We start from the raw sequence: 400,978 nt of genomic DNA, 5'->3' as shown, positions 1-400,978 counted from the left end.
CCTGCTTTTAGTACACCATAAATCCCAACAATCATTTCTAGCGAACGCTTTGTTACAATTCCGACAATGGATTCTGTATGTACTCCCTTGTCTCTTAAATTTTTCCCAATGGTGTTTGCCTTTGCATTCAATTGTCTATAGGTAAGGCTCTCCCCTTCATATTCTACAGCTATTTTATCTGGAGTTTTTTCCACCTGTTCCTCAAATCTTTCAATAATCGTCTTATCGTTTTGATATTCAATATGTGTCCTATTGAATTCATAAATAACTTTTTCTTTTTCTGTATCAGTTAACAATTCAATTTCACACAGTTTCTTTTGTGGGTCTTTCAAAACATTTTTCAATAATTGGACAAATTGTTCATTCATACGAGCAATTGTTTTTTCTTTAAATAAGTCCGTACAATACTCCCAATTCAACTCATATCCATCTTCAATACCTTCAATGTTCATTGTTAAGTCAAACTTTGATACATTATTTGGTGTTGGCAATAAAACAACATCAGCTTCTCCAAATGTTATCTTTTCATTCTCATTATTTTGAAATGCAAACATGACATCAAAAATTGGATTTCGAGAAGGATCCCCTTCAACACTAAGTTGATCTACTAACTCTTCAAATGGATATTCTTGATTATCAAACGCATTTAAGCATTTTTCTCGTAATTGTGCCACCAAATCTATAAATCTTTGTGAAGATTGTATATTCCCTTTAATCGCCAAAGTATTTACAAACATACCCAGCATATCAATTGTATCCGAGTGAGTTCTGCCAGATATAGGACTTCCCACAACAATCTCTTCTTGTCTGCTATATCTACTTAGGAATAACATGAAGGTTGACAACAATACCATATATTCTGTTGCCCCTGTTTCTTTTTCTAGCTGTTTTATAGCATTCTTATATTTTAGTCCTAATTTAGTTATAATATTTTGTCCTTTAAAACTTTTCTTCTGAGTTCTTGGATTATCTGTAATTAAATCAAGTACCGGTATTTCTTCTGCGAATTCATTTAACCAATAATTCTTTTGTCCAAACAATTCCCTATTATTTTCCCATACACTATAGTCTTTATATTGAATTTCTGGAGTTGCTAAATATTTCCCTTCATAGAACTTCGATAAATCTCCCAATAGAGTCTTCTTTGAAACTCCATCACAAATAATATGATGAATATCAATTATTAAAATTGATTTATTTTCTGTAATCTGTACAACTTTTGCTCTTAATAATGGCGATTCACTTAAGTTAAATGGTTCTACAAATTCATTTAATAATTGCTGAATATCTAGTTCCTTATTTATCACTTCAAACTCTAACAAAAATTCAATACTGTCAGTTATTTTTTGAATTGGTGTTCCATTTTCCATAATAAAATGAGTTCTTAAAATATCATGACGTTGTATCAACTTTTGAAATGCCTTTTCCAACCTATTCAAATCAAGGTAACCATTCACTTCTAAAATTTGAGGGGTATTATAAATAATATTTTCCCCTTGCATTTGATCAATGATGTACAGCCTTTTTTGAGCTGAAGTCAGTTCAAAACTATGACGATCTACTTGCTTTTCAATTGGCGAATATAGTTTATATCCATCCACCTCTTTAATTTCTTCAGCTAAATTCCGAACAGTTTTTAATTCCATTACTTTACGTAATGGAATTCTCATTCCAAATTTTCGTTCTATACTATTCACTAAAACTGTCGCTTTTAATGAATGCCCACCTAATTCGAAGAAATCATTATCTATTCCAACTTGTTCTATATGCAAAATTTCTTTATACATTTCTATAATAGCTGATTCAATTTTATTTCTTGGCGCGACGTAATTTTCTGCTAATACAAATTCAGGGCATGGTAACGCCTTCTTATCCAGCTTCCCATTTCTAGTAATTGGAAGCTTATCTATCTGCATAATGTATGTTGGTACCATATAATCAGGTAACATACTTTTAAGTTTCATTTTAATTTCAGAAACATTCCATTCTGCTTTACACACTAAATAACCACACAAATATTTTTCATCATTATTTTCTTTTACAACTACAACAGCATCTTGGATTCCTGGTAGAGTTCTTATTTTCTCCTCAATCTCTCCAAGTTCAATTCTAAATCCTCTAATCTTAACTTGATCGTCAATTCTACCTAAATATTCAATATTACCATCCTCTAGCCAACAAGCTAAATCTCCAGTACGATAAATTTTCTCTCCTAGTTTATACGGGTTTTCTACAAATTTTTCAGCAGTTAACATAGGATTATTTAAATAACCTCTCGATACACCTGCTCCCGCTATACATAATTCGCCTGGTACTCCAATTCCACATAAGGTATTTCCATTCATTATATAAACTTGTGTATTAGATATTGGCTTTCCAATTGGAACTTTTTCTATATTTGCCTGATTACTAAAATGATAAGAAGTTGCAGTAACTGTAGTTTCTGTAGGTCCATACAAATTACATAAGTTACCGAATCTTCCCCCCATCAATTCTCTTAATCTTTCCAATAAATCTTTTGATATTGGCTCTGCAGCTAAATATAATTTATTAATTAATTGAAATACCTCAGCTTGATCATGGTCCTCTATATATTCTAATATCATCCTCAACATTGATGGTGTGAGAGCTATCTGATTATGAGGTAAAAACTTTATAAGTTCCCCTGGATCCTTATTTTGATCCTCATTAAGTATGCTCAGTTTACATCCAGCTACTGAACAAGGGAAAATTTCCCAAGCTGAACCATCGAAGAAAAATGCTGTTTTCTGAACAATAACTGATTTTTCAGTGTAATTACCGTTCTCTATTTGCCAAAATACTTGATTGACAATATTTCTATTTTCAATCATTACTCCTTTAGGCATACCTGTAGTCCCAGACGTATAAATTACATACGCTAAATGATTCGGTTTTGATGTCACCTTTAAGTTACTTTCTCTTTCTTCATTACATTCTGTAATATCAACAATCACAATATCAGATAAACCATTTAACAAGTCCTTACTACCAGGACCACCTAACATTATTTTAATATTAGAATCTTCAATTATGAATTCCATTCTGTTTCTTGGACTCTTTGGATCAATTGGTAAATATGCTGCTCCAGATTTTAAAATTCCGTATATTCCGATAACCATTTCCAGAGATCTTTCTGAAGTTATTCCCACAACAGAGTCTGGTTTCACCCCTGTTTTTCTCAACACCTCTCCTAAATAATTAGCTTTAGAATTAAGTTCTCTATAAGTAAGAGATATTTGTCCAAATTCTAATGCTATATTATCAGGCGTTCTCTCCACTTGCTCTTCGAATAACTCAATAATCGTTTTATCTTGAGAGTATGTAACCTCTGTATCATTAAATTCAATTAGTACTTTTTGTCGCTCTTCCTCACTCAACAACTCAAATTCACATAGTTCCTTTTGTGGATTTTTCAAAGTATTAGTCAATAACTGTGAAAAATGTTGGCTCATACGTTCAATCGTTTCATCTTTAAATAAATCCGTGCTATATTCCCAAATGAGCTCATACCCATCTTCACTTTCCGTCATACTAACTGTTAAATCAAATTTTGCCGTGTTATTATCCATTTCTATTGCTTGTGCTTTTTGTTTTCCAAATGTTAGCTCGGTAGATTCATTATTTTGCAACACAAACATAACATCAAAAATAGGGTTTCTTGATGCATCTCTTTCGACCCTTATATTCTCTACTAATTCTTCAAATGGATAATCTTGATTTTCAAGTGCTCTTAAACATTTTTCTTTGAGTTGTTGTATTAACTCAATATATTTCATACCAGGATGTAAATTACCTTTAATAGCCAATGTATTTACGAACATCCCTAATATATCTTGAGTATCTACATGAGTCCTTCCAGCTACTGGACTACCTATTACAATTTCTTCTTGTCGACTATACCGGTTAAGCAACAACATAAAAGTAGACAATACAATCATATATTCCGTAGCACCTGTTTTTACTTGAACGCCTCTTACTAATTCTTTTATATGTTTGCTTAGTTTTGTAATAGCTCTTTTCCCAGAATAACTTTGATACTGCGGCCTCGGAAAATCAGTTTTCAAATTAAGTAAAGGTATTTCATCAGAAAACTCATTTAACCAATATTGCTTTTGCTCATTTAAATCTCTAGCATTCTCCCATACACTATAGTCCTTATACTGAATATTAAGTTCTAGTAATTTTTTTCCGTTATAAAAGTTAGCTAAATCATTTAATAATATTTGAGCTGACCCCTCATCATAAATAATATGATGGATATCAATTAATAGAATGCTTTCATTTTTTTCAGTTTCAATAACCATCGTTCTCATCAAAGGTGCCTTTTTTAAATCAAAAGGCTTGATAAACTTCTTATAAACATTTAATATTTCTGTATTTTTTTCCTCTATATGACTAAAATCGATTTCTACTCGATCTTCTACAACCTGAATAAATTTATTATTTATCTGCTCAAAATGCGTTCTTAATAATTCGTGCCGTTCTGTAAGTTTAGTTAACGCATTATATAGCTGCTTAGTATTAATCTTCTCATCAAATTTAATCATTAGTGGAATATTATATGTAATATTCGGTTCTTGCATCTGATCAATTACATACAACCTTTTTTGCGCCGAACTCATTTCATAGTAATTTTTTTCAGGTTGTTTTTTAATCGGTACATGCTGTTCTCGATTTGCATCCCTCTTTACTTCTTCGCTTAGCTTTCGCACTGTACTATTTTCTAAAATTTTTCGTAGAGGAATCCGTGTCCCATACTTTTGTTCAAGCATATTCACAAGTCTTATCGCTCTTAGAGAATGCCCTCCCAGTTCAAAGAAACTGTCATCAATTCCCACTCGATTTACCCTTAAGATTTCTTGAAATATCCCTGAAATATATCGTTCCGTTTCATCTCTTGGTGCAACATATTTCTCATAAGAAATATGTTTGGGATTTGGTAGGACATTCTTATCCAATTTCCCATTTCTTGTTACCGGCAAACTTTCCATTTGGATAATATATGTTGGAATCATATATTCTGGTAAATTTTTTTCTAATTGAACTTTTACTTTCTTTACATTCATCTTTCTGTCAGCAACTATATAACCACATAAATATTTTTCGCCATCTAGTTCTTTCAGTACAACTGCAGCATTTTGAATACCTTCAATTTCTCTTATTTTTGTTTTTATTTCCCCAAGCTCTATTCGGTATCCCCTTACTTTTACTTGATCATCAATTCTACCTAAGTATTCAATATCTCCACTTTCTAACCAACGACCTAAGTCACCTGTTCTATATACTGTATCTCCAGGTTTAAACGGATTCTCTACAAATTTTTCCGCTGTAAGCTGAGGTTTATTTAAATAACCTCTCGTTACTCCTTCACCACCAATATATATTTCACCAACCATCCCAACACCACAAAGGTGTTCGTTATTCATAATATATATTTGGGTGTTTGCGATAGGCTTTCCTATATGAATTCCTTTTTGTTTCTCATTTATCGGAACCATATGTGAAGTAGCAAATACTGTCGTTTCAGTTGGACCGTATGAATTTACAAGATTTGCGCCAACACAATAGTTTTCATTATATTTATTTGCTAGTTCTATAGGAAGCGCCTCACCTGATAACTGTATTCTTTTTAGTGAAGTCAATTTATTCACATCTGTATAAAAAAGGAATTCCTCTAATACTGATGGTACAAAGGATAATCTCGTAACATTATGCTTCTTGATTTTCTCTGCAATTTTTTGAAAATCTCTCTCATCCTCTTTAGGCAAAAGAAATAATTTTGCACCTCTTATACACCATAAGAACATTTCCCAAATCGATAAATCAAATGCATATGTTGTTTTTTGCATAATCACTTCTGTTTCATTAAAGTCATCTTTAAGCATCCAATAAATTAAATTCATTAAATTCCTGTTTTCGACCATAACCCCTTTAGGATTCCCAGTAGTACCTGATGTATATATGACGTAAGCCAAATGATTTTGTTTTGATATATGTTCTAGATTCGTTGCTATCTCTTCCTTACAACCAATTAAGTCGATAATAGCTACATTGTTAATAATATTATTAATTACATTGTCAGCACCATGCCCTGATAACAAAATATCTGTACCACTATCTTCAAGAATATAATTTATCCTATCAATTGGTTGAGAAGGATCTATAGGTAAATAAGCACCTCCAGCTTTTAAGACTGCAAAAATCCCCAAGATCATTTCAATCGATCTATCTGTTATTATAGCTACAATCTTATCAGGTCCTACCCCCTTCTCTCTCAGTAACTTACCTAAATAGTTAGTTCTAGCGTTGAACTGTTGATAAGTTAGTTCTTGTCCTGCAAATTCTATAGCGATAGCATTAGGGGTTTTATTTACTTGCTCCTCAAACAATTCAATGATTGTTTTATTGTTTGGATATTCAGAATACGTTTCATTATATTTTATTAAAACTTGTTGTTTTTCTAATTCATGTAATATTTCTATATCTTTTAGTAAGATTGCTTGCCTTGACATAACTTGTTTACATATCATTTCTATTCTATTATGTAAAAGCTTTAGCATCATACTACTAATAGAATCTGTATCAAAATTATAAACTATCTTCAGTTTACCCTCTGTTTGCTGCAAACCAATTTCTAATTGAAAGTCCCCTTTGTTGACTGAATTTCTGTTTTTTTCCAACTGGTATAAAACTACACCTGAAAAATCATTATATCCAAAATTCCCAAAATTCAATTCAGTTAATTTTGTAGAAGATTTATCCTTTTTGCTATTAATTAAGTCTATAATTGTTTGCTCCATATTTATCTCATAACTTTTATAATTAAATGAATTCTCAATATCAAAGTTACCTATGGTTACAATATCGTTCCCCATCGACTTACCAGTTTGAAAAGCCCATAATGCAGAAAAAAATTGTAGTAGTTTAACATTATTTTTATCACAAAAATTTACAATTGATTGATACACATGTTCATCAAATAAAAAAGTTTCTATTGCCTTCTCCCTAAAATTACCATCTTTTTGAAATTTGACATCCGCATTATTTTTCAGCATATTCTCCCACCTAAAATTAAATAATATTTGTTTATAAGTACTTAAGTTCCATTAATAACGTATCATTTATTTCTTTTGCCAATTCTTTTATATGAGTATTAATAAAGAAATGATTCCCCTTCATTTTTTTATAATTACAAAATCTTGCAGTATACTTTGCCCATTTAAAAATATTATCATCTACATTATCTTCCTCAGAATAAATAATTGATATGTTAGACAAACATTTTTCTTCTTTTTTAGTGTATTTATATTCTTTATATAGTTTAAAATCAACTTCAAAATTTTTCACACACAAATCTAATAGTTCTTTATCTTCTAACAAAAAATCATAACCATCTAGACTTCTTATATTTTCAACTACTCTATCAGATGACATATTAGATACTTTTAAATTATTATCTTTTTCTTCCGGAGGACCATTTGCTACAAAATAAAGATGAAGTGGCTTTCTCCCTGTACGCTTAAGTATTTCATAGTAAACTTCAAAAGCTACTAAACTTCCCATACTATAACCTAAAATAGAAAACGGATCATCATCCAAATAATCAATTATCTTACTTGCTATATCGTCTACCATATTTTTGAAACTCGCATAATAATTTTCTGAAATACGTTCTCCATGCCCTGAATATTCAATTGGGATTACATCTACTATTTTATGCATATATCCTTTTAGTTGATAATACATAGATGCTGATCCACCTGCATATGGCAGACAAAACAACTTAATTTTTTCCATACTCTCCCCCCTTTTTTCTTTGTTAATTTACAACTCTTATCTCTCCTAAATTTGCTTTTAAATTGAATTGATAAAGTTGCTCTCCTGATAATCTAGCCTTTACTGCACACTTTCTAATCCCACTTTTATTTATTTGTACATTTGCCCTGGGTGGAATCTTAATATAAGCCCCTGCTGCACCAGGTGAACAATTCAAATCCCCACCTACTTCAGCCATCTCTAGTTTAATTTTCCCTGAAATAGACTGTACATTAGTATGTCGAATTTTTCTTAATAATTGAATATCTGCCGGACGACTGCCAACCTTTAAATCTAAAGAATCACATAAGACATCTTTTACATTCAACTTTGCAGCCTTCGTTTTAGCTTCTATTTTTTCACCTCGCAGTCCCTCAAGGGTCAGTTCACCAATATCTTGATTAATAACTAGATAATCGATCATATCCTCTGGAATACCTATGTCTAAATAAACCGATTTAGGAAATCCAACCATAAGAATTGGAGTAAAGCGAACTTTTTGTTTTAAAATTAAACAATTCGATAGTTGATTTATTTCCATTCCCTTACAATGCCGTCCTAACGATCCATTTATAACTAATTTTGTTTCTTTTATTGCATGACAAAAAATAATTCCTCCTTTAATATGAATCTCTATTTTACGTCTCCCATTCAATTCAACTATTTCCTGGTAATTATCCATTAGTTTTCCTCCTCAATTAATCTATTTCCATCCGATTTACTCTCTGCATCAATTCAAGAGCAACTAAGATTCCAATAGCAGCAATTATTACTAATATAATGACACCTAACATAGGCTTATCATAGCCAGATGCCACAGTATTCCCTAAAAGTGCAATTAATCCGAAAGCAGAAATAATTGTAATTGGAACTGATTTTTTAATAAAACCTATTCTCATAGCAATAAGGGCTACCATACTTGTTATAAAAGCAGTAATTACAATCATTAACAATGTAGAAAAAATATCTTGCTGTGAAAGAGTGTCTGGAACAATAGGAGAAATTTTTTCTGTTAAACTAAAAATAATGATAGGTATAGCAGTGCAAATAATCATAGACACCGTAGTAAAACCAAGTACAATAAGTAACTTTGCAAATAAAACTTTCTTTCGATTAATAGGATAAGAAAATAACAATGTCATTTGTTTACCTTTATATTCTTCAATAATAAAGCGAGTATACATTACAGATGATATACATGAAAAAACAATCATCCCCATTAAAGTAGTAAATTTATAGATATTAGTATAGTTCTGAAATTGAACTTCATTCGTTTGTTGTGCAACAAATGCAATAAAATAGATAAAAGCAAGTAAACCAATACTAGAAATAACACTCGCCAAAATAAACGTATTTATTTTATTTTTTCTAATTTCAAGTTGTATTATATTAAACACATACTTTTCCTCCCGACATAATTTTAAAGAAATATTCTTCTAATCCTTTCGGAGATTTTGTCTTTACTTCTTCTAAAAGTGCTTCTTCTACAACCACTCCATTTACAATGACTCCAATTGAATCTACAATATGTTCAAGTTCACTAAGAATATGGCTTGAAATAAGAATGGTCATCCCGTAATTTTTAGATAAATTTTTAAATAACACCCTCATTTCTTGAATTCCAAGTGGATCTAGTCCATTTACTGGCTCATCCAAAATTAAAAGCTTAGGTTTATGAATGAACGAACGTGCTATTGCTAATCTTTGTCGCATTCCTAATGAAAATTTAGAAACTGGTTGGTCGCCCGTTTGAGTAAGGCCTACCATTTCTAAGACTTCAGAAACTCCAAATCCTTCCACATTCATATATGCTAAATGAAATTTTAAATTCTCAGTTGCTGATAAATGCTCATAAAATACTGGGACTTCAATTAAAGTTCCTATATTTTTTAATATCAACTCGCGATTTTTCGTTATATCCATTCCAAAAATTTCAACCTTCCCAGATGTAGGAACCAATAATCCTGATAAAATTTTAAACACTGTTGTTTTCCCTGCACCATTGGCACCTAAGAATCCATATATGGTATTGGCTTTCACCGTCATTGCGCTGCCTTTAATCACCTCTGAACCAGCAAATGTTTTTACCAATTTATCTATTTTTACCGCAAAACTATTCATCTATATCACCATCTTCTACATTCGGATAATTCTCCATAAGTGATTCTATTAATTTGTCACTCACAATATCAACACCTAGTTGCCTCATCATATATTGCATAAAAATCAGCCGCCTAATTGTTTCTGTTTTTTTACGATTAAATAGAACTGGATTCGTCCAAATATTTATCAAAAACATAAAAACTTCTGCACATTCATTAGGATATTCAGTTTCAATTGATCCATCAGCTATCCCTTGTTCTATAATTTCTTTAAAAATTAACGCTTCTTTTGTTACACCTTTTTTTATTCTTTGAATAACAAACTGTGGATTTTTAATTTGGACATTTAGAACACTATCAATCGTATGAATATTCTTGTCTGATATAAGTATCTCTAAGATTTTTATCAGCTTATCCCTACTATTTACTGAATCAACGCTGTTAGCTAATTGCTCCAACATCTCGTAAGTATAATTTAAATGTCGTTCTATAACTGCATCTAATATATCTTCTTTCGACTTAAAATGATGAAAAATAGCACCACGTGACATTCCAATAGAATCAACAATATCTTGTATACTCGTTTTATCAAATCCCTTCTCACTAAACAGCGTTGCTGACACCGTTAATATTTTTTCAATTGTTTGCTTTGAATCTTTAATTTTCATTTAAACACCTCTTCTAATCTAAACATACAGGACGTCGGTATGTTTAGATTAGCATTACAATATTTGGATGTCAATAGATTAAGATATGAAACTTTTTAATTTTCCGAAAATATTTTCTTCTTCACTTGAATCAATTTCATAATGATTTCTTTTCCTCAGTTGGATGAGCAGAATGTTAAATGATATCATGGATTCATTGGACCAAAAGTTTAAGGAACTTTACATCAACAATATAGGACTTTATTCAAGTTTATACGATAATACCTACAAGGAACTAATAGGGACAGTTGAATTAGAAGGAATAAACAACTTTGATTGGGTTTTGGGGGATTGGCAGACGCTTTTACAAGCTTATGGGCCTCTTTCGGTTTCCGGTTTTACACAATCCAATCAAGCTTGGTCCTTGAATTCCTTAATTGTAATAGGCATTAACAACGGAGATCCAAATAATCTTAAACAATTCAATTTTTTAACATGTATAAATCCTTCAGACGATTTAATCAAGTATATAAGCAATGCAGCATCGATAAATGTTATTAAGCCACCCGCAGAACCGGTATTGCTATTTAAACCTTGGATTTTCTATTTCCCAAAAAATCATGACAAATTTTTTAAGTATCTTCGGTGTACGTACAGGGCACGAGGAAAACTTAAGTCTTTATAGAATATAATCAAGAATAAGGAATTTTCGAAATGTCACATTAAAGTCCTTCCTTTTTAATATTAGTACACAAAATTTTGTAATTATAAAATAAAAAAGCATGACATAAAATTGTCATGCTTTTTCTTCTCTATCCATATTTCCCCAAACCTTACCTGTTACAAAAGCTTTTATTTGTTGAAATCACTTAATTCTCAAACACAAAATTAATCTTATTTTCTTTCCACTCTAACATCGCATCAAACGTTTTCTCGCCTTTTTTAAAGCCTTTAATTAAATCGGTCTTTTCACCTTTTAAGAGCTTTGTCATATTCTTTTGTGAAATTGTTTTACTTAATATTTTCTTCGAGATGGTAAAATCACATTGCGTTGTATTGTAGTTAGAACAACCGTAAAACGTTGACTTATCAATCACGTCGCCATCACATTTTTTACAACTACCAACCTTTTTACCAGTTGTAAATTTCGATCCTTTTCGCTCAATCGATTCAACATGTAATCCAGTGAAATCCCACTTCTCCGACATTTCCACTGCATCTTCAATAATTTTCGCTGATAGCTTTTTCGTTTGTTCCATAAATGTAGCTGGTGATGCTGTACCTTCCCCAATTTCCGCAAGGCGCTGCTCCCATTTCGCTGTCATTTCTGGTGAAGCCAGTATTTTATCACCGATTGCGGTAATTAATACTTTCCCTTTATCGGTTGCATACACTTGGTTTTTCTGCACATCTATATATTTACGGTCTTTCAGCATCGTAATAATTCCAGCGCGAGTTGCCTCTGTACCTAAACCTTCTGTTTTCTTTAATACTTTCTCAAGCTCTTCGTTCTCTAAATACTTACCTGCCGTTTTCATTAAGGTAATAAGTTGACCTTCTGTATAACGCTTCGGTGGCTGTGTTTTTCCTTCTTTCACTTTCACCTTTACAACTTTTCCTTGTTCACCTTCAGCTACAATTGGAAGAATCGTTTCGTCATCTTTATCGTCTTGGAAAATAACTTTACGCCAACCTTCTTGTATTTGCTGTTTTCCTTTTGAAATGAATTCAGCACGTTCGTCTACAAGAGTTGTAATCGTTGTGTAGTCAAAGATTGCAACTTCATAATGCGCCGCAATCAGTCTTCTTACGATCATATCGTAAATTTTCTTTTCATCACCTGATAGTTTGCTTGGATTTGTAACTTGCTCTGTCGGAATAATGGCATAGTGATCTGTTACTTTCTTTTCATTCACATAACGCTTATTATTCATAATTGATTCAACCGGAGCCGGTAATAAACCTTTATATTCATCAAACTGACTTAACTTCTGTAAAATATCAGGGAACGTCGCTGCCTCTCCTTGTGTAACATAGTTAGAATCCGAACGCGGATAAGAAACTATCCCTTTTTGATATAGTGCTTGTGTTATATCAAGCGTCTTTTTCGGTGAAAATTTAAAAGCTTTATTAGCTGTCGCTTGCAGTGCTGATAAATTAAATAAAAACGGTGGCTGAAACTCTTTACGCTCCGTTTTCATTTCTTTTACTACAGCCGGTTTACCTTGGCAAAATGCTGCAATTTTATTTGCCATATCAGGGTCTTTTAAGCGGGATTCACTATCCTTCTCCCATTTCCCCTCATACTTCTTTCCTTCTATATTAAAGGTTGCGAACACTTCCCAAAACGGCTCCGACTTAAAGTTTTCTATTTCTTTTTCACGCTTTACAATTAATGCGAGTGTCGGTGTTTGTACACGTCCAGCTGAAAATACATCGTTCATTCCTTTTTTCTTTAGCAAAATACTAAAGACACGCGATGCATTCATACCAACGACCCAGTCCGCACATGACCTTGTATACGCCTCATAGTACGTATTGATAGTATCTGATTCATCAAGCAAGTTTTTAAATCCTTGATATATAGCTTGCTTCGTTAAAGATGAAATCCAAAGACGTTTCATCGGCTTTTGTACGTTACAAAGATTAATAATGTTTCGTACAATCAATTCCCCTTCACGCCCGGCATCGCCCGCGTGAATAATTTCTGTTACCTGAGGATTATGTAACAGCTGTTTCACAACGTTAAACTGTTTATACTTCGACTTTGTTACTTCAAATTGAAATCGCTCTGGAATCATCGGTAACGTATTAAGTGACCATTTTTTCCACTCTGCGTGATAATGTTCTGGATTACATAACTGCGTCAAATGACCAATTGCCCATGTACAGTACGCTCCATTTGGAAATAACTCATTCGCTTCCACTTCTAAATATCCATCTTTCCGGCGATATTTAAACTGTGAAACAAGAGCCAAACCTTGATCTGGTTTCTCGGCAATAATTAATTTCATTTTATAACTCCCTATCCGTATTCCAGTGTTACTTTCATTGTCTATCTGTTTAGAGGCGATGATAAAACAACAATCTTATTTATCATTCGCGGGTTACTCCCCATAATGGGATAACTATAATATTATACGCTTATTCTTTATGGCTTCACAATAGAAACTCTTCATTTAACTCTTACATTCACATGCTCATAATTAAAAAGACGTCCAAAAAATCAGGAGCCTACTTACTCACATTAATTAAATTGTGCAGATAATATGCAGATATAAATAAGCATAAGAACTCTCCATATGAACATATGATGAAATGAATGATAGGACAGGGAGGTATCATAATGTTCGCTTACACAGCAACCACCTTAACACTTTGTTGTATCTCGATTCTTATTACATCTTACATTTCTAAACGTAACGGTACCCTAATGGAGTATATGGTATTTATTATGTCTTTTAGTATGAGTATCGGTTTAAGTATCGGATTTTATTTAGGAATTCTTTTTAAAGGAGAATTACTCTATTCTACTTTGCTTGCTATATTAATTAGTGGTTGTATCGGTTTTTTAGTCGGTCTACGTTTTCACCTATATACTGCTTTAGAAGGGATGTTCTCTGGATTAATGGCAAGTATGATGGGAGCAATGATTACAGAAATGTTAAACGCTCAACAAGCTCATAGTATACTGTTTATTAGCCTTTTACTTACGATAACAATAACTATGTCATGTATAATTCAACTTTTATCAGAAACTTTTTCTGCTTTTATCCAAAGGCGTTTTTTATTATTACTTTCAATTAGTGTGGTAATTATCGTTGCCGTATTCGTGACATTCCCAGATCATACTCCCCCACCTTCCCCCGGGCATGATCAACATATACATTGACTCTTGCACCGAAAATGAATAAGCAGCTATCCATAGGATAACTGCTTCATATTATTCTGGCTTATTAGGAATGTTTGGGTTGGGAACATAGTTAGATTTATAATCTGTATATTTCACTTCTGTTACCATCCCCGCGGAAGCATGGTGTAAATCATGACAGTGGAACATCCAATCACCCGGATTGTCTGCTGCAAAGGCTACTTCATATTCTTCTCCTGGTTTTAAGTTCAATGTATCTTTCACAATTGGAGAGCCTTCTATCGGTTTTCCATCTTTACTCAACACCTGGAAGAAGTGACCGTGTAAATGCATCGGATGATCGTCCATTTTAGAACGATTTACCAATTTCACTTTAACTAAATCGCCCTTTTTCACTGGAATTGGATCAATATCTGGAAATACCTTTCCGTTAATTGTATATACCATTTCATTTCCATTCATTTGCGTATTTAAGTCCATATTATATGTGGCAGTATACTGCTGATTTAACGTGAAACTACCTAGTTTTTTAGCACCATATTTCGTCATATCTAATTTCGATAATTTTTCTTTTTCATCTGCTTTATCTATCATCTCTTTGCTGCCATCATATTCAATAACAGCTTTCATTCCTTTTGCACCTTTATTTGCTGAATGGTCTTCAACATACCATTTCCCAGGATTATTAGCAGTAAATTCAATATCATAACGTTCACCAGGTGCGATTGGAATTACTTGATCCTTTATAACTTTTGGATCGTTTATTGGTTGACCATCTGTTGCAATTACTTTTATATCATGACCGTGAACATGTATATCATGTGATAAATAACCAGCATTAACGAGTCGCAGACGAACTTTATCTCCCTTGTTCACTTTCAATGGCGCTACTAAATCACCGCTTTTTCCATTGATTGTGAATAAATCATACATACTCATATCATGACCTTCCATCTTCATATTTCTATGGTCCATTCCTGCCATATTGCCAGGGTCTTTTTTATCACTGTCCATGTCTATACCAGAATGATCCATGCTGTTCTTATCATCATTCTTTTTCGCATTTTCATTATCCTTACTAGATTTATTACCGTCTGCTTTTTCTGTTTTTCCTTTTGTCATTTCTTTTAACTGTTTATTAATCTCTTCTTTATCTGTTATCCATTCATCTAACATTAATGTGTAATCTTTATCATACTTTTCATTTGTATCTTCTACAACGAGAGCACCATATAATCCTCTATCTAATTGATTTACAGAATCTTGATGCGAGTGATACCAGTACGTTCCTGGTACGTTCGCTTCAAATTCATAGGTGAAACTTTTTCCAGGTTCAACCGCATCTTGCGTCACACCTGGAATTCCATCCATGTTATTTGGAACAGGATACCCATGCCAATGAATAGATACCGGTGCAGATAGTTCATTTTTTAATGTCACTTTCACCTTTTCACCTTTTTTCACCCGAATTTCTGGACCAGGAGATGAGCCATTAAATGTCCAGACCGGAACAATAACACCGTTACTTAATTTTTGCTTTTCTTCTTTCGCTATTAAAGTAACTTCTGGTCCCTTAACAATTTCCAATGGTTTTGTAGCCGTTTCAGTTTGTTTAGTTTTTTTATCATTCATATTTTTATGATCGTTTGTTGTATTTGTGGCCAAAGAACATGCAGCAATTAAAGATATGACAAAGACTGTAACTGCTGTTAACACAAATCTCTTCATGGAAACCCCTCCTTTTTCTTTTTCAAAATCATTATAAAAAATGATTTTCAAGAAAATATGGAGATATACAATGAGCTAAATAAAAAGACGCCCAAAATTGAGCGCCTCTTCTAATGGTTATTTCGTAACAACTTCATCTTTTTTTACATTTACATTGTTTTCTCTCATAAACGCTTCAATCTCTTCAACTTCTCTAATGATATCTTTTGACAAGTTTTCATGTCCGTCTTTCGTTACAAGAATATCATCTTCAATACGAATGCCGATTGATTCTTCTTCAATATAAAGACCAGGTTCAATTGTTATAACCATGCCTTCTTCTAACACCCTATCTTTGTATGTCCCTACATCATGCGTATCTAAACCAAGGAAATGGCTGACACCATGATAATAATATTTAGACAGTTCCTCATCTTCTTGTATTAAACCAACTGCTTTACACCCTTCTGCAAGTACTTTTTTAGCATGCTCATTTAATGCAGCGAACTTTAAGCCTGGCTTAATAATCTCTGTTGTTTCTTTCAATGCTTTTAATACAATATTATAAATTTGTTTTTGGCGACTAGAGAATGTTCCATTTGCCGGGAATGTATAACTAATATCAGCGTTATAGTAATTTTTTTGAGCGCCTAAATCTAGCAGTACTAAATCGCCATTTTGAATTTGTGCATCATTATCTTCATAATGAAGAACTGTAGCATTTTTCCCACTTGCCAAAATTGTATTGAAAGCATGATGCTTAATGCCAGATGATTTTAGTATGAAATCAAACTGAGCTTCTAATTCATATTCCATCATGTCTGCTTTTGCATGCTTAAGTACGTTGTAAATACCGTCTTTCGTTACAGCAATCGCCTCTTTCATAATTTCAATTTCTTCTTCTGTTTTAAACACTCGTAATTCACAAATATTCGGATATACATTACCAATTGTTACGTGTGGATATTGTTCTCTTACATGTTTAGCAAATGCTAATGTTTTTGTCTCTGTACCATTCCATTCACGACGCTCTAAATCTAAATATAGATGCTTCACATTTTCTGTAAAAAGTATATTTGACATTGTCTTTTCAAAGCTATCTAAATATACAACTTTCTTTATACCCGAAATTTTCTCTGCTTCTTCGTTAGAAACTGTTTTACCGACCCACTTTTCCATTACTGGATCTGACTTTTCAATAAAAAGTGTTTCTTCAACACTATTTCCAACCTTCTTCAACATGAAAATAACATTTGGTTCATCGATTCCTGTTACATAGTAAAAATTCCGATTCGGCACAAATTTATAATGTGCATCCGCTGACATATGAGGTGCTTGTCCCGCAAATAAAATAGTAATAGATTCGTCTGGTAATGTGTTTACTAATCGTTCTCTATTTTGAGCAAAAAATGTTGCTTTCATAATAATCCCCCTAGCGTTCTATGTATGATTAAAAAACTAATTATCTAATCAATTCATTTTATTATTGTTACAATTTTTCGTCAATTAATAGTACTCATAGAAAAAGGAAAATCCCCCTTACTAGTACCCCTCTAATCTACATTATGCATACAACTCCACAATTTCTTGACATTTATTCCATATACTTAAAATCTCATATATAGGAAAGGAGCCACAACTTTGAAACATTATGTAGCAACTGGGTTAGCAATTACTTCCTTATTCATAATTACTGGATGTTCTAGCAATACCGAAACAGCACCCGTAAAGAAAGAAACGGTGCAATCTGAGTCAAAAAATATAGAAACAGCAAATACGAGTCCGCAAGACTTCTATAAAGAAATTACATCTGGAAAAATCGAGCACATTCACGGAATTGGCTATGCAGGAAATATGCCTGGGGTTTCTATCGCCACTCATAGCGGGATAAAAGTTTATCATAATGGAAAATGGCTTGAAACTAAGACTGGATTACATGATTATATGGGATTTCAAGCAACGAAGAACGGATTCTTTGCCAGCGGTCATCCTGAACCAGGAGCAAATTTAAAAAACCCTTTAGGATTAATGAAAAGTTCTGATGGCGGTAATACCCTTGAAAAGCTAGCTTTTTACGGAGAATCTGATTTTCATAACCTTGCTGTCGGATATAATACGGAAGCAATTTATTTATACAATGAGCGTCCAAATTCTAAATTACAACAAGGTTTTTATTTTAGTACGAACAACGGACAAGATTGGAAAAATAGTAAGTTAAAAGGTCTTTCAAGTACGATTCATTCCTTTTCAGTACATCCGGATCAATCTAGTGTAGTCGCGGTAAGTGCTAAAGACGGTGTATATTTATCTACAGATTACGGAAATACATTTGAACTATTCTCTACATCACTTGAATCGACAGCAGTTACATTAAGTAATGAAGATGTTTTTTACGCCCCTATCAATAAGCAAATGATAACGAAGAAATCAATTGCTACAAATGAAGAAACAAACATACAAACTCCATCTTTAGATTCTAAAGATGCAATTATGTACATATCACAAAATCCTCAAAATTCATCTGAAATAGTATTTGCTACACTGAAAGCAAATGTGTTCCTTTCTACAGATGAGGGTAAAACGTGGAAGCAGATTACTAAAGAGGGAGCATTCCAATTTAATTAGAAGGGTGAATATAACTTGTTTTCAACAATTAGTGAATGGAGCTATCAACTCATGTCTCCTTTAATGGATGTCGCGAATGCTACGAAATCAGTACCTCTTTTATTTGCGTTTTTATTAGGCGTAGTAGGTACCCTTGCTCCTTGCCAATTAACAGGAAACATTAGTGCTATTACACTTTATGGCAATCAATCTTTACAAAAGGGACATGCATGGAAACATATATTGTTATTCATTTCAGGAAAAATAATAGCTTTTACAACGCTTGGACTATTAGTATGGGTCTTAGGAAAAGAGATTCAGCAAATATTAACTTTGTATTTCCCGTGGTTAAGGAAAATGATCGGACCTTTATTAATTTTAATGGGGCTAATGTTGTCAGGTATTATAAAAGGTAGTAATTTCTTCTCTACCATCTTCCCTATCAAATTTATACGAAAACAAAGTGAAGTCAGCTCATTTTTACTTGGATTTTTCTTTTCGTTAGCTTTCTGTCCGACTATGTTCGTTCTATTTTTCGGAACATTAATCCCTTTATCTTTATCATCTAATTATGGTTACTTGTTTCCGACATTCTTTTCAATAGGAACTGCTCTACCAATCGTTGTCCTTATGTTCATCATCTTCTACCTGGGATTAAACGGAGCATTACTGAAAAAGAGCCGAAAAATAGGAAAAAACATTCAACGTATAGCCGGTGTCCTACTCATTTTAATCGGACTTTATGATACTGCTCTATATTGGTAATACATCCAAAAGGTAAGCTTCAGTAAAATGAGGTTACCTTTTGGATCATTTTATTTATTCATTTTTTCTTTTGTTGTAGTTGGCTTAGCAAATTCATAACAAACGCCAGAAACAGTGGATCATTCTCTTTTTTAGGTGACCACTGCATAATAAGTTGTCGTGGAATTCTAATTTCTATCGGTTGCACAATGAAATCATTAATAATTTGCTTATGTAGTCCTGATACTGGAACAATTGTTATACCGTTAACCTGTAAAGCAAGTGCTAATGCTGAACTAATGGTCTCTGATTCCATCACTTTATTAACTACTATTTCATTTTTCGTCAAATATGGTTCAAGTACTTCTTTACAACCAGAAAGCGGCATAATAAAAGGATAATTTTTCAACTCTTTAATAGTAAGATTAGGTGGAACAAACTTTGAAGAAACCATAACATACGGATCTTCACCAATGACATCATAATGAAATCCTTGTATTAAATTTTCTTTTATAGAAATAGAAAAATCTGCACTTCCAGAAGACAACCAATCTAAAACTTCCTGATAGCTTCCCTCTCGAACTGCAAGCACATACTGACTGTGATCAAAATTACCTAATTTGATACACTCAGCCAAACAATATACAGTAACTGAAGGATAAGTAGCTAATACAATCTTATACAAGTTATTATTCTTCAATTTTAAAGCTGTTTCTTCAAGATTTTCATACTCGATTAGAAGTCGATCTACACAAATTAAAAATTCTTTTCCATTTTCAGTTAAAACAGTTCCTTGTCTAGAGCGATCAAATAATGTGATAGCATATCGTTTTTCTAATTTGTTTATGATATGAGTTATAGCCGGCTGTGTCATATGTAATTCCTTAGCAGCTAAACTAATGCTGTTCAAACGAGCCACGTATTTAAAAACTTTAAAATCAAAAACGTTCATTCTGTTCTCCTTATATAAAAAATATTTATATCATCTATAAATAAGCTTCATTATATTTATCAACTCACTTCATATACACTAATTATACATCATCAATATTACGAAAAAATAAACATATAAACATTAGAGGAGTGTTGATTAAATGAGTACTTACGTTTTAGTACATGGGGCATGGCAAGGTGAATGGGCATGGGAATTAGTAAAACCTCAACTAGAGGCTTTAGGTCACACTGTTATTACACTAGACTTACCTGGAAGCGGGAAAGATATGACTCCCTCCCAAAATATAACGTTGGATTCTTATGTTAATGCAGTAACAGCTACTATAAATCAACAAAATGAAAAAGTTATTCTTGTTGGACATAGTATGGGTGGAATTGTGACCACTCAAACCGCTGAACTTATACCAAATAAAATCGATAAATTAGTATATCTTTGTGCATTCTTACCACAAAATGGAGAAAGTCTTGGTAGTAAATTAAATGGAGAAACCGGACCACAATTCTCTATAAATGAGAATGACTTAACTGCAGAACTTATACCAGAGTTGATTGAACAAACATTTTTAAATGCTACAGAAGACGGTTCTATTAAAGAAGCATCTTTTAATCAAATGCGTCCTCAACCACTAGGACCGTTCCAACAAGAGCTAAAAATATCAGAAGAGAACTTTGGAACTGTAAATCGTATTTATATCGAAACAACTCTAGATAGAGCGATTCCGATTGATTTTCAGCGCCGAATGAATACAGAGACCCCTTGCACGAAAATAATTACTTTGGAAGCTGATCATTCACCATTCTTTTCTAAAGCGGCAGAACTTGTTAATTGTTTAAATGAATTAAGCTAAACTTCATTTAATGAAAATAGACACCCGCAGGTGTCTATTTTTTATGCTAACTAAGGATTGTATTTCCTTCTCTACATTTGCATACCCTTTTGCTTCATCTCCCACTTTTTATACAGTAGTACTGCACCAAATAAAAATACTCCCGCAACAAATGAAGCTACTGGTAACATCTTTATCATTTCATCTGGAAATACGAGCGGCAATAGTGGAAATGCATACGCTGCTGGAATACGTACTCCAACGATTTTTAATAAAATAAGCATTAATATCATATTTAATAAAGTGACTACAATCCATGAATCAATCGTAAAGTACAATAACGTTCCAACAGTTGCAGATGCAGTTAATACTAATATTTGTTTAAAAGCCATTTTTTCATTGTACATCGGCTTTTGAAGTGATTCATACACAACAACTAATATTGGTGGAATAACTGCTAATTGTTCATAACCAGTTATCCAACATAAACTGATCCATACGAAATTTAGTATTAGAAATACAGTCATATATTTATACTGTATTTGCACTTTTCGCTCAATACCGTTGTTCAATTTAAATATAAGAACACCTATCATTAAAATAAATGTTAAAGCAAATACCGCGATAACAAATGACCATTCCGTCGCATTTGTTACTAATGGTAATAAACCTGTCGCAATTGATGGTGCTAAATTGGATTGAATTACACGTAAAAACAGCATCATGAATACAAGCGTTAAGCTTACTTTCCCTAAATAGGCTATATCCATTTGATTCACCATAAAACCTATCACAGCCGTTATTGACGGTGCAATAAAAATTTTATCAGGTTGTCTTAGCCACCCTGGCTCACGATATGCCCATAAAGCAACTGCCATCGCAGCTATTTCTGGCAAAATGACTTCCGGATCATTTAATAACACACCAGCTGTTACCATAGCTAAAATAAATAAAATAGCAATCGTATATGAGATAATTGTTTCTTTCTTTGAAATTACTGCATTCATTATTACATACTCCTTTTTGCTTATTACTCTCATAAAGTAAAACAATACTTTATATACCCTACTAAGGTATTGTATATTAACATCTTTTCTATTTCAAATATTTGTAGTTTTTTCATTATTTATCACCCCATACACTTACAAAACAAGGAATGTTTATAGGCATTGACACTTATTAAAAGATAGGTTACAATAACTATACATTAGTAAGTAACTAATGTAATCGAATCTAACTAGAGGTGAAACAAATGAAAAACATTTTATTCCGTATTAACGAATTATCAAAAAAAGAAAAAGCATCTGGATTAACAGTTGATGAAAAACAAGAACAACAAATGTTGCGTCAAAACTATACAAAAACATTTCGTGGAAGTTTAGATTCCATTTTATTAAACACAAAAATTGTTGATCAACATGGTCTTAACGTTACACCAGCCGCATTACAAGATGCTCAAATACGTTTAAAATTAAGCAAATGAAATCAAAGCTAAAAAAACAATCGTATAAAACATAAAAAGAGCCGGAATTCCTATTTAGAAATTCCAGCTCTTTTTATTATCTTTTCCAATTTCGTAAATGAGCGATACATCGCAATTCGCCACGACACAATCATTGCAAATGCAAGTAAGAAAAACATTCCGCTTAACTCTGCTAAATCAATTGATTGACTTAAATACGATTTTAACGCTACTCGTACAGCCAATAAGCCTACTAAAATAAAGATGAATGCTTTTGACGGTTTCATATATATATGTTCGTTTCTTATTTCAAACTTAGTTGTTTTAATAAGAAATATAGAGAAAATAAGTCCTATACTAATCGCCTCTACTATTTCTAACGATGTTAATCGAAACTCTGGTAAGAAGTACATCATTGCACCAGTACTCATAAAAATTGGCGGTAATATAATTTTCTTTTTCGTTACCGGTTTTTTCGCTGCTTTAAAGCGAAGAAACATGACCCCAACAGCCATACAAACTGCTACAATACTTGATAAAAGTGCTATCATACTCTCCCCCACACCTATCTATTTAAAAGACTTTTTTAGCAAAATCATAAACCAAACGAGCCCGATACTTATAATAACATGACCTAATCCAGCCATATGGCTTAAACCATTAAAGTCAGTTCCATTTACTTGTAGAAGCCCTCTCCATAGCATTGTAGCGACAGTAAAAATTACTCCTACATTATAAACAACAAACCACGCATGAAAACTCTTTGTTTCATGGACATGAAATACTTTAAATAGAGCCAAAGCGATTAAAAAGAAGACGAAGCCGAGCACTAATACGTGTGTATGCACTAATTGCAACATTGTGGATCCTTTAATTCCTTGTGCTTTCGAATACTCTCTTGCAAATACTCCTGATAATAAACCGATAATTAAGTAAATGAATGCTGCATTATATAATTTCTTCATTCTATTCCTCCTGCTGTAAACTTTCTATATTCGCTGCAATCATTTTACGCAAAGTTTATGAACGGAATATGAACAAAATATTACATTCAACTTTTGAAAATAAAAAAGCCATTCCACAATTAATAATTGCGGAATGGCTTTTCAACTTATTTTAAATCTTCTATTGAGAAAGCACCTGGAAGTAATTGCTCAACAGTCACTTCTTTTTCATCGCCTTTTACATTCATTAGTAAAACTGGCATTTTCGGTTCACAGAATTCAGCAATCACTTGTCTACAAGCACCACATGGTGAAATCGGTCCGTCTGTTTCGCCTGTAATAACTAAGTAACTAAAATCGCGCTCACCTTCTGATACTGCTTTAAAGATTGCTGTTCTTTCTGCACAGTTACATAAACCATAAGAAGCATTTTCTATATTACAACCAGTATAGATTTTACCTTCTTTCGTAACTAACGCTGCACCAACAGGAAATTTCGAATACGGAATATATGCTTTTGATAACATCTTATTTGCTTCTTCGATATATTTTTTCTTATCCATATTTTTTCCTCCTCAAAGTAAACGTAATTATGATTAGTCAGTAATAACTGTATGAACTAATTTAGGAGCAACTGCTGTTTCGGCGATAGAAATGTTCTCATAAATTTTAGCTTTTACATCTTCTACATTTTCACGGTTCGCATAGATTGTTACGAATGGCTCGCCTTCTTTTACTGCATCGCCAACTTTTTTACGTAACATTAATCCTACTGCTAAATCAATTTCATCTTCTTTTGTCGCACGGCCAGCACCTAGTAACATAGCTGCGATACCGATTTCATCTGCAACAATGTTAGAAATAACACCTGAAGCTTTTGCTGGTACATCAATTACATACTTCGCCTGTGGCATTTTTTCTGGATTGTCTACAATTGAGCTATCTCCGCCTTGATTGCTTAAGAACTCTTTAAACTTCTCAGTTGCTTTTCCGTTTTTCATAACTTCAATTAGCATTTCACGAGCTTCTTCTAATGTATTTGCTTTTTTCGCAAGTACGACCATTTGGCTACCTAATACAAGTACTAATTCCGTTAAATCTTCTGGACCTTCACCTTTTAACGTATCAATCGCTTCTTTCACTTCTAGAGCGTTACCAATCGCAAAACCAAGCGGTTGTGACATATCTGAAATAACAGCCATAGTTTGACGTCCTACATTATTTCCGATACGTACCATTGCATGTGCTAATTCTTTTGCATCTTCTTCTGTTTTCATAAATGCGCCAGCACCTGTTTTTACATCAAGTACGATTGCGTCAGCACCAGCTGCAATTTTTTTACTCATAATTGAACTCGCGATTAAAGGAATTGAGTTTACTGTTCCTGTTACATCACGTAATGCATAAATCTTTTTATCTGCAGGTGTTAAGTTTCCAGTTTGTCCAATAACAGCTACTTTGTCACGGTTTACAATATCAATGAACTGCTCTTTCGTAATTTCAACGTGGAATCCTTCTACCGCTTCTAATTTATCAATTGTTCCGCCTGTATGTCCTAAACCACGACCAGACATTTTTGCTACTGGTACATCTAAAGCAGCTACTAATGGTCCTAATACTAATGTTGTCGTATCACCAACACCGCCAGTTGAATGTTTGTCTACTTTAATTCCTTCAATTGCTGATAAATCGATCGTTTCTCCAGACTCAACCATCGCCATCGTTAAATCTGCACGTTCGCGATCTGTCATATCTTTAAAGAAGATTGCCATTGCAAGTGCACTCACTTGATAATCAGGAATACTTCCGTCTGTATATCCATTAATAAAGAATTTGATTTCTTCAGTCGTTAATTCTTTGCCGTCACGTTTTTTCGCAATAATATCTACCATTCTCATTACAATCACCATTCCTTTTTATATGATATGAATCTATTAAAATAATAAGCCTACGATTGTTGCTGATAAGAAACTTACTAATGTTGCACCGAAAAGTAATTTCAAACCAAATCTTGCGACTACATTCCCTTGCTTTTCATTTAAGCTCTTAACTGCCCCTGCAATAATTCCAATTGAAGAGAAGTTTGCAAATGAAACTAAGAATACAGATATAATCGCTGTCGTTCTATCTGAGAAATTAAAGTTTCCTTGTGCTAAATCTGTCATAGCGACAAATTCATTTGATACTAATTTTGTTGCCATAATATTTCCGGCATTAACTGCTTCATGCCAAGGTACACCCATAATAAATGCAAATGGTGCAAATACATAACCAAGAATTTCTTGGAATGAAATACCAATTACACCTTTAAATACTGCATTAATGAATGCGATTAAAGCAACGAAACCGACTAACATAGCTGCTACTGTAATTGCAACTTTAAATCCATCTATAATGTATTCCCCTAATACTTCAAAGAAAGTCTTTTTCTCTTCTTCTTGTACTTCTAACATATCTTCTTCTTCAGTAACTTCATAAGGGTTAATGATAGAAGCGATAATAAAACCACCGAATAAGTTAAGCACTAAAGCGGTTACAACATATTGTGGTTTTAATAACACCATATATGATCCAACGATAGACATTGAAACGGTAGACATTGCAGATGCACATAATGTATACATTCTTTTCTCTGGCAATAATCCTAGTTGTTTCTTAACTGAAATAAACACTTCAGATTGTCCTAAAATCGCAGAAGCAACAGCGTTATATGATTCTAGTTTCCCCATTCCATTTACTTTACTTAATGCTAGACCGATAGATTTCACAATAATAGGTAATACTTTAATGTGTTGCAAAATACCTATCAAAGCTGAAATAAATACGATTGGCATTAATACACTTAAAAAGAACGAAAACTCTTTTTGATTTACTAATCCACCAAATACGAAATTCACACCGTCAGCGGCATATTTTAATAGCTCTCCAAAACCATCTGCTATTCCGCTAATTAATATATTCCCTACACTTGTATTTAATAATAAAAACCCCAAAATGAATTGTAATATAACCATCGTTATGATTGGGCGATATTTGACTTTCTTTCTATCATTACTAGCAAGCCAAGCGATACCTAAAATCAATACGAGGCCAAAAATACCGATTAAATATTTCATAAGCCATCTCCTCCCATTCGTATCCGCTTACATTTTTTTCAATTGTTAAAGCAATAGATACACTTTACTTTGTGTATCTATTGCTTTTGACTTCATTAATGTTTAGTAGTTATCTGTAGCACCTTTTGCATCATTTAATACGATTGCAACACTAGCACTTGCTCCAACGCGAGAAGCTCCAGCAGCTACCATTTTGTCTGCATCTTCACGTGTACGAACGCCACCAGATGCTTTTACACCAACGTTTGGTCCAACTGTTTTGCGCATTAATGCGATGTCTTCAGCAGTTGCTCCGCCAGTTGAGAATCCAGTTGAAGTTTTTACGAAGTCAGCACCAGCTTTTACTGATAATTCACAAGCGCGTACTTTCTCTTCATCTGTTAATAGGCAAGTTTCAATGATTACTTTTACAAGAGCTTTTCCTTTTGCTGCTTGTACTACTTCATAAATATCTTTTTCAACGAACTCGTTATCGCCATCTTTTAAAGCGCCTACGTTGATTACCATGTCAACTTCAGTTGCACCTTTTGCGATAGCATCTTTTGTTTCGAAAGCTTTTGTTTCAGTAGTGCTTGCTCCTAATGGGAAACCGATTACAGTACAAACATCTACATCATGTCCAGCTAATTCTTCAGCAGCTAGCTTCACCCATGTAGGATTAATACAAACAGAAGCGAATTTATATTCCTTTGCTTCTTCGATTACTTTCATAACATCTTCTTTTGTAGTATTAGCTTTTAAAATTGTATGGTCAATTAACTTTGCAATATTCATTATCTTCACTCCTCATATCTTTTAACAACTTCATTCTAACTCTTAGTTGAACAAATGTAAATACACTTTTGAAATTTTGTTCATCCTTTTTCAAAAGTAATTTTCTTGTAGTAAATAAAGCGCATTCTAACTAAGAAACACTTCATATATAAAAACAAAACTTTTATATTAACAATGGTAGTATGTATCTCAATATCCATAATTATTTTTAAAAAGGCAATTTGTATTCAAAAAACACTCCATAATTCATACATAACAAAATAAAAGGCTTTCTCAAAATTAATATCTTGAGAAAGCCTTTTATTTCTAACCTTTTTGATAATGTAACAGTTCTTTAGCTGTATGCTGATCGATAATTAATACATTTGCATACCCGCCACGTAACGCACCATCAATTGCTTTTATTTTTCTATTACCACCTGCAACTAAAATAGAGCGTTTCTTTAATTTCAGTTCCTCTAACTCAATTCCAATTGTACGCTGATTAATCTCTTCGCTACTAATATTTCCGTCTCCATCAAAGAAACGTGAACAAATGTCACCGACCGATTGTTTTTTGAGTAAACTCGTTTCATCCATATCGAAATAACCTAATCGAAATAATAGCGCTTCGTCTCGCACTGTTCCTACAGTGAACACTGCAATATTCGCTTGTTTCCCCATTTCAATAATGTGATGAATATGTCGATCCTGCTCTACTAATTCTTTTGTCACTGCATTATCAAATATAACTGGAAGGGGTAGATTTCTTGGCGTCGTTTGAAAAGCATCTGCAAATAAAGCAATGGTCTCATTCGCATATGTATTTACACTAGAATGACTAATACCACCTTTTAACTGGACAACTTCTACACCTTTTACATGTTGCGGTACGATTTTTCTAGCGATTTCATACATCGTCATTCCCCAGCTTACACCAACGATATCACCAGTTTTAACCGTCTTTTCCATATACTCAGCTGCATATTTACTAATATACTCTGTAATCGTTGCATATTCTGGCACTGGAGAAAATACGACATGTGCCTCTAACAAGTTGTATTTTTCTTTCAGTAAATTTCCAACGTTATCTAAATCAGCAAATGGATCGGCTATGCTAATTTGAACAAATCCTTTTTCTTTCGCGTACTTTAATAATCTAGAGATAGTCGGCCTTGAAATATTTAATTTATTAGCAATTTCCTGCTGACTATAATCTGACTGATAATATAATCTTGCAACTTCAACGCTTAATTGTTGTTTATCTTTATCCATAGTAACTCATTACATATCCTTTCCTATATTTCCTTTTCGTTACAAGCATTATACAGCTTTATGCAAAAAAATTCGACTACCGAATTTTTATCTAACTGAACTTCTACTACACTTATTATATATAATGAAAACTTATTGTGTAGATTTACAAACTCAATATAGATACGCTTGAAACATGTAAATCAAGTAATATTTAATTCATACTTTTTCTGCAGTAACGATAACAAATCCGTTCAAAATGTACGAATCAAGTTATTTAACATAGAAAAGTTGTATATGAGGCCTAGGATATTAAAGACTGTTTTTTCTCATACCCATGGAATTTCCGTCCGTTTTTCTGTAAGAGATTGAACTGATGAAGCAATAATTTTATTATCTAAAATACAAAAGCTGTACAGAACAAAGAATATAGATTATGTATCCATGGAGATGCAATCCCAATCTTCATTTTTATAATTGATTAACCAAAACAAGCCCCTTCGTCTTTCAATAACAATACTTTCCTGCATACCTGCAGTTGCTTCTCTCTCATTAATTCTATCATGTACACAAGCCCAATGAAGCCGATAAACGAGGTCGGCCTCATCCAAAATCTCTTCTGCACTGCGCAATCTTGTTTGTTGATAAAATTCATTAAAAGAACTACAATCAGAAACAAGTTTAATTGCATAATGACAGTCACAGATCTCTTTCGGAAATTTCAGTGTATTCACGAGACCAATTGACCAAAGTAAAACCCATTGGGCTTCATACTGCCATGCAATCTGTATCGCTTCTTTCACATCAGGTTTCTCTGAATTTAGGAAATTTCTTTCCTGCCTCGTTAATGATTCAATCACATCAAATTTGTTCAGCAGCCCCATGACAAACTCTTTGGAAATTTTCAAATCTCCTTCTTGGGCAACATCACAAGCATATTGTATGACAATCAACAAAGCTACCGCTCTCTTCGTAATCTCTTCTCGATTTCTTAACTGAATACTTGTCAAAGGAGGCAATTGAGGCAATCCTTCGATATATGGAATCCCTTTATCTTGCAGGTAGCTTATCGCTTTCTGTTTTCTTTTCTCCCCATCGGTAGAAGTATTATTCTGTCCCATTATTTTGTTCGTACATGCTTGAGGAGTAAATTCTGAAGGACCAGAGGATCCATCCGGAAATACAATTACTTTTCCATCATTCCCGATGAGAGTTCGATCAGGGATAAAACCAATACCGTTTACCTGATTAAGTAATTTAAGAAACAACTCCACGTATTCATCACTATAATCCTTCTTCGTCTCTATAGCAATTATGGTATTAATTACAGAAATTTGTGCCAAAACCATCCTCTTAAGATGTTCTTCTTGAAATTCAATTTGATCGTACATGTGCATCATTCCAGGAATATTATTGGAAAAATAATCAGGAGTTGATTCTTCAGAATCCACCCGAATAATAATTTTATTTTTGCCAAATAGTCTTTTCGATTGAATGGTATATTCATTTTTATTTCGTTCAACCTTGAATCCATTTTGGAAAACTTGAGCAATGAAACCTTCTACATCACTTGTATCATTCCTTGATGCAAATATCGTAAAAAACCTCAATTTTCTCCCTCCTCTAATTCCTATTTTCTTCTTAGCTATTAAATTTAGAAAAACAAAAGAACATAAACTATTTAATATATTAAACAGCCTTTTATTATGACTTGTTCTTCAACTAAAATCTATTTGATTGTCTTAGTTGTTATTATAAATAATTATACTATCCAGTTTGGAGTATTGCTAAATGCCCATCAACTTAAAGGAGCTATTTGCTTTTTTTAGTTTGATAGCGATGTGGTGCTACCTCTGTTTTAGTAGGTTGGTAATAGTTATTTTTTAGAATATATGTGAAATCAAAAAGCTTTGAACTGGATTTTTATCATGCATTAAACTTTAGAATTCATAAAATTTTTCTGTAGATAATTTACTTTATAACTCTATACTTAAATCCAGTATAAAACTTTTATATTCTACAGCTACTTAAATTGAGTTCCCTTACTATTACCTCTTTAACTGCATTTTTTGTTGCACTAATTATGGGATAGTCTGTAGATATATCACACTTCCCTACAGTTAGGTTACTTAGATTTTTTTGCTTCTTTGTTTGCTGCATCTATTAACTTAGAAGCTGTCTCTTACCTTGCACTACCTATACCAACTTCCATTTTTTCACCTTTATCTAAACCGCCTTGTATGATTTCCACCCCATCTTTTACATAAATCATCACTTTACCTACATTATATTGTACTGGGAAATCTTTTTGTCCACACTATAACCTACTTATTTTTCCATCAACTCTAAATAAAGTTTAGATAATTCTTTTAACTCTTCTGACTTTTCCTTCATTGACTTGCTGAAAATATGATAACATGTATAAAGTTTATAGAAAATGTTTTCCCTCCAGATTCCCCCTTATTTACTCTGTAATATTTAGCGTTTAAGCGATGTTCTACTCCCATAAACGCTCCAATAAAGTAGACCTTGCCGTATTACAAATAAAAAAGGATCTAATATTTATTTCATTTAAAAAATGTTTTAGACTATAGAATAAAGTATTAGACTGTTAAAAAATAGTTGTAGACTGAAAAGTTGTATTTGTGTTTTTAAAATAAATTTACGATATTTTGTCTCTTTCAATTAAAGAATTACTTACACTTCATTTTTTCTTAGTGGACCAACAACACGGATTAATTAAATATCAATAATTAAGATACCAGAACTCTAAAAAAAGGGGTGAGGATTATGATGAATAAAGAAATTCAAAAATTGTTTGATGATCTCAATTTATTTGCCAGACAGATCGCAAAAGTAAGATTATCAAATTTATCATTCGATGTATACGAATTCAAAGATAAACATGTGAAGCAAGTAGACTTAATATTTGCCAGAAAAAATCAATTTGATACTATTCAAGAGGCATTTTCTGCACTATTTAAAAAAGAATTGTTCGATGGAGAGGAATGGGATATTGTTGATGAACCAGACCCTTCAGATAAACAATGGCTAATCGCACTAAAAGATTTTTGGATTAACGCATACTATTCAAGAGTATGTAATAGCTTAGAGTTATTAAACAAAAATGATTTTATAAGTAGATTTAAAAGGGATTTAGCTGATGTGAATGTACCAAAACAAGTTATTAAAGAACTCTTAATTAGATTGAATCATATTGAAACAATACAAGTACAAAAGGGATATGTTTATGATTACATATTCGGACAATCTGATAGCCATTATTTTTTGTTTGAATGGGGAATATATGATTAAAATGATTACAACTATTATGATTATGAAGAAGCGCACTTAAAGTTATGGGGGCGTCAATGAAATAACAGATAACAAAACAATCAAACTTTTTTATAAAATCTTTACACCACTTTTCAAGAAAGAACTCCATTTTAATCATTCCTTTTTCAAAATGGAGTCTTTGTGTTTGTCATAAAATCAAGATACATACAATATTTCGAATCAAAATTAAAATCAAACAGTTAACTTTTTTTCCTCCATAACAGTATCTCTATTCACTATTTTCAAGTAGAAATGCGATACTGTTGTAATGTAGTATGGATAGATCCAAAGAAACGGGATACCAAATGTGAAAAATCCGATGATAACCCCTAAAATAAACCATCCGATAAAACTTAACGATAGTAGGAATAAATCTAATTTATGTCCTTTCATCAGTTCTTGACTCTTTTTAATTGCTTCACTCGCCGTATATTCTGGATGATCTAACAAAATATAGTAAGCCATAGAATAAGAGATAAATTTTATAATACCTGGTACAATTAATAATACACTCCATAAAAGTGTGTATACAGTCATTAAAGTAGTCACCTTTATAGATCTAAACACATTACTTTTTCGAAATCCTTCAAATAACTCACCAATTGTAGTAGATTCTTTTTTCGCTAAACGCAATGTAACTTTAAGATACCCATAATTCATAATGCCTTGTGCACCTATTAAACAAATAAATAGAACAACGAAAACAAGTAAATAAGAAAAAGCACCTGCTGCATTTAACTTTTCGTCTCCTGAAATGGAAAAACTAGAATTCATTATTTCACTTAATAGGATACCAAGAAACAACAGTGGAAATCCTATAATTAGCATACAAACCCTAGAAATAATATGATAAAGAAACGATGACAATACCGCCAATCCCCATTTGTCTGTTAATGAAGATACGGCCGCTTTTTTTAAGCCACTAATCATTTTGATCCTACCTTTCAATTTTTTCCTTTTATATGAATTACTTTTACACAAGGAATAATAGCGTATTTTAACAAAATTTCCATTCTTACATAAACAGTTTTTTAGTTTTTATTCTTGTTCAATATGGTATAGAAAAAGATTAATTATTTACAAGACAAGAAGCTAGGAGATGTTACATATGAAATATTTTGTAATAGAAGATGATGAATTATCAAGCTGTGGTGAAGAGACAATATATGTTTTTGAACATAGCAAAGGAAAAAACAGTTACGACACGATTAAAACCTTGGAAGATTTTGCAGCAACATGCCAATTCATTGAACGAAGAAATACGCATTGGTTTTGGTATAAAGGAAAACACGTTAAAGATATGCCTATTTGGGAATTCGAACAAAAATTTAGAGCTGAACAAGAAGAACTGAAAACAATATCCCAAGAAGAATTCACAGAATTGAGAAACAGATATGCCCCACTTATTAAACCTATCGAGTTCCCTATTAAAGGAATCCAAATTGCTTATGCTTATGAACCAGAATGGAATGATGAATTTTTTGTTATGGAAACGGAAGAAAGTTATTTTTCCGTATATTGGTTTACAACGGCTTAATAATCGTTTTTATAACAAATCAACAGATTTCTTATCCGAAAGGACTTTCTATAAATACTGATTAGGTGTTTAGAAAGTTTCTTCAAAGTCAGGGTGTCTAGGCTTGGGTATTCCTATTACTTGTTCTCCACTGCTAATATGATGAATAAAGCGAAACTGTAATGAGTGGGGGATTCTTCATTCCCCACTCATTATTAGTTGAAACATTCAGACTTTTACGGGCAGTTCCTCTCCTACCTATCTTCCTTGCGCTTCTCTAAATCTTGAGGTGGGAATTTTATTGCCCGTTAATACGGGATAAATTAAATTCCTATTCAATCACATCTTTATAAATGTAGCATTTCAGCCTTTACAACTTGAATATATTCCTGCAGCTTGCAAAACGCTTCCGTCAATTTCCCTGTTTCTTCTTTATGAAGAAAGCGGGCCTTGTTTCGTTCTTCCTCTATGACAAATAGTTGCGCGGCTGCATAAGAAAGACCATACTTTTCACATTTTCGTTTTATATCTTGAAAAAAAGAAGGAGGTACCGTCCCTGCTCCTGAGACAAGCATCTCATCTAGAGCTTGTTCCAATTCATCGATTATGCGCACTAACTCTATCATACAATGTTTCCCCTTCATTAAGTGTAATATTTATAATTTCTCCTACTTCTGTATATAAAATAACAGGTGTAACTACGAGCTTTGTTCCTTCCTGATAAGGATGAACTAGCATTCTCTTTACATGTAATGAGTCCAAATATATTTTTACAAGTCGAATCTTCCGCTCATTGTCTCGTTGTTTCATCATTTGCATTTGTAATACTTTCCCCTTTTTATCAATAAGAGGTATAATCCATTTTTGCTCTTGCTTCTGAAACTCCCATTCTTCCATCTCAGCAAATTCGATACAAAAGACTCCTTGTTTACTTGCCTCTAACCTGTTCGCTTTTACTTTTTTTAGTAGTTCTTCCCATGAGGTTATAAAGAGCGATTGCCACTCTGTTACATTTGTTTTTCCGTCTACTTCCCCTACTGTCTGTGAGCTAGATGACAATTGAAAATCGGTGTTAAGCTTTGCATGTTTCAATCCTAGAGATGAACGAGACAGTTCGTATCCCTTCCCTGCAATCCCCCATGGAACTTGCTTTTCATGGAGGTCCTCAGAAGTTGTGTTGCTCCCTTCATAAAACATGGGGCGTGACTGTGTGTATGTGATCCACTTTTCCTGTTCTCGATTATAGAAATAATATGTCACACCAACATAACCGGACTTCGTTTGCCAGCCGGATGCGCCAAAGGCATGCAAAGTAAGCGGTGGAACTTCATAATATTCCGAACGAAACGGACTCTCTTGCAGACGGTGACGTTCTAACAACACAATGTATTCATAAATCGCGGACAGCGTTTGCCGATAGGATGCCATTTGAAAAGATGCATGTTTCATTCGGTATAGCCTAATATCAGTCCCTAGCTTACGAAATAAATTTTCTAACTTTGCTAGTTTCAAAGAACGCGCTTTTACAGAAAGTTGTTCTATTTCATAGATTGTTTTTTCTGTAAGACGTGTTAATCCAAAGTGAACAATTTGCTCAATCATCTCTTTGAAAATAGATAGCTTATCCGACTCAATAATAAGAAACTGTACCTGTTTCGTTTCATGCGAAATTCCTCTCTCTTTTTGATACCAATATATTGCTTCCGCCTTATGCCGGCATATTCCCTCTGCTTTACATGTACAAATCGCATCAGCTACCGATTCAGCTATCAGAAAGCGAACCGTTATATCCTCTTCTGGAAAGGAGGCGATTAAAGCACCCTCTTCTTCCAAAACAAACTTTTGCTGAAATGTTTCGCGGAACATCATTTCAGCCCACATTTTTTCGGAGACAATATTGCGAACGTCCACATTCAAAAGGGCAGAGAAATCAACTTTTATGTTCTCCTCACCTTCGTACATCTTCTTTGCTTCTAATAAAGCCATAATGACATGCTTACAAATCGAGCGTGCTTCACAAGTGCAGGAGTAACTGCGTATATCTCCCGTAAACGTTACAGTAGTTTCATCATCAAGATGTATTTGCGCTGCACCCTCTTCTACGTCTATTTTGATATTTGTTGCAGCAGCCAAATCCTTCATTGCTCTCTTATATGTTCCTTTGTTGGACATGGCAATTAAATATGTTTCATCAATAGAGGAAAGAACATTTAAGAAATGATTGTTGCGATCCACTGTGCCAACCTCCCTGGTGTTAACGCGGCTACATGAGCACCGAGCGCCGCCATTTTTTTAGCTGCCTGTTTATCATAAAAAGGCTGTGCAGTCGGATCAAGAGAAGTAAGCACAATCAGTTTTGCTCCTGATTCTACAATCTTCATCGCTTCTCGGTACATTTCAGCGTAACTGCCACCTTCATATAAATCCGTTACAAGCACGACAATTGTTTTATGAGGCATCTCGATTTTATTCGTTGCGTAGCGCAGCGCCTGAGCAATATATGTTCCTCCACCAAGCTGTACACTCATAAGCGTTTCCACCGGATCATCAATACGATCCGTTAAATCAACAACAGCTGTATCAAAGATGAACAAATCTGTCTTAATCGTCGGTAAGCTTGCGAAAATACCCGCCATAACTGCGCTATGGATAACAGAATCAATCATACTTCCACTCTCGTCTACTGCGAGGATTACACGCCATGTGCTAACATGTTTAGTGGCAGCGTAAAAGTACGGTTTTTCAATATGAATGGCGTTTGTTTCCTTGTCAAAATGCTTTAAGTTCTTTCGAATCGTTTTCTTAAAATCAAAGTTACGCATCGTGCGCACGCGGCTAGAACGATTTCGATCCGGTCTACCGCTTAATGCGTGCTTCACTTCTTGCTCTAAATTACGACGCAACTCCTCAGTGACTTTCGCTACAATACGTTTAGCTGTGTCTAATACATCCGGTTTTACATAATCTTTAAATTGTAAAATGCATTTTAATAAATTCATATTCGGTTCCATTTTTTCAAGCGTTTGCTTATCCTGTAATAGAGCTGTTAATTCATATTTCTCTAACGCATGATTTTCCATAATTTCAATGGTTTCTTTCGGAAATAACTCCCGCACTTTCGAAATCCAAGTCGGCACTGTTAGCTGAGAGGGATCTAAGGATCCACCGCGCTCTTCTCCGCGTTCTCTCTCGTACAAAAAGTCCAGCATCTCGTCCATTTCTCTGTATACAGGTTCTTCTTCCTGAAATGTAATTTGTTCATCCGCATGTTTCCCAAGAACAAGACGCCAGCGATTTAAAGAAATGTTATTCTCCATCTTCTAGCCCCCGTCTCATTAAAATCCCCTTCGCTTTCCGATCTAACTGCATTATATACATCAGCATCTCTTCGGAAATTGGTTCTTCTTTTATCGCTTCTTCTGTAGCGCCATATAACTTGGAAATCTGTCTAGCAATCGTATCCACTTCAAGCGGCGTGAATTGACTGAATAAGAGGCGTAAATGTGGCAACACTTGTAGAAATATCTCTTCATCAAGTTCTTCTAGAACATGAGACATTCCGTTAAGCAACGATTCGTTATATAAAAAGATATCTTTGGCGCCAGCAAACAAACCATTCAAAAATATCGGAGCTTGCTTTTGCATATCACCGCTTCCATAAAAATACCCTTCTGCCACTTGCATTACCTCATCGATTTCCCGCTTTCCTAAAGTAGTTAACAGCCCAAATACTGCTCCCTCTACTTGACTTTCTCTTTTTTCCTTTTGCAAATAAAGCTCCAATGCGTCAATAAATTGCTGATCTGTAGGCTTCATTGTATACAAATCGATAAGCTTTTCTGCAATAATTGCTGGTTCGCCCCCATCTAAAACAGAAAATAACGAAAGTGCTTTATTCCTAGCGTAATCCGCTTGCTGATTTGCTTTTTCTATTTGTGATAAATAATAAGCACAATTTGCCATAGAAGCAAAATCTCCATCCTTTTGCACAGCTTCATCTATAAATTGGGTGTACATGGAAAAGTCGGAAAACAAACCACTTAAATAGGCTTCTAGCAATAAAAGGGCCACCTCTCCAGCCCGTCCCTTTGCCTTGTGTAGCTTTGCTCTTAGCATTTCCTGCGCCGCTTCTTTCACCGTTCCGCCATACACAGATATATCTATCAGAGCACTTTCTACTTGTGCTGAAAAACGATATTTCCAAGTTTCACGCATAAGATTAATATTCTGTTTTCTAGCTAAGTTTGGACCGCGTAGCTTCTCGCAAAATGGAACTCCTAAAAAAGCGAGACAATGAAAAAATTGACTTAAGCGCAAGTGCCTTTCTTTCTTGTATATGTCAAGAATCGTCTCCTGCGGTACAGTTGAACGGGCCGGTAGACGAAACGACCGAACGGAAGCACGAAAATCATGCACGAGCGGCGGCACATCTGCTTCTTTTGACAATTCCCCACGCTTTGTCCCTTGCAAACTCTTCTGAAGCAATGCTAAAGGCTTATTGGCCGAGAATATCTCACCTTTCACAAATGTACTGCGCACTGCGTCCATTAATTCATACAATCCGGGTTGCATCTTTCCACGAAGCAGTGCAAGTTCACGTATCATTCGTGCAGCCTCAATCTCATCTGCCATTGATATTCCTTCTACCTTTAGCTGTCTAGCAATTCGTATCATAAATTGCTCAGCTACCGATTCATCGCTGTTCTCCCAAATATGTTGGTAAAAAGCAGGTGCAGGCATTCCGCTCTCATAGCCACGCATCTGATCACTTTCCAAAAAGGAATACGGCATAAGATAGTTTTTAGCATACAATTTAGGTAACGGGCTTTTCGGCAACTTTTTCTTTTTTCCTTCCAATTCAAGAAGCCCTTTCACATGAAAGCCTCCAGTAATAACGAGCACCTTGTCATACACTTTACGCGCTTTTTCAATTTCTTTTGCCATATGTATCTCCCTGGCTTCACAACCGTCTTCTGTCAACATCCCCTGCGTATAGTCCGCGCGTGTATAATAACAATAATGAAATAACTGACGGACAAACTCCTCGCTCGTCATATGAAAGCCTTGCAACTCAAAGTATTTCTCCCAAAACTCATGGAAATTTCGGCACCCGGTTTTTTCCGAAAGCATACGGACATATTGGCTATGCCAGAAATATTGCTCATCATGTTTCCCATTCTCTTCCTCATTTTTTGTTAAAAACACATATTCTTTATAAGGAAGATCAATAAATGAAACAGGAATGTTCCGTGCAGCGCCTTTTCGTAGCGCGACAAGTTCTGGCGAATAGTCGAGAAAGGGATAGTACGCACGGTACTTTCCACTTTCTCCTCTTTCAAGCACATTCGTTTTATCATCATAACTGCAATATATACAAATCGGAGCTTTACTATCTGCACTCACAATATGCGGAATAAGTGGGTTACAGTCTATCGGGCCTTCTATAAGAATTGCATCTGGTTTATAGCATTTAACAATCTTTTGTATATGAAAAGAGCACGCGGGACTATGATGGCGAATTGGCACGTATACGACGTTCCGATCTAAATTGTAAGCTCTTTGAAACAATGCATTTACTTCAGCTGATTGCGAGCTTCGAAAAACGACTTCCATACCTCTCCTCCTATTTGGCCTCGCGCCTTAACGATGCTTGTAAAATAACTGCGTAACTTTTCTAAATCATCCTTGTTGTCTTTCGCAATCGTCCCTGACAAATATCGAACAAGCGCATCCATTTTCACTTCTCCACTTCCATAATAGTACGCATCCATTGCACTTTGATAATATACAGATACCGCTTCTGCAGTACTCATAACAGAAGATGGCTGATCAATTCGTTTTCCTTCAGCAGTTACCCCTTCTCGAAGTTCATGAAAAACAGTCGCTAACAGCTGAACAACCGTTTGATCCACTTTTGGTTTGATGCCTGATGCCCTTAATAACCGCGTTACTTGTGACTCTATTATTTTTGCTTCAAGCTTTACATCTTGAATTGGATGTACCGTTTCAAAATTAAAACGACGTTTCAATGCACTACTCATCTCATTCACACCGCGATCGCGTGTGTTAGCCGTCGCAATAATATTGAAGCCAGGCTTTGCTGTAAGAATTCCTTGTTCTCCAAATTCCGGAATATTGAGCACCTTATCGCTCAGAACGCTGATCAATGAATCTTGCACTTCCTGTGGGCAACGCGTTAACTCTTCAAATCTAGTTAATATCCCTTTTTCCATCCCAACGAAGAGAGGGCCTGGCACAAGCGCCTCCCTTACAGGTCCTTTCGCAAGAAGAAGTGCATAGTTCCACGAATACTTAATTGTATCTTCCATCGTAGCGGCGGTTCCTTGCACAGTGTTACGGCTATTTCTGCATATTGCGGCAGTAAGTAGCTCACTCAGCATCGTCTTTGCAGTCCCAGGCTCCCCAATTAACATAAGTCCGCGATTCCCTGCTAATGTAACAATCGCTCGTTCCACAAGCGCATCATTCCCATAAAACTTACGGCTAATTTCCACTTCTTTTCCTTCCAAAAGAAGCGGTTCTTCTTGTCCGATAATAAACGTACGAACAGCACGCGGTGACAATCGCCAGTTAGGTGGTTTTGGAAACGAATCATTCGCTTCTAACGCATTCAATTCTATTTCATACAATTCTTCCATTAATGGTTTAATAGACTGCATATGTCATTTCCTTTCTTATCGCTTACTGCGCCAGTTTTCATCATGGCCAAGATTCGATTCTGTCGTCCGTTTTATATCATATAAAATTTCGCTAAAAAATCGTTTAGGTACTTGATTTGGCACAATGCGTCTCGCATCATCAACTTCGTCATAGGAGTATGAACCGCGGCTCACTGTGCCTGCTTTATAAAATTGAATTTCAAATAAGCATACATCGTCCTCTTCTTCATATCCAACAGGTGCACCTTCAAATGCAAGCTCCGCCCCTAATCCTGTGCGAGCGTCTTCTTTATAGAAAGAATAATACACACCAGCGTCTTCAACTGATCCGCGATTCCAACCGTACTTCGTTAACTTACCAAACAGCGACCGACCATTGATTTGAATGCCCCCAAACCTTTCCACAGTTACTTTCTCATCTTCCGCCGCCAGAAATACTTCGCGAACAATTTGCGGGAATGGTTGGATAACCTCATAATCTTCTAATTGTTCCTTCCATAATTCCCTTTCCTCTTTGGACAATTCTAGCGGATGGATTAGACCGATAACAGTGTCTGGCGTAAGTTCATGCTCTTCTTCGTCAACCGTATTGAATGTGCCGTCTTCCATATAACGAAAAGTCGCAAGCAACTTTCCTTCCTTATACTCGCCCCAAATAAGTGAGATAGCAAATTGCTGCATAATTGGATTTTCCACAAACAAAGACTTCCATGTATGTTGCGACCAATAACGATTAAGAGAAAGTGCCATTTCAAGACGTTGCGTTTGCATACTAATGATACTTCGAAGCTGTTTCTTTATAGATGATAACTCCATCTTAGCCTCTTCTGCTTTTTCCACATGATCTTTTGCATTTGGTTTCGGAAGCGACTTTATTCGTTTTCCTTCTTCTGTTTTTAACTCGATTTTCAGGTTGGGCGTTAAATAGGCAGTAAACATCCTACTTCCGTAATCAATTGTCTTTTCACCGCGTTTATTAAAACCAAGGTCCGGAACAAGCTGATCCTCTAGTTCTTCTTCTGTTATACCACGTGTTTTAGCAGCGAGACTCAACGCTTCTTTCGCAGCATTACGCACCTGTTTATGTTTATATTTGAATGCTATGGTATTAATCGTCATAAGTGCAAGATGCGACGAAGACAACGCCAACGCCTGAACAGCTGCTGCAGCGATAGCTCCGCGCATGCCAACAGCCCACTCATCAATCTGCTTTTTGAGCAGTAGCGCCATTTCATCATCACTATGAACGCTATACATCGAAAGAATACCGCGCTTTTTCGCCTCCGCTCCTTGAGAAATCCACAGCTGATAGATTGCTTGTATATTTTCTTTCAAATCTTGTTCATTTAAAGCTGCACCTATCACTTCCACCGCTTCCTTTTTCTCAATTACAGACTCCGATACATACTGCTGAAAATAAGCAAGCGGAAGCGTTGCATCCGCAATTACATCGGAATCACGAAGACGAATTTGTGGTTCAAATCCGAGCCACTGCACGAGTGCGTTTCTTTTTTGTGGTGTTAAAATACGTGTACAAAAAGCTTCGATACTTCCTGATACTCCTTCTAGGTCTCCATCGCCAAGCAGCGGAGCAAACTTCTCCATCAAGGAAGCATTTTTCTTTTCTTGCAAAGCTTCTTGCACAAGTTGTGTATATTTTTCAGATTTATAGTTTAAAAGTGTTTGCATTACATTTTCGCGTACGACTTTCTTTCTACTATTCAATTCCTTCGCTACATCATCTGCAGCTTCCACATCTTTTGTAAGAAACTCGACTGCGGCAGTACGTACTTTTTTAGAGGAATCTCCAAGACTTTGAATAAGAAGAGCACGCGTTTTAACCCCATCATACTTTGCTAGCTCATCCAAAATGAAAATCCGTTCATCTACAGGATACTCAGTAAATACTCCTGTCACATATGCCTGTTCTTTTACAAATAAACGAACGAGTGCTTCTTTTGCCTTACTTTCCTCCTCACTGTGCCGAGCAGCTTGTTTAACTGAATAATAAACAAGTTTCTCCTTCGATAAACCGTAGGATAGAAGATCTTCCAACATTCGTTCAAGCGAACCTTCCTTATGAGAATACTGTTGCAGAAGTTCATATAATTTATAATTATAGTCATTTCCAAATTGAAGTTTGAGTGCTGCTTCCCTCTTTACCGCTTCCTCTATATCCCAAAGGAGTGCAATTGCTAAAACAGACATTCCTCGGTAATTATTTTGCTGCTTTGAACTCTCAAGCACTTGCTTCATATCTTCAAATGATAATTTCCCAACTAAATAGTCACGATATGTATCGCGTATGTCAGATGATTCGGACTCAAGGGCAATCGTTAAAAATTCTTCACGTAATCTGTTTCGATTAAATTCGTATCCTTTTTCCGCCAAAAGCATCACCACGAAAAGATAATGACTTTGACTTAAATATTGCAGCGTACGCTGAACAAATTCTGGCTGTTCTTCCACCATACGAAGCAATAATTGATATTCATATACTTTGTCGGAGTTAAAGACGCCTAAATGACGCCATGTAAGACGATATGCGAAAAACCTTTCCTCTGAAACACCGAATTGTTCGCACAAGTTTAGACTGGTTTCATACGCTTGTTTATCAAAACCCCTTGTTCTTACATGATTTCCAAACTGATCAAGAACATGACACACATGATCCGTTGCATAATCCATAAAATTTTTAACAGAACGTTTCGCTAACAAGTCAATATATCGTCTTGCCACATTTGAATGCTGATAAACACGAAATAATAGGTGCCAGGTTACATCAGGTAAAGATGAACCAACAGAAACTTCACTATCAGATTCACCTTGAACGTATCTTTTCGCCAATTCTATCTTCTCTTGTGCCCCATCCAGTTTCAATATAAACTCCGCATGCTCTTGCAGCTCTTCCTCCAATAAAGAACTGTACGTAAGAAATCTCTCATAATCTGCATCTAGCATATGCAGAAGCAAAACCATCTTTGGTCGACCTGTTATAACTTGCAACTTCTCTTCTATGTACTTTGGATTCTCCCTTATTAATTCCCTAAGAAAAACATCCGCTTCATTTACAGAACGGGAAAGATTTGTTAAATACTTACACGCCAATTCTACAAGACTATCAAATGCAAGACCGCTTTTTTCAAAATAAACTTTTATATCTGGAAAACTCATATGTGAAAAGCGTACGAGAAGAACATTCAACAGTTGATCTTCAAGCAAGTAATAAAATAACCGAAAAAAACCTGCGTCTTGCTTATACGTTTCCCTAAAATCACTCATAAACTGCCAAGCAAAATCACTACGTTTATTGTCACGAATTGTCGTTTGTTCTATATGCTTTAAAATTTCTTCATCTCTCGTCTGCAAGTAACGTAACGCTAATTCTTCTTGTTCCCCTGTTATATTAAGATGTTGAAACAACTGATATGTACTGACTGCCATCTTCTCTGCCTCCCTAGTTCTTTTATAAATTCATCGTTATATCATTTATATATGATAATAACCATTCTCTCGTATGTCTGAAATTTCAGATACAGAAATACGGAATATATTTACATTATTAGTATATCATATCAACCTAAATAAGAACGTACGTTTCTTTTAAAAACTTCATATTTATTTAAAACAATCATTGAAAATTTGGTTTAGAGATAAACAAAGTAAGTACTGAATGTTTTTATGATATGTATTAGACTTAAGATTTCGGCAAAAAATTCGAGCACTGCATTCAAACGTAATTTAATGAATAAAAAAGACGCCAATTATAGCGTCTTGAACTGTACCCCGGGGATATGCAACGCTATCTTAAATAGATTTTCTGGTTATAATACAGGCCCATAAAGGAGCTGTTTTATCCCACTTTTATTTTTATTTGTAATTCCATGCTATTTCTACTACTTCTTCGGGAGTCAATTCTTCATCATTCCAAAAAATCAAATCACTTGGAGCAGGGTGAGGTACACCAGAGTTATTAAATTGATGAACATAGTTACTGTGTTCATCCTCAGGTAAATCAAGATCATAAATTTTTTTTACAAGCTCAAGCAGTTCTGTTTTCGTCAATTTACATATCAAATTTTTCATCCTTTCATTTAATTTATAACCCTTTGTTCCCGAAATGGTATGCGGGATCTAAAACATTTTGATGTATTTTAGGAGATACAATCATTAGATTATAGACATCTCCATCTTTATCAATAGACAGTTTATGATGCAATATATATTTATTATGGTTACCATAATGTTCCGTTCTTGGTGAGTAAGGAGCCTTACCGTTTTTCATAAGCTTTTTTATATCCATAGGACTAAATTCTCCAGCATAACTTGAATCAGCAAGTGTTTTCCAAAATTCCTCTCTAAAATCATCAAATGATTTAAATTCTTTTCCGACTAATTTGTCTCTAACTTCTTGCGGAATAATACCAATATCACCATCATTATACATTAACTTCTATGATGTATAACCTTCTAATGAATTAAGCTAATTCTCCTGTTTCGGAGGTTTGGATAAAAATATCCTCCTTGAACATAGGCATTTTTTTATTCATGAAGAAATATTACCGCAAAGCTACATTGATAAAACACACGGCAAATTTATTTATCAAATTACAAATCCAACTCTCACAAAAAACAGGATAAAAAAATAAACAGCAGAACTAGTCCACTGTTTACTTCGCCACGCCTTCATGTAATTTTTCTGTATAATCTTTTACATCTTTCCAGCTATCTTTCGCTGTATGTAAATCTTCTTTTATAAACGTAAATTCTTCAGGGCTGATTCCTTTTACGTTTTGCAGTAAATTATTATATTTTGCCCCTACTGTATACCATTGATTTGATATATTTTGCAGTGCTGTAATTGCTGCATCAATTGTTTCAGTCATATTTGTTGTTTTATTTTTTACATCTGTCAATATTGCCACTTCTGCTTGTGCGCCAGAAATTCTATCTTTTAAATTGGAGATTTCTCTTTCTGCATTTGCGATATCTTTTTTCGCAATCGCAATCATCGGTCCGCCAGCAAGACATGTTATTAGTGCTACGCAAAGTACGCCACCAGCAATGACCATATCATTACTCTTTTTGATTGAATCGTTATATGTATTTATTTGTTGCTCTAGAGCTGGAATGCCAGCATTCGTACTTGCTAAAATTGCTGTTAATTGATTTGTATCCTCTTTAAAACTATTTGTGTCTTTCGCCATTCTATCGCGAAAAGCTTTCAAATCCCCTAATAATACATCTACCTCATTTTGATTTTTTACAATATCAGCATACAACTTTTCTAAATCCGCTTTTAATTTTCCACTATCCTTTTGTTCAATCGCTACTAGCATGCTATTATAATACGCTTGAAAAGTATTATTGTAATTAATAATATTTTGATCTGTTTTCATAATTTGAGGCTTCATATAATTTAACCAATACGCTGCGTTAATTTTTGCATCTCTTTGGTGCTGAATCATATTTCCTTTAAACTCACTATTAATGGAACTTATTTTACTCAAATCAGTCTCTTGCTGATTTTGAATTAATTTTGCATATGAATCCATTGCAAATATGCTCGATGTCGTTTGCGCCATAACATCTTGGAATCCAGCTGGCCCTAACGAATAATTTTCCGCACTTTCTTGCAATGTTTTTACGTTTTGTTCTGCTGCAAAAGGATGTAAAGGAAATGCGTTACTTGTTGCCACTCCAGCAATCATTAACGTTAAAAGACATTTTTTATAAAATCGTTTCTGCATACTCTTCACCTATTTTCTTTATAAGGGTATAAAAAGCTCCTGCTCACAACTGAACAGGAGCTTCAAATCACTCATCAATACTTAACGCTCTAACGATTCGTATCCGATTATGCTTTTTTCGTATCTACTACTTTAATATCTTCAGCATAAATCTTTTCTGCATAGTCTTTAATGTTTTTCCAGCTATCTTTCGCAATGTTTAAATCTTCTTTAATGAAAACAAGGTCGTTTGGACTAATTGAATCTACATTTTGAAGTAGAGAATTGTATTTTGATCCCATTGTGTACCATTGATTTGAAATGTTTTGTAACGCTGTAATTGCAGTATCAATTGTATTTGTTAAATACTCCGTTTGTGTTTTGATGTTCGTTAACCCAGCTACTTCTAATTGAGCAGTTGTAACTTGTCCTGTTATTTTTTGAATTTCAGCTTGTGCATTATCAAGCTCTTTCTTCGCTAATACGATTCCAGCTGTACCACCGCCTACAGCTGCTGCACCACCTGCAATTAATGCGACTCCTAACGGCGTTCCTGCACCTGTAGCGATAACTACTGCACCACCGATAATTGCAATTGGGCCTAGTGCTGTCGCAACAGATGAGCCGATAATTATTGCATTATATTTACTAATTGCTTCATTGTACGTTGTAATTTGATTTTGCAGAAGCGGAATTCCAGCATCTTGACTAGCTAAGATAGATGTAATTTGATTTGCATCACCTTTGAAGTTTTGCGTATCGGACGTCATTTTGTTTCGGAATTTCTTCAAGTCTTCTACTAACTGATCTACTTGCGCTTTATTTTCATTAATACTACTTGATAATCTAGTTAAACCTTTCGTAAGAGTCGCTTTATCTTTTGCATCTACCGCAGCAACTAAAGTATCATAATAGTTTTGGAATTTCGTATTGTAATTAATAATATTTTGATTCGTTGAAATAAGCTGTGGTTTTAATACATCTAACCATTGCTTCGCATTTCCTCTAGCTGTATCCTGGTGCTGAATTACTTTCCCTTTTAAAGCCACATCAACAGACGATACATTACCAAAGTTAACATTACCTTGTTTAATAATTGTTAAAGCGTACAGATCCATTACTAAAGCGTTTGAACCTGTTCTTTCCATTGCATCTTTTAGGCCTTCTGGTCCTAATGAGTATTCTTCATAGTCATTATAAGCTTTTGCTACCGCATGAATTGGAGCTTGTTTCACTGTACTTTCAGCTGCATACGTATGAGCTGGCATAATGTTTCCTGCTGCAAATACTGCCATAAGTGCTGATAGAGCCATTACTTTATAAGGTTTTTTTGTCATTTCTCTTCTCTCCCTATATCGTTACTTATTTTTAATGTACTTCAACGTTTGTAACGTAATCTTCAAATTGATTCGTTTGTTTATTCATTTCATCACTTACTTTTTTAATTTGATTGAAATGTTTTTGAAGTAAACTACTATCTGTATACGTGCCTTCTTCAACACTCTTTTGAATTTGGATCATATTATTGTTTAGAACTTTCCAATCCGTTAATAACGTTTCTAAAGTTGAGATTTGACGATCAATTAATTCTGTAAAGCTACTTACTTGATCTTCAACGAATGTAATTTGTGTCGCCTCTGCTTCAGTTTGTGATAACTTTTGAATAAGTGGTAGTAGCTCTTTTTGCTTTTGCTGAATGCGAAGAGCTGCTTCTCTCGTTTGACTATCTGCAGCATTTACAATTTCATTACTTAAAGTACCGATAGAAACGAAATCAATTGTTTTCGTCTGCGCAGTTTGATTCGTAATTGTAAATACTTGTTTACCGATATTAATAGAACCTTTAATAATTTCTTGAGGCCTATTCAAAATAGTCGTTAATTCAGCTTGAATTTCCCCTTGAATTCTTTTAATATCTTCTCTTAATTTCACAATATCTCCACTTGATCCTTGCAGTGTTTTTATTGCTTCATCAGCTTTAATTGATAAGTTGCTACTATCTTTGTCTAATACCGTTTTAAATCGATTTAACTCTAATAAGTCTTGCTCCATACTCTCTTGGATGCTTTGTACTTGCAATTGTAATTTTCCATATGCACTTGTAAAATCTGCTTTTGCTTGTTCATCTTCATTTATGTTTCCTGCTAGTTCATAGAGCTTACTATAATAACTATTAAATCTAGTACTATATCTCATCATCTCTTGATTTAAGTCGATTAGCTTCGGATTATATTCATCAATCCACTCTCGTACATTTGCCTTTGCAAACTTTTGATGATTCGTCAAACTACTCATCGCATTCACCTTAATGTCTGGCTGCTGTAAAATAACTAATCCGTATGCTTGTATAAGTGGTGACTGTGACCCTAACATTCTAATTGAATTGGATAATGTATTTGGAGCAATTACATTTTGTGCATATACTGTTTTCACTTCTGTTTTCCCCTCTTCAGCGTAAGCGCTTACAGGAACAAAACAACTCGTAGATACTGCTGTAACCAATAACCCTGTAATTAAAGTCTTTTTCACTTTAACTCCTCCTATGTATTAGCAACTATTACTATCGCATTTTATTATTCTGTTTTCTTGCATATAGTTTGAGATGGTTAAAATAGAGAACGTTCTCATCGTGACTCACGTATGAACCATCTCTCCCAACTTTTATTGCTACAGTACTTACTTATTGTTATAAAACATTTCATAACTTTTCATATGTGGTTAGTATGAATAAGGTTGTATAATTTTTCTATCTCAACACCATTCCCACATTTGTACAGTGAATATATTACACGGAAATACTATTCATTTTAAAATAATTTTCGTACAGAATTATGAAATTTCGTTTTGTTTTCATGTAAGTTTTGTACTGTAAGGTCATTTAAACACAGCTATTTATCTATCGTAAAGAAGTATTTTCATTCCCTTTATTTTCAAGCTTTCCTGTCCTTATTTCAAAATATAATCCGCTTCACTTTTTCAATTGAAATATCCATATATCACAACAAAAACCTCTACTTATTCATAGATGCAAAAATTATATCAATATAACTTTCAGACCCATATGCAATTATGCATAGTGTATACACAAAAAGGATAGCTTCACTTTCGTAAAGCTATCCTTAAAAAACCTTCTTACTTTTTCAAATGATATGGAACTGTCGTAATAACAACATTTCTTTTATAAAGTAAATACGCACGAATGAGTAAACTAGACTGGTTATGAAGAATGTTATGCCAACCTTTTTTCGGTATGAACTGTGGTATAACGACCGTAACTCGGTAATTTGATTCACTCGCTTTATATTGCACTGTATCAATAAACTTTGTTAGTGGCTGAATAATACTTCTATAATGAGAATGTAACGTAACAAGTCTTACTTCAGGTTGCCACTTCTTCCATTTCTCTTCAAATTTCTTTTCCTCTTCTCTGTCAAAAGCAACATATACAGCTATAACTTGATCTGCAGAAAGAGCCTTCGCATAGTTCAATGAATTTTCTACTACATGCGTCATACCAGCTACAGGAACGACAATTACATTTCCCTCAATTGGAACAAGTGGTTCACAAGTTTTTAAACTTAATTGATCGCCCACTGCATCGTAATGCTTCTTAACTCTATGGAACAAGAAGATGATGGCAGGTAAGAAAATAAGGATTGACCAAACTTGTGCAAATTTAGTTAAAAAGAACATGCTCATTACGATAAAACTAATAATTGCACCAATTAAATTAACCGTTAATCTCAAAGCCCATCCTTCAGGTTTTTCACGAAGCCATTTTAATACCATACCCGTTTGAGAAAGTGTAAATGGAATAAATACACCTACTGCATATAACGGGATTAAATGTTCTGTTTGCCCTTGGAAAGCTACAATTAAAATAATCGAAGCTATCCCAAGTATAATAATACCGTTTGAGTAACCTAGGCGGTCTCCTCTAATCGTAAACATTCTCGGTATAAATTTGTCTTTTGCAAGGTTAACTGCTAATAGTGGAAATGCAGAATAACCTGTATTAGCAGCAAGAATTAATATTAAAGCAGTTGTACCTTGTATGAAATAGTACATGAAATTACGTCCAAAAGTTTGTTCAGCAATTTGTGAAACAACTGTTACTTCCTTACTTGGATTAATTCCGTAATAATAAGCTAAAAAGACAATTCCTGAAAATAAAACGGCAAGTAATGCACCCATTGCAAGCAATGTTTTCGCTGCATTGTTAGGTGCAGGATCCTTAAAGTTTGGAATTGCGTTAGAGATTGCCTCAACACCTGTTAAAGCCGAACTACCCGATGCAAATGCTCGTAGCAGTAAGAACAAACTAATTCCCGCAACCGGCGTTCCAATTGGCGTGTGTAAAGTCGGTGAAACGTGACCAGTTAAAATATTGTATATCCCTACCCCAATTAATATAAATAGTGCTAAAACGAATAAATAAACAGGATACGCTAAAACGGAAGCTGATTCCGTTACCCCTCTTAAATTTAAAATAGTAATAAATATAACAAATATAATCGCAATGATTACATTATGTGCATGTAAACTAGGAAAAGCTGATGTGAGCGCATCTGTACCTGCAGACACACTTACTGCAACAGTTAAAATATAATCGACTAATAAAGATCCTCCAGCTATTAACCCTGGATTCATCCCTAAATTTTCTTTTGATACAACATACGCGCCCCCGCCATGCGGATAAGCAAAAATAATTTGACGATAAGATAAAATAAGGGCTGTCAATAACACTAATACCCCAACAGCGATCGGAATTGAATACCAATAAGCAATCGCTCCAAGACCTGCTAAAGCAATTAAAATTTGCTCTGGTCCATATGCAACCGATGACAATGCGTCAGAAGATAAAATGGCTAACGCCTTCGTTTTATTAAGCTTCTGCTCTCCTAACTCAGTTGATTTTAACGGTCTTCCAATTAAAAATCTTTTAATAGATGAAACCAATACTGTCCACTCTCCAATAATTTTGTACGAACGATGCTGCTTGTTACAGCCAGCAAACTATTTCTTCAGAAAACAAAAAATGTCTACAAGCCATAGCGAAATAGACTTGTAGACATTATTTTTTTTGTCGCACAAGCTCCACCTTCCTTCTCAATATAACGCTTACGAGGTTAGCTGTCGGATTCGGGCCTATGAGTAGCCCTACCTTTTTCAAGGATTCACCCCATTGGATTAAGAACTAATCCGTAAGAACGGGTCCCCCGTACCATGCGGTTTCAGCGATTTAGAAAATTGAAACTGTGGATTATAATACTCCTTTATTTTCAAAATGTAAACAAAAATTTTGAAAAAGAAAAAATTTAAAATGATTGCGCATAATCCGCCGGTAAATATACATAATGAATACTAAAAAATCGATAAAGGAGACCCATATGTCTAAAGAAAAGAAGCCTATTTTTTCCGATTCCTATTTAGATGCGTTAGCAAATGAAATTAATCAATTATACGGTAAACGTGAACAGGAAATAAATTTGACAGATAGAACGAAAAGAAATAAATAATTTGTCATAAAAAAAGAAAGCAATACACTTATATATTGCTTTCTTTTTTATTTTTTCATACATCCAATTCTATTTCTGACCTGTTAAAGGTCATTTCTTCATACACTTTCAAATTTTGATATACTGCCCCTAATAATGGTGCTTCTATAGAAAATTGTTCTGCTACATCTAGTAAGTATCCTTGTAAGTACTTCCCTTCAATGGACGAACCTTTTTCCATATCACGCTGCATCGATGACTTCATATCATACGAAATTTTATCAATTGTTTTCATATGTTCCTGGGCAATACCATCCTTAACTGGAGCTTTCATAGACCTCATGATTTGCACACATTCTTCAAATAAGTTTCGGATAAATTCGTGTCCACCTTCACTTTCACGAATCGGTCCTATTGGTGCACGCATTAATGTCGTCACACCCGACATTACAGTAATAAATAAATATTTATGCCACATATCTTGCGTAATATTTTCACTTAAAACAAAACTAGATTTCGTACCTGCAAATGCTTTAGAAATATGCTTTATTCTCTCTGAACCTTGAAGCTTGATTTCTCCAAACAGAAGTCTGTTGGCAGCACTCGTTTGTACAATTTCTCCTTGATCGTTTAACGTCGTCTCGATAAAGCATAAACCGCCAATTACTTTTTCCACGCCAAATTCCTTTTGTAATTGTGATACATGAGCGATACCATTTAACAATGGAATGATGACAGTTTTTTCGCTAACATAGGGCTTCAAATCTTGAATTGCCTCGTTTAAGTGATACGCTTTTGTTGAAAATAAAATGACATCAAATGGAGCAGTTCGATCTTCTTTCGTTATTAATTTCGGTTGGAAGGAAAAATCCCCATTAACACTTCGGATTACAAGTCCTCTTTCCTCCAATTGTTTTTTCCGTTTACTACGAACAAGAAACGTAACATCTTCCCCTTTTTCGACTAATCGGCCACCAAAAAATCCTCCGACGCCACCAGCTCCTAATACTAAAATACGCATACAACATCCCCCTTTTCAAAATACAATTTTATAACGTGTAGTATACATAACATTATACATATCCTCTACTAAATAACCTGAATTTTCATTCTTAATCAAGTATAAAACAGTGGTTATTTTCAAATAAATTTGGGCATGTTGTTTTTATAGCATATATGAAAGGAAACAATGTAAATGGAGGCAATACAGACAATCGAGGAAAAAGATGTAGCAACAGCTATATTTCAATTTATATTCCCGTTTTCTTTTAAAACTGGATATGAACAAAATATGTTCCCTTTCTTACAGAAAAATGATTTTCGCCCTTTTCGACTCGATCATCTTGAAAATGAAAATACATACTACGGAAAGTTTCAAGTTTCACATCAAAATATGGAAGCATATTATCTTTCATTTACAAATAAAATTCTATTTCCTCACTCAGAGCATCAAAAAGGATTACAACGCTATTCTAAAGACCTTAACTTAACTGGACATTTAACAACAAATTTGATTTCTGTTCCATTCAAGATTCATTCTATTGATGTAACACTTTGCCCTTATGAGCTTGGCTTCTTAACAATTCGGACAGAAGTAGAAACCGCTCCAAACATGACATTATCAGAAGCAATCGAATTCGCCGCCCGCTTCCGTGTACTTGAAACTAAAAATGATACAAACGAGACTATTTGTATTGAATGTAACGGAAAACAATACTCACAAGTGGAAAAACTTATATTCGGTGATTTATTTCATGGTGTAACAGACTTCTTTGAGAAAAAGAGATTGCGGAGCTCTTACTTTCAAACCTTTCCTTTCTTTGAAGACCAAAGAATGTATGTACAAACTTTATTATCCGTGAATAAAGAGTCAGACCTTCATATAATCGATGTATACCGAACTTCCAGTCTTTCCGGATTAACAGACGATGGCAATCCGTATATTAGCGCAAATAACATCCCTTATATTCAAGATTATTTAACAAAACATTCTTATCAAAGATGGGCTCCTAATCGCTACTTTGTTATGGAAGAACATATTTTTACATGTATAACAAATGAAGGTGAGCAAGCAATCGCTAAACTTGCTAGTCAAATGTACGGGGAGTTTTATTACGCTTTGTTATTAAATCTATTTCATAAAGTTGTTTTATTAAAAATGGCAAACGCTTATGCTGAACTTAACATTGAACAAGATACAAATGAAATAGAGAAATTAATTTATTCAATCAATTCATTTACAGCAAATTACTTCTCTTTAGAGTTAGTATCCCAATCACAGAGTGAAGATATTTTCTTCCGCTTAAGAAATCTATTTAACATTGAAGTACTATACTCGAATGCAAAACAAAATCTTGATAGTTTGTTTAAATATCAAGAAAATGTCGCTTCTAAAAAAGATAGCCTTTTACTATTAGTTTTAACGCTCTACTCTGTAGTAGGCCAAATGTTAGGGTTTACTATGATTGATCTTTTAAGAAACACCGATTCAAACAAAATCTCGTCGCCACTTGAATTTTTCGCGCTTTTAATAGCAATTAGCGGCATAGTCATTTCACTTATTTTAGGCGCGCAAAGTTTATACCAATGGAGTCTACAACATAAACGAAGAAAAGCATGGGTAAAACAAACTGTACTTTCTGCTGTGAAAGAGAAAGATGATAAACATTAAAAAAGATTATTTTCATTTACTGAAATTTTCATCGGTGATTTTTCGAATATATCGACTTACCGACAAAAAACGACAAAAGACAGAACCAGATAATATCAAAAGGGTACTCCAAAATGACGTTTAGAGTACCCTTTTTTATTACACAAGTTCAGCTTACTTCCCTGCTTCGATTTGTTCTAATGCAGCAGCTACTTGTTCTTCAGTTAATTCATGTTGTACTACGTAGCGGTTACGTGGGCTTACACGACATTCATGAGAACATGCACGTAAATATTTCGCTTCGTTTTCTTCAGAACATAAAATTTTCTTATTACATTCTGGATTTGAACAGTTTACATAGCGCTCACAAGGTTCACCTGTAAAGTGATCTTTACCAACAATAACATGTTCTTTTTGGTTTACTGGTACAGCAATACGCTCATCAAACACGTAACATTGTCCATCCCAAAGCTCGCCTTGTACTTCTGGATCTTTTCCGTACGTTACAATTCCGCCGTGAAGCTGACTTACATCTTCATACCCTTCACGAACTAACCAACCAGAAAACTTCTCACAACGAATTCCACCTGTGCAGTACGTTAAAATCTTTTTACCTTCAAGTGTTTCTTTGTTTTCTCTAATCCAATCTGGTAATTCACGGAATGATTCGATATCTGGTTTAATTGCACCTTTGAAGTGTCCTAAATCAAACTCATAATCATTTCGTGCATCAATAATAACTGTATCTTCTTGTTTCATTGCTTCATAAAAATCTTTTGGCTCTAAATACTTTCCAGTTATTTCGTGTGGGTTAATGTCATCTTCTAGACGAAGTGTAACTAACTCTGGACGAGGACGCACGTGCATTTTCTTGAATGCGTGCCCTTCTTCTTCATCTATTTTAAATACGATACCGTCAAAGCGTGGATCGTTGTTCATTGCTTCCATGTATTTTTCTGTTTGTTCTACAGTTCCAGAACAAGTTCCGTTAATCCCTTCTTTAGCTACAAGGATTCTTCCTTTTAATTCAAGTGAATTACAAAATGCTAAATGCTCTGCAGCGAATTCTTCAGGGTTTTCAATTGTTGTGTACATGTAATATAGTAATACTCTGTATGGTTTTGTAGTTGCCAATGTATTTCTACCACCTATCTAATTTTTAAAATCATGTATAAGTTAACGTTCATATCAAAACATATATAATAAGAAAATGTATCCAAAGTTTTATGCATCCCATTTTCTTCTCTTTATACTATTTTCTATAAGTTAACAAAAATAAAAAACAAGATTACACATCAAAACACTATGGTTATGTTGTAATCCCAATATATTATATATCATACAAATCCATTTCCATCAATTAATATACTGTATTATAGGCTTTATGTTCACATAAATTTCAAAAATAGCCCTTTAATTCATTATGTTTCCCCACGTCATCACACCATAAACTCCCAATTTTTCATAACACGACACCATCTATTGCAGCAAGGCATATAATTTGCACTAAGGAAACATTTATGTTCAAATAAATTATCAACTAATACATTTAAATGTATTGAAATAATGAGCAAGAATAAATACAATAATTTCATCAAGTTAACATTTTAAAGGGGAAAACTACTATGAATAAAGATATATCAAAAGATGAACAAGTCCCTTCTCAAAGTACAACTGTTCAATCAGCGCATTTAGCATTAAGTGGACAAACGAAAGGCTTAAAAAGACTATTACCATTCTTAGGCCCTGCTTTTATCGCTTCAGTCGCTTATATTGATCCTGGCAATTTCGCGACAAATATTGCAGCTGGATCACAATATGGATATTTATTACTCTGGGTAATTCTTGCTTCTAATTTAATGGCGGTATTAATCCAAACTTTATCCGCTAAATTAGGAATTGCTACAGGTAAAAACCTTCCTGAAATCGCTCGAGAAAACTTCCCAAAACCTGTTTCCATCGGTTTATGGATTCAAGGGGAGCTCGTTATTATGGCGACTGATTTAGCTGAATTTATTGGAGCGGCACTCGGATTGTACTTATTGTTCGGGATTCCAATGTTACCAGCCGCTTTAATTACAGCTGCTGGATCATTTATTATTCTTGAATTTCAACGCAGAGGCTTCCGTCCATTAGAAGCTATTATAACAGGAATGATTTTTATCGTTGTTATCGCTTTTGGTGTACAAGTCTTCTACGCAAAACCAGAATTAAGCCCTTTACTTTCAGGACTATTTATTCCAAAATTCCAAGGCGTGGATAGTATCTTATTAGCAGCTGGTATTTTAGGCGCAACAGTTATGCCACATGCAATATATCTACATTCCGCCTTAACGCAGCGCCGCGTAGTCGGAACAAATGATGAACAAAAGAAAAAGATTTTCCGCTTCGAGTTTATTGATATCATTATCGCAATGGTTATCGCTGGAGCAATTAATGCAAGTATGTTAATTGTTGCTGCTGCACTATTCTTTAAAAACGGCTTGCATGTTGAAGATCTTGATGTTGCTTTTAACCAATTTAGTAACTTAGTCGGTCCTGCATCCGCTGCTTTATTTGGAATCGGACTTTTATCAGCAGGTTTATCTAGCTCTTCAGTCGGGACAATGTCTGGTGACATTATTATGCAAGGTTTCATTCGAATGCATATTCCGTTATACTTACGCCGCTTTATTACAATGATTCCACCATTAGTTATTATCGCTTTAGGTGTAAACCCAACTTACGCTCTCGTTATGAGCCAAGTTGTCTTATCATTCGGTATTGCTTTTGCGTTAGTACCGCTTATTATGTTTACAAGCAGTAAAAAAATTATGGGTGCACTCGTTAACCACCGTATAACAACTTTTATCGCTTGGATAATCGCTGCACTCGTTATCATTTTAAATATTTTCTTACTGTATCAAACATTTGTAGGGTAATGAAAAAAGGTATTCCAATAAAAATGGAATACCTTTTTTGGCGAAGTAATTCTCTTCTAATTACCACCTATGTATGTACCTCTTTCTGGCATTATCGCACCTTTTTCAGTTCGAAAGTAAAGTGGTAATCCTTCCGAAAGAAATATACTCACCTTGGATGGATCCTGCCTTTGATGATGAATATGTAAATGGGGCTCACTTGAACTTCCTGAGTTACCGACTTGAGCAAGAACCTCTCCTTCATTTACATGTTGCCCTTCCCTCACATTAATTGATCCTTTCTTTAAATGGGCAAGCATCAAAAATGTCCCTGTTTCATCTAGTCGTAAATAAATATGATTCCCCGCCATTGACTGAAAATCATCCGATCCCGGAACTACATCTTTTTCATCATTATTGATAGATACAACTGTTCCAGAAGCTGGTGCCATTACTTTCGCTCCATATATTCCATAGTCACCTAACTTACTACTTTTCACTTCAGCAGGCGGGATAAGAATATCATATGCCCATCGTTCATTCGGTTTTATAACGTGATAGTTCGTTTCTACCCGATCACCACCCCATCCTACTAGTGCTCGTTCATTTAAGGGAAAACGAACGACTATTTTAGGACTCATAGTCTGTACATCTGCTGGGTAAGCAAGTCCGCCTATGTTAGCAAACCACCCTAAAGGCCAAGCTCCAATTATAGAGAAAAGAACGATGAAGATTAGTGTTCTATCTATTCGCTTTCTGAAAATGCCTTCCCACACAAATAGTAATACTGATCCTATCAAAATAAAGATTGATACTAAGCTAAAGGCTTGTAACCCCCACCAAACAATGACTGATATAACACCATGGGCTAAATAAACTACACTCCAACTTATAATTAAAAACGCAACTAAAATTACTAATACATATTTCTTCCACATGTTGTATCCCCACCCTCATATCTTTGTTCTACATGATACGAAGTGAACATTACGACATATAAAAGAAATACTTACGACTTTCTTACAATTCTTGATAATGCGGTAAGACGATGGTGAAAACAGTTTCTTTCTCGTTACTGCACACAGTGATATCCCCTTTATGAAGCTCTGCTATACTTCTCGCAATTGCAAGTCCCATTCCTTTTCCACCCGTATGAGAGCTACGTGATTTTTCACCACGATAAAACTTCTCAAAAACGTAAGGAAGGTTCTCATTCGGAATACATTGTCCAAAATTTTTAATTTCTATTTCAACATTCATGTCTCTTTTAGAAATTTGAATCAAAATCTGTTTTCCGTCTTTCCCGTATATAATACTATTACTAATTACATTTTCGAACAGCCTCACCATAAGCGCTACATCCATTTCCACATGTAACTCCTTATCACCATTAATACAAAAGCTCATATCGGCATCATCTAGTTGTGGCACAAAATCAATCATGATTTGTTCAATGAACGCTTTCATATTTACTACACTTTTATGTAATTCAATCCCTCTATAATTTATTTGACAATATTCTAATAAATCATCTACTTGATTTTTTAATTCATAACTTTTTCGCTTTAATATACTTACATACTGTTCACATTCTTCTCTATTTGAATGAAGCTGATTTCCTAACAGGTCCGCGTAACCGATTAGAGATGTTACAGGTGTTCGTAAGTCATGAGAAATATTACTAATCATTTCAGTTTTCATTTCCTGCGATTTTTTTTCATTTTCGATAGACTCTTTTAAACTTTTAGCCATTCTATTAACATTCGCTGCTAATTCACCAATCTCGTCATTTTTCGAAATAGGTATATGTATTTCCAAATTACCATTACTTATTTCTTTCAAGTTCTTATTTATTTCAGATAACCTTTTCATCATTGTTTTTGTCATGCATGCAAAGTATATTGTAGTAAAAATTAAAAAAGCTATTAAATATAAAAGTGAATATTTTTCCTCTAACGCAGTAACATGACTATATATATTTCCAATTACAATTTGAAACGCTATTATACTTACAGTTGCTAACAGAATGCTACATATGAATGCGATAAAAAACTTAGTTCTAATGCCTTGTAATGATTTAATCTTCAATTTTATATCCGACTCCCCAAACATTTTGAATAAACTTCGGCTCTTTTGGATTCTCTTCAATTTTATTTCTTAATCTTGCAATATGAACCATTACTGTATTATTACTTTCATAGGCCCTTTCTTTCCAAACACTCTCATATATTTCTTCAATAGTAAACACACGATTCATTGCAGCTGCCATTAAATACAAAATATCATATTCGGTTCTCGTAAGATTGATTGTTTCTCCATATAACATTACTGTTCTAGACACTTCATCTATTTCTAACCCTCTAATGTTTATTTTCTTTTCTATTTCTTGGACAGCATTTTGATTAAAATATGTATACCTTCTTAATTGAGCTTTCACTCTCGCTATAAATTCAATTGTACTGAAGGGCTTCACAATATAATCATCTGCTCCAGTACTAAATCCTATTACCTTATCTACATCCGATGATTTTGCGCTTAAAAACATAATTGGTAAACTATGTTTCTCTCTAATCCTTCTACACAATTCTATTCCATCCATTTGTGGCATCATAATATCCAAAATAGCAAGTTGAATTCTGTTATTATTTATTATTTCTAAAGCCTCTTCTCCATTATGAGCACTAAAAACTTTAAAACCTTCTTGCATTAAATTCACTTGCACAAATCGAACAATATCTTGATCATCATCTACAATTAAAATTGAATTTTTCTCCATATACAAACCTCTTTTTGAAATATATTCCACAATCAATTTTATCACAAATCAAAACCATACTTCCCTCTTGAATAATCTTTATTTTCAGATTAAATTATATAATAACAACACATTCTAGTTTCAGAAGAAATGGAGTGAAAGCATGTTTCCTATATTAAAAACCGACCGACTCATTTTACGAGAACTTACCGAAGAAGATGCACCGAGTATACTACAATGCTTTTCTAATACTGATGTACTGCGCTATTATGGCCAAAAACCATTACAAAATATTGATCAAGTGAAACAAGTCATTCATAACTTTAAGCTGAGTTACAATGCAAGAAGCGGTATAAAATGGGGTATCGAATTAAAGGACAAGAAAGAGCTCGTTGGAACCATTGGTTTTCACGATTGGTCTTCTGAGCATAAACGAGCCAATATAAGTTATGCCTTTCTCCCTGAACACTGGGGAAATGGATATGCTACTGAGGCAGTTTCTGAAGTTATATCTTACGGCTTCCATACACTTCATTTAAAGCGTATCGGAGCAATTGTCTTCCTTGAAAATGAGGCGTCAAATAAAGTGCTATTAAAATTAGGTTTTGAAAAAGAAGGAGTTCTAAAAAATTATATGTATCAAGATGATATTCCCTATGACACGAATTATTATTCTTTATTAAAATGAGTTTAATAGAAATTATACGTAAAAACTCGTTTCAGCATAATGAATCAAGATAGTGGATTTTTAACGAAAGATAGGAAACCGAGCGTTTTTCATTTCTTAGATCATCATACGACTGATGCGAAGTACAATAAATTATATAATCTAAAAAGGGGCATGAGCATACTCTTACTCATGTCCCTTTTTTTACGTTCTTTTTCTGTTTTCGCAATGCTTTTGGAATGTATAGCTTTCCATGTACTCTCCCGTCATTGCATATGCTTTAGAACGAGATCCTCCACAAACATATCGAAACTCACAAACTAAACTTTTTAAAAGTTTTCAATATCATTACCTCTTTTCTAAAACCATAAAGAACGTACTATCCGGTAGCGCAACCGCATTCCCAGACTCATCTTTAAAATCGATTTTCTCGCTAAGATGTTGTGTATATCCATCCTGTAAATAGTTCATAGCTTGAACGATGTTTACTTTATCTCCAAAGATACCCTTTACGAAATCCTTATAGTCGTTTGGCGTAAAGATTCCAAACTGCTCTTGCACCTCGTGAACGAAGGAATCCTCACCCCATGTATACGTATATAAGAACTCCATCGCATCGTTAACAGGCATTTTGACTGTATTGTCTGCAAGTACCTCATACTGGATTATACGCCCCTTAAATTCACGGACATACTGCTCTAAGAACTTCATTCCGCCTGCATCTTTAAAATGAATCACACGCATTAACATTTTATCTTCAGTCATGATGCCATCACGAATGATAATACGACCTCCTGGCTTTAACACTTCGTAAGCACTCTGTAGTCCCTTTTTAATTACTTCATGATTGAATTTCTTACCTTCATACTCGATATAAGAGAACAGTTCATGAAGGATAGAAGAATATACAATCGTATCAACCGATTCTTTATCAAACGAGCTACCTAAGTTGATTGCATCCCCTTTAATGACGTCCCAAGAACGACCTTCGTCCTGTTTCTTCTTTTTCAACGTATCAATCACGTTTTTGGAAATATCGATACCGTAGATTCGTTTATTTTCGGTCTCTTCTTCAATCATGTCTAGCATAACACCACCACCAGCTCCAACATCTACAACCGTATCTCCCTTTATATAATCAAGAATAATTCGTTTATCATCAGCCGAACTATTCATATGCTCCAGATACACTTCTTCGTTATGGAATCTATCATATGCGTCCTTTCGTAACCCGAAGAAATCAAAGAGCAGTACGTTTGCTCGAGCATGCATCATATCTATCTTTTCTGCCTCTACACAGAAGGTGATTAACGCTTCACCTACAGCAGAAAACTGAAACGACACATATGCAGTCTTCATATCTTCATCGACTTTAGCTTCAAAAGAAACATGCGTTGTATCCGGCTTCTCGTTCTCACGGTACTCCCGTAGATACTTCTCAATAACCCGCTTACGATACACGTTGTCCTTCTTCTCGCCTTTGAAATCATAGTGCAACTGCTGCATCAATTTCTCGAAATGGATATGCTGAACCTTTCTAGTGCCTATCTCGTTCTTTAACATAACAAAAACTGTCCAAATATCCTCGAAGCTAAGAGCATGCATAGACGGTTCTACATACCACAAATCCTTATCAGATAAGAACGTTTGAACGTCACTCTTCTCGCTCCCCATAATTATATCTTTTTCAAATACTGACTCCTTATGTTTTGGCGTGAGTCTATGTATACGAGAAGTAAACGGCTCCACATAACCATCAAATAGCCCATCAATTGTAATCTTCACATCGTTCTTTACTTCACTCCACAAAGATTTTGATACGCCCTCAATAATACATTGGTTAAGAAAGTATAAAATCTCCTTTAACCTAACGTCTCCGTATTCTTCTTTATATGTGTTAATTAAATCAATATGAGAGTCCAAACGAGCCTCCCCGCGGATATACTGCCCGATTAATCCATGTGTTCTAATTAAATCTCGAACAAACAAATACTCAGTAGCGTTTAAGTTTGTCTCTATACGTTCGATAAACTGAATATCACTAAAGATATCAGCAGAACCCTCGTTATGTACCAATAGATTGATCCCGTTTTTCTTCCATTGCTCCCGCTGTTTTAAAGAGCCTACCTTTGCAAGCTCACTATACGTTAGTACCTTTTCAATAATGCGATACGCTTCTTCATCTAAAGACAATCCATCTAACACTTGCAGCGTACGGTGCACATAGTACAACACCGCGTCTGTTTTTAATGCACCAAGTACCTGTACATTCTCATAGTTTTGATGTATCTCCTCTGCCTCGATTAGATACTTTAACCACGTAGGGAGAGTATTAGAAAACCCTTCAATGTATTTATTTAGAACCTCAATATTTTTCAACTTATTTACCCCCATATATAATCAATTTCAGTAGTATGGCCTGGGACATCTTCTCTAAAAAGATTATCACCTTATGCCCCCTTTACCATCTATATCTCTTTCAAATACAAATGCATCAAACCGAGTCTTTTTATCATGTAAAAGAGAGTTATCAATTTCGTTTCTAACATGCCAAGGTTGTAACACATTCTTTTGTTTATCTCTTATTTTATCTTCATTAGGAATTTCGGAGGATCACTTCTCAAATTGATAAACGTATGTTGTAACAGAATCAACTGAAAATTGAAACGGCAAGCGGGTGCACTCCACTTGCCGTTTTTTCATAGCTTAGTATGTACTTGAATTTCTTTTGCTTTCTCTTTTTCACCCTTCACGCGTACAATTAAATCATATGATCCGGATTTTGGCGCTTCAAAAGAAAGCAAGCCTTCTTTTTGAGAAGTGACTTCTTCTTCATAAATAACCTTATCATCTTTTGTAACTTGCAATAAAATCGTACCTTCTTCAACGGCTGCTTCATAAGGGATTTCCACATTTCCTTTTTCAGCTTTTAGCGTTTGTACATCGTAATACCCTTGCAGGGAACCAATTTTCAAAGTCGTTTCGCCATTTTTTTGAACCTTTGTAACTTGTGTTGCTGTATTGCACGCGCTTAACAATACAACAAGAGTGAGGATCATAAATAAACGTAGTGATTTCATAGAAATTCTCCTTTTTTATGTATATGAATTAAAATTCTAACTCTAAATTTTGTACCATCTTATTTCCCACCTCTTAAAATAGCTGTTTTTATAATAAAATAAGTAATAGAAAATAATAAACAAGTACCCATTGTACCAAAAACTGCAACTGAGATGTTACCTGCTAATGTTTCATTTGGATCTAATGCATTAGGTAAAATTGTACCAAAAATTGCAATACAGGCTAATACAAACATAAAATATTTAAATCTTTTTACTTTCTTATTCATACTAATTATCCCCTTTATTCCTTAACATTAACTTCTAAACCAAATCCCTATAAACCTACACCAGGGCCTAATGGTACATGGAATTTGACTCTGCTTTTTCTAGCTTCAAAGGATCCCCCAAGTATTATACATACCAATTCATTCATATAGAAAAAGCCCCGTTCAAATCAAACACTTAAGCCAACTATTTTTTATAATACTCAAATAATTATACACAAACATCTCTATCAATTCATCTCAATACCTCAATTACCTTTTAAGTATATCAATGACAAAATATATAATCTAATAATATTTTTTTATATAATTAAAAACAAACATAGTTACAACAAGAGAATGTTTGTATGCTGATTTGTACTGTATTCCCTTATTCCATGTACTCTTTAAAAAACCTTACTTTTTAAAAAGTAAGGTTTTTTGTATTTATTCATTAGCGATATAAGCATTCTTATAAGTATAAACACCACCAAATTGATGCTTTTCAATTCCCTTTACGTAATCCTTTTGTACATATGCTGAACCAATATGATACAGCGGTGCTACAGCTGCATCTTCTAATAATACCTGCTCAGCTTCTAGCAATGCTCCCCATCGTTTCTCTGGTTCTAGTACAAAATCAGTTTTCGCTTTCTTTATTAATTCATCGAAACGAGAATTAGAGTAATTCATTTTATTATTCTGATTACCCGTCGTAAATAGCTCTAAGTAACTAATTGGGTCTTTATAGTCAGGTCCCCAATTTGCCATAGTTATATCGTAATCACCTGTTTGTTCTAACTGTAATTTTTGCTTAAATGGCTGTTGTTTAATTTGTATCGTTAATCCATGCAAATTCTTTTCTAAATCACCTTTTATATATTCTGCCATACGTTTTGCATTATCTTGTTCAAACGTTAAAAACTCGAAGTTTATTTGCTCTACTCCAAGCTCTTTTTTCGCTTCTTCCCAAATCTTTTTCGCATTTTGCAAATCATATGAAGAAAGATCTCCGTTTTCTTTTCTAAAATCTTTGCCAGTCTCTTCATTTATATGACCAACTGGTACAAGTCCGCTTGCAGGTTTTGCCCCGTTATTAATAAAGTGAGCAACGAAATCTTCTTTATTTAACGCTAATGAAATAGATTGACGCACTTTCTTATTTGCTAACGCATTATTTTTTTCATTAAAACGTAGCATAGCAATTCCAGGATCGCTCGACATATGTAATTCCTTATTCCCTTTATACTTGTCTACAAATTGAGAATTAATAGGCACCCGGTCCAAATTACCAGCTTCGTATAAATTAACAGCCGTCATTGTATCCTTTACAATTTGAAAGTTTATCTCGTCTAATTTCACTTTCTTTTCATCCCAATATGTAGCATTCTTCTTTAATTGAAACTCTTGTTCATGCTTCCACTTCTCTAATACAAATGGCCCGTTATATATGAGATTACTAGGTTCCAATGCATAATTCTTTCCTTGTTCTTTCAAAAATGATTCATGCTGTGGTAAGTAAATCGGCAATGCTAACAACTGTAAAAAATACGGAATTGGCTGTTCGAGTTCCACTTCTAACTTATAATCATTTATTGCTTTAACTCCAAGGTTATCAAGAGACATTGTTCCTTTATTAATTTCTTTCGCATTTTTCACATGAAAGAGCATGGACGCATATTGAGACGCTGTTTCAGGGGTAATTGCACGTTTCCATGCAAACATAAAATCATTTGCTGTTACATTGTCACCATTTGACCATTTTGCATCTTTACGCAAATCAAATGTATATTTTTTACCATCTTCACTTCTTTTAAACGATTTTGCTACCGCTGGAATAGGCTGATCTTGATCATCTAATACATACAACCCTTCAAATATGTTTTGCATAACGTGCGCTGACGTACCATCCATCGTTTTCGCAGTATCAAGAGAAGGAATTTCTTCTGATACCGTTACATTTAATACTTGTTTTTTTGCCTCTGTTTCGCTTTTATTCGCTTTATTATTACAAGCTGTTAATAATAAAGATGTAACAAGTGCCATTACCATTAAATGGCTCTTCTTTCGCTTCATGAATTGTTCTCCTTAATTATAAAATATTATAAAGCGTTATATATTATAGCAGAAATATGAACAGAAAGATGCGACATTCTTTTGAATATTTATTCGTTCAAGAAAAAAAGCTATCCTTTTAAAAAAGGATAGCTTTTTCAACTACATATAATTATCTATCTTTGCAAACCTCGTTTATATTGACTTGCTTCAAATATAATACGCTCTTCATCTAACGTTTTACATTCGCCATTCCAAACGACACGCTTACCGTTAATAATTACATCGCTTATATCTTTTCCACTAGCAGCATATACAAGGTGTGATAACACTTCATCCGCTGGTTGTAAATGCGGCTTATTAGACGGATCAATCGTAATAAAATCAGCACATTTACCAGCTTCAAGTGTTCCTGTTTGTTTCATCCCAATTACTTCAGCAGCTCCTTTAGTCGCAAGTGAAAGGGCTGTTTCAACCGGTAACGCTGTTGCGTCTTGGTGAATACCTTTTTGTAATAATGTTGCTATGCGCATTTCTTCAAACATATCTAAATTGTTATTAGATGCCACACTATCTGTTGCAATTCCTACTTTCATTCCTGCTTCTAACATCGCTTTTACATTCGCTATACCAGAACCTAGTTTTAAATTACTATTCGGGTTATGAGCTACTCGAACATCGTGTTCTGCTAAAAATGCACGCTCATTTTCATTTAACACTACACCGTGCGCAATGACTGTTGGGCGTTTAAACAGCCCGCAACTTGCTGCATATTCTACTGGGCGTTTTCCATACTGCGCTTCAATATCACGTACTTCACGCTCTGTTTCCGAAAGGTGAATATGAACCATCGTTTGATTTTCTACTGCAATACGTGCGCATTCTTCTAATAGTTCTGTGGAACATGTATATGGGCTATGCGGTGCAACCATCGTAGTTAACATACCACTTTCGTTATAGTAACGCTTCACATATTTCTCAGCTTCTTCAATTGCTTTCTTTTCATCTTCTTTCGTTCCAAAGCTAAATAAAGTTCTTGAAACAGCAGCTCGCATTCCACTCTTTGATACCGTTTCCATAATTGCATCTTGATCTACTCCAATTGGATTAAACATATCAGAGAATGATGTTGTACCACTTTTCACCATTTCAAGTAATCCTAATTCCGTACTAGCGACCGCAAGCTCTGGAGTAAATTGACTTTCAAGTGGCCAAATTCTTGTCTCAAGCCATGGCTGTAATAACATATCATCACCAATACCTCTTAAGAGACTCATTACAACGTGTGTATGTGTATTTACAAGCCCTGGTAAAACCCACTTTCCTTTCATGTCAATTACTTCATCTACTTCAAAATTATTAGCAAATTCTCCGCTTTTTACATCTATAATTTGATCATTTTCTACAATGATATATCCATTTTCTATCACTTCGTTTTGTTCATTCATCGTTACAATTGTAGCGTTTACATAAGTTGTTTTCAAAAGTATTTCCCCTTTCAACTCTATGAAGTTCCCTTTAATAAGTTACCACCATTATAGTAACTTATTAAAGATTAAGAGTCAAAAGATAATTTTAATTCTTTCTTTATCTTTTCCTTCAAAATGCTATATTGTTTTTCATTTGTATCCGTAAATGCTTCCTCCCAATTTGATTTCTCATCCATATAATTCAATTTTTCATTGAATTGAGTCTCTGTAAAATCAAACCTCTGCCCATCTATACAGTTATAAAAGTGCCACACTTCCCCGATTTTTGTCTTTTTGATTTTCCCTCCGTATATATCTTGAACGACTAGAGCCGTTACACCACACTGTCCCTTTGCTGGATTCTCAATTGTCCACTTTGAACTTGTTTCAATCGACCACGATTTTATTAGTGCTTCATATATTCTTTTTTCCTTTATATTATCCATTCTCAGCTTCTCCTACTATTAATAGTTTTACACATCATATTTCAAAAGAGGCAGTAAACGATCCTTAAAAACAGTTGATGGTGTCTCTCCTATTAACTCTGCTCCCATCTTCAGGTAATATCCTTTTGCATTCGGATCACTATCAATCGTAAAGCTTTTTAAACCTAATTCATTTGCTTTTTCTATTACATACTCCCAAAGTATTTTCCCGTAGCCTTTCCCTTTGTAACGAGGATGAATGTATAGGAAATCGAGAGCTTTATCATTTCGTAAAAATGAGAAAAATCCAATCTTCGTATTATCGTTTTCTAAAACATATACAAAATTATTTTTTATGTACTCTTCTGTAATTGTTAAATCTTCCTTACAAGCAAGTATGAATTCTTCACTATAGTTCCACGTTGCTTTTGAATATAGTGCAAGTTCACTTAATTCATTTGCTTCACTTAATAACGCTTTTCTTATCTTCATGATTCTTTCTCCTCACTTTCAATATGTAAACTACTAAATTGATTCGGAAAACACTTCAAAAAACCTTTTATTTTCATAGATTAGGGATAATTTTTATAAAACCAAAATGGCTGACCATATTATTGGTAACTGTTTGTAACAATTTCTTTAAATAAAAAGAACGCCATCCCTGAAAGTTGGCGTTCCCTTTTTCGAAAGTCTAATCTTCAAACTCAATCATTCGTTTTACTATTTCTTACGATACACACCTATACAGTTTCCACTACCGCTTCAAGCATCGTTCCATTTTTAGCATAATTCGTATGCCAAGAAAAAGCTTTTTCTAAAATATGAGGGGTTTGTCCACCTCTTGTTTTTGCTTCTTCGAAATAAGCTCGTAACTGGTCACGATACATTGGATGTGCGCAGTTCTCAATAATCAGTTCCACTCTTTCTCTTGGCGCCAGTCCTCTTAAATCAGCGTACCCTTGTTCAGTGACAATAACATCTACATCGTGTTCCGTATGGTCTACATGAGAGACGAAAGGAACGATACTTGAAATGTTACCACCTTTCGCAATCGATTTCGTAACAAAGATAGCTAGACGTGCATTTCTCGCAAAATCACCAGAACCACCAATACCATTCATCATTTTTGTACCTAAAACGTGAGTAGAGTTCACATTTCCGTATATATCTAATTCTAAAGCCGTATTAATCGAGATTAATCCGAGGCGGCGAATGATTTCAGGATGATTGGAAATCTCTTGCGGGCGCATCATTAATTTGTCACGATATTTTTCAAAGTTAGAAAATACTTGTTGCATTTTCTCTTCAGAAAGCGTGATGGAGCAGCAGGAAGCAAAATTGACTTTCCCAGCATCCATTAGATCAAAGACCGCATCCTGTAAAACTTCAGAATACACTTCTAAATCTTCAAACTCCGAATCTAGCATGCCGTGCAATACTGCATTAGCAACTGAACCAATTCCAGATTGTAACGGTGCTAAACGATTTGTTAATCGGCCTACTTTAACCTCTTCTCGAAGGAACTCTATTAAATGCTGTGCCATAATAACAGTTTCTTCATCTGGAGGAACAATTGTCGATGGCGAATCCAGTTGATTCGTAAACACAATTCCCTTCACTTTTTCAGCATCAATTGGAATACCGATTGTTCCAATTCGATCATCCGTTTTTACGAGCGGAATAGGGAGTCTTTCCCCTTGTTTACCTGGTTCATATAAATCATGCAGCCCCTCTAATTGCGTAGATTGAGCCAGATTCATTTCAATAATAATGGACTTAGCATTTAAGGAGAATGCTAAGGAATTTCCAATTGAAGTGGTTGGAATAATCATTCCATCTTCAGTAATCGCAACCGCTTCCAAGATAGCGAAATCTATATCCATAACGTCAGCACGAAGTAACTCTGCTGTATGAGATAAGTGCTGATCCACAAATAAAAAGTCTCCGTTATTAATTCCTTTTCGCATAGTTGCATCTGCTTGGAAAGGCAATCTTTTCCCTAAAATTCCTGCCTCAGCAAATAATTTATCTACATCCGAACCTAAAGAGGCACCTGTATAAACATTTACTTTAAAAGATTTATCATTCTTAACTCGGTTTACAAGTGCAAATGGGACTGCTTTTACATCACCAGCACGTGTAAATCCACTTAATCCTAAAGTCATTCCACTTTCAATCCATGAAGCTGCTTCTTCAGGTGTAACTACGCGATCTTTTAATCGTTGATCCCTAATTCTATCTAAATTATTTTCCATATGTAATCCCTCTCCCAATGAATATTCATAATTATTTTACACATTAACACCATCAAAATAGGGATTTTCTTACACAATGCCGAAAATTCAGATAAAACAGCGAATCTAGGTTCTAAAGTAGAAAATTTTAGAATCCTAGAAGCTTACGAAAATAACTGGCGTATGATTGACTTACTGGTACCCTCTCTCCGTTATCCATAGAAAGTAAAAAGGTAGAATGCGTATCAGGATAAATCGCTTTAATATGATTAACATTTACAATAAAGGAACGGTGGCATCTAATAAACGAATCTTTCGGAAGTAAGTATTCGAATTCTTGTAGTGAGTATTTATGTGTTCCTGTTAACTCTTCTGAATTCACATACGTCTTTTTATCTTTAGCCTCTAAATACATGACCTTTGAAAAAGGAACTGGAACCCATCCGTCTGTTGTTTTTAAAGTAACGACTGACTTACCATCCGTTAAAGCGGGATAAATTGCCGTCACACACCCTTCAATCTTGCCATTATTTGAAAATGGTACGGCCATTCCATGATAAGGAATACCGAAAACATCACGGTTAATAAACTCAGAGGCTTTTTGCTTCGTTACCATTGCTTTATGAGCAATCGTTCCTTCCTTAATAGGATCCCCGGCGCTAATCTTTAAATCAATTCGTTTACTTGGCCGATAGTAAATATATTCTTTCGTATTCGAAACGGCGATTGATATTTCATCTGAAAATAATTCCCCAACAACATCTAGTAGTATACCTAATGTTTTATCTTCCATATTATTAACACCTCATTCACTATTATACTACTATTATGATTTGTAAAACCGTTCAACAATTTGAACGGTTTTACAAACAATTTAGTTCACCTTAGCCCCATAACATCTTGCTACTGCAACTGCCTGTGCTATATCTAATTTCACGTTTTTTAAATCAAAACTTGTAAAATCAATTCGATCAACTACAGCTCCTCTTAAATCTGCGCCGCTAAGTTTCACCTTACCTAATTGGGCACCTGTTAAATCCGCTTCACGTAAATCTGCTTTTTCTAAATTACATTCATATAGGTCAGCTTCAATTAAACGTATACCCTTTAACATTTGTTTACTTAAGTTCGCAAACCTTAAATTCGTATATGACCAATCTCCCGATATTATAGTTATTCCGTCTAGATTCGCTTCTTCAAAATCAGAGCCAGTCATTTTACATTCTTCAAACTTCGATACAAATAAATTCGCACCAACAAACTTACAATTTGCAAATGTAGTTCCTTGATGGATAGAAGCGTTAAAAAGAGCACCCGTAAAATCACATTCTATGAAATTACAATTTTCAGTAGAAACTTCCGATGCATCTATCCCTCTAAAACGACATTTTAGGAACGTACAATTTTTCAATTCCTCTTCTTTAATCAAATCATGTTGAAAATCTATTTCTGTATACTCTTTATTTACAAATTCACTCATAACCATTCCTCCATTTCCTCAAAGAAACCTCACTTGAAAAAAGTGAGGTTTCTTCTCATACAATATGCCCATCTAACCAAGAAATCAAATCTTGAAATACTTCATCTCTATTTACTTCATGGAACATTTCATGTCTTCCATTTTCATATAAACGTAGTGTCACGTCTTTCACACCACATTTTTTATAGTTTTCGTATACTTCTTTTACACCTTTTCCCATATCTCCAACAGGATCACGGTCTCCAGAGAATATATGTATCGGAAGGGTTTTTGGCGTTTTCTTGTATTCTTCTAGTTTATTTACTTCTAATACACCAGAAAATAGTTCTCGATAAAAACTCGTCGTACAAATGAATCCACATAACGGATCCGCAATATATTTATCAACCTGATTATTATCTGAAGATAACCAATCAAATTTTGTACGATTTGGTTTAAAGTGTGAATTGAAGTTTCCGAAAGATAAAAAGTTTAGCATCGGACTTTTCGTTTTTTCCCCGCGTAATTTCATTTCAATTGTCGCTACTTTATGACCGATACTTCCTAAAAGCCCTGGATTTCCACCAGTTCCTGAAATAAGGAATCCATCATATAATTCACCTTTAAGTTGTACAGCACGTCTTGATAAAAAAGAACCCATACTATGTCCAAGTAAAAATAACGGGCATGTCCGCTCTTTTCTTATCGTTTCTGATACAAAGATAACATCAGAAACAGCCTCACTCCAACCTATATTTGGTTCAAAATGACCGTAATCCTCTTCTCTTTTCACTGTTTTCCCATGACCCTTATGATCATGCGCATAAACACCATACCCAGCTTCTAATAAAGCAACAATAAAATCTGTATAAACACCTGCATGTTCTGTCATACCATGTGCAATTTGAATAATCCCTTTTGGTTCACCTTCTGGTAACCACTTGCGTAAATAAATTTCCGATCCATCCAATGCCGTAACGAAACTTTCCTGTACGTTCATTTCGTCAGCTCCCAACTCTATTATGTATCTCAAAAAATGAATATCCATTCATTATCCTTATTATGTATTATATGCAATTGCTTTCATTATGACAAATGACGCACTTTTCCAATTAGCTCTTAAACTAATATATTGACGAACATAAAATAAAATTATATAGTTACTTACATAAAGTAATTATTATATTTTAGGGAGGTTACTATTATGATGCCATCATTATTTTTAGCACATGGATCACCGATGCTCGCTATTCAAGATACAGAATATACAAGTTTTTTAAAGACACTTGGAGAAACATATAAACCGAAAGCAATTGTTATTTTCACTGCTCACTGGGAAAGTGAAGTATTAACGATTTCCTCATCAGATAACGAATATGAAACAATTTATGATTTTGGAGGTTTTCCTCCTGAGTTATACGAAATAAAATATCGTGCGAAAGGCTCTTCTAACATTGCATCTATGTTAGAAACAAAATTTAAAAACAAAGGTATTCCAGTCCATCATAATATGACGAGAGGTTTAGATCATGGTTCATGGACACTCCTGCATCGTATGTATCCAGAAGCAAATATTCCTGTCGTACAAATATCAGTAAATCCTTTCCTTTCTGCAAAAGAACAATTTAAGATTGGAGAAGCATTAAAAGGACTTGGACAAGAAGATATTTTAGTAATCGGTAGCGGTGTTACCGTTCATAACTTACGAGCACTGAAATGGAATCAAACTACACCCGAACAATGGGCAATTGAATTTGATGATTGGATTATAAAACATATGCAGACTAACGATAAAGATGCATTGTTTAATTGGGAAAACAATGCGCCTCATGCACAATTAGCAGTACCAAGAGCAGAGCATTTTGTTCCTTTATTTATCGCTATGGGCAATGGTGAAAATAGCGGTGAAGTCATTCACCGTAGTTACGAGCTTGGTACATTAAGTTATCTATGTCTTAAATTTTAAAGAAAAGGATGAAGCAATCGTTGCTTCATCCTTTTTTCATTCACTTAGTTAACTAACTTCCAAATGTTGTTTCTCTGATACTTCTTCGTTCTTATTATGAAAATAAACCCAAATACACGCGATAAATAATAGTGATGAAGTAGAGAAGAACACATATTGGAATCCTGCATGTGCTGCAATTTGCCCCCCGAGTACTGGACCAATCATATTTCCTAAAAACTGAAACGATTGATTATATCCAAATATTCGTCCTGTAACGTGGGTTGGTGTATGTTGTTTTAGTAGAGTTTGTACGGAAGGTAATAATCCTGCTTGTGCGATACCTAATAAAAATCGAAGAATTAATAGTTGCCAAGCTGAGGTTACAAATGCTTGCGGGATAAAAATAACTCCTGCAGCAAACAACGCTACAACTAACGTTTTTTGAGGACCGATTTGATCTGATAATCGTCCTAATCTTGGTGCTGTCAAAATAACTGCTAATCCTGTCGCTGACATAACGGCACCCGCAATTGTTTCAATATGCGCAGTTTGAGGACCAACTAAATTTTTCACGTACAATGTAACAATTGGCTGAACAGACATATTAGCAAGTTGAATAATAAATGTTGTTACAAATAAACTAATAATTAAATGTTTTGCTGGGACCATCGTCCACACTTTTTTAGGTTGTACTTTTTTTGCTTGAGCGGAGTGATTTTCTTCATGTAGGAAGAAAAAAACGATGAGAAAGGAAAGGAATAAAAAAGCTCCTGTAACAAGAAAAACATGGCGCATTCCAATTAACTCAGACAAATACCCTCCAAGTAATGGACCAAGTAACGAGCCACTCACGCCACCAGTTGAAATTGTAGAAATTGCCCAACCTGAATGTTCTTTCGGAGTTTCTGCTGCGATGAATGTCATCGCCGTTGAAAGGAAACCAGATACTGCTCCCATCAAAAATCTTAGTGCGACTAGTTGATACACATCCGTTACAAACCCCATAAGCGTCATAATAATCGCCATACCAAGGCTAGCACGAATAAGCATCAATTTCCGTCCATGTATATCACCAAGCTTTCCCCATATTGGTGATACGATCGCACCCATTAAAAATGTTACACCAAATGCAAGTCCCGACCACTGTGCAATACTAGAAGTGCCAGTCACACCTAATTCCTCAATATAAAAAGATAAAAAAGGAATTACTAAACTCATACCGGCTGCAGTGGTAAAACAACCTAGCCAACAAATCATCAAATTTCGTTTCCAGCTGGCCATTTTCACACCTTCTTTCTTTAGATACCCATTCTACACCCTTTTATATAAAAAGTTTAGTAATTTGCTTTATTTGTAAGATTTACTACAAAACCCGCTATTTTCTAGTAAAAATCACTACAATCCCACATTTTTTTCATAATAAAACCAACTCCACCTAAATGAAGTTGGTTAATAATCCATTATCGGTATTAAACGTGCATTACAACATCGCTCATAAAACTCAACTGGACCCGCTTGTCCAATAATTGCATATTCATATCCCTCTTGCTTCATACTATGCAGACTACACTGTAACAATTGCTCCCCTACACCTTTCACACGATTTTGTTTCGCTGTGCCCATTGGACCAAACAATCCTTTTTTTCCTCTCACTACGTCATAACAAGCAAAACCTACTATCACTTCTTCTTGTTCTGCTATATAAATAGGTAAATTTTCTTTATATGTACGAAATCCATACGCTATCGAATGCAGCCAACGTTCACCAAATTCCGACTCAACAAAACTTGCTAATTTTTCGAAATCAGAAGAGTTAGCCTTTCTAACATTACAAGTTAAATGCTTATAAGTCGGAATAAAATATTTTAAATCGACCGCTAAATCTCTTGGCTCAGCTATAATGCGTAATATGTCTTTATGTATTTGTGGATTTTCAATAAACGTATCCGCGCGAAAGAGTGCATATATAACATGTCCTTCATTCATTAATACTTGCTGGAAATGTTTCATACGTTTCTGCGCTATTTGTAAAATTTCTAACACCTTATAAGATAACTTATATTGTCCTATTTTTTTATACCCTTGATCCGTTAAATCATCTTGTTTTCGTATTGAAAGTTTTTCTAAAAAATCCGTACTCACGTTACGAAACAAATACATATACAACTCGCTGCAAACGCCAGTACCTTCTTTACACATACCTATAAACAGATGAGTTGGTTGAATAATATTACATTCTGCCTCTTCTGCTGCAATCTGTAATATGTTATGAACACGTTTTGTAAATTTATATTCCTCCATATGTATCTCCATCCCCTACTACTTTACTAGTAAACCGTAACCATAAATAAGTGAAACGATTATTCCAACTACCACTATACCTGGCAGTAAATTTGCCACCTTAATTTTAATAACACCAAGTAAGTTCAATCCAATAGCGGCTATCATAATGCCACCTGTAGCTGTCATTTCGACTATAAATTGATTCATTAATTCTTTCGGGACCAAACTATTAATTTGTGTTGCAAAAACCGCAATACCTCCTTCGTATAAAATAACTGGAATCGCCGAAAATACTACACCAATCCCTAAAGTTGTCGTTAATATAATAGAAATAAACCCATCGATAATCGCCTTTGTAAATAAAATATCATGATTTCCGCGAATACCACTGTCGAGTGCACCAAGTATCCCCATCGCACCAATTGCAAAAATAAGTGTAGCTGTTACAAAACCTTCTGAAATGCTCCCTTTCCCTTTCGATCCAACTTTATTTTCTAGCCAATCTCCTAACAGTTTTAACTTTCCCTCTAGTTGTAGCCACTCCCCAATTACGGTACCAATCACTAAACTTAAAATGACAACAAGAAAATTTTCACTTTTCAATGCCATTTGAAGTCCAAGTACAGTAACTGCTAAACCGATTGCATGCATAATTGTTCCCTTCATACTCTCTGGAATCCTACTAAATAATTTACCTAGTAAAGTACCAAATATAATACAAACCCCATTTACAACTGCTCCTAATATAACCATTTCTTATTCTTCACCCTTCGAATTCTTTATTTCTATATTTTGGTTTATTCATTGATTTACAGGTTACCTATATGTTAACTTAATATTGAGAATATTAACAAATATTTTCCACTACATAAGCCGCAATTTTTTGTAGCTATACATAAAATGAAACTTTAATTAGCGCGAGTTTTACTGCCCACTAATTGCGGGATAAACTCAAAAGGGAAGGTATTTATGAAAACTTTACTAAAACGATTTCTGTTAATAGCCTTTTGCATTACACCAATTGTTGTATTAATTAACTACTCTTTTACTTCAAAGGCGAAAGACAAACCCGATTTGCAAAATAAATCTAGTAAAACCGCTTCAAAAATTGAAAAGAAAATAGAAGACCCGGAAATTACCCTCACCTTCTCTGGTGATACAATGTTCGATTGGCAATTACGTCCGGTCATTGAAAAAAACGGAGCTGATTATCCATTCCAACATGTAAAAGAAGAAATAACAAAAGCTGATATTTCTTTCGTTAATTTAGAGTCGGCATTTACAACGAGAGAAAAGAAAACTCCTGGACAACTGTTTTGGATTAAAAGTGATCCATCCACGCTTCAAGCCATTAAAAATACTGGATATGACATCGTAAATATCGGGAATAACCATACACTTGATTATGGGCAAGATGGATTATTAGATACGATCTCTCACGTAGAAAAATTAAAGTTCCCTTACATTGGAGCCGGAAAGAATGCAAAGGATGCATATACTGCACGAGAAATGAATGTAAAAGGGAAAAAGTTCAAATTTCTTTCCTTCGTTCGATTTATGCCTGATACGAATTGGGTAGCTGGTGATAATAAACCTGGCGTTGCGAACGGATATGATTTAAATCTTGTAACAAAAACAATTAAAGAGCAAAAGAAAGATGCAGACTATTTAATCATCTATATGCATTGGGGCGTTGAAAAATCAAATCGTCCGGTAGAGTACCAAAAACAATATGTACCTAAAATGGTTGAAGCAGGAGCTGACGCGATTGTCGGGAGTCACCCGCATTGGTTACAAGGATTTGAGTATTATAATAAAGTTCCTATCGCTTATTCATTAGGTAACTTTTTATTCCCAAGTTATGTGAGTGGGAAAAGCGCTGAAACTGGCGTATTAACTTTAACTTTTAAAGGAAAGGATGTCCAAATGTCATTCAATCCTTACATCATTCGCAACAACCAAGTTTCCCCTGTAAATGAGGAAGAAAAGAAAAAAGCTCTACAATATTTACAAACGATTTCAACTGATGTAGAAATTGATCATACAGGGAACATAAAAAACAAACGAAACTAGACAGCGCAAAATCTATTTCTCTGTAACATACTTTACAGAATAGGTGATGAACATGCTGAAAGACTTATTAGAAAATGTAAGTTTGTTAGAGAACATTTATAAAATGTCTATAGCCGTTCTACTTTTATGTTCAGTTTTTTCTGTTAGACTTCTAAAAAAAATAAAACGTGAACGAAAACTTACTACCTTTGAATTTACTATGTATATAATCATTCGTATTGCGATACTCTTTTGGTTAACTAGCTTTATCCTTCTTGAATATGGAAAATATATAGTTTAATTATAAAAAGATAGATACAAGCAGCATTTCCGCTGTTTGCATCTATCTTTTTTATTTCTGGTACAACTGTATGTTACCTCTTTCCTTTTATTAAATAAGTAAATCAAACAAAATAGGATTTTTATTAAGCTCCATAAATTGAATATTATTTTCTTTAAAACGAGTAATTAGTTGCTCATAATCCTCTTTATGTTTTAACTCTACTCCGACTAGTGCTGGGCCATTTTCTTTATTATGTTTCTTAATATACTCAAAGCGCGTAATATCATCTTCTGGCCCTAATCCCTTATCAAGAAACTCTCTTAGTGCACCTGAACGCTGCGGGAATTCAATGATAAAATAATGCTTTAACCCTTCGTAAATGAGAGAACGTTCTTTCATCTCTTGCATTCTATCAATATCGTTATTTCCACCACTTAGCGTACATACAACTGTTTTACCTTTTATTTCATCTCTATATAAATCAAGCGCTGCAATAGATAGTGCACCAGCCGGTTCAGCTACAATTGCATTTTTCTTATACAGTTCTAAAATCGTCGTACAAACCTTTCCTTCTGGTACTAAAACAATATCATCAATTACATCTTTACAAGTTTCAAATGTTAACTTCCCTACCTTTTTAACAGCTGCCCCATCAACAAAACTATCTATTTTCTCCAATGCGACATTTTCATTTTGAAGAAAAGCCTCTTTCATAGATGCAGCTCCCATGGGTTCTACACCAATGATCTTTGTAGCAGGACTAACACCTTTAACATATGTACCAACACCTGATGCTAACCCACCACCTCCAATTGCTGTAAAGATATAATCAACTGGTTTCTCCAGATCATGCATAATTTCAACTGCCACTGTTCCTTGACCAGCAATAACATACGGATCATCGAACGGATGAACGAAAGTCATTCTATTTTCCTCACAATAGCGCTGTGCTTCTTGGAACGAGCTATCAAATGTATCACCAACTAATACAATTCCCGCAAAATCACCACCGAAAAATTGTACTTGCGATACTTTTTGTTTAGGTGTCGTTGTTGGCATAAAGATTTTTGACGGAATCTTCAATAAATTACACGTATAAGCAACTCCTTGTGCATGATTACCAGCACTTGCACAAACAACACCGTTTTGTAATTGTTCTTTCGATAAACTTTGAATTAAATTGTACGCACCACGAATTTTGAAAGAGCGAATTAATTGTAAGTCTTCTCGTTTTACATAAACGGCACAATCATATTTCTCAGATAAAACTGTATCACGTTGTAACGGTGTTTTAATAACGATATCTTTCATGCAATTATGTGCCATTAAGATATCTTCAATTTTCACTCTCTCCTTTACCTTTTGCACCATTTCATATCATCCTTATCTCTTTTAAATTGGCTCAATCAAAATCCGGGATTTTTAGAACTGCACCTGTATTCGCCGATGTTACCATCTGCGCATAACGTCCAAGCCAGCCAATTTTCACTTTCGGTTCTGGTCGTTTCCATTCTTTTTTACGCTTATCTAATTCTTCATCACTAACTCTTACTTCTAACAATCTTTCCTCAACATCGATACAAACGATATCCCCTTGCTTGAGAAGTGCAATCGTTCCGCCCGCAGCTGCTTCTGGCGAAATATGCCCTACCGAAATACCACGTGAAGCTCCAGAAAAACGTCCATCCGTTAATAGCGCAACATCTGCACCTAATCCCATACCTGCAATCGCTGAGGTTGGTGCTAACATTTCCGGCATACCAGGGCCACCTCTTGGTCCTTCATAACGAATAACAACTACATCGCCTTTCTTAACTTTCCCAAGCATAATGCCCGCAAGCGCCTCATCTTGTGAATTAAAAATAACGCAAGGTCCTTCAAATCGTTTTACTTCGGTTGCCCCACTTTTAATAACTGCCCCATCTTTCGCAAGATTTCCTTTTAATATACGTAATCCCCCTTCTTCACTATGAGGGTTTTCGAGAGAATGAATAACTTCCTTATCTTTAATCTCTGCATGAGCAATGTTTTCTCTTAATGTTTGCCCAGTAGCAGTAATACGGTCTAAATGAAGCACCCCTTCTTTTCGGCTCATCTCTTTCAAAATTGCACTAATTCCGCCTGCTCGATCAATATCCTCCATATGCCAATTGGAGGCAGGACTTACTTTACATAAATGTGGTACACGTCTTGAAACGGCATCAATGCGGTTCATATCGTAATCTAAACCCGCTTCTTGTGCGAGCGCTAACGTGTGCAACACTGTATTTGTTGAACCGCCCATCGCCATATCAAGCGCGAACGCATCATCAATTGCTTCTTCCGTTACAATGTCTCTTGGTTTAATATCTCTTTCAATTAAAATCTTTAATTTCTCTGCTGCTTGTTTAATTAATTCTTCACGTCTTGGATCAATAGCTAAAATACTTCCGTTACCAGGAAGAGCTAAACCTAATACTTCACATAAACAGTTCATAGAGTTTGCTGTAAACATACCGGAACAAGAACCACAAGATGGACAGCCATGATCTTCAATATCCTTTAATTCTTCTTCTGAAATTTTACCAGATTGATAAGCTCCTACACCTTCGAAAACAGAACTTAAATCGACAACGTCTCCTTTTGACGTTTTTCCAGCCGCCATCGGACCACCTGAAACAAAAACAGTTGGAATGTTAATACGAAGTGCAGCCATCATCATACCAGGTGTAATTTTGTCACAGTTTGGAATACAAATCATGCCATCAAACCAATGTGCATTTACAACTGTTTCTACTGAATCTGCAATGATTTCACGACTCGGAAGTGAATAACGCATACCGATATGCCCCATCGCAATACCGTCATCTACTCCAATTGTATTAAATTCAAATGGAACCATACCTGCTGCACGCACTGCTTCTTTAACAAGTTTCCCAAACTCATTTAAGTGCTTATGACCTGGAATAATTTCAATAAAAGAATTACAGATAGCTATAAACGGTTTATCAAAATCTTCATCTTTCAAACCAGTTGCTTTTAATAAACTACGGTGCGGCGCTTTATCAAAACCTTTTTTAATCATGTCACTTCTCATCTTGTCAAATCCCCTCTTACGTATTTTTCACTTACAATCGCTTACTCTATTTCTTTACTAATTCTTTCGGTGCATGAATCCAGCTCATCATTTCACGAAGCTCTGTCCCTACTTTTTCTAACTGATGATTTTGCTCTGCTTTTTTCATCGCATTATATGTTGGACGCCCAGCTTGATTTTCTAAAATCCATTTCTTCGCGAATTCACCTTGCTGAATTTCTGTAAGTACTCGTTTCATTTCTTTCTTCGTTTCATCTGTAACAATTCTCGATCCTGTTACATAATCTCCAAACTCAGCTGTATCGGAAATAGAATGGCGCATATTCGTTAAACCACCTTCGTACATTAAATCAACAATTAACTTTAATTCATGCAAACATTCAAAATATGCAATTTCAGGACGATATCCGCCTTCTGTTAATGTTTCAAAACCAGCTTTCACAAGTGCAGTTACCCCGCCGCAAAGCACCGCTTGCTCACCAAACAAATCTGTTTCTGTCTCTTCTTGGAAAGTCGTTTCAATTACACCTGCGCGTGTACAGCCTACACCTTTTGCATACGCTAGTGCTACACTTAATGCCGTTCCCGTTGCATCTTGATGTACTGCTACTAATGCCGGAACACCATTTCCTTCTTGGAATACACGACGAACGAGATGACCTGGACTTTTTGGTGCGACCATTGCTACATCTACGTAACTTGGCGGATTAATTTGTCCGAAGTGAATATTAAATCCATGTGAGAAAAGTAACATTTGTCCTTCACGGAGATTCTCTTCTACTTCTGCTTTATACACATGTGCTTGCTGTTCATCTGGCAATAACATTTGTACAACTTGCGCGGTTCGAACTGCTTCTGAAACAGACATTACTTCAAACCCATCCGCTTTTGCTACTTCAAAAGACTTACCATGTCGAACACCAACTACTACTTCCACACCAGAATCACGTAAATTTTGTGCCTGTGCATGACCTTGAGATCCATAACCAATTACTGCAACTGTTTTCCCTTGTAATAACTCTACATTTGCATCTTTCTCATAATACGTTTTCATATCCATTCACTCCTTATAGTTTATTTACTTGCAGTACATCAATTAATTTTTTTAACTGACCAACAAGTAATCTCGCTTCATTTTCAGTACAAACTGCTGTGAGTTTCATTTCAGAAACGCCATTAGTATCTCTTTCGTTTAAATGTAAAGAAGAGATATAATAACCACGCCGAGCAAAGATCCCACTTATACGTAATAAGACGCTTGGCTCGTTATGAATAACGAGTGAAAAAGTATGACTCATTCTTCCCACCTCTTCATAATCATTTCGTTATTCCCTTTGTTTGGCGGAACCATCGGAAATACGTTTTCACCTTCTTCTACACAAAAATCAACTACAACAGGACCTTTATGAGCAAATGCTTCTAACATCACTTGTTTCGCCTCTGTTGAATTTGTTGCTCTTAACCCCTTCACTCCATAAGCTTCTGCCACTTTCACAAAATCTGGCGATCCAATTTTTGATTCTGATAACCGATTTTCATAAAACATTTCCTGCCATTGCCTTACCATCCCTAAAAATTTGTTATTTATAATAAATACTTTTACAGGGATATTATTTTCAGCAACTGTTTGTAATTCTTGAATGTTCATTTGAAAAGAAGCATCACCTGCAATACAAATGACGAGTTCTTCTTCTTTCGCAAGCTGAGCACCAACTGCCGCCGGGAAGCCAAATCCCATCGTCCCTAATCCACCTGACGTTAGAAAAGTCCTTGGGTTTTTCGCTTTATAAAAATGCGCAGCCCACATTTGATGCTGTCCTACTTCTGTCGTAACAATCGCTTCACCATTCGTTAATTCACTTACTAGGCTAATAACATGCTGTGGTTTTAACTCACATTCTGTTTGATTGTAGGAAAGAGGATATTCCTCCTTCCATTCCTCTATTTTCGTAAGCCATTCATTTGTTTGTGTATCAGTCGGCATATGTAACAACATATGTAACGCTTTTTTCACATCTCCAACAACCGGATACTCCACAGTTACATTTTTATGAAACTCAGACGGATCTATATCAATATGTACCTTTTTCGAATGCGAAGAAAAGAGTTCTAATTTTCCTGTTACACGATCATCGAAGCGAACACCTAACGCGAGTAGTAAATCACATTCTGTTACTGCCATATTTGCAGCATACGTTCCATGCATGCCGAGCATTCCTAAAAATAACGAATCTCCCGGTGGATATGCACCAAGTCCCATTAAAGTGGAAACGACAGGAATACGATTCTCCTTCGCAAACTGAGTGAGTTCTTCAGAGCCACCTGCATGAATGACACCTCCTCCGATATAAAGAAGTGGACGTCTTGCTTTTGAAATGGCTTTAGCTACCTCTCTAAGCTTCATACTGTCTGGCATAGGCTCTAGTTTGTATCCTGGAATCTCAATTACTTCATTATAAAAACTTGTTACATTTTCATTTTGAACATCTTTTGGAATATCAATTAATACTGGTCCTGGTCGCCCGCTTTCGGCGATGTAAAAAGCTTCTTGTACAATGCGTGATAAATGATTCACATCACGAACTTGATAATTATGCTTCGTAACAGGTACTGTAATCCCGACAACATCTGCTTCTTGAAATCCGTCTTTTCCGATGAGAGGTTTTGCAACTTGCCCTGTAATAACAACTAAAGGAATCGAATCCATATAAGCATCTGCTAAACCCGTAACTAAATTTGTCGCCCCTGGTCCAGAGGTAGCAAAGACTACCCCGACCTTTCCAGAAGCTCTTGCATATCCTTCTGCCGCATGAATAGCAGCTTGTTCATGACGAGTTAATACGTGCTTCAAACCACTTCCGTATAACGCATCGTATACCGGCAAAATCGCTCCGCCCGGATAACCGAAAACAGTCGTTACACCTAATTTTTTCAAACATTGAATAACGTGTCCGGCACCTGTCACTTCTTCACAATGCAATTTCTCACATGCTGTATGCTGCTCCATTTTACTTAACTCCTCTCCCTACAGTAAGCTCTCCGCCAATCCTGGAACACGTACTCCTCTTTCTCTCGTTAACTTTTTAAACTCCTCTGTCAATTGTTTCGTTACACTTCCTGGTTTCCCATCTCCAATTTCTCTTGAATCAACTTTTACAACTGGAATTAATTCTGCTGCCGTTCCCGTTAAAAATACTTCATCTGCTACATATACGTCATGGCGAGTAAATGGCCTTTCCTCACACGGAATATTAAGTCGCTCACATAGCTCGATAACACTATTTCTCGTAATACCTTCTAGCGCTCCTAAATAAGAAGGGGGTGTTAACACTTTTCCATCTTTCACAACGAAAACATTATCACCAGATCCTTCACAAACATATCCTTGCTGATTTAACATAAGGGCCTCTAACACTCCCGCTTGTGCCGCTTCAATTTTTACCAGTACGTTATTTAAGTAGTTCATTGACTTAATGCGTGGGTCTAATGCATCTGGCGTGTTACGTCTTGATGCAACAGATACAACGCTTAGTCCATTATCATAAAATTCCTGTGGGAATAACTTTAATTGTTCTGCAATGATAATAACGCTCGGTTTCACACAACTTCTAGGATCGAGCCCTAAGTCACCTTTTCCTCTTGAAACAATTAATCGAATGTAGGCATCCGCATACTCGTTTTTTTGCAATGTTTGTAAAACTGCTTCTTCCATTTCTTCAACCGTCAGCGGGATTGTAAGTAAAATAGATTTTGCCGATTCATATAATCGTTTTACATGTTCTTTTAAACAAAATACATTTCCACCGTAACTACGAATCCCTTCAAATACACCATCTCCGTATAAAAAACCGTGATCATATACTGAAACAACCGCCTTTTCTTTTTCTACAAATTCCCCATTCATGTAAATGTACTGGTTTCCCATCTCACATCGCTCCTCTTTTTTTCTCTCTATTTTTGCAATCTATTTCTATATCGATTGCTGAGATGAGTATTTTTAACAGAATATTCAGTATATAAACCTTAAAAATATACTCGTCTCAACAATCGATCACTTACACACTTGTAGCAATCCATTGCTGAGACGAGGGAATCGCGGTACCACTCAGCTTCCTTACACTTCTCACGAAATATAAGCTCTGCAAGTCCAATTAGACTTTTTGTTTTTCTATCGGAAACAACTCCGCTACTTTTTACTAATTTTCAAAAGTAGTGCTCCGAGGTGATCTTCAATGATGAAATTGTTACCACCCTCACAGCTTCTAGGCAGCTCTCTGAAACAATTTTTATCATTTACTCTCCTCTTCTACGCATTCTCTTATTTTATTTTTTAAAATAAAAACTCTCGCCTCAGCAATCAACTACTACAATTTAGAAGATTAAAACTCTCACCCGAGCATTCCACTTCAACAATTACATTTCTTGATTGCTGAGGCGAGAGTTTCGCGTTACCACTCAGCTTCCTTATACTTCTCACGAAATATAAGCTTTGTAGGTCCAATTAGACCCCCGTCCTTTTACCGGAGACGATGCCGCCGCCCTCTACTCAGTTTCCCTTTCGCAAGCGATGCTCCGAGGTGATCTTCAATGATTCGATTGTTACTACTCTCGCAGCCTTGGAGTAGCTCTCTGAAACGATCATAATCATCTACTTTCCTCTTCTTTGCATATACAACATATAAAGTTAGAAAATTCTTAATTAACTTTTATTTGTTAAACGTATTATAGGACGTTGTTCTTTTCATTGTCAACATGTTTTCAGAAAATATTTTTAATAATACATATATTTTCGAATCTTTTTTATTGCGCAATAAAAATTTTTGTATAATACTATATAAAACATATATATTTAGGAGGATTACAACAATGTTCGAAAAAACATACGAACTCGCAACCTTCGCAGGCGGTTGCTTTTGGTGCATGGTAAAGCCATTTGATGAACTTCCTGGTATTCATAAAGTACTTTCTGGCTATGCAGGTGGTCATGTAGAAAACCCAACATATGAACAGGTAAAAGCTGGTACATCTGGTCATTTAGAAGTTGTACAAATTACATTCGATCCTTCTATTTTTCCATATAAAAAATTACTAGATTTATATTGGCCACAAATCGATCCAACTGATGATGGTGGACAATTTTTTGACCGCGGTCCCTCTTATCGCACTGCTATTTTTTATCACAATAAAACGCAAAAAGAGCTTGCTGAAAAATCAAAACAAGCTCTTGCAGAAAGCGGTATGTTTAAAGAGCCAATCGTAACTGAAATTCGCCCGGCTGCACCTTTTTATGAGGCTGAAGAATACCATCAACATTTTTATAAAAAGAACCCAGAGAAATATGCTACTGAGCAAAAAGAATCTGGCCGTGAAGATTTTATAAAAGAAAATTGGCAAAAGAAATAATAAAAACGCATCGTGCTTTTTTAGTACGATGCGTTTTTATTTTTGATAAAAGTACCATACAATGATAAAAACAACAGCTGTTAATCTCCAAAGTACTATCTCGTTTTTTACTCTATTCTTTTTCTTACTCATTTCATCCCCTCCTAGTAGCAATTAAACATAGTCAAGACTTCCTTTGTTTAATTGTCCACTTGATGAATGTGAATAAATCCGTAAAAATTCTTATAGCAAGACCACCAATGATTCCGATTGCAATTGAAATTACTAACATCTGTACAAAACTAAGAGTAGTTGTGTATGTTATATAGAGAACAACGCATACAAGTAAAACATCCGGTAAAGAAAGCAAAAACTTTTTAAGCATTTCTTCAGCTCTCCTATGCTTTATTTATCTCTTCTACTGTAGCTTTGAAATAAAGCTTGTTCAAAAATTCCATTTAGACCCTCTTTTTAAAAGGGATCCTTATCTACATATCCTATTCCATAATTACTCCTAAAATAGAATAATATTACTAGTGATTTATTGTAAAGCAACCATTTTCATTCCATATCAACAAATCGTTATTAAAAACTAATTACCGGGCAATCGGATATTGTGCCAACTGCTTACAATGCATTGACCGTATGTATTATCACCTACTGCCACAACGGTGCCATCTGATTTCAGACCGACTGTATGCGCACAACCAGCCGCTATCGCTACAATATCACTCCAATCGCTTACATTACATTGACCATACTCATTCGAACCCCTTGCCACTACAGTACCATCTGATTTCAGACCGACTGTATGCTTACTCCCTGCCGCTATTTCCACAATATCACGCCAGCTGCTTGCATCACATTGGCCATGTTTATTATTACCAACAGCCATCACCGTTCCATCCGATTTTAGACCTACAGTATGAAGATAACCTGCCGCCAATGCCACCATACCACTCCAGTCACTTACATCGCATTGTCCATATCGATTATTCCCCACTGTGGTCACTGTGCCGTCCAATTTAAGACCGACTGTATGCCAGTCACCTGCCGTGACCGCCACAATATCACGCCAGCTGCTTACATTGCATTCTCCTTCTTTATTTCGGCCCACCGCTATTACCGTACCATCCGGTTTAAGGCCAAGGGTACGACGCCACCCTGTCGCAACCGATACAATATTATGCCATTCGTTTACATCACATTGATCATGCTTATTCCACCCCACCGCTTCCACAGTACTATCACTTTTCAGAGCGATTGTATGGGCATTACCCGTGTTCGTCGCCATATGAACATTGCCCGCTGCGACTGCTTCAATATCACACCAACGGCTTACATTGCATTCTCCTTCTTTATTTCGCCCTACTGCCACAACTGTGCCATCCGATTTAAGAGCAACTGTATGACCACGACCTGCCGCTATCGTACCTTTAGGCCACCGTTTCACTTTTAATATCTCTTCGTAATTCATGTTTTACCTCCTTGCATATAAGCAACTGTATCCAAATAGATATTTTTATCTAATTTCATTATAAATGACCCGATTTTTTTTATAAATTTACAACTATAAAAGAAGCCTATTATTACTTCTTCAAAAAATAAAAACCTCCAGTTTCAATACTAGAGGTTTTTTCTTTATTTCTTCAATCGTTCAATAAAATCGTTCAATTTATCAAGTGATTTCATATTCTGATTACAAGCTACACCATCTTTGCAAATATAGTTTCCCTTTTTAACGAAAGTTCCTTGTACATCACCTTTAATTTCAACTAAAAACATCCCTACTTCTTCATGTCCATGACATAATGAACAAATGCTTTTTTTATTTAAACTTTGGAACGTTCCTTGCAGACCAACAAACTTATTTTTATCATTTTTTGCTATAATAAATTTCCTGCTTGATCCCTTATCAATCCAACTTAAATAAGATAATTCTTTCATATCCAGTTCTTCCATATCAGGCAGTTTTAACTTTTTCGCTTTAGGAAATAATTTTTTTAATGTTTGTGCTGTAACTTCCTGAAATGGAATGACATACGGATTTATTTTCATTAAAAACGATTCTGCATCTTCTCTATTTTGAACTGTTAATACCGTATCCATTAACTCTTTTTGTTCATCCGTTAAATTCTCAAATACATGTATTATCTTTTCAATCGCTAGTGATTTTAACGCTTGAATTACACCTCTATCATTTGCCGTTGCATGCCCGTTTGCTAAAATATAAGCTTGTGACTTTATAAAATTATATTGATCACTTCTAATAAAAGCTTCCATCTTTATCACTCCATACAAATTGTTGATCTAGTTTTATTGTATACAATGATTCAGCTTTTTGATATGTAAAAGATAAATTAGAAACGAATATTACATACATCGATTATTCTCTACCGCTTCATTTCCTGACAAAAGAAGCCATCATCTGTCTTCCATTCTGCATATAATACGTCTTCAAATTTAGTAATCCCTTTTTGTTTTATTTGTTTATAAAGCCATCCTTCATCAAAGCCTGCTTCCCTCAAATTATCTTTCACTACTTTTCCATCACTAATTAATGAAATTGGTAAGTATACAGGCTTATGTTTCAAACTTAAATCATTTATAGTCGGTGATTCATACTTGCTCTTTTTCAGAACGCTTATGTTCCCATTAGGTTCCAAAATCATATACTCCACTTCTCGGATTGAAAATATATCTTTTTGTTGTCTTAGCATTTGTTGTAATTGGTTAATGTCCAAATGATTTACACTTAATTGTTCACGATCAATCTTTCCATTACGAATAATAATAGAAGGATACCCTTCAAAAAACCTTCTTGTTCCTCTTATTTTTTGTGTGATAACTTCTATTGTATAAATTAAAATTACCCAAACAAATACTGAATATAAAATAGACCACACTTTAATTTTAGGATCATATATTGAATTTCCAACAAGCTCACCAAGAACAATAGCAGAAATAAAATCAAATGGCGTCAGCTGAGATATTTGTGTTTTTCCTAATATTTTCGTAGCAATTAATAGAACAAAAAAACCAATTAAAAGCTCTATCGTTATTTGTCCAATATGATTCATAGATGGTCACCTTTCTGCTTTTCACTCAAATATTCTGTTTAATAAAAAAACGGCACATTTTTTCTATTATCTTTCCCATTCATACGCAACATATCCAATATTCACAAAACAAAAAGAGTCTAGTTCAAAATAATATTTGAACTAGACTCTTTTTATTTTCATTTAGAATACACAATCTTTTTAATCGTTTCTCCGGAAAGAAAATATTCCTCTGCAAGTTGATGAATGGAAATTCCGCTTTTAAACGCTTCTTTAATTGCTTTATTTCTTTCATCTAGTTGTTTTCTTCCTCCAGATCGTGTACCCCATTTATAATGTTTTGTTTCTTGTTTTGGAATGTAAATTGTTTCACCTTGTATATACTTTTGAATTTCAGTAATTAAACTTTCTGGTAAAACTGTCGCAGCTTTTACGTATTTCATTTCTGCTCGCCCCTTATTTTTTATGATTCATTTCAATAAGGTGCAAAGCCAAATATAAAAAATGATACGAGCTCATTTAGGCGATTGTATATTACTTGTCTACCTCACGCAAAGTATCGCCATTTCCATACTTGGCTTTGCATGAGACGTTGCAGTGTCCGGCAATTGAATTATAATCGCCATGTAAACACCTCCTAATATACCTTTTACATTTTATTATATGATAAATTCCTTCCCCTTGCATCCACATCCTTTTTAAAGCATGAAACTACTTAGTTTGATATAATACTTTTTAGTCCAATCCAAAAGTATAGTGAGGTTGCTTTATGAAAAAGAAAATAATCATTACAATCGTTACATTATTCATTATTACTGTAGCATTATTCGGAACATACAAATTGATGAACGCAAGAAGTTTTCAATTGTTTGGAGATTTAACAAACCGAGTAGAAACAGATGAAAAAGTGATAGCTTTAACTTTTGATGATGGCCCTACTAGCAATGTAAAACAAATATTACCGCTACTAGATAAATACAATGCAAAAGCTACTTTCTTTTTAATCGGAAATGAATTAGAGAAAAATCTATCGTTAGGAGAAGCTATCGCACACTCTGGACACCAACTTGGAAATCATACATATTCTCATAACAGAATGGTTTTTAAAACACCTTCTTTTATTAAAGAAGAAATTGAAAAAACGAATTCATTAATCCGCCAAACAGGATATACAGGCGAAATTGATTTTAGACCACCTAACGGAAAAAAGCTAATTGGTCTGCCCTATTATTTAAATAAAAACAATATCGAAACAATCACATGGGATCTTGAACCTGATACTTTTTATAAATCTGCTGCTGATAAAATTGAATATGTTAATAAAAATGTAAAACCAGGTTCTATCATTTTACTGCACTCTATGTATGATGAGTCTAATAAAAATTTACAGACCATTGAAGGTATTTTAGATTCTTTATCTAAGAAGGGATATCAGTTCGTAACAGTAAACGAACTACAAAAAAGAGCAAAATAAAGTGAAACTTTAATCAGTGGGGGCTTTTACGGGCAGTTGATCCCCCACCTAACTTCTTCGCTTTCGCTGAGTTTTGAGGCGGGGGTCTTACTTCCCGTTAATGCGGGATAAAAAGGTAGCGTATCATAAAATGATACGCTACCTTTCTCTTTAAATAATGCCAAGTACATTTAAGAATACGATAATTATCGCAATTGGTGCGATAAAGCGAAGTAAGAATAACCATAATACGAACAGTTTATAGCCTTTATTTTTACTTACACCAAGTTCTTTCATTAATACATCTTTCTTCATTTTTAAAGGAACAAAGATAGAAACTAATAAAACACCAAGTGGCATTAGTACGTTACTCACTGCATAGTCCGCTAAATCAAAGATTGTCTTTCCGAAAATCTTCAGATCACTTAATATACCAAATGATAATGCTGATGGTACTCCCACAACGAAGATTAATAACCCTACGATTAAGGCCGTTTTTTCACGTTTGCCTTTACCTTTTGATGTTAACGACGCAACACTAATTTCTAGCATAGAAATAGCAGATGTAATCGTTGCGAAGAAGAACAGCAATAAGAAAATAACGAAGAATACTTTTCCGAACGCCATTTTACTGAAAATAGCAGGTAATACGATAAATAATAATCCTGGCCCTTGAGATGGTTCTAATCCAAATGCAAATACAACTGGGAAAATTGCAAGTCCTGCAAGTAATGTAATTACTAATGTTAAAGCTACGATAGAAAATGCTGAACGCGGTAAACTTTCTTCCTTCGGTAAGTATGAACTATATGTTACCATTACTGCTACACCGACCGATAATGAGAAGAACGATTGACCCATCGCATATAAAATAACTTCTGATGTTACATGTGAGAAATCAGGTTGTAAGAAGAAACGAACTCCTTCTCCCGCGCCGTCTAATGTAAGAGCACGAACAATTAATACAAAGAATAAAACGAATAGCGCTGGCATGAAATATTTATTTACTTTTTCAACACCGTTTTGTACGCCTTTACTTACGATAAAAATAGTAATAAGAATGAATAATAACTGTGCTCCTACTGCTAAATAAGGATTGGAAATGATTTCACCAAACGTAGCTTCGTATGCGCCATTTCCTTCCCATAGTCTACCTGTAATTGCATTCCATAAGTATAATAAAATCCATCCCCCTACAACACTGTAGAAAGAAAGTAATATGAAACAAGTTACAATCCCTAATTTCCCTAACCATGGCCATAATGTTTTTGGTGCGATTTCTCTATATGCATCAACAGCCTCTTTTTGTGTACTTCTTCCGATAACGAATTCAGCTAATAATAGCGGTAAACCAATTAATAATGTGAAACCGATGAAAATAAGGAAGAACGCCCCGCCTCCTCCGATGCCGGCCATATATGGGAATTTCCAAATCGCCCCAAGGCCAATTGCTGAACCTGCTGCAGCTAATACGAAACCTAATTTCGATGTCCATTGCTGTGAATTCATTTATTATTCTCCTCTCTATCTCTTTTTCTTTGTTACAATTCGATATTTATATTGTTCTATCCATACTCTTTTCTAATACGTTCACTTCCCCCCTACTAATAAAAAACGCCCCTACGTAAATACGTAGGGACGACAAAAATATCGCGGTACCACCCTAGTTATGAAGATACACCAAAGTTAGGACCTAAATAAAAAACGTCCCTACGCAAATACGTAGGGACGATAAATTATCGCGGTACCACCCTAGTTATGAAGCCACACCAAAGTTAGGACCTAAATAAAAAACGTCCCTACGTAAATACGTAGGGACGATAAATATCGCGGTACCACCCTAGTTGTGAAACAATCTTCACCACTTTATTTGATAACGGTATAAACTACCGTCTTTCATTTCCTCATAATGTGAGATTTATGAAAGATGCTCCAGGACGAACTTCATGAATAATCTATATACTGATTCACACCAACCATCAGCTCTCTGAAATAGGGAGATATTCACTACTATACCCTTTCATTGCCCAAATATTATTTTCCGAATTGATTACTATCATTTTTATCATACATTAAAAATAGTGTCAACTTATATTTTGAATTTTTATGTATTACATTCTATTTAAAAATGTAAAATATGACTTTTAAATGAATAATATTAGAATATTTATGTTCCATACTATATTAACTACTCTAACAGGTTTATAGTAGTATACGATAAATGCAAGACAGCACGAGTAGGAGGAAAGAATTTTGTCTACTTCAAAAGTTTTAAAAGGTACTGCTTTATTAAGTGGTGCGACAATGATATCACGTATATTAGGTTTTATATACTTCTTCCCTTTTCAATTATTAGTCGGAACACAAGGGGTCGCTTTATATGGATATGCATACTCTTGGTACGGTATTTTATTAAGCTTCTCAACTGCCGGTATTCCTATTGCCGTTTCTAAATTTGTTGCAAAACATAATGCGCTCGGTGATTATAGTACAAGCAAAAAATTATACAACTCAAGCGTAAAATTAATGCTGTTTATGGGCTTTTTAGGGTTTTTAACTTTATTTATTGGAGCACCGTACATATCACAATTTATTATTCGCTCAAAAACGCCAGATTCACAATTTATCGCTGACGTAACACTTACGATGCGAGCATTAAGTTTCGCACTTATTATCGTACCAGCTATGAGTGTTACACGTGGTTATTTCCAAGGTTTTCAACATATGAAACCAAGTGCCGTTTCTCAAGTCGTAGAACAAATTGCGCGCGTTGTTTTCATTTTAGTTGGTAGTTTTATCGTCTCAAAACTATTAGGAGGTTCAATCGCCTCTTCTGTTGCAGTTGCTACGTTTGGCGCTGTTATCGGGGCACTTGCCAGCGTTTCGATTTTAATGCTGTACTGGAAAAAATATAATAGATTAAAGCCTCCCGAAGGAGAATTAAAGTCAAGAGCATCGAATATCCCATTAAAAAATATTTATATGGAATTACTTCGATATGCAATCCCAATTGTATTTGTCGGCATTGCAATTCCGCTCTATACGTTAGTAGATCAATATACTGTAGCTGATGTCCTTAGAGCTATGGGAGAGCCGTTAGAAACAGCGAATGCAGTGTTCGCTTATATAACGAACTATGCCCAAAAGTTAATTATGATTCCAGCTTCACTTGCAACTGGATTCTCATTAACGATCATTCCAGCAATAACGAAATCTTATACAAGCGGGAAACTAGAAGAATTACAAGAACAAATTGCAAAGATATTTCAAGTCTTGTTATTCTTCACTATCCCAGCTGCATTCGGTCTTGCTAGTATCGCTTATGATGCATTCCGTATGGTTTATGTGAATCCTGAAATTGCACTTGGTGGATCACAATATTTAATTTCATTTGCACCTTCTGCTATATTAAGTGCGATTTTCACAGTTTCAGCAGCTATTTTACAAGGAATCGATTATCAAAGAAAAACGATGATTGCTTTCTCAGTCGGTATTCTCGTTAAAGTTTTAGTAAATACACCGCTCTTACATTTATTTGGCGGACACGGTGCTGTAATTGGAACAATTCTTGGATACCTCGTTTCCAATGTTATTATGTTGTACTGCATCATTAAGTTTGCGAAATTTAAAATTGGCGAAACAGCAAAAACAGTACTTCTTATTACAATCTACTCCGCAGCGATGTCTGCTGTTGTAATTGCTTTAAAAGCTATTTTAAAATGGTTAATTCCTGGACAATCTTATATCGAATCACTGCTTATTGTATGTATTTGTGGCGTCGCAGGAGGACTTGTTTACCTTTTATTCGTCCTAACGAGCGGACTTGCTTCACATATTCTCGGTGATAGGATTCAGCGATTACCCGTACTAGGTAAATTAGTCAAATAAAAAGAAGGGATGTAACGCATTGTTACATCCCTTCTTTTTCACTTCGCATATTGAATATGTTTTTGTTGTTCCGTAATATGTAATTCTGGAGCATGTTGTTCTACTAAATGTAATAGCTCTTCGATTAACACTTCTAACTCCTGTACACTATACTCCGGTTTCCCTATTAACATATTCGCCATACGCTCATATAAGTTTTCAGGCTTAATACTCATTCGTTCCACATTATTCGGCATCCATTTGAACGCCGGGTGATGCACATACATTCGGTTTAAACCAAATAAGACCCCAAATATATTCCTTTGTACTTCACACATAACATCATATAGCATAAGCCAATCTTTTCGTTTTAAAAGAGCCTCTCGATTATGCCAGCGATTGCTTAACCAAAGATTTTCTGAAATCATCCGTTTCACTAAATCTTCTGGATACGCTACCACTCTATCTTTTAATTCATTCACTTTCTCTTCTCCATACAAACTAACACCATCATGAACGGATGATACGATACATTGTTTTTCATAACTTATATCATATTGATCCACCACATCCGAAATCACTTTCTCTACTGTTTCTGTTAAAAAGTTACTAATCTCTAATTTAATTCCCTCTTTTGTCAAATATGTTTCCGACCATTCTTCTTCCTCATAAGGATGATATGACAAAATCGCTCCACCAATATGATTAATAGGCCCTTTACGATCCTCATCCTCTGGTGGCGTTGACCATAATATATGTAATTCTATATCCGAATGTTCATCTTCTAACTTTCTAGCTACTGAACCTGCTAAAATAATAGCTTCGATCTTCGGATTTCTCCTATAAACCTCCGACATTTCTATCGCTTTCTCTTTTAATCCCACTTCATTTCCCCCTATAATTGCAGTACACCCTTACTTTTTCATTTATCTATTTCGATATTGCGTATTACATTCCCTTTTCAAATTCCCACTAAATCATATTTTTACCCAATAACGCTGAACAATTTCCCCAGTATGAGAAGAAACTACTTCATTTTCTAAAACACCGCCAACCTTTTGAATCGTTTTAGCCGAAGCAATATTAGCTTTATCGCAAGTTATTAACACTTTCTGTAACCCTAACTTTTGTGCTTCATATAATGCGAGCTTCAATTGTTTTGTCGCGTAGCCTTGGCGACGTTTATTCGGATGAACACTATATCCAATATGACCACTTTCCCGCAATAATTCTTCGTTTAATCGATGTCTAATATTCATAAAACCTATAAGTTCCCCGTTTTCAAAACTTAAAAATTGGCTAGACGGTACTCGATTACCTTGTAAGTTTTCTCCCAGTTCCTGTTTACTCACTTTTTCAAACCATTCATCAAGTGCAGCAAAATTTTGTAAAGAACTACTGCCATGTGGTTGTTCATCCGCATGTAAAAATGCCTCTCGATACTCCATAATTTGTTCGCTATATTCATTTGTCGGTTTTAATAGTTTCATTGTGTTTCTCCTCTCTTAATATCCTATAACAAACCCCTTAATAGCTCTATTTCACCATTAAGGGGTTTCTATCATTTTTATTCAAATAATCCCATACTTAAATACCGTTCTCCCGTATCAGGTGCAATACATAAAACTTTTTTACCAGCGCCTAATCGTTTTGCTATCATAATCGCTGCATAAACAGAAGCTCCAGAAGATGGCCCTACTAATAAACCCTCTTGTCTTGCTAAGTTTCTCATTGTCGTTAAAGCCTCTTCGTCTGCAATTTGAATAATTTCGTTATACACTTCTGTATTTAAGTTTTTTGGGATAAATCCTGGACTTGTTCCTACTAGCTTATGAGGACCTGGAACACCGCCTGATAAAACGGGAGATCCTTTCGGTTCTACTACTGCAATATATAAGTTTGGTAGTTTTTCTTTTAACGTTTCCCCAGTCCCTGTAATAGTTCCACCAGTTCCTGCCGTTGCAACAAATGCATCAAGCTCCCCATCCATTTGTTCATAAATTTCAAGTGCAGTCGTATAACGATGAATATTCGGGTTTGCTGGATTTTCAAATTGTTGCGGAATAAAACTATTTGGTATTTGCTTTTGCAGTTCTAACGCCTTCGCAATCGCTCCTGGCATTCTTTGTTCTGCCGGTGTTAAAACTACTTCTGCTCCATATGCTTTCAATAAATTTATACGCTCTTTTGACATATTGTCTGGCATAATTAAAATCGCTTTATACCCTTTCGCAGCTGCATTCATCGCTAAACCTATTCCTGTATTACCACTTGTTGGCTCAATAATTGTATCTCCTGGTTTGATAAGACCATTCTCTTCTGCAACGTGCAGTAAATTATAGGCAGCACGGTCTTTCACACTGCGTGATGGATTAAACATTTCTAGTTTTACATACACATCTGCTGCGTCTTCTGGAATAAATTTAGATAATCGGACGACAGGTGTATCTCCTATTAATTCTGTAACATTTTCACATAATTTCATAGTGCATCCCCTATTCTATCGTTTTCTTATCACTTGGTAATAACCAAGAAGTAAGTCCAATTAATGGTAGACAACTACATAGTAACATAATGAATTGTAGACTATATATGTCAGCCAATTTCCCAAGGACTACAGAACCTAAAGCGCCGAGTCCAAACGCAAGCCCTACAATTAATCCAGATACCATCCCTACTTTTCCAGGAACAAGCTCTTGCGCATAAACAACAATTACACTAAAACTACTTGAACTAATAAAACCAATACATAAAAATAGCGGTACGACCCATACGAGCGAAACGTGAGGTAATAAAAGTGCAAGTGGGGCTGAACCAAGCATTGAAAATACAATAATTGTTTTCTTTCCAAATCGATCTGCTAACGGTCCACCAAAGAAAGTTCCTAATACACCGGCAATCATAAATGCGAATACGAAATACTGGGCATTTTTTATAGATAAACCGTAATGCTCAATTAAGTAAAATTGATAAAAATTCCCAATACCAGCACCGTACCAAGAACGTACAAAAGTAAGAAAAACAAGAAGTATAATAACAAATTTAATATGTGTACTTACTATCGCATTTTCAGCCTCAAGCGCAGCCCTCTTCTTTCTTCTTACAGCACCAGTAGCTAATTCATTCCTATACCAATTTGATACGAAAATTAATAATACAATTCCTACCGCTGCAAAAGCTGTAAAACCTAAAGAGCCAATTTGGCCGAGTGGAACGAAAATTAACGCTGTAAAAATAGGAGCTAGGGAATTCCCTGTATTTCCTCCCACTTGATAAATTGCTTGTGCTAAACCTCGTTTTGCCCCTGCCGCCATATAAGCAACACGAGCACCTTCTGGATGGAAGACTGCGGAACCTAATCCGATAAATAAAACAGAAATAATAACAATAATAAAGTTCGGTGCAAATGCAAGTCCAATCATCCCAAGCATACTCGAAAACATACCGAGCGGTAATAAAAATGGTGACGGCTTCTTATCAGAATACATACCAAAAACCGGCTGCATAATCGATGACGTCATATTTAACGCAAACGCAATCCACCCTACTTGCATATAGGATAAATTCATCGTTTTTTCCAAAATAGGAAACAATGCCGGCACAACTGCTTGCATCGAGTCATTTAAAAAGTGACCGAAACTAATCGCAAATAGTATTCGATATATCGTCGGTGTTTCTATTGTATTTTTTTTCGAAACTGCCTGCATATATGAATCTCTCCTTCCTGTACAAAATATATATTTATTACAGCAGGTGTAATAAAGTAAGACTTTAATCTCGATAAATTCTGACTTTTGAAACATTTCTATTCTATACTGGTTTCATTTCTTTTTCCAGAAATATCACTTCTTAAATAATATATTTTTTCTATACGTTTTATCGGATTTATTTATAGAAATTTTCTATATTTTCTTTTATAATAGGACGGAGATGAATGGAAGGATGACAACTATGAAGAAAAAAACAAAAGGAATCGTTGCACTCTCAATCACATTATCTATGTTTTTAACAGCATGTGGTCAAAAACAAGAGGCAACAACTACCGGAGAAAAGAAAAAAGAATCTTCAAAACAAGTATTAAACATTGTAGAAGCTGGGGAAATTTCTACACTTGATTCATCTATCGCAACTGATGGGTTTTCTTACGCTGCATTAAACAACGTAATGGAGGGATTATATATGCCTGGTCCTGACAATAAACCTGTTCCTGCGGCAGCTGAATCATACAAACTGAGCGAAGACGGAAAAACATATACATTCACATTACACGATTCAAAATGGTCAAATGGTGATCCAGTGACTGCTCATGATTTTGAATACGCATGGAAACGTGCTATAAACCCAGAAACTGCTTCTGAATACGCACATATTATGTTCGATATTAAAAACGCTGAAAAAATAAATAAAAAAGAATTACCAATTGATTCATTTGGTGTAAAGGCGATTGATAATAAAACGCTTGAAGTACAGTTAGAACACCCTGTTCCATACTTGTTAGGGTTAATGGGATTTGCAACATTTTATCCTCAAAACCAAAAGGTTGTAGAAACACAAGGGAAAAATTACGGACTTGAAGCTGCAAATGTAGTTTATAACGGGCCGTTTCAATTAAGTGAATGGAAACATGATACAAGTTATAAAATGAAAAAAAACCCGAACTACTGGGATAATAAAAACGTTAAATTAAATGAAATTAATGTAAATATCGTAAAAGATACTTCAACAGCCGTTAATTTATTTGAAAGCAAACAAGTAGACCGAATTACAATTAATTCAGAGTTTGTTGATAAATATCAAAAAGATCCGAGCTTAAAGAAAATGGAACGTCCTTCCGTGACATTTTTCCGATTTAGCCAAAAGAATCCTTTATTAGCAAACAAAAACGCTCGAAAAGCTATTTCGCTCGCTTTTGATAAACAAGGAATCGCAACAACGATTTTAAATAATGGTTCTATCCCTGCGAATGCATTCGTTCCGAAAGGATTCGTAAAAGGACCTGATAATAAAGATTTTCGCAGTACAAGTAATGTAAAAGTAGAAACAAATGTGAAAGAAGCTAAAGCACTATGGGAAACTGCGAAAAAAGAAACAAACTTACAAAACACTTCTCTTTCAATCATAACAACTGATGAATCTAACGATAAAAAAATTAGTGAGTTTTTAAAAGGTGAACTAGAGAAAAACTTACCTGGACTAAAAATCACATTACAACCCCTTCCAGTAAAGGCATTTTTAGACCGTGAAGGAAATGGCGATTTTGAAATTTCACTTTCCACTTGGGGACCGGATTATCCTGATCCTACAACATTTTTAAATATGTTCGTCACAGACGGACCGTTTAATAAGATGAGTTACTCAAACAAACAATACGACGAATTAATTGAGAAAACGAGCTCTACTTTAGTAACTGACTTACCAGCACGTTGGAAAGCGTTCCAAGATGCAGAGAAAATCTTACTTGAAGATGATGCAGCTATCGCTCCAATCTTCCAATCAGGACTTGTATATTTAGAACGTCCAACAGTAAAAGATGTTGTTGTTCGTCCATTTGCAGGAATTTATTCTTATAAATGGGCCTCTATTACAGAATAAGAAAAAGGCGATCCTAAAGCATATTAGGATCGCCTTTTTTATTAAATTGCAAAACGCTTATACTTCTCGTAATCGCTCGTCTTACATTCTACTTCTAGTTTCGTACCTTCGTTTTCATAACTCGTAGATAGAACGTGCGCATGATTATTAAAATAAGAAACTACCTGTCCTTGATCATACGGAATTAACATTTCACACTTCGTATACTCTTTATAGATGTGTGAGCGAATCATTTCTACAAGTTCTTCAATTCCAACATGTTTCTTCGCTGATAAATAAACGCGGTCTTCTTGCACTTTCGGAATTTCAACATCTACCATATCTGATTTATTATAAGCATAGATTGTTGGAATATTTTCTACTCCAATTTTCTTTAACGTTTCATTTGTAATATCAATTAACTGTTCATAATTTGGATTTGCGTAATCTACAACATGAATAAGTAAGTCTGCTTCCGCTACCTCTTCCAATGTTGAACGGAATGCTTTTACAAGATGATGCGGTAATTTACTTACAAACCCAACAGTATCTGTTAATAAGAATGATTTGTTATCTGGCAAATCAATATTTCGTACAGATGTTTCTAACGTCGCGAATAACATATCTTTTTCAAATACTTGTTTTTCTTCTGTACCATTATAAATTTCAAGCATCGCATTCATCGTCGTTGACTTTCCTGCGTTCGTATAACCTACTAATGCTACAACTGGTACTTCATTTTTCTTACGTTGCTTTCGCTGTGTTTGACGCTGCGCAACAAGTGCTTCTAGATCTTTATTTAAAACTGAAATCTGTTCTTCAATTTTACGACGATCTAACTCTAATTTCTTCTCACCGACACCTTTATTTTTCGTGCCAACTCCGCCGCTCTGTCTCCCTAACGATTCACGAAGACCTATTAAACGAGGCATCATATACTGAAGGTGCGCTACCTCTACTTGCAACTGCGCTTCTTTCGTTTTCGCACGTTGCGCAAAAATATCTAAAATTAATATGGTACGGTCAATTACTTTGCAATCTAAATCCGCTTCTAAATTTCGAATTTGAGAAGGAGATAATTCGTCGTTAAAGATTACCATATTCGCATCTACTTCATTTACATAAGCTGCTACTTCTTCGATTTTTCCCTTTCCAATATAATGGGATGGATTTACTCGTTGTAAATTTTGCGTCACTTGTCCAATTACCTCTACATCACAAGCTTCTGCAAGATTTGTTAGCTCTTCCATTGAATATGCAAAATCATCTTCATTACCTAAATTTACTCCAACTAAAACTGCTCTTTGTAATAATTCTTCCATATATTTATTCCTCCATTTCGATTACGTAAAATAAAAAACACAGGTTACTGCCTGTGTTTTCGTAAACGGATAAGGGTTCACCAAAGAAATAGAAGAAAGTTATACTTTCATCCTATCTCATAGTCAAAAAGTCCCATGATCATATACGCATCCACAATAAGTGTTCACCTATACGATCCCATTCTATTTATAAAGGCAAAACAAAAAGAGGGCGTATTCGTCCCTCCCTCTTTTTCACATATAAGCTTAATAAAGGGTTCCTTTAAAATAGGCAGACCAATCCCGTTCACTCTGCACACAGACAGAGCCTTTGAGCGCTATTCAATTATTTGCACAAAGTATTGAGACGTAATCTGATTAAGATCAAAGGAAGCCCCTCCGTTCATTTTAAGTTACATAAAGTGTAGCATAAGTAATTCGCTTTCACAAGATTAAACCACCTATAGAAACAGAAAGAAAATCCTTATATATTTACTTTAATTGTCATTTTTTGCGCGTTCTTCTTACACTAAAAATCACAAGAGCTACTATTAGTAACAGACCTATAGAAAGGGTAACAACTTGCCACCAACTGAAACCGCTGACCATCTTCCCTTTTAAATCGACTTTCTTCGTCGGAATAGACTCTTTTGCAATTTGACTTAAAGCCACTTTGTCCGCCCCTGCCTCATCTAATCTCTTCGTTCCACTACAACTATGTGTGTGTAATTGTTTTTCTGATCCTCTTTGAGAAGAATATACTAAATACTCTCCTCCTTCTACAAAGTGAAATACACAATCACCACCATTTGTATATACAATAATTTGCGAAAAAGTTGTCCCTTTCCAAATTTTCTTCACTTCAAATAATACTTCAATCCCAACCCCTTCTTTCCTTCCAACCTCAATTACCTTCCCCTCAAATACTACATCGTTTTTTTGAAATGCATCTTCTGCTGATACGTTAATACAATCACAAGCATAAGATTTCCCTGGAAAAATAATAAGAATAAAGCTACAAATAATGACAACAGGCAATATATACAAAATTCTTTTCAAAGAGCCCAACTCTCTTCATTATCAATTTAAAAACTTATCGTATATTATTTTTTACAACACTCGCCAAATTCCTTCATAGTAAGTTAAGCTTTTTCGTTTCAATACAATAAAAGTCTTTATTGACATTTTTATAACCTAATAATAGTATCAGGTTATAAAAATAAGTTAGGGGATGTTCCCATGCATTCTAAATCTCGTATTACTGCAATTGGTACTTATGTTCCAAATCAAATATTATCTAATAACGATTTAGAGAAAATGATTGATACGAATGATGAATGGATTGTACAAAGAACAGGAATGAAGGAAAGACGAATCGCGAGCGAAGACGAATATTCCTCACACTTAGCCATTAAAGCAATTGAAAATTTATGTACAACTTTTAAAAAGAACTTAGAAGATATAGACTGTATCATCGTCGCTACAACAACCGCTGACTATGTTTTTCCGAGTGTCGCGTGTCAAATACAACAACACTTCAGCATACCTCATACAATAGCATTTGATTTAAATGCAACTTGCGCTGGTTTCACATATGGCCTGCACGTCGGTAATAGCTTAATCACTTCTGGATCACACAAAAAAGTACTTGTCGTAGCGACAGAGACATTATCTAAAGTTACTGATTACACCGATAGAACGACTTGCATTTTATTTGGCGATGGTGCTGGAGCTATTTTATTAGAAAGAGATGAAAACAAACCAAGCTTTGTCGCTGCTCACATGGGAACAAATGGTGACGGCGGCATTCACCTATACAGAACAAACTTATCTACTACTATGAATGGCACACCACTGCAAACAAATGAAAAAATCGTTCAAAACGGGAGAGAAGTATATAAATGGGCAACTCGTACAGTGCCAGCAGGTATAAAAGAACTATTACATACCGCAAATATGCAAATAGATGATATAGACTGGTTCATACCACACAGTGTTAACTTACGAATGATTGAATCTATTTGTGAGAAAACCGAAATTCCAATTCAAAAAACTTTAACAAGTGTAAAACACATGGGAAATACATCTTCGGCTTCCATTCCACTCGCTCTGGACTTAGCTAGGAAAGAAGGAAAATTAAATAACGGAGACACACTTTTACTATACGGATTTGGCGGTGGTCTTACGCATTTAGGCCTTATTGTGGAGTGGGATTTAAACTAAAAGTTTTTTTATACAATTCACTACAAAATAGCTGCATTCAAAGATTGGTTACCTCCCTTTGAACGCAGCTTCTTTCATCTTAATTTTATTTACCTGTCCGAGTCCATATCACAACAGGAATGAGCATGAAAGCTAACACTCCTCCAGCTAATGACAATGCCCCATAACTTGAATTCGCCACTACCATACCTGACATCGCTCCACCTGAAGCTCCAGCTAGCGCAATAAACACATCTATTTTCCCTTGTGTTTTTGCACGTGTGGAAGGTATAGTTGCATCAACAATTTGAGCCGTTCCACTTATTAAACCGAGGTTCCATCCTAATCCAAGTAAAGACAAAGCAACAATTAATAGTATTAAAGAATCACTCGGCGCTATCGCAGCTATGACACCTGCTGCTAGTAAAATTACTCCGCCAGCTATACTCATCGTAGCTCTTCCAATTTTATCAATTAACATTCCTGTAACGAGAGATGGAAGATACATTGCACCTACATGAAAACCAATCACAAGTCCTACTGCACTTAATCCATGACCGTGATGCCCCATATGAACTGGAGTCATCGTCATAATTGCAACCATCACGATTTGAGTAAGTATCATTACGATTGCCCCAACTGTAATACCTCGTTTATTTTCTGTCGCTTCTTCTATTACTGCTTGCCCTTTATATGTACGCTCTTGTTTATATGTTTCTATCATATTAGCAATAAGTAACGGATCTGGACGAAGCATAACAAATAGAATAAAACCAGCTAGTATAAATGCTGCTGCCGATAATATGAACGGACCAGCAAGTTCAGGAATTCCAATTGAATGAGCAAACCTTCCCATTACACCTACTAAATTTGGACCTGCGACTGCACCAAAAGTCGTCATTACCATCGTAATACTAATAGCAGTTGCTCTTTGCTTCTTATTCGCTAAATCCGTTCCAGCATAACGCGCTTGTAAATTCGTAGCTGTGCCCGCGCCATATATAAGTAAAGAAACTAGTAAAAGAATAATACTATTTGTTAAAGCTGCCACCACAACTCCAATAGCCCCTAGTCCACCTACAATAAAACCTCCTGCAAGCCCTATGCGGCGACCATGTTTTTGTGATAACTTCCCAACAAAGAAAGCCGCTACCGCAGATCCCATTGTAAACATAGCTGCTGGCAATCCTGCATATGCATCTGTCCCAAGCATTTGCTGTGCAAGAAGTGCACCTACTGTAATTCCGGCAGCTAATCCCGCACCGCCGAACATTTGTGAGATGCTGACGATTAGTAATGTTCGTTTGTATAATTTTTGTTGGTCTTCTGCTGTGTATGTTTGATTACTTGTTGAAGCATCTGCTGTATCTATCATTTTCTCACCCTCTCTATAAAACTAATATCTCTTGTTAATGTACTATAGAACAACAATATCCCCAAATTTAAAATGCTGAAATTCATTTATACATATAAAGAACCCCACGGTTTACATTTGGCCTATTACCGAGGGGTTCCCAAAATAACTATACTAATTTTTTCACAGCTAGCATTCCATCATTTGAATATAACTCACCTTTAGCTTATTTCCCATACACTCCCCCTACAACTCTTTCCCCTCTCTTTTTACTCAAAGCCTTTCCTTCCCAAAATAATAAACTTACTAAAGCAAAAACTAAAATAATTGGCACACTCGCTTTATATAAATCTGTAAAACTCATTGCCATCTGATTTTGAGCATAGTGATTCACATCATTTGAAAATGCAAGTACCTCTTTCTTTATATTTCCCTCTTGTTTTTCAACTTCTTTTGTCACTTGATTCATAACTTCTTCTCTTTTTACATCTCTATATTCTACTGGAACTCCGCTTAATACTTCATCCACCTTTTGGTGAATTAACTCTTCTTTTTCCCCTTTATTTAACCCTAAAAATGTTTCATTTTGTTTCACTTCTGCAATTGTGTCTATACTTTGTTTCTCTATCTTTTCTTTTGTTGCTTGTAATATTTCAGCTTGCTGAGTACGATCCACATGAATATTGCGTACTTTTTCTTCTGCATAACGATATACATTCTCTTTATTTACAGCTAAATTGTACGTTAAATTAGATACAAATATTGCGACCGCTAATACAATTCCAACTTGTCGTAACATCGATACAACACTTTGAGAAGCGGTTAATAATTCCCCTTCAAACGAAGATGCACTTAAAACTGTAATTGGACCTACTACTAAACCATATCCAACACCTAGTATCATACATGGAATAATTATTTCTATATTTGTTGAATTAACACCAATCATTTGCAACCAATAATAAGATAGACCCATAACAAGAAATCCTGACAAAATAATAGTTACTTTTCCAAGCTTTTGAATTAAAGTTGCTGCAACTGGTGAAACAAAAAATATCATTGCTGAAATAGGTGTCACTAAAAAAGCTGCTTCAATTTCCGTTCGACCCTGTATTTTCGTCAAGAATGTTGGAAGCAATACAGTAACTCCAATTAAAAATAAATTACTCAATATTACAACGATAGATGCCCCGACAAACATTCGATCTTGAAATAACTTTAAATTCACCATTGGATTATGAATCTTTCGTTCTACTAGAACAAATAGAACAAGAGAAATAGCGCTAAGTGCATAACAAAACAAAGCAATATTACTTTGCCATCCCCATGTATTTCCTTTTACTAATATGAGAGTCAAAGAAAAAATTGCTGTGCTACTTAATACTAGTCCTCCCCAATCTATTTTTGAGATAATACGTTCTTCATTTTTTATTTGTAGCATAATGCAGCATAAAATGATTCCAAGAATACAAATTGGAACATTAACAAAGAACACCCATCTCCAACCGAAATTTTGTGTAATAATTCCACCTATTACTGGTCCCATCGCCGCTGACAATCCTTGTGTTACTCCTAAAATTGCAAGTGCAACATGCCTCTTAGCTAATGGCATTGCAGATACACCAATCACCATACTTGTTGGAAATAAAATGGCTGCCCCAATGCTTTGGATAAAACGAGAAAAAATGAGAAAGTCGCCTGTATTAGCAAAAGCGCAAAGTACCGATCCACCACCAAAAACCACCAGGCCAAGAATATACATCTTTGCTTTTCCAAAAATATCAGCTATCCGTCCTAGTGGAATGGCGAGTACTGCAATTGTCATTGTATAAACATTTAATACCCAAGACATCTTCTCTAATGAAGTATTTACACTCCTTTGTATAGCCGGTAAAGCTATATTCATAATTGTCGTATCAATCATACAAAGAAAGATACCTAGACACATTAAAAAGACAATCTTAATACCCTTTGATTGCTCCATTTCCTTCTACCCCTTTATTGTGAACGTGTTTTCATTCTTGCATTTTATTGTGTTCTTTTGCTTCTAATTGCTCTAGTTTTCTTTTCAATGTCTCTACTTGAGCACTATACGATGCGATACCTACATCAAGTGAAATTTCCTCGACAAAAGTCATACCTTCTCTCCACTTTTCATATTTCAAACGAAGATCCGCAATATATGCTTCTTTCCTTTCAATTTCGTCCTCAATCCATTTTTTTATCGCCTTATCATCACTATAATTACCGAAATACATCCTCATTAAAAAATCTGAACGTAAAACATCTTTCTCTACATCTGTTTGCATGTATTGATAAAACTCCTCACGCCCTTCATCTGTAATAAAATACATTTTCTTATTCGGTTTCCCTTCTTGCATAATAACTTCTTTCTTTATTTTCCCCTCTTTTTCCAACTGTCGTAACGTTGGATAAATCATTCCAAAACTCCCATCAAAAAAATGAGTAAATACGTCTTCGAACACAATTTTAATATCATAACCAGATAATTCTTTTTCCATTAGTAAACCTAAAACAACATCTCTTCCCTTCAAAATAAGACCCCCACATAGTATATAATCAATAATTCTAAATAAAAAAACACCCTGTAATTTTGTTGTTCAACATTACAGGGTATCTCTACTTTATATTTCATATACAAACCTTATACTATTTTACAACTACATCTTGATTAGCTTCAAAGCCTTCTGTCTTACCTTCTTTCATCTCATAATAATACGAAGGTAATTCTATATTATGTTCTAAGAGATAATCCTCAATTAATGAAATTATCACTTTCAACGTTTTCAATCGAGCGTATAATTTATCATTACTCGCAATAATTTCCCATTTCGCATTTGGCTTATTTGTTTTTTCAAACATGTCTTCCATTGCTTCGACATACTCGTCCCATTTTTCACGGTTACGCCAATCTTCCTCTGTAATTTTCCATCGTTTCAAAGGATTGTTCTCTCTATCTTTAAACCTCTTTAATTGCTCATCTTTACTAATATGATAGAAGAACTTCCCGATTATATAATGATCATCTGTTAGTAGTTTTTCAAAGTCATTAATCTCATCATACGCTCTCGTCCACTCTTCCTCTGTAGCAAAGCCTTCAACACGCTCAACTAACACACGGCCGTACCATGAGCGATCAAAAATAGTAATTTGCCCGTACTGAGGTAGTTTCCGCCAGAAACGTTGCAAGTAATGGTACCGTTTTTCATGAGGCGCTGGTGCTCCAATTGGATCTACTTGGAACCCACGCGGATCGAGGTGTTCCGTCACTCGCTTAATCGCTCCCCCTTTTCCAGCCGCATCCCAACCTTCCATAACGAGCATAACTGCAATTTTTTCTTCTTTTACAATTTGCTGCAGTGCTAATAAACGCCTTTGGTATTTTTCAAGTTTCTTATTATACTTAGATTTCGATTCTATTCTTTTCATTAAATCTACTTTAGCAAGATGTCCATTTTCCATAAAACAATTCCCCCTTGTTGTATGACAATATTATCTTAACATACTTTTGGTAATTTTTTCATATTGTAAAAAACTGTGTAGAAAAATCTCTACGCAGCTTTCATAAAGAATATAGCAATTAAAATAATAGTAATAACCGCATCCACAATATAAGTTATATATAGCGAAATATTAAAACCAATTTTTGCATTTAAAATGTAAACTACTGTCATGAGCGTCATAAATATCGCGGGAATTAAGGAAACTACATCCACTTTTCCTTTTATGAATAAATACACTGCTCCAATCCATCACGCAATTGCTACAGTCGATTATTTAGCCCAAGAGAAATCCCTCCATCTTATTCACTAAGAGAGACTATATTTTTTACAATTGAATTATGGTATACCCTCTCATAAAAAGAAGATAATAATAAATAAATCCGTTACAGAATGGGAGTTCTCTAAAGATGAAACGAAAAATATTTTCTCTCTTTGTACTTATCTGTGTAGCACTACCGATGCATGCTAGTGCTTATACATTTCCATCACTACCAATTTCTTCACAGTCTAAACAATGGTATATTGAAATTGATAAATCTCATAACTCAAACAAGCAAGCAATCCAGCCAAAACAAGGTGTATTTGATACGTACAGTTTACTCGTAAAAAACATCGGTCATGATGTATCAAACGTATCTGTAGAAATACTTGATAACAATCCTACCTCTAAAGCTACTGTTAAACCTACGACACCTAATATAAACGTTTCTAAAAGTCAGACAGGCTCTGACTACATGGTATTCCCTTTAGACTTTAACAGCCATAATTTCAAAGTCGTCATTACTTGGGAAGAAAAAAATTTCTCGTATAATGGCCATCCGGTAAATGAGAGTGAAAAAATGAAACAAACATTTGTGTTTAATGAAGAGTAAGCCCTAATTTGATTAGGGCTTACTCTTGCTTTTTAAAACCAGCTTGTATCGCTTCTGTCACTTCTTTTGTGATTTCCATTTTTGTTGCTACCGTACTAATTTTCTTGTCCCAAATATGTACGGTAGGCTTTTCGTTACAAAGATGCTTTATTAATACTAGTTGATTATATGTTAGCTTATTTCCTCTATGGGTAGCGATATAGACTGTGAAATTTTTTGCTTCAAATACCTTTTCCCCTAAAATATATTTACATCCCAACTCATCTACTAGTAAATCATGTAGGTTTTCTATATTCATATACCATATCCCCTTTTAGCTTACATAATCAATCGAACCGACGAATACTCTTGGTACAGACAATGCTATTCCAATTGTTACAAGTACTAAAATAGCTAGTGCTATAATCGTTATTTCGCCACCTATGACAGTAGCTAACCAGCCTACAACCACATAACCTAGTGGCAATAAAGCAAATGAACCTAACATATCAAGGCTTGCCACCCTTCCAAATGCTTCTTCTGGCACAAGCTCTTGTAAACTTGTTTCCCAAATGAGTCCAAATATCATCATACCGAACCCTTCAATTGCCATTAATCCAATTAGTGCAGGTGCCCAAGCAATAAACGGCATTATTAAAAGCGCACAACCACTTATTAAAACACCACCATAGGCAAGTAATCCCCGCTTATGCCACCGTTCCCTCCCACCAAATATTAGCGCGGCAATTACAGCTCCAACACCAGAAGATGCCATTCCTAATCCATACACGTATGCTTCAAAATGATGGTGAACATTAAATAACCATGGAATTAATACGACGATAATGCCGGCATAACAAATATTTATGAAAGAAAAAACTAAAATTGTAATCCACAGCCACGGATGACTTTTTAAAACGAAAACACCTTCCATAAAATCTTGTTTGTAATCGATTTTTCTCTTTTCAATAGGTTTTACTTTTTTAAACTTTATCTCTCTTAAAAATAATAAACAAAAAAATGATAACAAATACGTTACTGCATCTAATCCAAACCCTATCCCAGCAGATGCAACTGAAACGATCAATCCTCCAAGAGCCGGTCCAATTAATCGAATACCTTGATTACTCATTTGTGTTAATGCATTAGCTGCGTTTCGAATTTCTGGTACAAATACTTTTGCTCTTACAGCTGAATACGCTGGCTGAAATATGCCTTCCATAAGCCCATATAATGCCACTAGTACGTATAGAAATGGAATTGTTAAAACATCCATAAATATAAGTGTTGCAAGTAATAGCATTAATATACAGCGGATTATGTCTGTAAATAACATTAATTTTACTCGGTCAATTCGATCTACAACTAAACCCGCAAACGGTAAAGCAAGAATATTTGGTAGCATGTACATTGCCATTGTCATCCCCATTACAACTGTTGAACCAGTCAATGAATAAACAACGACTGGCAAAATAACCATCGTTATAGAACTCCCTAAAGTCGAAAGTAATTGCCCAATCCACAAAAACTTAAAATGTCGTGACGCTTTAACTGGCAACAATAATTTACCAACATACCCCAAAGCTTTTTCTCTTTGTACTTCCCCTTGCATTTCTCTCTCCTCTTTTCAAATGATTATAGACTTTATAATATTTTACTAAAAATTCCTAATATTCTTTTTCAATTATATAAGAAACCATTATGTTATGGTAAAATTATCAAAATAAATATAAAGGAGAATACATTATTATGCCTCAAAATTCTCATAACATCGAGCACCGCATCTATACAATGTGTATGATCCAGCGAAATAATGAAGTTTTACTTATAAAACGCCCCGATCATCGAGGTTTTCCTGGCTACATCGCTCCTGGCGGAAAAGTAGATTTCCCAGAAAGTATCGTTCAAGCTGCTAAACGAGAAGTAAAAGAAGAAACTGGATTACTTGTTTCAAATTTAACTTTTAAAGGATTAGATGAATACGTAAATCCGAAAGAAAATGTTCGATATATGGTATTTAACTATTGGACAGATTCATTTGAAGGTGAACTCCTTTTGAATCCTCCTGAAGGCGAATTATTATGGGTGCCAATTGATACAGCATTAAATCTTCCTATGCAAGATTGGTTTAAAGAGAGATTCCCATTATTTTTTGAAATAGGTACGTTTGAAATTCAACGTGTTTGGGACCGAGACTTAGATAAACAAGTTGCTATGACAATTACGCATACGTAAAAAAAGCTTGGTATCTCTCCAAGCTTTTTTCACTTTCCTTCTCTTTTCTTAATCTCATAATCAATTTCTAAAAACTTAACTCCAAATATCCACATTCTATGGTTAGCTTCTAATATGTGATTCGTGTTCTCCTTTATAATAAAAGTCTCTGCTAACGGTAAACGAATTGTAAAGAAACGAGTATGTAAATAAATCCCCTCATCTCCTTTACCATTTCTTCTCAGCTTACTAGTAATGATTAAATCATTACTCTTATTACATAATTTTAAAACCCCCGTCATATTCGAATATGGTAAAGGTAATGCAATATTCATATATGTCTCGCTCTTATATGTGTGCTTTGAGTAAAGAGCTACAAAAATAGATTCTCCTGCTTCATTTTTTCTTAGCCAAGCCCTTACATTCTCCCTTCCATCTTTCTCATCTATTATCCCAACGATAGAGCCATGCATCGTTTCCCACTTACCGCTCATTCCTAAATGTATTTGTCCTACACGCTTACTCATTTTCTCATAGCAAAATGCAATCGGACGAAACCAACGAGCCCACTTAATATGCGATTGTAACTCATACTCTTTTGTATTTTCATAAAAACGAGTAATACTTATAGGAATCTTCGCCATGTCAAATCCCTCACTATGAAAATCGTTCATATTATCAACTAAACCTTTGTATTCCTTGCTATCTATTAAACTTCTGTTATGTAAGAATGCTTCCCCAACTGTCGTATTTCCTCTTAACCTGCTCATTGGTTTCCCGTAATATTTATAATTCGGAGCACTCTTTTCAATCATCCAACCGACAAATGCTGGTAACGCTACTCCAATTCCATTGACAACACCGTGAATCCAAACCATTTGAGCAATTGTAATCGTCATTACATGTTTCAAATTCCCATACGAATATATAAGTGAAAACATAATTGTTACCATGAGTGTACTAGACGATATGATTAGGAGAATCTTTGCACTAATAGCATTAAATTTCGTACGCCAAACATAAATCCCATAACTATAAATAGCGCATACATATAGGAACACTGCAAAAAATTCAAATACTCTTGAGTACGTAATTCCTATTGCAACTGTCATAGGTGAAATGACGATGACAAACATAATAGCATCATATACTTTACTTCTCTTTTCTCTTTTCCTCCCAATTAAACCAGCTGATAACGGCAATAGAAATGCCGAATAATGAAAGTGTGCAGCTGTAAGCAAAACAATGTCGGAACTAAAGTGCATAATGGAAAGCTTTGCTACAGAAGCAAAAAACCAGAAACCACCTAAAAACAAATACATAAACGCACTATCGATAGCTGTCTCTTCTAACGGTTTCCATCCTCTTTCTAGCAATCTACTTATACCAAATAACGCAACGATTCCTGTATATACAAACCAAAGTAATGCAAAGAAATAATGATTTGTTACGAAAGCTAACATTGCACTAATTGCTGCAATTGGATATAACAGCAACACAAATTTATAAAAGAATACATACGATCCATTTCTTGTTTTCTTATCAATGATGCAAAATGACATCGGTATAAATAACAAAATAGATAATAAAATAATTGCTTCCACCGGGTTTATATTTGACCACTCACATATTAAAAAAATAATATAACAAGCAAACCCAACTATTATATTTTTCATATCATTTATTTCCTCTCTACAAATGTTCCCTTATATGAAAATAATGAACCAATTAACGGATTGCTTACTTGTACATGAATTCGAAAGCACTGTAGTGTTTCATCATAACTTTCTACAATATTGGCCTCTCCGTATAAAAACCTAGGTAACGGGACTTTCCTTCCAAACATGTAAAACCATTGTTTCTTTGAAGAAATATGCATTGCCCCCACCTCATCAATATGAAAATTCAATGTAGAAACAAGTATTTGCGGTTCACCAAAATAATCTAAAATTTCATTATTCTCTTCATCCATCTGCATAATGGCGTTAAAGTATCTTTTCTTATTATGAAAATAAAAAGTACGATTCCACCGCACAAATTCATTTCCATGTTCATCTCGCTCAGCGGTATTATGTATTGTAAATGGCACTTCCTTCCCCCGCTCAGAGAAAAACATTCTAAACTTCGATGCAATTTTTAATATTAATTTTACGAAAAAAGAACCTCCGTAAATTTCATCCATCTTTCCTTCTCCAGTAAAGCTATTTTCTTCTGTAATCTCATAGCGTTTCTGTAATTTTAGATGAAGTTTTTTATAAGAATCCCCTAATAGTCTTTCATACATATTAGCCATACATTATCCCTTTCTCTTCCTCTTGCAATTTTTTGAGCTTGGCAAATTCGTGCTATTTATATAACCGACAATTGATAACCCCATTAGTAAAACATTTAATGTAATTGGATTAAACGGCTCTGTAAAGCTTGCGACATTCGTAAATCCTGCCGCTATCGTTAAGGCTATTAACATAAAAATATGTACGACAAATACTTTTCGTTTTGGAAATGGCAACAGCCATAGGACACCAAAAATAATTTCTAATAATCCAATTATTTTAAGTACAAAAATACTATATTCCGTTGAACCAATTATCACAGATAGCATTTTTACTTCTTCTGAATGAGTAAACACTAGTTTCGGCACTATTCCTTGATACATCCATACAAAAGCAAATAAAAAACATACAAGCCAATATGTCATTGTTCTTCTAATTAGTAATCTCGGATGAAGTCCCTTTTCTAACCATAATTTTAAAGCATCAAAACTCCAAGCAGTCGCCCAGCCTAATAACGGACGAAACATATAGAAATCTATTACATTTCCTATACGACCAAACCTCGTATCGTAATCATATTGCGTCTCAAAATGAATGTGTTCTTTACGCGGTGTATACTTCCAATAACCACGCCCTATTTGAATAAGTGATAATTTATTATCTGTCCAAAATTTTAAAGAAGAAATCCGTTCACCCGTTTCTTTTCTTATTTCTCCTATCGATTCCCCTTCACCAGCTATTTCAAGTCCAAATCCAATTTTAGTTTTATATAAAAACTTCTGCGGTTCTCCTTCTTTTTTCTCTAAATACGAAATTTCAGTAAAGCGAGCATCCCACTCTGTATGTATATCTGGTTCCTGTGTATATCCCCATAATTTTTCCATTGTTGTGTTCATTTCTGCCGAAACATAAATAGGCTTTTTCCCCTTCATTCTTCCACCTCCTATGCGCTATAAGTTTAATGTACATGCAATAAATTTATTTTGCTACAGTTTTCACAAACTCCCTCAAGAAAAGAAAGAATTTTTAAAATTTATACAAAACACTTGATTCCCCGAAAAATTTAAATTATTATAAAATAAATGTTACCAACAACTTCATAAATCAAACACTCTCGCCTAAAACGTGAGATAGAGGTTGCGATACTTATGAGTATTCTAATGGAGACACAGAGATGTCTATGAACTTAGATGAAAGGAAGTATTGCCGAAATTGATAAATTTCTCTGCATTTATCAATTGGGGCTGTTTTCGAATAGAAACAGAACTGTCATATGTACAGACGTGTACGTATGAAGAGCTATCTACAAAAAAGAGATATCATTTTTTATGATATTCCTTTTTTGGCGGTTTTTTTATTAGCTCCGTTTTCTGTTTCCCTTTTCCTGTAACAGCACCATCCTCACTTATTTGAGATGGTGTTTTTTGTTTGTCTTTCTGGTAACTACAGGAGTATTGGGATTTATATATTTCCTAATCTATTCTTAAAAATAGACGAAAGAAGGAATTTGTAATGGAAACAATTGTTCAAAAATTTGGTGGCACTTCTGTCGGAAGCGTCGAACGCATTCAACATGTAGCAAATTTAATTATTGAAGAATATGAACGAGGTCATAGCATTGTCTCTGTCGTTTCAGCAATGGGAAAAAGCACGGATGAACTTGTCGCACTCGCTAACGCTATTACAGAAAATCCAAGTAAACGTGAAATGGATATGCTTCTATCTACAGGAGAACAAGTAACTATTTCATTATTAACGATGGCACTGCAAGCAAAAGGCTATCATGCAATTTCATTAACAGGATGGCAAGCTGGTATTACGACAGAATCTGTACATAGTAATGCACGGATTACTGACATTCATACAGATCGTATTCAATCTTATCTTGCTGAAGGCACGATTGTTATTATAGCTGGGTTCCAAGGCGTTAGTGAAAATCATGAAATTACAACGCTTGGACGCGGTGGTTCTGATACAACTGCTGTTGCATTAGCTGCTGCACTGAAAGCAAAAAAATGTGATATTTACACGGATGTGACCGGCGTATATACGACCGACCCACGAGTTGTAAAAAATGCTTATAAATTAGATGAAATTTCTTATGATGAAATGTTAGAACTTGCAAACCTCGGTGCTGGTGTATTACATCCGCGTGCTGTTGAATTTGCTAAAAATCATAATGTCGTTTTAGAAGTTCGCTCAAGTATGGAACAAGAAAATGGAACAATTGTAAAAGGAGAATGTAACATGGAACAACAATCAATCGTTAAAGGTATTGCATTTGAAGATAATATTACACGCGTCACAATGAAAGGATTGGAACAAGGTGCACTTTCAACAGTTTTCTCTACATTAGCAGCGGCACATATTAATGTAGATATCATCATTCAAAGTATTACAAATGAAGGAACTGTTCACCTCTCCTTCTCAATCCACTCTAATGATTTAAGAGAAACTTTAGGGGTATTGGAACAAAATCAAGAAACACTACACTATGAATCTGTAGAATATGAAAATCATTTAGCAAAAGTATCCATTGTAGGATCAGGTATGGTATCTAACCCAGGTGTCGCTGCGAATATGTTCACTACTTTAAAAGAAGAAAATATTCATATTAAAATGGTAAGTACATCAGAAATTAAAGTGTCTGTCGTTATTGACCGCCTTCATTTAGTAACAGGTGTGGAGGCACTGCATCAATCATTTATGGCGAAAGTTGAGCCTTTGGTTCAGATGAGTTAATTTTACATTTGGATTACAGCTTACAAACCCATATTAATCTATTTCCTTCCTATATAAATAGAAAGCTGTTTGCTTTGTATAGAGTGACAAGAAAGTTATTTACAACAATCGAACCATTTGCGTACAGGATAGGAATATTTTGTGGGAAACTCGAAGTTATTTTATCGAATAGCAACTACATTATCAAATTCTTGAAATGATAGCATTCACGAAATAAAGTTCGCGCATATTTCAATAGTAGAGGATTTAGGAAGTGTTGTTCGTTAACAAGGTGTTATATACTATACCCGAAAACACTTTGTCACATTTTCCTACACTGTGACAAGGTGTTTTTTGTTTAGAAGAGATTTTAGTATAATTATAAGGATAATTAGATAATAAATTTATACATATAAGGAGATAAAGACTATGACAAACAACAGATTACTACGAATGGACAATGTCAGCATCGTTGTAGAATCCCTTGATAACGCAATCTCTTTCTTCGAGGAGATTGGCTTGAATCTCGAAGGGCGAGCTACTGTTGAAGGTGAATGGGCTGGTCGCGTAACAGGACTCGGTTCCCAGTGCGTAGAGATTGCTATGATGGTTACGCCAGATGGTCACAGCCGAATTGAACTTTCGCGATTTCTCACCCCACCTACTATAGCAGATCACCGGGCAGCTCCTGTAAACGCCCTCGGTTATCTGCGCGTCATGTTCACCGTTGAAGACATTGATGAAATGGTATCCAGACTTACTAAGCATGGTGCAGAGCTCGTTGGCGAAGTAGTTCAGTATGAGAACTCGTATCGACTCTGCTACATTCGTGGAACCGAAGGAATTTTAATCGGTTTAGCGGAAGAACTCGGTAACAAATAAGTAGGTGATGTTTTATAAAAAACCTTTACTGAAGTGAAAATATTTGAAAGAACTTTACGCTTAATAAAACTTAGATTTTGAACCCCGTCCTAGCTTTAGAGCGGGGTTATGCTTGTTTGAACTTTTTAACATACTATCAACATCCCAAAATCATTATAAAACAATTCAATTACTTGTTATACTCTTTCCTAGGAAATATAACGGACTCTTCTCACTTCTTATCATATATATCTTTTCTTTTAAAAAACGATCTGAACTCATTCAAAATAACTTTCTTCACGTCAGAGTAAAAAACCATCATGAATAGTGCAATTCCTAATAAAATCTCTTGCATTCCTTCATAATCAATGAAAGCACTCACAATTAGCAAACCAAACCCAATATAAAAACCAAACTCATTCTCTTTCTCAAAATCCTCATCTTCATCAATATGTATTTTCTCTTTTAAATTTCGGTTCCCTTTTATTAACTCATCGAGCGTAACATTATACATTTCGCTCAATAAAATTAAATTTTCAATATCAGGGCAACTTTTATCATTTTCCCACTTATACACTGCTTGCCTCGTTATACCAATCTTTTTAGCAACATCTTCCTGTGAAAACCCTTTTGACTCTCGTAATCTTTTAAGTTGTTGTCCTAAGCTCATAACGTCCCCTCCTTTAACAAATTATTACATAAAAGGATCCAAAAAAGAAAGAAACCATTAGTAAAACCCACTGTAAACCACTCGTTTACACTATAAAAAAGAGAGAATAACTTTTTGAGCTATCCTCTCTCTTCTATTAAAACAGATGAATGTTTTCTTTCTTGCAAGCTTCACGTAAATCGTCAGGCCATACAGAAGATTGAACTTCCCCAATATGTGCTTTTCGTAAGAAGTACATGCACATTCTTGATTGTCCAATACCACCCCCAATTGTTAATGGTAGTACGTCTTCTAAAATACCTTTATGGAAATCATACTCACGTTTGAAGTCTTCACCTGTTTTCGTTAACTGCTCATCAAGTGATTTACTATCAACACGAATTCCCATTGATGATAATTCGAATGAAGATTGTAATACTGGGTGCCAGAATAAAATGTCACCGTTTAATTTCCAATCATCGTAATCAGCTGCGCGTCCGTCATGCTTTTCACCTGAACGAAGTGCATCACCAATCCCTATAATAAAGACTGCACCGTGTTCTTTTGCAATTGCATGTTCACGATCTTTCGGTGTCAATTCTGGATATTTATCTTCTAGTTCTTGGGAAGTGATGAAAACAACTTCTTCTGGTAAATACTTTCCAAGGAACGGATATTTTTCAAACAAGTGATCTTCTAAATCTTTGAATATTCCATAAATTGTTTGTACTGTTTCTTGCAAGTAGTCTACAGTGCGCCATTCTTTTTGAACAATTTTTTCCCAATCCCATTGGTCAACGTAAATGGAATGTGTTGCATCAAGTTCCTCATCACGACGAATTGCGTTCATGTTTGTATATAAACCTTCACCAGCTTCATATCCGTATTCATGTAATGCGAATCTTTTCCACTTCGCTAGTGAATGCACAATTTCTAATTCTTCTCCTGAATGTAACATATCAAATTCAATTGGACGTTCTACACCGTTTAAGTGATCATTTAATCCTGATTTTTTCGTTACGAATAATGGTGCAGATACGCGGAATAGTTCAAGGCGTTTTGCTAATTGATCCTCGAAAAATGTTTTAACTTCCTTAATTGCGATTTGAGTCTCTCTTACTGTCATTAATGATTGATACATGGTGGTTTCCTCCTAAAATGTTTGGATGTTGTGAAAAGAAGCCAACAAAAAAAGCCCTTCTTTCCCAAAAAACTGGGACGAAAGGCTTTGGTTCCGCGGTACCACCCAAATTAGCAACAGAGGTTGCTCACTTATACAGTACGGAGATGAAATATCTCGATACTGTTCTTCTTGTAACGGCGAAGTTCCCGGCTAAGTCTACTTTCCTATAAAGGATTTCGGTTAGCAACTCCAGGAGGTTCTTCATAATAGGCTTCGTATCAGGCTCGCACCACCCCTGACTCGCTTAGACTACATCCTACTACTACTCGTCCTTTCATAGTCGTTTTGTTGTCACATCTCTGAAACATTTTATTAATGATTATTCTATACAAAAAATAAAGAAAGTCAACAAAAAGTTTTAAAATATTTTTCAATTCTTTATTTTACGGCTTTATTGATTGTTTCCAATATACCCTCTTTACTTCTTTTGCCTTGTTAATCCCAAAAATGTTTCACTAACCGAGACTAACATATACACAACAAGTAATGTAATCGTTCGAAATATAGAATCCGCAGTATTTCGTATTATTTTCATTTTCTTTGTAATTCCTTTCAGTTTACTTGCAAATTCATGTTATACTATAGCATTCAAGCAGTTTATTTTTACTTAAAGTAATCATAGTCATTTATAAAGAGTATTTTCTAAATCATTGACTATTATCAAATAAGATTTTTATATAACGGAGTGATCATATGAGTAAAACGAAAGCAAAACCGAAAAAAGGTGTAGGACAAGGTACAGGAAGTAAAGGATGGAATCGTTGGCAATCAAGTGCAAAGAAAAAGGCAGCTGCAAAGCCATACAAAAGTAAAGGTACAAAGAAGTAAAATAAATAGTGTCTTATTTCTTTACTTTGTTCAAAACAAAATATTATTATTACAACAAAAAGCTATGCTCTCATAAATTTGAAAGCATAGCTTTTTCATATTAAATCATTAGAATATCTCGGATTTCTTCCTCCGTAATAGAAGATAATTTCTCTTCTCCCGGCTCAATCACTTCAGCGATTAAATTTTTCTTACTCTCTTGCAGTTCATGCATCTTTTCCTCAATTGTGCCGTGAGCCACTAATTTAATAACTTGTACCGTATTTTTTTGTCCCATTCGATATGCCCTATCTGCTGCTTGTTGTTCAACAGCTGGATTCCACCATAAATCGTATAATATAACCGTATCAGCACCCGTTAAGTTAAGACCCGTACCACCAGCTTTTAAAGAGATGAGAAATAGATCCCCTTCCCCTTCATTAAACCGATCACATAGCTCTACACGTTCTTGCGAAGGGGTATTTCCGTCTAAATAAAAGTATGGAATTGCTTGACGATTTAACTCACGGCCAATAATGGAAAGCATCTTCGTGAATTGAGAAAAGATAAGAATTCTCTTCCCTGTACTTCTACATTCCTCTAAAATCTCTAACAGTTGTTCAAATTTAGCTGAACTGCCCTTATAATCATCAACAAACAAAGCAGGGTGACAACAAATTTGGCGTAATCTTGTTAATCCCGCTAAAACTCTAATTTTATTTTTGCGTAACGTATCTTTGTCTAAATGTTTTAACGTTTCTTCCCTTAATTTCGCTAAATACGCAGCATACAATCTCTTTTGATCTGGTAACAACTCCGATGATTGTAGATGCTCTATTTTATCTGGAAGCTCCTGTAATACGTCCCCTTTTAATCGTCTTAATACGAAAGGTTTTACGCGCTTCGCTATATCTTCGCGCCTTAAATCACCGAATTCTTTTCTTCCTGGTAATAATTCCGGAAATACGACATGGAAGATAGACCATAGCTCTTCTAATGAATTTTCTACAGGCGTTCCCGTTAGCCCGAAACGATATTCAGCTTGAATTGTTTTCACTGCTTTTGCAGTTTGGGTTGTAGGATTTTTAAACGCCTGTGCTTCATCAAGAAACAGTGTATGAAACGGCCTCGCATACGATCTTATATCTCTTCTCAGTAATGGATATGACGTAATTACGACATCAAATTCCACTATGTCTTTTAATATTTTTCGCCGCTCCGTTTGATTTCCATCTGCAATAACCGCTCTAATATGCGGGGCGAATTTTTTCAATTCACTAAACCAATTATAAACAAGAGAGGACGGTGAAACGACTAATATAGGTAGTTTCTTTTCTCGAATTTCAGGCAACACAGAATCTATGTAAGCAATACTTTGCAGCGTTTTTCCAAGTCCCATATCATCTGCTAAAATACCGCCAAAGCGGTAATAGGCGAGTGTTTTCATCCACTCAAATCCGTATACTTGATACTCTCTCATTACAGCATGTAAAGTATTTGGCACTGTAAACTTTAATTTTTTCGGATTTTGAATGCTTTCCACTAAATCTTGAACAGACTCATCTAAACTTAAAACATTACCTTCGTGAAGTCCGTTCATCCATTTTACACTCCGAATAAGCGGAACATTCACTTCTTCCCCGTGTAAAAATTCTTTTCGAATACCTGATTCTTTTACAAACTGATTAATTTCATTAAACTCTTTGCTCTCTAGTGATAATAAAGAACCATTCGCTAATCGGTAATATTTGCGTTTCTCTTCAAGAGCGACTAATACACCTTTAATCTCCGCTTCTGGTATTCCTTTTATATCAAAACGAAATGATAACCAATCAATTCTTTCTTTTCTTCTCACTCTAATAAGTGGTGCTGTATCCCCTTTATGAATACGTAATTTAATTGCTGTCGTCGCATAAATGTCAACCAAGCCTTTTAACGACGGAACGACGTGATATAAAAAGTTATACTCAGCCTCTTCATTATGCATAAAGTAACCACCTTCTGTTTTCGCGAAGGCACTTTCACTCATAATGTCTAAAATCTCTTTTTCCTTTTTCTCATCACGATTAAAAACAGACGGCTGTCCGTCTTCTTCTAACGGATTGATCATGACGTTTCCATAATGAAATTCAAGACCTGCTAACAAACGATTTTTCACTCGATCTAAATACAGTTTTGCTTTTAGCGACGGCGTTTCAACACGATCTGATATTACTTCATCAATGCGTACCGTTCCCAGTTTCATTAATCCTGGCACAACTTTCGCTACAAAATGTTCCATCTTACTTTCAGGAATATAAAACTGATTGCTATTTGAGCGACTCATCATCTTTTGCAATTCAATAAGTCGCATACAATCTTCCATAGGTAAATGATATAATTTCCCATCGTAAAGAGCGTTGTTATACATTTCCATCACTTGAACACGATTTAGGCCGTCTATATGAAGTGTGAATCCACCATTATTTCCTTTCGTAAACTCAAAATGTAATGGCAATAAACCGTTTGAAATTTGTAAGCCATGAAACAGTTGCTCATGTTGTTTCAGCTGTACATACTCAACTTTATAAAGTGAAGAGAGCATATCTTTCCACGAAGCTGGCGGTATGAATATCATACTTTCATCTTGTTTCGCATGTACTTCTAACGCATCTTCATACATTTTTTCATTATGATACATTTTAATAAGCTGCTGAATAACCGCATCTGTTTCCTGCCTGAAGCTATGTACATCTGGTGTGTATGTAAATTCATTAGAACAATGAAAAGTCTCTCTCTTCTCCACTTTAGAAAGAAATTCTCTAATATGCTTTATAAAATATATTTTCGCAAGTTTTAACTGAATTCCAAGAAGGGCCCCACCACTTTTCGTCGCTACTGGTGAACATATAAACGCAACATCTAATATTTCACGTGTATCAAAACGGTGTTGTTTACTTTTTGGCCGCAGTGGTTTGTCTGCAAACAACTGAAACATTCCGCTCGTTAATTGATCATTTCCGCTCATATTTTCGGACATGCCTCCCGTTTGCTGGTTATAATTTATTTGTATCAGTACGGCTGCAACATGTTGACAGTACGTTTGAAAAGACGCTAACGAAGGACAACTACAGCTCGCAACAACATCACCTTTTTTAGCTTTTTCTACTGTAACATGAAAATCTTCGTTCCCTTTTACCGTCGCTTCGCAAATTTCTTTCATTTCATCATAATGATTCACGATTACTTTATTTGATTTATAATAAGCTTCCCCTCTTTTATATGAGGTCTCTCCGCATACTTCTTTTATAATCGATTTATTTAATGTAAAACTCATTATTTTGACACTTCCTTAATGTAAAACCATTTTCTCTTACTTAACATTTTACATGCTCTACGAGAAAATATAAAATATTGATTTAACAAAAAAAGATGCTTATTTATAAGCACCTTTTCACTCTATCTCCATCAGCCGTTTCGCCTCAAAATATAACACTTGAATAAATTTCTTCGTATTAATTCGTATATGGCCAGAAGTCGCTATTTCATCCTTTGTCATTTCTGTCATTCGTTTTCTAACTACAGTGAAATCAAAAAACTTTGGGGCATAGCTTTCAAATTTCGGATTTGAAAAATCTGTTAACCCTAAAGAGGCCAAATGATTTAACGACTGATAAATCGCTCTTCTTACACGTTGTTCAGATGCTTTTCTCTCCTTATCTATATCTGCATCCGAAGCTATATGATCTAATTTTTTTAATGTTATTTGGTGAAAGATATCTTTTAACGCAGGAAATCCAAATTCAAATGTTTGCGCCTTTTCTTGTCCATATAAATATTCCAGCATACTAAGTAAATCTTTACTGCCATTCTCTCCCGCAATACCGAGTTCAGATAGTAAAAAGCGTCCTGAATCTGATATCTTTTTCCCTTCTTGCACCGGTTCATTGCGCATTTGCGGCTGCTCCCACTGAAACACGTTATTCAATGATTTTTGAATATCATGTATGGAACGCTCCAAGCGAATCCGTTCCATTACTTTTCGTACGACAGATTCAACTTCAATTTTGTTTAGTGGTTTCGTGATATAATACTCCACACCAAGTGTATACGCCTCACCAATGAGCTGTTTCGATTCAACTTGAGAAATCATAATAATTTTCCCATTGAATGAAGGCGCTATATGGCGAACTGTTTCAATGCCATCTCTCATTGGCATGAGTAAATCAATAAATAAAATATCTACTTTTTTATAATTTAGCTGTTCTGCTTCAATATACGCTCCATCTTCCGATTCTCCAATTACTTCCCCTAGATCGCCATCCTCAATAATTTGCGAAAGCATCGAACGGAAAACTTCATCATCATCTACAATATAATAAAACAAATCTATTCCCCTTCCCGCTTTAAACTGCACTCCGGTAAACAAACGATAAACTTACACCCTTTTCCAGTTTCATTGTCTTCTAACCTTACTTCTCCGCCGAGCTCTGTGACCATTTCGTGTATGTAAGAAAGTCCGATTCCTGTGGACGGTGTTCCCGTTTGATCATACTTTGAAGTAAACCCGGGCTTAAATACTAATTTCTTATACTTTTGTGCAATACCAGGGCCATCGTCAATTACTTCAAAGATTACATGTTGCTCTCGTTTATATAACTTAATATGAATGAGACCTCTATCTTCAATTGCTTCCACTGCATTGGCAACTAAGTTATTAAAGATTGATAGCACTGTATACACGTGATATGCAGCGTGCTCACCTTCTATATGTTTAGAAAAACGTATATCTTTCTCTAGCATTTCAGCATACTTTTCATTTATTCTTACAATCATTTCTGTAAGCTCATGTCCTTCTACATACTCAGCAACATTTTTATCTAATAACAGTTTAGATAATCCTGCAAAAATCCTTTGATTATCCTTTTTGATTTCGTGCACTTCTCCTGCTATTTTCAATGCTATTTTACTATTTGAGGCATCGTTCGCTTGTAAATTTCGATATAGTTGATATGCTTCTTGTGTAATCAATTCTGCATTTTGTAACGTTTTTTTCAAATGAACAGATTCTACATATAAATTGGACAAGTGCATGAACATTTTTTCATTTTCTTTTCGAACTTGTGATTCTTTTAATTTTGTTTCATATAAATTCATCATATTTAAAAAGCCGAGCGCAAAGAAACTGCGGAAAATAGCAATAATGATAAGTTTATTCACTTCAGAAACTGTTATTGTTGTACCGAGCACTACCATATGATAAATCGCTAGCTCTGACATACTTGCAATAATTTCAATTGTAATTCCAAGGCATCCAATAACGATTGGTCTCTGATGAAACTTATTCACCCTACAAAGTGAAAAAAGACTTCCATAAATAAAATAATAAAAGAACACAGGATAACGCAAATAAAATGATTCTGTCATATGGAATGAACCTTGCAATACCCAGTCAAGACATACACGGAATAAAACGACACATATACCGACAAGAATACCTGCAGCTGCTGCTGGTATTCTTCTTAAAAAGAGTAATAAAAAGAAGAAAAGTGGTGTCCCAAAGCTAACGCGAAACGTATCGTTGAAAGGATGAAAATTAAGCTCTCCAGCAATTGGAACAACAACCATTAGTATAATTAAAAGGGATATATCTTTCTTCCATAATTGATTCCAATTCAAAAGTGCCACTTCCTATACTTTTTTTCAATAGTAAAAGTGAAAGCCCGTTTATTATGATAAACGGGCTTTATTTCTATATTCTAACCTTTTCTACCGCTTTTATTTGGCGATACTCTGGTTCCCATATTGCTTCTTTCACTGCAATCTTGATATCATTATCACTTAATTTCACTCTAGCAACACCTTCTGCAACTGCAACTTTCGCTACTTCAATCGCAACCATTTCCGAGATATTACGTAACTCTTCGACTTCTGGTAAGATAGGTGCTCCTGGCTGACTTGTATCTACCATGCTTGCAACCGCTTCAGCTGCTGCTGCGAACATTCCATCCGTCATGACGCTTGCACGAACAACAATTGTACCAAGACCCAGTCCAGGGAAAATAAGTGCGTTATTTGATTGTCCAATTACATACGTTACACCGTTATATGTAACTGGTTCAAATGGACTTCCTGTTGCAACTAATGCTCTTCCCTCTGTCCATTCAATTAAATCTGCTGGTTTTGCTTCAGCAAGTGGCGTCGGATTCGACATTGGTAAAATGATTGGTCTTTCTACGTGAGAAGCCATTTCTTTAATAATCTCTTCTTTAAATGCGCCTGCAACAGTAGATGTACCAATTAAAATTGTCGGTTGTACATGTTTCACAACTTCAGCAAGTCCGATTATATCATTTTCTTTCCACTCACTTACTTCTGCTTCTTTTCTTGCATATGGAATTTGGAAATCAAGAAGATCTTCCATGTTATCTGTAACTAATCCGTTTCGGTCAATACACCAGAAACGATTATGTGATTCTTCTTCTGATAAGCCAGCGCGGACCATTGCATCTCTTACTTGATCTGCGATACCGATTCCAGCCGTCCCAGCTCCAAACACAACGACGCGGTGTTCACTTAATGGTACACCAGAAGCTTTTACTGCTGATAATACCGCAGCAAGAGAAACTGCACCTGTACCTTGAATATCATCATTAAATGTACAAATATCATGACGATATTTATCTAAAATTTTTCGTGCATTTCGAGAACTAAAGTCTTCCCAATGTAATAGTGCTTTCGGGAATTGCTTATTTACCGCTTGTACAAACGTATCAATAAACTCATCGTAAGCTTCACCAGTTATACGAGGGTGACGATTTCCAATATAAAATGGATTATTTAATAGTTCTTCACGATTTGTACCTACGTCTAGAATTACCGGTAATACACGACTAGGATCGATTCCAACCGCAGCCGTATAAACAGCTAATTTTCCGATTGCGATGTTAATACCACCAACGCCCCAGTCACCAATTCCAAGTATGCCTTCTCCATCTGTTACAACGACTAAATCAATATTTTCTGCTGTTGCACCGATATTGGCGAATGCTTCTTCAATACCTGACGGATCGTTAATTGATAAATATACACCACGTGGTTTACGATATTCATGACTATATCTTTGAATTGCTACACCAACAGTTGGTGTATATACAATCGGTAACATTTCACGTAAATGATTTGTTAATATACGATAAAATAATACTTCATTTCGATCATGCAACGCTGTTAAGTATACATTCTTTAATAAATCATCCGGCTGAGAACAAAATTGCTCGTATGCTCGGCGTGCTTGTTCTTCTAACGTTAAAACTGCTGGAGGTAATAACCCTTTTAAACCTAATTCTTCTCTCTCTTCTTGCGTGAAAGCGACCCCTTTATTTAAAAGTGGTGTTGATAATACTTCTACTCCTCTTAATGTCGTTTCTAATGAACCATTAGAAGCTACTGTAAACTTACTCATAACATCCCTACCTCTATTCATATATAGCATTTCTATATTGTAAACAAAAAAGAGGGGATTGTCCCCCCTCTTTTTTTAATTTTTCTTTAAAAGAGCTGCTCCTGCAATCCCTGGGTGTGTCATTTCGAATGGATCTAGAATTAACTCTAAATCTTCTTGTGACAATACACCATTTTTCACACAAAGTTCTCGAACGGATTGCCCTGTCGCGATTGCTTCTTTCGCAACGCGAGCTGCTGCTTCATAACCGATATGAGGGTTCACGGCTGTAATAATTCCTACACTCTTCTCAACATACTCTTTTAAGCGATCTTCATTCGCTTCAATTCCTTTTAAGCAATTATCTGTAAAGGCACGGAAACCATTATTCATAATGCTAATTGATTGAAGTAAGTTGAAAACAAGTACTGGTTCCATAACGTTTAATTCTAATTGTCCTGCTTCTGAAGCAAGGCAAATTGTATGGTCGTTACCAATTACTTGGAACGCAATTTGATTAATTACTTCTGGCATAACAGGGTTTACTTTCCCTGGCATAATAGATGAACCTGGTTGACGAGCAGGTAGCATAATTTCCGCTAAACCAACGCGTGGACCTGATGCCATTAAGCGAAGGTCATTTGCAATTTTAGACATATTCATCATACATACTTTAAGTGCTGCAGATACTTCTGTGTATGCATCCGTATTTTGCGTTGCATCTACTAAGTCTTCTGCACCAACAAGTGGTAATTCACTGATTGCAGCTAAATGTTTTACAACTGCTTCAATATATTCTGGATCTGCATTTAAGCCTGTACCAACTGCAGTTGCTCCCATATTTACTTCATATAGATGTTGACGTGATTGCTTGATACGTTTCATATCACGTTCAAGTACGCGAGAATACGCTTTAAATTCTTGTCCAAGACGAATTGGCACAGCGTCTTGTAAATGTGTACGACCCATTTTAATAACATGATCGAACTGCTCTGCTTTTAATTCAAATACATCGTGCATATAACCCATCGTTTGTAATAAACCTTCTAATGCGTTTAATGTTGCGATATGAATCGCCGTTGGGAACGCATCGTTTGTTGATTGCGCCATGTTTACATGACTATTTGGACTAATATAATGATAGTCTCCCTTTTCCATTCCTAATAACTCAAGAGCACGATTGGCCATGACTTCATTTGCATTCATGTTCATTGAAGTACCTGCTCCGCCTTGGATTGGATCTACGATGAAATGATCATGCCATTTTCCATCAAGAATTTCTTGAGCGGCTTCTGCGATCGCGCCGCCCTTGTTCAATTCCAATCTTCCTACATCTGTATTAGCAAGCGCTGCAGCTTTTTTTACAATTGCGAATGCTTTAATTAAGCCTTCATGGATTTTGTATCCTGTAATTGGGAAGTTTTCAACTGCACGCATTGTTTGTACGCCGTAGTATGCATAGTTTGGCACTTCTTTTTCACCTAAAAAATCTTTTTCAATTCGAACACCGTTTTTAACTTCAGTTAATGTTGCCATGATTATTCACTCCTTAACGATTTCTTATGCTGCTTTTGTTTCTTTGACTGTTTCTACATATTGTTTTGCTTTCTCATTATCGAATTCGCCTTCCCACTTCGACATAACAATGGCCGCTAATGCATTTCCTAACACATTGACAGATGAGCGAATCATATCTAAAATGCGGTCAATTCCCGCAATTAACGCGATACCTTCTAGTGGTAACCCCATTGAACCTAACGTTGCTAATACAACAACGAACGATGCACCTGGAACTCCCGCCATACCCTTGGATGTTAACATGAGAACGAATAATAACGTTATTTGCTCCGTTAGTGACATGTGCACACCGTACATTTGTGCAACAAACAATGCCGCTAACGCTTGATAAATAGCCGATCCAGTCAAGTTAAATGTATAACCTGTCGGAATAACGAAAGAGGCAACTGCCTTTGGACAACCGAACTCTTCCATTTTTCTCATTATATTAGGTAAAACAGCTTCTGAACTTGCTGTCGTAAATGAAAGAATAAGTTCTTCTTTTAAAATTTTCATTAATGTAAAAATGTTTACGCCAACCATTCGTGCATTAATACCTAATACAATCACAACGAATAGTATAACAGTTACATATACAGCTAGCACTAGTTTTCCTAAAGGAAGTAATGTTGCTACACCAAATTTTGCAACCGTAACAGCAATTAATGCGAATACACCAAATGGTGCAAATTTCATAACTTGATTTGTAACCCAAAACATCGCTTCGAGTACACCTTCAAAGAAGTTAAAGACAGGCTTTCCTTTCTCCCCAATTGCCGCAACTCCTAAACCGAATAATACTGAGAAGAAAATAATCGGTAATAAGTCACCTTGTGCAATCGATTCAAATACGTTTTTCGGTACAATATGAACAATTGTCTCAGCAAAACCTTTCTTCTCTGTAGCATCTGCTGTTTGTTTATAAGAAGAAATATCACTTTGCTGTAAGTTACTCATATCAACGCCAGTACCTGGTTGGAATATATTCGCCGCAAGTAATCCCATTAAAATAGCGATCGTCGTAATAATTTCGAAATAAAGAATTGTCTTACCACCCAGTTTCCCAAGCTTCTTCATATCTCCTACACCTGCTACCGCAACAATTAATGCTGAAATAACAATTGGTACTACAATCATTTTAATTAAGTGAATAAATATATCCCCAATTGGTGTGATATAAGAAATCGCCGTTTTATTGCCGTAAAAGATTGCCCCTACCACAATCCCTAAAACAAGCGCGACAAAAATTTGTGTTGCCAATCCGAATTTTTTCATTTATGTTCATCCCCTTCATGCGAACGCTTTCATTTCGTATTTATAAAAGCTTACTCACACATCTTATAGGCGAACCTACAAAATCATACAAAAACCTACAAGTTCGTCACAAAAAATTCGAATTTTTTTCTTATAATATTCATTGACACATATTCCGTAAAAAGAAATAAAATATACTTGATAAAACATCAGATTATTTCGTATAATCTAAAAGATATATGTATTCAAACTAAAAAGGATGAAAAGGAGTGGATATTATGAAAAATCATGCAAAGAAATCCATTATATCTATTTCTTTTCTATTTCATTTTCATAAAAAGGAACAAAGGCATTCGCCTTTGTTCCTTTTTTATTGCGATCTATATAGGGGGAATTGTTATGAAGCCATATAAACGAGTCTTAATTAAATTAAGCGGCGGCGCACTTGCTGATCAATCTGGAAATAGCTTTAACTCGAAACGATTAGAACATATCGCAAACGAAATTTTATCCATCGTTGATTTAGGCATCGAAGTCTCCATCGTAATTGGTGGTGGTAACATATTCAGAGGTCATTTAGCTGAAGAATGGGGCATTGATCGCGTAGAAGCTGATAATATAGGGACGTTAGGAACGATAATTAACAGCTTAATGCTTCGCGGCGTTCTAACTAGCAAAACTGATAAAGAAGTACGCGTTATGACTTCCATCCCTTTTAATGCAGTAGCTGAACCATACATTCGCTTACGTGCAGTCCACCATTTAGATAACGGTTATATCATCATTTTTGGGGGCGGTAACGGGCAACCGTTCGTTACGACAGATTATCCAAGTGTACAAAGAGCCATTGAAATGAATAGTGACGCCATATTAGTCGCAAAACAAGGCGTAGATGGTGTCTTTACAAGCGATCCAAAACATAACAAATCAGCGAAAATGTATAAAAAACTAAACTATAACGATATAGTTAGGCAAAACATACAAGTAATGGATCAAGCCGCTTTACTACTTGCCCGTGATTATAATTTACCAGCACATGTCTTTAACTTTGATGAGCCTGGCGTGATGAAAAGAATTTGTTTAGGTGAACATGTTGGGACGTTAATTAATGATGATGTTTCGATGCTGGTGCATGAAAAATAATATTTTTTATCGGAAGTTTTGTTCATCTCCAGGAATTATTAGCCTTTTACAAGCAATTGATCTCTCACCTCGCCCCTTTGCTTCAGCCGAATTTTGAGGTGGGAATCTTACTGCTCGTTAATGCAGGGTAAATAGTCCCCTACTTTGTATAACAAGGGGACTTAAGTTTTTATCGTAAACTTATCAGGACCATTTATAATTTTAGAATTTATTTACGAAAGCTCTTCTGAATCCCACACTTCAATAAATTCAAATCCTTTTAAATCACTTTGTTCAATAAGATTCTTCAATTCATCTGAAATAAAAACAGCCGTGGGATGAATTTTCCCATTTATATAAACCTTAAAAATCATCTCATTTTGAACAGTATTACTATTAAATGCGAATTTTTCGCATCCTATTATTAAACCTGTAATCAGTTTTTTAAAAATTGCTTTATCACTATCAATTGCATCTAGTACATTCAACACATGGACCAAGTAATATACCTCACTAGTTGAATCGCATAAAAGTGGTAAGAATTCAACATTATCGCCTATTGAAGGTTCTAATAATGCTTTTGCTTTTTCACTAACCATTAGGGCACCAATTTCTCCCCAGAATTGTGGAAAATCACTGGCTTTTCCTTCTTCTAAACATTCAATAGGTAACTTTCTCCATGAATCTTTTAATTTTATTGTAGAGTTAAACTTCCCTTCAAAAAACTTTTTATCTTCTTTATAATTTAATAATTGAAAAGACTTATAGTTATCAGAGGAACTTCTTAATTCCCAAATCTTCATACTTTCCCTCCTACAGGATCTGTTACTTACTCAATTTTTATTACTTTGGTTGATTTAGTTTTATACTGCCATCTAATAATCCTTCTCTGATTGTCTGGAGCGCTGCAACAGCATCAGCTTGAGTACCACCAAACTCTTTAATCTCTGTCAGAGTATTATATACTAATTCTATATACTCAGGTCCATGATTACCTATATGCATTGCCTCCGTAGTTACATATTTACTATCTATTGCTCGATATCCAGGTAAAAATACTCCGTTAACAGCAGAGCCTCCAATAGGCCAAACTATTTTGTAACTATCAATAATAAAGTATAAAACAAGAAAGAACCTTCTATTTTTGAAGGTTCCTTCTCACTTCTCTACTTGTTAAATAAACAATACAACTTCCTATTTACTATATTCTAAATTCCCAGTATCTCAGTTAAATCATCACAAATAAAAATCCACCAGTCCTGCTAATTTCTCCTTACAACGCTCCCAAAAAGATAACTTCTCAAAAAATTCTTTCGTCATTTCTTTTGAATCATGAATATCTTGCGCTAATGCCTCGTTCACTTCTGATACGATAGTTCCACCATGAATATACAAATTCATCTCATCATTAATATAAAAGCTACGTGCGGTTATGTTCATTGTACCGATAACAGTTAATTCATTATCAATCAGCATTAACTTTCCATGAAACATCCCTTTTTTATAACCATATACCGTAATCCCGTTATTAACTGCTTGACGTATGTAAGGATAGGCCGCCTCTTTAATGAGAGGAATATCTGGTTTATATGACCAAAGTATTTTTACTGTAACGCCACGTTTTTGTGCCGCGATTAAAGCGTTCATTAACTCTTTATTTTTCGCTATAAAATAAGGCGTCGTAACGACAACCGAATGCTTCGCTTGGTTTATTAACTCAACATATTTTTCAGCGACGTGATGCCCATTGTAACTAGCCATCGTATGTAATGTGTTCCCTTTACTAGCTTTATTCGTACTTCTCTTTATATCTTCTTTCGTATCTCGTTTCCAATCTAAAGCAAACTGTTCTTCTAAATCTTTTGCTCCTTCTCCTTTAAGCCGTACATGATAATCACGCCAATATCCAAATCGCTTATCTTTCCCTAAGTACTCATCTCCTATATTAAATCCGCCTGTATAGCCAATTTCCCCATCAATCGTCGTAATACGGCGATGATTACGATGGTGAAGTGAATAAAATCCGAATGGCAATTCCGGTTTTCTACTATATGTAAAATGCACGCCACTTTCCCGCAATTCATTTATCATCTTTCTTTCAAATGATAAATCATTAATGCGATCAACTGATAAATAGACGTTTACTCCTTCTTTTGCCTTCTCTTTTAATAAGTTTAAAAAAGTATGGCTACTTTTGTCATCCGACAAAATAAAAAAATACGTGTAAATAGATTGCTTTGCTTCTCTTATGTCAGTAAATAACTGTTTATAAAATGACTTCCCTTTTACATATAATTGAAAGTCACTATAATGAGGAGCGTACTCTGTCGGCATATTTTTCCCAGCTTCCATTTTTCTTCCGAGTGTGACGTCAATATGCATCCAAATTAATATAAAAATAAATATAGCCATAATAATAGAAATAACTCGCAATATTTTTTTAATCATTTTAATTTCCTTCCGCTCGTTTTCTTTCCACCTTTCTATTTTGTCATTCAAATTTAGATTTCATGCTTCATACAAAAAAGGATGCGACTTAACGTCACACCCTTTTTTATATTAAACAAAGTTCCTCGCATCATTATTTCTTCCAAATTTATAAATAGCAATTAAGAAGAATGCTACCGCAAAGGCAAATAAGATTAAAATATTTAAATACAAATCTGAAATCGGAATTCCTTGTTGTAGTTTTGATACCGTATCTAATAGCCATCTTTGCGGAAGAAAATCAGCTACTTTTTGCACTGCTTTCGGCATAATGTCATATGGGAAATAACATCCAGCGAGTAAACATGTCGGTACAATGATCATATTTTGCAGTGCATTTGCCGATGCTGAGTTTTTCGAAAATGCGACAAGCACTAACGATATTCCAATCGCTATTAAAGCAAATAGCATGAGTACGCCAAGCATCACTATGAAAGGCATATTGATATTCGTATGAAAAACATTCGTTAGGAATAGGATTGTAATCAAAATTTGTATTGTGAGTATCATCATATTTACCCCGACATTAGATAATATGAATTTCTTCCCATCTATCGGCGTTGATAAGAGTCTAAAATACGTTCTATTTTCTTTTTCTTTTAAAATATAACCTGATAAGTTCGCTGCTGAAAACAGCATAAACATAATAAGATAACCCATCGTTTGGTTTGTCATATCTTTATTTTTCGAAGTATCTTCTAGCGTCTCAGTTTTCATTTTAAATGAACCTTTTTGATATCCTGCGTACATAGTATCAAATGCACTTTGATCTGTTCCTGCTGCTTTACTAATAGCTGCTACATTATCAATATAATTGTATAAATATGATTTTATAAATCCTGTTACTTGATCACCTTTAATCGATGAAATTTCAATATGATTTGGTTTCCCTTCTCGAACACTTTTTGAAAAACCAGAATCTACTGTAATAACTCCATCAAGTTTTTTGGAAGTGAGTTTATCTTCTACTTCAGATTCTTTAATTTTACTTACCTTTACATGATTTAATCCTTCTAAAAATTTCACCGTATCATTTGCTATAGATTGATTTTCTTTATTAATAACCCCGATATTTAACGTCCCTTGCCCCATATTCCCATACATCGAGAAGGAGATTAGTGTTCCGATTATCGGCAAACTAATAATAATGAATAACCCTTTTTTATTTTTCAAAAGTACAGATAACGTTTTTTGTATGAGCCATAAAATATCTTTCATACTATAGCCCCTCCCGTCTACGTAATGCAATAATCGCAATTAATAAAAAGAGTGCTGAGATTCCAAGATTTAAACATATTACCGGTAGTGCTGCTCCTACATCATTTGCATAAATAATTTTCATAACAGCTGTGTTTGCCCACGTTAATGGTGATAAATTCGTAACGAAATTTTCTTCTATTACGAAATATGCACCACCAAAAATAGAGGCTAATTGCACAACTACAAGAATAATTGCTCTCGATGATTCAGCTGTTTTCGTAATATATCCGATCCCTAAACCGAAGCTAATTGCTAGGAAGATTTGTGTTAATAAAATAATAAATATGATTCCAAGATGATCGCCCCAATTCGCTTGAAAGACAAATTTACTAAATAACATGACAAGTAATACGCAAAGGGCATTTGCTACTAGGCTACCAAGTACTTTTCCAATGAATATTTCAGCCTTACTTATAGGTGCAGCAATGAGACGATCTCCTGTTTTACGTATTCTTTCTCCTCGAATTAAAGAACTCGCTCCCATCCCAGCATATAGTGCAATCATCGTCGTCATTACAACCGCATAGTAATCCATAGAACCTGGCTTTTTCGCAGCTTGTAAAGATGTTTCTTTTATATAATCATTATGATTTCCGCTTGAAATAACCGCGCTCACCTTACTAGGATCAACTTTTGCAACTTCGGCCGCTACATTGTACTTATCAATAAATGTTGTAAGCATGCCTTCCACAATACTTCCCTCAATACTACTTTTGTCACTTCCGTAAAATTTCGCACCATCTTTATTTAATTCTACATAAGCAGCATATTTATTTTGCTTCACTTCTTCTTTCCCATCTATACTGCCGGAAACTTTTTTAAAATGAATACCCGATTTATCGACTTCTTTCGTAAATGCTTCGAACGTTTGAGAAAATGTGCTACTCGCTTCATCTTTGTAGAGCACTTGTATATCTTTAATCGCTTGACTATCGCTATCAAATGCATTCGTTAACGCTGTTCCTAACACAAGCATTAGTACAATCGGAAATGCTAACATAAAAACTAAAGTTCTTACGTCTCTGAAATCTCTTTTAATATGCATAACTGCAATATTGAAGATGTTCAATTGATGAACCTCCCTTTACCTTTTCTTCATTTACCTTTTATTTATCTCGTAAGTTTCTTCCAGTCAACGTAAGGAATACCGTTTCTAAGTTCGGGGCCTGCTCCTCTAACGAACGAATTTCAATGTCATGATTAATGAAATGCTGAATAATTTTATTTAAATTATTTACTCCTGCATCCGAGTTTACCTTGATTACGTTCTCTTCAACTTGAACAGCTTTCACACCGTTTATCTCTTTTAACTTTTCTACATCTAAATTTTCTACTGACTTCACTTCAACCCAAATGTCTTTCGTATCAGTAATAATCGCTTTTAACTGTTCTTTCGTTCCTTCTGCAATCACTTTACCGTGATCTACAATTGCTATTTTCGTACAAATCTCTTCTACTTCTTCCATGTAGTGGCTCGTGTAAATAATAGTACTTCCCATTTCATTTAATTTTCGAACAGACTGGAGAATATAGTTTCTTGACTGCGGATCAATTCCAACTGTCGGCTCATCCATAATAATTAACTTCGGTCTATGAGCGATCGCACAAGCGATATTCAATCTTCGTTTCATCCCGCCAGAAAAGTTTTTCGGGTAACTTTTATGCTTATCACTAAGCCCTACAAATTGAAGTGCTTCCTCTACTCTCGCTTTTAGCTCAGCTCCTCTTAACCCGTACAATCCAGCAAAGAATTTCACATTTTCATAGGCAGTTAACTCTTCATAAATCGCAATATCTTGCGGAACGATACCGATGTTCATTTTGGCAAATCGATTATGTTTCTTTATATTTTTTCCTAGTATGCTAATTTCACCTTCATTACTTCTTAACAATCCAGCAATCATATTTATCGTTGTACTTTTACCAGCACCATTTGATCCTAAAAAGCCAAATATCTCTCCTTCTTTAATAGATAAAGACATATTATCTACCGCGATGAAATCACCAAATTTTTTCGTTAAATTTTTAATTTCTAATGTATTCATCATTTCACCCCTATTTCGGTTTCTCTGCTTTTAGTATAAACAAAAAAAATGAACCTGCTCAGTGCAGAAGTTCATTCTTTTCACATGAGATTATTCACTTTTTTCATATGAGATGATTCATCCTCGTCATAATTTCCTAAATGGGCAACAGCATCGTTACTGAAAAACCACTTCTTCCGTCTACAATAATTTTTCCGTTTACTGATGCTGTTCGCTCCTCCATCCCCATAATCCCGAGACCTTTCTTAACGAGAGCTGCACCTTTTCCATTATCCTTCACTTGTACTTTCACCATCTTGTTAAGTACATGAATATCGATTGAAATGACTGTCGCATCAGCATATTTCATCGCGTTCGTTAGTGCCTCCGTAACATTTTCACCGATAATCTTCCACTGAATTGGAGAAATCATATCTAAATTCCCTTTATATACGAAAGGAATATTTATATCATGTTTACCGGCAAATTCCTCTATAAATAATTTCATACGATGAATACCAATTTGCTCAGTTGGCGGCTTCATATTTTTTAATGTAACCCGAATACTTTCAATTCCATCTTTCGATATATGAATTGCATTTTGTAATAACTCGGCAGATTTTTCTTTATCTATCCCCATTAACCTCTTTGCTGCTTCCATTTGAATTAGCGCCCCTGTCATCGAGTGGCCAATTTTATCATGAATTTCTTGTGACAACCGATTTCTCTCTTCTAACTTAAATGTGTACTCTGATTGCTTTATGTACTCTTTATTTTCATGTAAGCTTTTCGTCAGCCGCTGCATATCTTTGCGCATCTTATCATTTTGTGATTCCAGCTTTAATACACGAGCGATATAACGATCTGCCATAGTTAATACGATAAAAGAAAATGCAACAATTAATCCATATGTCATCCGAATACTTTCTTCTGTAAAGATAATAGGAATCATCATAATGCTAAAGATCAGCCATTTCTTCTCTATATAACGAAATATAATTTCATATAAGTTCAATGGTAAAAACAAAATAAAAAACGGATGAACCTTCCATGCAAATAATATAACTACTCCAATTGACAGAGAAGTTAATATGTTTTTGTGCGTATCTTTTTTAAATATAGAGATTAGCACGTTTACAGAAAGATATAAAAGCAAAGTAAGTATAATCCATGGTAAGTTCACAACATTTAAATAAATGTAACTAAACACAATATATATAAATACAATTAATTTACTTACAATTAACCAAAATTCCATATCTTTAATCTACTTTCCCTGTTAAGTAATAAATCGCAATTTGTGTGCGATGTTCAAGTCCAGTTTTCCCTAAAACTGATGTAATATAATTTGCAATCGTTCCTTCTGATATGAAAAGTTGCTTTGAAATTTCTTTATTCGAGAAACCTTTCGCAATTAATGCGATAATACTAAGTTCTCTTTCTGTAAAAAGACTTGTATCTATTTTGCATTCTTCCTCTTTGCTCTCCATTAAATTGCTCTTAATTTTATCAAGCACTACATCTTGCATAACAGTTTGACCGTTATATACTCCTTTTATTGCATCACGAATACGCTCTGGATCATTATTTTTTAATAAATAACCTTTCGCCCCGTTCTTCACTGCGTCCAAAATATATTCATCATCATCGAACGTCGTTAAAATTAGTGGTTTCGTTTCCGTTTCTTCACAAATAAATTTCGTTGCCTCTACCCCATTCATATTTGGCATGCGGACATCTAAAAGAGCGATATCAACGTCGTTCTTTTTACAATATTCCACTGCTTCTTTCCCATCATTTACTGTATCTACCACTTCGAACTCTTCATATGTATTTAAAATAATTTTCATGCCTTCTCTAATAAAAGAATTATCATCCGCTATTAATATTTTAATTTTCATGTTTGTTAGTATGGACCTTCCCCTACTAACATTCACATCCTTTCTTCACGTAACATTTCTCACTTGCTCATTATATACTTCTTTTTACCATTTTTTCACACCTTTTTTCATATAGCTTCCTTCCTAAAAATATATTATTCTTTTTTTACAACATGTGTAGGGTGACCTATCATTTCTTACGTCTATATAATAGAATGCGTCAAAAAGGAGGGAGAGACCCATTGAGGAAAAACAATTAATTGAAAAAGCACAGCAAGGAAGCGAACATGCTTTTCGTATCCTTGTGCAAACATATCGTCATTATATTTTTCAAGTTATCTTTTCTATTTTAAGACATGAAGAAGATACAAAAGATGTTACACAAGAAGTATTCGTAAAAATTCACGCCTCTCTCCCTAATTATCAATTTCGCGGATTAAAAACGTGGATGGCTCGTATTGCCACCAATCACGCTATTGATTATAAGAGAAAAAAAGCTAGAGAAAACGAAGAACTCTCCTTATGTAAAGAAACTGAGGAAAATATAAAATCCTCTCATAATGTTGAGGCTTTATTATTGACGAAAGAGCAAAAATTACTCATTGCTCAAAAACTGAGAGAACTTCCTGGAAATTACCGTGACGTCGTTCTCGCACATTACTTAGAAGAAAAAAGTTATCATGAAATTGCTTTGCAGGAAAATATTGAAGTGAAAACAGTCGAAATGAAACTGTACCGGGCAAGAAAATGGATTAAAAAACATTGGAAGGAGGAAGAGTTTCTATGATGCATTATTCAAAAGAAGATTGGCGCAATTATACTTTAGATTTTATAGAAAGCAATAAACGTGAATCTATGGAAGAACACCTTTATGAATGTGATCATTGTTTAGCACTTTATATGGAAAGTATCGATGAACAACAGGAAAACCTTCCAATGATAAATGATGATTCATTTACGAACGAAGTTATGGCGAAAATTGATTTTGAAACGCTACAACCTAATGAAAATATAAAAACAAACTCACTAAAGCGAACGATTATTCACTACATAATTGCTACGGCAGCTACAATTATTTTTATGGTAAGTGGTTTATTCCAGTATATTTTCACAGCGACATCAAATTTCGAGAAATCTTCAAAACATAACGAGTCTTCTATCTCACAACAAATTGTAAACAAATCGGTAGATACATCAAAAAAGGACGGAGGTTCAAAGCATGAATAAAAATCCCTTTTTAGCACTTGTATTAGGGCTAATTCCCGGGCTTGGACATTTATATTTAAAGAAATTTGGAAGGTTTATTTTATATAGCGGAGGGGCTGTATTTCTATTTATCTTTGCAGCATTTTGTACAATAGCATTAGGAGCGCGTGATATTGCTTTTCTTTCTCTATTTTTACTCTTCGTATTATGGGCGATCAATTTATTAGATTTAGTCATCACTATTATTAATCAATCGAAAAAACAAGCAACCGGAGAATTTACAGAGTCCTCTAAAGAGAGCGAACGATTTTATATCATTCTTCTATCAATCATCCCTGGACTTGGACATTTTCAATTAGGACTTATGCAACGTGGACTTACATTTTTAGTAGCTTGCACAGGAATCGGAAGTATGATTATTTTCGTTGCACTTTTAACATCGCAAGAAAGTTTCCTTATCTTCCTTATTACATTACCTGTTTTATGGATTTACAATTTCTTCGATGTTGTTCAGCAACTCCAGAAAAAAGAACGTGGCGAGCAACTAGATGATCGTACTATTTTCGAAGAGTTTGAAGAGCATCGTGAACAAGGAAAGAAGAATAAAACATTCGCTTCTATTTTAGCGATGTTCCCCGGAGCAGGACATATGTATTTAGGTTTACAACGCCGCGGCCTTCAGCTTATGGCAGCCTTTTTACTATCTATTTATTTGCTCGACTTATTAAGACTTTCTGCGTTTTTATTTTTAGTACCAATCATTTGGTTCTATAGCTTTTTTGATGCGTTACAGCAAACTGCAAAATATGGAAAAGAACGTGTTAATGACGAACCTATCATAGATTATTTTATCAATCATCAAAGATGGATCGGTATCGGATTAATTACACTCGGTGGTTACTATTTATTAGATCAAACAGTCCTTCCTATTTTGAATGACTATTTTGCAACTATATTTAATATTCATCTTAGCGAACTATATTATCGCTATTTCCAAACATCTATCGTTGCACTCCTCTTAATTGGTGGCGGCTTTAAATTGTTACTTGGAAACAAAGAAAACAAAGGTGGTACAAACGAATGAGAACATGGCGCGTTGGAACATTCTCAATGGGGCTTTCCATTATTACATTAGGTTGTTTCTTACTATTTTCAGTCATTAAAGGCACTCAAGTATTGGATACACTAACTGCATGGTGGCCTGTTTTACTTATTATACTTGGCGCTGAAATTTTACTATATCTTCTATTTTCTAAGAAGGAACAATCATTTATTAAATATGATATTTTTAGTATTTTCTTTATCGGCGTTTTAGGAAGCGTTGGAATTGCTTTTTATTGTTTATTATCAACTGGATTATTAGATGAAGTTCGTTACGCCTTTAATACAACTAGACAAACGAACACGATTCCAGAAAGTAAACTTGATATTCCTGAATCTATCAATAAAATTGTAGTGGATGCAGGTACAGACAATTATCCTCTAACGATAGACGGCAGGAACTCAAATGAAGTTAGCCTTCTTGGAACATACGAAATGACGACAAAAGGAAATGAAAAACTCAATTTAAAACAAGAAGATTTTCTTTCAGTTCAAACGACTGGGGAAACAATGTATATAACATTAAAGTCATTACCGTTTCATCAAAAAATGTTTGGTCATGAACCACGAGTAAAACCGACGCTTGTACTCCCACAAACGAAACATGTAGAAATTCGTGCTTCTAATCGAGATCTTTCTCTTTATCCAGGTCAATTACAAAACAATTGGTTTGTACAAGAAAGCTCAGGTGTATCTGTTCATTTAATAAAAGAGAGTGACGTATCTCTAACAGCAGTAACAAATCAAAAAGAAGCTATTGGAAATACACCTTGGGAACAAGTAGAAGATTTAACAAAAAAAGAAAACAATTCTTCAGAAGAAAATCCAGAATTAAACGAGCAAGAACATTGGTATAAAAATTCGATTAAAACAGGCAATGGGACGTACAAGTTAAACATCGAGAAAGCTTACAATTTAAATATGAGTGTTATTGAAAAATAAGAAACCTTCCACAATTGTGGAAGGTTTTTCTCATATAATCGCTTTAATTCCTTCTAACACTAATCCAATCATAAATCCGCAAACAGCCCCGTTTACTCGGATCCACTGTAAATCTTTTCCTACATTATTTTCAATCATTTCGATTAATGTTTTATCGTCTAACTTATCAAGGTTTTCTTGTACAAGCTTTCCAATTTTCGAATGATTCTTTTCAACCAGTGTGACAACTTGTTTTTGTAACCAATCTTCTATTTTTTGAACAGTCTGTTCATCTTCTTTTATTTTGTTCATTTGTGTTTGTAAAAATGGAATAACATATTTATCCGTAAATTCTTCATTTTTCACAAAAGTAATTGCCCTTTGTTGCACTTGCTCCAGCATCTCTTTAATTTTGTCAGTAGCATTCCAATTGGCAATCCATTTTTCTTTCCAATTTTCTAACTCCTGTAGTAAAGCTTCATTTTCTTTTACATTTATAATTTCTTGACGAATTTTTGTTAAAATAAGTTGTCTTGTGCTATTATCAGCATCTTGTAAGCTGTTAATATTGCTAATGATAAACTTCTGCAAAATACCACCAATTTTATCTTCATCTACAATATTCATAAATGATTTCAAAGTAAACTGCAAGAATCCATCTACTTTTATATTTTCCATCGCCTTCATACCTAAGCTTCCGAGCTGGTAACGTGCTTCATCTTGCGCTGTCCAATCTTTCACTTTTACTAATATGTAATCAAGTGTCTTTTCATCATATTCTTGCACAACTAATTGATCAACAAGCACTTGTAAGATGTTACTTGTATTAATTGTATGCAAATATGTTTTCATTTCTTTTTCAATAATAACCGCTAACTTTTCTGTATCTATTGAAACAATTGCTTTCTCCGCAATCGTTACAATTCCTTTCTTCACAGCATCAGACTGCATTTCTCTCTCAGCAATTTGCAGCACCATTTGCGCTAGCTGCATTTCTTTTACTTTATTCGTAATACTTTCTTTCGTTAGCCACTCATTTTCTAACGTATTGATGAGCCCTTTCGTTACTCTCTTTCGATTTTTAGGTAACAAAGCTGTATGCGGAATTGGAATTCCCATCGGATGACGGAATAATGCTGTAACTGCGAACCAATCTGCAAGCCCGCCAACTAACCCAGCTTCAAATCCCCCTTGAATAATCTCTCCAGCTACCGTTCCTTGAAAAGGGATAGAAGCCGCAAAGCCTACTCCCATAACCCCAAGCGAAATACCCGCTATATATTTAGTCTGTAATGACATCGTATACACATCCTCTTATTATGTAAAATAAAGCTATTTTGTTATGTTTATTTCATATTCGTTCTTTATATCTATACTATAATGAACTAATCCGAAAATAACAAAGAATTTATAATAATACATTTGTTATATAAATAAAAAATGAGGCTACAACTAGCCTCATTTTTGTTTTAACATTAATGCCTCACCTGTTTTATAATAGCCATTCATTACATCTTTCGGAACCATACTACCTCCAGTTCCCCACACAATATGAGTACTGTTCTTCATCTTCTCCATTAACTTTCGCTTTTGTAAATACTCATCTTCTTTACATACTTTCACTGGCCCTATCATACCCGCTAACGCAGAAGGCTCTAAATAAATATTTTCCGTATCCGCCAGTTCTTTTAACAACTTATATAACTCTTCATCACTTACTGTATAATTCCCACTCAAAAATGGTTCCATCGTTTTCCCAACAAATCCTGATGGTCTTCCTACTGCAAGTCCGTCTGCATCTGTTACATTATCAATACCGATATCTTGAACGGCAATTTTATCATGAAGTCCTGTCATTAATCCGAGTAGCATACATGGTGAATGTGTCGGCTCTGCAAAGAAGCAATGTACGTTGTCTTTATACAATAACTTTAAACCAAATGCTACTCCGCCAGGTCCGCCCCCTACTCCGCAAGGAAGGTAAACGAATAAAGGATGTTCTTCATCTACTACAATCTTTAACTCTTCTAATTGCTTTTGTAAACGTGATGCTGCTACTGCATATCCTAAAAATAAATCATGTGAGTTTTCATCATCTACAAAATAACAGCTAGGATCTGCATCTGCTTGCTGACGCCCCTCTTCTACTGCTTTACTATAATCAGCTTCATATTCAATAACGTTTACACCTTTACGTCTTAATAAATCTTTTTTCCATTCTTTTGCGTCCGCTGACATATGAACAGTTACGCTAAAACCTAGTTTCGCACTCATAATCCCAATGCTTAGCCCTAAATTACCTGTAGAACCTACCGCAATTGAGTATTTTGCAAAAAACTCTCTACAAGTATCACTGTCTAAAATGGAATAATTATCTTCTTCTGTTAACATTCCATGCTGCAAAGCTAATTGTTCAGCATGTTTCAGCACTTCATAAATCCCGCCCCTAGCTTTAATTGATCCTGATATTGGAAGCTGACTATCACACTTTAATAGCAATTCTCCTAATATAGGTTGCCCGTAATTTTTCTCTAAAGACCTTTTCATAGAAGGTATCTTCACTAAAGGTGATTCTATAATACCGCCTGTTTCTTTCGTTTCAGGAAAAACTTTCGCAATATATGGTGCAAAACGCTTTAATCTCTCTTCCGCATCTTGTACATTCTCTTCATTCAGTGGCGAATCTATTATTGCCATTTCATACTTTTCCATGTTCGGATTCATCCAAAACACTTCTTCTGTTGCGATTAATTTATTTATTAGTGGATATTGCTCTTTTAATTTCTCTATTTCCTTCATTTTTCTTCCTCCTCATAACCTTGTAGCTTACGATTCAATAAATTATAATTAAATTAATTTTAATATAGTTTAACATAAATTATTCACTTTATTTAATTTTAATTTAATTTATTTAAATATAATTTAATAATTAGTAAGGAGATTTTCATTATGGAAAATATAGATATTGGTAAAAAGATTGAAAAACAAAGAAAAGAAAAAGGTTTAACGAGTAAAGAACTAGCAACGATGGCAGGTATTACACCATCTATGTTAAGTCAAATTGAGCGTGGGTCTGCTAACCCTTCTATTCAAACATTAAAAGTACTCGCTAAAGCTCTTGATGTTCCAACATTTAGCTTTTTACTTGAAGATACAAATACAGACGATTTAATTGTACGTTCTCATAAACGAAAAAAAATGATTATCGATAATTTATCATATGAATTGCTCTCACCTGATTTCACAGGAAATTTAGCAACAGCAATTATGACTGTTCCGCCGAATACAGCTTCATCAGAAAATGTACTAGAACATAAAGGTGAGGAATTAGCATTTGTATTAGATGGGACAATCACATTGCACTTAAACGAAGAAGAATACATATTAGAAACTGGTGATAGTGTAAAAATACCTGCTTATTTAAAGCATAAATGGGTAAATCAATTTGAGAAAAATGCGATTGTCTTATTTTCTGTTACTCCGCCGATTTTTTAATACATAATAAAAAGATAGCCACGCATGGATACACTCCATAGGTGGCTATCTTTTTATTTTTTCGGCACGAACATAATCCCTAAACTAATAACAAAAAAGCTCATTATTTGCTGTACTGATAAACCAAATAAAACCGAATTTTGTTCACTAATAAGCGAAATAATAATATGAGCAACTCCCTCAACTATTAGAAAAACACTTATGTTCTTTCCATTTCCAAGTCTTTCATTTTTCATCCATAACAAGCCGATTATACAAAGGGCAAGGATGATCTCGTATGCGAAAATGGGATGATATAAAAATTTAGATTCATATATTTTCACACCCCAAGGCAATGTCGTTTGTACACCTATTTTGTGGTTGAATAGAAAATAAAAAATAATACTCATACATAGTCCAATAGGTAATGCATCAAGTAAAATACGAAGCGAAAATTGTCCCTTTTTACTTTTCCAAACAATGTATATACTCGCAATTATGCATCCTACTATCATATGCTGCATACTTCCTACAGCTAATAGTGCCTGCAATGGCGACCTAAAGGCCCATACTGGATTTAAAATTGCCGGTGCAAATTTCCATACAAATACGATGATAAGAAAAGCATTTGTTACTGCATCCATCATTTTTTCATATGGTACACTTTGTTTCTTCATCTTTCGTTTCATCAACATAAATCCAAATAAACTTCCAATTATAAGAGATACGGGTTGTAACTTCACGATCCACTCCATCACTATGAAATCCCCTCTTTAACTCTCAATTAATTTCTTAAATTTCTCTTCTAATTGATCTGGAGGTAATACGCCTCGTACTTGCTCTACGATAATTCCATCTTTATTAACAAAAAATGTCGTTGGTAATGAAAATACTTTATAATCTAATCCAGCTACTCCGTCCATATCTAGTAAAACAGGAAACTTAAATCCGTGACGATCTGCAAATGCACTCGCTTCTTGTACTGGATCTCCAATTGTCGCATTTACCGCAAAAATTTCAACATCCTTTTTATATTTATCATACATACGAACTAAGTCAGGTGCCTCCATTTCACATGGGCCACACCATGATGCCCAAAAATTAATAAGGTATGGCTTTCCTTTTGCATCATTTAACGAATACAGCTTCCCGTCTAACCCTTTTAATGTTATGTTTGGCGCTTTAAATCCTACTTGTGGTAATACTTCTGTTTCTTGTAACTCCGCTTGTTTTGCTTTTCTTTCTTTTTCTTCTTTCTTTGTATTATAAAAATTAACTCCGGCCCAAATTAATGCCCCGGCCAGTATAATCGCAATTAGCTTCTTCACTTTTCTTCCTCCTCATTTTTAAAAGCCTGTAAATCCACCGAATAGACGAATAAAGAATGCGGTAATTTTCGTCATTTGATTTGTATACAATAAAACCCCTGTTACAATCATCATTCCACCGCCAATTTTCATCATGACATTGGCATATGTAACAATCCATTTTACCTTCCCAATAAAGAATGCCATCACAAAAAATGGAACCGCAAACCCAAGAGTATACGCGGTAATATAAAGAAGTGCCCCCTCTGGATTTGTTGCACCAAGCATGAGTACAGCTGAAAATATCGGTCCAACACATGGCGTCCAACCCGCTGCATATGTCATACCGACTAAAATTGAGCGAATATATCCAGTCGATTTACTGCTGTATTGTACTTTTTTCTCTGCCATAAGCCACTTAGGTTGAAACAAACCTGTCATAAACAGTCCCATCAAAACAATAAAAACCCCACCAATTTGTTGAATCAATTTTTGGTTAGATGAAAATGTTATTCCAATCCAACTTACCGATAAACCTAACGCATAAAATATAACCGAAAATCCGATCATAAAAAATACGGTATGTATAATCGCTGATTTTTGCATCATTCCACGATTCTCTTTTAAATCTTGAATAGACACACCTGTAATATATGATAAATAAGATGGATATAGCGGTAAAGAACATGGTGATATAAATGACAATACCCCTGCCCCAGCTACAAGCCAAATTGTTAAATCTGCTGCATTCATTTTACTCCCCCTAAAGCACTACAATAAGTAGTGTTAATTCTTAAAAAAAAGAGGCTATATGCACTCTCCGACAATAAGTACAATCGACATACAGAATAAACCTAATGTTACATATACCGAATTCGTATGTAATGGAATATTGAGCTTAACAACTTTTTCATTTAACACTTGCTCGATTCGTAAATTTATTGCTGTTTTTGCAAATGAAGCTGTCACACATCGATTTTCCATTGTCTTTATTTTAATTAATTTTAATAACGCACTACCTAATTCGAATGAAGATTTCATCTTTTGCATTGCATATTTATCTGCTGCTAGCTCCTGATACACATGATAGCGCTGCAATAACCCTTTTAATATCGGGATGTACACCATTCCTTCTGCTAATAACGTAAAACAAAATAATTTTAATGGATCTCGATTAGTTTGATGATATTCTTCATGGAAAATAATCGCATCCATTTCTTCATCTGAGAATGTTTGAAGCATGCCTTCTGACATGACAACTTTCGGACGAAATAACCCAATTGTAAATGCTGTAACTTCCGCGTTCGGCAATATATATATTTGTTTTCCTTTTCGAGTGAAAGGGATAAGTACTTTTTGTAATTTTTTACTATAGAAAAATTGTCGCCAAATTCTTTTGCACACTATGAGTACTGTAAGTAATAGTAATCCAGCAATTATAATACGAATGAGCGATAATTCCTTCATATGTTTTTCTAATTGAAACAAGCAAAAATTCGAAAAAAAGAACGCCTTATTTTGAAACAGAAATGGATATGTAACGTAATACACTAACATACTGAAAAAGAGGGTACTAACAATTACTGCTAACAATACGATTTTACGCATTTGCCATTTCATTTCATTGATCCTCTTTTTTTAACTGACTCAATTTGTCTTCTAATTTTTTTATTAAAGTCGGATCAGCCTGCTCTAACTCATCTAGCATATGATTTACAACTAAATCTCCAAATTCCCCCATCAATTCCTGTGTCATTTTCTTCGTTTGATTGGATAAGAATTCTTCTTTTGTTTGTACAGTACGATATATGCCACTTCTTTTCACCGTCTGTTTTTCTAAGTGTAATTTCTCTACTAACCTGTTCATAACTGTCATAACAGTGTTAAAATTCACAGGTGATTCTTCACTTAATTTCTGCTGCACTTCTTTAATCGTAATACCCTCGGTAGACCAAACAATCTCCATAATTTTTGCTTCAAGAGGTCCAAAAAAGTGATTTAATCCTTGCTCATTTAATTTATAGTTTTGAGTAAACATAGTATGGCTCCTTTCACACTACAAATTGTAGTACAAATTAAATGAAAGGTCAAACAAGAATGATATACACTAAAATTCACTACCTATAAATACGTAGGCCATTCCATTCATTTTAAACCTAATTTCTCTCCAAATGTCTCAAAGAGATACTGCTCTAATATTTGTACATTAAACTTCTCATTGCGCCCAAGTGCAAATAATTCCCGATCCTTTGCTACGATAGTATCTAAAGGAATAACGACATTATCCACTATTTTTGTAATTTCAATGATGTTACTTTTTACATTTACCTCTGTTTTAAATTCAACATTTTCTAATACGATATGTGAACGTCTTCCTGATGTAAAAAAAGTAAAATTAGGATTTTTAACAACGCCAATTTCAGCCTCTAACGCATATAAATAGTGAAAAATTATATCTCTATGTCCATCTTTTATTATTTTTTCATCCTTCTCATCATCTAAGTATTCTTTCACCTTCGCTGCAAACTCAAATCGAAAATCCACCTTTTTCACGCTCCCTCTTTGTATTTTTATATTAAATAAATATACTGAAATAATTTTACCATATTGTAATACAAGTTCCTATTAAAAGTAAAAAACGATTTGTGAAATCTCTACTATTTCCGATTCCTTTTTAAAGTATAAACACTAATTCAATTTGAATTAATGCTTCGTTATATCCATTTAAACATATTGTTTCCATATTTTGAAACAATAGTATGAAGTATTATATATCGATAAAGTGAAACTTTAATCAATGGGGTTTTGTTCATCCCCCACTGATTATCAACCCTCACCAATCAGACTTTTACAGGCAGCCCGCAAATAGCGGGGTAAATTGTTTCAAATTCATTTTTCTATATAGTTATCACTACCTTTACTATTCCAATATACTTAAACTATATTTTCTACTTATTCATTACATGAGAGAAGGAATGTAACTCTCTTCTATCGAATTTTTTATATAACAAAAATGATTAGGTGGTGCTTTACTATGAAATTAGCTGTCATTGGTGGCGGTGATTTACAAGATTCAAATCACTTGCCTATTAATGAGCGACTTATAGAATTAACAAATAAACAGTATCCAAAAGTATTATTCATCCCTACAGCTAGTCATGATGATGAAAGCTATATAAAGTTATTTTTAGACACGTTCGAAAAACAATTACACTGTGAAGTACAAATTTTACGTACTATAGCTGATACACCTTCTAAATATGAAATAGACGAAATGATTCAGTCTGCTGATTTAATTTATCTCGGTGGCGGGAACTATATTCACATGCTTACAGAATGGAAAGAACTTAAACTCGATGAAAAATTACTATTGGCTCTTGAGCAAGGAACACTCATTGCAGGCAATAGCGCTGGTGCTATGTGTTGGTTCACATCTAGTATCCGATCAAATTATGAAGGTTCTGGTTATATAGAGTGTAACGGTTGGGGGATTGTTAACAAAAGGTTTTGTCCACATTATAATCAATTAAATAGAATGAACGCCTTCCATTCCTTTTTACAAAATCATCAAGGTAATATAGAAGGAATTGCACTAGAGGATAATTGCGCTTTATATATTACAGAAGAATCTTTTGAAATTATCGGTGAACCTGAAAAAGCGTGGGAGTTTTATATGAGCGATAACAAGCTCATTAGACAACATTTTGATATCACTTTAAAAAGCTATTTGTAAACATACACTTACAAAAAATGTCCCTAAGTATAATAACTTAGGGACATTTGCATGATTTAACTCACTAGTCGTGTAATTCGTTTCTTCTGCCATGAAAGCTTATAATATGCATACTGTAATATTAAGCTGACAATAAATGCTGCTGGGTACCCAATCCATATCCCTTCTATGCCAAGACTTGTATGGTAAGAAAGGTAATACGCTACAGGTACTTCAACAAGCCAAATTGATACAACTCCGATAACAGTTGGCCATAATACTGTACCACTCGCTCGCATTGTCGCACTAATAATTTGCGCATGCCCGAAAATTAAATAACTCCATAACGTAATCATAACTAGGCTATGAGCAATTTCAATTGTAGTTTGACTCGTTAAAAATAGTGATAGAATGTCTCTTGAGAACAAGTAAATAAGAGATATTAGCACACCACCGATGACGTAGTTCATAATAATTCCGGCCTTCACAACTTTCTGCAATCTATCAAATTGATTCGCACCAATTGATTGTGCTGCAAAAATGGAAACTGTAATACCAAGGCTAACTGCTGGCATTTGTACATAACTTGCAACCTGGTTCACAACGCCATAAGCTGCTGTTGCATCCGAACCATAACGATTCACAAACGCGATTACCGCAATTTCAGATAATGAAACTAATATCATATTAATACTCGCTGGAATTCCGAGTCGTAACAATAGCTTCAATAACTCCCTATCCATGCGAAGATATTTCCTTACCGTACTATCTAATTGTAGTGGGTGATTTTTATTCTTTAAATACACTAGCATGACAATAAACGTAATCACTGTAGATATAACAGAAGCATAGGCTGCTCCATACACATCTAATTTCGGAGCTCCTAACCATCCAAAAATAAGAATTGGTAATAAGATCATATTTAGCGCTGTACTTACAATTAAAAAGTAAAATGGCGTTTTAGAATCTCCTGTACCTCTCATAAATGTTGTGTATGCAAAATATAAAAATAATACTGGCATCGATATAAATAAAATACGTGCATAATGAACACTTATATCAATAATATTTTCTGGCGTTCCCATTAGGCGCATAATATCCATCGCAAAAATACTACCTATTATCGCCAACACAACTCCAATAATAAATGTAAATGTCAGTGTCGTACCAACGATAGCTTTTAAACGATCTTCGTTTTTAGCACCAAACGCCTGACCAATTAAAATAGAACTCCCTGAACCAATACCAATTACAAATGAAACGAGTAAGAAAAATAGTGGAAAGAATGCTGATATAGCTGCTAAATCATTAACGCCAAGCCATCTTCCTACTACTACCATACCGAATAATTGTCCAATCGATTGTAATACATTACTTAATAGTAACGGTACTAAAAACATGGACATCGATTTCCAAATCGGTTTACTCTCACTTTCTAACTTATGTGACTCCGCACCTTCTTTATTATTATCTGTAGGTGGTTTCAAATTTCATTTCTCCTTTTATTAAAAATCTGTTTTTCAACTTCTATTTCTTTGTATAGTTGTTATAATAATGTGCCTCTATTTATTTTCTTTTCCATATTATCATAACTTTACCCAATATTGGCTTCCATCTGCTGTTCTATCTAAAAACCCATATTCGATTAAATACCTTCTTAAAGTTACAAAATCCGGGTATACTCTTTCTATGATAGTATTTACTTCTTTTTCAGTGTACTTTTTATTACTATCAAACTTCGTCACTAAATGGCGTAATATAATTAATTTGCGCTTTTGCTTTTTCGGAAATGTAGAAAGTGGTCCATCTAATCCTTCTGTAAAATGCGCTTTTAATACTTCATCATTTTCTTCTTCCGTAATATTGTAGCGATCATCTACCATCGTTGCGGTTCTATGAATTGGTACAAATTTCGTTTGTACTTTTGATTTTTCTTCTGACAGTTCCATTAACGCTAAAAACACTTTCGCTTGCTTCATTTTCTCTCGAAGTGTAAATCGATGATTACGAATGGTTGATGTACTTCCGCCATCCATCTCTTTTACAATCTCTTTATCATTTAGCCCCATATAGAAAAACTGAACCATTTTCTTTTGCAAATCCGTTAAACCAGTATACTTCTTATCAAGGTTTAATAAATAATCAAACATAGACGTATGTTCATTTTGCACATGCAATTGTACAAACTTCTCTGCTTCATACAAAACCTGATTATCTTGATAAATAACCCCCTTAATAAACGCTTCTCCACAAGCTAAACAAATATACTCCTCTGCTTCCGCTTCAAATACATACCCTTTCTTCAATTCTTCTACCGAAGCATCCCAAAACTTCTCTGAAATATCACTCACACTAAACACTCCTTTAAAATGTTTATCTAAAAACAGACATTTCCCAATAACGTTTACTATCTCTTCATCATCTTAACATAAAACAAACAAACACTTCAATGTTTCGTTTACCCATTTTATAAACTTTTATAAAAAACGTCCACTAAATAATTTTATAAAAAGACTTAAAGTAACAAAAAAGCGAATGTATTTAATACACAAATGAAGATAGGATGTGAAACAAAACATGACTATTCTGCAAGATCCTTGGTTTACTGTTAATCAAATTTACGGTTCACATCATACTCTTGGTCTCCCGCCTACTATACTGAAAGAACTAAAATACGCTATTCAATATTTGAGTGATAACAACCTCGTTCTACACGGAACTGGTACTCACTCATTCCAAAACTTCAGCATTCAATTTTAACTACAAAAAAGGTATTTCCGTATATGGAAACACCTTTTATCCATTATATATTCTATTTATAACCTCGACTAAAGCCTTACTTACCTGTACAAATATATGCTTTCGATTTCCATCCTCAACAAATTTATTTGCACAACTACCCATAACCGTCATACAACTAATTATGACTAGCGCTAACTTTCTATTCTTGTAAGTCACTTCATACCTCTCCACTATTACAAAATTCCATTTAAATTTATCCCATCAGGAAATTTTACATGAATAATAAAGCGTGTGAATATGCAATTATGCATATATTCACACGCTTTATTACGATATCGTGATTTAATTTAGTTAAAGAACACGTATACCGAGGTGACTGACTTGAAGTTTAAAGCGAAAAAGAATCCATTTCACGTCATTTTTATTACATTATTTATCAGTATTTTTCTCGTTTCACTATTCTTCCAAAATGAAAATTCTATTTTTTTCACTCTCATGATGCTGTTAAATATCGTGAACCTTTCTTCATTCTATTTTTCTCACTACAATATAACGGAATCATCCCTTGTTGTAAAACATGGTTTTGTATTTCATACTGAAATTCCATTTGAAGATATTCGTCACGTTAAATTCTCTGGCAAAACAATTCGCTCTGAAAAGTGGACTAGGCAGCAATTAGAAATCCATTACAATTTATTTGATTCTGTGACAACTTTCGTACCCAAAGAAGAGGAAAAATTCATTGCACTCTTAAAAGAAAACTGTCCACATATGAAAGTATTGAATATGCCTACTAACAAATAATATATTTTGGCACTGGTAGTAGTACAAATGGAGGGACATAAAAATAAATATCAAAAAAACCAAGATTCTACACAAAGAACCTTGGCTTTTTCTATTACTCTTTCGGAGCAATCATTTTTTTCGGATCGACAATTTCATTAAATTGTTCTTCTGTTAGTAGTCCAGATTGCAGTGCTGCTTCTTTTAACGTTAACCCTTCTTTATGAGCATGCTTCGCAATTTTCGCTGCATTTTCATATCCGATATGCGGGTTTAATGCTGTAACAAGCATTAATGAACGATTCACATTCTCTTTAATTACTTCTTCATCTGCTTCAATACCAACTGCACAATTATCATTAAATGAAACAATTGCATCCGCTAATAGATGAGCAGATTGTAAGAAGTTATATGCAATAACAGGTTTAAATACATTTAATTCAAAATTACCTTGGCTCGCTGCAAATCCGATTGTTGCGTCATTTCCCATCACTTGCGCTACAACCATCGTTAACGCTTCACTTTGCGTTGGATTTACTTTACCTGGCATAATAGAGCTTCCTGGCTCATTTGCCGGAATAATAATTTCTCCTAGACCACTACGTGGACCACTTGCCAGCCAGCGCACATCGTTAGCAATCTTCATTAAATCAGCTGCTAATGCTTTTAATGCACCATGCGTATATACAACTTCATCATGGCTCGTTAATGCGTGGAACTTATTTGGTGCAGAAATAAATTGCTTACCTGTAAATTGGCTAATTTCCTCTGACACCATCTCACCAAATTTAGGATGAGCATTAATACCTGTTCCAACTGCAGTACCACCAATTGCAAGCTCTTTCATATATGTATTGCTCTCAGCAATCATACGCTCTGTTTTTTCAAGCATACGGTGCCATCCGCTAATTTCTTGTCCTAATGTTAACGGTGTTGCATCTTGTAAGTGTGTACGACCAATTTTTATAATATGTTCAAATGCAGTTACTTTTTCTGCTAGCGTTTCTTTTAATTTCGTAATTGCTGGTAATACGTGATTTTCCACTGCAATTACACATGCTACATGAAGCGCCGTTGGGAATGTATCATTTGAACTTTGAGACATGTTCACATCATCATTCGGATGAATATGTACGTCAGATTCCTTCTCTTTCAAAATTTGATTCCCTCGATTTGCAATTACTTCATTCACATTCATGTTTGACTGTGTACCGCTACCAGTTTGCCATACGACAAGTGGAAAATGTTCATTCCATTTCCCTGCAATCACTTCGTCAGCTGCTGCCACAATTGCTTCTGCTTTTTCTTCTGATAGCTTTCCTAATTTTTGATTACTAAGTGCTGCACTTTTCTTTAAAATGGCAAATGCTTTTACAATTTCAAGCGGCATTTGCTCTGTTCCAATTGGGAAGTTTTCTTTACTACGTTGCGTTTGTGCTGCCCATAATTTATCAGCTGGAACTTTTATTTCTCCTATTGTATCTCTTTCAATTCTGTACTCCATTTTTTCATCCCCTTGAAAATAAAATACCTACATTTCTCATTTTAACAGAATCTCACCCGAATGATAAGAATTCTCACTCGTATATATAAAAAAAATACCTCCTGCCATCGCAGAAGGTATTTTTTTATGATGCTTGCTTTCCTTTTTCAACGTCATCTACATACCAAATGAACTTGCCTGTGTATCCGTAAATAACTGCTAAAATTAATGAAACAAAGCTTAACCACATAAACGGAACGTATGAGAACGTTGCTACACCTAAAATACCAGCCATAAAAATACCATTATCCGACCACGGAACCATACCAGAAGTTAACGTTCCACCTACTTCTGAGTTACGCGCTAATACACGTCGGTCTATTTTTAATTTATCATAGCTATCTTCCATAATTTTCGGTGTTAAAATTAATGATACATACATCGCACAACCAAATATATTAGCTAAGAATGCTACGATTAATGTAGACAATGTTACATTACCTGCAGAATTTAATTTCTTCTCAAATTTTGATACAATCACTTTTAAAACACCTAGTTTTTCAAGTAATCCACCAAATCCTAAACCGAAAATAATAACGGCTACTGAGCCAAGCATACCGTTAATTCCACCACGGTTTAATAACTTGTCAACAAACTCAACACCTGATTGAATTGAGAATCCGTTATACGCTGTTCCAATCGCCTCTCCAAAGTTCATTCCTTGGAAAAGAGTTGCCCAAATTGCACCAATTAAAGCTCCCATTGCAATTGTTGGCATAGAAGGTTTCTTCATCGCTAATAAAGCGATAACAATGACTGCCGGAACAAGCATCCATATTTTAATATCAAATTCCTTTAATAAAGCTTCTTTTAAAAACTCTACTCGATTCAAATCTACATTATCGCCGCCATACATCCAACCAGCTACAGTAAACATAATGCTAGTAATAATGTAAGCCGGAACATCTAATACGAGCATAGCTCGAACGTGAGCAATAACGTCTACTTTCGCCATAGAAGCTGCAAGAACTGTGCTATCAGAAAGTGGTGATAATTTGTCACCGAAATAAGCTCCTGAAAGAACTGCACCAGCAACAAGCGGAAGTGGTAAGCCAAGTCCTTCACCAATCGCCATCATAGCAATACCTGCTGTTCCAACTGTTCCCCATGATGTTCCTGTCGCAATAGAAGTTATCGAACAAATAATTAATGTTGCTAATAGGAATATGCTAGGGTGAATAAACTCTAATCCATAATAGATTAATGTTGGTACAACGCCACCAGCAATCCAAGTTCCAATTAAAGCACCTACCGCAACTAAAATCAGTATTGCTTCTAATCCGTTAGAAATCCCTTTCGTAATTGCATCTTGCAATTCTTGATAACGAAATCCTAATCTTAATCCAAGCGCAATTACTAAAAACCATGAAATAAATAGCGCTAATTGAATTGGGAGATCAAAAATCGTTTGGAAGGAAAAGACAACAGCAAGAAATAGTAATAAAAGAACTATGATTTCTAGCATCGATGGTAATCTTACACTTTTCATTTTTTTCTCTCCTTACAAGTCGATAACATGACGTGTGTCGTCTTACATGTATGTAATATACAATTAGCGAAGACAAAACAAAATTTTCATATTATTTCGATTTATTTTTCCAGTATAATATAACACCTTTTCTATTGTAAAAGTAGATGTTACTTTTCGCAATGGAAAATATAAAAAATGTTACATTTTTATATAGAACAATCTAAAAATAACTTTTTTAATATTTGCCACAACAAAACTTTTTACTATTATCCTCCCCTTTTATGGAATATCATTTTTCTCCACAAAAAAGCACACATCATTAAAATGATGCATGCTCTACTTTTATTTATACATATTTTGTATTTCTTCTTTATTTTTAAGTATTTCCACAAACTGATCGCTACAGCCTTTCGGAAATAACACTCCGAGCCCATAGGAATGCTCAAACTGAAAATGAGGGTACTTTGCCTTGACCTCATCCCAAAATTTATACACACCGAAGTTTCGATTTTTCACCTCAATATCATGAAATAACACAATACCGTTATTCGCAAGTTTCGGTAGCCATGTTTTATAGTCATGAGAAACTGCTTCATACGTATGATAGCCATCAATATGCAACAAATTTATCGTTCCATCTTGAAACTGATCCACGGCCTCATCAAAAGTAGACCGAATTAAATTCCCTATTTGAGGATAACTCGTGCTCACAAATTTACTCACTATTTGAAAAACACCTTCTCCATATGGACCTGTGTGCTCATCTCCTGCCCAAGTATCTACAGCAAAGCATTTTGTAGATAACCCTTCATCTTTTACCCCTTGGCAAAAACTGAAAAAAGAAGCTCCTAAATGTGTACCTAACTCAACTAATATTTCTGGCTTTTCAAATCTTACTAAATCATAAGCGAAGTTTAAATGTCCCACCCAAGCAGAATTCATACGAATATATGGACTGTATTGATCAAATTCAAATGTTGGTTTATGAGTAACCCAGCTCATCACATTTCTCCTTCTACACATATTTTTAACAAACCAAATTACTCTTATCTTTATTTTTTTATCCTCTTGATTATGATTTATTTTTATAATTTTATCTCGCTTTATTTCACCTCCTCACTTGTATCGTAAACATAACTGGAACTACTAAAATTCCCACCTTATAACACAGAAATTTCAGTTTATTTTTTATTCATTTTGTGATATATTGCATATTGTATCCGAAACGAATTTGTAGAAAAGGAGAATAAAAACTATATGGATCCAAATCGTTTAAAAGGAATCATTATGGTTGTAATTGGTGCTTGTTTATGGGGATTGTCCGGAACAGCTGCACAACAACTTTTTCAATATGAAAATGTTTCTACTGAATGGTTAGTTACAATTCGTTTGCTTATATCTGGCATTATCTTGCTCATGATTTCATCATTCGGAACGAGAAAAAAAGAAATATTCGGCATATGGAAACAAAGATCTGATGCTACTAAAATAATATTGTTTGGCCTATTCGGTATGCTTGCTGTACAGTACACGTACTTCGCTTCTATTAAAGAAGGGAATGCTGCCGTCGCAACATTATTGCAATATTTAGCTCCTATATTTATTACTGTATACTTACTTTTCAAATGGAACGTTCGGCCATCAAAAATTGATTTCATTTCCATTACCCTTTCATTAGTAGGCACTTTTCTCTTACTAACAAATGGGTCTGTTCATAACTTGGCTGTTTCTACACCGGCTATTATTTGGGGTATTTTATCTGGGGTATCTCTTGCTTTTTATAGTTTATATTCCAAGGAATTACTAGAAAGCTGGTCTTCCTCTGTTATCGTTGGATGGGGCATGATTATTGGGGGTATTGGTGTTACGATTCTACACTTTATTTCTACAAACGAATTCATTTTATTATCGACTATGAAATATGTAAAACTAAGTACCCTACCGCTCATCACATTTGTCGTCATTTTCGGAACACTGATTGCATTTTATTTATACTTAGACAGCATACGATACCTGACTCCGAAAGAAACGACATTATTCGGTTGTACTGAACCACTCGCAGCTATTATTTCTTCTGTACTTATATTACACGTACCCTTTCAATCTTTTCAGTTATTAGGGGCTTTTTGTGTCATTGTAATGGTGCTCATCTTAAGCCAAAAACCGGATGAAGGGAAACAGGAATTAAAGTTTGTTCATGAGAAAAAAGAAAATATACAATGAAAGGATTGAATTCACTATGCCTATCCCTCAAAATTATAAAAAACAAGGAAGAGTTTCGGCAAAATCACTCGTTTTAAATCAACTACAAGATTGGATTATTGAAGGTGTACTGCAGCCTGATGAAAAAATTAATGATGGGGAGTTGGCTGAAGCACTAGGAGTAAGCAGAACACCTGTAAGAGAAGCACTTCAAATATTGGAGCTTTCTGGATTAGTGGAAATGGTACCTGGGCAAAAAACAAAAATTGCTCCTATTAAGTTAGACGACATTCCTATCATTTATGAAACGATGGCTGGTCTTCACTCTATTATAGGAAAGCAAGCACTTCAACACATTACAGACGCTGATTTGAAACTACTTTCTGAAATAAATGCTGATTTTCAGCGCTCTATAGAGACGAAAAACGCAAAACAAGCTTTAAAACTAGATATACAATTTCACAATACAATTTCTTCTATTGCTAAAAACCAATATATTGAACCCTTTCTAGAAAATATGCAACTTCACGTTTTACGCCTTGAATATTTGTTTTTCCAAAACTTTGTTCCAGCAAGTCAATCTATTGAAGAACATCACTCTATCATTCAAGCATTGCAAAAGCAGGACGAAAAACAAATGGAACAAATGATGTCTCAAAACTGGCTCCGTCCAATGAAAGAAATATCAAAAATAATGTCTACGAAATAATAATAGAGCTGGTTACACAAAATCGTAACCAGCTCACCTTTTACTAATCTATATAGTTATGCCTGAATATCTGCATATTCTTCCATATCTTCGTACTCTTTTTCCAATTCCTCTAAAGACAGCTCGTATAATTGTCGGTCGCGAATTTTAAACACACCTGCTCCAATTAACTCATCAATTAAATGCCTCTTACGATTTTCAACAGCAAAACGGAGTTGACTACTCATCTTTTAAAAAACTCCTTTCTACGTTCATTGAAAATGATAATCTTTATCAATTACCACTTTTGATTATAAAAGATGACTCTTTATAAGTAAAGTAATTTCATGAAATATTTACCTTACAAAGTATTTGTGGCCACATTATATATATGTATGCCGTGCGAAAAATGTTATGACACATTTTCTTATCCTTTTTCTTTCATACTTTGCAAGTTGTCTCACCATGATTAAATTCACCATCTATTTCCACTTGAATGGTGACATGTTCTACATGAAACTTCTCCTTTAATACATCCGTAGCCTCTTTTAATACATTTTGCGTTTCATCACCTTTAATAATCAAATGGCAAGTTAATACTTGAAAATCAGATGTGACAGACCATATGTGCAAATCATGAACTTCTTTTACAACCGTAATATTTAATAATGTACTTTTTACCTCTTCAACATTTATGTGCTGGGGTGCACCTTCCATTAATATATGGACCGTATCACGTGTTACACGCCATCCACTAATAATGACTAAAATAGACACAAGAATACTAGCAATCGCATCTGCAACAGTCCATCCGAAAAATTTAATAAGTAGCGCAGCAATAATCGCTCCAACTGATCCTAATAGATCGCCTAATACGTGTAAGAAAGCACTTCTTAAATTCAAATTCCCCTTCACATCTCCGCCTCTCATTAATATCCAAGCTGATAAAATATTAATAAGCAGACCAAGTACAGCAATAATGAGCATCCCATTACTAGCAATCTCAACTGGCTCTTTAAAACGGCGAATTGCTTCAATAAAAATGTATACTGAAATGACAATAAGAACGACACCGTTACATAATGCCGCTAACATTTCGACTCGCTTATACCCATATGTTTTCGCAGTTGTTGCTGTTTTTTCTCCGAGCTTGAACGCAAGTAAACTTAACGCTAAGGATACTGCATCACTTAACATATGCCCCGCGTCAGATAATAGTGCTAAGCTATTTGTTACAAATCCCCCAATAACTTCAGCAATCATAAAACTTGTCGTTAATACGAAAGCGATTAGTAGCGCTTTTTTATTGTTAGAATGACCATGATCATGTGAATGTCCCATACGAATGCTCCTTTAAGTGCAATATCTGTATGTTAGTATGAAACAAACTCCCCCTCTTTATCCCCCATTAACTGCCCATAAACGTCCGCTTCCTCTACCTACACACTTCGATATTTTTCAAACAAGTCCTTTTTCTCAACAAAAAATAAGACTACTTCTTTTTCAGCTTCATATTGTTTACTAATGAAAGAATTTTTAAGGAGGTTACTAAAATGAAACGTTTATTTCTCTGTATGGAGCGAGAACTTGTTGTAGTGAAAGAACAATATTGTCACTTTGAAACAGCGTGTCACTTACAAAATATGCAACCTACCTGTATCGCTGTTGATCCATTTCAAAAGAATCGTGTATACTGCGGAACATTTGGACGAGGTTTATGGTTAAGCGACGATGGCGGAGATTCGTGGAAACCGATTGGAGATTCATATCGTTACTTTGATTTCCCTAAAGAAGATGGTATTTTACACTCTTCGATAACTTCCATTACGATAAGTCCTAATGAACAAGTTAACGGCTATGGCGTCGTTTATGTCGGCACAGAACCGAGCGCTTTATTCCGTTCTGAAAATGGTGGTGAAACGTGGACTGAACTTAAAAATATGAAATCATTATTATCTTCTTATACGTGGGCTTTCCCGCCTAGACCTTTCACCCATCATGTTCGCTGGATTACAGTTGATCCAAACAATCCAAATACAATCCATGTTTCAATTGAAGCTGGTGCTGTTATTCAAAGTAATGATAGAGGGCATACTTGGATTGATAAAAAATTCGGTGCTCCTATCGATGCGCATCAATTGCTTATGCACCCTGAAGCTCCAAATCGCCTTTATGCATCATGTGGTGATGGTTTTATGGGCGGACCTGATCGCGCATACCTTGAAAGTTATAACAGTGGAAACAGCTGGATCTCATGCAGTGAAGGACTTGAACACCATTATTTATACAGCATGGCTATTGATCCGGCTGATTGTGATACAATTCTCGTTTCTGCCGCACCGAGTGCTGACCTCGCTCATCATCGTATTCCTTATGAATCTTATATTTATCGGAAAACGAAAGATACTCCTTTCCAGCAATTGCAGCAAGGTCTACCATCTGCAATTGGTACAGTCATTTCAATGTTTGCGACAAATCCAGCAGAACCACATACGTTTTACACTTTAAATAACAATGGCGTCTTTCAATCCAATGATAGCGGCGAATCGTGGGAACAACTAAACATTCCGTGGAAAGATGAGTATAAAACGCAGCATCCACATGCATTACTCGTTACTAGTTCTTAACGAAAAAAAGACTGCCTAATGGTTTTAGGCAGTCTCTTTTTTATTTCTTTAAGTCAATTACAATATCATCTAACGCAATACCCTTATTGCCTCCCAATCTTCGAGGCACAAAACGCTCCTTTACTTCTCCTCCAACTATTGTTACCGAGCCATAATTTTCAGGAGTGTGAATTCTTAAATTAACGTAAGGCGTTATTATTAACTTAGTCGCATTCTCATTAAGTTTTTGGAATGTTTCACTCCAATTAAAATTATAAGGATCTTCACCTGAGCCTCCATTTCCTTCTCCATAATACTGATTACCTATATCATCTCTCACTTTTAAATCAACATCCACTCCATCCCATACACCTCTTATTTCTTGAGCTACTTCTTGGTTGTAATATAGAATAAACGACATGGGTGTTATTTCCATTCTCTCCATATTAACTTTTACACCATCTTTTTCTGCACTACCTCTAATCAATTTCTCTTTATTTTCTATTCCTTTTAGATTAATATTAAAATTCCAATCTCCTTTTATCTCTTCTTCTGTTTCTAAAATGTTTATACTTTGTATACTCCATTCAACATTCACTGTAGTTCCTTTATTACTAACTAGATCACTACTTGTTTTTATTAAACCTTTATATTTCCTATCAGCGACCTTAATAATTTCATTGCTTCCTGATTGGGCACCTGCTCCTTTAATAGTTAAAAAATCCAACGTACTTGGATTTTTGCCTAAATCTCTGTTACTTTCTATAGAATAGTTTATTGATACTGTCTTACCATCGAAAATCGCATTATTAATCGTTATCTTAATTCCATTTCTTTCTTTTGTCATATTTAGTACTGTGGCGTATTGTTGATAATTATTATGAAGCCCCGTTTTCTTCTCTGCGTCCGCTTTATAATTTTCATATAACCCTGTTCTACCATTATCTAAAAATCGGAATATATCACCTACAATTGGCAATCCCCCTGCATATGTAGGAAACCCAATACCAAGCGTTGCAACTGATAACCCTACTAAAATAGATGCAACAGCAACACCTTTTTTCCAGTTTTTCATCTTTTTCTTCGTACGTATCGATTGTTTTACATTACGTTTCACTTTTTCTTTTTCAATTTCAGAAGCCTCAATTTCCTCAAGTTCTTTTTCATCTATATCAATATCATTTAATAATTCATAAATGTCTTTCATATTGCACTACCTCCAAAACTAATTTTCGTAGCATTTTGTTGTAGTTTCTTTTTTCCACGGTACACACGATTATCGATCGCTGCCCGAGTTAACCCTAACTTGTCTCCTATTTCTTCTGTCTTCATACCGAGAAGATATTTCATAATGAACACCTTTTGATCTAACGGTTCTAATTGATTAATAAGCTTCAATAACTCTTCCCTATCTTCCATAACGATTAATTCGTCTTCCGCTGACTTTTCTGTACTAATATGAAACTCATCTGAAATAATTTCTACTTTTCTAGCCGCTTTCCGGTAATAATCAATCGCCTTAAATTTTGCAATTGCCGCTATCCATTTTTTAAAATCACTCGGCTCTCCATGAAATTTATTTGCGTTATTCCAAATGGAAAGAAATATATCGTTTACACATTCCTCTATGAGTCCATCATTTTGAACTGGAAGAAGAACTTTGTGCGTTATTCCTTTTATGAGTGGTAAGTATGTATCGACAACGAATTCTAGCGCATCTTCTTTTTGCCGTTGTAATCTTTTTATAAAATTTTTCTCATTTGATTTCATGTAGCGATTCCCCTTATTTTTTTGTAAAAGCTTTTACACCCTATATAACGTCTTACAAAAAATTTTCTCTCATCTTTTTTTATTTTTTGTATGTTATGGAATACTTTCCCTACGCCATTGTCTCACATAACTATGTATTACAAGAAAATTTTCTCAAGTCTGCAATTTAATTCATGTAGTACACTATTTATATGGTCATCCTTTAACTAGGTGTACATTTTATTTCGTTAATCTACTTTTCAACATTTTAAATTAGGAGATGAGATGTGTATGTGTGGAATTACAGGTTGGGTAGATTGGAAGGAAAACCTTTCAAATCAACATGTTATTTTAAAAAAGATGGCAAATCGTATTCAGCATCGTGGGCCTGATGCTGAAGGGTTTTGGTTTTCACCTCGTGCGGCCTTTGCACACCGGCGTTTAATTGTTATTGATCCAGAAGGCGGGACACAGCCGAAGACATTTCGTGCTGGTGATTATACGTATGCTCTTACTTATAATGGAGAAATTTATAATTTCCGTGAACTGAGAGAGCAACTTCAACAGTGTGGTCATGCATTTGAAACGCATTCAGATACAGAAGTATTACTACATGCATATTTAGAATGGAAAGAAGACTGTGTACAACATTTAAACGGAATTTTCGCTTTCGCCTTATGGGATGATCAGAAGCAACAACTGTTTTTAGCACGTGATCATTTAGGCGTAAAGCCACTCTTTTATACAGAAAGAAATGACAGTATTATTTTCGGATCTGAAATAAAAGCATTATTAGCTCATCCATCTGTTCCTGCTGAAATTGATGCGGATGGCATAAATGAAATATTTGGATTAGGCTTATTTCGAACTCCAGGATGTGGCGTCTTTAAACATATTCAAGAAGTACGTGCTGGACATTCTATAACGTTTACACGTGATAAAAAAGTAGTTAAGAAGTATTGGAATTTAGAAAGTAAGATTCATACAGACTGTACTGAAGATACATCATCACATATTTTATCTATTTTACAAGATACAGTAAAAAGACAATTAATTGCCGATGTTCCTCTCGTCTGTATGTTATCAGGAGGATTAGATTCTAGCGGTATTACTGCACTAGCAGGTAAAGAATTTGCAGCGGAAAATAAAACACTTCATACGTATTCCGTTGACTTTGTAAATAGTGCAAAAGATTTCGAGCTGACATTTGCTCGCACTGGTTTAGACGCTCCTTGGGTAAAACGTGTTTCTGAACATGTAGGGACATCGCATCATGACATTATTGTGAATGCTGAAGAATTAGCAAATCACTTATTCGTTCCCCTCCGTGCAAAAGATTTACCAAGTGCTGGCGAAATGGAAACTTCACTATATTTACTATTTTGCGAAATGAAAAAAGATGCGACTGTAGCTTTATCTGGAGAATCTGCTGATGAAGTATTTGGTGGGTATCCCTGGTTTCACCAAGAAGAATTACTATATGTCGATAAGTTTCCTTGGCTAACAAATTGGAAAAACACTTCTCCTCTTCTATTAAATGAAGTAAATAACCAATGTAACTTAGAAGACTATATTGATACACGATTCCAAGAAGCAATTCTTGAAGTCCCTACTCTTGAAGGTGAAAGTAAAAAATCCGCAAAACAACGTCAAATGTTTTATTTATTTTTAACGAGATTTCTCCCATTCTTACTTGACCGTAAAGACCGTATGAGTATGGCTGTAGGATTTGAAGTTCGTGTACCGTTTTGCGATTATCGATTAGTTGAATATTTATGGAACGTTCCTTTCGATATAAAAAGCATTGATAATATTGAAAAAGGCATTTTACGTAGAGCACTGCAACCTGCTTTACCTGACGATGTACGCAATAGAAGAAAAAGTGCTTACCCAACTTCACAAGATCCACATTATTTACAAACAATCCGTCATTTATCACTCGACTTGTGCAGTAATAAAAACAATCCTATTTTCTCACTTATTAATCATTCCACATTACTTGCCATTGCCGATGAAAGCAATAAAGAAATTAACAATTTTGAAGCAAGAAGTGCTATGGAATATATGCTACAAGTAAATGAATGGTTGAAAACGTATCATATTCATATTGCTTAACAAAAAGGAGTTCAAGGATAAAAACCTTGAACTCCTTTTATATTAATTAGCACATTGTTTATTTTCAGTGTCAATAGACCACCCAATAATAGTGGCACAATCTCTACCTTTCCACTGCAGTACATTTGTTAATACTGGCTCAATCTGTAAGCAACTTCCGTCGTGCAATATTTCTACTAAAGATTGATCATCATCAAATTTTCGTTTATCACACTCTAAAATACCGTCCGTTGCCATTACAATGTGATTCATTCCTTTTTCTAATCCTCTGACACCTGACGTAAAGCAAGGTGTATTTGCTGCGAAAATATTTTTCCTACCAATATATTCGTAATTCTTCCGTTTATTTAACCGCCCTTTACCATTCTTCGTTTTTTCAGAATGGAATAAATATGCGAAGCAATCGCCAACTGATAGCCAATATAAAAATTCGCCTTTTCGCAAACAAATTAAGCATGCAAGTTCCTCATCATCTTGATCACATTTTTCAATAAACAACTCATCTGTAAATAACGCTAATAAGTACATATGTGTATGATGAAAAGCTAAATGTATCGGGTAGGAAAATAACTCTTTTAATTTCTCTTTTCTTTCTGAAATTGCTTCTATTATATAATTTATATTTTTTGTTTTGTGGTGTGTATCAAAAATCATAACAAATTCAAATTGTAATTTAGGATCCCACCAAGCAAGCACCGCATCTCCTCTTTCATATGCATCACTTTCTTGATTTCCCCCATATACGCCGACTGAAAGAGGACCACATTTTTCAACATGTATTTCATCTACATACATCTGCTCATGACTCATCCATTTAAATGTATTCACAGCTATCATCCTCTCTCTTGCTAAATGTATACCTTTACACATAGATTACCTTATATTTCAATAAAAATAAACTTTTTCAACATTTTTTATCCAAATAAAAGGATTTTATCTCTATACTAACGAATATATCTTATTATACGATGTAAAAATAGGGGGATTTATCATTATGAAAGACATCAATCAACATTGGGAAAGTATTTATTATCACTTACGATATGAATATGAAGACAACCTTTCCCACCAAGCCATTCGTATTTTACAAATCGTTTCTCGTGAGAAAGATATAACAATTGGAAAAGTCGCTACTGAGCTTAATCTTTCTCATAACACAGCATCTGAACATATAAAGCGCCTTATTCAAAAGGGTTTCATCGTTAAAGAGAGAAATAAAAAAGATGAAAGAGTGGTAAACCTTACATTAACAATTGAAGGAATTGAAGTATTAGAAAAACATACTTTACTAGATAAAGAAAAGATAAAAATATTAGAATCACAGTTATCAAAAGAAGAACAACAATTAATTGAAAAAGCATTTTCGCTATTAGCGAAGGAGGCAAAATATGCATTTCCTCGTTAAAGTAATCGTTTCGGCACTTATTATCGGCGTTATCACTGAAGTCGCTAAACACTACAGTACAATAGGTGGCTTTATTGCTGCCCTTCCTCTCGTGAGTTTACTTAGTCTATTTTGGATTTCATTCGAAGGCGGGAATAAACAAGAATTGAGTCAATTTGCTTTAGGGGTATTATATGGATTCCCCGCATCAGCACTACTATTATTTATTGTCTATATTGGTTTAAAAAATTCATTTACACTTAGTACATCGGTCTTATTCGGTGTAGGTGTTTGGTGTATTGTTTTTGCTTGTCAAAAATTATTTCAAGCTTAGTTAGGAGGGTTTACTATTTATAAATTTGTAGAGGTATTGGAGCAAACTATAGAAGTATATATAAAAGGAAGTAGTAAACAAACGGTAGTTATTCAAACCGGAATGAGTTGCTCATTTTATGATTGGTTTCCTATTATAGAAAAGCTTTCAGAGCACTTTACAGTCGTTTCATACCATCGCCCAGGTTACGGAAAAAGTGATTTAGGCAATCAGCCGCGTACAATAAGGCAAGTTACAAAAGAGCTACATATGTTACTAAACAAACTAGCTATTCAAGAGCCATTTATTCTAATCGGTCATTCCTATGGAGGATTATGTGCACAACATTTTGCGATGTTACATGAAGATAAGCTGCAAGCACTTATTTTAGTTGATTCTACTTCGATGAACTTACACCGTTTAGATGAACTTCATTTACCAATTTCTGATCAAACTGATTCTGATGATATGTGGCTTCAAAAATATAATACATACTCCAAAATGGATGTAGACATGCTTTATAATGAACTAAAACCTACACTAGCCGATCAATCAAGACAGCAAATTGAATTTTCTACCTCTCCTTCATTATATAAAGCGACAGCTTCTGAACTATGTGAGTGGAAAAATTGTGCTCGCTCAATAAAAGAGCTATATAAAACATTAGAAACACCTTTAATCGTTATCGGTAGAGACCCTCAATATTCTATTACTCAGTTGACTGAGGGTGGCATGCCAAAAGAGGAAGCGATACAACTTGAAGCAATGTGGCAAGAACTGATTCATGAACAATTACAAATCTCAATAAATAGCCAATATATTCTTGCCGAACATGCTGGTCACGGAATCGAAAATGATCGACCAAATATTATTATTGAAGCAGTTCAATCTCTACGAATAAAAAAAGGAAGCAACTAACGCTGCTTCCTTACTTATCTATTCATAATCTTCTTCATCATCGATTTCTTCATAATACGAATTCCCATTACTTACATATATAGGGCCATTCGCAACGTCAATACGTAATACCCATGCCCATGGCACAGCTAAACGTTTATGTATTGCTCGCCAAAAGCTCATTGATTTTCTTTCGTACTCCTGGAACTCCTGAAGTAACTCTTTGTAGGAGGAACCGTCTAACTGAATATTTGCTTCTAACAAACGAGAATGGGCATAGTACTGCAGCTCTAGTTCAGCAGCAATTTCCATTTCTTCTTCCGTTGCCATACCAATAATTGCTCCATCTGCTGGTGCAATTTCATATACGTTGTGAACTTCAATAAGCCCTTCTTTCTCTTTCTCAAACATGTAAACAGCCTCCTTTAACATATATTTTTTATGTTACAAAGTCATACTTCTACAATAACATCTCTCTTTCCTCTTTTTTTGATAAACTTTTACAAATTATTTATCTGATAATCTGTAGACTGTATTCTTTCAGCAAAAATGAAACAATTATTATCAAAAGTTAATTTATACACGTCAGGCATATGAAGGGTTTTCCAAAACTGAAAATCATATTTCGAATCAAAATAATTCATGAGTAATACCATAATATTCCCATGAGTACCTATTACAATATTCTTACCTTTATATTTTTTTAATATACTTTGCATACATATTACTGCGCGTCTTTGTGCTACATCATTGGATTCTCCGCCTTCGTATACAAAAGTCCAGTCTTCCCATACCTTCTGAAGAGCATCATTAAAATCCTGTACTGGTTCTTTACTTAATAGCCTTTCCCGTAAATCTTCTTCCAGTTGTATTGATAAATTATATGTATTCGCAATTCCTTGCACAGTTTGCATTGCCCTTTTGTACGGACTAGAAATCACAACATCAATATGTTTATCTTTTAATAAGCGTGTTACATGCTGCGTATCTAACAAACCTTTTTCAGATAAAGGCCTTTCCCGTTCTTCTTTTGTATATGTAGAATGGGCATGGCGAACGAAATATATTGTTGTCATTTTTCAACTTCCCTTCTTATTTTCAATCTACATTCAATGAAGCAAATAAGAAATCCTGTATTATAAAAAGAACAAGGACACTTTCTAAAAAGCGCCCTTGTTTACATAATAAAATTATTTCGTTATAATTTCCTTCTAAACTCTTCATCTGTTACAGCATCTTGAATAAAATAATCTATATTATTTCTCAGCTTTTTGTATGCAACTTGATCTTCTATATCGTTAAACATAATGACAACTTCTACTTTATTCCCTTTCTTATCTGTAGTATACAAGCTTTTTGTCAATACGAATGCGGTAGATCCACCTTTTTGACCAGCAAATTCAAACTTGCTATTATCAACTGTTCCTTTGAAAATATTCTCGATTTCTTCTTGCATTGATTTTGGAAAATACTTTCTACTATTTATTTTTTCCATTATACTCATATAATCTTTAGCGTTTGCACCTACTAATCGATCTGACCAAATTCGCTGAAATTCCATATCTACCTTTAATGGGATATCCCGTTTTTTCCATTCTTCTTGATCTTTCATCCATTCATGAATTTGTAACACATGTTTAGTATACTCGTCCTTTGACATGTTACGTATCATTTCTAACGATTGATTTTCTGGCTCGTGAAGCTCTTTTTCTACATACCCTCTCATATATAGTGAAGCAGTATACGAAGAGAACTTGTCATGACTAGTAAGCTCTAATTCTTTTATACTTTCATTCACTCTTTCTATTCCAAGCTTATCTAACAAATATGTTGTATTCGCATTAGAACTATAATGAATCATTCCTTTAGCCACTTCTTCTAAAGCGATCCGTCCATTTTGCACTAACTCTCTCACTTTTGCATCTTCTAACCAGTCAGGATGCGCTCCACCATCAGTGTTTTTAACATAATATTTTTCTAACTCCTGCAATGAAATTTGTTCATTACGGCTTATCTTTCCTTCTGACACTTGCTTAGCAAATTCAACTGCTATGACGATTTTTGCCGTACTCGCCAATGGCAATTTTTCATTTTCATTTATAGATGTTAATACTTCCCCATTTTTTCTAATTAGTACTGAACAAGTTTCATCATCTTTATGTTCTTTTATGTACTTTAATACGTAATCAGGATCTTCTTTTGACAAATAGTACTTCATAATAAAAAAGAAAGCTATAACGGCTACTATAATGACTCCTGCAATAATTCCTATAATCTTTAATATGTTCACAATATGCCCCCTCTATAAATTCCCTTCTATATAATAATTATAACGAATAAAAATACAAAATTATACAAAACAGAATAACTCTTCCTAAAAAAGAAAGAGTTACTCTATTTCACATGATGTTATATGTCCATTTAACGTAACAACTATATTTGAGTCGTCACTCTCTTTAACGCTATTTAGTCGATTTGAATTAGGAGGACCAATTACAACTGACTCCTTAATTGGCGAAAGTTCCTTCCCTAATTTTTCTGCACTTACACCGTATGCAGCTTGAAATACTTCTGGTGGTGTTAATCTAAGTACGTCTGATCCTTCTGCTGTTTCAAACTGATCGTTATTGAAGAACAAATGCAATTGTACTTCTTCTGTTACCGCTGTGATCCAATGCCACCATCCCATTGGAATAAATACAGTTTGCCCCGCTTTTACATGATAATTTTGCAATTGATTCGTTTCGGGATTTAATATGGATGTAACTGCTTCTCCTGATACAACAACATCCAACTCCCACGCATTCGGATGCCAATGCGGTTCTCGCATATGCCCTTTTGTCATAAACAAATCAACAAACGCCCCTCCTATCATCGCTGGTAACTGCGTTGACGTAACTTCATATGCAACGTTTTTCTCATCCCTTTTAAAAAAGATATTTTTTCTCGAATCAAAGAAAAGATTTGGAGTTCCTGAGCTTTTCTTTAAATTTTTATTATCTGGAACATAACCTGAACTACTCATTTTATCCCTCTTTTCCACTCCGAACATTTTCATCTTCACACTGTATCGTATGGAAAAAATGTATGAATGTGCCTAATCATTCACATAACAAAAAAACATGCCTTCATAATGAGAGCATGTTTTGTGATATTCTTCACATTATTTAGTTAAAAAATAAACTTTTTACTTACCATGATGTAACATTAAATCACTAAGTTCTTCTTCAATGTGATTTAATTTCGCAACGCCTTCTTTCCATTTATGAATATAACGTGAAACCCCAACAAAAAACAAAACAATAATTGTGGAAAGAATAATACCATATACGATTGCTACAGTACTCATAGTTACACTTCCTTATAATTAGTAATGTGGTTATTAGTTATATTTTTATTATAAACCTTTTTCTTTTAAAATACTTCGATTTCAACTTTTTGTAACAAAATTGATTTTTCTAACATTTCGTTCGTAAAAATGGCATATTTTTCACAAATTATACAAAACTTCACCATATGTACTATTACCATATGAGTTATATTATTAAATAGAATAAAGGGGATGATATACTATGACGACTTGGTTTATTGTAATGTTAGTTGTATTTGGGGCATTTAAAATTATCGTTTCTAGCCTTCCTAACACTGTTATTGAATCTATTATTAGCAAGTACGAAACACATCCACAACTTGAAGAAGAGAATTCGACTGTTACAATCAATGGCAATAACGTAGAAGGTGAAAAGAAATCCAAAATTATTCATGATTTTAACGAAGGTTTATTTTTAGATCGCTATTATGCACCACCTCACAATGAGGGCACGCCTTTAATTATCAATGCAAAACGTGGCAAAAAAGATTTTACATTTTATATTTATAGTCATGAAGAGCATGTTGATGTTGTAAAGCAACATAAAAAGAAAGTAGTTGCTTATAGTTTACGCTCTAAAAACCTTCAAAATAATGATATGTTCGTGTCAGCTGATTTAGCTTAATACTCATATATTAGAAAAAGGAATCCATAGAATATGGATTCCTTTTTACTATTCACTGAAAAATAAGCTCTGTCTTCAAACTATCTTTCGGTAACAACCATCCTTTTTGTTCTAAACTCTTCATTAATAATTCTCTTTGTTTTGTTGCAATACTTTCCTCATTTGTTTTAAACGACACTTCTATTACGAAATCATCTTCTATTTTCCCTGTATTACTTAGTGGCCAAACTTCAATATTCGTTTTAATATTTTCAAATTCAGCTGTATACCTTTTCATTAATACAGGGCCATAAATACGAGAATTTTTGAGCATTTCTTCTCCCCAATTCGTATACAACCATTTGTTCATTTTCCCTGGCAACTTTTCTATTAACATGTTTTGAGCAGCTCGTTCTTTTGGTAAATCAAGTACTCCATATCCTTTAGCACTGTAGCTTTTCTTATTTGAAATACTTAACGTTTTCTTCTCAAATCCCCAATCTATTTCTGCCTCATAGTTATCAGTTTTACTATCAAATCCATCCTTTTGAGCCACTTCTAGTGCATCTTGAATTACACCATTTTGAATCGGATATCTTTTTTTATATGTTAGCTCAAAATCTTTACTAAATTCTTTCTTTCGAATTCTCGCAAACCACCCTTCATTACTTAAATTTTTATTTGCCGTATCTAAAAATTGCACTTGTATGCTTTCATAATTTGTACCAGCCTGAAAATATTCTAATATCTCTTGGTTCATTTCTTTGTTGTAACCTAATACTTGTTCTGGCTTTAATAATAACTTCACTTCAAAACTAGGTTTCATTGGACTAGTAGCAAACCCTTCCTGAACGTTATAAAGGAAACAACAAAAGAAAATGCTTACGAATACAAATACTTTTTTCATATACCTATCCCCTTTACATTTTAAATGACTTCTATACGTTCCATAGTTAGTGAATACACATTTTCATATCCTGCTATGCTAAGCTTTTTCTGTAATCGATCCGTATCCTCTTTCAAAGCGTGTACTAACACCGTATGTTCTGGTAATAATGTATTTAACATCTCTTTCACATCTCTTATACTTTGGTGAACTTTATATGGAACTCGCTTCACCCTACATTCTTTACCTACACGTTCTTTCAAAACTTTGTCTGCAAAACTCCCTTTAGCAATATGTCCAGTAAATATAATGGAATTTCGTTCTTCATATCGCAGTTGTTCATAATATAACTGCGCTCGTTTCGTTTGCATATTCGCATCACTCATTACAACTATTCCATAACTATTTTGCGTACCGATGTCATGATCCATAACGATTATGTTTCTTTTTAAACTCTCCAGCACCCGTTCAATTTCTTCATTATTTTTAATCCAATCTTTATATACGAACATCTCCTCAAATCCATCCAAAATTTCTTGATCTACTATAATGGGAAGTTCTTTATATTTTTCATATAAATACAATACGATATCTTGCGCCCTACCAAGCGGTGGCAACGGTAGTAATGCTATTCCTTTATTTTGCGCAACTCGTTCAATTTCTGCACACAGTTCGTTTACTCTTTCATGTTGCGAAACATCCTCAGTATGATAAGCGGCATCTACGATTGCAACTTTTATATCGCCACGCAATTTCTCAGGTAAATTAGCTCGTAGTATGTTAGACTCTGCTGAGTAATCGCCAGAATAAAATACATATGTATGACTCATGTCCACTAAAAACCAAACAGCCCCTAATACATGCCCACTATACCCCCATTGAAAACGCAATGTAGGTGTAATCTGTATCCACTCATTCGGATTACTAATTTCATCAATATATACATAATCTAAATCTTTAACATTTTGGTCGTTATAAGGTACATTCCATCCTTGCGTCAAATTATAGTTTCTCCATTTTTCATAATAAGTGGGAAGTTGCTCCTTCGTATAACGAGTCGTCCAAATTTTTTTCTTATATCCATACTTCGCTAATAAAGGTAAGCCCATCGTGTGATCTTCATGAATATGTGATAAAAATACTGCATCTAAAAACGGTACAACTTCCCTCTCTATTTTTGGATAACTATCCTCATATGATCGATTAATACCACAATCAAATACTATTTTCGTCTCTTTATTTTTTACGAAGTAGCAGGAACGACCGTATTCTCCCGCTCCTCCCCATACTTCTATCCTCATCATGCTACCCCTTTTCGTTTTTGCTCCATATGTTGCAGAAGTAATAAACATATTGTTGTAAGTCCAACTGAAACGACAGCCATTGCCATTCCAATAGATACTTCTCCTTGTTCAAATTGAGCAAAAATAAATGTTGCTGAAGTTTCTACTGATGGAGGCAGTATGAGAAGGGATGCTACTAACTCTCTTATTGAGATTGTAAATGTCATCGCCCATCCAGCAAGAATACCCGGGATAATAAGAGGTAATATTATTTTTCTAAAAATATAAATATAATTTCCAGAAAAAATGGTTCCTGCCTGTACAAGAGAATCATCAATTTGCCCGAGCGATGCTTTTACATACTGCACCGTATAAGGTAAAAAAAGAACAACGTACGTCACGATAACCATGACTGGTGTATTGTAAATTGACATGGGCATATAGGGTGAATTCCAAAATAAAATCAGCCCTACAACCATCACGATTCCTGGTACCATATTCGGTAACATACCGCACATATCAAGCCATTTTTCAGAGGACTTTTTCCCCTTTCGAATCATAAGCGCCAAAAAGACTCCAATCATAACAGCAATAATCGCCGTTATAAGTGAAAATAGAAAACTGTTCCATAAAGCTTCTAATCCTGGAGATCCAATTGTAAATAATGCTTCATAATGGCTTGTTGTAAAGTTGTTTACATGCAAGCCGCCGCCTCTTAATTTTGATAATGAAGCAATCATTATAGAAAAGTATGGGATTCCAATTGATACGATTAATAAACCAATTACATAGCCCCATGCCACAACGCGTGTAAATATAGACAATGTATACCTTTTAGATTTCACACCTTTTCCACTAACCATTGCATATGAATACTTTCGATTTAATACATTTTGCATATACCAAATGAGCATACATGCACTAAGTAATAAAGAAGATAATGCTGTTGCACTACTAAAATCAATCGGCCAACTCGAAATAAATTTATGAATCTCTGATGTTAACACATGAAATCCTATTCTTCGTCCGAATGTAGCTGGTGTTCCAAATTCAGCAATCGTCTTTACGAAAATGAGTAAAGCACCCATTACATAACTTGATACTAATAACGGCAATATTATTTTTCGTAAACGATAGAAAAAGCTTCCGCCATGAACTGCTGCCGCTTCTTCTTTACTACTCCCAATTTGAAGTAACGTGTTTTTCAACATGAAGTATAGGAATGGGAATAAATGCAGACTCATAATTAAAACCATACCTCCTAAACTAAAAAACGAAGATGAAATCGTCTTTAGCATCGGAAAAAACTGTTCAAAATAGCCGTTCGGTTGCATGAACAAAATCCAGCCCATCGATCCAATATATGGCGGTGTCATAAATGGAATCATAAAAATAATATCTAACTTACTATACTTTCCAACATCTGTTTTGCTCATAATAAATGCTAATGGAAATGCAAATATGGTTGCTCCTATTACTACGAGTACACCTAGGAGCATTGAGTTTAGAAAAATCCCAGCTAATCCACCACTCTGCATCACTTCAAAAGGCTTTAAAAAATTCCAACTACTATTTTCATATACACTAGAAAATAAAATGAGAAAAAGCGGAATGACGATTAACATCGCCACAAGTAACAACGCTACCGTCATTCCAACTTGTCTTACTGATACGAATCGATTTACCATGTAATCACCATCTTATTGAAATACTTTCTTAAATTGTTTTCCTATTTCATCTTGTTCTTTCTCAACTGTCTTCCAATCAATATTTAATACGGGAATCTCTTCTACATTCGGTCTATTTTCAGCTTTTATATCTGTTCTGCCTGGTAATAAATACGCTTTAGCAACTTGTTTTTGCACATCATCTGATAATAAATAATCAATAAACTCTTTTGCACCTTCTACATTTTTACTATCCTTCATAATACCTGCTGCACGCGGGCTAATAACTGTTCCGCTTTTTGGATAGACAATATCAACCGGTTCCCCCTTTGCTTTTGCGCTGTACGTCATATAATCAACACCCGCAATTACCATGTCTTTCGCACCTGTTACTACTGGATCTAACGCTTCTTGGTTTGCACCTGCTACTGTAACTTCATTTTTCTTAAGCTGTTCAAATAAATTCCATCCATCTTTCCCATTCTTTTTCACATATCCTGTTACAAAGTCTAAAGCTGAACCTGAAAGTGCCGGATCTGGAAGGTTCACTTTCCCTTTCCATTCCCCTTTTGTTATATCACTCCAATCTTCAGGCGCTGTCTTCACATTTTTTGTGTTATACACAATTCCTAACGCTGAAGCACTATAACCGAAATAGTGTCCTTTATCATCCGACCATTCAGAACGAAGCTTATCAGCTTGTTTCGCTTCTTTATAAGCTAACGTTTGCCCATCCTTTTTTAATCCTTCCATCGCTGGTAAAGATGCAAGTACGACAACGTCAACGACTGGATTTTTCTTTTCAGCTTCCATTCTCGCTAAAATCTTACCAGTTGTTCCTTGAAACATTTCTACTTTTATACCCGTTTTCTTTTCAAAGTCCTTTTGAATTTTTTCTGCTAATCCTTTTGGCCCCGCACTATATACAACAATTTTCTTTTCATTCGCATTTTTATTTTTAGCATCTGCACTACCTGTCTTTGAACTACACCCTGTTACTACAGCAGAAAATAATAACGTACATACAAATAAAGACTTAAGCGAACTGAATTTCTTCATACGATTCTCCCCCTATATGATGAATATATTTTTTTGGCACATATAACGATACTGGTTTACCGATGCTTAATTTACTATTGTGATAAGCTGTCCATATTCCAAGTGCACCCATGTTTACTTTCATTTCATACCGTTCTCCTACATATGTAACGTGCTGAATTTCACCTGTATACATTTCACACACTTCATTTTTCGTCCAGCTCACATGCTCTGGACGAATCATTTGTTTACCCTCTACAAGCCAATTTGCCTTACCAACAAATTTTGCAACAAATTCATGAGATGGCTTCACATAAATGTCTTCTGGTGTTCCTTTTTGTAATACTTCTCCTTGTTTCATGACAATAATTTGATCTGACATTGACATTGCTTCTGTTTGATCGTGAGTGACATACAATGCCGTTAAACCGATCGAATGAACGATATCCATAAGCTCTAATCGCATTTCTTCTCTCAAAATTGCATCGAGTGCACTCAGCGGTTCATCAAACAAAATAAAATGCGGTTTTGTTACAATCGCTCTAGCAAATGCGACACGTTGCTGCTGTCCGCCAGAGAGTTCATGTGGATATCTTTTCTCCATCCCTTGCAGGCGAACTCGCTTTATTGCATCTTCTACTTTTTCCCGTAATTGATTCGTTTGCTTTGTAGCCCTTAAACCAAATGCAACATTTTCAAATACATTCATGTGTGGCCATAAAGCGAAATCTTGAAATACCATACCGATATTACGTTCATGAGGAGATGTTTTTATTTTTTTCGCACTAGAATACATGCACGTATCTCCGAAATATATTTCTCCTTTATCTGGTTCTTCAAGTCCTGCAATCATTCTAAGTAAAGTCGTTTTCCCGCATCCCGAAGGTCCTAAAAGTGTGGTAAATTCACCTTGTTTCATGACAATTTGTAACGGCTTTAACGCCTGCGTTTTTCCAAAATTCTTTTCTAATCCACTAATTTTAATGTCCATCGTTTCACCTCTCTCCCCTCACTCTTAACCTGCTTTCATTCTATATGGAAGATTTATACTGAATGTTAATGTACTGTAAAGATTAAATTAAAAAACTTCTAATAAACTATTTATTTCTATAGATTTTTTCTATAGTTAGAAGAAAAAGGGGCAAATTGCCATGAATCTCTTAAAATTAGAAATTGTAGTGCTTATTAAGAAATATAAAAAGCTTACGATTGTTGCAGAAAAACTTGGTATTAAACAACCTACTATTACATTCCATATAAAAAGCTTAGAAGAGGAACTCGGTGTGTCTTTATTTGAATTACGTTCTGGAAGATATTTCTTAACAGAGGCTGGTGAGGCATTGCATCATTATGCTTGTAAAATAGATGCACTTATGAAAGAAGCTAGGCGGGTCACGCAAGAGTTTAAAGATTTTCATAAAGGCGCTATAACAATTGGCGCTAGTTATGTACCAGCGACTTATCTTTTACCAGAAATTATTCACCAATTTCAATGTGAATTTCCAAATATAAAAATAACACTTATGGTAAAAACAGCTCCTGAAATTCGAACAATGCTACAAAATCATGAAATTGATCTCGGGGTAATTTCTGCAGCACCGTTTGATGAATCACTTTTAAAACAGACGATTGTAATGCCTGATACACTTGTTCTTGTTTTCTCCAAAGAACATCCTTTTTCAAAAAAAGAAAATGTATCATTACAAGACATTGAAAAGGAACGTATATTATTGCATCGTAATCCATCTACAACGAGAGATTTACTTACAAAATGGATGTTAGCTCATAACATTACATTCCAATCCGAAATTGAATTAGATTCATTAGAAACGATGAAACAAATTTTAAAATACGGTAATGGTGTCGCTTTTATTTCTAAACTCGCTATTGAACAAGAAGTACAACGAAATGAACTATGCTACATACCTATCCCTGAATTTGAATTTCAGCGTAACATTTATACAATTCATCATGAGGACAGATGGAATTCTAAAATTATTTCTTTTTTACTACATAGCATCACTTCTTATGCAGAAAAAAGTTAAAAGGCTGTCGTTATACACGACAGCCTTTTAAACTACAACTCTATTTATTTTTCTTCGCTTCAATTCTTGCTTGTGCCTCTTCAGCCTTATCTAATGCTTCTGAAAATTTTTTCTCTTTTTCTTTCACGTCATCTATGCTATCGACAGCTTTGATAAGTTTATCAATTCCTTCTTCCTCTACTTTTCTACGCTTTGCCACTCTTTCATTTACTTTCTTTTCCACATCATTTGCTTTTTGAAGCATATTCTCTGCATTTGATGTTACAGCTGTTTCAAGTGCATCGTCCTTTTTCATTTGTAACACTTCATTTGCAATATCTTTCGCTTCTAAATACTTACCGTCTTTTAATGCTGTTGCCCCGTGATCCATTCTCTCAGCAACTTCTTTATATGATTTCGCTTCATTTCCTGATTTCTCTTTTTCTGCTTTTCCAAACCACATCGTTGCATCACTATATTTTTCATCTTTCAATGATTGCATACCTGTTTCAATATATGTGTCATAGTTGCTACATCCAGCCATCACGACTAATAGAAAAAGCATAACAAAACTTAATTTTTTCATGATGTTTTCTCCTTTTCTTTGCTTGCTCACTATACTGTAACATACATGAAAAAGAGTTTCAAAAACTAAAATACTAATTTGGTCATTTTTATAATGATAAGTCAAATTTTTATTATTTTCTTATTTTTAAGCCGACACGTCCACTTGTTTTTTCGCCATATGTTGCTTTACTCCAACTAATACAACTAACAATAAACCTCCGCCTAATGTCATCATAACAATGCTAGTTGGCAACATATCTAATAATAATCCATATACAATCATACCGAGCGGTGCAATTGCAGTAGCAATTGTTTCAAGTAGGCCAAACACACGCCCTAAGTAGCTCGGATCTGTCGTCTTTTGCATATGTACTTGCATCGGAATATTTACAATCATAATTGATATACCCGTTAACATCATAAAAGCAATATAGTAAATAAAACTTGCCACTTTTGGAATGGTAACTAACAACGGGAAGACTGTACATAAACTCAAACCAGCAAACAAAAACAGTCCCGTATAAATAGAACGAAACGGATTATTCACTTCTTTACGCACTGATAAAGCAATCGCCCCCATTAACATCCCGACTGCTAACATTCCCTCTACAACACCGAGTTGCTTTGAAGATAAATGCAATGTATGGACGATAATGTATGGAAGTGCAACGGTTAGCCCACAAGCAAAAAAGTTTACCCACAATGCTATTTTCATTAAGCTATATATTTCATGCTGTCGTTTTACATATGAAAAACCTTCTTTTATACTCGTCAAGAAATGCTCTTTACTCTCAGCCACTTCTTTTTTATACAAATCAAACACAATAAATAATTGCAAAATAACCGCTAAAAAGAATGTAATGCTATTTAACAAAAAGAACGACTTAATTGAAAAAAAACCAAATACAACTCCACCAATGATCGGCCCTAAAATATTTGATAAAGAAGCTGCCGTTTGATTTAAAGCACTCGCTTTTTGAATACGCCCCTCATCCACTAAACTCGGAATAGACGACGTTAATGCAACAGAATAAAAACTTGCACAAATTGATAATAATGCTGCTGAAATATAAATAAAAAGAAGTGATGGTCCAAATATAGTAGCAAGAATAAACATAATAAGCATCGTTAAACTACTTAATAAATCAGTTCCAATGACAAGCCACTTTCGATTCACACGGTCTGCTACAGCACCTGCAATTGGACCACAGATCATCCTTGGAAGTGATCCGCAAACGAGCGTAATTGCAAACCCCATTCCTGAACCAGTTGTCTTTAGTACGTATAACCCCATTGCGAACGTATAAATACCTGCTCCTAATAAAGACGTCATTTTTCCAATCATCATTAAAATGATATTTCTCGTTGCAATCTTCATTCTTGAATCAGCTTGACCTATACTTACATCTTCCATTATGACACTCTCCCCTTAAAAGTTAAATTGTGTTAAACTTATTATATAATCAACTTTCCAATTATTACAACAAAAAGTTTAATTGTATTTAACTTTTTTAATTATAAAGGAGCTACAATATGGCAACTCTCGGAGAAAAAATTAAGGCATTGCGAAAAGAAAAAAAGCTTACTCAAACAGCACTGGCAGGTTCCGAATTGACAAAAAGCATGCTTAGTCAAATTGAAAATGGAAAAGCTACACCTTCTATGAAAACATTACAATATATTGCAGAAAAACTTGAATGTGAAACGAGTTTTTTATTAGAAGAAGATGATGTAGAAATTGTAGCACTCATTCAAAAAATGGAGCCATTAATAAAAGCAAATAAATGCGATGAAGTATATGAGACTTTACTACCTATCGTTCAAAAAGAACTACCTCTTACTTTAAATACAGCACGTTTATATAAACAGTTCATAACTGGAGCGGCTATTATGAACGATTATAATATTGAATATTACGTTGAAAAAGCTGTTTCTATATTTGAAAAATATACTTTGTATCGCGAAAGTACTGAAACGAAACTACTGTTTTACTATATGCTCTACAAACGGAAAAAATATAAAGAATGTTTACAGTTGATTACCAGAATTCGCGATGAATATAAAACGAAGAATTTAGAAATGGATCTTATTACACATATACAATTATATTTAAAAGAAGCAATTATTTTACTCGCATATGGTAATTATGAAAAATGTGAAAAAGTCATTTTAGATGCACTTGCATTTTCAAAAAAACATCAAGTGTATTATAAAACAGATGAATTTTACCGTATTTTATCTTATCAAAAAATTATTACAACTGATAAAGAAAGATATTTATATTACATAAAAAAATCTGAGCAATTTGCCATTTTTACAGAAGATACTTTATCTGTTGCAAATATAGATATATTAAAAGCTTATTACTACAATACCGTTACGAATGAATATACAATTGCATTAGCACATTTAGAACAATTCCGAGAAAAACTAAAAGATGTACCAATTTTTCAAGACGATGGACTGTATTATCTTGAAAAAGGAAAATCTCTGTATGGTTTAAAACATTACAAGGAAGCTTTAGAAGTATTAGATCGTGCTATCATACCGGATTATATGAGTCATCCACTTGATCAATCGTGGTTATTAACAGCTGGATCTTATCGTGCCCTTTGCTATATAGAACTTCAAGATAAAAAATCGGCCTTGAAAGAAGCAAAAGAAGCAGTTCAAGCAATAGATAGCTATCCTGATTCCATCTTCTCTTCATTTATTAAAGAAACATTACAAATAATACAAAAACTTTAAGAATGTCTCGAAATGGTATATTATTCCTCTTTTTTAGCAAAGATAATAATGATGGGAGGAATATAAATGAATATTCAACGTGCAAAAGAGCTTTCTGTGTCAGCGGAGCAAGCTAATGTTAGTTTTCAAGGCATGCCTGTTACGATTCAACACGTCGACGAAAGCAACGAAACCGCCCGCATATATGAAGTAAAAAATCCAGGACGCGAATTAACGGTTCCAGTTAATAGCTTAGAGGAAATATAAAAAATGCCACTTCATTTTTTGAAGTGGCATTTTCTTTTATTATATATTGCATCACTAGTTTTTCGTTTTTAATAAACCGTACAACCCTATACAAATTACAATGAGACCTACTATGCCAAAAACCAGTTTTTCAAATAAATCTCTTGTTTCATGACTCCTCACATCTGCTATACTTTTGTTTTGTCTTTCAATTTCATTTTGCTCTGCTTCTACTCGCTCCCCATACACTAACAAACGATATTTACTTGATGTATATGGTTCACACGTAAGTAATGTAACTTTATCTTTTCCTTTTATTACATTTAATTTATCAACTTGATTAGGATTAATAATCTCACGGCCAACTACTTTATACTCTTGCTGCTTTCCAAATACCTTTACATAGAATAAGTCTCCATCAGTTAACCAATCAAGATGGCGAAACATCTTTGCCCCATGATAACCTCGATGCCCTGCTAAAACAGCATGTGTATCTTTCCCACCAATTGGTAATGAAGTCCCTTCGATTTGCCCTATCCCTTTACTTAAGTTTTCTTGAGTCGCCCCTAAGTAAATTGGCAACTCCTCATTTATTTTTGGAATAGAAACCGTACCAAATATCTCATCTTTATTTATAAAATTTAACGATTCCTTATTTACTTCAGCATCCTGAACAAATGGATCATTCATTTTGAAAGCAGCTCTTCCTAACAAACTATTATATGTTTCCATCTTCTGAAATTTCTCATTAACATCTTCTACTTTTAAATTATCAACCACTTTTTCGTAACGGATTACTCTCGTTTTATATACATAATTGTTTATATAATTAGCAACCAATGGATATAGAAATAGAGATAAACCTGCAAGGAACAATACTAAACTTATGAATCCCCTTCTCACACACTCACCACACAATACATACTATTTTCGTTTTTTTAAATAGATTATTAGAAGGATGATACAAATCATAACAATAGGAATAACGATCATCCACTCTTCTAAAATGAAAGGTTTTGTAATCATTTCTTTTTCTACAATATCATAGGGAACACGGTGACCTCTCACTAGTAACCTGTGCGTGTTCACTCCATAAGGGGTACACGTAATCAATGTTGCATAATCTTGTCCTTGTACAACTAATAAATCTTCTGTCTCATTTGGTAACACAACTTTTATTTGATCTACCTGATAGGCAAGCACTTTATCTAATGTATGAATATAAAATATATCTTTCTTTTCAATTTTGTCTAAATGAGTAAACATTAGCGCTGAAGGTAAACCGCGATGTCCCGTTAAAACTGTATGCGTATTTTCTCCCCCTATTGGTAATGAGGTTTCATTCAACTGACCAATCCCACGGCTTAACACTTCTTCTGTTGTCCCTTGATAAATTGGAAGGTTTACATCAATTTTTGGGATTTCAATATACCCCATAACATCACCAACATTTAACATATCCACAGTAGAACTTTTACGTTCACCATCCTTTTCCCGAAAAGGATCTGAAAATGTTTGCGTCGTATTTTGTACCTTCTTATTATACTCTCGTGCTTCCGTTTCTTTACGATCAATCTCTTCCTGCTCCAGCCCCTTTATCGCTTCATCATACGTACTTACTTCTGAATAATGTGTTCTTGTTGCAAACCAATTGCTTACAGTTGGATAGAGAAATATACTTAATCCTAGTAAAAAAATACTTCCAAAAATTATATTTCGTTTCATAATAGCCTCTTTCACTACGGATAAAATGTGGAAAAGAGGAAAGCAATATGCCTTTCCTCTTTTCTAAACTCAATTATTATAAACATATAAATTAAGAATTTTTTACAGGTTTTTTTCTAAAGAAAATAAATGTTGCTACCGCCATTAGTATAAGGCCCACTACTGTGAAGAGAATTGTACCCATACCACCTGTTGCTGGAATAATCCAACCGCTCTTATTATTCTCAACTTGTAGCTCTATTTTTTGGTGTTTTTCATCAATTGTAATATCAATTGGATCTCTTAACTTTTGATAGTGTTCGACTGCACCGTCTTTATCTTTATATTTTGGTGCTTCCGTCTCAACAATTTGATATTCACCGTACGGGATTTCATTCCATGTAATAATACCATTTGCATCTGTTATATCATTCATTTCTTTCCCATTAACTTTTATAACATTACCTTTTTTATCTTGTAATTGGAACTTCGCACCTTCTAATTTAAGCGTCTTATCCTTACCATCAACTTTTTCAATTTTAATATTTCCCGTTGTCGGTGTGACCACCACTTCATTAGATGGCTTTCCATCTTTTTCTGATGAAACATCATCTTTGTTTACAAAATCAAGTACTGCTTTGTTTGGAATTTTCACTCCAGATTCAACATCACTTTTAATTTTTGCAGTAATTTGTAAATGAAGCTCTTTTCCATTTATTTTTGAAAAATCTTCAATCGTAGCGGTTACTTTTTGGCCTTCTACAACTACTTTTACACTATCATCTTCAACTTTCTTTCCATCAACCATAACAATTGGTAGGCCTTTTATTTCCAAACGATCATCTAAAATATCTGTTACAACATATTTTTTATATGATTGAATATCTTCAGGAAGTAGTGTTTTAATATCATACGTATAATCTGTCTCTTTATTAATTCCAGCTACTTTTGAACCGTTATTTATACTTTTAGTAATGGTAGGTTCTTTATAGTTCTTTATATCGTCCAGCTTAACTACTTCACCAGATTCCTTAATAGAGAAAGGACGCTCCTCTTTACTAGTTAAATAACCTGTTGGAGCCTTATGCTCAATAAAATAATAATAATCCCCATATTCTAGCGAATCAACACGAACTTTACCATCTTCACCTGTTACTAATGAACTCGGTGTCTTAACTTGTGTACTTGTTCCATCCTTATTCTTTTTAAATAAATGGAACTCTGCATCTTTTAATACTTTACCGCCTTCACCTTTTTTTACGAATTCTACTGAACCACGTTTTGTTTCATTTTTAGGGTAAATATGAACATCGTAATTTAATTCTTTACCGTTTGTACTTGTCATTGGAATATCAACTATAAAAGTAGTCATGTCCAATTCAATATGTTTTGGACCTTTAATAGCTTTTACTTCATAACGTCCTAGTGGAAGATTTGTAAAAACAGCTTCCCCTTTTGCATTTGTTACCTTTGTAATTGCAGCATCTTTGACTGGCTTTGCTTCTTCTTTTATAACAGTTCCATCATTTGAAATTTTTTCAAATGACTCAATTCGTTTAATTTCAAAAGTTACACCTTCTAAAGGTTTTGCCCCTTCTGGAACAGTTTGTCCTTCTTTTCCATTACCTTTTGTAGTTGTTTTAAAGTCTTTACTTTGTTCAAACTTATGAATCGTTAAAGTACCTGTACTTTTTGATTCAGCACTAACCGTCATATTCATTAATGCCGAAAAAGCTAATACACATATTAATAATAAGCTAAAAATCCTTTTCATTATTCGTCACTCCCCTATTGTGTCTACCTTTGTTGCAAACTACTAATCTATTTCATAATCTTTCTTTTTCTGAAGAAGAAGAAAGATGTAATAAACATCAATATTCCACCAATTACATAAAAGACAATTGTTCCTATGCCACCTGTTTCAGGGATAATCCACTCATTTTTATGATTTACTATTTTTATTTTTTTGGTAGATACATCGCTAGTCACATGAATTTCAATTGGCTCTTTCATAAGCATATATCCTACTGGCGCTTGCACTTCTTTTAACATATATTTTCCAACTAGCAATGGATTAGAAATAGCTACACCATTTTTATCCGTTGTTAATTCAGATACTACTTTTCCACCTTTATCAATCACTTGAAATACTGCGCCTTCTAATTTGATATTTTCATCGTTCGCATCTACTTTTTCAATCTCAAACTTCCCTAATGTTGGTGGTACTACGAATACTTCATTTGACACAATTTTTTTCTGATCAAACAGTAATTCTGCTTTATTTGGAATACCATCATTCACATTGTATTTCGTTAGTATATCTGCATTTACATTAGCGTTTAGTCTTGACTTAATATGCATTGTATACGATTGATTCGCAAGATAAGTATAATTTCTGTCCTGCTTCGGTAACTCAATACTTACTTTCTTTAATTGTTCATCAATTTGCGGTATAACTTCTATTTCTTCTCCATCGCTGTTTACAAGTCGTACTTGTAGGACAGTTAACACATCTTCTAAGTCATCCTGCAATACCACTTTTTCAAGGTTCATGACATCATTACCAAAATTATAGTTTACATGCCATGTAAACTCTTCACCTACACTTTGTAATGTCGCCTTTTCCACTTCTTTTTCATCTGCATCCGAAACCATCTTTCTTACTTTAGGTTCCTTTGCTTCCACATTCGTTTTTACATTCGGTTTTTGTGGTGGTAAATCTTCATTATCTGGTGTTTTCCCCTCAACAACCGCTATGTTCTCAATTTCTTTCTTTTTTAATGCGTCTTGCGTAACTTTCACTTTAAAAGTTACCGTTCTTTCTTCTGTATCAAGTACATCACCAAAGTTTACTTTGATCGTGTTATCCTCATACGATCCTTCATCTTCGTCAATTGCATCTGTCATTCGCTTCCCATTCAACTTCATACTACCAGCTACATATTCCACTCCTTCAGGCAGTTTATCCATTAGATGCATATCTTTAATTAGCCCATTTTCTACCTTATTTCGAACTTTAATTTGATACTCGAATTCATCATTGACATGAAATTTTTCTTGCCTTTTATCAACAATCTCTTTCTTCGATTCTAGTTGTCCAGACAACGGATCGACTGGTGTTTCAACTTCTGGTTTCTCCTTATCTTTCGAACTATCCGTCTCAACTATTGCTATATTTTTTATTTTCTTATTTGCCATTTCCGTTTTTACAACAACTTCAAACGTTATTGCTTTCTCTCCCTCGCCTTTAAGGTCGCCGAAATGGGCATAAATCGTTCCATCTTTTATATGTACATGATCTTCATCTTCAACATCCGTTTGTTCCTTCCCGTTTATCTTTAACGTATTTGGAACATATTCTACTCCTTCAGGAAGTTTATCCGTAAGTTTAACAGATTTTAAGAGAGAATCTGGCACACTATTTTTAGTATGAATTGTATATTCTAGTTTGTCGCCAACCTTCAGCGTACCACCGTTTATATCCTTAGCTAGTTTAGTAGCTACTAACTTCCCGGGTTTCTCCTCTCGTTCGGGTAATACTTTCACTACTACTTTATTAGAAGAGTTATCCTCAACTTTACTTCCTGTTAACTCATCAATCCCTTGAACAACGGCAGTATTAGGAACTTCAGTTTCTACCTTTTCTCCCTTTAACTTCGCTTTAAATTCAACCGTTGTCTCCGGTGTTTTATCCGTATAGTTTCCACCTTTAGAAGCATTTGCTCCTTCACCAATTCTTATTGTTAACTTTCTTGTCTTTACGTCATAGTCAACCTGTTCTGTTTGATTTCCAGCATTCGGACCAGAAATGATTTTCACCGAATTCGGAACAAATTCTAGACGTGAATCTAAAACATCTTCAATTTTTGTATCAACAGAACTCGAATTCGGTTCAATGTTTTTCACCCGTAAACGATATGTAACTTCATCACCTGGCTCGTATTTTTCTTTTGCATCTACTACTTCCTTATCGATTACCAGCTCTGGCGCTGTTGCATTTACAGCAAAGGCTAATGTGTTTAATACGTAGTCGTCTTTTGTTGTATATGCTTTTAACTTTATTTCTCGTTGACCTGGCTTAATATATCCTGCTGGTAACCTAATTAAATCTGCATCAATTCCTAAATTATTTTTATAATCGGGATTAAAAGTACCTGGATACTTATCTCTCATATGTTCTTCATATTCAGAAATAGTGGAATTAAATATATTACCTGTTGGATTCAGCTTATCAGTAACTTCCTTCCAAGTATTATCTGTATGAACAGAAAGTTTATCACCTTGCCAATATCTATCACCTTGGACAGCGAAAACAGAAACTTTTGGATCTAAATCTCCAGTTTTTGAAGCAAGAAAGTTTTTCACAGTAAATTCTTTTTCACCAGACCCAGTAGCTCTTTTCAATCCACCATCATAAACAGTAAATGCTTTTCTTGTTTTTGACTTATCTTTCGTGATAACTAACATGTACCAGCCAGCAAAAGAATAATATCCATAATTATATGCAAGGTTTGTATTTGGATAAGGAATATTTGCTACAGTATAGCTTCCTCCTTTTGAATTAGAGGACTGTAAAGGCTTTGTAACATCTGCATAGTTAGAATAATAAGTACCATCAATACCAAAACCATAAAGCAAGCCACTACCGTAATACGTATTACTTGGTTTTACTTGAAAGCTCTTCCCTACCGGAGTAGTAAACTTTATTGGTGCTACATACTGTTGCTGCGTTAATTCATAACGTGTTGAGCTCCAATATAGCCCAGCCCATTCAATTTCAGCATCTTCTGGAACAGGAATATATGCCTTAGATGAATTTGTAGTTGTTGGATCATCATCTACATCAATGAGTTCACGTGTATAGCCATTCGGTGTTGTCGCGTAAGTATACGTTATATCTGAATACAATGCTGTTTTCTTCTGAGCTTCAGTAGCTTTAATACCTAAATTCACATTCCCAGTAGAATACATATCACCTTTATGAATAGATTGATAAGTAGGGTTATCGAATCCCTCATCATCTGTTACCGCTGCACTCACCTTACCAATCGAACTTAAAAACTGGTATTGAGATAACAGCAAGAATAAACTCATAACAACTATAAATACATTTAATATTTTTTTATTTTCTTTTATCCTACTGTGCAAAGAGGTCACCTCCTTCAATAAATTTTACTAACATATTATATATATATACTTTATATGTATTATTCTAATATAAATCATAAGATTTGTTAACAAAATATGTGATTTATTACTATTTTATACATTTTAATATAGAGATTTTAAGATTAATAATAGTATCTAATAATAATTAAGCTTTGAATATAAATAATATAGAAACTTCTTACTTTAAACCTATTTTATGGTATTCTATATAATGGTAATTACAAAATCTTTATAATAAAATATAAAAGTTTTATAATTCCATACCCTATTAATAAAGGAGGCTTTTCATGAACCTTTCTATATACGAAGGTTTAGGTATTATTTTTTTCATAATCATTATTACTTACGCTCTCGCCCACAAATATTTATGGTCAAAAAAATTACTTATTATTCTATTTCTCGTTAGTAATGCCATTTACCTTATTTGGCGAACTTTTTATTCGTTACCAACTATTAATCTCATAAGTATTATCGCGGGTATTATATTGTTAGTTACAGAGTGGGCTGGTTATTTACAATCTATCGTTTTTAGCATCATTTCATGGAAACCGTATAAACGGAAAGAAGTACCGTTATCTACTTTCGAAACATTACCTACCGTTGATATTTTTATCGCAACCTACAATGAGCCACTCGATTTATTAAAACGAACTGTCGCTGGTTGTACAATGATAACTTATCCGAAAGAGTTGCTCAATATTTACATTTGTGATGATGGTCGACGCGAAAGTGTTAAAAATCTTGCTAGTGAATTTTCTGTCCACTATATTACTCGTACTGAAAACACTCATGCTAAAGCAGGAAACTTAAATCATGCCATGACCCATTCGACAGGTGATATTATCGTTACAATGGATGCTGATATGGTCCCAAGAGCCAACTTTTTAGAGCGAACGATTGGTTATTTTTCTAAAAATAATATTGTATTTGTTCAAGCACCACAAGTGTTTTATAATGCTGATCCGTTCCAATATAATTTGTTTTTTGAAGATAATATCGCCAATGAACAAGATTTCTTTATGCGTCAATTAGAGGAAGGAAAAGATCGATTTAACGCTACGATGTATGTTGGTAGTAACGCTCTATTTCGCCGTACTGCTCTTGAAGAAATTGGAGGATTTGCAACTGGCGTTATTACTGAAGATATGGCAACTGGTATGCTACTACAAGCGAACAAATGGGAAACTGTATTTGTCAATGAAACACTCGCTGTTGGATTATCCCCAGAAACGTTTAGCGATTTATTAAAACAACGTGATCGCTGGTGTCGAGGGAATATTCAAGTCGTAAAAAAATGGAATCCTTTCACTTTAAAAGGATTATCTTTTATGCAGCGTCTTTTATATGCAGATGGAATCCACTATTGGTTTTTCGGCGTTTATAAAATGATATTTTTACTAGCGCCACTATTATTTTTAGTATTCGATATTTATAGTTTAGAAATTAATTTTATGCAATTATTTATGTTTTGGGCTCCTGCCTTTTTAACGTCACAACTTATTTTCAAAGCTGTTTCGAATAAAAAACGAACGACTACGTGGAGTCACTTATACGAAGTAGCTATGGCACCTTATATGGGATTTGCTATTTTATCTGAAACGTTCTTACGGAAAAAGTTTCAATTTCATGTAACGAGAAAAGGCGTCCAAAATAACACGAGACATTTTTTATGGATTGCAAGTGTCCCTCATCTCGTGCTACTAATATTAACAGTTATTGCACTTATTCGGGCAACACTTATGCTCTTATACCCTGCGCAATATCATATTGAAAGAGAAAGTTTATATATTAATATTTTCTGGGTACTATACAACGGGGTAGCGATTATCACTTCATTATTTGTAGCATTTGAAAGACCGCGTTTCCGAAACTCTGAACGTTTCGTAGTAAATTTACCAGGTACTTTACAAACCGAAGATATGACGATTTCTTGCCACGTCCTTGATATTAGTGAAACTGGTGCACGTTTTGAAGTAGATTCATACATTCCATTTGAAACTTTATCAAGTCTATCTTCCTATACATTATCTTTTGGAGAGGTAGAAAAGATTCATAGTAGAAAAAAATGGATTCGGAGACAAGAAAATTCTGTGCAAATTGGCGTGTCGTTTCATGATGTATCCCATGAGCAATATTGTAAACTCATTCTTCATCTATTTAGTAAACCTGTTAATGACCGGGTGGAAAAGGTGTACGATAAGGCATTTCTTACACTAGCAATTGCATCTTTCATAAAAAACACAAAGAAATCACCAAGGCAATTTCGCAGGCAACATATACGTGAAGAACTTATGACTCCTGGAACATTACATATGAACGGGATGCCAATTGAAGCGACCATTATCGACTATAGTACCGGTGGGTGTCAAATACAAACGAACACCCCACTCGCGATTGACCAAATTATACAAGTTACAATGAATGAGCGTAATATTCAAAAGAAAAAAGCGCAAGTATGTTGGATTCAAAAAAAAGGTCGTAAAATATATGCTGGATTAAAATTTACAGCGTAAAAAAAAAAAGAAGCCCCTTGCTTCTTTTCTTTTTATTTCGTGCTAAAATTCAAACTATGAAATAATTTTCAAGGGGGGATTTGAATGAAGAACACATCGCAAAAAGCGAGTCATTATTATGCAGTTATATTCACTTCTAATTTATCGAATGATACAACAGATTATAGTACCGTTGCCGAAAAAATGGAGGAACTTGCAAAGCAGCAACCTGGATTTCTAGGTGTAGAAAGTGCACGAGATCATTCAGGACTCGGAATCACAATTTCTTATTGGGAATCACTTGAGGCGATTGACAATTGGAAACAGAACGCCTTACATAAAGAAGCAAAAAAAAGAGGTCGTGAGCAATGGTATGAAAACTTCCACCTACGTATCTGCCTTGTTGAGAAAGAATTTAAGTTTCATAGAGATACATTGTAATTATGAAAAAAAAATTAGCTCTCGTTATTGTTCATGAAATATATGGTGTGAACGACCATATGCATCACGTTATCCACCACTTCACTTCATCCCATATAGATGTATTCTGTCCTAATCTTCTACAAACGCAACACGCATTTCATTATAGTGATGAAGAAAAAGCGTATCAACACTTTGTAAATCATATTGGATTTGATGATGGAAAAGACCAAATTGACGAATTCATCCATACTCTTTCAAGCAATTATACACATATTGGACTTATCGGCTTTAGCGTTGGAGCTACCATCTCATGGCTATGTAGTAACAATCCGAAAATAGATTTTATTATCGGATGTTACGGCTCTCGTATACGCGACTATATTCACATGAAGCCTACATGCGCTACATTGCTTATATTCCCTGAAAAAGAAGCTAGTTTTTCAGTATCCTCTTTAATCCAAACATTGCAGCAACAAAAAAATCCTTTATTAGAAATACAACAACTACACGGTGAACATGGTTTTCTAAATCCGTACACTGAAAAATATAACGTGCACTCTACAAAACAAGCATACAATTTAATAGATTCGTTTCTTGTAAAAACACTCTTATAAAGGAGATTTAAATGACGCTTACATTACTCTTACTTATTTTCATATTCATTGCCTTTTTCTCAGCGCTAACTATCATTTTTGTAACCGTAAAAAAGGGGGAGTTTTCAAAACGTCCCTACTTACAATCTATTATCGTTTCCATTTTATTTTTTGCAAATTGGATCTTATATTTAACATCTTTTTATGGTTTACTTCCCGAGGTAGTTAGCGAGTTCATATTCTTACCCATTTGGTTTTTCCTTTGTATTTTAGGATGTATCGTTTTTTGGCGCGAATGGAGAAACAATCGTGTGTTCTCAATATGTATTGGTTTTCTTTCCTTTATTAGTTTTCTATTTGGTTTATTGTTGTTAGTTCTTTCGGGGATGTAATAGAAAAAGGAAGAAAAGCAAACTTTCAACTTTTCTTCCTTTTATGTTTACCTTTAGCTTTCATTGTCACTGATTCACAAGGTGTATAATAAATTTGAGGTGTCGCTCTATCAACAAACATCATAAACGTAATGAAGCCGATAATAAAGAAAATAAACAACGTTAACAAAATTGCTCCTATCGTTAAAAGTATCATAACACCACCCCTATATTTTTCATGTTATTACACTTTTCGCTATTATATGAGCGTAATCCTTTTTAGAAAAAGAAACGTAACAAAATAATCACAATCACTCCTGTTAATACTGTACCTAACAAACTACGAGTATATATCGCTACAAGAAATGTTGGAATTGCTGCGATCAAGTAATCCCACTGCATCGTCTCATGCATAAATAATACTTGGGCTAAAAGTGCTGCTAATATCGCAATTGGTATGTAATTTAACCATTTTAAACCCCAGTCTGGAATTTGTAGTTTGCTAAATACGAGTAGAGGTAAAATACGTGGCACGAGTGTGACAGCTCCTGCTGCTAGTAAAAGTAATAGTACGTCCAATCTCATTTCCATTTTTCAATCACAACTCCAATCGTCGCAGCTAGTAATGTTGCGATAATAACCGCTATACTATCTGGCATAAATAAGTGTGAAACGTATGCGATCATAATCGCTACAATTGCAACAGTAAGATGAATTGCTAGTTTCGGTTTACTACTTATGAGCTGAAGGACAAATAATCCGATAAACATTGCTGGTAATGCATAATCCATCCCGTACGTATGTGGATCTGGTATCCACTCACCAAACAGCCCGCCGATAATAGTAGCAAGAATCCAATTTAAATATGCTGTTACATTTAAGCCCATCATCCACCTGTCGCCTACATATCCTTTTTGCGCTGCATGCTGTACTGCAACGCCGAACGTTTCATCTGTAATTTGAGAACCGATAATTACATTTTTTAATAGCGGAAGTTTCGTAAAGTACGGCGCAAGTGCAGCACTCATTAGAAGGTGGCGTAAATTAACAAAAAAGACGGTGAAAATAATTGCTGAAGCAGGAGCACCAGCTGCATACATACCAGCTAATATAAATTGGGCAGAACCTGCATAAATTAAAGTGGACATAAATGCAATTTCAATGATGGAGAAACCTGCTGTTTTTGCAATTACACCAGCTGCTATACCAATGCTCAAATAACCAAATACAGTTGGTAAACAATCTTTTACTCCTTGCTGAAATGTATCATCGCTCTGCAAAGCTACATGTGCCTGAGCTTTACTCATCCTTATCATCCTCCATTCCTTCTAAAGTTCGTTTTCCTGTTACGACATGAACTAAATCTATATTTTCACGCCACAACGTATCTAACTTATCAGCTCCAAACTCCTTCGTAATTTCTTCGACCATAATATCGTGCCGCACATACTCTGTAGCAACGAGAACTAGTGCTGGGTCATACGTTGTAACGGCCCATGAAGTGCTATCATTTGAGAAGTTCGCAATTAATACTTCCTCTCCATCACGCGCAATAACAGTTAAATGACCACCCATTCTCTTTTCAACGACGTGGGGCGTCATATAATTATGGTGAAACGTCGCGCCTATTTTTGTATTTGGAGCGCCAAATAAGATTGAAAATATATGTACACCTTCCTCTTCCTTTTGATGAAGATATGGCTCAATTTCATGCACTTGATCTTCCCATACAGAAATCCATAACTCTTCCTTCGCCCTATTAATTATATTGCATATTTCTTTTACAACACGATCATTTGAGCGAATATGCGAAATTACATCTATTTGTCGCTCTTGTTCTAAACAATTTAATTTCTCATCTAAAAACTCAAAGGACTTCTCAAAGTCTTTTCGCATTCGATTCATTAATTCCGTAGCTGGTACTGGTACATATTTCACCGGTTCTGACGGAACAATATGCACCGCTCCTTTATCCATCAATTTACCGAGTACTTCATAAATCATCGAACGAGGTACCCCTGTTTGTTTACTCACTTCATACCCAGTTACTGGAGAATGTTTTAGTAGTCCAATATACGCTTTACATTCGTACTGAGAAAAACCTAACTTTTGTAATTCCTTTATAATTTCATCCATCGATAACCCCTCACAATCTATATAACTTTCACTTCAAAACGCTGCATGGATATTAGTAGTTATTACTATACCTACTAATATAAAAAAACAGACTCATAAAGTCAATTGATAATTCTGAAATTTAAACTAAAAATAAAAAGCCTTCTTATGAAAGGCTTTTTCTACATACTATTCTACTTATTTTAACTGCAAAGCATTTGATAAGTTCTCCCCCAGATGTTCACGTAAAGTAGAACCCTTATACTCTTCTCTAAATACACCGGCCTTCACGAATAAAGGAATAACTTCACTAAAGAATAGATCTAGTGACTTTGGCGGTCCTCCTGGAATAGCAATAAATCCATCTAACGTTCCTGCCTCAAATCTATCCATAATTTGTTTCGCAACGTCTTGCGCTGTACCAACCGCAACCCAATGAGCCGATCCAACAACTTCTGGTCGTTCTAGTATTTGTTCAAGTGTTGGTTCATTTTTAATAATGTAGTTCCGTAATAATTCAGCGTGTGTTTTACTGCGAACAGTTTGATCCCGACTTGGCAGCATCTCTTCCGTAATCTTACTTTCTAGTGGAATTCCTCTAGCATCTAGTCCGAGAACCATTTCAAGTAACGCATATCTCTTTTCTTTTGTGAGATGTTGATGAGCTTGCCTATGCATTTCTAATGCTTCTTCATATGTATCACCTATAAAGAAATATAATCCAGGTAATACGCGTATATCCTCTTGCTTTCGGCCATGCTGTTCGGCTCTTCTTCTTAAATCTTGACGCAGTTCCATTCCTGACTCTACATCTGGCGTTGCAGCAAAAATTGCATCCGCAACAGAAGCAGCAAAATTCCGGCCTGACTCTGAAGCACCTGCTTGAAATAATGGCATTTCCCCTGAAATATGCTGCGGAATATTAAGTGGACCTTTCACCTTAAAGTATTCACCATTATGCTCTATTGGCTGTACCATCTCTCTAATAACATCAGGATTATCTACTTTCAATACTTCATTAGGGTGACTACCCCAAAGTTTTCTTACTAACGCTGTACATTCTGCCGCTTTCGCGTATCTCTCTTCAGATGATGGCATTCCTTCCTCACCAAAGTTTTCAGCGCCGTCAATAGATGTAACAATATTCCAACCTACTCGTCCGTTACTAATCCAGTGTAAAGATTGTAATTGCCTCGCTAATATATATGGTGGATAAAACGAAGTTGATGCAGTCGTAACGACTCCAATTTTTTCTGTTGCATATGCAATAGCCGTAAACAGTAACGTCGGATCTAAAATGACATTTCCCTTATTACGAGCAATTAAATCTGGGTGCGCCACTAAATAATCGGCTTTAAAAACAAAATCTAACTTCGATTTTTCTGCTTGTTTCGCTAGTTCTACTTGCTCATTGATTCCCGAATCAAATATACAATCTTCTTTCTTTCTAGAAATTAAACATAATCCAATACAAAGTTGTTTTTTTGTAGACATACACACCATCCCCTTATTTTTAATTCACTTAGTTAAACAAATATTACTGTCATGATGAAATTCCATTCTTATGAAAATAGATAAAATGATATTGATAATCATTATCATTTTATGATGTAACTGTAATAAAAGCAATATAAAAAAGACTTCCTCTATGGGAAGTCTCCTATCTCAATATTTCATTTGCTTCTTTTTCATAAATTTTATCAAATGAAGTCATAACGCGTTGTGACGCTGAAATCATTTTTTGATCCGTCATAAGATCTGCCATCTCTTTCGTCATATCTACATTTGAATTTTCTAGCATATGGTTTTTTACTAAGCCTGTTCCGTTCGGTAAATCAGCAATATTCCCTTCTGCTAGTGTAAAGCTTTTGTTCTCTCTCTGTACGAGACGATTATTCGCTTCTGCACCTACTGTTTTTGTTTGCAGGCGGGCAATATTATTTTGTGTTACTGCATCATATAACGTACCGTCTGCTTGTACAGCTACTTTTGCTCCTTCTGGAATACGAATACGTTCATTATTCTCTCCCATTACGAAAGCGCCTGAAGTTGTTTGCAGGTAACGATCACTATTTAATGTAAAACTACCGTCTCTCGTTAAAAACGTTTCATTATTTTTAGATGTAACGAAAAACGAAGCTGTGCCAGCAGTTCCATCATCTAAAAAGAAATCTGTATCACTATTTGTCATTTGTATATTTCCTTGTACTAAGTTCACATGCGTTGCGGCTGGTACTACAGCGTAATCAGTCGAACCGATATTTGTCACAGCCCCATCTCCGCGGCGATATGTGTCTTGTACATCAAATACTTTAGAAGTCATATTTTCTGCTTTAAATCCTGTCGTTTGAGCATTTGCAACGTTATTCGAATGAACATTAATGCGCTGCATGTAATTCATCATACCCATAGAACCTATATAAAGACCGTTCATATTCGTTTGAATAAGGCAGTTACCTTATCCTTCACCTCTTTTCTATGATGTTTGCAACATTTGTTTCGCTAAATGTTCAGCTGTAGCGATATGTATATGTTGCTTCACGTCTTGTCCGTCTGTCATTAATACAATTGGAGCCGATGATACTGCTGGAATTTTCAATAATTCACCACTACTTGCTGTTTCATCAAATTTCGTAAATACGATACCATCAATATGAATATCTTTAAAATTCGTAATAATTTCAATCATGTCTTTACTTTTCATCGAAGCTGATAACGTTAAACAAATGTAATCTGGCTCTACTTGTCCCATCGTTTCAATCATTTCTTCTACTGTTTCTGACGCACGATAATTTTTTCCGGCGGTATCAATTAAAATATAATCGACGTGCGCTTCTTCTTTAAAATACGTAAGTGCTCTTGTCATTGCAGCTTCATCACGTACAGCGATTACTTCAAATCCAATTGTCTTGACGTAATCTTGCAGTTGCTGTACTGTTCCAATGCGCGAATGATCTGTCGTAATAAAACCGACCGTTTTTTTCTTACCGTGAAACTGCCATGCCATTTTCGCAAGTGTCGTCGTTTTTCCAACTCCAGTTGGACCGATTAATGCAATTGTTTGCACTTCTTTTTCAAAAACGTTTTCCGTATTGAAATGGGATCTCATATCTTCCAATATATAGCCGATCACTTCTTCTTCTGTAATCATCGTCGCATTCTCAAACTTCACTTTTAACTTTTCAGCATATGCATGAATGAAATATTGTTCTACATCGTTTTGCTCTAGCATACGAATTACTTTTTGAATAATAAACGGTACAGATTCTTGGTTTTCTTTTTTTACAACCACTTCTTCTTTCTTGACCGGAACAACTTTTTTCACAGTTTTTTGCTTTTTTGTTACTTTCGCTACTTTCGTTTCTTCCGTCTGTTTCACAACGACGATACCTTTTTCAAACAGCTTTAATAGTTTCTCTTTCTTTCTTGTCCATTCTTCACTATTTCCTGTTTGCATCGCCGCGTATGACATAGAAGTCGTCACGTTTTCTAAATTGTGCAGTACCGATTGAATTCCGTTCGCCTTCACAATTTGTTCTGAAGGATCGTTCACAACATCCATTAATTGTTCATGAAACTGAGCTGTGTCTTCATGCACTTCTTCCTGTTTATCCTCTGGAAAAGCAACTAACATTTCATAATTCTTTTTCCAAAAAAACGGGATATTTCGTTTTACACTTTCATCGACAACGTAATAATAATCTGTACCATATTGGTCAAATAACTTTCGATACAATTCATTTTTCGAAGCTGCTTTTATTCGCATTAACGCTTCTTTCTTTTCTGTACTTTCCATTACTTCACCCCCTACTATTCAATATAGGCAATTTGATCTACAACAATTTCCGGTGCTAATTCGCTAATACAAAGTACTTGCGCTTCTACTTGATAACGCTCAAGAAGTCTTACAATGGCAAATCTGAAATCTTTTCTACGCGTTAATAATACTGGTTCTCTTCCCATTAAACGAGCTTGTTTAAAGACACGCTGTACTTGTTCAACAACACGTGTTTCTAAATCTAAATCCCAGTTTAATAAGTAACCTTGGTATGAATTATTTACAACATCCGCATCTAACTCGATTGAATCTGAGAAGAGCGCCGCATAAATTTTACCGTCAGGATTTTTTGCATTTTCACAAATAACTTTTGAAATACATTCACGGACGAACGACGTTACACCGTCAACATGATTTTGATAAATTTCTTTTCCGTCAATAATACCTTCGATAATAGTTGGTAAATCACGAATAGAAATACCCTCTTTTAACAGTTGTTTAATAACATTTTGAACGAGTGATAAGTCGATTTCTTTCTTCTTAATCTCTTCTAATAAAACGCCGTTATCATTTTCAAGCGAGTTAATTAAGTCTTTTACATGTTGACGCTGAATTAACTCATGAAGATTACGTCTAACGACAACATCTAAATGCGTAATTAATATGCTAAGTGGCTCTAATACTTGATAGCCTTTCATTTGTGCATCTTGTACCATATGCTCTAAAATCCAATATCCATCTTCACCGAAAATCGGATCTTTCGCTGGTTCTGCATCTAAATCGGCCATTACATTCGGTGTTTTCAGTGCTAATAAGTAACCTGATTTTAAAACACCTTCAGCTGCCTTCGCACCTTTAATACGAATAATGTAACGTCCTCGTGGTCTAAAACTCGTATTATCTTTAAAGTTAATGCCAGGAACGTTAATACCAAGGTCGGTAATAATCGACTTCCTCATAAGAACAACTTTATCACGAGCTGTTTCCCCGTTAATCTTCTGCTTTACAAGTGCTGCTAAATCTAAACCGAGTTCTACTATAATTGGATATTTATCTGTAAATACTCCGAATGAATCTTCCACTTGTTGCAGTTGCTCATCTTCGCCTTGAATCATTTCTATTTCTTTTTGAAGCTCATCTTCTTTTTCTTTCTTTATTCGGTTTTTATTACGAATTCCTAAGAAAATAATTGTTCCACCAACAAGAGCAAATGGTAGAAACGGTAGCGGAGTGAAAATACCCATCGCAATAAATAAACCACCAAGCGCATATACAACAACTTCATGCGCTAATAACTCTTTAAAGATACCTTCAGTTACTGTATCAGATGAACCATCAAATACACGCGTTACGATAATCCCAGTTGAAATCGCAAGCATTAACGAACCGATTTGGTTTACGATTCCGTCACCGACAGTTAACTGTGTATAGTGAATAGCTGCATCAGCAAAACTCATTCCCTGCTGCATCATGCCGACAATTAAACCGAAAATAATGTTTACGAATAAAATGACGATCCCGAAAATAACGTCCCCTTTAATGAACTTCCCGGCACCATCCATCGCACCGTAAAACTCTGTTTCCATATTTAACTTTTTTCGTTTTGCCTGTGCATCTTTTTCAGTAATAATACGCTGGTTTAAATCCGCATCGATTGACATTTGTTTCCCGGGTAAAGAATCAAGTGTAAAACGAGCTGCAACTTCAGCTGTACGAGACGCACCGTTTGCAACGATAAACTGGAATATGATTAATACTATGAAAATAACGATACCAATTAATAAGTTCCCGCCAATTACGAACTGGCCAAACTCTTCAATAACATGCCCCGCATTTCCGTCTGTCAAAATCGCTCGCGTCGTCGATACGTTAATCGATACACGGAAAATCCCGATTAATAACAGCATCGTCGGAAATGACTTTAATTCATCCCACTCGTTAATACTTGTTGCTCGCATATAAATAAGCACTGACATACTTAGTAAAAAAACGATAACGATATCAAGTATAAATGGTGGAAGTGGAATTAAGAGCGCCACTACGAATGACGCTGCTAAAAAGATAGAAAAATAGGTTCTTGCAGAATCTATCTTAAACACAAGAGATCTCCTCCAACCGCGCTATTATACTTCAAGTTCATTGGTTTGAATTAAATAGCGCATAACTTCAATTACAGCTACGTATAAATCTTCTGGAATCGTCTCATCTTCCTCGACTTGATAATATAAAGAACGAGCAAGTGGACGGTTTTCCACCATTGGTATTTCTTGTTCGCGGGCGAGCGTTCGTATATATAATGCGAGCTCATCTTCCCCTTTTGCAACGACAATTGGCGCCGAATCAACTTGTTTATTGTACCGAAGTACGACTGAAATATGAGTCGGATTGTTTACAATAAACGTTGCACCATCCATTTTCTTCGCAATTGTCCCTTGCAAGATGGCATGCATAAAGTTTTTTCGTTTTCCCTTTACTTGCGGGTCCCCTTCATTATCTTTATGCTCTTGTTTTACTTCTTCTTTTTTCATCTTAATATCTTGTTCGTACTCCCATTTTTGATAAATAAAATCAATAATAGAAAGAACGATTAATATAATTAAAATAGCTAAAAAGATAAATTTAATTTGCCTAATAATTTCAGTAAGCGACGCAGTCCAGTTAAATCCAATCATACTCACGATCTTCTCTAAATTCTTTTTAAAGAGAACGTAAGCGACGTAACCAATTAACCCCATATAAAATAGTGATTTCAAAATATCTACTAAACTTTTACGACTAAACAATCTCGTAAAATAATTTTTGGGGTTAATACGTGACGCTTTCGGCTTAATGACTTTAGAAGAAAATAAGAAACCGACTTGAATCATATAATTAAATAAATGAAAAGCGTATACGAGTATTAATATTGGCGCTGATACTTTTAGTAATAAAATCCCCATTAAATAAAAATACTCAGTTGAATCTGTATTTTTTCCAATTTGATCAAACAGTACCGCTACAGAGTTTGCAATCTCAAACCCTAACCAATCTCCAAAAAAGTAAACGACAACTGCCAATACAAGTATGGAAAATAAATTATTTAAATCTTTACTCCGGGCAATATTCCCTTCTTCACGCGATTTCTTACGCTTCTGCGGGGTGGCCTTTTCTGTTTTATTATCCTTTGCCATGCGCGTCCCCCTACTTCGTTAAGAAAAAGTTAAATAGTTTCGTATATTCCTCAAGCAATACGTCCGTCATATTTTTAAACACATAACCGAGCATTGGTACACTCATCGCAATAAACAAAATACCACATGTGATTTTAATGACATACGCATTCATAAAAACGTTTAATTGCGGAGCGTTTTTTGCGATTAAAATTAAAACAAAGTTAATGATGAACAAACTTCCCATAAGCGGAAGAGCAATTTCAACCGCTGATGTTATCGCAAATAATAACGTTGCGAGTAGACTATCTAAAAAACTAGTCGTCAGCAATTTTGAAATCGCCTCTGTATATTGAAACGACTTTAAAATCGTGGCAACGAAATAATTAATGCCGCCAAGTGAAATAAAAATAATGAGAAAGAATATATCAAAAATGGTTGATAGTAAAGTAGACTGTGAACCTGCATTTACATCAAACAAACTTGCTTGTGATAAACCGATATCAAAGTCTAAAATATGCCCGGCCATTTTCGGAATGTTCCACAGCATTTCTACAATTTTTGAAAGCGATAATCCAATTACAATTTGCGTACCTGCATAAGCTGCTACGTCCCAAGTTGTCTTTATGTGAGAGACATCAACTTGATCGGCCACCGTAATGGAAAGAGCAAGTCCAAATGTAACTTTCGCCATTGCTGGAATGGATCGACCTGAGAAAAACGGTAAAAAATATAAAAATGAAGTAATGCGACAAAACGCAAAAAACGTCGCCGCCCATAATTCCATATTCATTTCATTCCACCTATCTTAGTACGAACGCAATAGCGATGGGATTTTATCAAATAAATCTAAAATAAGCGTCGTTAACTCTTGAAACATCCACGGACCTAAAATGATAATAACGAGTACAATACTCGCCATTTTCGGTAAAAACGTCAGCGTTTGCTCTTGAATTTGCATCATCGCCATAATGACAGCGATGATAATAACGACAATCATACTTACACCGGCAACCGGCATTAAAATCATAACCCCTTTATAAAAAAAGGTTTGAAAAATATCTATAATTGGTGACGTATTCATTTATATGACTCCTATCACATAGCATCAAACGCTTCAGGCGACCGTTTTAAACATAATGTCGACGATTTTTGTATATCCACCTAAATATACGAAAACGAGTATTTTAAATGGTAAACTTAAAATCATCGGCGGTACCATCATCATTCCGAGGTACATTAAAAGTGTACTAATAATCAAATCTATAAATACAAACGCTAAATAAATGAACATCCCTGTTAACAATCCTTTTTGAATTTGCGTTAACGTAAAGGATGGTACGAGCGTAAATAAAGAAAGATCTTTCAAATCTTTCGGCAACTCTTCACCGCGCACTTTCAGCATCATCTTTAAATCATGCTTATACGTATGCTTTGACATATACTCTTTCATAATCGGAGCTGTCGTCTCCGCAGCTTGACTTACTGTTATTTTCTCTTTCGTCATCGGATCCCACACATCGCTCTTTAGCTGCCCAAGTACAGGCTGCATCGTAAAGAGTGATAAAAATAATGCAAGTCCAACAAGCACTTGGTTCGGTGGTAAATTCATTACCCCAAGTCCTTGACGTGTAATCCCAAGAACGATCATAAAATAAGTAAAATGTGTAAATAATAGAACGATAGAAGAAGATAATGACAACAGGGTAACGAGCGCAAATAGTTGTACACTTGAATTACTCGTAAACTCTTTTCCATTTTCGAAATTAATAAAACCATTTTGGGCTGCATACGCTGGATTTACAAAAATAATTGAAAAAACGATAGAAAATACGAAAATAATGGCTAATAATGATAACTGTTTCTTTATTCTCATGATGGATCCTCTACTTTTTTCGTTTCACTCTTCACCGCGTCTTCTAGCGCTTGTTGAAACTGATTTCCTGTTCCTGTTAATTGCACAGACTGCACACCGTTATTACTAATAACCGTGAACACTTGCTTGCCGTCTACTTCAAATAAAAAGGCACTCGTTTGATGATTTAAATAAACGCCGTCTTTCACTTGAATATGGCCATTTTCACCTTGTTTAAAAAACTGCTGCTTGCGCGTCTTTTTCGTCATATAATATGCACCGTAGCCGAGCGCACCAAACAGTAAAACGACTTGAAATAAGGTCGTCATATACGACATATGACTCCTCCTCTACTCTTTATCTAGCATTTGACTTTGCGCCTTCATAAGCGCAGCTTGCTTCTTGTCAGCTTCAATTTCAGAAATGATAATACCGAACTTCTCGTCCATTACGATCGCTTCCCCAATGCCGACTTTCATATTACTTAAATACACATCTACTTTATGTCCTAAGTTTTTCTCTACTTCAAGAACATCGCCCACTTTTAATTGCTTCACATCACCGAGCGTAATAGATGACTTCCCAAGCTTTACACCAAGTTCAATCGAAATATCCGAAACAGTATCAATATGTGCTTTACCCGCTTCATTTCGCTTTCCTGCAAATTCTTCTAATCCCATTAATGACACAGGAGATACTTCATGCTTCATATGGATCCTCCTACTCTACAAAACTTTTAAATAAGAGCGCCTTACGCGTTCCATCTTTTCCAATAAAACAATTAAATTTATGCTTTCCATCTACATAACCAAGCAATTCATCCGAAACTTTCGTATGAAGCGGAATAATATCTCCCTCTTCAATTTGTTCAATGTCACCCATTGTCATCTTCTGTTCACCAATCGCAACGTGAACAGGTTTAAACACTTGATTTACTTTCACTTCTACTTCAGACGTATACTTTTTACGCTTATCCGAAGAATGTTCGACAATATTTTCAGACGTTAACTTATCCATAATTTCTTCAACAGATAAGAACGGAATACCGATACGAACTGTCGTATTCCAAAAATCCGTTTTCATATTTACGTTCAGTAATGAAATGATATCACTCGCTGTCGTAATCTTAAGTGCATTTGGATCTGTCTCTGTCGTTACAAATTTCGGTTTAATCTCTACAACACTTTCAAATGATTGCTCTAAATTTTTGCAAAGGAGCATAAAAATATTATCCAGTGTTAAAAACTCAAATGCGGTAAGTGGTCTGCGCATCGTAAAGTTACGCTTACTATCTCCGCCAAGCCAACATTCATGAATATAAATAACGAACGCTAAATCAATCTCAATAACAATTTCTCCAAGCTCTGGGAGGCCAAGATCAATAACGCAATATAAATAATAATCTTTCGGCATTTTCTCCACATACTCACTCGTAAATGGAACTTGTTCAACCGTTGAAGGCTCTAACTCAATCGGAATACGCATACGCGCTGCCAACGTCTGTGACGTCTGTTTTCCAAACGTAGAAGCAATCGCTTGCAAGCTACGTAAATGCTCAACACCAAACTTCTCCGGTCTATTAAAATCATACTCTTGAAATTTCTCTTGCTTCCCTGCTTCTTGTGCAAAAGCTGGCATTTCCTCGCCTTCATTTACCGCCTTCAGCAGGGCATCAATTTGCTCTTGGCTTAATTTTTCGCCACTCATGACAATCCCCTTCCCTACCTTTTCAATTCAACGATTTCAACGTACATCTTCCCGTTTTTCGTCAAAATCTTTCCGGTTCCAATCTCTTCATTCTCAAGCATAAGACGCACCGTATTTTTCGTTGAATTTTCAAGACGATACAATGTACCTTTCGTAATATGAAGCAAATCTTCAATTTTCTTTTTCGTATTTCCGATTTCAAAATAAATTGTTAACGGAATATCATCTTGTAATTTCAAATCTAGCCAACTCCCATATCATGTTCACGAAAATTTCATGTTCTCTCTATATATGAAACTTCTTATTTTGAAACGTCGATATTTAATATTTTTTTAATATATCCTTGCGTTTCTTTAAATGGCGGTACGCCTCCGTACTTTCTCACATTACCAGGGCCAGCATTATAAGAAGCAAGTGCCAATACTAAGTCGCCGTTATTTTTCTTCAAATAACCGCTTAACTCTTTCACACCGCCCTCAATACTTTCAGCTGGTGAAAATGGATTTTTTATACCCATCTCTTTCACATTCGCTGGCATAAGCTGCATAAGACCCATCGCACCTGCATGTGACACCGTTTTCGGATTAAAATCAGATTCTACTTCAATCATTTTTTGAATTAACATTTTCGGAATTTCGTATGTACGACTTACACGATCAATAATATCCTCATACTTCCCTTCATTGGAAGAACGTATTTTTTGAATATTATACTTCTTCGTTAATCCCCACGTATCAGCAGCCTCATTTTTCGTTTCTGGGAAACGTCGTTCAAACTCTTTTTGTGCGACTTGCACTTCATCTACGTTCTTCGTTTCAGTCTTTTCTTCAGGCTTACTTACTTCCTCTACTTTATGAATAGATTCTGCTTGTTTATTCACAACCGCTTCTATTTTCGTAGATTGTACCGGCTGACTCATATCCTCTACACTTGTCGGCTGCGCAGTACCCTTCGTCTCCTTCGCAGGTTCACTCTGCAATTTCTCTTGAAAACGACTACTAACGAATGCTTGTGGACTACTTAGCTTTTGCTGAATTTGTCCTTTCTTATATGCAAGCACTTCTTTTACTATATTTCCAACTATCATAATATCACCTTTTCGGTAAACAAAGATAATCTAATATTAGAGTTTTTTTTTAAAGTTTGCAATAATCCTTTTAATAATATTGTAATAAAAAAATGAATATATTGTTAAACTGTTATTTTTTTATATTTATTAATTCGAATTTTTAGTTGACACCCGCTATGACAGGGATTACAATAAATCTCGAAATTGATTTTTTCGCATATTACCGTTTTTCAATTTGCAGAAAAGTCAATATAAAAAAATGGGGGTTCTTAACATGAGAATTAATACAAACATTAATAGCATGCGTACACAAGAGTACATGCGCCAAAACCAAGCGAAAATGAGCAACGCTATGGACCGTTTATCAAGCGGTAAACGTATCAACAACGCTTCTGACGATGCAGCAGGTCTTGCAATCGCAACTCGTATGCGTGCTCGTGAAAGCGGATTAGGAGTAGCTGCTAACAACACACAAGATGGTATGTCAGTGATCCGTACAGCTGACTCAGCATTAGGCTCTGTATCTAACATCTTACTTCGTATGCGTGACATCGCTAACCAATCTGCGAATGGTACAAATACTTTGGAAAACCAAGGTGCTTTAAATAAAGAATTTGATGCTTTAAAAGAACAAATTGATTACATTGCTAAAAACACACAATTTAATGACAAAAACTTATTAGATGGTTCTAAAGCTTCTATCTCTATCCAAACACTTGATTCATCTGAAACAAGTAAGCAAATTAATATCAACTTAGCAAATGTATCTACTTCTGCATTAAAAATTGATACATTAACAATTGCTGGCACAAATTCAACAACACTACAGGCAGCAGACCTTAAAGTAGCTACTGATGCTGCGCAAGCTTTACAAGATTTAGACCCAGCAAAAGCTACAAGCAAAGAAACTGAAGATGCTATTGCTGAATTCAAAAAAGGATTCGATTTAGTTAAAGATTACATGACTGAACAACAAGTAACAGATGTTCAACAAAAACTTGATAAATATACAGTTGATAAGACAGTTCCAAATGCTCAAGAAATTGGAGCTGCATTTGTAGCCCCTACAGCTGGCGCAAAAGCAAACGTTAGTGCTAATTCAGCAATCAAATCAATTGACTCAGCTCTTAAATCAATCGCTGACAACCGTGCAACTCTAGGTGCTACATTAAACCGTCTTGACTTTAACGTAAATAACCTTAAGAGCCAATCTGCTAGTATGGCTTCAGCTGCTTCTCAAATCGAAGACGCTGACATGGCGAAAGAAATGTCTGAAATGACTAAGTTCAAAATCTTGAACGAAGCTGGAATCAGCATGCTTTCTCAAGCAAACCAAACGCCACAAATGGTTTCTAAATTATTACAATAAGCCATTTGAGTTAGTTTCTTGAATAAACCTCTCTGCTTGCGGAGAGGTTTATTTTTTCTATATAAACAGATTAAAGGCTTCTCTTTTACTTAAATAGAAGATCTAGCCATATTTAGTAGCAGTCAGGGCTTACTTTGTCCTCGTCCCTTTTATTAAAACAAAAAGATAAAATAAGCATAAGTCTCTTTATCCTTCCATATCCGTTTATTAGCTTTAGAACACTGACTATATCAATTTTATAAGGAGTGTCTATTATGCGTATTGGTACGAACGTTTTGAGTATGAATGCTAGGCAATCACTATATGAGAATGAAAAACGTATGAATGTTGCGATGGAGCATTTGGCGACTGGTAAGAAGTTAAACCATGCTTCTGATAATCCAGCTAATGTTGCAATTGTGACTCGTATGCATGCACGAGCGAGTGGTATGCGTGTGGCGATTCGTAATAATGAGGATGCGCTATCAATGATTCGGACAGCGGAAGCCGCTCTTCAAACTGTGACGAATATTTTACAGCGTATGCGTGATTTAGCTGTTCAGTCTGCGAACGATACAAATTCAAATAAAAACCGTAATTCGTTAAATAAAGAGTTTCAATCTTTAACAGAGCAAATTGGCTATATTGGCGAGACGACTGAGTTTAATGATTTATCCGTGTTCGACGGCCAAAACCGTCCTGTTACGTTAGATGATATTGGTCATACAGTAAATATAACGAAACACATTCCCCCTTCCCCTACACAACATGACATCAAGATCTCAACAGAGCAAGAAGCAAGAGCTGCAATTCGTAAAATTGAAGAGGCTTTACAAAATGTATCACTTCATCGTGCTGATCTTGGGGCTATGATGAATCGTTTACAGTTTAATATTGAAAATTTAAATAGCCAAAGTATGGCCTTAACAGATGCTGCATCTCGAATTGAAGATGCGGATATGGCGCAGGAAATGAGCGATTTTTTAAAGTTTAAATTGTTAACTGAAGTTGCGCTTAGTATGGTTTCACAAGCAAATCAAATTCCGCAAATGGTTTCTAAACTACTACAATCGTAAAAGTTCATTTTCCATCTTTGGAACGATTCCACACAAAACAAAAGGGAAATACATATAAACTATGTATCTCCCTTTTATTTTGTACCCAAATTTTATTACTGCGTTACAGTCATAACCTGTCCACTACGATCAACCATAATTTTCATTTTACCGTCTTGTGCGTTATATAACCCTAATTTATGCAAATCTTGTTTACATTCTTTTACGAAGAAAGGTAATGTGCGAATTTGATCGATATCAGAGCTCGTAATGAAATGAATTAAATGATGCGTCATTTCTTTTATATCATAAACCAGCTCTTCCTTTTCTCGCTTGAGTCTGTCATTTTCAGCTCGTAATACATGTAACTCGCCTTCGAGACCACGTGCGTTCCTTTCATCTTTTGAACGCTCTGCAGCCATGCTAGAAAGCTTATAGATTCCTTCCATGAACTGATGTAGTTCATGCTCTTTTCTTTCACTACACTGGCTAATTGTTTCAAAATTATCAACAATACCAGATATAACTGTTACAAGATTTTTTTCGGTCTCTGTATTTGGAACTTCATTTCTTAATTCTTGTTTGTTTTCTTTTTTCATTTCAACAATTGGTTCTTTTACAGGCGTATATTTTCGCTTTCGTCCTGGTTTTTGTTTTTCAATATTTTCAAACGGTATTTCACATTTTTTTAATTTGTAATACGTATTTTGTAATTGACTTTCTGTTTTCGGAAAAAGATTTAGTTCTTTTTTACTAACGTATTTTGAAATATTAATAATGTTTAAACCGTGACGTTGGGAAAATTGATACACTTCATACAGTAACTCTAGCTCAGACTTCAGCCATGTAATCGCTGATTTTTCATATGCTCGCATCCCACCATGTTTTTCTATATCTATTTGAAATAATACCATTCTATTATATAAATCAACTAGTTCTTCATATTTTACTTGGAATTGTTTTTCTATTTTTTTAAATTCCGCTTCTAGTTGCATATCGTTCATTTTATTATTTGACATGTTTTGTAAAAGACTTAATACATTGATTGCTGTGTGGTGATACATAATCTGTGTCACTCCCCCTCATCCTTTCACAATTCTCATCTGACTCCCATGTCTTCTCAGAAAATAGCAATTTTTTCATATCCATATTATAACATTTCGAAATTATCTGTCAAACATTAAACATACAAAAATGTATAGAAAGTATAGAAATAAAAAAATTATTTTTAATTAATATGCATAATTACATATTAATTATATTATATGGTATTTAGGATATATTTTCACCGAAAAAGTTTGCGTTACTACGCAACCTTACTAACATATTCCAAAAATACGTTCTCTTATATTTTCAAATAAACAAGCCCGCTATTTATTCATTAAACGAATTGAAAATCTCGAAGTAGAGACTATTCATACAGCCACAAACACTCCAGAAACGTTTAATCTTTCTACCTGTACAGTAGAGTATAGAATGCAAAAAAGGAACTAGCCCGTACTACTTACACGTGGCTAGTTCCCTCCTCCCTACTAAAAAAATAGAGTTGTATATCAGTTCTTCAAACCCTCAATCAAAGGCTCTTTTCTTCTACTGACCTAAAACCACTCCATATCTCTGGTCTCACATCGCATAGGGCTCTATTAGGCAACGACCGCTCTACGCATGGTTAGAGCTTCTATTCCAGCTAAAAAAAGCTTTTCAAAACGTTTTTTACAGCACTAACTTATCAACTAAACCAATTAACTCTTGAATATCTGGCTTACTTACTTGCGCATTTGCTCCTACAGCTTCGCCTTTATGGAATAATTCATTTGTAATTAATGAAGAGAAAATAATGACTGGTAAACGATTCATTATTTCACTATCCTTAACTACTTTCGTTAAATGATGTCCATCCATTTTCGGCATTTCAATATCAGTAATTAGCAAGTGAATATGTTCAAACATTTTTTCCCCTTGCTCTTTCGCTAATTTTTCAATTTGCGCTAATGCTTCTGCACCATTGCTGAAGAAGTTCATTTTCGTATATCCAGCTGATGATAATGTTTCTTCTAATATTTGGCGAAGCATTGCTGAATCTTCTGCAATATAAATCACCTTTTCAGCTCGATCTGTTTTCTGTTCTAACCCTGCAAGTGATTTGTTGTCATAACCAGTACCGCTAATTTCACATACAATTTTTTCATAATCTAATAGTAAAATGATTTGCCCATCTAGTTTTACAATACCAGATGTCGTTTCTTCTAGTCCCATAGACAATGAAGCTGGTTCATCAATTTGTTCCCAAGAAATACGTTGAATACGATGCACTTCATCAACACGGAAAATAACTTTCATTTGATTTAATTCAGAGATAATAAATTTCGTTTGATCAAGTGGCTTTGTCGATTTTAAATTAAGAGCTGTCGCTAAGTTAATAACAGGTAAAATTTCACCACGTACTTGAACAACACCTTCAACTGCATGATGAGATTCTGGCACAGTTGTAACAGGGAATGGATTAATGATTTCACGTACTTTCATTACATTAATACTAAATAGGTTTTCACCAACAGTATATGTGACAATCTCTAATTCATTTGTTCCACTTTCTAATAAAATACTTTGTGCTTGTGACATAAAGGTGTCGCTCCCCTTCCATTAATTCCGTATATCTAATTATTAAGCTTTATTAAAACGAAAAAGTCAACTACCTATATGAAAAATATAGATAGTCGAACGATTTATTTAAAAAGAAGATTAATCTTGTATAAACGAAGCAAGTGCCTCTAATAACACTTCTTGTGCTCCTACAATTTCTGTCGGCATTGCTTCCCACTTTTTCGAAAGCTCCGTTTCTACTCGTATTCTTAGCTCCGAATCCATTTCTTCTAGCACATATTCTTTCGTCGCTATATCAACATCAAGTAGCGCAAGCGCATATAATTCTGGATCATTTATTTTTTTAAATAATTGTTTCAATATAGCTGGTGCTATATGTTTTAATTTTTCAATATGAATTTCCTTATCCGAAAATAGTAACTCATATTGAATAAACGTAACATTTTCTTTAATCACTTTAAAATAGCAATTATTTTTTTTATCATTTACAAAATAACCGTTCGGATCTGCAATAATACTCTCTACTTTACGAATTAAATCCGGCAAACTACTCGCCGCCATTACAGTCCGCTGCTCAACCTCACTTGGCGAAATGAATGTAACGCGATACTTATTCTGCGCCATCCTCCTCACCTCTCCTTTTATAGAAATCTATCGTCACATACTATCCAGAAGGCACTGGCCTAATATGAAATGATTATCTCATTCCCAACCATCTCCGTACGCCTCCATAGCTCTATTCTTACAAATAGGAGCTCGTCTGGATCATAACTGTTTATCCACACTAAACTTTGCTTACCTCTTCTTATACTACCCTAGTAACTCTCCATACCTCTGTCCTTACACACCAGTCGCGGCCCTATTAGGCACTAACCGCTCCAAAACAACGCTAGGTCCTCTCTTCAACCCTAAAAAGAGCTTTTAAGGTCTTTTTAGATCTTTTTAAGAGCTTTTCAATAACTCGATGTTATTGAACCAAAATGCAATCTGCTGATCCGTTATCCCTGATAGTGTAATAAAAAACTCACGGCACTTCATCTCGTCCTTAAACAGTTGATACTTCCATTTTCCCTCGCTACCAACACTTACGAAATAAAACTCATGAATACGGCCAATAATTGATTGCTTTTCACCAAATGAATATGCAGGTACTTGCTTAATTTCAAATTGATCAGGTAAATATATATGCTCTTCTCGTTCCATTTTTAACACTTGCTCTGCAAGTTCACGTTTATTTTCGAAAAAAGGCAATTGTAAAATTCGCTCTTGTCTTGTCATACGAATAAAAAACCCTTTCTACTACATTACAATTTTTCTTTATGATATATTATCGAATTAAGTTTACAACTTCATTTAATACTTCATCAGAAACTTTAATTACTTTCGCATTCCCTTGGAATCCGCGTTGATAAAGCATTAAATCAACAAATTCTACAGATAAATCTACGTTTGAACTTTCTTTTGCTGACCCTCGTACATTACCTGCACCATTCTCACCAGCAACACCTATTCCTGGAATACCCGCTGATGGTGTCGCAACGTAATTTCCATTCCCTGTTTTCATTAATCCACCTGAATTCGGGAATGTAGCTACAGCTAGTTGTCCTACAACTTTCATACTACCATCTGAATATTTCATCATAACGAAACCACCGTCAGAAATAGAATAGTCATTTGCAATTGCAGCTGGACGCCCCGTTACTTCTGTGGTAGAAATAGTTTTCCCTGTCGGATAATTTGTTAATCCGCTTAAATCAAGTGTTAGACCACCACCAAAAGGAATTTGAACAGATCCACCTTTAGTAATTTCGCCAGTTACTGGATCTTTTTGTACAGGTTCATCTGTTTGCTTTAAATTTCCTAATGTATCAAATATAAGCGGTTTGTTGTCCGGCATACCTTCAATAGGCTTAAATTCTTTTTCGTTTTTAGAATCATTTCTTACAGAAACTGAATATGTATATTCGCCTGGCACTGGCTTTTCAACTTCTTTACCATCTACAGTCTCTTTTGTAGTCTTTTGTTTAATATTTACACGTAACGTTAACGAGTTCCCTTCCGCATCAAAAACTGTGAATTCGTGAGATAATGCATTTTGGTTTCTAGGAAGGTTTCCGCCTATTGTCGCTTTATCTGTTTGAATCCCACCAACAGCTGATCCCATTGGAATATGAATTGGGCTTGGTCGTGAAGAAAAATCTACTTCTTGTGTTCCTGTTTTTACACCATAACCTAGTACATACTGTCCACCTGTATTTGTAACATAGCTATCTTTCGATACACCGAAAGACCCTTTTCTCGTATACTCTACATTTCCAGCATTACGATCACCTACTAAAAACAAACCGTTTCCTTCTATCGCTGTCTCCATCTTATCGCTAGTTAAAGTAATAGAGCCATCACTAAAATCTGTAGATGTCCCACTGAACTTTACACCGTTACCAATACTTTTTGGATTCGTACCAGCATAAGCACCATCACCACGTGAACCAACCGTATTATTATATAGCAAATCATCAAAAATAGCCTTTTGCTTTTTATATCCAACTGTTTGTGCATTTGCAATATTATTTGAAGTAACACTTAATGCATTTTGTGCTGCATTCATCCCTGTAATACTTGTATATAACGCTTTAATCATAACCTTTGTACACTCCTTTTATTAATCTGGCTTAACCTCTTCATTTTTTTCTATATCATCTTTCTTCTCATCTTCCGGATTAGTTTCTGTTATCGGTTTATCAGAAACCCTTTCTATGAAACGAAGTGAGACAACTTGATTATCAACAATAAGTTGCACATCGTTATTTTCAGCAAGTCGAACTGTTTCCACTTGACCAGTCACTTGCTTTCCATTATTGCTTACACCTCTAACGTACTTTCCTAAAAACTTCATCCCTCCATCAAGAGCCGTCGAATACATCGTTGATTGCAGTTTATCTACTGCTTTCGTCATATTCTGTACTTGCTCCATAAGCGATAGCTGTGCTGTTTGGTTCATCATTTGGTTCATATCCATCGCATTAAACGGGTCTTGATGTTGAAAGCTTGCTAAGAAAAGTTTCAGGAAATCATCTTTATCCATAATACCGGGTGTTTTTTGAGTACTTGCTGATACTCCGTTTGCTTGTTGAGCTGTCGACTGTGCACCAGTAACAGATGCGTTTTTTGTTTGTGCTCCTGCTTGTAACGGAATATGATTTGTACTCGTTGTATTTAATCCAACTGTTGGCACACTTTATTCCTCCAATAATCCCGCAAATTCTTTTGCATGTTGTTTTTCATGTTTCGTACTTGCTAATTTTTGTTTTTGTCTTTGCTCTTGTTCTCGCTGTTCTTTTCGATTTTCATCTTTATCTGAATAGCTAATTTGAATATTGATTTCTTTTTCTTTTAACTTCAGTCTCAATTCATCAAAAATGATTTCAACACGTTTTTTCGCATCATGTTTTTCCATTTCTACGTGAACATCAATTTGATCTCCATGTTTTTTCATAAACACCGTTAATGTACCAAGTTTTTCTGGATTTAACTGAAATAAAACACGCTCTTGTTTCACTACAAATTTTTGCAACGCTTCTACTTGTGCTTCCATTTTCTTTCCTAAGTCAGGTAACGTAACTTTCTCAGCGCCACTATTTGATTTTCCTATTTGATCCGTACCCGTTGCTTTATTTAATAACTCCGCACCCGTTGAACTCGAATCGTTTAACACATCACCTTCAGGCAACTCTATCTTTACATCATCGCCCTCAGCTTTTGGAAGATCTACATCTAAGTTTTTGGAATCTTCTTGTTTCTTTGCAATATTACAAGTTTCTGTTTCTACCACTTTCAATACTTGCATCGTTTGCTCCGGCATCTTCATTTTGTCTAATACCATTTGCATTGTATCTTCTAAACATATAGCATTTTTGATATTCATATTTGAAAGAAGCTCTTGTAACTGTTGTAATTCATTGGCGGGTAATTCGTTAAGTTTTATATTCCCATATTCTTTATATAGCTCTTGTATTTTTTGTATGTATTGATATAACAATTCCGGCTGCACACGTAATTGTTCAATTGCAACCATTTGCTCAGATACTGCTAATAGTAACTGTTCTGTCTCTTTTTTTTCTTCTTTCTTTACAATTGGCTCTTCTTTCGTTACTGATTGTTTAGAAAGAATATATTCTTTTTTTTCTTCTTTTGGTGCTTCTTCTCGTTTCATTTTCTCCGTTTTCGGCTGCTTTTTATTTTCCATTCTCATCGTACGATCGAATGAAGAATCTTCACTTTTTGATTGTACTTCTAGCCCTTTTTCTTTTTGCGGAGGTAAACTTTGTTGCACCGGTAATACAGACTGTATCACTATATTCACCTCATCCATTCATACACATTTTCAAATCAAGAAGCATTTTTTCTTCCTGCTTTTCTCGTACTTTAGCAAGCTTTCTACAACCTTCTTGATACATCTCATCAATGACACGTTCTTTTTCTTTTACTTGCTCTAAAAGGCTTTCATTTTTTCGAATAAAATCTTCCGTTTTTTTAATTTTCCGATTCCATTCTTCTATTCTTTCAGGTGAAAACGTATGTGACGAAAGCATACCGGCCATTATACGCTGCCCAGTTTGTACGACTTTACTACGCGATTTTACTACATATAAATCATATTCTTTTTTTTGTTCTATTTTTCTTTTTTCACCCGTTAATTCATACACTTCTTTCAAAATCTGTTCTTTTTCTTGATTTATTTGCAATTTTATCGTGTCGTACTGCTGCTTATCCACCTGTTTTCATAGCCCCTTCCTATTATAACGTTCTCTTTTTCTATTATATAGTTTTTTTCCAAAAAAATCTGTGAAATATTAAAAAACAAAAAAATAAGACCTCTTGGGCTGAGGTCTTATACTGTATGGTGCATCGCTTCAACAATATCATCAAATTGGAAACTATCAGATCGACCTTGTTTTAAAAACGTATTTATACCTTCTACTTTGTTTTTACATTCAAAAATATAAGCATTTTCTGCATTTTCTTGAATCGTCCCTAATTTAAAATACAATTCATTTTCTTTATAAACAGATAAGATTTTTCTCATTTCATTTGCAAGTTGCCAATGAATTGGCGAAACGATTTCTTCCATAATCCTACTCACTGAGTCTAGCACTGAAATAGCAGGGTAATGACTAAGTGTTGCAAGTTCACGCTTTAACACAATATGCCCATCTAAAATACCTCGTGCTAAATCTGGTACAGGTCCGTTTAAATCATCCCCATCAACGAGTACGGTATAAATACCTGTTATGGATCCCTTTTGTGTTTTCCCAGAGCGCTCTAACAGCTTCTTCATATAACTTTCCATTAAGAGTGTTTTACCACCTATCGGCAACTCTTTAACAGCAATATCAACACTTCTACGCGCATCAGCAAAACGAGTAACAGAGTCCATCATAAGTAGTACGTTATTACCTTGATCACGGAAATATTCAGCAATAGACGTTGCAAGCTTAGCTGCACGAAGTTGCATTAGGTGACTTTCATCTGACGTCGCTACAACAACGACGCTTTTTCGCATTCCTTCTTCACCTAATTCTTTTCGAATAAAGTCTTTTACTTCTCGGCCACGTTCTCCTACTAAACTAATAACATTTATGTCAGCTTTTGCGTTTTTCGCAATCATTCCGAGTAAAGTAGATTTACCAACACCAGAACCAGCAAAAATACCAATCTTTTGACCGATGCCAATTGTTAGCATAGAATCAATCGATTTGATTCCAGTTTCAAATACATCAGTAATTTCTTCACGTTCAAATGCATGAATAGGCGGGGCATCTAGTTTTATTTTTTGTAATGGAATATTCTCTGCATCCTCATTTAGTACTTCGCCATTTGCGCTTAACACTTTTCCGAGTAAATGATTACCACGAGGTATGACAACATCTTCTGCAACTAATGTAACTGAATCTCCATAACATACTTTTTCTGTTTGCTCAAACGGAAGTAGCATATTGTTTTCTTTTTCAATCGCAATCACTTCACATAAAACATTATGTTCCCCAACGAAACAAACATCTCCAATTTTCGCCTTTGGCCCTTTCGCTACGAAAAACTGTTCTTGTACACTATGAACTTTACCGACTTTCGTATAAAACGGGGTTTCAATAAACGTATTCCATTTATGGTTTTCATTCATTAATAGTCGATTCATACATTTTGCTCCTCAAATACCTTCTCTTCTTCCCATTTCTGGCGAAGTTTCGCAAATATAGGTGCAAATTTAAATTCAAAGAACTCTTTCTCTTCTTCTAGAACAAATTCACCGAACTGTAAGGAGAAATCATATTTCCATTCTACTAATTGTAGTAACCAATACTCTTTCGTATTTTCCTTCTCTTCTTGAATACGTTCAAATGTTTCTGGATGTACTGTAATGACTAATTTTTCAAACGAAGTAGGCAACGTTTGAACGATACCAGTTAAAATGGATAACACATCAAGCACTCGCGAATCTACTGCTTGATTTACAATTTTTTCTGCTAGTTGAAAAGATTGATCCCATAATAACTCTGTCCATTCATATGCAGTTTCTTGTTGTTCTTTTTGAAACTGCATACGTGCTGCTTCCATCTGTTCCATTTGTTCATGAATATGCATTTGAAATTGTTCTTTATCTTGCAATAGCTGTTGACGCTCTCGTTCTAGCATTTGCTGTTCTTGCCTTAGTTGATTCAGTTCAGTATGTAATGATTGTTGCTGTGCAAGAAGCTCTTCATGGTCCACCTGTATTTCTTCTTCGACTTGAACTGGTATTGGTTTTGGAAATTGTAATTCATACGTTTCTTCAGAAAAAGAAACAGAATTCTTCGGAATTCTGTTTTTAAATAAGGACATCATCTTCACCTCTTTGAACGATAATTCTTCCTTCCTTCTCTAGCTTTTTCACTGTGCCTGTAATCGTTTGCTGTGCCTTTTCAGCATCCGTCATCTTAAGCGGCCCTAAGCCATCTAATTCTTCTAGAATCATCTCTTTACGGTTTGAAGACATACATGTAAATAATTTCTCTTTAATTTCTTCTTTTGCAATTTTAAGTGCTTTCGCAATAACACCGTTATCTGTAATTTCTTCTAATACACGACGAAGTGCAAGATCTTCAAGTCCGAGTAAGTCTTCAAATACAAACATGTTTTCTTTAATTTTCTCAGATAACTCATAATCCATTTCATCCAGCTTTTGAAAGACTGTTTTTTCAACACCTCGTGAAACATTATTTAAAATGTTTACTATTGTTTTCAAGCCATCCGTTTTATTAATTGCATTAAATGCCATATTATTTAATTTTGATTTTAATAAATCACCAATTTGATTTATTAATTCACCATCAACTTGCTCTAGCTTCGCAATCCCCATTACCGTTTCTACTCGCTTATGATCTGGTAATCTCTCAATTAATTGAGAAGCAAGCTGCGGTTTAATATAAGAAGCGATAATCGCAATCGTTTGTGGCGATTCATCATTAAGTACAGTAAGAAGCGGTTCTAAATCCGCAAGTGAATTTAAGAATTCAAACGGATTATCTTTGTTATACCAAAGATCTTCCAATAATTTTTCTAGTTCGTCTTCTGGCATATTTTTAAATATGCGACGAATATATTCTTTATCCGGAGTCACTAGGTTTAATTCTTTTACATTTAATTCATACAAGAACTCCCCTAGTACATTTTCTAACGTTTCCGGTTTATATACACGAAACTTCGCGATTTCACGAAGTAATACTTCTTTTTCCTCAGCCGTCATATATTCAATGACTTTTGCTGCCACCCCTTCTTCTAATGTACGAATAAGGATGGCAGCTTTTTCTTTGGAGGAGATTTCATCTAACATCGTTGTTCCTCCCTTACTGTCCATTTAACCATTTTTTAATTACTTTTGCAGTTCCTTCTACATGTTCTTTCGTAGCATCATGCACTTGTTCATCTAACGTTGGTTCTTTCGGTTCTTCTGGTTCTGGTTTTGGCTCTGGTACTATTTTTTCTTCAGGAATTTCCATGATACTTTCATTACTTGCAGCAATTTCCTCTTCTGCTAAGTATTCTTCATATTCCTCTTCTTCTTTCTTTCTCTTACGTCTTGCTAATAAGAACCATACTAGACCACCAATCGCTAATAAACCAGCTGGAATTCCACCGAATAACCACCAGTTTATACCGCTTTCTTCTGGTTCTTTCTTCTTCTCTTCTTTCGGCTGATCAAACTGAACAGTTACAACGTTAACTTGACCGTTTGTAAAGTTTCCATTCGGATCAGCTTGAAGCCCAGCAGCTGTGCCGATTGCTTCTTTGAAAGTAGTCATATCCATTTTTCGTTTTACTAACGTATCATTGTCTACCCATACTACAACATTTGTTTTCGTTAATTCTGGGTGTTTCTTAATTGTTTCAACTGTTTTATCTATTTCATAGTTTTCAATTTTGTTACCATTTTTATTATCATAGACGATTTTACCATTTTGATTATTGTTCGTACCGTAGTTTGGCACTTCGCCGTTCGCTGTAATACCAGCGCCTTGCTTCGTCTCTGCTCCTTCTTGTGCAGTAGAGCTTTCTTCTTGCTCTTGTTTACTACGAAGTACACCTTTATCACCATATTTTTCTGACTGGCGTGTAACTTCATCATAGTTTACAGACACTTTCGTATTCACTTTATATTCATTCGGTTTAAACATCGTCATTAACGTTGCATCAATATCTTGCTTTAATTTACCTTCAATTTGTTGCTGCATCTCTACTTCTTTTTCATAAGAAGAGGAACTAGTAGAATGCGCTTCATCTGCTCCTTTTGAGATAATACCTTTTTTGCTATCAATCACACTTACTTCTTCTGCTTTCACGCCAGGAACTGCAGCACTAATCATTTGCTGTATACCTGCAACTTGATCTGCCGTTAATAATTGGCCACGCTTCACTCCAACCGTAATTGCAGCTGTTCCTTTTGCTTTTTCTTCATCAAAAATTGTCTCTTTTTCAGGTAATGTAATTTGAACATTTGCCGTTTCAACTGTCGCAAAGTTTCTTACGATATCTTGCTCCAATTGCTTTTTCGTACCGACAATTTGCTTCATTTTTTTATCTTGTTCACTTGAACCGAGCGAGCTTTCTAATAAAATTTCCTCACCGCTTTTAGAATTAAACGGTAAGCCCATCCCATTCATTTCTTTTCGAACCCATGGAGCATCATTTTTTTGCACACGAATCGATCCATCGGCCGCTAACTGATAATCGACACCTAACTTCGATAATTCTGCTGTAATCTCTTGCTTATCTGTATCATTTAAATTTTGATATACAACAACATATTTATCTGGCAAGGTGAAGTATAAAAGTGCTCCTGTTACAATCGCTAAAAGCGCAGCACCGATTACTAACTTATGCCACGTTTTTAACGATTGGATAACATTTTTTATCTTTTCCATTTAAACACACCCGTCCACTTTCCTAAATTTGCATATTAATTAGTGACTTATAATTTTCGATAAGATTATCACGTACGAGAGCAGCCGTTTTCATTTGAGACTCAGCCTTCTTCTGCTGAATTAAAACGTCATGCGTTTCTCCTACTCCTTTAGTTAGTAAATCATATACTGCTGTTTGCGCATTGTTTTGCGTTTGATTCATATCTTCCAATAAATCAATAAACTTTTCCCCTTCAACTACAGATGTTTGAGACGTTTTCGGTGCACCAATTGACTGAATTGCTCCAAATGGCTGTGTATTTAACATTGGTTGGATTTTCATATTACTATATTCCCCCTTATCCTCGGCCGATTTCTAAATCTTTATCAAGCATTTTTTTATTCGCATTTAATACACTTGTATTCGCTTCGTACATTTTTTGGGCAACCATTACATTCGTCATTTCAGCAGTCACATCAATATTTGGATAGCGTACATATCCTTCTTCATTTGCATGCGGATGTGTTGGATCATACACTAAGTTTTCAGTTTTATCTGCTTCAATACTTTTTATTTTTACTCCATTTGTAGGAGACCCATCTAACATATTTGCAAAACTATTGTTTGATTCTAGCACTACACTACGACGCTCATATAAATCTGCCCCCGGAGCAGCCGTTGTATTTGCATTTACAATATTGTTAGAAGTAACTTCCATCCACTTTCTCGCTGTCGTTAGCCCTGAGCCACTTGCATTAATTGCCTGAAACATCGTTGTCTCTCCTTCTACTTTTAACGTCCGCGTGCCGCTTGGTTAATTGCATATTGTGTATTAATCGCGTTAATTGAAATACCGTATAACTGATTTGCTTTCATTAAATCTAGCATTTCTGTCGTTACATCCACACTATTTCCATCTTTATTCGTTTGCATTGATTTTGTTTGCATCTTTGCATATGTATTTTTCGTATTCACTGTCGGTAAGTGCATTTCATTCGTTTGATATAAATTCGGATTACTCTTTAAGTCCGCAGCATTGTTCTTATATAATGTACTACTTTTATTCATTTGCTCAGCAAATGTTACATCTTGTGCTTTATAGCCGGGTGTATTCGCATTTGCAATATTACTAGAAACAGTATTTCGTTTCGTCACTAAATAATTCATATAATGGCCTACATCACTCACTAAATCTGGCATATTCCACACCCTTTCTTTTTTAACTTCATGATCCACTGATGGAAGTTTCACTTCATTATTTATTTTCTTATATGTGTTTATTAAAATATTAACAATCATGTACCCTTACATATTTTATTCCATTTTTCCATTGTTGTCTTTAGAAAAATACAAAAATATAAAAAAGAATACAAAAAAACTGTATTCACGCAATAATCTATGAAACATTTCAATATATGATTTACAAACTAAAGTTCATTTTCATATTATTTAGATTACTACTATTATTTCATTACAGTCATAAAATGAAACCTCAACCAGCGGAAGTCTTTATTTAAACAAAGGAATGGATCCCCTCTTAAAAGGGGAATCCGTTTCTAAACTCTATCACTAAAATTTACCGTAAAATGAATTAGCTTTCATGCGCCCATCATTTGTCATAATCATTTCTTCCAAAATCTTTTGCTTATCTCGAATATGCTGTGCCGCCTTAATAATGAATGGGCTTACTTCTGCTGCAACTTGCACACGTGTTTCTTCATCCAATGTCATCATCCAGCGATTTAACATTTCACTCTTCTCAGCAAACTCTCCATCTGACACTTGCAATTCACCGATTTCATTAAAACAGCCGACAAACGTCCGATAAATATCATTGTTCATTTTCAAGTGCTCCGCGGTAACCATCTATTAAATCTTGTAACACTTTCACAATCGCATCCATGTCTTTTGCTTCACGTGTTACTTTCATCGTTTGAATTTGAATGCTAATCCAATCGTATAAGCCATATAAACTATCATATAAATCTTTCGTAATTTCAGGATTTAATTGAAGCTTTAATTCTTCAAAAATACGTTCTAACTTTTCAAGAAGTGCATCCCCTTCTTGTAGTTTAAAAGTATGTAACAGTTCTTCTAAATTACGAAACTCTACAATACATCTTTCATAAATAAAAATTGTATTTTTAATTGGATTACTCGTCATAATATCATTTTGCATATAACGTTGCCATGCTTGCATACAATCACTTCCTTACCTTTCATTAATCATCACTTTTTTGTTTTGTCATTGCTTTAATTGTTTTTAATTGGCTATCAAGCGCTGCTAATGTACTCTCTAGCTTTTGATACTTCTTCACAATTTCATCTTGTTTTTGCAAGTTTTGCGTTTCAATATCTTTAATCTTTTTATCTAAATCACTTACACGTGAATCAATGTTTTTCACTCGTTCTCCAACTACACCTTTATCACCAAATATTTTATCAAGTGGCTCTTCCATCATTTTTCCTAAACCGTTAGAACTAAAGAAAAATTGCTTCGTTGCATCGGGTTTTTCTTTTAGTGCTTGTGTTAATTTTTCATCATTAACTTCCATGGTTCCGTCTTGCTTTAATTGAATACCAAATGTGAATAAATAATTACCGTCTTGAGAAAATGTTGCAACATTGTTCATCGCTTGACGTACACTTTGCATAATTACCTGTCCTTGGAAAACTCCATCTTTCCCAGCAAAAAGATCGACTGTAGAAACTGCTTTATTATACTCTGTTACCATCTTTTTAATAATATTGGCTGTGTCTGTTACATTGGAATCACTTACCGTAAATTTTAATTCTACACCTTTTACTTTTGGATCTGTTGTTGTACTTGCATCTGATGTTCCTTCTGCTTTCGGCTCAGTTACTTTTAACAATTCGATTTTTACGCCTGGAAGAGCTTCAATTGTATTAGTAAAACTTTCAGCTTCAATACCATTAATACTATATTTTGCATTTTGCGCTTCATTAATTGTATTGACTGCTGTCCCATCCGCCTTAGCTAAACCAATATCTTGAAACAGTGTAGATGTGTTCCCTGAAAAATCAATTTCCCCATCTGTTCCTTCTTTTTTTGAGGACATAAAGATTTTATCTCCAAGTGTATAAGCCGATATACCATAATCTCCGTCATTAATTTTATTAATTAAATCTTTATATGTCATATCAGTTGTTACTTTGAGTGTTTTCCCACCTAGTTGTAATGTTTCATCTTTAGGAAGCTTCGCATTCATATCAGCAATCTTATTAGAAGCTATTTGATGACGCTGCGCAAGCTGTGTAATCGTCATATTAAAAGTTCCTGCAATAGCTCCACCATCAGCTTTCACATTAATGTAGCCGTCTTGTGTCGCTGTAACTTTTTTCTCATTCCCTTTAAAAGCTGCTAAATCTTTAAACATTTGAGTAAAAGGAGTAAATTGTGTCTTTAAACTTGCATATACTTGTTTATCTTGCGTAAGTTTTTGCTTCTCAGTAGTATATGGTGTTTTTCTCATATCTAACGCTTGCATTTCTAATTCTACAAGATTAGAAGTATCGATCATATTATTTCCGAGGTTCCAAATTTGTTGTCTACCACCAATACCTGTCATCGTTGTTCCTGCCATTTTTCTCACTCCTTATAGATTACATATAGTCTAAAATACTCGTTTTACTCATCGTACTAACTGCTTTTAACGTAGCTTCATACGTTGCGTTTATATAAGCTAAATCAGAAATTGCTACCGCTAAGTCCACATCTTCAATGTCTTTACGGTTTTCTTGAAGTGCTAAGTTTTGCTCGCTTAAAATTGTTTTGAACGTCTCCATTGTGTTCATTGTCGAACCAACTTCAGTTGTACGATTAATGATGCCATCTAAATTTTTCTTATTTTCTCCTAATAAAGGCTGTAATGCTTTTTGGTCACCTTTTTGCATCGCTTCACTCATCTGTTTTAAGGTTTTTATAACAGGGGATAATAATGCTTCGCCGTTACGAAATGCTTTTAATTCATAACCGTCATTTAGTTGCCAGTTCACATCATTTTGTCCACCTTGATACGTACCATCTTCTGTAAATGGTGGCTTCTCTGTACTATCACCACCGAAAATATAACGACCTTGCTCTTTCGTATTCGCTAAATATACAACTTGTTTTAAAATTTGATCAATCTCTGCACCGATGGCTTTCAATTCTTTTTCACCATTTGGCCCATTTAACGCCTGCACCGTTAATTGATCTGCTCTCGTTACAGATTTCAAAACACCTTGTAAAGTAGTTTCAGTTTGTGTTAATACATTTTTCGAATCCGCTATATCTTTTTGCATTTGCTCCATATTAGCCAATGAATGTTGAATTGCAAATGATTTACTTGCTGCAAGTGGATCTTCACTCATAAAAAGGTTTTTCTTCCCTGAAGTTACTTGATTTCGGTGGTATTGTTGTTGCACATTCAAATCCATTAACTGATTCTTTGCCCAGCTTGCATTTTGAAATGTAGATACTCTCATTTCTATCTCCTCCTTATATATTTCCAATCAATTACTATCACTTATCGAATAATCGAAAATAGACTATCAAACACTTCATTCATCGTAGTAATAGCTTTAGAGTTTGCAACGAAATATTTTTGGAAGGCCATTAAATTAACCATTTCCTCTTCCATATTAACGCCTTCAACACCCATTTTTTCTTGCTGAATCCCCTCTAATAAATCCCCATGAATTTTTTGATAAGCATTCACTGCACTTTTATCAGATGCAACACCAACTACGAATTGGTCTAATGCTTGTTTATAAGAAAGACCTTCTTTATAATTTCCATCTGTAATTGCTGCTAGTTTATTTGCTGTTTCAGCTGATATTTTCATTTTCGAAACATCTTTTGCAAATTCAGGGTTTAATTTCATATCTTTCGCTTGATCTCCAACGAAGAACTCTTTCCCCATTACTGTGTTCACTTCATTCTTTACAGAACTCATTAGTTCTTCAAGGTTTTTCTTATAACTAGCAATCTTCGCCTTCGTATCGATCGCTGATTGGATTGCTCCACTAGTTAAAGGAATTTCCGAACCGTAAATTTCAGCAGTCATTGGTTCTTTTTCTTTATTTAATTGAAGTGGATATGTATCTTGTCCATTTACTGTTAAAACACCATTCATTCTAACACTCGCGATATTAGGATTCATAGATTCATAAGACACTTCTATATTTGCATACTTAGACATTTCTGTAATGATACGATCACGTTCATCCAAAAGTTGATTTGGCACTTGTGTACCTGCTTGTCCAATTTTTTTATTCGCTTCCGCTAAGCTGCCAGCAAGACGATTAAATTCATTGACATGCGCTTCAATATCTTCTCTCGTTTGTGCTTCTGCTGTATCTAAGCCTTTCGCCAGACGATTTACTTGGCTTGTAAACTTCCCAGTTTCAGAAATTAATGTATCATAGTAATTTGGTTGTTCTGGATTTTTTGCAACTTCACGAAAGGCATTGAAGAAGCCATCCATTAAACTAGATAATGAATTCTTCCCTGTCGTTCCAACCATAGATTCTACACGTGATAAAGTCGAATTCATGTAGTTATAGTAAGAGAGTTGAGATAATTGATCGTTAAACTGTTTCGTCTTCACTTCATCTGTAATACGGTCAACGCCTAACGTTTGTACACCGTAACCTATTTTTTGTTCCGGTGAATAGCCCTGACTTGCCCCAGCCGATCCGTAATTCACCATTTGACGCACATAACCAGGCGTATGAATGTTAGATAAATTTTGTTTCGTCGTTTGTAATCCCATTTGTGCCGCTAATAAACCCGATAGCGGCGTATTATAATCAGATAATCTCATAATGTTTCACTTCCCCTTTACAATAGTTCGTTCATAAAGATTTGTGAATTATTGTTTCGCTCTAAATTATATTCAGAAACGGAATCCACAATACTTTCTGTAGTTTTTAATAGTACGTTTAAGTAATATTGATTTTTCAAAAGAATCATTTTTACATTCTCTTCTAATTCAGCTACATTTTTTTGTGATTTTTCCATTTTTTCAATTTCTTCGTTAGAAAAATGCGAAAATAATGCACTTACACGAAATGATTCCACGCCCTTTTCTTTACAAAACTGAACAACCATTTCTTCAAATGAACTTGATAACTTTTTTAAACCATCAATGTACTGCAATTGCTCTACTTGCAATTTTTGAACTGCATTTACATTTTTATGTTTCAAATTCTCATATATTTGTTCTCCGAGCGTTTGAATATTTTCATACGCTTTTTGAATAATAACAAGCTTTTCATATAATTGTATGTACATATAGCTTCCTTCCTTTTACAAGACTAAATTTACAATTAAACCGTGGATCTCTCCAATTTGATTTAACATTTCTAAATGTCCCGTTTTCGTATTAATTAAATTCATAACATCTTCTAACTCATTTAATCCCATTTCCGCCTGTTTCACAATCGTCATTTTCTGTGAATATCCGTAACGCGGATGACGAGACATGACATCTTTATATTGCAATACATTATCTACGTAAAAATTCAAAAATGATTTTACTGTATTTTTGTATTCCATTACATTATCAAGCGTTAATTCCATTTCAATTTTCTCTTTAATTTCTCCAATGTTATCGACAAATGCTTCCATTTGTTCTAACAATTTATCTTTTTTCGGATCTGCATGCAAATTATCCGAAAATGCAAGTCCTGTCCTGACATTTGCTTCTTTCGGCATTTGAGTAGCAGGCGGTATATGCGATAAAATTGGATTATGCGAGATCGAACGCAGCATATATATCACCTATTTATTTTTTTATTTCTTCCTAAACTTAATCGTAAAATCCAGTTATTTATAATTATACTCTGAACACTAATATTTTGCAGTTATTTTTTATAAAAGATATGTTACAATTTAGCATGAGGTGGCACAAATCTATGAATATTTTTCTTTGTGGTTCAAATCAATTAACAGCATTAGATCAAGAAGAAATAAAAAAATTTTTAACTGACTATGCTCACAAACATAAAATTTACATATTATGTTATAAATCTATCGAAAATGAGATTCTTCGTTTTTTCATCGAAAACGAAAGACTCGCTCAAAATTTATGCCTTTACACGCTACAGCCGTTACAAGCATTAACAGATGAATTTCAAGAGGTCGTTGATTACTTAAAAAGACATGGAGCCGAGTATGTTACTTTTGATCATCCTTCCGACTCCATTTACCGATCGGATTATATGTTTTTTGTAAAACAAATAATCGAAGATACCGATTTAGTTCTCTGTTTTTATAATGGGGACAAGCATACATCTGTCATTCCCGTTGACGTTGCAAAAGAAGCAGGAATTGATGCTGTTATTTATGATTTACCAGGTTTACATGAAAAACAGATGAAAAAAAACTTTGAACAAAAAATCCGTATGATGTAAAGGGGGAGGCACAATATCGTTATTGTGCCTATTATAAATATGATAATTGAACAAGATTATGATCATTTTATCGCGAGTTTTAAACAACAATTCAATATGGATATCGCTTCATATAAACAAGATAGAATGCGTCGTAGAATCGATGCTTTTATTTCGAGAAAAGGCTTTGAGAACTACACTAATTTTTTAAGTAATTTACGTACCGATCAAAATTTATTTTTAAGTTTTATTGACTATATTACAATTAACGTTTCAGAATTTTTTAGAAATAAAGAACGTTGGCAAACGTTAGAGACGAAAGCACTACCAAAATTACTTGAACAAAATAACGGAAAATTAAAAGTATGGAGTGCCGCTTGCGCTGCCGGTGAAGAACCGTATACACTCTCTTTAATTTTATCAAAACATCTATCTCCATTTCGCTATGAAATAATAGCAACGGATCTTGATTTTCACATTTTAGAAACTGCAAAACGCGGTCAATATACAGAACGTTCTTTAAAAGAATTACCTATCGATTTGAAAGAGCGTCATTTCACAAAAGAGAATGATATATATTCATTACATCAAAATATTAAGCAAAACGTCACGTTCAAACAACACGACCTATTAATGCAGTCGTTCGATACAAATTACGACTTAATTATTTGTCGCAACGTAATGATATACTTTACTGAAGAAGCAAGAGTAAAACTTTATGAAAAATTTAGTCGTTCTTTACGAAAAGGCGGCGTACTATTTGTTGGTAGTACCGAACAAATTTTAACACCTGAACGTTATAATCTTCAGAGATTTGATACATTCTTCTACGAGAAAATATAAAAGAGGTCGTCACAATGTAAAGTGACGACCTTTTTATATAACTCGAATTAAAATAATAGCAACAATCCATACAAAGAGAAAAAGAAACGTCATAGACCATTTATGTTCTTGCATCGTATGTTTCAAAGCCTGTGATAATTGTGTCATATTCATTTCTGCAAGTGCTCTCCATACGCTTACATCCCGCTCTTTAGCAGTGCGGTCTGTAACGCTAATTAAAATGGTTTCGTTAGACAATTTCGTTATATAAGCAGTAATAACCGTTACCATTAAATTTATATTTCCTTCTGAAGAATCACTTTCCACTCTAGAAATGAGTGCACTTACATCTAATAACGGAATATGTACCTTTCTACCAAATGATAGTTGTACTTCTGCGAAATCATACGTTCCATCTAACAAAGGAAGTTCTTTTATATGCGCCTGTTTCACAAGTCCTTGCAGGCTTCTCATTACTTGTTCAAATACTTTTTCTGTTTGCTTCCCTTCTCCAGATAACGTATGCAACTTTTTAAAGAGCTGTAATACTGTATCCATCTCTTTAGAAAGCATTTCCTTCATAACCTTTCCATCACCTAAACTCGCAAGTAAAATCCCTATTTCATTATTTTTCGAAATAATCTTAGACTGTCCAGTAAACACTAGATTACTATGCTTTCGTTCTTTCTGGATTTCATGTTCCGAAATAGCTGCAGGCTGTTTTAATGGTTGTAGCGTCTTATCTTCAATTGTCGTACGTTTAATTTCCATTTAAGCGCCTCCACTACTATGAAATACTTAGCCCCATTCTTTATTACTTTTTAAAACTAAAAATAGTACGAATAAACCTGACATGATAGCAAATGCATTAGAAGCTTGTATTCCCTGTTCACTTTTTGCTTCTTTCTTCTCTTCTGGCTCTTCTTGTTTCTCTTTCTTTTTCGAAACGACTTGATTGTTATTATCTTTATCTTTTTGAGCCTTCGCTTTATTTACTTCCTTGTTGTCTGTGAGAGGCTCTTTTATAACATAAGTATTTTTTTCTTTCTCTTTCAATGGTTCTTTTATAAGATCGTTTACTTTCTCTTCTTGCTTCGGAATTTGAACAACTGGCGGTTTTTCTTCCAGGAGCGGGATCTCTATTTTTGAGTCTTCCTGCTTCTCTGGTTCTTTCTCAGGTTCTTCCTTATCTTCTAATTTATCTTCATTCTTTCGTTCTTCTACCTTTTTATCCTCTTCTGTTTTTTGCTCCAAAATAGAAACGATATACTCACTTTCCTCAACCAGTTTATTGCCGGCCGCATCTACTATCTCTACAAGTATTTCGTATGTCCCGATTGGCAACGCATCCGTTATTTCAAATACTTTTTGCCAATCCATGTCGCGCTTATTGTAATCTAATAAAAATGTAATTTCTTTATTTTCTTTCCCTTTTAATGTAACACGAACCTCTTTCACAACTGATTCTCCGTCCGTCGCCTTCACTCGCACACGTATAGAATCGCCTTGTTTCCGTTCAATTAGCTTCTCTTTCGCCTCGTCAACAGTAACTTTATGCAACTTCGGCAGTTCTTTATCTATTGTTGGCGTGTCATTATTTATACGAATAAATGGGACTTTCACTTCATTTTCTATAAGCTCTTCTTTCTCAGCTTCTTTAGAACTTTGAATGAGCTGAAGATTCCAATCACCTTGCAAATCAAAAGTTTCGACCTTGTAGTTAGCAATCCATCGCTTTGTTTCCTCTTCATACTTAAACGATAGCATTCTTTCTTGTTCATACTGATCGCCGTTTTTTGGCAAGCGCAAAATACCTTTTATACTTTGAACATTTTGCTCTTTCGGCTCTACAATAACTCGCACTTCTTCGCCAACTTTTATTTCCGACTTATTTACTGTAATAACCCCTTGATCCGTCTCTATCTTTTTTTCGACCTCTTGTTCATTTACTACTTCTTGTTGTTCCTCTTTACCTTGATTCACTTCCACTTGCTCTGGCTTCCCATGAACTTCTTTGTTTTCTTCTTGCACATTCATTTCATTTAATTTTTGATCTGGCTCAATTTGTTCTTCCGCCTGACTTTGCAGAGGGAAGAACAGACACACATTTATAAATAACCAGCTCATTAGAAAAAACTTTACGTTTTTCATCTACTAGCTCAAACTCCTATTTCAACGACTTATAGCGATTTCGTCACTTTTACTCCGAAAAACCCATCTACATTTACAAGTTCACCATACGCCACCAATACATCATTTACATAAATACGAATTGGCTCGTCAATATCCTCATCTAGTACAACCGCTTCATTCTCTTGTAAACTTAAAATATCTTGAATTGTTTTCACTGTGCTTCCAAATACAAATTTCACATTCATTTCTACATTTTGTAAGATGGATGTGTCCATGTATACTGGTTCCATTTGTTTTACTTCTTTAAATTCAATAGGTTGCACAACAGGTTCTACAATTTTTTCTTCTTCAATTTCTTCCGTAACAATCTCTTCTTCCTCTTCCATCATTGGATATAGAAGTCTTCTTACCATTTCTTTCGCTTCTGAAATCGGTAAAATTTGATACATTTTCGATTGAAGCAGGTCGCCAATTTCAAGGTTGAACGTAATTTGGACGAGTTCATCCACTTTCATTGACTCTCCCAAATATTCCATTTCTTCTTTTAACGTTACGAATTTAACATTTGGTGGTGTCATGTCCATTTTTTCTTGAAACATTTCTGACATCGCCGTTGCAGCGTGTCCCATCATTTGGTTCATGATCTCTTTAATACCGCTCAGTTCTAATTCACTAAGTTCTTTCTCTGGATCAACTTCCCCTGTTCCCATCATCATTAAATCTACCATTGTTAAAGCGACATCTTTCGTAAATACGAATACATTCTCATTTTTTAGTCCTTCAACAAAATCAACATTTAAAATAACAAATGGGACTGGTACTCCGTCATAATGACGAACATTGATTGATTCTACATTGGGCGTACTAATTGTAACTGGCTGATTTAAAAGTGTTGACAATACTGTTGAAGCGGAACCAATTGAAATATTTGCAATTTCACCAAGGACATCTTTCTCTTCTTGTGTTAAATGCTCTTTTTCAACTTGTTCTTCTACAATCTCTGTTTCCACTACTTCCGCTGGCTCGTCTTTTTCTTCTACTCCACCAGATAATTGCATTAATTTATTTACCATTCGTTTCGCATGTTCAACTGAAACAATTTGCACAAGTTTAGAGTTTACAAGATTATCTATCTTTAAATCAAACGATACTTTAACAATCGTTTGATTCCCATCAATCTCAGAAATTTTTTCCATTTCTTCTGATAACTTTACAACTTTAATTGTCGGCGGAGACATATCTACTGTATCTTGAAAGAATTCTGACATAGATGTAGCTGCGAACCCCATCATTTGATTCATCGCTTCTTGTACAGCACTTAGCTCTAATTCACCAAGCTCTTTTCCGTCTTCCACTTCACCTGTTCCCATCATCATTAAATCAGCAATAGATAATGCAACATCTTGCTTAAGGACAAGAAGGTTTTCCATATCTAATCCTTTTGTAAAATGAATGTTTAATACAACGTGTGGAACTTCGACGTCGCTTGAATCATATAAATCTACCAATTCTATGCGAGGAGCAGTAATGCTTACTTGCCTATTTAAGATTGTTGATAATACAGTCGAAGCTGAACCAAATGATATATTTGCAATTTCGCCAAGAATATCGCATTCTTGAGGCGTTAAATGCTCATTTTCTTTTTCTAGCACAATTGTGCTCGTATCCCCTTTTGTGTGTTGCTCAGGCATTTTCTCTGCCTCCTCATTTCTGTTTTTCTATCAAATGATATAAACTCTCATTTTATTTTAACAAACTTATTATATAAAACGTTAATATGTATTTATTCCCATTTTTAGATTCGTAACGATTAACCAAAAAGCTCCCCAATTGTATACAAGTGGGGAGCTTTCCTTCATTCCTATTATAAACCTTCTGGGTTTAAAATGAGGACCACTCGTCCATCACCGAGAATTGTCGCACCAGAGAAATAATTAGAACTCTCTGCAAAGAAGTCACCTAATGACTTTAGGACTATTTCTCTTTGACCGATAATTGTGTTTACAATAAGTCCATAGCTGCGATGTGTATTACGAACAATTAACACAGGAACCATTTGACCATCATATGACGCAAACGCCTCATCTACTGTTTTCTCACCAAATACAGTACTTAAATGCTTCACTTCAATAATTTGATTACGGTAATTTAACACATCTTTTCCTTGTAAGGATTGGATGTCTTCTCTCTTAATCCGAATTGCTTCAACAATATTACCAAGAGGGAAAGCATAACGTTTATCATTCGTTTGAACAAGCATAGATTGAATAATGGACAACGTTAATGGCAGTTCAATTCTAAATGTACTACCTTTTCCTTCTTCAGAATCAATAATTAAATGTCCACCTAAACTATGGATTGTATGTTTCACTACATCTAATCCAACGCCACGCCCAGAAAGGTCGGATACAACTTCAGCTGTACTAAATCCTGGTTGGAAGATCAAATCAAACACTTCACGGTCCGTTAATTTATTTGCCTCAGATTCTGTTACAACACCATTTTTAATCGCTTTTTCTAATACTTTCCCTTTATGAATTCCATTTCCATCATCCGTAATTTGAATAACGACATGATTTCCACTATGAAACGCTTCTAATTTAATCGTACCTGTCTCATTTTTCCCTGCATCACGACGTTGTTCAACAGTTTCAACACCGTGATCAATTGCATTACGAATTAAATGGACGAGTGGATCACCGATTTCATCAATAACAATTTTATCAACTTCGGTGTCTTCACCTGTAATTTGTAAATCGATTTTCTTCCCTAAATCTTTCGCTAACATACGTACCATACGCGGGAAACGATTGAATACCGTTTCAATTGGTACCATACGCATGTTTAGTAGTACATTTTGAATATCTTTTGAAATATCGCCTAATCGATTTAAATGCTCAATTAATTCCTTGTTTTGAATTGCTTGTGCCAATTCATCTATACGACCGCGCTCAATTACACTTTCTTCAAACATGTTCATTAATCTTTCAATTTTCTCCAATTGAACACGTATGGAACGATTTTCCACTTTACCATTTTTCGTTTTTGCAGAGCCTTTAGCAGGTGTAGCATTAGCAGATTGCTTCGATACTTCTTTAGTTGATTCCACATGCGTAGCCGCTTGTAAATCTTCCTGCATAGCTTCTTGTGTACCCAATTCTTTCGAGACTACTTCTTTTAATGTATGTCCTTGCTTCACTTCTACTTTCTCAATTTCAGAAACATGAAGCACTACTTGTTTTAATTCTTCTTCACTTTGATCAGTATCCATAAATACTGTGAACTCAAACCCGAAAGCATCTGCTTCAATTTCTTCAATACTTGGAACTGTTTTTTGTACATTACCTACATTTTGCAGTGCTTCAATACACATAATTGCACGTACTGCTTTTAAAATAGCATGTTGCTCAACAGTTATATGCACTTCATGCGAAACTGCATCATCATTATTTATAGGTTGTTGCTCAATATATTCCGCAGGAGTTTCTACATTGCCATTCAATAATGCTTCTAATTTCTGCTTAGTTGTAATTACATCAATATTGCCCATTCCGCCTTGTTGCACATCTGCAACCATCTTCTCTAAATTATCAATGCACTCAAAAATCACATCAATAATCTCTGCATTTACAACTATATTTCCATGACGAATTTCATCTAAAACGTTTTCCATTTTATGCGTTAAATCCGCCATTTCCGTAAATTCCATACTCGCTGACATACCTTTAAATGTATGGGCTGAGCGGAAAATTTCTCCCACAACATCCATATCAGTGGGATTTTGTTCTAAAGTTAGCACATTTTCATTTAGCGATTGTAAATGTTCTTCTGATTCCTCAAAAAATATATTTAATAGATCTGTTTGCATTTTCATCCCCTACCTGTCTAACAAACATTTCATTTATGTATAACAATTTAGTGTTTTATAGCAAGAAAAAAGGGGGCCACACGCATATCCGCTATCAATGTTTAGATTCCTTGTGGCACCCCTTCTATATTAGCTGTTTGCTACTTTTGTTAAAGCTTCAATTACTCGATCCGCTTGGAACGGCTTTACAATAAAGTCTTTTGCTCCACCCTTAATTGCATCTAATACCATACCTTGTTGTCCCATTGCAGAACAAATAACAACTTTTGCACTTGAATCAATTTTAATAATTTCTTTTAACGCTTCAAGTCCGTCCATTTCTGGCATAGTAATATCTAATGTTACAATATCCGGTTGAAGTTCTTTAAACTTCTGAATTGCTTCTACTCCATTCTCTGCTTCACCAATAATTTCAAATTCAGAATTACTTTTTAATAAGTTTTTAATCATCGTTCGCATGAACATCGCATCGTCTACAACTAAAATTTTATGTGCCATTCTTTTTAATTCTCTCCTTCTATGTATAAATATATCTTAATATTTCACCTTATCATTCTCACTCATTATACAAAATAAAATGATAAAATTTAATATTTTTTTAAAAGAATTTTCGTATTTTCATTATTTTATTATTAAAATGATAATATACTATTCTTTTATGTAAATGACAACGCGACGGTTTTTCTCCCAATTTTGCGGTGAATCATTTGGTACAACTGGCTTTGTGTCTGCATATCCTACCGCAGCTAGCCTTTTATCATCCACATTATACACTTCGATTAAGTGGTGAATCATATTAGCTGCTCTTGCTGAAGACAGCTCCCAGTTAGAAGGGAATTTGTCATTATGAATAGGTCTACTATCTGTATGCCCTTCAACAACAATCGGATTTGGTACTGATTGGAAAAACCCAACTAATTGACTTATTATCTCTTTCGCTTCCGGTTTAACGTTCGCGTCACCCGTATCAAATATTAAATTATCTACTATAACGACGCTTACTCCCGTATCCTCTCGATATACATTCACTTGACTAATACCGTTATTATCTACATATGCTTTTAACTTTTTATATAATTCGTCCATTCTCTTTTTAGAGACCATTTTTTCATCATTTTTTTCATGTGAAATATCTGGTATTGTATTTCCCATTACTTTTGCATCTACTTGCTCCACGTCACTAAACTTTTCAAGCATCTTTGACAATTTTACTGCATCCTGCTTTGATGTAGCAACTAGTAATACAAAGAAAGTTAATAATAACATCGTTAAATCTGTAAAAGTCGTCATCCAACGAGGCGATCCCTTTTGCGGTCGTTGCATCATAACCATACCACTCCTTGAAATATTAGGCTGCTCGTTTTACTTTTTTTATCTTTGTTTCGTATACATATGTATCGAGTTTCAACTTTAATTTAGAAGGAATTTGACCGCGATATAATTCTGAAATCGCTTCAATAACAAACTTCTTCTCTGTATATAAATCTTCAATACCACGATACACTTTTTCAGCAAGAGGGATTGCAATCATATTTGCAAGTACTGACCCATACAATGTCGTTAACATCGCAACTGCCATCCCTGTACCAATTTGCGATGTGTCTTGCAAGTTTTGAAGCATAATGATAAGACCGATTAAAGTCCCTATCATGCCCCAAGCTGGAGCGAAATCGCCAATTTTATCTAATAATGCTGCCCCTTTTCTTAACTCATACACTTCCGTTTCAACATCTTTCATTAACACTTCTTTTAATTCATCTTCATCGTAACCACTTAACATTAATCGAATTCCTTTTTGAATAAAAGGATTGTCTACTTGCTCTCCATCAACTTCTAAAGAAAGCAGGCCGTGTTTTTTAGACTTTTTAGAAAAATCAACAAATAAATCCGTTAACTGTTCTAAATTTTCTTCTTTTCTATGTAAAACAGTAAAGATGCTTTTCGTATATTTTTTTATTTCTCCAAATCGATATGCCACAACAATTGTCGCTGTAGTTCCCCCTATGACAATTAAAATAGATGAAACATCTAAAAAGTTTTTAAAAGCTTTTATTCCGCCGCCGCCAATCATAATTGCCGCTATCACTATAGCAAAACCTACTATTATGCCCACTGGGCTAGAAATGTCAAACTTCCTTTTTCTTCTTTGTGGTCTAGCAAATCCTTGATTTTCGTCTCCCATATTCCTGCCCTTTCCTTTTCATTTTTATAAAACATTTTTTTATTTTAATAATGCGTTTTCACATATAATAAGTATTATACGCTTATCATCTGTTTATCGCAATATACTCATAGAATTGACACATTTCATTTCCATATTAGAATTATAGTATGGAAATATGAGGAGGATTACAATGGAACATAACATTTTACAAGTCATTGCACTAGCAGAAAAACTAAAATATGAAATGCGACATAGCTGGCTTTCTAACGGACGTCAAGAAAGCGTTGCTGAACATACGTGGCGCATGTCTCTAATGGCCATTTTAGTTGAGCCTTATTTAGATCAAAAAGTAAATATTGAAAAATTACTTAAAATGGTTATCATTCACGACCTAGTCGAAGCAGAAGCTGGTGATATTCCTGCCTTTGATACAATGAATAGTCATGAATTACAATTACAAAAACAAAAAAATGAGCAAGAAGCAATTTTAAATATTAAACGAACATTAAAAGGTTCTCTCGGTGAGGAATTATATGATTTATGGATGGAGTTTGAAGCGAAAGAAACGTACGAAGCAAAAGTTGCCAACGCACTTGATAAGCTTGAGGTGAAAATTCAGCATAACGAAGCTGATATTGATACGTGGCTACCAATTGAGCATAAAATGACATTCCAAGTGGCAAAGCATACAAACTTTGATTCTTTCCTATCTAAATTACAAAAAATGATTGAACAAGATGGAGAAAAGAAATTACTAGCTGCCGGCATTGACGTGGAAGCTTGCAAACGATAATGAAAAGACACTCAAATTGAGTGTCTTATTTCATTATCGTTGATACAGCCTGCTTGTAAATCAGTTGTTGTTTTCCATCAACTAACATTAAAACGGTAAATTTGTCTATCGCAACAATTTCTCCTACTATTCTAACGCCACTCTTTAAAAAAACTGTAACAATACCTTTTTCTTCTTTTATTTGTTTATATAACTCTTCTTGTAAATGTTCCAAATAATTTCCTCTCCTTTTTCGCAAAATATCCTAATATAAAAAACTACAAATTATTTATGTAATTTATCTTTTACATTCATAAACTTATTAATAAGTATATCTAAATCTCGGCTAAATAACAAAACTTTATCATGATCCAATCCGTGTCTAGCAACAAGTTGGATTAGCTCTTTCTTTTTATTTTCTATTTTATTGTGTAATTTTCCCATCTCCATCTCTTTACTAAAACTCCCTTTTCCCATAATATTACTTGTAAAATTATAGTACAAATCTTCTCATAAAAAAATATAAAAATGGCTTTTTTTACAATTTTTATATTTTTTATGAACAAATTGCAAAATATATAGCGATTCATTCACATATCCCTAGCACAATATACAATCAAAATAACCATACAGGCGTTTGTCTAATTACAAAAGAGACTGGCTCCTTTTCCATACAAAAAACATACTGTATACAGTAGTCCATGAATTATATAGATTAACTTACTCAAAAGGAGGAAAACATATGAGCTATGGTGGAAGTTGCGCTGGTTTCGGCGGTGGATTTGCTTTGCTTATCGTACTATTCATCCTTCTAATCATCATCGGATGTAGCTGTTGGGGTGGCGGCGGATACGGATACTAATATCCTATCCTTAACAAATGAACGAAAAACTATACGAAAACAGCTCATATTTGAGCTGTTTTTTCATACTTTCGTATGAATTTACATCCCTCTTATTTGCGATTTCAACTAACAAAATATCGTTTAATATGGAATAAGAAACATTTTTATTAAGGAGGATTACAATGATTAAAGGTCTTTACGAAGCGCATTTACCTGTCCGTAACTTAGAAGTGTCTATACCTTTTTACGAATCGCTAGGACTAAAATTATATAAAAGAGGAGACGATATTGCTTTCTTTTGGATTAAAGAAAATGAAAGTTGGCTCGGCCTTTGGGAAGGCACAGAATACAAAGTGAATTATCACCCCTCTTTACGACACATCGCCTTTCAAGTAAGTTTACATGATTTAGAAAATGCGATTCATTGGTTACATCAAAAAGGAATTTCAGCACGAAAAGACTTTGGAATGGAGCCAATTGAACCAATTGTTTTTCCTGAATTAGCACATGCTGCCGTATACTTTAACGATCCTGATGGAAATAGTTTAGAATTGATTGCAAAATTACCTGTCGGACTTCCGACAGAAGAGAAAGTGTATGTAAGCGAATGGAAAAAACAAGTGCAAGCATCATCATTACATAAGGATTAATCTTTTATGTCAGTTTCTTATAGCACACTTCTGAAAACAAATAATAACTTCAATAAACTATTTTACGGGCAAACATTAAGTGTACTTGGAGATTGGTTTCATACGATAGCTTTATTAACATTCGTCTATAGCATAACGGAATCTCCATTTATGATCGCACTCACTTTTATAAGTAAAGGATTGCCTCAACTTCTGCTTAGTCCTTTCATAGGCGGGATTGTAGATCGTTTTTCTAAAAAGAAGATTCTGATTTTTACTGATATTTTACGAGGCATAATCGTCCTCACTTACTTATTTGCACTATATAAAATTGAGATTATTTTCATTTCTAACATATGTTTATCCGTACTTTCTTGTTTATTTGAGCCGGCTAAACAAGCAACCTTAAAAAATATCGTACACCAAAATCATTTCGTAACTGCTAACTCTCTTTCTAGTACAATGAATGGTTTTATGTCTATTATGGGGGCTTCTTTAGGTGGAATCCTTGCACAATCTTTACATATTGAGTTCGCCTTTTTAATCAACAGCCTGTCATACTTTATTTCAGCCTATTTTATCTATACTATGAGTGTCCCTTCTCATGATATTTGTAACAAGAAAAGAGCATTTTTTACTGATATAAAAGATGGTTATACATACATATTACAAACAAAAATCATTTTAACATTAATTCTTGTCGGCATTTCATGGGGCATGATTGGAGGTGCTTATCAACTACTACTAACGATCTATGCCGAAAGGATTTTCCACACGAACATTGGAATTTTATATACGGTCCAAGGGGCTGGGCTTATGATTGGGAGCCTCCTCGTTACTCTTTATATGTCTCATAGTAAAGAAAAAATGAAAAAAGCATTTGGTTGGGCCTATTTCCTACAAGGAATTTTCTTTCTCGGATTCATTTTATCCGATCAACTTATTATCGGGATCATTGCATTATTCTGTATGCGCATAGCAGGAGGAATCATCGTTCCACTTGATACGACATTACTTCAAACTTACACGCACGAAAATATGATGGGTAAAGTTTTTTCATTCCATTACTCTATTTATGGTTCGCTTATACAGTTATCTATGTTCATTACAGGACGGCTTTTAGAAATTCTTTCTCCGCGTGTTATTGGTAGCCTATTAGCTATATGCTGTATTTTTGTTAGTTTTATATAGCGTTACCTGTTTTATCGCGGGAAACTGAGTGAAGAACCTACTATCATTTAATAGCATGTTTATGCACATGCTATTTTTATTTATGTCGAAATATAAAGGAAAAAGGCGATTTATTTTCCTTACGTTCTAATTTTTTAGAATGTACAATAAATTTAGATTATAAGAAAGGAGATGTCATAATGTTTGACGATAGACTTACTATTTCAGCTGAGCAGCAGAAGCTCATTTCCAACGCAACTCGCATTCAAATTCTTCACCTTTTAAAAGACGAAGCACTCACTGCAAAACAAGTAGCTACTAAACTAAATAAATCTGCTGGTAGCGTACATTATCACGTTCAAATTTTATATGATGGAGGGTTACTTGAATTAGTAGACACGAAAGAAAAACGGGGAATTATTGAAAAATATTATAAAGCAAAAGCTGCTCATTTCTATATTGAAGAAAGCGGCACAGAAGGAACGAATACAGGTAGTCATATTGTATCTCATTTATTTTTAACTCCAGAGGAATTACAACAGCTTACTTGGGAAGTTACACAAGTTTTATTACGCTGGGAAAACAAAACCGCTCGTCAATCAAACTCCGAAGAGGAATACGCTATTTCCTGCAGGATAAAAAAACAATGAAAGAAAGGTCCAACTGCTCATGAAAAATAAATTATTATTATTGTCGGGAACAGGAATTTCTCGTTTAGGTGATTTTATGTATCTCATCGCCCTAAACGTAATGGTGTTACATAGCACAAACCAACCTGCTGCTGTAGCAGGATTATGGATTGTAGGTCCAATTGCGACCGTTGTTACAAAAATATGGTCTGGTAGTATAGTAGATCGATTAAACAAACGTTCCATTATGCTCATCACAGATATCATTCGAGCAGCTCTTATTGGCTGTATTCCGCTATTTGATTCTATTTGGGCCATTTATATTTTTATCTTTTTGACTCGTATTGCTACATCATTTTTCGATCCAGCATCATTTTCTTATAGAACAATGCTCATACGAGCTGAAGAACGCGCTCAATTCAACGCTTGGAATAACTTTTGTACAAGCGGGGCTTTTATTATCGGTCCAGCCCTTGCTGGAATACTTCTCACCACGTACTCAGCATCCTTTGTTATTTACTGCAACTCACTTTCCTTTCTACTTTCTACTATTCTCATTTATTTCTTGCCAAACATTACGTTACAAACAAAGCAAAACGAAGAAGTTGCAAATACTTTCGTACAAACATTACGAAGTGATTGGAAACAAGTTTTTTCATTTGCTCGAACGGAAACTTACATCATTCTCATATTCGTTTTATTTCAAGCCACTATGCTTGTTTCTATGGCGCTCGATTCACAAGAAGTTGTATTCACAAATCAAGTACTGTTTTTATCCGACATGGAATATAGCATGCTTGTTAGTATAACTGGTGCTGCATATATTTTCGGTTCATTTCTTGTTTCTCTCTTTGCTAAACGATTACCGATTCAACATTGTATCGGATTCGGTATGATTTTCACAGCAATAGGCTATGTAATTTTCGCCTTTTCAAATTCATTTATAGTCGCAGCAGGCGGTTTCATTTTACTTGGCATTTCTTCATCATTTGCTGGTACTGGCTTTATCACATTTTATCAAAATAACATCCCTGTACATATGATAGGACGTATCGATAGCGTGTTTGACTCAATAAAAAATTTCATCCAAATCTTTTTCATTTTAGCAATTGGGGCATCCGCACAATTTCTTTCCGTCCAAATCACTGTAATCAGTAGCTCATTACTCATTCTTTTCCTTTCCTGTTTATTAGCAATCCGGGTAATGACCCCTTCACGAGAAAAATATTTTAGAGCTACAGGGTCATCATTGGAATATTGAATGCAACATAAAAAGCGGCTATAATGCCGCTTTTTTCCCGTTTTAAAGGACAGTAAGCCCTCACTGATTAAAGTTTCACTTTATGTTAAAATATGTATTGGATCTGATAATGTAGGAGGGCTATTTTGGAGATTATTTTCATTTTCATATGTATTATATTAGTAGCTTCTATTTTACAAACGAGTACAGGTTTTGGGTTTTCTATTATGGCAACACCTTTCTTACTCATGTTATTTCTACCACAAGAAGCTATACAAATAAATATCATTTTATCATTAATTATTTCCATATCACTCATCTGGAAAATAAGAATGGACATTGATTTTATTCTACTGAAAAGATTAATTTTCGGAAGTATAGTTGGTGTTCCTTTTGGTATTTTTATTTTCACTTCTATTAACATCAACACATTTAAATTAGCAATTAGCATCCTACTCTTACTATTAACGTTGATGCTATTATGCAACGTTAAGATTAAATCAACACAATCTAGAGATTTCATAGTTGGCGGATTATCTGGGCTATTAACGACAAGTATCGGTATGCCAGGTCCTCCCCTGTTACTTTATTTTACAGGAACTGATACGAAAAAGGAGAAGTTACGAGCAACTACATTGGCTTTTTATCTGTTTATATATTTCATTAGTCTACTAACTCAAATACTCTTTACTGGCACAAACAAAACGATTTGGGAATCAAGTTTTTATGCTATTCCAATCGTATTTCTAGGTTTGTATATAGGTCAAATTATTTTCAAATGGCTTAATCAACGGATTTTTAAAATATTTACGTACATCCTTTTGAGTTGTACAGGTATGTATCTTCTTATTGAAAGTTTGCATTTATTATAAGTACGTTTTCAAGATAAAAGATGCTTTATATTGTACAAAAACATATAGACTTAAACGATAAAAAGCGGCTATTATGCCGCTTTTTATCTTCACTTAAACTAACGTTTCATTACAAACCGCTGTTACATTTTTAAAGTATTGCAAGTTCTCCTTCGCTTCAGCTTCATTAAATAAATTGAGCTGTTTCATTATTTCAGCAGCAAATTCAACGTACGCAGATCCTACTGCTGTTATGATTTTCCCATCAACAGTTACATCTTTATTTTGTTTATATTCCCATTCATGTAAATGAACTAACTGTTTTTCATCTGGTGTTAATGATGTTGAGAATTTCTTCTTATTAAGCACTCCTGCTGCATGTAGTAAAGATGTTCCTGCACAAATACCCGCTATCCATTTGTTCTGCTTATGTAATTCGTTCACGGTAGATAACAATTGTTCATTTTCTAAATGGTCAAAAATATGTCCCCCTGGCACAATAAACACTTCATAGTCTGCTACTTCAATATGCTCGATAGAGACATGTGGTTGACATAAGAAACCACCTTCTCCTGTAACTGTTTTTCCATCTACTGTTGCTGTTATTATTTCGAATTGCTTACTGATCAAAAATAAACTCGCTATATTCACTTCAAATTCTGCAAATCCATCAAATAAAAAGATTAAAGCTTTTTTCATATTATCGCCTCCCCCTATACTTATTCGAAGACAATCCTATTTCTCCTCCAAAAAAAGGCAGACCTGCATGCAAGTCTGCCTTTTTACTCATTTCTTATTAAATCCTTTTTCACTTAAAAACTCTTTCATATGCATTCTTTTTTCTTTAGCCATAAACGAACTCATTGATTCCGTCCATGTTACGTTTTTCTTGTTTGCTGATCTTTCTTTGTAATACGAGCTCATCGTTTCATCGTATTCGTTTAATAATTCATCATATTTCTTTTCATCATACCCATTTTCATGAAGAATTGCTGCTACTGGTAAACGCGGTTTCACTCCATGATTTTCATCTGGTACGCCAACCGTCATTCCGAATACAGGATATACTTTATCCGGTAAATGAAGCAATTCACTCACTTCTCTCGGATTATTACGAATACCACCAATATAACAAATACCATATCCTAACGACTCTGCTGCTAACGCTAAGTTTTGCGCGAAAAGTGAAGCATCTACCGTTGCAACGATAAAGTCTTCTACTCCTTCATGTTTTATCTCTGTACTATGCTGTTCACACGCTATTTCAAGTCGTTTTAAATCTGCACAACAAACAAAGAATGCTGCGCAGTCTTTCACGTGACGATTTCCGGATAACTCTGCTAGTTTAGCCTTTAGGTCTTGATCTGTTACATATATAACAGAATACGCCTGTACAAAATGTGAGGAAGCGGCATGCTGCGCAGCTTGTACCATTCTTTCTACTACATCTTTCGGAATTGATTCTTCTTTATATTTACGAACTGAAACGTGTTGCTCCATTTTATGTATGATCTCATTCATGAAAAACACTCCTTTTTTCTCTTCATAATGAAAAATTAACATATCTTTTTCAATATTCACAACTTATAAGCACAAAAAGAGCAATTCTTTTTGAATTGCTCTTTCTAAAACGTCTATCAATACGGTAAATGAAATTATATTAACGATAATTTAATTATATCAACGATTTTTCGAATATATCGACTTACCGACAAATAACGACAAACTCACACCAAATTATTTCTTATCTTATTACGCTGTTTTCAAAACTTTAATACCTTTTACGATATTCCAAATGAAGTAATAAATCCCTACAAGAATGAACACCGCATATGTGATCATTATTCCAATTCCAGCACCATCAGATTGATTGGAGCTTAAGCCATATATGCCGGATACTGCTAATCCACCAAATAAAATCGCATACGGGAAAATATGTGACCAAAATGCTTTTTTCGCGTGGTATTTCACTTCATCCTCCGCAACGAAGTACACGATAATTGGCAGTAAAAATGGTGCAAAAAAGATACTAAAGTAACATAGTGAAGATAATATATTATTTCCTTTCATCCGATTCACCTCTAAATAGTTTTTGTTATCTTCATTATGTCAGGAATCGCTTCCAGAAACTATCGCTTTACCTTTCATGAACATGACATATTTGTAAGATTTTCATCAAAAATAATCCCGACTGGACTTCCAGATGGGATTACTTTTTCTATATTCGATTCATAAACCAATATTGCGTAATAGCTAAATACTCTCGTATATTCGATGGAATGACAATTCGCTTCGGTGTTTCGGCCGGAAGACCTTCTAATTGTAAACCTTGTTTTGCTGCTATTTTTTTCGCTCTAAACATATGGAAATCGTTTGTTACGATCATTCCTTTTTTCATATTGTCTGGAATTAACGGTTTTGAGAATTTAATATTCTCATCTGTACTCGTTGACTTATCTTCCATTATTATGCGGTCTTCTGCAATTTTTAGTTTCATTAATCCATTTTTCATTGCTAATGCTTCTGAAATATCTTCCCCTTTGCCTTTCCCTCCAGATACAATCGCAATTGTTTTTTCATGTGATTGTAAATACTCAGCTGCTTTATCAATACGATATTGCAATGAATAAGATGGTTTCGTCCCATTTACTTTCGAGCCTAGTACAATGATATAATCAGCATCGTCAATTGCTTTCATATGCCCATCCTTATAAATGTTATATTGTAAAAATCCCACATAAACGGCGCAAACCATTATAATTGCTATCATATACGTAATTATTTTCTTCTTTTTCATATCCGTATACTCCTATGTTCTTTACTTCTTTCATCATAATATCCGTTTATTCGTTTGTACACAGACAAATTTCAATTCACCCTAATTTATCCTCTGGAAAGTAATATTTATATTCCTTTCGGGAACAGTAAGTACAACTTTGTACGAAGGAGTGTCCTTATTGCTTCTCTTTTTATGTAACGTATCATTCTTTTTCATCTTATTTTTACTTTCACTTAAGATGCTCGGTAAATCTGCTTTGGCACAACTAACTCCTCATGATTTTGGTGCTATTATCTTTTTATCTTATTTAGCTTTTCAGGCCATACCTGTCTCTGGTGCTTTGCAAGCTTTTCTCGGTATGGTCGTTATTACATGTTTGCATTTGCTTCTTACAAAATTAAGCTTACTAAACAAACTAAATCGTTTTATTCTCGGGCACCCTATCATTTTAATTAAACATGGTGATATTATTTTTGAAAACTTACAAAAAAGTAGATATCCAATCGCTGAACTACTGTCTAACCTTCGCGTCGCAGGATATCCAAGTGTTCACGAAATTGAATATGCTATTTTAGAAGCGAACGGAGCCATTAGCATTTTACCAAAGCGTGAACTTGTACCATTAACTCCAAAAGATTTGAACATAGATGTTACGTATGCTGGATTACCAATTGCCCTTATCGTTGATTCGCAAATTCAATACGATAACTTAAAGTTAATTCATAAGGACGAAAAGTGGTTATATAAAGAATTAAAAGAAAAGGGCATCACTAATATTAAAAGCGTTGCTTTCGCGTCTGTTCAAGAAACAGATGGATCTTTTGCGATTAGTTTAAAAGAGTAAAAAATCCCCTTACTTACTCAAGGGGATTTTCTTCATTATATCGCTTCTTTCTCTCCCGCCATATTTAATGGAACAGGATGTTTCATACGATTCATCGTAAATACAATAATCGCTGTCAATACTTCAGCTACTGGCATAACGAGCCAAATTCCATTTATCCCAAATAATTTTGGCATAATCCATAATAATGGAATAATAAATAATAACCCTCGGCTCATTATAATAAGTACTGATTTTGTCGTTTGTCGCACGGATTGGAAGTACTCTCCATACACAATATTATAGCCTAAAAATACATATTGGATAAAGAACAAGCTAATACCCGTTAATGTTAACTCCAATAACTCTGGAGATTGGACATCAAATAGACCAATAATATATTTCCCGAAGAATAATCCGACAATTATTGCAATACCACCGAGTACTACCGCAATTTTTACAGCGAACTTTAATCCTTCGCGCAATCTCTCTGATAAATTTGCGCCGTAATGGAAACTAGCGATCGGTTGTAATGCTGCTCCAACACCGAAGAATAGTAGTAATGTCATCGCATGAATACTATTCACCATCGCATAAGAAGCGACTCCAACTTCTCCTGCATATTGAACGAATGCAATATTAAAACCAATCGTTACAATCGCTACTGTACTTTCTGCTGTAAAGCTCGGGAAACCGATTATCATAATTTGTTTAACTGTATCCCACTCAAAATGGAATTTCGTCCATTTTAAAATACTACTTTTCCTAAAGAAATGAGATAATAATACAAGGAAACCAATCGCTGCCGAAAGAATAGTCGCTGAAGCAGCACCTGTTACGCCCCATCCAAAGATGAATATAAAGATATAGTCAAACACTATATTTAATACAGCCGTTACAACTAGACCTGCCATTGCTAAATTAGGATTTCCATCATTTCGTATAAATGTACTTAAAATATTTTCTAACACGTATATCATTCCAAACATTAATAATACGTGTAAATAGTCTAACGCATACGGTAAAATCACTTCGTTTGCACCGAATAAGTATGCTAAATCTTCTATTCTCCATAAACAAATCGCAGCTAAAACACCTACGATAATTACTGCTACCGTCATGGATTGCGTAAAAATAGACCTTGCTCTTTCTACTTTATTTTCACCTAGTGCAATGGAGTATAACGTTGCCCCGCCCATTCCAATCCATAATGAAATAGAGAAGAAAATTGAAAAGGCTGGAATAGCCACGTTTACTCCCGCTAATCCATTTGCTCCAACTCCCCGACTAATCATAACCGCATCAATCACAATATTAACTGACATTAATACCATTCCAAGAACAGCTGGTATTAAATATGAAATAAATAAACTTTTTATCGGTTTTTCTCTTAACTTTTCTGTTGTTTCCATCATATAAATGCTCCTTTTTCAATGCTCTGTTCATAGTTTAAACCTTTAAGTTACTTGAAGGTCAATAGAGAATTAAAAAATAGGTAACTGAATTATTGTGTTTGATGCCAATTTGTAATGATACGGGTCCTATATCTTATTGCTTTATTTTTTCATTATAGGAATTTGAATTTCTGTTACTTGTTCCTCTGGATTGTCTGTGACAGACCAATCAATTAATGCAATCTCAATCGCATCTCCACTTACTTCGTACCCTTCTTGATCAATATATTTCATTAACTTCTTATATGTTTCATCCGTTTCTTCATATGGGCCATGGTGATATACACAGGCAAATATGCCTTCTTTAATTTCATCTGAACTATGTATTTGAAAAGGCATGTAATCCAAAAGAATAAAAACACTGCTATATGCTTGAAACTCATTTTGCATTAATCCTTTTTTTGCCACCGTTACACCGATATCTCCAGAAAATAAGCTATCATCCATTTGCTTCATATTTTTTTGCAACGAATGAATATAGTACTCAAACATATCATCCGTCGTATTCGGGGCAACCGCAATTGCTGTAATGTTTCGCTGCGGGATCTCTTTAATTACCATTTGTTCAGCTTTTGCTTTTGTTGCTTCCTTAATTAAATGAATTCTATGTTCCATTTTCGCCAAAGCATACTCAATTTCTCTTTGTTTTTTCAACATCATTTCTTGTTGTTTTTCCAGTAAATTGAGTGCGTATGCTGGATTTCTTTCATCAATATATTTCTTAATTTCCTTTAATGGAATATTTAATTGGCGTAAAAATTTAATCGTATCTAATAGTGAAAATTGATCGATTGTATAATAGCGATAATTTGTTTTCGGGTCCACAATGGACGGATGAAAAATCCCCTTTTCATCATAATAGCGTAAAGTAGATTCCGCTATATTTTGCATTTTTGCCATTTCTCCAATTGTAAAACGTTTATTTAATAACATATACCCTTCTCCAATTCATAAAAAATGTATCCTTATTTCTTCTTATTATATAGTGATTCCCTCCATACCTAAATCGAATCCTATCATGAAAATCTGCTATTTTTTCATTGATTTTTCATACATTTTATTATATATTAATTACAGGTTCAAATTACAAGTTCAAAAGAACTTGTAATCAGACCCTTTGTTTAATGGGTTTTACATATTTTCATTAGGCAAATTCCGAGAAATCGTATGATAAAAATAAAAATGATGAGGAGAGAATCCGATGGATTTCGAATTTTTCTTTCAAATTGCACTTATTTTATTAAGTACAAAGCTTGCTGGTGATCTTAGTGTTAGACTAGGTCAACCTTCTGTACTAGGTAAATTAATTGTCGGTATCGTTATCGGTCCAGCTATATTAGGTTGGATTGAAAATTCAGAGCTTCTAACACAATTAAGTAATGTCGGTGTTATTCTTTTAATGTTTATGGCTGGTCTTGAAACAGACTTAGAGGAATTAAACGCAAATCGTAATTCTTCTTTAGCAGTTGCACTTGGAGGTATCCTTCTTCCATTCGTAGGTGGTTACGTTTCTGGTCTTGTTATGGGAATGGAACAAGGAAATGCTGTATTTTTAGGATTACTTCTATGTGCGACAAGTGTTAGTATTTCCGTACAAACGCTTCGTGATTTAGGAAAGATGAAAACACGTGAAAGTACAACTATGCTGGGCGCGGCTGTATTTGATGACATTCTTGTTGTTATTTTATTAGCATTTGCAATGAGCTTCTTAGGTACAGACGATGTTAACTTAACAATGGTTATCTTGAAGAAAGTTGTATTCTTCGCTTCTATTATTTTAATCGGATGGAAAGGTGTTCCTGCAATCATGCGCTGGTTATCACCACTGCGCGTATCTGAGTCTATCGTCAGTGCGGCTCTTATCATCTGTTTCTCATTCGCATATTTCGGCGAATTATTAGGAATTGCTGGTATTATCGGTGCTTTCGCAGCTGGTATCGCTATTTCTCAAACGAACTACAAGCATGAAGTAGAAAAGAAAGTAGAACCAATCGCTTACGCTATGTTCGTTCCAGTGTTCTTCGTAAGTATCGGTATGAATATTACATTTGACGGTATTGGTAATCAAATTTGGTTCATCCTAGCATTAACAGTAATCGCTGTATTAACGAAATTAATCGGTTGTGGATTGGGTGCACGTATGACTGGATTTGACGCTAAGTCTTCTGCCATTATCGGTGCTGGAATGGTTTCTCGTGGTGAAGTTGCACTTATCATCGCAGGAACAGGACTTTCTTCAGGTCTATTAGCACAAGATTACTTTACAGCTATCGTTATTGTCGTTATTTTAACTACAATGATTACACCACCAATGTTAAAATACACTTTTGGTGCAAAAGATAAAGCAGTGAAAGCAAGTAAATAAGCTTTCTACAATAAAAAGAGATTACTATCTTATAAGATAGTAATCTCTTTTTTCATTTTATCTTTAAACAATTCCATTCTTTTTTAACCAGTTTTCAAAAATAATTCGCGCTTCGTCATCATCAATATCATTACTAAATGAATACACCATAATGCCGTATTCATCTATATATTCACCTAGTTTCATTTCCTCCACTTTTTTATAAAAGTCGTCTGCCTCATAGTGCGGAATATAAGCATCCCAAACTGGCTCATTTATTCTTTTGTACGCCGTCACTTCTAAATCGTATCCATCTTCATAATACCCGATGTGATAATGTTGACTAGGCTCATATTTCTTCATAAAAAAAACCTCCTACTAAACAAAAGCGAGCTGTAATATACAGCTCGCTTCATTCATTAAATGCGTTCCATCGCTGTCTTCAACGTTCCAACAACAAAAGCAATTTCTTCACTTGAAATAACAAGCGGTGGTGCTAATGTTAAGACGTTATTATATCCTGCTGTTGTCATGCCGTTTCGTCCAATAATTAAACCTTTTTCTTTACAAGCATTTACAACACTTGCAATTTTGTCGTTATCAATTGGCTCTTTCGTCTCTTTATCATTTACTAGTTCGATTCCAACTAGTAAACCTTTCCCTCTAATATTCCCAACAAGTGGATGTTCTCCAATTTCTTCTTTTAATTGCTCTAATAAAAACGAACCCATTTGTGCAGATCGCTCAATTAAATTTTCATTTTCCATAATCTCTAAGTTTTTAAGTGCTAATGCACAAGCCGCTGGATTTCCACCAAATGTATTAATATGACGGAAGAATTCATATTCTCCCTTCCCTTTAAATGCTTCATATATTTCTTTTTTCACAGCTGTCGCTGATAACGGTAAATATGCACTCGTAATCCCTTTTGCCATCGTAATAATATCTGGCTGAACGTCATAATTCATAAATCCAAATGCTTTTCCTGTACGTCCGAAACCGCAAATCACTTCATCGCTAATGAGAAGTGCACCGTGTTTTTGACACGTTTCATGAATAGCTTTCATATAGTCTTGTGGCGGCATTAAAATGCCTCCGCCCGTAATAATTGGTTCCATAATAAAAGCTGCAATCGTTTCACTTAATTCCCATGTCATAACGCGATCTACTTCTTTTACACATTCTACATCATAAATGTTCTCTCTTTCTATTCCAGGCATACGATAACAATCTGGCGGCGTTACATGTAAAAATCCTGAAGCAAATGGCTCATATTGATATCTACGCTGTGCTTGTCCCGTCGCTGCCATCGTTGCCATTGTATTTCCATGATACCCGCGGTAACGCGACATAAATTTATAACGATGCGGTTCACCTTTTTGAGCATAGTATTGCCTTGCTATTTTAAAAGCCGTTTCGTTCGCTTCCGAACCACTATTAGAGAAGAAAATAACATACTCTTCTCCAAGCCACTCATTTAATTTTTCAGCAAGCTTTATAGCCGGTTCATGCGATTGTGACATCGGAAAGTATGATAATGTTTGTAATTGCTTATAAGCCGCCTCTGCGAGCTCTTTTCTGCCATATCCACTATTCACACACCAAAGACCACTCATACCATCTAAATATCGTTTTCCTTGTATATCTTCAACCCAGCACCCTTCTGCTTTTGCCCCTACCATTGTACTATTTGGACTAAAGGGACGCATTCCGTGCCAAACATATTGCTCATCTTTTGCTAATAATTCATCAGTCTGTTTCGTTTTCATCATTTCTTCCACCTTCCATAACAACTTATTTTTCACAAAAGCTGTGCTGGTGCCATGATGATTTAATTTTCTCCCTGCTTATTTTCATTCCACAAAATTAAGACAAAATCCTACTTACAATACAGTAATATTTACAAGAAAAAAAGAGCTTTTCTTATATATCGAAAAGCCCTTCTCTTTTTAATGTGACGACGCATCACTAACACCATGACCTGTATTAGATTTTACAAGAATCTCATCAAATTTCGCAGCATCTTCTTTCTTACTCGATAACACGGTTCCTAAATATGCTGCAAGGAATCCAAGCGGAATTGAAATAATTCCAGGTGTCGTATATGGGAAAATCGCTTCCCCAACAAATATAGCTTTTCCAGCTACAGGGTTCCAAACATTTGGACTTAATGCTACGAGAACAATTGCTGATACAAGACCAACGACCATACCCGAAATAGCACCTGTTGTATTGAAGCGCTTCCAATATATTGTGAATAATATAACTGGTAGATTTGCACTCGCTGCAACTGCAAATGCTAATGAAACTAAAAATGCTACGTTCAATGTTTGAGCAAATAACGCTAGTATAATGGATAATACCGCTACCCCAATAGACGCATAGCGAGCCATTGACACTTGCTCTTTTTCCGTTGATTTCCCCTTGCGAATAATTTCATTATAAAAATCATGTGCAAATGCTGATGCTGCTGTTAATACAAGGCCTGCCACTACAGCTAAAATAGTTGCAAAGGCAATTGCTGATACGAAAGCAAATAAGAAATCTCCACCTAACGCTTTAGCTAATAAAGGCGCTGCCATATTACCAGCAGGGTTTGCTTTCATAATTGCCTCATTTCCTACAAATGCTGCTGCCCCAAATCCTAAGAAGATTGTCATAATATAAAATGCGCCAATTAACCACGTAGCGTACACAACAGATTGCCGTGCCGTTTTTGCATCACGTACTGTAAAAAAGCGAACAAGAATATGTGGTAATCCGGCAGTACCAAGAACTAGTCCTAAATTTAAAGACAGTGTATCAAGACCATCCTTATACTTTACCCCTGGATTTAAAAATGAATCTTTTAATGGCGTAGCTGTTTTCATTTGAGCGAACATTTCAGTCACACTAAAATTAAATTTTGAGAAAACGATAACAGAAATAATAAATGTACCTGCCATAAGTAATACAGCCTTAACAATTTGTACCCAGCTCGTCGCAGTCATTCCGCCAAAAATAACGTACACTGTCATTAATGTACCAACGATTAAAACGGATGTCGTATATTCGATCCCTAATAATAATTTAATAAGTGCACCAGCCCCAACTAATTGTGCAATCATATAAAAAATTGAAATCGTCATCGTATTAAGCGCTGCAACGCCGCGAACTTTTTTCGCATCAAAACGTGCCGCAATCATATCCGCTAACGTGTACTTCCCTAAATTTCTAAGCGGTTCTGCAACAAGGTATAGAACAACTAAATAAGCAACTAAAAAGCCGATACTATAAAAGAATCCATCAAATCCAGTTAATGCGATCGCTCCGGCTATACCAAGAAATGACGCAGCAGACATGTAATCTCCCGCAATGGCTAGACCATTTTGCCAACCAGTTAATCCTCCTCCAGCTGTATAAAACTCACTCGCATTTTTCGTTTTCTTCGACGCAAAATAAGTTATGACGAGTGTACCAAGAACGATGATTAAAAATAATGCAAAAGCGGTTATATTCAAAGTCAGCCCCTCCCTTTTTGCATATCTTGTAGAATTTTTTGTGAGATTTCATCAAAGGATTCTGCTTTTTTGCTATAAATCATACATAATGACCACGTCATTATAAATTGCGCAAATGCAAACACCCATGCCCACGTAACATCCCCAAATGCTGGTGTATTGAGCACCTTTGAATACGATGTTAAAATAGGTAATGCAATAAAGAAGCTTAAAAAGAAAATACTCATCGGAACGATAAACTTCTTTTTCGTATTTAATAGCAATTGAAATTCTTCTGACTGAACAACCTCTGTATAATTCACTTCATTTTGTAACTTACGTGCTGACGTATCATCTCTTTTCATTCCCATTCCCCTCTCTTACTGAAAATACAATTCCCCCTTGTATACCTAAAGACTAAATTTTATAAATATTCAGAAACTTATTTCCATTTTAGACAATCCATACATTCCTGCAAAGATTTTTCGATAGACATTTTTCGGCAATTTCTCCTAAGTTTTTAATATACTTTTTCAACATAAAATTTACGTACTTCAATCTCATACCAGTCAAGATTTGATGCCTATTAAAACAGAATAAAAAAGTAGTGCTTATCGCACTACTTCTGTCTTTTTCTCTTTTTCTAAATTACGAGCTGTTTCGCTTAATTCAACGTCTTTCCCATCTTTAAGCGTTCCAAATATGAAATCGAATACTGGATTTGAAACACCAAACCAAAACTTTTCATTTTTATAATGGTGTAATATGTGCTGTTTTTTTAGCCATCTTCCAAACTTAGTGAACGGACGAATCGGCTTATGTGCAATATAATGTTTCCATTCATAAACGAGAAGCATGATAATCATTCCAATTCCGAATGAAAGTGTAATAGTAGCACTTTTTGTTATACCATATGCTATAAGTAAATATATAGTAAAGCTAGGTATACTAAACCATACAGGCAAAAACAATAGTTTTAAATCATCTGGATATACATGATGATCATAATGTAATCTTCTTAACATTTTTAATAAAAATACGTTTTTAGGTGGCTTTAAATGGAATAAAAACCGATGTGTCATATATTCGTTAAGCGTATAAAAAACAATCCCAAACAAACACGCGAACATACCGATCCATGTGAAAAATTGCATTTTTAAAATAATGATGAAAATAAATAAAATACTATACATAATAACGATATCATGTTGTAAAAAGAACTCTTTCCCCACTCTCTTCATCTTCCTTCCCCCTTTTCCAAAAAAACAGCCGCAACATATCGTTACGACTATTTCTTTTATTTTTTATTTTATTCTATTCACTTTACAAATTTGCCTGCTGCTCTATTGTCGAGAAAAAATTGTTCAATCCAAATATATTTTGCTTTGGAATAATATGTTCCACCGCAAACACTGTTACTTCTCCTCTTTGTACCTCTCCAATAATGAGCCCAAATATTTCATGATTCACTGCAAACGTTGGTTGCTTTGTTTGCAGTAATCTTGCTGCATTATGAAATACCGCTTCATATAGTGGATTCCTATCAGTAATTTCTTTTCGGATTTTGGGTGCTAACGTAATAATAATTTCTTTTCCGTCAATAGTGGTTCGATACATAAAAATCTCCCCTTCAATCTTATGTGAACAACTGTAAAGCTTTGTATGCAAAATGGATAGAATATCCTACTAAAATAATACCGGCTCCGGCTGTTATATAGCCAAGTGCTTTTTGCTTTAATAAAGTTCTGCCAAAATGGACAGAAAAAGCAATATTTAAATTCCATAAAATAATGCCAACGATAATACAAAGACTGTATAAAAAGGCTTCTTGTTTCGTTACCTTCGTAAGCAATGAGCTAAGTGTACTTCCGTATATACCAAACCAAAAAACAAGATTTAATGGATTGGATATCGCAATTAAAAAACCTGCCATAAACGATTGTTTAAGGCCACCTACCTCTTCCTTTTTATATTCCATATTCGAGTGGGAAATTCCTTGTTTTACACTTTGAAATCCTAAATAAAATAATAAGAAAAACCCTGTGCAATACATAAAAGCTTGTACATATGTATACATAAACACAGAAGATAAACCGAAATAAATGAGAAGCATAAACAAAATATCTGCAGTCATTCCACCAATTCCAACAACCCATGCATGCCAAAAACCTCGTTCAATTCCTCGTTTTAACATTTCAATATTAATCGGACCTACTGGCGCAGCTAATGAAATACCTAATACAATTTGTTGTATAATCGCTCCAAACATCGCTCTATCCTTTCTACTTCCTTTACTATTAAGTAATGATGTAATGATTAAAAATAGACTAGCTTTCATCAAAATATTTACTACTAAAATACCCTTTTTTATCCAAAATATGCAAAAGAGCCATCTGGATGATGGCTCTTACTTTTCTAACTTATGAAGAAAAGGACATTTTCCTTTTATCGGCTCTACATCGTCTCCTATGAAGTATTGTTTCCATTCGCGATGATCTGGATCACCATAATGACTAATGTTAGGGTGTTTCGGCAGCTGATCCCACTTTTCAACTCGATCTCGGACCGTTTGTCTTGAATATGCTCCTTTAGGGCGATCCCCTTCTAATCCATCAAAGATGGTACGCGGTTGAAATCCAATAACGAGAGAATTTCCTAAATGCCTAGTTTTTCGTTGTTTATAAGCTGGCGCATTTCCAAATGCGAATATCGGTTCACCACCAAATGAAAATTCCCATAAGTAATGGTCTGGGTCTTCAGGAATTTGCTTCGGCCATGTTTGGTCATCGTTTTCATGTAAATATTGTAGTACTTTCCAAAAGTAATCACGATAATATTCCAGTGATTGTTCCTCACATTCCGGTTCCACAAAAAGAAAGAATCCTCTTCTTACAATTGGGCGCTCTTTCATTAACTCTAAAAAAGATAACATTGTATGTGGCAAATGACTCCAATCATTATGAGAGAGAAACGAATAACGAAGTTCATTCTTTTTCAAAGCTGTTAAGCCGAAATAACATGGGAAAGTTGGTTCTAGCACGACACTCGAAAAATTTTGAAATTCTTTTGCAACCCAATTTGGTATGTCAGTTCTCGTTCTCATTCCTTCATTATCTAATAAATAAGACTCATTCATTCTTTCTTTCACCTCATTATGTATAGCATTCAATTAAGAATATTACATACTCGGCCTGTCCTATACCTATTTAAAAATTCGGCTGAAAAATTATTTAAAAATACAAAAAAATAAAATCGCTTACTTGACTAATTTCTACCAATTCGTGTATATTTAAATTAATCATTTAGCAGAATATTCAAGATTATAGCATTTTTAGTTTATATTATCTTTCAAATGAATTTCACTAAATGAAAAAAGCAAATGTTTTTAGGAGGAATTGTAACATGCAAGGAAAAGTAAAATGGTTTAACAACGAAAAAGGTTTTGGATTTATCGAAATGGAAGGCGCTGACGATGTATTCGTACATTTCTCTGCTATTCAAGGTGACGGCTACAAAGCTTTAGAAGAAGGTCAAGAAGTATCTTTCGATATCACTGAAGGAAACCGCGGACCTCAAGCTGCTAACGTAGTAAAACTTTAATCCAACATATAACAGGAGGTTACCTTACTTGGTAACCTCCTTTGTTATTCCTTTGTATATTTCCGTTTTACAGAGCAAAAACTATGTGAAATGCGCAATATACAAAGGAGGAAGTAATAATGGGATCAGAAGTAAATGATTTTGAAGAAGTGAAATTCCGTGTAGAAACAGCACAAAAAATGGTAGGGTCAGCGACAATTTCAATGGATCCAGATACATTAGAGCATGCGACTACTGCTGTAGAAGCCGCTCGCTCTCAGCTTGAAATTATGAAATCTGTTGCGACAGATTTAGATGAACCATTTTTAATGAATGAGGAAAAGAAATTAAGTAAATGCGAGCATCAATTAAATGAAGCAAGACACTAAAAAACATCCAGAGAATTTTCTCTGGATGTTTTTCATGATAACTGTTCCCCATACTTTTTCAATGTTTCTCCAACTGTACATTGTCGTATACAAAATGAATGAGCGTAATACTTACTATTTGTCTTTCGATTATGTTCTCGCAAGAAACATCCTTCACAATACGTTTCTAATAAGTCATTTACCTCTGTAATGAGTTGCTTTTTATCCACCTTTGCACCTCTCTATTCGGTTATTTCTTTATGACTATCAATGACTGTTCCTTCTAATGCTTGCGTAGCTAATTGATGCGCTTCTTTATTTTGTTTTCTAGATATCGGCTCACATACAAGTTTTAATTTCATTTGCTTCGCTTTTTGTTCAATTTGATCTAAGTAATGATTTAAATGCTCATCATAACAAGGCCATTCTCCAGCCAATTGCTGCAGTACAACTTGAGAATCGCCGCGAAGTGTAACTGCTTCATACTTAATTCCAAATTCCTCGAGTATATTCATGCCATATAGTAATGATGCATATTCCGCTTCATTATTATCATATATACCTTCTATATATGCATTACGGCGAATTCGGTATTTTGTATTTCCTTTTTTATAGTATACACATATACCTACTCCAGCTTCTTTCGTCTGTACATCATAACCGCCATCAAAATAAACGAGTATTTCTTGGAGCTCTTCCTCCACTTGTTTACTCAGCTTTTTCATTTCCTTTAATGACCATTCTGCATCCATTTCATCATAAAATGATAGTTCTTTCACTCTTCCTGTTTTCTCGAAATCCTCTGCAAATTGCAATACATCTTCTATGTTCATATAATCTGTCGTTAATTCCGTCTGCAATCCGCTCTTTGTTTTATACAACCAATGAATTTTATATTTCATACTAGATTCCCCTTATATAAGACTTCTTATATGTAGTCAGCTAATGAAAGCCTCACTTTATTTTATTATATTGTATCAAGAGTCACAGCATTATATTCAATATGATTACATACAAAAAGAGCTATCCCTATAGGAATAGCTCTTTCATCTATTGCATAAATCTTTCAAATTGTACTCGTTTATTAATCCAGTACATTACAGGCATACCAATTGCCATGACAACAAATTCACCGATGGCACATGTTAACCAAGTCAACATAAATGGTAAATCAAATGCAAGATGAAGCTCAATTGCAATCATAAACATTGTAATTGTAAAAATAACTGTATTAAAAATCATACGAGCCCAAACACCTTTAATAAATCGCATAGAAATAATCGTTGCAACTAATGCAAGTATAGATTGCCCTACTCCAAATACTAAATCGTAAGCGATCATAGGTGAGAAAAAGAGATTTGTTAAAAATACACCTAATACAATTCCGTAAATTGCTTTTTTATTAAATACAACAAGATGATTAAACATCTCTGAAATACGAAACTGTACACTCGTAAAGCCAAATGGCTGAATAAGCATAGAAACAGCAATATATAATGCCGCTAAAATACCATTACCGACTAATGTTCTTATATTCATGACAAAATCTCCTTAGTTTTTTTACGTGGGATGGTTTCGAACCACGTTATTCGTTTTTTAAGCAACAAGAATATATTCTACGCAATACACACTCTCTCGTCAATAGATTCCTATCCTTAACTACCTTTTTTCTTTTAGACAACGTATAATAAAACATATGAAAGTTTTAGGAGGTTTCACTTCATGACAGCAACAATTCAAAATGAAAAAGTGGTCGTTTCCATTTCTGACAAAGGTGCAGAATTACAAAGCGTTCGCTTAAAAGAAGATAACACTGAATACTTATGGCAAGGCGATTCTTCTTATTGGGGGCGCCGCGCACCAATTTTATTCCCAATTGTCGGCCGATTAGTAGATAATACATACTACGTAGATGGTAAACCATATTCTTTAACACAACACGGCTTTGCTCGTGATCTTACATTCTCTGTACAAGAACAAAGTGAAACGAAAATCACTTATATTGTAACTAGTAATGAAGAAACATTAAAAAAATACCCATACGAATTCGAATTACTCGTTTCTTATGAGCTAGACGGACAAATCGTTCATGTAACATATGAAGTAAATAACCCTACTTCAAAAGAGATGTTCTTCTCAATCGGAGCACATCCTGGTTTCAACTTCCCCTTATTAGAGGGCGAATCATTTACAGATTATCATTTATCATTTAATGGTTCTGAACGCTTAGAAACAAGCGTATTAGAAGGACCTTACCTTTCAAGTAAAAAACAATTAATCGCTGAAAATACGAATGAATTACCACTTACATACGATTTATTCAAAAATGATGCGCTTATTTTTGAAAATATGAATACGGATGAAATCTCTATTCGTTCTCATAAACATAATAAATTTGTAAAAGTAGAATTTGATGGCTTCCCATTTGTTGGCGTATGGACACCAGGCGAAAACGCACCTTTCTTATGTATTGAACCTTGGTACGGTATTGCTGATGAAGTAAATCCGGCAAAAGATTTCAAGGAAAAAAAAGGAATTCAATCTTTACAAGCGAATGAAACATTTACATGTCGTTATAGTATTACAATCGGCTAAAGTACTCTATCCCCTACTTCAAAGAAACATATAAGTAGGGGATCATCTTATAATTTGGAGGTTTCTCATTTTGATTGAAGTATATATTGATGGTGCATCAAAAGGAAATCCTGGTCCTTCTGGCGCTGGAGTGTTTATTAAAGGGGTGCAACCAGCTGTACAATTATCATTGCCCCTTGGGACAATGTCCAATCATGAAGCAGAATACCACGCCTTACTTGCGGCATTAAAATATTGCACGGAGCATAATTATAACATTGTCTCTTTTCGTACAGATTCGCAACTTGTCGAGCGAGCTGTCGAAAAAGAATACGCAAAAAATAAAATGTTTGCACCACTATTAGAAGAAGCATTACAGTACATAAAAAGTTTCGATCTCTTTTTTATTAAGTGGATTCCAAGTAGTCAAAATAAAGTTGCTGATGAATTAGCTAGAAAAGCTATCTTACAAAATTAACGGGGGTATGAGTGTGAAAAAAGATTGGGTTGCTCCTCTTGCTTTATTATTTGTCTCTTTTATTTGGGGAGCTACATTTGTTGTCGTTCAAAATGCTATGTCTTTCGTTGGTCCATTTACTTTTAATGGTATTCGCTTTTTATTCGCTGGAATTATTTTATTATTCGTTCAAATGATTTTCTCAAAAAAATCTTCAAAACAAGATATACAACAGAGTAGTCTCGCTGGATTAATCGTTGGATTTTTTTTATGCGTTGGCTATGTATTACAAACATTCGGCTTACTTTATACAACTTCTTCAAAAGCTGGTTTCTTAACAGGGCTTAGTATCGTTATGGTACCCATTTTGTCTTTTATCTTTTTAAAACAAAGAGCTACCATTTTTATCGTAATGGGCATTGCTGTAGCAACGGCTGGTTTATACTTATTAACGGCCGGTGATTCTTTTCAATTGAACATTGGAGATATACTCGTTCTCGGTTGTGCAGTTGCTTTCGCCGCTCATATTCTTGTTAACGGCTTCTTCTCTAAGAAAATATCACCATTATTGTTAAGCACGTCGCAAGTATTAGCTGTCGGTATGTTTTCTTCTATTTGCGCCTTTTTGTTTGAAGATTGGGAAAAATTATTTTCAGTAGCACTATGGACGAATTCTTCCTTTTTATTTGCTCTATTTCTAACTTCCCTATTCGCGACATCCATTGCTTTTTTCATTCAAACATCGGCACAAAAACATACGTCTCCAACGAGAGTAGCAATTATTTTCGCAATGGAGCCCGTTTTTGCTGCATTAACAGGCGTTCTCGTTGCAAACGAACAACTTTCTATTTCTGCTATTATCGGATGCCTATGTATTTTCCTAGGCATGGTTTTTGTTGAATTACCTTCCAAAACAAAAAAAGAAGCGCAGGCTGCGTGAAGTTACGCTTGTAACTTCCGCATAAAAGCCTTAGCGCTTTTTTTATCTGTAATTTCTTCTTCTTTCAAACGTTCTAATAACGCAACAAAATAACTCCCATCAAACTGTAATTGATGTTTAATTGTCGCTTCTATTGCTGCGTTCACAATTCCATCAGATGCACCAGTATATCCTTGTCCGAACATAATAAACCCTTGTGCTTCCTCTGATAGTTTAAATCCTTTCGTATGTAAGAATGAAAGATAATCTTCTACTGTTTGCATGATATTCCCACCTACTCAAAAATTCTCCATCTCCTATCATACATGTTTTTACACGCTATGAGAATGAAATTTCTTTGACAACTTTGTAAATCTATCGTCTACTGCATAGACAATAGAGGATTTCCTTGCAATATGAATGAATATGTATAGTGGAACTTATTTCATATTAAAGGGGAGACACGATGAAACAAGCACTATTAATTATCGATGCGCAGCAAGAATTAATGGATGGAAATGAAAAAGAAAATGAAGTTTTTCGTAAAAAAGATCTATTATCTACACTAAATACAGCCGTACAGAAAGCACTAGATGCAAATGCCCTTGTTGTTTTCGTAAGAGATATCGATGTTGCTTCTGGTAGCGGAGAAGGATTTGAAGTACATAATGAAATTCAAGTACCTCAGTCTGCAATCCTTATTAATAAAGCAGCAACAAACGCATTCTATGGCACTTCTCTACTTGAACTTTTAAAAGAAGAAAAAATTAATCATATCGTTATCGGTGGATGTAAAACAGAACATTGCATCGACACCGCAGTTAGAACAGCTACTGTACAAGGATTTGATGTTACATTAATTAAAAACGGTCATTCCACAACTGATTCTAACGTGTTATCTGCAGAACAAATTATCGAGCACCATAATAAAGTTCTACACGGTCATTATAATGTGGATCATTTTTCTATGGTGAGAGATATCGAGGAAGACCTCTTCCAACCAACTCACGACCAATATCGTGATTAATAAAAAAGAATCCTTCATTTAGAAGGATTCTTTTTTATCCAAAAATTTGCGCTGCAATACTGTATAGTTCCCCATTTCTTTTCAAAAATTGATCACTATTTCTCATCATAATTGGCGGTGTATTAACCTTTTGAAAACCAGTAATCTCTAATTCTTTCATGAAACCTTTCTTTCCTTCTGGTACATCCATTCTTAATCTCCCATCATGCCCTCTTGCTAAAGCATGTACTATTCTCATTGCCATTGCATCATTTTTAGCAACGATCGGTCCTATTATTTTATTTTCTGGCGTTTGTACACTTATACCGTATCCTACTACATTTTCTTTTGTATCCTTTATAACGACACACTGATCACTTTGCATAATTCTTTGTTTTAAAAACTCGTTTCGACTTGTTCCAAATGCGCCTTCATCTATTTTTATTATTTCTTCTAAATCCCCCTCTTTATAATTCATCACATATTCTTCATTTCCTTGACAGTTATAATTCGTATTGTACGAGTTACATATGTATTTAGAAATATAGCTCACTGCCCTAAATCCTAACTTTTCGTATAAAGGCTTCCCCTCATCTGTAGCAATCAGCATAATTGAAGTTCGAGCTGATACGCTATTCATGCAAGAACTCGTTATCGCCTTTCCAATCCCTCTTCCCTTATAATCCGGATGGACAATTACCATTCCTATTGACGCTAACGCCTCTCCGTATAATATAATTGCAGCGCTTGCAATCAGTTCTTTTCTCTCATTCCATACGCCATATACAATACCTGAATTAAAAATCGTTTCAACTTCTTCTCTGTTATAATCCCAACCAATATAAGAAGATAATGCAACAATATCATTTATATTATCTTTTCTAAGACGCTCCACTCTTATTTTCAATCCAATCATTCTCCAACCCCTTATTTAGACATTTAAATCATTATTACTAAATCAACTTGTACATGTTTCCCTTTATTTGTCACACACATATCCTATTTTGACCAAGACTATATTGTAAATGAGGTGACAACATGCCCATTACGAATCGATTTTCTACCACCACAAACGGCGCACTCGCTATTACAGGAAATACTTTAGGCTTAAGTAAAATTAGTAATCAAAACCGTGCTGGTACAATCGGGGCAATTGGTGCATTCGCAACTACGAATACCGCTTTACAAGTACCTACTTTTCCTGCTGGTACAACGTTAAACTATACACAAAATAGTTCTACCGCTATTTTAAATATCCCTGCTGGTAGTACGATTCTTTACGCAGAACTTGTTTGGGGTGGCAACTATTTATCTCGTGATCAAAACATTACGAATGTTTTAGGAAACCCTGTTTCTTTTACAACACCTGTTTCAACATACTCAATTACGCCTTCTGCTGTTACAGCTTCTAATCAAACATTCGTTTCCGGATCCGTCACATTTGGATTCTATACACGTTCTGCAGATGTAACATCTCTCGTTCAAGCTGGAGGATCTGGCTCTTATACAACCGGCTCTGTCCCTGGACTTGTGGACCCTATAGATGCTTCTAACGGAACAATTAATTCGGCTGGATGGACACTTATCGTCGCTTATCAAAACGGAACATTGCCTGCAAGAAACTTGACGATTTATGTAGCAGGTAACCGTGTTTCCGCAGAAACTGGTAGTGCCGATGTATCTGTCTCAGGATTTTTAACACCTTCAGGGGGACCTGTAAGCGGGAGGTTATTTTTAAGTTCTACGGAAGGGGATGCTGATTTAACTGGGGATCAAGCATTATTCGGACCAAATTTCAGTTCATTAAACGCTTTATCTGGGCCAAATAATGCGATAAATAATTTCTTCGGTTCTCAAGTGAATAATGCTGCTGGAAATTTAGATACAACTGGAACATTTGGCACACGAAACCAAAGCGCTTCTACAAGTACAAATATATCTGCAGGAAGACAAGGCTGGGACATTACTTCCATTGATATTTCTCCTTATTTAACAAACTCCCAAGTGTCCGCCGCAATCCGTTTAACAACTAACGGAGATGCATATATGTTAAATACAGTCGGCTTACAAATTAATATAAACTCACCAAATATACAAGCAACGAAAAGCGTAAATAAAAGTGTTGCAGCAATTGGAGATATTCTAACTTATACAGTTACTATCCCTAACACCGGGCTCCTTCCCGCCAATAATGCTATTTTTATAGATAGTCTCCCTAGCGGGACTTCTTTTATACCCGGCAGTGTAACAGTAGATAACGTACCACAAACAAATGCAAATCCTACCGCCGGTATATCTCTTGGAACGATTAATAATAGTGCTTCTCGTACAGTAACTTTCCAAGCAACTGTCGTTTCTCTCCCAAATCAAAATCCCATCTCTAACACTGCTAATATTACATTTCAATATACACCGATCGCCGGAGGAACAACTTTTAATGGTCTTGCAACAAGTAACTCTGCAGGAACACAAATTAACCTCGCAGATATTAATGGCACAAAATCAGTTAACAAAATATTTACCGATATTGGCGAAACGTTAACTTACAGTATTGCCTTAGCTAATATAGGAAATATCGCTGCAACGAACGTTATATATACGGATCCGATTCCTAGCGGGACTACTTTCATTCCGGGAAGTGTAACTGTTAACGGAGTTACTCAAGCTGGAGCAAATCCCGCTAATGGTATATCCATTGGATCCATTGCTGCTAATTCTACGACTACTGTTTCATTTCAAGTATTCGTTCCTTCTATTCCCCAAACAAATCCAATATTAAATAGTGGCACAACAACATATCAATACATTCCTGTACCAAATCAACCAGCAGTAAGTGGGACTGATACGACCAATATCGTATCTACTCAAGTGAATAATGCTACTGTAACTATGACGAAAGCAGTAGATAAAAATTTTGCAGATATTGGTGATACATTAACTTACACCGTTTCCTTTACAGGTACAGGTAATACGAATGCGAATAACGTTATTTTTACAGATGTCATTCCCACTGGCACAACTTTTGTTCTAAACAGTTTAACAATAGATGGCACGACACAAGTGGGCGCAAATCCCACTAACGGTGTGAACATTGGATTGATCACAACTGGCTCAACAAAAAATGTTTCGTTTCAAGTAGTAGTAAACACAATACCCGCGTCAAATGTCGTATCTAATGGATCGAGCGCTTCTTATCAATATACCGTCAATCCAAGCCAATCACCCGTTACAAAAAACATTTCTTCTAATCTCGTTTCCACTCAAATTAACAATGCGAATGTAACATTAACAAAATCAACAAACAAACAATTTGCTACAATTGGCGAAACGATAAGTTATACAATCCTCATTACAAACAGTGGAAATACAGCCGCAACTAACGTGCAACTAACAGATCCACTTCCAAATGGAACGATATTGACTCCTGGTACTGTAACACTAAATGGAGTTTTGCAAAATGTAAATTCTCTCGTCGCTTTACCTATCGGAACAATTCCTGGCGGTGCTACTTTTACTCTTTCTTTCCAAGTAACAGTCATTAATATTACCGCCCAAAATCCTATCATTAATAATGCTTTCGCTTCTTATCTATATACTGTTAATCCAAGTCTGCCACCAACTTCAAAAACAGCAAATTCTAATTCTGTTACATCGACAATTAGACTAGCAAACCTTCAAGCTACGAAGTCTGTAGATAAAACATTTGCGGAAGTTGGAGATGTATTAACTTATACCTTTGCTCTTACAAACGATGGAAATGTTGCGGCGAACAATGTAGTACTATCCGATTCAATTGCGAATGGTACTGCCTTTGTACCAAACAGTGTTACAATTAACAATGTTGCTCAGCCAGGTGTTACACCAGCTAGCGTCAATATTGGTAGCATCAATGCAAATACTACAATTACAGCTTCATTCCAAGTATTAATAACTAGCATCCCAAATCCAAATCCTATTTCAAATAGCGCTTCTATTTCCTATAACTTTATCGTGGATCCAAACGCTTCACCTGTAAGTAAGAACACTACTTCAACCACTACATTTACTCAAGTAAACGATGCAAATGTCATTTCAGCAAAAACAGTGGATCGGGCGTTTGCTACTGTTGGGGATGTATTAACTTATACTATTCTTTTAACGAATGCAGGAAGTGTTACTGCTGATAGCCCTACTTTTGTAGATACAAATCCAGACGGTACTACCTTTATTCCAAACACTTTCCTTATTAATGGTGTACTCCAAAATAACGCTGATCCAAACGTCGGTGTTCCGTTACCTTCCATTCCTGCTAACAGTGAAATTACTGTTTCTTATCAAGTAACCGTCACTGCTTTACCTACACAAAATCCAACAACAAATTCATCTAGTACACAGTATAGCTTTATTCTAAATCCAGGCGATCCACCAACTATAGAAACCTCTTTAAGTAACACTGTAAGCACACAAATTAATTTAGCAAATGTAGTTATTGTCAAACAGGTAGATTTAACTATTGCTGATGTTGGGCAACCAATCACATATACAATTGCTTTAGCTAACCCTGGGAATACTCCAGCGAATAATGTAGTCGTTACCGACATACTCCCTCCTGGTACGACTCTTGTACCAAATAGTATTTTTATAGGCGGTGCTTTACAGCTAGGTGCTGATCCAAGTGCTGGTCTTCAAGTTGGGACAATTCCCGCAGGTGGAATTACAACCATTGTTTTTCAAATTAGTACAAATAGTTTACCTTCACCAAATCCAGTTCAAAATAGTGCTGCACTACAATATAGCTTTATCGCAGATCCAAATTTACCTGCTGTTGTTAGAAATGCCACTAGCAATATCGTAACGACACAAATTAACACCGCAAATCTTGTTGCTACAAAACTAACAAGTACAAATTTCGCTGATGTTGGCGATGTCATAATTTATGCAACAATTTTAACGAATAACGGCAATATCCCTGCCACTAATGTAACGTTTACAGATATCATTCCAGATGGTACCATCTTCCTTCCTAATACTGTAACGATTAACGGTGTCCCTATAGCAAATGCAAATCCTGCTAACGGCATTTTGATCGGTACGATTGGGGCAAATTCATCACGTACCGTTTCATTCCAAGTTTTTGTACCAACTATTCCTGCTGTAAATCCAATTACGAATCAATCAGGCACTACATTCCAATACACGTACGATCCATCCAAACCAGCCATCATGCAGATGGTGGCCTCTAACACTGTACAGACAACTATTAATAACGCTACGATTACCTCTGCAAAATCTGCTGATAAACAGTTTGCGAACGTAAATGATATTATTACGTATACGACTACTTTAACGAATATTGGGAACACACTTGCATCAAGTATAGTATTTACAGATGCCATTCCAAGCGGGACATCTTTTATTCCAAATAGTGTAACAGTAAATGGTACTACGCTCTCTAATGCAAATCCAGCAAATGGCATAGCAATTGATCCGATAAATCCTAATGCAAATACGACCATCTCGTTCCAAGTGCAAGTAAATTCCATTCCGAATCCGAACCCTATCCCGAACCAAAGTAACACAACGTACCAATATTTCTTAAATCCTAACTTACCTCCAACATCCTCCAATGCGTTAAGTAACGTAATAACAACTCAAATTAATAACGCTACAATCATCGCTACGAAATCAGTGAACACACCGACTGCTGCAATTGGAGATATCGTTACCTATACGATTGCAGTTACGAACACAGGAAATATTCCCGCTAGTGCTACAGTTTTAACAGATGGACTCAGTGCAGGCGCTTCCTTTGTCCAAAACTCTGTAACTATCAATAATATTCCTCAGCCGGGGTTAGATCCATCACTTGGTATTCACTTAGCAGATATCCCGCCAGGAGATACTGTATTCATTACTTTTCAAGCACAAATTTTAGCCATACCACCTAGTGGCACATTAACAAATAATGCTCTTGTAAATTATGAATATACCGTGAATCCAAACCAATCACCTGCTGTTGGTAGTACAATTACGAATACGACGGTTACTCCAATTATTGATGCTACTTTAGTTTTAAATAAAAATGCGAGTACAACTTTCGCTACGATTGGTGATACGATTACATTCACTTCATCTGTTACAAACACCGGAAATACTACTGCAAACAACATTGTTTTTACAGATGCAATTCCAAACGGTACTTCCTTTGTCCCGAATAGCTTTAAAATAAATGGTGTAACCGTCCCGAATGCAAATCCACAAAACGGTATCAATATTGGTAACTTGAATGCAAATGCATTGATTACACTCAGTTTTCAAGTAAACATTACAACGCTTCCAAACCCTAATCCAATTCCGAACAAATCATCGCTTCAATATAGCTTTATTGTTGATATAAATGACCCGCCTGTTTCACGAACAGTTCAATCCAATAAAACTTTTACACAAGTAAATACTGCTTCCGTTATCGCAACAAAAACTGCAAACAGTGCATTTGCTGCTGTTGGAGATACAATTACGTATACAACTACCCTCACTAATAGCGGAAATACTACCGCAAACACACCTGTTTTTATCGATATATTACCATCTGAACTTTCATTCATTCCTGATAGCGTACAAATTAACTCCATCCCACAACTTGGATTTAGGCCAGATAGCGGGATTTCTTTAGACTCAATTCCAGTTGGAGGAACGACAACAATTAGCTTTCAAGCTATTGTCGGCTCAATTCCAGCTACAAATCCAACATTGAACCAATCTAGCACAACATACTCCATCATTGTCGACCCTACCCAGCCACCGGTGACAGAAACAGCTACAAGTAATCCAACTTTAGTTCAGATTAACGAAGCAATTATTCAAGCAACGAAAAGTGTGGACCGTATCTTTTCTGACGTCGCACCCGGAAATTCATTTTTAACGTATACTGTTTTATTAGAAAATATAGGGAACACAACTGCTACTAATATCATTTTTACAGATCCGATTCCAAATAATACAGTATTTATAGAGGATAGCGTTCGAGTAGGTGGGGCTTTATTACCTGGAGTAAATCCAGCGAACGGGATACCAATTGGAGATATTATTGCAGGAGATTTTATAAACGTTACCTTCCGTGTGCAAGTAGTTAGCATCCCAAATCCTATTTTTACAATCGGACCTGGAGGACCAAACTCACCAGTTGTAAACGGAGCTTCCATTGATTATCAATTTATGACAGGACCGAATTTACCACTCGTTTCAAGAAGTACGACATCCAATCCTGTTTCGACACAAATAAATTCTGGGGAAATTGTGGCAATCAAATCTGTAGATAAAACTTTCGCAACGATTGGCGATACAATTTCTTATACAATTACATTAAGTAACCCTGGAAATGTCACTTCACAAAATATAATTTTTACAGATATTTTACCTGAAGGAACAACATTTATTTCCGGAACTTTGACAAATGATTCTGGTACACAGCAAATTGGAAATCCAGCTAGCGGGATTCAGATTGGAAATATAAATCCAAGTGGAACGGCCGTTATAACTCTCAATGTACTTGTTACAAACATTCCAAGTATAAATCCAATTTCTAATTTTAGTTCTGTACAATTTGCACATGTGGTTGATCCTAGCCAACCTGCCGTATCACAAACGAATGTATCTAATGCTGTTTCGACAACAATTAATAGTGCAATATTAACAACCCAAAAAAGTGCTGATAAATCTATCATTTCCGTCGGTGATACAGTTACGTATACAACTACGATTACGAATACAGGAAATACAACAGCAACGAATATTACTTTCACGAGCGCAATTCCAGCTAGCACTACCTTTATACCAAACTCAGTCACAATAAATGGAGTTCAGCAATTTGGTGCGCAACCAGCACTTGGAGTAACTATACCAAATATCGCTCCTGGTGAAACCGTAACCGTTACTTTCCAAGTAAATGTTCTTTCTGTTCCCCCTTCAAGTTCAATTATGGGTAACGATACAATTTTATATTCTTATACTGTTGATCCAAACGGAACTCCTGTTACAGCTTCTACTTCAACGAATATCGTTACAAACCCGGTACTAGATGCTATGATAACGATGGTAAAATCGGTCGATCAAACACTTGTAACATTAGGTGATACCATTACCTATACGACGCTTTTGACAAATACCGGTAATACAAACGCTACGAATATTACTTTCACTGACCTTATACCAGATGGTACAACGTTTATTACTGATAGCGTTATAATAGATGGCATCACACAAATCGGACTCAACCCTAATACAGGTATAACAATTGGATCAATTGCTCCTAACAGATCAATATCTATAGCATTTCAAGTTACCGCTACTTCTACACCAGTCCAAAATCCTATTGCCAATTCCGCTACTGCTTCTTACACATTTATCGCTGATCCAAATGCACCGATTGTTTCAAGAAATGTTACTTCAAACACAACATTTACTACAATTAATACAGCTACCATTCTTTCATCTAAACAAGTTGATAAAGTATTTGGCCACATCGGAGATACTCTCACTTACACTGTCGCTTTAACAAACAATGGAAACTCATCTGCACAAAATGTTATTTTCACAGATACTATGCCGAACGGAACTACATTTATTGCAAACACATTTTCCATTAATGGAATTCCTCAAAGTGGTGCGAATCCAACAAACGGTGTAAATATTGGGCCTATAACAGCGGGGGCTACAGTAAATGTTTCCTTCCAAGTAAACGTGACCTCATTACCAGCCGAAAACCCAATTGTAAATTTCTCATCGACATCGTATCAATTAGTCTCACCGCCTGATGCAGAAACTTCAATTAGCAATCCTGTTTCAACGCAAATTAAAGAAGCCATATTATCTATGACGAAGAATGAAAGTGCATCCTTTGCAGATATCGGGCAAACTGCTTTTTACACTACTTCTATTTCCAATATAGGAAATACGGATGCAGCTAATATAGTATTCACAGATGTATTACCAAGTGGACTCACATTTGTTCCTAACACATTAACTGTCGATGGCGTTTTACAACCGAATGCGAATCCAAATACAGGTGTATTACTTGCAACACTTCCACCAAATGAAATATACAGTATCGTCTTTCAAGTTACGGTTAACAGCATTCCACCTATTAATCCAGCACCGAATACAGCATCAACGACATATGAGTTTATTGTTGATCCTGTTAATCCTCCAGTATCGAGTTCAGCTACTTCCAACACTACGCTTCTTCAAATAAACAACGCAAATATTATAAGTACAAAAACAGCAGATCTTACTTTTGCGGATGTTGGTAATACAATAACATTTACACTTAACCTCCCTAATACCGGGAATGTGACCGCAACTGATGTTACCGTTATCGATATACTTGATAGCAATTTAACTTTTGTTCCAAACAGTTTCACAGTTAATGGGCAAACCATTCCAAACGCTGATTTATCTACTGGTGTAAATATAGGTTCCATTAATGGTGGTACTACGGCAATCGTCACATTCCAAGCAACTGTTACTACACTTCCAACACTGAATCCAATATCTAATTCTACTTCAACCACATATCATTACGTCGTTGATCCTAGCCAGCCACCTATTACAACTTCCAATCAATCTAATACAACGACCACACAAATTAATAGTGCTATCCTTACTGCACAAAAAAATTCAAATGTATCAACGGTAGATATCGGGCAGGATATCATCTACACCGTTACAATTACAAATAGCGGAAATGTTAGTGCAACGAATGTTATTTTTACCGACCTTATTCCAGACGGAACTTCCTTTGAACCGAATAGTTTTACACTTAACGGAATTAGCATCCCAAATGCAAATATAATTACAGGTGTTCCAATTGGTGATATCGCGCCAAACCAATCTGTCATCGTAGCATTTCATATTAATGCCAATGAAATTCCGCCTATAAATCCAATTTCCAACCAAGCTAGCGTTAGCTTCCAACATATCGTTAATCCAGCAAATCCTCCAGTTTCAAAAAATATTACTTCTAACAACGTCACAACAAAAATTGAAAGTGCTATTTTAAACACGATTAAAATCGGAGATAAAGCTTTTGCAACGATCGGTGATACAATTACGTATACAACTACGATTACGAACACAGGAAATATTCCAGCTAACAATGTTGTTTTCTCAGACCCTTTACCGACATGGACACAATTTGTTGCAGGATCAGTTGTTGTTGATGGCACTTCATTATCATCCGCTTCTATTATTGACGGTGTTGGTATAAATACAATCAATCCAAATCAAACTGTAACAATCATATTCCAAGTTCAAATTGTAAGCAATCCAACAACATTCACTCCTGAACTCCAAAACTTAGGATTTGTTAACTTCCAATATAACGTAGGCAATGCATTACAGGCTCAACCTGGCAATGTGGAAACGAACGTCTTCGTTACTTCTATTAACTCAGCAATACTTTCAGCTGTAAAAACTGCTAATACAGCTTTTGCAAATATCGGTGACACGATCACTTATACCGTTTTAATTCAAAATAGTGGAAATACAAACGCTACGAATCTAAACTTCTCAGACCTGATTCCAGCAGGAACGACCTTTGTTGAAAATAGTTTTGCTGTAAATGGAAGTACCATTCCAGGTGCAAATCCAAATAACGGAGTTAATATCGGAACCGTTAGCGCGGGTAGTTCCTTAACTGTTACTTTCCAAGTCGTAGTTACATCTACTCCACCTTCAAATCCAATTACAAACGTTGCATCTATTCAATACGCATTTATTGTTGATCCGACTGCTCCACCTGTTACAGGCACAATAAATTCTAATAGCGCTTCAACACAAATTAATAACGCTACTGTTACAACTGTTTTAGAAGCAAATCGAACAATCGTATCTACCTTAGATATAATTACGTATACAGCAACATTAACGAATACTGGAAACTTCCCTGCAAACTCTGTATTACTCATTAACGGAGTTCCTGAAGGAGCATTATTTGTTCCAAATAGTGTCACGCTTAATGGGGTTTCACTGCCAGATGCAAGTCCAACTCTCGGTATTCCAGTTGGTATTATCGCACCAGGTGATTCTGCTACTATAACGTTCCAATTTCTTGCAAACTCTATTCCACCGCAAGGAGCAATTATAAATCAAGCACTTACAAGTTACACGTATATTGTCGATCCGAGTCAACCTCCAGTTACAGCAACATCTTCATCTAATACGGTTACTACAGCTGTCGTTGATGCATCATTATCTGTAATTAAAAATACAGATTCTCTCGTACAATCTACTGACGGTACAATCACTTACACTGTAGTCGTTCAAAATAACGGGAATACTACGGCAAATACAGTTACTTTAACAGATTTAGTCCCAGAAGGAACGGCATTCATTCCGAATAGTGTGACCATTAATACTATTTCAGTTCCAGGTGCTGATCCAAACGTAGGGATACCATTAAACTCTATCGCACCGTTAGAAATTGTCACCGTCACATTCCAAGTTATCGTTCAATCCATTCCAAGCGTGAATCCAATTTCTAATATAGCCCGTATTGACTATACTTTTATCGCCGATCCAACTGCTCCTATCATCTCTCGAACAATTACGTCTAATCCAGCTTTCACACAAATTTCGGATGCGAATGTTCTTTCTTTAAAAGCTGTCAATGCACAACAAGCAACAACCGGTGACATTTTGACCTATACGATAACGCTAGAGAATATCGGAAATATTCCAGCTACTAATCTCATATTTTCAGATACGCTTCCAGAAGGAACTACATTCGTAGAAAATAGTTTTACACTTAACGGAACAGCTATACTTGGTGCAAATCCAAATGCAGGTGTTACTTTGCCTAACCTAGTAGCAAACGCTACTCACCTTATTTCATTTCAAATTCTTATTAACGATTCATTCCCGCAACAATCGATTACAAATCAATCTAATACAACATATACAATTCAACCAGACCCAGGACAACCGCCTATTACTGAAACATCTACAAGTAATATTGTCATTACAAATTTCGTGCAAGCACAATTGACAGTTACAAAAACGTCCAATCCAATAACTGTAGATATTGGCGGAACTATACTTTATATTTCTGAAGTGAAAAATACCGGAAATGTTGACGCAATAAATATTACTTTTACAGATTCTATTCCAGCTGGGACTACATTCGTTCCAGACAGTGTCACAATTAACGGTGTACTTCAGCCTGATGCAAATCCTGAAAACGGAATACCAATTGGAACGATTCCACCAAATAGTTCCAAAACGATACTATTTCAAGTACAAACAAATAATCCACCAACTGAAACCGAAATTGTAAATCAATCATCTGTAAATTACCAATATGTAAGTATTCCTACAGCTCCACCAGTGAATCGCTCTGCAAATTCTAATATTGTTACAACATCACTTCAAAATGCAAATATTATTTCTGTTAAACAGGCGGATGTTACTTTCGTATCCATCGGGCAAACTATCACCTACACAAATACACTACAAAATATAGGAACTGTTCCAGCTAACAATACGTTGTTCATTGACAACATTCCAGAAGGTACTATATTCATTGAAGATAGCTTATCAATAAATAATGTGATTCAGCCTGGTGCGAACCCTGAAAATGGAGTAACTCTCGGCACGATACAACCAGATGAAACAGTCACTATTTCATTCCAAGTACAACTTACAAGTATACCAGAGGGCAACACAGTCACTAACATTTCAGACACTTCGTATGAATACCAAATTGACCCTAGTTCCCCTATTATTCAGCGTAGATCGTTATCAAATGCAGTAAATACTGAAGTGCGGACGGCAAATGTTAGTGCAATTAAATCCGCTAACAGATCTATTACACGAATCGGTCAAATTATCACATATACAGTCGCAGTTACAAACGCTGGTACAGTACCTATTACAAATACTCTCCTAATTGACGCAATTGCTGCTGGCACCACATTCGTTCCAAATAGCATTCTTGTAGATGGCATACCGAGACCTAACGAAAATCCAATTACCGGAATCACCCTTGATATTATCCTTCCAAACAATACAATTATCGTTACATTCCAAGTAAATGTAGTCTCTATACCTTCTCAAAATAACATTAATAATATCGCCGTCATCCACTATGAGTATCAGCCAGACCCAAGCTTACCACCAATTTCAGAAACGACATCTTCCAATACTACAAATATACAATTTATTGATGCCATTCTTATCGCTACAAAATCCACTAATACAGTATTAGCTAATATTGATGAAACCATTGAATATACAGTACTCATTCAAAATAACGGATCCACTACAACTAACTCCATCTTTTTTACAGATACTATAGAGGATGGAACAGTATTTATTCCGGGAAGTGTAACAGTTAACAACACTGTAATCCCTGCAGCAGATCCAAATATTGGATTTTCTATTCCTAATATCGCATCAGGTCAATCAACAACAATAATATTCCAAGCTTCCGTTACGAATTTACCTGCTGTAAACCCAACACCTAATACTGCAAACATCGTCTACGATTTTATTTTCAACCCTGACTTTGCACCTATTCAAAAATCTACTACTTCCAATACTACTTTCGTTCAAATTAATGACGCTGATATCGTTTCACTGAAAACTGTTGATTTGACCTCTGTAGCAATTGGTGACATTTTAACTTATACAACAACTTTAACGAATACAGGAAATACGAATGCTACTTCTGTTGTATTTACAGACAATATCCCTGATGGAACAACCTTTATAGACGGTAGTGTTTTAGTAAATAATATCCCTCAGCTTAACGCGGATCCAAGTACTGGTATACTTGTAGGAACGATTGCTCCTAACTCTTCTATCCCAGTCACGTTTTCCGTTACCGTGGTATCTCTTCCAGCTAGCAGCCGTATCCAAAACCAATCCACTTCTCGTTATACAATTAATGGTGAAGAACAAATATCGACTAGTAATATTACCTTCACTGAAGTTATTTCTGCTAATGTAATCGCAACAAAAACAACACCTATCCAATATGCTGACCTACAAACGATTATCCCTTACACCATTTCCATCACAAACAATGGGAATATACAAGTAGAAAACATTATCGTTACAGATATCATCCCAGCAAATACGAGCTTTATAGAGAATAGTGTTATTGTGAATGGCACCGCTCGTCCAAATGACAATCCACTTAACGGGATACAACTTGATAACATTCCGCCTAATACGACAGCAACTATTCTATTCCAAGTACGGGTTACTTCCATTCCACAAACAAATCCAATCTCTAACACGAGTACAATTGAATACCAATACACGTTACCAGATCGACCACCTATTACCGAAACTATTCTTTCATCAGCTTCCGTAACAACAATTAATCATGCGACTTTGAATAGTAATAAAACTGTTGACCTTGCATTTGCAACAGTCGGTGACACGTTAACGTATACGATTACACTCAATCAAACTGGTAATGTTGCAGCAAATGATGTAGTCATTCAAGATATGATTCCTCAAGGTACTACGTTTGTTGAAAATAGCATCATTGTAAACGGGGAAACTCTTCCGGGAGTGAATCCAGTAAGCGGGATACCAATTGGCACTATAATTGTAGGTGGAAATGCTATCGCTTCCTTCCAAGTAACTGTAACTTCTATTCCGACACCAAATGAACTCAACAACAAAGCAATTACTACCTTTAACTATATAGTCAATCCAAATAACGTACCCGTTACGAATACCACTACAACAAATACCGTCACAACAACTGTCCAAAATGATAATGTCTTTGCTATTAAGTCTGTTGATGTAACGAATGCATTACCTGGTCAAACTGTAACGTATACAATCACAATTACGAATAGCGGTAATGTAACGATTGAAGATCTTTTTGTCATAGACACCGTACCAGTAGATACAGCCTTCGTTACGGGCAGCGTTACAATTAACGGAATCAATCAGCCTAATGCAAATCCTGAAATTGGTATTTCATTAGGAGACCTTGTTCCTAATGAATCTGCTATCATTACTTTCCAAGTAACAATATCTTCTTCAACTCTTCAATCTGCAATCAATAACGATGCTTCTGTTTCCTATACTGTTACCATTGATCCGAATGAACCGCCTATTACAATTACAAAGCAAACAAATACCGTTACAACAACAGTAGTTGATCCGATGGTTCGCATTGAAAAGACAGCTGATAAATCTATCGTAACAACAGGAGAGACCATAACTTTCACATTAGAAGTAATAAATCATTCACCAATTCCTACAATCAGTACTTCTATCCTAGATATCATTCCAGTTGGTACAACATTTATAGAAAACAGCGTAACAATTAACGGTACTCCGGTTCCAAATGTTCGTCCAGACACTGGTATGAATATCGGCGCTTTACCTGCAGATGGAGTATCAACGATAACATTTAAAGTTCTCGTCACTTCTATTCCTTCAAACAATACAATTGTCAATTCCGCAACAGTTACAGCAGCTTTCCAATTGACACCACAAGACCCAATTATTACTTTTATTGTTAATTCAAATACCGTTCGTATACCAGTTCAATTTATAACTGCGGTAGTAGTGAAAAACGCTTCCGTCAGCTCAGCTTATTTAAACCAATACTTTGATTATACGGTGCGTATTACGAATACTTCTGATATTTCACTTTCAAATGTTTCATTACAAGATACCATTCCAGCAGGTTTACAATTTATGAACGGCACGGTCTTTATTAATGGGGAACGCTCTCCACTAGCGAATCCAAATATCGGTTTCCTAGTCGCTACTAATTTGGAACCAAATGAAACAATTATCGTCTTATTCACAGTACAAGTGATAAGTCCGCCTGTTAATAATGAATTTAAAAATACGGCCAATATTTCATTACAACTTCAAGTCTCGCCTACCGATCCACCAATTACAGTAACCGTTACAAGCAACGAAAATATCGTCACCTTTATTCCAAAAAATCCTGATGAAACACTTCCGAATTTCAATTGTTTCTTTGACGGCGAACGTTTTATACGCATTACCCCTCGAAATATACGAAATTACTTTTGGACTTGGATTTGGTGGAAGTGATCAAAAAAGAAAAAGCTTGTAATTTGGATAGTATCCAAACTACAAGCTTTTTTCATGAGCAAAATTATCATACAGAGTTACTAGCAGCTCTATATGCGACATGTCGTTTCTCAATTCTCTCTTCAATTTCTTTCATATTTTCTTTATTATTTAATAGTGATTGTTTATTTTCAATTAATAATTGTTTAAAAGATTTTCTCACTTTTTTTCTCATTCTCATTGTCCTCCTTGGGGGATGGTTTATATAAAAGATAAAGAATTATCTGGTTGTTCTTATAATAATGGATTGTTGTGAATTCCATTTGAACTTCATATGAAAATTTCATTTATTTTCTGACAACTTTGTGAACATACAAAAATGTGATTATCCTAAAACTATTTTGAAATTGCTTCATTTCATTATAAAAGTTGCTATTGTCATCAACTTCTATCAATATATTTTGTCGAACATTTATATATTTAAAATTGAGTTCGATATAATTTTATTTACTACGATACTGTTCGTAAAAACAAAAAGAGGGATGTTGTATAAGTCAAAGTTTGACTTATACAACATCCCTCTTTCAAAACTATTTACAGCATATTGATTAATATTTCTGGTCTTCCCCAATTCATTTCTTCACAAACGAATCTAAGTTTTTCTTCATCCATTGTGTGTAAGCCTTCTTCTAGTAAACATGAAATTGGAACTTCACAATGAATTTGTGCTAATTGTAATGAAATATTTAAGTTCTCTAGATCACTTTCAATCTTTGTACGCTGCGCTTTCGTTAATGATGCTACATTTTCTAGTACAGTTGCTACTGTTCCGTGCTCTTGAATCAATTTATACGCTGTTTTTTCCCCGATACCTTTTACACCTGGGTAATTATCGCTCGTATCTCCCATGAATGCTTTCGCATGCACGATTTGCCACGGCTCTACGCCTTTTTCTTCCATGATTTTCTCTGGTGTGTAATATTCGTAATTTCCAATTCCTTTGCGCAAGAGCATTACTGTAACGTTCTTATCAACAAGCTGAAGTAAATCCGTATCACCTGTTAAAATATACACTTCCGCTTCATTACAGTATTGTTTTGCAAGCGTGCCGATACAATCATCCGCTTCATACCCTTTCATACCGATAACTGGAATAGACAATTTCGCAGTCATTTCTTGAACTAAATCAAATTGCGGAATTAATTCTTCAGGCGGCGCTACACGATTCGCTTTATAATTCGAGAACGATTCTGTTCTAAATGTCGTACTACCCATATCCCAGCATGTTACGATATGTGTCGGTTCAATTGCTTGCATAGCTGTTAATAAATGTTTCATATAACCATGAATCCCATTTGTAGGGGTACCATCTTGTCGTTTCATAAATTGTCCGTAGACACTTGTTGCGTAAAAAGCACGAAATAATAGTGCCATACCATCAACTAATAATACTTTTTTCATAATCCCTCTCCTACCAAAAAAATAATAACCCCACGTTATCACGTAAGGTTATATAAATAGATTACCATTCTACGTTTTTTCAACTTTGTCTATTATACATTGTTTTTGTATATTTAGCATCATTTACACATTAAGACGTTCTACTACAACAAGTATGAAGAATTCCTGTATACGTATTTTTCCCAGTCGAAACAACTACAGCCTTTGCATTTCCGCCAACAATATGAGTCCCTTTGAAACATACGTTTTCAAGTTCAAGTGGATTATAGTCTTTCATTCGTTTTAAAGGAATAAATCGTTTACGCTCAAGGTGATAGCAACTTTCAAATTTCTCAATACTTGCATCTTTTCCTGTTAGCACGGATTCATTTACTAATAAATCATTCGCGTAAATGATACGTACATCTGCTGGTACTGTATCACCTTCTGAAAGAAAAATCATATCCCCAGGAACAAGCTCTTGTACTGGCACATTCATCATTTTTAATTCACCGTTTAAACCTGTTACACTAGAACATTCTACTCGAGACACAGTAATTTTCTCACATTGGAATCCATCATGCACATGTTGTTTTGAAAAACCTGGAATCATTCCACTTAGCTTCATCATTACTTCCGCAATACGCGCTCTTTTTGAAATTAATTCGTTTCGGCCGTATACTTGAATGCGTTTTTGTGCCTCTTTCATAGATAATCCGTCTCTTGTTGTTTTAAAATACGCAAATACAGATTTTACATCTCTCGTTGCGATTTCAATTAATAAATCTTTATTTTTTTGAAGCATTGTTTGTTCTTTCATTGATTTTTTACTTAATTTATATGACGTGTTACCCACAGTTTTGTTTGCATATAACATATTATCGTCTCCTCCTGTACAACATAGGAAGAAACGCTTTGTTTCTCAATTTATCCACTTTACCGTAACAGTGTTTAGCGCTTGAACATGCATATAAACGCTACATTATGATAAATATAGAGGGAGGAACAAGTCGTTTCCTGCCTACATCATATATTTTTGATTTGAAGTATATGGGTAACGGAACCGAGTCAGAATTTGACATGCTCCTCACCTCCTCGTTTAATTTTATAGTTTATACTATGAAGTTACTCATAGATTTGTAACAAAAAGACCCTTACTCCGAAAAGAGTAAAGGTCATGGCATACACAAATAAACGATTCCTAAACAATTAGAAATCTACGGACCTCTCCCTCGCCGAGTTTTAGCACTGTATAGCATAGGTACATTACCAGCTACGTTAAGAAAAACCTTAATTCGATCATTCCTGTTGACCCATTGGCGTCTCTCGACATTTTTGGGCAGTAGCATTTCTCTATACAGGAGCCTCACCTAACAGAGACTTATTTTTATTACATAGAAAATGTTACTCTTATTTAAAATAGATGTCAACAGTAGCCTACAATTTTTTCGACAAGTATGGCGAACTAACATATATAAAATAAAAACCTTTACGTCTAAACGTAAAGGTTTTAATAAGTTATACAACCAGCAATTACAATCCCAATGGAAAGCGATAAAAACATAAGAAAAAGACCGACTGCTTGATTATCTTCTTCAAGACTTTTGTTTATATTAAAGCGTGGTGTAAGCCACTCAGCTAAATAAAAGACGATAATTTGAGCCAAAATCCCAACGGCTCCCCACGAAACCATATCAAGAAGTGAAATGGAATTAGCTGCTGTCGAATATAAAACAATAGCTAACCCAAGTAATCGTCCTCCAAGTACATAGCTTACCGCCTTATTTCCTTGGGCCATTAACTTAAATTCTTTTACTTTCGTTGTCACTTCCATGAGGAACAGACCAATGCATAAAAGGCCCAGTGTTACTGCTAAATATAATAAAAAATTAATCATATACTTTCCTCCTTTTTTATACCTACCGGTAAATAGTACGATTCATTCCCTGTAATTTTTTCCCCAGCGCGAATACCGATACTACTCGCTTTTCCAGCAATTAAAAACGAACCAAACACATACGACAGTTTCTCCATCCCTTTCTCTGTTTCCAAAGATACGACTGGAAGTTCTGTATACTTTTGAAATATCGGCAGTGACGCTTTATACGTTTGGTGTGCATTTTGAATCATAATATTTTCGTCCTTATCGCGAACGGTAATTGTGTCTCCTTCTCTACCAAATGAAGGTTTTTGAACGAAAGAGCCTTTTCCTAAAAATAAATCTGGTTCTAAATATGTAGGTAACATATATTCTTTAATCCACTGTTGTTCCTCATTTGTATAAAAGGCCTTTTCTTCTGCTAACCCCCAAATCAGACACTGAATTGATTTTGGCTGAAGCAAAAATGCTGACAAAGGATTTATTATAAAAAGCTTTCCGGCTTTTACAAGTTGCAACAGTTCCACACCTACGAAGTCTCCTGTTTCAGGATCTTGATCCTCAATTAAATCTTCTATCGGATATGTTTGGCGATATAAAATATCAATCTGTACTCCATCCCTATCCACTAAAGCATCTTTTGTAATTCTAAGTTCTGACATTGGCACTACTTTATTTTCAACATGGCATAACTGACTCAAATACATAGTCGTATTCCAATCCTCAATATGTTCATGATGTGCTGTAAAAACAACATTTGGGTTATCTATTCCCTTTGTCGCTTCCATTACGGCCTTTGTAACACCAGAAGATAGTAATCGTTCTTGACCCAAGTTTGGATCATCATAGCCTAGTTTCCCACAAATTTTTCCATTCATTTGAAAGCATTCCATAATAAAAGTTGGTGTATCACTATTAAACTCAAGCATTTTAATTTGGTTATCACTTGTTAAAACGAAATCAAATCGTGAAATAACAGATTCAGGATATAATCCTTTCATTCTAATGAAAGATAAGCTTGCAGGAGGATACCCAAGTTCAAGAAGCTGTTCGTCACTTAAATTCCGCAAAAGTTTAGCAGTCTTAAAAAATATTTTCCCCATTCGTTCAGTTGCTAATTGCAATTGTTTCATAGTCTGATTTGTTATAGAGAAAATATGAAACAAACTATACTCACATTCATATAAATCCGACCAAAAATTCGGATATTTCGAATAAAATTCTTTTCGATCCCTTATGTATTGCGACATATGTTAGCCCCCAAATCCTCCCTTTGAACCGCTTCCAATTCCACCTTTAAATTCCGCAGACGATTGATAAGATTTAAACGCCGATGAATTTTTAAAAGTGGATTTATTTTGATAGTAACTCCCACCATAAAAATAATGCCCACGATAACCTGACCTACTATCATCACACTGCCATACCCCAAGTTCATCATCCCAATCCCAATCTGAACAACTATTATCATTCGGTTTTGGGGGAAGATCTTGTGCGCAGCCAAATAAGGTGCCAGTCATTAAAGACGTTACGACACCACCTACTAGCCATTTCGTTTTTGTCACCTTCGCACTCCCCTTTTTAAATTCTATTCCTATTATATAAGATAGCATGATAAAGTAGAAGAAAAAGGAAGAAGAGGGATAAAATGCGCTTAGAATATCGACTTAATGATGAAACGAAAAGGTATCCTGCTTTATGGAACTACGCAAATATTTCTAATTCTGAAATCATCGCACGCATGACGTGTGAATATTTTATAAAGGATAACAAGACGTATGTTGTTACTGCTACTTCAGTAGATCCAGACGGAACAGCAGTTATATATATTCAAAAAGAAGAGTTTGCAAATGACCCTTCAGATCCTACATACTCTCACATCGGTTTTGAGGTTAGAGAACTAAGTGAAACGAGTTCAAGCATAATAGATCGGAAAGATGTATGGAACTATGAAGAAATTTTGCCATCTCTTCATTCAGACCTTATATATATTCAGCGCGACGGCATGCATATGGAGTTCGCTTTAGATTCAAGAGAGATTGATGAAGATAGAAAGTGCTATATTTATTATGGAAACTTCACAGGTGAATCCAGATAAAATAGATATATGTATGCAACAAAAAAACCTTACGTATAAAACGTAAGGTTTTTATATAGCCCCACATATGCCGTTCTCTCTAGATGTCCATAAACCTGCTCTCACAGGTGGATGCTCTCACAAATGTTTGTAACTTCCTTCTTAAAAAGATGGCATGTTAGCTACATTTAAATATTGAACTTCCATATTAAACTTATTGGTTTAAGACATGCATAAGCTACGTACACCGTAGGAATTTTATATAATGTTAGTTGAAATAAGACCCCCGCACGTGCCGCTCCTCGTAAATGTCCAAAAACCCGCTACTCGCAGGTGGATGCCCTCACAGTTACCGTACATCTTCCTCCACAAGGAAGGCTTGATGATGGTCGCTAAATATTGAGCTTCCGTATAACTAACATCGGTTTTAGACATAAATAAGTTACGTACACCGCAGGATGTATTATTTACTTGTCGTTATATTATCACATTGTTTCCAATGTGTAAAATACAAAGTTTTTCGAGCAATTTCTTGCTTGTGACCTTATTTTAATACAAATTATTTTTGCATGCAAGTGATTAATCTTCTTCTTTTGCAATTTGATTTTCTGGATAAGAAATCCAATCACTCCAGCTACCTGCATACAATTTAACATTTTGGAATCCAGCTAATTTCAATGCAAGGATATTTGGACAGGCTGTAACACCAGAACCACAATATACAATTGTTTCCTTATCTTTCGAAAGATTTCGGAATCGTTCTTGTTGCCCAGCTTCATTCTTAAATTGCCCTGATTGTACAATTCCATCCTTCCAAAAATAGTTTACTGCTGTCGGAATATGTCCTGCTTTTGGATCAACTAGTTCCTCTACACCAGCATAACGTTTTGGCTCTCTAGAATCAATTAACGTAACATCTGCACCTGCATGAATATTCTCTCTCACCGTTTCCATCGTTACAAGCATATGATCTTGTACATTTGCTTTGAATGTTTTTCGTATAGCAACAGGAATTTCCGTTGTTATCGGTAGTCCATTCTCTTTCCAAGCTGGAAATCCACCATCTAATATATATACTTTCTCATGTCCTACATAGTTTAATAACCACCAGAGACGAGAAGCATTTGCACCCGCTTGACTGTCATATGCAATTACTGTCGTATGTTCATCAATACCAGCTTGTGAAAGCTTGTCTGCAAACTCCTCAATATTCGGCAATGGATGGCGACCACCATGTTCTGTTACAGGACTTGATAAATCTAAATTCAAATCAAAATATAATGCATGAAGAATATGTTCTTCCTCATACTTTTCTCTACCCCAATTAGGATTCGCTAAATCAAAACGACAATCGATTATACGGACATTCTCATCTTCTATATGCTCACGTAACCATTCGACTGTAACTATCATCTTTAACGACCTTCTTTCTCTTGCAAACGACTTACATACTCCATAACCATTTCTTCTGTAACATATTTACGCTGCAGTGTAACACCATTTTTTGCAAGATCATTAATTTGCTTTGTTACAACATTAATGACATCAACCGAAAATTCTTTCCCCTTTGATGCAAGAGATACGGCTGCTTCAATAGCTGCTTCACGCTGCGCATCTAATTGTAAACATGCTTTTACACTTTCATTTTGTTTACGAGAATGTGCTGTAATTGCTTTATGTACTTCCATCTTCTCTTCCCCCTAAATAAGTTATACGTTCTTATTCAATTCCATTGCAAGCCGAATCATATCACGACATACAATCCCATTTTCAATAATCTCTTCTTCATAATGCTTTGAAAAGTAATCAAAATCAATAGAAAAAATACGAAATCCACATTTTTGATATAAAGCAAGTTGTGAAACACTAGAATTGCCTGTACCAACTTCAAGTTTTGACATACCATATCCTTTAGCAGTTTCTACGGCATGACTTAATAGCTGCTTTCCAATCCCTTTTCCTTGCAAATGCTCTACAACCGCAATATTCATAATTTCCATCGTCTTCGGCCTTGTTTCCAAAAGAACATATACACCGACAACTCTTTCCTCTTGCTTAGCTACATATGTTAACCCTCTTTGTACATATGCATCAATTTGCCCCTCACTTGGATCAGCAAGCAATAATAAAGGTTTCGGTATAGCTTCTTTTGAAATATACTCTATTACTACACACATAAAAAACTCCCCTTTCTCTATTGTTCTAAACCCTCCTTGTCTACCATAAATAATAGAAAGGAGGGATTCACCATGGACAACAATGAGAAAAAATGCAACGTCATCTCTATTGATGGAAAGAAGAAGAAAAGCGACACGTATTCCTATCCAAAATTAGTAGTAGAAAACAAAACATATGAATTTTCTTCATTCGTCTTATGCGGTGAAACACCAGACGGCAGACGCCTCGTTCTTACTCATATGATTTCTACCGATGAATTTGCTGGGTTTGTCAAATCTTTAGATACAGTATTGCAAAAGAAAATTGAACGAATCTTTTTCTCATAACGACTATATCACATAAATTTCTTTTTCAATCTCTACTAACTGCTTTTGCAATTGTTCTTTACTTTGTTCATATAGTGATACATCAATTGTTTCAGCCAATGCAAATAATACACTTTCATAATAATTCATCACATCTTGCTGCATCACTTTTTGGAATAATTTCCATTTCGAATCCCACTCTTGCTTATAATGATGAACAAATAAATCTTTTTCATCAGCTACATAGTTTGATACGAAAGGCTCTAATACAACTTTAGCCTCTTCTTGCATGAAAGCTTTATCATTTTTTTCAAAAAAGCTTTTTTCATTTTTAAAATGCGCCAGTGCTTTTTTGAAATCTTTTATTTCAACTGAAGGGAACGGTTCTTTATGTGCAATATCTTTATATTCATAATCCACTGTTCCACTCATAGAAATTGATTCATTTTCTACTTTACAGTTCACCACAATTTCATTCTTTGCACGCTTCATCGCTTCATCTATCCATTTCTCAAGGCGTAATGATGTCGCACGCATTTCTTGTAGTAAATCATGCTGAATAAATGCCACTAATTCCATAACGCACTGTTGCAACTGCACTTTCACATTCCCATCCGTTCGCAGCGATGCTGGATTAATAAATTCAGTAAACACATCGTTATAGCGTAGGAATAGACGCTGTTGCACGTAATAAAGCAATTCTTTCACTTCATTTTGCATCGCCTGCTCTTCAGCAAGCACACTATATGATGAAATAATATGAAGTAGCTGATCACGCTCTGCTTCATATTTTTTCGTTTGCTTCTCTTTCTCTTCATTCCCCTGCTTTGCACCGTTTATCATATTTACTAAAAGCTGATCTGCTCCTTGCAATGTACCATATAAAGCATGAACAGATACGAGCATTAAATCTCTCATCATAAAGGATGTAAATGATCCCTCGAACTTAGCAATCCCAGAGTTTTGTAAAATACCGTACTTCTCTTTTTCAATATTCTTTCCTTGCTTCTCTTCAAGTGCACATAAACTTGAAATTGCAAATAAACGCGGATTTCTAATACCGTATTGCAGTAGCTGGTCTGCGATATAACCTTTTACCATTTCAAGTTCTTCTTCAGACTCTGCTAAATCGGCCGCATTAATTAAGAAGAACATTTTATCAAGTGCAAAAGTATCCTTTACACGACCAAGCTGGATTAAGAATTCACGGTCAGCACGAGAGAACACATGATTATAATACGTTACAAATAAAATAGCATCTGCGTTTTTAATATACTGGAACGCAACGTCCGTATGGCGGGCGTTAATAGAATCCGCTCCAGGTGTGTCTACAAGCGCTACTCCTTGCCTTGTTAAAGCACAATCATAATAAAGCTCCATGTACTCAACAAAACATGATTTTTCTTCATTCGCTACATAATCAGAAAACTCTTCTAATGTAACTTGTACTTGCTCCCCTAAATGAGCAGAAACCGTATCATACCCTTTTTGTACCGCTCTTAAAAAGCTAAATGTTGTTTTTTGCTTCCCAGTTGGTGAAGGATATTTCATAACTTTATCAATTTGTGCTAACGCTTCATCTAACGTAGTAATCTCATAATGAAACAACTTATAAACAGCTTTCATATCTTCTAATAGAGCTTGCTTTGATTTGAATTGGACCATTACTGTTCCGTGTGGTTTTTCCTCTGTAACCGGCAAAATTTGATTAATCGTTGCCGTCGTCGGATTTGGTGATACAGGAAGTACATTCCCACCAAGCAATGCATTGGCAAATGATGATTTCCCAGCACTAAAAGCTCCGAATAACGCTACTGTAAATTGTTTCGTTTCCACACGACGCCTTTTTTCTATTACCTCTTGCTGTACATGTTTCAGCGCTGGCAATGGCTCTAATATCGTTTCAGCTTTCTTCACTTTCTCTAATATACGCTGAATATTTAAAGCTGCTGTTCCTTTTATCTCTTCCTCACAAGCCATTACGCTATCGTTTACGCTTTCCTGCTCTTGTAGTGTGAATTTCTCACTAACAATTTGTGTTTTACTTTGCAATATCTCCTCTATTTGCAATCCTTCTGGTGTAGCAACACGCTCGTGCCAAACATTTTGCAAATAACTTTCATATGTCTCTAAATTGTTACTGTATTGCAATTGCGTTTCTTTTGCCGTTTGCAACATCATATATTTTTCAATCTCTTCTTCAATGCGTGCAACTGCTTCCTTCACCTTTTGCTTTAAAACGACTGCACTTTTATCAAAAATTTGCTGCGCTTTTGTAAAATAACGTTTCTTCAGTTCATTCGCTACATCCGCTGTATAAAGAAGTAAGTAATCACCTGTGAAACCTGCACCTTGTTTAATGACTTCAGCTAACATTTCTGATCCGAAAGCAATTTCTAAAGCATATATGTCTTTCCCAATTTCCTCTGTGAACAATCCTTCTTCTTTTAAGAAGGCAACAATAAATTCTTTCACATGAAAATCAAGTTGCGTTTCAACAGTCTTTTGCAAAGCAGAATAAAAAGCATCTAAACGTCTCTGTTTTTCTTGCTCCGTCTTTCCTTTCGCAAACAGCAAACCGACCTTAAATTTAGTTAATTTCGTTTCTAAATACGCATTTGCCAATTCTCTCATTTCAAATGGCATTAAATACGCGTTATCTAATATAGCTTGTAAGCCTTTTATAAATTCGTTTCTCACATGAGATTCTTTACTAGCCTCGCGCTGTTTAGTTTCCGTTAGCTCTTCTTTCTTTTCCACTATCTCTGAAATAGAAAGCGGCGATGCTAGCTCTTCCTCATATTTCAAAAGAGCTTTTTCATTTTCCGAAAGAATAAACGAAAAATGTTCCCCCATTAAATATTCTGTTTCTCGCTCCATTCCATCTCTTACATACTGCACTTTTTCTTTCATAATAGAAGTAATTAATGTTTCTAAGCTCCCAATTTCATTATGTGTATGGTTCATCATTCGTAATGAAGTATAATACACTCCATCTACTTCAATATCCCAGTTAGAGAACGATTGTTTTACACTATCTTTATAATCCTCAAACGATAATTCATTTTCTTTATGTTTATCTATTTGATTTACAACTAGATAAACCGTTTTATTACGTTGTTTCAATTCTTTAACAAATTGCAAATTCACTTCCGATTGGACGTGATTATAATCCATCATATAAAAAATTACGTCTGCTAGATGCAGCGTTGATTCTGTCGCTAATTGATGGGCATCATCTGTTGAATCAATCCCTGGTGTATCAACTAACATAACACCCTCAGGAATTGGCGCATCATTCCGATAAATATGAACACCAATTACCTCATCACCGTCTTTACAAATTTGTTTTAATTCTTCAGCTGAATATGCACCGTCATATTCGTACTGTTCACCGGATTTAACTGTTACAACAACACGATCCATTCCTTTTTCAATTTTGACAACGTTAGCGCTTGTCGGAATTGGACTTGTTGGTAACAACTGCGCTTTATATAGATGATTCATCATCGTTGATTTCCCTGCAGAGAAGTGACCGCAGAACGCTATCATAAGCTGCTCTTGTTTATATTTTTGAATCACCTCAAACAACTTTACACTATTCTCTGCATCGCCGTGTTTTTGCCACTCTTCATAAAAACAAACAAGTTTTTTCATACCGTTTGTCTGTACTATGTTTGTCATCCCCTTGTTCCCCTTTATCCAAGATGTATATACTTTTTCTCGCCATTTGCGAGCTCATAATCATCAGGAAATACATCCCCTCATCGATTACAGTTTCACTTTACTATCATACTAAATTTTCAGCATATTCTCATTAAAAATAAAAAATCCCTTTCATTCTTTTTACAAATGAAAGGGATTTTATGTCATATCACTCATTTTGCTGTTCCTACTCCATTTAAAACATACTTTGCAATAACTGCATATACAGCGACTGTACCTGCTACTAATGCATATACCATACTCATGCACCAACCTTTTTTTGATAATGATTATCACTTTTAAATACATTTTATCATTAAAGAGAATCATTATCAATACTTTTCATAAAGAAAGCCCCTTATAGAAAGGAGCTTTACTGCCTGTTTTGAAGAAGGTTAAAACTTGTTGTGCACTCTTATTATATCTCATAATACATATCTTAACAGTTTTAAAAATTGGAAATTACCTATATACCCTCCTCTTTACATTTTGTATAATAAAAGGGAATTACTTAACAAGGAGGAAAATAATGACACAAAATATTTCACAAGGCGAGAGGATACATTCCATCGATATTATTAGAGGGATAGCTGTACTAGGTATTTTTCTTGTTAACTGGCCTATTATCGCTGGGATTGACTCACGTGATCTTTCAGGAGTTTATGAGGGGCTAGATAGCTATATCCGTCTATTTTACGATATGTTTATTCAAACAAAATTTTATACAATCTTTTCGTTTTTATTCGGCCTAGGCTTTTACATTTTTATGACTCGTGCTGAAGCGAAAGCAGATCGCCCAAAAACTTTATTTGTTCGTCGCTTACTTATTTTATTATTATTTGGTTTCTTACATTACGTTCTTTTATGGGACGGGGACATTTTACATAGTTATGCAATCGCTGGATTTTTCTTATTTTTATTTTACAAGAGAGAACCTCGTACCATTTTAATATGGGCAATCGTTTTATTAAGTATTTTTCAGTTTTTCATGCTAATCGGTGGTATCGCTATTGCATTCGTTCCAAAGGAAGAATTAGGATTTTCCTTACCAATCATGCCACTTGAAGACTGGGTGTCACAAATACAAACTCGTTTCCATGCATTTTATGCTGATGGAATTGGACTAAACGCATTCATGTTCCCAGAAACAGTTGGACTATTTTTACTTGGTTTATACGCCGGCAAAAAGGATATCTTCCGCCGCGCGAAAGAGTTAGATCCGAAGCTTAAAAAATGGCAAATTATTATGTTCATTTTAACATTACCAATGTGGTTCTTCATGGTCCGTTATTTCTTATCAAAACCATCTTATGAACCAATCTACATGCAGGTCTTTACAATGTTTAGCGGAAAAACGTTATTCATATTCTACATTTTCACGCTCATGCGTTTATTACAAAAAGAAAGATGGCAAACATTATTACGCCCCTTCCAATACGTTGGGCGAATGGCATTAACAAACTACATTTCACATACAATTGTTACATTACTTGTATTCGGACTATTGTTCAAAAATGATTATCTTGCTCCATTATGGGTAGGTCCTCTCTTTTGCATTAGTTTCTATACGTTACAAATCTTTATTAGCCGCTGGTGGCTGTCACGTTATCAATACGGGCCACTTGAATATATATGGCGCCTTGGTACGTACGGGAAAATGATGCCACTTAAAAAGAAAAGCAAGGTCTCATAACGAGACCTTGCTTTTTTATGCTTCTCTTACTGCACTTTGCATCGACACTGGCTCTTCTTTTACTTTCACTTTACGCTGCGGCACCATATTAAATACGATATTTAAAAGTACTGCTGACGCACTTCCAAGTACAATTCCGTTATCTGTTAAAATACGAATGTTTTCAGGAAGTTGTGAGAATAATGTCGGAACAACTGTAACCCCAAGCCCAATTCCAACAGAACATGCAACGATTAATAAGTTTTCTTGTTTACCAAAATCAACACTACTTAACATTTTAATACCATATGCCATTACCATACCAAACATCGCTAACATTGCACCGCCAAGTACTGATTTCGGGATAATAGTTGTAATAGCTGCGATTTTTGGAATGAACCCAAGAACGATTAACATACCACCACAAGTATAAATAATAACGCGATTTCTTACTCCAGTTAATTGAACAAGTCCTACGTTTTGAGAGTATGTTGTATATGGGAACGCATTGAAAATACCACCTAACACCATCGCTAATCCTTCTGCTCGATAGCCCTTTGTTAATTCTTTTTCACCGATCTTTTTATTGCAAATATCAGATAATGCGAAATATACACCTGTTGCTTCTACAATCCCTACACAAGCAACTAAAATCATCGTAATAATTGGCGTTAATTCAAATGTTGGTGTACCGAAGTAAAATGGCTGAATACCGTGGAACCAATCCGCTTCTCCAACCGCTTGCAAACTTACTTTCCCCATAAATGCTGCGACAATTGTACCGAACAATAGACCAAGTAAAATAGAGATTGAACGAATAAATCCGTCAAAGAAACGATACATAATGATGATAAATAGTAATACACCAAATGCTAACGCTAAATTTTCAAGACTACCAAAATCCTTACTTCCTACTCCACCAGCCATATCATTAATTGCTGCTGGAACAAGTGTAACTCCAATTACGGTAACGACAGATCCTGTTACAACAGGTGGAAACAGTTTTACAAGCTTTCCAAATAATTTCGCAAAAATAACAACGAATAACCCGGCAGCAATAATTGCTCCATAAATAGAAGACACGCCGTATTGTTTCCCGATTGCAATCATTGGGCCAACCGCTGTAAATGTACAACCAAGTACGACTGGAAGTCCAATACCGAAAAAGCGATTTGATAATGCTTGTAAAATCGTCGCAACGCCGCACATTAATAAATCAATCGAGACTAAATATGTTAACTCTTTTTGATTTAAACCAAGTCCGCCGCCCACAATAAGCGGAACGATAATTGCGCCAGCATACATCGCAAGCATATGCTGCATACCAAGCGATGCGATTTTAAATGGATGTTGCTTCATCGTTTATTTCACCTCCGCAGTTTCTTGCTGTACAAATGTAACAGTGCCGTTATCAAGTGATGCAATTTCTGCTAGTGACTCAACACGAACTCCTTGTTCACGAAGCTTCTTTCCTCCATCTTGAAATGCTTTTTCGATAACAATACCAATTCCTGCAATACTTGCTCCTGCTTGCTCTACTAAACTCATTAAACCTAAAGCAGCCTGACCATTTGCTAAAAAGTCATCGATAATTAAAACACGATCATTTTCATCGATATGATTTCGAGATAATGAAATTTCATTCGTTTCTTGTTTCGTAAATGAATATACGTTTGCAACGTACATATTATCTTGTAACGTTAACGATTTACGTTTTCTTGCAAAGATTACTTTTACACCAAGCTCTAATGCAGCCATAACTGCTGGTGCAATGCCTGAAGATTCAATCGTCACGATTTTTGTAATGTTCTCTTCTTTAAAACGTTTAGCAAATTCTTTTCCGATCTCTTGCATAAGTACTGGGTCAATTTGATGATTTAAAAATGCATCTACCTTTAATACGTCACCAGATAAAACCTTTCCTTCGTTCAAAATCTTTTCTTGTAATACTTTCATGTTTGTTCCCCCTCTTATGCAATAAAAAACTCCAAAAGCCGCCACCACTCGTTACAAGTGAGAGACGCGCTTTTGGAGTTTCGCAAAAAAGAATGCTAAACAAGCAAATATATTCGTCCTCACTCATAGTCAAAGTATTTACGGTACTTCGGTAGAAACTTGCAGGCCATATCCCCGCGATTATATGAGTGTAGCTAACTATTTATTTTATAGATGGATTATAACGCACTTTTTATACTTTGAAAAGCATTTCTTAATAAAACACGTACAAATTTTATAAAAACACCTTTTTCGTTCGAGTTTTGTAAACTCTTACATATTATTTCAAAGTGTCGTTAAAATGATTGGCCCATCTTTTGTAATAGCAATTGTATGCTCATATTGCGCTGATAATTTCCCGTCCATCGTTCTTGCAGCCCATCCATTTAAATCTACTTTCGAATATCGCATACCTACATTGACAATAGGCTCAATTGTAATTACCATTCCTTCTTGTAGTTCAGGCCCTTGTCCTTGTTTCCCAAAATGAAAAATTGCTGGTTCTTCATGAATCTCTTTACCTATTCCATGTCCCGTAAAGTCTCTTGCGACAGAAAAACCTTCATTTGCTACATAACTTTCAATCGCATAGCCAATATCTCCTACATGATTACCGATCATCGCCTGATCAATTCCTTTATACAATGCATTCTCAGCTACTACCAATAACATTTCTGCTTCTTCAGAAACATTTCCAACTCTATACGTCCAAGCAGAATCTGAAAGACCACCATTTAAGTTTACTACCATATCAATTGTTACAATATCACCCTCATTTAAAGGAACATCCGCCGGAAACCCATGACACATTTCATCATTTACAGATGCGCATATCGCATATGGATACCCGTTGTAACCTTTCTGCTGAGATGTTGCACCATGCTTTTCTAAATATGCTTCAACAAACGTATCAATTTCTTTTGTCGTAATACCTGGTTTCATCATTTTGGCAATTTCCCTATGACATGAAGCAAGTAATTTCCCAGATTCATGCATCAAATCTATTTCATTTTTCGTTTTAATTGTAATCATTCTACCTCTCCTTGCTAAACCTGCTATTTGCTACTAAAGTTCAATCATACACATCCTCTGTCAAAATTTCAAAACTCCCAATTACAACAAGTATAAAAATATGTATCCTATACTTCTAAATCAAAATAAAAAAACAGAAGATCCCCTCTGTTTCTTAATCATTTTTACATATATAATTCATTTTCAAAAATTCAAAACAACTACCGTTCGTCTTCTGGATAAACGTTCCAACTGCTTCGAATCCTGCTCTTTTATACACTTTAATTGCTCGCTCATTAAATGTTGCTACTGATAACGTTATATAATTGCATCCGTATTTTTCTTTACTAAAAGCTAGTCCAGCGTTTACGAACTGTAAACCACATCCATTTCCAATTATATCAGGTCTCATTCCAAGACCTATATCAACCGTTCCATCATTTATTTTACAAACAGTAAAAAAACCAATGAGAGTGCCGTTTTCCTTCACAGAAAATGTATGATCTCCTCTACTCTCATCATGTAAAAACTCAGCTAAATCTTCTTCATCTGCCTCTATATCATAAAAAGAATATTCCCCTTCATAATGCCAGTTATATGCAATTTCTTCCGCTTCTTCTTGCGTCATTACTGTATATGTATAAATCATTCTTCTATCCCCTTTAAAAAAAGAGCTGCAATTAAGCAGCTCTTTTTTATAACCCATAGATTTCTTTATACTTCGCTTCTAAATAATCTGCTAAGTAGTTTGCATTTAATCCTTCACCTGTCACATCTTCTAAAATTTCAAGTGGCTTTTTCGTTTTACCGTATTGGTGAATATTTTCTGTTAACCATTCACGAATTGGTGTTACATTTCCTTCTTCTAATAATGCATCAAAGTTCGGAATTTCTTTTAACATTCTTTGCTTAAATTGCGCTGCATACATATAACCAAGCGCATAAGATGGGAAGTATCCAAATGAACCACCAGCCCAGTGAACATCTTGCAATACACCTTGCGCATCGCTTTCCGGACGAATTCCTAAATATGCTTCCATCTTATCATTCCAAGCCGCTGGCAAATCCTTCACTTGTAATGTACCATCAAATAATTCTTTCTCAAGTTCATAACGAACCATGACGTGAAGCGGATATGTAAGCTCATCTGCTTCTATACGAATGAACGATGGCTTCGATTCGTTAATCGCATCATAAAATTCATCTATTGATATATCATTGAATTGACCATCGCTATACTCTTTTAATAAATCATAATTTTTCTTCCAGAATGATTTATTACGACCGATAAAGTTCTCAAAGAATAATGATTGTGACTCATGAATACCCATAGAAGTTCCACTACATAGCGGTGTACCTTCGAATTTCTCTGCAATATTTTGTTCATATACAGCATGGCCACATTCATGAATTGTTCCAAACACTGCCATACGGAAATCTTTTTCATCATAGCGTGTTGTAATACGAACGTCCCCTCTATTTAATGTAATCTCAAATGGATGTACCGTTTCATCAAGACGACCTGCTTCAAAGTCATAATTCAATTGCTTTAATAACTCTAATGTAAAGTTCTTTTGTTTTTCTTTTGAAAAATGTTCTGATAAAGCACTTGTCTTTAATCTCTTTTGTGACTCCGATATTTCTTTTACGAGCGGAACGATACGCTCACGAAGTTGACCAAATACGTGATCTAACACTTCTACTGTAATACCTGGCTCATACATATCTAATAATGTATTATATTTATATGTTTCGTAACCCCAATATGTAATGAATTTCTTTTTAAATTCAACTATTTGTTCTAAATACGGACGGAACATTTCGAAATCAGATTTTTCCCGAGCTTCTTCCCACACACTTTCCGCTTTCGCTTCTAATTTCACATACGCCTCGTATTCCGCTTGTGGAATTTTCTTATTTCTATCATATTCTTTACGACACTCTTCAACCATTTTCTTCGTCGTTTCAGAAAGTTTATCTTCACTTATTAAAGCTTCAAGCTCTGTTAAATAATTTCCCATCTCATCTGAAGTTGACATGACAAACACTTCTGATGAAAGCATACCAATTACTTCTGAACGCTGGTCTACACCTTTTTTAGGCGCACCTGTTCTTAAGTCCCAAAACATTAAGCTTAATGCTTCCCCGTAATTCTGTATCTTCTTCACATATGTTAAAAATTGTTTTTCTACTTCATATGTAGCTACTGTCATCGTATAAAACCTCCCTTTTCTACCTCAAACTTAATTCGACATGGAAATCTAAATTCCTTTTATAATAGAAAAAAAGCTTGGCAAGCGCCAAGCTTTCTCCTTATAATTCTTTACCTTCTACTGGTAGTACGTTTTTCACCGCTTCTATCACTTTCTCATCTTCTGTATCAGATAAGAAGATTGATATAGCACCTTTATCGTCGCTCGTACGAATTAAACGTCCAATCCCTTGACGAAGACGTAAAATCATATACGGTACATCTACATCCCAGAATGGATCATTTACATGTTTACGCTTCGCTTCAAACACAGGATCGTTTGGAGGGAATGGTAATGACCAAATAATAACATGCGATAATGACGAACCAGGAATATCTAAACCTTCCCATAAATGAACAGCACAAAGTACAGTCTCTTCTTCATTTTGGAAACGAGAAACGAGCTGACTAATTTCTTGATCCCCTTCATATAGGAACGGAACGGACATTTGTTCTTTACTTACATATTCTTTAAACGCTGCAAGTTCTTGTGTTGTACGGAATAATACAAGTGTACGTCCATTTGTTTTCTGTATATTTTCAAGTGTATATTGACACTTTCTTTCCCATTCGTTCTCTTTCGTATGCGATAGTAAGTTTACTGCCATTTGCTCCTCATAATCAAACGGTGAGGCAACTGAGAATGATAAGTAATCTTTTACCCCTAGGCTATTTGCTGTAAATGCGAATGAATCGTTGTTAGATAATGTAGCAGAAGAGAAAATATACGGGATTTTCTTCGAGAATACTTTCTCTTGTAATACTTCTTCAACTGCACGTGGCATAATCACTAACGTGAAGGCTCCATCACCTTCTTCACCCCATGTAATTACATTTTTCTCGTGCATGAACAGACGCAGTGAATGTTCTAATACATCTAAATGTTCATCAACGATATTTAAATCATACGTGTTTACTGTATGCATTTCACTTTCAAATACTAATGCATCACCGACTTCACCAATTTTTGCATAAAGTCTATTCGCTTCAGCTGTTACTTTTTCTGTCACAGTAATTTCTAAACGATCAGAACCGGCGATTTCCTTTTTATTTTCTTGTAACACATCAAAGAATCGCTCTGTTTGCCAAATTGTTTCTTCTACTAAATGTGCAAACTCTTCACGAATATCATTTTGCAACAATCTTGTTAAAAGTTGCTCCATCATCGTTTGCTTTAAACGATATGTTAAAGCTTTTTGAGCTGCATATTCTACAAGATGTCCTTCATCGAATACAACGCAGCTACTTTCAGGTAATAACGGAATTTGCCCTTCACGCTTACGAGCATCGTACGTCCAAATATGATCCATGTAGAAATCTTGAGAACAAATAATTAAATCTGCCGCTTTACGATAATGTTCACGAGAAAGAGTTTGACCACAACGATGACGAGAATCACAAGTGAAGCAATCTTGGAAGTAATCCCAATTTACTTTTGACCATTCCTCATCATTTAAAAGTGGAAATTCTTTTCTGTCGCCGTAGTGAGTAAAGTTTTGCATCGTACCATGATCGAATACAAACTGTGGTAATTCGTAGTATACATCTTCAATTACTTCTGGAGCTCGTCCACTCATAACATCTTCAAGTTTACGTAAACATAAATAATTATCCATTGATTTCGCAAGTCTAACATCAACAGATAGTCCTAATGCTTCAGATAACTTAGCAATGTCTCCTTCTTCTTTCACAAGCTGCTCAATTAACGTTTCATCAGCACAAGCGATAATAGCTGGTTTTCCAGTATAACGCGCATAACAAATTGCATATAGAAGATATACAATTGTTTTCCCTGTTCCTACACCCGCTTCTGCGAACATTACTTTCTTTTCTTGGAAAGCACGCTCTAATTGAAACGCCATAAAAATTTGTTCATCACGCTCTTCAAAGCCTTTTTCCGGAAGGATATCGTAAAACACATCTCCAATCCATTCATTCAACTTATCATAAAAATTATCTTGTTTTCCTACTTCAAATGGTAATCTCTTCTCAGTAAACATCCTTAGCCTCCAACCAAAAAGTTTTTCTATAAAAAGATATAGCAACTGCTACTCATATGTGTGCAGCCACTTTCCCCTGTTGCCATACATAGAAATACACGAAAAAAAATTTTCCTTTCGAAAAAGGAAAATTTTTTTCTATATTAATGACTTTAAATACCGTTTATCAATCGTTGTTTCGTGTGAAAGAGCTGACAAATATTCTTCTTGTGCTTTTTGTATTTCCTCTACAATCGCACCTTGGCTATCCACTTCTTTCCCGATCTCATCATACGTACGATGAATAGCTTTTTGAATCATAGATAATTGGAAACTATCCATATCACGTCCTCCTTTACGCATTACATAATAGCCAGTATATGCGCGCTGGAGGAGTTTTATACTATGAATTACGCGGTGGACGTTTTCCGAAGTATTGGTAGTAATCTGTACGGATAAATCCATTAAACAGTTTACGTTTCTTCGATGCATCTTTTCCATAACACTTTTCAAATGCTTCGTAGCTTGTTAATACATACGCTGACCATGTATCTAATGGGCGGAATACTTGTCCCATTTCTTTGTACAATTGTTCAACGAGTGCTTTTTCACTTAAACGTTCTCCGTATGGAGGATTCGTTACAACATAGCCATAATCCTCTTTTGTCGTGAAATCTTTTACTTGCATTTGTTTAAATGTAATTAAATCACTTAAGCCCACTTCTTCTGCATTATCTTGAGCAACTCGGATCATACGATGATCAATATCTGATCCAATGATTTGTAGTGGTTGATTATAATTCGCTAAATCTTCAGCTTCTTGACGAGCTTCACGCCAGTTTTGTTTACCAACCCAGCCCCACTCATCTGATGCGAAGCCACGGTTAAATCCTGGTGCAATATTTTGTCCAATTAATGCTGCTTCAATCGGAATTGTACCTGATCCACAGAAAGGATCTACGAAAGGACGATCCGGCTTCCAGTTTGTTAACTTAATTAAAGACGCAGCCAATGTTTCTTTTAATGGGGCTTCCCCTTGATCCATACGGTATCCACGTTTATGAAGTCCAACACCACTTGCATCAATTGTTAATGTTGCAATATCCTTGAGCATTGCGATCTCGATACGGAATAACGGACCATCTTCTTCAAACCAAGTTGTACGTTTATATGTTGTTTTTAATTTTTCAACGACAGCTTTTTTAACGATACGTTGGCAATCTGAAACACTGAACAACTCAGATTTTAACGATTTACCAATTACAGGGAATTCTCCATTCTCTGGAATATAATCTCCCCAGTTTAATGCTTTCGTTTTTTCAAACAGCTCATCAAATGTTGTCGCTTTGAATTCGCCAACTTTAATTTTCACACGGTCCGCAGTACGTAACCATAAGTTCGTGCGACAAATCGCCTTTTCATCTGCTTCAAATGTTACTTTGCTATTTTCCACTTGGCATTCATAACCAAGATCACGAACTTCTCGGGCAACTAACGCTTCAATACCCATTGCCGCTGTTGCAATTAAAGTAACTTTTCCCATTTGCATTCACCTCTTATGTATAGTTAAACAATAATTAATAGCAATTTGTCCTATTAATCATTACATTTTACGAAGAATTTTCTCATTAACCATTTTAACTCATAATTTATAACTTCATACAAATAAAAAGCCCTCCTCTAACAAAGGAGAGCTGAGTTATTTCATAGTTGGTTCATAACGTTCTGTAAGCCATGTTCTGTTCCTTTGTACTGCAAACGGCCCACGCCTCGTACTCCGGTGGCAATCATCTATCTACAGGTTATACAACCTGTCCTTTCCCATCGTTCATTTCCTTGGAAAAGATTCCCCTACCATTATTTGGGTTTCTCGCTCGTGGGGTTTACCTCGTTCCACTCCTATCATTTCTTCAAGGACTTCGTCACTGTGGCACTTTAAAGGTAGTCAAACCATATCCGAAAGGACTTAGGTTTTTTCCCTGCCGTTAAACCAGCCTTACAGCCAGAATACCCTAGCTTATGAATTGGCTAGGCACGAACACTACAGCCATCTCAGGCCGTGCGAGCATGGACTTTCCTCTACAACGTTGGCGTTGCAGCGATTACCCAAACGTTATGACATCCATTAGTATAGTGGAAACAAAAAGATTTTGCAATGTTTTTTTCTATGTAAAATGCTTTAACCTTTTTACCACTAGAAATTATTCGTATAACTTACTTCCAAATACAGCTTTTTCTAAATTAGATAGACGTTTTAAAATGTCCGTATTCGTGTTGTTATATACAGGTTGTGCAACTGGTGTTTGTACAACTGGTTGTTGTGGTACTTGCGTTGCTACTAATTTTTGTTCCTCTAATTCACGCTTTAAACGAGCATTTTGTTGCTTTAATTGATCAAACTCCTTGTGGAAAGCTTCATAGTCTTTAATGATCATATCAAGAAACTTGTCTACTTCTTCTTGTTGATAGCCTCTCATGCCTGTTTTAAATTCTTTTTCTAAAATATCTTTCGCCGTTAATTTAATTTTATCCGAAATCATTTTCTTCACCTCAAATTTTTGCCAAAACTTTCATTACCTAAATTTTTTCAGAAACAATGCCTTTTGTCAATCATATATACGAGTACTATATTACATATTACTCAGCATTATTCCACTGTTCCTCTTCTATTATATCTTGTAAATCAGAAAAAAGAATAAAATAACTGTGATAATTTTCTATTTCTCCTTTTTTCTTTGCTGCTTCTACAATATATTTGGGACTCCCTGGTTTTTCTTCATCATATACAGCTAAAAGTGCATCACTTTTTTCAATAAAAAATTGATTTTTTAATTTAAATTGTTCCGGGCTTTCGTACTTCCGTTTCGTAATACTATCAATATGGTCTGCTTGAGAGAGAATACATTCGTAATATTCACGGTTATCTTCCTTCCAGCTTTCTTCTTGTTCTAAAAACGGAGTAAATACCGCTAATTTTAGATCTGGATATTCTACTTGAATTTCAAAAACAACTTCAGCAGCCCATAATTCGACTCCTAACTGCCCACTTATTATCACCCATTCCAAACCTTCTTCTACAAAAGTAGTTAATTTTCGATGCAATGCTTTTTTTATACATTCCACCCCTGGATGATCATTTTTAAATATACCAAGTTCAAATGGCTTATATCCCGTTACAGCAATAACTTTCATATCAACACTCCAATTACAAAAAAAGAACTAGCATTTCGCTAGTTCTAACATATCATTTACTTTTTAAATATTCCACCAACGTTTGGTCCAATATTCGGACCTACTGGCGATACATTGTTTGGTAAAAATGGTGATACGTTTGGTCCGAATGGTGATACATTTGGTCCTGGTGCAAATGGTGATACGTGATGTCCATGATGTCCATGACCACATGGTCCACATCCGCCGCCGAACCCTGGGTCAATCGGGTCTACAACATTTACATTCGAGTTTGTTTGTGGGAAGAAGTTTTGGTTTTTAATTTGTTGATGATGAACATGTGTTGTATGCGTTGGGAAAATGTGTGGCACCACCGTTGTTGAAAAAGAATGTGTTACACACTGTTTCGTCGGATGAATGACAGGAGCAGTTGTACAGATAGGTCCTACAGGCTTATGCCCTCCAAAACAAGGATGACAATGATGCATAGTTTTTTCTCTCCTCTCTCGTTAAAAAAATCTGACTACACTTTACAATATGAGAAAAGAGAGAAAGCCGTTTGTTATATATACCCATTTATTACAAGGAAATTTGTCTAGCCTTCTGCTTTATACGTAATGCTTTTTATAGACAACCCCCAAGATTACTTACCAAAAAAACCTCCAACTTGCTTTACAATACCTGTCACTTGGTTCATCGCATTCATCATTTGTCCAGCTGTATTCATCATTTTATTTACATCATAGTTACCATCTGAGTTTTTAAATTGGGAAACAAAACTAGAAAATTGACTCGGTTGCTGTTGTTGTTTTTGTTTATTCTGCGTCGGGTACGGTTGTTTTGGTGGATAAAACATCGCTTGTTGATTTCCATAGGGAGATGGTGGTGGCATATAGTATTGTGAATTCATATAAGGTTGCTGTTGTTGATCCATATAAGGTTGCTGCTGTTGATTCGTATAGGGTTGCTGCTGTTGATCCATATAGGGCTGCTGTTGTTGTGGTTGATTCATAAACGACACTTCAAATGGCTGGTAATAATTTTGATTTCCATAATTAGGCTCGAAAGGATACATATTATACCGTAAATATGTATCCGTATTATATTGGTACATATTTTGCTGTGCATATGGATTAGATTGCTGATATACGTTAGATTGTTGAAACATGCATTCTCTCCTCCTTCACATAAGTTTCTACATATATAATATGTACTTGTAAAATAATTTGTGTGGCGGAGTCTCTGTCTATTTTTGTCGGAAGTTTAAATTTTTAAAAAATTAAAAAAGAAAACCCTTCCATGCTATGATAGTGAAGAAGAAGATTCTCATGGGGGAGGAATCAACATGGTATTAGGGGATTTAAAACAAGCGTTTTCTCAAAAAAAGGGGTATTACACAGAGAATGTAAATGAATTGTTAGACTTTGCGAGACATTGGTATCTCGAAGGAAAAATATGCATTTCAGATTACCGAACATTAATAAAAGAATTAGAAATAAACGGTGCAACAAAGCCTACAACAATGACAGAAGCATAAAAAAACAAGAGGGTTTCCCCTCTTGTTACTTACATTGCTCAATTATATTTTGCAAAGTATACGAAATGGCTTGATGTGTTTCAAAGAATCGCTTACCTTTACCTTTATTTACAAAACATTGCAAAACATTTGTCTGTAAATTATCGTACACTTGATCAATTTGCTGTACATGTATATACTTCGGTTTTTCTTCCTTAATCCATTTATAAGCTAATTCTTTCCACACTTTTAATTCCTCATCTACCATATCTACAAATGGTTTCATATCCTTATAAAAATCGTACTCAATCATTTCTCTTTTTTTCACATTCGCTTCATTATTATACTGCATGAGTTTTTCTGAAGATTGTATTAATGCTTCATACTTCATTTTATTCCCACCTTATTATGCACTCACTACGACGTTTTGAAATGCCTTCACCCAATTCCCTTTTTCTTCGTGATGCACTAATTTATTTTCCATATGCTCAATATGCATTTCTGTTATTTCTATTTTATTGCATATTTTTTCACTCGTATCCTTCAATGCATGATTCATTCTAATCCCTATATTCATTTCCAGCAAATCGAGAGAACTTAACATTTGATCCATTGTTTTCATTACATCTTCCTTCTGAACCATCGCCATATACAAAACGCCCCCTTCTTTGCTTTTCCTTTGTCATGTAATTTCGCCGAATGACTCCTCACTCCTGCTCACATGACAAAACTAGTTGTTATTCGTCAAAGAAATCATTTTGTATGTCATTTATAGAAATGGTAACAATACAAAAAGGAGGTGTATGAAAATGGCAAAGAACAAAAACGAAAAAAAGAAAAAACAAAACAAACAAAATAAACCCGAGACTGGCAACCCTAAGTTAGATGGTCCAAACTTCCCTGCTACATAAAGTGAAACTTTAATCCGCAGGTTTTTTGTTCATCCCCACTGATTATTAGCCTTCTCAATCGGGCTTTTACGGGCAGTTGATCCACACCTAAATTCTTTGCTTTCACTGAATTTTGAGACGTGGGTCTTACTGCCCGGCAAGTAGCGGGATAAAGTGAGACTTTAGCGCTTTTACAAAAAGCTAATTTCTGAAGCATCCTTAATCTCTTATATTCATTACGTTTTGAGATTAAATTCTTAGCATACACGGCAGGATTACTTCACATTAAGAAGTCCCGTCTTCATTTATGAAGACGGGACTTCTTTTTTATTATATCACGAACTCATCCATCCTTTTAACAAAACGATTTACGATAGAAGCAACATAGATTTGCTCCCTCTTTCTTTTATACCATTCTGTTATATCAACTTCACCCTTATACTCTTCCAGTAGAAACAACTCATTTATTTCCTTATCTCTACAAAACCAATCTCTCATACTTATTTCCTTATGTGCAACGACAGGATAAACCTCTCTAAGGGCTGGCGTACAAGATTTTCTAGCTTCTCTTACATAATATTCATAATCTGCTCTTGATCCTGTGTGTATAGTTTGCAATGCAAACCTATGGAATAAACTTTTATAATTCGGATGAAACAGTAACTCCGCTAATTTCTGCCCTAGTTCTATACGCTTTTGTAACGTTTCAAATTGATAAACTGAAAAACCATACATCCTCCCTTCAACAGTCGGAAAAATAACAGCACTAATATGAAGCATTTCTTGCAATTTAAAAAGTGCAGTATGGAATACATGTTTTTTAAAATATGCATTCTCAATAACTGGTCTTTGAATTTTATTTTGCTCATTTATAATAAGCGCTGTCATGAGCCTATTTATATCTTTTTTTTCCCAAAAATAAATCCATTCTTTTTCCATGAAAATTGATACGTTAAAATATTGTAACAAATAGAATAGTGGTACCTGCCTCCTCTTACTTTCTTCGTATAACAATAGCTGAGGAAATGCATCTAAAAAAATAATCCAATTCGCTTCTTCATAAGTCAGAAACAAATGTTTTTTTACTGTTTGAGGTAAAACAGTAGCATAATACCTCCCTTTTAAATCAGTCATATTCCATCCCGCATTTCTCGAGACCATACTTGCTAAAAAGGCCCACCTAATTTCACTGTTCCTTACATAATATTCTTGATAAGACTGTGTTCGAGAAATGTTGTCCATATTAGCCATTTCTATTTTCCTCTTAATGTTATAAACGATTGTTTTTTCTTCGTCTGTACAAACCATATTTTTACGATATTGTTTAATTTTCTCATAATCATTCCATGTAAACATAAATAAGTCATCATACCTTTCTTCAAAAAGGTCACATCTTTTTTCATTTTTTGATATAATCACCTTTGTAAGTAATTCTTAACAAGTTGGGAGTGGACACACTATGACCATTCGTTACCCAAATGGAAAAAGGTACAATCAAGCTTCACTACCTCCTAAAACACCAATAAAAAAACATACTTATAGTAATAGAGGTATGTCCCTTGAAGAGGAATTGAATGAAACAAATGAATATTACTTAACCCATAATATTGCATGTGTACATAAAAAACCTACACCTCTTCAAATTGTAAAAGTAGATTACCCCGCTCGAAGTGCTGCAGTGGTAAAAGAAGCGTATTTTAAACAACCTTCTACAACGGATTACAACGGTGTATACAAAGGGAAATACATCGATTTTGAAGCGAAGGAAACAAAAAACAAAACTAGTTTCCCACTTCAAAACTTCCACCTTCATCAAATTGAACATATGAAGCAAGTAATTGCTCATAATGGAGTTGCATTTGTTATTATTAAATTTACACTTTTTGATGAATTTTATTTACTCGATGCGAAACATATTATTGCATTTTGGAATCGTCAAAATACTGGTGGACGGAAATCGATTACGAAAGAAGAAATAGAAGAGCATGGATCTTTATTATCATGCGGTTATCACCCTCGGATTGATTATATCCGTGTACTAGACACGGTTTATTTTTCGTGATAGAGTCATCACTAAGGCTCTTTTTTCGACTTTTGGGGGAGAGAATGAAAGGTAGGAGAAAGTATAATGTCAGATAATTATCGTTCTCGTACAGAACGAAATCATGTAAAAAATCAAAAGCAAGAAACAAATAAAGAAGAAAAACCAAAGAAAAAAGGCTCCTTTTTTAAAAAATTCCTTATAGGTTGTCTACTTCTTGGTATCGTTGGTCTTGTAGCTAGCGTTTCCGCTTTCTTTGTTATGGTGAAGGACGCTCCAAAATTAGACAAATCAAAACTTGTCAATCCTTTATCAACAAAGTTTCTTGATAAGAATGGGAACTTTTTCTATGAATACGGTGCTGAAAAACGAACCCACGTTACGTATGATCAAATTCCAAAGGTAGTTGAAAGTGCATTCCTTGCAACTGAGGATTCACGTTTCTATGATCATAATGGAATTGATTTTAAACGAACTACAAAAGCAGTTATGGAAAATGTCACTGGAGGGTTCGGATCTCAAGGTGGTAGTACGATTACACAACAAGTAGTCAAAAACTATTTTCTAACGATGGACAAAACTGCAAAGAGAAAAGTGCAAGAGTGGTACTTATCTTACAAATTAGAGCAACAATACTCTAAACATGAAATTTTAGAAATGTACTTAAATAAGATTAATCTAGGTAATCGCTCTTACGGTATTGCAACAGCAGCAACAAAATATTACGGCAAAGATTTAAAAGACATACAATTACATGAAGCTGCAATGCTCGCTGCTTTACCCCAAGGTCCTAACATTTATGATCCAACTAAACCAGAAAATGTCGAGCGAGCAACAAAGCGGCGCAATCTTGTACTAGGATTTATGGAGCGCCATGATTTTATTACAAAACAACAAATGGATGAAGCAATAAAAATCCCTGTAACACAAGGACTTCTTCCATCTTCAGAAATAACTGAAATGAAGTATCAAGCATTTTTAGATGCTGTTGTAAAGGAAGTTGAAAAGGAATATCCGGATATAAATATCGGTTCAGACGGTTTAACGATTCAGACAACACTTGATCAAGATGCTCAAGATTACGCTGATAAAATTATGGATGGGAACCTTATTAAGTATCCGAATGATCAATTCCAAGGATCATTCGTATTTATGGATACACAGTCTGGAGAAGTTAGAGCAATTGGAGCTGGGCGTAAAGAAAGTAAGTCTACTTTCAAAGGTCATAATATGGCCATTGATTTAAAACGCCAAGTTGGTTCAACAATGAAACCAATTTTCGACTACGGTCCAGCAATTGAGAATTTACAATGGTCTACATACCATCAATTAAATGACTCAGAGTATACGTATTCCAATGGTAAAAAAATACGAAATGCAACAAATAGTTACAAGGGTGACGTTTCACTACGTGAAGCTTTGAAAAAATCATTAAACATCCCGGCTTTAAAGACAGCCCAAGCGGTTGGCCTTCCTAAGTCACAAGCGTTTGCTGAAGGCTTAGGCATGACATTTAAAGACGGCAAAACATATGAATCAACAGCAATTGGTAGTAACGATAGTTCTCCATTACAATTAGCAGGTGCATATGCAGCCTTTGGTAATGATGGTAACTACAATAAACCGCACTTCGTAAAAGAAGTCATCTTCCCAGACGGGAAAAAGAAAAGTTTTAAACCGAAAGAACAACGTGCGATGCAAGACTATACAGCTTACATGATTACTGACGTTCTTCGCGACGTAGTAAAACCTGGTTCTGGTGGTACAGGTCCAACAGCATACGTTTCTGGTGTTGACGTAGCCGGTAAAACAGGTACGCAGAACTTTGATGAAGACGTTCTTAAAAAATATGGTATTCCAGCTGATGCAAATAGAGATAGCTGGTTCGCTGGATATACACCACAATATACAATGGCTGTTTGGACTGGTTACGAAAAGGATGGTCCAGAAAATTACATTGGTGATCGCTCTACTAGAATTGCACAACAAATGTTCCAAGTAATGATGAGCAAATTCGCTACAGATAAATCCCGTTTCGAGCGTCCTTCTTCTGTACAAGAAATAAACGGAGAGTTATACGTAAAAGGTGCGAAAAAAGATGCAATTAAACAAATTAAAGTAGATGCACCTAGTGGTCTTAATGTCACTTTCGATGGCGCTAGTACTGTTACACTAAACTGGTCTGGACCAACAGAAGTTGATGCGTATGCAGCAAGCTATAAAGCGACTGACGGTTCAAGTGGTAGCCTATCAATAAGTGGTACGACAGCTTCTCTTGGTGGTATTAAACCTGGCGTTACTTACAGCTTCTCTGTAGTAGCGAAAAAAGGTACTGGAACAAGCCCTGCAATTGGTGCATCCTTCACTGCACCTGGCGGAACTCCAGACCCGAAGAAAGCTGAAGAAGAGGCTGCCAAAAAGAAAGCCGAAGAAGAAGCTAAGAAAAAAGCTGATGAGGAAGTACAGAAAAAAGCTAATGAAGATAAACAAAAACAACAAGAAGAAGCTAAGAAAAAAGCTGATGAAGAGCAGCGTAAACAACAAGAGCAACAGCAACAGCAACAAGAACAACAACGTAAACAACAAGAAGAAGCTAAGAAAAAGGCTGCTGAAGAAGAAGCTGCTAGAAAGAAAGCCGAAGAAGAAGCTGCTAGAAAGAAAGCTGAAGAAGAGGCTGCTAGAAAAAAAGCTGAAGAAGAACAACACAAGCAACAAGAACAACAACAAAATACCGGAGGAGATACACCTCACGCAGACGGAAATGTTGTCACAACAGAGTCTTAATACAAAAAAAGAAGTCCTTTCTCTTAACGAGAAAAGGACTTCTTTTTTGTTATCATTTTCTTAACATATAGCTTTTCTATTTCAATATACAACTGCGCTAACTGAATATAAGAATGATAATTATTCGGTTTCTTTATAATGAACGAATATCGCTCCATAAAATTAACTGGTTGTACTTCCAATTTACTCGTATAAGCTTCCATTTCATTCAAACTATGAACAGGTTGCTCATTTAGCCAATATATAATCGATAACAAATGTGCCGCAAAAAGAATCATTGGACCTTCAGCTTCTTGCTTATTTCTGTTTCGAAATAGTGTAGCAATGTCTTCATGCTTACTTTTCCATACATTCAACAGTACAGGAATACTATTTTCAATTTCATTCCACGGCTCATATTGTCTTTCAATATCAAATATAAAGTAAGTCTTTTGTATTATTTCTTCAAAAGACTGATCTGTATGATACATAATCGAAGTTACGCTTTCTGTAAAAAATGGTAAACACCGAAATTCTTTCGGTATTTCTATAACTCGCTCCATCCTTTATTTCCCCTTCATTCGCTTCTTTCCTTCACGACACACTTCTAGTAATCGGCACTCTTCACATTGTGGTCGCTGTGCTTTACAGTGGTAACGCCCAAAGAAAATCATACGATGATGTGTAACGCCCCATTCATCCATCGGAACTTTCTTCATTAATGTCTTTTCTACTTCTAACACCGAATCTTTCCACCTACAAATCGCTAACCGTTTACTCACTCTCTCTACATGCGTATCAACAGCAATCGCTGGAATTCCAAATGCAACCGAAACAACTACATTCGCTGTCTTTCTTCCTACTCCTGGTAATTTCGTCAACTCGTCACGGTCTTCTGGAACTTTCCCGTTATAATCATCTAGCAACATCTGGCACAATTTTTGAATATTTTTCGCCTTATTTCTAAACAATCCAATGGAACGTATATCTTGTTGTAATTCTTCTAAAGACACGCTTAAATAATCTTCCGGTGTTTTATATTTTTGAAATAAATTTTTCGTCACTTTATTTACAAGTGCATCTGTACATTGTGCAGATAACGCCACCGCGATTACTAATTCAAATGGATTATCATGAATTAATTCACAATGTGCTTCTGGATACATATCCGCCATTGTGTCTAAACAATAGCGAATTTGCGTTTTATTTAACATATACTTCCTCCTACATTACTGCTCCAACCAATTATAAAAAGGCACTTTCCCAGTAAATTTCGTCTCTTGTTTTGTCGTTTGCTGCGTTCGTTGTTGATTTGCTCTAAATTTCCGTCCTTGGTTTTGGGCTTGATCTACTGTTTTAATACCATTCTTTTTCCACTCAAATAAAATACGATCAATATATCGGAAATTAAGCTTACCGCTCATTACAGCTTCCCTGAGGGCCGCTTGAATTAAATTCGGATGATGTTGATCTTGATCTTCCCACATACCCAACGTTTCACATTCAAACGGAGAAAGTGGTCTTCCAAATTCTTTTTCAAATACTGTATATAAATTTACTTGCAGTTGTTTTATTTCTTTTTGTTCTTCCTCTATTGATTCGTTCATTAAGAAATGCAATATTTTTTCCCATAGCGGTTGTAAAGAATAACTTTCACACATCATCGCTTCTGATTTTTGTCCACCTTCTAGTGATAAAAAACCTTTTTGAATCAATGTCTGAATTACTTCCATACATTTCATTTCAGTAATCGTCATCCGTTCTGAAATCTCTGACGGAGTCGGAAACGAATTGCCCGATTCTAAAAATGTGTGTACATGAAGTACAACCATAAATTCCATTTCATTTAACCCTAATTTTTTATAATGCATCATAAGTAATTTTGGAATTGCAATGCTTCCCTGCTCAAACCACTGTAACATCATTTTCTTTTTCATCACCAAACACCTCGCTCTCTAGTATAACACACCTTTCGCTATTTCTTTTTGCCACAATTCGTCAAAAAAACCTTCCTATTATGTAGGAAGGTTTTTTTGTATTGCGTTAATAAAATATACAATTAAGCTTGCACTTTACTTTTCATAAACGTATGAATGCGTTCTAATGCTTTCTCTACTTGTTCAAGAGATGTCGCATATGATAAACGAACGTTATTTGGAGCACCAAATCCTGTACCTGGTACAAGAGCCACTTTTTCCTCTTCTAATAGAGCTTTTGCCCAATCATCCACAGTTTCGTATCCTGATAAAGCTACAGCTTCTTTTACATTAGGGAATAAGTAAAATGCACCTTGTGGTTTAATGCAAGTAAATCCAGGGATTTGAATTAATTTATCATAAATAATGTTTAATCTTTCTTCAAATGCTTGACGCATTGTTTCTACAGGTTCTTGTGAGCCTGCATATGCTGCAATTGCGCCGTATTGAGCGATTGAAGTAGGGTTTGACGTACTATGACTCGCTAAGTTCGTCATCGCTTTAATAAGCTGCTTATTTCCTGCTGCATATCCAATACGCCATCCTGTCATAGAATGAGATTTAGATACACCATTAATAATAAGTGTTTGTTCTTTTAATGCATTAGAAAGCTGGGCAATCGAAGTATATTCTGCTCCACCATAAATTAATTTTTCATAAATTTCATCTGAAACGATTAAAATATCGTGTTCTAAACATACTTCTCCAAGCTGTTGTAATTCCTCTTTGCTATAAATCATTCCTGTTGGATTGCTCGGTGAATTAATAATAACTGCTTTCGTTTTCTCTGTAATTGCCTCACGCAGCTGCTTCGCTGTAATTTTGTACTCATTGTCTTCCAGGCCTTCTACGTAAACTGGCTTACCTCCAGCAAGCTTTACTTGCTCAGGATAACTTACCCAATAAGGAGTTGGGATGATAACTTCATCTCCTTCATCAAGTAACACTTGGAATAATGTATATAATGCATGCTTTGCACCGTTACATACAATAATTTCAGATGGATCATACGCAATTCCTTGATCACGTGTAAACTTCTTCACAATTTCTTGTTTTAACGCTTGTAATCCACCTGTTGGTGTATACTTCGTATGTCCTTCTAACATCGCTTTATGTGCAGCATCCATAATATGTTCTGGCGTATTAAAGTCAGGTTCTCCTGCCCCTAATCCAATTACATCATGACCTTCTGCTTTTAATGCTTGTGCCTTTGCTGTAATTTCTAAAGTTGCAGATGGTGTTAAAGCAGCTACTCGCTTTGCTAATTTCATTTGTAGTTCCCCCTACATCTATTTTTCAATGCTGTAGTGACCAGCATAAGCCCCATTTTGAAACTCTAAATAATAATACGTATAACGATCTTCCTGATCAATATATGTAATTTCCCACAACGGAATATCGTTTTGAGCACCTAATTTTACTTTTATAATTTCTTTTGGCTTTGGCTTTGGCTCATCACCTTTTCCTGTAGCTTGTTCAGCCAACTTTTGCAAAGCTTCTTTTTCAGGAATACCTTCACTCTTTTTCTTCACAAGGACATTCCCTTTTTTATTAGGCACCCAAACAATAATTTGTTCTCCTTTTTCGTCTACACCTTGTACGACTGTATATGAAGAATTTCCATTATAATAATCAACAGATTTTACTTTTGTAAGCTTTGCCTTTTCTTTTGCAATTTCTACAGATTTTTCCTCTTTATGGATTTTCTTTTCCATTGCTTTATTGTAAACATACGCCCCATATATTCCGCTAGCAACGATTACGATAACGATTGCAAAGATCCACTTTTTCATTGTATCACTACGTTCTGTAAATCGTAAATACAGCTATTTCTTTATCTTTTTCGTCTAATGCTAATCCGAACATGAGGTCCTGTTCTTTTAACGTACGATTCAAACTATCAACAATTTTATACAAGTCAGACGAATATTTAATACGCGTCGTTGATAGGACTTCGATTTTCTTATCCATGAAAAAACTCCTCCGTTACACAAAAATTTCTAATTATAGAAGAACGCAATACGGTTACAATAAGAGTACATTCTTTACAACCCCTGCTTCATCACCCATCTATTATAGCAGGACATGTACTGCAAAAAAAGGTTTCAAGTCGAAAACCAATACATTTTGTATACAAGAAGTAAGAAAAATAAAATTCCTCCTACCCACATTTTTTACGCCTGAAGCTTAAATGTACTTCAGGCGTATTTTTCTTCCAATTTTATTTATTTGGCCATGCCTTTAATTGTTCTAATAATTCTTCTAGAGGGCCTTCATAAAGCGGAACAGTTGGGATTGATTGTAAAAAACGTTTTCCATAAGAAGCGCTTATCAAACGACGGTCTAATACAAATACTGTTCCGGTATCTGTACTTGTTCTAATCAGACGACCAAATCCTTGTTTGAAACGCAAGATTGCTTGCGGGAGTGCTAACTTAGCGAATACGTCCTCTCCTTGATTTTTTAAACACTCTCCTTTTGCTTCCATCATCGGTTGATGAGGAGGCGTAAAGGGAAGCCGTACAATAACAAGACAACTAAGGGCATCTCCAGGTATATCTATCCCTTCCCAAAAACTACTTGTTCCTAACAAAATCGATTTGTCGAACTCTTGAAATTTACGAATGAGACGACTTCGGCTCTTATTATTTACACTTTGCGTTAATAATAAATACCCCTCTAATTCTTCATCATTTTTCAAATTCGTATACGCTTCTTTCAACATTTCATACGAAGTGAATAAAACAAGCATTCTACCTTTTGTAGCTTTCGCTATTTTTGCAATATGTGCCGATACAGATTCAATATATTCTTCATTACTTGCTTGCTTAATAAAAGGCACATCTGTTGAAACCATTAATTTCATCTGTTCTTCAAAACGGAATGGTGATGGAACCTGTAATGTATTGGGAGCAAAATCATGTAAACCTAGCTCCTCTTTTATATAGTCAAATGAATCGTTTACTGTTAACGTTGCTGATGTGAAAATAACACTCTTTTTCTGTGTTAAAAATTCATCCGCAAGCCTTTCACCAATATGAACAGGCTGTGCATATAAAACGGTTGAATGAATTGTTCCCTTCGTTTCAGTCTCCATCCATGTCACGTATGAATTTTTTTCTAAAATGAGTAATTGTAAAGATTGTTCCATCTTTCTCAACAACTCAATTAAATGCATAAATTCACCTGTAACAACATGCATCTCCCATTCTAATTTACTTTGCAATATATCAACTTGCTTCTCAAGTGTAGTCAATAATTTTCTTACATCGTATACAAAACGATTTGTTAACTCGGTAATGCTATCCCATAACTTACCTTTCTCTACTTCCGTGTTATATCGATAAATGAGTGGCATATTGCTTATCCCTTGTTCCTGCTTTGTTTGTTTAAAGATGAAAGCACGTAACATTTGGAATAGCTCATCCGCATCAAATTTCAATTCCTTCAAACTATGACTCACCATACGGAAAGTCGAACGAGAGGCTTGCTCTGATTTTTTCATCATTTTATATACTTTAGAAAGTACATCATCTGTTTCTAGCGTACCAAGACGAGATAAAACTAATTGAAAATACATACAGGAGAACTGTTCACCTAATGTTCTACTCGCCGCTTCCTCGATATGATGAGCTTCATCAAAAATAATATGTTCACATGAAGCAAATAGTGGTTCTTCACTTGAAAAATCTTGAAATAATAACGCATGATTTGTAATAACGATATCTGCAAATAATGCTTTATTCTTTGCTCGTTGATAAAAACAACGGCTATACCAGTTGCTTTGCATCCCGCCTGGACTATGTACATCACTACAAATGCGGTTCCAAAGTAACTTTCCGCCCTCAGGAATATTTAATTCATCACGATCGCCAGTTTCTGTTTGCAATAACCACACTAAAATTTTTGCCTTTGTGAGCGCCATATCATAATTTTTCTCTTCCTCTTGCAAAGCATATTCAAATTTATGTAGACAAAGATAATGCTTTCTTCCTTTCAAAAGAGCTACTTCAAATGAAAATGGCATTATTTTCTGTAATAATGGAATTTCTTTTTCTAATATTTGTTGTTGCAGTTGTACTGTTTGGGTACTTATGATGACAGGTTCTTCTTTTTTCGTTGCAAAATAAATACTTGGAAGTAAATATGCAAGAGTCTTCCCTGTTCCTGTTCCTGCTTCAATTAGTGAAAACCTAGAATCTCTTAGTGCTGTATATATTTCCTTCATCATAATCTGTTGGCTTTCTCTTTTTTCAAACTTTGGCATATTCAATTCCAGGTTATCGATTGCCTTATGCAAGAAAGCATCAAATTTAGATGAACATGTTTCACTGAGATTTAAAGCATAATTCCGTTTTCGAAGCGCAATATTTCGATACACTTCATACCCCTCTGCCGCTTTTCTACCATGCATCATTTTCTTTAAAATATTTTCAGAAAGTACATCCGCTATATCACTTTGAAAAACATCGCTCAATTCATAGAGCGATTGCAAGGTGACAAGTGGTAACTTTTCAATTTCATTTAAAAATTGTAAAAATAATTCCGCTGTTGCAAGAGCATCACTATCCGCACGATGCGGTTGATCGTGCTCTAATTCATGTTGTTTAGCTAAATCACGTAATTTATAACTATCAGCCGTCGGCAAAAGAATTTGCGCCAACTCAACTGTATCAACTTTCGGACAATGTACTTCTGTATATCCAGCCTGCCTTAATTCTTCCGTTAAAAAATTCCAATCAAAGTGAACGTTATGTGCAACGAAAGCTGCACCTTGCAATAGCTCAACAACCATCGGGGCTACATCTTGAAATAACGGGGCTTGCTTAACCATACTCTCATCAATCCCTGTTAATTCTGTAATAAATGGCGGAATCTCTCTCTTCGGATTAATAAAAGATGAAAAAATCTCTAATATCTCTCCATCTTCCACTACAACAGCTGCGATTTGGGTAATTTTATCCTTCCCGTCCTTCCAGGAGTTCCCTGTCGTCTCTAAATCCACAACGACATAACGCTTACTCATATATGTAACACCTCAATTTCTTACCTATCAAACGCAAAATTATATAATGTTACTATACCACGTTTTATCTCATCTTAATGAAAAGATGCACAAAAAAGCTACCTCCGTAATAGAGATAGCCTTCTTACTTATAATATCGTACCCGCTTTTTCAGCGCCTAACATTTGGATAATTTGATTATCATCGTCTAATACTGCAATTTTCGGCTCTTGGTTATGAATATTTTCTTCTGCCACTAAACCGTAGCAAATAATAATAACTTTATCCCCTGGCTGTACAAGCCTTGCAGCTGCACCATTTAAACAAACAACACCGCTACCGCGTTCTCCTTTAATAACATATGTCTCTAAGCGCGCACCATTATTGTTATTTACAATTTGTACTTTTTCATTTTCTACAAGATTTACTGCATCCATTAAATCTTCATCAATTGTAATACTACCTACATAATTTAAATTTGCTTCTGTTACCGTAGCGCGATGTAACTTCGCTCTCATCATTGTGCGAAACATAGATGCTCCCCCTTATTTAACCGTTAATGTTATATTGTCAATTAATCGTACATTCTCAAATTTAACTGCAATTGCTAAAATCATTCGTCCTTCAATTTTATCTATTACTTGTAGTGAAGGATAGGCATATAAATCAGCATAATCTACAGTGCCTTTCGTATACGTCTCAATATACTCTTTCACAAGAGTTGTAATGATTTCTGCATTACATTCGCCTGCTTCAATTCTTTCTTTCGCTTTACATAGACTGCGGTATAAATGAGGAGCCTCTTCACGCTCTTCTTGTGATAAATACACGTTACGAGAACTTTTCGCTAATCCATCTACTTCCCTTACAATATCCACTGGTACGATCGTAACCGGAATATTAAAATCAGCGACAAATCCTTCAATGACAGCAACTTGCTGTGCATCTTTCATACCGAAATAAGCACGCGTTGGCAATGTAATATTAAATAGTTTCATTAGTACAGTCGCAACTCCAGCGAAATGACCAGGTCTTTGTTTGCCACATAATACATCGGTACGTTTCACAACTGCTACTGTTGTCGTTTGTTCTGCTGGATACATTTCTTCTACGCTCGGATAAAATAAATAATCTACACCGTTTTCTTTTGCTACATTTTCATCTCTATCCATATCACGAGGGTATCGATCTAAATCTTCATTTGGCCCAAACTGTAGTGGATTGACAAACACGCTTAAAACTACAATTTCATTTTCTGCTCTTGCCTTACGTAATAAAGTCGCATGACCTTCATGTAAATAACCCATCGTTGGAACAAAACCAATACTTTTTCCACTTATACGAAGTTCGTTTGTAATTTGCTGCATCTCTTGCACTGTAGTTACGATTTTCATTATTGTTTTCCTCCGTATAACGCTAAGCATTCTTCCTCTTTCATTGTGAATGAATGTTTTTCTTCTGGAAATTGTCCTGTCTTTACTTCAGTAACGTATTGTGAAATCCCTCGCACAATCTCCTCTTGAACAGACGTATATTGCTTTACAAATTTCGGAACACGATTTACGCCGTATGAGATAAGATCATGATAAACAAGTACTTGCCCATCTACTTTTTTCCCTGCTCCAATTCCAATCGTCGGAATTGTTAGTTGCTTCGAAATTAATTCCGCTAACTGCATTGGCACACATTCTAACACAAGCGCTATCGCACCAGCTTCCTCACATCTCTTCGCATCTTCTATTAATTTTTTTGCACTTTCAGCATCTTTTCCTTGTACTTTATACCCACCTAGTACTCCTACAGATTGAGGAGTTAAGCCTAAGTGTGCCACGACAGGAATTCCCGCATTCGTCAAGTAATGAATAGTTGATACCACTTCCCCTGCACCTTCTACCTTCAGTGCATGAGCACCACTCTCTTGAACAATGCGGCGTGCATTCACCATCGTATCTTGAGGAGAAACATGATACGACATAAATGGCATATCAGTTACAATAAACGTCTCTTTCGCTCCTCGGCGTACAGCTTTCGTATGATGAATCATATCCTCTACTGTTACAGGTACTGTTGAATCGTAGCCGAGCACAACCATCCCAAGGGAATCTCCAACTAGAATCATATCAACTTCAGCTTCTTCTGCTAACTTAGCAGATGGATAATCATACGCCGTTAGCATCGCAATCGGCTCACCTTGCTCTTTCATCTTCAAAAAATCTGTTTTTGTTTTCAAAAACTACTCCTCCTTTATACAGGAGAGAGGAGATGGCCGAAATCATATAAAAAAACCCCTCTGGCCATAAAAGGGCAGAAGGGTTGTGTGTTAGTCGGCATTATTCATCCCTCTGTCCCAGTCCGTTATTGGATCAAGGCAGAATCCAAGTTATTATTTTTCGTATTGCTTCGAATCATGGTGCAGTTCGCTCTGATACTGCCCACATTCGAACTAATTATAGCAAACTCCAAAAAGGAATTACTACATTTTTTTGAAAAAATAATTTTTTATTTCCATTAAGCTATGTGAAATTTTTTTATAAATAACTCAATCATAGAAAGATAAAGCTTTGTTTAAAATGCCTCGTATAACTCTTAAACTAATGATGCAGGTTAATTGAGAAACGTACTTACAAAAGGAGAATTGCGAATGTTTATGAACAAATGGTTATTTCCATTCACCGGTTTGCTTCTGATGCTTGTAGGGATGATAACTTTTAGCTCCTTCCATGCATTTGCCTCAGTTAACGTCGTAACACAACTTATCGATTCAACGAAAGTAATTGAGGTCGAACTGAATGATGATTACTTTCATCCAAACGTCATCACCATTCCAATTGAAGAGTCAACAACATTGTTATTAAAAAACAAAGGTAAGAATGAACACACCTTTACAGTAAAAAAACTCGGCATTGATGTCATAGTCGAGTCAGGAAAAGAAAAAAACATTACCGTGAAACCTAAAAATACTGGTACATATGAATTAATATGCCGGTACCATCTTCTTAAAGGAATGGAAGGCAAAGTAATAGTCAAATAAAAAGAAGTTCCAAAAAGGAACTTCTTTTACTTAATTTCGATATCCGCAGAATGAATGTGATGTACTTTCCCTTCATGGTCCTCCAGAAGCAATACACCATCCTCTGTAATTCCTTTTGCTACCCCTGTAATTGTCTCTCTCATCGTTCGAGCGGTAATTTCTTTCCCGATGCTCACAGCGTAACTTTCCCAAAGAATTTTAATGACAGAGAAACCATTTTGTAAATACTCTTCATATAATTTTTCTAGTTGTAAAAAGATTTGTTGCATAAGCTCTGCACGAACAATTGGCTCACCGGATTCAATCGCTAAAGAAGTAGCAATATGTTGAATTTCCTCATCAAAATGTTCTTGCTTTTGATTCGCATTAATACCAATGCCCATAATGACAGCATTAATTTTATCAGGATCTGCCTGCATTTCTGTTAATATACCTACAGCCTTTTTACCTTGAATTAAAATATCATTCGGCCATTTTATTCCTACGTTTACACCCGTGCACTTTTCAATTGCTTGTGCAACGCTAACAGCCGCTAATAAAGTAAGTTGTGGTGCATGATGAACCGGGATTGATGGACGTAAAATAATACTCATCCAAATTCCTGTTCCTTTTGGTGAATGCCATTTCCTGCTTAAACGACCTCTGCCGGCTGTTTGTTCTTCTGCCACAACAATCGTTCCTTCTTCTGCACATTCATAAGCAAGTTTTGCTGCAATATGCTGCGTAGATTCAACAGACTCTTCAAAATATACCGTTCTACCAATATGTTTCGTTTGTAACCCTAACTGAATTTCATTAGCAGTCACTTTGTCTGGCTTACTCGCAATTCGATAACCTAATCGACGCACAGCTTCAAGTTCATATCCCTCATTCCGAAGGTCCTCCATATGTTTCCACACAGCGGTTCTTGAACAACCAAGTTTATCACTAATCGTTTGGCCAGATACAAACGCGCCATCCGCTTCTGAAAAAACTTGCAATAACTGCTTTCTTATAGTAGATTGCATTCTTGCAGCCACTCCCTTATACACTCTTTCTCATTACCTACGTTTCCTTGTACGATTGCTTCTTCAATTTTTTGAATCATTTCAGCAACCCACGGACCAGGCTTTTTATTTGCCCAGTTTAATAAATCATTCCCAGTCACATTCATTTCTTGGCGACTCTTTATTGGCAATTTTTCAAACAACGTTTGTACCCGTTTAACAGATGTATTATCATAGCTTTCAATCATCGCTTCATATACTCTTTCTGCCATTTCAGCGATATGAATTCCCGTTTTATAAAGAAGAACTGTATCCCAATCCTTCTCCTTTCTCGTACGGATTGTTAATAAAACTGCAACGATATCTTTTATTTTTTTATTCGAAAACTTCCATTGACGTAAAAAGACAGATGGATGCTCTTCTCCAATACAATATAAGAAAAATGCCCATGCCTCAATATCCGTTTCAAAAGAATCCCAGTTATACTGCGTAGCTTTTAACAATCTCTCTTCTGACATCTGTAAATATGGTAGATGAGAAAATAGCTTCGTTTCTACTAATTCTTGCAAGCCCTTCACGCAATATGTACCAGTTAACAGTTTCTCAAACTCCACTGTAATTCGCTCAATTGCAATATATTCTAGCAAATGTCCATATGTTTCTATTGCTTGTTTCGTTTTCATTTCTAAAGAAAAACCTAACGTACTTACGAAACGAATACCACGCATCATTCGCAGGGCGTCTTCTTGAAAACGATCCGCAGCATTGCCAACCGTCACAATTTCTCTCTTTTGAATCGCTTGCTGTCCAGCAAATAAATCAACCATTTTGCCTTCTTCTGTCATCGCAATTGCATTCATTGTGAAATCACGACGTTTTAAATCCTCTTCTAATGAACGAACAAATTGAACACTACTAGGTCTTCGAAAATCTTCATATTCGCTCTCTGTTCGAAAAGTGGTTACCTCATAAGGTTCACCATTTTCTACCACAATTACAGTTCCATGCTCAAGACCAACAGGAACATGTCTTGGAAATATAGCCATCACTTCTTCTGGTAAAGCAGATGTCGCAATATCAATATCTCCAATCGGCCTATCGATAATAAGATCTCGTACGCTTCCGCCGACAAAGTAGGCCTCATGTCCTTGTTGCTTTAAAGTCTCAATAATAGAACTAGCTTTTTTAAATATTTCCATTTTTGTCATCCCTTAGTACATCGTAGTAAATCGTTTCATATTGTGAGACGATTTTTTCAGAGCGGAACTGCTCGTAAACACTTGCTCTTGCTCGCTCTCCCATATTACGGTGAAGTTCTTCATCCTTTAATAGCTGAATGGCTTGATTTGCCACTCCTGCTGGATTGCCAACTTCACATAAATATCCTGTTTCACCATGTTGAATGACTTCTGGAATACCTCCAACCCTTGTTCCGATACAAGGCACACCACACGCCATCGCTTCTAATAAAACAAGACCAAAACTCTCCTTCTCTGATAGAAGCAACATTAAATCACTCATTGCAAGTAGCTCTGCAACATTATCTTGCTTCCCTAAGAATAAGACGCGATCTTCAATATGTAAATTTTTCACTAACTGTAAAATCGTGCAAAATTCTGGTCCATCTCCAACAAGAAGCAACTTCGCATCTACTTCTGTAACAACTTTAGCAAATGCCTGAACAACATCTTGCACGCGTTTCACTTTACGGAAATTTGAAATATGAATTAGTATCTTTTCACTCTCACTTATACCGTATTCTTTCTTTAATTGAGACATATCACGCTTGAAATATACACGCTCGTCTATAAAGTTATATACCGTTTGAATGTTTTTATTTGGTTTTACAAGCTCATGCGTTTCGCTAATCAATGAATGCGAGACAGCCGTCACAACATCAGATTGCTCAATACCAAAACGAATTAAATTATTTAGCGAAGGGTCGGAACCTAACACAGTAATATCTGTTCCATGCAAAGTTGTAACAATTTTAATACGCTCCCCAATCATTTGTTTTGCTAAATAAGCACAAATGGCATGTGGTATTGCGTAATGCACATGTAAAATATCTAGGTTCTCTCTTTGTGCAACCTCTGCCATTTTACTCGCTAACGCTAAATCGTATGGTGGATATTGAAATACAGAGTATTGACTTACCGTCACTTCATGAAAATAAATGTTTGGATACACTTTATTTAATCGGAATGGTAAACCCGATGTAATAAAGTGTATTTCATGCCCGCGTTCCGCTAATTGCTTTCCTAATTCTGTTCCAACAACTCCAGAACCACCTACAGAAGGATAACATGTAATACCTATTTTTAATTTCATTTACATCCCCCTACTAAATCAGCATGTAATAAAACCGGTTTCTTACTCTTAAATCCCTCGGCATATAAGACTCCAACTTCTTTTCCAAACATTTTTTCTCGAGCGACCACAGTTTCAACGTAACCTTCTGTTAACGGCGTTTTCACACCATCACTACCTGTTAAAAACTGACTTTCATATGCTTCTAATGCTTCCACTTTTATAGAAAGGTACTCACTTATATCTATACAAAAATTCGGTTTATGAAAACCATTAATCATATAATAATAAAAAGACTCCACGCGATGTGGCGAAACCTCTGGCATATATTTACGAATTCCCGCTGAAAAAATAGCTTCTTCCACAAGTTTTGCACAATTTGCATGATCTGGATGACGATCTTCATAATACGGCGCAAAAACTAGTTTTGGTTTATATGTACGAATCACCTTTACAATTTCACGTATATACTCTTCTTTCATATACAAACCACGGTCTGGCATCGCTAAATTCAGTCTCGTTTTTACTCCCATTATACGAGCTGCCGCCTTTGCTTCTTCTTTTCTCAATTCTATCGTTCCATTAGAAGAAAGGTCAGCTTCTGTTAAATCACAAATACCTACTTCATACCCTTGCTTCGTATATTTAGCAATGGTACCAGCCATGCCGATTTCAACATCATCGGCATGAGCACCAAACGCTAATATATGTAATCCACTCATAATTGTTCCCCTCATTTTCTAAACTTGCGGTAATCTAAATCTCCTCGCTCTAATGCGTGCATTAACATTTCAGCACTTGCCATATTCGTTGCAAGTGGAATCGCATATACATCACATAAACGAAGCAATGCATTTACATCTGGTTCATGCGGCTGAGCAGTTAGTGGATCTCGGAAAAAAATCACCATATCCATATCGTTTTTTGCAATCATGGCACCAATTTCTTGATCGCCACCAAGAGGACCCGACTGAAATCTTGTTACAACTAAACCAGTTGCCTCCATAATACGAAGTCCTGTCGTCCCTGTTGCAAAAAGTTCATGTTGTTCAAAAATTGGTTTATATGCATACGCAAACGAAACCATATCATTTTTCTTTTTGTCATGTGCGATTAAGGCAATTTTCATCCGTTTTCTCCCCTTTAGTCGATAATATTTTCTAATCCGTACACAAGATGATCAAGGTTCATTACTGTATCAATTGATAGTTTTACACCTGACATAAAGGATGCACGATTGAATGAATCATGACGAACTGTTAACATTTGTCCATCTCCACCAAACATTACTTCTTGGTGTGCAATAAGACCTGGTAAACGTACACTATGAATGTGAATGCCGTCTACATTTGCACCACGAGCACCTTCTAATTGCTCTACTTCATTCGGATGACCTTGCTGCTTTGATTCACGGTTTTGACGAATTAGCTCTACTGTTTTGACAGCTGTACCAGATGGTGCATCTAATTTTTGATCATGATGCAATTCAATTACTTCAACATCTTGGAAGTACTTCGCTGCCATTTGTGAGAATTTCATCATAAGAACTGCACCAATTGCAAAGTTTGGAGCGATAATTGTTCCTACTGCTTTTTCTTTCGCATTCTCTGTTAATTGCTTTAGTTCTTCTTCTGTAAATCCAGTTGTACCAATAACAGAACGAAGTCCACGCTCAACTGCTAGTGTAACGTGTTGTTTCCCAACTTCTGGCGTTGTTAAATCTAACAACACATCAGCTTCTACTTCCTCTAAACAAGTATGTAAATCTGCGTAAATAGGTGCATCTAGCGCAGGCATGCCCGGTAAATCAGAGATTTTCTCTCCCCCATGCTTATAATCCACTGCAGCTACTAAATTAAAATGTTCCGTTCTTTCCATAAGAAGGACTGCTTCATGTCCCATACGTCCTCTTGGTCCAGCGATAATTACTTTAATTTCTTTCATTATTCTTTCTCTCCCTCATCAATACGTGTCCAGCGATCTTTATCGCGAGTATTAAATTTATTCATTACAATGTTATGTGCTGTTTCTAAATCAATATTTAAACTATTTGCCATACAAATCATAACAAATAATACATCTCCAAGCTCTTCTTCAATACTACGTTCTTTTTCAGTTGTTTTCTTCGGTTTCTCACCATAATAATGATTTACCTCTCTCGCAAGCTCCCCCATTTCTTCCGTTAAACGAGCCATCATTGCAAGTGGACTGAAATAACCTTCTTTAAACTGACCAATATATGCATCTACTTCTTTCTGCATATCCTTCATCGTTTTTGCTTCCATACAATTCACCTCTAATCCTTCCTCTTTCATGTTAGCCAATTCATCGCGATTTGACAAATATTATTCCCTGCAAAACACCTATTTGCGCCCCCTTTTTAGATAGAATATAATAAAGTGAAACTTTCTTTTGCGGTTTTTGCAAAAGATCAGCCCGAACCAATTGGGTTCCAACGGCTGGTTTGCCCTCCTTCAGAGCTTTATCCCCTACCAGCCGTTGGAACGGGGTAAAGTGAAACTTTCTTTTGCGGTTTTTTATAGCCTTCACTATTTTTACTAAAAGCTAGAAATTACTTATCATTATGTTTTACCGTATCAGCGGAGCAATGCCATTTACATAATTAGGAGGATTTCTATATGACATCAAATTTGAAGATTCGAAATATCATTTTCATTTTAATCGGTTCCGCTATTTTTTCTTTCGGTATTGTGAATATCAATATTGAAAATCACCTTGCAGAAGGTGGATTTACCGGTATTACACTATTATTGTATTTTCTATTTAAGTTTGATCCTTCTTATTCAAACTTAATTTTAAATATCCCTATATTTTTTATCGGTTGGAAGTTACTTGGAAGAACGACATTTATCTATACACTAATCGGCACCTTCAGCGTATCTTTATTTCTATGGATTTTTCAACGTTACGAAGTTCTCAACTTACATTTAAACTTACAAAATGATATGACACTCGCGGCTTTATTCGCCGGGGCATTTATCGGTGTCGGTCTTGGAATAATATTTAAATATGGCGGGACTACTGGCGGTGTAGATATTATCGCGAGACTCGCTCATAAATATGTTGGCTGGAGTATGGGGAAAACGATGTTTATGTTTGATGCTATCGTCATTATCGTCTCTATTCTTACCTATTTATCATACCGCGAGGGCATGTATACGTTAGTTGCTGTTTTTATCGGGGCGAAAGTCATTGATTTTATGCAAGAAGGAGCCTATGCGGCAAAAGGAGCAACTATTATCTCAGATAAAAACGATGAAATTGCTGCCAAAATTTTATCTGATATGGAACGCGGAGCTACTTTTTTAAAAGCTGTTGGATCGTATACAAAAGTGGAACGGAACGTATTATATTGCGTTGTTGCTAAAAATGAAATCGTGAAATTAAAAAATATTATTACTTCTGTAGATCCTCATGCCTTTGTTGCTGTAAGTGATGTACATGATGTAGTTGGTGAAGGTTTTACGTTAGATGAAAATAAAAATCCTTTACATAAATAAACGCAACTAGAAAAGCTCTCTAGCTTTTCTAGTTTTTTATTACATATTTTTTAAGTTTCTCTAAATCCTCATAAATAACCTCCAATAAACTCCTATTATAAAAAATGGAAGCAGGATGAAAAGTCGGGAAAATATGATATTCTTTCTCTGACCATGTAAACTCTGCACTTTGCATATCCTTTAATTTTTGAATGGACTGTATTAATAATTGTCCGTGCACATCTGTAATTTTTTTATTTTTCCCCGTTAAACGTTGAAGGCCGATATTTCCAAGTGTAACGATAAGCTTCGGGTTTATTTTCTCTAATTCATAATCTAACAAAGGGGCATGGGCAAGTATTTCTCCTTGATTTGGCGTTCTATTATACTTTTTCTGTATGATTTCACCATTTCGTTCTTTTTTCTCTCGCCACTTATATGGTCTACTTCGAACAGCGCTCGTGATATATACTTCTTCCCTTTTAACTTGAATACGCTCTAAAAAATCCATTAGTTGTTTTCCCGCCCTCCCGCTAAACGGAATCCCATTATGAATTTCTGTTTCACCAGGCGCTTCTCCTAACAACATAAATTTCGGATTTTCAGGACCTTGTCCACTTAAGAAACCTTCTAGCTGATAAGGAGCACTTTGTTCTTTCACTTGTTTTACTAAATGGCTTGGATATTTCATTTTCCCCACCGCCTTTCCGTATTACTTCTATTATTTCTATTTGCAATACATTATATAATTCAATCCACAAAACAAAAAAGACTATCAAAATTGATAGTCTTTAGTCGTCGCTACGCTGCATACCAGTATACATTAATACGAGACGTAATAATTCAAATACTGCAACAGCTGCAGCCGCTACATATGTTAATGCTGCCGCATTTAATACTTTACGAGCTTGCCCATATTCATCTGTTGATACGATACCTAACGCTTCAATTTGTTGCATTGCACGCTTTGATGCATCAAACTCAACTGGTAATGTAACGAGTTGGAACACAACACCTGCTGCCATTAAAATAATTCCTAATAACAATAGTTTTGACATTGTCGCAAATATACCAATCATAATAAATACCCATGATATATTCGATCCAAAATTCGCCACAGGCACTAACGAATGACGAATACGCATAAAGTTATAATCTTTTGCATCTTGAATTGCGTGTCCTACTTCGTGTGCTGCTACTGCTGTACCAGCAACTGAATGACCGTAATAGTTATCTGTTGATAATCGAACTGTTTTGGCAGTTGGATCATAATGGTCTGATAAATGACCTGGTGTTTCTTCTACAGCTACGTTGTATAATCCATTTTCATCTAAAATCTTTCGAGCCACTTCCGCTCCTGTCATACCTGATGTTGAATAAACTTGTGAATACTTGCTATAGGCACTACGTACTTTTGACTGTGCATACAACGGTATGATCATTATGATCGCGAAGTAAATTAAATAAAACATCATGAACCTTTGAACCTCCATTGAAGTTTTAATTATAGTACTTCTCATTCTATTTTCTTCTGACATCATTGTCAATGAATAAACCTTACAATCCATATCTTTATTTATTGCATTATCTATTTTTAGAGTGTACATTACTTTTTCTTTTTTCTCTCTCTCCTTTATACTTTCTCCATCCAACATAAGTTAATGTGAATAAAATAAGACCTCCAGTAATTGTCATAAACCAAATGAGAGAGGGTGCAATTTCATCTTTTTTTACTGTGTGAAATATTTTTTGCAAATCCCCTTTAATGATTCCTAATTGCATTTGCCCACCTTTCGTTTTTAACATAACGTTACGAAATTCATCCAAATAAGATAAATGGGCATTTACACGCTGCACTTCGTTTTCTGGCAAAGCAATCATTAAGCTTGGATAAATAATATTAAATTCATGTAAAAATGTGTTTAACGTTTGTTGAAACTGTCCCGTATCTTCTTTTTTCATCGCTTTTTCCATTTGAGAAAAGGCACCCATTACTTTTTTTTCTCTTTCCATCCAAAGTGGTTGATATTTCGACACTTTCGCATCAACAGCGAGCTGTAGGGCTAACACATTATCAATTTTAACTTGTTTACCTAAATCTGTTTCCGCGAGTGATTGTTTCGCCTTGTCGTAAGCTAAAGAAATAACTCTAACTTGATCTGGCGTTACTTCTTGCTTCTTTTCATTCCCCTTTATGACAAACTGCTCCGAGAAATGTTGTAATACTTGTACTGCTTTTTCATCTTCATTACGCTTCACTAATTGTAATGAGTCGTCTAACAACCCTGTTAGTTCACTCCACTCTTCAGCATATATACGTAACGGAAACATTATAATTAGAAATGCTATCAATCCAATTAATGTTCTCTTCATCACGGTCCCCCCTATAACTACTAGTACAAAATATGTTAATTGGGACAAGAATAGAACAGAACTGGACCGAAAAATATATTATCGTTTTACAAACAAAAAAATTCTCTTTAAACAGAGAATTTTTCCTTTGAAATCCTTTTCTTTTTTACGAAATATCTATACAAGCTGTAACAAAGTATGCTGCCACATAAAATAAATAATAAAATTGCACACGCAGCATGCATAAAGAATTCTTCTGGTAACATTAATATAATTGGATCCGTTTCAATATCAAACATCCAATAATCATTACTGAATAACAGCTTATGGAATAATACAAAACTCTTTTCAAAATTAATAGCGATCGGTAACATGAGCGCGATCGGTAAGATAATTGTTAAAATTGATCCGTGCAGTAAAAACTTTTCATTTTTCTTTTTTAATAAATAAATCCCGCCTATTATTGCAATCATAATTGTCGCATACATTACATATTGAATCTTTACTAAAATATTTTTAACATCTACAAAATGAATACGGCCATTTGTAGACATATCTAATGTTGGCAACTGCAATGCTCCATCATAAAACGGCGATAAATATGTAATAAGCACATCATAATTTCTTTTAATATCATCCTTCGTCATATCCGCTAAATCTGGAATGTTTAAAAAATCAATTTCAAAATAATATAGCCATTTTCCGTATACAACCGCCGTTGTTGCGAGTGCAAATATAGAAAATGCTATACTATATGAAACAACTATAGTAATCAATCGATCCAATATTTTTGTACCACTCTTATTTTTCTTCATTTTCTCCCCCTACATGTTCTAACTATCATAAAGAAAACTGTTTTCGGTTCTCACGCAAGCAATAATAATATGTAAGACATAGTGTGACGATGCTTAGCCAAAACGTAAAGTAACCAATTTCTTCTACAAACAAATGCATAATTCCATATCTCGGCATTTGCCAAAATAAATAATCAATTGCATCATTATGTAATGTCCATATAGATGCTACCGCAAAATGCCATTTTTTTATACGGTAAAACGGTGCATATAACAATCCTTGTACTGCCATCGCAAAGTGCGAAAGCATTAACATATACCCCATAAGACCAATAGGACCTTTTACATAGATCATAATTGCATTTACAACAACAGCCCATATACCATATTTCATTAAAGTAACAATCGCTAGCGCCTCTATTAATCCCCAATTTCTCTTTCTTAAAAAAGCAATTAAAACAAAGACAAAAAAGAGACTCGCCATCGGGCTATCGGGTACAAACGGCCAAAATATAGGTGCGGTTTCTTTTAATTGATTTCCATACCATATAAATCCGTATATTGTACCTAATATGTTAACAACTAATAAAAATAATAATATAGAGCGTTGTCTTAACATTGCATACAAATAAACCAAGCTGTATGTCCAACACCTTTCAAACAAAGTCATTCTTTCCTCAAACTCTACTCTATTATATAGTAAACTTTCTTTCATCAAAATAAAAAGCTGACTACAAATTTTGTAGTCAGCTTTTTATTATTTTTTATTATACTTAGCAATGAATTCCGAAAGCTTCTTCAATTCCTCATCCGTACCTTTAAATACGCCTTTAGGCATTGAACCTTTTCCATCTTTCGCAATTTTAGCAATTTCTTCTGGCTTTAAAGTTAAATTTTGCAGTGCCGGTGCTGCTGCCCCGCCTTGTAAATTGTCACCGTGACATGTTAAGCAAGTATTTTTTTGCATTAATTTATAGCCGTCATCATTTTTATCAACTGGTGCTGTTTTTACAATTGCTCCTTGTTTTTTTGCAGCTTCCCAGTCGTGGTGTGCTACAGATTCCCAAGTTAAAAAGATAATCGATGCAATTGCTAAAAGCATAAATCCAGTTGCTACAGGACGCTTCAATGGGCGTCTTTCTGGGCCTCGATCAAGAAATGGAGCTAACAGTAATGCGCCAAACGCAATCCCTGGCATAATAAACGCTCCAATTACAGTAAATGAACCAGAAGCATAAGAATACTTTAATAACTGATACAAGAATAAGAAATACCAATCTGGAAGTGGTATATATCCGGCATCAGTTGGATCCGCCATTCTCTCAAGTGGTGACGGATGCGCCACTGTTAAACATAAATAACCGATTAAAAAAACTGCACCAACCATCCATTCTTTTAACAAGAAGTTCGGCCAAAACGCTTCTGTTTTTCCTGGGTATTCAGAATAGTCTTTTGGAATATTTGGTTTCCGAGCTACTGGTACCCGAGAATCTCCTACAAACTTCATCCCTTTGCCTCGATGCATAATCTCCCTCCTTTAGTTCTTTCCCCTTTAATTTAGCAATCTCTTATAGCGGACCGGAAATACCTTGTTTGCGAATCATGATGAAGTGGAAGGCCATTAAACCTAGAAGTGCTGCTGGTAAGAAGAAGACGTGAATAGCAAAGAAGCGAGTTAATGTTTGAGCGCCAACAATTTCGGAATGACCAGCGAGTAATGTTTTAATATAAGGACCAATGAGCGGCGTTTGCTCTGCAATTTGAATCCCTACTTTCGTAGCAAATAATGCTTTCATATCCCACGGTAATAAATATCCGGTAAAACCAAGACCTAACATAACAAAGAAAATAAGAACACCAACAATCCAGTTTAACTCACGAGGCTTTTTATACGCACCCTGGAAGAAAACTCTAAGTGTATGTAAAAACATCATTACAATGACGAGACTAGCGCCCCAGTGGTGCATACCACGAACAATTTGCCCATATGCAACTTCATTTTGTAAATAATAAACCGATTCCCAAGCATTTTTAATATCAGGCACATAATACATCGTCAAAAACATTCCTGATAAAATTTGAATTACAGTAACGAAAAAGGTAAGTCCTCCAAAGCAATAAACGAATGCAGAAAAGTGATGTGCCGGGTTTACATGTTCAGGTACTTCATGATCAGCGATATCACGCCATATTGGTGTAATATCTAACCTTTCATCTACCCAATCATAAATTTTATTTAGCATCTACTTTGCACCCCCTTTTGGCTTCGCTTTGCCTAAATACAGCGTTCCATCTTTTACTTTGGACTCGTATACATCAAGCGGAGCAAGGGGCGGCGTACCTTTGATGTTCATCCCGTCTTTTGTGTAACGGCCCCCGTGACATGGACAAAAGAATTGATTCGGATGTGCTTTGTCCGAATTCCAGTTAACTGTACATCCCAAATGTTTACATACTGGAGAGAACGCAACAATGTCTCCGCTTTCATCTTTATGAACCCAAGCTGATTTTGGCTCTTCGGACTTGTACCAACCATCAACCTGCTTCACCTTAAAATCGAAACGTTTCGGCTCTGTTGTAATATCCTTTACTTGTGCAACAGCAACCATATCCGTTCCCGCTTCTTTTCTTAACACCGGATCAAGCGCAAATCGCGTCATCGGCATTAAAATACCCGCTGCCATAAAGCCTCCTACCCCTGTAAGGGTGTAATTTAAAAACTGTCTTCTTGATACACGATGTTCTTTCTCGCTCACGAAAATTTCCCCCCTCTATCAGAAATTGTCCCCTCGTGATAAATTATATAAAAAATAAAAACTAGGACACTATCATGATATAATACGCTTAGGTACAGGTCAATATCATACTACTCATAATAATAAGAACTTTCTGTTTATTATTACTTTCCCCACTTTTCTTCTAGCATCACCATTATATTTTTTATATGTGCATGAATAACTTCTCTTTTCGCTTGATCACTAAATTGTTCTAACGCTAATGAAGGAAACCAAAATAAATCTCCTTGTAACTCTTGCATATCTTCTTTCCATGAAAAATCACTTGTAACATAAGCAATATGCTTAAAACCTTGCTTTTGCAAATGATTTGTCCATTCTTGCAAACGACCTTTTTCATTTTTTTGACTTTCTACTAAATACGTAAATGCAGGTAGTAAAAGTACTCTTCCTTTATATTCTCTTTCCAACTCCATACTCAACAATTCGATAAATTCACCTTGTTCTACTACCATTTTCATTTCTTTTGCTGCCGAAATTGATAAAAGTGGTATAACACCAGTATCTACATACTCTCTTGCTTGCTCAAACTGCTCCACATCTTTTACACTCCATTTCAAATGTCTTCCCTCCCTTCATTTGTAAATGACAGAACTTTCACTTTATATATATTAAACCATACTAAAAGAGGTAAAAAAAGAAAAACTACCTATATTAAGGTAGTTTTTCTCAAAAAGTCTGAAATTTGTAAAATTTTATGAATCCAAATGAATTCTATAACATCTTTAACTCAGCTGTTAACTTATGAAACGCTTCCTTATCTTGCTTATCCAGCGCTTCATCAATTTGTTTCAAAAGACGTTCTCTTCTAAAAGAAAATACACTTTCTTCTAAAAATCTTTCTGCAAGTAAACGATCTTTTTCATTTACTTCAATATGCTTTGGTAAATACGGGTTTTCTTCTAATACAGCTACATAATTGGCATTTTGAAACGATGATTTAAAATTGAGTTGAATATAAATATCTTCATCTCGATTTAAACGAATATCATGAAACGATTTTTCAGCATCTGTTGTCATAACATTTTGTTTAAAAAAGTGAAACGGTGTGTCTTTCACACAATTCGCGGACATCACTAAACCACGCGGACAATATTTTGCATGCTCTACGAAGTGGACTTTATGCATCAATTGGTCATGACTCATTAAATAATTCAAAATCCATACGCATTCACGCTGTTTCAGTTGGTAATTATTCAAAAACCATTTTACAAAATCCTTCTTCTCGTTTACAGAAACAGGGGTATTCATAGCAATTAAGTCCCTCCTCTGTCTTTCTCTTTTCTTTTTAGATTCAAGAAGCGGTATTCAGTTTCCTTCCAACTTATGAAAAATCCTCTAAATTATATAACAATTCTTCAATATGAATTTGTGTCGGGTCTAGTTGTATTAACTGAGTAAATACTTCTTTCGCCTCTTTTCGCATACCTTCTTCCAATAAGAAATAACCGTACTCTTCCAAGAAGTCTGGATGATTCTTAAAAGAAGTATATGCACTTTCATAGTGTTTTAATGCATCCGAATACATTTCTAATTGTTTTTTTGCAAATGCAAGATCCCAAAGTAGTTGTGTATCTGGTTCTCCGCTATCAATCGCACGCTCTACAACTGCAATTAGCTCTTCATACTTTTCTTGTTCTTTTAAGATATACGCATATTTTAATATCGCACCTAAATGTCCTGGATCTAACTCAAGCGCTTTTTGAAGCACTTCCTCTGCTTCCACTATTTTCCCTAATTTCGCCGCAATGTTCGCTAATTCTACGTAAAATGGTACAGAAAGCTCATCTACTTTAATTCCTTCTTGAAGTGTTTCATAGCTTTCTTGAAGCATTCCTTCTTTTTCATAGCTTTTCGCTAAATACATGTAAAGCGATGCATACTCCGGATCTAATTCTTTTAGTTCTTGCCAAGCACCAATTGCTCTTTGGTATTCTTCACCTTGGTATAATGTGAAGGCATATCCAAATAATGAGTGGATATCTTTTTGTTCCTCTAAACCGGCTTCGTAGTAAGCGATCGCTTCTTCCCAATTTCCAATCGCACTTAACGTTTCTGCGAGGCGAAGTGCAATGACAACTCCACCCATTACTTTATGTTCCGCTAATAGCGACTCATAATGAGTGATTGCCTTTTGTTCTTCACCTTTACTACTATATAACTCTGCTAATCCAAACGTAATAACAGGTTCGTCAGGCATCATTTCTTTCGCCTTTAATAGTTTTTGTTCTGCTACATCATCGAAACCTTGCATTTGGAATAAATCTGCAACAAGTAATAACGATTGAACATATAAATCATCATTTTCTGGAATATCATGAAGCACTTCAATTGCTTCATCTTCTTTGTCTAGATCAATATATAATTCTGCTAAAAATACAGTGAATTCACTTTCTTCCGGGTACAATAAACGCAAGTCTTCTGTAATAGCTAACGCTTCATCCGTAAATCCAAGTGTATGATAGTAACGAGCAATATCATACTTCTCTTCATCATTCGCAATTTTTAATTGTTCTTTTAATAATTGTAATCCTTTTTCCGCTTCACCATTTTCAATATATGAAACAGCTTGTTCAAACTTTTGCATAAACGTCTCCTTTAATTCTAAAAAATATTATTTTCTGTTCATTTATCTCGCTATTTGCGGGCAGTAAGACCCTGATTAGTGAGGGCTGATAATCAGTGGGGATGAACCATCCCCCACTGATTAAAGTTTCACTTTATCATAAGCAACTAAGTGTAAGAACGCAACCTCTAGAATAAGCATACTTCTTCTTGTACTTTCACTGATAACGATTCGAATATGACACCGATACCGCATTACTACTTTCTATTGTACCGTTTTCTTTCATTACCGTGCAAATAACTTCCGATACGATAAACTTAACTAAATCTATACAATTCAATCAAATTCACACAAGTTAGTGCTTCATCGTGTTCTCGCAACCCCAAAGGGACGAGGGGTATAACACTCCACACGAGGCAGTATCGTTACCTCCTATTATCAAGCATTTATTTTACCCATCTTGATAAATTTATCGCAGCATTTAAATCTCTATCATGATGGCTATTGCATGGAACACAACGCCACTCACGTATTTTTAAACTCCACTGTCCTTCTAGTTGAACTGAATGGTCGTATTTCACTCCGCAACATGAGCAAATCTGGCTTGAGGCGAACCATTTATCAGCTTTTACATACTCAATTCCATACTTCTCGCACTTGTATGACAAACATTGGAAGAAGAAGTTTAATTTTTGAAATGAAAATGCTTTCGATAGTTTTTTGTTTTTTAACAGGTTTGAGACAGGTAATTCTTCCACAACAATCCTCATTGGTTTGGTTTTCACCAATTTAGCTGTTGCTTGATGGATATGGTTATTTCGGATATTCATAATTTTCCTAGATAACCGCAGGTGCTCAGTTTTAGCTTTTTCATATCCGGCAGATTGAATTTTCACACCTTTTTTAAATCTCCTAGCCATATCTCTTTGCGCTGACTTTTTCCTTTTCAAAAGTTTTTTAACCTTGGCATCTTTGTTTATATTTCGTTCCTTCATACCATTAGAAGCCACAAACAGCTCTTTTAAACCAACATCCACACCAATCGACTCAGCGGTTAATTCTTGTAATTCAAAGTCTTCTTGGAACCCTACACTAATCCACCAGTGACGCCCATCAAAGGTAACTCTTGGATTTGATGGCTTCTTGTTTCTTGGTAGTTGTTGGCTTGTTTTCACTTCTCCAATAGACTGAATATCAACTACTTTCTTTCCTATAATCAGTCTTTCATAATTGGCATAAAAACTTTGAATTAAATCTTTTTTGGATTTATAAGAAGTGTGATAACCATTTTTGTACTTTTTGAACGAATGTCTCCTCGCCGTATCAAAATCTTTTGAAGCCTGTTTGGGAACTTGTGCGTTGATGTCTTTTAACCACTCATATCTCTTTCGCTTCTTGATCTTTGTAAATCGTTTCTGTAAAGCTAACTGTGAAACAGATTTTCCAAATAGCTTATAGTATCTATCACTCATTCTTTTACAATAGTTATAAGCAAATCTTGCAGCACCAGCATGGTTTCTAAGCACTTTTTCTTGTTCAGGCGTTGGAATCAGTCTGACTTTCTTCGCCAATATCATCAGAATGTAACTCCTTTACTGTGCAATTATTCGGGCACTCACCTTTCAGATAATGAAAGATTGGTTCTTCTGAATCGTAGCGTGTTCCACCAGCATTCTCCTCAGACTACTAGGATACAAGCCTGTTAATTTCGATACTTGACTAACTCGTGAAAATTTCATTATTATTCTCACCTCATCGAGCCTAACATAGCACATACGTTCGATAATTTCAATAAAGTTCGATAAATTCAATAAAATTTATCTTGTTCAACTAAGGGCTCAATTCCTTAGCCAGTTCTCTTATAAATTTCTCATATTTTCACATGAGCGCAGACTATATGTTTATCTACTTAGAGATAGAGGATTTTTCCACCACCATAGGCTTGTGGTGTACTCTCGTCAGTTATACGAGATAGTCGCCTCGAACCATCTTATCCATTTTGACTTAGATGATTCGAGGCGGAAGACCCATTGTTCTAATGTTTAGGATTTAACCTTGCACCATCTGATTGATTTTTTCTGCTTTCGCGACATTCACGCTCGCTATTTCTAGCCACGTTGTAGCTCAATCAGCTTTAGGGATTGCCCGCAGTTACCCCTCACTACTAGCCAATCACTTGACTAGCAGGGCTTACTGATATATTTAATTAACTTTCGTTATAATTGGTTAAATAAATCGTAACAGTTAGTTACCCTTATTCATTATTGCCTGGCACGGAACCATTTAGATAAAAAGGCCCCTATGATAGGAGCCTTCACAATTTCTTAAGAATATGTTTCTTCTTTCTTTACTTGCTCTTTTACAAGCTCTGTCAATAATTCTATAATTTCATCATTTTCTTCTTTCAAACCGACAGTAATACGAATACCATCATGTATACCAAATGCAGCACCAGAACGAACAATGTAGCCTTTCTTCATTAATCGTTCGAAAGCCTCATTACCAGGAATACCGAGTTTTAAGAAAATGAAATTTGTTTGAGATGGATAATAGAATACGTTATATTCCTTACAAAATGCGTAATATTGATTTAATCCTTCTTCATTCTTTTTCACACATTCTTGTAAAAATGCTTGATCTTCTATTGCAGCGAGTGCTACAGCCTGCGCTACAGTCGATGTATTAAATGGTAACCTTGCTACTTCTAGCTGTCCGATTAAATTCGCGTTACCAACCGCATATCCGATACGGAAAGCAGCTAAGCCATACGCTTTTGAAAACGTGCGTAAAACCATAAGATTTTCATATTTTTCAAGAAGTGGTAATGTTTGCGGATAGTCTTCTGTCCCCACATATTCATAATATGCTTCGTCCATAATAACGAGCGCTGACTTAGGAACTGATTCTAAAAATGAAAGTAAGTTTTGTTTCTCTACATATGTACCTGTCGGATTATTCGGGTTACAAATCCATACAATCTTCGTTTTATCATCTACTTGCTGCAACATCGCATCTAAATCGTGAATACCATCTGTAAGTGGTACTTCACGAACTTCTGCTCCTTCAATTACAGCATGGTGATGGTATTGCGAGAATGTTGGATTCGCCATTACAACATTTGTTCCTTCATGTAGTAATGCACGGCTAATCATTTGAATGACTTCATCTAATCCACTACCAAATAACAGTTGTTCTGCTTTGACACCTAACTGCTCTGCTACTTTTGTCCGAAGTTCAAATGCATATCCATCTGGATAAAGAGCATATTGACTCGCTAAAGAAGTTAATGCTTCTGTTACGCGTGCTGAGCAACCGAATGGATTTTCGTTCGATGCTAATTTCACAATTTTTGATAATCCATATTCCCTTTTTACTTCTTCAATATTTTTCCCAGGTACATATGCTCTCAAAGTTAACAATTGCTCTTTCACTCTCATTTTTCTTCCCCCAGTCGTTTTATTCAATTCAATTACAATAAGGTTGTAATCTCTCACTGCAATCGTTTATCTTAACCGTCACTATTACGAGGATACCTTTAAACAAGCACTTCTTAGCTCTTAAACCATATCCTTTTGAAATGCCTCTAACGCAATATGAACAGTCTCATCTGGAATAGATACGACATTCACTACCCCATATTCCTGCATTAACACCATATGAATTGCTCCAGCGTTCGCTTTCTTATCTTGTTTCATTAATTGAACGAGACGCTCTACATTCAAATCACTTGGCATTTTTGGATATCCGTACTTTAAGAACCACTGCTTCATCTCTTCATAAGAAAGATTAACCTTGTACACTTGCTCACTTAAAAATAAGGCAAATAACATTCCAACCGCTACTCCGTCACCGTGAGTAATATTTCCATATCCTAGTTCTTTTTCAAGAGCATGGCCTAACGTATGTCCAAAGTTCAAATGAGCACGTACACCTTTTTCTGTTTCATCTTGCGATACAATGTTTGCCTTTACAGGAATTGCCTTCGTTAATATATGGATTAACTTCTCATCACGAAGATCCGCTAATGTTTGCACTTCTTCTTTTAACCAATGATACAGCTTTACATCACCAATAAGAGCATGTTTTATCACTTCTGCATAACCTGAACGCCACTCTTTTTCAGGAAGAGACTGTAAAAAAGGCGTATGATATACAACTGCTTCTGGTTGATGGAATGCCCCTATCATATTTTTACCTAACGGGTGATTAATTGCTACTTTCCCACCTACTGCGCTATCGTGAGCTAATAAAGTCGTTGGAACTTGAACGAAGCGAATTCCACGCATAAACGACGCAGCAACAAAACCAGCTAAATCTCCAATCATCCCGCCTCCAAGTGCAATAATTAAAGAATTTCTATCTAATTTATTTTCAAGAGCTGACGTATGAGCCGCATAGAAATTTTCAAAAGACTTCTCTTTTTCGCCACTCGGTACGACAAATGAAAATACTTTTTGCTTTATTTGCAATGCATCTACAACTGTCTGTAAATGTAAAGTTGCAACAACTTCATCTGAAATGATCATGATGTTTGATACAGATGGCTGCATGTTTTGAATGATTGTTGTCAAATGTGACAACAATTCTTTTCCTACATGTACATCATATTCTTTTGATTTCGTTTGAATATGTATGTTTCCCATTAAAATCCCCTCGCATATTCATTATGTTTCTCAATATTTTCACGAATAAGGTCCATACGATCTAATCCGAATTGTTCTATTAAAGCTGTCGCTAATTCCCAAGCCACAACCGCTTCTGCAACGACACTAGCTGCTGGCACAGCACAACTATCTGAACGTTCAATGCTCGCTGTAAAAGGCTCTTTCGTTTCAATATCTACACTTTGAAGAGGTTTATATAGTGTAGGGATCGGTTTCATCACACCGCGCACAACAATTGGCATTCCAGTCGTCATACCGCCTTCTAATCCACCTGCATTATTTGTTCTTCGTGTATATCCATGTTCCTCATTCCACAGAATTTCATCATGAACTTCACTTCCCGGTCTATGCGCTGCTTCAAAACCAATTCCAATCTCGACGCCTTTAAAAGCATTAATGCTCATAATTGCAGCTGCTAATTTTGCATCCAGTTTTCGATCATAATGTACATAGCTACCGACCCCAATTGGCATTCCTTCCACAATCACTTCAACGATTCCACCTATTGAATCACCATTTGCTTTCGCATCATCAATTGCTTTCATCATTTGGTTACCTGCTTCTTCATCTAAGCAACGTACAGGTGATGCTTCTGTAATACTTTTTAATTCTTCAATTGAACTATACGTAATTTCCTGAGCCTCAACACCACCAATTTCAATTACATGGCCCGCCACTGTAATACCAAGTTCTGCTAACACTTTTTTAGCAACCGCACCAGCAGCAACACGCACTGTCGTTTCGCGTGCTGAAGAACGCTCCAATACATTTCTCATATCTCTATGACCATATTTAATCGCACCATTTAAATCAGCATGCCCAGGTCTTGGTTTTGTTACTTTCCTTTTCATTTCTTTTTCTTCTTGTTCCGTTAAAGGCTCTGCGCCCATAATTTTTGTCCAATGTGCAAAATCACGATTTTCAACAACAAGTGCAATTGGAGAACCTAATGTCTCTCCATGTCTAACACCACTTACAATTTGCACTTGATCTGTTTCAATTTGCATGCGTCTACCACGCCCATGCCCCTTTTGCCTTCTAGCTAACTCTTCATTTATATCATCCGCTACTAAAGGCAGTCCTGCCGGAACACCTTCTATAATCGTTGTAAGTTGTGGACCATGAGATTCACCAGCTGTAATATATCGCATACGTTATTCCTCTTTTCGTATATGTATTTATCTCGCTATATTAAGCAATGATATTATCTTTCCTTACTCTAAAAATATGAAAGAATTTATATATTTGATCAGCCATTCGCTTATTCTCCAATAGGCCTTTTACTTTACATATCAATATATCATAACAGCTCTAACTTCGTAACTAATTGCAACAAAAAAAGTGCAAGAAGAATACCCCTATTCTCCTTGCACTTTCTACTATTATCACAGTGATTAAAGCGTTTACAAATTATTTCAAAATAATTAGTAAATCCATTCATTCATTAATTTTGAGTAGTCAACTAATTCTTCTTCCTTAAAGAAAATAGCAATCTCGCGCTCTGCACTTTCTAACGAATCAGAACCATGGATAATGTTTTTCGCAACAGTTACACCGAAATCTCCACGAATTGTTCCAGGAGCTGCTTCATGTGGTCTTGTTTTACCCATCATGTTACGAGCTGTATCTACTACACCTTCACCTTGCCATACCATTGCGAATACAGGTCCAGATGTAATAAAGTCTACTAATTCACCAAAGAAAGGTTTCTCTGTGTGCTCAGCATAGTGTTGTCCAGCAATTTCCGGAGTGACTTGCATTAATTTTGCACCAACTAATTGAAAGCCTTTTTTCTCAAAACGAGCTACGATTTCCCCAATGAAGGCACGTTGTACACCGTCTGGTTTTACCATTAGAAATGTTTTTTCCATAAAAAATCTCTCCACTTCTGAATTATGTATGTAATTGTATATCCCCACACACATATTAACACCCTTATCACAATTGCGCAATAGTTTTGAAATAGAGAGATTATTTTATTTTTTAGAAAAAACACTAAAATTTTCGTTTCCCAATATACTTTGCTACATTTTGTAATGCATACTTCGCTTGTCCACGCGGAAGTGGTTTTATGATTTCTAATGCTTTATGTAAATAACGTTCACTAAACGCAAATGCTTGATCAATAGCGTCACTATTTTTTACAGCCTCAATAATTTCTTTCATTTCGTCCGCTGTTGTATTTTCATGTACAGATGTGATTTTCTTACGAAGCACGGGATCTTCCATAGCGTATAGGGCAGGAAGCGTAATATTCCCTTGTAACAAATCACCACCAGCAGGTTTTCCAAGCTTCTCTTCTGTGGAAACGAAGTCTAAAATATCATCAATAATTTGATACGACATTCCTACAAAATACCCATACCAAAATAGTCGATTTACCGTATCACGATTAGCGCCAGCAGCAATTGCTCCTAGTTGACAACTCGCAGCAATTAATAATGCTGTTTTTCGCTTTATTCTTCTTAAATACGTTCGTAAATTTTGGTCATAATTGTACTTATCTTTAATTTGTTCAATTTCACCTTTACACACTTCTAGAATGGTATGCGATAGCGCCTGATGCGCCTCTGGAATTTCGATATTTGTTATACATTCAAGAGACTTAGCGAACAAATAGTCCCCTGTATACATTGCAATACGATCTCCCCATTTCGCATTCACAGTTGCACTACCACGTCGTAAAAATGCAGCATCAATAACATCATCGTGAACAAGAGAAGCCATATGAATAAGTTCTAACGCAACAGCTACATGCTTAATTGCATCTAACTTATAATCTCCAAATTTTCCCGCAAGCAACACAAATACAGGACGAATTCGCTTCCCACCAGCTTCAATAAGTTGTAATGCCGCCTCTTCTACCAATGGCTGTTCAGAAGCAACTGTCTTTTTTAATTCTTTTTCTATCACATTAATATCCGATCGTAAAAAAGAGTACATAAGTTGTAACTTCATATTGTTCACCTTAACCTAAAACTTCTTTTTTCTTTTTTCTTTTTTCTTTTTTCTTTTTTCTTTTTTCTTTTTTCTTTTTTCTTTTTTCTTTTTTCTTTTTTCTTTTTTCTTTTTTCTTTTTTCTATTTTGATTCTGGTTTCATACCCAAATGCATCGCTGCTACCCCAAAAGTAAACGGCTTCACTTGTACACGTTCAAGTCCAGCTTCTTCAAACATATGAGCCAATTCTTTCATACCCGGGAATGTACTAGCAGATTCTTGCAGCCATGAATATTCTTTAAAACTTTTCGCAAATAACTTTCCAAATAACGGCATGATATATTTAAAGTATAAAATATATCCTTGTCGAAAACCAATCATTGTTGGTTGAGATGTTTCTAAACAAATTACTTTTCCACCTGGTTTTACTACACGCGTCATTTCTTTTAATACGTGCATATAATCCGGTACGTTACGTAAACCAAATCCAATCGTTACATAATCAAATGTGTTATCTTCAAATGGAAGTTCCATTGCATTCCCGTGTAAAAGTTCTACTTGTTTTAATTGTAACGCCTCTACCTTTTGCTTACCGACAGATAACATATTTTCACTGAAGTCTAAACCAACAACCTTGCCCTGTTCACCTACCGCTCCAGCTAGCGCGATTGTCCAGTCCGCTGTCCCGCAGCATACATCAAGAGCTTTGCTACCTGGTTTTACATCCATAATGCGCATCGTCTCTTTACGCCACGCTTTATGTCTTTGAAAACTAATGACAGAATTCATCACATCGTATTTATCAGAGATTTTCTCAAATACATCATGTACTCTTTCTTCTTTTGATTGTTGCATGCTCGTACCTTCTTCCAATGTAAAATTGCTTATGTCTTCGATTTATCTCTTAACACAGAGTTTATTTCGCTTATATCTGTGTGGTTTTCCAAATATTGATTTTCTTTCTTTCTGAGTGCCATCATCCATCCATGAATAACTGTTTCTACCTCCGCTTTATCCTTCATAATCCCTTGAACTGCTTGAAAAACAGGTGAATGTTGTTTATCAGCGTGCAGTTCACATTCTTTTTGAAGACGGTTTTTTCCTAGTACATACGTTATAAATGGCTTCCAATGCGATACATGAAAATGATCACATGTTTTTTGCAAGAGTGCAGACTCAATCGTTACTACACTTTCCATTATGTCATCCATCGTTTCATGCGCTTTTTGATATAACATTATTTTGTGTTCATTAATTTCTTTAATTCCTTCAGCAAGCGCGCGAATTAAAACAATATCACGATTCATAGACAATAAGTAATAATATAACCCACTATAGTAATCACCAGCAAGTACTGTTAACTGGCGACGTTTATGCGATTCAACCGCTTCTTCCCCTGCTTTATTTGATACTCTTTCATGTGTATCAAGCGCAATTTGCACAAGCATAATCGTTACTACATAATGCTCAATTTGTTCTATATGTAAATTTTCACTTTTTAAAGCACCATATAACAATGCTATTTTTTCTTCATCAATAAATGGTTCTTCAATATAGTTTATAAAATAAGGATGGCGTAATTTCTCCATCAATTTCTCTCTTATACCCGCATACCCTCCGTAGATGTCACACACAAAAATCACCCTTGTTTTCTAATTCATAAAACTTATTATAACACATACATTCTATTTTCTATAACCAAAACTTGGCTACTCTTTCCAAACTTCCACCGAACTAAATAACATCTTCCATTCTTTTTAGTAGTCTTTCTATTCTCACTCTGCCTTGCTAAAACTATATCATTTATTTACATAAAAAAAAAAGAAAAGCAGTTTCCTACTTTTCTTTACTTTGTTTTAATAAAAGATAAAATTTCACTACGTGCCGCTGCATCATTTTCTAACACACCACGTACTGCTGTTGTTACAGTTTTCGCGCCCGGCTTTTTCACACCACGCATCGTCATGCACATATGTTCCGCTTCTACTACTACCATTACACCATGCGGCTCTAGTACTTCCATAATAGAGTTCGCTACTGTTGATGTAATACGTTCTTGCAGTTGTGGACGACGTGCAATTGTATCTACAGTTCGAGCTAATTTACTTAACCCTGTCACTTTTCCGCCTTGTGGAATATATGCAACGTGAGCAACTCCATAGAATGGAACTAAATGATGCTCACACATCGAATAAAACGGTATATCTTTTACTAGTACAAGCTCCTCGTGATCTTCTCCGAACACTTTATGCAAATGTTCTTTCGGATCTTCATGCATACCCGCGAACACTTCTGCGTACATTTTTGCCACACGCTTTGGTGTATCAAGTACTCCCTCACGATTTGGGTCATCTCCGATTGCCTCTAAAATAAGGCGTACTGCATGTTCAATTTGTTCTAAATTAACTTTTGCCATCCGCTAGCCCTCCCGAAAACCTAAAAGTGATACGAACACATTCTAGCATATTTATGTTTTTAAAAGCAAAAAGAAGAGTTCCCAAAAAGGAAACTCTTCTTCCCTGTTAATATGTAAGGATTATTTAACCGCATCTTTTAACGCTTTACCAGGTTTGAATGCAGGTACTTTACTTGCAGCGATTTCAATCTCCTCACCTGTTTGTGGGTTACGACCTTTACGAGCCGCACGCTCACGAACTTCGAAGTTACCGAATCCGATCAGTTGTACTTTATCACCTTGTTTTAAAGCTTCTAAGATAGAATCAAAAACAGCGTCTACTGCTTTTGTTGCGTCCTTTTTAGAAAGGGAACTTGCTTCTGCAACAGCATTGATTAAATCTGTCTTGTTCATGCCATTCACCTCCTCCCAAAGATAAGACTGTATAATGATCATAAAATGAGTCTTACTTTCATTTGTAGGCAATTTTTACAAATTCTATACTACAAAGATGTAGATAAATCATTATCAACGCCTATATTATACGATTCTCCTTTATAATTCAATATTTTTAAGGAAATTGTTACTCTTAAAATGTGAAAATCTGATGAAACTTGACAATTTACAACAATATATTAGATAATGACTGTTTATTTTGCTATTCTATACGCGAAAATCAAAAAAAATCCCTCTACGATGAGAGGGATTTTTTTCTTATAATATAATCGCAATTAATCCGCCAGATCCTTCATTAATAATTCTTTCTAGCGTTTCTTTTAATTTATATCTCGCATTTTCTGGCATTAAAGATAGTTTCGCTTGAATGCCTTCTCGAACAATAGAGCTAAGTGAACGTCCGAATATATCAGAATTCCAAATTGATAATGGGTCATCTTCAAAATCCTGCATTAAATAACGAACTAATTCTTCACTTTGCTTTTCAGTACCAATGATTGGCTCAAACGTTGACTCCACATCTACTTTAATCATATGAATAGACGGAGCTACAGCTTTTAATTTCACACCAAACCTTGAACCGTGACGAATAATTTCTGGCTCATCTAAGCTCATGTCAGCTAACGCAGGCGCTGCTACACCATATCCTGTTTGCTTTACCATACGCAGGGCATCCGCCACTTGATCGTATTCTATTTTCGCATGAGATAAATCGAGCATAAGCTTTAATAAATGATCTTTCCCTCGAATTTCTACTCCTACTACTTCTTTTAAAATTTGATCATATAATTCATCTGGTGCATATAAATCAATCTCTGCTACACCTTGCCCCATATCAATGCCAGCTAAGCTCGCTCGATCAATAAATTCATACTGACTAAACTGCCAAACGACACGGTCCACATCACGAAGACGTTTTATATCCTTCACAGTCTCTTGAACAGCTTCTTGATAACTTTGGCGTAACCAATGCCCTTCATTTAACACCATCACCCAGCTCGGAAGGTTAACATTCACTTCTAAAACCGGGAACTCAAATAAAGCCTCTCGAAGCACATTGTACACATCTGTTTCCCTTAAACTTTCTACACTCATCGCAATGACTGGGATATCATATTCTTCAGATAAACTTTGGCGCAATTGCTCTGTATCTGGATGATACGGCTGTACAGTGTTGATGATCATAATGAAAGGTTTTCCGACTTCTTTTAACTCATTTACTACGCGTTCTTCTGCTTCTATATAATCTCTTCTTGGAATTTCACCAATCGTTCCATCTGTTGTAATTACAACACCAATTGTGGAATGTTCTTGAATTACTTTACGTGTTCCGATTTCTGCAGCTTCATGGAATGGAATAGGTTCTTCATACCAAGGAGTATTAATCATGCGCGGGCCATTCTCATCTTCATAGCCTTTTGCTCCTGGAACCGTATATCCAACGCAATCTACCAATCGAATATTCACTTCAAGACCTTCATCTACTTCGATAGAAACCGCTTGGTTTGGAACAAACTTCGGTTCCGTCGTCATGATTGTACGACCAGCAGCACTTTGAGGCAGTTCATCCTGCGCCCTTTGACGGTCAGACTCATTCTCAATATTAGGAATAACTACAAGTTCCATAAATTTTTTAATGAATGTTGATTTCCCTGTTCGAACAGCTCCTACAACTCCAAAATAAATATCACCGCCTGTGCGTTCCGCAATATCTTTAAAAATATCTACCTTTTCCAAGTGATTCCCTCCCTCAATATTTTTGGGAATAATTCCACATTTATAGTCAACTAATACCTTCTCTAACGTTGCCTATAATATCTGATATAATATAATGGTATTCTAGAAGTTCGGACAATATATCATATAATTTTGTCCAATTTCATATGACTATTAAAAAATACCTTTTGTTTGCATCGCAAGTTGTGTAACATAAAAAACCTTTCTTCTAGAACTTATTCACTAAAAGAAAGGTTCATGACTTATGATTTTAAAAAAATTGGTTCTCCATTCTTTACCGTATACGGTAAAGAATACGCAGGTACAAATGGAGAATCTTTCGAAAGTATATTCCGAATATCTTCCCCCTCCTTAAATTGCCCTTCATTTTTTTTCAACGCTTCATATAAGTCGATTCGATAATCAACATAAATTTCTCCCTTTTCATTGATTACAAAAGGAAGCCCTTTACCAGAATACGGACTTGTCACTTGCGGCACATCTTTATATCCTAGTTTTTTGAAATCTAATTCATACACACCATCTGAAATTACCTTTTTAAAAGGCGGATATTGATGTTCATCCCGATACATCCTAAGCTTTAATGATAATTCCTGGATTTGTTCAGCCATCCTAACATCAATTAACTTTACTGTTGGGTTTGTTTCAACGTCTATTAATACGTATTGGTATACTCCTCCGCTTTCATACGCATTTCCTGGCGCTTCTTGTATGTAACGCGGAGCAATCTTTTGAAAATCGATTGGATACTTTTGATAAATAGGCGTACTCATATCCCGCGTCTTAATTGGCAATATCCCCTCATTTTGCTCCTTAAATGTCACTACAGCTTTTTGAACAACCTGTATCTGATCTTCATAAGGAACGGCATTTTGTTTCATATTTTCTTTCGGATACAGACATCCTGTTAAAAGGCTCATACAACAAAATATTAAAATAATATGGACTTTTTTCACTAGCAATCACCTTTTCATACTAATATAACTTGCTCCGTATGTAGCATTTTCGAGACCATTCCCTTTACTGCTGTACAGGTCCACTAAATACAACAAGAAAAATAACAATTCCTGACACAATCATAAGGGTGTACGCTACTAACGCTGTAATCCCTTTCAAAAATTTATTCTTTATTTTGTATCTACTTAGTAAAATAAAACTTACTGCAAAAAACATAAATCCAATTGCTCCTAAAGCAAACCACATTTTTATGAGCCCTTCTGACATATACACACCCCTTTTTATTAATCTATTTTTATACTATTTTAACAAATTAAAATCTTTAAACAAATACAAAAAGAACATTTTACTACAAATTACGAATATATAATTTTAATCAACAGGTTTTTTCGCATCTTCCACTAATCTAAATAAAAATAAAACCGAAGCGAGTGTATCTCTCGCTTCGGTTGACCAAATATGCCCAAAACAGCTCTATTCCCATACTTTCATGGCTATCATATGCAATCTACAAACTCTTTGTTTCTTATATTTATTTTTTAAACATTTTGCTTAACGAGCCAAAATCTGCGGGCATATTATTGTTAATGATCGCTTTTACAATTTGATCCTCTTGTTCTTTCGGCACTTCACGTCCTGCCATAAGAGCCACTTGATGAATCAATTGACGAAGCACAGTCTCATCACGTAAATTCGCATTCTGTACAGATGATGCTAATTTAAAAATATCTTCTTTATTCACTTTCGCTTCTTTTTCAATGTTATTAAAAATGTTATTATCCATTCTTTTCACCCTCTCCTCAAGTTACTCTTCATCCTATGCAAAATTAAAAAAATGGTGAAAAGACCCATAAAAATAAAAAGCGACAGAAGTACAAATGTACTTCTGTCGCTTTTCTTTAAAGTAAGTCAGGTATAGCTTCCACTTCATGTTTTCGAACACGTCCCATTAATGAGCCTACTGCATCTTTCACATTATTCCCATTGAATAGCACGTCATATAAGGCAGCTGTAATCGGCATTTCAACTTCCATTTTCTCTGCTAATTCGTGAGCAGCTTTCGTTGTTCTTACACCTTCTACAACCATACCCATGCTTTCTAACACCTCTTCTAAAGAGTGTCCTTTTCCAAGCATATTTCCAGCGCGCCAATTTCGGCTATGAACACTTGTACAAGTTACAATTAAGTCTCCCATACCAGTTAGACCAGCAAACGTTAATGGATTTCCGCCCATTTTTCTTCCTAAACGAGCAATCTCCGTTAAACCACGTGTCATTAATGCCGCTTTCGCATTATCACCTAATCCAAGTCCATCAGTTATCCCAGCAGCTAATGCGATAATATTTTTTAACGCACCACCAAGCTCAACTCCAACGATATCTGGATTTGTGTATACACGGAAGTAACTATTCATAAACAAATCTTGTACTTCCTCAGCCGCTTCCATACGCTTTGCTGCAGACGTAACCGTCGTCTCTTGACGTAAACCGACTTCTTCAGCATGACTCGGTCCAGACAGTACAACAACGTCTTTAATCAAGCCCTCTGGAATTTCTTCCTCAATCACTTCCGAAATACGTTTTGACGTACCAGGTTCAATCCCTTTACTTGCATGAATCCAAGTAGTCGGACCCGCTACATATTTCTTCATATCTTGTAATACCTCTCTATACGCTTTCGTTGGTACTACAAGAAGTACTACATTTACATCTACTAATGCTTCTTCTAAAGAAGAGTAGGCTGCGATTGTGCTTGGCAATGTAATTCCTGGAAGGTATCGACTATTCTCATGTTTTGTATTAATCTCATCCATAAGTTCAGAACGATTTCCCCAAATACGTACATCATGTCCATTGTCAGCTAATACCATCGCTAACGCTGTTCCCCAGCTACCTGCTCCAACTACTGTGATTTTTGTCATAAAATCACATCCTCTCCATTAGTCTCTTGCTCTAGCGATAATGTGAATCGGCGTTCCTACAAAACCGAACGCTTCACGTAAACGATTCTTTAAGAAGCGCTCATATGAAAAGTGCATTAATTCTGTATCGTTTACAAATATAACAAATGTTGGTGGTTTTACCGCAACCTGTGTCGCATAGAAGATTTTCAGACGGCTACCATTATGAGTTGGTGTTGGATTCATCGCTACCGCATCCATAATTACATCATTTAATACGTTCGTTTGAATACGGATACTATGGCTTTCATTTACTTCATTAATAACTGGTAATAATGTTTGTGTACGTTTTTTCGTTTTCGCAGATAAGAATACAATCGGTGCGTACTCTAAAAATTGGAAATGAGCACGGATGTTTTCTTCAAATGCTTTCATTGTTTTTTCATCTTTTTTCACTGCATCCCATTTGTTTACGACGATAATAACAGCACGTCCTGAATCATGAGCATATCCAGCAATTTTTTTATCCTGTTCAATAATTCCTTCTTCTCCGTCTAAAACGACTAAAACAACGTCAGAACGTTCAATCGCTCTAAGCGCACGAAGTACACTATACTTTTCTGTGCTTTCGTATACTTTCCCTTTTTTACGCATACCAGCTGTATCGATGATTACATAATCTTGACCATCTTTACTATATGGTGTATCAACAGCATCACGTGTCGTTCCCGCTATATTACTTACAATTACACGTTCTTGACCAAGAAGTGCATTTACAAGTGATGATTTCCCTACATTTGGACGTCCAATTAAAGAGAAACGGATTGTTTCATCATCATACGCTTCTTCTTCAATCTTTGGAAAATGATTTGCAGCTTCATCTAACAAATCACCAAGTCCTAAACCGTGTGTACCTGAAATCGGGAATGGCTCGCCAAATCCTAATGCATAAAAATCATAAATATCACTACGCATTTCTGGATTATCAACCTTATTTACCGCAAGTACAATTGGTTTTTTAGAACGATATAAAATTTTAGCAACTTCTTCATCTGCTGCAGTTACACCATCGCGACCATTCGTCATAAAAATGATAACATCTGCTTCATCAATCGCTACTTCCGCTTGTTGACGAATTTGTGTCAAGAACGGCTCGTCTCCAATATCAATTCCACCTGTATCAATAATGTTAAATTCATGATTTAACCATTCTCCCGCACTATAAATACGGTCTCGTGTTATACCTGGTATATCTTCTACGATTGAAACTCTTTCTCCAACAATTCTATTGAAAATAGTAGATTTTCCTACGTTCGGGCGGCCTACTATTGCTATTACTGGTTTCGGCATATACTTTCATCCTTTCAACTTGCTTCTGTTTATTATGTAAAAAACCCTTCTTTGTGCAAGAAGGGATTTGCATTCCAGAATATTTCTCAGCGTATCAAAACACCTCACATTATACCACACGTTACTAATGTTTCACAATAATATATACATTCTCTTGTAAGCGATGCGCAATACCATCTAAAATTGCCTCTAAATTATTTGCAACAAATTCTAACTCATCTGTCGATTCACAAGTAAACAAAGGGGCACCACCAGCAAATTTCTCCGGCGTTGTTGTAATAACCGCGAGAATTACACTTTCTAACATCATCTTTTATCTCCCCTTCCTTTCGGGGCTTCCGATGACATATGAACAGCACTTTCTAACGTCGGCACATTCCCTATGACACCTATCGCTTTCTCTGCATCTTGATCTTGTGGCAAGACAAAAATCCCAACCCTACCATCTTCTAAATCACGCTTTGCCAACGGCACAAGCGCTGGCGTACCAGAATCTCTATAAATCCCTAAAGCAACCGAAACATCATGTAAAATAGCTTGTCGTTGTCCTAAGTTTGAGATTGTCACCATCGCATCAATTGTTTTCGGCCTTAAAATAAAGCCCATTCCATATTTCATAATTTCCTCTTGCCTTGCTGGCAATCCAATATTCATAATGTAAATATTATCAATATACAGCCCCGCTCCTTCAAAACGAAGTGGAACATGCTCGATATCAACAAGATCATGTAACCTTCTGCCAGACATTAATTTTTTCGCGATAATAAATGCGATTATAGCCATAATTACTCCAGCAATCCACGAATGGAATCCTATATACGCAAACGTCGTTGCAAACGACGTTAACATCGCCAAATAGTTTCGACTTTCAAAAACTAACGCAATCCCTTCAATATATGTATTTCCACGCGGTACGAGCTCATATCCATCTAATTGTTGAAGGGTATTTCTTTCCATATTACGCACATCACGAAACTGTGTTGCTGCTAATGTAAGAAATGTAATAGCAGAAAAATCTTTTTTCAAAATTGACGGAATCGCAATCGCTCCTAAAGCCGCTGCAATTAACCCCATCGCAACGTGAATAATTTTTCCATGGAGCCTCGTCGGATATTGACGCGTATCTGTCCGGAGCATTAGCACTCTCGTTACTGTCCCCGCTATTACTCCGCATAAAATGGCCGGTGTATATTCAGTCATGTATTACCCTCGCCTTTCTTTTACGTGCTTTCCTCTTGAACTGTTCCATGTATACTGATGCTTTTGCAATCCAAAACAAAATTGCCATGAAAAATGTAGCAACGGCGACGATATCAAAAAACGCTAAACTTCCGTAATCATAAGGGAAATGTAGTTTTCGAAAAATAAGTGTCACTAACAATTCCCCCTGTAACATTCCTATATAAAGAGAACATAATCGCAATATGCGATCCTCATGCAATAAAACCGATGCATACACAAGAGCACCACTTACCAAAAACAACCTGTCCACCACAATCCAAATCGGATCATATACTTCTAACAAATGAAAACTTGTATATAACATTGCAATAATAAGTGCCGAAAGTAAGCTATATAATTTTTTCCAAATAGAATATAGTGCGATTCCTATAAAAGCAACAATACAAAGCAAAAGTGCATTTACTGATACCGTGAATGAAGCAATCGTTACATGTAACGGAGAGCAAATAATAAAAATCAATATACAAGTGCTTATCTTCCACCGCATAGAGTCCTTTTTCATAAAAAAAGTTACAACAATCCACCCTATCCAAGCTAAAAAATAAAAAGTACTCCCTTCCATCATTTCACCTCCTATGTTTTCCATTATGGGAACTTTTTATGAAAGTTAATCCACTTTCTTCGCGCATAGTTTTTTCATATAACAGCAACACTTTTAATAAGGAGGTGCTATTCATTATGGGTAAAGATCGTCAAGAACGAAAACTAAGAGAATCACGTCGCGTTGAATCTGATCGTGACCAATCACTACAATATCCGGGTGCAACTGGACTGGATACACCAGAGCAAGCCCGAAAACAAAATCAGCACTAATGAACACAAAAAGACGGTTTCGATATTGTACGAAACCGTCTTTTACATAATTATTTTAATGATTTTTACTTATATCAAAATAACATTTAACATCCGAATTTTTCTATGGTTTATTTTTATCTCTACCTATTTTTCCTTTGCGAAATTAAACCCTCCCCAATAATTCAGTAGCAAACTATCTACATTTTCCAGCCTCTTTTTCAGTCGCAACTTGCACAAGATAGTGTTTATATAGGAATAATTTTGTTTTGATAGAATATTAATTCCATTCCTCACCTTATATTACTAAAACGAACAAAAACAAAAAAATCAACCAAACGGTTGATTTTTTTATCTTCTACTATAATGCGTCGTATCAATACCACGCTGTGTTAACCAATGATACGTTTCGCCCTTTACAACAAGAGGTACAGCCTGTAACTCTTCTATCGTCTTTGCACCAAGAGCTGTCATAATAAATTTCAAATCTGTATGTAAAAGATCAATTTCATCCACTAACTTCTCGATACCATCTTGCATTAAAATACGTAAAAAGTATCCAGCAAACGCAGTTGTATTCGCCCCTAATGCGATTGCTTTCGCTACGTCAAGCGCTGTTTGTATACCCCCAGATGCAATAAAAGAGAGGTTATTATTTGTAGAGGTTGCTTCAATAATCGAGGTTGCTGTTCGTATGCCCCAGTTATTAAAATAAGAAAGCATTCGCTGTCTTCTTTCATTTTCAACAGCAGCAAAATTTGTACCACCTTGTCCACCAATATCAATTGCCGTTACACCTATGCTCGCTAACTGTTGTACGGTTTCCTTACTCATCCCAAATCCAACTTCTTTCACAATGACAGGAACTTTACTATTTAATACAATTTTCTCAATGCGCTGAAGTACACCAGTAAAGTCACGGTCTCCTTCTGGCATCGTTAACTCTTGTATGACATTTAAATGAATTTGCAATGCACTCGCTTCAATCATATCAACGGCACGCTCTGCTTGTTCGATAGTTGCCTCACTACCTAAATTAGCAAAGAAAACACCATTTGGGTTTACCTTTCTGATAATCGTATAAGAAGCAGCCTCACTTTCATCTTTTAACGCCGCCATTTGCGACCCTACAGCCATAGCAAGATTATGATGTTTCGCTACATATGCTAATTGCTCATTAATATGTAACGTTTTCTCTCCCCCACCACCAGTCATCGCATTGATAAAAATCGGCGAACTTAGTGAAAGTTCGCCGATTTTTGTTTCACATGTTATTGTGTCATAACTTGAATTTGGCAATCCTTGATGCACAAAATCAATATCATGAAAGCCATGCGTACGAGACTGACCAGTAGAAAGAGCGTATTCAATATGATCTAATTTACGTTTTGCCCTTACCACTTGTACCCCTCTTTATTTCTTTAATTTTTTCAGTTGTTCACCAATAATATCACTTAATTGGAAAGTAGCAGAATCAGCATTTGGTTCATACTGACTGTAATCCTCAATTACATTATTTTCCTCAAGCGTTTCTTTTATACTTAAAGAAATACGTTTCTCTGCAACATGGACTTCAAGCACTTTCACTTTTACTTCTTGTCCCATTTCCAATACTTCATTTGGATTTTTCACGTGACGATTTGCAATTTGAGATACATGCACAAGACCTTCAACGCCAGGTAAAATTTCAACGAATGCACCGAATGTAACAAGACGTTTTACTACTCCCTCACGAATATCTCCAGCTTTTATTTCGCCAGCAACATTCTCCCAAGGTCCTGGCTGTGCTGCTTTAATTGATAAAGAAATACGTTGTGTATCAGCATCAACAGATAATACCTTTACCTTTACCTTTTGACCTTGCTCTAATACTTCAGAAGGTTGCTCTACACGTTCGTGTGAAATTTGTGAAATATGAACTAAACCGTCTACACCACCAACGTTAACGAAAGCACCAAAATCCGTTAATCGTTGCACTGTTCCTTCAACAACGTCTCCCTCTTTTAATGAAGAAATCGCTTCTTTTTTCTTAGAATCTAGTTCTAATTCTACTACTGCTTTATGCGAAAGGATTACACGATTTTTTTCGCGGTCTAATTCAACAATTTTCACGGCTAATGTTTTGCCTTTATAGTCAGTAAAATCTTCTACATAATGTACTTCTACAAGTGAAGCTGGGATAAAACCACGAACACCAAGGTCCACAACTAATCCACCATTCACGATATCTTTTACAGTAACATCAAACACATGACCAGAAGTAAATTTCTCTTGTAATTCTACCCATGCTTTTTCTGCATCAACAGCACGTTTAGATAAGACAAGATCATCTTCTTCTAATTTAATAATTTTTAATTCTAGTATTTGATCTAATTCTACAACATCGCTTGCTTTTTCAATATGAACGTTAGCTAATTCACTAATTGGAATTACGCCATCTGTTTTGTATCCAACATTTACAAGCACTTGTTTCTCTTCAACTTTCGTTACAGAACCTGTAACAACGTCACCAACTTGTAATTCTTTTGAATCCATAACTTCTTCATTCATTTTCTCTACCATGGAAATACCTCCCTACAGAATTGACAAAGCATTTTTTATGTATATACGAAATGAAAACATATGTTTTCATTTGCATGTTTAAGAATTTATCATCACATACTCAGTTTTCATACATTTCACTAGAAAATATATTAAACCTATATAAATAGTATACAGCAAAATCATCTTGAAGAAAGTATGTTTTGAAATATAATAGCGAATATATTCTGAAAGTTTTATCCTTCTTTTACTAACTTCTTACAAATCCGATCATTTGTCAAGGAAAGAGACTCACAATTCACGCATCCTTTACATTTCTATATAAACAAAAAAAAGAAAGAGGTTATCCCCTTTCTTTATTTCGCAAACACTCCTGAAACAATACTCATAATTTTTTGGACAACTTCTTCAATTGATAAAGAAGTTGTATCTAATTCCAATGCATCATCAGCTTTCTTTAGAGGAGAAACCTCGCGTTCTGAGTCTAATTTATCACGCTGAGCAATTTCTTTTTTTAACTGCTCTAAATTAGAATCGAAACCTTTATTTATATTTTCTAAATGTCTTCTTTCTGCTCTTTCTTCAACAGAAGCAAGCATAAAGATCTTCACTTCAGCATCTGGTAACACATGTGTACCAATATCACGGCCATCCATTACAACGCCGCCTTTTTCCGCTAACTCTTGTTGACGACGTACCATTTCTTCACGAACAAGGCGATGTTTCGCCACAATAGATACTCGATTCGTCACCTCAGGTGTACGAATTACTTCAGAAACATCTTGTCCATTTAAAAATACAAGTTGTGTATTTTCTCCTTGCTGAAACTCAATATTTACATTCTTTACAACTTCCATTAACTTCTCTTCATTTTCAATGTCCACTTTTTGTTCAAGGGCTGCATATGTAATCGTGCGGTACATTGCGCCTGTATCAATATAAACGTAAGAAAGTTTCTTTGCCACAACTTTTGCAACCGTACTTTTTCCAGCAGCTGCTGGACCATCTATAGCAATTGAAATTCGTTTATCCATTGTAACACCTCATTTTTTCACTTATAAAACAAAACGAAAAGCAGGTATTCTCCTGCTTCTTCTCATTTGCTTCACGTCATTAAATCCTCAATTATTGTAGCATAATCCTCCATAGAAGAAAATGAAAACTACCTATTCACCTGTAAGATTTCTGCTTTGTTTTTTACCATGACACCTTCATAATAAACAATTTTAGATAAATATTTCACTGATGACTTATGTATAAATAACAATTGCACAACAGAAAGACAAATGAATTGTATTACTAATATACGAATAAAAATTTTCTCCATCTTTTTCAATGTAATTGCTCCCTCCTATCCTACATTTACACATTTCGTTTCGTGATTTTATACATCGTATATATAGCAGCTAACTTTATTGTCATTTTCGAGGCATACTTTTATACATTTCCATTGTCGAATTTACTCAAAACATGTTATGTTCTAAATGTATTTTTCAACTTGAAAGGGGTATAAGCATTGAAAAGAATCCTAGTTTTACACACAGGTGGAACAATTGCAATGGAGGAAGATAAAGAAACTGGGGTCGTACAACCAGGTGAAAAAAATCCTCTTTTAAAATTTATTCCTGATTTAGAAGGCGATGTTGATTTAATCGTTGAAGACGTGTTCCATCTACCATCTCCTCATATGACACCGAGCGAAATGTTACAATTACAAGTCATCATTGATGAAAGAGTAAAACAAGACAACATTCATGGCGTAGTCATTACGCATGGTACGGATACATTAGAAGAAACAGCCTATTTCTTAGATTTAACAGTGCAAGCAACTATTCCAATCGTTGTAACAGGTGCAATGCGTTCTAGTAATGAATTAGGTGCTGATGGTCTATATAACTTCTTATCGGCTGTAAAAGTAGCTAGCTGTAGTGAAGCTGCTGAAAAAGGTGTTTTAGTCGTATTAAACGACGAAATCCATTGCGCTACAAATGTAACGAAAACACATACAAGTAACGTGGCAACATTCCAGAGTCCACAGTATGGACCAATTGGTATGGTAACAAAGCGCGGCGTTGTATTCCATCACGCTTTAGTACACCATGAAACATATTCAGTAAATAAGGTTTCTAAAAACGTAGTTGTTCTAAAAGCATACGCTGGTATGGACGATACATTGTTAGCAGCAATTGAAAACCTTCCAGTAGATGGGATTGTTATTGAAGCACTTGGACAAGGTAATTTACCTCCAAGAACACTTCCTAGTCTAGAACGATTAATCGACAAAGGAATTCCTGTCGTATTAGTTTCTCGCTGTTTCAATGGCATCGTGCAAGATGTATATTCATATGAAGGTGGCGGCAAACAATTAAAAGATATGGGTATTGTATTCACATACGGTTTAAATGCTCAAAAAGCACGTATTAAATTATTAGTTGCATTAGAAAATACAAATTCTCATGAAACAATCCAAAATATGTTTATGCACAATTAAAAAGAAGCTGTCGAAGTTTATTTCGACAGCTTCTTTTTATATTTCCCTTGACGCAATGGTTTGCGCAATCGCATCCCCATGAAATCGACCGTTCTCAATAAATATTTCATTTGCATTATTTCCAGCAGCAATTACACCTGCAATGAAAATATTTTCAGCGTTCGTTTCCATTGTATCCTCTGCATAAATCGGACGTCCTGTTTCTTCATCAATCCGAACACCCATCTTCGTTAAGAAACTATGATCAGGATGGTAACCAGTCATCGCAAATACAAAATCATTTTGGATTGTATATGCCTCATCATCGACTGTAAACGTTACTGTATGTTCAGTAATTTCTTTCACGTGAGCCCTGAAATGCATTTGAATTGTGCCGCTTCGCACTAACGCCTCAAACTCCGGCAAAATCCACGGCTTAATGCTTGGTGAATACTCACTTCCGCGATATAAAACCGTTACACGCGCACCGGTTTTAACAAGTTCTAACGCAGCATCTATACTCGAGTTTTTCCCACCTATAACTACTACATCTCGATCAAAATAAGGATGTCCCTCTTTAAAATAGTGAGCTACTTTCTTCAGTTCCTCGCCAGGAACATTCATATAATTTGGATTGTCATAATATCCAGTTGCTACAACAACATATTTCGCTATATATATTTCTGTACTTCCGTCACACTTTGTTGTCTCAACATGAAAAACTTCTCCATCTTTTTGTACTTTCTCCACTCGCTCAAAAGCATTTACACGTACAGATTTACGCTTTACTACTTCACGATAATACGCAAGCGCTTGATTTCGAACTGGCTTACGATTTTCTGTAATAAAAGCTACATCACCAATTTCTAATTTTTCACTAGAAGAGAAAAATGTTTGATGAGTTGGATAATTATAAATTGCATTTACAATGTTTCCTTTTTCAATTACTAACGGATTTATCCCTACCTTTTGCAACGAAATTGCTGCTGCTAATCCGCACGGACCGCCTCCAATTATGATAGCTGTTTCTTTCTGCATACTCAGCTCACTCCTAGTCTTCTACCAATACGCTATTTATAAAAACAAGAAAAAACCTACTTACAGCAGTAGGCACCTATCTTTATTGTATTCATTTTTCATATATTTGTCATCTAAACGAAACGTACATCCGATAGACATCTGCTAAAAACTGCTGAAATTTAATACCTTGTTTCCCTAATACATTTTCAGGATCAATCTTTCTAGCTGGGTCAAGTGTTTTATGTGATACGATATCTTTCTTCGGATTCAAGCCGAAGTTTTGACATAAATACGCATGATACCACGTAAAACGGGTATATGCTTCCCAAAAGTTAACATCACCGCCATAACAAAGTTCCACTCCAATGGCAGCCTTATTAGCATCATAACCATATAAGTCATTATCTGTCGGCACACCATATCGAACGTGATAGGCAACTTCATTTATAGGAACAATTTCCAATATTGTTTTATCATCTATAAATGTATGTGCCGAAGCTTTCGGTTGTATTTCATTAAAATAATCCCGATTCCCTATCGCATTGCTACCAGGGTTCCCCGTATCATGACTTACAATAAACCTTACTTTAGAAAGAGGAATTCCCGGTCGTGAACTTCCATACCCAATATAGTTACGCTCTATAGGAAACATCGCCATTACTACCAACTCCCGCTTCAGAAGATTACCTTACTTCTTTATATATGTATTCGGTAGCAATGTCCTTATCGCATATTTCTTACGCGAAGAGAAAATCGAAAATATTTGATGTGAACACCATAAATAATAAAATACTTACAGCAACTCCATAAAAACCGTAAAACCAAACACAATCTTCTTTCGTATCTAAACCGAAAAATTTATTTACAGATTGTAATAATGTGCCGCGCTTACTTTGTTTGTTTCTTAATACTTCCACTCGTTCTACAACATCTGCTGGCATCATAAATCTTTGGTCTACTGTCATTTTCATCATTTATCTCTCCTTAAAATCATTTCCGTTTTGTTTATCTAAGGAGAGTATAGCACGTTTGTTCGTGTAGAACAAGCGTTCTTTTTTGTTTTTATTTTATTTTTCAACAATCCAAGTAAGAATTGAGATTACAAAAGCGATAATCGGCCCTACTACAACTGCACCAAATATTAAAAACAGTAGTCCTTCTCCGAACATCCGAACGTTACTTGTTTTTCGGGCTTTCATCGTTCTTGAGAGTTCTCCCTCTAACCTCTTAACCTTTTCTTCTAATTGTTCTACTCGTTCCATCATTTCATTTTCCATATACAACACCTCAAACTAATACTTCAACAAAAAAACGTGATTCCCTCGAAAGGAATCACGTTTTCTCACGATATAATATTATACCCAACCTCTGAAGCGACTTGCTTCAGCCATTTTACGAACACCGACCATATACGCAGCTAAGCGCATGTTCACTTTACGAACTTGTGCTGTTTCATAAATAGAATCAAATGATCTTACCATTACTTTTTCTAAACGTTGTTCTACTTCTTCTTCAGTCCAGTAGTAACCTTGGTTATTTTGTACCCACTCAAAGTAAGATACTGTTACACCGCCAGCACTTGCTAATACGTCTGGAACAAGTAAAATTCCGCGATCTGTTAAAATTTTAGTTGCTTCTAATGTTGTTGGACCATTTGCAGCTTCAACAACGATTTTTGCTTTAATATTATTAGCATTTTCTTCTGTAATTTGGTTCTCAATTGCAGCTGGAACTAAAATGTCGCAATCAAGTTCTAACAATTCTTTGTTTGAAATTGTATTATTAAATAGTTTTGTTACTGTACCGAAGCTATCACGACGGTCTAATAAATAATCAATATCTAATCCGTTTGGATCATGCAATGCACCGTAAGCATCCGAGATTGCAATAACTTTCGCGCCTGCATCATGCATAAATTTAGCTAAGAAGCTACCAGCATTACCGAATCCTTGAACAACAACGCGTGCACCTTTAATATCAATGTCGCGTTTTTTTGCAGCTTCGCGAATACAAATTGTTACACCTTTCGCCGTTGCTGTTTCACGTCCATGTGATCCACCTAATACAAGTGGCTTACCTGTAATAAATCCTGGTGAATTAAATTCATCAATACGGCTATATTCATCCATCATCCATGCCATGATTTGAGAGTTTGTGAATACATCTGGAGCTGGAATATCTTTCGTCGGTCCTACGATTTGGCTAATTGCTCGTACATAACCGCGGCTTAATCTTTCTAACTCACGGAATGACATTTCACGTGGGTCACAGATAATTCCACCTTTACCTCCACCGTATGGTAAATCAACAATACCACATTTTAAACTCATCCAGATTGAAAGTGCTTTCACTTCATTTTCTGTTACATTCGGATGGAAGCGAATTCCACCTTTCGTTGGACCAACAGCATCATTATGTTGTGCACGATATCCTGTAAATATTTTAACAGTCCCGTCATCCATACGAACTGGTATTTTCACTGTCATCATACGAATTGGTTCTTTTAATAATTCATATACTTCGTTTGGATAACCCAATTTTTCTAATGCTTCACTAATAACAATTTGTGTCGAATTCAATAGTTCAAAATGTTGTTCCCTTTGTTGTTGTGTTTTTGTTTGAGTTCCCTTTTCGGCTACCATAGTAAGTAAACCCCCTGTAATTTCACTTGTTTAGTAAACCTTCATTGCCTAGTATACACCGTTAAATTTGGAATGCAATAGAAAACGCTAACAAATATATACAAACTATTTCCTGTTGCAAGCGTTTTCACTATCATTATAGTCCTTTTATTGCTTTTAGAAAAGTAAAATACTTAAATATTTAAATATTTTTTATTTTACCTATATATAACAACTTAAGAAGATATTTTTAAGTATAGTAAAGAGCGCCCAAATATTTATGATTCCCGCTATACCATTAATCGTTTTGACATTTTCAGACCAACATTTTAGGTTTCTCCAAATAAAAAACAAAACCTTAGCTTTGTTATATTAGCTAAGGTTTTGTTTTTTCACAAAGTAATTGTGTATTTGTTCAATTGCTTGAGAAGCCATTAATTCTTTACCATACTCCATTAGACGATAAATAGTTGCTGTAGACGGATTACCATATTCCGCTAAAATAGCTATAAAATCTGCCTTCAGTAATTGAACTTGCTCCTCTTCTTCCATCCAAAGATAGAAACGCTCATCCCACGTATATAGTTTTCCGCCAGTTACATCAAGGTTATATAAACGATTCGACAGGTTAATTACGTCATCTAGTGTAGCAAACTCATAAAGTATATGCTCGCTTTCATCTAGAGTCACTTGCATTTCAATAAACTCGTCACGGAACTCATCATCTGTATCCACATCTTGATGTTCTTTCGTTACAATTACGACCATTCCTTGCGCTTGTAGAGAAAATACTTCAACTGCAATCGGGCCATCCGCTTCAAACCCTAGTTCCTTATTTGCTTCTTGCATCATATCACGAAATAATTGCTGTACTTTCGGTGCATTTCTCCACAAATCTTCTTTCGTTAACCCTCGTTCAGATAAATCATCAAATGTTAAGAAAATTTTTATCTTATTGTAATTTAATCGTTCCAGCCTCATCTCATACCCTCCCTACGTAACCAATGAATATAATTTTTATTATATGAAATAGAAAATAGATGGTTCTTTTCGAACAACTATTCTAACATTTTTAACCAATCATCCCATTCTTCTTTCGTATCACCAATTAGGCATGTTTGAATGTTCAACTGATCTCGAGCACCTATTTCTCCTATAAATCCAACAGAAAGTTTCTCACTTTTTTCTTGCAACAAATTCATGTCTTTCATCGCGTTCTTAAGTTCTCGTTCCTCATCAAAAGAGACTACTACATATGTAGGTTGTATTTGCTCAACAGCTAACAAAATACCATCTTCCACTAAGCTTGACCTAATATATATCACCTCATATCCTTTTAAACGTAAATACGTTGAGAAAACAAACCCTTTCAACATATTATTTTCTAACACGACAACTTTGTGTATAGAAGAAAATGATGATGCATTATGATACACCATTCCTAGACGAGTTTGTAAAAATGATACGACATATTGGAATTGCACCATTGTAACTTCATTATTATTTTTTAACGTTAACAATTTATTTGACACTTGAAGAACAATACTTGCTATGACTTTTTCTGTTGCATAAATACTGAAAGCCTCGTTTAACAATGCAGAAGTTGTAATTTCATCAAATTTTAACAAAGCTTGCAGTAAATCGTCCACTAAAACAACTTCTCTATCGTAATGTATTTCTTTTTGAACATTACTCTGCAAACGATTCTCTTCTAATAATTGAACTGCTTGTCCAATCATCATGCCGGAAGAAACCTTGTCCATTAACCATTTCAAAATTTGAATATGCTCTTCTGTATATAATCGATGCCCCGCATGATTCCGCTTTGGGGCAATAATTTGATATCGTCTTTCCCATGCACGAAGCGTACTCGGCTGAATTCCAATTATATTCGAAACAGCTTTTATGTTATATTTCCCGTTTAGAGTTGGCATCATTTCCCTCCGCACAACGTAATAATATGTGTTTGAGCAGGTGCTCGGAAGCGAAGTGGAATCAACGTTGTTCCATACCCATTACTAACAAAAAGAGTCATATTTGAATGCTTATATACGCCACCTTTTAAATATTTTTTAGATGGGAATAATCGAATCTGTCCTCCATGTGTATGTCCACTTAACACAAGTGAAATTTGTTCTTTTCCAGACATTTTATTTATTATATCAGGGTTATGACTAATTAATATGCGAAAACCATCTTCTTTGCAATCAGCCAACGCTAAATCTAAACGATCACGCTTCAAACCAACATCATCTACACCGAGTAAACAAATTTTTTCTCCTAGTTCAGACTCAAATACAACTCTTGTATTATCTAAAACTTTCACATTATTTTCTAATAACAAAGCATCTAATTCATGATATTCAATCTCATAATCATTATTTCCCCACACAAAATATACAGGAGCTATCGCTCTTAACTTTTGTATATTTGCAGAAATTTTCGAAAAAGGGACACCTCTTTCCGCTAAATCACCGCCAATAATCACAAGGTCTACTTTTCCTTTTACTTGTTCAATTAATGAACTTGAAATGACCCTTCTATGAATATCAGAAATAAAAAACACCTTTACTTTTTGAAAACTTTTCGGAAATTCTTCAAAAAGTAAAGTATGTTCTAACACAGTATTACGCATCGCTTCTGTATACATTACAAGAAGAAATATAATACCAATACATATGAGAGCACTTAATAAGATAATCCATATCATATATTTTTTACTCCCTTCCGCAGAAAGATAATCCTCAGTTTTTATAGTAGGTATGTTACTAGCTATCCTGTTTTGCGGACTTATCTTTTATCGGAATTTTTATTTCTTGACCTACATTTACTTCATCTTCTTGTAAATCATTATACTTTTTAATCACTTCAATCCCAGTTTCATCCGAAAAATATTGCTTCGCTATACTTTCTAAAGTTTCTCCTTCTTTTACCGTATGCGTTACTACTTTCTCAGATGTTGCCTCAGACTCAGATTTAGCTGAATCAAAGAAAATGACCTCAAACGCACTTTTCCCAGCGTTATTACCATCACTTTTCACCTGAATATATTTATCTGTATACCATAAAATACTAATTGGTAGTAATATGAATAGAAATGTTAAAACTCGGACGAAAATATGATTCATTTTAAACTTTTCTTTTTTCTCTTTATTTCTATGAATTTCACTACGCGGCGGTAAACTTTCTTTTTCTTCCACTCGCTCAACTTCTAATTCCTCTTCGAAATCAGGAATTCGTTTTCTCATGTTGTTCACCACCACCTTCCATTTATTTTCTTAATTGGAGTCCCATTATAAAATCAACAAGAAAGTGTGCAAAGATTGTTATAAATAAATTTCCTGTCCATTCAAATACATAACCAAAGACAAAACTAATGAAACAGACGAAACAAAACAAAAATGGCTTTGTTATATACCGAATATGTAACACTGCAAATACTAAACTCGCTATTACAATTCCAAAGTGCGTCTGCACTACACCTCTAAATAAAAATTCTTCTGCAAAGCCGATAATGAACGTAATAACGAGTAGGTGCATAACTGACATTCCTTGAAACATCTTATCGTTAATACCACCATCATCAAACCAAGACTCTGGAAATACTCGCATTGCAACATAATCTAATAACACAATACCAATCGCCAACAAGCCACCTATTATAAGTATAGACACCGGTTCCCACTTCCACAGACTATACACCGATTTTATATCTCGGAATAATACATATGCTAGTAAACAACCGATACCGATAATAATGAACTGTGTGATATACAGATTCAGCCTTATTTCTTTCGGACTCATATCTTCAATATTATGCCTTTGAATGTTCATCATTCCCCCATCTTTTCTAGACCGAAAAGCTTTTGTAACTCTGTTTCCCAATTATAGTCGAAATCCGATTGTTGCGCTTGTCTTTTTTTATAATCTGTTTTTGTAATACCACAATAGTCACAGCAATTTTTCAACTCGTTCTCTTTTCTATAACCGAACTGTTGTAACAAATATTCACGCCTACATTCTTTCACTTGTATCCACGATTTCATGTTTTCTAGCTCACTATATTTATTACGTAGCCTTATTTCTACTTCAGCTATTAATCTGTTCATAATTTCATCTGACAAGCCCTCTAATTTTAATTTTCGCTGTTGTATGATTCCAAGCTGTTCAAGATGATAGCGGATGAAGCGCCAATATTGTTCATTAAATCTTGCTGCATTATAACAAATTTCTTCTACCTCTTCTATTGGTAATTCTTTCGTTTGAAACATTCTTTCTTGTAGTAAAGAGAATAAAAATTGTATTTGCGACTGACTTGGCAATTCATCTTCAATTATTGAAATTGGTAAATCGTGATCTAACGGACTACATAGTAAGATAGCTATACTCGGTTCACCATCTCTTCCAGCTCTTCCGATTTCTTGTAAATAGGAAGCTATATTAGTCGGATAATGAAAATGAATAATATAGCTCGTATTCGACTTATTTACTCCCATACCAAAAGCACTTGTACATATTACAAGCTGCAACTGGTCATTCATAAACTGCTGTTGAATTAACATACGCTCTTCATGTTCCATACCACCATGATAAAAAGCGACACCAGTCACGCCTTTTCCTCTTAAATACTCCGTTAAACGTTCTGTCCACGCTCTGCTTGAACAATATACAATCCCTGGCCCTTGTAAATACATCACCTGGTCCAAAAGCGCTTCTTTCTTCTCTTCTATCGTCTCCACAAATTGTACTTCCATAGCAATATTTGGACGATCAATAGAGTATACATGCTGCGTCACTTTCTTCAAATCTAAACTCTCTGCTATATCTCGGAGTACATCTTTTGTCGCTGTTGCCGTTAATGCTAGCACGGTAGGAGACCCGATATTTTCAATGACTACATTTAGTTTTTTATAGTCTGGCCTAAAATCATAACCCCATTGTGAAATACAATGAGCCTCATCCACGACAAATAATGAAATATGAACTTTCTTCAATTCTCTTATTAACACTTCCGACTGCAACATCTCTGGTGAAACAAAAATAAATTTATATGAAGCTAATTTTTTCATCGCTTCTCTTTTTTCATGTAATGTCCGAAAACTATTAAATGCTATTACTCGGTTTTTCACAACATACTTTAATTGTGTAACCTGATCTTCCATCAAAGATAATAATGGTGATACAACAAGCACGGTTCCTTCTTGCATTAGCCCTGGAAGTTGATAGCACATAGACTTCCCTCTTCCAGTCGGGAGCATTGCTATAACATCTTTTCCTTCTAATAAATCTGTAATTACCCCTTTTTGCCCTGTACGAAATTCAGAATATCCAAACCATCTATATAAATATTCCTCAAGCTTCATTTATACCCTCCATCCGCGCCAATACAAGACGAACTTCAAAATAAGAGATACCCTCTCCAACCGCTTGTTTCAACTCACGCAACTTACGTGTTTGTAATGCCTCAATTACTTTTGTTACTTTATCTATTTTATCTTTTTCCATAAACATCTCGATTGAAAACTCTTTTTCCCGCAAAGCAATTTCAACAAAATGATCTTCTATCGTTGCAACCTTTAAATTTCTAATTGTCGCTATTTCATCTAAAGAGCGTCCTTGTCTCCAAAAATTATATGTTTTTTTCGTTGATAAACTAAATAATTCAGCTCTCTCATTTGGATAAGAGATAATCTCAGCTAATAGCGGAAATTCATTTTCTTTATCGTGAACTTCTTGTATAAAGAAGTGAATTGTACCCCAAAATAAAAAATACACCCGGAATATATCTTGTTTCGTAATTTCCGCTAATTGCTGCAATGTACAACCGATACGTTCATATCCTGTTAATCTATATGTTACAATCGTCGCTTCTACCACATCACCTTTTCCTAAAAGATTATGTATTTCTTTCCATAATCTTTTAGCCAATTCACTTCGCCTATATGGTATACCTGTTAAAAAACGTTTTACCCACATCATTATTTCTGTATCTTGTTGAATGGGAATAAACTTCGTATTATTCTGTTGTAAATTAGATATAGTTTGAATAATTAATGATAATCGTTTCCAAAATGTTTCACCTAATTCACCATAGTGTAAACCATGTAAATGCGTGGGAAAAGCATACACTTCCTCCCATGTATGTAACTGCATTTTACCTTTAGATGTTAACAAATATGTATTTTCATGTATTTCTCGAATCAAATCTGCTTGCAACAACTTTGCAACTTCACGATCATAGTCTGTTCTATTTAATGATTTATATATTCCAAACAAAAATGAAATTCGGAACATATTTCCATCTTGTAACGTTTGCGAAGATCGTTTTCCTTTTAATAAATAATAAATAGAAGAAACGGTCCTTTCACCATTCAATTGTTTTAAACAATACAATAAAGTATATTGTAGTTGCATTACCGCTTCCACCTTTCAATCTAGCTTAATTACTTTTTAGTACGATTGCACCATTCTATGTTACTCATTAAACTTATCATATCGGCACTATGTACTTGTATATAGTATATTGTACCAAACGAAATAACATTTACGTATTTTGAAAATCTTATGACATAATGCAAAAATCAGTTGACACTCTAATTGATAAGGATTATCATTATAATTTTATGTTGAAAAGTTTTAAAAACCGTTTTACAATAAGGTTATAATTTTTATGGCGAGCTTTTCACATACATATTATCAGGAGGGAAAAAAGATGGCAAAATATACAATCGTTGATAAAGATACTTGTATCGCATGTGGTGCTTGCGGCGCTGCTGCACCAGACATTTATGATTATGATGATGAAGGTATTGCATTTGTAACGTTAGACGATAACCAAGGTATCGTTGAAATTCCAGATGTATTAATTGAAGATATGATGGATGCATTCGAAGGTTGTCCAACTGACTCAATTAAAGTTGCTGATGAATCATTTGATGGCGACTCTTTAAAATTCGAATAGTCTTTTATTAACTTCAAAAAATATCCCTCATTCATATGAGGGATATTTTTTGTTTTCTATTTTCATTCTACTTAATAAAAAACCACTAGTAGTTCCATACTACTAGTGGTTTTATTTTATATTTTATGCATTTTTCATTTTTGCAAACACCCATACTTTCAGGCGTGAGAATAACGCTACAAATACAATTGTCACAACAATTCCTTTAATTAAATTAAATGGTAAGATTGCCGTTACAACCGTTGTTCTTATAGCCTCGCTAGACATAGCTGGTGAATTTAAAAACCAAGTGTAAGCTGGGAATATAATGATGTAATTTAATACACTCATAATGAGCGCCATTGTAATTGTCCCTAGCATTAATCCTGTCGTTAAACTCTTAACAGTACGATACTTTCTAAATAAGAAAGCTGCCGGTCCAATAAATAAACATCCTGCAATAAAGTTAGCAATTTCTCCAACTGGCACTCCCGTTAAACTCCCTTGAATTCCGTAATGTAAAATATTCTTTATCGCCTCTACAATTATCCCTGCAACTGGCCCGAAAATAATTGCTGCAATTAGAGCTGGTACATCACTAAAATCAATTTTTAAAAATGGCGGAAGCCCTGGAAACGGGAAATCCAACATCATCAGTAAATATGCAATACTACTTAGCATCGCTACACTCACCATCTGCACTACACTGTTTTTTTGTTTCATCTTTCTCTCTCCTTTTCCATCGATCATCTCATGGAAAGTGGAAAGGTTCTGCTATGCCTACTTTTTCATAGAACGAAAAAACCCTTTGTGTTTTACACAAAGGGAGAATTTAAGGCACATCAAACAGACGTTCAAATTCATATCTTTTTTGAACGCTTGAACCTCCATCTTCTCCCATCCAGACTATACTGTCGGCTTTGGAATCACACCAAATCCTGCCTTAACGGCTCGCGGGCTTAGAACAAAATCACATATAGTTCATCACCGCCGGTCGGGATTTTCACCCTGCCCCGAAGATAGACCGATATTCTATTTTCCACTTTATTATACAACAACATAATCGTATTGTGAACAAAAAAAGCGTAACTTATTAAAAATAAGTTATTAATTTTATATAATCAAAACCAATCACTATATTTTACAATACACCCCAGATTTTTTAGTATTCGGCATTTCCCCTATGAATCCCCTAGTCATATATAATGAAAAGTGATAAGATGTTGAATTGTTAAGATAAGAACATTTTCTGGATTATGGAGGAAATGTCATGAAAAAAGAAAAGAGACACTCTATTCGAGAAGCAATGAAAAAAAACTTAAGAAAAGAATACTTTTACTTAAAAAAAGAATTACTTTTCTACTGTCCAATTGATTTAGGCACATTCTCAAGCGAGACATACTATGCTGCTTTCGATGAAGATGGCATCAGTATTTATCAGTATGATAAAAAAACAGAGAGTAAATTAAAACTGTGTGAGCGTCACCCATGGAAGAGTTGGAATAAAGTGAAGGTGGATCATTATTTGACAACTTCTCAATTTATTTTTCAAGGTGAGCGAAACTGGATATTATCCCTTTTCCAAAAAGGAAAAGAAGCTCAAAAAATAATTGAAGAGCACACATCTTTACAAACTGAAGTTGTTTCCCGCTCTTTCTTAAAAAAACTTCCAGGATTCCGTTCTAATGCACCGTTGAATAAATACATCGGCAGCATTTGCTACACTGCACTTATTGCATTTTTATTAAAATGGATGATTCCATTTCAAGCACCACAAATCGCCCTGTACTCCATTTCAATCGGTTGTATGCTTCTTGGTTTACTTTGTTTGACAATCGGTTTAATTGAACCGACTATTGTACTATTTCGAACGAACGAAAAAACAAGAACGAAAGTATTTTACTTATATAGCTACTTAGCTATTTCTGGATTTATATGTGTCTTTATTTTTTGGTAAAAAAAAGAGCTAGTTTAACTAGCTCTTTTTTTACTTTACGTATAATTGTTGATTTGGATAAATCCGATCTTGCTGCAGTCCATTTTTATCTTTAACTTCCTTAACTGACATACTAAATTTCCGTGCAATACTAACTAAAGTGTCCCCTTTTTGGACGACATATAAGGATGAGGAAACAACTTCATTTCTCTGTTCATTTAGAACAAGCAATGGATTCATCGCATTCTTTTTCGCCATCGTCCATCTTCCTTGATGAACTTCTAAATGTAAGTGTGCACCTCTCGATTCTCCTGTATTTCCTACTTCTCCAATTATTTCTCCTTTTGAAATATAATCCCCTTGAACTACATATCTCTTATTTAAATGCGCATACACGGCCTCATATTCTCCATGTTTAATAAATACAACGTTTCCATAACTACTTGAATAATAAGACTTTGTTACCTTACCTTCTTGAATAGCTGCCACAGGCGTGCCAATCGGTGCCGCTATATCTATACCGTAGTGTTTTCCATGCCTTGTCCCAAAATAATCACTTATCTGCCCTTCAACAGGCCATGTCCATTGATTTCCCTCTGCGTACACATGTAATTGAGATAAAAACAATACCGTCAATAACATGACGCCACATTTTAACACTTTCATATACATCCTCCGTTTTCTAATTAACACCATACCTTCTCTTATTTTGGTATATTACAGAAAAAAGTATACAAAAAAAAGAAAGTGAATCACTCCACTTCCTTCTCGTTTTTATCACGAAAAACGATTGCACTGCGATTATACTCCACATCTTTTACTTGTAATCGAGCGTTTATTACTCTAGCTACCGCAAACAAATAATCAGATAATCTATTTACATACTTTAGAACAACTTCATTTATTTCCCCTTCTTTTTGCAAGGACACTACACATCGTTCTGCTCGCCTTACAACTGTACGCGCAATATGAATAGCAGCTGCGGCTTCGCTTCCACCTGGTAAAATAAAACGCTCTAACGGCGGTGCTTCTTCTATATACGAATCAATCCTTCTTTCTAAGCTTTCAACCATTTCAACCGTTACTTTATAAGGAATTTTCCCCTCTACTATCGCCAAGTCTCCCCCGCAATCAAATAGTTCATGTTGAATATTTTCAAGTTCATTGTAAATATCTTCAAAAGATCCGCCTTGTAGCTTAGTCATTGCATATCCAATATGAGAATTCGCCTCATCTATCGTGCCATATGCTTCAACTCGGATATTATCTTTATCCACTCTGCCGCCTATTACACTTGTTGTCCCTTTATCTCCTGTTTTCGTATATAATTTCATCGCTTCACGACACCCCTCTTGCTATTCTTCATTCGACTAAGATAGAAAAAAAGTTCTACTGTTATTTATTTAATTGATTTTACAAAAAAATAAAAAACAGTAGAACTTTATTCATTATCAACTTTAAAAACGTATATCTAAATTATACGATTCGGTAAATATACAGAGAATGTAGTTCCCTCTCCAACAACACTTGAAACAGCAATTTTACCATCATGGCCTTGCACAATATTTTTTGCAATCGCAAGCCCGAGCCCCGTTCCACCTTTTTTCCCACGTGTTCTTGCTTTATCAGCTTTGTAGAAACGATCAAATAAAAATGGAATATCTTCTTCTGGAATACCAGCGCCCGAATCTTGTACTTCAAAAGTAAGACCATTATTTTTCGTATTAATTACAAGCGTTACATGTCCGCCTGCATTCGTATGACGAATTGCGTTATCAATTAAATTCGTCAATACTTGTTCCATACGATCTGCATCAAACGGGTATTGTTCAATTGGATTCTGGAAATCAACCGTTAATGCGACTTCTTTATCCTTTGCAATTCCTTGGAATTTACGACCTATTTTTTCAACGAAAGGATGAATATCAACTTCACCTATATGTAACTCTACATTACCACTTTCCATACGCGCTAAATCTAATAGTTCATTTACAAGTTTACCTAAACGAACAGATTCATCATAAATGATTTGAACGAACTCATTAATTTCTTCTTTCGTTTGCACAATATCATCTAAAATCGCTTCACTATACCCTTGAAGCATTACCATCGGTGTACGAAGTTCATGTGATACGTTTGCAATAAAGTCTTGACGCATCTTCTCAAGACGGCGTTCTTCCGTCATATCACGTAATACAGCTACAGCGCCACGAATTTTCGTTTGGTTGTAAAGCGGCGTCATAAGAACTACATAGTTCCCTTTTTGTAAATTAATTTCAACCACTTGTTGTTGTTCACTTTCTACAACGAGATGGAATAGTTCAACAAGTTCAGAAGGTAGTTTTTTACTGAGCTCTACTTCCTTTTCCTCTTGCCAAACTTGTAAGAAATGTTCAGCCGGCGGATTAATTACAACGACTTCACCTTCTTGATTTAACGTAATAACCCCATCTGCCATACTACTTAAAATACTTGCTAACTGTTCTTTTTCTTGCTGCAAGGCATTCATATTAAACTTCAACTGTTTCCCCATTTGATTTAAGGCCGTTGCAAGCTCACCAATCTCATCCTGAGATACCATAGGTGCTTTCGCATCAAACTTCCCACGCGCGACCTCAAAAGCAACCTCACGCATTTTACGGAGTGGTGCTGTAATTCGAGTAGATAAGAAGAATGCAAAGAACGTTGTTAATATAATCGCAATCCCTGCTGATAAGAATATAAAATCAGTCGTTCTCTCCATACCTTGTATCGGTACTTGTAAAGATTCGTATACGAACACTGCACTTTGATTTTTTGAATGCACTGGTTTTCCGACAATCATAATATCATTTTCAGTGTTTTTATTCTTTCTACTATTAGAGGCTTTTCTAATGTTATTCTTAATTTCTTTTTTGTCTGTAAAAACAGCCGCTAATTCTTTATCTTCTTTCAAATCATCCATTGTAAGAGTGACTAACCCTTCTTGTTTCGGCGAAGAAGATATTTCTTTACCATCTTCTACAATAATAATCCTTGAAAGGGGATCAGAGAATTTGTACGCGATATTCTCAATCGTTTTTACATCGGCACCTTCTTCAATTAACTCTGAAACACTTGTTGCAACTTTTTGAAGCCTAGCTTCACTCATATCAACATAATATGTTCTAAAAAACTGTGAAAGTAAAATCGCAACAAATCCAAGAACAAACGAAACGAGAAGTAATATAGTCATCCATAACTTCCCTACTACACTTCTCCAAAGCATCAGTCGTTCACAACCTCAAATTTGTAACCTACGCCCCAAACGGTAACAATCATCTTCGCAGCATCTGGTGATTTTTTGCTTAACTTCTCACGTAAACGCTTTACATGCGTATCAACTGTACGTAAATCTCCGAAGAATTCATATTGCCATACTTCTTTTAACAATTGCTCACGATCAAATACCTTATCAGGCGCTTTCGCTAAGAATAATAGTAATTCGTACTCTTTCGGTGTTAAGTTTACTTCATTACCATCTGCTGTAACACGGTGTGCATCATTATCAATTGTTAAATGAGGGAACACAGTAACATCTTTTGTCGTTGTATCTTGTGTAAAGAACGTTGTTGGTACAGAACGGCGTAAGACCGCTTTCACACGAAGCACTACTTCACGTGGGCTAAATGGTTTCACAATATAATCATCAGTTCCTACCTCAAACCCTTGTACTCGGTTTACTTCTTCACCCTTCGCTGTCAACATAATAATTGGCGTCGCTTTTTTCTCACGAACCCCTTTACACACTTCAATACCATCTTTACCTGGCATCATAAGATCTAATAGGATTAAATCGTAATCATTTTGTAACGCCATTTCTAAAGCTGTATCACCATTGTCCGCTTCTTCAATTGTGTATTGTTCTCTTTCTAAATACATTTTCAACAAACGACGAATACGATCCTCATCGTCTACAATTAAAATTCTTGATTCATTTTCCATTTCTACCCGTTGTGTACTTTTACCACAACGGTTTACACCTACCCTTCTACACTAGTATGTTGCGCTATTCTCGTTTATTTAAGCAATCTTCTAAATGTTTCACTTCCCATATTATGCTTCACAAGAATAATAAAGTTTGTTCAATTTTTTTCCAAAACTATGTATTTTTTTTGAACAGGATATAATGTCCTCGACATCATTTTACAAAATCAACCGCTACTTTGTCATGTTTTTCTCAAAAAAGAAGAAAAATTGACAAAAATAAAATAGGAAAGTGACATTCACTCTCCTATTTTATTTCTCTATGCGTATGAATGTAAACCCGCGATAATTAAGTTTACTACAATAAAGTTAAACATAATGATTGCAAAACCAATTACCGCTAACCACGCTGACTTCTCTCCGTGCCACCCTTTTGATAAGCGTAAATGTAATACCGCCGCATAAAAGAGCCAAGTAATAAGCGCCCAAACCTCTTTTGGATCCCAACCCCAAAAACGTGTCCACGCTATTTGAGCCCAAATCATGGCAAAAATTAATGCACCTAATGTGAAAACCGGGAATCCAATTGCAATAGAACGATATCCGATTTCATCCAGTAAATCACTATTTGTATTCTTTACTAACGGCTGAAGTGCTGCCGATACTCGTTTGCGTAAAACAAGTCTTAATACAATATAAAGTAATGTCCCAACTAACACAGACCAAATTACTGTATTTAATTTTTTCGCATTTACAATCGCCGGAACTTCAACTGTCGGCTCTAATTTATTTTCTGTCAATAACTTTCCTTCGTGCGGTCCCACTAAAGCCGGAAGATTGTACTTCATTTCCACTTGTTGTTCATTTTTATCAACCCATTGAAACTTCGCTTCATATTTCATACTAGAAAATACCGTTGTCACTCCAATAAAACCAACTGTACAAACAAGTGTGAACACTACCGTTTCTAACCAAAATGTACGTTTGCTTCTCGTTGATTGATCTACATTCTTCAATAAATACATAACGCCCGTAATAAAACTAATTGCTAAAATTGCTTGTCCTGCTGCTGCAGTCGTCACGTGAATATGCAACCAATTACTTTTTAAAGAAGGAATAAGCGGAGATATTTCCCTCGGAAACATACTTGCATAGGCAATTAATAAAAGTGCAACTGGTAATGCAAAAAGTCCGATTATACTTACGCGATACATAAAATACATGACAATAAATGCTCCGACAAGCATCATGCCGAAAAATGTACCGAATTCAAAAAAGTTACTAACTGGTGCATGTCCTGATGCAATCCATCTTGTAACAAAATATACTGTTTGTGCAATAAACCCTAAAATTGTAATCGTTATTCCTATATTTGCCCATTTATGACCTTTTTCTTTAATTGCTCCCCCGAAAAATAGAGTTGCAATTAAATATAAAATAAATGCGGTAAAGAGAAAGTTACTACTTATTTGCACCATATCGTTTCCCCACCTTAACTAATTTTTTTATCCACTACTTTATCGCTTGGCTGCGGAATTGCCGTACCTTCTAGTACTCTTTCAATATCTTTCTTTAAACCGAACCAATTTTTATTCGTGTGTCCTGCAATCCACCATTCATCATTAACGCGTTGTATCCAAATACGACGATGATTCCAATACATCCCTTGAATGACACCAACCATAAATATAAATCCTCCAATACCGAGAATCCAAAGCGTTAAATCTTTCCTTACAGTAAGTGCTGTTGCATTTTGCATTTCCACACCTGCAAACGACATTTTATATTTATTATTTCCATCAGGTTCTATATTTTGCTGAATACCAACAAAACTCACTTCACCATCTGGTGTTTCAGGCGTAAACATTTTAAACACAAATGCAGGGTTGTTTGGTAATTTCGTTTTCGTATTTGGTCTTCCATTCTCGTCAAAATAAAAATCTGGGAAATAGCTTAATAGTTCTAAAGAATAACCTTTTCCTAAATCATATTTTTCTGTAGGGTTCGTTAAATCAACTTTGATCGGTCCCCACTTTTGATTATTTTCTTTGTTTTGCAGGTTAAAGGACATACTTTTAAATTCATTTTCTTTATAATCCACTTGATAAACAGCAAATTGATCAAATTTCAGCGGTTCATTCACTCGAATTTCCGATTCTTTTACTTTTTCTAATTTCGGTTTTTGTCCTGCTATATTTTCGCCGACCGCTTTATATAATACAGCATTCGTTTGGAAGTTTTTCGCAATCACTTTATCGCCTACACGATCAATCGCTTCATCAAAAACTTCCTTGTCCTTACTTTTATCATAAACTTCCTTAATAAATTTCTCGTTTTTTAAATAGTATTGACCATCCGTTCCTGGTATTTCTTTCGTTTCACCGTCACGTAACCAAAGGGCTTCGTCTACGTACATACTCGGTAAAAAACGGAGCATTGCACCGAATAAAAAGATAATGAGACCAATATGATTCACATATGGACCCCAGCGTGAAAACCGTCCCTTTTCCGCCAAAATATTTCCGTCTTCCACTTTCACGTTATAGTTTCTTTTCTTTAAATTCTTTTGCACTCTTTCAAAATCACCATCTTGCGGTGTACCAGTACCGTATAATCTTTGTCTCTTTAAAAAGCTAGTGTGTCTTTTCACCCCTTGCTTCTTTAAAGCTTTATAAAGTGGAATGACACGGTCTAAGCTACATATCACAAGTGAAATACCAATTGAAGCAATTAAAATCATATACCACCATGAACCGTATAAATTATTAAATCCTAATTGATAGTATAGTTGCCCTAAAAATCCGTATTCTTGCTTATAATATTCAGCTGGTGCAATTCCTGGAGTTATGTACATTTCTTGCGGAAAAATAGTTCCTATTGCTGATGCAGCTAAAGTGATTACAATGAGCCATACACCCACTTTTACAGAAGAGAAAAAGCTCCAAATTTTATCGACTATCGTTTTTGTTTGTGTGAGAGATCTCCGAGCACTCCCCTCATAACGCATATCCAATAGTTTTATATTTTCATTGCTTTCAAATGGTTTCCCACACGCTTCACAAAAAACAGTTCCTATCGGATTCACATGTCCACATTCACACTTAATTTCTTTCAACACTCTCACCGCCCCTATATCTATATGTACTATTGTATATTCTACCCTCAAGTTACCGCAATACTCAGAATTTTTAAATCAGAGGCACTATAAGGATGCACCTCATATGTAAAGGCTTTCTTTATTACGGAGTAATTTTCTTTAAATACTCTTCCAATTGTTCTATCGTTTGTTCACCTTTAATCTCTTGAATCACCTTACCATCCTTATCAATCAAGAAGCTTGTTGGTAACGGTATTACTCCATACGTTTTTATAATTTCTCCACCTTTATCAATTGCGACTGGGAACTTAAGATCGTATTGTTTCACAAAATTCTTAACAGCAATATCCGTTTCATCTGCATCTAACGCAATAATTTCAACGCCTTTTTCTTTATACTTTGGATATAATTCGTTCATATAAGGCATTTCTTTTTCACACGGTTTACACCAAGTGCCCCAAAAGTTTAAAAATACACCTTTTCCCTTTAAATCTTTTAATTCAATTTTCTTTCCTTCTAAATCTGTTACAACAAAATTAGGTGCTTCTTTTCCGATTTGCATTTTCTCTTCTTTAGTGAAATATCCTTGATAAAGTGTAAATCCTACAGCACCGCATAAAATGAGTAGAATCATAACGCGAAATAATAAGCGATTTTTTTTCATATTGTCTCCCCTCTCTTCGACGAGTGATAAATATATGTATTTTTTAATAAATCACCAGCGGAGCATTCCACTGGTGAAAGTTTCACACTATCGATTAGCGCGGCTTTGTAGAAGCCAATGCACGTAATTGTTTCACCTCATGTGGTGACAATTCTCTCGCATCACCAGGGCGCAAGCTACCCACTTCTAAAAAGGCGTAGCGTTCACGCTTTAGTTTCACTACTTTACAATCTAACGCTTCAAACATGCGGCGTACTTGACGATTACGTCCTTCATGAATCGTTAATTGTACAATCGCAGTCTCTTTACGCTTGTCCCAAGAAATAATTTTCACTTGTGCTGGTGCTGTTTTCCCATCTTCTAATGCAACACCTCGTTCTAACATGCGAATTTTCTCACCTGTTAATGGTCCTTTAATTTTTGCAACATACGTTTTTTCAACTTTATATCTTGGATGCATTAATACATTTGCAAATTCCCCATCATTTGTCATCAATAATACGCCAGACGTATCATAATCTAAGCGTCCGATTGGGAATAAACGTTGTCTAATTTCAGGGAAAAAGTCTGTTACAACACTTCTTCCTTTATCATCTGATACACTTGAAATTACGCCAGTTGGTTTATATAGTAAAAAATAAACAGGTTCTTCTTTTTCAAGAGGGATGTTATTTACTTCTACTTTATCTTGAGGAGTTACTTTCGTTCCTAACTCCTTCACTATTTTTCCATTCACTTTTACTTTTCCTTGCTGAATTAATTCCTCAGCCTTTCTTCTCGATGCAATACCTGCTTGCGCAATCACTTTTTGTAATCGTTCCATTTCTTTTTTTCACCTCGAATTTATCTTACCTTACATTAGAAAGACTTGGCAACCGCATACGCTTGACGGCTATTCGCTTCATCTTACTTAAACAACATAGCGATGATAATAAACATATAAAGGGCAAATCATGTTTTTACCTTTTATTATTGTCCATACTCTTCATATTGCTCACAATAAAAGTTCATCATTTTGTCAAAAATACCGCATAAAAAAACCACTATTAAGCAACACCTTAATAGTGGTCGTATACGTATTATAAGCGAAATAGCATAAAAAATGAATAGCCGCCTTACTTAAACATTAAAGAAACAAACACAATTGAACAAATAATCCCGATTAAATCGGCAAAAAGTCCTACTTTTAATGCATCTCCCATTTTTCTAATTCCAACAGCTCCGAAGTATACTGTTAAAATATAAAAAGTCGTATCTGTACTCCCTTGCATCGTAGAAGCCAATCTTCCAATAAACGAGTCTGGCCCATATGTGGCAATTAAATCGGTCGTAATACTTAAACCAGCAGAGCCTGAAATAGGGCGTATAAGTGCTAGTGGAACAATTTCTGCTGGGACATGAATTAAATCTAACATCGGCTTCATTACTGATATCATTGCATCTAACGCTCCAGATGCCCGAAAAATCGAAATAGATACAAGCATTCCAACCATAAACGGTAAAATAGAGATCGCAATTTGAATCCCTTCTTTTCCCCCCTCAACGAACGATTCATACGTCGGCACTTTCTTTATCGTGCCATATAAAAGGATAAAACCGATTACACAAGGGATTACCCATAATGATATCGTATTGACAATACTCATTTTTTCCGCCCCTTCCTACTCCTTCTTCGGTAAAAATAGCGGTCAATCCAAATCGCTCCGATCATAGAGAGTACTTGTGCAATGAATGTTACCCCAACAATTTCAGTAGGATTCGCTGATTCATACGTCATTCGAATCGAAATGACAGTAGTAGGAATTAAAGTAATCGCTGATGTATTTAATGCGAGAAACGTCACCATAGAACGGCTCGCCGAATCCTTCCCTCCATTTAACTCTTTCAATTGTTCCATCGCTTTAATACCAAGAGGGGTTGCTGCATTCCCTAATCCAAAAAAGTTCGCCATCATATTCGATAAAATAAATCCCATTGACGGATGATCTTTCGGTATTTCTGGAAACAACCTTTTTACTATCGGCATAAAAAGTGACACTAACTTTTTTAACAACCCTGCTTCCTCTGCAATTTTCATTAAACCGAGCCAAAATACTAATACACTAATAAGTCCTATACAAATTGTTACTGCATCTTTTGCTCCGTCAAATACGGCTTTATTTATTGCTTCCATCGTTCCATTTATCATGGCATATACAATCCCTATGACTGCCATCGCTACCCATACGAGATTAACCATCGCTCCCAACACCTATCATATGAGAAAAAATTTCTTTCACATTATTCCAATACATTCCCGTTGTAGCTACTAACTTTCGTTTACTATAAAATAAATTCCGTTCTCCAACTTTCTCATTGCCAACATAAATTTCCGTCTTCCCAACCTTTACTCCATCCGTAAGTTTTGCACTTTTATCGAGTTCAACTTTTAATACTACGTTCTTTTTTTCTTCTTCAGTTAACGGTACCGAAAAACTATTTTTCGTATAAACATGATTGGCATATTTCTTTTCAGTTATTTCAGCAAGAGCTCCTTGTCCTACAACGTTCGTTTGCTTGAAACGTTCAAAACCTTTATCAAATAAATTCATATGATCATCCCAATCACTAGAAGCACTCAAAGTTACGACAATTAAATCTAGTCCATCTTTTGATGCTGTTGTAACAAGTGTCCGTCCTGCTTTCTTCGTAAAACCTGTTTTTCCTCCTGTCGCAAATTCATAATAAGATGTCACGAGTTTATGTTTGTTTTTCCACGGATAATCCCACGAATCTGATTTATACGTTTTTGTCCCAAAAATCTTCTTAAAGGTTTCATTCCCCATTGCATACTTTGTTAAAAGTGCCATATCATAGGCTGATGAATAATGAGATCCATCTCCATCCAAACCATGTGGGTTTGAAAAGTGAGTATCTTTCATTCCAATTTGTTTCGCCTTTTCATTCATTAAATATACGAACCCTTCTATACTTCCTCCTACATTTTCAGCAATTACTTGTGCTGCATCATTACCAGATCTAAGCATGAGTCCGTATACTAAATCCTCTAACTTCACTTTCTGTCCAGGTTTTAAATAAATTGCTGATCCTTCTACTCTCACCGCTTCATTACTAACCGATACCATTTCTTTCATTTTTCCTGATTCAGCAGCTAACAAGGCTGTCATAATTTTTGTTATACTAGCAATTTTTTGTGGCTCATGTTCTGCTTTTCCGTATAATACACGACCGGACTGTTGCTCCATTAATACAGCATTTCGAGCACTGACATTACTGTTCATCTTTGCATATGTAGGAATTGGTATAACGCTTGCATACATAATAAGAAGCGTGATTATTACACAAATTCGTCTCATATTTCCCCCCACGTCCTTTTGGCACTTTTTGTACAAGTGTATGCTTGGCCTTTTAAAATATGAACGAAATCTCTTTCTCCTTCTAATAAAAAAGACGCAGAGAACCTGCGTCTAATACGGTGTCCATTCAATTTGTTTCGCACTTTCAAATCTTTTTTCTACATCAGGCCAATTTACAACATTCCACCAGTTTTTAATATATTCATCTTTTCGATTTTGGTATTGTAAATAATACGCATGTTCCCACACGTCTAGCACGAGGAGCGGTATCGTATCCCATTGTGTAAATAATTGATGAAGTGTACTCTGCAAAATTTCTAATCTTCCAGATCGTGGTACCCAAACGAGAAGCGCCCAGCCTGATCCTTCCACTTTAGAAGCTGCTTCTGTGAAATGTTTTTGAAAACGTAAAAAACTCCCAAAATCTTGTTCAATCTGTTGTGAAAGAGCCCCTCTTGGACTTCCGCCACCATCTTTTTTCATGTTATTCCAAAATATCGTGTGTAAGTAATGACCTGATCCATGAAAAGCCGCTTCTCTTTCCCAATGCTTAATTAAATCAAATTGATTTGTTTTTCTCGCTTCTTCCATCATTTTCTCTGCCTTATTTAATCCTTCCACGTAACTGCGATGATGTTTATCATGGTGTAACATCATAATTTCTCTAGAAATATACGGTTCTAACGCATTATACGGATAAGGTAATGGTGGAAGTGTATGCCCTCCAATTGGAACAGCTCGTTCACTATCCCCTCTTTCATATAGTTCATATTCCTCTTCTCCTTGCACGAATACTTCCTGCAAATGATGCTGAATATGTTCTACATCATCACTTATTTCATACATAAACTCTGCATCTGTATCATACTCATGCTCTTTCATACGATCTAATAACGTTTGAATTTTATAGGCAAGCATATGGACATCATACACTTCCATTGCACGGCTATCTAATACGTGAAGAACACTTTCACACCAGCTTTCTACTTCATGAAAGTAATCTGTAAATACACCTTGCTGACTCATGTTACACCTCCTTAATGCTATCCCCATAAATATATTCAAAGGAAATCCCTTATATAACTTTACAAAAGGAAAAGAAGCTAAGTCCCCTTAGCTTCTTTTTCGCAATTAATATTTGTGTAACATCTTTGTTTGGTAATCCGTCTCATAATATTCTAGTTCTTCACGCATCAATTGAAATTTTCCTTCTAAACTCTTCATCACTTGCTCTATAGATGCTGGTGGCGTTTGTTGAAAAACGATGGAGTTTTTCCCTGTATAGGCAGACCGACTATTTTCATACCAATGATCACCCTTTGGTGAGAAAAACTCTGCAATTACTTGATGATAAATTTTATATAAAATTTTCTCAGCTGCTGTTTTTCGAAATGGCTGGCTATTTAACAAAACAAAACATGCATCATGTCCTTCTTCACAAAAAACGAGAAGACGTCTTATTGATGCTAATAACCCTTTATAATATTGCTCGTTCCCTGCTGGTTTTTCTTCTAATAAAGAAGGCAACGTATGATAATTTACATAATTGGTTATCAAAGTAATAACGTCTTCTAAAAACATAGAAACTTGTTCTGTTTGATTTTCAACCATTAGATTAGACATTTTTCCCTCTCCTTTGTCATTTCACGCTATTTCTACTCTTTTATTTTTATGTAATTCAGCTAATATTTCTTGTACTTTCACCACTGTTTCCTCATCAAAATATTGTTGGAATGCTTCTATATTATTTAAATATAAACGTTTTTGCATGCGATGCTCATTCTCTTTCAGTAAACAACATATCGCTACAATATCCCGTAAATATATGTCTTGTTTTTCTACTTTACATACTGGATTTCCTTCAAAAGGAGTAATTTCTTGTAAAACTTCTTCAAAATATCGAACGTATAAAACGGAAAAAGTTCTCTCTTTATTATTTAATATATATGTCACTTCAGATCTATTAAAGAAATCTTCTGATGTATTAGGTTTCGCTTTCTCTAACTCATATCCCGCATAACCTATTATAATCATCTACTTCCCCTCTCTTCCTTCTTTCAATTCATTTTAACTTAACTTTCTGATAAACGAAATACTCTTTTAAATATAACCCATATAAAAAATAGCTTCCCTATACAGGAATTTACCTTTTTATTTTTCTTGAAGTTTGTCATAATAATATTATTGTCTCAGTTTTCTTATACAAGGAGAGTTGTATTTATGTCGTTTTCATGGAAACGTTTCTTACAAATCGGGAAAATTATCTTCCCATTTGTTGTATTAACAATTGTATTCTTTCAAGCAAAAAAAGAATTAGCAGGCATTTCTTTTTTAGAAGCAATCAATACAATTAAAAACATTCCAACCGGAGGAGTCTTTTTAGCAATTACACTTGGTGCATTTGCCGTATCAACAATGTTCTTTTATGACTATGTTATGCTTCGTTATTTAAAAGCTGATATACCAGTCCAAAAGATTTTTCGTATCTCATGGATTGCTAATACTTTAAATGGATTTATTGGGTTTGGTGGTCTCGTTGGAGCTGGTGTACGCACAATGCTTTATCGTCCATACATAAAAGAAAATGGCAAACTTATTAAAAGTATCGCCTGGATGACAACTGCTTTTATTAACGGACTCGCAATTCTTTCTTTCCTCGGTCTTATTGGAATATTAGACACAAGTTTTATTTTGCATGAAAAACCGTGGCTATGGCCTGTTCTTATTTTCTTCGCCCTTTTCGTCCCTATATACATTGGCTTTTCTAAACTAAAAAATAGAAAACCAAAGCAAACCGAAGGGCAAGAAGAAGGGGAAGAAGAAAAAAATCCAACTGTTTTATACTCATTAGTTTCATTAGTTGAGTGGGTATCTGCCGGTATTGTTATGTACGTCATACTAATATTATTTGGTATCGATATCGAATTTCAAAAGTTTTTAGGCGTGTATGTAATTGCTGCTTTAGCTGGTGTTGTTAGTCTTGTTCCTGGTGGACTTGGTTCATTTGATCTTGTCTTTTTAACTGGGCTCGGACAATACGGCATTGATACAGGCGTATTACTACCTGCTATGTTATTATATCGCCTCGTCTATTACATTTTACCTTTCTGCCTTGGTCTTATTTTTGCAGCTTTTGAAATGACAGGCGTGGCCATTAAAAAGTTTGAAGATAAACCTTTTATTGCGCCTGCATTAGAAACAACTGGTGTTATATGGACTTTGCAGCGTGATTTTCTAGGAAAACTAGGTTCATGGGCCTCTGCTGCTTTAACAGTATTTGCTGGATTAATGGTTATTTTATCAACCATTCTACCGACAAGTATAAACAGAGCACACGCCTTACATATTCTAGCTCCAAAACATCTTATTCAATTTTCTTTTAGCTTATCACTAACATTTGGTATTCTCCTCCTGATCCTTTCGCGAGGGATATATTATGGAACAAAGCGTTCTTACTATATGACGATTGTTTCTTTAATCGGAGCAGCCATCTTTAATACGCTAAAAGGGATTGATATTGAAGAGACGTTTATTTTATTAATCGTACTCGCTGTATTATATATGCTTCGTAAAAGATTTGTACGCGAGAAAATGGAAGTCTCACTTTCTGATATGGTAAAAGTTTTTATATTCTTACTCATAACTTTATATTTATATAAAAACTTAGGTATTTTATTTGCAGGTGCAAAAGAAGCTTTTAAACCTGATTTTGTCGTTCGTAATATTACGCAAGTGAAACGAAGTGCATTAGCAGCTGCCTTTTTCGTTCCTACATTTTTACTGATTGGCTCACTCATTGCCAATCGTTATCGAAATGAATTTCCCGGGCAACCAGCTAATGATAAAAGGTTGCAAAACTTTTTAGATGAACACGATGGTAATGTACTTAGTCATTTAGGATTTTTAGGAGATAAACAATTTTTCTTCAGTAGTGATGGGAAAGCGCTCCTTCTCTTCTCTATAACTGGAAAACGTCTCGTTGTGCTAGGTGATCCAATTGGGGATCCTTCCTCCTACCGTACTGTGTTACAAGAGTTTTTAACTGAGGCTGATCGATTTGGATACATTTGTGTATTCTACCAAATAGAAAGTAAATGGATGAGTTTATATCATGATTTTGGTTACAACTTCTTTAAACTTGGTGAAGAAGCTGTCGTTGATTTGAACACATTTACAATAACAGGAAAAAAACGAGCCGGTATGCGAGCGACTTTCAACCGTTTCGAACGAGAAGGCTATACATTCTCTATTCATCAGCCACCATTCTCAAACGAATTATTTGAAGAGTTAAGAAAAGTTTCAGATGCGTGGCTCGGCGGAAAAAAAGAGAAAGGTTTTTCACTCGGATACTTTGATCGTGAATATATTAGCCGAGCACCTATCGCTACATTATGTGATGCTGATGGAAAAATCATTGCATTTACAACCTTTATGCCCGTATATCAAGACGGATCATTGTCTGTTGATTTAATGCGCTATTATCCAGATGCACCTAGCGGCATTATGGATGCAATTTTCATCCACCTATTCCAGTGGGCAAAAGAAAATGAATACCACTCCTTTAATATTGGTATGGCACCACTTTCAAATGTAGGTTTATCGACACAATCTTTTTGGTCCGAACGAGTTGCTGCTGCCATCTTTAATAATGTTCGTTATACGTATAGCTTCAGCGGGCTACGTCATTTTAAAGAAAAATATAAACCAGCATGGAGCGGTAAATATTTAGCATTTAGAAAGAATCATTCTTTACCGATTACAATGCTCTCTGTAACAAAATTAATAGGAAAAAGAAAAAACAGCTAAACATTTAGCTGTTTTTTCTTTTTTGAACTTGTACAATAAATTCTTTTTCATATTTCTTACCATTTATATAGAAATCTCCCCATATTTTATACGTTCCTTCTATAGGAAATGTAATACGGTATTGTAATTGCTCATCTGTATCAACAGGTATTGCGTATAAAAAGTTTTCTCTCGTTTCGTCCACGATATAGAGCGCTTCCACTTCTCCTCTCTCTGAATGTAATTTCAATTTCTCACCCTTTTTCGCTTGGAATTGAAATGTTAACGTCGCTGGTTCATTCGGATGCAATGCACCAAATAATAGAGAAACTTCATACTCCCCTATTTTTTTTGTAAGCACACTATCGATTGGGAATTTTACTTTTTTCTTATTTTTCTCCTCTATTTCTCTCCCAAAATCTTTCTTCGCAAATGATTTCACAGACTTGTTTTTGTCTTCATATAAAAATATTGTATATCTTTCATCTTTCGCTATTTTGGAAGATACCTTATATGATCCATTCCCTGCAAATGTAGGTTTCATTTGTTGTACATGTTTTAATTGTCCGTCTACAATAACTGCCCGAATTTGATCATTCACACCACGAACTTCGTTATTTTTATTATTTAGCAATTGAAACAAAATATCTACTTTCTCATTTCCTTTTCCATTTGACACATCCCATTTTACTTCCTGAACATCACCTACAGTCTCTGTAGTTTCCTGATACTTTTTTATGCAAAATCCGCCTACTACAATAAATAGCAAAGCAACAAGTCCAATGACAAGATTTTTCAAAACATCACCTACCATTTTTATTGTCTCTGTTCATACAAAACTTCTTACATATATATTCTAGATTATGATTTATGAAATCCTCCTGCTTTGCACATATTACAAATAATTAAAAGATTTTAATTGAAAGGATTGATAGTGTATAATGCAAATGATATTGATTTCTATCAATACATTATAAGGAGGACTTTTCATGAGTGTACATATTGAAGCAAAACAAGGCGAAATTGCTGAATCTATTCTATTACCTGGTGATCCATTACGTGCAAAATATATCGCTGAAACATTTCTAGAGGACGTTACTTGCTATAATAACGTGCGTGGTATGTTAGGTTTCACTGGAACTTATAAAGGAAAACGCGTATCTGTTCAAGGTACAGGTATGGGTGTTCCTTCTATTTCTATTTATGTAAACGAATTAATCCAAAGCTACGGAGTTAAAAATTTAATTCGCGTTGGAACTTGCGGTGCGATTCAAAAAGACGTAAAAGTACGTGACGTTATTATTGCAATGACAGCTTGTACGGATTCTAATATGAACCGTTTAACATTCCCAGGTTTTGATTTTGCCCCAGCTGCAAACTTTGACCTTTTAAAGAAAGCTTACGATGCTGGAACTGAAAAAGGCTTACACGTTCGTGTTGGTAATGTTTTAACAGCAGATGTATTTTACCGCGAAAGCATGGACATGGTTAAAAAACTTGGAGATTATGGTGTACTAGCAGTAGAAATGGAAACAACTGCTCTTTATACATTAGCAGCGAAATACGGTGTAAATGCGTTATCTGTATTAACAGTAAGCGATCACATTTTCACTGGTGAAGAAACAACATCTGAAGAGCGTCAAACTACATTTAACGAAATGATTGAAATCGCTTTAGATGCAGCAATTCAACAATAATACATTAAAGAACTCGTCATACGTCTGTCGAGTTCTTTTTATGTGACTTTTTATTAAAAACTACTTTCAGAAGAGACAGATTTTCTCCTCTACTTTTTTGTAACGTTTGTTATAATTAAGAAATCATTTACAGTATTTCTCACAAGAGGTGACGCAGTGAAAAACAGAAGTATAGTCTTTAAACTATTTTTATTAACATCAACATTATTTACAATCATATTCCTCCTTTTTTTCTTAGGACAATCTCTATTTTTAGAGAAATTTTACATTAATAAAAAAGTAAAAACAGTTCAAACTGCTTTTGAGAAGTTCGTAAATACTTACGAAGAAAGTGGTAAAACTTATGAGGAAATTCGAAAACTAAAACAAGAATTTCATGATAAAACAAATGCTGAAATGCAGTTTTTAAATACGAACGGCATTATTAAAAGTGACAATAATTTCTACATTGATGTAATTAATCCTAAAAATAATAAAGCATATTCCATTCCACTCAATAATGTTTTAACGCCAGAAGAATATAATAAATTCGAAAACTTAGGATTGAAAAAAGATGGGATGATAAACGTCGTCGGTTTTGTACAAGATTCCACCATAACACCACTAGAATTGACAACAAACTATAATCGATGGCAAAACGAAAATGTCAACTCAGATTTTCAATCCATTAATGGAAACCCTGCTAAAAATAGACTTACAAGCCGATCCAAAACTGTGACTCAAATTGAGTTTACTGGTATCGTATCTAAGTTACAGCTTCCATCCAAAGCAGATGTTCGTCTTGCAAATGATTTTGAAACATTACAAGCCGTTCAATATTTTGCAGAGATTATTAGAAATGGCACTGCTAACTCACACCAATTAAACACTTATATAATAGATGGTGGAGAGAATATAAAAAATAGTATCTTTGTAAAACCTATTGTGGAAAATGGAAAAATTACAGAATACGCTTTTGCGATAGCATCTTTACAACCTGTTAATGAAGCGATGCTCGTTTTAAAGGATTATTATGTTTATGCCTTAATCATCGTATTTCTCGTAATTATTTTATTATCCTTCTACTACTCAAAAATCATTGTGAAACCATTAATTAAAATGAATCGCGTTACAAAAAAAATGGCCAATTTTGATTTTAGTGAAAAATTACCTGTGACAGCAGACGATGAAATTGGCGGGCTTTCCGGTAGTATTAATACGTTATCTGTAAACTTAAAAGACCGAATCGATCGATTAAATGTTGCCAATACAAAATTACAACAAGATATTGAACGTGAACGTCAATTAGAGAAAACGCGAAAAGAATTCATTTCTGGTGTATCACACGAATTAAAAACACCACTTAGTGTAATTAGAAGTTTCGCAGAAGGAATTAAAGATGGCGTTAGTAAAGATACGATGTATTACACAGATGTTATTTTAGAAGAAACAGAAAACATGAACAGACTTATTGTTGAAATGTTAGAATTAGCAAAACTAGAATCTGGTACGTACAAACTAGATATGACGACATTCTCAATCGGTGAATTAATTCAACAAGTCTATACAAAGTTATTATTTAGCATGGAGGAAAAGCATTTACAAGTGAACGTAGATGTAGACTCTTCTATATTCGTTAAAGCGAATCGTAGTCGTATTGAGCAAGTCGTTGTGAACTTACTTAGCAATGCAATTCGCTATACGCCAGATGGAGAAAAAATACATGTCTCCGTTATAGAACTGGAAGATATAGTAAAAGTCGAAATCGAAAACACAGGAAACCCTATCCCTGAAGAAAGTCTTGAAAAAATTTGGGATCGTTTCTACCGTTTAGATGCATCTCGTAGCCGTCATACTGGAGGTACCGGTCTCGGGTTATCTATTGTAAAAAACATTTTAGACCTCCACCATGCCGAGTACGGTGTATATAACACGACTAATAGTGTTGTATTCTACTTTAATTTACAAAAAGTAAAAGAAGTCAAATAATTTGTCTTAATTTCACTAGGAGTTCACATGAAATTCACACTCTCCCTTTATAGTAGGAAACAAGTTAATCCTTTCCTTTACACACATAAAAGAGGAGAGTGCGTGAAATGAAACAAGCAGGACAACCTATTCAAAATGAAAAACAATTAGAAACTATCAAAAATATACTTTTACAATCTTCGAAACGTGATGGCTTATTATTCGTATTAGCTGTAAATTCTGGCTTAAAAGTAAGTGAAATCTTACAATTAAAAGTTAGTGATGTAATCGATGAACATGAAAATGTTCGCCATTCCATTTTATTTTACAATGAAAAAGTAAAGAAACATAAATGGTTTGCTGTAAATGAAGACTTGCAGCACGCGATCGAAGACTACATGAAAGAACGTAAAACTTGGAAACGTAATGAACCATTATTAAAGTCTCAAAAAGGAACAAAATCTATTACGAGACAACATGCATGGTACATTTTAAACAAAGCTGCAAAAGAAGTTGGATTAGAAGGGATTAGCTCACATACACTTCGAAAAACTTGGGGATATTGTGCATACAAATCAGGTGTTGATATCGCATTTTTACAACACTTCTTTGATCATAGTACTCCATCAAAAACTTTAAAGTATATCGGTATTGCTTAATAACTCTTATACATAAAAAAGGTTACCATTTATAAATGGTAACCTTTTTTATGTTTCACATTCTCTTTTCTTGTCTCTCCTATATTGTAGTGGTACTCTAATAGTAAGGGGGAGAAATTATGAACACATTAACAATTGAATTACCGAAAGAAACGGCTGAAAAACTTGATTTATTAAAACAAGCTTATGAAAAGAAAACAGGTGCTTCCATTTCTGAGAGTACTCTTGTTCAAACACTTATCTCAAAAGAGTTTATCCAAGCGATAACTCCTTTTGATTTACAACAATTCGTCACTGGAAAAGAACAGCATTAATTGCTGTTCTTTTTTTTGATATTTTATTAGGAGTTTACTAGCATTCTCCCCCGAAAAACTTCTTTGCTTCAGCCAAACCTTTTATCAAGAATCTTCCTACCCGTTAATGTCTCATAAAAAGTTTATTATTTATTTTTCGGAAAACTATTGACAATGATAATGATAACCATTATCATTTATTACGAAGCCAACAATTGATGAATCAACCAAACGCTCAGTAACATTGTTACCCCTCTTTTTCATATAGAAAGGCACTGTACATTCCCCCTGTTTGTACAGTGCCTTTCTTGTTTATTATCATTCAAACAAATTTAATTGCTCAGGCTTCGGCTCACCATATGTAATGTTCATCATTTTCATAAGCTGTTTCGCATTATCCGCTGCATCTCCGCCCGAATTATTGTTAAATAGTACATATATGTCCTTTGTCTTCTTTTTTAATTGCTCTAGTCTTTCTACCCATTCTTCTAATTCTTTATTGTTGTAGCGATATAAGCAACGAACCGCTCTCCAATTTTCCCCTTTATCAAGCCACCCATGAACATTCCTACCATGAAAACGTATTAACACCATCTCTGCATTCGTTACTTCTAATACGAGCGGTACCGAACCTATCCCGGCCTGCGGCTCATCGCAAATGGTATGAATCCATTTATCATGTTCTAGAAACTGTATCGTCTTATCTTTCATTTCGGGATAAAACCATGTTTGATTTCGAAATTCTATGGCACACGGTAAACCTTCCATTTTTTCTTTCGTATATCGAAGAAAATCCACATTTTTCTTTTTACAATCAAACCATGGTGGATATTGAAATAAAATCATTTTTAATTTATCAGCTTCTATTAAAGGCAGAATAGATTGTTTGTACACATCAAACATCTCATCAAACGTAGAAAAAGGGATTTCACCTTTCATATGTCCTGTCATTCCTTGATATGCTTTTACTATAAAAGCAAAATCTTTCGGTGTTTCCATTGCCCATTTTGCATAGTTTCGTGCAGGTTGCATCGCATAAAACGAACTATCCACTTCCACTATAGGAAAATACTCACTATATGTTCGTAATTTATTTCTATTTTCATAGGGATCTATATATAAAGAATCATGATCTCCCCACCCTGTCACTCCAATGAAAAGCAAATATATCCCTCCCTTTTTAACTTCACCTTCTATTCATTCTACTCACTTCCCGAACACTTCAGCTAATCAATTTTATTAAGTAGCCCCTTCTTTCAGAGTATCCGTATAAAAATATGATATACTAGATGGAAGAATTTTTAAATTGAGGGGTTATTTATTTATGCTTCCAAACGATGATATTGTATCTCATGAAAAACGAATAGAAGAATTAGAAAATAAAGTACGTTTTTATGAAGAACTTGTGAATCAATTACCACATCATTTCACATACAAAAATCCACATATTGGTTTACAAATAAAGAAAACGAGAACGACTCATTCCATTCAAAACATAAAAAAAGAGAATAAAGAGGCTGATTTTCAACTTACTTGCGATTCATTATTTTTATTTGAGCAACTTGAAACATACTTCATTCATATTTTTGATGCTTTTTCACATCATGTAACCTTTGTTGATGCTAAAGGAAATATCACTTTATGTAACCAAGTTGCAGCAGATGATTTTGGTGTAGTACGAAATGATATAATTGGAAAGCCAATTCAACAATTACTACAATTGCCAGAAGAAAAAATTAAAGCCCTTGAAACATTAAGGACGGGAACAGAAATATATAATGAAGAAGTTTTAGACAAAAACTATGGCATTTTAAATAACCGAATTATTCGTGATTATAACGGAGAGATTTTTAGAGTTATTAGTGTCTTTCATTATTTAAACACAGAACGTGATGCAGAGAAATTTTCTTTAGCAGGGCGAATTGCAGCTGGGATTGCACATGAAGTACGTAATCCTCTTACAACCGTACGAGGTTATTTACAATTTTTACAAGAAACTGTTTCTCCATCTAATAAAGAATTATTTAAAAACTTACTTATTCCCGAATTAGACCGCGCAAATAGTATTATTACAAAATTTTTAGCTATTTCAAAAACACGCGAATTTACAAGAGAACCGTTTCCTATTAATACATTTTTACGTGAGTATATTCAACAGTTACTAGCTAGTGAAGTCTTTTTACATAATATTTCAATTGATTATAATTTTTCTACCGAATTAGATGATGTATTAGTCCATATTGATCGTCATGAACTTGTACAAGTTTTTTTAAACCTATTTCAGAATGCTGTCGATGCTCAAGGTGAAAAAAAACTTTCTATCCAAATTACTAGTTATCGTCTAGATAATTTTGTTCGTATTACTTTCACTGATAATGGAATTGGTATTCCAACAGCCATTCAAGAGTATATCTTTGATCCATTCTTCTCAACAAAAGATTCGGGCACAGGACTGGGCTTGTCAGTAACGAAGAAAATTATTCAAAATCATAACGGTACATTAAAAATGACCAGTAATCAAGATGGTACAACTTTCACTATTTCAATTCCAATTTTGCCCAAAACAACCCTTGAAAGATTAAATGACTACAAATGAGGTACTCCTCCACAAACTGCATGCCAATTGTTAAATACCTACAACAATTAGCATGCAGTTTTTTATGTTGAACTTTTCGTCTTTACATTATATAAACCTTCTCTTTATCTTACTTATTTTTACTAAGAGGGCCAACGTCTTATTTTTTTAGAAATGGTAGTTTGTCCATCACGAATTTAGTATAAATTTCATTTTAATATATAGTAACGACTATTGATTCTATGAAAGAAAGGAATGAAAAGAGGAACAATAAAAATAAAGGAAAAGTATTTTATGGTAATGATTGTTGCGAAGTCAGAGCTTGTAGTTATATTAACATCTCTAAGTCCGAACTTACAGAATTCGTTAGACTTCTTCAATCTCTTGGCCAAGCTATTCAAGCTGTCTTTCAAAACCCTTCTCAAAATAATATCGATAACTTGATTGCTGCCCTAAATAACCTACAAAAATTCCTCAATTGCTTAGATTTATCTCCAGCACAAAAACAAATTGGAAATTCTATTATCGCTAATCTATTAACTATTTTAAAAACAAAACCTTTCTCATGCGGAGCATTGTACGTTGAGCTACAAAGCTTGCTTAATTATTTATTGTATATCGCTAAGTTATTCAAAGTAGATTGCTGCACTATCGACAAACTAGTTAAACTCATAACAGAGATCCAAACTATCCTAGTTCAATACGGGTCAGGTTGCCTTGGAGGAGGAGCAACAGGAGCTACTGGGGCTACTGGACCTCAAGGACCGGCTGGCGCTACTGGGGCTACTGGTGCTCAAGGTCCAGCTGGCGCTACTGGGGCTCAAGGTCCGGCTGGCGCTACTGGGGCTACTGGCGCAACAGGTGCCGCGGGTACTCCAATTCCTGTAACTATCGCAGCTATCGGAAACTCAAATCCACAAACTATATCCCCTGGAACAAACATCCAATTCAATCAAGTTTTTGAATTAACTAATATCTCTTTCAACGATACTTCAGATACTTTAACAATTTTAGAAACAGGCGTATATGATATTAGTTTCTCAGCGTCTACAACTTTCCCAGGATCTTCACCATTCGGATTCGGTATTTCATTCAATGGCCAACCACCTAATCGTAACTTCTCAACTAACGTTATCGGTAGTGCTGTTTCTTTCTCTACAATCGTTACTTTACAAGCTGGTACAACGATTGCTGTACAGCCTACAGCAAACACTATTTCTATTCCTAACACAGGCGATACAACTGCAACACTATCCGTATTCCGAATTTACTAATTTTCAATCAATAAGTATATTTATAATAATATGTATCGTTTAACCGTGCATTAAATCTCTCTTTATATAGAAAGGAGCACTTATTTGGGAGGATAAGTGCTCCTTCTTTACGTTTCTTTACCTCAAATTTACTCTATCTTAATCCTCATTTTGTATGATAAATAGTGAAGTCAAAGATATGAAAGAGGGATGAAAATGAGAGTTATGTCACTAATACGCATTTGGTTTTCTCTTATGGTATGCATTATTTTATGTGTAGGATTTTTTTTAACTCTAAAATATTCCACTATATCAAAAGCAGAGAGAAAAACTGTTCCATACAAACTTTTGTATACAAAACAAAGCAACATCCCTTATTCCAATACCACAAAGAATGAAAAAAAGGTTATAAAAGGAATGCTTATTACGAAAGCTTCTAGTTCCGAAGCGTTACTTCAAATTGCTGAAACGATTAAAGATCAGTATACAAATAAAAAAATCGATGAAATCACACTTTCTATCCACAATGAAAACAATGGTAATTACGAAGAAGAATTACTTTACGAGCCTATTAGTAAAGGAAAAATAATCGTCACATACGATTCTCAATCCTTTGGCAGTACAAATGTTACACTTAACGAGTAATACTATTTATCCCAATTGATATGGGCTAACAACTCGTAGAGATAGATACAGCTCCTCCCACCGATTAAAAGTTCACTTAATTTCTCATACGAAAAAGAGGCGAATTTCGTTATTCGCCTCTTTCTTTTACCAAAATGAAGGAATCCATTCTTTCACTTTATCAATCCACTCTTGTTGCTCTTCTTTTCTTTGCTGTTCCTCTTCTTTTCTTCTCTTCTCTTCTTCTTTTCTTCGTTTTTCCTCTTCTATTGTATTCAATTGTTTTTTATAATCAGCCTCAGATATGAGCGATAACTGGAATGCTTTTTGAGCTGGATTGGCATTCGCTTTTTTCATAATATCCCGGAACATTGTCGTCGTAATTTGACTCCCCCCTGGAACATAATGATCGCTATCTGTTTTATCAAACCCTACCCAAATCGCACCTACTAAATCTGGTGTGTATCCAACAAACCATGAATCCTTTGCACCGGTGCTTGGTCCATTTACAATTTGAGTAGTTCCTGTCTTACCAGCCGTATCAACATTATTAACTTTCGCCTTTTCGCCCGTTCCCTTTTCGACAACACCTTTTAATAAATATGTCATCTTTTGAGCAATTTTCTCGCTCGTCACTCGTGTCTCTTTCTTATACCACTTTCCAATTGTTTCACCTTCAGCATTTTGTATCTCTCTAATCGCATGAGCTTCCACTTGGACACCATCATTTGCAAATGTACTGTATGCTTGAGCCATTACAAATGGAGAGGTCCCAACATGCATCCCGCCTAAAGCAATTGGATACGTACGATCTTCTGGCACTAATGGAATACTAAATCGCTCTAAAGATTTCAATCCTTTATCCAATCCAATTTGTTCCAATAGCCAAACAGCCGAAACATTGTACGACTTTGCCACGGCTTCATACATTGTCACATCACCGTGAAAAGTGTGATCACTATTTTGCGGTTTATATTCTTTAATATTAAATGGTTCATCTTTTAATATATCGTATACTTCATACCCTTGCTCTAAAGCTGGTACATATACAGCCAGAGGCTTTAACGTTGAGCCAGGTTGTCTTTTTAATTGGGTTGCATGGTTAAACTGTAAAAACTGATACGGTCCTCTACCTCCAACTAAAGCTGGTACACCACCTGTTTTTGGATTCATAAGAACTACACCCGTTTGCATAAGCTGGTCTGAGCCATTATCTTTGAAATAACTCTCATTATTCACAACGTCTTCTACAGCCTGTTGTTTTTTCGGATCAAGCTCTGTGTAAATACGATAACCACCTGCTAAAATTTCATTTTGTGTTAATTCGTACTTGTCCATAGCTTCCCTAACAATATAATCTACATATTGAGAGTATTTCCCCTTGTATTTATCATCCACACCACGTTTTAACACAAGACCGCTCTCTTTTTCTTTATTATACTGTTCGTCAGAAATATATCCTTGCTCTTTCATTAAACTTAATACAACATTACGTCGTTCGATTGACTTATTAAAGTTTTTATAGGGCGAATACGCAGACGGTGCTTTAATCAAGCCAGCAATCGTTGCAGCCTCTGAAACCGTTAAATCTTTTACATCTTTATCAAAATAAGATTTAGCTGCCCTTTTTATACCCCAAGCCCCTTCACCAAAATAAATTTGGTTCATATACATTTCAATAATTTCATCTTTCGTATACGTACGCTCTATTTTTTTTGTTAAAAAATATTCCTTTATTTTTCGAGAGTATGTGCGGTCTTGTGTCAGAAATACATTTTTCGCAAGTTGTTGTGTAATTGTACTTCCCCCTGCTACAACTTCTCCTGCTGTAATATTTTTAAAAACTGCACTTATAATTCCACTATAGTAAATACCGTGATGGTTAAAAAACTCCTTATCTTCTACTGCAACAATTGCCTGAACCATAATGTCAGGAATATCTTTCCTTTTAACACCTTCTGTTTTAGAAGAAGCTAATTTAGTCGCAACTTCATTATTTGCATCATAAATTAAGGTCGGTTGCGGAACAGCTTGTTTTAATTCAGATATGTCTTGAATGGAAATTATTATATTTATAGCAATAAATATAGTAGCGAGTAAACTCCCTAATACAATTAATGAATTACGAAGTTTCTTCCTCTTGTTGAACCACTCCTGCATTTTTTTCAAGTGAGTGTTCTTCAATTTCATTCGTTCACTTCCTTCGTTTGTTTACACTCTTCTTTTCAAAAGGAAGAATATACCTCCTTTTAAATTTATTATAATAACGTAGTCGTTCCTATAGTGTAAAGCTTTTCTTTCACATTCATACTTTTTGCAAGAAAAGGACATTCTACAAGTAAGATATTCACTATTGATTATTAATATTATTAATACAACAATGAGAGTTATGTTAAGTTTTTGTAAACTTTTCGATAAAATGTTTTAAAAAACGACAGTTTTTTGTTAGAATTGACTAGCCAATATATTTTACATATATTACTTTTGTGGGGGTAACTAATAATGGTATTTAAATCAAAAAAAGATAAATTTTCTGAAATGTTAATGAATGTTTCCGAAAATTTAAAAGAAGGCGCGCAGTTTTTCGTGGAGTATAAAATTAAAAATGCTAGCGATTTAAAAGAGTTTTCTATGCGCATGAAAGAG

389 protein-coding genes, 3 other RNA genes, 6 pseudogenes, 6 riboswitches and 4 other annotated features (1 of these 408 running past the window's edge) are annotated in these 400,978 nt (G+C 35.1%); of the genes and pseudogenes, 91 read left to right on the top strand and 307 right to left on the bottom strand.

The annotated features are described in order from the left end of the window. The 6 genes from DN392_RS22075 to DN392_RS22050 all read right to left on the bottom strand — a co-directional run. The coding region (locus tag DN392_RS22075) for a non-ribosomal peptide synthetase (RefSeq protein WP_149238102.1) at nucleotides 1–7,076 on the bottom strand (7,076 nt) is incomplete at its 3' end. A 31-nt stretch (nucleotides 7,077–7,107) separates the two neighbouring features. After that, entirely contained in the window at nucleotides 7,108–7,818 is a 711-nt protein-coding gene (locus DN392_RS22070) for a thioesterase II family protein (protein ID WP_048566920.1), read from the bottom strand. Between the two features lie 22 nt (nucleotides 7,819–7,840). Beyond that, complete coding sequence (locus DN392_RS22065) at nucleotides 7,841–8,518, bottom strand: DUF4097 family beta strand repeat-containing protein (RefSeq protein WP_149238101.1); 678 nt, start codon at nucleotides 8,516–8,518, stop codon at nucleotides 7,841–7,843. Between the two features lie 16 nt (nucleotides 8,519–8,534). Next, nucleotides 8,535–9,233 (bottom strand): ABC transporter permease, encoded by a 699-nt coding sequence (locus DN392_RS22060; RefSeq protein WP_000481846.1) that lies wholly within the window; start codon nucleotides 9,231–9,233, stop codon nucleotides 8,535–8,537. Then, nucleotides 9,226–9,957 carry an ATP-binding cassette domain-containing protein gene (locus tag DN392_RS22055; protein ID WP_001083811.1) on the bottom strand — a complete coding sequence of 244 codons (732 nt, stop codon included), beginning with the start codon at nucleotides 9,955–9,957 and terminating at the stop codon, nucleotides 9,226–9,228. The genes DN392_RS22060 and DN392_RS22055 overlap by 8 nt, the downstream gene beginning before the upstream one ends. Next, nucleotides 9,950–10,606 carry a TetR/AcrR family transcriptional regulator gene (locus DN392_RS22050; RefSeq protein WP_000692812.1) on the bottom strand — a complete coding sequence of 219 codons (657 nt, stop codon included), beginning with the start codon at nucleotides 10,604–10,606 and terminating at the stop codon, nucleotides 9,950–9,952. Before DN392_RS22050 ends, DN392_RS22055 begins: the two co-directional genes overlap by 8 nt. Nucleotides 10,607–10,778: 172 nt before the next feature. On the opposite strand from DN392_RS22050, the gene DN392_RS22045 reads away from it, so the two are divergent. After that, on the top strand, nucleotides 10,779–11,270 hold the full coding sequence (locus DN392_RS22045) for a hypothetical protein (RefSeq protein ID WP_000930863.1): 492 nt from the start codon (nucleotides 10,779–10,781) through the stop codon (nucleotides 11,268–11,270). Between the two features lie 184 nt (nucleotides 11,271–11,454). On the opposite strand, the gene topB is transcribed toward DN392_RS22045, so the two are convergent. Then, nucleotides 11,455–13,599, bottom strand: a complete 2,145-nt coding sequence (gene topB / locus DN392_RS22040; protein ID WP_000766780.1) for a DNA topoisomerase III — start codon at nucleotides 13,597–13,599, stop codon at nucleotides 11,455–11,457. Between the two features lie 332 nt (nucleotides 13,600–13,931). Here topB and DN392_RS22035 point away from each other — a divergent pair, with 332 nt between their 5' ends. Next, a complete protein-coding gene (locus DN392_RS22035) occupies nucleotides 13,932–14,477 on the top strand; it encodes a hypothetical protein (RefSeq protein WP_000458503.1) in 546 nt (181 codons plus the stop codon). 51 nt (nucleotides 14,478–14,528) lie between these two features. On the opposite strand, the gene DN392_RS22030 is transcribed toward DN392_RS22035, so the two are convergent. Continuing rightward, nucleotides 14,529–16,184 (bottom strand): multicopper oxidase family protein, encoded by a 1,656-nt coding sequence (locus DN392_RS22030; RefSeq protein WP_088321366.1) that lies wholly within the window; start codon nucleotides 16,182–16,184, stop codon nucleotides 14,529–14,531. A gap of 117 nt (nucleotides 16,185–16,301) precedes the next feature. Continuing rightward, entirely contained in the window at nucleotides 16,302–17,585 is a 1,284-nt protein-coding gene (locus DN392_RS22025) for an aminopeptidase P family protein (RefSeq protein WP_000648254.1), read from the bottom strand. 219 nt (nucleotides 17,586–17,804) lie between these two features. On the opposite strand from DN392_RS22025, the gene DN392_RS22020 reads away from it, so the two are divergent. Continuing rightward, nucleotides 17,805–18,788 (top strand): F510_1955 family glycosylhydrolase, encoded by a 984-nt coding sequence (locus DN392_RS22020; RefSeq protein ID WP_064056703.1) that lies wholly within the window; start codon nucleotides 17,805–17,807, stop codon nucleotides 18,786–18,788. A 15-nt stretch (nucleotides 18,789–18,803) separates the two neighbouring features. Continuing rightward, nucleotides 18,804–19,532: an urease accessory protein UreH domain-containing protein gene (locus DN392_RS22015; RefSeq protein WP_241033905.1), complete on the top strand. Its 729-nt coding sequence runs from the start codon at nucleotides 18,804–18,806 to the stop codon at nucleotides 19,530–19,532. 58 nt (nucleotides 19,533–19,590) lie between these two features. Here DN392_RS22015 and DN392_RS22010 read toward each other — a convergent pair whose 3' ends face one another. Then, a complete protein-coding gene (locus tag DN392_RS22010) occupies nucleotides 19,591–20,463 on the bottom strand; it encodes a LysR family transcriptional regulator (protein ID WP_001100318.1) in 873 nt (290 codons plus the stop codon). Nucleotides 20,464–20,605: 142 nt separating this feature from the next. Between DN392_RS22010 and DN392_RS22005 the strand changes: the two genes are divergently transcribed. Next, entirely contained in the window at nucleotides 20,606–21,313 is a 708-nt protein-coding gene (locus DN392_RS22005; protein ID WP_000109312.1) for an alpha/beta fold hydrolase, read from the top strand. 71 nt (nucleotides 21,314–21,384) lie between these two features. Here DN392_RS22005 and DN392_RS22000 read toward each other — a convergent pair whose 3' ends face one another. Continuing rightward, nucleotides 21,385–22,299, bottom strand: coding sequence for an HPP family protein (locus DN392_RS22000; RefSeq protein ID WP_000994729.1), 915 nt, complete (start codon nucleotides 22,297–22,299; stop codon nucleotides 21,385–21,387). A gap of 245 nt (nucleotides 22,300–22,544) precedes the next feature. Between DN392_RS22000 and DN392_RS21995 the strand changes: the two genes are divergently transcribed. Then, on the top strand, nucleotides 22,545–22,775 hold the full coding sequence (locus DN392_RS21995) for a DUF896 domain-containing protein (RefSeq protein WP_000789775.1): 231 nt from the start codon (nucleotides 22,545–22,547) through the stop codon (nucleotides 22,773–22,775). 50 nt (nucleotides 22,776–22,825) lie between these two features. On the opposite strand, the gene DN392_RS21990 is transcribed toward DN392_RS21995, so the two are convergent. From DN392_RS21990 to DN392_RS21955, 8 genes are all read right to left on the bottom strand, one after another. Then, entirely contained in the window at nucleotides 22,826–23,305 is a 480-nt protein-coding gene (locus DN392_RS21990) for a CcdC family protein (RefSeq protein ID WP_000561058.1), read from the bottom strand. An 18-nt stretch (nucleotides 23,306–23,323) separates the two neighbouring features. Continuing rightward, a complete protein-coding gene (locus tag DN392_RS21985) occupies nucleotides 23,324–23,719 on the bottom strand; it encodes a DUF2871 domain-containing protein (RefSeq protein ID WP_000737865.1) in 396 nt (131 codons plus the stop codon). A gap of 146 nt (nucleotides 23,720–23,865) precedes the next feature. Beyond that, complete coding sequence (locus DN392_RS21980; protein WP_000358538.1) at nucleotides 23,866–24,261, bottom strand: cytidine deaminase; 396 nt, start codon at nucleotides 24,259–24,261, stop codon at nucleotides 23,866–23,868. Between the two features lie 33 nt (nucleotides 24,262–24,294). Then, complete coding sequence (locus tag DN392_RS21975) at nucleotides 24,295–25,596, bottom strand: pyrimidine-nucleoside phosphorylase (protein ID WP_002108542.1); 1,302 nt, start codon at nucleotides 25,594–25,596, stop codon at nucleotides 24,295–24,297. 36 nt (nucleotides 25,597–25,632) lie between these two features. Then, the gene (locus tag DN392_RS21970; protein ID WP_000876170.1) at nucleotides 25,633–26,814 is read right to left on the bottom strand and encodes a NupC/NupG family nucleoside CNT transporter; all 1,182 of its coding nucleotides are present in this window, start codon (nucleotides 26,812–26,814) and stop codon (nucleotides 25,633–25,635) included. Between the two features lie 102 nt (nucleotides 26,815–26,916). Next, nucleotides 26,917–27,588, bottom strand: coding sequence for a deoxyribose-phosphate aldolase (gene deoC / locus DN392_RS21965; RefSeq protein ID WP_001017444.1), 672 nt, complete (start codon nucleotides 27,586–27,588; stop codon nucleotides 26,917–26,919). 306 nt (nucleotides 27,589–27,894) lie between these two features. Further along, nucleotides 27,895–28,842, bottom strand: a complete 948-nt coding sequence (locus DN392_RS21960) for a sugar-binding transcriptional regulator (RefSeq protein WP_000356573.1) — start codon at nucleotides 28,840–28,842, stop codon at nucleotides 27,895–27,897. 413 nt (nucleotides 28,843–29,255) lie between these two features. Continuing rightward, a complete protein-coding gene (locus DN392_RS21955) occupies nucleotides 29,256–30,431 on the bottom strand; it encodes a DUF4272 domain-containing protein (RefSeq protein ID WP_001210639.1) in 1,176 nt (391 codons plus the stop codon). Nucleotides 30,432–31,614: 1,183 nt separating this feature from the next. On the opposite strand from DN392_RS21955, the gene DN392_RS21950 reads away from it, so the two are divergent. Next, complete coding sequence (locus tag DN392_RS21950) at nucleotides 31,615–32,136, top strand: hypothetical protein (RefSeq protein ID WP_176697694.1); 522 nt, start codon at nucleotides 31,615–31,617, stop codon at nucleotides 32,134–32,136. Between the two features lie 213 nt (nucleotides 32,137–32,349). Here DN392_RS21950 and DN392_RS21945 read toward each other — a convergent pair whose 3' ends face one another. After that, nucleotides 32,350–33,087: a DUF975 family protein gene (locus tag DN392_RS21945; protein ID WP_000623192.1), complete on the bottom strand. Its 738-nt coding sequence runs from the start codon at nucleotides 33,085–33,087 to the stop codon at nucleotides 32,350–32,352. Between the two features lie 178 nt (nucleotides 33,088–33,265). Here DN392_RS21945 and DN392_RS21940 point away from each other — a divergent pair, with 178 nt between their 5' ends. Then, a complete protein-coding gene (locus tag DN392_RS21940; RefSeq protein WP_064449808.1) occupies nucleotides 33,266–33,694 on the top strand; it encodes a hypothetical protein in 429 nt (142 codons plus the stop codon). A 326-nt stretch (nucleotides 33,695–34,020) separates the two neighbouring features. On the opposite strand, the gene DN392_RS21935 is transcribed toward DN392_RS21940, so the two are convergent. From DN392_RS21935 to DN392_RS21880, 12 genes and pseudogenes are all read right to left on the bottom strand, one after another. Beyond that, a complete protein-coding gene (locus DN392_RS21935) occupies nucleotides 34,021–34,299 on the bottom strand; it encodes a hypothetical protein (protein WP_000571716.1) in 279 nt (92 codons plus the stop codon). Next, a complete protein-coding gene (locus DN392_RS21930; protein ID WP_088321365.1) occupies nucleotides 34,271–35,908 on the bottom strand; it encodes an SWIM zinc finger family protein in 1,638 nt (545 codons plus the stop codon). Before DN392_RS21930 ends, DN392_RS21935 begins: the two co-directional genes overlap by 29 nt. Continuing rightward, nucleotides 35,884–36,990, bottom strand: a complete 1,107-nt coding sequence (locus tag DN392_RS21925; RefSeq protein ID WP_071743264.1) for a VWA domain-containing protein — start codon at nucleotides 36,988–36,990, stop codon at nucleotides 35,884–35,886. The genes DN392_RS21930 and DN392_RS21925 overlap by 25 nt, the downstream gene beginning before the upstream one ends. Then, nucleotides 36,980–39,286 (bottom strand): DUF5682 family protein, encoded by a 2,307-nt coding sequence (locus DN392_RS21920; RefSeq protein ID WP_071743267.1) that lies wholly within the window; start codon nucleotides 39,284–39,286, stop codon nucleotides 36,980–36,982. The genes DN392_RS21925 and DN392_RS21920 overlap by 11 nt, the downstream gene beginning before the upstream one ends. Further along, nucleotides 39,247–40,353 (bottom strand): ATP-binding protein, encoded by a 1,107-nt coding sequence (locus DN392_RS21915; protein ID WP_071743269.1) that lies wholly within the window; start codon nucleotides 40,351–40,353, stop codon nucleotides 39,247–39,249. The genes DN392_RS21920 and DN392_RS21915 overlap by 40 nt, the downstream gene beginning before the upstream one ends. Nucleotides 40,354–40,368: 15 nt before the next feature. Then, nucleotides 40,369–43,797, bottom strand: coding sequence for a DUF4132 domain-containing protein (locus tag DN392_RS21910; protein ID WP_064449811.1), 3,429 nt, complete (start codon nucleotides 43,795–43,797; stop codon nucleotides 40,369–40,371). A gap of 426 nt (nucleotides 43,798–44,223) precedes the next feature. Further along, nucleotides 44,224–44,430 carry a bacteriocin immunity protein gene (locus tag DN392_RS21905; protein ID WP_000562892.1) on the bottom strand — a complete coding sequence of 69 codons (207 nt, stop codon included), beginning with the start codon at nucleotides 44,428–44,430 and terminating at the stop codon, nucleotides 44,224–44,226. Nucleotides 44,431–44,452: 22 nt separating this feature from the next. Continuing rightward, nucleotides 44,453–44,806 (bottom strand): annotated as a pseudogene (locus DN392_RS21900) (WXG100 family type VII secretion target); the annotation flags it as partial. Nucleotides 44,807–45,023: 217 nt separating this feature from the next. After that, nucleotides 45,024–46,103, bottom strand: a complete 1,080-nt coding sequence (gene nheC, locus DN392_RS21895; protein WP_061673168.1) for a non-hemolytic enterotoxin NHE subunit C — start codon at nucleotides 46,101–46,103, stop codon at nucleotides 45,024–45,026. Nucleotides 46,104–46,210: 107 nt separating this feature from the next. Further along, nucleotides 46,211–47,419, bottom strand: coding sequence for a non-hemolytic enterotoxin NHE subunit B (gene nheB, locus DN392_RS21890; RefSeq protein WP_000162963.1), 1,209 nt, complete (start codon nucleotides 47,417–47,419; stop codon nucleotides 46,211–46,213). A 31-nt stretch (nucleotides 47,420–47,450) separates the two neighbouring features. Further along, the gene (gene nheA / locus DN392_RS21885; RefSeq protein WP_000751870.1) at nucleotides 47,451–48,611 is read right to left on the bottom strand and encodes a non-hemolytic enterotoxin NHE subunit A; all 1,161 of its coding nucleotides are present in this window, start codon (nucleotides 48,609–48,611) and stop codon (nucleotides 47,451–47,453) included. Between the two features lie 603 nt (nucleotides 48,612–49,214). Continuing rightward, on the bottom strand, nucleotides 49,215–51,041 hold the full coding sequence (locus tag DN392_RS21880) for an APC family permease (RefSeq protein WP_000254865.1): 1,827 nt from the start codon (nucleotides 51,039–51,041) through the stop codon (nucleotides 49,215–49,217). 144 nt (nucleotides 51,042–51,185) lie between these two features. Next, nucleotides 51,186–51,332: riboswitch (cyclic di-AMP (ydaO/yuaA leader) on the bottom strand. A 140-nt stretch (nucleotides 51,333–51,472) separates the two neighbouring features. Between DN392_RS21880 and DN392_RS30930 the strand changes: the two genes are divergently transcribed. Further along, nucleotides 51,473–51,601, top strand: a complete 129-nt coding sequence (locus tag DN392_RS30930) for a hypothetical protein (RefSeq protein ID WP_000031869.1) — start codon at nucleotides 51,473–51,475, stop codon at nucleotides 51,599–51,601. Between the two features lie 55 nt (nucleotides 51,602–51,656). On the opposite strand, the gene panE is transcribed toward DN392_RS30930, so the two are convergent. Then, nucleotides 51,657–52,601 carry a 2-dehydropantoate 2-reductase gene (panE, locus tag DN392_RS21875; RefSeq protein ID WP_001221890.1) on the bottom strand — a complete coding sequence of 315 codons (945 nt, stop codon included), beginning with the start codon at nucleotides 52,599–52,601 and terminating at the stop codon, nucleotides 51,657–51,659. A gap of 174 nt (nucleotides 52,602–52,775) precedes the next feature. Between panE and DN392_RS21870 the strand changes: the two genes are divergently transcribed. Beyond that, entirely contained in the window at nucleotides 52,776–54,251 is a 1,476-nt protein-coding gene (locus DN392_RS21870) for a hypothetical protein (protein ID WP_000387443.1), read from the top strand. Between the two features lie 153 nt (nucleotides 54,252–54,404). On the opposite strand, the gene trhO is transcribed toward DN392_RS21870, so the two are convergent. Continuing rightward, complete coding sequence (gene trhO / locus DN392_RS21865) at nucleotides 54,405–55,364, bottom strand: oxygen-dependent tRNA uridine(34) hydroxylase TrhO (protein WP_000246226.1); 960 nt, start codon at nucleotides 55,362–55,364, stop codon at nucleotides 54,405–54,407. A 491-nt stretch (nucleotides 55,365–55,855) separates the two neighbouring features. Between trhO and DN392_RS21860 the strand changes: the two genes are divergently transcribed. After that, a complete protein-coding gene (locus tag DN392_RS21860) occupies nucleotides 55,856–57,151 on the top strand; it encodes an Nramp family divalent metal transporter (protein WP_001030665.1) in 1,296 nt (431 codons plus the stop codon). Between the two features lie 56 nt (nucleotides 57,152–57,207). Here DN392_RS21860 and DN392_RS21855 read toward each other — a convergent pair whose 3' ends face one another. From DN392_RS21855 to DN392_RS21845, 3 genes are all read right to left on the bottom strand, one after another. Beyond that, the gene (locus tag DN392_RS21855; RefSeq protein WP_064056714.1) at nucleotides 57,208–58,068 is read right to left on the bottom strand and encodes a M23 family metallopeptidase; all 861 of its coding nucleotides are present in this window, start codon (nucleotides 58,066–58,068) and stop codon (nucleotides 57,208–57,210) included. 82 nt (nucleotides 58,069–58,150) lie between these two features. Continuing rightward, entirely contained in the window at nucleotides 58,151–59,218 is a 1,068-nt protein-coding gene (locus tag DN392_RS21850; RefSeq protein ID WP_071743273.1) for a sensor histidine kinase, read from the bottom strand. Beyond that, on the bottom strand, nucleotides 59,208–59,906 hold the full coding sequence (locus DN392_RS21845) for a response regulator transcription factor (RefSeq protein ID WP_071743275.1): 699 nt from the start codon (nucleotides 59,904–59,906) through the stop codon (nucleotides 59,208–59,210). Before DN392_RS21845 ends, DN392_RS21850 begins: the two co-directional genes overlap by 11 nt. 142 nt (nucleotides 59,907–60,048) lie before the next feature. Between DN392_RS21845 and DN392_RS21840 the strand changes: the two genes are divergently transcribed. Beyond that, on the top strand, nucleotides 60,049–60,573 hold the full coding sequence (locus DN392_RS21840; protein WP_064056715.1) for a GNAT family N-acetyltransferase: 525 nt from the start codon (nucleotides 60,049–60,051) through the stop codon (nucleotides 60,571–60,573). Nucleotides 60,574–60,742: 169 nt separating this feature from the next. On the opposite strand, the pseudogene DN392_RS21835 reads toward DN392_RS21840, so the two are convergent. The 12 genes and pseudogenes from DN392_RS21835 to DN392_RS21780 form a co-directional block, all read right to left on the bottom strand. Further along, nucleotides 60,743–60,873 (bottom strand): annotated as a pseudogene (locus tag DN392_RS21835) (radical SAM/SPASM domain-containing protein); the annotation flags it as partial. A gap of 27 nt (nucleotides 60,874–60,900) precedes the next feature. Further along, nucleotides 60,901–62,946 carry a class I SAM-dependent methyltransferase gene (locus tag DN392_RS21830; RefSeq protein ID WP_074651126.1) on the bottom strand — a complete coding sequence of 682 codons (2,046 nt, stop codon included), beginning with the start codon at nucleotides 62,944–62,946 and terminating at the stop codon, nucleotides 60,901–60,903. Between the two features lie 305 nt (nucleotides 62,947–63,251). Further along, complete coding sequence (locus DN392_RS21825; protein ID WP_000838924.1) at nucleotides 63,252–63,632, bottom strand: BA_1872 family lipoprotein; 381 nt, start codon at nucleotides 63,630–63,632, stop codon at nucleotides 63,252–63,254. A 59-nt stretch (nucleotides 63,633–63,691) separates the two neighbouring features. Next, nucleotides 63,692–63,901, bottom strand: coding sequence for a hypothetical protein (locus tag DN392_RS21820; RefSeq protein WP_061673171.1), 210 nt, complete (start codon nucleotides 63,899–63,901; stop codon nucleotides 63,692–63,694). A gap of 423 nt (nucleotides 63,902–64,324) precedes the next feature. Beyond that, on the bottom strand, nucleotides 64,325–65,953 hold the full coding sequence (locus DN392_RS21815; RefSeq protein WP_061673172.1) for a peptide ABC transporter substrate-binding protein: 1,629 nt from the start codon (nucleotides 65,951–65,953) through the stop codon (nucleotides 64,325–64,327). A 155-nt stretch (nucleotides 65,954–66,108) separates the two neighbouring features. After that, nucleotides 66,109–67,434, bottom strand: coding sequence for a bifunctional S-methyl-5'-thioadenosine deaminase/S-adenosylhomocysteine deaminase (locus DN392_RS21810; protein WP_142292453.1), 1,326 nt, complete (start codon nucleotides 67,432–67,434; stop codon nucleotides 66,109–66,111). Between the two features lie 53 nt (nucleotides 67,435–67,487). Further along, entirely contained in the window at nucleotides 67,488–67,847 is a 360-nt protein-coding gene (locus DN392_RS21805; RefSeq protein WP_061673174.1) for a YunG family protein, read from the bottom strand. A 27-nt stretch (nucleotides 67,848–67,874) separates the two neighbouring features. Continuing rightward, the gene (locus tag DN392_RS21800) at nucleotides 67,875–68,318 is read right to left on the bottom strand and encodes a GNAT family N-acetyltransferase (protein ID WP_061673175.1); all 444 of its coding nucleotides are present in this window, start codon (nucleotides 68,316–68,318) and stop codon (nucleotides 67,875–67,877) included. Between the two features lie 248 nt (nucleotides 68,319–68,566). Next, nucleotides 68,567–70,081 (bottom strand): acetyl-CoA hydrolase/transferase family protein, encoded by a 1,515-nt coding sequence (locus tag DN392_RS21795; protein WP_061673176.1) that lies wholly within the window; start codon nucleotides 70,079–70,081, stop codon nucleotides 68,567–68,569. Nucleotides 70,082–70,208: 127 nt separating this feature from the next. Next, the gene (locus DN392_RS21790) at nucleotides 70,209–70,853 is read right to left on the bottom strand and encodes a LytTR family DNA-binding domain-containing protein (protein WP_000389700.1); all 645 of its coding nucleotides are present in this window, start codon (nucleotides 70,851–70,853) and stop codon (nucleotides 70,209–70,211) included. Nucleotides 70,854–70,934: 81 nt separating this feature from the next. Next, a complete protein-coding gene (locus DN392_RS21785) occupies nucleotides 70,935–71,540 on the bottom strand; it encodes a pentapeptide repeat-containing protein (RefSeq protein ID WP_001288918.1) in 606 nt (201 codons plus the stop codon). A 55-nt stretch (nucleotides 71,541–71,595) separates the two neighbouring features. Next, entirely contained in the window at nucleotides 71,596–72,519 is a 924-nt protein-coding gene (locus tag DN392_RS21780; protein ID WP_064056717.1) for an alpha/beta hydrolase, read from the bottom strand. 204 nt (nucleotides 72,520–72,723) lie between these two features. Between DN392_RS21780 and DN392_RS21775 the strand changes: the two genes are divergently transcribed. After that, nucleotides 72,724–73,485, top strand: a complete 762-nt coding sequence (locus DN392_RS21775; protein ID WP_000982937.1) for a DODA-type extradiol aromatic ring-opening family dioxygenase — start codon at nucleotides 72,724–72,726, stop codon at nucleotides 73,483–73,485. 48 nt (nucleotides 73,486–73,533) lie between these two features. Here DN392_RS21775 and DN392_RS21770 read toward each other — a convergent pair whose 3' ends face one another. From DN392_RS21770 to DN392_RS21760, 3 genes are all read right to left on the bottom strand, one after another. Then, a complete protein-coding gene (locus tag DN392_RS21770) occupies nucleotides 73,534–74,748 on the bottom strand; it encodes a multidrug efflux MFS transporter (RefSeq protein ID WP_061673177.1) in 1,215 nt (404 codons plus the stop codon). A gap of 168 nt (nucleotides 74,749–74,916) precedes the next feature. After that, the gene (locus tag DN392_RS21765) at nucleotides 74,917–75,768 is read right to left on the bottom strand and encodes a GNAT family N-acetyltransferase (RefSeq protein WP_061673178.1); all 852 of its coding nucleotides are present in this window, start codon (nucleotides 75,766–75,768) and stop codon (nucleotides 74,917–74,919) included. Between the two features lie 18 nt (nucleotides 75,769–75,786). Continuing rightward, nucleotides 75,787–76,503 (bottom strand): DUF554 domain-containing protein, encoded by a 717-nt coding sequence (locus DN392_RS21760; RefSeq protein ID WP_000236059.1) that lies wholly within the window; start codon nucleotides 76,501–76,503, stop codon nucleotides 75,787–75,789. 216 nt (nucleotides 76,504–76,719) lie between these two features. On the opposite strand from DN392_RS21760, the gene DN392_RS21755 reads away from it, so the two are divergent. After that, nucleotides 76,720–77,823, top strand: coding sequence for a CapA family protein (locus DN392_RS21755; protein ID WP_064056720.1), 1,104 nt, complete (start codon nucleotides 76,720–76,722; stop codon nucleotides 77,821–77,823). Nucleotides 77,824–77,875: 52 nt separating this feature from the next. Beyond that, the gene (locus tag DN392_RS21750) at nucleotides 77,876–78,103 is read left to right on the top strand and encodes a hypothetical protein (RefSeq protein WP_064056721.1); all 228 of its coding nucleotides are present in this window, start codon (nucleotides 77,876–77,878) and stop codon (nucleotides 78,101–78,103) included. A 90-nt stretch (nucleotides 78,104–78,193) separates the two neighbouring features. On the opposite strand, the gene ilvA is transcribed toward DN392_RS21750, so the two are convergent. From ilvA to ilvE, 6 genes are read right to left on the bottom strand one after another with little or no spacing between them, the layout of a single operon-like run. Then, the gene (ilvA, locus tag DN392_RS21745; protein WP_064056722.1) at nucleotides 78,194–79,456 is read right to left on the bottom strand and encodes a threonine ammonia-lyase IlvA; all 1,263 of its coding nucleotides are present in this window, start codon (nucleotides 79,454–79,456) and stop codon (nucleotides 78,194–78,196) included. A gap of 31 nt (nucleotides 79,457–79,487) precedes the next feature. Then, nucleotides 79,488–81,161, bottom strand: a complete 1,674-nt coding sequence (ilvD, locus tag DN392_RS21740; protein WP_064056723.1) for a dihydroxy-acid dehydratase — start codon at nucleotides 81,159–81,161, stop codon at nucleotides 79,488–79,490. Between the two features lie 46 nt (nucleotides 81,162–81,207). Beyond that, nucleotides 81,208–82,215 (bottom strand): ketol-acid reductoisomerase, encoded by a 1,008-nt coding sequence (ilvC, locus tag DN392_RS21735; protein WP_061673180.1) that lies wholly within the window; start codon nucleotides 82,213–82,215, stop codon nucleotides 81,208–81,210. A 13-nt stretch (nucleotides 82,216–82,228) separates the two neighbouring features. Next, on the bottom strand, nucleotides 82,229–82,459 hold the full coding sequence (locus tag DN392_RS21730; RefSeq protein ID WP_002108560.1) for an ACT domain-containing protein: 231 nt from the start codon (nucleotides 82,457–82,459) through the stop codon (nucleotides 82,229–82,231). Next, nucleotides 82,456–84,168 (bottom strand): acetolactate synthase large subunit, encoded by a 1,713-nt coding sequence (gene ilvB, locus DN392_RS21725; protein ID WP_000434918.1) that lies wholly within the window; start codon nucleotides 84,166–84,168, stop codon nucleotides 82,456–82,458. The genes DN392_RS21730 and ilvB overlap by 4 nt, the downstream gene beginning before the upstream one ends. An 18-nt stretch (nucleotides 84,169–84,186) precedes the next feature. After that, nucleotides 84,187–85,086, bottom strand: a complete 900-nt coding sequence (ilvE, locus tag DN392_RS21720; RefSeq protein WP_000528139.1) for a branched-chain-amino-acid transaminase — start codon at nucleotides 85,084–85,086, stop codon at nucleotides 84,187–84,189. 152 nt (nucleotides 85,087–85,238) lie between these two features. After that, nucleotides 85,239–85,479: a binding site (T-box leader), on the bottom strand. A 109-nt stretch (nucleotides 85,480–85,588) separates the two neighbouring features. Further along, nucleotides 85,589–85,834, bottom strand: a binding site (T-box leader). 193 nt (nucleotides 85,835–86,027) lie between these two features. Here ilvE and msrA point away from each other — a divergent pair. Further along, nucleotides 86,028–86,564, top strand: a complete 537-nt coding sequence (gene msrA / locus DN392_RS21715; protein ID WP_088321363.1) for a peptide-methionine (S)-S-oxide reductase MsrA — start codon at nucleotides 86,028–86,030, stop codon at nucleotides 86,562–86,564. 163 nt (nucleotides 86,565–86,727) lie between these two features. Here the strand turns inward: msrA and DN392_RS21710 are convergent, their stop codons facing one another. The 5 genes from DN392_RS21710 to DN392_RS21690 form a co-directional block, all read right to left on the bottom strand. Beyond that, a complete protein-coding gene (locus tag DN392_RS21710) occupies nucleotides 86,728–86,928 on the bottom strand; it encodes a hypothetical protein (RefSeq protein WP_000913391.1) in 201 nt (66 codons plus the stop codon). A gap of 207 nt (nucleotides 86,929–87,135) precedes the next feature. After that, complete coding sequence (locus tag DN392_RS21705) at nucleotides 87,136–88,020, bottom strand: RCC1 domain-containing protein (RefSeq protein WP_061673181.1); 885 nt, start codon at nucleotides 88,018–88,020, stop codon at nucleotides 87,136–87,138. Nucleotides 88,021–88,184: 164 nt separating this feature from the next. After that, nucleotides 88,185–88,826 (bottom strand): FusB/FusC family EF-G-binding protein, encoded by a 642-nt coding sequence (locus DN392_RS21700; RefSeq protein ID WP_000387080.1) that lies wholly within the window; start codon nucleotides 88,824–88,826, stop codon nucleotides 88,185–88,187. Between the two features lie 110 nt (nucleotides 88,827–88,936). After that, nucleotides 88,937–89,623 carry a DUF421 domain-containing protein gene (locus tag DN392_RS21695; RefSeq protein WP_001015533.1) on the bottom strand — a complete coding sequence of 229 codons (687 nt, stop codon included), beginning with the start codon at nucleotides 89,621–89,623 and terminating at the stop codon, nucleotides 88,937–88,939. Between the two features lie 158 nt (nucleotides 89,624–89,781). Further along, entirely contained in the window at nucleotides 89,782–90,045 is a 264-nt protein-coding gene (locus DN392_RS21690; protein ID WP_000878310.1) for a CD3324 family protein, read from the bottom strand. A 326-nt stretch (nucleotides 90,046–90,371) separates the two neighbouring features. On the opposite strand from DN392_RS21690, the gene DN392_RS21685 reads away from it, so the two are divergent. Then, nucleotides 90,372–91,076: a polysaccharide deacetylase family protein gene (locus DN392_RS21685; RefSeq protein WP_061673182.1), complete on the top strand. Its 705-nt coding sequence runs from the start codon at nucleotides 90,372–90,374 to the stop codon at nucleotides 91,074–91,076. 150 nt (nucleotides 91,077–91,226) lie between these two features. Here DN392_RS21685 and DN392_RS21680 read toward each other — a convergent pair whose 3' ends face one another. Beyond that, nucleotides 91,227–92,564: a sodium-dependent transporter gene (locus DN392_RS21680; protein WP_001088179.1), complete on the bottom strand. Its 1,338-nt coding sequence runs from the start codon at nucleotides 92,562–92,564 to the stop codon at nucleotides 91,227–91,229. Nucleotides 92,565–92,865: 301 nt separating this feature from the next. Beyond that, nucleotides 92,866–93,088 (bottom strand) — a binding site (T-box leader). Between the two features lie 220 nt (nucleotides 93,089–93,308). Between DN392_RS21680 and DN392_RS21675 the strand changes: the two genes are divergently transcribed. Then, nucleotides 93,309–94,943, top strand: coding sequence for a putative polysaccharide biosynthesis protein (locus DN392_RS21675; RefSeq protein ID WP_061673183.1), 1,635 nt, complete (start codon nucleotides 93,309–93,311; stop codon nucleotides 94,941–94,943). Nucleotides 94,944–94,981: 38 nt separating this feature from the next. Here the strand turns inward: DN392_RS21675 and DN392_RS21670 are convergent, their stop codons facing one another. From DN392_RS21670 to DN392_RS21655, 4 genes are all read right to left on the bottom strand, one after another. Then, complete coding sequence (locus DN392_RS21670; protein WP_071743300.1) at nucleotides 94,982–95,806, bottom strand: DUF4037 domain-containing protein; 825 nt, start codon at nucleotides 95,804–95,806, stop codon at nucleotides 94,982–94,984. Between the two features lie 93 nt (nucleotides 95,807–95,899). Further along, on the bottom strand, nucleotides 95,900–96,412 hold the full coding sequence (locus DN392_RS21665) for a GNAT family N-acetyltransferase (protein ID WP_061673185.1): 513 nt from the start codon (nucleotides 96,410–96,412) through the stop codon (nucleotides 95,900–95,902). 77 nt (nucleotides 96,413–96,489) lie between these two features. Beyond that, nucleotides 96,490–97,407 (bottom strand): cysteine synthase A, encoded by a 918-nt coding sequence (gene cysK, locus DN392_RS21660; protein WP_000762271.1) that lies wholly within the window; start codon nucleotides 97,405–97,407, stop codon nucleotides 96,490–96,492. Between the two features lie 10 nt (nucleotides 97,408–97,417). Next, entirely contained in the window at nucleotides 97,418–98,629 is a 1,212-nt protein-coding gene (locus DN392_RS21655) for an MFS transporter (protein WP_061673186.1), read from the bottom strand. A gap of 244 nt (nucleotides 98,630–98,873) precedes the next feature. Between DN392_RS21655 and DN392_RS21650 the strand changes: the two genes are divergently transcribed. Beyond that, nucleotides 98,874–100,514 carry a peptide ABC transporter substrate-binding protein gene (locus tag DN392_RS21650; protein WP_071743303.1) on the top strand — a complete coding sequence of 547 codons (1,641 nt, stop codon included), beginning with the start codon at nucleotides 98,874–98,876 and terminating at the stop codon, nucleotides 100,512–100,514. A gap of 41 nt (nucleotides 100,515–100,555) precedes the next feature. Here DN392_RS21650 and hflX read toward each other — a convergent pair whose 3' ends face one another. Both hflX and DN392_RS21640 read right to left on the bottom strand, forming a co-directional pair. Next, entirely contained in the window at nucleotides 100,556–101,815 is a 1,260-nt protein-coding gene (gene hflX / locus DN392_RS21645; RefSeq protein WP_061673188.1) for a GTPase HflX, read from the bottom strand. Nucleotides 101,816–102,298: 483 nt separating this feature from the next. Next, complete coding sequence (locus DN392_RS21640) at nucleotides 102,299–102,853, bottom strand: cobalamin biosynthesis protein CbiN (protein WP_071743307.1); 555 nt, start codon at nucleotides 102,851–102,853, stop codon at nucleotides 102,299–102,301. A gap of 180 nt (nucleotides 102,854–103,033) precedes the next feature. On the opposite strand from DN392_RS21640, the gene DN392_RS21635 reads away from it, so the two are divergent. Next, a complete protein-coding gene (locus DN392_RS21635) occupies nucleotides 103,034–104,017 on the top strand; it encodes a ketoacyl-ACP synthase III (protein WP_071743310.1) in 984 nt (327 codons plus the stop codon). An 85-nt stretch (nucleotides 104,018–104,102) separates the two neighbouring features. On the opposite strand, the gene DN392_RS21630 is transcribed toward DN392_RS21635, so the two are convergent. The 5 genes and pseudogenes from DN392_RS21630 to DN392_RS21610 all read right to left on the bottom strand — a co-directional run. Further along, nucleotides 104,103–105,371: an MFS transporter gene (locus tag DN392_RS21630; RefSeq protein ID WP_071743313.1), complete on the bottom strand. Its 1,269-nt coding sequence runs from the start codon at nucleotides 105,369–105,371 to the stop codon at nucleotides 104,103–104,105. Between the two features lie 205 nt (nucleotides 105,372–105,576). Beyond that, nucleotides 105,577–107,334: an MFS transporter gene (locus DN392_RS21625; RefSeq protein ID WP_071743315.1), complete on the bottom strand. Its 1,758-nt coding sequence runs from the start codon at nucleotides 107,332–107,334 to the stop codon at nucleotides 105,577–105,579. Nucleotides 107,335–107,365: 31 nt separating this feature from the next. Further along, nucleotides 107,366–107,905, bottom strand: coding sequence for a PadR family transcriptional regulator (locus DN392_RS21620; RefSeq protein ID WP_016088421.1), 540 nt, complete (start codon nucleotides 107,903–107,905; stop codon nucleotides 107,366–107,368). Between the two features lie 115 nt (nucleotides 107,906–108,020). Continuing rightward, entirely contained in the window at nucleotides 108,021–108,833 is an 813-nt protein-coding gene (locus DN392_RS21615) for a polyphosphate kinase 2 family protein (protein ID WP_064056734.1), read from the bottom strand. An 89-nt stretch (nucleotides 108,834–108,922) separates the two neighbouring features. Continuing rightward, nucleotides 108,923–109,171: pseudogene (locus tag DN392_RS21610) on the bottom strand (carbon starvation CstA family protein); the annotation flags it as partial. A 110-nt stretch (nucleotides 109,172–109,281) separates the two neighbouring features. Between DN392_RS21610 and DN392_RS21605 the strand changes: the two are divergent. After that, entirely contained in the window at nucleotides 109,282–109,746 is a 465-nt protein-coding gene (locus DN392_RS21605) for a hypothetical protein (protein WP_064449818.1), read from the top strand. A gap of 19 nt (nucleotides 109,747–109,765) precedes the next feature. Here DN392_RS21605 and DN392_RS21600 read toward each other — a convergent pair whose 3' ends face one another. Beyond that, nucleotides 109,766–110,044, bottom strand: a complete 279-nt coding sequence (locus DN392_RS21600; protein WP_061673193.1) for a hypothetical protein — start codon at nucleotides 110,042–110,044, stop codon at nucleotides 109,766–109,768. A 28-nt stretch (nucleotides 110,045–110,072) separates the two neighbouring features. Next, nucleotides 110,073–111,337 (bottom strand): annotated as a pseudogene (locus DN392_RS21595) (MFS transporter). 137 nt (nucleotides 111,338–111,474) lie between these two features. Between DN392_RS21595 and DN392_RS21590 the strand changes: the two are divergent. Continuing rightward, a complete protein-coding gene (locus DN392_RS21590) occupies nucleotides 111,475–111,960 on the top strand; it encodes an 8-oxo-dGTP diphosphatase (protein WP_061673195.1) in 486 nt (161 codons plus the stop codon). Between the two features lie 29 nt (nucleotides 111,961–111,989). Here DN392_RS21590 and DN392_RS21585 read toward each other — a convergent pair whose 3' ends face one another. From DN392_RS21585 to DN392_RS21575, 3 genes are read right to left on the bottom strand one after another with little or no spacing between them, the layout of a single operon-like run. Further along, entirely contained in the window at nucleotides 111,990–113,615 is a 1,626-nt protein-coding gene (locus DN392_RS21585) for a YndJ family protein (protein ID WP_064449819.1), read from the bottom strand. 5 nt (nucleotides 113,616–113,620) lie between these two features. Next, on the bottom strand, nucleotides 113,621–114,232 hold the full coding sequence (locus DN392_RS21580; RefSeq protein WP_088321455.1) for a DUF4166 domain-containing protein: 612 nt from the start codon (nucleotides 114,230–114,232) through the stop codon (nucleotides 113,621–113,623). Between the two features lie 3 nt (nucleotides 114,233–114,235). Next, the gene (locus DN392_RS21575) at nucleotides 114,236–115,144 is read right to left on the bottom strand and encodes a DoxX-like family protein (protein ID WP_000676662.1); all 909 of its coding nucleotides are present in this window, start codon (nucleotides 115,142–115,144) and stop codon (nucleotides 114,236–114,238) included. A gap of 191 nt (nucleotides 115,145–115,335) precedes the next feature. Further along, nucleotides 115,336–115,522, top strand: a riboswitch (Lysine riboswitch). A gap of 202 nt (nucleotides 115,523–115,724) precedes the next feature. On the opposite strand from DN392_RS21575, the gene DN392_RS21565 reads away from it, so the two are divergent. Then, entirely contained in the window at nucleotides 115,725–116,954 is a 1,230-nt protein-coding gene (locus DN392_RS21565) for an aspartate kinase (protein WP_061673199.1), read from the top strand. 408 nt (nucleotides 116,955–117,362) lie between these two features. Next, nucleotides 117,363–117,815 carry a VOC family protein gene (locus DN392_RS21560; RefSeq protein WP_000184018.1) on the top strand — a complete coding sequence of 151 codons (453 nt, stop codon included), beginning with the start codon at nucleotides 117,363–117,365 and terminating at the stop codon, nucleotides 117,813–117,815. 211 nt (nucleotides 117,816–118,026) lie between these two features. Here the strand turns inward: DN392_RS21560 and DN392_RS21555 are convergent, their stop codons facing one another. After that, entirely contained in the window at nucleotides 118,027–118,464 is a 438-nt protein-coding gene (locus DN392_RS21555; RefSeq protein WP_061673200.1) for a helix-turn-helix domain-containing protein, read from the bottom strand. Nucleotides 118,465–118,600: 136 nt separating this feature from the next. Then, the gene (asnA, locus tag DN392_RS21550; protein WP_000284900.1) at nucleotides 118,601–119,584 is read right to left on the bottom strand and encodes an aspartate--ammonia ligase; all 984 of its coding nucleotides are present in this window, start codon (nucleotides 119,582–119,584) and stop codon (nucleotides 118,601–118,603) included. A gap of 70 nt (nucleotides 119,585–119,654) precedes the next feature. Further along, nucleotides 119,655–119,913: a binding site (T-box leader), on the bottom strand. Nucleotides 119,914–120,319: 406 nt separating this feature from the next. Here asnA and DN392_RS21545 point away from each other — a divergent pair. Beyond that, on the top strand, nucleotides 120,320–120,454 hold the full coding sequence (locus tag DN392_RS21545) for a DUF3934 domain-containing protein (RefSeq protein WP_000047588.1): 135 nt from the start codon (nucleotides 120,320–120,322) through the stop codon (nucleotides 120,452–120,454). Between the two features lie 100 nt (nucleotides 120,455–120,554). Here the strand turns inward: DN392_RS21545 and DN392_RS21540 are convergent, their stop codons facing one another. The 6 genes from DN392_RS21540 to DN392_RS21515 all read right to left on the bottom strand — a co-directional run bounded on the left by DN392_RS21540 (nucleotide 120,555) and on the right by DN392_RS21515 (nucleotide 130,688). Further along, on the bottom strand, nucleotides 120,555–123,749 hold the full coding sequence (locus tag DN392_RS21540) for a DEAD/DEAH box helicase (protein ID WP_000011070.1): 3,195 nt from the start codon (nucleotides 123,747–123,749) through the stop codon (nucleotides 120,555–120,557). A gap of 117 nt (nucleotides 123,750–123,866) precedes the next feature. Beyond that, entirely contained in the window at nucleotides 123,867–124,799 is a 933-nt protein-coding gene (locus DN392_RS21535; RefSeq protein ID WP_000500331.1) for a response regulator, read from the bottom strand. Nucleotides 124,800–124,801: 2 nt separating this feature from the next. After that, nucleotides 124,802–126,100, bottom strand: a complete 1,299-nt coding sequence (locus DN392_RS21530; RefSeq protein WP_087947109.1) for a sensor histidine kinase — start codon at nucleotides 126,098–126,100, stop codon at nucleotides 124,802–124,804. A 64-nt stretch (nucleotides 126,101–126,164) separates the two neighbouring features. After that, nucleotides 126,165–127,877, bottom strand: a complete 1,713-nt coding sequence (gene malS / locus DN392_RS21525) for an oxaloacetate-decarboxylating malate dehydrogenase (RefSeq protein ID WP_002108581.1) — start codon at nucleotides 127,875–127,877, stop codon at nucleotides 126,165–126,167. A gap of 75 nt (nucleotides 127,878–127,952) precedes the next feature. Beyond that, on the bottom strand, nucleotides 127,953–129,392 hold the full coding sequence (gene aspA, locus DN392_RS21520; RefSeq protein ID WP_000224182.1) for an aspartate ammonia-lyase: 1,440 nt from the start codon (nucleotides 129,390–129,392) through the stop codon (nucleotides 127,953–127,955). A gap of 24 nt (nucleotides 129,393–129,416) precedes the next feature. After that, complete coding sequence (locus tag DN392_RS21515) at nucleotides 129,417–130,688, bottom strand: cation:dicarboxylate symporter family transporter (protein WP_048566879.1); 1,272 nt, start codon at nucleotides 130,686–130,688, stop codon at nucleotides 129,417–129,419. Nucleotides 130,689–131,066: 378 nt separating this feature from the next. Between DN392_RS21515 and pyrH the strand changes: the two genes are divergently transcribed. Further along, a complete protein-coding gene (pyrH, locus tag DN392_RS21510; protein WP_000806137.1) occupies nucleotides 131,067–131,810 on the top strand; it encodes a UMP kinase in 744 nt (247 codons plus the stop codon). A 212-nt stretch (nucleotides 131,811–132,022) separates the two neighbouring features. Here pyrH and DN392_RS21505 read toward each other — a convergent pair whose 3' ends face one another. From DN392_RS21505 to DN392_RS21470, 8 genes and pseudogenes are all read right to left on the bottom strand, one after another. Then, nucleotides 132,023–132,592 (bottom strand): imm11 family protein, encoded by a 570-nt coding sequence (locus tag DN392_RS21505; protein WP_048566878.1) that lies wholly within the window; start codon nucleotides 132,590–132,592, stop codon nucleotides 132,023–132,025. A gap of 40 nt (nucleotides 132,593–132,632) precedes the next feature. Continuing rightward, a pseudogene (locus tag DN392_RS21500) lies at nucleotides 132,633–132,863 on the bottom strand (AHH domain-containing protein); the annotation flags it as partial. 162 nt (nucleotides 132,864–133,025) lie between these two features. Continuing rightward, on the bottom strand, nucleotides 133,026–134,237 hold the full coding sequence (gene cls, locus DN392_RS21495; protein WP_000591894.1) for a cardiolipin synthase: 1,212 nt from the start codon (nucleotides 134,235–134,237) through the stop codon (nucleotides 133,026–133,028). A 111-nt stretch (nucleotides 134,238–134,348) separates the two neighbouring features. Further along, nucleotides 134,349–135,494: an ABC transporter permease gene (locus DN392_RS21490; RefSeq protein WP_000651864.1), complete on the bottom strand. Its 1,146-nt coding sequence runs from the start codon at nucleotides 135,492–135,494 to the stop codon at nucleotides 134,349–134,351. Between the two features lies 1 nt (nucleotide 135,495). Continuing rightward, nucleotides 135,496–136,605 carry an ABC transporter permease gene (locus tag DN392_RS21485; protein ID WP_001020182.1) on the bottom strand — a complete coding sequence of 370 codons (1,110 nt, stop codon included), beginning with the start codon at nucleotides 136,603–136,605 and terminating at the stop codon, nucleotides 135,496–135,498. A 37-nt stretch (nucleotides 136,606–136,642) separates the two neighbouring features. Continuing rightward, nucleotides 136,643–137,581 (bottom strand): ABC transporter ATP-binding protein, encoded by a 939-nt coding sequence (locus DN392_RS21480; RefSeq protein WP_001093813.1) that lies wholly within the window; start codon nucleotides 137,579–137,581, stop codon nucleotides 136,643–136,645. A 136-nt stretch (nucleotides 137,582–137,717) separates the two neighbouring features. Then, a complete protein-coding gene (locus DN392_RS21475) occupies nucleotides 137,718–138,818 on the bottom strand; it encodes a sensor histidine kinase (protein WP_000397644.1) in 1,101 nt (366 codons plus the stop codon). 4 nt (nucleotides 138,819–138,822) lie between these two features. Further along, nucleotides 138,823–139,461 carry a response regulator transcription factor gene (locus tag DN392_RS21470; protein WP_048566877.1) on the bottom strand — a complete coding sequence of 213 codons (639 nt, stop codon included), beginning with the start codon at nucleotides 139,459–139,461 and terminating at the stop codon, nucleotides 138,823–138,825. A gap of 283 nt (nucleotides 139,462–139,744) precedes the next feature. Here DN392_RS21470 and DN392_RS21460 point away from each other — a divergent pair, with 283 nt between their 5' ends. Genes DN392_RS21460 through exsE form a run of 4 tightly spaced genes read left to right on the top strand, consistent with a single transcriptional unit; the run spans nucleotide 139,745 to nucleotide 142,689 of the window. Next, the gene (locus DN392_RS21460) at nucleotides 139,745–140,227 is read left to right on the top strand and encodes an RNA polymerase sigma factor (protein WP_239661035.1); all 483 of its coding nucleotides are present in this window, start codon (nucleotides 139,745–139,747) and stop codon (nucleotides 140,225–140,227) included. After that, nucleotides 140,224–140,667, top strand: coding sequence for a hypothetical protein (locus DN392_RS21455; RefSeq protein WP_048566876.1), 444 nt, complete (start codon nucleotides 140,224–140,226; stop codon nucleotides 140,665–140,667). The genes DN392_RS21460 and DN392_RS21455 overlap by 4 nt, the downstream gene beginning before the upstream one ends. After that, nucleotides 140,660–141,730, top strand: a complete 1,071-nt coding sequence (locus tag DN392_RS21450; protein WP_048566875.1) for a hypothetical protein — start codon at nucleotides 140,660–140,662, stop codon at nucleotides 141,728–141,730. The genes DN392_RS21455 and DN392_RS21450 overlap by 8 nt, the downstream gene beginning before the upstream one ends. Beyond that, nucleotides 141,727–142,689, top strand: a complete 963-nt coding sequence (gene exsE, locus DN392_RS21445; protein WP_048566874.1) for an exosporium protein ExsE — start codon at nucleotides 141,727–141,729, stop codon at nucleotides 142,687–142,689. The genes DN392_RS21450 and exsE overlap by 4 nt, the downstream gene beginning before the upstream one ends. Nucleotides 142,690–142,719: 30 nt before the next feature. Here the strand turns inward: exsE and DN392_RS21440 are convergent, their stop codons facing one another. Together DN392_RS21440 and DN392_RS21435 are read right to left on the bottom strand one after the other, a co-directional pair. Continuing rightward, nucleotides 142,720–143,967 (bottom strand): DUF445 domain-containing protein, encoded by a 1,248-nt coding sequence (locus DN392_RS21440; protein ID WP_016088453.1) that lies wholly within the window; start codon nucleotides 143,965–143,967, stop codon nucleotides 142,720–142,722. Between the two features lie 159 nt (nucleotides 143,968–144,126). Next, nucleotides 144,127–145,467: a D-serine ammonia-lyase gene (locus tag DN392_RS21435; protein ID WP_048566873.1), complete on the bottom strand. Its 1,341-nt coding sequence runs from the start codon at nucleotides 145,465–145,467 to the stop codon at nucleotides 144,127–144,129. Nucleotides 145,468–145,617: 150 nt separating this feature from the next. Between DN392_RS21435 and DN392_RS21430 the strand changes: the two genes are divergently transcribed. Then, nucleotides 145,618–146,163: a helix-turn-helix domain-containing protein gene (locus tag DN392_RS21430; RefSeq protein ID WP_048566872.1), complete on the top strand. Its 546-nt coding sequence runs from the start codon at nucleotides 145,618–145,620 to the stop codon at nucleotides 146,161–146,163. A 53-nt stretch (nucleotides 146,164–146,216) separates the two neighbouring features. Here DN392_RS21430 and DN392_RS21425 read toward each other — a convergent pair whose 3' ends face one another. The 6 genes from DN392_RS21425 to DN392_RS21400 all read right to left on the bottom strand — a co-directional run bounded on the left by DN392_RS21425 (nucleotide 146,217) and on the right by DN392_RS21400 (nucleotide 149,993). Then, nucleotides 146,217–146,897 (bottom strand): prolipoprotein diacylglyceryl transferase family protein, encoded by a 681-nt coding sequence (locus DN392_RS21425; RefSeq protein WP_064056740.1) that lies wholly within the window; start codon nucleotides 146,895–146,897, stop codon nucleotides 146,217–146,219. 18 nt (nucleotides 146,898–146,915) lie between these two features. Beyond that, nucleotides 146,916–147,470 (bottom strand): TlpA family protein disulfide reductase, encoded by a 555-nt coding sequence (locus DN392_RS21420; RefSeq protein ID WP_000733169.1) that lies wholly within the window; start codon nucleotides 147,468–147,470, stop codon nucleotides 146,916–146,918. A gap of 18 nt (nucleotides 147,471–147,488) precedes the next feature. Continuing rightward, nucleotides 147,489–148,202 (bottom strand): cytochrome c-type biogenesis protein CcdA, encoded by a 714-nt coding sequence (gene ccdA / locus DN392_RS21415; RefSeq protein WP_000990449.1) that lies wholly within the window; start codon nucleotides 148,200–148,202, stop codon nucleotides 147,489–147,491. A gap of 54 nt (nucleotides 148,203–148,256) precedes the next feature. Next, nucleotides 148,257–149,069 (bottom strand): M56 family metallopeptidase, encoded by an 813-nt coding sequence (locus tag DN392_RS21410; protein WP_064056741.1) that lies wholly within the window; start codon nucleotides 149,067–149,069, stop codon nucleotides 148,257–148,259. 1 nt (nucleotide 149,070) lies between these two features. Beyond that, complete coding sequence (locus DN392_RS21405; RefSeq protein ID WP_000495070.1) at nucleotides 149,071–149,487, bottom strand: BlaI/MecI/CopY family transcriptional regulator; 417 nt, start codon at nucleotides 149,485–149,487, stop codon at nucleotides 149,071–149,073. A 107-nt stretch (nucleotides 149,488–149,594) separates the two neighbouring features. Next, nucleotides 149,595–149,993 carry a DUF3942 family protein gene (locus tag DN392_RS21400; protein ID WP_002108594.1) on the bottom strand — a complete coding sequence of 133 codons (399 nt, stop codon included), beginning with the start codon at nucleotides 149,991–149,993 and terminating at the stop codon, nucleotides 149,595–149,597. Nucleotides 149,994–150,483: 490 nt separating this feature from the next. Here DN392_RS21400 and DN392_RS21395 point away from each other — a divergent pair, with 490 nt between their 5' ends. Then, nucleotides 150,484–151,182: a peptidase E gene (locus DN392_RS21395; RefSeq protein ID WP_000762124.1), complete on the top strand. Its 699-nt coding sequence runs from the start codon at nucleotides 150,484–150,486 to the stop codon at nucleotides 151,180–151,182. A 56-nt stretch (nucleotides 151,183–151,238) separates the two neighbouring features. Here DN392_RS21395 and DN392_RS21390 read toward each other — a convergent pair whose 3' ends face one another. Both DN392_RS21390 and DN392_RS21385 read right to left on the bottom strand, forming a co-directional pair. Beyond that, complete coding sequence (locus DN392_RS21390; RefSeq protein WP_064056742.1) at nucleotides 151,239–152,648, bottom strand: MATE family efflux transporter; 1,410 nt, start codon at nucleotides 152,646–152,648, stop codon at nucleotides 151,239–151,241. Between the two features lie 99 nt (nucleotides 152,649–152,747). After that, complete coding sequence (locus DN392_RS21385; RefSeq protein ID WP_064056743.1) at nucleotides 152,748–153,512, bottom strand: DUF2087 domain-containing protein; 765 nt, start codon at nucleotides 153,510–153,512, stop codon at nucleotides 152,748–152,750. Between the two features lie 256 nt (nucleotides 153,513–153,768). Between DN392_RS21385 and DN392_RS21380 the strand changes: the two are divergent. Then, nucleotides 153,769–153,921, top strand: a pseudogene (locus DN392_RS21380) (MBL fold metallo-hydrolase); the annotation flags it as partial. A gap of 363 nt (nucleotides 153,922–154,284) precedes the next feature. Beyond that, a complete protein-coding gene (locus DN392_RS21375; protein WP_048566867.1) occupies nucleotides 154,285–154,707 on the top strand; it encodes a PH domain-containing protein in 423 nt (140 codons plus the stop codon). Nucleotides 154,708–154,801: 94 nt separating this feature from the next. Here DN392_RS21375 and fumC read toward each other — a convergent pair whose 3' ends face one another. The 3 genes from fumC to DN392_RS21360 form a co-directional block, all read right to left on the bottom strand. After that, nucleotides 154,802–156,190 carry a class II fumarate hydratase gene (fumC, locus tag DN392_RS21370; RefSeq protein WP_046959025.1) on the bottom strand — a complete coding sequence of 463 codons (1,389 nt, stop codon included), beginning with the start codon at nucleotides 156,188–156,190 and terminating at the stop codon, nucleotides 154,802–154,804. 124 nt (nucleotides 156,191–156,314) lie between these two features. Continuing rightward, nucleotides 156,315–157,718, bottom strand: coding sequence for a Na+/H+ antiporter NhaC (nhaC, locus tag DN392_RS21365; protein WP_000843982.1), 1,404 nt, complete (start codon nucleotides 157,716–157,718; stop codon nucleotides 156,315–156,317). Between the two features lie 324 nt (nucleotides 157,719–158,042). Further along, on the bottom strand, nucleotides 158,043–158,702 hold the full coding sequence (locus tag DN392_RS21360) for a class I SAM-dependent methyltransferase (RefSeq protein ID WP_000119206.1): 660 nt from the start codon (nucleotides 158,700–158,702) through the stop codon (nucleotides 158,043–158,045). A 255-nt stretch (nucleotides 158,703–158,957) separates the two neighbouring features. On the opposite strand from DN392_RS21360, the gene DN392_RS21355 reads away from it, so the two are divergent. Continuing rightward, nucleotides 158,958–159,923, top strand: a complete 966-nt coding sequence (locus DN392_RS21355) for a DMT family transporter (RefSeq protein ID WP_000371448.1) — start codon at nucleotides 158,958–158,960, stop codon at nucleotides 159,921–159,923. Between the two features lie 16 nt (nucleotides 159,924–159,939). After that, nucleotides 159,940–160,611 (top strand): GntR family transcriptional regulator, encoded by a 672-nt coding sequence (locus DN392_RS21350; protein WP_048566927.1) that lies wholly within the window; start codon nucleotides 159,940–159,942, stop codon nucleotides 160,609–160,611. Between the two features lie 56 nt (nucleotides 160,612–160,667). Here the strand turns inward: DN392_RS21350 and fbpA are convergent, their stop codons facing one another. Beyond that, nucleotides 160,668–160,838 carry a Fur-regulated basic protein FbpA gene (gene fbpA, locus DN392_RS21345; protein ID WP_000098304.1) on the bottom strand — a complete coding sequence of 57 codons (171 nt, stop codon included), beginning with the start codon at nucleotides 160,836–160,838 and terminating at the stop codon, nucleotides 160,668–160,670. A 193-nt stretch (nucleotides 160,839–161,031) separates the two neighbouring features. Further along, nucleotides 161,032–161,931 (bottom strand): cation diffusion facilitator family transporter, encoded by a 900-nt coding sequence (locus tag DN392_RS21340; protein ID WP_048566866.1) that lies wholly within the window; start codon nucleotides 161,929–161,931, stop codon nucleotides 161,032–161,034. Nucleotides 161,932–162,143: 212 nt separating this feature from the next. On the opposite strand from DN392_RS21340, the gene DN392_RS21335 reads away from it, so the two are divergent. After that, nucleotides 162,144–163,217, top strand: a complete 1,074-nt coding sequence (locus DN392_RS21335) for a WD40/YVTN/BNR-like repeat-containing protein (protein WP_048566865.1) — start codon at nucleotides 162,144–162,146, stop codon at nucleotides 163,215–163,217. Nucleotides 163,218–163,257: 40 nt separating this feature from the next. Here the strand turns inward: DN392_RS21335 and DN392_RS21330 are convergent, their stop codons facing one another. Together DN392_RS21330 and DN392_RS21325 are read right to left on the bottom strand one after the other, a co-directional pair. Next, nucleotides 163,258–164,403: a DUF4179 domain-containing protein gene (locus tag DN392_RS21330; protein ID WP_048566864.1), complete on the bottom strand. Its 1,146-nt coding sequence runs from the start codon at nucleotides 164,401–164,403 to the stop codon at nucleotides 163,258–163,260. Then, a complete protein-coding gene (locus DN392_RS21325; protein ID WP_000840021.1) occupies nucleotides 164,400–164,966 on the bottom strand; it encodes a sigma-70 family RNA polymerase sigma factor in 567 nt (188 codons plus the stop codon). Before DN392_RS21325 ends, DN392_RS21330 begins: the two co-directional genes overlap by 4 nt. Nucleotides 164,967–165,236: 270 nt before the next feature. On the opposite strand from DN392_RS21325, the gene asnB reads away from it, so the two are divergent. Beyond that, complete coding sequence (gene asnB, locus DN392_RS21320) at nucleotides 165,237–167,060, top strand: asparagine synthase (glutamine-hydrolyzing) (RefSeq protein ID WP_000333947.1); 1,824 nt, start codon at nucleotides 165,237–165,239, stop codon at nucleotides 167,058–167,060. A 42-nt stretch (nucleotides 167,061–167,102) separates the two neighbouring features. On the opposite strand, the gene DN392_RS21315 is transcribed toward asnB, so the two are convergent. Beyond that, complete coding sequence (locus DN392_RS21315) at nucleotides 167,103–167,930, bottom strand: PP2C family serine/threonine-protein phosphatase (protein WP_048566863.1); 828 nt, start codon at nucleotides 167,928–167,930, stop codon at nucleotides 167,103–167,105. 124 nt (nucleotides 167,931–168,054) lie between these two features. Between DN392_RS21315 and DN392_RS21310 the strand changes: the two genes are divergently transcribed. The 3 genes from DN392_RS21310 to DN392_RS21300 are packed head-to-tail and all read left to right on the top strand — an operon-like array spanning nucleotide 168,055 to nucleotide 169,675. Beyond that, nucleotides 168,055–168,465, top strand: coding sequence for a MarR family winged helix-turn-helix transcriptional regulator (locus DN392_RS21310; RefSeq protein WP_048566862.1), 411 nt, complete (start codon nucleotides 168,055–168,057; stop codon nucleotides 168,463–168,465). Beyond that, nucleotides 168,449–168,778, top strand: coding sequence for a DUF3147 family protein (locus DN392_RS21305; protein ID WP_048566861.1), 330 nt, complete (start codon nucleotides 168,449–168,451; stop codon nucleotides 168,776–168,778). The genes DN392_RS21310 and DN392_RS21305 overlap by 17 nt, the downstream gene beginning before the upstream one ends. 36 nt (nucleotides 168,779–168,814) lie before the next feature. Further along, entirely contained in the window at nucleotides 168,815–169,675 is an 861-nt protein-coding gene (locus DN392_RS21300) for an alpha/beta fold hydrolase (RefSeq protein ID WP_048566860.1), read from the top strand. Nucleotides 169,676–169,693: 18 nt separating this feature from the next. Here the strand turns inward: DN392_RS21300 and DN392_RS21295 are convergent, their stop codons facing one another. From DN392_RS21295 to DN392_RS21270, 6 genes are all read right to left on the bottom strand, one after another. Beyond that, nucleotides 169,694–170,065 carry a hypothetical protein gene (locus DN392_RS21295; protein ID WP_016088485.1) on the bottom strand — a complete coding sequence of 124 codons (372 nt, stop codon included), beginning with the start codon at nucleotides 170,063–170,065 and terminating at the stop codon, nucleotides 169,694–169,696. Between the two features lie 89 nt (nucleotides 170,066–170,154). Beyond that, a complete protein-coding gene (locus DN392_RS21290) occupies nucleotides 170,155–170,730 on the bottom strand; it encodes a histidine phosphatase family protein (RefSeq protein WP_048566859.1) in 576 nt (191 codons plus the stop codon). Between the two features lie 122 nt (nucleotides 170,731–170,852). Then, entirely contained in the window at nucleotides 170,853–171,944 is a 1,092-nt protein-coding gene (locus DN392_RS21285) for a serine hydrolase (protein WP_048566858.1), read from the bottom strand. A 99-nt stretch (nucleotides 171,945–172,043) separates the two neighbouring features. After that, a complete protein-coding gene (locus tag DN392_RS21280; RefSeq protein ID WP_000098968.1) occupies nucleotides 172,044–172,679 on the bottom strand; it encodes a cupin domain-containing protein in 636 nt (211 codons plus the stop codon). Nucleotides 172,680–172,841: 162 nt separating this feature from the next. Continuing rightward, entirely contained in the window at nucleotides 172,842–173,003 is a 162-nt protein-coding gene (locus DN392_RS21275) for a hypothetical protein (protein WP_000108701.1), read from the bottom strand. Nucleotides 173,004–173,068: 65 nt separating this feature from the next. Further along, nucleotides 173,069–173,185, bottom strand: a complete 117-nt coding sequence (locus tag DN392_RS21270; RefSeq protein ID WP_001987133.1) for a hypothetical protein — start codon at nucleotides 173,183–173,185, stop codon at nucleotides 173,069–173,071. A gap of 41 nt (nucleotides 173,186–173,226) precedes the next feature. Between DN392_RS21270 and DN392_RS21265 the strand changes: the two genes are divergently transcribed. Next, nucleotides 173,227–173,649 carry a YfmQ family protein gene (locus tag DN392_RS21265; protein ID WP_000214602.1) on the top strand — a complete coding sequence of 141 codons (423 nt, stop codon included), beginning with the start codon at nucleotides 173,227–173,229 and terminating at the stop codon, nucleotides 173,647–173,649. 52 nt (nucleotides 173,650–173,701) lie between these two features. On the opposite strand, the gene DN392_RS21260 is transcribed toward DN392_RS21265, so the two are convergent. From DN392_RS21260 to DN392_RS21240, 5 genes are read right to left on the bottom strand one after another with little or no spacing between them, the layout of a single operon-like run. After that, entirely contained in the window at nucleotides 173,702–174,535 is an 834-nt protein-coding gene (locus DN392_RS21260) for a hypothetical protein (protein ID WP_000755336.1), read from the bottom strand. A 20-nt stretch (nucleotides 174,536–174,555) separates the two neighbouring features. After that, nucleotides 174,556–175,818, bottom strand: a complete 1,263-nt coding sequence (locus DN392_RS21255; protein ID WP_048566856.1) for an MBL fold metallo-hydrolase — start codon at nucleotides 175,816–175,818, stop codon at nucleotides 174,556–174,558. Beyond that, nucleotides 175,815–177,485, bottom strand: a complete 1,671-nt coding sequence (locus DN392_RS21250) for an ABC transporter permease (RefSeq protein WP_048566855.1) — start codon at nucleotides 177,483–177,485, stop codon at nucleotides 175,815–175,817. The genes DN392_RS21255 and DN392_RS21250 overlap by 4 nt, the downstream gene beginning before the upstream one ends. Before the next feature lie 12 nt (nucleotides 177,486–177,497). Then, nucleotides 177,498–178,523 carry an ABC transporter substrate-binding protein gene (locus DN392_RS21245; protein WP_046959003.1) on the bottom strand — a complete coding sequence of 342 codons (1,026 nt, stop codon included), beginning with the start codon at nucleotides 178,521–178,523 and terminating at the stop codon, nucleotides 177,498–177,500. Beyond that, entirely contained in the window at nucleotides 178,501–179,493 is a 993-nt protein-coding gene (locus tag DN392_RS21240; RefSeq protein WP_000351823.1) for an ABC transporter ATP-binding protein, read from the bottom strand. Before DN392_RS21240 ends, DN392_RS21245 begins: the two co-directional genes overlap by 23 nt. A gap of 160 nt (nucleotides 179,494–179,653) precedes the next feature. On the opposite strand from DN392_RS21240, the gene DN392_RS21235 reads away from it, so the two are divergent. Continuing rightward, nucleotides 179,654–180,547, top strand: a complete 894-nt coding sequence (locus DN392_RS21235; RefSeq protein ID WP_001050588.1) for a LysR family transcriptional regulator — start codon at nucleotides 179,654–179,656, stop codon at nucleotides 180,545–180,547. A gap of 40 nt (nucleotides 180,548–180,587) precedes the next feature. Here the strand turns inward: DN392_RS21235 and DN392_RS21230 are convergent, their stop codons facing one another. Together DN392_RS21230 and DN392_RS21225 are read right to left on the bottom strand one after the other, a co-directional pair. Next, nucleotides 180,588–181,112 carry a DUF4398 domain-containing protein gene (locus DN392_RS21230; RefSeq protein WP_000736445.1) on the bottom strand — a complete coding sequence of 175 codons (525 nt, stop codon included), beginning with the start codon at nucleotides 181,110–181,112 and terminating at the stop codon, nucleotides 180,588–180,590. 126 nt (nucleotides 181,113–181,238) lie between these two features. After that, nucleotides 181,239–182,507 carry an MFS transporter gene (locus DN392_RS21225; RefSeq protein WP_000390440.1) on the bottom strand — a complete coding sequence of 423 codons (1,269 nt, stop codon included), beginning with the start codon at nucleotides 182,505–182,507 and terminating at the stop codon, nucleotides 181,239–181,241. 119 nt (nucleotides 182,508–182,626) lie between these two features. Here DN392_RS21225 and DN392_RS21220 point away from each other — a divergent pair, with 119 nt between their 5' ends. Then, nucleotides 182,627–183,841, top strand: coding sequence for a helix-turn-helix domain-containing protein (locus DN392_RS21220; protein ID WP_048566853.1), 1,215 nt, complete (start codon nucleotides 182,627–182,629; stop codon nucleotides 183,839–183,841). Nucleotides 183,842–183,907: 66 nt separating this feature from the next. Then, nucleotides 183,908–184,087 carry an H-type small acid-soluble spore protein gene (locus DN392_RS21215; protein WP_001025744.1) on the top strand — a complete coding sequence of 60 codons (180 nt, stop codon included), beginning with the start codon at nucleotides 183,908–183,910 and terminating at the stop codon, nucleotides 184,085–184,087. A gap of 54 nt (nucleotides 184,088–184,141) precedes the next feature. Here DN392_RS21215 and DN392_RS21210 read toward each other — a convergent pair whose 3' ends face one another. From DN392_RS21210 to DN392_RS21195, 4 genes are all read right to left on the bottom strand, one after another. After that, nucleotides 184,142–184,969, bottom strand: coding sequence for a class C sortase (locus DN392_RS21210; protein ID WP_033658776.1), 828 nt, complete (start codon nucleotides 184,967–184,969; stop codon nucleotides 184,142–184,144). 21 nt (nucleotides 184,970–184,990) lie between these two features. After that, nucleotides 184,991–185,791 (bottom strand): class C sortase, encoded by an 801-nt coding sequence (locus DN392_RS21205; protein ID WP_000827787.1) that lies wholly within the window; start codon nucleotides 185,789–185,791, stop codon nucleotides 184,991–184,993. Nucleotides 185,792–185,882: 91 nt separating this feature from the next. Then, nucleotides 185,883–187,544 carry a SpaH/EbpB family LPXTG-anchored major pilin gene (locus tag DN392_RS21200; RefSeq protein ID WP_064056745.1) on the bottom strand — a complete coding sequence of 554 codons (1,662 nt, stop codon included), beginning with the start codon at nucleotides 187,542–187,544 and terminating at the stop codon, nucleotides 185,883–185,885. A 47-nt stretch (nucleotides 187,545–187,591) separates the two neighbouring features. Beyond that, the gene (locus DN392_RS21195; RefSeq protein ID WP_088321456.1) at nucleotides 187,592–190,918 is read right to left on the bottom strand and encodes an isopeptide-forming domain-containing fimbrial protein; all 3,327 of its coding nucleotides are present in this window, start codon (nucleotides 190,916–190,918) and stop codon (nucleotides 187,592–187,594) included. A gap of 308 nt (nucleotides 190,919–191,226) precedes the next feature. On the opposite strand from DN392_RS21195, the gene DN392_RS21190 reads away from it, so the two are divergent. The 4 genes from DN392_RS21190 to DN392_RS21175 all read left to right on the top strand — a co-directional run bounded on the left by DN392_RS21190 (nucleotide 191,227) and on the right by DN392_RS21175 (nucleotide 194,839). Next, the gene (locus tag DN392_RS21190) at nucleotides 191,227–193,452 is read left to right on the top strand and encodes a glycosyltransferase (RefSeq protein WP_064056746.1); all 2,226 of its coding nucleotides are present in this window, start codon (nucleotides 191,227–191,229) and stop codon (nucleotides 193,450–193,452) included. Between the two features lie 84 nt (nucleotides 193,453–193,536). Continuing rightward, a complete protein-coding gene (locus tag DN392_RS21185; RefSeq protein ID WP_048566850.1) occupies nucleotides 193,537–193,872 on the top strand; it encodes an antibiotic biosynthesis monooxygenase family protein in 336 nt (111 codons plus the stop codon). Between the two features lie 2 nt (nucleotides 193,873–193,874). Continuing rightward, on the top strand, nucleotides 193,875–194,468 hold the full coding sequence (locus DN392_RS21180) for a dienelactone hydrolase family protein (protein ID WP_000727626.1): 594 nt from the start codon (nucleotides 193,875–193,877) through the stop codon (nucleotides 194,466–194,468). 11 nt (nucleotides 194,469–194,479) lie between these two features. Continuing rightward, nucleotides 194,480–194,839, top strand: a complete 360-nt coding sequence (locus DN392_RS21175; protein WP_048566849.1) for a hypothetical protein — start codon at nucleotides 194,480–194,482, stop codon at nucleotides 194,837–194,839. A 25-nt stretch (nucleotides 194,840–194,864) separates the two neighbouring features. Here the strand turns inward: DN392_RS21175 and DN392_RS21170 are convergent, their stop codons facing one another. The 17 genes from DN392_RS21170 to DN392_RS21090 all read right to left on the bottom strand — a co-directional run bounded on the left by DN392_RS21170 (nucleotide 194,865) and on the right by DN392_RS21090 (nucleotide 208,509). Next, complete coding sequence (locus DN392_RS21170; protein WP_000602238.1) at nucleotides 194,865–195,035, bottom strand: DUF3951 domain-containing protein; 171 nt, start codon at nucleotides 195,033–195,035, stop codon at nucleotides 194,865–194,867. 62 nt (nucleotides 195,036–195,097) lie between these two features. After that, nucleotides 195,098–195,409 (bottom strand): AzlD domain-containing protein, encoded by a 312-nt coding sequence (locus tag DN392_RS21165; protein WP_000425942.1) that lies wholly within the window; start codon nucleotides 195,407–195,409, stop codon nucleotides 195,098–195,100. Further along, nucleotides 195,400–196,125: an AzlC family ABC transporter permease gene (locus tag DN392_RS21160; RefSeq protein WP_000030495.1), complete on the bottom strand. Its 726-nt coding sequence runs from the start codon at nucleotides 196,123–196,125 to the stop codon at nucleotides 195,400–195,402. The genes DN392_RS21165 and DN392_RS21160 overlap by 10 nt, the downstream gene beginning before the upstream one ends. Then, nucleotides 196,118–196,954: a TrmB family transcriptional regulator gene (locus DN392_RS21155; protein ID WP_048566848.1), complete on the bottom strand. Its 837-nt coding sequence runs from the start codon at nucleotides 196,952–196,954 to the stop codon at nucleotides 196,118–196,120. Before DN392_RS21155 ends, DN392_RS21160 begins: the two co-directional genes overlap by 8 nt. Nucleotides 196,955–197,131: 177 nt before the next feature. Then, nucleotides 197,132–198,427, bottom strand: coding sequence for an NtaA/DmoA family FMN-dependent monooxygenase (locus DN392_RS21150; RefSeq protein ID WP_088321457.1), 1,296 nt, complete (start codon nucleotides 198,425–198,427; stop codon nucleotides 197,132–197,134). A gap of 166 nt (nucleotides 198,428–198,593) precedes the next feature. Further along, on the bottom strand, nucleotides 198,594–199,367 hold the full coding sequence (locus DN392_RS21145) for a flagellar basal-body rod protein FlgG (RefSeq protein WP_088321458.1): 774 nt from the start codon (nucleotides 199,365–199,367) through the stop codon (nucleotides 198,594–198,596). Between the two features lie 42 nt (nucleotides 199,368–199,409). After that, on the bottom strand, nucleotides 199,410–200,729 hold the full coding sequence (gene flhF / locus DN392_RS21140; protein WP_048566846.1) for a flagellar biosynthesis GTPase FlhF: 1,320 nt from the start codon (nucleotides 200,727–200,729) through the stop codon (nucleotides 199,410–199,412). 14 nt (nucleotides 200,730–200,743) lie between these two features. Next, nucleotides 200,744–202,810 (bottom strand): flagellar biosynthesis protein FlhA, encoded by a 2,067-nt coding sequence (gene flhA, locus DN392_RS21135; protein WP_048566845.1) that lies wholly within the window; start codon nucleotides 202,808–202,810, stop codon nucleotides 200,744–200,746. A 24-nt stretch (nucleotides 202,811–202,834) separates the two neighbouring features. Beyond that, on the bottom strand, nucleotides 202,835–203,881 hold the full coding sequence (gene flhB / locus DN392_RS21130) for a flagellar type III secretion system protein FlhB (RefSeq protein WP_001030093.1): 1,047 nt from the start codon (nucleotides 203,879–203,881) through the stop codon (nucleotides 202,835–202,837). Nucleotides 203,882–203,891: 10 nt separating this feature from the next. Then, on the bottom strand, nucleotides 203,892–204,653 hold the full coding sequence (locus tag DN392_RS21125) for a flagellar biosynthetic protein FliR (protein WP_001055694.1): 762 nt from the start codon (nucleotides 204,651–204,653) through the stop codon (nucleotides 203,892–203,894). 15 nt (nucleotides 204,654–204,668) lie between these two features. After that, nucleotides 204,669–204,944 carry a flagellar biosynthetic protein FliQ gene (locus DN392_RS21120; protein ID WP_001098085.1) on the bottom strand — a complete coding sequence of 92 codons (276 nt, stop codon included), beginning with the start codon at nucleotides 204,942–204,944 and terminating at the stop codon, nucleotides 204,669–204,671. A 33-nt stretch (nucleotides 204,945–204,977) separates the two neighbouring features. Next, a complete protein-coding gene (locus DN392_RS21115) occupies nucleotides 204,978–205,736 on the bottom strand; it encodes a flagellar type III secretion system pore protein FliP (protein ID WP_001220577.1) in 759 nt (252 codons plus the stop codon). Then, complete coding sequence (locus DN392_RS21110) at nucleotides 205,733–206,053, bottom strand: hypothetical protein (RefSeq protein ID WP_000121176.1); 321 nt, start codon at nucleotides 206,051–206,053, stop codon at nucleotides 205,733–205,735. The genes DN392_RS21115 and DN392_RS21110 overlap by 4 nt, the downstream gene beginning before the upstream one ends. A 12-nt stretch (nucleotides 206,054–206,065) precedes the next feature. Then, the gene (gene fliN / locus DN392_RS21105; protein ID WP_048566843.1) at nucleotides 206,066–206,425 is read right to left on the bottom strand and encodes a flagellar motor switch protein FliN; all 360 of its coding nucleotides are present in this window, start codon (nucleotides 206,423–206,425) and stop codon (nucleotides 206,066–206,068) included. Between the two features lie 10 nt (nucleotides 206,426–206,435). Further along, nucleotides 206,436–207,422 carry a flagellar motor switch protein FliM gene (fliM, locus tag DN392_RS21100; RefSeq protein WP_048566842.1) on the bottom strand — a complete coding sequence of 329 codons (987 nt, stop codon included), beginning with the start codon at nucleotides 207,420–207,422 and terminating at the stop codon, nucleotides 206,436–206,438. A 14-nt stretch (nucleotides 207,423–207,436) separates the two neighbouring features. Beyond that, entirely contained in the window at nucleotides 207,437–207,661 is a 225-nt protein-coding gene (locus tag DN392_RS21095; protein ID WP_000775712.1) for a flagellar motor switch protein FliN, read from the bottom strand. Nucleotides 207,662–207,723: 62 nt separating this feature from the next. Next, nucleotides 207,724–208,509 carry a lytic transglycosylase domain-containing protein gene (locus DN392_RS21090; RefSeq protein ID WP_048566841.1) on the bottom strand — a complete coding sequence of 262 codons (786 nt, stop codon included), beginning with the start codon at nucleotides 208,507–208,509 and terminating at the stop codon, nucleotides 207,724–207,726. 256 nt (nucleotides 208,510–208,765) lie between these two features. Here DN392_RS21090 and DN392_RS21085 point away from each other — a divergent pair, with 256 nt between their 5' ends. Both DN392_RS21085 and DN392_RS21080 read left to right on the top strand, forming a co-directional pair. Beyond that, a complete protein-coding gene (locus DN392_RS21085; RefSeq protein ID WP_048566840.1) occupies nucleotides 208,766–209,860 on the top strand; it encodes a flagellin N-terminal helical domain-containing protein in 1,095 nt (364 codons plus the stop codon). Nucleotides 209,861–210,114: 254 nt separating this feature from the next. Continuing rightward, nucleotides 210,115–210,915 carry a flagellin N-terminal helical domain-containing protein gene (locus DN392_RS21080; RefSeq protein ID WP_048566839.1) on the top strand — a complete coding sequence of 267 codons (801 nt, stop codon included), beginning with the start codon at nucleotides 210,115–210,117 and terminating at the stop codon, nucleotides 210,913–210,915. A gap of 95 nt (nucleotides 210,916–211,010) precedes the next feature. Here the strand turns inward: DN392_RS21080 and DN392_RS21075 are convergent, their stop codons facing one another. The 22 genes from DN392_RS21075 to DN392_RS20970 form a co-directional block, all read right to left on the bottom strand. After that, nucleotides 211,011–211,958 (bottom strand): DNA-binding domain-containing protein, encoded by a 948-nt coding sequence (locus tag DN392_RS21075; protein WP_048566838.1) that lies wholly within the window; start codon nucleotides 211,956–211,958, stop codon nucleotides 211,011–211,013. 649 nt (nucleotides 211,959–212,607) lie between these two features. Then, nucleotides 212,608–213,516, bottom strand: coding sequence for a chemotaxis protein (locus DN392_RS21070; RefSeq protein ID WP_048566837.1), 909 nt, complete (start codon nucleotides 213,514–213,516; stop codon nucleotides 212,608–212,610). 120 nt (nucleotides 213,517–213,636) lie between these two features. After that, nucleotides 213,637–214,122, bottom strand: a complete 486-nt coding sequence (locus DN392_RS21065) for a hypothetical protein (protein WP_000068318.1) — start codon at nucleotides 214,120–214,122, stop codon at nucleotides 213,637–213,639. Between the two features lie 318 nt (nucleotides 214,123–214,440). Next, nucleotides 214,441–214,776 (bottom strand): DUF3964 family protein, encoded by a 336-nt coding sequence (locus DN392_RS21060; RefSeq protein ID WP_048566836.1) that lies wholly within the window; start codon nucleotides 214,774–214,776, stop codon nucleotides 214,441–214,443. A 49-nt stretch (nucleotides 214,777–214,825) separates the two neighbouring features. Further along, nucleotides 214,826–216,139: a flagellar hook protein FlgE gene (flgE, locus tag DN392_RS21055; protein ID WP_048566835.1), complete on the bottom strand. Its 1,314-nt coding sequence runs from the start codon at nucleotides 216,137–216,139 to the stop codon at nucleotides 214,826–214,828. 21 nt (nucleotides 216,140–216,160) lie between these two features. Next, nucleotides 216,161–216,733: a flagellar hook assembly protein FlgD gene (locus DN392_RS21050; RefSeq protein WP_001143481.1), complete on the bottom strand. Its 573-nt coding sequence runs from the start codon at nucleotides 216,731–216,733 to the stop codon at nucleotides 216,161–216,163. 3 nt (nucleotides 216,734–216,736) lie between these two features. Continuing rightward, the gene (locus DN392_RS21045; protein ID WP_048566925.1) at nucleotides 216,737–217,852 is read right to left on the bottom strand and encodes a flagellar hook-length control protein FliK; all 1,116 of its coding nucleotides are present in this window, start codon (nucleotides 217,850–217,852) and stop codon (nucleotides 216,737–216,739) included. A 10-nt stretch (nucleotides 217,853–217,862) separates the two neighbouring features. Beyond that, nucleotides 217,863–218,273, bottom strand: a complete 411-nt coding sequence (locus DN392_RS21040) for a hypothetical protein (RefSeq protein ID WP_048566834.1) — start codon at nucleotides 218,271–218,273, stop codon at nucleotides 217,863–217,865. Between the two features lie 116 nt (nucleotides 218,274–218,389). Beyond that, the gene (gene fliI, locus DN392_RS21035) at nucleotides 218,390–219,694 is read right to left on the bottom strand and encodes a flagellar protein export ATPase FliI (RefSeq protein WP_048566833.1); all 1,305 of its coding nucleotides are present in this window, start codon (nucleotides 219,692–219,694) and stop codon (nucleotides 218,390–218,392) included. Then, nucleotides 219,691–220,377: a FliH/SctL family protein gene (locus DN392_RS21030; protein ID WP_048566832.1), complete on the bottom strand. Its 687-nt coding sequence runs from the start codon at nucleotides 220,375–220,377 to the stop codon at nucleotides 219,691–219,693. The genes fliI and DN392_RS21030 overlap by 4 nt, the downstream gene beginning before the upstream one ends. Beyond that, nucleotides 220,364–221,368: a flagellar motor switch protein FliG gene (locus DN392_RS21025; protein ID WP_000883360.1), complete on the bottom strand. Its 1,005-nt coding sequence runs from the start codon at nucleotides 221,366–221,368 to the stop codon at nucleotides 220,364–220,366. The genes DN392_RS21030 and DN392_RS21025 overlap by 14 nt, the downstream gene beginning before the upstream one ends. Nucleotides 221,369–221,381: 13 nt before the next feature. Beyond that, the gene (locus tag DN392_RS21020; protein WP_048566831.1) at nucleotides 221,382–222,956 is read right to left on the bottom strand and encodes a flagellar M-ring protein FliF C-terminal domain-containing protein; all 1,575 of its coding nucleotides are present in this window, start codon (nucleotides 222,954–222,956) and stop codon (nucleotides 221,382–221,384) included. 22 nt (nucleotides 222,957–222,978) lie between these two features. Next, nucleotides 222,979–223,278: a flagellar hook-basal body complex protein FliE gene (gene fliE / locus DN392_RS21015; RefSeq protein WP_048566830.1), complete on the bottom strand. Its 300-nt coding sequence runs from the start codon at nucleotides 223,276–223,278 to the stop codon at nucleotides 222,979–222,981. Nucleotides 223,279–223,294: 16 nt separating this feature from the next. After that, nucleotides 223,295–223,708: a flagellar basal body rod protein FlgC gene (flgC, locus tag DN392_RS21010; protein ID WP_000484673.1), complete on the bottom strand. Its 414-nt coding sequence runs from the start codon at nucleotides 223,706–223,708 to the stop codon at nucleotides 223,295–223,297. Between the two features lie 20 nt (nucleotides 223,709–223,728). Continuing rightward, complete coding sequence (gene flgB / locus DN392_RS21005) at nucleotides 223,729–224,136, bottom strand: flagellar basal body rod protein FlgB (protein ID WP_048566924.1); 408 nt, start codon at nucleotides 224,134–224,136, stop codon at nucleotides 223,729–223,731. 369 nt (nucleotides 224,137–224,505) lie between these two features. Then, entirely contained in the window at nucleotides 224,506–224,778 is a 273-nt protein-coding gene (locus DN392_RS21000; RefSeq protein WP_048566829.1) for a hypothetical protein, read from the bottom strand. After that, nucleotides 224,768–225,136: a flagellar export chaperone FliS gene (locus DN392_RS20995; protein ID WP_001149518.1), complete on the bottom strand. Its 369-nt coding sequence runs from the start codon at nucleotides 225,134–225,136 to the stop codon at nucleotides 224,768–224,770. The genes DN392_RS21000 and DN392_RS20995 overlap by 11 nt, the downstream gene beginning before the upstream one ends. Before the next feature lie 22 nt (nucleotides 225,137–225,158). Next, the gene (locus DN392_RS20990) at nucleotides 225,159–226,541 is read right to left on the bottom strand and encodes a flagellar hook-associated protein 2 (protein WP_048566828.1); all 1,383 of its coding nucleotides are present in this window, start codon (nucleotides 226,539–226,541) and stop codon (nucleotides 225,159–225,161) included. A gap of 19 nt (nucleotides 226,542–226,560) precedes the next feature. After that, nucleotides 226,561–227,424 (bottom strand): flagellar hook-associated protein 3, encoded by an 864-nt coding sequence (locus DN392_RS20985; RefSeq protein ID WP_048566827.1) that lies wholly within the window; start codon nucleotides 227,422–227,424, stop codon nucleotides 226,561–226,563. Nucleotides 227,425–227,465: 41 nt separating this feature from the next. Next, on the bottom strand, nucleotides 227,466–228,764 hold the full coding sequence (flgK, locus tag DN392_RS20980) for a flagellar hook-associated protein FlgK (protein WP_048566826.1): 1,299 nt from the start codon (nucleotides 228,762–228,764) through the stop codon (nucleotides 227,466–227,468). A gap of 17 nt (nucleotides 228,765–228,781) precedes the next feature. Beyond that, nucleotides 228,782–229,234: a hypothetical protein gene (locus tag DN392_RS20975; protein WP_048566825.1), complete on the bottom strand. Its 453-nt coding sequence runs from the start codon at nucleotides 229,232–229,234 to the stop codon at nucleotides 228,782–228,784. Between the two features lie 15 nt (nucleotides 229,235–229,249). Beyond that, nucleotides 229,250–229,714, bottom strand: coding sequence for a YaaR family protein (locus tag DN392_RS20970; protein ID WP_000946323.1), 465 nt, complete (start codon nucleotides 229,712–229,714; stop codon nucleotides 229,250–229,252). Between the two features lie 143 nt (nucleotides 229,715–229,857). On the opposite strand from DN392_RS20970, the gene DN392_RS20965 reads away from it, so the two are divergent. Beyond that, nucleotides 229,858–230,355 carry a hypothetical protein gene (locus DN392_RS20965; RefSeq protein ID WP_048566824.1) on the top strand — a complete coding sequence of 166 codons (498 nt, stop codon included), beginning with the start codon at nucleotides 229,858–229,860 and terminating at the stop codon, nucleotides 230,353–230,355. Nucleotides 230,356–230,394: 39 nt separating this feature from the next. Next, a complete protein-coding gene (gene cheR / locus DN392_RS20960; protein WP_048566823.1) occupies nucleotides 230,395–231,177 on the top strand; it encodes a protein-glutamate O-methyltransferase CheR in 783 nt (260 codons plus the stop codon). A gap of 33 nt (nucleotides 231,178–231,210) precedes the next feature. Here cheR and DN392_RS20955 read toward each other — a convergent pair whose 3' ends face one another. From DN392_RS20955 to DN392_RS20925, 7 genes are all read right to left on the bottom strand, one after another. Further along, complete coding sequence (locus tag DN392_RS20955; RefSeq protein ID WP_048566822.1) at nucleotides 231,211–231,927, bottom strand: hypothetical protein; 717 nt, start codon at nucleotides 231,925–231,927, stop codon at nucleotides 231,211–231,213. Between the two features lie 27 nt (nucleotides 231,928–231,954). Then, on the bottom strand, nucleotides 231,955–233,307 hold the full coding sequence (locus DN392_RS20950; RefSeq protein WP_048566821.1) for a hypothetical protein: 1,353 nt from the start codon (nucleotides 233,305–233,307) through the stop codon (nucleotides 231,955–231,957). A gap of 29 nt (nucleotides 233,308–233,336) precedes the next feature. Further along, complete coding sequence (locus tag DN392_RS20945; protein ID WP_001115029.1) at nucleotides 233,337–234,980, bottom strand: flagellar motor switch protein; 1,644 nt, start codon at nucleotides 234,978–234,980, stop codon at nucleotides 233,337–233,339. A 173-nt stretch (nucleotides 234,981–235,153) separates the two neighbouring features. Beyond that, a complete protein-coding gene (locus DN392_RS20940) occupies nucleotides 235,154–237,157 on the bottom strand; it encodes a chemotaxis protein CheA (RefSeq protein WP_048566820.1) in 2,004 nt (667 codons plus the stop codon). A gap of 129 nt (nucleotides 237,158–237,286) precedes the next feature. After that, nucleotides 237,287–237,655, bottom strand: a complete 369-nt coding sequence (locus tag DN392_RS20935; protein WP_000940570.1) for a response regulator — start codon at nucleotides 237,653–237,655, stop codon at nucleotides 237,287–237,289. 150 nt (nucleotides 237,656–237,805) lie between these two features. Then, a complete protein-coding gene (locus DN392_RS20930; protein ID WP_048566819.1) occupies nucleotides 237,806–238,483 on the bottom strand; it encodes an OmpA family protein in 678 nt (225 codons plus the stop codon). Nucleotides 238,484–238,505: 22 nt separating this feature from the next. Further along, a complete protein-coding gene (locus DN392_RS20925) occupies nucleotides 238,506–239,339 on the bottom strand; it encodes a flagellar motor protein MotP (RefSeq protein WP_048566818.1) in 834 nt (277 codons plus the stop codon). A 172-nt stretch (nucleotides 239,340–239,511) separates the two neighbouring features. Here DN392_RS20925 and DN392_RS20920 point away from each other — a divergent pair, with 172 nt between their 5' ends. Continuing rightward, nucleotides 239,512–240,114, top strand: a complete 603-nt coding sequence (locus DN392_RS20920; RefSeq protein ID WP_000400774.1) for an HD domain-containing protein — start codon at nucleotides 239,512–239,514, stop codon at nucleotides 240,112–240,114. A 25-nt stretch (nucleotides 240,115–240,139) separates the two neighbouring features. On the opposite strand, the gene hfq is transcribed toward DN392_RS20920, so the two are convergent. Both hfq and DN392_RS20910 read right to left on the bottom strand, forming a co-directional pair. Next, nucleotides 240,140–240,328 (bottom strand): RNA chaperone Hfq, encoded by a 189-nt coding sequence (gene hfq, locus DN392_RS20915; protein WP_000400662.1) that lies wholly within the window; start codon nucleotides 240,326–240,328, stop codon nucleotides 240,140–240,142. A gap of 50 nt (nucleotides 240,329–240,378) precedes the next feature. Next, on the bottom strand, nucleotides 240,379–240,597 hold the full coding sequence (locus DN392_RS20910) for an aspartyl-phosphate phosphatase Spo0E family protein (protein ID WP_002108625.1): 219 nt from the start codon (nucleotides 240,595–240,597) through the stop codon (nucleotides 240,379–240,381). A 238-nt stretch (nucleotides 240,598–240,835) separates the two neighbouring features. On the opposite strand from DN392_RS20910, the gene DN392_RS20905 reads away from it, so the two are divergent. The 6 genes from DN392_RS20905 (at nucleotide 240,836) to DN392_RS20880 (ending at nucleotide 245,477) form a co-directional block, all read left to right on the top strand. After that, complete coding sequence (locus DN392_RS20905; protein ID WP_000120179.1) at nucleotides 240,836–240,955, top strand: YjcZ family sporulation protein; 120 nt, start codon at nucleotides 240,836–240,838, stop codon at nucleotides 240,953–240,955. A gap of 164 nt (nucleotides 240,956–241,119) precedes the next feature. Then, a complete protein-coding gene (locus DN392_RS20900; protein WP_000589700.1) occupies nucleotides 241,120–241,587 on the top strand; it encodes a VOC family protein in 468 nt (155 codons plus the stop codon). A 6-nt stretch (nucleotides 241,588–241,593) separates the two neighbouring features. Continuing rightward, complete coding sequence (locus DN392_RS20895; protein ID WP_048566817.1) at nucleotides 241,594–242,757, top strand: MFS transporter; 1,164 nt, start codon at nucleotides 241,594–241,596, stop codon at nucleotides 242,755–242,757. Nucleotides 242,758–242,936: 179 nt separating this feature from the next. Next, on the top strand, nucleotides 242,937–243,386 hold the full coding sequence (locus DN392_RS20890) for an ArsR/SmtB family transcription factor (RefSeq protein ID WP_000459086.1): 450 nt from the start codon (nucleotides 242,937–242,939) through the stop codon (nucleotides 243,384–243,386). 19 nt (nucleotides 243,387–243,405) lie between these two features. Further along, nucleotides 243,406–244,626, top strand: coding sequence for an MFS transporter (locus DN392_RS20885; RefSeq protein ID WP_048566816.1), 1,221 nt, complete (start codon nucleotides 243,406–243,408; stop codon nucleotides 244,624–244,626). 125 nt (nucleotides 244,627–244,751) lie between these two features. Further along, a complete protein-coding gene (locus tag DN392_RS20880; RefSeq protein WP_048566815.1) occupies nucleotides 244,752–245,477 on the top strand; it encodes a sulfite exporter TauE/SafE family protein in 726 nt (241 codons plus the stop codon). Nucleotides 245,478–245,570: 93 nt separating this feature from the next. On the opposite strand, the gene DN392_RS20875 is transcribed toward DN392_RS20880, so the two are convergent. The 4 genes from DN392_RS20875 to DN392_RS20860 all read right to left on the bottom strand — a co-directional run bounded on the left by DN392_RS20875 (nucleotide 245,571) and on the right by DN392_RS20860 (nucleotide 248,226). After that, nucleotides 245,571–246,155, bottom strand: coding sequence for a type 1 glutamine amidotransferase family protein (locus DN392_RS20875; RefSeq protein ID WP_000709443.1), 585 nt, complete (start codon nucleotides 246,153–246,155; stop codon nucleotides 245,571–245,573). Between the two features lie 87 nt (nucleotides 246,156–246,242). Further along, nucleotides 246,243–246,977: an oxygen-insensitive NADPH nitroreductase gene (gene nfsA / locus DN392_RS20870; protein ID WP_001002400.1), complete on the bottom strand. Its 735-nt coding sequence runs from the start codon at nucleotides 246,975–246,977 to the stop codon at nucleotides 246,243–246,245. Between the two features lie 231 nt (nucleotides 246,978–247,208). Next, nucleotides 247,209–247,526 (bottom strand): magnetosome magnetite crystal formation protein family, encoded by a 318-nt coding sequence (locus DN392_RS20865; protein ID WP_149238100.1) that lies wholly within the window; start codon nucleotides 247,524–247,526, stop codon nucleotides 247,209–247,211. A gap of 148 nt (nucleotides 247,527–247,674) precedes the next feature. After that, complete coding sequence (locus DN392_RS20860) at nucleotides 247,675–248,226, bottom strand: YdcF family protein (protein ID WP_306339637.1); 552 nt, start codon at nucleotides 248,224–248,226, stop codon at nucleotides 247,675–247,677. Between the two features lie 187 nt (nucleotides 248,227–248,413). On the opposite strand from DN392_RS20860, the gene DN392_RS20855 reads away from it, so the two are divergent. After that, nucleotides 248,414–249,079, top strand: coding sequence for a DUF421 domain-containing protein (locus DN392_RS20855; RefSeq protein ID WP_000923941.1), 666 nt, complete (start codon nucleotides 248,414–248,416; stop codon nucleotides 249,077–249,079). Between the two features lie 35 nt (nucleotides 249,080–249,114). Here the strand turns inward: DN392_RS20855 and DN392_RS20850 are convergent, their stop codons facing one another. Together DN392_RS20850 and DN392_RS20845 are read right to left on the bottom strand one after the other, a co-directional pair. Continuing rightward, nucleotides 249,115–250,470 (bottom strand): MATE family efflux transporter, encoded by a 1,356-nt coding sequence (locus DN392_RS20850; protein WP_048566923.1) that lies wholly within the window; start codon nucleotides 250,468–250,470, stop codon nucleotides 249,115–249,117. A gap of 144 nt (nucleotides 250,471–250,614) precedes the next feature. Beyond that, on the bottom strand, nucleotides 250,615–251,445 hold the full coding sequence (locus DN392_RS20845) for a MerR family transcriptional regulator (protein ID WP_048566812.1): 831 nt from the start codon (nucleotides 251,443–251,445) through the stop codon (nucleotides 250,615–250,617). Nucleotides 251,446–251,713: 268 nt separating this feature from the next. Here DN392_RS20845 and DN392_RS20840 point away from each other — a divergent pair, with 268 nt between their 5' ends. Next, nucleotides 251,714–252,877, top strand: coding sequence for a cation:proton antiporter (locus tag DN392_RS20840; RefSeq protein WP_000344996.1), 1,164 nt, complete (start codon nucleotides 251,714–251,716; stop codon nucleotides 252,875–252,877). A gap of 63 nt (nucleotides 252,878–252,940) precedes the next feature. Here DN392_RS20840 and DN392_RS20835 read toward each other — a convergent pair whose 3' ends face one another. The 8 genes from DN392_RS20835 to DN392_RS20800 all read right to left on the bottom strand — a co-directional run bounded on the left by DN392_RS20835 (nucleotide 252,941) and on the right by DN392_RS20800 (nucleotide 259,471). After that, nucleotides 252,941–253,219, bottom strand: coding sequence for a DUF3986 family protein (locus DN392_RS20835; RefSeq protein WP_048566811.1), 279 nt, complete (start codon nucleotides 253,217–253,219; stop codon nucleotides 252,941–252,943). A 56-nt stretch (nucleotides 253,220–253,275) separates the two neighbouring features. After that, nucleotides 253,276–254,625 (bottom strand): aspartate aminotransferase family protein, encoded by a 1,350-nt coding sequence (locus DN392_RS20830; RefSeq protein WP_116891211.1) that lies wholly within the window; start codon nucleotides 254,623–254,625, stop codon nucleotides 253,276–253,278. A gap of 180 nt (nucleotides 254,626–254,805) precedes the next feature. Then, nucleotides 254,806–256,356: a solute symporter family protein gene (locus DN392_RS20825; RefSeq protein ID WP_001027730.1), complete on the bottom strand. Its 1,551-nt coding sequence runs from the start codon at nucleotides 256,354–256,356 to the stop codon at nucleotides 254,806–254,808. A 2-nt stretch (nucleotides 256,357–256,358) separates the two neighbouring features. Continuing rightward, nucleotides 256,359–256,700 (bottom strand): DUF485 domain-containing protein, encoded by a 342-nt coding sequence (locus tag DN392_RS20820; protein WP_000817375.1) that lies wholly within the window; start codon nucleotides 256,698–256,700, stop codon nucleotides 256,359–256,361. A gap of 246 nt (nucleotides 256,701–256,946) precedes the next feature. Continuing rightward, a complete protein-coding gene (locus DN392_RS20815; protein WP_000832138.1) occupies nucleotides 256,947–257,576 on the bottom strand; it encodes a sterol desaturase family protein in 630 nt (209 codons plus the stop codon). Nucleotides 257,577–257,658: 82 nt separating this feature from the next. Continuing rightward, nucleotides 257,659–257,952: a cytoplasmic protein gene (locus DN392_RS20810; protein WP_088321464.1), complete on the bottom strand. Its 294-nt coding sequence runs from the start codon at nucleotides 257,950–257,952 to the stop codon at nucleotides 257,659–257,661. A gap of 19 nt (nucleotides 257,953–257,971) precedes the next feature. Further along, a complete protein-coding gene (locus DN392_RS20805; RefSeq protein WP_000466560.1) occupies nucleotides 257,972–258,604 on the bottom strand; it encodes a LysE family transporter in 633 nt (210 codons plus the stop codon). Nucleotides 258,605–258,742: 138 nt separating this feature from the next. Further along, entirely contained in the window at nucleotides 258,743–259,471 is a 729-nt protein-coding gene (locus tag DN392_RS20800; protein WP_001005942.1) for a YqcI/YcgG family protein, read from the bottom strand. Nucleotides 259,472–259,737: 266 nt separating this feature from the next. Here DN392_RS20800 and cspB point away from each other — a divergent pair, with 266 nt between their 5' ends. Continuing rightward, the gene (gene cspB / locus DN392_RS20795; protein WP_001161731.1) at nucleotides 259,738–259,935 is read left to right on the top strand and encodes a cold shock-like protein CspB; all 198 of its coding nucleotides are present in this window, start codon (nucleotides 259,738–259,740) and stop codon (nucleotides 259,933–259,935) included. Between the two features lie 119 nt (nucleotides 259,936–260,054). Beyond that, on the top strand, nucleotides 260,055–260,303 hold the full coding sequence (locus DN392_RS20790) for a DUF2564 family protein (protein ID WP_000534395.1): 249 nt from the start codon (nucleotides 260,055–260,057) through the stop codon (nucleotides 260,301–260,303). 32 nt (nucleotides 260,304–260,335) lie between these two features. Here DN392_RS20790 and DN392_RS20785 read toward each other — a convergent pair whose 3' ends face one another. The 3 genes from DN392_RS20785 to DN392_RS20775 form a co-directional block, all read right to left on the bottom strand. Beyond that, nucleotides 260,336–260,512 (bottom strand): zinc-finger domain-containing protein, encoded by a 177-nt coding sequence (locus DN392_RS20785; RefSeq protein WP_000358801.1) that lies wholly within the window; start codon nucleotides 260,510–260,512, stop codon nucleotides 260,336–260,338. A 12-nt stretch (nucleotides 260,513–260,524) separates the two neighbouring features. Beyond that, entirely contained in the window at nucleotides 260,525–261,184 is a 660-nt protein-coding gene (locus DN392_RS20780; protein WP_048566807.1) for a ribonuclease H family protein, read from the bottom strand. Nucleotides 261,185–261,332: 148 nt separating this feature from the next. Continuing rightward, the gene (locus DN392_RS20775; protein WP_001026482.1) at nucleotides 261,333–261,821 is read right to left on the bottom strand and encodes a QueT transporter family protein; all 489 of its coding nucleotides are present in this window, start codon (nucleotides 261,819–261,821) and stop codon (nucleotides 261,333–261,335) included. A 6-nt stretch (nucleotides 261,822–261,827) separates the two neighbouring features. Beyond that, a riboswitch (PreQ1 riboswitch) is annotated at nucleotides 261,828–261,872 on the bottom strand. 132 nt (nucleotides 261,873–262,004) lie between these two features. Between DN392_RS20775 and DN392_RS20770 the strand changes: the two genes are divergently transcribed. From DN392_RS20770 to DN392_RS20760, 3 genes are all read left to right on the top strand, one after another. Further along, complete coding sequence (locus DN392_RS20770; protein WP_000127433.1) at nucleotides 262,005–262,877, top strand: aldose 1-epimerase family protein; 873 nt, start codon at nucleotides 262,005–262,007, stop codon at nucleotides 262,875–262,877. A gap of 70 nt (nucleotides 262,878–262,947) precedes the next feature. After that, nucleotides 262,948–263,334 (top strand): reverse transcriptase-like protein, encoded by a 387-nt coding sequence (locus tag DN392_RS20765; RefSeq protein ID WP_000573873.1) that lies wholly within the window; start codon nucleotides 262,948–262,950, stop codon nucleotides 263,332–263,334. A 13-nt stretch (nucleotides 263,335–263,347) separates the two neighbouring features. After that, nucleotides 263,348–264,253 carry a DMT family transporter gene (locus tag DN392_RS20760; protein ID WP_000711192.1) on the top strand — a complete coding sequence of 302 codons (906 nt, stop codon included), beginning with the start codon at nucleotides 263,348–263,350 and terminating at the stop codon, nucleotides 264,251–264,253. A gap of 2 nt (nucleotides 264,254–264,255) precedes the next feature. Here the strand turns inward: DN392_RS20760 and DN392_RS20755 are convergent, their stop codons facing one another. Beyond that, the gene (locus DN392_RS20755; protein WP_001195212.1) at nucleotides 264,256–264,516 is read right to left on the bottom strand and encodes a DUF6123 family protein; all 261 of its coding nucleotides are present in this window, start codon (nucleotides 264,514–264,516) and stop codon (nucleotides 264,256–264,258) included. Nucleotides 264,517–264,698: 182 nt separating this feature from the next. On the opposite strand from DN392_RS20755, the gene DN392_RS20750 reads away from it, so the two are divergent. Further along, complete coding sequence (locus DN392_RS20750; RefSeq protein WP_000806333.1) at nucleotides 264,699–265,259, top strand: cysteine hydrolase family protein; 561 nt, start codon at nucleotides 264,699–264,701, stop codon at nucleotides 265,257–265,259. A 34-nt stretch (nucleotides 265,260–265,293) separates the two neighbouring features. Here the strand turns inward: DN392_RS20750 and DN392_RS20745 are convergent, their stop codons facing one another. Further along, nucleotides 265,294–266,154 (bottom strand): GNAT family N-acetyltransferase, encoded by an 861-nt coding sequence (locus DN392_RS20745; RefSeq protein WP_000579673.1) that lies wholly within the window; start codon nucleotides 266,152–266,154, stop codon nucleotides 265,294–265,296. 122 nt (nucleotides 266,155–266,276) lie between these two features. Between DN392_RS20745 and DN392_RS20740 the strand changes: the two genes are divergently transcribed. Further along, complete coding sequence (locus tag DN392_RS20740; protein ID WP_088321465.1) at nucleotides 266,277–281,309, top strand: DUF11 domain-containing protein; 15,033 nt, start codon at nucleotides 266,277–266,279, stop codon at nucleotides 281,307–281,309. Between the two features lie 67 nt (nucleotides 281,310–281,376). Here DN392_RS20740 and DN392_RS20735 read toward each other — a convergent pair whose 3' ends face one another. From DN392_RS20735 to DN392_RS20710, 6 genes are all read right to left on the bottom strand, one after another. Then, on the bottom strand, nucleotides 281,377–281,523 hold the full coding sequence (locus DN392_RS20735; RefSeq protein ID WP_048566802.1) for an FbpB family small basic protein: 147 nt from the start codon (nucleotides 281,521–281,523) through the stop codon (nucleotides 281,377–281,379). Nucleotides 281,524–281,882: 359 nt separating this feature from the next. Next, nucleotides 281,883–282,749, bottom strand: a complete 867-nt coding sequence (locus DN392_RS20730) for a 5'-3' exonuclease (protein ID WP_000757060.1) — start codon at nucleotides 282,747–282,749, stop codon at nucleotides 281,883–281,885. A 130-nt stretch (nucleotides 282,750–282,879) separates the two neighbouring features. Next, nucleotides 282,880–283,605 carry a P-type ATPase actuator domain-containing protein gene (locus DN392_RS20725; protein ID WP_048566801.1) on the bottom strand — a complete coding sequence of 242 codons (726 nt, stop codon included), beginning with the start codon at nucleotides 283,603–283,605 and terminating at the stop codon, nucleotides 282,880–282,882. A gap of 342 nt (nucleotides 283,606–283,947) precedes the next feature. Continuing rightward, nucleotides 283,948–284,113, bottom strand: a riboswitch (M-box (ykoK) riboswitch). 125 nt (nucleotides 284,114–284,238) lie between these two features. Beyond that, complete coding sequence (locus DN392_RS20720; RefSeq protein WP_000606860.1) at nucleotides 284,239–284,625, bottom strand: DUF350 domain-containing protein; 387 nt, start codon at nucleotides 284,623–284,625, stop codon at nucleotides 284,239–284,241. Continuing rightward, the gene (locus DN392_RS20715) at nucleotides 284,622–285,857 is read right to left on the bottom strand and encodes a glutathionylspermidine synthase family protein (RefSeq protein ID WP_064056755.1); all 1,236 of its coding nucleotides are present in this window, start codon (nucleotides 285,855–285,857) and stop codon (nucleotides 284,622–284,624) included. The genes DN392_RS20720 and DN392_RS20715 overlap by 4 nt, the downstream gene beginning before the upstream one ends. 3 nt (nucleotides 285,858–285,860) lie before the next feature. Next, nucleotides 285,861–286,172, bottom strand: coding sequence for a hypothetical protein (locus tag DN392_RS20710; RefSeq protein WP_000169026.1), 312 nt, complete (start codon nucleotides 286,170–286,172; stop codon nucleotides 285,861–285,863). Nucleotides 286,173–286,255: 83 nt separating this feature from the next. On the opposite strand from DN392_RS20710, the gene DN392_RS20705 reads away from it, so the two are divergent. Further along, the gene (locus tag DN392_RS20705) at nucleotides 286,256–286,705 is read left to right on the top strand and encodes a hypothetical protein (RefSeq protein ID WP_001235541.1); all 450 of its coding nucleotides are present in this window, start codon (nucleotides 286,256–286,258) and stop codon (nucleotides 286,703–286,705) included. A 54-nt stretch (nucleotides 286,706–286,759) separates the two neighbouring features. Here the strand turns inward: DN392_RS20705 and ssrS (DN392_RS20700) are convergent. The 5 genes from ssrS (DN392_RS20700) to DN392_RS20680 form a co-directional block, all read right to left on the bottom strand. Then, nucleotides 286,760–286,943: non-coding RNA, 6S RNA (ssrS, locus tag DN392_RS20700), on the bottom strand. 21 nt (nucleotides 286,944–286,964) lie between these two features. Further along, nucleotides 286,965–287,147: non-coding RNA, 6S RNA (ssrS, locus tag DN392_RS20695), on the bottom strand. Between the two features lie 116 nt (nucleotides 287,148–287,263). Then, nucleotides 287,264–288,097, bottom strand: coding sequence for a sulfurtransferase (locus tag DN392_RS20690; RefSeq protein ID WP_064056757.1), 834 nt, complete (start codon nucleotides 288,095–288,097; stop codon nucleotides 287,264–287,266). A 2-nt stretch (nucleotides 288,098–288,099) separates the two neighbouring features. Further along, entirely contained in the window at nucleotides 288,100–288,372 is a 273-nt protein-coding gene (locus DN392_RS20685) for a YpbS family protein (protein ID WP_000451808.1), read from the bottom strand. Between the two features lie 21 nt (nucleotides 288,373–288,393). Next, nucleotides 288,394–288,861 (bottom strand): GNAT family N-acetyltransferase, encoded by a 468-nt coding sequence (locus DN392_RS20680; RefSeq protein WP_048566797.1) that lies wholly within the window; start codon nucleotides 288,859–288,861, stop codon nucleotides 288,394–288,396. A gap of 72 nt (nucleotides 288,862–288,933) precedes the next feature. On the opposite strand from DN392_RS20680, the gene DN392_RS20675 reads away from it, so the two are divergent. Next, a complete protein-coding gene (locus tag DN392_RS20675; protein WP_000369740.1) occupies nucleotides 288,934–289,188 on the top strand; it encodes a DUF3931 domain-containing protein in 255 nt (84 codons plus the stop codon). A 3-nt stretch (nucleotides 289,189–289,191) separates the two neighbouring features. Here DN392_RS20675 and DN392_RS20670 read toward each other — a convergent pair whose 3' ends face one another. Beyond that, complete coding sequence (locus DN392_RS20670; protein ID WP_048566796.1) at nucleotides 289,192–292,851, bottom strand: dynamin family protein; 3,660 nt, start codon at nucleotides 292,849–292,851, stop codon at nucleotides 289,192–289,194. Between the two features lie 550 nt (nucleotides 292,852–293,401). On the opposite strand from DN392_RS20670, the gene DN392_RS20665 reads away from it, so the two are divergent. Further along, the gene (locus tag DN392_RS20665) at nucleotides 293,402–294,565 is read left to right on the top strand and encodes a DUF418 domain-containing protein (protein WP_000193078.1); all 1,164 of its coding nucleotides are present in this window, start codon (nucleotides 293,402–293,404) and stop codon (nucleotides 294,563–294,565) included. Nucleotides 294,566–294,580: 15 nt separating this feature from the next. On the opposite strand, the gene pbuX is transcribed toward DN392_RS20665, so the two are convergent. The 13 genes from pbuX to DN392_RS20595 all read right to left on the bottom strand — a co-directional run bounded on the left by pbuX (nucleotide 294,581) and on the right by DN392_RS20595 (nucleotide 306,119). Beyond that, nucleotides 294,581–295,903 carry a xanthine permease PbuX gene (gene pbuX, locus DN392_RS20660; protein ID WP_000809222.1) on the bottom strand — a complete coding sequence of 441 codons (1,323 nt, stop codon included), beginning with the start codon at nucleotides 295,901–295,903 and terminating at the stop codon, nucleotides 294,581–294,583. Nucleotides 295,904–295,906: 3 nt separating this feature from the next. Further along, the gene (locus DN392_RS20655) at nucleotides 295,907–296,500 is read right to left on the bottom strand and encodes a xanthine phosphoribosyltransferase (protein ID WP_000866483.1); all 594 of its coding nucleotides are present in this window, start codon (nucleotides 296,498–296,500) and stop codon (nucleotides 295,907–295,909) included. Nucleotides 296,501–296,606: 106 nt separating this feature from the next. Further along, nucleotides 296,607–296,708: riboswitch (purine riboswitch) on the bottom strand. A 116-nt stretch (nucleotides 296,709–296,824) separates the two neighbouring features. Then, nucleotides 296,825–297,571, bottom strand: a complete 747-nt coding sequence (locus tag DN392_RS20645; RefSeq protein ID WP_000628437.1) for a type I methionyl aminopeptidase — start codon at nucleotides 297,569–297,571, stop codon at nucleotides 296,825–296,827. Nucleotides 297,572–297,725: 154 nt separating this feature from the next. Then, on the bottom strand, nucleotides 297,726–298,199 hold the full coding sequence (locus tag DN392_RS20640; RefSeq protein ID WP_048561322.1) for a GNAT family N-acetyltransferase: 474 nt from the start codon (nucleotides 298,197–298,199) through the stop codon (nucleotides 297,726–297,728). 46 nt (nucleotides 298,200–298,245) lie between these two features. Continuing rightward, nucleotides 298,246–299,763, bottom strand: a complete 1,518-nt coding sequence (gene ypwA / locus DN392_RS20635; protein WP_048566794.1) for a carboxypeptidase — start codon at nucleotides 299,761–299,763, stop codon at nucleotides 298,246–298,248. Nucleotides 299,764–299,863: 100 nt separating this feature from the next. Further along, nucleotides 299,864–301,801, bottom strand: a complete 1,938-nt coding sequence (locus DN392_RS20630; RefSeq protein WP_000493718.1) for an ATP-dependent DNA helicase — start codon at nucleotides 301,799–301,801, stop codon at nucleotides 299,864–299,866. Nucleotides 301,802–301,939: 138 nt separating this feature from the next. Continuing rightward, nucleotides 301,940–302,122 (bottom strand): DUF3921 family protein, encoded by a 183-nt coding sequence (locus DN392_RS20625; RefSeq protein WP_000376889.1) that lies wholly within the window; start codon nucleotides 302,120–302,122, stop codon nucleotides 301,940–301,942. Nucleotides 302,123–302,183: 61 nt separating this feature from the next. Beyond that, nucleotides 302,184–303,323, bottom strand: coding sequence for a THUMP domain-containing class I SAM-dependent RNA methyltransferase (locus tag DN392_RS20620; RefSeq protein ID WP_000521230.1), 1,140 nt, complete (start codon nucleotides 303,321–303,323; stop codon nucleotides 302,184–302,186). A gap of 180 nt (nucleotides 303,324–303,503) precedes the next feature. After that, nucleotides 303,504–303,894: RNase P RNA component class B (gene rnpB, locus DN392_RS20615), an RNA gene on the bottom strand. An 87-nt stretch (nucleotides 303,895–303,981) separates the two neighbouring features. After that, nucleotides 303,982–304,320 carry a cell division regulator GpsB gene (gpsB, locus tag DN392_RS20610; protein WP_000622425.1) on the bottom strand — a complete coding sequence of 113 codons (339 nt, stop codon included), beginning with the start codon at nucleotides 304,318–304,320 and terminating at the stop codon, nucleotides 303,982–303,984. A 97-nt stretch (nucleotides 304,321–304,417) separates the two neighbouring features. Further along, a complete protein-coding gene (locus DN392_RS20605; RefSeq protein ID WP_000862919.1) occupies nucleotides 304,418–304,972 on the bottom strand; it encodes an SLOG family protein in 555 nt (184 codons plus the stop codon). Between the two features lie 56 nt (nucleotides 304,973–305,028). Beyond that, nucleotides 305,029–305,439, bottom strand: coding sequence for a CotD family spore coat protein (locus DN392_RS20600; protein ID WP_088321466.1), 411 nt, complete (start codon nucleotides 305,437–305,439; stop codon nucleotides 305,029–305,031). Between the two features lie 155 nt (nucleotides 305,440–305,594). Then, nucleotides 305,595–306,119, bottom strand: coding sequence for a YppG family protein (locus DN392_RS20595; protein WP_061672435.1), 525 nt, complete (start codon nucleotides 306,117–306,119; stop codon nucleotides 305,595–305,597). 177 nt (nucleotides 306,120–306,296) lie between these two features. Here DN392_RS20595 and DN392_RS20590 point away from each other — a divergent pair, with 177 nt between their 5' ends. Next, nucleotides 306,297–306,488: a YppF family protein gene (locus DN392_RS20590; protein ID WP_000242661.1), complete on the top strand. Its 192-nt coding sequence runs from the start codon at nucleotides 306,297–306,299 to the stop codon at nucleotides 306,486–306,488. A 25-nt stretch (nucleotides 306,489–306,513) separates the two neighbouring features. Here the strand turns inward: DN392_RS20590 and DN392_RS20585 are convergent, their stop codons facing one another. Both DN392_RS20585 and DN392_RS20580 read right to left on the bottom strand, forming a co-directional pair. Next, entirely contained in the window at nucleotides 306,514–306,858 is a 345-nt protein-coding gene (locus DN392_RS20585; protein WP_000872967.1) for a YppE family protein, read from the bottom strand. Between the two features lie 15 nt (nucleotides 306,859–306,873). Then, nucleotides 306,874–307,116 carry a hypothetical protein gene (locus DN392_RS20580; protein WP_001252042.1) on the bottom strand — a complete coding sequence of 81 codons (243 nt, stop codon included), beginning with the start codon at nucleotides 307,114–307,116 and terminating at the stop codon, nucleotides 306,874–306,876. A gap of 85 nt (nucleotides 307,117–307,201) precedes the next feature. Here DN392_RS20580 and DN392_RS30480 point away from each other — a divergent pair, with 85 nt between their 5' ends. Then, nucleotides 307,202–307,378 carry a hypothetical protein gene (locus tag DN392_RS30480; RefSeq protein WP_001982922.1) on the top strand — a complete coding sequence of 59 codons (177 nt, stop codon included), beginning with the start codon at nucleotides 307,202–307,204 and terminating at the stop codon, nucleotides 307,376–307,378. A gap of 309 nt (nucleotides 307,379–307,687) precedes the next feature. On the opposite strand, the gene DN392_RS20575 is transcribed toward DN392_RS30480, so the two are convergent. Continuing rightward, the gene (locus DN392_RS20575; protein ID WP_071743578.1) at nucleotides 307,688–308,713 is read right to left on the bottom strand and encodes a DUF2515 domain-containing protein; all 1,026 of its coding nucleotides are present in this window, start codon (nucleotides 308,711–308,713) and stop codon (nucleotides 307,688–307,690) included. A 103-nt stretch (nucleotides 308,714–308,816) separates the two neighbouring features. Here DN392_RS20575 and recU point away from each other — a divergent pair, with 103 nt between their 5' ends. Continuing rightward, the gene (gene recU / locus DN392_RS20570) at nucleotides 308,817–309,419 is read left to right on the top strand and encodes a Holliday junction resolvase RecU (RefSeq protein WP_088321467.1); all 603 of its coding nucleotides are present in this window, start codon (nucleotides 308,817–308,819) and stop codon (nucleotides 309,417–309,419) included. Nucleotides 309,420–309,485: 66 nt separating this feature from the next. Further along, complete coding sequence (locus DN392_RS20565; RefSeq protein ID WP_088321468.1) at nucleotides 309,486–312,182, top strand: PBP1A family penicillin-binding protein; 2,697 nt, start codon at nucleotides 309,486–309,488, stop codon at nucleotides 312,180–312,182. A 23-nt stretch (nucleotides 312,183–312,205) separates the two neighbouring features. Here the strand turns inward: DN392_RS20565 and DN392_RS20560 are convergent, their stop codons facing one another. The 10 genes from DN392_RS20560 to panB form a co-directional block, all read right to left on the bottom strand. Continuing rightward, nucleotides 312,206–312,724, bottom strand: coding sequence for a YpoC family protein (locus DN392_RS20560; protein ID WP_000442672.1), 519 nt, complete (start codon nucleotides 312,722–312,724; stop codon nucleotides 312,206–312,208). Nucleotides 312,725–312,727: 3 nt separating this feature from the next. After that, on the bottom strand, nucleotides 312,728–313,375 hold the full coding sequence (gene nth, locus DN392_RS20555) for an endonuclease III (RefSeq protein WP_046958931.1): 648 nt from the start codon (nucleotides 313,373–313,375) through the stop codon (nucleotides 312,728–312,730). Nucleotides 313,376–313,390: 15 nt separating this feature from the next. Next, a complete protein-coding gene (gene dnaD / locus DN392_RS20550; protein WP_000728534.1) occupies nucleotides 313,391–314,098 on the bottom strand; it encodes a DNA replication protein DnaD in 708 nt (235 codons plus the stop codon). A gap of 122 nt (nucleotides 314,099–314,220) precedes the next feature. Further along, on the bottom strand, nucleotides 314,221–315,408 hold the full coding sequence (gene aspB / locus DN392_RS20545) for an aspartate transaminase AspB (protein WP_000761545.1): 1,188 nt from the start codon (nucleotides 315,406–315,408) through the stop codon (nucleotides 314,221–314,223). Between the two features lie 18 nt (nucleotides 315,409–315,426). Further along, nucleotides 315,427–315,930: a cell wall elongation regulator TseB-like domain-containing protein gene (locus DN392_RS20540; protein WP_000758745.1), complete on the bottom strand. Its 504-nt coding sequence runs from the start codon at nucleotides 315,928–315,930 to the stop codon at nucleotides 315,427–315,429. A 7-nt stretch (nucleotides 315,931–315,937) separates the two neighbouring features. Continuing rightward, on the bottom strand, nucleotides 315,938–316,108 hold the full coding sequence (locus DN392_RS20535; RefSeq protein ID WP_000358351.1) for a YpmA family protein: 171 nt from the start codon (nucleotides 316,106–316,108) through the stop codon (nucleotides 315,938–315,940). 250 nt (nucleotides 316,109–316,358) lie between these two features. Then, on the bottom strand, nucleotides 316,359–319,163 hold the full coding sequence (dinG, locus tag DN392_RS20530; RefSeq protein WP_000044945.1) for an ATP-dependent DNA helicase DinG: 2,805 nt from the start codon (nucleotides 319,161–319,163) through the stop codon (nucleotides 316,359–316,361). A gap of 128 nt (nucleotides 319,164–319,291) precedes the next feature. Continuing rightward, nucleotides 319,292–319,675: an aspartate 1-decarboxylase gene (gene panD, locus DN392_RS20525; protein ID WP_000490191.1), complete on the bottom strand. Its 384-nt coding sequence runs from the start codon at nucleotides 319,673–319,675 to the stop codon at nucleotides 319,292–319,294. 12 nt (nucleotides 319,676–319,687) lie between these two features. After that, a complete protein-coding gene (panC, locus tag DN392_RS20520) occupies nucleotides 319,688–320,536 on the bottom strand; it encodes a pantoate--beta-alanine ligase (RefSeq protein ID WP_000707016.1) in 849 nt (282 codons plus the stop codon). Further along, the gene (gene panB / locus DN392_RS20515; protein WP_088321469.1) at nucleotides 320,536–321,372 is read right to left on the bottom strand and encodes a 3-methyl-2-oxobutanoate hydroxymethyltransferase; all 837 of its coding nucleotides are present in this window, start codon (nucleotides 321,370–321,372) and stop codon (nucleotides 320,536–320,538) included. The genes panC and panB overlap by 1 nt, the downstream gene beginning before the upstream one ends. Before the next feature lie 411 nt (nucleotides 321,373–321,783). Between panB and DN392_RS20510 the strand changes: the two genes are divergently transcribed. Beyond that, nucleotides 321,784–322,173, top strand: coding sequence for a cupredoxin domain-containing protein (locus tag DN392_RS20510; RefSeq protein WP_061672426.1), 390 nt, complete (start codon nucleotides 321,784–321,786; stop codon nucleotides 322,171–322,173). A gap of 26 nt (nucleotides 322,174–322,199) precedes the next feature. On the opposite strand, the gene DN392_RS20505 is transcribed toward DN392_RS20510, so the two are convergent. From DN392_RS20505 to DN392_RS20475, 7 genes are read right to left on the bottom strand one after another with little or no spacing between them, the layout of a single operon-like run. Continuing rightward, complete coding sequence (locus DN392_RS20505) at nucleotides 322,200–323,180, bottom strand: biotin--[acetyl-CoA-carboxylase] ligase (protein WP_088321470.1); 981 nt, start codon at nucleotides 323,178–323,180, stop codon at nucleotides 322,200–322,202. Next, the gene (locus DN392_RS20500) at nucleotides 323,165–324,358 is read right to left on the bottom strand and encodes a CCA tRNA nucleotidyltransferase (protein WP_088321471.1); all 1,194 of its coding nucleotides are present in this window, start codon (nucleotides 324,356–324,358) and stop codon (nucleotides 323,165–323,167) included. The genes DN392_RS20505 and DN392_RS20500 overlap by 16 nt, the downstream gene beginning before the upstream one ends. Then, a complete protein-coding gene (gene bshA, locus DN392_RS20495; RefSeq protein WP_000768318.1) occupies nucleotides 324,345–325,490 on the bottom strand; it encodes an N-acetyl-alpha-D-glucosaminyl L-malate synthase BshA in 1,146 nt (381 codons plus the stop codon). Before bshA ends, DN392_RS20500 begins: the two co-directional genes overlap by 14 nt. Further along, nucleotides 325,487–326,191, bottom strand: coding sequence for a bacillithiol biosynthesis deacetylase BshB1 (bshB1, locus tag DN392_RS20490; RefSeq protein ID WP_000015668.1), 705 nt, complete (start codon nucleotides 326,189–326,191; stop codon nucleotides 325,487–325,489). Before bshB1 ends, bshA begins: the two co-directional genes overlap by 4 nt. 11 nt (nucleotides 326,192–326,202) lie before the next feature. Then, nucleotides 326,203–326,598 carry a methylglyoxal synthase gene (mgsA, locus tag DN392_RS20485; protein ID WP_000684762.1) on the bottom strand — a complete coding sequence of 132 codons (396 nt, stop codon included), beginning with the start codon at nucleotides 326,596–326,598 and terminating at the stop codon, nucleotides 326,203–326,205. 14 nt (nucleotides 326,599–326,612) lie between these two features. Then, on the bottom strand, nucleotides 326,613–327,413 hold the full coding sequence (dapB, locus tag DN392_RS20480; protein ID WP_000658799.1) for a dihydrodipicolinate reductase: 801 nt from the start codon (nucleotides 327,411–327,413) through the stop codon (nucleotides 326,613–326,615). Then, complete coding sequence (locus tag DN392_RS20475; protein WP_002108639.1) at nucleotides 327,413–327,754, bottom strand: nucleotide pyrophosphohydrolase; 342 nt, start codon at nucleotides 327,752–327,754, stop codon at nucleotides 327,413–327,415. The genes dapB and DN392_RS20475 overlap by 1 nt, the downstream gene beginning before the upstream one ends. A 354-nt stretch (nucleotides 327,755–328,108) precedes the next feature. Here DN392_RS20475 and DN392_RS20465 point away from each other — a divergent pair, with 354 nt between their 5' ends. Continuing rightward, the gene (locus DN392_RS20465) at nucleotides 328,109–328,990 is read left to right on the top strand and encodes a YitT family protein (protein ID WP_000203306.1); all 882 of its coding nucleotides are present in this window, start codon (nucleotides 328,109–328,111) and stop codon (nucleotides 328,988–328,990) included. Nucleotides 328,991–329,018: 28 nt separating this feature from the next. On the opposite strand, the gene DN392_RS20460 is transcribed toward DN392_RS20465, so the two are convergent. The 30 genes from DN392_RS20460 to DN392_RS20315 all read right to left on the bottom strand — a co-directional run bounded on the left by DN392_RS20460 (nucleotide 329,019) and on the right by DN392_RS20315 (nucleotide 355,679). After that, nucleotides 329,019–329,660: a uracil-DNA glycosylase gene (locus tag DN392_RS20460; protein ID WP_064470758.1), complete on the bottom strand. Its 642-nt coding sequence runs from the start codon at nucleotides 329,658–329,660 to the stop codon at nucleotides 329,019–329,021. 100 nt (nucleotides 329,661–329,760) lie between these two features. Next, nucleotides 329,761–330,444 carry a zinc metallopeptidase gene (locus DN392_RS20455; RefSeq protein ID WP_075308939.1) on the bottom strand — a complete coding sequence of 228 codons (684 nt, stop codon included), beginning with the start codon at nucleotides 330,442–330,444 and terminating at the stop codon, nucleotides 329,761–329,763. A 109-nt stretch (nucleotides 330,445–330,553) separates the two neighbouring features. Next, nucleotides 330,554–331,342 (bottom strand): sporulation protein YpjB, encoded by a 789-nt coding sequence (gene ypjB / locus DN392_RS20450; protein ID WP_000831596.1) that lies wholly within the window; start codon nucleotides 331,340–331,342, stop codon nucleotides 330,554–330,556. A gap of 107 nt (nucleotides 331,343–331,449) precedes the next feature. Further along, nucleotides 331,450–332,136, bottom strand: a complete 687-nt coding sequence (gene lit / locus DN392_RS20445) for a lipoprotein intramolecular transacylase Lit (RefSeq protein ID WP_000739736.1) — start codon at nucleotides 332,134–332,136, stop codon at nucleotides 331,450–331,452. Nucleotides 332,137–332,161: 25 nt separating this feature from the next. Next, entirely contained in the window at nucleotides 332,162–332,752 is a 591-nt protein-coding gene (gene lhaT, locus DN392_RS20440; protein WP_097857386.1) for a lipoprotein heptaprenylglyceryl N-acetyltransferase LhaT, read from the bottom strand. A 120-nt stretch (nucleotides 332,753–332,872) separates the two neighbouring features. Further along, nucleotides 332,873–333,640 (bottom strand): menaquinol-cytochrome c reductase cytochrome b/c subunit, encoded by a 768-nt coding sequence (gene qcrC, locus DN392_RS20435; protein ID WP_000554600.1) that lies wholly within the window; start codon nucleotides 333,638–333,640, stop codon nucleotides 332,873–332,875. A gap of 43 nt (nucleotides 333,641–333,683) precedes the next feature. Next, complete coding sequence (qcrB, locus tag DN392_RS20430; protein WP_000932700.1) at nucleotides 333,684–334,358, bottom strand: menaquinol-cytochrome c reductase cytochrome b subunit; 675 nt, start codon at nucleotides 334,356–334,358, stop codon at nucleotides 333,684–333,686. Then, complete coding sequence (qcrA, locus tag DN392_RS20425) at nucleotides 334,359–334,871, bottom strand: menaquinol-cytochrome c reductase iron-sulfur subunit (RefSeq protein WP_001290419.1); 513 nt, start codon at nucleotides 334,869–334,871, stop codon at nucleotides 334,359–334,361. Between the two features lie 143 nt (nucleotides 334,872–335,014). Then, the gene (locus tag DN392_RS20420) at nucleotides 335,015–335,470 is read right to left on the bottom strand and encodes a YpiF family protein (protein ID WP_000872168.1); all 456 of its coding nucleotides are present in this window, start codon (nucleotides 335,468–335,470) and stop codon (nucleotides 335,015–335,017) included. A gap of 154 nt (nucleotides 335,471–335,624) precedes the next feature. Continuing rightward, nucleotides 335,625–336,161 (bottom strand): ReoY family proteolytic degradation factor, encoded by a 537-nt coding sequence (locus tag DN392_RS20415; RefSeq protein ID WP_001095922.1) that lies wholly within the window; start codon nucleotides 336,159–336,161, stop codon nucleotides 335,625–335,627. A 73-nt stretch (nucleotides 336,162–336,234) separates the two neighbouring features. Beyond that, complete coding sequence (locus DN392_RS20410) at nucleotides 336,235–337,497, bottom strand: tetratricopeptide repeat protein (RefSeq protein ID WP_061672425.1); 1,263 nt, start codon at nucleotides 337,495–337,497, stop codon at nucleotides 336,235–336,237. A 425-nt stretch (nucleotides 337,498–337,922) separates the two neighbouring features. Beyond that, on the bottom strand, nucleotides 337,923–339,053 hold the full coding sequence (locus DN392_RS20405) for an RNA-guided endonuclease InsQ/TnpB family protein (protein WP_064056770.1): 1,131 nt from the start codon (nucleotides 339,051–339,053) through the stop codon (nucleotides 337,923–337,925). 747 nt (nucleotides 339,054–339,800) lie between these two features. Continuing rightward, on the bottom strand, nucleotides 339,801–340,913 hold the full coding sequence (hisC, locus tag DN392_RS20400; RefSeq protein ID WP_088321473.1) for a histidinol-phosphate transaminase: 1,113 nt from the start codon (nucleotides 340,911–340,913) through the stop codon (nucleotides 339,801–339,803). 120 nt (nucleotides 340,914–341,033) lie between these two features. After that, entirely contained in the window at nucleotides 341,034–342,119 is a 1,086-nt protein-coding gene (gene aroB / locus DN392_RS20395) for a 3-dehydroquinate synthase (RefSeq protein WP_000526814.1), read from the bottom strand. After that, nucleotides 342,119–343,291: a chorismate synthase gene (aroC, locus tag DN392_RS20390; RefSeq protein ID WP_001269357.1), complete on the bottom strand. Its 1,173-nt coding sequence runs from the start codon at nucleotides 343,289–343,291 to the stop codon at nucleotides 342,119–342,121. Before aroC ends, aroB begins: the two co-directional genes overlap by 1 nt. 273 nt (nucleotides 343,292–343,564) lie before the next feature. Then, nucleotides 343,565–344,011: a nucleoside-diphosphate kinase gene (gene ndk, locus DN392_RS20385; protein WP_000415885.1), complete on the bottom strand. Its 447-nt coding sequence runs from the start codon at nucleotides 344,009–344,011 to the stop codon at nucleotides 343,565–343,567. Between the two features lie 124 nt (nucleotides 344,012–344,135). Continuing rightward, complete coding sequence (hepT, locus tag DN392_RS20380) at nucleotides 344,136–345,098, bottom strand: heptaprenyl diphosphate synthase component II (protein WP_000776074.1); 963 nt, start codon at nucleotides 345,096–345,098, stop codon at nucleotides 344,136–344,138. Nucleotides 345,099–345,220: 122 nt separating this feature from the next. Further along, a complete protein-coding gene (gene menG / locus DN392_RS20375) occupies nucleotides 345,221–345,934 on the bottom strand; it encodes a 2-heptaprenyl-1,4-naphthoquinone methyltransferase (protein WP_001187665.1) in 714 nt (237 codons plus the stop codon). Nucleotides 345,935–345,963: 29 nt separating this feature from the next. Beyond that, nucleotides 345,964–346,713 carry a heptaprenyl diphosphate synthase component 1 gene (locus tag DN392_RS20370; RefSeq protein WP_002108646.1) on the bottom strand — a complete coding sequence of 250 codons (750 nt, stop codon included), beginning with the start codon at nucleotides 346,711–346,713 and terminating at the stop codon, nucleotides 345,964–345,966. 212 nt (nucleotides 346,714–346,925) lie between these two features. Continuing rightward, nucleotides 346,926–347,495, bottom strand: coding sequence for a GTP cyclohydrolase I FolE (gene folE / locus DN392_RS20365; RefSeq protein WP_001151478.1), 570 nt, complete (start codon nucleotides 347,493–347,495; stop codon nucleotides 346,926–346,928). A gap of 120 nt (nucleotides 347,496–347,615) precedes the next feature. Beyond that, on the bottom strand, nucleotides 347,616–347,888 hold the full coding sequence (locus tag DN392_RS20360; protein ID WP_001043860.1) for an HU family DNA-binding protein: 273 nt from the start codon (nucleotides 347,886–347,888) through the stop codon (nucleotides 347,616–347,618). Between the two features lie 300 nt (nucleotides 347,889–348,188). Next, a complete protein-coding gene (spoIVA, locus tag DN392_RS20355; protein WP_000416519.1) occupies nucleotides 348,189–349,667 on the bottom strand; it encodes a stage IV sporulation protein A in 1,479 nt (492 codons plus the stop codon). A 242-nt stretch (nucleotides 349,668–349,909) separates the two neighbouring features. Then, a complete protein-coding gene (locus DN392_RS20350; RefSeq protein ID WP_000755477.1) occupies nucleotides 349,910–350,623 on the bottom strand; it encodes a hypothetical protein in 714 nt (237 codons plus the stop codon). Nucleotides 350,624–350,687: 64 nt separating this feature from the next. Continuing rightward, a complete protein-coding gene (locus DN392_RS20345) occupies nucleotides 350,688–350,891 on the bottom strand; it encodes a DUF2768 domain-containing protein (RefSeq protein ID WP_001288995.1) in 204 nt (67 codons plus the stop codon). Between the two features lie 265 nt (nucleotides 350,892–351,156). Then, nucleotides 351,157–351,408, bottom strand: a complete 252-nt coding sequence (locus tag DN392_RS20340) for a stage VI sporulation protein F (protein ID WP_000369753.1) — start codon at nucleotides 351,406–351,408, stop codon at nucleotides 351,157–351,159. A gap of 115 nt (nucleotides 351,409–351,523) precedes the next feature. Continuing rightward, the gene (locus DN392_RS20335) at nucleotides 351,524–352,546 is read right to left on the bottom strand and encodes an NAD(P)H-dependent glycerol-3-phosphate dehydrogenase (protein WP_000161770.1); all 1,023 of its coding nucleotides are present in this window, start codon (nucleotides 352,544–352,546) and stop codon (nucleotides 351,524–351,526) included. Nucleotides 352,547–352,564: 18 nt separating this feature from the next. Next, on the bottom strand, nucleotides 352,565–353,875 hold the full coding sequence (gene der, locus DN392_RS20330; RefSeq protein WP_001125888.1) for a ribosome biogenesis GTPase Der: 1,311 nt from the start codon (nucleotides 353,873–353,875) through the stop codon (nucleotides 352,565–352,567). Between the two features lie 124 nt (nucleotides 353,876–353,999). After that, nucleotides 354,000–354,185 (bottom strand): capping complex subunit for YIEGIA, encoded by a 186-nt coding sequence (locus tag DN392_RS20325; protein ID WP_000979052.1) that lies wholly within the window; start codon nucleotides 354,183–354,185, stop codon nucleotides 354,000–354,002. Beyond that, nucleotides 354,182–355,075: a YIEGIA family protein gene (locus tag DN392_RS20320; RefSeq protein ID WP_000141603.1), complete on the bottom strand. Its 894-nt coding sequence runs from the start codon at nucleotides 355,073–355,075 to the stop codon at nucleotides 354,182–354,184. Before DN392_RS20320 ends, DN392_RS20325 begins: the two co-directional genes overlap by 4 nt. Then, nucleotides 355,068–355,679, bottom strand: a complete 612-nt coding sequence (locus DN392_RS20315; RefSeq protein ID WP_000399215.1) for a YphA family membrane protein — start codon at nucleotides 355,677–355,679, stop codon at nucleotides 355,068–355,070. Before DN392_RS20315 ends, DN392_RS20320 begins: the two co-directional genes overlap by 8 nt. 116 nt (nucleotides 355,680–355,795) lie before the next feature. Here DN392_RS20315 and DN392_RS20310 point away from each other — a divergent pair, with 116 nt between their 5' ends. Beyond that, nucleotides 355,796–355,930 carry a YpzI family protein gene (locus DN392_RS20310; RefSeq protein ID WP_000513900.1) on the top strand — a complete coding sequence of 45 codons (135 nt, stop codon included), beginning with the start codon at nucleotides 355,796–355,798 and terminating at the stop codon, nucleotides 355,928–355,930. Nucleotides 355,931–356,260: 330 nt separating this feature from the next. On the opposite strand, the gene DN392_RS20305 is transcribed toward DN392_RS20310, so the two are convergent. The 4 genes from DN392_RS20305 to DN392_RS30475 form a co-directional block, all read right to left on the bottom strand. Beyond that, a complete protein-coding gene (locus tag DN392_RS20305) occupies nucleotides 356,261–357,310 on the bottom strand; it encodes a type 2 isopentenyl-diphosphate Delta-isomerase (protein WP_000251027.1) in 1,050 nt (349 codons plus the stop codon). A gap of 12 nt (nucleotides 357,311–357,322) precedes the next feature. Beyond that, entirely contained in the window at nucleotides 357,323–358,471 is a 1,149-nt protein-coding gene (rpsA, locus tag DN392_RS20300; RefSeq protein WP_000229549.1) for a 30S ribosomal protein S1, read from the bottom strand. Nucleotides 358,472–358,806: 335 nt separating this feature from the next. Continuing rightward, nucleotides 358,807–359,484, bottom strand: a complete 678-nt coding sequence (gene cmk / locus DN392_RS20295; protein WP_000361262.1) for a (d)CMP kinase — start codon at nucleotides 359,482–359,484, stop codon at nucleotides 358,807–358,809. A gap of 128 nt (nucleotides 359,485–359,612) precedes the next feature. Next, nucleotides 359,613–359,786, bottom strand: a complete 174-nt coding sequence (locus DN392_RS30475) for a YpfB family protein (protein WP_000738047.1) — start codon at nucleotides 359,784–359,786, stop codon at nucleotides 359,613–359,615. Nucleotides 359,787–359,966: 180 nt separating this feature from the next. Between DN392_RS30475 and ansA the strand changes: the two genes are divergently transcribed. Next, complete coding sequence (ansA, locus tag DN392_RS20290; RefSeq protein ID WP_000822014.1) at nucleotides 359,967–360,941, top strand: asparaginase; 975 nt, start codon at nucleotides 359,967–359,969, stop codon at nucleotides 360,939–360,941. A 36-nt stretch (nucleotides 360,942–360,977) separates the two neighbouring features. Here ansA and DN392_RS20285 read toward each other — a convergent pair whose 3' ends face one another. From DN392_RS20285 to DN392_RS20230, 12 genes are all read right to left on the bottom strand, one after another. Continuing rightward, nucleotides 360,978–361,958, bottom strand: a complete 981-nt coding sequence (locus DN392_RS20285; RefSeq protein ID WP_088321474.1) for a YpdA family putative bacillithiol disulfide reductase — start codon at nucleotides 361,956–361,958, stop codon at nucleotides 360,978–360,980. A gap of 109 nt (nucleotides 361,959–362,067) precedes the next feature. Next, entirely contained in the window at nucleotides 362,068–362,598 is a 531-nt protein-coding gene (locus DN392_RS20280) for a peptidoglycan recognition protein family protein (protein WP_001240648.1), read from the bottom strand. A gap of 79 nt (nucleotides 362,599–362,677) precedes the next feature. Next, nucleotides 362,678–362,914: a DUF3961 domain-containing protein gene (locus DN392_RS20275; protein WP_001983018.1), complete on the bottom strand. Its 237-nt coding sequence runs from the start codon at nucleotides 362,912–362,914 to the stop codon at nucleotides 362,678–362,680. A gap of 93 nt (nucleotides 362,915–363,007) precedes the next feature. Further along, nucleotides 363,008–363,217: a hypothetical protein gene (locus tag DN392_RS20270; RefSeq protein WP_000426773.1), complete on the bottom strand. Its 210-nt coding sequence runs from the start codon at nucleotides 363,215–363,217 to the stop codon at nucleotides 363,008–363,010. Nucleotides 363,218–363,295: 78 nt separating this feature from the next. Continuing rightward, the gene (gudB, locus tag DN392_RS20265) at nucleotides 363,296–364,582 is read right to left on the bottom strand and encodes an NAD-specific glutamate dehydrogenase (RefSeq protein ID WP_000225171.1); all 1,287 of its coding nucleotides are present in this window, start codon (nucleotides 364,580–364,582) and stop codon (nucleotides 363,296–363,298) included. Between the two features lie 351 nt (nucleotides 364,583–364,933). Then, a complete protein-coding gene (locus DN392_RS20260; RefSeq protein WP_061673444.1) occupies nucleotides 364,934–365,542 on the bottom strand; it encodes a genetic competence negative regulator in 609 nt (202 codons plus the stop codon). 77 nt (nucleotides 365,543–365,619) lie between these two features. Beyond that, nucleotides 365,620–366,495 carry a MerR family transcriptional regulator gene (locus tag DN392_RS20255; RefSeq protein ID WP_061673445.1) on the bottom strand — a complete coding sequence of 292 codons (876 nt, stop codon included), beginning with the start codon at nucleotides 366,493–366,495 and terminating at the stop codon, nucleotides 365,620–365,622. Continuing rightward, nucleotides 366,495–367,271 carry a metallophosphoesterase gene (locus DN392_RS20250; RefSeq protein ID WP_000637806.1) on the bottom strand — a complete coding sequence of 259 codons (777 nt, stop codon included), beginning with the start codon at nucleotides 367,269–367,271 and terminating at the stop codon, nucleotides 366,495–366,497. Before DN392_RS20250 ends, DN392_RS20255 begins: the two co-directional genes overlap by 1 nt. Before the next feature lie 58 nt (nucleotides 367,272–367,329). Continuing rightward, on the bottom strand, nucleotides 367,330–367,809 hold the full coding sequence (locus DN392_RS20245) for a LysM peptidoglycan-binding domain-containing protein (RefSeq protein WP_001231546.1): 480 nt from the start codon (nucleotides 367,807–367,809) through the stop codon (nucleotides 367,330–367,332). Nucleotides 367,810–367,831: 22 nt separating this feature from the next. Then, nucleotides 367,832–368,395 (bottom strand): CPBP family intramembrane glutamic endopeptidase, encoded by a 564-nt coding sequence (locus DN392_RS20240; RefSeq protein WP_001025770.1) that lies wholly within the window; start codon nucleotides 368,393–368,395, stop codon nucleotides 367,832–367,834. Next, nucleotides 368,395–369,924 carry a RecQ family ATP-dependent DNA helicase gene (locus DN392_RS20235; protein ID WP_088321475.1) on the bottom strand — a complete coding sequence of 510 codons (1,530 nt, stop codon included), beginning with the start codon at nucleotides 369,922–369,924 and terminating at the stop codon, nucleotides 368,395–368,397. The genes DN392_RS20240 and DN392_RS20235 overlap by 1 nt, the downstream gene beginning before the upstream one ends. Further along, nucleotides 369,914–370,975 carry a YpbB family protein gene (locus DN392_RS20230; RefSeq protein WP_001176985.1) on the bottom strand — a complete coding sequence of 354 codons (1,062 nt, stop codon included), beginning with the start codon at nucleotides 370,973–370,975 and terminating at the stop codon, nucleotides 369,914–369,916. The genes DN392_RS20235 and DN392_RS20230 overlap by 11 nt, the downstream gene beginning before the upstream one ends. 298 nt (nucleotides 370,976–371,273) lie before the next feature. Here DN392_RS20230 and DN392_RS20225 point away from each other — a divergent pair, with 298 nt between their 5' ends. Continuing rightward, complete coding sequence (locus tag DN392_RS20225; RefSeq protein WP_001151994.1) at nucleotides 371,274–371,522, top strand: ferredoxin; 249 nt, start codon at nucleotides 371,274–371,276, stop codon at nucleotides 371,520–371,522. 123 nt (nucleotides 371,523–371,645) lie between these two features. Here the strand turns inward: DN392_RS20225 and DN392_RS20220 are convergent, their stop codons facing one another. Next, a complete protein-coding gene (locus DN392_RS20220) occupies nucleotides 371,646–372,224 on the bottom strand; it encodes an ECF transporter S component (protein WP_000810851.1) in 579 nt (192 codons plus the stop codon). Between the two features lie 162 nt (nucleotides 372,225–372,386). Next, nucleotides 372,387–372,526, bottom strand: a riboswitch (FMN riboswitch). 245 nt (nucleotides 372,527–372,771) lie between these two features. On the opposite strand from DN392_RS20220, the gene DN392_RS20215 reads away from it, so the two are divergent. Next, nucleotides 372,772–373,458 carry a hypothetical protein gene (locus DN392_RS20215; protein WP_000711800.1) on the top strand — a complete coding sequence of 229 codons (687 nt, stop codon included), beginning with the start codon at nucleotides 372,772–372,774 and terminating at the stop codon, nucleotides 373,456–373,458. Between the two features lie 30 nt (nucleotides 373,459–373,488). Here DN392_RS20215 and DN392_RS20210 read toward each other — a convergent pair whose 3' ends face one another. From DN392_RS20210 to DN392_RS20145, 14 genes are all read right to left on the bottom strand, one after another. After that, nucleotides 373,489–374,103: a peptidoglycan DD-metalloendopeptidase family protein gene (locus DN392_RS20210; RefSeq protein ID WP_000866129.1), complete on the bottom strand. Its 615-nt coding sequence runs from the start codon at nucleotides 374,101–374,103 to the stop codon at nucleotides 373,489–373,491. A gap of 86 nt (nucleotides 374,104–374,189) precedes the next feature. After that, nucleotides 374,190–374,771 carry a cob(I)yrinic acid a,c-diamide adenosyltransferase gene (locus DN392_RS20205; RefSeq protein ID WP_064056775.1) on the bottom strand — a complete coding sequence of 194 codons (582 nt, stop codon included), beginning with the start codon at nucleotides 374,769–374,771 and terminating at the stop codon, nucleotides 374,190–374,192. A 137-nt stretch (nucleotides 374,772–374,908) separates the two neighbouring features. Further along, the gene (gene resE, locus DN392_RS20200) at nucleotides 374,909–376,684 is read right to left on the bottom strand and encodes a sensor histidine kinase ResE (RefSeq protein WP_000964666.1); all 1,776 of its coding nucleotides are present in this window, start codon (nucleotides 376,682–376,684) and stop codon (nucleotides 374,909–374,911) included. Then, nucleotides 376,684–377,400, bottom strand: a complete 717-nt coding sequence (gene resD, locus DN392_RS20195; RefSeq protein WP_000426862.1) for a DNA-binding response regulator ResD — start codon at nucleotides 377,398–377,400, stop codon at nucleotides 376,684–376,686. The genes resE and resD overlap by 1 nt, the downstream gene beginning before the upstream one ends. A 302-nt stretch (nucleotides 377,401–377,702) precedes the next feature. Beyond that, nucleotides 377,703–378,860 (bottom strand): cytochrome c biogenesis protein ResC, encoded by a 1,158-nt coding sequence (resC, locus tag DN392_RS20190; RefSeq protein WP_000250073.1) that lies wholly within the window; start codon nucleotides 378,858–378,860, stop codon nucleotides 377,703–377,705. A 14-nt stretch (nucleotides 378,861–378,874) separates the two neighbouring features. Then, entirely contained in the window at nucleotides 378,875–380,500 is a 1,626-nt protein-coding gene (gene resB / locus DN392_RS20185; RefSeq protein ID WP_000910545.1) for a cytochrome c biogenesis protein ResB, read from the bottom strand. A gap of 121 nt (nucleotides 380,501–380,621) precedes the next feature. After that, nucleotides 380,622–381,143: a thiol-disulfide oxidoreductase ResA gene (gene resA / locus DN392_RS20180; protein ID WP_000742211.1), complete on the bottom strand. Its 522-nt coding sequence runs from the start codon at nucleotides 381,141–381,143 to the stop codon at nucleotides 380,622–380,624. Between the two features lie 94 nt (nucleotides 381,144–381,237). Further along, nucleotides 381,238–381,966 carry a 23S rRNA pseudouridine(2605) synthase RluB gene (gene rluB, locus DN392_RS20175; protein WP_000440552.1) on the bottom strand — a complete coding sequence of 243 codons (729 nt, stop codon included), beginning with the start codon at nucleotides 381,964–381,966 and terminating at the stop codon, nucleotides 381,238–381,240. Between the two features lie 292 nt (nucleotides 381,967–382,258). After that, nucleotides 382,259–382,789 (bottom strand): spore maturation protein SpmB, encoded by a 531-nt coding sequence (gene spmB / locus DN392_RS20170; protein ID WP_000029511.1) that lies wholly within the window; start codon nucleotides 382,787–382,789, stop codon nucleotides 382,259–382,261. After that, nucleotides 382,786–383,382, bottom strand: a complete 597-nt coding sequence (gene spmA / locus DN392_RS20165; protein ID WP_000247806.1) for a spore maturation protein SpmA — start codon at nucleotides 383,380–383,382, stop codon at nucleotides 382,786–382,788. The genes spmB and spmA overlap by 4 nt, the downstream gene beginning before the upstream one ends. Beyond that, complete coding sequence (gene dacB, locus DN392_RS20160) at nucleotides 383,375–384,499, bottom strand: D-alanyl-D-alanine carboxypeptidase DacB (protein WP_088321476.1); 1,125 nt, start codon at nucleotides 384,497–384,499, stop codon at nucleotides 383,375–383,377. Before dacB ends, spmA begins: the two co-directional genes overlap by 8 nt. Before the next feature lie 111 nt (nucleotides 384,500–384,610). Beyond that, entirely contained in the window at nucleotides 384,611–385,525 is a 915-nt protein-coding gene (locus DN392_RS20155; protein ID WP_000082674.1) for a superoxide dismutase, read from the bottom strand. A 105-nt stretch (nucleotides 385,526–385,630) separates the two neighbouring features. After that, nucleotides 385,631–386,122 carry a YpuI family protein gene (locus DN392_RS20150; RefSeq protein WP_000067569.1) on the bottom strand — a complete coding sequence of 164 codons (492 nt, stop codon included), beginning with the start codon at nucleotides 386,120–386,122 and terminating at the stop codon, nucleotides 385,631–385,633. 21 nt (nucleotides 386,123–386,143) lie between these two features. Then, nucleotides 386,144–386,533 carry a hypothetical protein gene (locus tag DN392_RS20145; protein ID WP_088321477.1) on the bottom strand — a complete coding sequence of 130 codons (390 nt, stop codon included), beginning with the start codon at nucleotides 386,531–386,533 and terminating at the stop codon, nucleotides 386,144–386,146. A gap of 186 nt (nucleotides 386,534–386,719) precedes the next feature. On the opposite strand from DN392_RS20145, the gene mprF reads away from it, so the two are divergent. After that, the gene (gene mprF / locus DN392_RS20140; RefSeq protein ID WP_000010865.1) at nucleotides 386,720–389,305 is read left to right on the top strand and encodes a bifunctional lysylphosphatidylglycerol flippase/synthetase MprF; all 2,586 of its coding nucleotides are present in this window, start codon (nucleotides 386,720–386,722) and stop codon (nucleotides 389,303–389,305) included. Between the two features lie 4 nt (nucleotides 389,306–389,309). On the opposite strand, the gene DN392_RS20135 is transcribed toward mprF, so the two are convergent. Then, a complete protein-coding gene (locus DN392_RS20135) occupies nucleotides 389,310–390,098 on the bottom strand; it encodes a hypothetical protein (RefSeq protein ID WP_142292465.1) in 789 nt (262 codons plus the stop codon). A gap of 175 nt (nucleotides 390,099–390,273) precedes the next feature. Between DN392_RS20135 and deoD the strand changes: the two genes are divergently transcribed. The 4 genes from deoD (at nucleotide 390,274) to DN392_RS20115 (ending at nucleotide 393,901) form a co-directional block, all read left to right on the top strand. Next, on the top strand, nucleotides 390,274–390,981 hold the full coding sequence (deoD, locus tag DN392_RS20130) for a purine-nucleoside phosphorylase (RefSeq protein WP_000110707.1): 708 nt from the start codon (nucleotides 390,274–390,276) through the stop codon (nucleotides 390,979–390,981). 156 nt (nucleotides 390,982–391,137) lie between these two features. After that, on the top strand, nucleotides 391,138–392,949 hold the full coding sequence (locus DN392_RS20125; RefSeq protein WP_000797535.1) for a sensor histidine kinase: 1,812 nt from the start codon (nucleotides 391,138–391,140) through the stop codon (nucleotides 392,947–392,949). Nucleotides 392,950–393,056: 107 nt separating this feature from the next. Then, nucleotides 393,057–393,587: a tyrosine-type recombinase/integrase gene (locus DN392_RS20120; RefSeq protein WP_000806231.1), complete on the top strand. Its 531-nt coding sequence runs from the start codon at nucleotides 393,057–393,059 to the stop codon at nucleotides 393,585–393,587. Nucleotides 393,588–393,706: 119 nt separating this feature from the next. After that, complete coding sequence (locus tag DN392_RS20115) at nucleotides 393,707–393,901, top strand: DUF3924 domain-containing protein (protein ID WP_001094861.1); 195 nt, start codon at nucleotides 393,707–393,709, stop codon at nucleotides 393,899–393,901. Between the two features lie 297 nt (nucleotides 393,902–394,198). On the opposite strand, the gene DN392_RS20110 is transcribed toward DN392_RS20115, so the two are convergent. Then, nucleotides 394,199–395,044, bottom strand: a complete 846-nt coding sequence (locus DN392_RS20110; protein ID WP_064056777.1) for a DUF72 domain-containing protein — start codon at nucleotides 395,042–395,044, stop codon at nucleotides 394,199–394,201. 160 nt (nucleotides 395,045–395,204) lie between these two features. Between DN392_RS20110 and DN392_RS20105 the strand changes: the two genes are divergently transcribed. From DN392_RS20105 to DN392_RS20095, 3 genes are all read left to right on the top strand, one after another. Next, the gene (locus tag DN392_RS20105) at nucleotides 395,205–396,476 is read left to right on the top strand and encodes an ATP-binding protein (RefSeq protein WP_061673447.1); all 1,272 of its coding nucleotides are present in this window, start codon (nucleotides 395,205–395,207) and stop codon (nucleotides 396,474–396,476) included. Between the two features lie 221 nt (nucleotides 396,477–396,697). Continuing rightward, nucleotides 396,698–397,729 carry a Gly-Xaa-Xaa repeat protein gene (locus DN392_RS20100; RefSeq protein ID WP_149238099.1) on the top strand — a complete coding sequence of 344 codons (1,032 nt, stop codon included), beginning with the start codon at nucleotides 396,698–396,700 and terminating at the stop codon, nucleotides 397,727–397,729. Between the two features lie 195 nt (nucleotides 397,730–397,924). Next, nucleotides 397,925–398,353, top strand: a complete 429-nt coding sequence (locus DN392_RS20095; RefSeq protein ID WP_001265573.1) for a hypothetical protein — start codon at nucleotides 397,925–397,927, stop codon at nucleotides 398,351–398,353. A 126-nt stretch (nucleotides 398,354–398,479) separates the two neighbouring features. Here the strand turns inward: DN392_RS20095 and DN392_RS20090 are convergent, their stop codons facing one another. Beyond that, nucleotides 398,480–400,522, bottom strand: a complete 2,043-nt coding sequence (locus tag DN392_RS20090) for a transglycosylase domain-containing protein (RefSeq protein WP_088321479.1) — start codon at nucleotides 400,520–400,522, stop codon at nucleotides 398,480–398,482. Nucleotides 400,523–400,834: 312 nt separating this feature from the next. On the opposite strand from DN392_RS20090, the gene DN392_RS20085 reads away from it, so the two are divergent. Next, on the top strand, nucleotides 400,835–400,978 hold the 5' portion of the coding sequence (locus DN392_RS20085) for a DUF47 domain-containing protein (RefSeq protein WP_000231452.1). Its footprint extends 477 nt past the window's final position; 144 of the gene's 621 nt are visible here — the first part of the coding sequence; the start codon lies at nucleotides 400,835–400,837; its stop codon lies off the right edge, out of view.

It is taken from the genome of Bacillus sp. BB51/4 (assembly GCF_008368845.1).
Taxonomy (GTDB): Bacteria; Bacillota; Bacilli; order Bacillales; family Bacillaceae_G; genus Bacillus_A; species Bacillus_A wiedmannii.
The sequence above is the reverse complement of the archived record's forward strand: the minus strand, read 5'-3'. Positions and strand labels throughout refer to the sequence as shown.

What these genes read in the sequence shown, in the direction of transcription:
- DN392_RS22070 (WP_048566920.1), bottom strand. Translation starts at nt 7,818, where the DNA reads ATGGAAAAAATTAAGTTGTTTTGTCTGCCATATGCAGGTGGATCAGCA.
- DN392_RS22065 (WP_149238101.1), bottom strand. Translation starts at nt 8,518, where the DNA reads ATGGATAATTACCAGGAAATAGTTGAATTGAATGGGAGACGTAAAATA.
- DN392_RS22055 (WP_001083811.1), bottom strand. Translation starts at nt 9,957, where the DNA reads ATGAATAGTTTTGCGGTAAAAATAGATAAATTGGTAAAAACATTTGCT.
- DN392_RS22050 (WP_000692812.1), bottom strand. Translation starts at nt 10,606, where the DNA reads ATGAAAATTAAAGATTCAAAGCAAACAATTGAAAAAATATTAACGGTG.
- DN392_RS22045 (WP_000930863.1), top strand. Translation starts at nt 10,779, where the DNA reads ATGTTAAATGATATCATGGATTCATTGGACCAAAAGTTTAAGGAACTT.
- topB (WP_000766780.1), bottom strand. Translation starts at nt 13,599, where the DNA reads ATGAAATTAATTATTGCCGAGAAACCAGATCAAGGTTTGGCTCTTGTT.
- DN392_RS22035 (WP_000458503.1), top strand. Translation starts at nt 13,932, where the DNA reads ATGTTCGCTTACACAGCAACCACCTTAACACTTTGTTGTATCTCGATT.
- DN392_RS22030 (WP_088321366.1), bottom strand. Translation starts at nt 16,184, where the DNA reads ATGAAGAGATTTGTGTTAACAGCAGTTACAGTCTTTGTCATATCTTTA.
- DN392_RS22025 (WP_000648254.1), bottom strand. Translation starts at nt 17,585, where the DNA reads ATGAAAGCAACATTTTTTGCTCAAAATAGAGAACGATTAGTAAACACA.
- DN392_RS22010 (WP_001100318.1), bottom strand. Translation starts at nt 20,463, where the DNA reads ATGAACGTTTTTGATTTTAAAGTTTTTAAATACGTGGCTCGTTTGAAC.
- DN392_RS22005 (WP_000109312.1), top strand. Translation starts at nt 20,606, where the DNA reads ATGAGTACTTACGTTTTAGTACATGGGGCATGGCAAGGTGAATGGGCA.
- DN392_RS22000 (WP_000994729.1), bottom strand. Translation starts at nt 22,299, where the DNA reads ATGAATGCAGTAATTTCAAAGAAAGAAACAATTATCTCATATACGATT.
- DN392_RS21995 (WP_000789775.1), top strand. Translation starts at nt 22,545, where the DNA reads ATGAAAAACATTTTATTCCGTATTAACGAATTATCAAAAAAAGAAAAA.
- DN392_RS21990 (WP_000561058.1), bottom strand. Translation starts at nt 23,305, where the DNA reads ATGATAGCACTTTTATCAAGTATTGTAGCAGTTTGTATGGCTGTTGGG.
- DN392_RS21985 (WP_000737865.1), bottom strand. Translation starts at nt 23,719, where the DNA reads ATGAAGAAATTATATAATGCAGCATTCATTTACTTAATTATCGGTTTA.
- DN392_RS21980 (WP_000358538.1), bottom strand. Translation starts at nt 24,261, where the DNA reads ATGGATAAGAAAAAATATATCGAAGAAGCAAATAAGATGTTATCAAAA.
- DN392_RS21975 (WP_002108542.1), bottom strand. Translation starts at nt 25,596, where the DNA reads ATGAGAATGGTAGATATTATTGCGAAAAAACGTGACGGCAAAGAATTA.
- DN392_RS21970 (WP_000876170.1), bottom strand. Translation starts at nt 26,814, where the DNA reads ATGAAATATTTAATCGGTATTTTTGGCCTCGTATTGATTTTAGGTATC.
- deoC (WP_001017444.1), bottom strand. Translation starts at nt 27,588, where the DNA reads ATGAATATTGCAAAGTTAATTGACCATACAATTTTAAAAGCTAATACT.
- DN392_RS21960 (WP_000356573.1), bottom strand. Translation starts at nt 28,842, where the DNA reads ATGGATAAAGATAAACAACAATTAAGCGTTGAAGTTGCAAGATTATAT.
- DN392_RS21950 (WP_176697694.1), top strand. Translation starts at nt 31,615, where the DNA reads ATGAATAAAGAAATTCAAAAATTGTTTGATGATCTCAATTTATTTGCC.
- DN392_RS21945 (WP_000623192.1), bottom strand. Translation starts at nt 33,087, where the DNA reads ATGATTAGTGGCTTAAAAAAAGCGGCCGTATCTTCATTAACAGACAAA.
- DN392_RS21940 (WP_064449808.1), top strand. Translation starts at nt 33,266, where the DNA reads ATGAAATATTTTGTAATAGAAGATGATGAATTATCAAGCTGTGGTGAA.
- DN392_RS21935 (WP_000571716.1), bottom strand. Translation starts at nt 34,299, where the DNA reads ATGATAGAGTTAGTGCGCATAATCGATGAATTGGAACAAGCTCTAGAT.
- DN392_RS21925 (WP_071743264.1), bottom strand. Translation starts at nt 36,990, where the DNA reads ATGGAGAATAACATTTCTTTAAATCGCTGGCGTCTTGTTCTTGGGAAA.
- DN392_RS21920 (WP_071743267.1), bottom strand. Translation starts at nt 39,286, where the DNA reads ATGGAAGTCGTTTTTCGAAGCTCGCAATCAGCTGAAGTAAATGCATTG.
- DN392_RS21915 (WP_071743269.1), bottom strand. Translation starts at nt 40,353, where the DNA reads ATGCAGTCTATTAAACCATTAATGGAAGAATTGTATGAAATAGAATTG.
- DN392_RS21910 (WP_064449811.1), bottom strand. Translation starts at nt 43,797, where the DNA reads ATGGCAGTCAGTACATATCAGTTGTTTCAACATCTTAATATAACAGGG.
- nheC (WP_061673168.1), bottom strand. Translation starts at nt 46,103, where the DNA reads ATGCAGAAACGATTTTATAAAAAATGTCTTTTAACGTTAATGATTGCT.
- nheB (WP_000162963.1), bottom strand. Translation starts at nt 47,419, where the DNA reads ATGACAAAAAAACCTTATAAAGTAATGGCTCTATCAGCACTTATGGCA.
- DN392_RS30930 (WP_000031869.1), top strand. Translation starts at nt 51,473, where the DNA reads ATGTCTAAAGAAAAGAAGCCTATTTTTTCCGATTCCTATTTAGATGCG.
- panE (WP_001221890.1), bottom strand. Translation starts at nt 52,601, where the DNA reads ATGCGTATTTTAGTATTAGGAGCTGGTGGCGTCGGAGGATTTTTTGGT.
- DN392_RS21870 (WP_000387443.1), top strand. Translation starts at nt 52,776, where the DNA reads ATGGAGGCAATACAGACAATCGAGGAAAAAGATGTAGCAACAGCTATA.
- DN392_RS21860 (WP_001030665.1), top strand. Translation starts at nt 55,856, where the DNA reads ATGAATAAAGATATATCAAAAGATGAACAAGTCCCTTCTCAAAGTACA.
- DN392_RS21855 (WP_064056714.1), bottom strand. Translation starts at nt 58,068, where the DNA reads ATGTGGAAGAAATATGTATTAGTAATTTTAGTTGCGTTTTTAATTATA.
- DN392_RS21845 (WP_071743275.1), bottom strand. Translation starts at nt 59,906, where the DNA reads ATGGAGAAAAATTCAATTTTAATTGTAGATGATGATCAAGATATTGTT.
- DN392_RS21840 (WP_064056715.1), top strand. Translation starts at nt 60,049, where the DNA reads ATGTTTCCTATATTAAAAACCGACCGACTCATTTTACGAGAACTTACC.
- DN392_RS21830 (WP_074651126.1), bottom strand. Translation starts at nt 62,946, where the DNA reads ATGGGGGTAAATAAGTTGAAAAATATTGAGGTTCTAAATAAATACATT.
- DN392_RS21825 (WP_000838924.1), bottom strand. Translation starts at nt 63,632, where the DNA reads ATGAAATCACTACGTTTATTTATGATCCTCACTCTTGTTGTATTGTTA.
- DN392_RS21820 (WP_061673171.1), bottom strand. Translation starts at nt 63,901, where the DNA reads ATGAATAAGAAAGTAAAAAGATTTAAATATTTTATGTTTGTATTAGCC.
- DN392_RS21815 (WP_061673172.1), bottom strand. Translation starts at nt 65,953, where the DNA reads ATGAAGCGAAAGAAGAGCCATTTAATGGTAATGGCACTTGTTACATCT.
- DN392_RS21805 (WP_061673174.1), bottom strand. Translation starts at nt 67,847, where the DNA reads ATGGATAATATAAAGGAAAAAAGAATATATGAAGCACTAATAAAATCG.
- DN392_RS21800 (WP_061673175.1), bottom strand. Translation starts at nt 68,318, where the DNA reads ATGAAGATAAGAAAAGCGTTATTAAGTGAAGCAAATGAATTAAGTGAA.
- DN392_RS21795 (WP_061673176.1), bottom strand. Translation starts at nt 70,081, where the DNA reads ATGGAAAATAATTTAGATAGAATTAGGGATCAACGATTAAAAGATCGC.
- DN392_RS21790 (WP_000389700.1), bottom strand. Translation starts at nt 70,853, where the DNA reads ATGGAAGATAAAACATTAGGTATACTACTAGATGTTGTTGGGGAATTA.
- DN392_RS21785 (WP_001288918.1), bottom strand. Translation starts at nt 71,540, where the DNA reads ATGAGTGAATTTGTAAATAAAGAGTATACAGAAATAGATTTTCAACAT.
- DN392_RS21780 (WP_064056717.1), bottom strand. Translation starts at nt 72,519, where the DNA reads ATGAACGTACAGGAAAGTTTCGTTACGGCATTGGATGGATCGGAAATT.
- DN392_RS21775 (WP_000982937.1), top strand. Translation starts at nt 72,724, where the DNA reads ATGATGCCATCATTATTTTTAGCACATGGATCACCGATGCTCGCTATT.
- DN392_RS21770 (WP_061673177.1), bottom strand. Translation starts at nt 74,748, where the DNA reads ATGGCCAGCTGGAAACGAAATTTGATGATTTGTTGGCTAGGTTGTTTT.
- DN392_RS21765 (WP_061673178.1), bottom strand. Translation starts at nt 75,768, where the DNA reads ATGGAGGAATATAAATTTACAAAACGTGTTCATAACATATTACAGATT.
- DN392_RS21760 (WP_000236059.1), bottom strand. Translation starts at nt 76,503, where the DNA reads ATGGTTATATTAGGAGCAGTTGTAAATGGGGTTTGTATTATATTTGGT.
- DN392_RS21755 (WP_064056720.1), top strand. Translation starts at nt 76,720, where the DNA reads ATGAAAACTTTACTAAAACGATTTCTGTTAATAGCCTTTTGCATTACA.
- DN392_RS21750 (WP_064056721.1), top strand. Translation starts at nt 77,876, where the DNA reads ATGCTGAAAGACTTATTAGAAAATGTAAGTTTGTTAGAGAACATTTAT.
- ilvA (WP_064056722.1), bottom strand. Translation starts at nt 79,456, where the DNA reads ATGGTGCAAAAGGTAAAGGAGAGAGTGAAAATTGAAGATATCTTAATG.
- ilvD (WP_064056723.1), bottom strand. Translation starts at nt 81,161, where the DNA reads ATGAGAAGTGACATGATTAAAAAAGGTTTTGATAAAGCGCCGCACCGT.
- ilvC (WP_061673180.1), bottom strand. Translation starts at nt 82,215, where the DNA reads ATGAAAACGTATTATGAGAAAGATGCAAATGTAGAGTTATTACAAGGG.
- DN392_RS21730 (WP_002108560.1), bottom strand. Translation starts at nt 82,459, where the DNA reads ATGAGTCATACTTTTTCACTCGTTATTCATAACGAGCCAAGCGTCTTA.
- ilvB (WP_000434918.1), bottom strand. Translation starts at nt 84,168, where the DNA reads ATGGAGCAGCATACAGCATGTGAGAAATTGCATTGTGAAGAAGTGACA.
- ilvE (WP_000528139.1), bottom strand. Translation starts at nt 85,086, where the DNA reads ATGGGAAACCAGTACATTTACATGAATGGGGAATTTGTAGAAAAAGAA.
- msrA (WP_088321363.1), top strand. Translation starts at nt 86,028, where the DNA reads ATGTTCGAAAAAACATACGAACTCGCAACCTTCGCAGGCGGTTGCTTT.
- DN392_RS21710 (WP_000913391.1), bottom strand. Translation starts at nt 86,928, where the DNA reads ATGCTTAAAAAGTTTTTGCTTTCTTTACCGGATGTTTTACTTGTATGC.
- DN392_RS21705 (WP_061673181.1), bottom strand. Translation starts at nt 88,020, where the DNA reads ATGAATTACGAAGAGATATTAAAAGTGAAACGGTGGCCTAAAGGTACG.
- DN392_RS21700 (WP_000387080.1), bottom strand. Translation starts at nt 88,826, where the DNA reads ATGGAAGCTTTTATTAGAAGTGATCAATATAATTTTATAAAGTCACAA.
- DN392_RS21695 (WP_001015533.1), bottom strand. Translation starts at nt 89,623, where the DNA reads ATGAATCATATTGGACAAATAACGATAGAGCTTTTAATTGGTTTTTTT.
- DN392_RS21690 (WP_000878310.1), bottom strand. Translation starts at nt 90,045, where the DNA reads ATGAAATACGTAAAAGCTGCGACAGTTTTACCAGAAAGTTTAATTACT.
- DN392_RS21685 (WP_061673182.1), top strand. Translation starts at nt 90,372, where the DNA reads ATGAAAAAGAAAATAATCATTACAATCGTTACATTATTCATTATTACT.
- DN392_RS21680 (WP_001088179.1), bottom strand. Translation starts at nt 92,564, where the DNA reads ATGAATTCACAGCAATGGACATCGAAATTAGGTTTCGTATTAGCTGCA.
- DN392_RS21665 (WP_061673185.1), bottom strand. Translation starts at nt 96,412, where the DNA reads ATGAAACTATTAAAACCGACAAATGAATATAGCGAACAAATTATGGAG.
- cysK (WP_000762271.1), bottom strand. Translation starts at nt 97,407, where the DNA reads ATGAAATTATGTGAAAATGTTACAGAATTAATAGGAGATACACCTGTC.
- DN392_RS21655 (WP_061673186.1), bottom strand. Translation starts at nt 98,629, where the DNA reads ATGCAGGCAGTTTCGAAAAAAAATACAATAGAAACACCGACGATATAT.
- DN392_RS21650 (WP_071743303.1), top strand. Translation starts at nt 98,874, where the DNA reads ATGAAGAAAAAAACAAAAGGAATCGTTGCACTCTCAATCACATTATCT.
- hflX (WP_061673188.1), bottom strand. Translation starts at nt 101,815, where the DNA reads ATGGAAGAATTATTACAAAGAGCAGTTTTAGTTGGAGTAAATTTAGGT.
- DN392_RS21635 (WP_071743310.1), top strand. Translation starts at nt 103,034, where the DNA reads ATGCATTCTAAATCTCGTATTACTGCAATTGGTACTTATGTTCCAAAT.
- DN392_RS21630 (WP_071743313.1), bottom strand. Translation starts at nt 105,371, where the DNA reads ATGATAGATACAGCAGATGCTTCAACAAGTAATCAAACATACACAGCA.
- DN392_RS21625 (WP_071743315.1), bottom strand. Translation starts at nt 107,334, where the DNA reads ATGGAGCAATCAAAGGGTATTAAGATTGTCTTTTTAATGTGTCTAGGT.
- DN392_RS21615 (WP_064056734.1), bottom strand. Translation starts at nt 108,833, where the DNA reads ATGGAAAATGGACATCTTGCTAAAGTAGATTTAATGAAAAGAATAGAA.
- DN392_RS21605 (WP_064449818.1), top strand. Translation starts at nt 109,282, where the DNA reads ATGAAACGAAAAATATTTTCTCTCTTTGTACTTATCTGTGTAGCACTA.
- DN392_RS21600 (WP_061673193.1), bottom strand. Translation starts at nt 110,044, where the DNA reads ATGAATATAGAAAACCTACATGATTTACTAGTAGATGAGTTGGGATGT.
- DN392_RS21590 (WP_061673195.1), top strand. Translation starts at nt 111,475, where the DNA reads ATGCCTCAAAATTCTCATAACATCGAGCACCGCATCTATACAATGTGT.
- DN392_RS21585 (WP_064449819.1), bottom strand. Translation starts at nt 113,615, where the DNA reads ATGAAAAATATAATAGTTGGGTTTGCTTGTTATATTATTTTTTTAATA.
- DN392_RS21580 (WP_088321455.1), bottom strand. Translation starts at nt 114,232, where the DNA reads ATGGCTAATATGTATGAAAGACTATTAGGGGATTCTTATAAAAAACTT.
- DN392_RS21575 (WP_000676662.1), bottom strand. Translation starts at nt 115,144, where the DNA reads ATGAAGGGGAAAAAGCCTATTTATGTTTCGGCAGAAATGAACACAACA.
- DN392_RS21565 (WP_061673199.1), top strand. Translation starts at nt 115,725, where the DNA reads ATGGAAACAATTGTTCAAAAATTTGGTGGCACTTCTGTCGGAAGCGTC.
- DN392_RS21560 (WP_000184018.1), top strand. Translation starts at nt 117,363, where the DNA reads ATGACAAACAACAGATTACTACGAATGGACAATGTCAGCATCGTTGTA.
- DN392_RS21555 (WP_061673200.1), bottom strand. Translation starts at nt 118,464, where the DNA reads ATGAGCTTAGGACAACAACTTAAAAGATTACGAGAGTCAAAAGGGTTT.
- asnA (WP_000284900.1), bottom strand. Translation starts at nt 119,584, where the DNA reads ATGTATCAATCATTAATGACAGTAAGAGAGACTCAAATCGCAATTAAG.
- DN392_RS21545 (WP_000047588.1), top strand. Translation starts at nt 120,320, where the DNA reads ATGAGTAAAACGAAAGCAAAACCGAAAAAAGGTGTAGGACAAGGTACA.
- DN392_RS21540 (WP_000011070.1), bottom strand. Translation starts at nt 123,749, where the DNA reads ATGAGTTTTACATTAAATAAATCGATTATAAAAGAAGTATGCGGAGAG.
- malS (WP_002108581.1), bottom strand. Translation starts at nt 127,877, where the DNA reads ATGAGTAAGTTTACAGTAGCTTCTAATGGTTCATTAGAAACGACATTA.
- aspA (WP_000224182.1), bottom strand. Translation starts at nt 129,392, where the DNA reads ATGGCAACATTAACTGAAGTTAAAAACGGTGTTCGAATTGAAAAAGAT.
- DN392_RS21515 (WP_048566879.1), bottom strand. Translation starts at nt 130,688, where the DNA reads ATGAAAAAATTCGGATTGGCAACACAAATTTTTGTCGCGCTTGTTTTA.
- pyrH (WP_000806137.1), top strand. Translation starts at nt 131,067, where the DNA reads ATGAAGCCATATAAACGAGTCTTAATTAAATTAAGCGGCGGCGCACTT.
- DN392_RS21505 (WP_048566878.1), bottom strand. Translation starts at nt 132,592, where the DNA reads ATGAAGATTTGGGAATTAAGAAGTTCCTCTGATAACTATAAGTCTTTT.
- cls (WP_000591894.1), bottom strand. Translation starts at nt 134,237, where the DNA reads ATGATTAAAAAAATATTGCGAGTTATTTCTATTATTATGGCTATATTT.
- DN392_RS21490 (WP_000651864.1), bottom strand. Translation starts at nt 135,494, where the DNA reads ATGAAAGATATTTTATGGCTCATACAAAAAACGTTATCTGTACTTTTG.
- DN392_RS21480 (WP_001093813.1), bottom strand. Translation starts at nt 137,581, where the DNA reads ATGAATACATTAGAAATTAAAAATTTAACGAAAAAATTTGGTGATTTC.
- DN392_RS21475 (WP_000397644.1), bottom strand. Translation starts at nt 138,818, where the DNA reads ATGGAATTTTGGTTAATTGTAAGTAAATTAATTGTATTTATATATATT.
- DN392_RS21470 (WP_048566877.1), bottom strand. Translation starts at nt 139,461, where the DNA reads ATGAAAATTAAAATATTAATAGCGGATGATAATTCTTTTATTAGAGAA.
- DN392_RS21455 (WP_048566876.1), top strand. Translation starts at nt 140,224, where the DNA reads ATGATGCATTATTCAAAAGAAGATTGGCGCAATTATACTTTAGATTTT.
- DN392_RS21450 (WP_048566875.1), top strand. Translation starts at nt 140,660, where the DNA reads ATGAATAAAAATCCCTTTTTAGCACTTGTATTAGGGCTAATTCCCGGG.
- exsE (WP_048566874.1), top strand. Translation starts at nt 141,727, where the DNA reads ATGAGAACATGGCGCGTTGGAACATTCTCAATGGGGCTTTCCATTATT.
- DN392_RS21440 (WP_016088453.1), bottom strand. Translation starts at nt 143,967, where the DNA reads ATGTCATTACAGACTAAATATATAGCGGGTATTTCGCTTGGGGTTATG.
- DN392_RS21435 (WP_048566873.1), bottom strand. Translation starts at nt 145,467, where the DNA reads ATGAAGGAAATAGAGAAATTAAAAGAGCAATATCCACTAATAAATAAA.
- DN392_RS21430 (WP_048566872.1), top strand. Translation starts at nt 145,618, where the DNA reads ATGGAAAATATAGATATTGGTAAAAAGATTGAAAAACAAAGAAAAGAA.
- DN392_RS21425 (WP_064056740.1), bottom strand. Translation starts at nt 146,897, where the DNA reads ATGGAGTGGATCGTGAAGTTACAACCCGTATCTCTTATAATTGGAAGT.
- ccdA (WP_000990449.1), bottom strand. Translation starts at nt 148,202, where the DNA reads ATGAATGCAGCAGATTTAACAATTTGGCTTGTAGCTGGGGCAGGGGTA.
- DN392_RS21410 (WP_064056741.1), bottom strand. Translation starts at nt 149,069, where the DNA reads ATGAAATGGCAAATGCGTAAAATCGTATTGTTAGCAGTAATTGTTAGT.
- DN392_RS21405 (WP_000495070.1), bottom strand. Translation starts at nt 149,487, where the DNA reads ATGTTTACTCAAAACTATAAATTAAATGAGCAAGGATTAAATCACTTT.
- DN392_RS21395 (WP_000762124.1), top strand. Translation starts at nt 150,484, where the DNA reads ATGAAATTAGCTGTCATTGGTGGCGGTGATTTACAAGATTCAAATCAC.
- fumC (WP_046959025.1), bottom strand. Translation starts at nt 156,190, where the DNA reads ATGGAGTACAGAATTGAAAGAGATACAATAGGAGAAATAAAAGTTCCA.
- nhaC (WP_000843982.1), bottom strand. Translation starts at nt 157,718, where the DNA reads ATGAAAAGTGTAAGATTACCATCGATGCTAGAAATCATAGTTCTTTTA.
- DN392_RS21360 (WP_000119206.1), bottom strand. Translation starts at nt 158,702, where the DNA reads ATGAGCTGGGTTACTCATAAACCAACATTTGAATTTGATCAATACAGT.
- DN392_RS21355 (WP_000371448.1), top strand. Translation starts at nt 158,958, where the DNA reads ATGGATCCAAATCGTTTAAAAGGAATCATTATGGTTGTAATTGGTGCT.
- DN392_RS21350 (WP_048566927.1), top strand. Translation starts at nt 159,940, where the DNA reads ATGCCTATCCCTCAAAATTATAAAAAACAAGGAAGAGTTTCGGCAAAA.
- fbpA (WP_000098304.1), bottom strand. Translation starts at nt 160,838, where the DNA reads ATGAGTAGTCAACTCCGTTTTGCTGTTGAAAATCGTAAGAGGCATTTA.
- DN392_RS21340 (WP_048566866.1), bottom strand. Translation starts at nt 161,931, where the DNA reads ATGGGACATTCACATGATCATGGTCATTCTAACAATAAAAAAGCGCTA.
- DN392_RS21335 (WP_048566865.1), top strand. Translation starts at nt 162,144, where the DNA reads ATGAAACGTTTATTTCTCTGTATGGAGCGAGAACTTGTTGTAGTGAAA.
- DN392_RS21330 (WP_048566864.1), bottom strand. Translation starts at nt 164,403, where the DNA reads ATGAAAGACATTTATGAATTATTAAATGATATTGATATAGATGAAAAA.
- DN392_RS21325 (WP_000840021.1), bottom strand. Translation starts at nt 164,966, where the DNA reads ATGAAATCAAATGAGAAAAATTTTATAAAAAGATTACAACGGCAAAAA.
- asnB (WP_000333947.1), top strand. Translation starts at nt 165,237, where the DNA reads ATGTGTGGAATTACAGGTTGGGTAGATTGGAAGGAAAACCTTTCAAAT.
- DN392_RS21315 (WP_048566863.1), bottom strand. Translation starts at nt 167,930, where the DNA reads ATGTGTAAAGGTATACATTTAGCAAGAGAGAGGATGATAGCTGTGAAT.
- DN392_RS21310 (WP_048566862.1), top strand. Translation starts at nt 168,055, where the DNA reads ATGAAAGACATCAATCAACATTGGGAAAGTATTTATTATCACTTACGA.
- DN392_RS21305 (WP_048566861.1), top strand. Translation starts at nt 168,449, where the DNA reads ATGCATTTCCTCGTTAAAGTAATCGTTTCGGCACTTATTATCGGCGTT.
- DN392_RS21295 (WP_016088485.1), bottom strand. Translation starts at nt 170,065, where the DNA reads ATGTTTGAGAAAGAGAAAGAAGGGCTTATTGAAGTTCACAACGTATAT.
- DN392_RS21290 (WP_048566859.1), bottom strand. Translation starts at nt 170,730, where the DNA reads ATGACAACAATATATTTCGTTCGCCATGCCCATTCTACATATACAAAA.
- DN392_RS21280 (WP_000098968.1), bottom strand. Translation starts at nt 172,679, where the DNA reads ATGAGTAGTTCAGGTTATGTTCCAGATAATAAAAATTTAAAGAAAAGC.
- DN392_RS21275 (WP_000108701.1), bottom strand. Translation starts at nt 173,003, where the DNA reads ATGAGTACTGTAGCAATCGTATATGGTATTATTCTTTCCACAATTATT.
- DN392_RS21270 (WP_001987133.1), bottom strand. Translation starts at nt 173,185, where the DNA reads ATGGTAATAGTACATATGGTGAAGTTTTGTATAATTTGTGAAAAATAT.
- DN392_RS21265 (WP_000214602.1), top strand. Translation starts at nt 173,227, where the DNA reads ATGACGACTTGGTTTATTGTAATGTTAGTTGTATTTGGGGCATTTAAA.
- DN392_RS21260 (WP_000755336.1), bottom strand. Translation starts at nt 174,535, where the DNA reads ATGAAAAAAGTATTTGTATTCGTAAGCATTTTCTTTTGTTGTTTCCTT.
- DN392_RS21255 (WP_048566856.1), bottom strand. Translation starts at nt 175,818, where the DNA reads ATGATGAGGATAGAAGTATGGGGAGGAGCGGGAGAATACGGTCGTTCC.
- DN392_RS21250 (WP_048566855.1), bottom strand. Translation starts at nt 177,485, where the DNA reads ATGGTAAATCGATTCGTATCAGTAAGACAAGTTGGAATGACGGTAGCG.
- DN392_RS21245 (WP_046959003.1), bottom strand. Translation starts at nt 178,523, where the DNA reads ATGAAGAAATTCAGTTCGCTTAAGTCTTTATTTGTATGTACGTTATTA.
- DN392_RS21240 (WP_000351823.1), bottom strand. Translation starts at nt 179,493, where the DNA reads ATGGACATTAAAATTAGTGGATTAGAAAAGAATTTTGGAAAAACGCAG.
- DN392_RS21235 (WP_001050588.1), top strand. Translation starts at nt 179,654, where the DNA reads ATGAATCTCTTAAAATTAGAAATTGTAGTGCTTATTAAGAAATATAAA.
- DN392_RS21230 (WP_000736445.1), bottom strand. Translation starts at nt 181,112, where the DNA reads ATGAAAAAATTAAGTTTTGTTATGCTTTTTCTATTAGTCGTGATGGCT.
- DN392_RS21225 (WP_000390440.1), bottom strand. Translation starts at nt 182,507, where the DNA reads ATGGAAGATGTAAGTATAGGTCAAGCTGATTCAAGAATGAAGATTGCA.
- DN392_RS21220 (WP_048566853.1), top strand. Translation starts at nt 182,627, where the DNA reads ATGGCAACTCTCGGAGAAAAAATTAAGGCATTGCGAAAAGAAAAAAAG.
- DN392_RS21215 (WP_001025744.1), top strand. Translation starts at nt 183,908, where the DNA reads ATGAATATTCAACGTGCAAAAGAGCTTTCTGTGTCAGCGGAGCAAGCT.
- DN392_RS21205 (WP_000827787.1), bottom strand. Translation starts at nt 185,791, where the DNA reads ATGAAACGAAATATAATTTTTGGAAGTATTTTTTTACTAGGATTAAGT.
- DN392_RS21200 (WP_064056745.1), bottom strand. Translation starts at nt 187,544, where the DNA reads ATGAAAAGGATTTTTAGCTTATTATTAATATGTGTATTAGCTTTTTCG.
- DN392_RS21190 (WP_064056746.1), top strand. Translation starts at nt 191,227, where the DNA reads ATGAACCTTTCTATATACGAAGGTTTAGGTATTATTTTTTTCATAATC.
- DN392_RS21185 (WP_048566850.1), top strand. Translation starts at nt 193,537, where the DNA reads ATGAAGAACACATCGCAAAAAGCGAGTCATTATTATGCAGTTATATTC.
- DN392_RS21180 (WP_000727626.1), top strand. Translation starts at nt 193,875, where the DNA reads ATGAAAAAAAAATTAGCTCTCGTTATTGTTCATGAAATATATGGTGTG.
- DN392_RS21175 (WP_048566849.1), top strand. Translation starts at nt 194,480, where the DNA reads ATGACGCTTACATTACTCTTACTTATTTTCATATTCATTGCCTTTTTC.
- DN392_RS21170 (WP_000602238.1), bottom strand. Translation starts at nt 195,035, where the DNA reads ATGATACTTTTAACGATAGGAGCAATTTTGTTAACGTTGTTTATTTTC.
- DN392_RS21165 (WP_000425942.1), bottom strand. Translation starts at nt 195,409, where the DNA reads ATGGAAATGAGATTGGACGTACTATTACTTTTACTAGCAGCAGGAGCT.
- DN392_RS21160 (WP_000030495.1), bottom strand. Translation starts at nt 196,125, where the DNA reads ATGAGTAAAGCTCAGGCACATGTAGCTTTGCAGAGCGATGATACATTT.
- DN392_RS21155 (WP_048566848.1), bottom strand. Translation starts at nt 196,954, where the DNA reads ATGGATGAAATTATAAAGGAATTACAAAAGTTAGGTTTTTCTCAGTAC.
- DN392_RS21150 (WP_088321457.1), bottom strand. Translation starts at nt 198,427, where the DNA reads ATGTCTACAAAAAAACAACTTTGTATTGGATTATGTTTAATTTCTAGA.
- DN392_RS21145 (WP_088321458.1), bottom strand. Translation starts at nt 199,367, where the DNA reads ATGAACGGTCTTTATATAGGTTCTATGGGTATGATGAATTACATGCAG.
- flhF (WP_048566846.1), bottom strand. Translation starts at nt 200,729, where the DNA reads ATGGAAAGTACAGAAAAGAAAGAAGCGTTAATGCGAATAAAAGCAGCT.
- flhB (WP_001030093.1), bottom strand. Translation starts at nt 203,881, where the DNA reads ATGGCAAAGGATAATAAAACAGAAAAGGCCACCCCGCAGAAGCGTAAG.
- DN392_RS21125 (WP_001055694.1), bottom strand. Translation starts at nt 204,653, where the DNA reads ATGAATATGGAATTATGGGCGGCGACGTTTTTTGCGTTTTGTCGCATT.
- DN392_RS21120 (WP_001098085.1), bottom strand. Translation starts at nt 204,944, where the DNA reads ATGAATACGTCACCAATTATAGATATTTTTCAAACCTTTTTTTATAAA.
- DN392_RS21115 (WP_001220577.1), bottom strand. Translation starts at nt 205,736, where the DNA reads ATGAGAATAAAGAAACAGTTATCATTATTAGCCATTATTTTCGTATTT.
- DN392_RS21110 (WP_000121176.1), bottom strand. Translation starts at nt 206,053, where the DNA reads ATGTCGTATATGACGACCTTATTTCAAGTCGTTTTACTGTTTGGTGCG.
- fliN (WP_048566843.1), bottom strand. Translation starts at nt 206,425, where the DNA reads ATGAAGCATGAAGTATCTCCTGTGTCATTAATGGGATTAGAAGAATTT.
- fliM (WP_048566842.1), bottom strand. Translation starts at nt 207,422, where the DNA reads ATGAGTGGCGAAAAATTAAGCCAAGAGCAAATTGATGCCCTGCTGAAG.
- DN392_RS21090 (WP_048566841.1), bottom strand. Translation starts at nt 208,509, where the DNA reads ATGATAGTTGGAAATATAGTAAAAGAAGTGCTTGCATATAAGAAAGGA.
- DN392_RS21085 (WP_048566840.1), top strand. Translation starts at nt 208,766, where the DNA reads ATGAGAATTAATACAAACATTAATAGCATGCGTACACAAGAGTACATG.
- DN392_RS21080 (WP_048566839.1), top strand. Translation starts at nt 210,115, where the DNA reads ATGCGTATTGGTACGAACGTTTTGAGTATGAATGCTAGGCAATCACTA.
- DN392_RS21075 (WP_048566838.1), bottom strand. Translation starts at nt 211,958, where the DNA reads ATGTATCACCACACAGCAATCAATGTATTAAGTCTTTTACAAAACATG.
- DN392_RS21070 (WP_048566837.1), bottom strand. Translation starts at nt 213,516, where the DNA reads ATGTCACAAGCACAAAGTATTTTATTAGAAAGTGGAACAAATGAATTA.
- DN392_RS21065 (WP_000068318.1), bottom strand. Translation starts at nt 214,122, where the DNA reads ATGGCGCAGAATAAGTATCGCGTTACATTCATTTCGCCAAGTGAGGTT.
- DN392_RS21060 (WP_048566836.1), bottom strand. Translation starts at nt 214,776, where the DNA reads ATGACAAGACAAGAGCGAATTTTACAATTGCCTTTTTTCGAAAATAAA.
- flgE (WP_048566835.1), bottom strand. Translation starts at nt 216,139, where the DNA reads ATGATTAAAGCGTTATATACAAGTATTACAGGGATGAATGCAGCACAA.
- fliI (WP_048566833.1), bottom strand. Translation starts at nt 219,694, where the DNA reads ATGAATCGACTATTAATGAATGAAAACCATAAATGGAATACGTTTATT.
- DN392_RS21030 (WP_048566832.1), bottom strand. Translation starts at nt 220,377, where the DNA reads ATGTCCTTATTTAAAAACAGAATTCCGAAGAATTCTGTTTCTTTTTCT.
- DN392_RS21025 (WP_000883360.1), bottom strand. Translation starts at nt 221,368, where the DNA reads ATGTTAGATGAAATCTCCTCCAAAGAAAAAGCTGCCATCCTTATTCGT.
- DN392_RS21020 (WP_048566831.1), bottom strand. Translation starts at nt 222,956, where the DNA reads ATGGAAAAGATAAAAAATGTTATCCAATCGTTAAAAACGTGGCATAAG.
- fliE (WP_048566830.1), bottom strand. Translation starts at nt 223,278, where the DNA reads ATGAAAATCCAACCAATGTTAAATACACAGCCATTTGGAGCAATTCAG.
- flgC (WP_000484673.1), bottom strand. Translation starts at nt 223,708, where the DNA reads ATGTTTCAGGCAATTAATGCAAGTGGCTCAGGGCTAACGACAGCGAGA.
- flgB (WP_048566924.1), bottom strand. Translation starts at nt 224,136, where the DNA reads ATGCCAGATTTAGTGAGTGATGTAGGCCATTATATGAATTATTTAGTG.
- DN392_RS21000 (WP_048566829.1), bottom strand. Translation starts at nt 224,778, where the DNA reads ATGAACAATGATATTTATCGGACGTTTGTCGGCTGTTTTAATGAAATC.
- DN392_RS20995 (WP_001149518.1), bottom strand. Translation starts at nt 225,136, where the DNA reads ATGCAAGCATGGCAACGTTATATGCAAAATGATATTATGACGAGTAAT.
- DN392_RS20990 (WP_048566828.1), bottom strand. Translation starts at nt 226,541, where the DNA reads ATGGCAGGAACAACGATGACAGGTATTGGTGGTAGACAACAAATTTGG.
- DN392_RS20985 (WP_048566827.1), bottom strand. Translation starts at nt 227,424, where the DNA reads ATGAGAGTATCTACATTTCAAAATGCAAGCTGGGCAAAGAATCAGTTA.
- flgK (WP_048566826.1), bottom strand. Translation starts at nt 228,764, where the DNA reads ATGAGATTATCTGATTATAATACGCCGCTATCGGGTTTATTAGCGGCA.
- DN392_RS20975 (WP_048566825.1), bottom strand. Translation starts at nt 229,234, where the DNA reads ATGTACATACAATTATATGAAAAGCTTGTTATTATTCAAAAAGCGTAT.
- DN392_RS20970 (WP_000946323.1), bottom strand. Translation starts at nt 229,714, where the DNA reads ATGCTGCGTTCGATCTCGCATAATCCAATTTTATCGCATATACCGCCT.
- DN392_RS20965 (WP_048566824.1), top strand. Translation starts at nt 229,858, where the DNA reads ATGAATATTTTTCTTTGTGGTTCAAATCAATTAACAGCATTAGATCAA.
- cheR (WP_048566823.1), top strand. Translation starts at nt 230,395, where the DNA reads ATGATAATTGAACAAGATTATGATCATTTTATCGCGAGTTTTAAACAA.
- DN392_RS20955 (WP_048566822.1), bottom strand. Translation starts at nt 231,927, where the DNA reads ATGGAAATTAAACGTACGACAATTGAAGATAAGACGCTACAACCATTA.
- DN392_RS20950 (WP_048566821.1), bottom strand. Translation starts at nt 233,307, where the DNA reads ATGAAAAACGTAAAGTTTTTTCTAATGAGCTGGTTATTTATAAATGTG.
- DN392_RS20945 (WP_001115029.1), bottom strand. Translation starts at nt 234,980, where the DNA reads ATGCCTGAGCAACACACAAAAGGGGATACGAGCACAATTGTGCTAGAA.
- DN392_RS20940 (WP_048566820.1), bottom strand. Translation starts at nt 237,157, where the DNA reads ATGCAAACAGATCTATTAAATATATTTTTTGAGGAATCAGAAGAACAT.
- DN392_RS20935 (WP_000940570.1), bottom strand. Translation starts at nt 237,655, where the DNA reads ATGGCACATAAAATTTTAGTTGTAGACGATGCGATGTTCATGCGAACG.
- DN392_RS20930 (WP_048566819.1), bottom strand. Translation starts at nt 238,483, where the DNA reads ATGATGCAACGACCGCAAAAGGGATCGCCTCGTTGGATGACGACTTTT.
- DN392_RS20925 (WP_048566818.1), bottom strand. Translation starts at nt 239,339, where the DNA reads ATGGGAGACGAAAATCAAGGATTTGCTAGACCACAAAGAAGAAAAAGG.
- DN392_RS20920 (WP_000400774.1), top strand. Translation starts at nt 239,512, where the DNA reads ATGGAACATAACATTTTACAAGTCATTGCACTAGCAGAAAAACTAAAA.
- DN392_RS20905 (WP_000120179.1), top strand. Translation starts at nt 240,836, where the DNA reads ATGAGCTATGGTGGAAGTTGCGCTGGTTTCGGCGGTGGATTTGCTTTG.
- DN392_RS20900 (WP_000589700.1), top strand. Translation starts at nt 241,120, where the DNA reads ATGATTAAAGGTCTTTACGAAGCGCATTTACCTGTCCGTAACTTAGAA.
- DN392_RS20895 (WP_048566817.1), top strand. Translation starts at nt 241,594, where the DNA reads ATGTCAGTTTCTTATAGCACACTTCTGAAAACAAATAATAACTTCAAT.
- DN392_RS20890 (WP_000459086.1), top strand. Translation starts at nt 242,937, where the DNA reads ATGTTTGACGATAGACTTACTATTTCAGCTGAGCAGCAGAAGCTCATT.
- DN392_RS20885 (WP_048566816.1), top strand. Translation starts at nt 243,406, where the DNA reads ATGAAAAATAAATTATTATTATTGTCGGGAACAGGAATTTCTCGTTTA.
- DN392_RS20875 (WP_000709443.1), bottom strand. Translation starts at nt 246,155, where the DNA reads ATGAAAAAAGCTTTAATCTTTTTATTTGATGGATTTGCAGAATTTGAA.
- nfsA (WP_001002400.1), bottom strand. Translation starts at nt 246,977, where the DNA reads ATGAATGAGATCATACATAAAATGGAGCAACACGTTTCAGTTCGTAAA.
- DN392_RS20865 (WP_149238100.1), bottom strand. Translation starts at nt 247,526, where the DNA reads ATGAAAGGAAATAATATATTATCTTCACTATGTTACTTTAGTATCTTT.
- DN392_RS20860 (WP_306339637.1), bottom strand. Translation starts at nt 248,226, where the DNA reads ATGATAGCAATTATAATGGTTTGCGCCGTTTATGTGGGATTTTTACAA.
- DN392_RS20850 (WP_048566923.1), bottom strand. Translation starts at nt 250,470, where the DNA reads ATGGAAACAACAGAAAAGTTAAGAGAAAAACCGATAAAAAGTTTATTT.
- DN392_RS20845 (WP_048566812.1), bottom strand. Translation starts at nt 251,445, where the DNA reads ATGTTATTAAATAAACGTTTTACAATTGGAGAAATGGCAAAAATGCAA.
- DN392_RS20840 (WP_000344996.1), top strand. Translation starts at nt 251,714, where the DNA reads ATGGATTTCGAATTTTTCTTTCAAATTGCACTTATTTTATTAAGTACA.
- DN392_RS20835 (WP_048566811.1), bottom strand. Translation starts at nt 253,219, where the DNA reads ATGAAGAAATATGAGCCTAGTCAACATTATCACATCGGGTATTATGAA.
- DN392_RS20830 (WP_116891211.1), bottom strand. Translation starts at nt 254,625, where the DNA reads ATGAAAACGAAACAGACTGATGAATTATTAGCAAAAGATGAGCAATAT.
- DN392_RS20820 (WP_000817375.1), bottom strand. Translation starts at nt 256,700, where the DNA reads ATGAAAAGAGATGATACGTCAGCACGTAAGTTACAAAATGAAGTGAAT.
- DN392_RS20815 (WP_000832138.1), bottom strand. Translation starts at nt 257,576, where the DNA reads ATGAAGAGAGTGGGGAAAGAGTTCTTTTTACAACATGATATCGTTATT.
- DN392_RS20810 (WP_088321464.1), bottom strand. Translation starts at nt 257,952, where the DNA reads ATGTATCGAACCACTATTGACGGAAAAGAAATTATTATTACGTTAGCA.
- DN392_RS20805 (WP_000466560.1), bottom strand. Translation starts at nt 258,604, where the DNA reads ATGTTTGGAGCGATTATACAACAAATTGTATTAGGTATTTCATTAGCT.
- DN392_RS20800 (WP_001005942.1), bottom strand. Translation starts at nt 259,471, where the DNA reads ATGAATGAGTCTTATTTATTAGATAATGAAGGAATGAGAACGAGAACT.
- cspB (WP_001161731.1), top strand. Translation starts at nt 259,738, where the DNA reads ATGCAAGGAAAAGTAAAATGGTTTAACAACGAAAAAGGTTTTGGATTT.
- DN392_RS20790 (WP_000534395.1), top strand. Translation starts at nt 260,055, where the DNA reads ATGGGATCAGAAGTAAATGATTTTGAAGAAGTGAAATTCCGTGTAGAA.
- DN392_RS20780 (WP_048566807.1), bottom strand. Translation starts at nt 261,184, where the DNA reads ATGAAATATAAAATTCATTGGTTGTATAAAACAAAGAGCGGATTGCAG.
- DN392_RS20775 (WP_001026482.1), bottom strand. Translation starts at nt 261,821, where the DNA reads ATGAATATAAGAACATTAGTCGGTAATGGTATTTTAGCGGCATTATAT.
- DN392_RS20770 (WP_000127433.1), top strand. Translation starts at nt 262,005, where the DNA reads ATGACAGCAACAATTCAAAATGAAAAAGTGGTCGTTTCCATTTCTGAC.
- DN392_RS20755 (WP_001195212.1), bottom strand. Translation starts at nt 264,516, where the DNA reads ATGCAAACAGTAGAAGATTATCTTTCATTCTTACATACGAAAGGATTT.
- DN392_RS20750 (WP_000806333.1), top strand. Translation starts at nt 264,699, where the DNA reads ATGAAACAAGCACTATTAATTATCGATGCGCAGCAAGAATTAATGGAT.
- DN392_RS20745 (WP_000579673.1), bottom strand. Translation starts at nt 266,154, where the DNA reads ATGATTGGATTGAAAATAAGAGTGGAGCGTCTTAGAAAAGATAATATA.
- DN392_RS20740 (WP_088321465.1), top strand. Translation starts at nt 266,277, where the DNA reads ATGCCCATTACGAATCGATTTTCTACCACCACAAACGGCGCACTCGCT.
- DN392_RS20735 (WP_048566802.1), bottom strand. Translation starts at nt 281,523, where the DNA reads ATGAGAAAAAAAGTGAGAAAATCTTTTAAACAATTATTAATTGAAAAT.
- DN392_RS20730 (WP_000757060.1), bottom strand. Translation starts at nt 282,749, where the DNA reads ATGAAAAAAGTATTATTAGTTGATGGTATGGCACTATTATTTCGTGCT.
- DN392_RS20725 (WP_048566801.1), bottom strand. Translation starts at nt 283,605, where the DNA reads ATGTTATATGCAAACAAAACTGTGGGTAACACGTCATATAAATTAAGT.
- DN392_RS20720 (WP_000606860.1), bottom strand. Translation starts at nt 284,625, where the DNA reads ATGATTAATTTTTTATTATATTTAGCAGTAACACTGGGCCTTTTATGC.
- DN392_RS20715 (WP_064056755.1), bottom strand. Translation starts at nt 285,857, where the DNA reads ATGTCGCAATACATAAGGGATCGAAAAGAATTTTATTCGAAATATCCG.
- DN392_RS20705 (WP_001235541.1), top strand. Translation starts at nt 286,256, where the DNA reads ATGCGCTTAGAATATCGACTTAATGATGAAACGAAAAGGTATCCTGCT.
- DN392_RS20690 (WP_064056757.1), bottom strand. Translation starts at nt 288,097, where the DNA reads ATGATAGTTACAGTCGAATGGTTACGTGAGCATATAGAAGATGAGAAT.
- DN392_RS20685 (WP_000451808.1), bottom strand. Translation starts at nt 288,372, where the DNA reads ATGGAAGTACATAAAGCAATTACAGCACATTCTCGTAAACAAAATGAA.
- DN392_RS20680 (WP_048566797.1), bottom strand. Translation starts at nt 288,861, where the DNA reads ATGTGTGTAGTAATAGAGTATATTTCAAAAGAAGCTATACCGAAACCT.
- DN392_RS20675 (WP_000369740.1), top strand. Translation starts at nt 288,934, where the DNA reads ATGGACAACAATGAGAAAAAATGCAACGTCATCTCTATTGATGGAAAG.
- DN392_RS20670 (WP_048566796.1), bottom strand. Translation starts at nt 292,851, where the DNA reads ATGACAAACATAGTACAGACAAACGGTATGAAAAAACTTGTTTGTTTT.
- DN392_RS20665 (WP_000193078.1), top strand. Translation starts at nt 293,402, where the DNA reads ATGACACAAAATATTTCACAAGGCGAGAGGATACATTCCATCGATATT.
- pbuX (WP_000809222.1), bottom strand. Translation starts at nt 295,903, where the DNA reads ATGAAGCAACATCCATTTAAAATCGCATCGCTTGGTATGCAGCATATG.
- DN392_RS20655 (WP_000866483.1), bottom strand. Translation starts at nt 296,500, where the DNA reads ATGAAAGTATTACAAGAAAAGATTTTGAACGAAGGAAAGGTTTTATCT.
- DN392_RS20645 (WP_000628437.1), bottom strand. Translation starts at nt 297,571, where the DNA reads ATGATTACAATTAAAACGAAAAATGAAATAGATTTGATGCATGAATCT.
- DN392_RS20640 (WP_048561322.1), bottom strand. Translation starts at nt 298,199, where the DNA reads ATGATTTATACATATACAGTAATGACGCAAGAAGAAGCGGAAGAAATT.
- ypwA (WP_048566794.1), bottom strand. Translation starts at nt 299,763, where the DNA reads ATGACAGTAGCTACATATGAAGTAGAAAAACAATTTTTAACATATGTG.
- DN392_RS20630 (WP_000493718.1), bottom strand. Translation starts at nt 301,801, where the DNA reads ATGTTTACTGAGAAGAGATTACCATTTGAAGTAGGAAAACAAGATAAT.
- DN392_RS20625 (WP_000376889.1), bottom strand. Translation starts at nt 302,122, where the DNA reads ATGGATAGTTTCCAATTATCTATGATTCAAAAAGCTATTCATCGTACG.
- DN392_RS20620 (WP_000521230.1), bottom strand. Translation starts at nt 303,323, where the DNA reads ATGGGAAAAGTTACTTTAATTGCAACAGCGGCAATGGGTATTGAAGCG.
- gpsB (WP_000622425.1), bottom strand. Translation starts at nt 304,320, where the DNA reads ATGATTTCGGATAAAATTAAATTAACGGCGAAAGATATTTTAGAAAAA.
- DN392_RS20605 (WP_000862919.1), bottom strand. Translation starts at nt 304,972, where the DNA reads ATGAAAGTTATTGCTGTAACGGGATATAAGCCATTTGAACTTGGTATA.
- DN392_RS20600 (WP_088321466.1), bottom strand. Translation starts at nt 305,439, where the DNA reads ATGCATCATTGTCATCCTTGTTTTGGAGGGCATAAGCCTGTAGGACCT.
- DN392_RS20595 (WP_061672435.1), bottom strand. Translation starts at nt 306,119, where the DNA reads ATGTTTCAACAATCTAACGTATATCAGCAATCTAATCCATATGCACAG.
- DN392_RS20590 (WP_000242661.1), top strand. Translation starts at nt 306,297, where the DNA reads ATGGTATTAGGGGATTTAAAACAAGCGTTTTCTCAAAAAAAGGGGTAT.
- DN392_RS20585 (WP_000872967.1), bottom strand. Translation starts at nt 306,858, where the DNA reads ATGAAGTATGAAGCATTAATACAATCTTCAGAAAAACTCATGCAGTAT.
- DN392_RS20580 (WP_001252042.1), bottom strand. Translation starts at nt 307,116, where the DNA reads ATGGCGATGGTTCAGAAGGAAGATGTAATGAAAACAATGGATCAAATG.
- DN392_RS20575 (WP_071743578.1), bottom strand. Translation starts at nt 308,713, where the DNA reads ATGTTTACATGGAATGATTATGAGAAAATTAAACAATATCGTAAAAAT.
- recU (WP_088321467.1), top strand. Translation starts at nt 308,817, where the DNA reads ATGACCATTCGTTACCCAAATGGAAAAAGGTACAATCAAGCTTCACTA.
- DN392_RS20565 (WP_088321468.1), top strand. Translation starts at nt 309,486, where the DNA reads ATGTCAGATAATTATCGTTCTCGTACAGAACGAAATCATGTAAAAAAT.
- DN392_RS20560 (WP_000442672.1), bottom strand. Translation starts at nt 312,724, where the DNA reads ATGGAGCGAGTTATAGAAATACCGAAAGAATTTCGGTGTTTACCATTT.
- nth (WP_046958931.1), bottom strand. Translation starts at nt 313,375, where the DNA reads ATGTTAAATAAAACGCAAATTCGCTATTGTTTAGACACAATGGCGGAT.
- dnaD (WP_000728534.1), bottom strand. Translation starts at nt 314,098, where the DNA reads ATGAAAAAGAAAATGATGTTACAGTGGTTTGAGCAGGGAAGCATTGCA.
- aspB (WP_000761545.1), bottom strand. Translation starts at nt 315,408, where the DNA reads ATGAAATTAGCAAAGCGAGTAGCTGCTTTAACACCATCTGCAACTTTA.
- DN392_RS20540 (WP_000758745.1), bottom strand. Translation starts at nt 315,930, where the DNA reads ATGAAAAAGTGGATCTTTGCAATCGTTATCGTAATCGTTGCTAGCGGA.
- DN392_RS20535 (WP_000358351.1), bottom strand. Translation starts at nt 316,108, where the DNA reads ATGGATAAGAAAATCGAAGTCCTATCAACGACGCGTATTAAATATTCG.
- dinG (WP_000044945.1), bottom strand. Translation starts at nt 319,163, where the DNA reads ATGAGTAAGCGTTATGTCGTTGTGGATTTAGAGACGACAGGGAACTCC.
- panD (WP_000490191.1), bottom strand. Translation starts at nt 319,675, where the DNA reads ATGTTTCGCACAATGATGAGAGCGAAGTTACATCGCGCTACGGTAACA.
- panC (WP_000707016.1), bottom strand. Translation starts at nt 320,536, where the DNA reads ATGAAAATCGTAACTACAGTGCAAGAGATGCAGCAAATTACAAACGAA.
- DN392_RS20510 (WP_061672426.1), top strand. Translation starts at nt 321,784, where the DNA reads ATGTTTATGAACAAATGGTTATTTCCATTCACCGGTTTGCTTCTGATG.
- DN392_RS20505 (WP_088321470.1), bottom strand. Translation starts at nt 323,180, where the DNA reads ATGCAATCTACTATAAGAAAGCAGTTATTGCAAGTTTTTTCAGAAGCG.
- DN392_RS20500 (WP_088321471.1), bottom strand. Translation starts at nt 324,358, where the DNA reads ATGGAAATATTTAAAAAAGCTAGTTCTATTATTGAGACTTTAAAGCAA.
- bshA (WP_000768318.1), bottom strand. Translation starts at nt 325,490, where the DNA reads ATGAAATTAAAAATAGGTATTACATGTTATCCTTCTGTAGGTGGTTCT.
- bshB1 (WP_000015668.1), bottom strand. Translation starts at nt 326,191, where the DNA reads ATGAGTGGATTACATATATTAGCGTTTGGTGCTCATGCCGATGATGTT.
- mgsA (WP_000684762.1), bottom strand. Translation starts at nt 326,598, where the DNA reads ATGAAAATTGCCTTAATCGCACATGACAAAAAGAAAAATGATATGGTT.
- dapB (WP_000658799.1), bottom strand. Translation starts at nt 327,413, where the DNA reads ATGAAAGAAATTAAAGTAATTATCGCTGGACCAAGAGGACGTATGGGA.
- DN392_RS20475 (WP_002108639.1), bottom strand. Translation starts at nt 327,754, where the DNA reads ATGGAAGCAAAAACGATGAAGGATATGCAGAAAGAAGTAGATGCATAT.
- DN392_RS20465 (WP_000203306.1), top strand. Translation starts at nt 328,109, where the DNA reads ATGACATCAAATTTGAAGATTCGAAATATCATTTTCATTTTAATCGGT.
- DN392_RS20460 (WP_064470758.1), bottom strand. Translation starts at nt 329,660, where the DNA reads ATGAAATATCCAAGCCATTTAGTAAAACAAGTGAAAGAACAAAGTGCT.
- DN392_RS20455 (WP_075308939.1), bottom strand. Translation starts at nt 330,444, where the DNA reads ATGATGTTTTATTTAATTTACTTCGCGATCATAATGATCATACCGTTG.
- ypjB (WP_000831596.1), bottom strand. Translation starts at nt 331,342, where the DNA reads ATGAAGAGAACATTAATTGGATTGATAGCATTTCTAATTATAATGTTT.
- lit (WP_000739736.1), bottom strand. Translation starts at nt 332,136, where the DNA reads ATGAAGAAAAATAAGAGTGGTACAAAAATATTGGATCGATTGATTACT.
- qcrC (WP_000554600.1), bottom strand. Translation starts at nt 333,640, where the DNA reads ATGCATCGAGGCAAAGGGATGAAGTTTGTAGGAGATTCTCGGGTACCA.
- qcrB (WP_000932700.1), bottom strand. Translation starts at nt 334,358, where the DNA reads ATGCTAAATAAAATTTATGATTGGGTAGATGAAAGGTTAGATATTACA.
- DN392_RS20415 (WP_001095922.1), bottom strand. Translation starts at nt 336,161, where the DNA reads ATGAATACCCCTGTTTCTGTAAACGAGAAGAAGGATTTTGTAAAATGG.
- DN392_RS20410 (WP_061672425.1), bottom strand. Translation starts at nt 337,497, where the DNA reads ATGCAAAAGTTTGAACAAGCTGTTTCATATATTGAAAATGGTGAAGCG.
- DN392_RS20405 (WP_064056770.1), bottom strand. Translation starts at nt 339,053, where the DNA reads ATGATATTGGCGAAGAAAGTCAGACTGATTCCAACGCCTGAACAAGAA.
- hisC (WP_088321473.1), bottom strand. Translation starts at nt 340,913, where the DNA reads ATGAGAGTGAAAGAGCAATTGTTAACTTTGAGAGCATATGTACCTGGG.
- aroB (WP_000526814.1), bottom strand. Translation starts at nt 342,119, where the DNA reads ATGGGAAACATACATATTCAAACGAAATCAAAAGAATATGATGTACAT.
- aroC (WP_001269357.1), bottom strand. Translation starts at nt 343,291, where the DNA reads ATGCGATATATTACAGCTGGTGAATCTCATGGTCCACAACTTACAACG.
- ndk (WP_000415885.1), bottom strand. Translation starts at nt 344,011, where the DNA reads ATGGAAAAAACATTTCTAATGGTAAAACCAGACGGTGTACAACGTGCC.
- hepT (WP_000776074.1), bottom strand. Translation starts at nt 345,098, where the DNA reads ATGAAGTTACAACTTATGTACTCTTTTTTACGATCGGATATTAATGTG.
- menG (WP_001187665.1), bottom strand. Translation starts at nt 345,934, where the DNA reads ATGCAACAATCAAAAGAAGAAAGAGTACATGATGTATTTGAGAAAATC.
- folE (WP_001151478.1), bottom strand. Translation starts at nt 347,495, where the DNA reads ATGGCAAAAGTTAATTTAGAACAAATTGAACATGCAGTACGCCTTATT.
- DN392_RS20360 (WP_001043860.1), bottom strand. Translation starts at nt 347,888, where the DNA reads ATGAACAAGACAGATTTAATCAATGCTGTTGCAGAAGCAAGTTCCCTT.
- DN392_RS20345 (WP_001288995.1), bottom strand. Translation starts at nt 350,891, where the DNA reads ATGTCAGAAGGGCTCATAAAAATGTGGTTTGCTTTAGGAGCAATTGGA.
- DN392_RS20340 (WP_000369753.1), bottom strand. Translation starts at nt 351,408, where the DNA reads ATGGATAATAACATTTTTAATAACATTGAAAAAGAAGCGAAAGTGAAT.
- DN392_RS20335 (WP_000161770.1), bottom strand. Translation starts at nt 352,546, where the DNA reads ATGACAAAAATCACAGTAGTTGGAGCAGGTAGCTGGGGAACAGCGTTA.
- der (WP_001125888.1), bottom strand. Translation starts at nt 353,875, where the DNA reads ATGCCGAAACCAGTAATAGCAATAGTAGGCCGCCCGAACGTAGGAAAA.
- DN392_RS20325 (WP_000979052.1), bottom strand. Translation starts at nt 354,185, where the DNA reads ATGATGTTAGAAAGTGTAATTCTCGCGGTTATTACAACAACGCCGGAG.
- DN392_RS20320 (WP_000141603.1), bottom strand. Translation starts at nt 355,075, where the DNA reads ATGACTGAATATACACCGGCCATTTTATGCGGAGTAATAGCGGGGACA.
- DN392_RS20315 (WP_000399215.1), bottom strand. Translation starts at nt 355,679, where the DNA reads ATGGAAGGGAGTACTTTTTATTTTTTAGCTTGGATAGGGTGGATTGTT.
- DN392_RS20310 (WP_000513900.1), top strand. Translation starts at nt 355,796, where the DNA reads ATGGGTAAAGATCGTCAAGAACGAAAACTAAGAGAATCACGTCGCGTT.
- rpsA (WP_000229549.1), bottom strand. Translation starts at nt 358,471, where the DNA reads ATGGTAGAGAAAATGAATGAAGAAGTTATGGATTCAAAAGAATTACAA.
- cmk (WP_000361262.1), bottom strand. Translation starts at nt 359,484, where the DNA reads ATGGATAAACGAATTTCAATTGCTATAGATGGTCCAGCAGCTGCTGGA.
- DN392_RS20285 (WP_088321474.1), bottom strand. Translation starts at nt 361,958, where the DNA reads ATGCAGAAAGAAACAGCTATCATAATTGGAGGCGGTCCGTGCGGATTA.
- DN392_RS20280 (WP_001240648.1), bottom strand. Translation starts at nt 362,598, where the DNA reads ATGGCGATGTTTCCTATAGAGCGTAACTATATTGGGTATGGAAGTTCA.
- DN392_RS20275 (WP_001983018.1), bottom strand. Translation starts at nt 362,914, where the DNA reads ATGATGAAAATGACAGTAGACCAAAGATTTATGATGCCAGCAGATGTT.
- DN392_RS20270 (WP_000426773.1), bottom strand. Translation starts at nt 363,217, where the DNA reads ATGGAAAATGAAATGATGGAACGAGTAGAACAATTAGAAGAAAAGGTT.
- gudB (WP_000225171.1), bottom strand. Translation starts at nt 364,582, where the DNA reads ATGGTAGCCGAAAAGGGAACTCAAACAAAAACACAACAACAAAGGGAA.
- DN392_RS20260 (WP_061673444.1), bottom strand. Translation starts at nt 365,542, where the DNA reads ATGAGGCTGGAACGATTAAATTACAATAAGATAAAAATTTTCTTAACA.
- DN392_RS20255 (WP_061673445.1), bottom strand. Translation starts at nt 366,495, where the DNA reads ATGCCAACTCTAAACGGGAAATATAACATAAAAGCTGTTTCGAATATA.
- DN392_RS20250 (WP_000637806.1), bottom strand. Translation starts at nt 367,271, where the DNA reads ATGATATGGATTATCTTATTAAGTGCTCTCATATGTATTGGTATTATA.
- DN392_RS20245 (WP_001231546.1), bottom strand. Translation starts at nt 367,809, where the DNA reads ATGAGAAAACGAATTCCTGATTTCGAAGAGGAATTAGAAGTTGAGCGA.
- DN392_RS20240 (WP_001025770.1), bottom strand. Translation starts at nt 368,395, where the DNA reads ATGAACATTCAAAGGCATAATATTGAAGATATGAGTCCGAAAGAAATA.
- DN392_RS20235 (WP_088321475.1), bottom strand. Translation starts at nt 369,924, where the DNA reads ATGAAGCTTGAGGAATATTTATATAGATGGTTTGGATATTCTGAATTT.
- DN392_RS20230 (WP_001176985.1), bottom strand. Translation starts at nt 370,975, where the DNA reads ATGCAACTACAATATACTTTATTGTATTGTTTAAAACAATTGAATGGT.
- DN392_RS20225 (WP_001151994.1), top strand. Translation starts at nt 371,274, where the DNA reads ATGGCAAAATATACAATCGTTGATAAAGATACTTGTATCGCATGTGGT.
- DN392_RS20220 (WP_000810851.1), bottom strand. Translation starts at nt 372,224, where the DNA reads ATGAAACAAAAAAACAGTGTAGTGCAGATGGTGAGTGTAGCGATGCTA.
- DN392_RS20215 (WP_000711800.1), top strand. Translation starts at nt 372,772, where the DNA reads ATGAAAAAAGAAAAGAGACACTCTATTCGAGAAGCAATGAAAAAAAAC.
- DN392_RS20210 (WP_000866129.1), bottom strand. Translation starts at nt 374,103, where the DNA reads ATGAAAGTGTTAAAATGTGGCGTCATGTTATTGACGGTATTGTTTTTA.
- DN392_RS20205 (WP_064056775.1), bottom strand. Translation starts at nt 374,771, where the DNA reads ATGAAATTATATACGAAAACAGGAGATAAAGGGACAACAAGTGTAATA.
- resE (WP_000964666.1), bottom strand. Translation starts at nt 376,684, where the DNA reads ATGCTTTGGAGAAGTGTAGTAGGGAAGTTATGGATGACTATATTACTT.
- resD (WP_000426862.1), bottom strand. Translation starts at nt 377,400, where the DNA reads ATGGAAAATGAATCAAGAATTTTAATTGTAGACGATGAGGATCGTATT.
- resC (WP_000250073.1), bottom strand. Translation starts at nt 378,860, where the DNA reads ATGGTGCAAATAAGTAGTAACTTTCTCTTTACCGCATTTATTTTATAT.
- resA (WP_000742211.1), bottom strand. Translation starts at nt 381,143, where the DNA reads ATGAAAAAAAATCGCTTATTATTTCGCGTTATGATTCTACTCATTTTA.
- rluB (WP_000440552.1), bottom strand. Translation starts at nt 381,966, where the DNA reads ATGGAACGATTACAAAAAGTGATTGCGCAAGCAGGTATTGCATCGAGA.
- spmB (WP_000029511.1), bottom strand. Translation starts at nt 382,789, where the DNA reads ATGAGTATTGTCAATACGATATCATTATGGGTAATCCCTTGTGTAATC.
- spmA (WP_000247806.1), bottom strand. Translation starts at nt 383,382, where the DNA reads ATGGTTAATCTCGTATGGGTAGCGATGGCAGTCATAGGGATTGTATAT.
- dacB (WP_088321476.1), bottom strand. Translation starts at nt 384,499, where the DNA reads ATGAGACGAATTTGTGTAATAATCACGCTTCTTATTATGTATGCAAGC.
- DN392_RS20155 (WP_000082674.1), bottom strand. Translation starts at nt 385,525, where the DNA reads ATGAGTCAGCAAGGTGTATTTACAGATTACTTTCATGAAGTAGAAAGC.
- DN392_RS20150 (WP_000067569.1), bottom strand. Translation starts at nt 386,122, where the DNA reads ATGTCTAATCTAATGGTTGAAAATCAAACAGAACAAGTTTCTATGTTT.
- DN392_RS20145 (WP_088321477.1), bottom strand. Translation starts at nt 386,533, where the DNA reads ATGATTATAATAGGTTATGCGGGATATGAGTTAGAGAAAGCGAAACCT.
- mprF (WP_000010865.1), top strand. Translation starts at nt 386,720, where the DNA reads ATGTCGTTTTCATGGAAACGTTTCTTACAAATCGGGAAAATTATCTTC.
- DN392_RS20135 (WP_142292465.1), bottom strand. Translation starts at nt 390,098, where the DNA reads ATGGTAGGTGATGTTTTGAAAAATCTTGTCATTGGACTTGTTGCTTTG.
- deoD (WP_000110707.1), top strand. Translation starts at nt 390,274, where the DNA reads ATGAGTGTACATATTGAAGCAAAACAAGGCGAAATTGCTGAATCTATT.
- DN392_RS20120 (WP_000806231.1), top strand. Translation starts at nt 393,057, where the DNA reads ATGAAACAAGCAGGACAACCTATTCAAAATGAAAAACAATTAGAAACT.
- DN392_RS20115 (WP_001094861.1), top strand. Translation starts at nt 393,707, where the DNA reads ATGAACACATTAACAATTGAATTACCGAAAGAAACGGCTGAAAAACTT.
- DN392_RS20105 (WP_061673447.1), top strand. Translation starts at nt 395,205, where the DNA reads ATGCTTCCAAACGATGATATTGTATCTCATGAAAAACGAATAGAAGAA.
- DN392_RS20100 (WP_149238099.1), top strand. Translation starts at nt 396,698, where the DNA reads ATGAAAGAAAGGAATGAAAAGAGGAACAATAAAAATAAAGGAAAAGTA.
- DN392_RS20095 (WP_001265573.1), top strand. Translation starts at nt 397,925, where the DNA reads ATGAGAGTTATGTCACTAATACGCATTTGGTTTTCTCTTATGGTATGC.
- DN392_RS20090 (WP_088321479.1), bottom strand. Translation starts at nt 400,522, where the DNA reads ATGAAATTGAAGAACACTCACTTGAAAAAAATGCAGGAGTGGTTCAAC.